Consider the following 461,373-nt stretch of genomic DNA (forward strand, 5'->3'; position numbering starts at 1 on the left):
GGGCTGCCCGTAGGTCGTTCGGGCCCCCCGCCACGGACGAGTCGTCCGCGTGCCGAACCGTCGTGCTCTGGTTGGGTCTCCGTGGACCGACGCCCGCACGGAGCCGCGGACGGCTGCGCGGAGGGCTCGCGGGATTGGGTTGTTTCTTGGCGCTCGCTTCGCGGCCTAACGGCCGGGCCGCGAGGGACCGCTCGCGTCCGATCAATGCGCAGCGGACGCGAGGAGGCGTTGCTTTGCTCCGCCCCCAGTGCCTAGTGCCCAATCCCCAGTGCCCACGCCGCCTCAGCCGCGAGAGAGGTTCTCCCGCTTCATCATCAGGCTCAGCGTCTGCGCGATCAGGTCTATGTCGCGGCTGGTGAGCTGGCTGTGGAAGGGCAGCGCGATCGTCCGGTCGGCCACCGACTCGGCGATCGGGAAGCTGCCCGCGTCGTAGCCGCAGCCGTCGGGGCCGCACCGCGCGTAGTGCGGCATCAGGTGGATGCACGGGAAGTAGGGGGCACACCCGATGTCGTGGTTCCGCAGCCCGCGGACGATGCGGTCGCGCTCCTCGGCGGTGTATCCTCGCTCGAGGCGGATGGTGAACACGAACCAGCTCATGCTGGTGCCGCTCTCGATGGTGGGCAGGATGATGCCCGGCACGTCCATGAGGCGGTCGAGGTACTCGGTGGCGACGAGTCGCCGGGCTTCGATCAACTCCTCGAGGCGGCCCATCTGGGCAACGCCCAGGGCGCAGCTGAGCTCGTCGAGACGGTAGTTGTACCCCAGCCGCTCGTGGCTCAGCCAGCTGCCGGTGGTCGCGTGCTCGTAGCCGGGCTCGTCGTCGAGGTCGAGGCCCTCGACGGGCCGGCCGTGGTTGCGCAGCGAGCGGCAGAGATCGGCGAGTTGGGCGTCGTCGGTCACGATCATGCCACCCTCGCCCGTGGTGATCTGCTTGTTGGGGTAGAAGCCGAAGACGCCCGCGCGGCCGAAGCTGCCGCACTTCGTCCTGCCGAGGCGCGTGCCGAGCGCCTCGCAGCAGTCCTCGATGAGCGGGATCTCGTGCTTGTTGGCGATGGCCACGTACCGGTCCATGTGCGCGGGGTTGCCGAAGGCCTCGACGGCGAGAATGGCGCGGGTGCGCTCGGTGACGGCAGCCTCGACCCTATCGGGGTCCATGTTGAGGCTGCGCGGGCAGATGTCCACGAAGACGGGCTTCGCACCGGCATAGAGGATCGAGTTGGCGCTCGCAACGAACGAGAACGGCGTGGTGATCACTTCGTCGCCCGGCCGGATGCCCAGCGCCAGCAGCGTCAGGTGCAGCCCGGCGGTGCCCGAGGACACCGCGACGCCGTGGGTGCAGCCGGCGGCCTCGGCCACGAGCGACTCGAAGGCCTCCTGCATCGGCCCGATGCTCAGCCGCCCGCTCCGCAGCGTGCGGACGACCGCGTCGACCTCGGCCTGCGTGATGTCGGGCCGGCTCAGCGGGATTTCGCTCGTCTGTCGTGGGTCCAAGGAGAGGCCGATCCCGCAAGAGTCTGCGTTGCGTGTGCCGATGGTCAGCCGGATCTCGACCGCAACGACCGGGCGATGCGGGCCGACAGCTCCTCGATCGGTTCACCGTCGAGGGGGCAGCCTACGCCGACGATCTCGCAGTCCTGGATCTGCTTCTCGATCCGCCGCACGGCCGTGATCACCGAGGAGTGGTTGGGCCGGCCCATCGCCGTAGCGATCTCGGGATAGCTCGAGGCCGTCAGTTCCCGGGAGAGCCGGGCGACGAGGGCCCGTGCGAGGACCACCCGGCGATGCCGTCCCCGGCCGGCGAACTCGGCCGATCCCACGCCGAGCACCTCGCAGACGCGGGTGATGACCTCCTCGACGCGGACCGGGGCATCGGCCACGATCGGGCGGCGGCGGCCCAGCGCCTGGGTGACCGTCGACATCGCAACGACTCCCGCGTCGGCCCGCCGGTCCGCGCGAGCGCCCGCGGCGCCGGCGTCCCGGGTGAGCAGATTGTGGAACGCCTCGACGCGGGCCAGGGCGCCCTCGAGGTCGCGGAACGAGCCGACTCGTGCGGCGTCGCCGTGCGAGACCGCGTGGGAGATCTGCTGGGCGACCTCGGCGGGCAGCGTCAGGCCGCGACGCCGCGCCAGGCGGTGGACCATTGCCAGCCGAAGCTCGTCGTCGGGCGGCGACAGCTCCACGATGAGCCCGCTCGAGAGCCGCGAGCACAGCTGCTTGCCGAGCCCGGTGACCTCTCGTGGGTGCTCATCGGAGGCCAGCACGAGCCGGGCGCCATCGTGGAGGATCTGGTCGAGCGTGTGCAGCAGTTCGGCCTTTGTCGCGTCCTTGGTGGCCAGGAAGTGGACGTCATCGAGGCACAGCAGCGACACGCCGCGGTATTGCTCTCGGAAGGCATCGGTGGCCTTGGTGCGCAGGGCCGCGAGGAAGCCGTTGGTGAACGACTCGGCGGTGACGTAGCGGGCGCGGCCGACGCCGCCGGCGTCTCCGAAGGCGCGGGCGATGCCCCGCAGCAGATGGGTCTTGCCCAGCCCGCACCCGCCGTGGAGCACCAGCAGGTTGCCGCCGGGAGGCTCGGCGGTCGGGTCACCCGCGGCGCACGCGGCGGCGTACGCCAAGCGGTTGCCCCCGCCGACGACGAAGTCCGCAAGCCGCGGAGCGCGATCGGCGGGCTTCGATGCCCGGCGGGACGGGGCTTCGGCCGGTGCCGGCGAACGCGGCGGCATCGCCTCGGCCGGCGGATCGGCTTCGGCCGGGAACGCCGATGCGTCCTCGGTGAATCGAACCGCCGCGCCGCCCGCCAGCTCTTCCAGCTGCGGACGGAAGCGTTGCTCGAAGATGTTGATCAGGAAGGCCGACACCACGCGGACGTGCAGCCCTCGCTCGTCGAGTTCGAGCCGTGCGCCGCGGGAGAAGTACCGCTCGTAGGCGGCGGGCCCGATGAGCCCGGCGAGCCGGGCGACTAGCTGGTCGCCATCCGATGCACTCGTTGCAACCGCGCTCGATCCGCCAGTGCTCGCCGGCGGCTGCCCGGCACGAGATGGGGCACCACCACCGAGGGGTCGCGCCGGACGCCCAGGGGCAACCCGCCGATGCCGCGCGGCGGTGCCAATCGCCTCGCGGCCCGGAATGCGGAGGCCGGCCGCAGCGGCGTCGCCCGTGAGCCCGTCGGCGGCATCACCGATCACCTCCCCCTGATCCGGCGTGGCGGGCCACGCGGCTTGCTCCAATTCCACACCGTCCGTGCGCATCGCTGCCAATTCCGGACCCGCTTTCTGGCCTGCATCGAGCCAAAGCAACAGCCCCCCGCGCTCGCCACGCGGCTGCGACAACATCCCCGAGTCCATTCATCCTGCGGCAGCGAGCGCACGGGCCTCGTGCGATCCTCGCATTCGGCTAGACCACCCCCACGAGCCGGCTCGCATGCCCCCAATGATCGGGGAGATGGGTGCGAGCCGCTCCGCGTCGTCCGCTGCCTGTCGCCGGTCCGTCGGCGTTGCCAGAATGTATCGAAGTCACCCCGGCAACGCTACCGGTAATCCGCATCTCCCACGCATCTCGAATCGGTTGCCCGTGCGTGCGCAGGCGTTTACGAAGACAAAGAAAACTTTAATCACAAATACACACACGCGCATGTGCGATTGGGGATAGATCGTGCACTGCGGCGCGAAACGACGCCCGGTATCGCCGCAATCAGCCGGTAGGCCCGCGTTGCATCAATCCGCACCGCGCGCCTCGAGCGGCATCACGCAGGCAACGCGGTAGTCGAAGGCGCGGAAGCCGAGCCGCTGGTACAGCCGCGTCGCCGGCAGATTCGCGACGTCCACCGCGCAGCGGAGCGACCACCGCCGGGCCGCCGCCGGGCCGAGCCTATTGGCCAGCGTGCCCAGCGCCCGCCGCAGCAGCGCCGACCCCAGGCCCCGCTGCCGCAGCGCGGGCGACACGCCCACGTACACGAGCTCGTAGCACCGCTGGTCGGCGAGGCCGGCGAGCAGCATCGCCCCCTCGGGCCGGCCCCCGGCGGCAACGACCCGCCAGATCGCCAGCGCCGGATCGCCGATCGCGGCGTGCGACGCCAGGATGTCGGCGGTGCTCCGCAGCCCGCACAGCCCCGGGCAGTCCATCGTGTCCTCGTAGCTGCGCTCCAGGCCCTCCAGGACCCGACGCAGCTCGTCGTCCGTGGCGTCGGTCGCGCGGACGGGCTCCAATTCGACGCCCCGGGGCAGCTCGGCACCCGCGGCGCCAGATTCCTCCAGGAAGTCGGGCAGCACGATGGGCCGGCGGAGGTAGGCAAGCTCGCCCACGACCTGCCAGCCGGCGGCTTCCAGGGACTGCACCGCCCAGATTTCCTCGGTCGCCGGGAGCGACTGCACGATGCCCACGGGCTGGCCCGGCAGCCCCGCCAGGTGCTCGCAGGTCGCCCGAATGCAGGCCGCACGCTCGTCGATCCGCTCGTCGTCCGCCGACACCGGGCGGCTGGCGACCAGCACGGCGCTGCGGCCGGGCGTCAGGAAGGCCACGGCGACCTCGCGGACGGTCCGGCCGGCGGGCCCCACGGTCGCCCAGGCGAGATCGGGTGCGGCCGCCGGTGCGGCCAGCGAGGCGGCGATCTGCCGCGCCTGGGATCGAGCCGACGGGCCCGAGTCCTCGACCAGCCGCTCGGCAGCGGAGAAGCGGAGAGCGGCCGGCAGCGGTCGTGGCGCGAAACCACCGGCGTCCGCGGGCGTATCCGTGGTGGTGCCGATGCGCGTGATGTCGATGCTTGCCACGGGACCCGCCCTCGCCGACGGCCCGGCGTGCGAACGGGCGGCATCGCGGCCCGCGGTGGCTCCACCGGTCGGTCGAATATAGTCTTGCGGCTCGGGACGCCCGCCGGCGTGCCCCAACCGGTTTCTGCGTCACCGCCGGGGACCCCTCTCCGGCCAGTCCCTCGGCACTCCCCGGGCACCCCCTGGGCACCCCTGGCACATGAGTCCTCGGAGATCGAGATGCCCCGCTTGACCGTTCCTGGACGTATTGCCTCCACGCTGGCCCTGGCGCTCGCGGTGGTGCTCGTGGCCGCCGCCCGCCCGCCGCAGCCCAGCCCCGTCCCGATCCGCTGGCAGCTCGACCTCGACGTGGGCCCGCTGCGGCTGGCCAGCGTCGACACGCCCGGACAGGGGCCGCAGCTGTACCTGTACATGACCTACCTGGTCACGAACAACACGGGCGAGCCCGTCCTGTTCGCGCCCAGCTTCGAGCTGAGCACGGACTCGGGACACACCGACGTCGCCGGCCAGGGCGTGCCCGCCGCGGTCACGCGGGAACTGCTCGAGCGGCTGAACAACCCGCTGCTCACCGACCAGGTCAACATGATCGGCCGGCTGCGGCGGGGCCCGGCGCAGGCCCGCGAGGGGCTGGTCGTCTGGCCCGTGCGGGACATCGACGCCGACGAGCTTCGGGTCTACATGGCCGGCTTCAGCGGCGAGACGGCCCGGATCAACCTGGTCGATCGGCACACCGGCACGCCGCGGGACGTCGTCCTCCGCAAGACGCTGATGGCCACCCACCGCCTGCCGGGCAACCTCGACGGCCGGGGCAGCGCCCCCATCGACCGCACCGAGACCCGCTGGATCATGCGGTAGGGCTCCGCTACCATCTCTGCCCGTTTGAAACGGTGTACGAATAGCCGCAGATCGACCGCCGGAGGGTTGCCGCGATGGCACACAAGAAGGGCCAGGGTTCGTCGAAGAACGGCCGCGACAGCAACCCGCAGTACCGTGGCGTGAAGCTCTACGGCGGCGAGGTCGCCCAGCCGGGCAACATCATCGTGCGGCAGTGCGGCACGAAGCACAAGCCGGGCTTCGGCGTCCGCCGGGGCAATGACGACACCCTCTTCGCCGTGCAGGCCGGCCGCGTGGTCTTCCAGGGCCGCCGGGTGCACGTCGACCCCTTCGACCACGACGCCCCGCGCCCCCGCTGGCTCGCGGCATACCACGCCGAGCACTACAAGAACAACTAGGGCGACCGGACGAAGTGGCGAAGCAAGTTCTTTCGGACAGCGCTGCCTAGCCCCAGCTCGTCAGCAACTCCCGCAATCGCGCAATCTCCCGCACCACCGCGACGGCGACGTCGAGAGGCAACTGCGTGGCCGCGTCGCTGGCGGCCTTGGCGGGGTTGGGGTGCGCCTCCAGGAACAGCGCGTGCACGCCGGCGGCGACCGCGGCCCTAGCCAGCATGGGCGCCCGCTCCGGGCGGCCGCCAGTCTGCTCGCCCGAGCCGGGCAGCTGGGTGCTGTGGGTGGCGTCGAAGCACACGGGCGGCGGACCGTCCTCGCTGAAGCCCGAGCAATCGAGCTCCATGAGGTCGCCCAATCCGATAAAGTCGGTCACCAGCCTGTGGTAGCCGAAGAAGGTGCCCCGCTCGGTGAGCATCGCGTTGCCGCAGCCGGCCTCGTGCAGCTTGCGGAGCGGGCCGAGCATCTCCCGCGGGCTGAGGAACTGGCCCTTCTTGACGTTGACGGCGCCGTCGCGTGCCGCCGCGGCCTCGCCCGCCGCGACGAGCAAATCGGTCTGGCGGCACAAGAACGCGGGGATCTGGATCAGGCCCGCGACTTCCGCCACGGGCGGGGCCTGGCCCGGCAGGTGGATGTCGGTGGTCACCGGGCAACGCAGGCCGTCGCGGATGCGGGCGAGCCACTCCAGCCCATCGCTCATGCCCGGGCCGCGCGACGAGGCGATGCTGCTGCGGTTGGCCTTGTCGAAGCTGGCCTTGAAGATGAACGGCAGGCCGCTCTCGGCGCAGGCCGCCGCCAGCGTCTGCCCCACCTCGAGACCCAGTGCGAGCGATTCGAGGGTGCAGGGGCCGCCGATGATGGCCAGCGGATGGCCCTGACCGATGCTGACTTCCCCCATGGGCCCGCCGACCGTGCACGTTCGTTGCCGCATACCCCATGATACTGGCGTGCATCCCGTACAGTCTCCCATGCTCCTGCTCGACGGTGTGCACAAGAGCTTCGGTCCGGCCCGGGCCCGCGTGGCGGCGCTCGATGGCCTGGATCTGCACGTGCGGCGGGGCGAGATTCTGGGCCTGCTGGGCCCAAATGGAGCCGGCAAGACCACGACCATCGGCATCGCCGTCGGCCTGCTGCACCCCGATCGCGGCCGCGTCACACTGGGCGAGGCGGGCACGCCGGCGGACGCGGCGATCCGCCGGACGGTCGGCATCGCTCCCCAGGAGATCGCCCTCTACGACGCGATGACCGCCCGCGAGAACCTGGAGTTCTTCGGCCGCCTGCACGGGCTGCGGCGCAGCGACGCACGGCACCGGGCCAACACGCTACTGGAGCGGGTCGGGCTCGACGGCCGCGCCGACACGGGCGTCGGCGGCTTTTCCGGCGGCATGAAGCGGCGGCTGAACCTCGCGGCCGCGCTCGTCGCGTCGCCGAAGCTGGTCCTGCTGGACGAACCCACCGCCGGCGTCGATCCGCAGTCCCGCAACGCCATCTTCGAGATCATCGCCGAGCTCCGCGACGAGGGCGTCACCGTGCTCTTCAGCACGCACTACATGGAAGAAGCCAGCCGGTTGTGCGATCGCGTGGCGATCATCGACAACGGCCGCATCCTCGCCCTCGGCACCGTCGACGAACTGGTAGCCGAGCACGGCGGACCGAGCGTGGTCGTCGTGCAGCACGCCGGCGAGGCCCGCGAGCGCCGCGTGGAGACCACGACCCCTCTGGACGAGGTCGCCCGCGTGCTCACCCTTCAGCCCGCCGGGGGCGAGGAACTGGGCGACCCATCGGCCGGCGCGACGCCGGGCCGCGTGGAGGCCCTCCGCATCGAGCCACCCGATCTCGAGTCGGTCTTCCTGGCCCTGACCGGGCGGGGGCACCGAGATTGAGCGACCGCACCCACGCAGGCCGCCTGGGCGTGCTCGCCGCGCTGGTCGCCAAGGACCTGCGGCTGCTGTCGCGCGACCGCATCGCACTGTTCTTCGCGCTCGTGTTCCCGCTGCTCTTCGGCGTGCTCTTCGGTGCGGTGTTTAGCGGCACCAGCGACGCCGAGGGTCCGCCACGCATCGCCGTCGTGCTGGTCGACCTGGACCAGACGGAGGACTCGGCGGCGCTGATCGGCCTTCTGCGGCAGCGCGAGCGGATCGAGTTCCACGACGCCGAGACGGCCGAGCACGCCCACGAACTCGTCAACGATGGCGCCGCCGACGCCTACGTGCTAATCGCGCCGGGCTTCGGCGAGCGGGCCCGGATGCCCTTCGCGGGCGAGCCCATGCGCGTCGAGGTCGGCTCGGGGCCGACCGGTCGACCGGCGCGGGGCATCCTGGGCGGCGTGGTGACCGAGGCCGCCTTCCGATTGCTCGGCGAGAACCTGGCCGACCCCGAGCGTGCGAGCGGCATGATCGAGTCGGGCCGTCGGCAGATCGAGGCGGCCGAGGGCATGGACGCGGGCCAGAAGCTGGCGTTCCGCGCGCTCATGAACGCGGCCGACGCGGCGGTGCGCTCGCAGGGCGGCGGCGAGACCGACGCGGACGGCGGCATCGCGTTCCAGCCGGTCGAGATCGCGCAGAACGAGATCATCGGGGGCAAGGGCGACGGCGAGATCAGCGCCTTCGCGATCAGCTTCCCGCAGGCCGTGCTCTGGGGCGTGATGGGCTGCACCGCGGGCTTCGGGCTGTCGCTCGTCAGCGAGCGGACGCGGGGCACGATGACCCGCCTCCGCGTCGCGCCCATCGGCCGGTGGCACATCGTGCTGGGCAAGGCGGTCGCGTGCCTGATGGCGACCATCGCCGTCAGCGTGGCGCTGCTCGTGGTAGCGGCGGTGGTCTTCGGCGTGCGGCCGCACGCGCCGGCGACGCTCGCCATCGCCGTGGTGTCGGTCGCACTGTGCTTCGTGGGCGTGATGATGCTCCTGGCGGCGCTGGGCACGAGCGAGGCCAGCGGCAGCGCGCTGAGCTGGGGCGTGCTGCTCACCATGGCCATGATCGGGGGCGGCGCCATCCCGTTGACCTTCATGCCCGGCTGGCTCCGCGAGATCGGCCACGTCAGCCCGGTGAAGTGGGGCATCCTGGCCATCGAGGGTGGCCTGTGGCGGGACTTCTCACCGGCCGCCATGGCCCTGCCGATAGGCATGCTGCTGGGCATCGGGGCGCTGTGCTTCGCCGCGGGCGCCGCGATCTTCGCCCGCCGCGAGGCCCACTAGCGCCGCTTCCTCGGCGGCCGCCGACCCGCCGGAGCCGCCGCCGCCCGGTTTTCCCGGTTGTGCGGGGCGACCCCCGCGCGGTACGCTGTGGACATGCCCACGGAGCCCGACGCCATGCCCCGACGCCTCCGCCGACTCCGCCGCCTGGTGATGATGTTCGCCTTCGCCACGATCGCGCTGGGCCAGCCCGCGGGCGACGAGGGCCTCGCGCTCGTCCGCCAGTCCGACCAGGCGTTGCGTGCGCTGCCCGCCATCGCCGCGACGATCGAACGCGAGGGCGTGGGCGCGCAGGCGACCCGCGAGCCGTTCGCGAGCGCCCGCGTCGTGCTCGCCCGACGGACCGACCTGCCGGCCGAGTACCAGCGGGCCGGGTTGCTCGGCGGCGACGGCGCGATGCAGTGGCGGGTGGCGGCGTTCGGCACGGCGGCCGTCGGCGGCAAGGGCCGCGGCATGCCCTTCGCCTACGTCAGCGACGGCGAGCTCGCCCGCGCGATGCACATGGAATCCGCGGACCTGGTCGAGGCGCCGGGCGAGTTCGCCCACGCACTCCTGCTCGACAGCGGCGTGCAGCTCGCACTCGAGTGGCTGATCCGCTGGGAGGAGCTCGTCGCCTCGCCCCTCGTCGACCGCGACCCCAGGATCCGCCCCACGCTCGACGGCGCCACCGTCATCAACGGCGAGGAGTGCGAGGCGATCTACGTCGATCTCGGCGATTTCGGGGGCATCGCCGAGTTCGGCGCATGGTGGTACATCAGCCTCGGCGATCGCCTACCCCGGCGGCTCGAGCTGGTCTACTACGACGTCCGCACCGCCGAGGGCACGTCGGTGGGCGACGGCATCACCCGCATCACGCTTCGGGACATCGAGATCCTGCGGAGCCCCGGCGACATCGCCCCCGCCGTGCGCAACGCGGCGGCCATCCTCGACGACTACCCGCTGAATCCCGATGCGACGCGCTACGTCATCACCGTGGCCGACGACAACCCGTTCCGGATGCTCGCGCCCGGCGGCATGGAGCTGCGGCAATTCGAGCCGCCCCAGGCCGAGCAGCGCCGCGCCATGGCGCGGCCCGAGCCGCCCTCCAACCTGCCCGCGCCCGAGTTCACGCTCGTCGACGCCGACGGCACCGAGCGCACGCTGTCGGACTACCGGGGCCAGGTCGTGGTGCTCGACTTCTGGGCGACCTGGTGCGGTCCGTGCCGCCAGATCATGCCCCAGCTGCAGGCCGTCCACGAGAAGTACGACGGCGAGGGTGCGGTCATCTTCGGCGTCAACGCCTTCGAGAACGGCGACCCCAAGGCCTTCGTCGAGGAGAACGGCTTTACATACCCCCAGCTGCTCGAGGGCGACCAGGTCGCGGCCGAGTACGGCGTGAGCGCCCTGCCCACGCTGTTCATCATCGGCCCGGACGGCAAGATCAAGCTGCGGAAGGTGGGCGCGTCGGGCGACCTCGAAGAGGTGCTGACCGAGGCGATCGAGGCGGCGCGGGGGGCGAACTAGCGGCAACCGGTCACCGTCCTATCCACCGTGACCAGCATCGCGTCTACGACGAACCTCACGCCCTGCTGGGGATGCGGCCACCCGGTGCCCCTGCAGGGCACGCCACGCTGCCCGGAGTGCGGCCGGGAGCACGACTCGCTGCCGTGCACGCGATGCAAATTCCCGGTACCGTTCGGTGAGAGACGCGTCTGCCCCGAGTGCGGCCAGCACCATCCGTGCAACACGCTGGCCCAAATACTTGCGGTTCGTCAGGCCGTCGTGGACGCCGCATCGTGGAACTCGGGACGCCACTGTGCGGGCTGGCTCGGCGTTCTGGCCGTCTACGCCCTGGGCGCCGTGGTGGTCACGCAGGATCCCGTCATGGGGCTCGTCGCGGGTGTCTGCACAGCGACGGCTCTCGGCGGCAGCATGCTGTTGATCGCGTTCGCGACCACGATCCACGCGGCCGAGAACCGCGCTGCCCGGGCCTTGTGGGTACGGCACTTCTGGCTGCTCCACACGCCGTGGCTGGTGGCGCCGATGATGGCGGCGGTCGCGATCGCCACAGCGGTCCTGTGGCCGGGCCCGAATGCGGCCAACTACGCGTTCGCCGCGCTTGCCGTGGGTGCATCGTTCTGGCTGATTGGCTGCGCGGTTGCGTTCGCGGCATGGCAGCGGAGGATGGCTGCCGACGCGGCACGGCTCCGCCTTGGCCGGGGCATCCGGCATCGGGTGTACGTCGCCGGAGCGGCCTGCATGCTCGGCGCGATGCTCCTGGGATTCCTGGCGGGTGGCGCGTCCGCCATCGGGGCCATCGTGTGGGCACCGGCGGACGAGGCCACCCGGGTCGCCACCTCCATCTGAGCAACCCCGCTACCCTTGGCCCCCTTCCGAGACGCCACCCAAGGAGCCCCGCCATGGAGACCACGCTGATCATCCTCAAGCCCGACGCCGTGCAGCGGGGGCTCGTCGGCCGAGTCATCGCACGCCTTGAGGACAAGGGCCTGCAGATCGTCGGCTGCAAGCTGATGCAGATCAGCCAGGAGCTGGCCGCCACCCACTACGGCGAGCACAAGGGCAAGCCGTTCTACGACGGCCTCGTCCGCTTCATGACCGGGGCGCCCGTGCTGGTTCTGGCCGTCCGTGGGCTGGGAGCCATCGCCATCTGCCGCAAGCTCATGGGCGCGACCTTCGGCAGCAAGGCCGAGCCCGGGACCATCCGCGGCGACTTCGGTGTCTCCAACAGCTTCAACCTGATCCACGGCTCGGACAGCCCCGAGGCCGCCGAGCGCGAACTCAAGCTGTTCTTCGGAGAGGGCGAGGTGCTCGACTACGAGCGGGCGATCAACCAGTGGGTGTACGACCTCTCCAGCGGCTCGCCGGAGTAGGCCGCGCAGCCCGCGGGCGGGGCGACGTTCGATGGTTCAGGCGGTCGAGGCGACGCGACGCGGTGTTTCCACCGCTCGGGTTTCGACCACGCGGGTCTCGACCACCGGCGCCTCGCCGGCGGATCGGCCGGGCGGAGCGTCCTCCTGCGCGATCTGGTCGGCCACCTCGCGGCGGTGGACGTCGATCGTCCGCGGGAAGTCGAACGCGAGACGGATGCGATCGCCCTTGATGGACGCGATCCGCACGACGCCGATCGGGTTGCGCGGGTCGCCCACCACGACCTCTTCGCCCTCTCTCCGTGTGATCACCAGCATGGCATGCCCCCGGGCGGCCCCACCATGGCCGCTCCACCTGGGCTGAGTGTAACCGACAGGCCCACCGAACGCGCGTCAAAAAACCCCGGCCCCTGGGGGGACGCCCCGATAACCCACAAATGGCGCACGATCCTGGGGTTATGCGATGATTCGAGGAGCGGGGCGAACACGTTATCCACAGGATGTGCAGGGTCAGTCGACACCTGTCGTGGGGTCGCGTGCGGCGCTTCCGAGGGCGGTGCGCCGACGGGTCCTCTCGCGCTAGTCCTCGTCCAGCGCTTCCACGGCGGTCACCTCGGGCACGTGCTGCTGGAGGTTCCGCTCGATGCCGCTCTGCAGGGTCAGGGTGCTGGACGGGCACCCGACGCAGGCCCCGTGCAGGCGGATGCGGACCAGGCCCTCGGCGGTGACCTCCACGAGCTCGACGTCGCCGCCGTCGGCCTGGATGGCCGGCCGGATCTGCTCGATCACCCGCTCGACGCGCTCGCGGACGGTCCCGGTGAGCCGCAGCGTGGGCGTCTCGACCGCGTTGGATTCGGCTTGTGGAAGGCTCTGGTTCTTGGCCACGGTGTGCGGTCCTCGGCGATGAACGCCAGCTTTCGCTCCGCTGATACTATGAACCCATGCTGCCATACGCACGGAATGCGGCGACGATACCCGCCCTGACCCTGGTTCTTGGCCTTTGCCTGGCACTCTGCGGGCTATCGGCCCTCGGCTGCGCATCGGCGGGGGAACGCCCGACCGGCGATGCGCTGACCGACCTGCAGAACCCGGAGTTGCGGGTGCCCCAGCGGATCGAGGCGATCGATCAAGCCTGGGAGGACCCGTCGATCTTCCGCGGCGACATCCGCGAGGCGCTGCGGGGGCTGGTCTGGGCCGAGCAGGCGCCCGCGGACCTGCGGCTCGCGGCGCTCGACAAGCTGATGGGCGACGCATCTCCCGAGGGGCTGGCCGAATCGCGGACCTTCATCCGCCTCCGCGTGCCCCGCGTGGGCAACTACGAGATGGTGCGGCGGATGGGCGTGCTGGCGGTGGCGCGGGGGTGGCGGGACCTGACGCCGGCCTTCGTCCGCAGCTACGCGCAGGTGGACGAGGTCATCCCCGACGAGGAGCGCATCGAGCGAGACATCTTGGAGGCGCTCAACCCCGAGGAGTCGCTCGAGCGGATCGTCATCCGCGTGTTCCTCGACCCCAACCAGCCGCCGATCGCCGGCGAGGACGTCAACGACCGCGTCCGGGCGGAGGCGTGGGATCTGCTTGCGCGGCTGGATCCCTCGGGCGACGCGCGGCGGGACATCCTCGCCGGCGAGCAGCTGCCCGCCGACGCCGAGGGCACCCGCGTGCTCGGGGCCATGCGCCGAGGCCTCACCGAGCTGCGGGTCGTGCCGCGAACGGGCGACGAGCTCCGCTGGTTGCTCTCGCTGGCCGATAGCGGCCGCTCCAGCAACGCCGCCTGGTGGAACGAGGTGGCGACCATCGTGCGGCGGCTGGATAGCGACCAGGCCGCGGGGCTGCGGCTGCGGCACCTCGAGGTGCTCCGCTGGGCGTCGGTCTACCGCGAGCCCTGGCTCAGGCAGAGCCGCCAGGAGATGCTCTCGCGATTGGCGCAGCGGCTGGCCGAGCGCGAGTTCACGCCGCGGCGTGCCGACGAGCGCGAGCTCCGCGACATCCCGCAGGAATTCGTCGACGCAAGGCCGGCCCTGAGCTGGGGCGACGCCGTCTCGCTGCTGGCCCTCGACGTAGCGCTGCACGACCCCGACGTGCTCGCGGACCTCTTCCGGCAGGTCGCCCTCGACCGAGACGATGAGACGACCGAGTACGGCGGGCTGGTCTTCGCCGGAGACGACGGCCGATTCCTGGTGCGGCTGTATCCGCCGCGGCCCCAGCATCGCCGGGGGGACGACATCTTCGTGGCGTCGTCCGACATGGTCGACCAGGGCGACCAGGCGATCGCGTGGTACCACTTCCATGCCACGCGGGAGCGCAACTCCCGCTTCGCCGGGCCGAGCCTCGAGGACTTCGAGCAGGCGCGATCCTCGGGCCGGCTGGCGCTCGTGCTGACCTCGGTGCGGGAGGGCGAGCTGAACGCCGACGCGTACGCCGGGGAGCCCTTCGCCGTCGACCTGGGTGAGGTCGTCGGCCCGCCCTCGAACTAGCCGGCGTGCCGAGCATCCACGTCCTGGTCGCGCTCGTCGCGCTGCTGCTCGGGCGCGAGATAGGCCTGCTTGCGCCGCTGCCGGTGTCGTGGGCGGTCATCGCGTCCCTGGCGGCGGCCGCGTTGCCGCTCGGCACGGCGCTGCTCGTCGCCGCCGCGATGCCCCTGTTCCGGCGGCAGGCCGATCGCGCAGGATCGGTCGGAGCCCTCCGCGAGGGCCTGCGCTTCGCGGCGCTGGCGCGGTGGCTGGTCGTGCTGCCCTACGCGATCTGGTCGATCGCGGGCGACGCGGCGGGCCAGGTCGCAGCGGCCATCGGCGACTTCGTGGGCCTCGACGAGGCGTTGGCCGCCGCCCCGCCCCTGGCCGCACTGCTCGTGGTGGCCTGGGCCGAGCATCCGCTGCACGCCCGCATCCGCGAGGCGATGCTCGTCCGCCAGCTCGACGAGGGCGGCCTTGACGATCGGCCGCCGACGCGGGCCGAGTGGACAGCGACGGCGCTGCGGTCGATGCTCGCGATGCCGCTGATGCCCGTGTTCCTGATCGTCTGCTGGCACGAGATCGTGGGCCGCCTGGCCGGCTGGCTTCCCGAATCGGCGCCCGAGTGGTCGCTGATCGCGGCGGACATCGCCGGCACGGTGGCCATCGTCGCGTGCGCGCCGGCGCTCATCGTCCGCGTGCTCGGCACGCGGCCGCTCGGGCCCGGTGAACTCAGGAGCCGCATCGATGCGCTGCAGCGACGGATGCACGCCCGGGTGCGGGCCGTGCGGATCTGGCGCACGCCCGCGACCAACGCCGCGGTGCTCGGCCTGCTGCCGGGCGTGCGGTACATGCTGCTGACCGACGCGCTGGTGCGGTCGATGCCCCGCGGCGAACTGGACGCGGTGATCGCCCACGAGCTGGCGCACGTGCGGCACCAGCACGTGCTCTGGATCGTGCTCTCCATCGCCGCCGCCGCGGTCGTGCTCGGCACGGCGGCCGGGCTGATCGCGCTCGGGCTGTCTCAGGCCGGCGTACCGCTGGGCCTGGCGGATGCGCTGCTCGGCATCGCGTCGATCGCCGGCACGATCCTCGTCTTTGGGTTCGTGAGCCGCCGCGTCGAGAGGCAGGCGGACGCGACGGCCGCCGTGGCGCTCGATCGGTTGCACGCCGAAGCCGACGAAGGTGTACCGGTCAATGCACAGGATCCCATCGTCGGGACCGGCCCGGCGCTGATGTCGGCGGCGCTGGGTCGGGTGTGCGCGCTCAGCGGCGTGCCGCCCGCCCGCTGGGGCTTCCGGCACGGATCCGTCCGGCAGCGGCAGCGGAACCTCGCCAGGCTCGTTGGAGCCCGGCCCGATCGGCTGCCGATCGATCGGACCATGCGATGGATCCGGGTCGCCACCCTTGTCGCAATCGGGCTCGGGGCCATCGGCGGCGCGCTGGGCGTCGTACACATCGCGTAGCGATCGGGGGCGCCGCATGCAATTCACCAAGATGCACGGCCTGGGCAACGACTACGTGATCGTGGATGCGTTGCCGCGGCCCGAACTGGAAGCCACCCGCGACTGGTCCGCGCTCGCCGGGGCGATCAGCGATCGGCACGAGGGCGTCGGCTCCGATGGGCTGATCCTCGTGTGTCCCCCCGCGGCCGGCGGGCACGCCCGGATGCGGATCTTCAACGCCGACGGCGGCGAGGCCGAGATGTGCGGCAACGGCATCCGCTGCGTGGCGGCCTTGCTGCGCGGCCGGCCGGAGTTCGGCAGCGAAGCCCTCGACATCGAGACCGCCGCCGGCGTCCGCCGCTGCCGGGTGGGGCAAGGCGGCGCGGTGCTCGTCGAGATGGGCGAGCCCCGAGTGGGCCCCGAGGTGTGCGGCGTGGTGGCGACGCACTTGGCCTGCGAGGATCCGTGCGTCGTTCGCAGCGGGGATCGCGACATTGCCTTCGAGCTGGTCTCAGTGGGCAACCCGCACGCGGTGGTGTTCGCGGATCGCCACGCATGGATAGGAGAGGATCTGAGCCGCGTCGTGCGGACGATCGGACCGCAGATGGAGACGCACGCTGCCTTCGCCGAGGGCGTGAACGTGCAGCTGCTGCGGATCGATCGTCGCGATCGCGCCACGCTGCACACCTGGGAACGGGGCAGCGGGGTAACCCGTGCCTGCGGCACCGGGGCGTGCGCGGCGATGGCTGCGGCCGTCCTCGCCGGCGCGCTGGATCGCGTGGCGACGATCACCCTTCCCGGCGGCGACCTGCGGCTCTCGTGGACGCCCATCGACGACGGCGGCGACGGCGTGGTGCGGATGGAGGGGCCCGCCGTCCGGAGCTTCACCGGCACGCTCGCGGAGGACCTCGCGGATCTGGAGGTTCGCGGGCGGGCGATGCGGACGGCGATGGTCCAATCCGCGGACCGCTATCCTGCATCGTGAGCCACGCAACGAGGCCCGAATCCGGATCGGCACCCGCGGTCGAGCTGAGCGACGCCGAGCGGCGGCTGTGCGGCATCATCGCGGGCAAGTCGGCCTTCCTGCTCGAGGACCTGCGGCGGCACATCGAGACGCCGACGGGCCCCGGCGGACTCGCGGGCATCGACGAGAGCCGGGGCGTCTTCGCCGAGCGGATGCACACGCTCGGCGCGAGCATCGATGTCGTGCCCGGGGAGCCACGGCCCGAGTGGCTGCCGGGGCCCGCGGGCGACGCGATCCCCCCCACCGCCGTCATGCGGCGCGAGAAGCCGGGGCTGAAGAACGTCCTCGTGGCCGGCCACCTCGACACCGTGCACCCCGCCGACGGGCCCTTCCAGCGGCTGGACGTGCGCGACGACGGCGGCACGGCCGTCGGGCCGGGCTGCGTGGACATGAAGGGCGGGCTGGTGATCGCGGCCTGCGCCCTTGAGTCGCTCGAGGAGGCCGGCCTTGGCGCGAGCTGGACCTTCACGCTCAACGCCGACGAGGAGACCGGCACCTACCACAGCGAGCGGGTGCTCCGCGACGAGGCCGCACGGCACGACTTCGGGCTGGCGCTCGAGCCCGCGCTGCCGGGCGGCGAGCTCGCCGTCGAGCGGATGGGCAGCGGGCAGTTCATGGTCGAGGCCTTCGGCCGCGCGGCCCACGTGGGCCGGGCGTTCCGCGACGGCGTCAGCGCGGTGACCGCGCTCGGGCACGCCATCGCGGCGATCGGCGACATGGTCGACCCCGCCGACCCGGACACCTGGATCATCAACGTCGGGCCGATCGAGGGCGGAGCGGCGACCAACGCGGTGCCCGACCACGCGGCGGCGTGGGGCAACGTCCGCTACCCGACGCCCGAAGTCGGTGGCACGATCGGCGCCGCCCTGGACGCGCTCGCGACGCCGCACGAGGCCTTCGATGGTGAACACGCCGCGGTCGTCGTGCGGCGGTCGTTCAACCGGCCCGCCAAGCCGCTGCTGCCGGAGACCGAATCGCTCGCGCTGCGCGCGCGGGCCGTGGCCGAGGCGCTCGGCCAGCGGCTGCCGTTCGCGAGCACGGGCGGCGTGTGCGACGGCAACATCCTGCAGGACGCCGGGCTGCCGACGATCGACACGCTGGGCGTGCGCGGCGGCGGACTGCACACGCCCGACGAGTGGATCGAGCTGGCCAGCCTCGTCGAGCGGTGCCAGCTGCTGGCGGTGCTCATCCACCGCCTGAGTGCATCGGGCTAATACGACGGCCCGGGTGCACCGGGTCGCACGAGTCGGACTGGCCCGGCAGGAGACGCCAATGCGCTTCCGCGTGCGGGGCATCGACATGGATAGCGGCGAGCCGATCGAACGGATCGTCGAGGCGCCGAGCAAGGCCGAAGCGCTCGGCGGCCTAGCCGAAGCGCGGATCGCCGTCGAGGATCTGCGGGAGGACGGACCACCGGCACCCCGTCCGGCCCAGCAGCATGCATCGGCCTTTCCGGCTCCGCCCGCGTCGCCGCCAGCCGCGCCCGCGGACGAGCGAATCCTCGTCCGCCTCGAATCGCTGGACCGGCAACTGGTCGACCTCGACCGGCGGCTCGAGTCCATCGAAGGATCCACCGCCGGCACGCACAAGCGGCTGGGGCTGTGGCGCTGGGTGTGGATCCTGACCCTGGGCATCGGACTGGGCATGTCGATCGCGATGGTCGTCGGGCTCATCGTCACGATCGCGACCATGGCGATCGCCGGCAGCTACCTGGGCGATCTGCTCGGCGGCGGGAGCGTCGGAGGCGGCGCCGGCCAGCCGTCCAGCTCGGACCTCGGCGTGCTCCTCCAGCAGATCGAGCAACTCCGCGGCGAGACCGAGCGGGCCATCAACGATCCGCTCGGCGGCGGGTAGTCGTCGCCCGCGGGCTACGGGCAGCCGGCGTCGAAGGCGGTCTGGAACGCCAGGAAGTCGAAGAGCGTCAGCTCGCCGTCCTCGTCGAAGTCGGCGCTGATCTCGCCGGCGTCGAATGCCGTCTGGAAGGCCAGGAAATCGAAGAGCGTCAGCTCGCCGTCGGCGTCGATGTCCGCCGGGCAACTGGGCCGGAAGAACGAGAGGCCGTTGGAGTGCTGTGCGCGGTCGAACAGACCATCGCCCGTGCTCACGTCGGTTTCGTACGAGCCAAAGGTCTCAAACGTGTAGCGGCCGGGCGCGAGCCGGATGATCCAGGTCCAGGAGCTCAGCCCCGGCTCGGGCGGCCCGCTCACGATCACGCCATCGGGTCCGGTAAGGAGCGCCGGCTCGAATCCGTCGAAACCGATGTCGTCGAAGGGCGATATGCGGGCGGAGAGATGGAGGTCGATGCGCCGGTCCACTTCGAACACCAGGTGCGTCGCCCAGGATCCGCTGGCGCTCCTCAGCGGCGGTGGTCCGAGGGATCCGGCGCCTTCGAGATCGATCAGCAGATCAACGTCGAACGAGAAGTTGTTGCTTGATACCAGCGTGCCGTCGTTGGTGGCGATGCTGATCGCACGGGGATCCTGCCCGTCCGGATGCACCTCCGCCTCCGCTTCCGCATCGGGGAACGGCAGGCTGGTGTCGAGATCCGAGTCGAAGTCCTCGAGCGGGCCCCTGATCAGGTCCACGCGGACGCCGGCCTCGGATTCCACGCGGACCTCGACGACGCGGGCGCTTTGCAGACCGAGGGCCGAGCACGCCAGCGAGAGCACGACGGCTGTGGCGAGTCCTGCTGCTAGCTTGTTCATTCCTGGGACTCCCCTTGTGGCATGATCGGAAGATTGCATACCCACGGGGAGCCCACGGGTTGCAGCGGGCTAGGGACAGCCGTCGGCGAAGGCGTTCTGGAACGCCAGGAAGTCGAAGATCGTCAGCTCGCCGTCGCCGTCGAAGTCCGCAGCGGGATCTCCGAGGTCGAAGGCGTTCTGGAACGCCAGGAAGTCGAAGATCGTCAGCTCGCCGTCGCCGTCGAAGTCCGCGGGGCAGCCGAGGGCGCCGCCCGCGGCGATCACGGCCTCGAGCGCGTCCACGCGGCCATACCCGTAGGTCTCGTCGAATCCCGCCGGGCCGAGATCGACGGCGGTGTCCCGCAAGATCGTGCGGACCTGGTCGCGGCTGAGATCGGGATTCACGCTCAGCATGAGGCCAACGACGCCCGCAACGTGCGGGCAGGCCATCGAGGTGCCGCTCTGGTAGGCGTACCCGTTCTCGGGGCCGAAGAGCGGAATGGGCGTATCCCACGTGGACCAGACGTCCTGGCCCGGTGCGACGACGTCCATCTCGGGACCGGTCGTCGTGAAGTCGGCGATGACATCTTGGTTGTTGGTCGCGCCCACGGCGATGACCGCGTCGTAGCGGGCCGGGGCGAAGATGTCGGCCCCGGGCGTGTTGCCCGTGGCGGCGAGGATGACCACGCCCTGGCTCGCGGCGTAGTCGACCGTGGCCTCGAGCACGCTGCCGAAGTCCGGCGAGCCCAGGCTCATGGAGATGACGTCGGCACCGTTGTCGGCCGCCCAGATAACGCCGGCGGCGATGTCGGCCTCGGTGCCCGTGCCCAGGAAGCCCAGCGTCTTGACGGGCAGGATGGAGCAGTTGTAGCCAACGCCCGCGATGCCGACGCCGTTGTTGGTGTCGGCGCTCGCGATGCCGGCGCAGTGCGTGCCGTGGCTGATGAACGTGTCGTCGTCCCACGTGCCGCCGACGGCGCTGTAGCCCGGCAGCACGTTGGCCTGCAGGTCCGGATGGCTCAGGCTGACGCCGGTATCGACGATGGCGATGACCGTATCGGAGCTGCCCGTGGTGAGCACCCAGGCCTCGGTCGCGTTCACGTCCGCGCCCGGAGTGCCGGGCACGCCCAGGACGGTCTGCCCGGTGTTCAGCAGGCCGTACTGCAGGCCGAAGTCGGTGTCGTCGGGGATCTCGGCGAGGATGCCGCCGATGCCGATGAGCTCGGCCGAGAGCACGCCGTCGACCGCCGCGAGGTCGCGCACCGCGAGGCGGGCATCGGCTACTTGGGCCGCGTAGAGCCGGGTCAGACCGAGCGTCTCGGCGAGCGCGGCGTCGGCGGGCTGGCTGGCGAAGGCCGGCGCTAGATCCGTGACGCCGGCGGCGGCCATGGCCGGGCCGACCTCGACGGGCGCGCCCGCGGCGAGGCGGATCAGCACGGCGTCGCCCCGATAGCCGCCGACGACGTCGGCGGCGTCGACCCGGCCGGTGAAGGGTGCGAAGGCACCGCCGAGGTCCTCCTGCGAGAACGCGGGGCTCGGGGCAGCGGCACAGATCGCGAGCACGGGGGCAGCGAGACGGATCGTCGGCGTGGGCATGGCGTCCTCCGGTTGGTCGCGGCGGCGTGCCGCGCTGGGTCTCCCACGGAGGATACGGGATGAGCCCAGCGGGCGTGACCGATCCGGGCGATGCCGACGGCGGCGGGGCTCGCCGCTGGCTGATCAAGAAACGCCGCGAGCAGACCCACCTCCCCAGACGGGTCTATCTCGCGGCGCTGTGCTTGCAGGCCGGGCGGATTATGGCGCGAGCACCCCGATCCGTTACGAACCTCCGCCTAGGGCTAACGATGCAGGCCCCGCCACTATTGCCTAGGGAGCTCCCGATGACGCACGCCGCCCGGACCGACGCCCAGATCAGCAGCCAGACGGGCACGCACGCCGACGCTCCGATCCGGGCCTTCATGCAGAGGCACTTCCGGCACTTCAACGCCCGGACCGTGGTGGAGGCCGCCGAGGCCTACGAGGCGTGCCTGGAGGCGGGCTCGCCGATGTTCCTGACGCTGGCGGGGGCGATGAGCACGGCCGAGCTGGGCCGATCGCTGGCGGAGATGATCCGGCGCGGCAAGGTGCACGCGATCAGCTGCACCGGAGCGAACCTCGAGGAGGACGTGTTCAACCTCGTCGCGCACGACCACTACCGCCGCATCGCCGATTGGCGGGCCCTCTCGGAGGCGGAGGAGGCGGCCCTGGACGAAGCGGGCATGCCCCGGGTGACCGACATCTGCATCCCCGAGGACGAGGCGATGCGGGTCATCGAGGGGCACGTCATCGAGCGGTGGAAGACGGCCGGCGCCGCGGGCGAACGGCGCCTGCCCCACCGCTACCTGTACGAGGTGCTCCGCTCGGGCGAGCTCGCGGACCGCTACCAGATCGATCCGGCGGATAGCTGGCTGCTGGCGGCGGCCGAAGCCAACCTGCCGCTGTTCGTACCCGGATGGGAGGACAGCACGCTGGGCAACATGTTCGTAGCGAGCGCCGCGCAGGAGGGCTTCTCGCTGGACGTCGTCCTGGGCGGACCGAGCTACATGCAGTCGCTGATCGAGTGGTACGCCGGCGCAACGCGTGGGCGGGATCGCGGGCCGGGCTTCTTCCAGATCGGCGGGGGCATCGCGGGCGACTTCCCGATCTGCGTAGTGCCGACGATCAACCTGGACCTGTACCGCGACGAGGCCCACGCCGACAAGCGGGTGCCCCGCTGGAGCTACTTCTGCCAGGTGAGCGATGCGACGACGAGCTACGGCGGCTACAGCGGCGCAGTGCCCAATGAGAAGATCACCTGGGGCAAGCTGGCGTCGGGCACGCCCAAGTTCATGATCGAGAGCGACGCGACCATCGTGGCGCCGCTGATCTTCGCGTGGGTGCTCGGCATGTAGCGTGCTCGCCGCGACGTCGCGGGGCCTTGGACGCCGCACGCGTGCCCGCTAGAGATCCGAGGCTTGCACCAGCTCGTCGAGCCGCGTGCGTACCGCGGCGGGCAGCCGCTCGTCGTGCCGGCGTTCCGTGGCGTTGAGGAATCGCAGCGCGTTGTTTAGGAAGAAGTTGCGGTAGTACGTGTTGCGGACGCGATCGTCGAGCAACGCCTCCTCGTAGGCGTCGAAGTAATTGACGAGCGTCAGGCCGGATGGCATGAACCAGTCGGTGCCGTACATGATCTTCGTATGGAAGGGAAACGGTCGCTTCTCGCCATCTGGCGAGGATCCCGGCCGCCCATGCGAGTCCTCGTACAGCTCGGCGAGCTTCTCGATGAAGTGCTCGCGGTCGTCCTCGTGCCCGATCTGGCCGTGCACGCCGATCTCGCAGTAGACGTTGGGGTAGGTGGTGCACAGCTCGTAGACGAGCCGGCCCCACCGCCGCTGCTCGGCGGCCTTGCCGTCGCTATCGCCGAACCAGAAGGATGATCCGCCGGCATGCCCGAGGCAGAGGCGCAGCTCGGACCTCCGCCCGAGCACCTTCGTGCGCTGCTCGAGATAGGCCTTCCAGAAATCCGGATCGGAGTGGTGGACGCCGTAGCCCTTGCGGGCCTCGAACTCGCCCGTGTTGCAGTGGGCGAATACCGGGATGTCGTTGTCCTCGCAGTACTCCAGCAATGCGGCGACCCGTGCGTCGAGTTGCTCGTTGGTCACCGGCTGGAGGATGGTGCCGCCATCGGCATCCGATGCCGGCTGCGTGTAGCGGGCGTCCCACTGTCGGCGGGGGAACGGCGTGAACAGGGCGATCGGCGGACTGGGCGCGTCGTTGCCGATGGGCCGGTATCCCGATGGCGGATAGAACTTCACGCCCATGGCGCCGTGGTCGGAGATTGCCTCGCGCACGATCTCCAGGGCGTCGCCCGGTTCTTCGTGCGGCCAGTGATCGCGGAACGGGTTGTAGCCCACGAAGTACACCATGGATCCACCCATCGCCTCCTGCTGGGCCCGGGCGACCTCGATCTGCTCGGTCGGGTAGTCCAGCAGCAGCCGGGACGGACGCTGGTTGTGGACGGGCGCCAGATCCCCGGTATGGCTCACCAGCAGGCCGAGGCGGTGCCGCTCGTGCAGCGTGGGGTGGCCGGCGAGCGCATCGAGATAGGCCTGCGGCACCGTCGAACGCGGCGTCAGCAGCACCTCGACGAATTCGGAGAAGCCGCGCTCGACCTCGATCGTCATCAGCGGCTGCAGGATGTCGCGCAGCGCGGCCGCCGCCTTCTCGTGCCGCTTGCAAAGCTCGGCCGAACTGCTCGGCGTACCGAACTTCTCGAGGAAGATGCACCGCACGGCCCGCAGCACCGGGTTCGCCTCGAGCGTCTGCACGCTCCAGCCTTCTTGCTCCGACGTCTGCGCCAGGGCCCACCTGTCCGCCCGCTCGGCGTCGCGGGTCTGCTCGAACCAATAGACGAGCGACGAGCAGTACGTCGCGAAGCATCGCGCGTTGCGATCGTCGACGAGCTGCAGGAACCAGAGCGCATCCCGCTTGCCCAGCGCGATGCCCATGAGCGGCACCATGCTCGCGTTGTAGGTGTGCGCGTGCACGTCGATCACGGGCGTGGAGCGCAGCTCCGCGTGCGCGTCCGGCGGCACCAGCAGCGGCGTCTCCCGCAGCCGGGCATCGCCTCCCGATGCGCAGCCCGGGAGCGCGAGCCCGGCGGCGAGTAGGGCGACGACCGGCAGCATGAGCTGGGCAGGCCGCAGGAACTCGATGTACCGTCGGGCTGCGAGGTGCGCCATGGCCTGGTCCTTTCTGTGGCTCGCCGGATCGTGCATCCCCTCTGGCAAGCGAGTCATAGCCGCGCCCGCCCCGCGGCGGCTCCCGCCGGGAGGGTTTCGTGCGCGCCGCGATGACGGCGGGCACGATCGGACTCGATGCGTGGGCGGCTCCGAGTGAACACCCCCGCCAAGAGGGGGGCCGGAACGCCGCTACCGCGCGATCTCGACGGCGCGGGTCTCGCGGAGCACCGTCACGCGGATCTCGCCGGGGAAGGTCATCTCCTCGCTCACCTTGCCGGCGATCTTGGTGGCGATGAAATGGGCCTCGTCGTCGCTGACGGTCTTGGCGTTGACCATGACGCGGACCTCGCGGCCGGCCTGCACCGCGAAGGCCTCCTCGACGCCCGTGTGGCTGAGCGCGATGTCCTGCAGATCGGTCAGCCGCTGGATGTAGCGCTCCATCGACTCGCGGCGGGCGCCGGGGCGGGCGCCGCTGAGGGCGTCGGCGGCCATCACGATGGGCGTGTAGAAGCTGGTCGCCGGGATGTCGCCGTGGTGCCCGCCGATGGCGTTGAGCACCGGCTCCTTCTCGCCGTAGCGCTTGGCGAAGTCCATGCCGATCTTGGGGTGGCCGCCCTCCATCTCGTGGTCCATGGCCTTGCCGATGTCGTGCAGGAAGCCGCAGCGGCGGGCGAGCTTGCCGTTGAGGCCGAGCTGTTCGGCGATGATCTTGGAGAACTGCGCGACCTCGATGGAGTGGCGGAGCACGTTCTGGCCGTAGCTGGTGCGGTAGTGCAGCTTGCCCATCGCCTCGAGCACCTTGGCGTGCACGTTGCCGATCTTGACCTCGAGCTGGGCGTCCTTGCCGTGCTTGCGGACCCGCTCGTCGAACTCGGCCTGCACCTTCTCGACGGTCTCCTCGATGCGGGTCGGGTGCATGCGGCCATCGGCGACCAACCGCTCGAGCGCCTCGACGGCGACCGCCTGGCGGACCTTGTCGAAGCACGAGACGGTGATCACACCCGGCGTGTCGTCCACGATGATGTCCACGCCGGTGACCTTCTCGATGGCCCGGATGTTGCGGCCTTCGCGGCCGATGATGCGGCCCTTCATCGCGTCGCTCGGTATGGCCACCGAGCGGACGAGGTGCTCGCCGGCGATGTCGCCCGCGTACCGCTGGGCGGCCTGCAGGATGATCTCGGTGGCCCGCTCGCGGGCCCCACTCTCGGCGTCGTCGGTGATCTTACGGGCCACGCGGGCGGCCTCGTCGCGGGTCGATTCGGCGACGCGCTCGATGAAGGCCTCGCGAGCCTGCTCGCGGGTCAGGCCCGCGGCCTCGCCCAGGGCCTTGGTCTGGGCCTGGATCAGCTTGGACAGCTCGGCGTCGCGCTCATCGAGCGCGGCGGCGCGGCGGTCGAGCCCCTTGGCGTGCTTGTCGGCCTGCTGCTCGCGATCGGCGAGCTTGGCCTCGGCCCGGTCGACCGCGGACTCGCGCTTGGAGAGGTCCTTGTCCTCCCGGCGCAGCTTCTTGCGTTCGGCCTCGAGTTCCTCGTCGGCGACCTGCCGCCGCTCGCGGGCGAGCTTCTCGGCGTCGGCCTCGCCGCGGCTGCGGATCGCGTCGGCCTCCGTCTGGGCCCGTTCGGCGATGGTGGCCGCCTCGGCCCGGGCCTGCGCCAGGGTCCGCGTCGACAGCAGGCGGTACCCGGCGATGCCCAGCAGCAGGCCCGCCGCAAGCCCTCCGGCCGCGAGCAGCACGTCGGCGATGGCGCCCTCGAACATCACTCGGCTCCGCGCCCCGATGCACGTCCAGCGCGCGGCGACGCGACCTCGTGATACCCCCCGGCGCGGACCGGACCAGCCGCCAAGCGGCCGATGTCTCGGCATGTTCCGTCGAATCCCGGCGGGCGGGCGACGATGGAAACGGATCCAGGGATCCGGGTAGCAGGCGGCATCGGGTCGGACGGGCCAACCGCGCGAACCATGGCCGAGGGGGACACCCCGGCCGGGCCACTATAACACGTTCCTTAGTCCGCGTCTCATATTCCGGCGGGGATTCGTCCGGGGGTGTCCATCGGGGGGACTTTGGCCCGAGGTCGGAGCGACTAGCCGGCCTTGCGACGCGAGCCCATGCCCGTGCTCGTGTTCACGTAGGCGGTGATCTGGCGGACGATGAAGTCGCGGTGCTCGGGATGGGCCGAGAAATCAAAGGCGAAGCCCAGATGCAGGTTCTGGGCGCTATCCAGGTGCTGGTGCACGCAGCGAGCGGTGACCGCGAGCGGGCCGGGGACCCGCTGGCCCAGGTCGACGCGGAGCCAGTAGCGTCCGCGCGAATCGAAGGAGTGCCGCTCGCCCGGGCCGACGAGCAGGCCGGCGCCGCCGCCGCCGATGTTCACCAGCTGGCCCCGGAAGGCGTTGCCGACCTCGGGCAGCAGGGTCATGGGCTCGCCGCTCGCGCTCGCGCCGCCGTCCTCGAATGGGATGCGGCTGGCGACCTCGGCGGCCACGGCCGACTGGGTGTCCAGGAGCGACCAGCCCTCGACCGGCGGCAGGTCGAAGCCCGCCGTCGATGCGCGATAGAAGTCCCGCCGGTGGCACCGCTCGACGGCCTCGGGCACCGACAGGTGCAGCCGCCCCTGCATCTCGCCGGGCGTGGGCTCCATGGAGCGGGTGCGGAACATCCAGCGGTTCTGGCCGATGGACATCGCCACGACGAGATCGACGCCGGGCGGGAGCCGCATGGTCTGGCCCAGCGCCATGGGCTGCTCGACGACGAGCCGCTCGTCGTCGAGCGCCAGGAGGTGGACCCGCCAGACGAGGTTGGTCAGCCCGCGCTGCTCCTCCGCGGAAGTGTCGACGCTGATCTCCAGCGTGCCGCGGCGTTCGCGGATCTGGTGCAGGCACTCGCGCCAGCGCTCGGTGCGTGAGCGATTCGGGTTCATGGCTCCCCCGCGTGCGGTAGGCCCTGCCGCCTCGGGAGTATCGAGCGAAACGGCCCGCGTCTTAAGAGCGAACGGGCTCGTCGGGCTCGGCCCGGGCCGCCTGCCGCAGCCGGCCGCCCGCCTCGGCGATGGACGTGCGCAGGTCGCGGGCCTCGTTCGCGTCGATCTGGCGGCCGCCGAAGTGGGCCTCGTACAGCCGCTCGACGATGCCCACGAGGCTCCGCGGGCCCGGGTAGTCGCCGTCGGCCGGGCTATCGGAGCCGCCGTCGATGCCGCGAGCATGGGCGAGCATGGGCGTCCAGGCGGGCTTGGGATGGCCCGCCCGCTCAAGGGCACGCAGCAGGTCGGCCGCGAGGGTGCCCGCGCCGCCCAGCGCCCGGACCCGGGGCCGGCGGGCGACGCCGACGCCCGTGCGCCGCAGGAAGGCCTGCGCGGCGATGGCCATCCCGATAACCCCGCAGAACGCGATGACGCCCGCGAGCGCCGCCTGCACCACGCCCACCCAGCCCGACCCCCGGACCCGCTGCAGGAAGTCCGAGATCGAGCGCAGCGGGGCAAGCTGCGGCTCCTCGTCGTTGCTCGCGCCCAGCACCCGACGCTGCGACCCACGATCGAAGGACACCACCGAGTCAACCCAGAAGAACTCGATGGCGTCGATCCAGCGGCGGACCATGCCGGCGAGGTCCAGATCGGGCTGGTGGATGCGCTCGAAGTCGTCGGGCGGCGTGGGGTCGTGCGTCCGCCACTGGTGCTGGGCGTGCTCGACCTCGACCCAAGCGTGCGCGTTGCTCTCGCGGACGGTGTACCAGCCCGAGCCCTGGCTGAACTCGACGGCGACGTATCCCGTGACGACGCGGGCGTTGATGCCCACGCTGCGGCACATGGCCGCCATGGCCGAGGCGAAGTACTCGCAATGGCCCTGCTGGCCCTCGAAGAGGAACCACTCGATCGGCTCGCCTTCGGCCCGCTGGATGTCCAGCGTGTAGCTGAAGCCCAGCAGGTGCTGGCGGATGGCGTTGGCCGCGGCGGTAACCTCCGGGATGGTGCGAGGCCGGCGCCCGGTGGGCAGCCCGTCGGCGGCGAGGATCTCGTTTGTCAGCGTCCGCACGCGCTCGGAGGGAAAGTCCACGCCCCGCCACCAGGCGCCGTCGGTCGCGATGCGGTCGGGCCGTCTCGAGCCGAGCAGTCCCGAATCCACGCGGTAGGTCAGCGTGTTGGCGTTCTCGTCGAAGCGCATCGTGTGCCGCGCATTATCCTGCTGCAGGTACAACCGCTCGGAGAATCGCCAGGAGATGGGCTCGAGGATGCTGTAGACCAGGTCGCTCTTGCGGGGCTCGGATCGCAGCTTATATTCCTGCACGACGAGCGCCGCCGGCATGTTCTGCGGCCAGCCCACCTGGTTGTCCGGGCCGGTGGTTTGGACGCGTTGGATCGAGCGCGTCCGCCCCTCGCCCCGGTCGTCGTCGCGGGTCCAGCGGCCGTCCTCATAGGCGTCGAGGACGGCGCCGCGGAGGTGGTACACGCGGTTGGGGCTGCCGAGGTTGCCCTCGCTGCCATCGGTGACCCGCAGGTCCAGCACGATCTCCTGGGATTCCGATATGAGGCCCGCACGGCCCAGCCGGACCTCCTCGGAGAAGCCCGTGCGCCGGCCGCCCGCATCGCCCGCAACATCGAGGAAGCCCGGAGCCAGCCCGCGGGGCACGAGCACGAAGACGGCCGCCGCCACGAGCGAGGCCGACACCGTGAGCCATCCGGTCATCCGCCGCAGGCCGCGAGAGATGCCCGCGCCGCCGCGATCGCGGCGGCGGCGTTCGGCCCCGAGACCGCGCTGGTAGCGCTCGGCGCGCTCCTCGGCGGCGACGACCTGCTGGAGCAGCGCCGTCCACACCAGCAGCGGGCAGAAGACCAGCAGCAGCAGGCCCACGAGCAGTTGGAGGCTGGTGAGGATCGCGCCAAAGGCGAGGAACACCGCCAGCGCGAGCACCTCGGCCGAGTCGCGGGACGAGCGGTTGTCGAACAGCTTGACGACCAGCAGGGCCGTGAGCATCTCGGCCACCCGCTCGACGTTGAACCCCCCGCCGAGGGTCGCGAGCCCAAGCCCCAGTCCCACCGCCAGCAGCAGCACGCCGTTGATGAACATGCGAGGCACCGTGGGCGCCCAGGGCTGGCCCGCGGCCCACCAGCAGCCGAAGGCGGCGGGCAGGGCGGCGATGGCAACCAGCGGCGCCTCGGCGGCCACCGCATAGGCGGCGATCGCGACGAGCGCCGTCCATAGCAGCGCGGTGCGCAGCGTGCGTTGCAGTGTCATGGCCGCTGGCCTGTTCGTGCCGCGGGGGCGGCGGGTTCGGGGGCGGGTTCGGCGGCGTTGTCACCGGGCTCGGGGAAGAGCAGCCTGAGGTGGTCCACGGCTCGGCTATCCGCGGCCAGCCGCAGCAGGTCGCCCGGCCCCAAATGCACCGCATGCTCGCCGCCGCCGGCACCAGACCCGGGGCCCAGCGCGAGCACCACGCTGCCCTGACCGCTGCGGAGGGGCCGGAGGGCGTCGCCCTCGCGATCGGCAAAGCCGTACGAGCCCAGCCGACGCAGCAGCCCGCGGCGGCCGGCGGCGGTCGTCACCGAGCCCGTGGCGATTCCCGCCGCGGGCACCACGAGCCCCACCGCGACCGCGCGGCGGCCAGCCTCGGCGATGATCGACGCCGCGAGGGCGAGCAGCCGCTCCGCGTCGTCCTCCCGGCGGGCCGCGAGTTCTTGAGGCAGATCGAGCTGGATGACCAGCCGTCGCGGCAGCCGCGCGCACCGCTGCTGCACGACCAGGGTGTCGGTCCGGGCCGACAATCGCCACGCGATGTCGCGGACGCGGTCTCCCGCGCGGTACTCGCGGACGCCGTAGAGATCCTCGCCCGCACCGGGCGCGGCGATGAGCTCGGTGCCGTCCTGCGTGGGCGCGATGGCGGCCTCGAGGAAGTCCTGGCGGAGCCGCGCCATCGCCGGCGACGCCAGGCTCGGCTGCGGCAGGTCGAACGTGACCGACTTGCGGGCCACGCCGAACGGAAAGGTCGTCGACACCCGCACGCGGGCCATCTCGAACGGGCCCCGCCGGTGCACGAGCGCCAGCGTCTCTGTCCGCGCCGTCCGCCGCGGCGGGATGCGGCTCAGGCTGGCGACCGGCGCCCCGGCCAGCGGCCAGGAATCGCCGCCGTTCTTCGGCGGCAACTCCTCGATGAGCAGCGCGTACGCGGGGACGAACCGGTTGTGGTTGTGGATGCGGTACCGCAACGCGAAGGGCTGGCCCGCAACGACCTCGCCGACGTCGTCGCGCTCGATGGTCACGCCCATCAGCGACGTGCCGCTGACAAAGCCCGAGGCCATGAGGCCGCCGATGCCCAGCCCCAGTGCCCAGAAGAGCAGGTTGTTCTGGCTGTTGATGGCGCCGACGGCGACGAAGGCGGTCACCAGCACGTAGGCCACGCCCGGCAGGTGGACGTGGTAGCGGCGTGTCGGTCGCGGCGTCAGCGCTCGCCCCCGCCATCCGCACCCCCGCCGCCCGCACCGTCATCGGCCGGATCGCCCTCGGGCGCATCCCCCGAGGCCGGGCCGGCACCGGGCAGCGGCGTCATCGAGATGAGCAGCATCTTCTCGAAGGTCTGCAGCGAGGTCGTCCGGCTGACGCGGGTATAGCCGTCCGCCGTCGCGACCACGCGGACGGCGCCGCGGGCCATCCGCTCGCCGGGCGTGTCGACCGAGAAGCGGCCGAACTCGTCGGTCTCGGTATCGGCGATGAGCTGCCCGCTGCTGGCGAGCGTGACGCGGACCTTGGCGCCGGGGATGCCCGACGTGTCGGTCTTGGGCTCGTCGCGGTTGAGGGCCGCGACGAAGGGCGTGGGTCCGGGGATCACGAGCCCATCGAGCTTCGGCGTGTTGCAGCCGGCCGCGAGCAGCGGCGCGGCGATGCAGACGAACAGCGCGGGCAGCGGGCGGAGCATCCGTGCGATCGGCGAACGAGGAGACGGCATCATGCGTCCTCCGGGGTGGCGTGGCTAGGCGAGAGGCCAGCCGACGGGCCGGCCGACCCGCCGGCCGACTTGGTGGGCAGTTCCTTCAGCGACGCCAGCCCGAACAGATCGAGGAACTGGCGGGTCGTGCCGTACAGCATCGGTCGGCCGAGCTCCTCGGCCCGTCCCTTGATGGCGATCAGCTTGCGATCGAGCAGCGAACGGAGCACCTCGCCGCAGGCCACGCCGCGGATGGCCTCGATCTGGGCCCTCGTGATGGGCTGGCGGTACGCGATGATCGACAGCGTCTCGATGGAGGGCCGGCTGAGCCGCTGGGGCTGGCGTGCACGATCGAAGGCCGCCACCACCCGGGCGTGCCCGGCGGCGACCATCAGCCGGTAGCCGCCGGCGAGCTTCTCGACGCGGGCCGCGCGGCCCTGGACGTCGAGCTCGGCGTTGAGCGCCGCGACCAATTCATCCAACGCCTCGGCGGGCGGGCGACCGGCGGCAAAGGCCTCGGCCCCCTCGTCGATGGAGAGCGCGTCCCAGGCATCCTGCGCGGTCACGGCGCGTCCCGCGGCGAGCAGCACGGCCTCGAGGTTCGCGGCGAGCGCCGACGCGGCGGGGGAAACCGCCGCGGCATTGGCGGCGTCGTGCTCGCTGGTGGCCGGCATCGCCGATGCTAGGCCCCGCCCCCGGGTACACCGCCCCGTCGGCCGCCGCCGCGAGCCGACCGGCTATCGTGGGCGATGGACGAGGGCGCCGCCACGCTCCCATCGCGGCAGCACGCGTACGACGGCCTGCCCGCGCTGGACGAGGCCACGCTGCACCGCCGCCGCGAGGGCGTGTTCCTGGTGCTCGCGGGGCTGTTCCTCGGCACGCTGGCCATGCTCAACATCCTGGGCATCACCCGCTTCATCGTGTTCGCGTCGTGGTCCGAGGGCTCGGGGCTGTCGTGGGGCCGGTGGGGCGAGATCAGCTTCGCCGTCGCCGTCGGCGTGCTGCCCTACCCCATCACGTTCCTGTGCACCGATTTCATCAGCGAGCTCTACGGCCGCCGCCGCGCCAACCTGGTCGTGTGGGTCGGATTGCTGCTGAACCTCTGGGTGCTGCTCGTGCTGTGGGTCGGCGGCGCGCTGCCGATGCAGCCCGACGTCGTGAGCTACGGCACCGACGCGCTCGGCCGCGAGGTGCTAGCGCCGCCGCTGCCCGAGCCGGTGTACGACGAGACCGGGGCCTTCGTCCGCTTCGACGAGGACTGGACGTTCTACCGCGTGCGGATGCTGACCTTCGGCGCGGTCGCCGCATCGATGATCGCCTACCTTGCGGCGCAGCTGGTGGACGTCCACGTCTTCCACTTCTGGAAGAAGCTCACCAATGGCCGGCACCTGTGGCTGCGGAACAACGGCAGCACGCTGGTCAGCCAGCTGGTGGACACGACGGCGGTCATCCTGATCACCCATTTCTACGCCAAGGCCCTGCCGGTGGACGCCGCGGCACCCATCGGCCGGCAGCTGCTGCTGTTCATCGCGACCGGCTACGTGTTCAAGCTGGCGATGGCGCTGCTCGACACGCTGCCCTTCTACGTGGGTTCCCGGATGCTGGCCCGATATCTCCGCCTGCCGCCGCCGCACGCCCTGGCGAGGCACTCACCCGCCGCGGCGGTCGAGGCCGGGGTCGGATGAGCCGATGCTCTCGATGGTCCTTATCGGAGGGTCTACGGTCCCCTCCGCAGGACCACGGAGGAGCCGGATCATGCCGAAGATGCGTTGGATCGTGCCGCTGCTCGTCGCCACCCTCGCGGTGCCCGTGCTGGCCCAGGATCGTGCGACCCAGGATCGGGCGGCTAGGAGCGGTCGGCTCGCCCCGCTGACCGCCGCGGACGTCTCGCACCTGCCCAGCGAGCCGTACGACTACTTCGGCGGCCTGCGCTTCGACCGCGGTGTGCCCACGCCCGAGAGCGTGATCGGCCATCGCATCGGCGAGCGCTTCACCCGGCACCACCAGCGGATCGACTACTGCCGGGCGCTGGCCGACGCCTCGCCCCGCGTGCGATTCCACCAGTACGGCGTGAGCCACCAGCGGCGGCCGCTGGTCTACCTGACGATCTCCAGCCCGGCCAACCTGGAGCGGCTGGACGACATCCTCGCCGCCAACCGCGAGTTGGCCGAGCCCGAGTTGCTGTCGCGCACACGGCGGGACGAGATCATCGCGAACAACCCGGCCATCGTCTGGTACAGCTTCGGCGTGCACGGCAACGAGGCGAGCTGCGGCGAGGCCTCGATCCAGTTCGCCTACACGCTAGCGGCGGCGACCAACCCCGAGATCGACGACATCCTCGACAAGACCATCATCGTCGTCGATCCGCAGCTCAACCCCGATGGCCAGATGCGGTACGCCAACTGGTACCAGAACGCCCGGGGCGTCGACCCCGATGCGACTCGCTTCGCCCACGAGCACAACGAGCCCTGGCCCGGCGGCCGCACCAACCACTACCTCTTCGACCTCAACCGCGACTGGGTCTGGGGCGTGCACCCCGAGAGCAGCTCCCGCGTGCGGGCCTACCGCGAGTACCTGCCGCACCTGCACCTGGACTACCACGAGCAGGGCTACACGAGCCCCTACTTCTTCGGCGAGGGCGACACCCCCTACAACCTCAACATCCCCCAGGACACCAAGGACTGGGTGGCGCTCTACGGCCGCGAGAACGCCCGGGCCTTCGACCGCGAGGGCCTGGTGTACGCGACGCGGGAGCGCTTCGATTACCTGTATACCGGCTACGGCAAGGTGCTGCCGGTGTACCACGGCGCGGTTGGGTTGCTGCTGGAGAAGGCCGGCCACGGCCGCGCGGGCCTCGCCATCGAGGTCAGCGATCAGTACACGCTCACGCTCAGCGAGCGGGTGCGGCACCACTTCATCACCGCGATGAACTACGCCGAGGTCACCGCGGCCAATCGCCAGGGCCAGCTCGAGCGCTTCGCAAAGTTCTGGCGGGACAGCGTCGACGCGGTGCGGCCCGGCCCGATGGCCTTCGTCATCTCGAACGCCAACGATCCCGCGCTGCTCGAGAAGGTCTGGGACTTCTGCGACCTGCACGGCATCCGGATCGATCGGCTTACCCAGACCGTCACCACGGACGCATTCGAGACCTACGACCGCGGCGAGACCGTCGACGACCTGACGCTGCCCGCCGGCTCCTGGGTGATCGACGCCCGCCAGCCCATGGGCAACCTCGTGCGCGCGATGTTCGAGCGCGAGACCGAGATCGAGGACCCCGATACCTACGACATCACCGCGTGGAGCCTGCCGATTAGCTTCGGCGTCGACGCCTGGCACAGCATGCGGGCCTTCGAGGGACCGACCGAGCGACTCGCCGACTGGTCGCCGCCGGAGGCCCGCATCACGGGCGAGGGCGGCGTCGCGCTGGTCATCGACGCCGGCCAGCACCACTTCCCAGCCGCCGTTGGCCGGGCCGTTGCGCACGAGCTGTTCTGCCGTGTGCTAGGCGATGCCGTCGAGGTCGACGGGAAGCGCTTCGCCGCCGGCAGCCTGCTCATCCACCTCATCCGCAATCCCGACCGCGACGTCGACGCCTTCATCGACGAGGTGCTCGCGCTCGGCGTCAACATCCACCGCGCCAGCGAGGGCTTCACCGCCGCCGGCCCGCACCTGGGCAACAACGCCAACCCCATCATGCGGTTGCCGAAGGTGCTGCTGGTGACGGGCGAGGGCACCAGCAGCAACAGCTTCGGCCAGCACTGGCATCTACTGGATATCGAGCAGCCCTTCCCGCACACGCGTGTGACGCGGAGCCAGCTGGCGTCCATCGACCTAGATGACTACACCGTGATCGTCATGCCCTCCATGAGCGCGCCGAGCGAGCGGGCGGCCGAGCGCATCGCCGCGTGGGTGCGCGGCGGCGGCGTGGTGGTCGCCAGCGACGGGGCGGCCCGCTGGGCGATCCAGAACCTCGCCAACGCCCAGAACGAGGACGACGAGGACGACGACGAGCCCGATCCCAACACGAAGACCTGGGCCGAGCGCGAGCAGGACTCGATCGACAATCGCGTCGCCGGCGCAATGGCGCTCACCACCGTGGACACCAGCCACCCGATGGCCGCCGGCGTGCGGCCCTGGATGGGCGTGCTCGTCCGCGGGCTGACCGAGCTTCCGATCCGCGAGACCGCCTATGTCGTCGCCCGCTACGACGACGCGCAGCCGATCATCTCGGGCCCGGTCAGCGAGGCCAACCAGGACCGCATGAAATCGCTGCCCTTCGTGGTGCACCACCGCGTGGGCGGCGGCGCGGTGATCTGCTTCGCCGAGGACGTCACCATCCGCGGCTTCCACCACGCCGGCATGCGTCTGCTGATGAACGCGATCGTGTACGGACCGACGCTAGGGCGGCTCTAGGACGCGGCGGCTACTCGTCGGGCGTCGCCGGCTTCATCGCGAAGACGCGGAAGTCCGTCGGCGACGTCGGCAGGGGCGACAGCAGCACGTAGGGCCGATCGACGCTTGCGGTCCGGCGGGGGATGTAGTCCTCGGCCAGCACCCGGCTCGCGCGGCCGGCGTTCTGGCCCGTGGGCGTCCACAGCACCAGGCCGTCGGGCGTGGCGCAGAGCGCACGACCGCCGCCCGCACCCACCGCCGCCACGCCGTTGGGCGCCAGCGACACCAACGTCCGCCGCGCCGCATTAACCGCAACAACGCGCTTCGTCGCGGGGTGAAAGACCATCGGACCGAGTGCCTCGCCCGCCGACGCGCCCGAGGCCGACGCGGCGACGATCTGCTCGGCGCCCGCGAGCGAGCCCCTGCCCGAGAGATCGAATCGCCGAACGATCCGCCCGAGCGAGCGGTCGCTGGACGCGGACAGGTCGATCAGCACGATCTGGATCGAGTCCGGCCGCACGGCGAGGCACGTCGCGTGCCGGCCGTCGGGCGCCATGAGCGGGTACACGAGATCGGCGCCGGGCAGCCGCAGGGCGCGCTTGGTGCCGTCGCGGTCGCGACGGACGAGCTCGAACCGGCCGTCGCCAACCGGACGCTCGCCGTAGAGCACCGAGCCGGCGGGGCCGAGCACGGCGTGCGCGTGGACGGCGGGTCCGCGCTCGATCCAGGTGATGCCGCCGCCGGTCCAGCTCGCCCGGCCGATCCAGCGGGAGCCGTCCGGCCGCGGCGATTCGACGAGGAAGCCCAGCGTGTCCGCATCGCGTCCCAGCAGGATGGGCGCGTTGGCGTCGAAGACCTCCTGCTGCACGCCGTCGGGGCCGAGCTCGATGATGGCGACCGAGGATGATGCGTCGCCATCGGCGCCGGGAGCCCCGATGCGGAGCGATCGCGGAGCCGCCGGCGGCAGCTGCGTGGCGGCAGAGCGTCCATCGGGCGAGATCAGCGGCAGCGTCACGCCGTCGTAGGGAATGGTGCCCAGGCCGCTGAGCGCCACGACGATCCGCGAGACGTCGGTGCCGCCCAGCACGGGCCGCGCAATGGGCCGATCAAAGATCGGATTGCGCGAGCCCCCCGGGGCGTCCGCCCGCTCGGTCACGCAGCCCGCCAGCGCCATCACCGCCGCAGCGCCGGCGAGCACCGCTGGTGCGCGCACGCTCACGGTTCCTGGCCGTCGTCGGCGGGCGGGCCGAAGCGCTCGGGCTCCTCGATGTCCACGACGCCGTCGAGGCCCAGCGTCTCGCTGAGGCTGTCGAGCCGATCGATGTAGGGCTCGTTGAGCAGCTCGGCCTCCTCGGCGTTCTCGACCACCAGCGGCGTGATGAACACGAGCTGCTCGGTGGTGTTGGTGACGGTCTCGCTCGAGCGGAAGAGCCAGCCCAGGAGCGGGATGTCGCCCAGCACCGGGATCTTGCGCCGCAGCACGCTGTCCTCGTTGCGGAGGATGCCCGAGATCACCAGCGTCTGTCCGCTCTGGATGATGAGCTGCGTCGTGGTCTCGCGGCGATCCACGACGACCTGGCCCGACGCGGCGTCCTGCCCGGGCGCGATCGTGCTCAGCTCGACGTTGACCAGCAGGTCCACGTCGCGGTTGGGCGTCAGCCGCGGCCGCACCCGCAGCTGGATGCCCACCGCGCGATACTCGAAGCCCTGCGTCAGCGAGCCGACGTCGGTGGTCTGCGCCTCGGTGATAAAGGGGATGTCCTGGCCGTCGAAGAACTCGGCCTCTTGATTGTCGCTCGTGAAGATCGTCGGGCGGCTGAGGATGTTGACGTCGGTCTTCTCGCCGAGCGCCTGGAGCACCGCATTGAGGTCCACGCCCACGTTGATCACCGACGTATCGAAGGCGGCGCCGAAGAGATCGCCCTCGCTGGCCTCGGTGGTCGAGGTGAAGGAGATGGCGTTGTCGATCCGGCTGAGCGGGATCGACTCGCTCGACCACCGCAGCCCCACGACCTCCGCATCGTCGCGGCTGACCTCGGCGATGACCGCCTGGATGAGCACCTGGCGGCCCGGACGATCGAGCTGCTCGATCATCTCGACCACGGCGTGGCGGTACTCGGGCGGCGAGAGGATCATCAGCGCGTTCTGCCGCCAGACCGGCACGATGCGGAGCCGTCCGATCAGGTTGGACGAGCCGGCGTTGTCGGTCTGCTCCTGGGAGGTCTGCCACCAGAACGTGATCTCGCCCGGATCTTCTTCCGGCACGTCGCCGTCCTCGTCGGCGTCGCCCGAGAATGGGCTGACGCCCACGCCGCCGGTGTCGGACAGCCCCGTCTCCGAGCGGGGGATGGACGCGAGCGTGCCGTCGAGGGCGAGCAGCGCGTTGAGCTGCTCGGCCAACTCCTCGGCCGACACGTGCTTGAGCGGCACGACGACGGGTAGGCCCACGGTCTTGGGGCGATCCAGCTCGCGGATGATGTCGTCGATGACGGCGAGGTTGTCGGGGCTCTTGGCGACGACGACGAGCTGGCCCGCCGACGGGATCGCCTCGAAGGCGAACTGCCCCGCCAGCCGACCAACGCCCTGCGATTCTCCGGTGCTGGCCCCCGCCTGGCCGCCCCGGCCGCCCTGGCCGCCGGTCGCCGGCGCCGCGGCGGCCTCGGCCTCGCCGAAGAGTCCCTCGAGCAGGTCGCGCACCGCGATGGGATCGCTGTTCTCGAGCGTGTAGATGCGGGGGACGACCGCCTCGTCGGGCAGGGGCAGGTCCCACTCCTGCTCGATCAGGCCGCGGATCTGGTCCAGCACGCCCTGCTCGGCGGCCACGGTCACCGCATTCTGCTGGGTGTTCGACGTCACGCGCAGGTCCGCCGTCGTGGAACCCGAGGAGCCCTCCTCGTCGCCGCCGCCGCGGCGGAAGCCGCCGAAGAAGCGGTTCTGCTGATTGTTCTGGTTGGTGGAGGTGCCGCCCTCCTCGCTGAACAGCTCGGTGATGTTGGCGGCGATCTGCTCGGCGTCGGCGTACCGCAGGCGGAACGTCTGGGTGACAAGCGCCCGCGAGCCCGGGCGGTCCATGCCGTCGATGAGCGCCTCGATGCGCCGGAGCAGCCCGATGTTTCCCAGCACCGCGATGTGGTTGGAGCTCTCATCGACGGTGATCTTGGCGTACTCGGGGAGCGTCTCGCCGATGGCCTCGCCTAGATCGACGGCGACCGAGTTCTCGATGCGGAAGACCTTCTCGGCCATGGCGCCCAGGTCCCGGCGGCCCTCGACCCGTTCGTCCGGGCCGATGACCGGCACGTCCTGGCGGACGACCTCGTTGATATCCCGCAGGATGATGATGTCATCGGTTTCGACAACGGCCACGCCGTCCTGCTGCAGCGCGAGGATGACCAGATCGAGCGCCTGCATCCGCGGGATCGGACGGTCGCTCATGACCGTCACGCGCGCCGGCAGCCGAGCCTCGGGCACGATCACGACCTTGCCGGTCGCCTCGACGATGAACGGAATCAGATCGTCGATCGATGCGTCCTGGAACGTCAGCGTCGCCGGCGGGCCCTCGAGCACGCGGCGGCCGTTGGCCTCGGGCTGCTGCGGGACAGCGGGCTGGGCCTCGTCCTGCGCGCGCACGAGCGACGCGGCGAGGCCCGCGTGCGCCACGAGGCTCGCGACCAGGACGGCCAGGGGCGTACGGGGCGTGATCCGGGATCGCGGCATGGGGCTTCCTTGGAACGTCTTCACGGCGAGCGGCCCTCGTCTGTTGGCAGCACCACCGCATCGCGGGAGAGCAGCGGGATGTCGAACTCCACGTCCTTCCACACGACCCGCAGCGACCATGGCGCGGCCGACGCGAGCACCCGCAGGTCTCCGTCTGCCTCGCCGCCGACGACCAACTGGCGGTCGTCGTCGAACCACACCGAGCCGTTCACCACCGCGACGACCTTGGGCCCGCCGTAGGCGCTCGGCGGCGGTGGAGGCGCCGGCGGGGCCGCCGGCGGAGGCGGCGGGGCGGGGGGCGCGGGCGGAGGCGCCGGCGGCGGTGGAGGCGGCGGGGCCGAGGGCACGAAGAAAGCCGACCGCCCGTCGAAGGCCGACCGATAGCCCGCGGTCACGTCGCCGCTCGCCATGCGGCCGGCGGCCGAAGCCCCATCTTCCGGCACGTCGACCAACACGGACCGGACGGCGGCGGCGGCGCTCCACGCGAGCGCCACGCCCGCGGCCGCGCCGCACAGGCCCACGAGCATCCACGTGCGCGGCGTCGCCCTCATGGCCGGCTCCGGCTGCGTGCGCCGCCGCGTTGCTCGCCCTCGGCGAGCGCCCAGGCGACGACCGTCATCGTCGCGTTCACCGAGCGAGTGCCATCGCCGGCGTTGCGGACCACCAGCCGAGTCAGCCCCGCGATGGCCGGATCGCCCTCGAGCGTGCCCACCGCGTGCGCCAGTTGCTCGGGCGAGGACACGAATTGCACCGTGCTCTCGAGCTGCACAAGCGATCCCCGGTCGCCGTAGGCCCGCGTCGCCGGCCCGTCGGGCAGGACCCGCGTCGAGGTGTCGGTGCGAGCGTCCCGCACGCCGGCGTCGCGCAACGCCGCATCGACCGCACGGTTGAGCGCGATGGCCCGTTCGCTCCGCGGCTCGGGCGCGTGGATCGGGCCGTGCAGCCGCGAACCGAACGCGATGGTGCGTGCATCGGCCTCGGCCCGCTCGCCCATCTCGGCGACGGCTCGGATCCTGGCCTCGGCCTGCTGGGCGTCTCGAGAAGCCCCTACGACCGCATCGACGATCGGTTCCGCGACGGCGAAGTAGGCCGCGAAGCCACCGACCGCCCACAGCGACCATCGCATCGCGCGGGGCAGCCGCCGGTAGGCCGCCACGAGCCCCCCCGCCGGTGCCGTCGATGGATCCGACACGCCGGTCATCCGCCGCTCCCCATCGATCGGAACCGCTCGCGGAGGGTGCTGGCCTCCTGAGCCAGCCGGGCGCGGGTCTCCTCGTCGTTGGATTCGTCGCGCGACGCCCGCAGCCGCTTCTGCCACTCCCGCATCAGCTCGCCGCGGTCCATCGAGTCCAGCTGGACGTCGGTCAGCGGCGTGGGCACGCCATCGACCGATGGCGGGCTCTCGCCCGACGGACGTCGATCGGTGTTCGCGGCGCGGGCGACCTCGGCCCCGCCGGCGCTATCAGCCGCGCGGTCCGCATCCGAGTCGCCCGCGGGCGGGCGGGCCGGCCGCCGGGTGGCGGCGGAGGACGAGGCGGTGCGACGCGGGCCGGCGTCGGCGTCGCGGGTGCGCAGCGGCGCAGTGTCGTTGCGTCCGCGCTCGCCGTAGAGCACGACGGCCAGCGGCGTGGCGGCATAGTCCGTCCCCAGCGTGGCCCGTGCCGATGCGTCGCGGATCGCGCAGCTCAGCTGGAAGGTCACGGTGCCGTCGGTGGTCTCCCGGCGATCGATGGTCACGCCCGAGAGCGTGCCGAGCGCGTTGAGTGCCGCCTCGTACTCGGTGACCAGCCCCTCGGGCGGACCATCGAGCGGCGGCGCATCGGGCGCCACGAACACGTAGCCCTCGATCTCGATGCCCGACCGCGCGTCCGCGCGGACGCTCTCGAGCACCACGTGCACCGGCGCCGCCGCGGTGACCTCGGCGAGCATCTTGGACATCGGCAGCACCGTCGCATCGAGCTGGCGGTAGAGCGCCGCCTGGCGGGCGGTCTCCTCGTGGGCCTCTCGCGCGGCCTCGGCGCGATCGAGCCGGGCCGACAGCACGCCCTGCCGCGCCATCGCGCCCATCAGCGGCGCGAGCAGCACGATCGCGATGCACGCGGCGCAGATGGCGGCCACCCGCCTGGGTGACGACAGCAGTTCGTCCGCACGCTCGGCCAGCGTCGGTCGGGCCTCGGGCGGCGAGCACCGCATGCCGACGAGTGCCCGCGTGTGCGGGTCCGCCTCCAGCGCCAGCAGGCCCGCAACCGCCGGCAGCAGCATGGCCGACCGGTGATCCGCGGAGGACCATCCCGCCAGGCGTACGCCGATGATCGCGTCGAGGTCGTCGCTGGCGGCGATCCTGCGATCGTCGCGCTGCGCGGCCAGCCGCTCGGCGACGGCGGACCCGGCCGAGGCGGGGATGCCCGCCGCCGCGCACGCCTCGTCCAGCCTTCGGGCCGCCGACGCGATGGGGTCGCCCGTCGCGGCGTCCTCGTGCAGCGTGCGGATGACCAGGCCCTCGGGCCCGCTGGCGGCGACGGCGAGCACGCCCGAGGCCGCGTCCTGCGCGGCCACGCATCCGCCGGCCAGCGTCGCGGCGTAGCCGAGCGCCGCGCCCGCCGAGACGAACCGGCATCCCGGATGCCGCGGGTCGTCGTCGTGGGGCATCCACGCGGTGAGCACGGCGGTGCGGCCCGACCCGCCCCCGGCGTCCGCCGGCAGCGCGCCGCAGGCCCGCCGCCACGCGGGCACCCGCTCGGGCAGCTCGCCCTCGGCGAGCACCGCGAGCGCCCCGCCCAGGGCATCGCTGGCCATGGGCTCGAGCGGCCGCGTCCGCACGAGCCCGCCGCTCCACGGCGCAACGGCGACGAGCCGGCCGCTCTCGATCTCCGCGGGCGGATCGTCGGCGAATTGCGACGACACCAGCCGCGGACGGCCGCCGCTCGCGTCGATCTCGACGATGGCATACCGATCGCCCACGCGGTCGAACGCCACGACCCGCTCGAGGGCACGCCCCTTCGCGGCGCGGCCCCGCCTGGGACCCGGGGCATCTGGTCTGGCGTTTCGTTCGGCCAACGCGGCTCCTTATCGAACGATCAGATCCTGGATCGTGACCGGCAGCCGCGAGCGATCCACCACGGCGATGACCTCGACCTCCACGCCCGAGGCCCGGTCCCGGCCCACGCTCCGCACCACGAAGGTCGAGCTGCGGAAGCAGAACTGGGACAGCAGCTGCTGCACCCGGCCCCGCGTGAGATCGGGGATCTCGAGCAGGTCGGCCGCCGTCCGGAATCCCAGCGGTCGCCCGTTGCGCTCGGCGATGAGCGCATCGGCGATCGAGGTCGTCACCCCCGGCGCATAGCCCAGCACGTCTTCGTGCACGGTGTTGATGTTGATCCGCCCCGGCAGCCTTGGGCCCGCGGCGTCGAGCCACTCGCCGTCGATGGCCGCCTCCTCGAGCAGCAGCCCGAGCTGCTCGTCGGTCAGGTCGGGCACGTCGGCGTTGATGATCTGGTTGCCGATGCCCCGCAGCGACGATAGATCGGTCGTGACAAGCGCCTCGAGCGAGGACGTCGGCAGGGCGGCATACTCGCCCAGCACCTCGGCCTGCTCGCCGGACATCCCCGTCCGCGCGACGAGGTCGCCCGTCCCCAGGCCCAGACCCAGGCGGACCTTGGGCTCGCCGCTCAGCCCGAGCGTGGTCTCGCTGGGCAGCACCGTGATGATGCCCGACCAGCCGGCGTCCAGCTCGCCGTCGGCGTCGTCGGGCGGCCAGGTGTCACCGCCGTCGTTCTCGTTGGGGTCGAGCACGCCGTTGAGGTTCCAGTCCTCCTCGCGCACGTCCGTGGGAAGGATGCCCGAGATCAGCTCCAGCTCCTCGATCGTCTGCGGCACGCCGTTGCGGGGCTCGTAGGGGTACGGCTGCGAGAGGTACACGCCCAGCTCGGCGCCCAGTGGCGAGGTGTCGTCGTCCTCGTCGGCCCAGTCGATGATCCGCGAGATCAGGTCCTCGGTCATCGATGGCAGCCAGAACAGGTCCTCGGCGGTCATGCGGGACACGTGGATGCGCCCGTGCGCGTCGGACGGGCCGGCGAGGCGATCCTCGCGGTCCCAGGTCTCGATGTCGAACGAGGCCCGGTCGCCAACGTCCATCGCGGCGTCCTGCGCGAGCCGCTCGTAGACGTGGAACGCATCCGAGGGGTGCGGATCGCGGGCGTCGTCGGCCAGGATCGCGATCGCCTGCTCGACGCCGGAGATCGCCGCCCAGCGGGCGTGCACCTCGGCCACGCTGTCGCGGGCGCCGAAGGCCTGCCCCAGCCCGGCGGACTGCACGCCCATGACGAGCACGGCCGCCAGGCCGATGACCCACAGCACCACGACCGTGGCGAAGGAGCGCCGCGTCTGGCCGCCGGCATTCACGGGGCACCCCCGCCGAGCGTCTCGGCCAGCGTCGCCTGCGCGTGCACCCGGGGCAGCGAGGCCACCCGCCGCGCCGTCGCGGTCGCCCGCCCGTCGGCCGACCGCGCGACCACCTCGATGACCACCATGTGGGGCAGGCCCAGCGCATCGGAGTCCCACTCGGCGTAGTAGCCCTCGGCGTCGGCGGCGAGGATGGACAGCGACGCGATGCCCGCCGCGACCTCGGTCGCCACGCCGCCGGCGTCCTGGAACTCGTCGAAGGCCATGTCCCGCCGCCGCCACAGCGCCGGGCCGTCGGCACCGTCGACCACTCGGTAGCCGATCTCGAACTCGCCGCCATCGCTTCGCAGCGACAGTTGATCGACCGGCCGCACGGGCTCGAGGCCGCGCGCGAGCACGGCGATGGAGTCCCGCGCGTCGCCGCGGCCGCCGTCGCGGATCAGCAGCCGCGTCTGCGCGAGATCGAATCGCCGCAGCGTCTGCAGCACGGACCGCTGGACCATCTGCGCGGCACGGTCGGCGTTGGTCCACGCGTCGGCGCGCGCACGCGATGCCGCACGGGAGCGGCCGAGCTGGTCCAGCGTCGACACGAGCAGCCCCGCGATGAGCGCAAGCACGGCCGCCGCGGCGAGCGTCTCGACCAGCGTGAACGCGGCACGGCGTGTGCGTCTGCGGGGCATCAGCGGTCGATGGGCTCCGGAGGCTGGCGGTTGGGGTCGGGATCGTCGCCCAGGCGAGGGGCGATCAGGGCCCGCAGCTCGAAAGAACGCGGCCGGCCACCGCTGGATTGCCACGAGACCCGCACCAGAACCTCGTCGGCGTCGCCGGCGCTGCCCTCGTCGACGTCCACGCGGTAGCCGTAGCGGGCGAAGGGCGGCGACGCCGTGCCGCGGGCGGCGATCACCGTCCGATAGTCCTCCGTGCCGTACGCGTGCACGATCGACATGATCTCGTCGGCGACCATGGCCGCCTGGCGGAGCTCGCCGGCCTGCCGCTGCACCGAGATGGCCCGCACCGACACCGACAGGATCGCCGCCAGCGTGATGCCGAGCAGCACCGTCCCGACGATGACGTCGACCAGCAGGAAGCCGCGCCCCGAGCGCCGGCGGGCTACCACGGCGCACTCTCCAGGCCCGAGGCGTCGAGATCGATGCGGCCGGGCGGCCGAAGGTCCCCACCCTCTGCGACGACGGCCCGCAGCGCGCCGGGGAATAGCGTCACGAAGACCTCGTCGCCGCCGCGGCTGAGGCCGAGATCGAGCCCCACGCCCCCGCCTACGGACGACAGCTCGACGACGTAGGGCTCGCCGCGCACGGCCACGCCGTTGGCGAACACCCGCGAGACCCGCCCGCCGTCGAGCGTCACCGGCGGCAGCAGCGGATCGCTCCGCCACGCCCACGCCTCCCGGCCCCGGCGGTCCCGCTCGAGCACCCGCCGCTCGACGCGGACCGCATTGGCGTCGGCCCGCACCCGCAGCGGCTGGGATGACACCGCCTGGCGGCCCGCGGCCCTCGACAGCAGGTCGGCCACGTCCGCCGCCTCGGCATGGAGCGTGCGACTTCCGAGGCTCAGGGTGCGCGGCACGGCGACGGCCATCACGATCCCCACGACCAGCAGCGTGATCAGCAGCTCGAACAGCGTGAAGGCGCGGTGCATCGGCGGTCCATCACGGCGCGGCGACGTCGGCGTCCTCGCCATCGCCGCCCGGTTCGCCGTCCTTGCCGTAGCTCACCACGTCGTAGTCGAAGTTCTTCTCGCCCGGCGCACGGAGGACGTACGGATTGCCCCACGGATCGATCAGGTCGTCGACGCTGTTGAGGTAGGGCCCCTGCCACTTGTCGGCGCCGGCCGAGGGCGGCTCGATCAGGAAGTCGAGCGAATCGCCATCAGGCAGGCCCTCCATGTCGATGCGGTAGAGCTCGACGGCCTGCGCGATGTTGTTGGCGCTCGACTTGGCCGCGCCCTGGCGGCCCTGCCCGATGCGGCCGAACAGCCGGGGCACCACCACCGCCGCGATGATGCCCAGGATCGTGATGATCACGATCACCTCGATGATGGTGAAGCCGCGGCGGCGGCGTCCGCTGCGTTGTGCGCGTATCGGCATGGCGGGCGTTCCTCGTGTCATCCCAGGGCGCTCCCGGCGGCGTCCTGGAGTTCGAGCATGGGCAACAGGATGGCCAGTACGATGAAGCCGACCACCGAGGCCATCGCGATCACCAGCACCGGGGGCAGCACCGTCGTCACCAGCTTGAGGGTGACCTCGGTGCGCTCCTCCATGGCGCGGGCGGCGTGGCCCAGCAATTCCTCGAGCCGGCCCGACCGCTCGCCCATCGCGACGATCTGGACCAGCATGGGCGGAAAGTACCCGCTCCGCTCCATCGGGGTTGCCAGCGTCTTGCCGTGCGTCACCTGGTCGATCACGTCGTCGATCACGCCCTCGAGCGCCCGGTTGCCCAGCGTGCCCTTGGTGATCTTCAGGGCCTGCAGCAGGTTGATGCCCGAGCCGGTCAGCGTGCCGAGCGTGCGGGTGAAGCGCGACACCGCGACGTCCCGCGCCAGCGTGCCGATGAGCGGCAGGGCCAGCAGCGCCCGGTCGGTCTGCAGCCGGCCCTCGGGCGAGCGGCGCACCAGCACGAAGCCCACCACGGCAACCGCCAGCAGCCCGAGCACGAGCCACCACCAGCCCAGGATCAGGTCCGCGAAGGCCTGCACGACCTGCGTGGGCCAGGGCAGCGTGTCGATGGCGCCCGCAGCCTCGGCCAGGATCTTGGGCGCAATCACGGTCGCCACCAGGATGATCGACGCAACGCACAGCACCACGAGCAGCGCCGGATAGATCGTCGCACCCATCACGGCGCGGCGCAGCCGCAGGTCGCGCTCCAGCAGGTCCGCCAAGTGCGTGAGCACCTCGCTCAGCCGGCCCGAGGCCTCGCCCGCGCGGACCATGCTGACCGCCAGATCACTCGCCACGCCGGGCTCGGTGGCCATGGCGTCGCCCAATCCGCGGCCGTGCTCGACCTGGTCGATGATGCGGTCCATCAGCGCCCGCTGGCCGCCCGAGCGCCGCTGCCGCGCGATCAGCCGCAGCGCCTGCACGAGCGGCAGGCCCGCATCGAGGCCGGTCGCCAGCTCGCGGACCATCGAGGCCCGCTGCGCACCGCTGAATCGGCCGCCGAGCGAGAAGCTCGCGGCCTGGCCCGGCGACGCCATCGCCTCGGCGCTCGAACCGGGCGCGCTCGTGCCTTCGAGCGACTCGACGGCCAGCGGCGTCAGGCCCCGGCGGCTGATCTCCCGGATCGCCGCCGCCCGCGAGGGCGCATCGACGACCGAGGCATCGCCCCCGCCGGCGGTCTGCACGCGGAAGCTGGGCATCAGCGGGCCCCATCCGCGGCCGGACCATCGCCGGCGGACTCCGAGACGGCGTCCTGCGTGGCGCGGAGCACCTCGCCGACGGTGGTCAGGCCCCGCGCCGCCTTGCGGAGGCCGTCCTGCCGCATCGTGATGTGGTCGGCCGATGCGGTCCGGAGCAACTGCTGGGCGTTCATCCGCTCGGTGATGGCCGCCCGCATCGCCCGCGTGACGGTGAGCACCTCGTAGAAGCCGATGCGGCCCTGGAACAGGTCGGGGCCGGCGTCGTGCGAATCGATCGGCTGGCCCGTTGCATCCGCGAAGAGCGCCCGCTCGTCGGGCGTCAGCCGCTGCCACTCGCTCTCGAGCGGCTCGTGGGGAAGCGCGTACTTGGGCGCCAGGCGCCGGCCGAGCCGCTGGGCGATCGCCGCCTCCAGCACGCTGGCGAGCAGGAAGGGCTCGATGCCCATGTCCAGCATCCGCCCCACCGCGCTCGCGGCATCGTTGGTGTGCAGCGTCGAGAGGATCAGGTGGCCGGTCATCGCCGCCCGCACCGAGATCTCGGCGGTCTCGCCGTCGCGGATCTCGCCGACCATGATCACGTCGGGGTCCTGCCGCAGGATCGACCGCAGTCCCGACGCGAAGCTCAGCCCACGCTTGGGATTCACCGGGATCTGGTTGACGCCCTCCAGCTCGTACTCGACGGGATCCTCGATCGTGATGATCTTCTTGCGGGGGTCGTACAGCTTGCTGAGCGCGGCATAGAGCGTCGTGGTCTTGCCCGAACCAGTCGGCCCGGTGACCAGCACCATGCCGTGCGGGATGGCGATCAGCCGATCGACCTCGCCGCGGTCCTCCTCGCGCATGCCGAGCGTCTCGAGGTCGAGACGCAGGCTCTGCTTGTCGAGCACGCGCATGACGATCGACTCGCCGTAGATCGTCGGCGCCGTCGACACGCGGATGTCGATCTTGCGGCCGTCGAACCGCAGCGTGATGTGGCCGTCCTGCGGCGCGTACCGCTCGGCGATGTTCATGCCGGCCATGATCTTCACGCGGCTCGTGATAGCCGGCTGCAAACGCTTGGGCGGCGAGTCCTGCTCGACGAGTACCCCGTCGATGCGGTACTTGACCTTGAGGTCCCGCTCGAAGGGCTCGACGTGCACGTCGCTGGCCCGCAGCCGGATGGCCTCGAGGATGACCAGATTGACCAGGTTGATCAGCGACGGCTGCTCGGCCATCCGGTGCAGGTCTTCGGCCTCGATGGACTCGAGGTTGGCCAGCATCTCGTCGTCGTCGCCCGCCTGCCCGAGGTTGGCCGCCATCGCGGCGGCGGTCGTGCCGTACTCCCGCTGCACGAGTGCGCGGAAGGCCGGCTCGGCGATCGCCACGGGCGCGACGGGCCTGCCGGCGAGCATCGAGGCCTCGTCGGCCGACGCCCAGTCGCTCGGGTCGAGCATTGCCAGCACGAGGCGGCCCTGCCGCTCGCCCACCGGTGCCGCGTGCAGCCGCGCGACGTCGTCGCCCGATAGCAACCGCGCAATCGACGGCTCGACCGATGGTGGCTCGGTGAGCATCGCGGGCGGATCCGGGGGCGCACCGGCCGCGCCGTTCGCGACGGGCGATCCACTCGCGCCCGACGCGGCGTCACCGCGCGCCGGCGGCTGGCCGTTGGCCGGCGCCGCGGCGCGCGTCTCCCCTGCCACCGCCGATGGCTCCAACTGGGTCAACCTCCCCCGCCGAACTGGCGGATCACCGCGTCGGCGTCGAAACCCGACGAGGCGGACTTGGGCAGCCGCTCGGCCTGCTCGGGCGTGAGCAGGTCGCGGAGTCGCTGCTCGAATCGCTCGTCGATGGACTTGCGGTCGGCCGCGGCCTCGGTCGTCTTCGTGTCGTCGCCGCCCCAGCCGAACCAGGTGTCCTCGCCGGACTGCTGCTCGTCGATGGCCTCGGACCACCGCTGGTTGACGGGCGCCGCCTCGCGGGCGTATGCCTGCCGCAGGGCCTCGAGGCCCTCCCGCTGGGCGGTGTCTAGGTCGTCGAACTTCCCCGCGGCGTCCATCAATCGCTCCGCGCTGCTCTCGCGGTAGACCTGCGGCCAGGTCCGCCGCTTGACCTCCAGGTCCCAGATCGGCTGCTGTTCGGGCGGCAGCGCCAGCTTGACCTGCCGGGCAAAACGCTCGTTGATGCCCTTGGCTTGCAGGCCAAGCTCCCGCATCGTGGCCATCTGCTCCTGCCAGGTCTCCATCATGGCCCCGCCCCACAGGTCCTCGTCGGGGTCGGCCATCTTCTCGAGTTGGGTGCGGCTGGTGCCGAGCATAAGGTCGATGAACCGCTTGTTGACGCCGTCGATCTCGGTCTCGTAGCTCTGCAGCGCCGCGGAAACGGCCTCGTTGTCATCGACCTCGGACTGCTTGCGGATCGCGTACAGGTCGATGCCCGCGCCGCTGATGGTGCCCATCTGGGAGGCCACCTCCCGCCGCCGCGCCCGCTCGACGCGGACGAATGCCTCTTCCTGCGCAGGCTCGAAGGCCAGCATCTTCAGGTCGGCCATGAAGTCGCTCTCGAGCGTGTCGGCCCGGTCCATGAACGCGAGCATGATCTTGCCGATCGCGGGCATGGACGCCTCCCAGTCCCGCGTTTCTTGCATCTCGTCCTGGATCTGCCGCATCGCCTCGCTGATGGTGTCGACCATCTGCTTGTACTCGTCGAGATAGCCCTCGTGGAGCATCATCATGGTGCTCCGCTGGTCGCCGTCGAAGCGCATCAACTCGCCGTAGCCGCTGGCGGCATCCCGCGAGATGGCGTAGTCCATGAACTCGCTGGCGTCGCCGCCCATGCCCATGCCGAACTGGGCTCGGGCCGGGCTCGCCGCGGCCAAGACCAGCCCGACCGCCAGGGCGGCCAGCCCCAGCATGAAACCACACGACGACCGCCGGCACGCGAGGCCACGATCGCGCCACGTCTTCTGCAATTGAATTCTCATATATCCCCCGATGCCGCGGCCGGCGAATGCTGGGCCGCACGGGTGCGTATTCCGCTCCGGCGGCATCCCGTTGCACGTCCGCGATCGGGCGTGCGTTCGGTAACCCGTCCCAGTCTAACAGCTTACCCGCCGATCCGGACGCCCCTCGACCCCGAAATCTGCGGCACGAATACCCCCGGAGCGGGCTCGTTGTCGGCAGCCGGCAGCCCCTCGAGCTGCGCGGCGGACAGGATCGCCGCGAGCCGATCCTCGATCCGCCGATCGAGGCCGGCCAGCGAATCCCCCGCGCGACTCCGGGCGGTCTCCTCCTCGCCTTCGCCCACGAAGTGGATCTGAACGCCGGGCGGCATGGTGCTCTCCGCCTCCTCCTCCCGCTCGCCGGCGACCCAGGTGGCCCGGATGGCGTCGGCCTCGTGCACGTGCCGATCGCGGAGCGCGACCAGGTCGGACCGCTGGGCGTCGTCGAGGTCCTCGATCGCCAGGGCGGCCTCCAGCCGGCGCTCCGCGGAGGTCGGCCGGTACACCCGCGGGAAGCCGCGCTCCAGCCAGGCGGTCCGCAGCGCGGCGGCGGGCTCGTCGCCCAGCACGCCCGCCAGGGCCCGCAGCGTGGACTCGCCCGACGCCTCGATGCGGGCATCGATCGCCCGGAGCTGCGCGAAGGGATCGTCGGCCCCGTCGTCGACGGCCAGCATGATCAGCATGTCGCCCTCGGGCTCCTCGATGGCCTCCGCGCGGCGGGCTCGCTCCTGCAAGGCGGCATCGACCCGCAACTCCCATTGGCGGAGGATCTCGGCCGCGTCGGAGTCGCCCGCAGCATCAGGGTGCACCTCGTGCAGCAGGTCCTCGATGTCCACGCGGGCGAGCGCACGCGACGCCTCGCCCAGCGACTTGTCCCGCCGGTAGCGGCGCTCGACGCGGGGCCAGCGTTCGTCCTGCTCGGGCGTGAGCATCGCCCGCAGATCGCCCAGGAGCATGGACTCGAGTTCGTTGATGGCGCTCGCCCGCGCGTCGCTCACCTCGGCCATGCGTCCCAGCAGGTGTTCGATCTGGCCCTCGTCCATGTCCTCGCGGACGCGCTCGATGGCCGCACGGAAGGCGTCGTCGGCCGCGACGCGGCCCGAGCGGAAATCCTCGAAGAGCGTGCGGGCGATGTCGCGCTGGGTCTCGTCCAGCTCGAGGTAGCCCGCGTATCGCTCGACGGACTCCAGCGAGAGCCGCGAGGGGCCCGCGCCCCCCATGCTTACGCCGCGGGTCATGACCACCGAGCGTTCCTGGGCCAAAGCCAGGGGTGGGAGCAGCGTGCAGGCGAGTGCGACGATGGCGGCGGCGCGCAGCATGGTCGGTCTCCGGGATGGCCGCCCGCGGATGGCGACAATCCCGAAGATGCGCCCGGTCCGAGCGGTCGTCCCGGCGGGCGCGAAAAACCCTCTTTGCTGCAAATCGGGCCTCAGAATCGCCTGCGGGCGTCGCCCCCGCGGCCCCGCCGTCCGCGATCGCCCCGGCCGCCGCGCTCCCGGGCCTCGGGCCCCGCGGCCTCCTCCACGGCGGCGATCTGGGTCTCGTCGAGGATGGAGCGGAGCTGCTCGATGGCCCGCTCGCCGATGTCGCGGCGCTCGACGAATAGCTCGCGAGTGGCGTCGTCCCCGCCGCGATCGCCGCCGCGGGCGCGGCCGATGAAATCGCGGAGGGTCATGCTCTCCTCGGCGGACTGGATGGCCCGGGCGAGCCGGCCGTTGACCTCCGACATACGCCGGGTGGTCACGTCGGCGACGGCCTGGACCTGCTCGCGCTGATCGGGCGTGAGCCCCTCGAGGGCTGCGGCCGCCTCGATTGCGCGGGACGCCCGCGTGGGGCGGTACACCGTCGGGAAGCTGGCGCGCTCCACGGCGGCGGTGAAGGCATCGGCCTGCTCGGGGGCCAGGAAGCCCTCGATCCGCCGGGCGAAGGACCGGTGCGTGTCGCGGACACGCTCGCTGTCGCCGCGGGCGTCCTCCACGAAGCTCTGCAGCTCGTCGAAGCGCCGCTCGCGGAACAGCTCGGCGCCCTGCTCGTAGGCCGCGTTGCGCTGCACGAGCGCGCGATCGAGGGCCAGCTCGTATTCGGCCAGCACCGCGTCGACGTCGCTCGCGGCCCCCTCGGACAGGTCCATATCGCGAACGATGGCGAACAGGTCCACCCGCTCGCCCGACATCAGCCCGCGGGGCAGCGTCGTCGCGCGGCGATGGGCCCGCTCGACGCGGGGCCAGGCGGCCTCCTGTTCGGGCGTGAGCACGGCCTGCATGTCGGCCATGAACTGCTCCTCTGAGACGCGGACGCGCTCGGTCGTCGACTCGCGGAGCTCGCGAACGCCCTCCCAGGCCGATCGGTCGCGGGTCTCCTCGAATTCGTCGCGGGCCCGCTGCATCGCCTCGCGCATGCCGTCGACGGCCGACTGCACGCCATCGATGTACTCCTCGTGGAGCACGCCCAGGATCTCGCGCTGGTCGGCGTCGAGTCCCAGCAGGTCGCCGTACTGGGCGAGCCGCTCGCGGGTAACCTGCGGGCCCTGGTCGCCGCCGCCGAAGAACTGGGCGTGAGCGGTCCCGGGCGCCAAGAGCAGCACGGCGATTGCGATGCCGGCCGGACCGATCAGGGTGCGAATCGCGGAGCGCCTCAGCATGGGTCAGTCCCCCTTGGGGTGTCGTGGCATGGACTCCACCCGCGGCCCCGGCCGCCGGTCGCCTGCAGCGGGTCAACGCTGGGCCCAGCACACTATTGCCGACCCAGGGCCGCGGCGTCACTACGCTTGCGGCTTCCCATGCTCCGCAAGGTCCTGCACAGCAAGATCCACCTGGCGACCGTGACAGCGGCGCGGCCGGACTACGTGGGCTCGCTGACCATCGATCGCCGGCTCTTGCGGGCCGTCGGGATGCGGGCCAGCGACGCCATCGAGGTGGCCAACACCGCCAACGGCGAGCGATTCGAGACCTACGTCTTCCTGGGCGGGCCCGGGCAGATCGAGGTCAACGGGGCGGCGGCGGCCCTGGTGACGCCCGGCGACCGCCTCATCATCATGCACTACGCGCTCATGGACGACGGCGAATACCGCCGGCACCGCCCGCGGGTGGCCGTCGCCGGCGAGGGCAACACCGTGGACCGCCTGCTCCGCTACGAGCCCGGGCCCTAGCCCGCCGCCGACGAGGCAGCACTGGCGACGGCGGGCCGCAGCAGCCCCTCGTGGCTGGCCCAGAAGCGATCGAAGCTGGCGGCGATCGAGAACTGCTGCGACCACGGCGTCGCAGCCGCACCCATCGCCCGTCGGCGGTCGTGGTCGATGCACAGCCGCGCGATCGCCTCGATCCAGGCCCCGGGATCGCCCGCGGGCAGCACCAGGCCCGTGCGGCCGTCGTCGACCACCTCCTTCGGACCGCCCTCATCCCCCACGACCACCGGGATGCCGGCGGACTGGCTCTCGAGCACGACCTGGCCCAGCGTGTCGGTGCGGGAGGGGAACACGAACAGGTCGGCCGACGCGTAGAGCGTCGCAAGCTCCCGGCCTCGCTTCTCGCCCAGGAACACCGCGCCGTGGGGCGCAAGCTCGTCCTCCATCTCGCCGGCGTACGGGCCGAGGCCCACGACCACGAGGCGGGCATCGACGCCGCCCCGCTCGGCGCGCTCCCGGATCGCGGGCCACGCATCGACGAGCATCGGCAGGTTCTTCTCCTTGCTGATGCGGCCGACGTAGAGCACGCGAACCGAGCCGGGCGGCAGGCCGTGCGCGTCCCAGGTGCTCGGGTCGCGGAGCGAGGCATCGAAGTCCTCCAGCGCAATGCCGGGCGCGAGCTTCTCCATGACGCGGCATTCGAGGCCCAGGGCCTCGAGCGAACGCATGTACTCCTCGCTCCGAGAGAGGATCAGCCCGAAGGGCCTGTAGAACCACGCCATGAACCGAGCCGCGAGCCCGCGAGCGGCGCGGCCGCCGGCGAGCGTCTCGACGTAGGCGGGAAAGTCGGTGTGGTAGACCCCCGCGAGCGGCAGCCCGCGCCGCAGCGCGTAGCGGCGGCCCAGCAGCCCGACGGGGCCGGGCGTCGAGACGTGGACCACGTCGGGGGCGAACTCGTCGGCCCGAGCCAGCATGGCCCGCTTCGGCGGGCGGACCAGGTCGAGCTGCGGGTAGCGGGGCATCCGCATGGCCCACGCCGGCGGCGGATTGAAGAAGCACGCCTCCGGCGGCACCTCGAAGCGCGTCGAGGTCGCAACGAGCATGTCGCGCCCGGAGCGGAGCGACTCGTGGCCGATGTTCTGGATGAAGCGGCTGACGCCGTTGGTATCGCCCAGCGTGTCGGTGAAGAGCATCAGACGCATCGGGACCTCCGGTGGGCGAGCGGTGGGCGGGGCAGCATCCTTTGCCTCCTCTCGTCGGCGGGCTATGACATTCCACCAGGACGCACCGCCGCGGAATGACTACGCCCGAGACCGGAGCCACCATGCCGACCATCGAATCCGACTCCCAGGCCCCGCCGCCCGTCGCCGACGACGCGGCCGCCCGGGCGCTCTCCGACGCGATCGACCGCGTCGATGTTGAGGCGATCCAGGAGGCCGTCGACAGGCTGCCGGCCGAGGATCGGCCCCGGATCCTGGATCAACTCGGCAAGGAGCGGCTCGATCGGCTCGTGACCTGCATCGAGCCGGGCGACGCGGCCCACCTGCTCGAGACGCTGCCCGACGCGGCCATCGCCGCCACGCTCGAGCGGATCGACCCGGGGGCCGCCGCCCAGTTGCTCGAGCGGCTGCCCAGCGCCGAGCGGGCCGACCTGGTCCAGGAACTCTCCGAGGACCAGGCCGAGAGCGTGCTGGACGCCCTGCCCGAGGCCATCGCCAACGAGGCTCGGGCGCTGTCGGGGTACGACCCCGAGACCGCCGGCGGCCTGCTGGTAACCGAGGTGCTGTCCTACGCCGACGACCGCAGCGTGGGCGATGTCGTCGAGGACATGCGGGCCAACGCCGAGCGGTACCGCGCGTACGACGTGCAGTACGCCTTCGTCACCGACGCGGCGGGCCGCCTCCGCGGCGTGCTGCGGCTCCGCGACCTGCTGCTCGCACCCTGGAGCCGCCGCATCGCCGAGATCATGATCCCCGACCCCATCCGCGTGTCGGTCGACGAGACGCTGGACGACCTGGAATCGCTCTTCGACGACCACGGCTTCTTCGGCGTGCCCGCCGTCGACACCGACGACCGGCTGGTGGGCGTGGTGCAGCGCAGCCGCGTCGAGGAGGCGCTGGCCGAGAGGAGCGAGAGCGACTACCGCAAGAGCCAGGGCATCATCGGCGGCGAGGAACTCCGCAGCATGCCGACGCTGCTGCGGGCCCGGCGTCGCTTTGCCTGGCTGAGCATCAATATCGTGCTCAACAGCTTCGCGGCGGCGGTGATCGCGCTCAACGAGGCCACCCTCGAGGCCGTCATCGCGCTGGCGGTCTTCATGCCCATCATCAGCGACATGAGCGGCTGCTCGGGCAACCAGGCCGTCGCGGTGAGCATGCGGGAGCTGACGCTGGGCCTCATCAAGCCCCGCGACGCCCTCCGCGTGTGGCGCAAGGAGCTCTCGGTCGGCGTCATCAACGGCCTGGGACTGGGGCTGCTGCTGATGATCGGCGGGAGCATCTACGCCGGCAACATCTGGTTCGGCGCGGTCGTGGGCTCGGCGTTGACGCTCAACACGCTCATCGCGCTGAGCGTCGGCGGGCTGGTGCCCATCCTGCTCAAGGCCATCAAGAAGGACCCCGCCCTGGCCTCGGGGCCCATCCTCACCACCGTGACCGACATGTGCGGCTTCCTGCTGGTGCTCACGCTGGCGAGCCTGATGATGGACAAGCTGCTCTAGCGGCCCACGCGCGGCGTGGTCACCCCGTCGACTGCATCGCCGCGGCGATGCCGTTGATCGCCGCCTGGAGCGGCCGGCGGAGCGCATCCTGCTGCCCGTTGCCGGCGCTCTTCCAGCGGCGGAGCAGCTCGATCTGGATGAGATTGAGCACGTCCGTCCACGGGTTGCGGTCGTCGATCGAGGCGCCGACCACGCGGGCGTGCGCCATGAGATCGTCGCGGCCCAGGAGGTCCAGCACCGCCCGCGTGCTGCGATCGTGCTCGGCCTGCACGCGCTCGAAAATGTCCTCCCCGCCCTCGGCCTGTTGGGCGTAGCGGTCGAAGATCGCCATGCGGGCGCGGGCGAGCTCCTGGGCGGCGTTCTCGAGCACCGTCGCGAGGAAGGGCCGCCGGCCGAGCAGATCGCGGATGCGGCCGCGCTCGTCCTGGCCCGCGGACTCGAAGGCGGCGCCCAGCCCGTACCACCCGGGCGCGAGCGCCCGCATCTGGATCCACGAGAAGCCCCACGGAATGGCGCGGATCCGCTGGAACGTGAGGGCCTTGCCGCTGGCCCGCGACACGGGCCTGGACGCGATGGGCAGGTCGCCGATGTGCTCGACCGGGCTCGCCGCCACGAACCACGGCCAGAACGCCTCGTCGTCGATGAGGCTCCGATAGGCCTCCCGTGATTGCATTGCGAGGCGGACGAGCAGCGCCTCGGTCTCGCGGGGCGCGTCTCCGCCGCTCGGCTGCGCCTCGTCGCTCGCCTCGGCCAGCAGGGCGGCGTGCACGATCTGCTCGAGGTGCCGCCGCGCCATGCCGGGCATCGTGTAGCGGAAGGTGATGACCTCGCCCTGCTCGGTAAATCGCAGCCGTCCGCTGCGGGCCGAGGGGGGCGCCGCGAGCATCGCGCGCCCGGCGCGTCCGCCGCCGCGGCCGATGGTGCCGCCCCGCCCGTGGAAGTACCGAAGCCCCACGCCGTGCTCCGCGAACACCTCGGCGATCTTGCGCTGCGCAACGTGCAACGCCACGTTGGCCATCAGGAAGCCGCCGTCCTTGTTGGAATCCGAGTAGCCCAGCATGACCTCCTGCTCGGGCGGGCCGCCCGCGGCGAGGGCGTCGAGATGCCGGCGGTACGCAGCGTTGCCGAGCAGCTCACCCATGAGCACCGGCGCGCGTTCGAGGTCGTCGACGGTCTCGAACAACGGCACGGGCTGGATCTCGGTCAGGCCCGCCTCTTTCATGAGCAGCAGCAGGCCCAGAACGTCGCTGACGCGGGAGGTCATCGAGATGATCCAGCAGCGCACGGCGTGGGGATCACGCTCGACCTCGTCCCGCACGACGGCCATGGTCGCCAGCAGCTCCCCGGACGCGTCCGACAGCGCGACGTCCCTGGGCAGCAGCGGACGAGCGGTGGACAGCTCCCGCTCGAGCAGCTCGAGACGAGCGGCCTCGTCGAGGCTCGCGTAGCCATCGGCGACTCCCGCGAGAGCCAGGATCTCGGCCAGCGCGGCCTCGTGCACGCCCGCGTGCTGGCGGACGTCGAGCGTGGCCAGGTGCAGGCCGAAGACGCGGGCCCGCACGATGGCATCGGCGAGCGGGCCCGCGTTGGCCGCATCGCCCAAGCCGGCATGCCGCATCGCGTCGCGGAGCCCCGAGAGGTCGGCGAGCAGGTCCTCGCCCCGGTAGCCGTCGTCGCGACGTACGCGCTCGCGGATCTGCAGCACCCGGCCCCGCAGCGGCTCGTGCGTCCGCTGCGCGGGGTCGTCGTCCGTGGGATTCCACCGTGCATCGGCCTCGAGCGCACGCCGCAGGTCATCGCCGAAATCCACGCGGCGGGACGAGGCCGACAGCGCGGAATGCAGGCCGTCCAGCTCGGCATCCCACCGCTCGCGCGCCGCGGCACGGAGCTGGGCGATCGCGTCCCGCGTAACCCCGGCCGTGACGCTCGGGTTGCCGTCGCGGTCCCCTCCGATCCACGTGCGGTAGCGGAGCATGGCGGGCAGCTCGGATGCAGCCGCGCCGCCGCCCAGCACGCGATCGGCCGACCACGATGCGTCGCGGAACAGCTCGGGCACGGTGCTCCAGATGGTGTGCGCCAGGAAGTAGATGCCGTTGCGGACCTCATCGGCTACACCGAGCCGCTGCGATCGCACGTTGTCGGTGACCAGCAGCGTGGCGATGGCGGCGTCGAGGGCGGCGCGGTCGCGATCCAGTTCCAGCGGCGAGGCGTCCGGGCGGTCCAGCTCGATGGTGAGGCGAGCGATCTCGGTCTGCGTATCCAGGATGGTCCGCCGCCGAGCCTCGGTCGGGTGCGCCGTCAGCGTGGGCTGGATGTCCAGCCGACCGAAGAGCCCCGCCACTCCCGTGGCGTCCAGCCCGCGATCGCGCAACGCCGCGATCGCGGACTCGATCGATTCGGGCCTGGGGCTCGCGGGGTTTGCTGCTCGGGCTCGCTCGCGGTTGACGCGGATGATGTTGAGCTGCTCGGCCTTATTGAGCAGGTGGAAGCGAGCCGTGACGACGCGGAGGATCGCGGCGAGCTCGTCCAGGGGCATGGACTCGATGGTGCGGGACACACCGTCCCACGCCGGATCGCCCACCCGGCCGCCGGCCTCGCGGCAGGCGTCGGCGAGCCCGCCGGCCCGCTCGAGCGCCGGGCCGAGCCCGGTGGCGTCGGCGGCGCGGCGGAGTGCGGCCTCGAGCGTCTCGCGGTCGGTCGTGGTCATGCGACATCGTTGACGCGCCGTCGGCGGGGCACGCCGCGGGCTGGATGGCCCGGTGGAACGCGCGACTCCTGCGACCCAAGAATGCACCGATCGCGAGGGCGATCAGCCGGAGGCCAACCCATGACGCGGATCGGGATGCTGTGCGTTGCGGCGTTCGCGGCGGCGACCGCGGCGCAGGATCGGCCCATCGACGTGCTCCGCGGGCCGGATGTCGACGCGCCGCCGACCATCGTGCAGCGGGGCATGGACGGCGGGCTCGAGCGCGTTGAGGGCCGCCCGGAGATCGCCGCGGCGCTGGCGCTGGACCTCGACGAGGCGAGCCGCGCCCGCGTACGCGAGGTCGTGGCCGAGCGGTCCGCGCGCATGGTCACGCTGCTCGTCGACGAGCTCGACGCGGTGCGGGCCATCACCGATCTGATCGCCGCCGGCGAGAGCGACGCCGCCCGGCTGGAGCTCGCGGCGATATGGGACCGCTTCGAGGCCGGTCGCCCGCATACGCCGCTGCTCGACGAGCTGCGGGCCGTCCTGCCCGGGAACCGCGGCGTACAGCTCGAGCGCGTCGTCAGCGAATACTGGCAGGTGCTCCTGGCCGAGCGGCTGGGGCCCGAGCGCGCCGGCGATGCCGAACTCCGCGAGCGCGTCCGCGGGCAGATGGCCTTCGAGCTCTTCCAGCGTGAGATACGCGAGGCCTACGACGCCTCGCTGCGCCGCTACCGCGAGCTGCTCGAGGGCATCTACGAGGCCGTCGAGCCGACCGCCGAGCAGCGGGCCGAGATCCGCGGCATCGTGCTGGACCACATCGAGCGTACGCGGCTGCGGGCCACGCCTGCCGAACGCCGCGGGACCATGCTCGAGATCTACCGCGCCCTCGACGGCGACCAGCGCGAGCGGCTCTACGGCATGCTGCTGCGGCAGATCGTGCCGGACTAGCCTCGGCGGCGCTGCCGCGCCGGAGGCCGCCCCGCACATGGACCACGCCATCCTCGATCGACCCGCCCTGGTGACCGGCGCGACGGGCTACGTCGCCGGCTGGATCGTGCGGCGCCTGCTCGAGCGCGGCGCGACCGTGCACGCCGCGGTCCGAGACCCCGCAAACGCGGACAAGCGGGCCCACCTGGACGCCATGGCACGCGAACTGCCCGGCTCCATCCGCTACTTCGCCGCCGACCTGCTCGAGCCGGGCAGCTACGCCGACGCGATGGCGGGCTGCGGCGTCGTGTTCCATGCCGCGTCGCCGTTCTTCCTGGGCGTCGACGATCCCAAGCGGGACCTCGTCGATCCCGCGGTCGAGGGCACCCGCAGCGTGCTCGCCCAGGCCGATGCCACGCCGACCGTCGATCGGATCGTGCTGACGAGCAGCTGCGCCGCGATCTACGGCGACAACATCGACCTGCGGGACGCCGCCGGCGGCGTGTTCACCGAGGACGACTGGAACACGACCTCGTCGCTCGACCACCAGCCGTACTCGTACTCCAAGACGCTGGCCGAGCGAGAGGCCTGGCGGATCGCCGGCGAGCAGGACCGCTGGCGGCTGGTCGCGATCAACCCGTCCTTCGTGCTCGGGCCGGCCACGAATCCGCACGCGGGAGCCGAGTCGATCGCCTTCCTGACGCACATGGGCGACGGCACGCTGCGGATCGGCGTGCCCGACATGGGCATGGGCGTAGTCGACGTGCGGGACGTGGCCGACGCGCACCTGGCCGCCGCGACGAGGCCCGATGCCCGCGGCCGGCACATCGTCAGCGGGCACGACTCGGGACTGCGGCAGATCGCCGACATCCTCCGCGCGCACTTCGGCAGCGACCATCCGATCCCATCGCGGTCGCTGCCGCGCTGGCTGGTGTGGCTCGTGGGCCCCGTAGCCGATGGACGCCTGACCCGCCGCGCGATCGCCCGGAACGTGGGCTACCCATGGCGGGGCGAAAACGCTAAGAGCCGGCGGGAACTAGGCATCGAGTATCGTCCGCTCGAGGACACGCTCACCGAGATGTTCGAGCAGCTCGTCGACGCGGGCGTGCTGTAACCAGCTTCAACTCTCGGACGATTCGCGGAGCCTCGCCAGCACGCCGTAGTCCTCGAGCGTCGAGGTGTCCTGGCTGATCTGCTCGACGCCGGCGGCGATGTCCCGCAGCAGCCGCCGCATGATCTTGCCGCTGCGGGTCTTGGGCAGCGCCTCGGCGAAGCGGATCTGGTCGGGCCTGGCGATCGGGCCGATGACCTCGGCCACGTGCGCGCGAAGGGCAGCCTGCAGCTCGTCGCCGGGCTTGCAGCCGCCGCCCAGCGTCACGAACGCGGCGATGCCGGTGCCCTTGATCTCGTGGGGTACGCCGACGACCGCCGCCTCGACGACCGCGTCGTGCGCCACCAGCGCGCTCTCGACCTCCATGGTGCCCAGGCGGTGCCCGCTCACGTTGATGACATCGTCGATGCGGCCCATGATCCAGAAGTAGCCGTCCTCGTCCCGCCGGGCGCCGTCGCCCGCGGTGTAGTAGGGCACGCCATCGCGAACGACCGTCGAGAAGTAGGTCTCAAGGAAACGGTCACGGTCGCCGAAGACGCCGCGGAGCATGCCGGGCCAGGGCCTGCGGATGACCATGAGCCCGCCGGCGTTCGCGCGGCACTCGCCGCCATCGGGCTGCACCACCGCCGCGTCGATGCCGAAGGCTGGCAGCGTGCACGAGCCGGGCTTGGTGGGCGTGACGCCGGGCAGCGGCGTGATCACGTGCCCGCCCGTCTCGGTCTGCCAGTACGTATCCACGATGACGCACTGCCCCCGGCCGATCCGCGTGTGGTACCACATCCACGCCTCGGGATTGATGGGCTCGCCCACGGTGCCGAGGATCTTGAGAGAGGACAGGTCGTGCTTCGCGGGGTGCTCGTCGCCCCACTTCATGAATGCGCGGATGGCCGTCGGCGCCGTGTAGAACTGCGTGACCTTGTGGCGATCGACCATCGCCCAGAAGCGATCCTCGGCCGGGTAGTTGGGCCCGCCCTCGTACATCAGCGTGGGCACGCGGTTGGGCAGGATGCCGTAGACGATGTAGCTGTGGCCCGTGATCCAGCCGCAGTCGGCGGTGCACCAGAACACCTGGCCGGCCCCGGGCACGAGGTTGAAGGTCAGCCTGGCGGTGTGCGCCGCGTAGAGCAGGTAGCCCGCGGTCGAATGCACGATGCCCTTGGGCTTGCCCGTCGAGCCGCTGGTGTACAGCAAGAACAGCATGTCCTCGGCGTCCATGGGCTCGCAGGGGCAGTCGTCGGAGGCCGCCGAGACCAGTTCCGCCCAGTCGTGGTCGCGGCCGTCCTGCATCGCTACGTCGTTGCCGCACCGGCGGAGCACGACGACCGAGCGGTCGGCCTCCGGCAGCATCGCCATCGCCTGGTCCACGTTGTCCTTGAGCGGCACCACGCTGCCCCGCCGCCAGGCGCCGTCGCAGGTGACGACGACCTTCGAATTCGCGTCGGCCACGCGATCCGCGATGGCCTGGCTGCTGAATCCGCCGAAGATCACCGAGTGCGGGCAGCCGATGCGGGCGCACGCGAGCATGGCGATCGCCAGCTCGGGCACCATGCCCATGTAGATCGTGACCACGTCACCCTTGGTCGCGCCCAGCTTCTTGAGCGCGTTTGCGAAGCGCGCGGTCTCGCGCTGCAGATCGCGATACGTCAGCCGGCGGACCTCGGGCCGGCCGTCGCCCGCAATCGGCTCACCCTCCCAGAGGATGGCCACCTCGTCGCCGTGGCCGTCGTCGACGAATCGATCCACGCAGTTGTCGCAGGCGTTCAGCCGGCCGCCGGCGAACCACGTCGGCTCGGGGAAATGCCCCTCGAGCACCGCCGGGAACGGCCGCATCCACCGCAGCCGCTCGGCCACGCCGCCCCAGTAGCCGTCCGGGTCGCGGATCGAGCGATCGTGCTCGGTGCGGTAGGCCTCGAGGCCCTCGACGTGCCAGTGCGGCATGCCGATCGCATCGGCCGCCGGCGGCTGGAACACCCGCGTCTCCTGAAGGGCGCTCTCGATGTCCTGGCTTGCGTCGGGCGTGCTGTCGCGTGTAGCCATGGGCCAGCATATGGCGTCGCGGAATGGCACGGAGACGCGGAGGTGCTGCTGGCACACGTCCGCCTCGTGCCCGAATCCACCAGTGCCTGCTCGCCCCCGCGTACACACGGGGCGGCGTCACTAGGAGTCGGCCCCCGGGAGAAGGTCCGGGTTACTCGCAAAGAGGATGCCGAAGACGATCAGCTGGGCGACGACGGAAGCCCAGTAGTTCAGCTTCCGAATCCCGCGGTGGCTTCCGATGGTGCAGTAGTACAACACGAACGCCAGCACGCAGAACTGTCCGGCGATCGGCACCCAGAACAGCACGCCGAGAATGCCCCAGAACCCGTCGCCGTCGCGGAACGCCGCCCCGACCATGTAGACATATGCAATGAGGCCCCAGAGGACGGTGATGAGGGCGGCGATTATCGCTCCCTCTCGCGATGTCAACGCCAACCCCGGGAGCAAGACGAGCATCCCCACGACGAACGCCACAAAGACCGTCCCGCTCGACATCCGGGGCGCGCTGCGCACCTTCTTCGCCTTCTCCTTGATCACCTTCGTGCTGATCGATCGGCCGGTGGCCGAATCGAACCCGCAGTGCATGCACACGACGGCGTTGGCCGCCCGCGACGTGCCGCACTTGGGGCAGGGATTCGGATCGGCGGGCGTGATGTCGCCGAGGAACTGGTCCATGCCCAAGCCGCCGTCATCACCGGCGGCCGGGGCGTCGTCCTGGGCGATTGCGATCTCGGCCGCAGGCGCCGCGGGCCTGGCCGCCTTCCGGGGGCGCTTCCGGGCCTGCACGCAGGCCTGGCACGCGTACTGGCCCTTGGAGTTCTTCATGCGCGGACGGCCGGCGCAGTCGGCCCCGCAGACGACGCAGATCTTCGCCTCTGTCACGACTCCGGCTCCCCCTGATTGCAGCGTGGGCATCCCGATGGGCGGCCTGACCATAGCGAACCGGGCCCGTCCGGCCTCCCATGGGCCCCACTGCGAACCCCCCACCTATCATGCCGCTCGTTGCTGATTCGCACCGGCCGCAGGCGGCACCGAGCCCCGGCGCCACCTTCTTTCGTGAGGGGTTCACGCTATGGCCATCCGCCTTGGCATCAATGGGTTTGGACGCATCGGGCGGCTGGTATACCGCATCGCCAGCGAGCACCCGGGCGTCACCGTCGCCGCCATCAACGACCTGGTGCCGCCGGAGAACCTGGCCTACCTGCTGCAGCACGACACCATGCACGGCCGCTTCCGCCACAAGGGCGAGCCCGTGGACGTGCGGCACGAGGGCACGACCATCACCGCCGCCGGCGCCGCGGGCACGACGACCACGCACGTCTTCGAGGAGCGCGACCCCGCGGCCATCCAGTGGGGCGACCACGGCGTGGACGTCGTCATCGAGTCCACGGGCCTATTCACCACGGGTGGGGACGCCGCCAAGCACCTGCGGGGCGGCGCCAAGCGGGTGCTCATCAGCGCGCCCACCAAGACGCCCGACGAGGTACCCACGCTCTGCTACAAGGTGAACCACGAGCGGTACGACCCGACGCAGCACACCGTCGTCAGCAACGCCAGCTGCACGACCAACTGCCTGGCGCCCATCGCCAAGGTCATCGACGATGCCTTCGGCCTCGAAGAAGGCCTGATGGCGACCATCCACGCCGTCACCGCCACCCAGCCCACGCAGGACGGCCCCTCCAAGAAGGACCTCCGCGGCGGCCGCAACGGCTACATGAACATCATCCCCGCGAGCACCGGCGCCGCCAAGGCCGTCGGCCTGTGCCTGCCGCAGCTCAAGGGCAAGCTCACGGGCCTGGCCTACCGGGTCCCCACCGCCGACGTGAGCTGCGTGGACCTGACCTTCCGCCCCGCCAAAGCCACGAGCCTCGCGGAGATCAACGCCGCCATGAAGGCCGCCGCCGAGGGCCCGATGGAAGGCGTGCTGGCCTACACCGAGGCCCCGGTCGTCTCGAGCGACTTCATCGGCGACCACCACAGCAGCATCTACGACGCCACGGCGGGCATCGAGCTGAGCGACCGCTTCTTCAAGGTGCTCAGCTGGTACGACAACGAGGCCGGCTACGCGGCACGCTGCGTGGACATGGTGGAGTTCATGGCGGGGTGAGGGCCGCTGAGCCCGTTGTGCGGCGGGCACTGTGTTGCAGCTCGCGTTGTGCGGCGGGCCGCCTCGGTAGACCGAGACGCTGGCGGATTTTGGGGGTTGTGCTTGTCGCCGCCGGGGGCGTCGAGGGCATCGACTCCAATGCGCGAGAGCTCCCCGAAGTATGTTGTCTTGTGGCGCTCGCTTGACGGGCTAACGCCCGGGACGCGAGTATCGCCGCGCCAACAAGGCGTGTCGATCTGCGGACAGATCGCCGCGGCTCGCTCTCGTTCGGCCAACCCGCTGCGATCGCTTGCGCATCAACGAGTCCGCAACGTCGCTCCCGCGTTGAATGCACGCGAGTGGATCCGCCGGGACGTCAATCTACAAAGCACGCGGGACGCACGAACCGCACCGCCCGTCCCGGAACGCACGCCGGCGGTCACAACAGGGTGATCGGATCTCATGTCCGGCCGGCCCCTCGGGGCGTCCGTTCACGCGGGCACGCCCGCCCATCCACATCGCGATTGCAGCGAAGGGCATGCTCTGTTATCCTGCTCGCGAGAGGAGTCGACAATGCCGAAGACTTGCCCCGCCGTGGCCGCGCTGGCCCTCACCCTGCCGCTCGCCGTACCCACCGGGGCCGCGCTGGCCCAGGACTGCGACCCCAGCGACATCTTCGCGCCACCAGTGTCCTACGACGCGGACAACGACCCCCGGAACATCGCGATCGGCGATCTGGACGGCGACGGTGTCAACGACGTGGTCGCGTCGAACCGGGCCAGCGACAACGTCAGCGTGCTGATCAACAACGGGGACGGCACCTTCGCGCCGCCGGTGTCCATTGGCGTGGGCGACGAGCCCATCGTCGTTGCGATCGGCGACCTGGACGGCGACGGTGCCAACGACGTGGTCACCGCGAATCGGACCAGCGAGAACCTCAGCGTGCTGCTCAACAACGGGGATGGCACGTTCGCGCCCGATGTGCTCTACGCCATGCCCGGCTCGACCGAAGCCGTGGCGATCGGCGACCTCGATGGCGATGGCGACAACGACCTGGCCGCGTCGAATGTCGTGCTGCTGAACAACGGCGACGGAACCTTCGCGCCCCCGGTGGTGTTCGGCACCGGCTTTGGTGTTGCGCGGATCGCGATCGGCGACCTGGACGGCGACGGCGACCTCGACCTGGCCGCGGTGAACAACGCCGTCACCGTCCTGCTCAACAACGGGGATGGCACGTTCGGACCCGATGTGAGCTACGCCGCGGGCTCCAATCCCGAATCCGTGGTCATCGGCGACCTGGACGGTGATGGCGACAACGACCTAGTCACGGGAAACCTGTTCAGCGGCGACGTGAGCGTGCTGCTGAACAACGGGGATGGCACCTTCGCGGCGCAAGTGCGATACGAAGTCGGCATTTTCCCCCGGGACGTGGCCATCGGCGACCTGGATAGCGACGGCGATATCGACCTCGCCGCGGCAAACTTCTCGGGGATGTCTGACCCCGAGGGCGACGGCATCAGCGTGCTGCTGAACAACGGCGATGGCACGTTTGGGAGCGAGGTGGTCTATCCCGCCGATCGCGACCCCGCGGCCGTGGTGATCGGCGACCTGGACGGCGACGGCGACAACGATCTGGTCGTCGGGAACAGCTTCAGCGATAACGTGAGCGTGCTGCTGGCCACGTGCTTCACGTCGCCCTCCTTCCCAACGCAGCCGACGCCCGTTGTGCTGCTGCCCGCCGGCGGGGGCGTGGCCGAGTTCAGCGTCGTCGCGAGCGGCACCCCGCCGCTCAGCTACCAGTGGCGGCGCGACGGCGTGGACCTCGTCGACGGCGGCGGCGTCTCGGGCGCAAACACGCCCACGCTCACCATCGACGCCACCGTCGAGGACGTCGCGAGCTACGACGTAGTCGTCACCAACCCCTTCCGCAGCGCCGCGAGCGAGGCGGCGGTGATCGCGGTGCGTGTGCCCTGCCAGGCCGACTTCGACGGCGATGGAAGCCTGACGCTGTTCGATTTCCTGGGGTTCAGCAACGCCTTCGACGCCGGCTGCCCGTAGCGCGCACCTACTCCGGCGACCGGTCCCGCAACACCAGCCTGACGTAGCTCAGCTGGAATCCCAGCCGCGCCGCGTTCCGCTCCGTCGGGATGCCCGGCTTGCTCTCGATGATCGCGACCTCGCAGCCCCGCTCGCGGCCGATCCGTAGCCGCTCGGCAATCAGAGCCTGCTGGACGCCCCGCCGCCGCGCGTCCTCGAGCACGGTCGTGCCCCAGAGCGCGACGACGCCCGCGGGCCGCTGGCCGGGGGTGGCTGCTGTTGAGGGATCGAGCGTCACCACCTCCATGCCCGACGCGCCGACGAGCCCGCCGTCCAGCGTGGCGGCGAGCGGCGTGGAACGCGGGTGCGTGAAGCTGTCGGTGGCGGACGTGATCATCGCCTCGGACGGCATCGCCCCGGGCTCGCTGCCGGGTGCCGGGAAGCCCGACAGCATCACGATTGCCAGCGCCCGCATCGCGGCGGCATCGGCCTTGTCGGCGATCTCGATCGAGATGCCTCCGAGACCGCTCGCCAGACGCCCGGGCGGCGACCAGTTCTCCAGCGGGCACGCCATCACGTGCTCGACCTCGGCGAGCACCAGCCCCGCCTCCGCGGCGCGGGCCAGCGTGTCCTCGTGGCTGTACGCCGTCAGCTCCAGGCACGGCGGCGTCCCGCGCTCCCGGTAGAACGCAACGATCTCCCGCAAGTCGTCCTTGGTGAGCGGCTCGTCCAGATCGCACGCCACCGCCTTGCACATCCAGGGCACGCCCCGCGTGTGCAGCAGCACGCCGGTCTTGAGCGGGCGGACCTCTTCGGCCATGTCGCCGATGGCCTTCGCCTGGCGGAGTTCGTCCAGCCGCATGCAGCGGACCGGGTCCACGGCGAACGGTGGCGCGTTGGCCCCCGCGGCATCGCTCGGGCTAGCCTGCGGCATGCCCCAGCATACGCCCGGCGAGATCCCGCACATGACCTACCGCTGCACGCTGCTGCGGGCCGGCCGGCTGCTGCTGGACGCCGGCGGCATGTTCGGCATCATCCCCCGGGTGCTGTGGGAGAAGAACGTGCCCGTCGACGATCGCCACCGCGTCGAGCTGCAGCACAACTGCCTCTGGCTGGTGGGCACCGCGGACGATCCTGCCCTGGGCCGCCCGAGGCAGATCGTCGTCGAGGCCGGCACGGGCGACAAGCTCGACCACAAGATGAGCGAGATCTTCGGGCTCGACGGCCGCACCGTGGAGACGGCGCTCACCGAGGCTGGTGGCGATCCCGACCAGATCGACGACGTCGTCGTCAGCCACCTGCACTTCGATCACGCCGGCGGCCTGACCCGCCGCGTCCGCCCGGGCGAGGAGCCCCACTGGTCCGCCGAGGACGGCCGGATCGTCTCGGGCGACGCCCTCCGCGTGCGGCGGACCTTCCCCAACGCCAAGATCCACGTGCAGGCCCGCGAGTGGCGGACGGCGATCGATAACGACGCCGTGATGACCCGCACCTACTACCGCGATCACCTGCTTCCCATCGAGGGCCAGGTCGTCCGCCACGACTCGCCGAGGCCATTCGAGCCGGGCCGCGTCCCCCACAAGGACGAGCGGCCCGCGCTGCCCTGGGAGCGTCGCACGACCCGGATCGCCCCCGGTCTGCGCGTCTTCCTGGTGCCCGGGCACACGTGGGGACAGCAGGCGGTCGCCTTCGAGGACGACGCCGGCCGCACCATCGTGTTCGCCAGCGACCTGGTGCCCACAGCCTGGCACGTCGGCAAGGCGTACAGCCTCGCCTACGACGTCGAGCCCTACACCAGCATGGTGACCAAGGGCTGGTTCCTCCGCGAGGCCGTCGAGCGCGGGTGGACGCTGCTGCTCGACCACGAGCCGGGCGACCCCTGGAAGACCGCCGCTGAGGATGGCAGGGGCTGGTTCCGCCTCGATCCGGCGGGCGGCTGACTTCCCGCCCCCGCTGCTACCATCGAACATGCCCCGCACGGCGGACAGCCCAGCAGTCGCGACGCAGGACGCGCCCCACGCGCCGGCGAGTCCTCCGCAGGCCCCCGATGCGCCGCCGAGGCCCGAGCCGTCCCGGACGCGTGAGGCCCGCGGCGGCCGCACCCGCAAGAAGAAGCGGTCGCTGTGGGTCCGCTTCGAGGCCTTCGTCAGCCGCCTGAGCGCCCGCAACAACTTCTGGCGGCGGGTGTGCTCGCTGATCTGGCTGCCCTACGCCTTCCACAGCGGCATCCGCATGAAGATGGTCGATTCGACGACCTTCCAGGCGGTGCTGCCCTTCCGCCGCTTCAACCGCAACTGGTACAACGCCATGGCCGGCGCCGCGCTGCTGGGCAACGCCGAGATCGCCGGCGGCTCGTACATCTTCGGCGTCTGCGGCGCCGACTACACCGTCGTCTGCAAGCACCTGGAGTACAAGTTCCTCCGCCCGTGCCTCGGGCCGGCGGTCTACCGCATCGAGCCCGAGGAGGACATCGAGGCCCTGGTCGCCGGCGGCAAGGAATTCAACATCACCATCAAGATGAACGTGGTGCAGCAGATCCGCCGCCCCACCGACAAGGAGAAGCGCGTCGGCGTCGCGTCGGCGACCTTCCACGTCACCCCCAAGGCCCACCAGCGCACCAAGGGACGCCTCAAGTAGCGAAGCCGCACGGATGCCCAACGCCACGCCGAACGCACGGACGCGATCGTCGCCGCTCGGCCGATGGATCGGCCCGCTCGGCTGGGGCTTCTATCTCGCCGTCTCGTGGACCTGGGTCATCGGCATGGTGCTGCCGGCCTTCATGCTGCTGGACTACGGCTGGTGGGCGCTGCTCGTCTTCTTCGTGCCCAACGCCGCCGGCGCAGCCGCCATGGGCTTCGTGCTGCGGGACACCCGCGCCGCCGATCGGCTCCGCGAGCGGCACTCGGCCATGGTCCGCGTGTTCTCGATCGTCACGATCGCCTTCCACCTCTTCGTGCTGCTCACCCTGCTGACGCCCCGGACCTCGCTCCAATGGTCGATCCTGGCGGCGGTGCCCCTGGGCACGGCAGCCTGCGTCATCGCACGAACGGGACGGGTCCTGACGACGCTCGCGGCGCTCGTCTGGCTCGCGAGCGTCGCGCTCCTGGCCGGCTTCGTGATCGAGGGCGGCGAGCCGTCCTGGAGCCAGCCGGCGTTCGACTTCTTCGGCGAGGACCTGCTCTTCGTCGCCCCGGCGTGCGCGCTGGGCTTCGCATGCTGCCCCTACCTCGACGCCACCTTCCTGCGCGCCCGCAGCGAGACAACCGTCGCAGGCGGCCGCGTCGCGTTCGCCTTCGGATTCTTCGGGCCGTTCGCGGCGATGATCGCCGGCACCGTGCTCTACGCGAGCGGGCTGGTGACCGGTGCGCTGGCCGCGGGCACCTACGTGCTTGCCCACCTCGCGGTGCAGTCGGCCTTTACGATGGGCGTGCACACCCGCGAGGCCGCGGTGCACGCCAGCGGGCTCATCGTCGCCATGCTGCTAGCCGGCGCCGCCTTCGTGGCGATGTCCCTGCTGCCCGAGTCGCCGACGTGGGCCGCCGGCATGTCGCCCGGGCGGATCCTCTACTACGTCTTCCTTTCGGCCTACGGGCTGCTATTCCCCGCCTATGTGCTGCTATCGATGCTGCCGACCGCGCTGCGGCTGCCCCCGCTGCCCGCGAAGGCCTGGCTCGTGATCGTCCCCGCGCTCGCGGGGGCGGCCGCCGCCTTCGCCGCGGGCTTCATCGCCAAGGAAGAGCAGTGGCTGCCGCTGGGCATCGGGGTGCTGCTGGCGGCCGCCTTCGCCACCTACGCCCTCCGCAGACGCGCTGGGGCAGCCCGTGGCTGAGGCGACGCTGCTGGCCGTCGGCGACCTGCACCTGGGCAAGCCCATCGCGAGCCTGCCCGAGGCCCTCCGAGATCGGTCCCGCCGGCTCGGGCCCTTCGGCGCGCTCGAGAGCATCGTCCGCCTCGCGAGAGAGGAGCGCGTCGACGCAGTGCTGCTCGCCGGCGACGTGGTCGACGACGACACCGCCTACTTCGAGGTGCTCGGGCCGCTGTCCGCCGCCGCGGACACGCTCGCGGGCATCCCCATGATTGCCGTCGCGGGCAACCACGACGCGCACGTGCTCCCCCGGCTCGCGGACGCCATCCCGGGATTGCACCTGCTCGGCCGCAACGGCGCGTGGGAGCGCCGGGAGGTCGGCCGGGGCGTCGAGATTCTCGGCTGGAGCTTTCCCGACACGCACGTCAATCACTCGCCGATGGCCGGCGTCCCACCCCGGGGCAACGTCCTGCGCATCGGCCTGCTGCACGCCGACGTTGGCGGCCACGCCAGCCGCTACGCGCCGGTGCCGCCGGCCGAGCTCGACGCCGCACCCGCCGACGCGTGGCTGCTGGGCCACATCCACCAGCCCGATCTCGACGGGCTCGCCCGCGCACGGCCCGTCGGCTACCTGGGCGGCGCCTGCGGCCTGGATCCCAGCGAACACGGCCCGCTCGGCGCGTGGACTCTCCGATGCGGCGCGCGCGTCGCCGCGGAGCACGCCCCCATCGCGCCGCTCGCGTGGTTGCACCGCTCGCTCGATTGCACCGAGCTCGACCCCGACGATCTGTCTCGTGCCATCCACCAGGACGCCGCCGACGCCGTCGCCGTGGTGCCGAACGCCGAAGCCGTCGGCCTGCGCATCACGCTCGTTGGACGCAGTGCCTGGTGGCGGGCGTTCGCGGACGCGGCGGGTGCGCAGTCCCTGGGCGAGCCCTGGCGCGCGGGCTCCGCGGAGGTGTTCCTCGATCGCGTCCGCTGCCGCGTGCGGCCCGCCGTCGACGTCGAGGCGCTCGCGGGCGAGCCGTCCGTGGCCGGCGGCCTCGCGTCGCTGCTCGGCGACATCCGGAGCGGCGCCGCAGCCGACCTCGAGCGGTCCGCCGCCGATGCGCTCGCGGCCCTCCACCAACGCATCGCCCCCGACGCGCCGAGGCCCGAAGCCCGCGCTGCGCTCGAGGCCGCCGCCGAGGATCTCCTCGCAGAACTCGTTGGCCAGCACGATGGACCTCACGGCCATGCGGATTGAGCGCGTCGACATCGACGCGAGCCCCGGCATCGATCGGCCGTTCTCCGTCGAGGGCCTCAGCCCCGCACTCACGGTCGTGCTGGGCCGCAACGGGGCGGGCAAGTCCACGCTCGCGCGCGCCATCCGGCTGCTGATGTGGCCCGAGCGGCACGCAGCCGTCGCGGCGCGTCTGGTGCTCGCGCAGGACGATACCACGTTCACCTCCTCGATCTCGCCCGTCGCCGCCGGCTGGCGGCCCGCCACCCCGCGGATGCCAAGGGCCAACGTCGGCCGCAGCATCGCCATCGGCATCGATGCGCTGTGGACCGACGGCGACACCGACGCCTCCATCCGCGCCGCGATGGCCCGCGAGCTGCGCGGCGGCTACGACCTCGCGCCGCTGCGAAACGCAGCGGCCGAGCGGCCGAAGATCGGCCGCGCCGAGATCGCCGGCCACCGGCGGGCCGCGCAGCACCTCCGCGATGCGCAGCGCGAGGCCCGCGAGCTGATGCACCAGCAGGACCAGCTTGCAACGCTCCGCCGCGATGCCAACGCCGCCCGCAGCAAGGCCGACCGCCGGTCGGCCATCGAGCAGGCGCAGCAGCGGCTCGGCCTGCAGCGACGCCTGGAGGCCGTCGAGGCGCAGCTCGCCGCACTGCCCGCGGGGGCCCTCCGCGTCCGCGGCGACGAGGTTCGCCGGCTCGACGAGCGACGCCAGCGGATCGACGCGAATCGCCGGGCCGCCGCGGACGCCGACGGGCGCGCCACGGCCGCTCGCGAGCGGCTCGAATCCCTCGGCGTGCCCGAGGGCGGCGTGCCGGACGGCCCCATCGCCCTGCTGGGGGAGCACCACAAGGACGCCGTCGCCCTCGAGCAGCAGATCGCCGAGACCCGCCGCCGCATCGCAGAGCGTGAGCCGAATGCAGCTGCGCATGCGTCACCGATGTCGAGCGAACGCCTCGACCAGATCGACGATGCGCTCGTGCGCGTCGACCATGCGCGCCACCGCGTCGCAGCGATCGCCGGGGCCGAATCGCCGCGCACGCAGCGGGTACGACCCGGCGCGTGGCCGGCCGCGAGCGCAGCGTGCCTCGCCCTCGCGACACTGCTCGTGCTCGCGGTGCTCGCAGGAAATGCGATCGCCATGGCCGCCGCCATAGCCGGCCTTGCCGCCATGGCCTGGCTAGCCGCGAACCTCCGCCCCCGCACGGAGCCCGAGACCGGTGCATCGCTCGAGCAGGCCCGCGGCGAACTTGCCGATGCAGAGGCGGAACTGCGGGGACTGGCCGGCGATGATCGCGAGCTTGCATCGACGCTCGCGCTCGTCGTGGCGGCACGCCGCGCGGCGGAGGCCGACCGGGCACACCAAGAACTACTCGCTGCTCGAGCCGCCGACGAGTACCAGTCTGAGCAACTCGGTGGCTTGCTCCAGCGGGCGACCGCAGCGCTCGCGAGCACGCTCGACGCTGCGCCGAACTCCGCCGCCGACATCGCCGCCTCTGTGGCGCAGCTACGGGAGCGGCAGCGCCGCTGGACACGCGAGACCGAGATAATCGCCGAGGCGGAGCATGCCGCCGAAGCCGCGCGCGACGCCGCCGCGCGCGACGAGGAGGCGCTCGCGGCCGAGCTCGACGAACTGGGCCTGACGCCCGACACCCTGCCGCAGCTGCACGAGTGGCTCCGCGAGCGCGATCGGGCCCGCACGCTCGACGGCGAGCGCACGGAACTGGCAACGCGGATCGACGCCGCCGATCGCGCCCTGCGTGAATACCCAGCGTTGCTCGAGGCCGACGACGCGGCGCTCGCCGCCGAGCTACGGGCCGCGGAGGGTGCCGCAGGCGAAGCCGACGAACTCCGGGGCCGCATCGGCGGCATCGAGGAGCGCATCCGCCTCGCGGGGTCGAGCGAGCGGCTCCGCGACGCGCACCTGGCCGTCGACCACGCCGACACCGCGCTCGAGCGGCTCCTGGAGGAAGAGTCCGGCCGCGCCGCGCGGAGGCTGCTGCTCGACGCCGCGCTCTCGGCGCTCGGCCGCGACGATCTGCCCCCCATCGTCGAGCACGCCGATGGACTGCTGCGCCGATGCACCCGCGGGGCGTACGGCCTGCGGGCCGGAGGCGACGGCGAGCCCGCGGTAGTCGACGTCCGCACCGGGCACGCCGTCGCGGACACCGCACTGTCCAGCGGCACGCGGGCGCAGGTGCTGCTCGCCCTCCGCGTCGCGCACGCCATCAACGCCGAGCGAGACGCCGGGTGCCGCCCGCTGCCCCTGGTGCTCGACGAGCCGCTCGCGACCACCGACGACGAGCGCTTCCACGCCGTCGCCGCGCTGCTGGCGGATCTCGCCGGCGCGGGCCGCCAGATCCTCTACCTGACCTGCGAGCCCGCCCACGCCCGGCGTCTGCTGGCCGTCGCCGCCGAGCGGGAACTCGACGCCGCGCAGCTCGACCTCGACGCGGTGCGCACGGACGAGGCCGCACGAGCGCTCCAGCCCGCGATGCTCGCCGAACCCAAGGCCGCCCCGTCGCCCGCGGACCTGCCGGCCGAGGAATACGCCCGGCTCGCCGGCGTCGCGCCGCTCGATCCCTGGGCGCCCGACGCCGCGATCGACCTCTTCTATGTGCTGCGCGACGACCTGCACGCCTACGCCGAACTCGCACGCCGCGGCATCCGCACGGCGGGGGCGCTCGCCGATGCGGCGGTCCGGGGCGAGGCGGGCGGGCACGCCGGCGCCGCGATCGCCGCACGAACGGCCCGGCGGGCCATGTGCGCCTGGCGCCGGGGTCGCGCCCGGCCGCTGACCGTGGCCGACATCGCCGCCGCCCCGGCGATCTCCGAGACGTACGCCCAGGACCTGGCCGACCTGGCCGCCGAACTCGGAGGCTCCGCGGACGCCCTGCTCACCGAGCTGCGGTCGAAGCGGGACGAACGCACCAAGGGCTTCCGCAAGGCCAAGATCGCCGACCTCGAGGCCTACTTCCGCGCCGAGGGCCTGCTGCCCCTCGGGGAACCACTCGATCGCGATGCCGTCCTCCGCGAGGCGCTGCCCCCCGAGCACGCCGATAACGCCCGCCTGGCGGCCAGGATCGGCCATCTCATCGATGTTCTGTTTTCATTCGGACACGCCAAGCCCGAAGCGCTCCGGCCGCAGCCGGCGTAAGCCCTTCGGTTGCCCGGCCCGCTGCTTCAGCTGGCAAACGATGCATCCGGTGGTATCTATGGCTCGGAAGGGGAAGCCTCGGGCCCGGAGCACGGTTGTGCATTCCGCAGAGATCCACCCGCTCCGCCCTGCGTCGGCCGGGCCGATGCGGACGAATACAAGACCTAAAGCCCGAAAACCTCGGGGAGATGCACGGAAATGAATAGGACCCACCACACGCCCCGCCGCATCGCCAGTGCCTGCGGCCTCGCGCTCGCCTGCGCTCCCGCGGCGCTCGCGGCGAGCGACGACCTCGTCGCCGTCCAGTCCCAGGACGCCATCTCGACCCTGACGCTTGATGGCGCCCCCTTCCGCAGCACGCCGGCCGACGTGGTCGATCTGCGCGCCGTAGCGGTGCCCGGGAGCGATGCCGTCCTCGTATCGTGGACCGAGCGGACCGCCTCGGGCACCGTCGGCTATTCGGCGGTTGCGCGCGACGGACGCAGCGTCGACCGCGTCTCGGTAGACGGCGACACCATCCGCCTGCGGTACGCCGAGTTCGACCCCGGTCGAGCGGTGCCCGCCGTGCCCGCGATGCTCGCAGCGGACGAGCAGCACGATGCATACATCGTGCAGTACATCGGCCAGCCCGTCGCCGCCGCGGATGCCGCGCTCGAAGATGCCGGCGCCATCGTCGTCCGCCACCTCGCCGACCACGCCCGCATCGTCCGCATGGACGACGCGGCGCGGGACCGGGTGGCCGACCTCGACATCGTCCGCTGGGTCGGCCCGTTCCACCCGGCGTACAAGCTCGATGAGCCCATCCTCCAGCAGTTCGTGCTGGGCGGCGGCGTCTCGAGCTTCGTTGATCCGCCCGTTCGCTATTCCATCGAGCTATTCGAGGACGGCCCCGAGGCCATGCTGGCTGCGACCCAGGCCGTCGCGCAGGCCGGCGGCGCGGTCGACCTGGAGGTGCCCGAGACCGGCCGCCTCGAGGCCTCGCTCACCCAGGACCAGCTGCTCTCGATCGTCCGCCTGGGCAACGTGCACTTCGTCGACCACTGGGCGGCGCCCGAGACGGACATGAACATCGCCCGCTCCATCGGCGGCGCGGCCTACCTCGATTCGGTCGCCGGCTACACGGGCGCGGGCGTCAGCGGCGAGGTGATGGACAGCGGCATCCTCCGCACCCACCAGGAATTCCAGGACCCGCCACCCGTGCTACACACCGGCACCGGCGTCGATAGCCACGGCACCGCCACCTACAGCATCGTGTTCGCCGATGGCGTGTCGCCCGCCGCCAAGGGCATGCTCCCCGATGGCCGCGGCATCTTCGCCAGCTACTTCGGCCTGGGCAACCGCTACGTGCACACGCGCGAGCTGGTCATCCCCACGGGCACGTTCCGCGCCGTCTTCCAGAGCAACAGCTGGGGCAGCGGCCTGACCACCTCCTACTCGACGACGACATCGGAGATGGACCGCATCATCTTCGACAACGACATCCTGATCACCCAATCGCAGTCCAACCAGGGCAGCCGCCAGTCGAGGCCCCAGGCCTGGGCCAAGAACATCGTGTCCGTCGGCGGCGTCGTCCACCGCAACACGCTGTCCAAGTCCGACGACTGCTGGTGCAGCGGCGCCAGCATCGGCCCTGCCTCCGACGGCCGCATCAAGCCCGACCTGACACATTTCTACGAGTTCACCCGCGCCGCCACGAGCGCGAGCACGGGGGCCTACACCGAGTTCGGCGGCACCAGCGGCGCCACGCCCATCGTCGCCGGCCACTTCGGCCTGTTCTTCCAGATGTGGGCCGATGGCATCTTCGGCAACCCCGTCTCGGGTGGCGACGTCTTCGACGAGCGGGCCCGATTCAGCACCGCCAAGGCGATGATGATCAACACCGCCGACCCCTACGCCTTCAGCAGCCCGAGCTCGGACAAGAGCCGCGTGAAGCAGGGCTGGGGCATGCCCGACCTCCGCGAGATGTACGACGGCCGCGAGTCCTTCTTCGTCGTCGACGAGACCGACATCCTCGAGGAACTCGACACGGCCACCTACCCGCTCGTCGTTCCCGCGGGCGAGGACCAGCTCCGCGTGACCCTGACCTGGTCGGACCCCAACGGCACGACCTCGTCGACCGTCCACCGCATCAACAACCTCGACCTGCGGGTCACCGCGCCCGACGGCAGCGTCTATTGGGGCAACGTCGGCCTCGATACCGGCATCTGGAGCGATCCGGGCGGCTCGGCCAACAACGTGGACACGGTCGAGAACGTCTTCGTGCAGTCGCCCGAGGCCGGCACCTGGACCGTCGAGGTCATCGCCGCCGAGATCAACCGCGACGGCCACCGCGAGACGCCCATTCGCGACGTCGACTTCGCGCTCGTCGCCCAGGGCGTCGACGGCCTCGCCGCCGCCTTCGAGCTGCCCTTCGAGGACCAGGTGCCCGACGCCGACGTCGATCGCGAGAAGTGGATCGAGCTGAGCGGCAGCATCATCGCCACTACCCTGGGCTTCAACCCGCCCAGCGAGCCCTACAGCATCCTGATCGCCAACGAGCCGCTGCTGGCCTCCAACCGCATCAACGTGCCGCTGGACCTCAGCCCCAACGTTGACGTGAGCTTCTGGAGCGAGCACCGCGGCGTCGAGGCCGGTGAGACCCTCGTCGCCGAGTACTTCAGCACCTTCTTCGACGAGTGGCGTGAGCTGACCACCGTCGTCTCCGACGGCAGCGACCAGACCGAGTTCGTGCAGCACACCATCGATCTGCCGCTGGACGGCTACGGCGAGACCTTCCGCCTGCGATTCCGCGCCCCGGGCAGCGACGCCACAGACCAGTGGTACATCGACGACGTATTCGTCGGCGAGCCCGACTCCACCGGCTGCCGAGCCGACTTCGACGGCGACGGCGCGCTGACCATCTTCGACTTCCTGGCCTTCCAGAACGCCTTCGACTCGGGCGATCTCGCCGCCGACTTCGACGGCGACGGCGCGCTGACCATCTTCGACTTCCTGGCCTTCCAGAACGAGTTCGACGCGGGCTGCCCGTAGAACACTCGCCAGCAGCAGCAACGCTAATGCGACACGCGGGGCGGCCCCAGGGGCCGCCCCGCTTTTTTGCAGGTGATCGGCGCTGCGATCAGGTCGGGGCTTCGACGGTCTGCAGCAGCTGCTCGAGGATGGCCTCGGCCTCGCCGCCGTCGGCCTGCTCCATCGCGCCCCGCACGATGATCCGGTGCGCGCACACGTACGGCACGTTCTCGAGCACATCCTCGGGGATCACGTAGTCCCGGCCGGCGATCATCGCAGTCGCCCGCGCCACCTGCGTCAGCGCCAGCGAGCCGCGCGGCGACAGCCCCAGCCGCAGATCCGGCGACGCGCGCGTCGCCCGCGCGATCGCGATGACGTACTCCAGGATCCGATCGTCCACCGTGACCGCGTCCACGCGGGACTGCAGCTCCGAGAGCGTGTCGAGGTCCATGACGGGCTCGAGCGTCGGCAGCGCGTTGCGCGCCGGCCGGCTCTGCAGCACCCGCAGCTCCGTCGCGGGCTCGGGGTAACCCAGCCGCGAGCGCATCAGGAAGCGATCGAGCTGGTTCTCGGGCAGCAGGTACGTGCCCTCGAACTCGTAGGGGTTCTGCGTCGCGATCACCATGAACGGCCGGGGCAGCGCGTAGGACACGCCGTCGACGCTCACGGTCGCCTCGCTCATCGCCTCGAGCAGCGCCGTCTGCGTCCGGGGCGTCGTCCGGTTGATCTCGTCGGCCAGCACGACATTGGCGAAGACCGGCCCCCGCTTGAACACGAACTCGCCCGTGTCCCGCTCGAAGATGCTCACGCCGATGATGTCGCTGGGCAGCAGGTCGGGGGTCATCTGCACGCGGGAGAACTCGCCCTGCACGCTGCGCGCGATGGCGCTGGCCAGCACCGTCTTGCCCACGCCCGGCACGTCCTCGATGAGCAGGTGACCCCGGGCCAGCATCGTGCGGATCACCCGATCCACCGCCGCCGGATTGCCCAGGAAGACCGAGGCGATGTTCTCGCGGAGGGCCGCGATCGGATCGGCCATGCATACCTCCTCGCCGGCGGTCCCCCAGGGCCCCGCAGAGGCGGAGCGTACGCGAGGAGAAGGCTCCGAGAGACTCGCCGCAGGGCACCATGCCCGCTACCCTTACGCCCCTCCGGCCGGCCGGTCGGGGGGAGGGCCCCGTTCGGGCGGAGGGACGCGTGCAGACGGCCGATTCCACCGAGTCCATCGCGCTCTACGGCGTCCGCGCGACGGCCGTGGGCGTCGCGATCTCGGTGGCCGCCGCGGCCGCAGCCGTGCTGATCTACGGATTGGCCAACGGGCTCACCGCGGACGCCAAGGCCCTGTACATGCCCCTGTCCGCGGCAAGCGTCCTCATGGCCCTCAGCTGGCTGTCCGCCGCGGGGGTCGCGGCCCTCACCGGTCCCTACCGACCCGCCCAGGCCGGCTTCTCGTGGCTCGTGCTCTCGGCCGCCCGCAACCTGCTGCTGCTCGTTGCGGCCGCCGCCGCCGCCCTGGCGATGCCGGACGCCGGCATGCCGCTGTGGATCGGCCTGGTCGCCGGCGGCGTCGCCGGCGTCGCGGCCGACTCCGTCCTGGCGGCCCGCGCGATCGCGACCCACCCGACACGCGCCACGAGCGCACTGCCCGGAGGACCGCGTTGATGCCCCTGAGCGCCGAGTTCCTCGCGCCGATGCTCGCCGCCGCCGAGGCCGGCGGCGTGCCGAGCCCCGTCGACCACATCGTGGTCCACCCGTTCCTCAACGTCGGCGGCTGGTGGATCTGGTCGTCGGCAACCGCCAACCTGCTCATCTCGGGCGTGCTCATGCTGCTGCTAGGCATGTTCGTGGCCAAGCGCATCCGCACCGGGCCGAGCACGCAGGGCGAGCAGGCCTACCTCACCAAGGGCAAGTTCGCCTCCATGGTCGAGGTGCTCATCGTCGCGCTGCGGGACCAGTTCATCCGCCCGGTGCTGGGCGAACGGGCCGACCGCTTCCTGCCCTTCCTGCTGTGCGTCTTCTTCTTCATCCTCATCAACAACCTGCTGGGCATGATCCCGCTGCTCGACATCAACATGCTCATCAACTTCTACGCGGTCGAGTCCGGCCTGGCCTCGGGACCGAAGTGGAAGGACCTGCACATCGCCCCCTTCGGCGGCACCGCGACGCAGAGCATCTGGGTCACCGGCGGGCTCGCCCTGGTCGCGGGCCTGGTCATCAACATCGCCGGCGTCATGCGGCTGGGCGTGGGCGAGTACGCCAAGCACCTCACCGCGGGCACCCCGGTCTACCTGTGGCCCATCATGGTTCCGGTCGAGATCATGGGCACGCTGATCAAGCCCATCGCGCTCGCCCTGCGTCTATTCGCGGTCATGACGGCGGGCCACATCCTCCTGGCGGTCATGTTCGTCTTCGTCGAGCTGATCGCCCGCGCCACCAGCCTCGGGATCATCGTGGCCATCCCGTTGTGGATCCCGGTGCTGTTCATGGCCGTCTTCATCTTCGTGCTGGAGGTCTTCGTCAGCTTCCTCCAGGCCCTCATCTTTATGTTCCTCACCGCGGTCTTCATTAGCCTGCTGGACCACCACGGCGACCACGCCCACGAGCACGACACCCACGTACCTTCCGCGGCGCAGCCCGCGTAAACCCCTGAGCACTTCCGGCGGGGCCGGATGAGGATTCGAGAAAGGACGACAGACCCATGACGTTGAAGAGCTTCGCCCTTGCCGTGATCGCGATGGCCCTGTTCCTGCCGGCGATGGCCCTCGCCCAGGAAGCGCCCCTCGAAGTCCAGGTCGCCGAGGCGGCCGCCGTGCCCACCCACTACGGCTTCGCGGCCATCGGTGCCGGCATCGCCCTCATCGGCGGCGGCATCGGACTGGGCCTGGTCGGCAAGGGCGCGGTCGAGTCCATCGCCCGCCAGCCCGAGGCCGGCGGCACCATCGGCCAGAACATGATCATCGTTGCCGGCCTGATCGAGGGTGCCACGCTCGTCGGCGCCCTGGTGGGCCTGCTGGTCGTGCTCATCCGCTAACAGCGTTACCGCCGCGCACGCCGCACTCGGGCGGCGTGCGCCCAGGAGGCCGCCATGCCCCGCCCAGGAACCATGTCGTTGGGAGCCATCCCGTGGGCGTCGGCCGCGGCCGTCGCCGTCCCCCTCGCGCTGCCGGCGATCGCGCTGGCGGCCGAGGACGGCGAGAAGGGCACCGTCATCCCCGGCATCAAGCAGGGCGTGCCGATGATGATCGCCGCCCTCCTAACCTTCGGCGTCGTCTTCTTCCTGCTCTCCAAGTACGCCTGGCCGGCGATTTCCAAGGGCCTCGAGGATCGCGACGCCAAGATCCTCGAGGGCCTGGAGGCCTCCAAGCGGGCCCTGGCCGAGGCCGAGGCCATGCGGGAGCGCTACGAGGGCCAGCTCTCCGAGGCCCGGGCCGAGGCCCAGCGCATCCTCGCCGAGACCAAGGCCCGCCAGCAGGAGTTCGCCGCCGACCTCAAGACCAAGGCCGACGCCGAGCTCAACAGGATGCGCGAGCGGGCCCAACGCGATATCGACGCCGCCCGCCGCGTCGCCGTCAACGAGCTCTACGCCGAGTTCGCCCGGCTGAGCACCATCATGGCCAGCCGCATCCTGGAGCGCGAGGTCAACGAGCAGGACCAGGCCCGCCTCGTCGAGCAGGTCCTCAGCGAGTTCGAGGCCGGTCGCCAGGCCGCCAACAACTAGCCGCGCTCGGCTGCCCCGGAGGCCCACGCATGCCCCTGCTCGAGACACCACCCGACGCGCTGGCCGAGACCTACGCCACCAGCCTCTTCGAATTCTGCAAGGACAAGGGCGGCATCGACGCCGTCGAGGAGACCCTCGACGAGCTGCTCGGCGTGCTCAACACCGCGCGCGACGACGCCCAGTTCAGCGAGTTCCTCGCATCCCGCGTGCTGGCGACTAGCGCCCGCAAGGCCTCGCTCTCGTCCATCCTCGCAGGCCGCATCTCCGAACGCACGCTCCACTTCCTGCTGCTGCTCAACGACAAGGAGCGGCTCTCGCACCTGCCGGCAATCGCCGCCTCCTTCCAGGCCATGGCCCAGCAGGCCCTCGGCCGCCTCGACGTCGACGTCCACACCGCCTCGCCCATCAGCGAGGCCGACCTCGACGCCATCCGCGAGCGGCTCGCCAGCGCCCTGGGCAAGGACGTCGTTGCCCACCACCGGGCCGACCCCGGCATGATCGGCGGGCTCAAGCTCCGCTTCGGCGACCAGCTCGTCGACGGCTCCATCGCCGGCCGCCTCCGCCGCCTCCGAGACCAGCTCGCCGCCGACGGCGCCACCCGCGTCCGCACCCGCGTGGCCGAGATCATCGACGCCGACACCTCCGCCCTCGACGACGCCGCCGGGGACTGACCCATGGCCACCAGCACGATCGCGAGCATTGATCCCGCCGGCATGCGGGCCCTCGTCCGCGTGGACTTCAACGTCCCCATCAAGGACGGCACGATCCGCGACGATCGCCGCATCCGCGCCGCCCTGCCCACCATCCAGAGCATCCTCGACCGCGGCGGGTCGGTCGTGCTCATGAGCCACCTGGGCCGCCCGAAGGGCGAGGGCCTCCAGCCCGATCTCTCCCTCGCCCCGGTCGCCGAGCGATTGGGAGAACTGCTAGACGCCCACGTCGAATTCCCGTCCGATGACTGCATCGACGACGAGGCCGCCGCCGCGGCGCAGACGCTCGAGCCCGGCGGCGTGCTGCTGCTCGAGAACCTCCGCTTCCACACCGCCGAGAAGACCGGCGACGCCGCCTTCGCCGCCACGCTCGCTGGCTACGGCGACTTCTACGTCAACGACGCCTTCGGCACCTGCCACCGCGCCGACGCGTCGATGGTGGCCGTCCCCCGCGCGATGGAGGGCAAGCCCCGCGTCGCGGGCCTCCTGGTCGAGAAGGAACTGCGGTTCCTGCGGGCCGCACTCGACGACCCACCCCGCGCCTTCATCGTCGTGCTCGGCGGCGCCAAGGTCTCCACCAAGATCGCCGCGATCGAGAACCTGCTGCCCAAGTGCGACGCGATGCTCATCGGCGGCGCGATGGCGTACACCTTCCTCCGAGCGCGCGGCGAGCCCGTAGGCAGCAGCCTCGTCGAGGACGAGCACGTCGAGACCGCCCGCCGCGCACTCCAGGCCGCCGAGGACCGGGGCGTGCCGCTCCAGCTGCCGTCGGACCACATCGTGTCGAAGGCCTTCGAGGCCGGGGCCGAGACCTGGACCACCAGCGAGATCCCCGATGGCGCGGTGGGGATCGATATCGGACCCCAGACCGCGGGCGCCTACGCCGCCGAGATCTCGACGGCCCGCACCGTGCTCTGGAACGGCCCGATGGGCGTCTTCGAGTGGCCCGGCGCCGACGGCGGCTCGCGGGCCGTCGCCGAGGCAATGGCATCGGCCACCAAGGCCGGCGCCACCACGATCGCCGGAGGCGGGGATTCGGCCGCCGCGCTCGATGCCTTCGGCCTGGTGACCGATATCACCCATGTGTCCACCGGCGGCGGAGCCTCGGTCGAGATGCTCGAGGGCAAGCGGTTCGAGGCCATCGAACTGCTCGACCAGGCGGGATAGCCCGTGCGGGCGATTCGTGCCCGCGCCGAAGTAGGAATGCGGGAGGCACGCCATGCCCAGCTACGACCTGTGCGTCATCGGGAGCGGACCGGCCGGCCAGCGTGCGGCGATCCAGGCCGCCAAGCTCGGCAAGCGGGTCTGCGTCGTCGAACGCCGCCAGGAGGTCGGCGGCGTCGCCGTCAACACCGGCACCATCCCCTCCAAGGCGCTCCGCGAGGCCATCCTCGGCATGGCCGGCACGCAGTCCGTCGTGCCCCGCGAGAGCGACTTCCTCGCCGCCCGCAGCAAGACGTTCTCCGCCTTGCTCGAGACCGCCAACGTCGTTGTCCGCCACGAGGTCAAGAAGGTCGCGGGCCACTTCGCCTCCAACGGCATCGATGCCATCTATGGCACGGGCCACTTCCAGGACGCCAACACGATCCGCATCGACGGCCACTCCAACATCTCGGAGATCACCGCCGACAACGTCCTCATCGCCGTCGGCGCCAGCCCGGCCCGGCCCGAGGGCATCCCGTTCGACGGCCAGAACGTCATCACCAGCGACCAGCTGCTCTGCCTGGACTACCTCCCCGCCACGATGATGGTCGTGGGCGGCGGCGTCATCGGCACCGAGTACGCCAGCATGCTCACCGCCCTGGGCGTCCGAGTCACGCTCATCGAAGGCCGCGGCGAGCTGCTCGGCTTCGTCGATCGCGAGATCACCGAGGCGCTGCAGTTCCACCTCCGCAAGCGGGGCATGACGCTGCGGCTCAACGAGAAGGCCGTCGGCATCGAGGTCATCGATCCGCCCGACCTCGCCCGCAGCGGCAACAAGAAGATGGCCCAGGTCCAGCTCGAGAGCGGCAAGAAGATCGTCGCCGACTGCCTGCTGTACTGCATCGGCCGCCAGGGCGCCACCGACGGCCTGGACCTCGCCAACGCTGGCCTCGAGGCCGACCACCGCGGACGCCTGGCCGTCAACGAGCACTATCAGACCAGCGTGCCGCACATCTACGCGGCGGGCGACGTCGTGGGCTTCCCGGCCCTGGCAAGCACGTCGATGGAGCAAGGCCGCCACGCCGCCTGCCACATGTTCGGCGCCCCGCTGCCCCAAGCAAGCCACACGCTGCCCTACGGCGTCTACGCCATCCCCGAGATCTCGATGGTCGGCAAGACCGAACAGCAGCTCACCGAGGAGGGCGTGCCCTTCGAGTCGGGCGTCGCCCAGTACGACGAGATCGCCCGCGGCCAGCTGCTCGGCGACGAGCTGGGCATGCTCAAGCTGCTCATCCACCAGGAGACCGAGGAGATCCTCGGCGTCCACGCCATCGGCGCCGGCGCCACCGAGATCATCCACATCGGCCAGGCCGTCATGGCCCTCGGCGGCACGCTGGACTACTTCATACACACCGTCTTCAACTACCCCACCCTCGCCGAGTGCTACAAGACCGCCGCCCTCAACGGCCGCAACCGCCTGCGGAGCACGTAGCGGAATCGGGCGGGCCTAGCCTGCCCGGTCGTGGCCAAGCGCACCCGAGCAACCCGTGCCCGCACCCCAGACCCGCTGCCCGAGAGCGGCGTCGCCGCGGGATCGCTCGATGACCTCATCGGCCAGGACGACGCCGTCGAACTCCTGCGGCGGATCCTGGACGCCGATCGCATCCCCCACGCCTGGCTCTTCGGCGGGCCCTCGGGCGTGGGCAAGCGAACGCTGGGGCTCGCCTTCGCCGCGGCGCTGCTCGAGCCCGAAGAGGTGGGCGAGGCAACCGAGGCGCGCGCGATGCTGGCGTCGGGCTCGCACCCCGACCTGACGCTGGTCACCAAGGAGCTGGCGGCCTTCAGCGAGGACGCCGACGTCCGCAAACGCAAGCAGCGAAACATCCCCATCGAGCTGCTGCGGGAGTTCTTCGATCCCGCCGTCGCCCGCACCGCCACGCTGCCGGGACGGCGGGCGGCCAAGGTCTGCATCATCGACCAGGCGCACCTGCTTGGACGCGACGGCCAGAACCACCTGCTCAAGACGCTCGAGGAGCCGCCGCCGCGGACGGTGCTCATCCTCGTGGCCGACCGGCCGCACGACCTGCTGCCGACCATTCATAGCCGCTGCCAGCGGCTGGACCTCCGCCCGCTGCCACCCGAGGCGATGGAGCGCTGGCTGGATGCGCGCGGCGTGGGCGATGATGTGGAGCGTGGAACGCTGCTCCGGCTAGCCGACGGCTCGCCGGGCGACGCCGAGCTGATGCGCACCACCGGGGTGGTCGGCTGGCCCGGCGAACTCGAGCCGCTGCTGTCGCGGGCGAGCAACGGCGACGACGACGGCGCGCTAGCCGACGCATGCGTGTTGCTGGCGTCGGCGTGGTCCGAGGCGTGGGTCAAGCAGCGGCCCGCGGCGAGCAAGGATGCCGCCAACCGCATCGCCTGGGGCCTCGTGCTCCGCGTCGCGGCCGAGTGGTGCCGCGCACGGCTCCGTGCGGGCGACGCGGACGCCGAATCGCTGGACGCCATCGCGGCCTGCGGCGGCTTGCTCGATCGAGACGTGCAGCCGAGATTCGCGTTCGAGGTGCTCGCCGAGCGGCTGGCCGTCGACGCCTTGGCTACGCCCGGACGCTGAGCGAGCCGTCGGCCTGGCCGGCCTCGACGGCCGCGGGCGCTGCGCTCGAGGCCTTCTGGCGGTCGCTGCGGATCTGCTCCATCGCCAGCGCCCAGGTCTCCCGCTCGTATTCGAGCAGCTCGATGACGCGGCCGACGCGGGCGGGCTCCTTGTTGAGGCTCGCCTCGGTCAACTCCTGAAAGAGGAACAGGAACACGCCCGTGGTGCGGTCGCACAGCTCGGGATCGGCGTTGCGATCGACGGCGGTCGCCAGCTCGGCGCAGATCGCCCGAGCCTGGGTGATGCCCTCGTAGCTCTTCTCGTAGTCCTTGGCGGCCAGGCCCTCGCGGGCCTGCGTGGCGAAGCGGATGGCTCCGTCCAGCAGCATCAGCCGGAGCTCCTCGGGCGAGGCGCTCATGACCCGGGTGCGGAGATAGCTCTGGGCGGTGTCGTGTGCCATCGGCCCTTCTATCGGTCCCTGTCCGGCCCTGGTCCAGCGGGCCGGCCTGGGAGAATCCCCGGGCCGGCGGCGGGCCGATTCTGCCGGCGATTACAAGACCAGCGACGACAGCGCAGCCTGCTGCGCCTGGAAGCCCGCGATGACGCTCTCGAGCGTGGCGAACTCCCGCTCGAGCCGCAGCTGCTTGTCGGCCAGCCGCAGGTCGAACTGCTCGATGCGATCCCGCTGCAGCTCGATCTGCCGGTCGAGGGCCTCGTTCCGGGTGGTGAGCACGCCGTCGACGCTGTCGACGTAGGTCCGCGCGAGCTCTTCGACCTGGGCCAGGATGCCCAGCGACGAGAAGGTCTCGCGGCCCGTGGGATCGGTGACGGTGATGCCCTCGCCGAATTCGATCTCGCGGCCCGTGGACTCGATCTCGCGGGCGATCAGCAGGTCCTCGACGGCGTCGGCATCCTGCTCGAGGGCGGCACGGAGCGCGTCCTTGTCGAGCTCCAGGCGGCCGCCGTCGCCGATGGTGATGCCCACGTCCGAAAGGTTGTCGAAGGGGCCCGAGACGTTGTCGGGGGCGCCGGTCACCGTCGCGATCATCGCGGCCTTGAGCCCCAGCAGCGTGCCGTCGCCCAGCAGCGGCCCGCGGACCTCGGTCTCGGGCTCGAATCGGCTCTGGAAGTCGATGCGATCGAGCGTCTCGTTGAAGGCCGAGACGAATTCGTCGATCCTGGTTTCCAGCTCGGTGCTGTCGTCCGAGACGTTGATCGTCACGGGCGAGTCGCTGGCGGCCTCGAGGTTGAGGGTGAGGCCCTCGATGACGTCTGTGACGGTGTTGGTCGAGCTGGTGATGAGCACGCCCTTGGCCGGGTCGGACGAGCCGAAGAACAGCTTGGCGTCCTCGCCGCGATCGAGCAGCTCGAGGCCCAGGTCGAAGCCGTTGGTATCGATGACCGTACGGCCGGCGGCGCCGCTCTCGCGGGCGGTGAGCGCTAGCCGGAACGGGTTGGCGCCGATGCCCTCGTTGACGATGGAAGCCGATACGCCGACACCGGCCTCGTTGATCTTGCGGGCAACGTCGCGGAGGTCGTCGTCGGGCTCGAACTCGACGGTGACCTCGAAGCTGCCGTCGATGAAGTTGTCGGCGTCGGTGCCCGAGGCCTCACCCGCGATGTTGAGGGCCGAGGCGACGCTGCCCGAGCGATCCTCGACCCGCAGGACGGTGCCGTCCGTGCCGTTGTCGATGAGCACGATGCCGTCGCCGTTGTCGTTGATGCGGACCTCGAGGTCGTCGCCCTCGACGGCGGCGTCGATCTCGCGGATGAGGTCGGCCACGGTCCGGGTGTCGGAGTCGATGGTGACCTCGGACACGGCCCCGCTGGAATCGATGATCCGGAAGCTGCCCGTGCCGATGCCCCTACCGCCGTTGAGATCGCTGACGAGGGTGTTGAGGCCGATGTATTGCCGCTGGAGCCGCTCACCCGACACGCTGTCGGCGGCGACGCCCGAGACGCCGGTGCTGATGCCCAGGGCGACGGCGGTGTCGGTGGCGCCGGTGGACCCGGTGACGACCAGGTTGCCCGTGCCGCCGGTCAGGTCGGTCACCGTGATGCCGGTGCCCATCTCGTCGAGGCCGATGGCGATCTTCGAGGTATCGACGTTGTCTCGGATCTGCTGGAGCAGGCCGTTGACGTCGGTATCGAAGTCGGTGATGGTCATGTTGAAGATCGTGCCGTCGCGGGCGCGGATCTGGAGCACGCCGTCGCCGAGGTCGGCGGCGCCGCCGGCGAGCGTTCGCGCGAGGGTCGAGTTCATGCCCGCGAGGACCTGTTCGCCCGAGACCGTGCCGGTGGTGGTGCCGGCGGCGAAGCCCAGGTCGGCCAGCGCGCTGCCGACGAGGCCCGTGCCCTCGGCCAGCTCTATGGAGCGTGTGCCGGTCGAATCGAACAGCTCCAGGCCATTGCCGTCGGCGTTGATCTGGGCGGTGACGCCCGACCCATCGAGGGCGTCGTTGATGCGATCGAGAGCGTCGCCCACGGTGACGGCACGGCCCTCGGTCAGCTCGAATTCGTCGTCGACCAGCTCGTAGAGATCACCGAGGCGGACCTGGTAGTCCACGCCATCGACGGAGATCGTGAAGTCCTCGGTGTCGCCGATGATCTCGTTGGCGAACACGCCGTTGCCGTCATTGAGCAGCGAGAGGGGCGTCGAGGTGCTCAGGCCGTAGACGTTCGAGCCGGTGGCTGTCGCGCCGCTGACCAAAAGCGTGCCGTCGAGGCCCAGGGACTCGACCACCTCGGCGGCGCCGACGTTCTCGATGGAGACGTCCGAGCCGTTGCCCGAGCCGGCGGTCAGCACGAAGGTGCCGCCCTGGACGCTGGCGGTGACGTCCACGTCGGTGGCGTTGATGGCGTCGAGGACCTCGCTGACGGTGGCGACGCGGGAGAGGTCGACCTCGGCCGTGGTGGTGCCGTCCGAGATCCGGATGATGCCGCGGGTGATGCCGTTGCCGCCGTTGAGGTCGGCCAGGGCGGTATCGCGGTCGAGCCGGGCCTCGGCGCCCTCGAAGGTAAAGGAGCCGGCGGAGATGGGCACGTCGTCCGCGGCCGAGAAGCCCCGGCTGAGCCGCTGCTCGGTGGAGACGAGGCGATCGACCAGGAAGGCGTAGGAGCCCGGGGCGGCGCCGGCCGACGCGGAGGCGGTCAGGATCGACTCGTCGGTGCTGCTGGCGCTCTTGGCGTCGAAGATGGGCTGGGTGCGCAGGCCCGACACGATGGAGCGCAGGCCCTGCAGCCTCGAGTTGATGTCGAGGAAGGCCGACTGCTGCACCTGGATCTGGGTCAGCCGCTGCTGCGCCAGGATCTTGGGCCGGGATTCCACGGCGAGCAGCTGCTGGATGATCGAGGCGGTATCCAGGCCGCTGGCCAGACCGATGCCCGAGGTAATTCCGCTCATCGCAGACCTCCATGCCCGCGTGGCGAAGAGCCACAACTAGACTCATCGCCTATCGGCCGCGGACCGGAGGCGAATCGAGCCGGATGCTCAATCGGCGGCGAACCCGGCCCAGCCGTGCGTCGTTCGTGCCGATAAGCCCATGATGCCTCGCAAGATGCAGACCAAGCTGCCGCCCGCCGCACGGTGGACCGCGCTGCTCGCCGGCGGTGGGCTGGCGATCGCGTCGCTCGTGGCGACCGCCATGGCCGTCGTGGGCGCGGGCCAATTGGTGTGGCCCATGCTGCTCTTCCAGCCGGTGGCGGCCGGTGCGGGCGTCGCCGCCGTGCTTGCGGCCCTCGGACCGCAGCGGAGCGCGCCCCCGCTGGCGTTGGCCGTCGCGGCGGGATCGGCGGCGATCGCGGCCTTCCTGGGCTACACCGGCGGACGCAACACCCTCGATCCGGGCACGCTGGGGATCCTGCTCGGGGTGCAGGGTGCGACTTCGGGCGTTATCGGACTATTAGCCGTCGCGCTCGTGCTCGGCCGCGACCGCCGCGCATGGCTCCGCGTGGGCCTCGGGCTTGCCCTGCTGGCGATCGGGGCCGCGTTTGCCGGCGTCGGCGTGCTGGAGCGGGCCAAGCCCGTCCGCGACGCCCTGGCCTCCACCGGGCCCATCCTGACCCCCGCGATCGGGCTGGTCGCGTTCGGGGTATTCATGGCGGTCGTCGCGGCGGGCGTGCACCTGGTTATCCGGCCCTTCGAGGCGCGCCTGGATGCCGCCCGCGACGCGGCGGACGCCGATTCGGCCTAGTTGGGCTCGCACGCGCCCCGAAACCCGGGCTCCCGAAGCCCGAAAGATGGAGCATGGGCATCCTCGAAACGCTGGGTCTGGTGGCGGCGACCTTCCTCGCCGGCGGTGCGCTCGCCATCGTCGTGACGCTGGTGCTGCAGCACAAGTCGCGGCGGTCGTCCAAGCAGGAGCCGCTGCCGCTCGACCAGACGATCGTGCTGGCCGAGCGGATCCGCTCGGTGGGGCGGCTGGTGGGGCTGGAGGTCATGGTCAAGGAGATCGCGACGGCCTCGCGGGGCTTCCAGTGGATGCCCCCGCTGCTGCTGAGCCAGGCCAAGGTCGCGATGATCTTCCACTTCGAGAAGCAGTACTCGATCGACCTGACGAAGATCGACGACGGCGACGTCGAGGAGGTCGGCCCGGGCCGCTACCGCGTGGCGCTGCCCGACGTCGAGGGCACGCTGCGGCTGTCGGACGTGACGCCCTACGACATCCAGCACGGGCGGGTGCTCGGGCTGTTCGACGTCATCCCGATGACGGCCGAGCGGCAGACCCACCTGATGACCGCCGCCCAGCGGGACGCCGCCCAGCTGTACGAGAACAAGGAGTCCCGCTACCTGGCCGAGGCCAAGCGGAGCATCGCGCAGCATCTGTCTTCGCTGCTCGAGCTCTTCGACGTCCGCGTCGAGGTGGTGTGGGCCAGCGAGGCGGGCGAGTCCGCGTCGATGATCGACGATCGTGACGAGGCCGCGGTCGCGGCTAGCTGAACGCGGCGAGATCTCCGAGCAGCGCATCGAGCAGGCTGGACGCGCCGATGCGGAAGCGTGCGGGGTTGGGCTGATCCCAGCCATCGATGCCTCGCATGGCCTCCAAGGCTTGCGACCAGTAGGCACGTGCATCGGCGGTCGTGCGGATGCCGCCGGCCGGCTTGATGCCGATGTCTGCGCCGCCGGCCTTGCGAGCCGTGCGCATCTGCTCGAGCATGATTGCTGACGCCTCAAAGGTCGCGGCGGGCTGGATCTTGCCGGTGCTGGTCTTGATGAAGTCGCCGTCGCGGAGCAGCGGCAGCACGGCGTCGCACGCGGCGCGGATGGCCGCCTCGGTGCGCAGCTCGCCGGTCTCGAGGATGACCTTGAGCCGCGCCGGGCCGATGGCGTCCCGGATGGCGGCGACCTCGGCCTCGACCGACTCGGGACGGCCGGCGAGCAGCTCGCCGCGGCTGATGACCATGTCGATCTCGTCGGCGCCGCGCTCGGCCGCCCAGGCCGCCTCCGCCACGCGGATGTGCAGCGGCGACTGGCCGCTCGGGAACGCCCCCGCCACCGCGGCGAGCTTCACGGGCGCATCGCCCAGGGCATCGCGGGCAACGGGCACGAAGTTCGGATAGACGCAGACGGCCGCCACGTGGATGCTCGGTTCGCGCTCGATCGGTCGCACGGCCCGGGCGCACAGGGCCTCGACACGCTCGGGCGTATCGGTGCCCTCAAGCGTCGTCAGATCGAGCACGCCCACCAGCGTGCGCAGGAGCTCGGGCGTCGGCGGGCTGGCGGAGGCCGGCGAGGGCGCGTTGGTACTCACGCTCCATGATCGCACTGCAGGCCGGCTCGGTCCACAGCGTGTTGTGCATGCCGCCCGCAATGGCCACGAAGCGTCCGTCCGGGGCCGCTTCGGCGATGGCCTGGCCGTCGTCGATGGGGCAGGTCTCGTCCTGGTCGCCGTGGAGCACGAGGAGCGGGCAGCGGAGCGTCGCGGCCAGCTCGGCGCGATCGAAGGGCTTGCCCCGCACGGGCGTGAGCCGCGGCCCGAGCCAGCGTCGAGATGCGAGCAGGCCGACGAGCGCAAGGGCGATCGGCAGGTTGGGCCACAGCGGCGCGCCCATCTGGCCCATGACGTTTCGTGCGGGCGTCGGCGGGATGCGGTAGGGCGATTCGGCGATCACCAGGGCGGCGTCGATCTCGGTGGCCGCCGCGATGCCGACGCCTCCGCCCATGGACGAGCCGGTGATCGCCAGGGGTCCGCCGGCGTCGACAGCGGAGACGAGATCGAGCAGCGCATCGACCTCGAGCACGCCCAGCGAGCACCAGCCCTCGCTCTCGCCGTGGCCGGGCAGGTCCCAGCACACGACACGGGCGGCGTGGGGCACGATGGCGTGCAGCCGGCGGAGCGTCGAGACGCGGCCGGTGCCCCACCCGTGCGTCACGATGGCGGTGGGCCCGCTCGGATCGCCACCCGGCAGATCCCAGGCCATGAGCGTGCGGCCGCGGCTGGTGAAGGACCACTCCTCGAACGCGAGCGGCTCGTCGAGCTCGGACGGATCGCCCGGCTTGCCGCGTGCCACGGCGGTGGCGTAGGTCATGCGGGGCGGCCTCGCGAGCGAACGGAGCGTGACGAGGGACAGCGCCGCGACGTAGAGCGCGCCGCCGGCGGCCAGGAGTATGAGCAGTCCGGCCACGGGCGCTACAGCCCCGTGAAGACGTTGCGTATGTCGTTGAAGGTCACGACGAGGAAGCCCATGCCGATGAGCACCAGGCCCGCGAGGGTCGCGGCGCTCTGGATGGCCTCGGGCACGGGCCGCCCTCGGATCCACTCGGCCACGATGAAGAGGAACTGGCCGCCGTCGACGATGGGCAGCGGCAGGAAGTTGACCACCGCGAGGTTGACGCTGATGAGCGCCATGAAGAACAGCAACCAGATCAGCCCGCGATCGGCCACGCGGGTGCCAAGGTGGGCGATGCCCACGGGCCCCTTGAGGTGCTCGACGCGGACGCTGCCCTGGAAGAGCCGCGCGAAGGTCACGTAGGTCATCAGCATGACCCGCTTGGTCTCGGCGAGCCCGACGACGACGGCGTCGACGGGGCCGTCGGCCTTGAGCGTGAACTCGGCGGGCTGGAAGATCGACAGCACGCCCGGCGGGGCGGACCAGCCCAGCTCGTGCAGCCGCCGCACGTCGCCGGCCGACAGCCGCAGCGTGCGGGTGTCCTGGATGCCCTGGCCGACGATGGGAACGCCAACCTCGAGCTCGACCGCGGCACCCTCCCCGGCGGCGAGCGCGTCCCGCGTGGCGGTGCGCAGGGCGGCGCGGATGCCGGCGAAGTCGTCGACGGGCACGCCCGCGATGCTCCGAACGCGGAGGCCCGGGCGATCGATGGCCGCGGCGGCGGGCGGCGCTCCGTACTCGGAGCCGGTCCGCTGCTCGCGGATGGCCGCGGGCGGCAGGGCCAGCAGGGGCTCGCCGAGCAGTTCGTTGGGCGCGAAGCCGATCAGGCCCTTGCGGTTGACGCGGGCGACGAGGGCAATCTCCTCGGACTGGCCGCCCTCGCCGGTGCGGACGACGGTGATCTGGATCTCGCGGCCGGCGTGAGCGCGGATCTCGGTGATGCCCTCGGCGATGCTGGGGTATTCGGCGGACCCGAGGCGGACGAACACATCACCCGGCCGCAGGCCCTGGTTCCAGGCCGCGCCGTTTTCTTCGGCGAAACCCACGGTCATGACGGGGGCGAGCCCGAGCACGTGGGTCTGCACCTGCTCGCCCTCGCCGCCGAGCCGCACGATCGACTCGTCGAGCACGACGCGGGGCTCCAAGTCGACAACGACCTCGGTATCTTCGCTCGCGAAGCCGATGGCGACGGGCCGGCCCTCGGAGTCGCGGAATGCGTCGGCGATGTCGGCGGCGTCCTCGGCGGACCTCTGCGGGCCGTCTCCGACGCGGATCCAGCCGGCCCGCATCTCGGGCTCGACGCCGGTGAGTCCGCGATCGTCCATGGACTCCCGGAAGCCGGCGTAGTCGCCGCCGTCACCGAAGACCGTCGTGGATTGTGCGGGCAGGATGCCCAGTTCGAGCAGGCCGGTGCGGGGCGATTTCTCGGGCAGGATCTGGAAGAGCAGCGGCTCGACCTGGCCGCGGCGCTCGACGAGCACGTCGACGGTATCGCCCGGGCTGGCCATGGCGGCGGCGAGCATCAGGTCGTTGAAGGTGCGGGCGGTGCGATCGTTGACGCGGAGCACCTCGTCGCCGGTGCGCAAGCCGGGGACGGCATCGGGCATGCCCACGGGGGTGGCCTGGCTAGCGGCGCTGCCGGGGATGACGTCGCCGACGCGGGGCGGCTCGGTCCGCAGGCCGACCATGAACACGAGCATGAACACGAGGGCGGCGAGCACGACGTTGGCGACCACGCCCGCCGAGATGACGACCAGCCGCTTGGCCGGGTGGCACCGCTGGTAGCTGTCGACCGCCGCGCTCGTGGCGCGGGGATTGAGGTCCTCCTGGCCCAGCATCTTGACGTAGCCGCCGAAGGGCAGCCAGTTGAGGCGGTACTCGGTGGGGCTGATGTCCGCGGGCGGCTCGTCGTGGACGGCGACGCCGTCGCGCTCCAGCAGCTGGCGGTAGGCCGGCTCGGTGCTCCCCCGGCGGAGGCCCATGCCGCGGCGGTAACTGAGCATCGCCGGCCCGAAGCCGATGGCGAAGGCCAGCACGCGGATGCCCGCCCAGCGGGCGGCCACGAAGTGCCCCGCCTCGTGGATGAACACGATGAAGCCGAAGCCCAGGATGACCAGCAGCAGGTCGCCGAACGTGCCGAACAGGGAGGAAAGTGCGCCCATGGCAGATGGTAGATCGGTCGTCGGCGGGGCCGGTTGCAGAAGACGCCGGCCGGACTCTCGCCCGGTCGGCGTCGGTTCGTGGCGTCGCGGGGACGCGGGGCCGGGTTAGCCGCCGTACTTGACGCTGCAGCCGTAGGCCTGGGTGCGGGCCGTCTCGATGGTCTCGCCGGCCATGTGGGCCTCGAGGGCGGCCTTGACGTAGTTGACGTCGCCGAGCTTGCGGACGCTGCGATCGTTGTCGATGGCGCCGTGGTAGACGATGGTGCCGTCCTTGGCAATGACGAACATCTCGGGGGTGCGCTTGGCGCCGTAGGCCTTGCCGACCTTGCCCGACATGTCCATCAGGACCGGGTAGTCCATCTTGTACTCGGAGACGGCCTTCTTGTTGCGCTCCAGGCCGGCACCCTGGAGGCCCTCGGCGCCCGAATTGATGGCGATCCAGACGACGCCCTTGTCGGCGAATTTGGCGGCGGTCTCCTTCATGGTCGTCGCGTTGGCATGATGCTTCTTGACGAACGGACAGTCCGGGTTGAACCACTCGAGCACGACGGCCTTGGTGTTGTTGCTGGCCAGCACCTTCTCGAGGCTGTGCTCCTTGCCGCTGGTGTCCTTGAGCGTGAAGGACGGCGCCTTGTCGCCGACGCTGACGCCCTGGGACTGCTGCTGGCCGTACTGCTGGGCGACGGCGACGGACACGGCGGTGGCGCCTGCCACGACGGCAACGGCGCTGAGCATCGAGAAGGCCTTGCGCTTCAGGTTGAACATGCTACCACTCCTCATTTGGTTGGCCGTCCTGGGACGGCGCATCTCTTCCTGCGTGCGATCCATGTCGACGCCCGACCATCGGGTGTCGCCTTCCGTGAACGCATGGGAATCCTATGAGCCGCGGGACGCTGCGGTTCGGTCCGGCGTGTGCAGCCGGGCGATGGCGTCGCGCAACTCCTTGGCGTTGGGCGGCTGGCGGTAGCCGTCCTCGCCGTGATCGACGAGATATCGCTCGGTGTTCGTCTGCCCGCCGACGCGCCGCTCGATCTCGACGACGCCGACCAGCCGCCGATCGCCCCTGCCGAGATCCTCGCCGGGCGGCAACAGGCGGAGCTGCAGCCAGTCGCGCTCGGCGCTTGCGTCGCCGATGGCGTTGAGCAGCGAGGTCGAATCCTCGAGCGGGTAGAAGGTGACCCGCGACGCGCCGTCGGCGCGGATGCTCGTCGCGTCTCGCTGATGGCGTATCGAGAGGCCCTCGACGCCCTGCGGTCCCACCGGCGTGGGTAAGCCCGCGAGTGCGCCGCCGATCGGCGTGGACGCGTCGATGGCGGTGCTCGGCGGCGCACTCTCGACGCGGAGGCTCAGGTCGATCTTCTGGTCGGCGGGCAGGCAGATCTGCTTGCAGACCAGCCAGTCGGCGTGGCCCCGGATTGTCAGGGTGTCGCCCGGCGAGGCGGCGCCCTCGGCGAGCGTGACGGGCATCAGGATCGTGGGCTCGCCCTCGTAGACGTGGTCCAGGATGGCCCCCGGGGAGATGTATCGCTCGGGCGCGGGCCACAGCATCGGGCCGATCGTCACGCCCTCGGGCAGCGTCCACTCGACGGTGGGCGCGAAGCCCGTGTCGTTGCGGCCGTGCCAGTAGATGTGCCACTTGTCGGCCAGTTCGAAACGGAGGCCGACGAGGATGGTCTGGCCCGGCGCGATCGCCGGCGACTCGGCCACGAGCGTCGCACGCGAGGGATTGTCGTCATCGACCGAAGCCTGCGCATGGACGAGCGATGCAGCGGCGGCTAGGCAGGCGGCAGCGATCCGGTGTGTGAGCGTTGTGCCGAGGATGGGAGCCTCCTTTGCGTGGGCGCGGACATCGCGCCGCGGAGAACGAGGCATAACGTCGGCTGAAACAATGCTATTCCGGCGTTCCCCAGAACGGGCAGATTGCCGGGTTGACCCGCGGGCCGCGAACACGACCCGCGGATACTCCTGACCGGGACCGAACATGACCGATCGAACGCACCGCACGATCTCGTGTTGCCTGCCCGCGGCGGCCGGCGTCGCCCTTGTGGCCTTGCTCGCGGGCTGCCAGAACGAGATCACCGACGCCGACATCCGCAACGTGACGCTGACCGAGGTGCGGCTGCAGTGGCTCGACCAGCGGGAGGACCCCACCGCCGCCGAGTTGCTGCTCATCGATCCGCGGGCGCGGGCGGATTACGAGGAAGCGCGCATCCCCGGCGCGGTGCACCTCACGCTGCCGCAGCTGGCCCGGGTGACCAACCGCGACGACCGCATCGACGCCTATCGGCGGATCGTGGTGTACGCCGAGGGACCGGGCGCGGTCGCGGGCCGCGCGATGACCAAGCGGCTGCTCGTGCTGGGCTACGGCCAGGCGCGGCACTTCGGCGGCGGGCTGCTCGAATGGTCCGACGCTGGCTTCCCGGTCGAGTCGGGCGTGCCCGAGGACGAGCGGTCGCGCGCGGTCGAGCGCGAACCGCGGCGGCCGGTGCCGTAGCAGCAAGACCGGCGGGCGATCCGCGGCGGTCCATCTTAGAAGGCCAACAGAAAACGCCCCCGGGCGGGGGGCGTGACTTGGTGTGGGTGTCGGGTGCTCGACGCCGTCGTACGTTAGCCGGTGGTGGCCGGGCCGGCGATGTCCTGCAGCGGGTTGAGCAGGCCGAGCGGTGCGCCGGCGTTGGTCCAGCCGCCGGTAAGGATGAGGTCGTAGTGGGTCAGCGAGGTGACGATGGGCACGCTCGCGGAGACCTGGATCGAGAAGAAGTTGAGCAGCTGGCGGCTCAGGATCGGCGAGAACGAGTCGAGCTGGAGGTTGCTGAAGCCCTCGCTGCCGACCGTGACGGTCGCGCCGCTGGTGGTGCCGTCGTTGAAGAACAGCCGCACGTCGACGTTGACCGACTCGGCGGTCGGGTTGAAGAAGCTGAGCGTCTCGAAGTAGGACAGGCCGGCGAGTTCGCTGTTGATGAAGGCATCGCCGAAGAACCACGTCCGGGCGGCCTGGTTCTGGATGGCGATGGCGTTGGCATCGCCGTTCTGGGTCTCGAGGGTCACGCCGCTAATGGGGAGCGACGAGGAGATCGAGAGGCCGGCGGCCAGGTCGGCCGACAGGCTGAGATCGCCCGCATCGAGCACGAGGGCGCCGCCCGGTGCGATGGTGTGGACCGTAGTGACGTCGGGCAGCGGCGCGGTGATGTAGTCGGCCACGATGGTGACGGCGGCGGCCGTCGACGCGGGGTTGTAGAGCACGAGCTCGCCCTGGACCTCGCTGCCCGAGGTGAAGGACGGCACGACGTTGAGCGTGGAGCCGCCCGTGGGGTCGCCCAGCACGCCGAAGGCCTCGCCGGTGGCCACGTTGTAGTGGCTCAGGGCGGCGACGATGTCGCTGCCCGGGGCGCCCGTGGCGTCGGCGGGCTCGCTCGTGATGGTGGCGCCGAAGACGCCGACCGGCAGCACGCCGAGCGAGGTGAGCTCCCAGCCGCCGCGGCGGTTGCCCTCAACGGTCTGCGAGATCTCGACGGTCTCGCCGCCGATGACGGTCGACAGCGTGACGATGACGGCATCGGGGTTGGGGTTGTAGAAGACCAGGAAGGACTCGACCTGGCCCGGGTTGCGCTCGAGGCGGCCGAAGGTCCACTCGTCGCTGGTGATCGGCGTGAAGGCTTCGCCGATGGCGCCGCCCAGGTCGTAGTGCGACAGCGTGGCGCCCAGCTGGCCGTCGGACTCGATGACGATCGAGAAGGGCTCGTCGGCGGCCACGCCCGGGGCGATGAAGCCGCGATCCGCGATGGTCACGCCGCCACGGCTGTTGGGCGCGAGCACCTCGTTGTCGATGAGCGTGACCGGGGCGAGGCTGGTGTTCTCGTAGAACAGCCGCACGCTGTAGGTGACCGACTGCGTGCCGCTGGGGTTGGCGATCGAGACGAACTCGCTGATGGTCTCGTTGGCGAAGCCCTCGGGGTAGAAGAGGAAGAAGGTCTCGGGCTCGGTATCGATCCGCAGCGAGTACTCGCCCGTGCCGTTGAGGCCCGTGACGAGGAAGAAGTACTCGACGCCCGCGCCGGTGATGTTGAACTCGGCCGCGGCGTTGACGCCCTGGAAGCCGGCGGTATCGCGGATGATCTCCACGGGCTCGCCGCCGCCGATGGGACGCTCGAACACCGTGATGTCGGCGTTGAGCTCGGTGCCGCTGGGCGTGACGACCTGCACGAATGCCTGGCCGGCCGAGAGTGAGGTAATCTGGAATAGGTCGCTGTCGGCGGGCGCCTCGATGCGGCCGACGCCCGAGGCGTCGCCCGTGCGGGCGTCCAGCGGCAGCACCGTGGCGATGCTGAACTGGCCGCGATCGGCGTGATCGTCATCGGGTGAGGGCACGATGTCGGGCAGCGGTCCCTCGACCGAGATGACGTAGTTGTCGGTGAGGAACATGCTGCCGGCGTCGATGCTGGCCAGCAGGAAGAAGCGCTCGCCCTCGGGTGCGGACACGTTGATGGTGGTCTGGACCACACCCGGCGTCGCGTCCTCGTCGCCCGGACCGTTGTCGACGATGGTGTCGACGAGCGACGTCGAGGCATCGAAGACCCGCAGGATGACGTCGGTCTCCGAGGAGCCCGCCGCGAGCCGGACGACGTGCGACGCGGTGGTCGTGCTGCCGTCGGCGATGGTGTCGAAGAAGAACAGGTCGGTGTCGCCGATGGTGGCGATGTTGCCCGTCTGGCTGCCGGCGCCGGTCTCGGTGGAGAGCACGATCTCGCTGGCAAGGCCGAACTCGCTCTCGTTGGCGTGGTCGTCGGCGGTGGGCGTGGTGGCCTCGAGCGTGTAGGCCCCCGTGTCGGTGGTCACCGAGCCGGTGCCGTCGCTGCCGACGAGCACGAAGTACTGCTCGCCGCGGACGACGTCGAATCGGAATGCCGGCGCCGAGAAGGCGGCGTCGGGGCCGAGAACCGTGTCGGTCGTGCCCGTAGTCAGGTTGATCACCGGGTTGAAGTCGGCGTCGAACACGCGGATGGTCGGCCGCAGCGTGCTGCTCTCGGCGCTGATGGCCGCGAGCACCGCCTGGCCGCCGGCCGGCGCGGTGAAGGTGAAGAGGTCGGTGTCGGTCGGGACCTCGATGGTGCCCGGGAGGCTGCCCTGCCCGGTGGCGGGCTGGACGAAGAGCTGCGACGCCACGTCGAACTCACCCTCGTCGGGGTGGTCGTCGGTGGGTGCCAGGTTGACGCGGACGGTGTACTGGCCGGCATCGCCCTGGCGATCGGAGCCCTCGACCACGATGAAGTAGTCGTTGTACGTCTCGCCGGTGAGCGTGGATGTGCGATCCGGGCCGGTCACGGGGAACTCGGCGAAGGCATCCAGCGTGCCGGCGTTGGCGTCGTCGTTGAAGCCGATCTGCAGCAGGATGGGATTGCCGTTGGGATCCTCGCTGACCTCGTAGATGCGAACGGCGGGGTTGAACCCGAAGTCGTTGGACTCGACCTCGACCGAGACGAGGTCGAAGTCGGGCGGGCTGAAGCGGAAGATGTCGGTATCGCCCGGCGCCTCGAGGCTGCCGCTGAACTCGGCGCTGCCCAGGAAGTCCTGGATGACCAGTTCCTGGGCGTCCATGCGCTGCTGGAAGTCGGCGACGTCGTCGACGAACGGGGCGCCCTGGACGTCGACGCTGTAGCCACCCTGCTGGCCGAGCTGCGCGTCGACGCGGATGATGAATCGCTCGCCCTGCTGCGCGAAGAAGGTCACCTCGGCGGGATCCGTCGTCGTGGCGCTGACGGGCGTGACGCGGGTCAGGCCGTTGTCATCGAAGATCGTGACGCGGGGCTGGAAGTCCGACGGGCTGTCGGCGGCCACGGTGACGGTGACGTTGCCCGTGCCGGTGGCGTAGACGACGAAGCCGTCGTTGTCCTCCGCGCCACCCAATCGGGTGCGGATCTCGCCGGTAATCGAGCCCTGGCCGGTGATGGCATCGAGGCCGATGACGGTGTCGTTGGCGAACAGATCGATGGTGCCGGGGAGTGCGATGGGCAGATCGGAATGGTCGTCGCCGATGGCCGAGAGGTTCGGCGTGGTGTTGATGAGCAGCTCGTACGAGCCGGTCGCGTGCGCCCAATCGACCATGGCCGGATCGGACTGGAAGGTATCGAACTGGCCGCTCTGGACGACGACGAAGTAGACCTCGCCCTGCTCGATCTGGGCGACGACGCGGGAATCCAGCTCGTTGAAGACCCGGCCGCGGATGTCGTCCTGCAGCCCGCCGTCGAGATCGAGCTGGCCGATGGGCGAGTCGTTGCGGACGCCGGCAAAAGCCGGGTTGTCGTTGTTGCTCGCCAGGATCTCCAGATCGTTGTTGAAGATGGTGACGAAGGTGTCCAGCGGGCTGTCGTATGTCTTGCCGTTGAAGACGTTGGCGTCGACGTCGCCCGTCCGCAGATCGGTCGTGAGCTCGACGTACTGGTCGAAGATCTGCTGCGTGGCGGTGCGGACCTCGACGGTGCCGTCGGACGACGCACGGAAGAAGTAGATATCGAAGTCGTCGATCTTGTGGATGACGCCCAGATCCTGGAACGACACGGTGCTGAAGCCGCTGGGGTAGACGTCCGAGCTGCGAACGTTGAAGGCCGAATCCAGCGGCGGCGCCGGGAAGTCGAGGAAGTTGTTGCCGTCGCCGAAGCCATCGAGGATGAGCTCGGGCGCCAGGTCGAACTGCTCGCGCTCCAGATCGCTGTTGCCGAGTGTCTCGGAGAAGATGCCGGTGACGCCGTCGCCGACGAAGTCGTCGTTGAAGTCCGGCGCGATCGTCTCGCTCGCGAGCGTGAACTGGTAGCGACCGGCGCTCCGGGGCGCGTCGGTCGCGGTGCCGGCGATCTCGAGGTAGTAGACCTCGCCCGCCCAGAACTGCGACTCCTGGCCCGAGCCGATGTCGATGACCAGCCCGTCGGGGTCGAGCTCGGGCGACGCGGCCGCGGGATCGACCGAGCCCGAGGGATCGGGGAACGGCGGCGCGATGGTGTCGTTGGTCCACACCACGCGGAACTGCGAGTCGTAGATGCGGACGTGGCTGTTGATGAAGGGCGCAAAGTCGCCGCTGACGACCAGCTGCAGGCGGGCCGCGGTGCGGTCGTCGCGGTCCCAGAACCCGGGCAGCTCGTCGTTGAAGTTCTGCAGCGCGAAGACGGTGTCGGTGGTGCCGGCGCCCTCCACGTAGCGGTCACGGCTGCCGAAGCGGGACTCGCCCAGCGGCAGCCACTGGAACGCGGGGCCGAGCGCCGAGTTGGTGAACTCGAAGCGGGCCATGCCGTTGGCGGCCACCGTGCCGTTGGCGAAGCTGAATTCGCCGCCGGCGTACAGGACCGGGACGGGCGCGTCCACGGCGGGGTTGGGCGACAGCGGTCCGTTGCCGAACGCCTGATCGAGGTAGAACTCCTCGTCGGCGTAGTTGATCAGCGTGTGCACGGGCGCATCGAAGCCGCTGCCGAGCACGCCCCAGACCCCGTTGATCGGGTCGAAGGTCCCGACGAAGCTGCCCGGGACGCCGCCGATGGTGGTGAAGTCGCCGCCGGCGACGACTTCGGGCGCGAAGAGGTCCCCGCCGGCGTCGCGGTCCCAGACCGTAAACGTCCGGACGCGGTCGTTCGCGCCGCCGATGTCGAACAGCAGGAAGTCGCCGGCCATCGAGCCCATCTCGGTGTCGGCCTGCACGAACGACACGTTGTCGACGGCGAGTCCGCCGAGGTCCGAGTACAGGCCGCCGACGAACAGGGCGGGATCGGTGCCGTCGGAGTCGGGGTCGAGGTCGGGCACCTCGGCGACGGTGAGGGCGTTGATCTCGCCGACCACGCCAAATGCGGTGCCGGCGATGGGCACGCCGTCCTCGTCGAAGGTCACGGATTGCAGCACGCCGCCGTCGCCGCCGAACCACAGGCTGTTGGGGTTCTCGCCGTCGTCGGCGTCCTCGGGGTCCCACTCGGCGATCGCGAATACGGCGCCCGGCGCGGCAACGGCCAGCGGCGCGAAGGCGCCCTGCGCCACCGCGGGAGTGAACGGATCGAGGATCGGCGGGATGACCGAGTACGAGGTGATGCCGCCGGCAAAGTCGCCGCCGATGATGAGGGCGGGCGGCAGATCGCCGTCCTCGCCGTCCACGTCGAAGACCGAGAGTGCATGCACCGTGCCCGCGACGCCCGCGCCCAGCGGGACGAGCACGTACTCGCCCGCGAGCGGATCGAAGGTGTAGGCCGCCAGGTTGTTGGCGGGCTGGAAGTCCACGAAGCTGAAGTCGCCGCCGATGATCAGCGACGGCGGCAGCTCGTCGTCGGGATCGTGATCCCACACCGTCATGGCACGGATCTCGCCATCCACGCCGGCCCGCACCGGGAAGTAGTCCTGCGCATCGAAGATGCCCAGGTGGCTCCGGGTGATGGGCATGCCGTTCTCGTCGAAGCCCTTGATGCGGTAGTCGCCCGCGGTGCCGAAGAAGAGCGCATCGCCCGCGTCGTCGTTGTCGCCCGGGTAGTTGCTCAGCAGGTCGGTCGGCAGCGTGAACTGGAACAGATCGGTATCGAACGCGTCCTGGATGCGGCCCTGGCCGCTGGCGAACGCCTGGTACTCGAGATCGCCGACCGGGTTGACCACCGGCGGGAAGAAGCCCAGCGGATCGAAGAACGTCCGCGTGGGGAGCACCGGGTCGCCGAAGATGAGCGGCGTGGCCTGCTCGAAGAGCGGCCGGATGATGCCGAAGTCCTCCGGATCGGTGAAGCCGCTGTCGAGCTCGAAGTCGATGTCCTCGCCCTCGGGTCGGTCGACGTGGTCGTCGATATCTTGGGGGGCGATGAGCGTGTGGTTGGATTCGACGTAGATGTTGAAGGGATGGAAGTCCGCCAGCGGGGGCGTGTCGTCGAAGGACTCGATGACGATGAAGTAGGTGGTGTTGGTCTCAAGTTGGATCTGCAGATTCGCCGCGCCGGCCAGATCGCTGAAGCCGATGAGATCGGCCTCGTTGGCGGCGGTTAGCTCGTACAGCCGCATCGCGGGCTCGGGCAGCGGGACGTCGGTCAGGAAGGGGTTGGGCAGCGGCAGTGCGTCGCCGACGCCGATGGACTCGAGGATCGTCAGGCCCTCGCCCAGCGTGGTGAACTGGAAGATGCGGGTATCGAACGCGCTCGCGATGCGCTGCTCGGCAACGCTGCGGCCGCCGTTGAAGATCGAATCCTGGAGCGTGCCCAGGCGGGTGACCGGGTCGAGGTCGATGGTGGCCGCCGCGGTCTCGGCGCGGAGCTGGTAGTCGCCCGTGGACTTGGCGCTGGTCGGGTCGAACTCATCGCTCCGCACGCGCACGTAGAACGTGGTGTCGGGCGCGGAGGGCACGATAGTGAACGCGGAGGTCAGGCGGCCCGTGTCGCTGTCCGAATCGATGAGGGCGCCCGTCGAGTCGTAGACCTCGATCTGGGTGTCCAGCGGGGAGAGTGGGTCGTCCTCGGGCAGCGCGGCGTAGAAGGTGGCCAGCGAATCGAATGCCGAGCTGCTGCCGGTCTGGATGGTGTAGATGACGTCGTCGCCCGCGAGGCTGAGGGTGTCGATGACGTTGCCCTCGCCGATGCGGAGGGGGAAGGGCGCCATCGGATCTGTCTCGATGGACAGGTCGGTGTTGCTCGTGGCATCGACACGGATGGTGTATCCGCCGGTGGTCAGCATGCCGGTGTTGCTGATGTCGCTGAGGACGCGGATGAAGTAGGTCTCGCCGGCCTCGCCCACGAAGCCGGTCCAGCCGTCGGAGAAGAAGCCCGACGACAGCTCGCCCTGGGACGAGCCCTCGGCGATGAGCGTGCCGCTGATGTCGTAGACCTCGACCCGCGAATCGAGGCTGGAGCCGCCCGCGACGTTGATGGTGTCGGCCCAGACGGTGACGAAGTCGTCGCCGGTGGCATCGAAGCGGAAGAGGTCATCGGCCAGCGAGGGGATGACGTCCTCGATCTCGCCGTCGACGCTGCCCTCGCCCGTCATGCCATCGAGCACGATCTCGGTGCCCGAGGTCGGGGTCAGCGGCAGGTCGAAGCTCGGGTGGTCGCCGCCGAGCAGGATGCGCTGCTCGAGGTGCTCGAGGCCGCCCCGTTCCGCCGGCGTGGCCGCGTCCTCGCTGCGCGCGGGGGCGAGCCCCGCGAGCCGTCGCAGGGCCCGCAGCCGCCCGAGCCCGAAGCTGGTCTTTGCGGTCGGGAACGACTCGGAACGATGGCCACTCATGCTCATACTCCAGGTCAGGGTCGATCTCGGGCCGGTGCCGTGCTGGGCGACTCAACGTGTGACCCGGCAAGGGTTGTCGGTGGTCGCGGGGCCTGCCGGCGGAGCACTCCGTCGGTTTCCACCATGCGTGCGGGGGATGCAGGGCCTCCGGTGGAGCCGCCCGTAGGTAGCTGCTCGGAGGGTACCGCCTGTCGGCGGCTCCCGCCCACGCATTGTCGCCTCCAAGCATACTGGACGCACGCGGTCCGAGTCCAGTGATTTCCCGGGGTCGGAGGCTATTGCCAGAGCTTTTTCGCGGCCGGCGCCCCGCGGGTTGCAGGGGCGCGGGTTTGTTGTCCCACGCGGTGCTCGGGCGGTGTGCTCAGGCGGCCACCTGGCCGGCGGCCATCCGCACGGCGGTCACCATCTGGATCTCGCCGGGGTCGTACACCGGCAGGGGGCAGCTCACCGGGGAGAGCAGCAGCGGCACCTCGCTGGAAGCCAGGACGATGGCCTCCGCCCCGCGATCGGCAAAGGACGCCATCACGTCCTCCAGCCGCCGGCGGGAGGCCTCGTTCATCACGCCCCGGACCAGCTCCTGGAAGATGATGGAGTCCACTACGTCGACGTCCTCGGCGCTGGGCTTCATCACCTTGACGCCCCGCAGCCCGAGATGGGTCTGATAGGCCGACCCATTGGTCACCAGCTTGGTGCCCAGGATGCCCACCGAGGTGCGGCCGTCGCCGTGGACCTCGTCGGCCAGCAGCTGGGCCATCGTCAGCCAGGGGATGGGGCTGCCCGATTCGGCTAGCTGGACGGCGTGCTGTACCAGGTGGTCCGGCGTGAGGCAGAAGCCCGCTCCGGCGGCGGCGAGCGCCTCGGCCGAGCGGCGGAGCAGCAGGCCGACGCCCTCCCAGTCGTGGGCGGCGATGCACTCGAGGTACGCGTCGAAGGGCTCGCCGTGCAGCGTGACCGTGGGCCTCGTCTGGGTTGCCGACAACCGGGATGCGTGGCGGTGGAACTGGCGGTAGGCCAGGGCGGCGCCCTCGGGGCTGACCGCAACGATGCCGACGTGGTGCGATGGCACGCGGATCCCTCCGTTCGTTCCATCCCTCGTGCCCGAGTCGTGTCTCTCGCGCCCGCCCACGCCATCCTCCCTGATTGCGGCCGCTCGGTCAACTCGATCGACCCCGACCATGTACCATTCTTGCATGACGGGCCCGGACGCCTTCGCCGTTCTCGGACTGCCTCGGCGGTTCGACATCGACCAATCAGACATCGAACAGGCCTACATGGCCCGGGTCGCGTCGGCCCATCCGGACGCCGGGGGCGGCGGCGATGGCCCAGGCCTCGAGGCGCTCAACGCGGCCCGGGAGCAGATCCTGGACGACGAGCGGCGGGCGCGGCTGCTGCTGGAACTGCTGGGCGGCTCGGCAGGGAACGCGACATTGCCGCCCGCCTTCCTGGCCGAGATCATGGAGGTCCGCGAGGACGCCGAGCGGGCCTACGAAGCGGGAGACCAGGCCGCGATCGATCGCTGGCTGGCGTGGGCACGGGACCGACGCTCGGCCCACCGCGAGGAGGTCGCCGTTCTCTTCGCAGAGGCCGACGAATCGCTGGACTCGGATCGGGCGGGGGCGATCGCCGATGTGCTCCATCGCTGGCGGTACGTCGAGCGGATGCTCGAGCAGGTCGGCCAGCCGGAGCACGCCCCCGATGCCTAGGCCGCCCCTCCGGTCGCCCCGGTGAACACGCCCCCCACCCCCACGCCGACCGCGGGTGATGCGCCCGGCGCGGACGCGCTGGCCGCCGACGCTGCGTCCGCCGGCGGGCTGGGCGTCGGCCTCGTGGTGCTGATGGCCGGCCTGCTGGTGCTCTCGGCGGCCGCCTCGGGCAGCGAGACGGCGCTGTTCGGCATGACGCACGCCGAGCGGTCCTCGCTGCGTCGGATGGGGCCCGCATCGGCCCGCACCATCGATCGCCTGCTGGGCCAGCCTCGGCGGCTGCTGATCGCGATCCTGCTGGTCAACATGCTGGCCAACGTGCTGTACTTCGCGGCCGCGGCGTTGCTGCTGCAACGGGCCCAGGGCGCCGTCGCCGCGACGCTGGCGGCGGTGGTGCCGTTGGTCATGATCGTGCTCTTCGGCGAGATCCTGGCCAAGCTGCTGGCCGACTCGCTGCGGCTGCGGTGGTCGCGGACGGTCGCCCCGGTGCTGCTGTGGTTCAGCGCGACGGTCGGCGGGCTGCTGCTGGCGCTCGACATGCTGCTGGTGGCGCCATTGGCACGGCTGCTGACGCCGGCGGAGGGCCGGCCCGGCGCCCCGCCCGGGCAGGTGCGGGACCTGCTTCGGAGCGGCTCGCAGCGGGGGGCGCTGGACGATCACGAGCTCGACCTGCTGGAGGCCATCGTCGAGCTGCCGACCATCCGCGCCCGCGAGGCGATGGCGCCCCGCATCGATCTGCCGGGCGTCGAGCCGGGGTGGTCCGCGGAGCGGCTGGCCGAAGCGGTGCGGGCGTGCGGGCGGCCGCGGCTGCCGGTGTTCGAGCGCGACCCGCACGTGGTCAGCGCGATCCTGGACGCCAAGCGGACCATCGCCTCGGGCCGGCCGGTCCTCGATGCCCCTCTGTACGTGCCCGAGAACTCGCGGCTCGACCGCGTGCTGGCGCGGATGGCCGAGCGGGACGTACGCACGGCGGTGTGCGTCGACGAGCACGGCGAGAGCACGGGGCTGCTGGAGGCCTCCGACGTGCTGCGGGCGCTGGTGCGGCTGTCGGCGCACGGCGAGGACGACATCGTGATGACCGGGCTGGGCCGCTGGAGCGTGCCGGCGCGGCTCAGCATCGCCTCGCTCGGCCGCTACTTCCCGCGGGAACTCCGCGGCGGGGTGACGCTGCCTCCCGAGTCGGCGACGGTGGCGGGCGCGGTGCTCGCCCAGCTCGGCCGCATGCCCGAGGCGGGCGACGCCGCGCGGCTCGGCGGGCTGACCCTCGAGGTCGAGTCGATGCGCGGCCGCGTGATCGATCGCGTGCTCGTCCGCCTCGATGGAAAGCTCGACGGAAAGAAGGTGCGGCCGTGAGCGGCGTGGAGATCGCCGCGTGGACGGCGCTCGCGCTCGCCGGGCTGGCGGGGTCGGCCATCGCCAGCGGGCTGGAGATGGGCGTCTATGCGCTGGGGCGGTACGGGCTGGAGACTCGGGCGCTACGGGGCGAACGCAGCGCCGTGCTGCTCCGCGGCGAACTGTCTCGCACCGATCGGCTGCTCGCCACGCTGCTGGTGCACAACAACCTCTGCAACTACCTCGGCGTGCTGGGCGTCTCTTCGCTGCTGACGGCCGGAGGCCTGGGTGCGGGCGCGGTGCTGCTCGCCCAGTCGGTCATCGTGGCGCCGGTGCTGCTGATCCTGGCCGAGTCGGTGCCCAAGGAGCTATTCCGCGTGGGCGCTGATTCGCTGACCTACCGCGCCGCTCCGTTGCTGCGTGCGCTGCGACTCTTCTACGTGTGGATCGGCGTCGTGCCGCTGGTCCGCATCGCCGGGCGGGCCATGGCGGCGATCATCGGCGGGGGTGGGCTCGGCGGCTCGGCCGACTCCCGGCAGCGGATGGCGGTGCTCCTCAAGGACGCCGGCAGCGCCGACCGCGTCGGCGACGAGCACGCCATGCTCATCGATCGCGCGCTCGCGATGGGACGCACCACGGTGGCCGACGAGATGTTGCCGTGGTCGGCCGCCCAGCACGTGCAGTTGGGCGCCTCGCCGCCGCACGTCCGCCGGGTGCTGGGGACCAACCCCGGCTCGACCGTGCCGATAACCGACGCCGCGGGCGCCGTGATCGGGCTCGCCGGCGCGGTGGACCTGCTGACGGGCGCGGTCGCGTCGCCCGAGAACCTCAAGCCGGTGCCCTTCGTGGAGCGGGACACCCCCGCCGTCGTCGCCATCCGCAAGATGCTCGCGGCGGGGGCCGATCTGGCGGTCGTGGGCGCTCCGCGGCGGCCCGTGGGCATCGTCACGCTGCGGCACCTGGCCGAGCCGCTGCTGGGCAGCGAAGCGGTCTAGCCGCGGCCGGGCGGGCCCGGCGTGCGTCTGCACTGCCCAAGATCGGCGTGTTCGGGAACAAATCGATCCGATGCGCCGTTCGCCCGGGCAACTCCGTTTCAGCATTCAGTCCAGCAACCAGCCAGCCGCCGAGGATCACCATGCACGACAGCACCAGCGAGCCCATCGAGTCCAACGCGACGCCGCCCCGCGGAAAGAGCCCGCTCGGGGTGGTCTTCGTCGTCGCCGCCATCGCCATCGGCGCGGCGATCCTCTTCCGCGGCTTCGGTGGCCAGGCCGCGCCGACGCCCGAGTACCTGCCGGTGACGACCGACCTCGCGTCGGTCGACCTGTCGGGCGACATGCCCGTGGTCGCGGTCGTCACGGCCGACTGGTGCGGGCCGTGCCAGAAGCTCAAGAAGGACAGCCTGGCCGACGAGGGCGTGCGGACCTACCTCGAGGGCAACGCCCGGACGGTGATGATCGACGGCACCGACACGAACGACCCCACCGTGCGGGCCTCGCTCGAGGCGTTGCAGGTGACGGCCTTTCCGTCGACCATCGTCCTCCGCGACGGCAAGCCCGCCGCGATGCTGCGGGGCTACGCCGGACCCGAGAAGTACCGCGGCTGGCTCGAGGCCAACCTGAACTAGACGGGAGGCTCGCCGGGCCGCGCAGCCGACGGCTGACTCTTCCAGCACTACGTGCTACTTCGGCGTGGTATGGCGAAACGCCACGGAGCCAGCGGCCGCGGGTGCTAGACGCTCGCGGCCGCGGCGACGTTGTCCGACAGCGGGTTGATGAACAGGCCCGTGGCGAGCTTGGGGTAGAAGAACGTCGACTTCTGGGGCATGAGCTCGTTGGCCGCGCCGATGTCGCGGACGGCATCGAGCGGCGTTGGCCGGACGATGACGGCGAACTGGGCGAATCCCGCGCCGCCGCCCGCGCCGGTCTCTTGGCCGCTGCCGATCTCCAGGACCTCGGGCACCGAGTGCGGGAAGGCCCACTTGACGGGCTCGCCGCCGTTGAACACCGGCTCGCAGACCCGCTCGACGATCAGGTGCTGCACGAGCGCGACGTCGAGCTTCCGCCAGGCAGCGGGCTTGTCGGCGAACTTGTCGGCCAGCGGGTCGCCATCCTTGAGCGTGGCCACGGCGCACTGGCCGCTGGCGAAGTCGACCAGCCCGAGCGTGTTGCGTCCCGAGCCGGCACGCGCGGCCATCTCGGCCTCGATGGCGTTGGCGTCGCCGCCAACGGCCTCGACGTCGAAGTGCTTGCCCAATTCGCCCTGCAGCTTCGACCAGTCGTAGTCCTTCATGCCGCCCAGCACGCGGTGGGTCGCGCCGATGGCCAGGCCCGGATCGCTCATGCCCACGAGCACGATCATGGTGCGGCGGGCAGGGTGGTCCTCGGGGACGTCGGCCCCGCCGTCGGTGAGCTTGCCGAGGTAGTTGATCGCCGTGGTGTAGCGATGGTGCCCGTCGGCGATGAAGACGTCCTCGCCCGCCAGTGCGCTCTGATACGCGGCGATGGTGTCGGCGTCGTCGATGGTCCAGACCTCGTGCGTGACGCCGTCGCCCATGTCGGCGGTCATGTCGGGGGCACGCTCGGCCATGACCCTCTGGAGCAGGGCCGTCGCGGCGCCGTTGGCATCGGCATGCAGCCCGAAGATCGGCGAGAACTGGGTGGCGCTGGCCTCCATGAGCGCGAAGCGGTCCTGCTTGGGGCCGCTGAAGGTCTGCTCGTGGGGCAGCACGCCGCCGCCCTCGCGGGGGCCGAAGGGGCGGGTCTCGACGGTGCAGGCCATGCCGCTGCGCTGGTAGTGGGCGCCCTCGAAGTCGAAGCTCTGGCGGTAGGCGAACATCGCCGGCGCATCGGTGGGCGTCAGCGTGCCATCGGCGAGCCACCTGGCGTACTGGCCGGCCGCGCCGCTGTAGGCCTCGGGCGGGCCCAGCTCCTTGGCGGGCGTGTGCGGGAGGTCGATCGCGACGACGTTGGCCGGCTCGCGGTCGAGCAGCTTCTGCTTGCCGCGGGCGTCGAGCACGTCGTACGGCGGGGCGACGTGGACGCTGACGTCGCCCTTGCCGGCGCGGAACTGCACGGCGCGGAACGGATGGACGGCGGGCATGGCGGAACCTCCTTCGATTGAAGCCGCCAAGGGTATGCGCAGGCTCGCCCGGCCGGCCCGTATCATGGGCCATGGTGCGAGCGGTGGTCATCCGGGCGGCGGGCATCAACTGCGAGGCCGAGATGGCCCGCGGCTTCGAGCTGGCCGGGGCCGCCGTCGACCTGGTGCACGTCCGGGCACTGGCGGCCGACCCGGACCGCCTGGACGACTACGCGCTGATCGGCTTCCCGGGCGGATTCAGCTACGGGGACGACGCCGGCTCGGGCCGGGTGCTCTCGCTTACCGTCCGCGAGCGGCTGTACCCGGCGCTGCGCCGGGCGGCCGGCCGCGGGGCGGCGATGCTGGGCATCTGCAACGGGTTCCAGGTGCTCACGCAGGCGGGGCTGCTGCCCGGGCCCCCCGAGACGAGCTGGCCCGCAGAGCCCACGCCGGCGACGCTGGCGCTGGCCGAGAACGCCCGCGGCCGCTACGCCGACCGGTGGGTCCGCATCGAGGTCGACGCGGCCTCGCCGTGCATCTGGACGCGGGACCTCGCCGACGATCCGTCGGGCGAGCCCATGCTGCCGGTAGGCCATGGCGAGGGGCGATTCGTGGCCGAGCAAGCCCTGGTCGACGACCTACTCCGCACGGGCCGTGCGCCGCTGCGCTACGCCGACAACTTCAACGGCTCGGCCGGCGGCATCGCGGGCGTGTGCGACGCCAGCGGCCGCATCTTCGGGCTGATGCCCCATCCCGACCGCTACCTCGACTGGAGCCGGCACCCGCACTGGACCCGGCTGGACCCGGGCGCGCTCGCCGACCATTCCACGCCTGGGCTCAAGCTGTTCCGCAACGCGGTCGAGGCCGCCCGCGGCGCCGCGCTGGTGGGCTGACCCGGTGGCGACGCCGCCGGCGCCCCAGACCGTCGAGTACCCGCTGGGGTGCGTGGGCTGTGGCTACGACCTGGATGGCCTCTCGACCGACGCGCCGTGCCCCGAGTGCGGCCTGCCGATCGGACGATCGGTGAGCGGGGATCACCTGTTCGCGTCCGAGCCCGCGCACATCCGGCGGCTGCATCGCGGCGCGCGGCACGCGATGCTCGGGGCCGTGGCTGGGTGGGTCAGCGTCGCGTGCATGTCCGGGTTGCTGCTGGTGCCCTACATCGGCGCGTGGCCGACGCTCGCGGCCTCGGTCGGCCTGGCGGCGACGGCGTTCCTCACGGGCATCGGCTGGCAGGCGCTGACGCGCGACGACCCCGAGGGCATCGGCTTGGACCGACGCGGCGTCGGCATCGCGCTGCTGCGATCGTGGGCGGTGGCATGCACCTTCGTCGCGGCGCCGAGCCTCGCGGCCGTCTCGCTCGCGACGCTGGCGGTGCTTGCGCCTTCGCCCGGCGGGCAGGCGTCCTCGCTGCCGTGGATCGTCGCGGCCTCGGGCCTGGGCATGGTGCTGCTGGCGATGTCGGTGCAGCGTCCGCTCTCGGCGCTCGCCGAGGGCCTTGCCAATCGGCTTCTCGAGGGCGAGCTCGCCGCCAGCGCTCGCGCACTCGATCCGGCGAGTTCGGTAGCGTTGGTCTTCATCCTCGTGGCCAGCGTCCTGGTCGTGCTCAACGCGCCGTGGTGGCTCCGGTATCCGGGGTTCGGCGCGGCCGCGCTCTCGGCCCTCGTCTGGGGCGTGCTGTACCACGCGGTGATCCGCGGGCTGCACCGGGCCTTGGGGCTCGAGGCTCAGCGGCTGCGTACGACATAAGTTCCGCATCTCCGCTCCCCGGCCGCCCGTAGCATGAACCATGAGCCCGATCGACCCGCGCGAGCTTGCCGACCGGCCGGCCCCCAGGCGGCAGTCGCGGTACTGCATCAAGTGCAACTACGACCTGGCCGGGCTGCCCGACACGACCAAGTGCCCCGAGTGCGGCACCAGCAACGCCTTCAGCCCGGGCGACACGCGGCGGGGCACCGGCATCTCGCGGGCGCCGGGCGCCTACGTCCGCCAGCTGGGGATGTCGCTGTGGCTGGCGGCCATCGCCATGCTGCTGCTGATGGGTACCGGCACCCTCGGCGTGCTGTTCCTGAACCCGGTGACGCTGGGCCTGCAGTTCCTCGCCGCGGCGTTCTGGCTCGTCGCGGTGTGGATGGCCACGCGGCCCAAGCCCGATCGATTCCAGCCCGGCCAGCGGGACGCCTTCGACGACGAGCGGATGCGATGGACCACGCTGGGCACGCAGGCGACCCGGCTGCTGGCCATCGGCGTCGCGGGCATCGGGCTCATCCCGGCGGTGCAGGGCGTCGCGGCCGTCGAGTGGATCGAGGGCCTGCTGTCGATGGTCGCGGCGCTGGGGTTCATCGCGCTGAGCTTCCAGCTGGCCGCGCTCGGCGACTGGATGGGCGACGACGACACCGGCCGACGATGCCGCAACGCGGCGTGGTGCATCGCGGTGGGCGGCGGCGGCATCGTGCTCACGCCGCTGATGGTGCTGGTGCTGCCCATCCTGGGCCTGCTGATCTTCGTGTTCTTCCTGCTGCAGATCATCGGCAACATCCTGCTGGCCATCAGCCTGGTGTCGCTGGCCCGGGGCGCCAACTGGGCGGTCGAGAACGCCAAGCAGCGTTCGGTCGTCGCCGGCCGCCGCGCCGCCCGCGATCGGCAGCTCGCCGACGAGGCCCAGCAGCGGCTCGACCGTTCGGTGCAGGCCATGAACGCCGCCGAGGGCCGGATGCATGCCGGGCGGCCACCCACGCTGCCCGAGGGCACGCCCGTGCCCCGCAGCCACGTCGTCGATCGGCCCGATGACGCACGGCCCTACGACGTCGCGGAAGATGCCGACGCGGCCGAGCAGCGCTGAGCACGACCCAATACCATTGCCTCGCATGACCGCGATCCCGCAGCACGTCCTGGATGCCATCCCGACCGCGCGGAGCCGCAAGGCCCTCGTCGCGATGTCCGGCGGCGTGGATTCCTCGGTCGCCGCCGCCGCGATGGTGCGGGCCGGGTGGGACGTCGTCGGCTGCTTCATGCGGCTGGGCACGCCGGGCGAATCGCTCGAGGAGGCCGAGACCCGCATCCACCACCGCGGCTGCTGCTCCATCGGCGACGCGGCCGACGCGCGGCTGGTCGCCGCCGAGCTCGGCATCCCGCTCTACGTGTGCAACTTCCGCGAGGACTTCGGCCGCATCATCGACTACTTCGTGGACGAGTACGCCCGCGGCCGCACGCCCAACCCGTGCGTGCGGTGCAACGACTGGCTGAAGTTCGGCAAGCTGCACGCGTACGCCCGGACGATCGGCGCGAGCGTGGTCGTCTCGGGCCACTACGCGCGCACGCAGCACCGCGATGGCCGATCGCGGCTGCTGCGCGGGCGCGATCGCGCCAAGGACCAGAGCTACGTGCTCTTCGGGGCCGACCCGGCGCGGCTGGGCGAGATGGTGCTGCCCGTCGGTGAGTTCGAGAGCAAGGCGGCCGTGCGGGACGCGGCGGCGGCGCTCGGCCTGCCCGTCGCCAGCAAGCCCGACAGCCAGGAGATCTGCTTCGTGCCCGACGACGACTACGCCGGCCTCGTCGAGCGGCGGCGGCCCGGGCTTGCGGTCGAGGGGCAGCTGCTGACGGTCGAGGGACGCCACGTCGGCACGCACGCCGGCCAGCACCGCTTCACGATCGGCCAGCGCCGCGGGCTCGGCGTCGCCATTGGCGAGCCGGCGTACGTCATCGATCGCGATGCGCGCACCAACACGGTGACCATCGGCCCGCGCGAGCGGCTCCGCGCTGCGTCCGCCACCGTCGGCGAGGCCAACTGGCTCGGCGGCCTGCCGCCCGAGGGGCCCGTCGTCGTGCGCTATCGCGCACACGGGCGGGACGTGCGCGCCCAGCTGCGGCACCTCGCCGATGCGGCCGAACCCGGACCCTCGGGCCGCGTCGGCCGCTTCGAGCTCACCTTCGACGAGCCGCAGTTGGCCATCGCGCCGGGGCAGGCCGCGGTGCTCTACGACGCGGATGATCCGGACCTCGTGCTGGGCGGCGGGTGGATCCAAGCGGACCGCAGGCACGACTACCGCGCGTAACGCATTTCTGCAATGCCGTATATCTACGGATGTTCGTGGGGTTCCTGGCGGCAGGTGCGCATGCGTGATGCCCACGCCCGGAAGCACGAGGGGGTTTTCGATGAACAAGCTCGCAATCACGTCCATGCTCGCCATGTCCGGTCTGGCCGCGGCACAGTCGCTCGAGCTGGAGTACACCGTCACCGACATCGGCGGCGGGCAGTTCGAGTACGAGTTCTTCTTGACACCCGATGACGGCTGGGCGGCCGGCATGGCCTGGCGTTGGTTCATCTTCGGCGACGAGCCCCGCGATGCCGCCGGCGAGCCCGGCGAGACCCCGCTGACCGACTTCGTCGGTGATCTGTCATCGCTGCCCATCGGCCCCTGGACGGGCTACGGGACGACGGGCGGGAGCCACAACGGTCCGAATCTCGCACCGGTGCTGGACTACTGGACCCCCGCATCCGCCGACGAGACGCTGACCTGGAAGGGCACGTCGACCGCCGACCTCGGGCAGGGCGAGATGTTGTTCAGCACGATCGCGGGCACGCTGGGCGGCGCGGTGGCGGCCGACTTCGCCGTGGCCACGCGGATCGAGGACGCCTGCCTGCCCGATGTGGACGGCGACGGCGAGCTGACCATCTTCGACTTCCTCGAGTTCCAGAACCTCTTCGATGCGGGCGATCTCGCCGCCGATTTCGACGGCGATGGCGAACTCACGATCTTCGACTTCCTGGAGTTCCAGAACCTGTTCGACGTCGGCTGCGGCTGATTCCTCGGCCTCAAGATCGGATTCGCAGACCCGCCCCCGCCGCGAGGCTTGCCCTCGCCGCGGGGGCTTCTTGCATGGCCGACGGCGCCGGCGGAGGGTCCGATCTCAAGATGCCGCCGCACCGAGCCGACATCCAGGGGATGCCCAGACTTCCCGAGATCTCGGCGGATCCCGAGCTGGTCCAGCCGTTCGTGTCCAGCGTGCAGCACGTGTTCGCGACGATGCTGCAGCTGCCCGTCGAGGTCGGCGAGCCGTCGATCAAGGGGGGGGACGCGGCCGAACACGGAGTGTCGGCGGTTATCGGGCTTCGCGGGGAGTGCGAGGGCTCGGTGTCCCTCGGATTCAGCGAGGAATCGGCCGTCCGCATCGTGTCGCTGTTCGTGGGTCGGGAGCCGGACTTTGGCTCGGCGGACTTCGTCGACGCCCTCGGCGAGCTGGCGAACATGGTCGTCGGGGGCGCCAAGTCCCGCATCGAGGGCCGAAGAACGACGATCACGCTGCCGCGGGTGGTGCTCGGGCCGACCCACGCGGCGTCGTCCCGCGAGGACACGCCGGCGATCGAACTGCCGTGCGGCAGTGATTGCGGCGGGTTTACCATCGAGATCGCGATCCGCGATCGGACCGCGGGGCAGCGCGAGGGCCAGACGGCGGCCGCCCCGGCGGCCCGCGCCTAGGCACGCGCATTCGCAGCCACGGAGCACCGGCATGAAGATCCTGTTGGTCGACGACTCGAAGACGATGCGGAACATCCAGAAGTCGGTGCTGACGCAGCTGGGCTACACCAGCATCGAGGAGGCCTGCGACGGCCAGGATGCGCTCAGCAAGGTCCGCGCCTTCGCGCCCGAGCTGCTGCTCGTGGACTGGAACATGCCCAACATGGACGGCCTGAGCTTCGTGAAGGCCTTCCGTGAGACCGACGCGACCACGCCCGTGATCATGGTGACCACCGAGGCCGAGAAGGCCCGCGTCATCGAGGCCATCAAGGCCGGCGTGAACAACTACGTGGTCAAGCCGTTCACGCCCGACCTGCTGGCGCAACGCATCCAGGAGACGCTGGAGAAGTGCTCCGTCGCCTAGCGACCGCAGCCGGGAGACGAGAGAGCCGTGTCCCTGGACGCCCTGGACACCAAGTCGAGCCTGACCATCAGCTCCGACGGGCTGCGGGCGACGCTGCGCGTCGAGCCCGGCGTCGACGCGGCGATCTGCACGCATGAGGCCGTTGCGGGCATCCTCCGGGCTCAGGAGGTGCGGCTCTCGGCAATCACCGAGCAGGCGGCCGAACGGCTGGCCGAGAAGCTGGCCGCCGGCACGACCGAGCCGGTCGAGGAGGTCGTGGCCGAGGGCACGCCGCCTCGGCACGGCGAAGATGGCCGATTCGAGCTGACCGTCGAGGTCGCCGAGGCCGAAGGCGACGAGTCGGAAGCGACGGCCGACGAGGACGCCGTCGACCACTACACCCGGTCGGCGTTCACGATCGTCCGCGCGGGCGAGCAGATCGGCATCCTGCATCCGCCGATCGAGGCCATCGACGGCGTGGACGTCCGGGGCGAGGTGCTGCCCGCCAGGCCCGGGCGGTCCTGCTCGATGAAGTTCGGCGATGGCGTCGAGGTCCGCGAGGACCACGCGGTGATCGCGACGCACGCGGGCCGCCTGAACGTGGTCGAGAACGGCGTCCGCGTGCAGCCCACGCTCGTGATCGAGGGCAGCGTCGACTTCTCGACGGGCAACATCGACTTCGAGGGCGAGGTGCTCGTCGAGGGCGGCGTGTGCGACCGCTTCGAGGTCGTCGCCGGCACGCAGCTGAGCGTGCAGCTGCTCGTCGAGGCGGCCAGCATCCGCTGCGGGGGCTCCATCCAGCTGGCGCGGGGCATGACCGGCCGCGGCAAGGGCACGCTGGCCTGCGGCGGCAGCGTGCGGGCGACGTACCTCGACGACGTGACCGCAACCATCGGCGCCGACCTGATCGTCGCCCGCGAGATCACCAACAGCCGCGTCCGCGTCGGCCGGCGGGTGCTGTCCCCCACCTGCACCGTGATCGGCGGCGAGCTGATCGCGCGATACGGCGGCGAGATTCGGACCCTGGGCGGCGAGGCCGGCGCCTCCGCGGTGCTCGGCATCGGCGAGGATCCCGACCTCGATGCGCTCGCGTCGCTGCTGCAGGACGCCGTGCCGAACACGATCAAGCAGCTGCGGAAGCTCCGTGAAGAGCTTACGACCATCTCCCCCACCTCGGGCAAACCGCTGCCGGCGCACGCCGAGCAGGCGGCCGACCTGCGACGCCGGATCTCGGAATGGGAGGCCAAGCTTCCGCGGCTGCTGGAGACGATCAACCGCGTGCTGGATTCCTACCACCTGCTGTCCAAGGCCAAGCTCGTCGTGCAGCGCTCTATCTGCGCGGGCGCGACGGTGCGGATCGGCGGGCTGACCGCAACGTTCTCGGACGAGGTGGGCGGGGCTCCCTCGATCGGCCTGGACGCGAGCAGGACGCCCGTGCTGCGATCGGCGACGCTAGACGGGCCGGTGCCCCTGGCGAACCACGCGAAGATCCAGCGGCGCGAGGGCGCGGTCGATCCGACCGATCTCGAGCGGCTCGCCGAGAAGATCCGCCGCGAGCGGCCGCAGGCGGCGGCGGCCTAGAGCATCCCATAACCGCGGAGCCTGGGTCGGCGTTGTGGCCGGTAGGGGAATGCCGCCGCGTGCAACTCGTGAAGCCGATCGCGGCAGTTGCCGATGCCCTTACACCGTGGTCTCTTGTTGGCAACAACAGGAGACACGACATGCTGAGGTGGCCGCACTTGTACCCCGAACCTCGCAAGCCCGATCCCGACCAGGCCCGCCGCTCGGGCCGGGTCTCGACCGACTGCATCCGCTGCGATCTCGGCAAGGTCGTGGACCTGTCGGCCGGCGGCCTCTGCCTCCAGGGCGGTGGACCGAAGCCCGGCAAGAAGGGCGAGAAGATCACCTTCCGCCTCGACGCGGGCGTCGGCATCGTGCAGTTCACCGGCGAGATTGTTCGTATCGGTCGCCGGGGGCTCTTCGGCTGGGAGGCCGGCCTCCGCTTCGTCGACCTCAACGCAACGCAGAAGAAGGCGCTCTCCCGCATGGCGATGTCCGCCGCCGCCGGCGAGATCACCGAGTGGCAGCGGGCGAGTTGACCATCGCCGCCATCACCGCCGACGCCGACGCACGCAGCCCCTCGATCGCCCGCTCGATGTCTGCCGTCGAGACGCCGAGGTGGCAGACCGCGCGGACGCGGCCGTCGCCCTCGGCCAGCACGCCCACGCCCCGGCCGGCGAGATCGGACGCTAGTGCGTCGGCGAGCCGCTGCTGCTCCTCAAGCGAGCGATCCGGCGCCACCCGCGCATAGACGATGTTGGTGTCGACCCGGTCCGGATCGAGTGCGAGCCCATCGCAGCCGCCGATCGCGTCGGCGAGCATCCGCGCATGGGCGTGGTCGTCGGCCAGCCGCTCGAGGTGGTGATCGAGGGCGTGCATCGCGGCGGCCGCGAGGACGCCCGACTGCCGCATTGCGCCGCCCAGCATCTTGCGGAATCGGCGTGCGGCCGCGATCGTCGCCGCGTCGGATGCCAGCGCCGAGCCCACCGGTGCGCCGAGCCCCTTCGAGAAGCAGACGCTCACCGAATCAACGGCCCGGGTGAGGCGTGCGAGCGGCTTGCCCTTCGCCACGCTCGCGTTCCAGAGACGTGCGCCGTCCATGTGCAGCCGCAGCCCGTGGGCCTTCGCGGCGTCGGCGATCGCATCGAGGTCATCGAGAGGCCAGGCGGCGCCGCCCGCCTTGTTGTGCGTGTTCTCGATGCACACGAGCCGCGACGGCGGGCAGTGCGCATCGTCGAAGCGGATGGCGCGGCGGAGCGTCTCGGGCGAGATGACGCCGCCCTCGCCCGGCACGAGGCGAATCGAGCAGCCGGCGACGGCCGCGTAGCCACCGGTCTCCCAGTGGTAGATGTGGGCGCCCTCGTGGGCGATGATCTCGTCGCCGGGCTGGGTGTGGCACCGGATGGCCAGCAGGTTGGCCATCGTGCCACTGGGCACGAAGAGTGTCGCCTCCGTGCCGAGCATCTCCGCGACCCGCGTCTCCAGGGCCCGCACCGTCGGGTCGCCCTCCTGCACGTCGTCGCCCACGGGCGCGTCGGCCATGGCCGCTCGCATCTCGGGCGTGGGCTTGGTGACCGTGTCGCTCCGGAGGTCGATGCCGGGTTCGTCGTGCGCGTGGCTCATGGCTGGCAGTCTACGGAACGGTGCGGCTGGGCGGCGCCGGCTCGATGGGCTCGGAGCGGATGCGATCCTGGATGGCCGGATCCCGCGCGAGCACGAAGAACGAGGCCGTGCCGGCGGCGGCGATGAGCAGGCACAGCCCGTAGGTCCACGCGCCGGCGCTGCCCGCAAAGCCCACGCCGCTGGCCATCGTGTAGATCGTGACGCCGATCATCGGCGCGAGCGCCCCGCGGACGCCGGTGAGGGTGACGTGGACGCCCATGTACTGGCTCTCGCGGCCCGCGGGCGCGAAGTCGAGGTGGCCCAGGTTCCAGGCGAGCACGCCGCCGCCGAAGGCCACGCCCTTCGCGATCGCCCCCAGGAACAGCAGCCACGGCGCATCGAGCAGGATGCCCACCAGGATCAGGCCCAGGCTTACCAGGAAGGCCCAGCTGTGGATCGTCCGAAAGCGGACGATGTGGGTGTGGTCGAGCAGTCTGGCCCAGAAGGGGATGGCCAGCGGCATGACCGCCATCGGGATGGATGCCGTGATCAGCAGGCTGCCGAGGTAGCCCAGCCCGAAGTCCTCGCGCAGGATGAGCACCAGCGGCGCCATCGACATCATGTTGCCCGTGCCCAGCAGGAACTGGGCGGCCATGAAGCGACCGAACGGCCGATCCTCCCGCAGCGTGCGAACGATCGACCACGGATTGAGAGACGCGGCGCGGGCGGCCTCCCCCGTGCGTTCGCCGCGGAGCAGCGTCGCCTCGCCCCGCATCCGCACGCGCGAGTACTGCCAGACGCCCACGCCCGCCAGCACAACCCCCACGGGCAGCAGCACGCGGAAGGCGATCTCGTTGGCGTCCATCGCCTGGCCCAGCCCGAGGCTGAGCAGCGCGATCATGAGCACCTGGATGGTCGCGAACTTGCCGGTGATCCGCGCCCGCAGGTCCCTGGGGTAGTTGTACCGCCACACCGTCGAGCGGATGGTGATCAGCCCAGACCAGCACATCCGGGCGGCCACGACCGCGAGCGTTGTGACGACCAGGCCGGGCCCGTTGGTCGGCGCCAGCGCAATCGCCAGCACCAGCGCGAGCACCCCGATCTGCAGCCCGTTGATGAACGGGATCTTGCGGACGCCGTGGCTGGCCCGCACCCAGGCGAAGCTGAAGATGTTGGCCATCGCGGGCGCCGCCGCCAGCACGCCCACCGCCAGGTTGAGCAGCAGCGGATTGACCCGCCCCTCGAAGGACAGGCGGACCAGCACGCTGACGATCGAGCCCTCGGTCGCGGCCAGCGCGAAGGGGATGAAGAACGCCGACGCGGCCTCCCGCCGGTAGTTCGCCCGGGCCATCAGCGGCAGCGACGACGGCAGGAAGCTCCGCCCCGCGCGGCGCACCATCGCCGGCAGGCCCGAGGCGGGCGTCGGTGGATCCAGGGTTGCGGCCGGGGGCGTCACGAGACATCATGGCGGGCTTGGGCCACGAGGCAAGGCTCCCGCAGGGTCGGCGGGGATCCCGCCTGCGGGCCATGGGCCGCAACGCTCGCCATCTATACTTAAGCGACGCACATCCGGCCTCTGGGCCGCTTGCGAGGGGGCCCCCGCCGAGCATGGACCGCCAGATCCGAAACTTCTCCATCATCGCCCACATCGACCACGGCAAGAGCACCCTGGCCGACCGGCTGCTGCAGGCCACCCGCGCGGTTAGCGACCGCGAGGCCAAGGCCCAGCAGCTCGACTCGATGGACCTCGAGCGCGAGCGGGGCATCACCATCAAGGCGTCGGCGGTCACCGTGCAGCACGACCGGGCCGGTACGCCCTTCATGCTCAACTTCATCGATACGCCGGGCCACGTCGACTTCGGCTACGAGGTCAGCCGCGCCCTCAAGGCCTGCGAGGGCGCCATCCTCGTCGTCGATGCGAGCCAGGGCGTCGAGGCCCAGACCATCGTCAACGCCTACCTCGCCGTCGCCCAGGACCTCGAGATCATCCCCGTCCTCAACAAGATCGACCTGCCCGGCGCACGGCCCGACGAGGTCGCCATGGAGGTCGAGCAGGCCCTGGGGCTGCCGGCCGAGGACTGCCTCCGCGTGAGCGCCAAGTCGGGCGTGGGCATCCCCGAGCTGCTCGATGCGATCTGCGAGCGGCTGCCCGCGCCGCGGGACCCGGTCGTCGAAGAGACGCGCGCCCTCATCTTCGATGCCGTCTACGACGACTACCGCGGCGTCATCGTCTACGTCCGCGTCTTCGACGGCACCCTCCGCGTCGGCGACAAGATCCGCATGATGGGCCTCGGCCGGACCTTCCAGGTCACCGAGCTCGGCAAGTACACCCCCAAGCCCACCAAGACCAAGGAGCTCGGCGCGGGCGAGACCGGCTACCTCATCGCCGCCATCAAGACCCTCGGCGACGTCCGCGTCGGCGACACCATCACCAGCGATCTGCACCCCGCCGCCGAAGCGCTCGAGGGCTACGAGCCGCCCCGCCAGATGGTCTTCTGCGACTTCTACCCCGCCACCAGCGAGAAGAAGGGCAACGACTTCGAGAACCTCCGCGATGCCGTCGAGCGGCTCAGCCTCAACGACGCCAGCTTCACCTTCCAGCCCGTGCACTCCGAGGCGCTGGGCTTCGGCTACCGCTGCGGCTTCCTGGGCCTGCTGCACATGGACATCATCCAGGAGCGGCTCGAGCGCGAGGGCGGCGTCGAGGTCGTCCAGACCGCGCCCACCGTGTCCTACCTCGTCGACATCCGCACGAAGGGCTCCGGCGAAGGAGGCGGGCGCGAGACCGTCGAGGTGCACAACCCCGCCGACCTGCCCGACCCCTCGATGATCCTCGACATCCGCGAGCCCATATGCAAGGTCGACATCATGACGCCGAAGGAGTACATCGGCGACATCATGACCCTGTGCCTGGGCCGCCGCGGCGTCTACAAGAACCAGCAGTTCATCAGCGACACCCGCGAGCTCTTGACCTTCGAGGTGCCCCTCGCCGAGATCATCTACGACTTCTACGACAAGCTCAAGAGCATGACCAGCGGCTACGCCACCATGGACTACGAGGTCCAGGAGTACCGCGCCGACAAGCTCGTCAAGGTCGACATCCTCATCAACGGCGAGCCCGTGCAGGCCCTCGCGCTCATCGCCCACAAGGAGCGGAGCGAGCAGCGTGGCCGCCAGCTGCTCCTCAAGCTCCGCAAGCAGATCCCCCGCCACCAGTTCGAGATCCCGCTGCAGGCCACCATCGGCGGCAAGATCATCGCCCGCGAGACCATCAAGGGCTTCCGCAAGGACGTCACCGCCAAGTGCTACGGCGGCGACGTCACCCGCAAGCGCAAGCTGCTCGAGGCCCAGAAGAAGGGCAAGGAACGCATGAAGAGCGTCGGCAGCGTCAGCATCCCCCAAGAGGCGTTCATGGCGGTGCTGGATACGGGGGAGGAGTAGCGAACACTTCTACTTGTCGCCATCTGTACAACTAAGGCTGTAGCGCGAAGAACCGCACCGATTGCTCCACCCCATTGATCTTCTGCCGCAATTCAAGCTGCCCAGTGTGGTGCAGGTACAGCGACGCAGTATTTCCATTTGGTCCGATCGCAGACAGTATTGCTACATCCTTACCCGCAAGATGCACTCCTCCACTGCCAGCATCCAGGTAGTTCTTTGCCGGGTTGGATGCATGTCGAATACGGCTCTGGAAGAACTGCCAATGCGACGATTCTGCATCCATTGGATAATAAGTCTTCGATACACCATCGTCCTCGATAACGACTGCACTCTGCGGGACGATATCTGGAAGGATGTCTACAGGATACTCCGCCAGCTCAGGAACAAAGTTCCTAATGCGCTCCACCATCGGATCCGCTTGTTCGATGCGAGCCAGTGTCTGATCCAGCTCCGCATATGATGCCAACAACGTCTCCATTTCTTCCAAGCTGGTTCTCAATTCTGCGGCCCGCTCTCCTAGCGCCTCATTATCTTTCTCTAAGACAATTATCTGCGCCTCAAGATCAACAACTTTCTGCATTGCCTTTGTAATTTGTGGCTGTAGCGTCGTATACGACACGAAGGCAAAGAAACCAGTCGCAGCCACACCCGCAAGAAACACAAGAATTGTCCATGTCACTTTTGGTTTCTTGTCATCATCTGCCATCTCAGGCTCCTTCATTGCCCGAGCACCACCTAATGTGCACGGACCAGTTGCCGCTGTTCTAACCTACGCCATCTAGCTTCATCGATCAATGCCCTACCTCCTCGAAACCACCCTCTACACCCCCAACCCCGCCACCTGCGCGCGGTGGTATGCCGATGTCGTCGGCCTGCGGATCCTCCGTGAGCCCGACGAGCGCTCGGCCGCCCTCCGCATTGGGGCCGACCCGCAGGGACTAGGACGAACCTCGGTGCTGCTGCTGTTCAATCCCGAGTGGTCGCGCCGCACCGGCCGCGGCGTGCCGGCGCACGGGGCAGCGGGCGCGGGCCACGTCGCGTTCCTGGTCGACGACCTCGACGCGTGGCCCGATCGGCTGCGAGCCGCCGGCGTCGAGATCGAGCAGGAGATTACCTGGAGTAAGGCCGACGGCTTCCGGCCGGGCCGATCGATCTACGTCCGCGATCCCGCGGGCAACTCGGTCGAGTTCATCGACGCCGACATCTGGCCCGCCTAGCGCAGTACCCTGTGGTGGCGCGAACGACGCCGTCGTTCGTTCCCCCGGAGCACCACCGTCCACGAAAACCAGATGGGAGACCCCGCCATGCCGAGCCAGCGCGTCCGCACGTCGAGCCTGATCCTGTGCGTCGCCGCCCTGGCGGCCGCGAGCGGCTGCCAGTCGGACGCCCAGACCGGGGCGCTGGTCGGCGCCGGCATCGGCGCGCTCGCCGGCCAGGCCATCGGCGGGGACACCGAGTCCACGCTCATCGGGACGGCCGTGGGCTCGGGCGTCGGCTACGTCATCGGCAACGAGCGCGACAAGGCCCGGGCCCGGTCGCTGAGCGACGCGCAGCCCGCCGCCGCCGCGCCGACGCACTCGGACGTCGGCCCGCTCGCGGGCACCCGCTGGGAACTGGTCAGCCTCAACCCCAGCGACATCGCCGGCGAGTTCACGTCGAAGATCGTCGAATTTCGCGGCACCGGCCGGGTGATCACGACGACGACCTGGCCCGATGGACGGGTCGAAGTCGCCGACGAGACCTACCGGGTCGTGGGCGACACGCTGATCGTGAACCAGCCCGGGTACATCATCAACGCCCGCTACGACGTCTCGGGGAGCGACCTCACGATAAGCGCGCAGGAATTCAGCGCCGTGCTTCGTCGCCTGTAGCGCCCGCCCGGTGCGCATGCCCCCGCCCGGCGATCCGTCGGTGTCGGCATCGGGCCCCGATGACAACGGGCCGCTCCCGCGGCCCGCGTCGTTGCACTGGCGTCGAGGAACCGTCGCCGATCAGGCGCCAGGCATCGCGTAGTAGTAGTTGCTCTCGACGATCTTGCCGTCCTGCACCTTGTACTTGGCCATCTCCTTCATGTCCATCCGCTGGCCGGCCATGGGTCCCTGGCTGAAGGTGCAGTCCATGGACATGTAGACGATGAACTCGTCGCCCAGCGGGTAGGGGTCGCTCATCTCGGCCCCGTGGACCTCTAGGCAGCTGAAGAATGCATCGCACCCGTTGAGGAGATCGGCCTTGCTCTGCGGGCCGTTGGGCCTGGCGTGCGGCGGCCGCATCTCCTCGGGCATCTGCATGGGGTCCATGGCCTCGTTGACGACGACGGTGTCGGCGTAGAGGTCCTCGATCGCCTGGCGGTGCTTGCCCTCCTTGCACAGCTCGACGAGCTTGCGACCAACTTCCATCGTGTTCATACTCTTTCTCCGTGTCGTGCGGGCACGACCGTTGGGCCGGCGTGCGGGGGCCGGCCGCTGGGGAGGCGGGGGCCGGCGACGATCGCGCGGCGACCCCATGTTAGCCATTCGTCCGGAACAGCGTCAACCCTAAGAACAGCAGGGCGAACCCGGTCCAGAACGCGATGCCCGCCCAGCTCCAGGCTCGCATCCCGCGGCCCGGGCGGTGCTCGGCGGCGACCTCCCGCGACACCATCGCCCGGTGGTTGAAGAACACCAGCAGCGGCGTGCCCAGGAAGCTGAGCGTCGTGGCGAGGTCCACCAGAGCGAGCAGGCTGGTCGGGAAGCGAGAGATGATCACCAGCGCCCCGGCGACGAGCACGCCGACGAAGGTCCAGTAGCCCACGCCCATCCCAGACTCGCGATCGCAATCACCGTCGCGTGCGACGCGGACGAAGGCCGCCATCGTCCGGGGGATGGCGTCGAGCACGGTGATCGTCGTGCTGTACATCACCGCGATCGCGCACGTCGCGACGAGCGGCTTGGCCCACGGCCCCAGCGTCTCGGCGTACATGCGGATGAGTTGGTTGGCGAAGCCGCCCGCGGTCTCCGCCGGCTGCTCGCCCGAGCCGTAGAACACCGACGCCCCGAGCACGACGAAGGCGATCGCCAGCACGATGCACAGGCCGTAGCCGACCAGGAAATCCAGCGAGCACTCGCGGCGGGTGGCGTCGTGGCCGGTCTGGCGCTTGCGCGCGAGCGTCCACAGGCTGTGCCACACGGTGATGTCCAGCGGCGCCGGCATCCAGCCGACCAGCCTGACGGCGAAGGCCAGCAGCGCCAGGTCGTAGGTCGTCGGCAGCAGCGGCGTTGCGCCCAGATCCAGCGAGGGCAGGGCGATGCCGGCCGCCACCACCGTGCCGATCGCCAGCACGAGCATCAGCGCCTTGACGACGCGATCGAGCCAGCGGAAGCCGCCCAGCGCGAGTACGCCCACGCAGGTGCCCAGAACCATCGCCGATACCCATGCCGCGTGCGCAGATTGCCCATCGTCGAGCACGCCGATCACCCGGCCGATGGGCGTGACCACCAGCGGGCCGACGAGGGCGGCGGTCACCAGCGTGATGGCCGCTTGGATGGTGAACATCGTGCCCACCTGCACCACGCCGAAGAGCCCGAGCGTCCATCGGCCCTGCCGGCGGTACGCGTGCAGCAGCGAGCGGCCGGTGGCGGCGGCGTACCGCGGGCCGAAGAGCATGGCGGGCAGCTTCATCGCGTGTGCGAGCACGACCAGCCCGACGAGCCCGAGCCCGTAGACCGCGCCAGCCCGGGTCGACTGCACGAGGTGGCTGACACCGATGGCGGCGCCCGCGAAGAGGATGCCGGGGCCAAGGGCGGCGAGGAACCGATTGCACGTGATGGGATGTGGGTTGGGCGTCGCCTGTGTCATCGCGGCTCCCGAGTCGGCGGGAGCGTAGGGGAGGGCAATGGGGAGTGGGCAATGGTCAATGGGGCGCACGGAATGGCCGTCTCGGGGAGAGTGCACGGTTCAATGCCATTGCCCAACGCCCATGCCCTATTGCCCCGCCCCACTACTGTTGCGCATGGCGAAGAAGGCGTCCACGAGCAGCCCCGCCCGTCCCAGGCTCCTCACCGGCGGCAACCCGCAGATCCCCAAGGGCGACGGCGAGGGGCCCGTGCGGGCCTACATCGACGCCATGCCGGGCTGGAAGTGTGATGTCGGGCGGCGGCTCGACACGCTCATCGTGGAGACGGTGCCGGCGGTCCGCCAGGCCGTGCGGTGGAACTCGCCGTTCTACGGCATCGAGGATCGCGGCTGGTTCGTGTCGTTCTACTGCTTCACGGAGTACGTCAAGCTGACGTTCCTCAACGGCGCGTCGCTGGATCCACCGCCGCCGATCGAGTCGAAGCACACCGACGTGCGGTACTCCAAGATCTTCGAGACTGATGAGATCGACGAGAAGCAGCTTGCGGCGTGGTTCAGGCAGGCAAGCGAACTACCCGGAGAGGCGTTGTTCTAGCAAAGAACTACACGACGAAGAAGCCGACCAGGAACACCAGGGCAATAACGACCACGATGATCACCAGCCGGGTCGAGAGCGACAATTCCAGCGGCTTGGGCTTCGAGAATTCCCACTCGCTCTTCCGCGCCATGCTCAATCCTCGGGCACGTCGCTGCTCGTCACGATTCCGCGGAACGCCATCCGCAGGCTGTTGGTGACCGGACCCTCGCCGTCGGAGATGGCGTGGCTCGCCGTCACGCCGCCGCTGCCGTCGTGCTCGAGCACCTCGCGGATGCCGATGATCTCGGCGGCCGACCCGGTCATGAACAGCTCATCGGCGGCGTAGATGTCGTCCATCGAGAGGTGCGCAATCTCTACCGACAGGCCGCACTGCGGCGCGAGGCGATCGATCACGAAGCGACGGGTGATGCCTTCGAGCAGGCCGTCCTCCACCGGTGGCGTGCGGATCGCGCCGTCCTTGACCACGAAGATGTTGTCGCCCGAGCCCTCGGCCACGTTGCCGTCGGTGTTGGTCATGATGACCTCGAGCAGCTTGTCCTCCTCGGCGGTGATGCCGAGGGACTGCGTGAGGTGGATGGCCTCGCACTTGGCCATGATGTTGTTGAGGTAGTTGAGGCTCTTGATCCTGGGATCGAGGCACTCCACGGGGATGCGGGGGCGGTGGGCCTTGACGACGCGCATGCCCGCCTCGTACATCGCCTCGGGGTAGAGGCGGATCTGGTCGGCGATGCAGATGATGCCGGCACGGGGGCAGTGGTACGGATTGAGCCCCAGCGTGCCCTCGCCCCGCGTGACGATGAGGCGGATGTAGCCGTTGGTGATGCCGTTGGCCTCGATGCAGCGGCGCTGCACGTCGATCATCTCGTCGCGGCTGATGGGGATGTCGAGGTAGAGCTTCTCGGCGCTGGCCCACAGGCGATCCATGTGCTGGCCCAGCATGAAGATCTTGCCGTTGTAGACGCGGATGCCCTCGAACACGCCGTCGCCGTAGAGCAGCCCGTGATCGAAGACGTTCACGCTGGCCTCGCTCTTGGGCACGATCTGGCCGTTAACGTAGACCATCGGGCCGTCGTCGCCGGCGGCACGGACCTGGGGGCTGGCGGCCTTGCTCGGTGTCGTGGCGTGGCTCATTGCTGCTCTCCGTGCCGTGCTCCGCCCGCGGGGGCGTTCGGTGGCCCACCGCTGCCGGTCCTCGTGGCGATGTGGCGGAACGCTGCGGCGCGGGCGTCGCGACCGGCGACGCCGCAAACCCCGCATCGGCGGCAGTCTAGCGGGAATGGACGCGGCGGGCGGCAGGACCGTGCAAAATGCGTACATGCCCCATTCAGCTGGACGCCGCAGAGTCCTCGACCATCCGTCGGACGCCGAGCTCCCAGCCCACGGCGCGCTCCACCGTCGGCCGCGACCACCGGAAGCCCGAGCGCTGCAGCACGCCGGGCTCGGCCCGGGTCGAGGCGAGCAGGGCCTCGTCGGCGAATTCGCGTCCCACCGCCACCCGCAGGGCGGCGGGGGGCACGCCGAGCACCGCGGGCCGGCGGAGCGCGCGGCCGACGGCCTGCGCGATGTCGTTGGCCGTCGCCGCGTGCGCCGCGCAGATGTTGACGGGCCCGTGCATGGAGTCGTCGGCCAGGCAGTGCAGCACGGCGGCGAGCGCATCGTCGAGGCCGATCCAGGGCCACCACTGCCGCCCGCCGCCGAGCGGCCCGCCGGCGAAGAGCCGCGTGGGCAGCAGCAGCTTCCGCAGCGCGCCGCCGCGGGCGGACAGCACCGCGCCAAAGCGCAGATGCACGACGCGCACGCCGGCGAGCTCGGCCGGCCTCGCGGCCCGCTCCCAGTCTCGGACGAGCGCCGCCAGGAATCCGTCGCCGGGCGGCGCGGCCTCGTCGAACGGCTCGTCGCCGCCCTCGCCGTACACGTGCGCACCCGAGGCGTTGAGCAGCACGGGCCTCGACGCGACGGGCAGCCCCGCGATCGTGCGCGCAAGGAGCCCGGTAGGCTTCAAGCGGCTCTCGGTGAGTTCGTTCTTGCGGGCGAGCGTCCAGCGGCCGTCGGCGATGCTCGCTCCGCACAGGTTGACCACCGCGTCGACGCCATCGAGCGCCGAGGCGGCCAGCGTCATCGCGGCCGGGTTCCAGTGGCGTTGCTCCAGGCCATCAATTGGCTCTCGCTCTGGCGGCCGGCGGACCAGGCGGATCACGCGGTGCCCGCCCGTCGACAGGAAGGCCGCCAGCGCGACGCCGATGTCGCCGCTGGACCCCGCGATTGCGACGGTCATCGGCGCGGGGCCCGCGGCGTGCCGCTCCAGATCCATCCGCGTGCGTTCGTGGCGGAACCAGAACATGCGGTCGAGCATGGCGCGGATGCTCCGCCCAGCAGCGAGCCCTCCCAGCGGACCGCCCCGCAGGTCGTAGTCGACCGAGTCCCGGAGCGTGGAACCACCATCGTCGGCGGGCAGGAACTCGTGGGTGTGCTCCCAGCATGCGAAGGGCCCGCGGAGCTGGCGATCGCAGAAACGGCGGCCCTCTTCGTGACCGAAGTGCTCGGCGATCCACGGCAGCGCGACCGGGCCGACGCGGGTCTCGAACTCGACGCGGGCACCGTTGCCGATGAACGGCGAATCCCGCCCCGGCGTGCGGCGGGCGACGCGGACGCTCTGCCAGGGCGGCACGAGCCGTTCGATGGCCCCGGGCCGCGCGTGCCAGTCGTAGAGCTCCCGCACGGAGCAGGGCATCGGGCTGGCCTTCCGTAGCGTGGGCATGCCGGCGGATGATCGCACGGCCGTGGCGCGGGGGCGAGCGCACGCTCGACATTTTTGTTGGCGGCGGCAGTAGAGTTGGGCATGCCGGACGACACGCCCATCGCGACGCGGACCATCGAGGGATTCCTGGGGTCGCTGGCGCACAGGTCCCCCGCGCCGGGTGGTGGCGCGACCGCCGCGGTCGCGGGCGCCCTCGCGGCGGCGCAGGCGTCGATGGTCGTCGCGTACTCGCGCGGCAAGAAGTCGCTCGCCGATCACGCCGCGGCGCACGCCGAGATCGAGGCGATCCTCGAACGCGCCCGCGCGGACCTGATGGACCTCGCCGACGCGGACGCCATCGCCTACGCCGAGATGAACCGACTCCAGCGGCTGCCCGACGGAGACCCCGAGCGCAACCGGCTGCCCGAGGCCGCCCGCGCGTGCGTGGACGTGCCGGTGCGAGTGCAGGAGGCGTGCGCCGCGATGCTGGACGCCGGCGGGCGGCTCGCCCCGATCGCGAACCGATGGTTGCTGAGCGATCTGGCCATCGCCGCGATGCTGGCCGAGGCGACCGTCCGCTGCTCGGACCGCAACATCCGCGTCAATGCGGGCGACCTGGGCGACGCGGGACCCGCGGCCGTCGATCAGAGCGGCCGCCGATGCGACGACGCCGCCCGCGCCATGCGGAGCATCCTGAGCGCCATCGACGAGGCCACCGGCTGACGGGGCCGCCCCATCAGCAAGAACCGAAACAGGGGATCCACCCTCCTCGTATCCACGGGTACCGCCGCCGCGAACCCGGCTTCGTCGGTTCGTAGGCAGACCTAGGGGAGGATTGCCGACATGCCGCCTTCGATTTCTCGGACCGCCCTCGCTGGCGGCTGCTTCTTTGCCGTTGCACCGATCGCGCTCGCACAGGCCCTCATGCACGAGCCGGGACCGCGGCCCGACGACGGCCCGATCACCTTCCAGGGCCAGACCTACGACTCGTGGGCCGAGGTCGCCTTCTCGGGCTATTTCAACCACGACCATACCCGCTGCGGCTTCGTGGACGAGCGCGACGAGCTCGGCATGGCCGGCGTGGGCGGCGGCTCCTTCGACAGCCGCAACGACTGCACGCTCTCCAGCACTACGCCGCGGCCGCGATACGAGCCATCCGAGGGCCTGTACCGCGTCCCCGTCGTGGTGCACATCATCCGCCGCAGCGATGGCCGTGGCGACATGTCCGATGCACGCGTGCGTTCGCAGATCGACATCCTCAACGAGGACTTCCGGGCGATCCCCGGATCGCTGGGGGGTGACGGCGCCGACGTGGGCATCGAGTTCTACCTCGCGACCGAGGACCCCGACGGCATGCCCACAACCGGCATCACCCGCACGACCAACAACACGTGGTTCCGCGACCAGGGCGACTACTGGACGCCCCTGCACTGGGACACCAACCGCTACCTCAACATCTACACCAACGAGGCCAGCGGCGCCCTCGGCTACGTGCCCGGGCTTCCACAGGGCGGCATCGTCGGCCGCACCAACGATCGCGTGGTCGTGCTCTACTCCAGCTTCGGCCGCGATGCCCCGCTCTTCCCATTCGACCAGGGCCGCACCGCGACGCACGAGGTTGGCCACTGGCTGGGCCTGTACCACACGTTTAGCGGCGGCTGCGGCTCGGCGACGTCCTGCAACACCACGGGCGATCTGATCTGCGATACCAACGGCCAGAACAGCCCGACCTTCGGCTGCCCGTCCGCGAGCTCGAGCTGCGGGCTGCCCGCGCCCTTTGACAACTACATGGACTACAGCGACGACCGCTGCATGGAGCGTTTCACGCCCGAACAGGCCAACCGCATGCGGTGCACGCTGGAGAACTGGCGGCCCGACGCGTACGCCCCGGCCAGCGCCGGATGCTCGCCCGCCGATCTCGCCGAACCCTTCGGCACCCTGGATTTCGTGGACTTCCTGGAGTTCCAGAATCTGTTCGCCGTGGGTGATCCCGCCGCCGACATCACCGGCGACGGCGTGCTGAACATCTTCGACTTCCTCGAGTTCCAGAACATCTTCACGGCCGGCTGCTAGAGCGGACGACCGCGACGGACACGAGGAAGGCCGCAGCACCCGAGCGGGCTATCCCCGACGGCCTAGGCACAAGCCACATCCCGGATGGCGCGTATACCCGCGTTGCGCGATCGGCGTGCAACGCGGGCTTCTGCTTCGTCGATAGCGTGAGCGCGGCCCGGAAGACCAAGCGTCCCGGGCAAACCGAAAGGAGGCCGACATGGCCACCCAGCAGACGCCCGACCAGCACACTACCACCTGGCCCGAGCTGGCCATCGGCCTGTACGACCGCCTGACGGGTCGCAACGCCGAGATCACCTACGAGTTCGACAACGCACGCATCCACGTGCCTAGCGGCACCGGCCCGCAGGCCCAGCACGCCGAATGGAAGGTCGACGGCACCATCCGCATCCGCACGCGGGACGCATCGAGTTCCGCCCCAAACTAATCGTGGCCGGCCGCCTCGAGGGCGCGGTGTCGTGGGCCGGTGAGAGGCCCATGCCCATGTCGATCGACGCGGACGGCCGGGGCCTGCTCGTTCGCTTCTCGTCCATCCTCGCGCCGGCCCGGATGCTCCTCCGCACGCGGTCGTCGCTCCGCGGAATCCGGGGGCTTCGGGTCGAGGCGCCTCCGATCCGCGTCAAGCTGGGGCCGCTGCCGGCGATCCGCATGGCGTAGGCCGACGCGGGATCCGGCCGATCATGGCACTAGACCGCCGGCACATCGCTAGAGCGGTCTCCGCACACGCATCATGATGCTCGATCCAGCACAACCGGACGCGGCGCGGAAGGGTGGTTCCAGGCCACTCCGCGTGTTCCTGACCGGCGCGACGGGGTACATCGGCGGCCGGCTCGCCCCCCGGCTGCTCGATGCTGGGCACTCGGTGCGGTGCCTCGTCCGCGAGCCGCGGAAGCTCGCGATGCGGCACTGGTTCGACCATCCGCGGGTCGAGATCGTGCAGGGCGACGTGCTCGACGCCGAGGCCCTGGCCGGGCGCATGGCTGGCTGCGACGTTGGCTACTACCTGATCCACTCGATGGAGGCCAGCGGCGGCGAGTTTGCCGATCGCGATCGCAGCCTCGCCAGCAGCTTCGCCGAGGCGGCGGCGCGGGCAGGGCTCTCGCGCGTCATCTACCTCGGCGGGCTGGGCGAGATGGGCCCGGACCTCAGCGAGCACCTCCGCTCCCGCCGCGAGGTCGAGCAGATCCTCGAGGCGGGAACCGTGCCCGTCACGGCCTTCCGGGCGGCCATGATCATGGGCTCGGGGTCGGCGTCCTTCGAAATACTGCGGTACCTGGTCGAGCGGCTGCCGGTGATGGTGACGCCCAAGTGGGTCGAGACCAAGAGCCAGCCGGTCGGTATCGCCGACATCCTGCACTGGATGGTGCGCTGCCTGCATGAGCCCGGCACCATCGGCCAGACCCTCGAGCTCGGCGGCGCCGACGTGCTGACCTATCGCCAGCTCATGCAAGAGATGGCCGACGCGCTGGGGCTCGGCCGGCGGATCATGCTCACCGTGCCCGTGCTAACACCGAAGCTCAGCTCGCTGTGGATCGGGCTGGTGACGCCGGTGAGCGATCGGATCGCCCGCCCGCTCGCCGAGGGTCTCAAGAACCCCGTCGTGGTGGGCGAGCACGACGTGCAACGCCTGATGCCGCACGAGCCGATGACCGCGCGGCAGGCCATCGATCGCGCGGTGGAGCGAACCACGAACGCAATCATCGAGACCCGCTGGTCGGCCGCCGGCGCGATCCCGGGCGACCCGGACTGGGCCGGCGGCCGCGTGTTCACGGATAGCCGCAACATCACGATCCGCGCGGAACCCGATGCCGTCTTCGCCGCCGTGTGCCGCGTGGGCGGCGGGCACGGCTGGTACGCCGCCGACATCCTGTGGCGGATCCGAGGCTGGATGGATCAGGCCATGGGCGGCCCGGGGCTGAGGCGGGGCCGCCGCCATCCCGACGAGGTGGAGTTCGGCGAGGCGCTCGACTTCTGGCGGGTCATCGGCATCAACCGGCCGACGCACCTGCACCTGCTCGCCGAGATGAAGCTGCCCGGGCAGGCCGCGCTGGAGTTCGACATCACGCCCGCCGAGGAGCCGGGCGTCTGCACGCTCGCCATGACCGCCCGATTTCGGCCAAAGGGCCTGCTTGGGCTGGCGTATTGGTACTCGGTGCTGCCGCTGCACAACATCGTCTTCAATGGCATGCTGCGCGGGATGCGGAGCGCCGCCGAATCGGACGCGCCCCCCGCCGCCGGGCAGCACGCCTAGGGCCGTCGCCCTGCTTCACGTGCCTAGACGTGCTGGTCGACGAGGATCGGGTTGCCGTCGGGATCCAGGAGCACGAAGCTGGCCGGGCCGGTGGTCGTTTCGTCTGCCTCCGAGTGGAACTCGAGGCCGCTGGCCCGCAGCCGCCGCTGGATCTCGCGAACGTCCGGGAATTCGCTCGGGTGCTCGCCCACGCCCGACCAGCCGGGGTTGAACGTCAGGATGTTCTGCTCGAACATGCCCTCGAAGAGCCCGATCGTCGCCTCGCCGTTGCGCAGGATGAGGTAGTTGCTCTCGACGGCCCCGCCGACGACGTCGAAGCCCAGGGCCTCGTAGAAGGCCCTCGAGGCCGACAGGTCCTTGACGGCCAGGCTGATCGAGAACGCGCCCAGGTTCATTTCGACCTCCGCCCGGCGTCCCGCCTCGCCATGAGGAGGCTATGCCGAATCGGGCGGGGGTTTCCGGCCGATCGCACGCACCCGGCCACCCGGCATCTCGTACACTTGTGTCATGCGGGGCGTCCTCACCGATCCCAAAGCCAGGCTTGCCGTCGTCCGCGAGATCCTCGAAGGGGTCAGCAAGGCCGAGAAGCCCAACGAGATCCAGTTCGCCTTCCGCAAGATGTGGAAGCTGCGACCGGTAGATCTGTACGTGTCGGCGTCGCAGCGGGGGCTGCGCACGGGCGAGTACAAGATCACCCGAAAGATCGTCGCCGACGAAGCCATCCGAGACGAGACCGTGTACGAGCGGCAAAACCCCTGGCGGGACTGGGACACGCTGCCCGTGCAAACCGAGGGGGTGCTCGCGCCGCTCATCGCCAGCGCCGAGCCCCAGATCGTCGATCTTTCGAACCAGGACCTGAGCAACGATCCGGCGCTGGGCGACCTCGCGTGCGGCATGCAGGCGGTGATGGCGACGCCGATCTTCGATCGGGGCCGGCCGCTCAACTGGGCCTTCCAGTTCAGCCGAGAGGCCGACCGCTTCGATGAGATGGCCCTCGAGCTGCACATGATGATCGCCAACCTCGCGGGCACCGCGACGCGGAACCTCGTGGCGGTGCATAAGGCCGAGGAGATGACCCGGCAGGTGCGGACGCAGTTCGAGGAGGTCGCCCGCGTGCAGCAGTCGCTGCTGCCCAAGAGGCTGCCACAGATCCCCGGGCTGTCGATCGCCACCAGCTACCTGACCAGCGACGCCGCGGGGGGCGACTACTACGACTTCTTTCCCTTCGAGGACGGCCGCTGGGGCATCCTGATTGCCGACGTCGCCGGGCACGGCGCCGCGGCCGCGACGGTCATGGCCATGCTGCACGCCATCCTGCACGCCTACGAGGGCAGCGGCATGCACCCCCACCTCGTGCTCGAACACGCCAACACGCGGCTCGTGGCGGCCGGGCTCGAGGGCGCCTTCACCACCGCCTTCCTGGCGATCTTCGATCCCGCGACGGGCGAGCTGCAATTCAGCCGCGCCGGGCACAACCCCCCGCGGTGGAAGCGGGGCGCGACGGGCGACGTCGAGCCCATCGACGAGGCCGCCACGCTGCCGCTGGGCGTCTTCGAGCCGCTGGGCGCCACCTCGGCGTCCATCCGCCTCGAGCCGGGCGACACCGTGGTGCTCTATACCGACGGCATCACCGAGGCCTTCGACGTCAGCCGCGAGATGTTCGGCGTCAAGCGGCTGGACACCGCGTTGACGGGGTGTTCGGGCCAGCCCGGCTGCGTCGTCGATTCGGTGCACGGCGCCCTCTTCGAGCACACCAAGCGGCGCACCCGCGACGACGACCAGACGCTGGTCGCCATCCACTTCACCGGCATAGAGAACCCGCGGATGCCCACGATCAACTCGGTCGCCGGCGTCCTGGCGTGAGCCGCCCGGGGCAAGACTGGTTCGACCGCGCGCCCTTCGGGCCCAGCGTGGAGGGCGGCCGCCGACGCACCGAGGCCGGCTTGCGATTCTCGTGCACCATGTGCGGCAACTGCTGCACGGGCGCGCCGGGCGTGGTCGATCTGGACGAGGACGAAGCCGACGCCCTGGCCGACCACCTGGGCATGGACCGCAGCCGCTTCGATGCCGGCTACACCAAATTTGTTGACGGCCGTCGCTCGCTCACCGAGCGACTCACCGCGTTCGGTTACGACTGCGTCTTCCTCGACCGCACGACGATCCCGGGCAGGGCGGTGTGCGGCGTGTACGACCACCGACCCAGCCAGTGCCGCACCTGGCCGTTCTGGAAGTCCAACCTCGCCAGTGAGCGGAGTTGGGCGACCGCCGCATCCGGCTGCCCGGGCATGAACCGCGGGACCTTCGTGCCCGCCGACCGCGTCCGCATCATCCGCGACTCGAGCCCCGCGTGACCCATGCGGAGCTGGCCGGGACCTGGCTCGAGGCGGCCGGCAGGCCGGCCATCGCCGACCGCCTGGAGGGCATCTACCGGCTCGTGGCCGACCAGATCGAGGCCCGCGGGCCGGCGTGCTGGGCGTCGGGGCGATGCTGCAACTTCGAGCAGGCCGGACACCGCCTGTACGTGACCGGCCTCGAGGCCGCCTACTGCCTCGCACGGCTCGACGGCGTGCCGCCGGACTCCCCTGCAATCGACCGGGCCCGGCTCGCGGGCGGCTGCCCGTTCCAGCGGTCCAACCTGTGCGGCGTGCACGCGATCAAGCCGCTCGGCTGCCGGACGTACTTCTGCGATCGATCGGCCCAGGACTGGCAGCACGACGTCACCGAGCGTGCCCACTCCCTCGTCGCCGGCGTCCACGAGGACTTTGGCGTCCCCTACCGGTACATGGAGTGGCGGGCGATGCTCGAGCTGTTCGCTACCGCGGATGCTCGATGACGAAGGTCACCGGGCCGTCGTTCACGAGTTCCACTCGTATCTCGGCGCCGAACACGCCGGTCTCGACGGCGATATCCTCGTCCCGCAGCGTCGCGACAAACCCCTCGAACAATCCTTCGGCGGCCTCGGGCGCCATCGCCGCGTCGAACGAGGGCCGCCGCCCGCGGCCGATGTCGCAGCCAACCGTGAAGTTGGGCACCGCCAGCACCCGCGCGCCGGCCACCTCGGCGATCGACAGGTTCATCTTGCCGCCCCCGTCTTCGAAGATCCGCAGGCCCGCCAGCTTGCGGGCGCACCACTCGGCCACGGCCGCATCGTCCCCGCGCTGCACGCCAACCAGCAGCACCAACCCCTGGCCGATCTCGCCCGCAGCGCGAGCCTCAACCGGCAACTCGACGCGGCCGTGCCGCACACGCTGAACCACGATCCGCATCGGCCGCACCTCCGGGCGTACGCTGCGTGGCCGGGGGCGGAACGCAAGCATGCACCACGAAGTCATCATTGTCGGCGGCGGTCTGGCCGGGCTCGCCTGCGCCCGCGAGCTGCACGAGGCGGGCCGTCCCTCGCTGGTGCTCGAGGCCGGCGATCGCGTCGGCGGCCGGGTGCAGACCGACGCCGTCGAGACCGCGGACGGCACCTACCTCGTCGATCGCGGCTTCCAGGTGCTGCTGACCGCCTACCCCGAGACCACCCGCGTGCTCGACTACGACGCGCTCGACCTGCGGGCCTTCTACCCCGGCGCCCTGGTGCAGCTCGAGGGCTCGCGCCACCTCGTGGCCGATCCGCGACGCAAGCCGCTCGACGCCACGCGGCTGTTCACCTCGCCCATCGCCACCACCGGCGACAAGCTGCGGCTGGCCGAGATGTCGCTGCGGGTCCTCTCGGGCTCGCTCGACGGCCTGTGGGAGAAGCCCGAGAAGCCGAGCATCGACGCCCTGCGAGACGCAGGCTTCGCCGAGAGCACCATCGATCGCTTCTTCCGCCCCTTCTTCGGCGGCGTGTTCTTCGATCGGGAATTGGCGACCTCCAGCCGCATGCTCGAGTTCTGCTTCCGCATGTTCGCCACCGGCAGGACCTGCGTGCCCTCCCGCGGCATGCGCGCGATCCCCGAGCAGCTCGCCGGCATGCTGCCCGCCTCGGCCGTGCAGACGTCGAATCCGGTGCGCAGCATGGAGCGCGACGGCGAGCGCTGGCGGGTGCGGCACGAAGGCGGCGAGAGCACCGCCGACGCGCTCGTCCTCGCAACCGACGGCGATGCGGCCCGTGGCCTCGTCCCGGACCTCGGCCTCGGGCCCACAGCCTGGCGGCGCACCGTCACGCTGGCGTTCGCGTGCGATGCCCCGCCGGTCGATCGGCCCATCCTTGTGCTCGACGGCGACGGCGAGGGACCCATCAACCACCTGGCCGTGATGACCAACGTCGCCGACACCTACGCTCCGACGGGCAAGCACCTGGTCTACGCCAACACCGCGGACGAGGCCTCGGCATCGCTCGACGGCGACACGCTCCACCGGCGTGCGATCGCGCAGCTCCGGAATTGGTTCGGCGAGGCCGTGGACGGCTGGACGCTGCTCCGCATCGCGCGAGTCGACCGTGCCCTGCCCGACCAGCGGCCGCCGTGGCTCGGGCAGCCCCGCCGCGAGATCGTGCGGCCCGACAAGCTCGCGGTCTGCGGAGACTGGCTGGCCAACGCATCCATCAACGGCGCGATGGAGAGCGGGGCTCGGGCCGCGCGGGCCGTCCTCGACGTGGGGTCCTAGCGGATCACCTACTGGCCCTGCGCGAGCGAGTACCCGGGCTTGCCGTCGTAGTGCTTGAGCGGCTGGAAGTCGGTGACGCCGAACTTCTCGGCGATCTTGTCCAGCAGGTGGATGATGGGCGCCTGGCCCAGGCTCGGGGCGGCGTGCATGTCCCGCAGCTCGAAGCGGACGCGGTAGTAGTCCACGATCTCTGTGAACACGCTGCCGCTGGGCCACACCTGCGTGCCGCGGTTGCTCATCATCGTCAGCTCGAAGGGCGACTTCGCGCAGATGTCCTTGAGCCGCTCGGCCAGTTCGGGCGGGCTCATGGTGGTATCGAGGTATATGTCGCAGCCCACGTACACGCTCTTGGGCGTCTCGAAGGTCCGCATCAGCGTGTTGTGCCGGGGCCGCTCGGGCCGCTCGTGGGTGATCTCGGCCGGCACGCCATCGGTCGGCAGCGCGTCCCGCTGGCTCGGGGCCTGCCCGAGGTTGTCGGCGATCGCCTTGCCGAACGCCGTCGTACCCACCGATCCCTCGCCACCGAAATCGCCGGTATGCACCCCGTCCTCGAGGGTCCGGATGAGCGCGTTCTCGATGGTGTTTGCGTGCTTCATGAGGCCGACGTGCCGCAGCATCATCAGGCCGCTGAGCAGCAGGCTGGTCGGGTTGGCCAGGTCCTTGCCGGCGATGTCGGGCGCGGTGCCGTGCACCGCCTCGAAGATGCTGACGTGGTGCCCGATGTTGGCGCTGGGCGCGAAGCCAAGCCCGCCGACGAGCCCGGCCGCCAGGTCGCTGACGATGTCGCCCTGGAGGTTGGGCAGCACCACCATGCGGAACTGGTGGGGCTTGAGCACCAGATTCATGCACAGCGCATCGATGATGACGTCGCCGGTCTCGATGTCGGGATAGTCCGCGCCCGTCTTGTAGAAGCGGTCCAGGAACAGGCCGTCGCTCATCTTCATGATGTTGGCCTTGTGCCCGCAGTGCACCATCTTGATGCCCAGCCGCTTGGCGGTCTCGAAGGCCTCGCGGTGCACCTGGTCGCATCCCGGCGCGCTAATCAATCGCTTGCACTCGATGACGTCGTTGGTCAGCCGGTGCTCGATGCCGCCGTAGGTGTCCTCGATGTTCTCGCGGACGACGTAGAAGTCGACGGGGATGTTGGCCTTGCTGTAGACCGTCTCGACGCCCGGCAGGCTCTGGAAGTGCCGCACGTTGGCGAAGGCGCCGTACATCTTGCGGAGCGAGACGTTGATCGACTTGCCGCCGCCGCCCACCGGCGTGCCCATCGGGCCCTTGTACACCAGCCCGGTGTCCTCGACGGTCTGGATCGCACCGTCGGTCATGCCCCGGCTGTCGCCCGCCTGGAAGACCCGCTCGCCCATCTCCACGGGCACGAAGTCGATGTGCTCCATCACGCCGGCCGCCCGGAAGATCGACTGGCAGGCCGCCATGATCTCCGGACCGATGCCGTCGCCCTCGGCCATTGCGATGCGAACCTTGCTGGGCATGCGTGCCTCCCCCGCGGTGGACCAAAAGAAGTCGGCAGGGTAGGACGCGCGGGCTAGCGAGTCCCCTCCGCCGCCCGCTCCAGGCGTTCCTCGATCGCCCGCCAGGTCGCGCTGTCGCCCCCCGGCCAGCAGGCCACGATGAGCGTCGGCGACATCGCGTCGGCCTCCCGCAGCGCGGCGTACAGCTCGCGGGCGTACGCCGCCGCGTCGCCGGGCATCGCGATGCTCGCGTGCGGCGGGTCCACCGCCAGCGACGCACCGGGCGGCGACAGCACCACCGCCGACGCCGCACCGCGAAGCCGCGCGTCGAGTTGCCCGAGCGTGCCCGCGAGCACCAGCGGCGTGCGCGGCCGGTAGTGCGGACCCACGAGGCCCGGACTCCCGACACCCGGCTCCCCTGCCGCGGCATGCGATTCGACGGGCGTGCCCAGCACCCGCGCAATTGCATCCGCCCCGAGCACACCCGGCCTCAGGATCCGCGGCGGCCCGCTGGCGAGATCGAGCACCGTCGACTCGATGCCCACGCGGCAGGGACCGCCGTCGACGACGGCCACCCTCTCGCCGAAGGCCTCCGCCACGTGCTCGGCCCGCGTCGGCGACAGCCGGCCCGATGGATTGGCGCTCGGCCCGACCAGCGGCAGTCCGACTCGTTCGATCAGGTCCAGTGCGACCGGCTGGTCGGGCACGCGGACGGCGACGGTCGCGCCGCCGGCGGTCACCGCATCGGACACCCATCCCGCTTTGGGCAGCACGAGCGTCAGCGGCCCGGGCCAGAACGCCCCGGCCAGCATCGATACGGCGGTCGGCCACGCGTCGCAGCACCCCCGGGCCATCGACTCGCCCGTCGCATGCACGATCAGCGGGTTGCTCGGCGGCCGGCCCTTGATCTCGAACACCCGGCGGACGGCCGGCTCGTCGCGCGCTACCGCGCCGAGGCCGTACACCGTCTCGGTCGGGAAGGCGACCACGCCCCCCGACCGCAGCAGCCCGGCGGCCTCATCGACGCCGACGACCAATCACCGCCGCTCGCGCAGGAGTTCGTCGCGGTCGGGCACGATGAAGCGGATGCCGTTGCGCTCCAGCGCCGTGCCCATCGCCGCGTGCAGTTCGGCGATGGAGGTCACGTAGTCGGCCAGCGCGGCGGCCTCGGACTGCTCGGCGGCCGCGAGGCGATCCTGGCGGTTGAACTCCAGGTTGAGCCGCTCGGGCGTGTTGATCTCGGTGGTTTCCTTCTGGGCGTTGAACACGCGGAGGTTCTCGGCCGCCGCCCGCCGCGTGGACGAGGCATCGCCGATGAGCGCGTAGTTCAGGTTGACCCGCCGCAGCGAGGAGTTGACCTGTGCGGTGATGTCCTGCACCGTGTTGCGGTAGGCGATGGCCGCCTGCCACTGCTGCAGCCGCCGCTCGTCCCGCAGCGCCTCGGCGTCGCGGTTGCCGATGGGAAGCTCGAAGTCCACGCCGAAGATGTAGCTCTGCCGGCTCTGCCGCCACGCCTCGACGAAGGCCGTGTTCAGGTCGTCCTCGAGCGCGAAGAACTCGATCTGGGCGTTGAGGTCCAGCCGGGGCAGCAAGCCGTTCTCGGCCGTCCGCAGGCGGATCGCCGTCGAATCCAGCGACAGCAGCGCCTGGGTCATCTCGGGCCGCCGCCGCAGCGCCGACTGGAGGGCGTCGAAGTAGCCGTACTCGATGGCCTGGTCTACGGGCGTATCCACCGGGGCGAGCAGCACCGTGCCGCCAACGGGGTACCTCGGGTCGCTCATCAGCACCTTGAGGTTGTCGCTCGCGTCGCGGACCGCCGTCTGCGCCTGCCGGAGCGTCTGCCGTCGATCGGCCACCGTGGCGTCGGCGTCGGCGACCTCGGCGGGGTCGGCGTCGAACCCCGCGCGGATCCGCACCTCGCGGCGGGTCTCCTCGCCCCGATCGACCAGCCGCTGCAGCACCCGCAGCGTGTGGTGCGCCTGCCAGAGGTCCCAGTAGGCCGTCTCGACTTGCGTCACAACGTTGATGGCCTCGGCCTTGACGTTGGCGACCTGCTCCCGCTCGTCGTTGCGGGCGATCAGCAGCGCCTCCTGTGCCACGTCGGTGCCGAAGCCCCGCAGCAGCGGCTGGGTGCCCTGGATGGTGAAGGTCGTCTCCCACGCCGGGTCCGGCGTGAACGTCAGCGCCGGCGAGTCGGGCGTCAGCACGTCGGTGTAGCGGAACTCCTGCTCCACCGCGAAGGTGCCGCCGATCCGCGTCTGCTTCCGCAGGCCCAGCGAGGTCTCGAAGATGTCCCGCGTATCGCGGGCGGCCTGGAAGGCGCTGCCGCTGATGACCTGCGTCTCCAGCGTGCTGAAGGTCGCGTCACCGAACAAGACCCAGTCGAAGACGGCCTCGGCCCGGACGACCGCCGCCTCGGCGACCGCGGGGTCGAGCCGCGTGAACTGCAGCGACAGGTTGTGCTCGGCGGCGGCCTTGATGGCCTGCTCCAGGTTGATGGTGGCGACCCGCTGCGGGCGGCCCAGCAGGTCCGCGCCGAAGTCGCCCGTGCCCTCCTCGTACGTGTCGATGCCGCCCAGCGCCTCGACCTCGTCGAGGAACCGCTCGTCGATCTGGACCTCGTCCTCGCCCCGCTCGACGGGCCGCGGACCGGCATCCTCCCGGGCGTCGCGCAGCTCGCTCAGCAGGCCCTCCACGAGCGACCGCTCGATGCGGTCGCTCCGCGGCCCCAGCGGCGGCGCGGCACAACCGCCAGCAAGCGCCAGCAAGACGACGGGAGCGGCGATCCGTTTCACCTTCGAACGCATGCGGCTGTCCCTTGGGAGGGGCGTGATCCCCGCACGCCCCACAGGGCGGGGATCGGCGGTGGGTCTCGGAGGGAAGGACGCCCGGGCGAGGCGGCCGGCCCGGGCGAGGCGTGGGGCAAGTCTAAGCACCCTTCTAACCGCGGGCCGCCGGCGATGCCGATGCTACCTGCGGACACCCGCTCCGGCCGACACCCATCGGACGCCACCGGGGCGTATGTTTGTCCCAAGCCGGCCGGAGGTGCCGCCCCCGGCGATCGTGCGGCCGAGACCCCAGGAGCCCGACCGGGCGCCGGGACCGAGGCCGCCGCAGATGCGATCGCCAGCAACTCGGACATGGAGGGTCCCATGCTCATCGCGATCCAATCCCGGACACTGGCAGTGATGCTCGCCCTGGCGTGCCTCGCGATGCTCGGCAACCCCGGCACCGCGCAGGCGCAGGTCCGCGACGTCGATCCGTACTACGTCACCGTCGCGGCCGACAACACGCCGCTCCGCTCGGGCGACCTGCGGAGCTACTACCCCGTCGCGACGCTCGCCCCGGGCGTCGTGCTCCGCGTCACCGGCGCCGGCGAGCGGTGGCTCCGCGTCGAGTACCCAGCCGGGCTGTCGGCCCTGGCCCGCGCGGACCGCGCCACGCTCGACGAGACCCGGCGCACCGTCACGCTCAGCGCCGACGGACGCCTCAAGGCGCTCAGCGACACCAAGTACGGCATCGACGGCTCCTTCCGCGATGTGCAGGGGCCCGTGCTGCCCGCCGGCACCACGCTCCAATACCTCCGCACCGAGACCAGCAGCCGTGGCACGGTGTTCTACGTCGTTCGCGCACCGCGGGCGTCGGCGGGCTTCCTCGAGCCCGGCCAGGTCCGCCGCGCCACCCAGGACGAGATCGAGCGGCACGAAGCAAGCCTGCCCCGCGACCAGCGCACCACGACTCTGCGCACGCCGTCGCCTACCGAACGGTCCACGCAGCCGCAAGCCACACCTCCACAAGCCACGCCACAAGACGCATCTCCGCAGGTCACGCCGGCACGCGAGACGTCGCAGCCCGCGCTCACCCGGCAACCGGAGTCCGATCCGGCCGGCGTCTCCCTCCTTGAGGACATGAACCCCGCGCCGGCGCAGTCCGATCCAGTCCAGGCGCAGGGCACGCCCGCGAGTCCGCCATCCACCGAGCCCGTGCAGCGCGCGGCGCGGCAGGCCCCACCGCAAGCCGGCAACGGCCGCGCGACCGCCCGACCCGGAGCTGCGCTCGATGACCTCGCCTCGATCGACGACCTCATGGTCGCCTTCGAGTCGGTCCGCCGCCAGGGCAACCGCGAGGCGGAGATCGAGGAACTCATCGCCCAGTTCGAGCGCACGCTCGCGTCGCTGTCCGACGACGCCGAGAACCAGGCCGTCCGCCGCTGGATCGAGCAGCGTGTCCAGCTCCTGGAGATTCGACGCAACGTGCAGCGCCGCCTCGGTAGCCTCGAGCGCGCCCAGGCAGCGCTCCAGGACGGCATCGGCGACCGCGAGCTGGCCGCCCAGCGGCTCCGCCAGCTGGCGATCTACGAGTACGTCGGCGTGCTGCAGCGCAGCGCCGTGTACGACGGCGACCGCCTCCCGCTCATGTACCGCCTCGTCACCGTCGGCGAGCCGCTGCCCCGCACCCTCGGCTATCTCGAGCCCAGCGACGAGTTCAACCTCGATCGCATGGTCGGGCAGGTCATCGGCGTGAACGGCCCGGCGCGGCAGGCCAGCGACCTGCAGCTCAACGCCATCCGCGCCACGCTCGTCGAATCGCTCGCCCCGGACGGCGAGACCACCGTGCGCTACGCCACCGAGAGCGACAATTAGCCCGGCAAGCCGGCCAAGCATCGGCATCCACGCATCCAGCCCGCGAGAAGTCTCGCCGCGCCGCGGGCCATACACTGCCGCGTGACCCCGGATGCGCGATCCACGACGCCGGCCACCGCCATGGGGGCCGGCCTGTCGCCGCTGGAAGACGCCGAGCACGCCGCCAACCAGGCCTGCACGCGCGCCGCCGAGCAACTCGGCGAACGCACCGCCGGCCTCGTGTTCGTCTTCTTCTCCGCCGCACACCGCGAGCGGGCGGGCCTCATCGCCAGCGCCAGCAGGCGCGTGTTCCCGGATGCCGCCATCGTGGGTTGCTCGGCCGAGTCCGTCCTGGCCGGCACGACGGAGCTCGAGCGGCGGCCCGGCATCTCGGTGCTCGCGTCGGCCCTGCCGGGCGTCGAGGCCCGCGTCTTCCCGCTCGAGCGGATCGCCGCCGTCGAGCCGCGCAACCCCAGCCGCACCGAGCGGCTCCGCGCCTCGCTGGGCATGACCCACGAGCACCGCGCGACCTTCGTGCTCGCCGATCCCTTCGGCACCCCGCTCGCCGGCGTGCTGGCGGGACTGGACGCGGCATCCTCGCTCGGGCTCGCGGACGAGGAGCCCCGGCCGCCGATCATGGGCGGCGTCGCCTCGGCCAACAACCGCGCGGGCGGCAACGCCTTCCTCATCGATGGCGCCGTCATCCGCGACGGGGGCGTCGGCGTATCCCTCAACGGACCCGTACGGGTCGATTGCGTGGTGAGCCAGGGGTGCCGCCCCATCGGCGAGAACCACGTCGTGACGCGTGCCCGGGGCAACGTCATCTACGAACTCGGCGGCCGCCGAGCCTTCGATATCGTCCGCGAGACCATCGCCGAGATGCCCGAGGAGGATCGCCAGTTGCTCGCCCGCGGCGTGTTTCTTGGCGTGGCCGTCGACGAGCACCGACCCCGCTTCGGCCGGGGCGACTTCGCCATCCGCGGCGTGGTGTCCGCCGATGAGGGCGACGGCTCCATCGCCATCAGCGAGAACATCCGCGTCGGCCAGACCGTCCGCATGCACGCCCGCGATGCCGAGACCGCCCACGAGGATCTCGAGCTGCTGCTCGATGCCCAGAAGCTCCACGACCATCCCGCGGGCTGCCTGCTGGTGACCTGCAACGGCCGGGGCACGCGGCTCTTCGACCAGCCCAACCACGACGCCAACGTCGTCCGCCGCGCCTTCGAGACCGTCCGCCGCGGATCGCCCGTGATCGGCCCGCCGCCGCAGGGCCCTGGCGCGCCCATGCCCATCGCGGGCTTCTTCGCCGCCGGCGAGATCGGGCCGATCCAGGGCCGGCCGCTGCTGCACGGCCACACCGCCTGCGCCGCTCTCTTCCGCGGCGTCGCACCCTAGCCGCCATGCACGCCAAGACGCTGCTGTGCGTGCCCATCCTCGTCGACACGCCCGAGCGCGCCCGCGAGGAGGCCGAGCACGCGCGGCTCGCCGGCGCCGAACTTGTCGAATACCGGCTCGACGCGTGCTACGGGGGCCGGCCCGAGGAGATCGAGGCGCTCCTGCGGCTCGTCGCCGGCTCGCCGCTGCCGTGCATCGCCACGTGTCGCCCGGTCTGGGAGGGCGGCGAGTACCGGGGGGACGAGGACGCGCGGCTCGAGCTGCTCCGTGCGCTCGCGCACGCCGATCGGCCGCCGAGGTACATCGATATCGAGCTCGCCGCGATCGAGAAGGCCGGGGCGCTCCCGCTTGAGCGCGGCAACGAGGACGCCGAGCCGCGTCTGGTGCTGAGCATCCACGACTTCGAGGGACGCCCGCCCGATCTCGCGCGACGCCTGCTGCGGCTGCACGAGCGGCCCGCCTCGGTGCACAAGATCGCCTTTCGCGCGCGCAGCGTCCGCGACAACCTGGAGCTGTTCGGCCTGCTCGCGCAGCGCAACCGCCCCACCATCGCCCTGGGCATGGGCCGCTTCGGCCTGGCATCCCGCGTGCTTGCGCCCAAGTTCGGCGGCTTCCTGACCTTCGCGCCGCTGCGCGCCGATGCCGCGACCGCGCCCGGCCAGGCGACGCTGGCCGAACTGCTGGAGACCTACCGCATCCGATCCGTGGGCCCCCGCACCCGCGTCTTCGGCGTCGTCGGCGACCCCGTCGAGCACTCGCTGTCGCCCGCCCTCCACAACGCCGGGTTCGACCGCGTGGGCTTCGACGGCGTCTACGTCCCGCTGCCGGTCGCCGAGGGATACGAGTCGCTCAAGGCCTCGCTCGGCGAGCTGCTCGACCACGAGGGTCTCGACCTCACGGGCGTCAGCGTCACCATGCCGCACAAGCGGACCCTCGTCCGGCTCGCCGCCGAGCGCGGCTGGCAGCTGGACGACTTCGCCGCGCTCTGCGGATCCGCCAATACGCTCGTGCGAAGCGAGCCGGGCGCAACGCCGCTGGTGACCAACACCGACGGCCCCGCGGTCGTGGAGTGCCTCGAGCGCGCGGGACTCGCGCTCGTCGGATCCCGCGTGCTCGTCGTCGGCGCGGGCGGCATGGCCCGCGCCGCGGCGCTCGCGCTCTCGCGGACGGGCGCGACCATAACGGTGCACAGCCGGACATCCGAGCGCGCCGCCGAGGTCGCCGAGATGGTCCGCGCTGCCGGCGGCGACGCCGCGACGCTCGATGAGATCACCGAGAACGAAGTCTCCGGCCTTGCGGCGATCGTGCACGCCACCCCGGTGGGCATGACGGACGGCCCCGCGGCCGGAGGCCTGGCCGTCCCGGTCGACGCCATCGACGCGCTGCCGCGGGAAGCTCTGGTCGTCGAGACGATCTACCACCCCGTCGACACGCCCCTGTTGCGCACCGTCCGGGAGCGCGGGCTCCGCGTCGTCGACGGGCTCGACGTATTCGCGGCCCAGGCGGCCGCCCAGTTCGAGCTCTTCACGAACGGCTCGGCGCCACGAGAAGTGTTCGACGCGATGCTCCGGGAACGGTCAGGGAGCCAGGGTCCCTAGGCCGTTGGCAGCACGGCCGAAACGCCGCCCCCGCCCGCCCGGGCGCTCGCGTCCACCAGCGTACGGAAGGCCTCGGACAGCAGGATCGAGCGATCCTCCGCGGGCACGTGGCCGAACATCAGGTCGATAGCGCCCATGCGCGTACGGTCGGCCGATCCCGGCTCGGTCGCCCAGACCACGCCATCCACGGACGCGCCGGCGTCGTCGATCGCCGCCAGCGTGGCCTCGAACAGCAGCACCGATCCGGGCAGCACGTCGAACGCCAGGTCGGCCCGCTTCACCTTCGCCAGCACGACGCTATCGCGGAAGCCGCGGGCCTCGCCCGCCAGCAGGCCGCCCGCCTGCGCCATGCCCTCCAGGATGAGCGGACCCGGCATGACCGGTAGCGCAGCGCCGGACTCCCCCGCCGCAAAATGGTCGTGCAGGTGCGGCTCGGAGAGGCTCACGGCCTTGGCCGCCACCAGCCGGCGGCCCGGCTCGAACTCCAGGATGCGGTCGATCCAGAGCCAGCGCACGGAAGGGACCTAGGCCGCCGCACCGAGCTTGTGGCTCACGAACGAGACCACCGCGTCGACCGTGAAGATCTCGGCCACCTTCGCCACGCTCGGATCCTGCTCGAGCTCCGAGAAGTCGGCGTGCGGCAGCCGCTCCTTGAGCGCGGCGATGCCCTTCGGCGTGACCTTGCCGTCCTGCACGAACTCGGGATCCTGCGTCACGTTGTCGGGGAACAGCTCGCCCTGCTCGATCTTGACGTCGAACTCCTGTTCGAGCCGGAACACGATGTCGAGGAAGTCGATCGACTCCGCCCCCAGGTCGGTCGTCAGCTTGGCCTCGGGGGTCACCTCGTCCTCGTCCACGCCCAGCACCTCGGCCAGCACGTCTTGCACCCTGCTCTGGATCTCGTCGCGCGTCATACCGCCTCCGTGGTGGCAACCGGCCCCCGCTCCGAAGTCATGTTAGCGTGCGATTCGGTGCGGAGCCTCGGCGGCCGCAGCGCCAGTCGCCCCCCCAGCACCGACGGCAGATCCCGCAGTGCGTCCGGATCCACCTCCGGAGCATCCGCCAGGAAGCCCGCCACGCGGACCTCCGCGCCGTCGGCGGCGATCGAGTGCACCACGACCTCGCTCACCAGCGTCTGCCCCGGGCCCACGAAGCGGCTGAACCGCAGCGCCCGCGCGGAGGCGAGCACCAACCGATCGGCCCGGTCGATCTGGCCTTCCAGCAGCAGCCGGGCCGCCTGCAGCATCGCCTCGGTGACCAGCACGCCGGGCAGGATCGGGTGGCCCGGGAAGTGGTCGCGGAAGAACGGCTCGTCGGCTCGCAGCGTCCGCGTGGCGACGATGCGGCTCTCGTCCCTCAGCACCACGCCATCGATGAAGCGGTACCACGACATCCGGCGATAGCGTAGAGTCGCTCGCCGGGCGTTTCCCCGCCCGTCCCCCCGCCGAACGCCGCACGCATGCCCCCCGCCACCGACCAGGCCATCTGTGTCAAGCACGCCGAGTGGTCCGAGACCAGCCAGCTGGTCACGCTGTTCTGCCGGGAGCACGGCCTCGTGCGCGGGCTGGCCAAGGGCTCCCGCCGCGAGCGATCGCCCTTCTCGGGCGGGTTCGAGCTGCTGGTGCTGGGCGAGGTCGTGCTATTCGAGAAGCAGGGCCGCGACCTGGCGACCCTGGCGGCGTGGGATCAGATCGATGGGCACGCGCCGCTCCGCAAGAACTTGCCCGCGCTGTGGCGGAGCCTCTACGCCGTCGACCTCGTGCAGCACGCCCTGCCGCTCCGCGATCCCCATCCGCGGAGCTTCGACCACCTCCGGGAGCTGCTGCGCGGCCCAGCCAGCCCAACGCAACACGACCCGGTCGGCCCCGACGCGGCCGCCCTCGCGGCCTTCCAGTGGTCGCTCCTGGACGAGACCGGCCAGCAGCCCGATCTGGGCCACGCGAGCGGGCACGGGGCGGTCGCCTACTTCCTGCCCGCCGACGGCCGGCTGGCGGCGTCGCCACCCGCGGACGCCGGCATCGCCGCCTGGCCGACCCGCGCCGAGACCCTCGCCGCCCTGCGTTCGATAACGCCCTCGGGCGCGACCGATAGCGCTGCCGATGCCCAAACCTGGGAGCGCGCCGCACGCCTACTGGCGACCTACTGGATGTGGCTGCTGGGAAGGCCGATACCTTCCGCACCGTCCGTGTTCGGGCCTCTTGCGGGTTGACCCTCGTCGCACGAGCGTCGCTCCGGAGCCGATTCGTTGGGAGCGCGGGCGGGCATCAAGGAACGACGCGAGGCAGTCCACCCGAGGCAGGCCCAGCATGGAACCCGGCGCCATCGACCAGATCCTCTCCTGCGAGACCCTCCCCTCGCTACCGGCGACCGCCATCCGGGTGCTCGAGATCTCCGCCGACCCAGAGTGCTCCGTCCGCGAGCTGGCCGAGACCATCCGCTTCGACCAGGGCCTCACCGCCAAGATCCTCAAGACGGTCAACTCGAGCTTCTTCGGCCTACGGACCAAGTGCGCCACGATCGACAAGGCGCTGGTTGTGCTGGGGCTCCGCGAGCTGCGCAACCTGGCGCTGGGCTTCTCGCTCGTGCCGGCGATGGAATCGGCCTACACGAGCGACTTCGACCCGGTGGACTACTGGCGGCGAGGCATCTACACCGCCGTCGCCGCCAAGATTATCGCGGGCAAGGTCGCCCCGCAGATCGCCGACGAGGCCTTCCTCGGGGGGCTGCTGCAGGACATCGGCGTGATGGCGATGCTGCAGGCGCTCGGGCCGTCCTACGCCCAGCTGCTTGCGACGACCGCCGACGACCACCGCAAGCTCGCCGCCGCCGAGCTGCGCGTCTTCGACATGCAGCATCCCGAGGTGGGCGCCCTACTCGCCCGCAAGTGGCAGCTGCCCGACGAGCTCAGCGTGCCGATCCGCTTCCACGAGCGGCCCACCGCGGCGCCGAACGAGGTCAAGGAGGTCGTCTGCTGCGTCGCGCTGGGCAACACCGTGCACCAGTGCCTGTCGTACGAGGACAAGGCCGACTGCCTGCGTCGCCTGTCCTCGCAGGCCAAGCGGCTGTTCAACCTCGACAGCGTGGACTGCGACGACATCGTGACGCAGACCGCCAAGGCCGCCAAGGAAGTGTCGCGGCTCTTCGAGGTCGAGACCGGCGAGACCGTCGACCCCGAGGCCCTGCTGAAGCGCGCCAAGGAGCTACAGGACGAGGCCGGCGACGAAGGCGACGAGAGCTACCTCGATCGCTCGTCGGCGGCCGCCATCGTGCAGGGCGGCGAGATGATCGATCCGATCTCGGGCGCGATGACACGGCTGGCATTCGAGGAACAACTCGAGAAGATCTTCGCGCACCACCGCGAGAAGCGGCAGCCCCTCAGCCTCGTGCTCATCCGCATCGCCGGCTTCGAGACGCTGGTCGAGGAGGAAGGCCTCGAGGCCGGCGACGTCGCGATCGTGGACGCCGCCGAGTCGCTGGACTCCGCGTGCGACGCGATGGCCGACGTGTGCGTCGGTCGCTTCGACGCGTCGACGCTCGCGGTGCTGGCGGGCGCGCCCCAGGCCGAGTTCGTGCCCGCCATCCAGGCCTGGCACGCCAAGGCGAGCAGCCAGCACGCCATGTCGGCGGGCATCTGCAGCTGCGAGGGCGATGGCTACGAGGTCTTCGCCAAGTCCAAGCAGGTCCTCGCCGTCGCCCACAAGGCGCTCACCGTCGCGGTTTCGTCCGGCGGCGGATCGATCCGCAGCGTCAAGCCGGGCAAGGACAAGAAGGCCGCCTGAGCAACCCCCGATCGAACCGACGCAGCTGTCCGCCTACGCCGCACCGCGACCAGGCCGAAGGACGCCGATCGTTGCCGGCGTCGGCGGATACGCCTCCGACAACGCACGCAGGTCCGCCAGCGACACCCCACGGACCCGCTCCAGCTCGTCCTGCAGCGTGCGGTACTCGCCCAGCACCGTCCAGCGCGCGCCGATCCGCTGCATCCGGTCGGCCGGACGCTCCCCGCCGATCGTGACGCCGGTGGCGGCCTTGGATCGCAGCCGCGCGAGGTCGTCCTCGGTCGCCTCCGCAGCAGCGCGAGCAAGCTCCGCCGTGACGACGCGCTCGATCTCCTCCAGCCGCTCTGGATCGCCGCTGGCATACGCCACCAGCAGGCCCTCGCCGTCCTGGCCGAAGTACGCCGCGGTCGCCTCGTCGGCGATGCCCGGCTCGACCAGCGTCCAGTGCAGCCGGCTGTTGCCCGGGGCTCCGAGCACCTGGCTCATCAGCCGCGCCGCGTACCGCCGCTCGTCGGCCAGCGACGGCGCGGGCATGACCGCGAGCAGGTAGCCCCGCGACACCGTGTCCCGCTCCATCTCGAAGCGACCCGCGCCCGACGCCGCCGCGGCCTCACGCGGCGGCGGTGCGCCCCGGGCCCAGGACGCCGTCGACGCCTCGATCCGTTGCACCATCGCCTCGAAGTCGACATCGCCCGCGAAGGCCACGGTGCTGGCCTCGGCCGTGTACCGCCGGCGGAAGTAGTCGCGCATCTGCGCCGGCGACATCGACCCGACCGTGTCCGTCGTGCCCAGCACGCGGTGCCCGAGCGGATGCCCTCGGTAGTGCCGCTCGGTGGCGGCCTCGAGCAGCACCCAGAACGGGTTGTCGTCGTACATCGCGATCTCTTCGAGGATCACGCCCCGCTCGGTCTCGAAGTCGTCTTCGCGCAGCGCCGGGCTCATCATCCGCACGATGAGGTCCGTCGCCGCCGGCAGCGCCTCGGGCAGCGTGTGCGCATAGAAGCTGGTCATCTCCGCGGTGGTGTACGCGTTGTTGCTTGCGCCCAGGTCGTCCATGGCGGCGTTGAGCGCCTCGGCCGCAAGGTCCTCGGGGCCCTTGAACATCATGTGCTCGAGGAAGTGGCTGACGCCCATGACCTCGGCCGGCTCGTCCCGCGCGCCCGTCCGCACGAAGACACCGACGGCCGAACTGGCCGCGTCGTGATCGATCTCCGCGATGACGTCGATGCCGCTGGCGAGCCGCTCGTGCTTGAACTCGATGCCCATGGCCGAGTCTAGCCGTCGGCGTCTCTCGCGCCATCGAACGCGGCGACCAGCTCCCGGGCGGCGCGGCACGGATCCTCCGCGCCGCACACCGCGGCGCACACCGCTACGCCCTTGCAGCCCACCGCCACGAGCTGAGCGATGTTCGATCCGTCGATGCCGCTGATCGCCAGGTGCGGCACCGCGCCCGCCCGCGGGTCGGCCAGGACATCGCGCACCAGCGACGGCCCGCTCAAGGTCGGCTTGGCCTTGGTGCCCGACGCGAACATCGGACCCAGGCCCAGGTAGTCCGCGCCGTCCAGCACCGCTCGCCTCGCGTGATCCAGCGTCGCACAGGACACGCCAACGAGCAGCCGATCGCCCCCCAGCCGCCGTACGTCCCGGGCCGGAGCGTCGCCCTGGCCGAGGTGAACCCCCCGCGCGCCCGCCAGCAGCGCCACGTCGGGTCGATCGTTGACGACGACGTCCACGCCGTACCGCGACGCCAGCGCGACGAGCGTGCGAGCCCGGCCGAGCAGTTCGCGGCCGTCCACGTGCTTCTCGCGGAGCTGCAGGCAGGTTGCGCCGCCCGCGCAGGCGGCCTCGGCGACCTCCGCCCAGGGCCGGCGGCACGCCTCCTCGGTCACCAGCACGCACAGCCGCCACCGCGGGCTCATGCCCCCGCCAACCGCGAGGGCCAGCTCGCGTTGCAACTCGTAGACCCCGTAGCGGGCCGACTCGAAGGGCGCGGACGCGATGCCGAGGCCCTTGGCCGCCTCCTCGCACACGCGGAGAGCCTCCGCCGCCCGATTGCCGGCCGCCAGCACAATGGACGCCAGTCCGGGCCGCTCCGACTCATCCGGGGCGGAGATCGTCGCCCCGACGTCGCGCGCCACATCCCGGGCGGCAAGCAGCCGGACCCCGCCGGCGGCGGCCGCCTGGCGGGCCTCGTGCCGCATCAGCTTGAGCTTCTCGGCCGCCTCCCCGTCATCGAGGCAGAAGCGGGCGACGTCCTCGAGGGTGCGTAGGCCCTCGCACGCGCGGTTCGCGTTGGCATCCAGCATGCGCGCAAGGCCCTGCACGCAAGATGGTAGTGAGACGGGCAGGCCAACCGGCGTTCGCAACCCCGGCGCGGCGCCGAGGGCGCAAAAAGAGAGCCCCGAGTGCGTTACCACTCGGGGCTCAAGCTCGGCGATGACCTACTTTCCCGCGAGGCAGTATCATCGGCGGCCTGGGCTTAACTGCTGTGTTCGGGATGGGAACAGGTGTCTCCCCAGACCTATGGTCGCCGAATGTCCCGCTGGGGCGTTTCCGCCGCATGGGACTACGTCATCTCCGGCTCTCTGGTCCGGTCGGGATCGAACGCGTGCGGCCGCCGTGCGTGTGCACGTCGGCCCGCACGAAGCGGGGCATGCGACGACGAACATGACCGTGATCAACATGACCGTGATCATGGTTCGCGATTTCTGGCGAGTCTCGCCGCGATGGTTCGCGGCGGCTGGTTGGTGCGATCAAGCTTTCGACCGTTAGTATCACTCGGCTGAGGGCATCTCGGCCCTTACACCTGTGACCTATCAACCTCGTCGTCTACGAGGGGTCTCACGCTAAAGCGACCAGGCCTCATCTCGAGGGGGGCTTCCCGCTTAGATGCTTTCAGCGGTTATCCCTGCCGCACGTAGCTACCCAGCGATGGGCCTAGCGGCCCAACTGGATCACCAGGGGTGCGTCCATCCTAATCCTCTCGTACTAAGGATGACTCCTCTCAAGCCTGGAACGCCCACGACAGATAGGGACCGACCTGGCTCACGCCGGTCTGAACCCAGCTCGCGTACCGCTTTAATGGGCGAACAGCCCAACCCTTGGGACCGCCTTCAGCCCCAGGATGCGATGAGCCGACATCGAGGTGCCAAACCGCTCCGCCGCTTTGGACGCTCGGGAGCGATCAGCCTGTTATCCCCGGGGTACCTTTTATCCGATGAGCTACGACCCTTCCACACGGGATCGCAGGATCACTAAGGCCCACTTTCGTGACTGCTCGGCCCGTCGGCCTCGCAGTAAAGCTGGCTTGTGCCTTTACACTCGGTGCGCGGTTTCCATCCGCGCTGAGCCAACCTTATGCGCTCCTCCGTTACTCTTTGGGAGGAGACCGCCCCAGTCAAACTGACCAGCACCCACTGTCCCCCGCCCAGGTTCATGGGAATCGGGGTTAGGCCACAAACAAACAAAGGGTGGTATTTCACCAATGGCTCCACCGGCGCCGAAACGCCGGCTTCAAAGCCTCCCACCTATCCTACGCAGTGATCGCTCGTGACCAATAGAAGCCTACAGTGAAGGTCCACGGGGTCTTTCCGTCTTGCCGCGGGTAGGCGGCATCTTCACCGCCACTACTATTTCACCGAGTCGGTTGTGGAGACAGTGCCCAAGTCGTTACACTATTCATGCGCGTCGGAACTTACCCGACAAGGAACTTCGCTACCTTAGGACCGTCATAGTTACGGCCGCCATTGACCGGTGCTTAGGTCACGAGCTTCGCCGAAGCTAACCCGCTTCCGTGACATTCCGGCATTGGGCAAGTGTCACTCTGTATACTTCCTCTTGCGAGTTCGCACAGAGCTGTGTTTTTGGTAAACAGTCGCCAGGGCCTTTTCTCTGCGCCCTCCCTTACGGGTAGGGCCCCCTTCTTGCGAACGTACGGGGTCATTTTGCCGAGTTCCTTCACAACCGTTCTCTCGAGCGCCTGAGGCTATTCGCCTCGCCCACCTGTGTCGGTTTTGGTACGGGCCCGTCAATGGCATGGCTTTTCTAGGGACCCCTTCCGCTCCCAACGGAGAACCTACCAATCTGGTAAGGCAGGGAACTTTCGGAATCCGCACCATGCCCGGGGTGCAGGAATATTAACCTGCTGTCCATCGACTACGCCTTTCGGCCTCGCCTTAGGTCCCGACTAACCCTGGGAGGATTTACCTTCCCCAGGAAACCTTGGGCTTGCGGCGAGCGGGATTCTCACCCGCTTTATCGTTACTCAAGCTCGGATATTCGCTTCCTGACGCTCCACCGGCCCTTCCGGGCAGGCTTCAACGCCGACAGGAACGCTCTCCTACCACGCTTACGCGTCCGCGGCTTCGGCTCTACGCTTATCCCCAATCATTCTCGGCGCCGGACTCCTCGACCAGTGAGCTATTACGCACTCTTTAAATGGTGGCTGCTTCTAAGCCAACATCCTGGCTGTCAGTGCAATCCGACTTCCTTCCTAACTGAGCGTAGATCTGGGACCTTAGCCGGCGATCTGGATTGTTTTCCTCTTGACGACGGATATTGTCACTCGCCGTCTATCTCCCAGGCCTTGGGCATTGGTATTCGGAGTTTGGTTGGGTGGGGTACCCGCGAGGGCCCGCCACCCATCCAGTAGCTCTACCCCCAATGCTTGCAACCTGAGGCTAACCCTAAAGTTATTTCGGAGAGAACGAGCTATTTCCCGGTTTGATTAGACTTTGACTCCTCCCCACAGCTCATCCCAATTCTTTTCAACGAATACGGGTTCGGTCCTCCAGAGGGTCTTACCCCTCCTTCAACCTGGCCATGGGTAGATCACACGGGTTTCGCGTCTAACCCCCGCGACTCAGCGCCCTATTCAGACTCGCTTTCGCTCCGCCTCCGGCCCGATAGGCCTTAGGCTCGCCACGAAGGTTAACTCCCGAGCTCATTATGCAAAAAGCACGCCGTCACCCCGAAGGGCTCCGACAGTTTGTAAGCGCACGGTTTCAGGTGCTATTTCACTCCCCTCATAGGGGTGCTTGTCATCATTCAGTCACCTTACTGATCCACTATCGGTCGTCGAGGAGTACTTAGCCTTGGAGGGTGGACCCCCCATGTTCACGCCGGGTTCCACGAGCCCGACGCTACTCTAGAGCTAAACGGCCTGCTACAGGGCTTTCACCTTCTTCGGCCGCGCTTTCCAACGCGTTCACGTAGCCTCATCCGCTTTCGCTCGCCGCTACTAACGGAGTATCTGTTGATATCCTTTCCTCCAGGTACTGAGATGTTTCAGTTCCCTGGGTTCGCTCCGCACGCCTATGCATTCAGCATGCGGTACTCTGTAAACAGAGTGGGTTTCCCCATTCGGAAATCCTGAGATCACAGCTCGGTTACCAGCTCCCTCAGGCTTATCGCAGGTTCCAACGTCCTTCATCGCCTCTCGACGCCAAGACATCCACCGTACGCCCTTAGTCGCTTGATCGCACCAACCCGACGCCGAGAACGACACCGCGTTGGCGAACCAAACGCACCTACACGCATCCGACCCCGAAGGGCCGAACACGCCCGGACCGCGCGACATTGCGTCGGGCGATCCGGTCTAGCGCTCGCTTGAAATCTTGTGTTGCTACCCGCTTGTTCTTCCATCCACGAGTGCGTCCGACCGGACCCGAGGGCCCCGTTGCACGCACGCACTTCCAGAAGAACAGCGTTCGATCCGAACCGGTTGTCAAAGAGCCGCGGGTCGGCAGCGAATCCTCGCGACCGTCCCAGTCGCCCCCAGGCCAAGCCTGTTTGCCCGAGTTGAAACCCGTGCGGAGCGAGGGGATGTTAGCCCGAACCCCGCCACCGTCAATCAAGCGGGGCGAATTCGACGCCAAATTTCGCGTCGCGCCGCGGCCTCTCGGGCCGGACGCGCAGGCCCTACGGGCTCAGCCGCCGCCGCCGCCACCGCCGCCCTTCGGATCGAAGCCACCCGGATCGCGATCCCGGTCGCGATCCCGTCCCCGATCGACCGGGTCTGGGGGGAGTTCGACCGCCAGCGGCTGGCCCTGCCGCGTGCCCTCTTCGGCCGACGACGTCAGCCGGGCGTACAGCCTGCCCTGGCGCTCCGAGCCCACCTGCCTGCGCACGATGGGCGGCCCGTCGAGGAACGAGAAGTACGCGATGGGCTGCGTCGTCCGCTCGACCAGGCCCTCGCCGCGGACAGCCTCGGTGGTGACGTCCACCAGCAGCACGTCGAGCTGGATGGGCACCTCGTCGGGCACGGGCTCGCCCTCTTCGCCGCCCTGCTGGCCGGGCAAGCCCGACGCGCCCACGCCCCTCGCGTCGAACTGGTCGTCGCCCTCCGCCGCGTCGGCGTCGACGAGCACGAAGGACAGGTCGTCGGGCATCCGCGCCCTTCCGGCCAGCAGCTCGCCGGGCCGCAGCGTCACCGTGCCCCGCCGGTAGTAGCCGTAATAAAAGACGAACGCCTCGAGCGTGGCCGACGGCTCGCTCGGGCCGAGGCCCACGGCATTGCCGTCGTTGGCGCTGACCACGAAGAAGGCCGTCTTCGGCGCCACCTGCACCGGGTCGCTCCAGGGCGAAGCCTCGCTCAGCAGGATCGGCGACTCGGCCATCGCCTTCTGCTCGTCGATCAGCACCGAATCGCGGCCGAAGGCGGGGTTGTTGATCGCCAGCCGCGTGCGATAGCGATAGGTCGCCCCCGCCCGCGCCGTGACGTCGTGGGCCCACATCCGGGCGGCCGTCTCGCGGAGCAGCCGCTCGTCGGGCTCCTCCTCGGCGATCCGCTCGATGGCCAAGCCCGTCTCGGGATCGAATCCCAGCCTGCGGATCTCCTCCTCGTTCTCGGCCAGCCGCGCCTCGAGCTGCTCCTTCTGCTCGACGAGCCGCCGCACGGCGGGATCATCCTCGTCGTCGGCGTCGCCGGGATCGCGCGGCGGCCGGCGGGTGCCGCGTCCGCGGGGTTCGGCTGCCTGGCGATCGCCGCCGCCCCGGGCGCTGGACGACTGCCGCTCCTCGGTGATCCGCTCGTCGAAGTTCTCGATCCGACGCTTGAGCGTGGCGTTCTCGCGCGACAACCGCTGCACCTCATCGGTCGCGCTCCGACGCTGCGCCATCCGCTCGCGGAGCTGCGTCGGCGCGACCCACGCCTCCCCGGCGATCATCCGGTAGGGCTGCGGGCGGCGATAGTCGGCCGCGAACTCGTACGCCCCGCGGGCGTCGGCCGCGAGCTGTTCGCGCGTCAGCGTGCCGTCGGCGACCTCGGCCCGCAGGTCGGCCATGAGGTTGGTGCCGCCGGGCATGCCCTCGATGACGACGATGTCGGACCACGAGCCGTCGGGCTGCAGTTCCTGGCGCTCCAGCTGCAGGCCGAACGCCTCGACGCTTGCCCACCAGTTGAGCGGCAGCGGACGCAGCTCGCCGCCCACGCCGTCTGGGTCGTCGCGGAAGGCGGCCTCGAGCGCCACGCCGTCGTAGGTCGCCTCCACGCTGACCATCGCAAGGTCGTACGGCTGCTCGTCGCCGACGAGCGCAGCCAGCTCCTCGCTCGCCAGCACGTCGTACGGGTCGAGCGTGCCCGCGTAGGTCTCGGCGATGGGCCGGCTGGGCGCGGGCGGCGTGACCTCCACGTAGCGGACGTCCTCGCCGGCGGCCTGCCCGCTGACCTCGATGGCGGTCACCTCGCCAAGCGCCGCGATCGTCGGCCGCACCGCCACGCCGCCGGTCACGCGGGCCTCGATGCCGTCGAGCACGTCCATGCGACCCTGCGCATCGGGCAGCTCCACGTCGGGCTGGGTCATCCGGCCCTCGCTGCGTTCGGCCAGCTCCTTGGCGGGCTCGAAGACCTCCTGCGGCCGATACTCACGGTTCTCGATCTGGACCGTGTTGGGCTCGATCACGAACTGCATCGCTACGACGCCCGCGGCGACGGCGACCATCGCGCCCAGCAGGATCTTCTCGACGTGCGCCTCGAAGAAATTCACACCCTTGAGCTTCATCGCATGCTCCTCGCGGCGATCATCGTGGGCCGTCCCCGTCGCCCGAATCCTCGGGCTCCTCCTCGGGGTGCGGTTCCATTCCAAGATTCGTGCGGATCACGTCGGGCATCAGCGGTGCCGTCCACGATCGCAGGTAGATGAACTCCAGCTGCAGATCGAGCTGCACCACGTGCGCCGGGCCGTAGAAGTAGCCCTGCTCCACGTGCTCCCACGCGTCCACCGGGCCGACGTCCAGGTCCGTGACGGTGATCAGATTCTGCTGCGCGGTCGCATCCAGGATCTCGGGGATCCGCCGCGAATCCACGACGAGCGACATCCGCACCGGCCGGATGTCGTAGAGCTGGTTCGACCAGCCGGGATCGCGCCCCGAGGGCGACACGACGTACCGCGGCTCGAAGACGCCGGTCCGCGGGCTTGGCCCGACGTCGCCGGCAACCTCGACGCCGTCCTGCATCGTCGTGCGCGTGACGTCGAACGGCGGGGCCGACAGCGACACCACCCGCTTGATGGGCGCCTCGACGATCGGCAGCAGCTCGCCATTGCGTGTATTCGCCAGACGCAGGAAGCCGACGACGTCCTCCGCCAGCCAGTAGTCGTACTGCCAGAACCACGTAGTGGCGTGCAGCGGCGGCCGCGCCAGCGCCTGCCGCGGGAAGGACAGGCCAGCCGACGTCGGCAGCTCGCCCGAGAACACGTCCAGCGACATGTAGATCGAGTGGTCCTGGGCGCGCCGTGCGTACAGGTTCAGCCGCTGCTCCTTGAGCTCGTCCTGGAGCGCGTCGGCTTCCTCGGCTGTCAGCTCGCTGCGGCCGCTCTTGGCCTGCTCACGCTCCAGCAGCCGCTGCTCCTCGTCGCGCAGCCGCTCGAGGACCATCTGCGGCTCGGGCGGCGTCGTCGCGTTCAGGCTCGCAACCAGCGCCTCGTACGCCGCTTGCGTGCCCGGATCGTCATCGGGCACCAGCAGCTTTTGCATCTGCAGCCGGAGCAGCTGGGCCTGGGTGCCGTCGGCCGGCTCCTTGGGGAAGAGCCCCTCCACCAGCGGACCTCGACCCTTCTGGTTGAAGTCCGCGATGGTGGCGACCGCCTCCTCGATGCGGGCGTCCTGCAGCTCGAGCTGCTCGCGGAAGAAGCTCGTCCGCTTCTCGTGCGGCAGCACGCCCGACTCGCGGATCTCCTCGAGCCCCTCGAAGGGCGCCGGGAGGCTGTAGCTCACGGTGAGGCCCTTGAGTTGCTGCAGCAGCCGCTCGCCCTCGCTCCGCTGGCTCTCGCGGATCTGCTGGTTCATGCCGCCGCTGACGAACCACGCCGCGGGCAGCACCACCAGGATGACCAGCACGCTGACGCCCAGCGGCCACCGCTTCTTGACCAGGGTCATCGCGTTGCTCACGAGCCACCCCCCCGCCGCTCGTCCTCGTCGAGCAGATGTAGCGTCCACGTCGCCTCGAAGTAGAGCCTCGTCGCGTCGTCGGGCAGCGTGGGCTCGGGCCTGGGGATCGGATAGCGGTTCGCCAGGTCGGTCGAACCCGGCGCCCCCAATCCCTGCCCCGGTCGGCCGGCACGTGGCCCGCCCGACCCGACCGTGCCGCCGGACCCGGTCACCTGCCTCGGCGGCGCCGCGCGCCCCGGACGGCCCGGCGTCTGCTGCGCCCGTCGGCCGGGAGGGCTCGCCTGACGCCCGCGCTCCCGCGACGGTGGCTCGATTTCGCTCCCGCCCGACGGGGGTTCAAGCTCACCGCCGCCCCCCGCGCCCCGCATCTGGGCGCCGGTGACCTGCCGGCGGGCGACCCACGTCGAGCCGTCCACCACGATCTTGTAGGGCACGCCCTCGCGGATGCCCTCGTTCTGCCGCAGCCAGCTGTCGATCGAGCTGACGATGAACGACTCGGCCGCGTCCGGGCGATCCGTAAATGCCCGCACCACCACGCGGATCTGCGGCACGCTCGGCCCCTGGGGCTCGTCGAATCGCGTCGGATCGGGCTGCGGCGGAGGCACGTACTCGGTCGCCACCGCCTCGATCTGGATCACCGGCGAGTCGACCTGGTTGGGGCCATCCTCGCGGTTGAGCTCCTCGGCGTACTCGAGCATCAGGCTGAGGTCGTCGACGAGGTGCGGGAAGATGTCCCGCCCCTCGGCCAGCGCAACGAGGTTCGACGCGGTGCGGTCGATCGCCTGCGAACCCGTCACGTCCGACGCCTCGCGCTTCAGCCCCTCGCCGATGTTGAGCACCTGCCGGATGATCGGCGGCTCGGGGTACGCATCTACCGCGGCGCGATCCAGGAACGGCCGGATGAACATCGCCCCGCCCGCGACCACCGCGATGCCCGCCGCCGCCGCGAACCATGGCGTCTTGCGGCGCCACACGGCCTCGCGCACGATGGCCGCGGGCATCAGGTTGGCCTCGAGGGTCGCGAAGTCCAGACCCTGGAGCGCAAGGCCGTACGCGGTCATCAGCTGGCTGGCCGACTCGCCGAGCGTCGCCGCCTGCGGCCCGTCGATCTTCGCCCGCTTGAATTCCTCGACCGGCAGCACGCTGAGCTGCAGCTGCTGCTGGAGCGACTTGCGGATGCCCGGCAGCTTGAACGTCGCGCCCACGCCCACGACGCGCTGCAGATCCGAATCGCTGTGCAGCGACTGGTAGTAGCCGATCGACCGCTGGATCTCCTGGCCCAGGTCGGCGAACACCGGACGCATCGCCTGCAGCACGTGCCGCGCGCTCTTGCTCTTCTGCACGTCCCGCTTGATGACCTCGGCCTTCGAGTAGCTGACCGAGAACTGGTCGACGATCGCCTGCGTGAAGTTGTGCCCGCCCAGCGGGAAGGTCCGCACCCAGACGCGGCCGGCCTCGGCGATGATGATGTCCGTCGAGGTCGTCCCGACATCCACGATCACCGTGCCCGCCGTCCGCTCGTCGAACACCCAGTCGTACGCCATCGCGTTGTACGCGGCGAGCGGACTGAGCGTCACGATGTCGGGCACCAGCCCGAAGTCGTCGTAGAGCTGCAGCTGGTCGCGGATGCGCTGCTTCGTCGCCGCGAAGATGCCCACCTCCACGTCGGGCGACTCCGGCGAGCGGAACGTCTGGAAGTCCCACTCGACCTCGTCCAGCGAGAAGGGGATCTGCTGCTCGGCCTCGAATTGCACGATCTTGGGAACCTGCTTGGGTTCCACCGGCGGCAGCTTGGCGAAGCGGGCGAACGCCGCGTGCCCGGGCACCGACACCGCCACCCGGGCCTTGCCCAGGTCGTACTGGTTCACGAACGCGCCCATCGCGATGCGGATCGCGTCGTCCGCGTTCAGTTCGGGCGTCGATAGCACCCGCTTGTGCGCCTGCACTGCGAAGTCGGCCACGCGGACGCCTTCGCCGTCCAGCACCAGCTTGACGGCCTTGATGCCGCCCGCGCCCACCTCGATGCCCCAGCACGCGTTCGAGTTCGCCATCGCGTCATTCCTTACTTGCGAGCCAGGCGGCTCGCCCTGTCTTCCTGCCCCGGCACCCACGCATCCTCGATCGCGTGATCCACCCGGCGCATCCGCCGCCGCGGTCCGCTTATATGACCCCATCCGAAGAGGTGCCGATCGTACACCGAGCACGGTCCGCGGCGTGGCACCGAGCGGTGCATCGCCGCCGCCGACCTCCATACGAGCCTGCAGGCGTGCAGTTTCGGGCGGCACCGCCGCGTTACAGCCCCGTGACCGAACCGCCCCGGGAGGGCCCTAGGCCGCCTCGCCCCGGATCGCCCCGGCCATCAGGCCCACCAGCATCTGGCCCTTGGGGTCGACCGCGCCCTGGTAGTGCAAGACGTCCAGGCCGCAGGGCGCGGCGATGCCCATCGCGGCGACCAATGGGCCCGTGGACGACCACCGGGTGGGGTTCTGCTGCCACGCCATGGCCGCCACCATCTCCTCGGGCTTGCCCTGCTCAAGGAGTTGCAGCATCTCCCGGTCGTGCTGCACGACCCGCTGGAGGAACTGCTGGCTCTCCTGGGATTGGTCCATCAGCTGGACCTGGTCGCCGAACATCTTCCCAACGTGGCTCAGATCGGACGACGCAACGACCAGCGTGCGGCCGCCAAGCTCGGCCAGCGCCGCCCGGACCGCCTCGACGAACGCCGGGATGCCCACGCCGTTGCCGTCGTAGCTCTCGCCGTTGTTAGCCGCGGCATCGTGCACCAGGGCCGCGAACACCCGCGGGTACGCCCCCTGCTCGTCGGGGCCGAAGACGTGCTGGATCCACGGGATCTGTAGCTCGATGGAGTGCTCCCGCTCGTGGTCGAAGCGGTGCTCGAAGAGCCCCTCGCCCAGGGACGCCCGCAGCCGATCGGCCAGCTCGCGGTCGGCCGGGCACTGGCCCAGCGGGCTCTGGTAGCCCTTGTCGCAGCCGCACACGCCCGACGAGCGCCCATAGTGGTTGGGCCCCAGGATCAGCACGCGATCCGGCCGGTCGACCACCCGCAGCCGCCCGTACGCCGCGGCGTAGACGTTGGCGCCGCGGGTGTAGTCGATCGCCGGCACCGCCAGCCCGGGCGGCAGGGCGTCCAGGCTCGGGTTTTCCGCATCCTTCAGGGCCGCGTCGATGACCTGGTCGAAGTGGGCCCGAAGGGCGTCGGCTGCCCCCTCGGCGATCTGCTCGTCGGTCGCATCCTCGCCGAGCGACTTTCGAGCGAGGGCCTCGGCGTAGTCGGCCGTGTTCGACGGCGGCAGCACCTCGCTGCTGTCGAAGGCCCGGGTGAAGTCCGTCCACACCGTGTCGAAGGTCGGACCGTGCAGCAGCGCCGCATTGTCCAGCTGGGCCACCAGCAGCTCGACCGATCGCCGCTCGAGCCCCTGGCCGACCTGGGCCACGATCTCGTCGATCGTCCGCGTGCCGTCCATCAGCGGCAGCACGTGCTGCGCCGCCGGCGACGTAAAGACGACCTTGCGGCTGATCTGCCGCGCGTCGGCCACGCCCAGGGCGGGCTGACCCTTGATCTCGGCTGGAAAACCCTTGATCTGCCTCAACTTAGGGTGCGTGTGATGCTCCGCGGCCGGATCGAACTCGGGCAGCGGCGGATTGGCTTCATCGCTCATGGTGGATCCTAAGCGCAGCCCGCGTCGCACGCCTCCCCGGGGCCCCTCTGGCATGGACATGCGCGGGCCCGACGCTACCATTGCCGCTCCGCTGCGAAACGCCCGCTCGGAACACCGCCGTCGGGGTGGCCCCGCCATCCAGATAGGGAGCGATGATCGATGCTCGACTCACTGGCCACCGGCACCCAGGTCACCTGCACGATCACCTCCGAGCCGCGTTCGGACGCGAAGGCCAAGACCATCAGCCGTCTGATGAAGCTCGATTCGAGCATCCAGCGGGGCCTCCGAAGGGCCCAGCGGCGTCGCCGCCAGAGTATGCGGGTCTACACCCGCGGCGGCCGCGACTGGTACGCCCGCGAAAAGGCCAGCAAGGGCGGCATCGTCCGCCAGGGCGAGACCTTCACGCTGACCTACGTGCCGCATCTCGCCCCCGACCTGCGCTCGGTCGAGCCCTATCTCTCCATCGAGTCCAAGGCCTGAGCATGCCCCGGCCACGATCCCTCAGCAGGGGCGTTTGCCTCGCGATGGCCGCGTGCGCCGCCATCCACGCGGGCTGCTCCGAGTCCGCCCCAGAGGCCCAGGCCTACGCCTACACGACCCAGGGCCGCGTGACGATGCTGCCCGGCGGCGGCCCCGCCAACACCCTTCGCATCTGGCACGAGGACATTCCGAGCTTTGTGGGCCAAGACGGGTCGGTCGTCGGCATGAACTCGCACGACATGGGCTTTCCGAGCGTCGACGAAGGCATCGATCTGTCGGCCATCGAGGTCGGCGACCCCGTGCGGTTCCGCTTCGAGGTCACGTGGGGGCCCTCGACGTCGCTCGAGGTCACCATGATCGAGGAACTGCCCGCGGACACCACGTTCGCCTTCGAGCAGCCGCCCGCCGAGACCGAATCGTCCGACGACCCGGGCTGACGCGCCGCTCCCCCAACCCGCAGGCGGCCCGCACCCACACCTGTATACAAGAGGCGACGAAAAAACCCGGTGCTCTGCTCGTCTGAGCGGAACACCGGGTCTCGTGGGGGTCTGTGTATCGAAGCGTCATCCGATTCGCAGCCACCCAAGGCCGGTTGCCGACCGCCGCAATTTTCTGGCTGCCGCGGCCGCTACCCGCGGCTGCTCGGGACGGGCAGATCCAGCCGCTCCAGCACGCACTTGAGGTCCTCCCAGACCTTCCTGCGGGTGTCCGGCGTGTAGTTCCGCAGCAGGTACGCCGGGTGGTAGGTGGGCAGGACGGCCGTCTCGGTGCCCCCGGGCGTGGTCATGGGCCACCACTGCCCCCGAAGGTCCCGCATCGCGGACTGCTGGCCCGTGAGCAGGCGGGCGCTGGGTAACCCCAATGCCACGATCGCCTCGGGCCGGATCGCGTCGATCTGGCGGTACAGGAACGGCGCACTCGCCTCGGCCTCCTCGAGCGTCGGCGTCGCGTTGTTGGGCGGGCGGACCTTCAGCACGTTGGCGATGTACACCGCCGGCCGCTCCAGCCCCATCGCCGAGATCATCTGGTCGAGCTTCTGCCCCGCCCGCCCGACGAAGGGCCGGCCCAGCCGATCCTCGTCCGCGCCCGGCGCCTCGCCCACGAACATGATCCTGGCGTCCGGATCGCCCTCGCCGAACACGATGGTCGAGTGCGGGGTGCCGAAACGCTCGTGGGGCTTCTGGGCCTCGTAGTCGGCGCGGATGGCCTCGAGAGCCCGGGCGCCCCGAGCGCCCTCGGTCCCCGCGGGAGGCTCGACCTCCACGACTCGTGCGGGGGGAGCGGTCGTCTCGGGAGCGCGACGCTGCGGCATGGCTGGAGCCTCCGGAGCGATCACCAACCACGGCACGCCAACGCCGCCCCATGCCCGCGCGTCCTGCGCGGCGAGCCGGCGGAGATCCCCGAGATCGCGTCCGTGCGCATCGCCCACGGTGGGTTGTAGGCGATCGAGCGCGCAAGCAGCCCGATGCGGCGACGCTACCGACCGCTGCGGATCCGCTGCGACCACGCCAGGTAGGCGATCATGCCCCGCAACATCTCGCGCTTGGACTCCGGCACGCCCCGGCCGAACGCCGTGTGCCAGCGCCACGCGTAGTAATCGCCCCGCAGCTTGGCGCCGGCACCGATCAGCAGCCGAAACGCCGCGAGGGCCGCCGGCGGCAGATCGCGGAGCACACCCACGCTAGCGGTCCGCGCCGCCGGGGTGCAGCCCCGAGCGATCGGCCCCGGCCTCGACGATGGCGCGATGCCAGCCGACGGTCTCGGCCAGCCCCGCGTCGAGGTCCACGAACGGCCGGTAGCCGAGCAGGTCCGCGGCGCGATCGATGCGAGCCAGGGAGTGCCGCACCTCGCCGTGCCGCGGATCGGCGTGCCGCGGGTGGGGAGCATCGCCGCCGACGAGGCCCTTCAGGACGCCGGCAAGCTCGTTGAGCGACGTAGCGGTGCCGGTGCCGATGTTCGCCAGCGCGCCCGCTGGTGGCCCAGACGCCGCACCGGCCAGCAGGTTTGCCGCCACGACGTTGGCCACGAAGGTGAAGTCGCGGGTCTGCTCGCCGTCGCCGAAGATGACCGGGGCCTCGCCCGCCAGCATCGTCCGCGCGAAGGCGGGGATGACCGCGGCGTAGGCCGAATCGGCCCGCTGCCGAGGCCCGAACACGTTGAAGTACCGAAGGGACACCCCGTCGATGCCATAGGTCCGCGACCAGGTCTCCACCAGGTGCTCGGCCGCCAGCTTGGAGGCGGCATAGGGCGAGAGCGGACGCGGCGGCTGGGATTCGTCGCAGGGCGAGCGATCGCCGCCGTTCGCCGGGTCGCCCTGCCCGTAGATCGAACTCGAGCTCGAGAACACGATCCGCCCGCCGCCGGCCGCCCGCAGCGCCTCGAGCACCCGCATCGTGCCCGTGGCGTTGACGTCCCACGCGCGGGCGGGCTGCTCGATCGACAGCGGCACCGATCCCACGGCCGCGAGATGGAAGACCAGCACGGGCCGGCTCGCGCCGTTGCCCGGGTCCGCCGGCTCGAAGGCGAAGGCGTCCGCGAGGGCATCGCGGTCCAGGATCGATCCGTGCACCACCGCGACACGCTCGGGCTCCAGGTCCGCCAGGTCGGCCAGGGCGGCGGCGGACGAATTCGAGAGGTCATCGATGACCCGCACCCGAGCGCCCAGCGACACCAGCGCATCGACCAGGTGGCCACCGATGAAACCCGCGCCGCCCGTGACCACCACGCGGCGACGCTCGAACGTCGCACGAACGCCCTCGATCATCTCGGCCGGGAAGCGGAGCACGGCGGGATGGTAGTCGCCGCCGGAGCGCACGCCCCGCGCCGTGGCTCCGCGCCGGATCGGCCACGCTCACGGTGGATCGCCGCGGCTACCGATACGCTACTCCGTGAGCCAGCCGCCCCCCGACCGCACCCCCGCCTCGCTGATCGGCCGCGCCTCGCGTGTCTTCCTCGTCGGCATCGGCGGTGCGGGCATGTCGGCCATCGCCCGCGTGCTGGCGGCCCGTGGCGCGGAGGTCCACGGCTGCGACGCCACCGCCACGCCCATCACCGACGCTCTGGCCGCGGACGGGCTACGGCTGGCCATCGGGGACGACGCGGCGCTCCCGGGCGGCACCGATCTGGTCATCGCCTCGGCCGCGATCCCGGCCGACCACCCCGTCCGCACCCGGGCCGACGCCTCGGGCGTGCCCGTGCTGGGCTACTCGGCCGCGCTCGGTGGACTGATGGACCGCCACACGGGGATCGCCATCGCCGGCACCCACGGCAAGAGCACCACCGCCGCCATGCTGGGCGCAGCCCTCGTCGACGCGGGCCTCGATCCCACCGCCATCGTCGGCGCCACCAGCCGGCAGCTCACCAGCGGCGCGCTCGCCGCGGACGAAGGTCCGGTCGGCTCCCGCCTCGGAGCGCCGGTGGTCCCCCGGGGCCCGCTCGCCGGCCGCCCGGGCCTGCTCGTCGCCGAGGCGTGCGAATTCAACCGCTCCTTCCTGGACCTGCGGCCGACGATCGGCTGCATCGGCGGCATAGAGGCCGACCACCTCGACCAGTACGGATCGCTCGGCGCGGTCGTCGACGCCTTTGCGCGCTTCGCGGCGTTGCTGCCGCCCGCCGCCGACGGCGGCGTGCTGCTCATGGGCCACAACGACCCCCACCGCTTGACGGTGTCTGCAGCAACCTCGGCCCGGGTCGAGACGGTCGGCTGCAACCCGCACGCCGACTGGACGGCGACCTACGACGAGCCATCGGGAGTCGTCTCTGTGCGGCACGGCGGGACCCAGGCCGCGTGGCGGCAGCGGATGCCCGGCCCACACAACGCCGAGAACGCCGCCATGGCCTTCGCGGCCGCCTGCACCGCGGGCGCGGACGCATCGGTTGTCGCCGAATCGCTCGGGGCCTTCCGAGGCGTCGACCGACGCTGCCAGTTGCTCGGCGAGCGCCCGGTCGCCGGCGGCGCGGTCCGCGTCTACGACGACTACGGCCATCACCCCACCGAGGTCGACGCCACGCTGCGGGCCATCCGCCGTGCCGAACGGCCCGAGGCCCGCGGCGGGCGGCTGATCGCGGTCTTCCAGCCCCACCAGCACACGCGGACGCGGTTCCTGCTCGACGGCTTTGCGGCCTCGTTCTCCGCCGCCGACCACGTCGTCGTGCCCGAGATCTACCGCGTTCGCGAGACCGAGGCCGACCGGCGCTCGGTCGGCGCCCAGGACTTGGTCAATCGTGTGCAGGCGCAGGGCGTGGACGCGGTGCACGTGCATCCGTTCGCGAACGTGGTCGCGCACCTGGACCGCGCATGCCGACCTGGCGACGTCGTCGTCGTCATGGGCGCCGGTCCGGTGTGGCAGGTCGCCCGCGACTTCATGGCCAACGGAGCGCCGCGGGACGCAACCCGGCCGGCGGTCGCCCATGCCTGACCTCGCCGGCGTCGCCATCGGGCCCATCGCCCGCATCCCCACGTGGTTCCGCATCGGCGGTGGTGCGGACCGCTACGCCGACGTGCATTCGGCCGCCGACCTGCGGGCCTGCCTGGAACTCGATGCCAACGCCCTGGTGCTGGGCCGCGGCGCCAACCTGCTGGTGCTCGACGGCGGCGTGCCGCAGCTGGTCCTGCGGCTGGCCGGGCCCGAGCTGGCCGGCATCGAGATCGATCGCGACGCCGGCGCTCTCCGAGTCGGCGCGGCCGCGGACCTCCAGCGGACCCAGATCGTGACGGCCCGCGCCGGCCTGCGCGGGCTCGAGACCCTCGCCGGCGTGCCCGCCAGCATCGGCGGCGCCATCGCCATGAACGCCGGCGGCGCGCACGGCAGCACGTTCGACCACCTCCGCCGCATCACCGCCATGCGGCGCGATGGGGCCGTCGTCGACCTCGATCCCGCGCAGCTCGGCGCCACCTACCGCGACGGCGGCCTGGGCGATGCCATCGTGCTCGCGGCCGAGTTCGCGCTCGAATCGGACGACCCGGCGGCCGTCCGCACCGACCTGAAGCGCGTCATGGAATCCAAGCGGACCAGCCAGCCGCTGGCCTCCCGCAGCGCGGGCTGCGTGTTCAAGAACCCGGTGGTCGACGGCGGCATCGACGGCGTGGCCTCGCCCGGGCAGCGCACGAGCGCGGGGCTGCTCATCGATCGCGCCGGATGCAAGGGCCTGCGCCGCGGCGGCGCGGCCGTGAGCGATCGGCACGCCAACTTCTTCGTCGTCGACGCTCGCTCGGCCCGGGCCGCCGACGTGCTCGAACTCATCCATGACGTGCAGCGGCGGGTCCACGAGTGCTTCGGCGTGCGGCTCGAGCCCGAGATCAAGATCTGGGGGACGCCGTGACGCCCGAACCGAGAACACGGGTGCTGGTGCTGGGCGGCGGGCCCGACGCCGAGCACGCCGTCAGCCTGGAGAGCAGCCGGGCCGTCGCCGACGCGCTCGCACAGCACGGCGGCTTCGAGGTACACCGAGAGGTCGTGGGTGCGCTCACGCAGGCGGATCTCGCCGCCCTCCCCGGCGAGGTGATCTTCCCGGTGCTGCACGGTCCATGGGGCGAGGGCGGGCGGCTGCAGCGGCTGCTCGAGGGTGACGGGCGGCCCTTCGTCGGCTGCGGCTCCCGCGCCGCGCGGGCCGCCATCGACAAGATGTTCGCCAAGCAGGTGGCCATCACCCTGGGCATCCCGACGCCGCCGGCAGCGGTGTTCCACCCCACCGACGACGCGCCGCCCCTCGATCCGCCGCTGGTGCTCAAGCCCGTGCACGAGGGCTCGAGCGTCGGGCTGCACATCTGCCGGTCCGCCGAAGACTGGCACGCCGCGCTGCCCGAGGCCCGCGCGTCCATCGCGCGGCGCGAGACCGCCTGCTTCATGGCCGAGCGGTTCACGCAGGGGCGCGAGCTGACGGTCGGCGTCCTGGCGGGCCGTGCGCTGCCTCTGATCGAGATCGCACCGAGCGCAGGGGTGTACGACTTCGCCGCCAAGTACGAGCGGGACGACACGACCTACGCCGTCGCACCGGGGCTGCCGCCGGGGGTGACCGAGACGCTGCAGCAGCAGAGCCTGGCGCTGGCGGACGCGCTGGGCTGCGGCGCGATCTGCCGCGTGGACTTCATCCTTGATGGCAACGGGCGGGGCCAATTCCTCGAAGCCAACACCATGCCGGGATTCACCGCCCACTCGCTGCTGCCCATGGCCGCCGCCCACGACGGGCTGGACATGCCCGCCATCTGCGGCCTGCTCGTGGAGCGGGCCCTCGCGCACACGCCCGACGCCGCGGGACGATCCGCGTAGGCTGGACGAGACATGGCACGATCGAGCACCAAACGCGGATCCAAGAAGGCCACCAAGAAACGCGGCTCGTCGCGGGCCGCCGAGACGCCGACGGCGTGGCCCGCCCGGCGCATCGCGGTGCTGGTGGCCAGCGTGCTCATCGCGACCGGCGTCGTGCTCGCGGGCGGCCTGGGCATGCCCGCGCTCCGCGACCACGCGGCGGGCATCCTGGGGACCCGCCAGCCCACCCTCGCGCTGCACCTCTACCCGCCACGCTGGATGCCGCGGGACGAGGCCGAGCGCATCCGCCGGCTGGCCAGCGACGCCTACGCCGAGACGGCCACGGATGCCGCCAGCCCGAGCCGCGAGGCGCTCAGCGCAGCGCCTCTCAAGGCGATCCACGACGTGCTGGTCGATACCGGCTGGGCCGCAACGCCGCCCCGCGTCCGCCGCGGGCGGCTGGAAGCCGCCGCCGACGCGGAAGCCCGCCCGCGCAGCGACGTCATCGTCGAAATGGCCTGGCGACGCCCCGCGGCCGTGGTCCGCTGGGTCCCCCGCACGCTCGACGGCACCCGCGGCGCGATCCGAGATACCGCCATCGACCGCGAGGCCCGGGTGCTGCCGCTGGCCGGCCCCCCCGAGTCTCTCGCGGGTTGGCCCGTGATCCTCGTGCCCCAGGATACGCCCACCGCCACCGGCGCCGCCGGCACCACATGGCCGGGCCGGGACGTCGCCGACGCCCTGGGCCTGCTCGAACTGCTGGCCGACGAGGAGTTCTTCGAGCAGGTCGCAGCCGTCGACCTGGCCGAGTACGCGCGCGGCCGCCGGATGCTGCTGGTGTCCAGGCGGGGTGGCCGCGTGGTCTGGGGTGCACCCGAGGAGGCGGGCGTCTTCCAGGGCGAGGTCGACGACGCCCGCAAGCTCGCCAATCTCCGAAGTCTGGTGCAGGCCACCGGCTACATCGACGGCGGCGAGGCCCGCACCGAGATCATGCTGTCGGGCCCGGTCGTGCTCGAGGGCGACCCCGGCGCGCCATGACCGCCACTGACGAGCAGGCCGTCCGCGGCTCGCCCGCGCACGACCGCTGGGCGCACCGCCGCGCCGAGCCCCGAATGTTCGCGTTCCTGTGGGCGGTCTACCTGCTCGCCGCGGGCCTCTCGACCCTGGGCGTGGCGCTCACCCGCGGGCCATGGACGCTGCTGGACAAGTCGGTCTACCAGCACGCGGCCCGCATCATGCTCGTCTGCGTGGCGCTGGGCGTGGCCGTGCTGTGGCCCATGGTCCGCCTGAGCCAGCAGGTGCCCGCGAGCGGCCGATCGTGGCGGGCCATCGCCAAGGACCTCGTCGTGCTCGTGCTGCCGGTGCAGGCGGTGCTCTGGGCGCAGGCCGCGGCGCGATCGGGCTGGGCACTCGACCTGATCGCCGCGATGTCCGCGGCGCTGCTCGCCTGGCCGCTGCTCCTCGGCGCGCTGCTGGCCGCCGTGCTGCGCGGACCCTCGCCCGCCCCCCGCGATGGCGCTCCGCGGAGCGTCTTCGCCGGCGTGGACGGGCCATCGGCGGCGACGCGCTCGCTCGCCATGGCCGCCGTCATCGCCCTGGCCCTGCTGCCGCTGCTCGCCCTGGCGACCGGGCCGGCCTGGGCGGCCATGCTCTCGCCGGTCTCCGCCGTCGTCGATCTCGCCCGCGAGCGCGACGTCGGCCCTGCTGCGTCGTCGGTGGTCGACGGCCGCTGGGCCGCCCTCGCCGCCCTGGGAGCCGCCGCGGTCGTGGCCTGGCTCGGCGTCTGCCTGCTGGAGATCGCCAGCCCTCCCGCTCGCGGTGAGGGCCCTGAGGGCGCACGCCCCGGGGGCGAGGGCCCAAGTGGTCGCTCACCGGCGGACCAACTAGCATCTCCTTCGGTCCCGGGCACGGACGACCACGCTCAGGCGGGCCCTCGCACGGAGGAGCACTCCCCCATGGACATCATCACGCCCGAAGAGAAGGCCAAGCTCCAGCAGCGGCTGGCCGACCTCATCGCGAACCGGCCCAAGATCTCCGCCCGCATCGCCGAGGCCCGCGCCCTCGGCGACCTCAAGGAGAACGCCGAGTACCACAGCACCCGGGAACTCCAGGGCCTCGAGGAGGCCGAGATCCGCCGCATCGAGGAGCGGCTCGGCACCGCCCAGGTGGTCGACGACGACCTCGCCAAGGACGCCCAGGTCGTGTTCCTGGGCTGCATGGTCAAGATCCGCGAGGTCGGCAACGACGTGGACGAGATGGTCAAGCTCGTCGGCGAGTTCTCGGACGATCCGCCCGACGACTACGACGAGGTCACCGTCGCCAGCCCCATGGGCAACGCCCTGATGAAGGCCCGCGTCGGCGAGACCGTCCGCGTTAACGCCCCCCGCGGCGTCAAGCGGTTCGAGGTCGTCGAGATTCTCTAGGCGCTCCGCAGCGGCCATCCGGCCGCACACCCGCTCTTGCGGCGGGGCCGGCATGCGTCCGGCAGGCCCTGAGCCGACCTACGCCACCCCGCGCGACGCGGGTGTGACCGGCTTAAGGCCCTCGACGACCAACCCGACGCCGAAATGCGGCCGCGACGGATCCCAAGCCTGCGGTACTCTTCGTGTATCGCAATGCCGACGCGGGCCCGCACGCGGACCGCGCCGGCGGAAGGAGGATCCCCATGGCGGCACCCGGCACACTGGCGGCGATCCGCAGGACCGCGGCGTGCGGCGCACTGGCCGGCGGCGTGGCCGCGGGCGGCGTCGCGGCCGGCCTCTCCAGCGGCTGCGCGTTCCACGGCTCGCACTGGGGCCACGCCTCGTACCACCAGGCCGACTACGAGCTCAGCATCTCGGCCGAGCACCCCGGCGAGCCGCCCGACCTGGTCAAGGTCGAGAACTCCAACGGCAGCGTCCGCGTGGTCGAACACGACGACGCGAGCACCATCGTCATCGACGCCACCGTCCGCCTCCGCACCGACGACCGCGCCGAGCGGTTCGACATACTCGCCTCGGTCGAGGCCGGCAACGTGCTCCGCGTTCGCCCGCTCTGGCCCGACGGCCGCAAGCTCGGCAACGAATCGTGCTCGTTCCGCATCGCCGCACCGCGAGAGACCGCGCTGGACGTCCGCACCAGCAACGGCAGCATCGTGGTCGAGGGCGGCGACGAGGGCGCCGTGCTGCGGAGCTCCAACGGGGCGATCACCGTCGTCGATCGCGCGGGCTCGCTCGTTGCCACCACCTCCAACGGCAAGATCACCGTCCTGCGCACCCGCGGCGAGCTCGACCTAGAGACCTCGAACGGCGGCATCCGCGTCGAGGACGCCCACCTCGGCGACGGCGCCCTGCGCGCGGTGACCAGCAACGGCAGCATCAACGCCGAGATCGGCGACGCCCTGCCGGGCCGCGTCTACGCCCGCACCACCAACGGCACCGCCCGCATCTACCAGCGGCCCGAGGGCGGCTCGACCAAGACCATCGCGCGAGGCCGTACGCTGGAGCTGGCCATCGGCGACGCCTCGGGCGAGGTCGACCTCCGCAGCTCCAACGGCTCGGTCACGCTGACCACCCGCTGACCACGGCCGCCTGCAATCCCAGAAGCTCCAAAAGAACGAAGCTCCAAAGAACAAGGCCCCGGACGCTTCCACCCGGGGCCTTCGTTGTGTCGTCGTGCTGAACCGTGCTTCGGCGTTGCTAGTCGCAGCCGCCATCGAAGGCGGTCTGGAACGCCAGGAAGTCGAAGATCGTGAAGCTGCCGTCGCCGTCGAAGTCGGCCCGCGGGTCGCTCGTGTCGAAGGCGGTCTGGAACGCCAGGAAGTCGAAGATGGTCAGGCTACCGTCACCGTCGAAGTCGGCCGGGCAACTCGAGCAATCGATGGTCAGGATCTCGAAGGCGTCGATGCCCGCCTCGGTCACCGAGTCGTTGGGGTTGTCGGCCACCGAGAAGCGGATGCGGAACGTCGTCGTTGCGGGCACGAAGTCGGCGATGCGGTAGGCGTGCAGCGCCCACTCGTTGGGACCGCCGCTGAACTCCTCGACCTCGGTCCAGGTCGAGCCGCCGTCGCCCGACACCTCCACGAGCAGCGAATCCTGATCGGCGTCATCGTTGGTGAACCACTTGGCGAAGCGGACGTAGGCCTCGTCGCCCAGATCCGACACGTCGTAGACGGGGCTGGTCAGGATCGTCGGCCCGCCGTCGACGTCGGTGTTGCCGCCATCGGGACCCGTGAGATAGGCACGGCCCGAGCCGTCGAAGTCGCTGACGGGATCGCCGCGATCGCCTGATCCGCCGGGCAGCCCGCGGGACCACGCGCCGTCGTCGAGGTCGACGTTCTGGACGCTCCAGCCTGTCGAGGTCTCGAAGTTGTCGGCAAAGATGACGTCGGTCTCGCCGACGACCTGCGCCTTGTAGGCGATGAACGGGGCCGACAGCGGAGCGCGGAATAGCCGCCCGTCGGTGGCCTCGGCCTCGAACCAGTAATCCACGTTCTCGAGGCAGGGCAGCCCGGGCAGGGTGGCCTCGAACTCGCCGCCGCCCTGGGCGAACATCGGCACGACCACCGGATCGGGCTCGCCCGGCACGCTCAGGTGCATCCGCACCCGGTCGTCATCGACCTGGCCGGCCAGCTCGTTGATGCTCACGCGGACGGTCTCGCCGAAGGGGGCGAGCGTTGTGGGCGCGCCGCCGATGGGCTCGATCTCCAGGCTCGCCGCGCCGTCGGTGCCAACGTCAAGGATGAACAGGCCGCGCTCGATGTCCGAGACGATCACCACGCCGCTATCGAAGAACGGGTAGGTGCTCCACGCGCCGTTGAAGGACGGCGAGTCGCTGCCCGGGAAGGTGTCGAAGTAGGCCACCTCGGTGGGGTTCAGCGGATCGCTGCCCACGTCGAAGACGCGCAGGCCGCTGCGGTAGTTGGCCTGGTACAGGTAGTCACCCGCGAGGTAGTTGTTGTGGTCGACCGCCCGCCGGCCGCTGGTGAAGGTGCTCACCAGGCGGGGATCGGTGATGTCCGACACGTCGAAGACGCGGGTGGTCGTCACGCTGACGGTGTCGCCCTCGTCCAGCTCGTCGTTGAGGTAGAGCAGCTGCTTGTCGTTGCTCAGCCAGGCTTGGTGGGTGTACCGCAGGTCGGCGTAGCTGGTGCGGCCGACGCGGAACATGTTGCCCTTGTCGGTGACGTCGATGATCTCCAAGCCATCGAAGCCGTTGGAGCAGAACGCGATCTCGCGGCCCGCGTACGGGCCATCGGTGTACGTCACGACCTGGGCGTCGTGCACGTAGTGGGTGCTCCACGAGCCGACGATGGTCGGATCCTCGGGATCGTCGAGGCTGACGGCGATCAGGCCGCCGTTGGCGACGTTGGCGCCCACGAGGTAGAGGTAGCCCGAATCCGGGTTGGCCACAATGTTGTGCGTCGTCTCGTGGCCGAGCTGGGTCTTGTTGCGGACGAGCGTGACCTCGCCGGCATCGATGTTGCGCAGGTCGATCACCTGGATGCCGGCGCCACCCTCGCTCACGCCGTAGGCGTACTCGCCCATCACCTTGATGTCGTGCCATTGGCTCGAGGGGCCCGCGATCGAGCCGACGATCTTCGGATTGGTCGGATCGGTGATCTCGACGAAGCCGAAGCCCCGCTGCAGGCCCATGATGGCGTACTCGCGGCCCGACGGCGAGGTGTATCCCCAGCAGTCGTTGCCCGCGCCGTGGCCGCCCGGGAAGGCGCTCAGCGGGATCCACGACAGCAGCGTGACGTTGCTGGCGCTAAAGCTATCGGTCGGATCGTCGGGGCCGCCCGGTCCGCCATCCTGCATGGACAGCGACCACATCGGCGCCTCCACGGCGGGCAGCGCGTCGACCAACTTTCGCCAGCTGTCGTGCGCATCGGCGCTGGTGGACAGCAGGCCCGCGGCGCCCACGAGCAGGAGCGGCGAGGTCCAGCGCAGCGTGCGCACGAACGACGAGTGCGTTATCTTCATGTACGTTACTCCCCAGGCACGGTACGCACCCTTACTACGCGCTCGTTTCCCAGAATCCGCGTTGCGGCATCAGTTCTTGGAACGCAAGGCCCGACACGAGCGTTAGGCCTCCGGGGCCCCAGAGCGGGCCCCGCACTCCCTTCGCGCACCAACCCCATGGAGTTCCACGTGCTTCCATCCATAAGCAGAACGGTCTGGGCCGCCCTGCTGCTCGCGGCCGCCCTCGGCCTGCCCGGCGGGTCGGCCGCCGCCCAGGAGGGCCAGCGGCCGCTGTTCATCGACGACGCCGAGAGTCCCACGCTCTCGCTCGTGTGGATCCAGAAGGACGGCGAGCGGATCGAGCTCACGCAGACCCAGCCCTGGGGCACCAAGACCGATCGGCAGTGGCTGGGGTACAACGTGGAGTCCTTCGTGGCCGTCGGCGGCACCCGCATCGACCTCCAACAGGGGCACCCGCTCGGATCGGTCGTCCGCGTCGGCTTCTATAAGACCGATAACAAGGAACCCTTCTTCGTCGACATCAAGCCAGGCTCGGTTGTTGAGATTCACCTCTCGGGAGTGCGATTCCTCGAGGACGCCGAGCCGACCGTCGCGACGGCGATGCAGCACCTCCAGTACACGCTGGCCGACGTGCAGAGCTGCGGCCTGGACCCCAGCGCCATCGACCAGTACAACACATCCAATCCCGAGGACACCCTGGGCGACCAGGTGACCGAGCGGAACGCCCGGCCCGGCGTCCTGCGGCTTGTGGCGGCCGGCGAGCCCACCGAGCGGCGGCGGACGCTCGAGCCCTACGAAGCCGGCCGCAGGGGCCGCGACGGCGAGCCCGCCGAGCGGCGGGGCACGATCGAATTCCGCCGCGACGCCGACACCGGCGCGATCGGCTTCGTGGCGCAGATTCCATACGAGCTCTTCCGCCACGTCCGCGATCCCTGGCACCGGGCGGACCCGGGCACCTTCTTCGAGCCCTACCACTTCCACATCGAGTTCGAGTCGCTGCCGACGCGCGCGCTGGCAACCCCGGACGGGGCAGCCGCGGATCGCTGATCCGATAGACTCGGCGGTGGTACACCGACCGATCTTTGACGGCCACCTCGATCTGGCGTACCTCGCCGAGGTCGGCCGCGACATGCACGCCGAGCCCGACGACTGCCGCGGCACGCTGCTGCCCGCCGCCGTTACGCTGCCATCGCTGAAGTCCGCGAACGTGCGCGGTTGCCTGGCGACGATCTATACCGCCCCCGAGGACACCAACGGCGATCCGGGCTCGCACCTCGGACCCTCGGGGCACGCCTACCCCGCCGGCGATGCCGATGCCGCCCACCGCTGCGGCCTGCGGCAGCTCAAGCTGTACGAGGCCTGGCGCGACGCGGGCGTGGTGTCGTTCCTGGATGATGATCGCGACGCCCCGCTCCGCATCGGCGTGCTGATGGAGGGGGCCGACCCGATCCGGACGCCCGATGAGGTCGCGTGGTGGGCCGAGCGGGGCGTCGTCGCCATCGGCATGACCTGGGCCCGAGGCACGCGGTACGCCGGCGGCAACGCGAGCGGCGGCGGGCTGACCGACGCGGGCCGCGACCTCGTGCGGGCCATCGACGAGGCCGGCCTGTGGCACGACGCCTCGCACCTCAGCAATGCGTCGCTGGATGAACTCCTCGAACGCTCGACGGGCAGGATCTTCGCGAGCCACAGCAACGCCCGCGCGCTGCTCGACGACAACGAGCGGCACCTCACCGACGACGCGATCCGCGCCATCGCCGGCCGGGGCGGCATCATCGGCGTCAACCTGTACGCGGGCTTCCTAGATCCTGCGTTCCGATCGGGTCACACGAGGCCGCCCCTGGCGAGGGCCGCCGACCACGCCGACCACCTCGCGTCGATCGCGGGCCGCGACAGGGTGGCGCTGGGCACGGACCTGGACGGCGGATTCGATGCCTCGTGCCTGCCCGAGGGGGTCGAGCATCCGTCCGATGTTCACACCCTCTTCGGGTTGCTGGCCGATCGCGGCTGGAGCGAGGCTCAGCTGGCCGGCTTCGCGGGAGGCAACTGGGCGGCGCTGCTGGGCGTCGCCTGGCCGCCGGCGTGACCGCCCGAGAGACGGGCGGACCAGCGGTCGGCGAGCGTGCGCGGCGGGTCGTCATCGACGCGGCACACGGCGCACCAGAGGACGGGCGGGCCGAGCGAGGCGCCCTCGCCCGACGGCGCGGCCGACGGCGGCGGCGCGGGAGGCAACGCCGCGAGCGGCCGGAGCATCCGCTCCTGGTAGCGGGCGGGGCGGCGGTAGGTCGCCTCGGAGGCCTGCGCCTCGGCAAAGTCGGTCTGCAGCAGCTGCTCGATGCGGGCGATGCGGGCCTCGGGATAGGGGTGCGTCGAGAGGAACTCGGGCGGCCGCGCCGCGCCGGCGCTCATCGAGCCGAGCACCTTCATGACCTCCAGCTGGCCGCTGGGCTTGTAGCCGGCGCGGGCCATGTACCGCATGCCGAGCATGTCGGCGGTGAGCTCGTCCTCGCGGCCGTACTGCAGCAGCACGAGCTGGCCGCCGACCTGCAACGCTGGCACGCCGAGCTGGCCGTAGCGGCTGAAGGCGCTGTCCTCATCGGACACGCCGACCGCGATGGCCGCACCGGCGATGGCGATCTGGAGGAGTTGGGCGTTCGCAAGCCGCTCGTTGCCGTGGCGATCGGTGACGTGGCCGATCTCGTGGCCCAGCACGCCGGCGAGCTGCGCCTCGCTCGTGAGGCGAGACGCCAGCCCACGCGTTATGAAGACCTGGCCGCCCGGCAGCGCGAAGGCGTTCAGCACGTCGGAGTTGAGGATCTGGAACTCCCAGGGCAGATCGTCCGGCACGCCCTCCTCGACGTGGGGCACCATCGAGAAGCCGACCTCGGAGACGTACCGCCGGATGTTCTCGTCGGGGATGGGGCCGCCGAATTGCTCGGTGAAGCCGGGCGCGGCCTGGAGACCGAGGGCCGCCTCCTGCTGCCAGCTGATGGGGCTAAAGAAGCGATCACCCGTGGCCGGGCTCGTCTGGCAGCCCATGAGCGGGACGATCGCGATCAGCAATAGCAGCACGCGGCGAATCGGGGACATTCCACGGACCTCCATGGACGGGCGTCGGGCGGCGATATCGTGGAGGGTATGGAGCAGGGGCCGCCGAGTACGTCCGAAAACCAAGACCGCCCCGGCGCTCCGCCGCAGCCCGCCTGGACCGACGAGCGGCTCGCCGAGGACCCCCACCGCGATGCCGAGAAGGCCGACCGCGTGCAGCGGATGTTCACGGCGATCGCCGGCAGCTACGACCTCAACAACCGCGTGCACTCGCTGCTGCTGGACCAGCGGTGGCGGCGGCACGCCGTCAAGACCGCCGCCGTGCGCACGGGCGACGTCGTCGTCGATGTCGCCTGCGGCACGGGCGACCTCACCGAGGCCTTCGCCGCCACGCCCGCGGCGCGGGTCATCGGCGTGGACTTCACCTTCGCGATGCTCGAGCGGGCGCGGCGCCGCCAGCGATCGCTCGCGGGTGCGATGTCGGGCAAGATCGCCTACGTCGAGGGTGACGCCATGCGGCTGCCCCTCGCTGACGCGTGCTGCGACGTGGTGTCGATCGCCTTCGGCCTGCGGAACGTGCAGGAGCCGGCGCGGGCGCTCGCCGAATTCCGCCGCGTGCTGCGGCCCGGCGGGCGGCTGGTGATCCTGGAGTTCGGTCGGCCGCGGTTCCCGCCGGTGCGGTGGGCCAACGACCTGTACACGAAGGTCATCATGCCGCGGACGGCGACGTGGATCAGCCGCGATCGATCCGGTGCGTACAAATACCTACCGCGTTCGATCGAGACCTTCCTGGACCGGCCGACGATCCTGGCGATGCTGGGCGAGGCCGGCTTTGCAGAAACCGGCGCTCGGTCGCTCTCGGGCGGCATCTGCGCCTGCTATAGGGCGATCGCTAACGGGGAGTAGCCGCGATTTATCGGACAGCGCACGCGTTGCGGGCGATTGCTGCCGGCCCCCGAGATTGACGATCGATCCTCACCGATGCGAGCCCGTTGCGGCGATAGACCCCCGCCCGGGTCGGGCGACGCCGCCCGCCGGACACGCACCCGTATGGCCCCGATGCGCTGGGGCGGTGGAGGCTCAACCATGTGCACGGACGCGCTGCGGCAGCGGTTCTTCGACGTCCTGGTGACCGGCGATCGCGCCGGCGCCCGGGCGGTGGTCGACAAGGCGATGGAGACCGGCGAGTCCGCCGCCGACCTCATCACCGAGCTGTACTGGCCGACGTACGAGCGGATCGAGAAGCTCTTCCGCGGCGACCAGCTCAGCAAGCTGTGCCACCACTACGCCACGCGGCTGCTCCGCGTGCTGGCCGACCAGACGGCGGGCCTGATCATCCCGCAGGCCTCCAACGGCCGCTCGGTGCTGGTGTTCTGCGGACCGCGGGACTCGGACGACCTGGCGGGGCAGCTGGCGGTGGATTTGCTTATCGGACGCGGTTTCGAGGTCCGCTACGGCGGCGGCGGCGTTCCCAACGACGAGGTCATCGCCGAGGTCAAGGAGACCCAGCCCTCGATCCTGCTGATGTTCGCCAGCGGCTCCAACGACCTGCCGCACATCCGCCAGCTCATCGACACGCTGCACGAGATGGGGGCCTGCCCCGACCTGCAGATCGCGGTTGGCGGGGGCGTCTTCAACCGGGCGGCGGGCCTGGCGGACGAGATCGGGGCCGACATCAGCGGCGTGGATCCGCTGGACGTGGTCGAGCTGCTGATCGAGGAGCCCACACGCCGCAGCGGCAAGGAGCGGAAGGCCCGGGGCCCTCGGTCCGGCCAGGCCGTGCGGGCCGCCTGAGGCCACGGAATCGGAAGTTGGCGCGGGCGGACGGGGTGGTGGCCCCGCCTGAACGTCCAAGAACGACGCCGATGGTGGCGGACGGTCCCCGGCGGGGGTGCAACTCCGCGGGGACCTTGCTGTATAGTCTCGGTATCGCGGAGACCCACTCCCCATGGATCGCCTGAGCGAGCGAGAACTGATCGGCCGCGTGCTGGGTGGCGAGCGCGAGGCGGCGGCCACGCTGATCCGGGCCCACCAGGCCTCGCTCTATGCGTACATGCTTCGGATGTGCGGCAAGCCCGAGGTGGCCGAGGACGTGGTCCAGGAAGCCTTTGTCCGGGCGCTGACCAACCTGCACCGATTCGATCCGCGGTTCCGGTTCTCGACGTGGCTGTTCACGATCGCCAAGCGGCTGTACCTGAACGCGGCGCAGAAGTCGTCGCCGGCCTTCGACACCGACCGGGTGGGCATCGCCGCGGGAACGGGCGAGACGCCGCACGCCGCCGCCGCGGAGGCCGAGGCGCATGCGGTCGCGCGCAGCGAGCTGGGCGAGGCGCTCGCGATGCTGCCGGAGGTCCAAAGAGAGGTGCTGGTGCTCTTCCACCAGTGCGATTGGCCCATCGCCCGCATCGCCGAGCACCTGCTCATCCCCGAGGGCACGATCAAGAGCCACCTGCACCGCGGACGGCGGAAGCTGCGGGCGGCGCTGACGCGGGTACGCCTGCACGCGATGTCTCCCGTGCGGGAGGCGCAGCCATGAGCGAACGCATCCCGGAGCGGCAACCCAACGCCGACGCCATGCCCAACGCCCGGGATCTGGTCGATGCGTTCTTCGATGGCGAACTGGCCGCCGACGAGCGGGGCCCGCTGCAGAGTGCGCTGGCCGACGACCCGGAGCTGGCACTCGAGTTCTCACGGACCAGCGAGGCCGTCGCGCTGCTGCGGGCCGAGGGCGCCCGCGAGGCGCTCGACGTCGATCTCTCCGAGCGGGTGCTGCTGGCCTGCGAGCCCGGGCAGGGCTTCCTGAGCGGGCGGCAGCGGCGGTTCGTGCGGGCGGGCCGCGTGGCGGTGGCGCTCGCGGCGGTTGTGCTGGCGGCGGGCGTCGTCGTGTGGTACCGCGTGACGCCGGCGGAGCTGAGGCTGACGCCGAGCGAGCGGCCGCTGTCGGGCCTGGTGCCGCAGCTGCAGGACGACGCGGGCCAGGTGGGCCGGGCGTCGCCGGTGCTGGCCGAGGGCCTGCGCGAGGCCATCGACGGGGGCGAGCGGGACGCGGTGATGCTGGCGTGGAACCTGGACTCGGACCCCGTGGCGGCCTTCCCGCTGGCCCGCCGCGACCAGCGTGCGCCCCACGCCGAGGACCCGTTCCTGGCACGGCGCGACCTGGTTGCGGGCGACGGCCTGCTGCCCTCGACGGCGGGCACCGCGCTCGGCATGCGGTACGCCGATGAGTCCGATCGTCGCCGGCCTCCCTCGCTGGCATCGTCCGTCGACGCACCGCCGATGATCGAGCCGCTGCGGATGCGGCCGCGGATGGCGGCGCGGGTGACGCGGTCGTTCGATGCGGGGTCGGACCTGGGCTGGCCCCGGGGCGGCGCGGCCGACGGCGTGTGGCGGCGGACCTTCGCGGCCCCGCCCAGCGTGCCCTCGGGCGACGCGTTCCGCGCGACGCTGCGGATGTGGGTCGGGGTGCCGCTCGAGCACCTCCCCGAGTGAACACCATGCGATACGCCGGCTCGCTGGCCCTCGCGTTGATGCTCGCCCTGGCGGCGCCGGTGCTGGGATCCTCGCCCGAGTTGCTCTCACGGTTGCCCCGCGAGACCTCGATCGCGATCGCCGTGCGAGATGGCGCGGGCCTGCGTGGGGGCGCGATCGGGCACGCGGTGCAGCGATGGATGCACGAGCAGGGCGCCCTGGAGTCCTCGCGTCGAGCGTGGGGCGTGCTGGCGCGGCGGCTGGGCGTGGAGGAGGACGTCGCGTTCGACGGCCTGCTCGGGCGGAGCGCGGCGATCGCATTCGCGAGACGGACGCCGGGGGATGAGCCCGCGTGGCTAGTCGTGGCGGCGGTCGATAGCGCCCTGGATGCGCGGCTGGCGCGGCGCACCCGGGCGGTGCCGCGGCGGCTGGTGCACGGCCGGGCGGTGCTGGGCCTCGAGGAAGAAGCGTTCCTGCTGGCGACGCTGCCGTCCATGCCCGACGGGCGGCGGGTGCTGGCGTTCGCACCCGCGGAGTCCGGGTGGCTGCTGTCCCGCACGCTGGCGGTAGCGTCGGGCACGGCCCCGTCGTTGCCGGCCGAGCAGATCGCCGAGGTCCCCGAGGGCTCGCGGATCAGCGCCTTCGTGCGGGACGAGCCGATGCCCAGCCTGCTGGGGCCGTGGGTGCGCAACCGGCTGCCGCTGGTGGTGTCGGCGTCGACGCGGGACGCCCACGTCGACGTCCGGTTCCGCACGGCCCGCGGTGCACTGGATAGCGCGCCGCAGCGACCGGCGAGCCCGCTGCAGCCGGTCGACGAAGCGTTGATGGTCGTCCGCGGGCCGACGGACCTGGCCGTCCGCGGCGTGCTGGACCACGCGGGGCTGGGCGGGGTGCTTCCCAGCGGCGTGGCGCTCGCCGAGGGCGTCAGCGAGATCCGCGTCGTGCGTGAGGGCGGCGGCACGCTGGAGCTGACCGCCCGGGTGGCCGTCGAGGGCGGCGCGCCGCGCCGGTTTGCGCGCTTCGAGGCCTTCGCGGGCGAGCTGGTCGAGTTCGACGTCGAGCCCGTGCGGCTGGTGCGGATCCGGGGGCTGAAGGACACGCCGGCGTCGCGGGCGCTCTTCGGGCCCGAGTCGTCGCTGGCGTGGACCACCATCGACCACCGCGACGCGACGCGGGACCTGGTGCTGGCGGTCACGCCGGGGCGGGCCGACGGCCGGCAGACGCCCGCGGTGGCGGCGGTGCTGGGCGTCGCCAGCGGCGGCCCGCTCGACCCCGACGGCTTCAGCGGCCTAGTGCGGCCCTACGACCTGTGGGCCCGGGTGGCCCACCTGGGCGACGAGGGCGGGCTGCCCGCGCTGGCGGCCCTCTTCGAGAGCGTGGAATGGTCGGCCCACGCCGAGGGCGATCACCTCGGCGGCTCGGTCGTGCTGCGGCTGCGGTAGCCGGCCCCGGAGCAGCGCTGGGCCCCACCACTGGCGTACTACCCTGTGCTCCGATCCGGCGCGTGCCGGCGGTCACGCACGCCCCGAGATCCAGAGCACCTATGGCCGACCACGGCATCCGCAACGTGGCGATCATCGCCCACGTCGATCATGGCAAGACCTCGCTGGTGGACCAGCTGCTCCGCCAGAGCGGCAACTTCCGCAGCGGGGAGCTCGAGAAGCTGGCCGGCGGCCGCGGCGAGCTGATCATGGACTCCAACCCGCTCGAGCGCGAGCGGGGCATCACGATCCTCTCCAAGCAGTGCGCGGTGACCTACCAGCGGCCGGGCGGCGGGGCGTACGCGATCAACATTGTGGATACGCCGGGCCACGCCGACTTCGGCGGCGAGGTCGAGCGCGTGCTCCGCATGGCCGACGGAGCGCTGCTCTTGGTCGATGCCTTCGAGGGTCCGATGCCGCAGACACGCTTCGTGCTGGGCAAGGCCCTCGAGGCCGGTTTGCAGCCGATGGTGGTCATCAACAAGTGCGACCGTCCCGACGCGCGGCCCAAGGAGGTGATCAACGAGGTCTTCGATCTGCTCGTCGAGCTGGGCGCCGACGAGCTGGCGATGGACTTCCCGGTGGTGTATTCGTCGGCCCGCGACGGCTGGGCGGCCGCCGAGATGGACGACGCCCGCGAGGACATGCGGCCGCTGTTCGAGGCGATCATCGAGCACGTGCCGGTGCCCGACGACGATCCGGCGGCGCCGCTTCAGGCGCTCATCACCACGCTGGCGTACAGCGAGTACGTCGGCCGCATCGGCATCGGGCGGGTCTTCGCCGGCGAGCTGAAGCAGGGCCAGCAGGTCGCGATGGTGAAGCGCGACGGTGGCCAGAAGCTCGTGAAGATCGGCGGGCTGCAGCGCTTCCAGGGACTGGGCCGCATCGACGCCGACGCGATCGGCGCGGGCGATCTGTTCGCCGCCATCGGCGTCGAGGGCGTGGATATCGGCGATACGCTGGCCGACGCGGACAAGCCCGTTGCGCTGCCGCCGGTCGCCATCGACGAGCCCACGGTGTCGATCGTGATGCGGATCAACGACTCGCCCTTCGGCGGCCAGGACGGCAAGTACGTCACGAGCCGGCAGATCCGCGATCGGCTGGACAAGGAGCTGCAGAGCAACGTCGCGCTGCGGGTCGAGCCGGGCGAGAGCGGCGACGAGTTCGTGGTCGCGGGTCGGGGGCTGCTGCACCTGGGCATCCTCTTCGAGACGATGCGCCGCGAGCAGTACGAGATGAGCATCGGCCGGCCCCGCGTGATCATCAAGGACATCGACGGCGAGCCGCACGAGCCGCTGGAGCAGCTCGTCGTGGACTGCCCGGCCGCGAACGTCGGCAAGGTGATGGAGCTGGTGGGCGCCCGCAAGGGCGAGCTCAAGAAGATGGAGGACCGCGGCGCGGCGAGCCATCTGGCGTTCGAGATCACCAGCCGGTCGCTCATCGGGCTGCGCAGCCGGCTGCTAACGGCGACGCAGGGCGAGGCGATCATGAGCCACCGCTTCGACCGCTACGTGCCCATGAGCAGCGAGCGACCCGAGCGGCCCGCGGGCGTGATGATCGCCACCGAGGCGGGCCAGGTCACCGCGTACGCCGTCGAGCAGCTGCACGACCGCGGCGTGCTGTTCGTCAAGCCGGGCGAAAAGGTCTACGGCGGGCAGATCGTGGGCGAGCACAACCGCGACAACGACATCCCCGTCAACATCGTGCGGCTCAAGGCGCTGACCAACATCCGCAGCGCCAACAAGGAGGCGACCGTCACGCTCAAGGCCCCCAAGACCCTGAGCCTGGAGGATGCGCTGGAGTACATCGAGGACGACGAGCTGGTCGAGCTGACCCCCGCCAGCGTGCGGCTGCGGAAGCGAATCCTCGACGAGGGCCAGCGCAAGCGGGCGGAGCGGCAGGCGAAGGACAGGGTGAAGGCGGGGGCGGCGATCTGAACTTCGGTCGCCACCACCGAGAATCCAAGCTATCATCTCGGCTCCGCCGCGGGACGGGCTTCAAGCCGGGGGCTGCCGCCCCTGCCCCGGGTCTCGTGCGGAAGATGGTTGGGCCCCTCGATCGGGCCGGGTGAGCGGATGTACGCGATCATCGAGGAATCGGGCGGCCAGCGGAAGGTGGCCGAGGGCGAGGAGATCCTGATCGACCTCGTCGAGGGCGGCGAGATCGAGAAGGGCAAGGCCATCACCTTCGACAAGGTCCTGGTCATCGGCGAGGCCGGCGGCGGGGCCAAGGTGGGCACGCCCTTCGTCGACGGCGCGAGCGTGGCGGCCGAGGTCGTCGAGCCCGTGTCCAAGGGCGAGAAGATCTTCATCTACAAGTACAAGCCCAAGAAGTTCTACCGCCGCAAGACGGGCCACCGCCAGCGCTACACGAAGGTGAAGATCACGGGCCTGAAGGGCTAGGTCATTTTCGATCGCTCCGTAGCGGCCGTCCGGCCGCGACGCTCGCTTTCGAACGGCCTCGCCGGAGTGAATCCGGCGGGCCTGAGCGGACGCACGCGCTACATCTGGATCGAATCTGCTCTAGCGATCGCCCTGCAGCGCGCGACCGAACGAAAGCGCCCGCCGATCGGCGGGTGTTCTGCGTTGGTGGGTCCGTGCCTGCGCGGATCTACGGGCAGCCGTTCTCGATCAGTTGGATGGCGGTCATCACGTCCATGAAGTCGAGGGTGCCGACGGGGGCGGCCAGGTCAGCGGTCATGTCGCCGGCGTTGTAGAGGTTGATGTAGGCCAGCAGGTCGAAGATGTTGAGGCTGCCGTAGCGATCGTCGAGGTCGACCACCGAGCACGGGCCGACGTGGACGACGCGATCGGCGAAGTCGCCCACGGTGCCCGCCAGGACGGTCGGCGTCCCGCCGCCGGGCCACTCGATGGTGATGGTCACCGCGTCGGCCTCGTCCACGCTCGAGCCCAGGCCGAAGAAGGCCTCGGCGGGCTCCTGGCCGGCCATGCTGGTGCCGGCGGTCAGGATGCGGGACATGAACAGCGACTCGGCGGCGCCATCGACCTGGACGCGGACGACGGTGCCGATGGCGTGGAAGTTGGCGCCGAGCTGCCGCGGGCGGATAGTGAGCCAGCGTGCGTCGGCGGCGTCGAGCGGCTCGTTGCGGAGAATCTGGAGCTTGGAATCGTCGCAGCCGGTGGCACCGGTGAGCATCAGCGTATGGATGACGTCGAGGTCGCCGTCTCGCTCCAGGTCGGCGGCGACGATGCACGAGCCACGGTTCTCAGCGTTCAGGTCGGGCGCGGGCATGTCCCAGAAGGCGGGCTGCACGCCCGGATCGGCGGCGTTGATCATCATGCGGGCCAGATCGAGGCAGTTGTTGAAGCCGTTGGTCATGGCCAGGTCGGTCCAGCCGTCGCGATTGAAGTCCTGGAAGGTGGCGCCCCAGCCCACGCCGAAGTCGCCCGACACGCCGGCCTCGCGGGCCCGCTCGACGAACTGCACGGGGTCTGCCGAGCGGGCGACGTAGAAGTCGTTGGTGATGGCGCTGTCATCGCTCTTGGCAACGAAGACATCGAAGAGGCCGTCGTTGTCGCAGTCGCCCAGCGTGGCGCCCATGTCGTTCTCGGGGATGGGGCTGGTGGCGCCGGCGGCGAAGGTCACGTCGTCGAAGGGGTTGAGCAGCCGGACGCCGGGGCGGGCGGGGTCCTCGTACGTGCCGGTGTTGAGCCAGAGATGGTTGTGGTCGAAGTCGATGGCGGCGTAGACGTCGAGCAGGCCGTCCTCGTTGAAGTCGTGCATCAGAATCTGCCAGAAGCTGCCGAAGTGGTCGGTGCCGGGCTCGGGCACGCCGGGCGCCATGGTGGCGATGGTGACGTCCTCGAAGCGGCGGCCGCCGGTGGCGTCGCCGGGCACGTTGAGCAGCAGCCGGGCGCCGATCTCGTAGGGCTGGTTCTCGCCGGCCTCCTGCCAGAGCCCGATCATGACGTCCATGAAGCCGTCGTTGTTGAGGTCGCCCGCGGCGATGCTGCCGGCGTGGCGGCGGAAGATGGGGATCATCGCACCGGGCTGGAAGGCGGCGTGGTCGCCGAGCATGTCGATGGCGTCGATGCCGGTCTCGGTGCTCACGTCGGCGAACGTGCCGTCGGGCAGCTGGCGATACAGCCTGGGCTGCGTCCACGCCTCGTCGATCTCGGCGGTGCGCTCGGCGAAGGCGTCGCCGCAGACGATGAGGTCCAGGCGGCGGTCGCCGTCGTAATCGAACCACAGGGCGGCCCGGTTGCGGGGCTTGGCGGGCAGATCGCATCCCGAAACGCCCACGGCCTGTGCGATCTCGTCGAAGGTGCCGTCGCCGCGGTTGGCGAACAGCAGATCGCAGTTGCCCTCGCTGTTGGGCACGAACAGGTCGACGTCGCCGTCGTTGTCGAAATCGGCGGCGGCGACGCCCATGGTGTAGCCGTTGGCGGCGGCGTACGGGTGGGCGGTCACGCCGGCGGCGTCGCTGGCATCGATGAGTTCGAATGGCGTCTGGGCCGTGGCGCTCGCAGCGGCGAGCCCCGTGAGTGCAAGTGCTGTTGTACCAATAGATAGCGTGTGCTGGGCGAGCATGCCGAATCCCCCACGGCGCTCCGCAGCGGTGCTGCGGGAGCGCAGGCTCTCCACGAAGTCGGCATTCCTCGCGGCGCGATTGTCGCGGAATGCGAACTGCGTGTCAAGACGAACTAGGGCGAGGGGGATGGCGGCGGATCGCCCGTCGGCACGAAGGTGCCCCGCGTGCGGTCCTTGGCGACGCCCGGGAAGCGCAGGGCCTGGCCGTGGAAGACGCACCAGACGCCGGGCTCGAGCACGGCGGCCGCGAAGAGGGCCTCGGTGAGGTTCTGCAGGCCGTCGCTCCGCTGCATCGCGAAGGGCCGCATCGCGCCCGTGAGCACGATGGGGGCGGCGGGCCGCGGGAGCTCGTCGTGCAGCCGACGGCCCGTGTCGGCCAGGGTGTCGGTGCCGTGCAGGATGACCACGCCCGTGGGCCGGTTGGCGAGGGCCTCCCCGGTGGCTTGCACGATGGAGTCGCGGTCGGCCTCGGTCAGATCGAGGCTGTCCTTGCTCATCAATTCGCGGACCTGGACCTCGGCGTCGGCCAGACGCAGGCGGCGGAGCATCCGCCGGACGATGGAGCGGTGGTTGGCCAGCTCGCCGGTGAACTCGTCGTAGGTCTTCTCGATCGTGCCGCCGGTGGTGAGGACGGCGATCCGGCGGGCGTGGTCGGCTTGGTTCGCGGACGCTGGCATGGGCGGATTATCCGCGGTCGATTCCTAGGATTCCGCCAACGGAGCCAGCAGCTCATCATCCGAGCCCCCGCACCATGAGGGATCACGCCGTGCCGACATCCACCGCCGCCGACGCCCTGACGCAGTACCAGTGGGAGCCGCAGCCCGAGGCGCAGGCCCTGGTCAATCGCCTGCTCGCTCGGGCGAGGGCCGCGTGCCCGCAGATCGAGAATCTAGCGGGCCGGATGCTCGACGAGACCGCCACCCGCTTCCAGGACTGGGTGGACTTCATCGAGGTCGAGGACGATGCGGGCATCCGCGATGACCTCGACCGCGTGGGCTTCGAGGCGGCCGAGCGGCCGGGAGCCGAGCAGGCGTTCCACCACCCGGGCGGCATCTTCCCGATGATGCTGCTGCGGCGTGGCGGCGGCGCGGATCGCGTGGGCCTCAAGGTCGATAGCGTGGCCGACTTCCTGCACGCGTGGCCCGTGATGCTCGATCCGGCCGCGACGGGGCGGTCGGCCGAGGTGGACGCGACCATCGAGGGCGGCCCGGGCACAACGCTGCGGATGGCTCGGGCGTTCGCCGGCGGCGGCTGGGAGCTGTGGGCGGTGGAGCGGCACGGCGACCGCGGCTTCGAGACCCGCGCAACGCAGCCCGCGTTCGCGGCTGCCTGGTTGCGGCACGCCGAGGCCATCTACAACCGCCGCCGGGACTTCGAAGACGCCGCCGACGGCTTTGCGCACGCGATGGACCTGGTCGACGCGGCCATCGGCGATCTCGGCCGCGACGCGGCGTGCGACCTCTTTTTCGAGGGCGAGCGGCGGTACTGGATGCGGCGCAACACGGCCGCCCGTGTGCAGTACGCGCGGCAGTGCCGGCTCGGACTGGGCTGGGCCAACCACGACCACCACACCTACCGGTCGTCCCGCGAGCAATTCCCGCGGCTGGTCGCGCTGCTCGAGAAGCTGGGCTTCTACTGCCGCGAGCGGTTCTACGCGGGCGCGGAGGCGGGCTGGGGCGCACAGGTGCTCGAGCAGGACGAGACGGGCATCGTGATCTTCGCCGACGTGGACATGAGCCCCGAGGAGGTCACGGGCGACTTTGCGCACGCCGGTTTTGCCCCGCGGGAGGGCGACGAGCTGGGCACGGTCGGCCTGTGGGTGGCGCTGCACGGCGAGGCGGCGATGCAGGCGGGTATGCACCACCTCGAGTGCATGTTCGACCACCACGCCCTCGTCGAGCAACTCCAGGGCGAGAGCGGCATCGCGACGATGGACCCCTTCACTACCTTCCCCTACCTGCGGCAGGCCTTCACCGAGGGCGAGCGGTGGATCGTGCCGTCGCACCGGCTGAAGCCGCTGCTGGATCGCGGCACGATCTCACGGGAGCAGGCCGAGCTGTTCGCGACCAAGGGCGCCGTGGGCAGCCACCTGGAGAACCTGGAGCGCAACGACGGGTACAAGGGCTTCAACCAGACCGGCGTGAGCGACATCATCGCCCGCACGGACGCCCGGAAGCTGGCGGCGACGAGCTAGGGAGACGACGGCCGGCGCAACGTGTTCCGCCGCGTGGCCGCTATGTTGGAATGATGGGCCGCTCCCGATCGGAAGGCTGCGTAGGGGTGCTGGACGTTCTTGCGCTCGCGACGCTCCCGGTTGCCGGCGGCGGCGGCCCGATCACGCTCCTCAGGCTGGCTGCATCCCCGGCTATGCAGCGGCCACGATGACGCTCTCGTGGATCTACCGGCCATCGTGCATCGACGACTTCGACGCCGATGGTGAGCTGACGCTGTTCGATTTTCTGGCGTTCCAGAACGTGTTCGGGCTGGGTTGCCCCTGAGCGTTCGGAACACGTCCAAGATAATCAGGATCCATCTCGGATCGTGCGTGATCGCGACATCGTCCGCCGTGTCAGACGACTAAATTCTGCCACGAAGAGCTGCCAGATTCGCCTGTACGTCCGACCTGTCATGGAAGAATGTCATAAGATCGTCGATCGCCGCGAGGATCTCGTCCCGCTGCCGACCACTTCTGATCTGGTTGATGAGCTCGGCAACCAACAGGTCACCGATGAGCCCCGGGCGCACGGCATCGGCGATCGCGTAGAGCTCGGTGCGGTAGGCATCGATGGCCTCGCGGCCGGTCTGCATCTGCCGCAGGGGCGACCTGGCCTCCCGACGCGAGAGAAACACCCAGTGCGTCGAGTTGAGGAGGATGTCGAGGAATACCTCGCGTCCGTCGGGGCCGTCGGCGCCGATGGGTCGGAGCAGCGATGCGCTGTCGAGCACCTCCGCGCACCGGTCCGAGGGCGCCCCGTCGGACCGCGTCGCGACGAGCAACTGGAAGGCGAGCTTTGCGCCGGCGAACTGCTCGGAAACGGCCGCCGTCGCCTGCTCGAAGAGAACGGTGAGTTCCTCCGGCCAGTCCGTCGTCGATGAACCAGCGAGCCGCTCGCCGTAGTGCTCCAGCAGCGTCGCGGAGATCTCCGCGTCACCCCAGCACGTTTCGGGGAACAAGCCGACGACCTTGTCCGTGTGACTGTGGTTGCTCGCAGCAACGTACGCATCGATCACGTTCCGCAGGATCGTGATGAAGCTCGGTCGTTCCAGTATGGCCGGCTCGCGCTGGAACGCCTCGAGGATGGCGATCATCCGATCGCGGTCCGAGTTGGAGTAGCTCTCGCCCAGATCGAATCGAGTACTCAGGATCATCGCTTCCAGGAAGAGCTGGTCGATTTCTAGCTGCTTCTCCACCGCGGCCGGCACGGCGTTTCCGGCGATATCGGCCGAGATGGCCTTGCGCTGTGCATCAAATCGCTCATCCAAGGTCGTATCGAGCGATGACTCGATGGCAACCATGCGGCCCTCGATGTCGGCTTCGACCTTCCGGTCGAATGCCTGCTGGAAGACGTAGCCGATGATCGCAAAGACGCCGACGATCGCCACGGTCGTGAAGCTGGCGATCGTGCCCACGATGAGGCCCACGCGGCGGAAGCGATGATCTTCACGCTCCGTCGCAAGCCTGTTGACGCGCTGGGCGACCAGCGAGACGACGGCCTCGGTGCGCTCCTCGGCGCTGAGCACCTCGCCCGCCCACGCCCCGCGCACCCTGGCATCTTCCGCGTCGCGCTCGATGGCGTTGCGCCACGCGCCGAGATGGCCCGGCGTGATGGACACCTTGAGTTCTACCTGCTCGGCGTGCTGCCCCCCCTGTTCGAGGGAGTCGAACTCGGCCTGGGCACGCAAGATGGCACCGAGCATGGCCTCGCGGTAGTTAGATTCGGTGTTATTCGGAGCAATCGGCATGTGACCGTCCCCTATTTGCGGGTGAAGGGACCCTGCGGACTGCAAGGCGCAGCGGCACGAAACGCCTATCTGCTGTTCTAATGCGGCGTTACTAACGAGCGGCGGCTGTCGAGCAACGCCAGCCGGAGCGATCATCTAGATGTCGGAAGACCCAACGTTAGAGAGCCATCGCCACCGCGACGCCGATCCAGAGGAAGGCCGCCGCCTGCACGCCGGCGACGAGGTCGTCCAGCAGGATGCCCCAGCCGCCGGGCGTCCTCTGGACGATGTTGGCGGGCCACGGCTTGAGGATGTCGAAGCCGCGGAACATCAGGAAGGCCAGCAGGGCCGAGCCGAGGGCGCCCGCGCCGCCGCCCAGCGGCGGCATGAGGGCGATGGTCAGGGCCATGCCCGCGGTCTCGTCGGCGACGACCTGGCCGGGGTCCTTCTTGCCGAAGCGGGCCTCGGCCCGATCGCCCAGCACGACGCAGGCCAGCGAGAAGACGATGGCGCACGCGAGCATGGCGACGCGGATGGCCCCGTCGCTGCCGAGTCCGAGCGCAAGCCCGAGGACGCCGGCCAGCGCGGCGGGCGGCAGCGAGCCCCAGGTGCCCGGCGCCGGGCGGAGGTGTCCCAGGCCCCCCACCGTCAGCCACGCGAGCCGAGCGTCCTTCTTGAGCTTGGCGGATCCGATCATCCTGGGGCCTCCGCATCGACATCGCCCGCCCCGGCTTCCGACGAGGCCCGGACCGCACGCATGAGATAGGGCACCGCCGACCAGGCGGTCACGAGCGTGGTGGCCCAGGCAGCGGCGGCGATGGCCCAGGCAATGCCGCGGGGCTGCTCAATGGGCCAAATGGCCACGGCGAGCAGGCAGGCGGGGATTACTAGCGATTGCATGATCATTTTCAATTTGCCGCTCAGGCTCGCCGAGAAATCCACGCCCCGGGCCTCGAAGGCCCCGCGGATCGAGGTCACCAGCAGCTCGCGGCCCAGGATGACCACGACCATCCAGCCCGTGAAGCCTGCGGCGGGCGCTCCGGCGGGCCCGGCGGCGAAGGCCGGCCCGGCGAGCATCACCAGGGTGCCAAGCACCAGCAGCTTGTCGGCAAGGGGGTCCATGACGCGGCCGAGGATGGTCACGGCGTTCCACCGGCGGGCAAGAAAGCCGTCGAGGGCGTCGGTGGCCGCCGCAATGGCGAAGAGCGTCGCCGCGGTGAGCAGATCGGTGCGCGGGCCCACGGCGACGCCCACCGGGTCGGCGTCGGCCAGGAGCGCGACGACGGTGGCCGCCAGCGCCAGCCGCAGGATGGTCAGGGCATTGGGGATGTTCTGGCGTGGCCCCGTGGCCGCGGGCTGCTGCACGCCGCAGCGTAGCCGCGGCGCGGGGCGACCCGGACCGCCGCCGGAGCGTGTGCGCCACCACGCTGGACGCTGTTGGACGCTGGCTCTATCGTCAGCCCTTATTCGCGGATCGGAGGCTCCCGACTGCGGGCGTGACGCGCTCGCCCGATGGTCGGCACTCGGCCCGCGCTGTCCGAGGCGGTGTCGAACGTGATCAGCCCCGTGTTGCTCTACCTCGCACTAGCGATCGGCGGCGTGGGCGTTGCCATCTCCATCCCGAGGAAGCGATACCAGGCCCAGCTGATCGGCGGCATCGTGGCGGCCACGGGCGTCGGCCTGCTGATCCTGCCGCTGGGCTTCACGAGCCTGGCGCGCGAGGACGGCCTGCCCAACCCCTTCTTCCACGTGTTCGCGATCATCGCGCTGGGCTCGTGCCTGCAGGTCATCACCCACCGCCGCCCGGTGTACGCGGTGCTCTACTTCGTGCTGAGCATCCTGGCGAGCGCGGGGCTCTACGTGCTGCTGGCGGCGGAGTTCATGGCGCTGGCGCTCGTGGCGATCTACGCGGGGGCCATCCTGATCACCTACGTCTTCGTGATCATGCTGGCCACCCAGCAGCCCACCGAGGACGACCTCGACGCCCTGGCGGAGTACGACGCGGTGGGCCGCGGCCCGCTGACGGCGACCATCGCGAGCTTCGCGCTGCTGGCGGCCTTGACCACCATGCTCTTCCGCGGCATCGATGAGCTCCCCGAGCCCTCGGCGGTCGACCAGATCGCCGTGCTGGACCGCATCCCGGGCCGCGTGGAGCGGGTGCTGGAACGCGAGGAGCTGATCCAGTCGGGCGACCGCGTGCTGAGCGTGGCGGCCGTCGCGGGCGAGCCACGGGCGATCGTGGAGACCAGCGGCGGGGGCACACGCCAGGTCGCCCTGCCGGCCGACCTGGCGCCGTACAACAGCGAGGCGCTGGGCTTCAACCTGCTGGCGGACTATCCAGGCACGATCGAGATCGCGGGCGTGCTGCTGCTGATGGCGATGGTGGGTGCCGTGGTACTGGCCCGCAAGTTCGCGCAGATCGACGAGGAGGAGAAGGCGGCGGCGGCGATGGCGGCGAGCGATCGCCTCGGTGGCGCGGGGGGCGGCAACGATGCCTGACGCACTCCTGCACGCCTCGACGCTGCTGGGCCAGGCGGCCTTCCCCGAGCCCATGGCGGCCTCGCACCTGGCCCACTACCTGGTGGTCTCGGCGGCGATGTTCGCGCTGGGCGTCGTCGGCTTCCTGACGCGCCGCAACCTGATCATCATGTTCCTGTGCACGGAGATGATGTTCCAGGCCGCTGGCATCGCGCTGATCGCCTTTAGCCGCTACCACCTCAACCACGACGGCCAGACGTTCGTGATCTTCGTGCTCACGGTGGCGGCGGCCGAGGCGGCCCTGGCGCTCGCGCTGGTCGTATTCCTGTTCCGCAAGCGGGACTCGCTGAGCGCCGAGGCGTGGTCGGAGCTGAAGGGATGAGCATGGACCTGCTCTCGGGCATCGGCACCGGCCTGCTGGCCGCCGCGGACGGGCCGTTCATCCCCGGCGGGTCGGCGCCGGCGTTCGTCGGGCTCATGCCGCTGCTGCCGCTCGTTGGCGCGGCGCTGTGCGTGCTGCTTGCGTGCCTGGGCGTCAAGAGCAAGCTGCCGGGCTACGCCACGGTGGGCCTGCTGGCCGGTTCGTTCGTGGTCGCGGTGCTGGCGTATCTCGGCGGCAACGACGGCGACAGCTACGGCGTGGCGACGATGTTCCGCTGGATCCACGCCTCCGCGGGCGATGCCACGCTCGTCGCGAACTTCGCGTACTACATGGACGGCCTGTCCATGCTGTGGATGCTGTTCGTGACCGGGCTGGCGACGGTCATTGCGCTGTACTCGACGGAGTACATGAGCCACGATCAGGGACTCGGATACTGCCGCTTCTTCTTCGCATTCAACGTCTTCGTCTTCAGCATGTCGAGCCTGGTGATGGCCGACAACTTGCTGCTGCTCTTCCTGGGCTGGGAGGGCGTGGGCCTGTGCAGCTACCTGCTGATCGGCTATTTCTACAAGAAGCCCGAGGCCATCGCGGCGGCGAAGAAGGCCTTCATCATCAACCGCATCGGCGACCTCGGCCTGCTGATGGCCATCGGCGCGATCTACGTCGTGTTCGGCACCATCGAACTGCGGCCGCTGTTCGAGATGATCACCCAGGGCGTCGACGGCAACGGCGGCGCGATCGACGGCACGTGGGTCGTTGTGGTCATCCCGCTGCTGCTGACGGCGGGCGCCTTCGGCAAGAGCGCCCAGCTCTTCTTCTATGTCTGGCTCCCGGACGCGATGGAGGGCCCGACGCCGGTGTCGGCCCTGATCCACGCGGCGACCATGGTCACCGCGGGCGTGTACCTGATCGCGCGGATGTTCCCGCTCTACGCCGCCGACGACGCGATGATCGCGCTCACGGTGGTCGCGTGGTCCGGGGCGATCACGGCGTTCTGGGCGGCGACGATCGAGTTCGCCCAGTACGACATCAAGCGGATCATGGGCTACAGCACCATCAGCCAGCTCGGCTACATGTTCGCGGGGCTCGGGCTGCTGGGCACGACGGGCGCGGTGTTCCACGTGTTCACACACGCGTTCTTCAAGGCCACGCTGTTCCTGTGCTGCGGGGCGGTCATGCACGGCTTCGGCGGGCAGCTCAGCCTCCGCCGGCTCTCGGGCGTCATGAAGATGCCCGGCTTCCAGATCACGGGCATCTGCATGTTCATCGGCTGCCTGAGCCTGAGCGGCGTCCCGTTCACCGCGGGCTACTTCTCGAAGGACATGATCCTGGCGCAGGCCTTCGCCACGCCGCAGGAGATGATCGGTGGCTCGTTCCTGATCGGCCTGCTGCTGCTGCTGACGGCGGCGATGACGGCGTACTACACCTTCCGGGTGTTCTTCCGGGTCTTCGTCGGCCCCAGGCACTTCGAGCCGGGCGACGACGACCACGGCGATGATCATGACAACGGTCATGGCCACGACGGGGACCATGACCCCGCGGACGAGGACGAAGGCGACGTGCTGCACACCGGCTTCCACCCGCACGCGCCGGGTTGGGCCATGAACACCGCCATGGTGCTGCTGGCGGTGGGCACGATTGCGGCGGCCGGTCTCTACTTCGTGAACAAGAAGGACCACGGCTGGGCGGGATCGATGGTCGGGCAGTCGAGCGCGGCGTTCGCGTCGCCCGGCCTCAGCCACGGCTCCACCGGGGGCGAGGGTCACACGTTGCGGCCGGAGCGTTCGGACGGCATCCTGCCCGTCGCCCTCGGCGACGCGGACGGCGCCGCGTCCGAGGCCGCGGCGGCGAGTGCGGCCGACGACGCGGTCGAGGCCGGCACGCTGCTCGGCCAGGATCCCTTCAAGATCATGTACTACGTGTCGGCGGTGCTCGGGCTGATCGGCATCGCGACCGCCGCCTGGTTCCACGGGCCGCGGGGCGTGTGGGGCCTGGGCTTGGGCAACCGCCGGACGCCCAGCGCCGTGCGCATGGACGCCGTCGCGGCCCGCTTCGGCCCGATCCCGCGGTGGGCGGAGCACAAGTGGTACGTCGATGAGTTCTACCACGCGCTCATCGTCCGCCCGCTGCGGGTGGCCTCGGAGTTGTTCTTCATCGTCGATCGGCTGCTGGTCGACGGACTCGTGGACCTGTTCGGCGCGGCGCCCCGCTGGATCGGGCACGCGCTCCGGCCCGCGCAGAACGGCGTGTTGCACGCCTACGCGTCGGGCATGGTGGCGGGCACGGCCGTGCTCATCCTGGTGATCGTCGTGGTGACGCTGCTCTAGACGGGGGACCCCCTTCGCGATGGACTCGGCGATGCTCTTCCTGCTGATCCTGCTGCCGCTGGTGTTCGCGGTGGGCATCGGCGTATCGCCGCGGCAGCACGCCCGCGGCATCGCGACCATCGGCACGCTTCTGCCGATCATCCCGATGGTGATCGCGCTCGTGCGGTTCGATTTCGCCAGCCCCGGCCTGCAGTTCGTCGGCTCGGTGCCCTGGGTGCCGCAGCTCGGCCTGGAGTTCGGCGTGGGCGTCGACGGCGTGGCGCTGCTGCTGATCGCGCTCACCGTGCTGCTGGGACCGATCTGCGTCATCGGCAGCTACAGCGCGATCCAGGAGAACCAGAAGACCTTCTACGGCTGGCTCGTGGGCCTGCAGGCGGCGATGACCGGCGTCTTCGCGGCGACCGACCTCGTCTTCTTCTACGTGTGCTTCGAGTTCACGCTGCTGCCCATGTACGTGTTGATCAACCTGTTCGGCTCGGCGAACCGGCGGCGTGCGGCGACCAAGTTCTTCCTGTACACCTTTACGGGCTCGATCGTCGCGCTCGCGGGCCTGGTGTATGTCGTCTTCCACCACCGCAGCCTGACGGGCCAGTGGACGATGGAGATCGCCGAGCTGGCGGCGACGGCATCGACGATGCCGCTGGACGTGCAGGCGCTGGTGATGGTCGCGCTGCTGCTGGGCTTCGCCGTCAAGGTGCCGCTATTCCCGTTCCACACGTGGCTACCGCTGGCGCACACGGAGGCCCCCACCGCCGGCTCGGTCATCCTGGCGGGCGTGCTGCTGAAGCTGGGCACCTACGGCATCTTCCGCTTCGTGCTGGGATTCGTGCCCGACGCCGTCATCGAGTACGCGGCCATCATCGCGGCGCTGAGCATCATCGGCATCGTGTACGCCGGCCTGATCTGCTGGCTCCAGAAGGACGTGAAGAAGCTGGTAGCCTATTCGTCGGTGAGCCACCTGGGCTTCTGCGTGCTCGGGCTGGTGGCGCTCAACAACGTCGGGCTCACCGGCTCGGTGCTGTACATGATCAACCACGGGCTGTCGACCGGCGCCCTGTTCCTGTGCATCGGCATGATCTACGAACGCTACCACACCCGCTCGATGGACGAGCTGGGTGGTCTGGCGGGCAAGATGCCCATCTGGTCGTCCTTCATGGTGTTCTTCGTGATGGCCTCGGTGGGCCTGCCGGGCCTCAACGGCTTCGTCAGCGAGTTCATGTGCATCATCGGCACGTTCCAGAGCAATGCGGCCTGGACGAGCGAGGGCCGCATCGGCGCCGAGGGCGGCACGCTCGGCCCCTGGTTCGCGCTCGCCGCCGGCACGGGCGTCATCGTGGCGGCGATCTACCTGCTGTACATGACCGGCCGCGTGGTCTTCGGCACCCTCCGCGAGCCGAAGGGCCACGATGGCCACGGGCACGATCACGGCGCACTGCCGACCGACCTGAACGCCCGCGAGATCGGGCTGCTGAGCGTGCTGGGCGTCGGCTGCCTGGTGCTGGGCGTGTACCCCACGCCGCTGATCGAGGCCATCGAACCCTCCGTGGGCCAGACGCTAGCGCAGTACGAGGATCGCCTGGAGGCGCACGCCGAGGCCCTCGCCGAGGCGCCCGCAACGCTCGCCGAGCCGGACGGGGAGGGCTGAGCGGCATGGCCGACAAGATTGCGCTGATCTGGCCCGAGATCGTCCTGTTCGCGACGACGTGCATTGTGCTGGTGCTCGGGCTCTCGCCGAACAAGAAGTCGAGGATCCTGTGCCTGCCGGCATCGATGATCGGCATGGGCGTGGCGGGCGCGCTGGCGCTGGCGCTGGGCGGCGGGCCGGATGCCGCGCAGGCAACCGACTCGGTGCTGCCGATGCTGCCGAGCTTCGCGAAGGTCGCCATCGCGGCCGTGGGCCTGCTGCTGCTGCTGCTGCAGGCGGGGCTGATCGATCGCCGCGAGGAGGCCTTGGTCGCCGCCGGCGGCCCCTACCGCCCGCTGCGGATGAACCGGGCGGAGTACTACGCCCTGACGCTGTTCTCCCTGACGGGCCTGATGCTGTGCGCATCGGCCGACGACCTGATCTGGCTGTTCCTGGCGCTCGAGCTCACCAGCCTGCCGACCTACGTGATGGTCGCGATGTCGTCCTCGCGAGACCGTGCGCAAGAGGCGGCGGTCAAGTACTTCTTTCTGGGGGCGCTGGGGGCGGCCACGTTCCTGATGGGCTTCGTGCTGCTCTACGGCGGCACGGGCACGGCCCACCTGCCCGAGATGGCGGCCTTCTTCGCGGCCAACGGCATCAACTCCGTCGCGATGGCGGGCATCCTGATCTCGATCGCGGGGCTGGGCTTCAAGATCGCGGCCGTGCCCATGCACTTCTACACGGCGGACGTCTACCAGGGCGCGGCGTCGCCGGTGACGGCCTTCCTCGCGTTCGTGCCCAAGACCGCGGGCTTCCTGGCGCTGCTGCTGGTGTGCGCAACGGTGGGCTGGAACCAGGGCGGCGAGGCGGGCGGGCTGCCCGAGGCCGTCCGCATCCTGCTGTGGGTGATGGCGGCCGTCACGATGACCGTCGGCAACGTGCTTGCGATCGTGCAGCACTCGATCAAGCGGATGCTGGCCTACTCGTCGATCGCCCACTCGGGCTACATGCTCGTCGGGCTGCTCGCGGGCCCGGGCGACGGCACCTTCGCTACGAGCGGCGTGTCGGCGGTGGTCTTCTACCTGGCGGCCTACGGCGTGATGAACACCGGCGCCTTCGCGGTGCTGGCCTGCCTGGAGCGGCGGGCGGCCGACCGTGGCGAGCCCCGCGAGATCGAGAGCTTCGAGGAGCTCCGCGGCCTGTGGAAGCGCGAGCCGCTGCTCGGCGTGCTGCTGGGGATCGTGGCGCTCAGCCTGCTGGGCTTTCCGCCGCTGCTGGGCTTCCTGGCGAAGCTGCCGCTGTTCACCTCGGGCATCGCGGCGGGCGAGATCACGCTGGTCGTGATCCTGGGCGTCAATTCGGCGATCGCCGCGTTCTACTACCTCCGCATCGTCAAGGCCGCCATCATCGATGCCCCCGAGGGCGGGGACGACGGAATCTCGTGGCACCCGCAGCGGGCCCAGCGTCTGGCGGTCGCGGCCGCGTCGGCGTTCGGTGTGATCGCGCTGGCGCTGTCGGCGAGGCTGATGGCGAGCGCCGCCGAGGCGTCGGCCGCCTACGTCCCGCCCGTGCAGCAGGCCGACGGAAGCGAGCCCGGCGATGCCCGCGTCGCGGCGGTCGACGAGCGCGGCCGCTAGCTGTCGTCGAGCCGGCGGAGCACGAAGCGCTGGATGGCGACGCCCGCGACGCCCAGCACGAGCCAGCCGGCCGCCAGCACCTCGGGCCGCACGGCGTCAAGATCCATCGATTCGCCGCGAGCCGAGAGCAGCAGTCCTGTGCCCAGCGGCCAGAGAGCAGCGCCGAAGAAGGCCGTCGCGGCGGCGTTGATCCGGCCGGGCGACGACGCCCCCACGACCGCGCCTCCGATGCCGGCCGCGACGATCGCGAGCAGCGCATAGCCGCGGATGTCCTCGGGGATCTGGCCCCACAGGTCGCGCAGGCCCTCCTCGGCCGCGGCCGAAGCGTCCAGAGTCATGGCGGCGGCGGGATCGAGGTCCACGAGCGGCGAGGCGGCCTGGATGGCATCGGCGGCGGTGGCCTGGATGGGCGTGCCGTCGGCAGGCTGATGAGCCACCAGGGGCTCGAACCCAAGCCCCAGCGCCACGAGGATGCCGGCGGCGACCAGCGCGGACGCGACGCTGCCTGCCACGAGGCACACGATGGCCCGCATCGCCGCCAGGGCCGCGATCACGCCGATGGCGGCCCCGACCGAGGCGGCGAGCAACGCCGAGGGCACGCCGGCGACGTCCTCGATGGGCAGGTGCCGGGAGGCCCACAGCCCGCCGGCGAGGCCCAGCGAACCGCCGACGGCGGCGAGGGCGATGCTCACGGCACGCGCGCCGGCGGCCCACAGCATCAGCCCGACAACCACCAGCACGCCGGCGGCCTCCGGCGAGCGTGCGGCCGCGAGGGCCTGCATCAGGATGTCCGTCGAGCCCATCTGGCCGTCCACGGCTTGCATCCCCCGACGCCGATAAGGTACCTCCCGGCGTCCGCTGCGACCACGAACCGTCCCGGTATCCCGGGCTGGTTCGCGGGCTTGATCGACCCGCAGCAGGCCGGCATCGGAGAAAGCAAGCGACGGCGGCCCGCGGCCGCGTCGGATTGGCCGGGCTCCACCGGTTGGATCCCCTGTGCCGCCGCCTATCGGCCGCGTTGGCTGCAACCCGCCGCGCACCGGCCGCGTACGGTCTGCCCGGAGCGTCGTCCGGCTGGATCCGGGCGGCACCCCACAGAGCCGGCCCCCGCATGCCGGCCTGAGAAGCAGGCCGCAATAAGCCGGCAGCACGCCGATGTCCGGCTCGCGAGCCGCGCGAGAGCACCCGGACACACAGATGCCCGAGGCAGCCCCGCGGTGCGGCCGACGCCGGCCGGCATTGCGTAGGCGCCCGCGGACTGGGAGCAATCGATGACGCAGCTACCGAGCAGCAGGATTTGTCTAGCCTGTGGCGGACCTTCCTGATATGCTTGCGGACGCTGGAGGCGGCGGGGTGCGGCCCCACCAGCGCGAGGACGTGAGACCTGCTTCGTACCCACCCGGCGGCCCCTGGCACGGTGCCCGGTCCGCCACCCACGCTCGCCCGAGCGTGTGACGCGCTCGCCCGCAGCCCGCGGGCGGCGACGGGTCGATCCGCCCGCCGGAGCGACCAACCATGCCGGCCCCGGCCCACCCCGGCCGGCATCGATGCCCCGAAGATGCACCGTGCAGCACGGTGTCGCATAGAGCCAGCGAGGAGCGGTCATGAAGCCCAACCGCCGTTCGACGACCCGCCCGTACGTTCGCCAACGCTCCGGCCTCAAGAAGCAGGACGCGCACGGCGCGGCCTCCCGCTTGGCCGATCTCGCCGGACGGGCCCAGCGGCCCGACGTCGAGCCGCTCGAGCCGCGGCAGCTGCTCTTCGCCCTGACCGTCGACCCGTCGTCGGTGGACCCCACCACGGGCGTGGGCATCGCGACGGCCTACTTCGGCTACACGATTCCCTACCTGCAGTTCCCCGATGACATCGGCGACGACGACGACGAGCTCGTCGACGAGGACTTCGACGAGGAGGGCGGCAACGGCACGCCCGTGATCTCGCAGACCGTCTTCGACGGCTCGAACCTGTTCATCCAGCACAACATCACGCCGTCGGCCGACATCCAGCTCGTGTCGCCGCCGGGCGTGGACCCGAGCCAGAGCGACGAGGCCCGCGTGCAGGTGCTGCTCCAGGAGGGCGAGCAGTTCACGCTCTCGCTGGTAGCCTCGGAGGACCGCACCGACCTGATCCGCGCCGTCCGCAGCGTGCAGCTCGACTTCTTCGCCGCGCCGGGCTCGACGCAGGGGCTCGACCTGCAGAACACCCGGGTCAACCTGTTGTTCCAGGGCCAGGTCGTCGAGTCCTTCGAGGGCGTCGCCGAGCTCGAGGCCTTCCGCCAGGGCGGCGTGTCGGGCTCGGGCGTGGGCACCTTCCTGTTCGCCGCGTCGCCGATCCTGTCGGGCGAGGCCTCGCCGGCGTTCGACTCGATCCAGTTCGTGTCGATCGGCGGCCCGAGCGCCGCCTTCCAGTTCGACAATTACGCCGCAAACGTCCCGCCGGGCAACTTTGCCGACCTGATCGAGGGACGCATCTTCGGCGTCGAGGTCACCCTGGCCGGCTTGCCGGGCACCACCGCCGAGTTCTTCGACCTCTACGGTCGACCGATCATCCAGACCATCGCCGTCGGCATCCCGGATGCCGACCTGGAGCTCCCGATCGTCGATCGAGACGATAACGGCGTGCCGGACTTCAACGATGGCATCGGCCGCATCATCCTGAGCAACTACGACGCCGCGACGACGCTGACCATCTTCGGCGGCACGATCGAGGCCGGCGACCCGGACCCCGACGCCGACTTCTCGCAGGGCGGCTTCAACTTCGTCGGCGTCCAGGACCTGCTGGGCTTCGGTGATCAGTTCGAAGAGGCCGGCTTCGGCTTCCGGCTCGTGCCCGATGGCGACGGCGAGGTCGACGGCCTCCCGCCGGCCGCGGGCTCGGTCGCGCTCGGCTCCCCGTACTTCCGCGACAACACCTCGCAGGCGTCATACAACCCGGCGGGCCTGCCCGCGACGCGGAACTTCGTGGACCCCGATCAGGGCATCTTCGCGCTGGGCACCCAGCCGCTCGGCAGCGTGATGCTGCACGGCATGCTGTTCGGCAACTCGGTATTCAACGGCCCGGTCGACCGCCTGGCGTTCATGCCGGTGTACGGCTCGGTCACGGTCAAGGGCGACCTGGGGACCTTCGTCGCCGGATCCGAGGCGGGCCACTGGGTGCCCGACGACACCAACGACATCACCAAGACCGGCGGCCAGCTCATCGTCGAGCGCACGCTGGGCCAGGTCCACATCGCCGGCCGCTCGCTGCTGGACACCACCGTGGTCGGCGACCTGAGCTCGCCCGCCACCCGCCCCGCGGGCGACATCATCACCTACTTCGAGCTCGAGTTCCCGCTGGGCATCGATACCGATGGCGACGTCGACACCCGCACGACCATCGAGGCGCTGCTCTTCGGCGGCGCGATCGGCCGGGCCGAGGCGGCGATCTCCAACACCATCAGCCCCGTCGCACGGTTCGACCAGGCGCCCATTACCGGCGGGAGCTACTTCCGCAACGATTCGATCGGCAGCGCCGAGTTCATCGGCAACGCCGGCAGCCAGGTCCAGGTCATCGGCGACATCGGCTACGGCGACCCGGTCAACACCGCCGAGGACGCGGTGGACGTCTACGCGATCGCGCTGGACGGCACCCGGCCGGTCATCATCGAGGCCAGCACCACCTCGCCGGCATGGGAGATCCGGATCGTCGATGCGCGGGGCCGGCAGGTCGCCGCCGTGGCGAACGACGAGACGCTGATCAACACCGGCCGCTACTTCCTCGAATACACCCCCGAGTACGCGGGCGTGTACTACATCGTCATCTCCGATGCGCCCGAGGGCGATCTCGCGGGCGGCTTCTTCTACGCGCTCAACATCAGCGGCCTGGCGCCCGTCACGCTGGGCACCTACCGCACCGGCTCGGGCCTCGGCACCCCGGCGGTCGCCTTCGAGCCCGGCGTCTCGACCACGAGCGGCTCGATGTCGCTCAACGTGCTCTCGGGCGCGATGGGCTCCATCCGCGCGGGCACGGGCTATTCCTCCAGCGGTGGCGGCCAGGTGAGCGCCGACGAGGCGATCAACTTCACCGACGAGGGCACCGCAACGGGCGATGCGCCCGACGAGCGGGCCAACCTGGCCGCGGGCAGCTACACCATCACCGGCGGCGACCTGTTCGAGATCTATGCCGGCTCGGACATCGAGACCACCGCCGAGCCGCTGACCTTCCAGATCGGCGGCAACCTGGGCTACCTCATCACGGGCCAGTCGCCGATCATCGGCGTCAACCCCAACGAGGGCGACGTGCTCGCCGGCCCCGCCCTGACCTTCAACGTCTCGGGCAGCATCGGCTTCCTCGACATCGCCGGCGGCCTGGGCATCGACCAGGACGTCGATACCCTGCCGATCCCCGGCGTGGGCGCACCCAGCTCGATCTCGTTCCGCACGGGCCTCGGCGGCGGCGCGGGCGACATCGGCTTCATCCGCGTCGGATCGCACGTGGGCGCCGACACGGTCAACATCGTCACGTCGCCGGGCTCGACGATCGGCGGCTTCGTCATCGTGCAGGACGTGGCCTTCGATCCCGAGCAGATCTTCCTGGGCATCGACGGCGGCACCTTCGGCAACGCCGTCAACCTTGATCTGGGAGCGGGCAGCGACCTGCGCTTCTTCGACACGCCCCGCATCGTGTCGCAGGCCTCGGCCCGCGCGGGCCTCGACCTGCTGATCGGCGAGACCATCGAACTCGTCGACGACGCCGGCGGCACGTTCACGATTACCGTGAGTGGCGGCGGCGCACCGGGCACGAACGTCGGATTCATCCGCTTCATCGCCATCGATGGCTCGGACGGCGTGGCCCTGGGCACCATCGAGGTCGACCTCTCGGGCGGCCGCACGCTGACCATCAACGGCGTGGACGGCACCGCCGACGACGTCATCAGCATCGGCCGCATTGACGTGCAGAACGCCGACGGCCAGTCGGACATCAACATCACCGGCGACGTGCAGATCGACGTCTGGCAGATCGTCCAGACCGGCGGCGGCGCGTTCGACTCGATCACCAACCAGACGCCCGGCGGTGACATCGTCGCCATCGACGTGGCGGGCATCAACACCGTCGACATCGAGGGCGATCTGGGCCGCACCCAGGTGTCGGCCTTCGGCCCGACCCGCATCTCGCCGTTCTACGGCATCAATGGCAGCGGCATCCAGGGCATCCTGGGCCCCGAGACCTTCCAGATCATCGCGGCGACGATCGAGCCGGACTGGAACGGCCAGCTCTACCGCCCCATCGGCGATACCAACTACGACGCCGGCAACGGCTACCTGAGCGATCTCGGCTCGCCGCTGGACCCGTACCTCGACGGCCTGTTCGTCCGCGGCGGCAACGTCGCCCTGGTCTCGGTCGAGGGCTCGGTGGGCGACATCATCCTCGCGCCGACCGCGACGCTGACGCAACTCAACGTGGATGACGACGACATCACCTCGGCGAGTGGCTTCGACGGCATCTTCGGCACGATCTACGCCGGCGACATCAACTCCATCGACGTGGGCGACGGCGTCGTGGCCCCCACCCAGAACTCGCTGTCGACGTCGGGCATCTTCGCCGCCGACGACATCATCCAGCTGATCGCCGAGGACGCGGTGATCGCCGCGAACATCATCGCCGGCAACGCGGTCGCCGAGGGCGGCTTCGGCGGCGACAACGGCATCATCGATCTCGACCTGAGCAACACGCTCATCACCGATGCGTTCATCGGCGCCAACAACCTCGACGTCTTCTGGCTCTCGATCAACTACGGCGACGACTTCCTCCGCACGGGCGAGGTCCAGAACATCATCGGCACCGACGGTACGCGGATCTTCCGCACGCAGATCTCCGCGGGGTCCTACGACGAGATCAACATCGATGGGGATCTCGATGCCGTCCAGCTCGACTCGGCCGGCGATCTCCGCCTGATCCAGGCCGCCAACATCATCAACAGCACCGCCGGCGGCACCGCCCGCGAGCTGTTCCGCTCGCTCTTCTTGATCGACGGCGACGTGGATGACATCATCCTCGGCGACGGCAGTTCGGCGGGTCCGTTCGCGGGCGTCCTCTCGGACACCACGTTCAACATCTCCGGCGAGATCGAGAACGGCATCGACGCGCGGCTCGTGCAGCGTTCCGACATCGGCGTCGCGGGCACCATCAACAACTTCGACGCCGAAGAAATCCGCTCCACGCAGATCAGCACGGGCCAGATCGTGGACTTCGAGGTCGTCGGAGCCATCCGCGCCTCGGAGATCAGCGTCTCGGGTCCGCTGGCCAGCCTGGTCGCCGACGAGATCACGGGCACGGCCATCAGCATTACGGGTCCGGACGGCCGCCTCGACCTGCTCCAGGTCCGCACGCTGTTCGACGGCGCCATCCTGGCCACCGGCCCCATCGCGCTCGTCGAGGCGACCGAGGGCGACCTCAAGGGCAGCCTGATCACGCGGACCGCCCGCGGCAACGTCGACGCCCTGGTCGCCTCCCGCGACATCCTCCTCGAGACCGACATCAGCGGCACGCTGACGAGCCTCGATGTCGGCCGCAACCTCGGCGCCATCGACAACCCGACGGTCTTCCTCGTCCGCGGCGACCTCGCGGGCGCCGACATCTCGGGCGGCGGCCTGTATTCCGACCTGCGGGTGGGTGACAACGTCACCGGCCCCATCGTCATCGGCGGCCTGCCGGGCCTGCCGGGCAACAACCAGATCCCCACTGGCACCATCGAGGCCTTCGGCAACATCGGCCTAGTCACCATCAACGGCGACTTCGGCGGCAGCATCATCAGCCACTCGGGCGGCATCGGCGATGTCATCATCAACAACGGCTCGCTGCTGCCGCAGGCCAGCGTGTCGGCCTTCAACTCCAGCATCAACAATCTGGTCATCAACAGCGGTCATCTGCTGGGCGACGTCCACGCCGACCGCGTCATCTTCAACATCACCCTCAACGGCTCCGAGGATGGCGTCTTCGGCGACATCGGCGTCAACCCCGAGCTGTCGAGCTTCGCGGCGGCGACCAGCCTCCGCAACCAGCTGCCCCCGGGCGTGGGCGTCAGCATCGCCTTCGACGGCCCGCGGATCACCGCCGGCGAGGACGTGGGCAACATCCTGCTGACCAACGGCTCGATCTTCGAGACGCTGATCTTCGCCAACGACGCCATCGGCGGCATCCGCGTCACGGGCAACATCCAGAACGACGGCTCGACCTCGGGCTTCGGCACGCAGATCGTCGCCGGCAACTCGATCTTCCTGGTCGAGGCCACCGGCAGCATCAGCAACGCCTTCATCGGCGCGGGCATCTTCGACCTGGGCGCCGACGGCCGCGCGGGCGGCACGGGCGACAACGCCGACGCCGTCAAGTCGGGTCGCGTGCGGACCGTCTCGGCAGGCGGTGACGCGACCAACGTCGCCATCGCTTCGGGCATCGTGGCGGGCGCCGACGGCATCTACAACACCGCCGACGACCTCCACGCGATGGGCATCTCGATCATCCAGACCGTCACCGTGGGCGGCGCCGTCACCAACGTCAGCGCCCACACCGACACGGGCCTGCCCAACGCCACCGCCGGCATCACCACGGGCGGCCAGGCGACCCCGGTCGCGGGCGGCGCGCTCGCGACGATCGGCTTCGTCGCCGACCAGTCCACCTTCGACTTCGCCTCGCTGGGCACCGTGCTCACCGCGGGCGAGGCCTTCGAGTTTACCCGCGGCGTCGCCACGGGCACCATCACCTTCTCGGGTCCCGGCACCGCCATCTGGGATGCCGCCCAGGGCCGCCTGCTGCTGGTGAGCACCAGCATCGCCTCGACGGTGCAGATCTCCAACGTCAGCACCGGCGCGCTCGAGGACTTCGACATCATCACCAACGACGACGCCTCGATCGGCCGCATCGACGTCGACGCCGTGCTGTTCGGCGACTCGGACATCATCATCGACGGCTTCGCCAACGAGATCGTCGTCGACGGCTTCTTCGGCACCGGCGACATCTTCGTCGGCAACGACATCCAGCTGCTGCAGACCGGCACCGCCGAGAACCCCGGCTCGCTGCTCACCGAGGGCGAGATCCGGGCCGTCTTCCTCCGCAACCTCGTCGTCACGGGCGATCTGGGCGGCGAGACGCCGCAGCGGCCGGGCGAGTTCACGACCCCGACCATCACCATCTTCGGCACCGCCGGCATCGAGGTCGGCGGCGGCATGCGGGCGGTCATCAGCGCCGACAACGGCATCCAGGGTGCGCTCTCGGTCGCCGGCGGCATCTCCGATAGCCGCATCCGCTCGGGCGACGGCATCGGCCAGGTGAACTCGTCGAACATCATGCGGTCGCGGATCTCGGCGGCCAACGGCATCGCCGGCGTCACCGTGCCCGGCTCGGTGTTCGATACCTCGATCATCGCCGGCGCCGACCTGGGCCGCGACGGCTCCTTCGGCGGCACCGGCCTCGACGCCGACAGCACCAACGGCGGCAACATCGGCGCCGTGACCGTGGGCGGCAACTTCCGCGAGAGCGACGTCGTCGCCGGCCTGCTGCGGGGCCCCGATGGGTTCTTCGGCACCAGCGACGACCTGGTCTCGGGAGGCCGCTCGAATACTGGTCCGGTCAGCATCGCCGGCAGCGACGTCGGTTCGAACCGCGGCTCGGAGTCCTACGGCGTGTTCGCGACCGGCGAGGTTGGCCTGGTCACCGTGGGCGGCCTCGAGGTCGACGAGTTGCTCAACTTCTCGGTCGACCTGCAGGACACCCTGCCGGGCGTCTTCACGGTCGAGGACATCAGCGTCGCGTTCGACGGCGGCGTCTACATCGCGTCGATCACCTTCAACCAGGCCATGGACGCCGCCTCGGTCCGCGAGGGCCTGCTGATCAGCGAGGTCCGCGACGGCGGCGTGGTCACCATCCGCCTCAACGAGGGCGTGGACTACCTCTTCGATTTCGACGACGACTCCAACACCGCGCTGGTCACCTTCCTGACGACCGTTACCGAGCGGGACCTGCCGCTGCTGCCGGGCCTGCCGGCCCCGGGCCTGTACCGCTTCGAGCTCGACCCCGGCATCGTGCAGGCCCAGAACGTGGCCGCCCGCCTCGATGCCGACGGCGACGGCTTCGCCGACGAGGACACCTTCTTCTCGGCCGACGCCTTCGTGGGCGACGTGGGCGACAAGATCAACCCGGGCGTGGTCACCGTCGATCGCGGCCTGCTCGGCCCCGGCCGGGTGGACTTCTACGGCCCGGGCAGCCTGGACGTCGCGCTGGACGACAACCTGCAGCCCGACGCGCTGCCCGACATCAACACGACCTTCACCCTCCAGGGCTTCCTCGGCGACCACCCCGACAGCGACGCTCAGGCCTTCGCGCTCGCCAGCGACGTGGACGTGTACACGATCACGCTGCAGGCCGGCCAGATCCTCCGCCTGGGCGCCAACACGGGCTCGGCCTTCAACGCCGGGATCCTGCTGCTCGACGAGGACGGCTTCGGCCAGCTCGGCTTCAACACCGCCAGCATCACCCTGCCGGCCGACACCAGCCAGCTGCTCGAGGGCGTCACGACCTTCGGCAACGACTTCCTCATCACCGAGACGGGCACCTTCTTCCTGGTGGTCACCAATGGCACCATCCAGAACATCTTCGACGACGACGGCGTGGAGAACATCCTGCCGGCGGCGGGCCTCGTGGGCAGCTACGAGTTCACGCTGCAGGTCTTCGACGACGGCGACTCGGGCTTCACCGCCTCGACCAACTCGGGCGACGGCCGCCGCCTGATCGAGGCGCCGAGCGCCAGCGCCTTCGCCGGCGCCGATGGCACGCTGGGGACCACCGATGATCGCGCCTCCATCACCGTGGGCGCCTTCACCTTCACCGTCGACGCCGCCACGGGCGAGGTCACCGGCACCGACAGCAACGGCGTGACCTCCTCGCGGGACGCCAGCGGCACGAGCACCGTGCTCATCGAGTCGGCCATCGGCAACCCGGGCGCCCGCGGCCTGCCGGGCGACATCACCGCCGACGTCGACGTCTACCACCTCAACAACCGCCAGAACCTCCAGGCCGGCGACCTGCTGGAGATCACCGTCAAGCTGTCCGAGACGGGCGCCGATCTCGGCGGCCGCCGCTTCACGGGCACGCTGGAGACCATCACGCAGGACTTCGCCGGTTCGGTGCAGCTCGCACTGTTCAACACCACCAACTCCACCGGTGTCGCCGACGGCGAGCTGGTCTTCTCGCCCACCGAGTTCCTGCCCAGCGCCGCCGAGGGACCGGCCGTCTTCGCCGAGGACGACATCCTCAGCTACGGCACCGACGAGAACGGCGACTTCTTCATCGTCACGCAGGTGCCCGAGACCGGCACCTACGCGGTCTACCTCCAGGGCGTGTTCAACGCCGACTACCAGATCGAGGTCCAGCGCAGCGTCGTCGCGCCGGGCGTCGAGGCCTTCGCCGGACCCGATGGCACCTTCGGCACCTTCGACGACATCGAGCGCCTGCTGCAGGGCCGCTTCCGCTACACCTTCAACGCCGGACCCGATGGCACGCCGGGCACGGCCGACGATTCGGTCGACGGCGCGCTCATCCCCGTCTCGCAGAACGTGCTCATCGAGTTCGATGGCGGCGAGATCGATTGGCTCGAGGTCGGCGGCCAGATCACCGAGCTGCTGCCCTACAGCAGCTCCGCCCTGGGCTTCACGGGCACCATCGACGACATCCCCGTCGATCGCTTCGTCCGCGATCAGGTCGTCGACAACCTCAATTCCATCTTCCAGTCCGCGGGCTTCGACGTCACCTTCTCGGAAAACGCCGGCGACTTCGAGTTCCAGGACTTCTCGACCGTCTTCGTCACCGATACCGCCGACCCGGTCAACTTCACCTTCTCGGCCGACCCGCTGGGCTTCTTCTTCAACCCCTTCGCCTTCGAGATCGGCGGCTTCAATTTGGGCTTCGAGGAGATCTTCGGCTACTCCGAGCGGTCCGACGCCTTCAACATCGACGGCTCGGACGAGGCTGCCGTCTTCGTGCCCCAGCTCATCGCGCTGGGCTTCAACCCCAGCGAGTCCGACGTCACCGAGCTCACCGAGTCGCTCAGCGCCGCCATCGGCCGCCGCGTGGGCGAGCTGCTCGGCCTGCGGACGACCACCGGGGTCTTCCCCTCGCCCGCCGTCGACGTGCTGGCCTCCAACTCGCCGGGCACCACGCCCACGGGTGGCGGCTCCTACGTCATCCCCGACGCGCTGCGTCGCCTCTCGACCGACTTCGACGCGCTGTCGGACACCGACTTCTTCCTGGGCGCGCAGAACTCCGCCTCGCTGCTCGACCTCATCCTGGCCGACCGCTAGGCGAACGCCACCCGACCGGGCGACGCGAGAAGCCCGGCGGCATCACCCAGCCCCATCCCGCCCCGCCGAGTGCAGCCCTCCGGGCCACTCGGCGGTTTTACTTCTGGGGCCGCCGACCTCGATCGATCGTCAGCGACTGGCGTCGGCCGCCCGGACGACGTGCGTGCCGGCGGGCACGTTCGTCAGCGTGGTCCGCAGGCCGTCCGCGCCGGGCCAGAGGATCTCCACACGCTCGGCCGGCGCACCGCCGAGAGCCGCGTGCACGACGAACGCGTGCTGCTTGCCCTGGTGCCCGCCGATGCCGACGAGCTGCCTCGATTGCGTGATGCGTTCGCCGCCGACGACCGCCGTCACCCGCACGATGGCGCCCAGCGGGTCGCGGGCGACGCCGCGCTCTGGGGCGCCCACCAGCCGCAGCACCAGGCCACGCCGCGCGTCGCCGTCGGCGGCCCGGTTCTCGAAGATCCGCAGCCGGGGCGTCCGGCCCGCCCGCTGGCTCGCCGGCAGGCGGTTGAAGCTCTGGCCCACGACAATATCGAGATCGCCGTCGCCGTCGAAGTCGGCCAGCGAAGGCTGGCCCGCGCCGATGTGGTCGATGCCCGACCAGCTCGTCACGTCTACGAGGCCGCCGTTCCGCTGCGCAAAGATCCGCAGCCGCTGGTTGTCCGGGTAGTCGCTCGAGCACAGCAGCACATCGAGGCGACCGTCCAGGTCGAAGTCGGCCAGCGCGCCGTAGATGTCGCCCTGGTTCCAGCTGCGGACGGCCGGGTCGGCGGGCACGCGATCGAGCGAGAGGCCTTCGCGGGCAACGAACAGCGGACCCGCGAAGCCGTCCTCCCGCAGCAGCACCCGCGAGCGGTCGGAACTTTCGCCCGCCCAGCCGTGGGTGATCTCGGTGAGCAGCACGTCGAAGTCGCCGTCGTTGTCCACGTCGCCGACGGCCGCGTCGAAGGTGTTGCCGTTGGCGCGGAAGGGCCGCTCGTCGTCGCGCTCGAACCTGGGATCCGTGCGTGCGCGCTCCTTCAGCCATTCCGGATAGCGGCCGTGGCGGATCGCGTCGCCGTCGAGCTTGACCGACGCCGCGACGTCCACCGCACCGCCCTCGGTCGGCCGCCACAGCCGGTTCCACCGACGCCCGTAGTTCAGCTCGAGGATCTCGGGGACGACGCCGCTCCGCGAGTCCTCTAGCAGGTCGGCGACCAGCACGCCGTAGGTCGGCCGCCCGCCCGCGTCGGCCTCGCCATCGAACGCGACGCCGTCGGTCGGCCACGGCAGTCGCTCGAAGCCACCGTCTTCGCGCTGGCGGAGCACGTCGCTGGCGAAGCCCGCGAGGCCCCCGCCATAGCGCTCGTACCAATGACCGACGACGAGATCCAGCCGGCCGTCGGCGGGCGGCAGGTCGGCCACCGCGATGGCGCACGCGGTCGCCCTCGTCGCCGCGTCTATGGGCGTGAACGCGCCCACCGGATCGCCGAAGGTGCCGTCGCCGTTGCCCCGCAGCCACGCCAGCCCCCGCGGCGTGCCCGCGGGCGGCGGCTCGAAGTCGGGGTTGTTCACGTCGAGATAGCGGGACACGATCGCGTCGGCCATGCCGTCGTTGTCCACGTCGGCGAACACCGTGATGTCGCCCCGCCGCCGCTCGGGCAGCCCGCTCCGCTCCACCTCGACGAATCGCCGCGCCCCGCCGCCGGCCGGCCGGTTGAGGAACACGCGGGTCCGCTGCACGATCAGGTCGTCGAAGCCGTCGGCGTCGAGATCCGCGAAGGCGGCGTGCTGGGCCTCGATGCCGTCCAGCCCGAGCCGCGCGGTCGCGTCGGCGAAGCGCACCTGCGCGGCCGCGCCGCTCGCCGCCACGACGCCGGCGAGACCCGCCGCGATCCGCGTCCGCCGCACGACCATCTCCCGCCTAGGCCCGCGCCGCCTTGCGACGGCCGCCGGCCTTCTTCTTCGCCGCCTTGGTGCGCGACGACGCCGGCTTGGCCTCGACCTGCGCCGACGAGGCGCGCGCCGCCTTCTTCGTGGTCTTCTTGGCCGCACGCTTCGGGGCCGACTTGCTCGCGACGGCCCTGGGCGTCGGCTGGGCGCGGCGCGAGCGGGTTGCCGTGGCCGACTTTGCGGCCACCTTCTTGCTGGCCGCCTTCTTTGCTGCGGCCTTCTTTGCTGCGGGCTTGGTGCCGGCGGCCGACGCCCGCGCGGTCTTGGCGGCGGCCTTCTTGGCGGGCGTCTTGCTCGCCGCCGACTTTGCCGCCGCCGGCTTGCGGGCCGCCCGTGACTTGGGCGCCGCGGGCACGCCGCCCTCGGCCAGCTCCTCCACCACGCTGGCGAGCTGGCTGAGCTTCTCGACCGCCGCCGGCGAATTGCCGGTCTCGGCCTGCAGCTCGCTCGCCGCCGCGTGCGCCGCGAGCACCGCCTCGTGCAGCGCCGCCCGCGAGGCCTCCGCCCGCTCGGCCGCCCCGGTGAGGGCGTCCATCTGGGCCTTCACGTCGCCCTCGGACTCGGCGATCGCGTTGGACACCTCGACCTGGCGATCCAGGACCGCATCGATGGCGCCGCGGCCGGCGTCGGCGATCGCGTCGATGGCCGACTCCAGTTCCGCCTGCGCGCCTTGGGTGCCCTCGATGGCACGCTGCCGGAGCGCGTCGGCCTCCTGCGTGGCCTTCGCGAGCGCCTTGGTGTGCTTCTCCAGCTCGCCCTTGGCGGCCTGGACCGCGTCGCTCCGCACCGCGTCGACGTCCTTGGTCAGGTCCTCGACGAGCGAACGCAGCCCCTCCGCGTGCCGGCGGACCTCCTCCTCGGGCACCCGCATCGATTCCTCGATCTCCTTGCGGCGCTCGACCATCGCGGCCTCGGCCGCCTCGGCGAGCTTGGTGGCCCGGGAGATCGATTGCTGCAGCGCGTCCCGCTGCTCGATGACGCGGTCCATCCACTGCGCGATCGAGTCGATCGACTCCGACAGCGCCCGCCGCGCCTCGTCGGCCTGTCGCCGGCAGCGATCACCCGCCTCGGCCGTCTCGTCCATACGCTGGGCGGCGTCGGCGGCGCGATCCGCGATCGCCGCCAGCGTCCGCGGCGAGGGATCGGGCACACCAGCGCCTGCGGTCTCGAAGATGTGCTCGGCCCGGGCGCACAGCCGGCGAACGCCGTCGAGATCGTGCTCGAACACCGCCCGCGCCGCCGCCCGAGCCTCGCCCGCCGTCTCGAGCGCCGCCCGCGCCTCGTGGCGGACCTTCTCGACCATGGGCTCGACGCGCTGCTCGACGTACTTCGTCGCGTCGGCGCCGATGCTCTTGGCCTTGGCCTCGTGCGCCGTCAGCGTGTCGGCAAGCCGCGCCTCGGCCTGCGAGACCGTGTCCCGCGCCGCCACGTCGGCGGCCTCGACCAGCTCGTCGATGCGGCCCGTCAGCCCCGACACCCGCTCGCCCAGATCGCCGTGCGCCGTGTCGCGGAGCTCCTGCAGCTCGGACGTCGCCTGCGTGCGCGCCCCGGCGATCTCGGTCCGGGCGGCGCTGGCGGTCTCGCGGACCGCCTCCAGCGACTCGTCGCACGCGGCGTGCGTCTTGGTCTGCACCTCGTCGGCGAACTGCAGCAGGTCGCTGCGGACCGCTTCGGCCCGCTCCTCGGCGGTCCGCACGGCCTCATCGCGGTGGCGGGCCATCGACTCGATTGCGTCGCGGGCCGCCTGGGACACCTCCGATGCCGCGGTCTGGCTGGTCTCCTCGACCGCGGCGTTCGCGTCGTTGCGCAGCCTCGAGATGGTGGCGACGCCGTCGTCCCGCAGCTCGGACAGCGCGGCGGTGCCCTCCTCCACCAGCGTACCGACCTGCGCGACGTGCTGCTCCAGCTCGCTCGCGCGGCTCTGGCCGATCTCCTCGATGCGGAGCACCGCCTCCTGGGCCGCGGCCGCACCCGCCTCGAACACGCGGTGCTGGGCGCCCTCGAGCATCTGCTGCATCCGCTGCTCGGCCGTAGCCGCCCGCTCGGCGCTGGCCTCGGCCCGCGCCGTCGACGCCTCGATCGTTTCGAGCTTGGCGTCCATCTGGCGGATCAGCTCGCTCGCGCGGCTGAGCTTCTGGTCGACCGATGGCAGCAGGTCGCCGATGGCCCGCAGCGACTTGTTCGCCTCGGTCGCCGTCCGCCGGAGGTTGTCGCCCTCGCTGGCGGTGGTCGCCAGCAGCGTGCGGAGCATCTGGGCGTACTCGTCGAAGGCCACGCGATCGACCACGCGGGGCGACACGAACGCATCGCCCGCCTTGGCCTCCATCGTGCCCGCGCCCTTCTCCCGCGGCCGCCGCGGCGCAGCCTCCGGCGGGGGCTCCTCGGCGGTCGAGCCCTTGCGGCGATCGCGTCCGGGTGCGTAGATCGGTGTGGCGGCCATGCATCACCTCCGCTGCGCGCAGCACGTTGGGGCATCGGCATCGTGCCGCGCGCCCCTGCAGTCATCCAGCGAGCATACTACGAGCCGGCGGCGGCACCAACACGCCTCGCGACCATCCCAAAACCGGTCCGGGGCCAGCCTCGCGTACGATCCGCCAGATGACAGCAACCGACAACACGCTCCGCGATGGCTCCCGAGGCGAGCGGCTGCAGCGCGTGCTCGCCGACGCCGGCGTCGCCTCCCGCCGCGCGTGCGAGGAGATCATCCGGTCCGGCCGCGTCGAGGTGAACGGCCTGATCGTCACCGACCTGCCCGCCTGGGCCGATCCTGCGCTCGACGACATCCGCGTGGACGGCCGCCGCGTCCGCGTGCCCGACCAGACCACGACCGTCATCTTCAACAAACCGCCGCGGACGCTCACGACGGCGGCCGATGAACCGGGCATGGACCGCCGCACGGTCATGGACCTCGTCGAGCACCCCGAAGCCGACCGGCTTTTCCCGGTCGGCCGGCTGGATTACGACACTACGGGCCTGCTGATCCTCACCAACGACGGCGAGCTGGCCAACCGCCTGGCCCACCCCCGCTACCAGATCCCCAAGACCTACCGCGTGCTCGTCAGCGGCGTGCTCGACGACGACCGCCTCAAGGCGCTCAAGCGGGGCGTCGTGCTGGCCCACCGGACACAGGGCCGCACCGAGGGCGCCCAGCGGACCGAGGCCATCGGCGTGCGGGTGCTCAGGCAGGACCGCGACCGCACCCGCCTGGAGATGACGCTGCACGAGGGCCGCAACCGCGAGGTCCGCCGCGTGCTCGCCCGGGTGGGCTGCCCGGTGCGGAAGCTCGAACGGATCGCCATCGGCCCCGTCAAGCTGGGCCGTCTGCCCCGCGCCCACTGGCGGGACATCCGCCCGAGCGAGCTGCGGAACCTGCGGGAGGCCGTCGGACTCATCCAGCCGCGGCGCCGCAAGCCTGGCAATCGCGGGCGGAGGGCGGCCCATGGGTGAGCGCTGGTCCTGGTTGCAGCAGCCCAGCCGCGAGGAGATCTCGCGGGCCGTGTACGTCAGCCGACTGGCGCTCCGGGGTCTGCTCCGCTCGCGGCTGCCGCAGATGGCCGCCGCCCTGAGCTACCGCACGCTGTTCAGCCTGCTGCCGGTGAGCATCGTGGCGCTGGTGCTCGTGCGGTCGTTCGTCTCGGATGCGGAGCTGGCAGCACTCGTGAAGCAGGCCATCGAGTACAGCGGCATCGCGGAGGTAATCCGCACCGACGTCGCCGAAGAGCGCTCGGCCTGGGGCGATTCGGGCGGGCTGCCTCTGGTCGGACCGTTCGAGACGCCGTTCACGGGCCCGCTGGCGGGTCCGCCCGCGTCCACGCCCGAGAGCCCCGACAGCCAGGCCGCGCTGGGAAATGGGGCTGACGCGCCCGAGGAGTCCCGGGCAACCGACGCCCCGAGCACGCCCAACCTCGACGCGAAGATCGAGGAGAGCATCGGCAAGCTCGGCCAGGTGCGCTTCGCGGCCATCGGCGTCATCGGCGGCATCGTGCTGATCTACGCCGCACTCTCGATGCTCGTCGAGATCGAGCGGGCCTTCAACCAGATCTGCCGCGCCGAGACCGGCCGCAGCTGGGTCCGCCGCATCACCCAGTACTGGACGCTGCTGACGCTGGGCAGCATCTTCCTGGCGGGCACCTTCCTGCTGACCATCCAGGTCCGGGGTTGGGTGGACTCCTTGGCCGATGGCGGCGACGCCTGGGGCCGACTGCTCGTGGGCGTGGCGGCCTTCGGCGTCACCACCGCCATCAGCACGCTCCTGCTGCTGCTGGCCTACTCCATCCTGCCCAACCGCAGGCTGCGGCTGCGGCCGACCGCGGCAGGAGCGCTCGTCGCCGCGGTGTGCTGGGAGGCCGGCAAGTGGGGCTTCACGCAGTACCTCGAGTTCGCCTCGACCGGCGCCTATGCGACGCTCTACGGCTCGCTGGCGCTCGCGCCGCTCTTCATGCTCTGGATCTACGTCACCTGGCTCATCGTGCTGTTCGGCCTGCAGGTGGCCTACGGCGTGCAGATGCTCGAGGACGGCGTGGACGAGGCCGCCGAAACCGACACGCCCCAGCTCGTGCTCGGCGGGCCGGGCGTGCTGATCGACGCCGCCGCGGTGGTCGCCCGCCGATTCCAAGACGGCAAGGCCGCCAGCACCGCGGAGGTCGCCGGTGAGCTGGGCATCCGGGCGCGGCAGGCAGATCGGTTATTGGACGTGCTCGCCAAGGCGGGCTTCGTCCGCGAGGTCGACGAGGACATCCAGGGCGTCACCCTCGCCAGGCCGGCCGACCGCATCCAGCTCAAGGACCTGCTGGACCTCGCCCGCACGCTGGCGAGGATCGGCGAGCGGCAGGATTCGGCATCGGGTGAGATCCTGACGGCGGCCGAGCAGGCGCTGGGCGGCGCTACGCTTGCAGAACGGATCTCGGGCCCGGATTCGGCCGAATCGGCAAAGGACGAGGCATGCCCCACCGACGACCCACACGCACGGCTCCGCATCGAACCCGATCCATCCGGGTCGGCCGATGGTGCGCGGGGATCTCCCTAGCAGCCGGGCTGCTCGCCCAGGCCGGCTGCTACGAGCGGGTGGTGCAGTCCCGCGGGCTGGGCTCGAGCAGCTCAAAGCTCCGCAGCGAGCACGAGTCTCGGCCGTTCAGCGGGCTCACCGTGGAGCAATCCAAGAAGCGCAAGGGCGACGGCTACAAGTCGGATTACAAGCGATAGCACGAGGACGGCCGGACGCGGCCGCAAACCATCGCAGCGAGGCACCCATGGGCATCGAAGCCGCACTCCCAACCGACGCGATCCTGACCACGCAGCTCCAGCGGGTCATCAACTGGGCCCGCCGCAGCAGCATCTGGCCGATCCCATTCGCGACGGCGTGCTGCGGCATCGAGCTGATGGCGACGGCGTGCAGCCGCTACGACCTCGCCCGCTTCGGCATGGAGCGGATGAGCTTCAGCCCCCGCCAGAGCGACCTGGTGATCGTCGCGGGCCGCATCGGCATCAAGATGATGCCGGTGCTGCAGCGGATCTACCAGCAGGTCAGCGAGCCCAAGTGGGTCATCTCGATGGGCGCGTGCGCCTCGACGGGCGGCGTCTTCGACACCTACGCCACGGTGCAGGGCATCGACCAATTCGTGCCGGTGGACGTATACATCCCCGGCTGTCCGCCCCGGCCCGAGATGCTGCTGGAGGGCATCATGGCCATCCAGCGGATCATCGACAACGATGGCATCCCGCCCAAGGGGCCCGACGGCAAGCGCATCCCCCTGGGCGTCACCGTGCAGCCCACGCACGCACCCTCGCCGCAGCCCGTGGGCGTCCGCGTGGGCGTCTAAGCGCTCGAACGCGGCCAACACTGCACCCATGAAGCACGCACGCTCGAACGTCGGCGGCCTCCTCGCGGCCGTGCTCGTCCTGCTGGGCCTCGCCATCCCGGCCACCGCCCAGCAGCCGGCCCCCGGCGGAGACGCGGCGTCGCTCGTCGCCGCGGCCCTCGAGGACGCCATGGCGCAGCTCGAAGCCGACGTGGACGCCGCGGTGGCGGGCGCCGAGCGGGCTCGCACCATCGCCATCGCGTACGCGCCACCAGAGGGCTACGCCCTCATCGTCGAGGCCATCGAGGCCGAGGCCTTCGCGCAGCTCGCGGCCCGCAGCCCCGAGGCACTCCGCGGCACACTGCAGTCCATATGGAACGATCGGCCCGCGCTCGCGCGGGCCCTGGCCCGGGTCGCCGAGCCCACGGACGACGCCACCCGCACGGTGCTGCTGGCCGGCGAGATCGCAAAGAAGGACGCCGAACTGGTCGACCAATATGCCGAGCTGGCGGCCGCGATCTGCGTGGTGCACGACATGCCCCGCGTCTACCCCGGCGTCGGCCCCGTGCGGCCCGATCCCATCGGCATCTTCGATGCCTTCGTGTTCGCCGATCGGGAGCGGCGGGTGACCGACCTGCCCCTGGACGCGACGCCGGCCGAGATGCTCGTGCACGTCGTCGACACCAGCCTGACGCCCGAGATGCTCCGCGAGTTGGTGCTCGACCGCCGCGGCGGCGACGTGGCCGAGTTGTACGCCGACGTGCCCTACGTCCAGCCCGAGTTGCTCGGCGGCGAGGCCGCCCTGCCGCCCGAGCAGTACGCCCTCAACGCCATCCGTGATCGCGGCGGCGACGGCGCTATCCGCAGCTTCTACGCCGAACAGATCGGCCAGGCCTTCGGCGTCGCCGCCACGATCGCCACCGGCTACGGCGGCGATGAGCGCTTCCAGGCCCCCGCCTACATCACCGTGAACCGCGGGACCGCACGCTGGAGCTTCGACCTGCTGCCGGGCAACGCGGGCCAGCCCGTTGGTGCGTACGTCCACCCGTCGTCGGCGATCACCGTGCCACTGTCCGATCTCGAGGTCACCGCGAGCCTGGCGACCGCCGGCACGGCCGCCGCCGACCGGGCGTGGGCCCTGCTGCGGGCGGCCGAGCACCTGGCCTCGGGCACGACCGGGCCGCCGGCGGACGCGCGGGCGGTGATCGGCGCCGATCCGCTCCGCGAGGTCGGCACCCCCGCGGCCCTCGAGATGCTCCGGGCGAGCATCGCGGCCTGCGACGGGCTGCCCGGGGCCCACCGGCTGTTCCTGCGTCTGAGCCTGGAGCAGGCGGGTGGCGACGCACCGGGCTTCCGCCGCGTGGCCGGCGAGTTCCTCGATGCCGCCGAGCGCGGCGGCTATCTCTTCTTCGCCGTGGGCGAGGTGCTGGCAACCCTGGAGCGGGCCCCCGCGGCCATCAACCCCGCCGAGACCACCGAGTGGATCACCCAGCGAGTCCGCCGCAGCGAGACGCTTACGGCCCTGCTGCAGGTCCGCCTAGGTGACGGGGCGCTGGCCGCCGGGGAGGCCGAGCGGGCCGCCGAGATCTGGAACGCCACGCTGACACGGTACGTTGACGACACGCCGCTGGCCCTCGAGGCCTTCGACCGCCTGGATCGCTACTACGCCGACCGGGGCGAGGACGAGCAGCGGATGCAACTCTTCGCCCGCAGCCACCGCCGCATGCGGGCGCCGCGGACGGGCGACGAGGCCGCCGTGCGGGCGAGCGCGTTCTACCGCGTCGGGGAGCGCTACGAGGCGCTGCTCACGGAAGCCGGCCGCGATCGCGAGGCGGAACGGCTGCGCAGGAGCCTGGATCAGGCCATCCGATAATCGTGCGGGCTGGGGATCGCCCCGTGCGGCGCTCTCCAGAGGAACGTGGAGGCGCCCGGAGGGTGGCTATTTGCCCAGGCGGAGCGTGCGGCCCATGCGGCGACGCCGGTTGATCATCTTGCGGCCGCCCCGAGTCCGCATGCGGGCCCGGAAGCCGATCTTGCGGGCCCGGGAGATCTTGCTGAGGCGTCGTGGGTAGTGCATCGTTGTTCCCCGCAGGCCGCCCGATCGACGGAACGGCTGAAACCACCTGAACGAAGAGTGTAGGGCGGGTGAGATCGGGGGACGAGCGGGCTGTCGCCACAAGGCGTAACCCCTGACTAGAAATCGCTTTGATATCCGCCGATGTTCGAGTAGACTCCGCCTGATCGGTTCCCGCATCCCGCTGTCGTCGGGGGTCGGCCGCCGGATACCGGAACCTCGCGGTGCGTATAGGGTGCTCGCCACCAGGGTGGACGAGCCAGCCTGAGGTATTCATGCGCGATTCCGGCGAACTCTGCATCGAGCAATCCGAGCGTGCCATCGGCTATCGCTTCCGCGACACCAGCCTGCTCGTGCGGGCCCTGAGGCACGCCTCGGCCACCGACTCCCGGCTCGATTCCAACGAGCGGATGGAGTTCCTGGGCGACGCCGTGCTGGGGCTGATCGCCTCCGATCGCATCTTCACGCTCTTCCCGGACCTGCTGGAAGGCGAGATGACCAAGATCAAGTCCACCGCGGTCTCGCGGCGGACCTGCGCGGACATCGCCGACGAGATCGGCCTGATCGATCTGGTGTGCCTGGGCAAGGGCATGCGCAACGGCAGTCCGCTGCCGCGCTCACTGTCGGCGGCCGCCCTCGAGGCGATCATCGCCGCGGTCTACCTCGACGGTGGCCTCGACGCGGCGCGCAGCTTCTTGGTGCCGCTGCTCGATGAGCGAATCCGCCGCGCCGCGCGGCTCGGCCACCAGGAGAACTTCAAGTCGGTCCTGCAGCAGCACGTGCAGCAGCACATGGGCGCCACGCCGTGCTACCGCGTGCTCGAGGAACAAGGCCCCGACCACGCGAAGAACTTCAAGATCTGCGTCGAGATCGAGGGCCGGCGCTTCCTGGCCCAGTGGGGCCAATCCAAGAAGCGGGCCGAGCAGCTCGCGGCCCTCGAGGCGCTCCGCGAGATCGGCCTGATCGAGCGAACCGCCGACGGTGAGGTCCGCGTCGTCGAGCCCGACGCCGCCGAGGCCTAGCTCGCCCGAACCCGAGTCACCGCGCCGGCACGATGTCCAGCACGAGCGGCATGTGGTCGCTGGCGCGCGAATCGTCCGCATCGACGCCCAGCCGCGCCAGCGCCGCCTCGCCCAGCAGCGTGGTATCCAGCACGAAGGCGTTGGCCGCGCGCGCGGTGCTGTCGCTGTAGAGCATGAAGTCCAGCCGTCCGGGCGTGAAGGCGTTGCCCGCGTCGTACCAGGTGTGCATCGCCGCATCCCCCAGCACCATCGCGTCGGCGACGGCGAGGGCGCTGCCGTCGCCATCAAGGCCCACGGAGATGGCGTCGAGCGGCGGCCTGGAGCCCACCAGATTCAGGTCGCCGCCGAGCACCGTGGCCCACACCCCCGACGCCGGCTCGGCGCCCAGCGCCTCGTCCATCATGCGGGCGATGAGCTCGGCCTCGGCCATCCGCTGGCGATCCTCCGAGCTGTCCTTGGAGCCGCAGCACTTCAGGTGGGTGCTGCCCAGGGCAACGGGGCCGTTGGGCGTCTCGACGACGGCCCCCAGGAAGCGGAGCGCGCGGTCGGGCCGCATCGGGTTGGGTGTCGTGGGGTCGGTGATGGGCGTGAGCGGATGGGGCGCCGCGATCGCTACGCCCCAGGCCGGCCCCTTTATCACGTCCCAGGCGACTTCGTCGGACACGTGGGCGGTGAGCCACGCCTTGATGTCATTGGCGTCGCCCTCGGTCCACTCCTGGAGCAGGATGGCGTCGGGCCGCAGCACCGCCAGCAGCCGCGCGAAGGGCTCGGGGTTCTTTGCCGGCGAGGTGTGCTCGACGTTCCAGCTCAGCACGCGGACGCCGCTGGCCGGCCGCTCGGGCACGCGGACATCGACACCTGCTCGGGGCTGGGCGGACGGCGCATCGACCTCGAAGGGATCGGCCCAGGCCGCTACCTCCCCCGCCCGATCGAGCATCGCGACGACGCCCGCGACCCGGCCCCGGCTCGCGAGCCCCGGCGCGGCGAGGCCTAGCTCCTCGGCGGCGTGCCGCGCGATGCGGCCCTCGTACCACTCGGCGGCGTGCGACGGCGTGAATGAGAAGCCGAGCGCGTCGTGCGGCACCACGCGGGATTGGCCGTCCGGCCCGTGCACGCGGAACATGAGGCCCTGGCCCGTCCGCGGGGCGTCGGGGTCCCGCGGCGAGAAGACGATCTCGATGTCGGCTCCCAGCCCACCCTCGACGCGGGGTTTCTCGATCGCCCGTCCGGTCGACGGATCGCCGTCGGCGTCGATCCACATGGCCACCGGCGTCTCCATCGATTGGAGCGTGCGGGTGTCGCCCTCGAGCTTCATGCGGAAGTAGAGCCAGTGCTCATCGGCCACCACCGCAACGTCGTCCGGCCACTCGCCGATGTCGCCGTCCAGCGTGATCGACTGCGAGCCCGACCACTGCCGCAGGCCTACGACCTCCAGCGCTTCCGCGGCTGGAGCGGCTTCGGCGGCGGTGGACGCGGGCGTGGCGCTCGTGCCGCCGGACTCCGAGCAGCCCGCGGCGAGCGCGCACGAGAGGAGGAGGGCGGCGGCAACGGTCATCGGGTGGGGTGCGCGTGGCATCGCCAACGGTACCCCGCCCGAGTGCGGCGGCCAGCGCCGGCCCGCTGTGGTATCAGCTCGCGACGATCGCGATCGCGGCCACGAGCGTGCCGGCCATGCCCAGGCTCATCACGATGGTCAGGGCCATGAGCCAACGCTGGGCCCCCAGCAGCGCGCGGCCGAGCCGGGCGTCGCGATCGGCCTCGTGCCGCCGCATGGTCTCGATGGCCTGCGCGAGGCGGTCGTTGGTGCCCGAGACGGCCTTGATGGTCTGGCCGATGTCGAGCATGCTCTGGGCGAGCCGCTCCTCCCGCTCCGACGCGCGGTGGATGGCCTCCGAGATCGCATCGAGCCGCGCGCCGTGGTCGGCCAGGGCCCGCTCCATGCGGGCCTGGCCCGCACCCACGCTGTCCCGCAACTCGTCCATCGACGCGAGCACGCCGTCGACCCGCTGCTTGATCTCCGGCAGGGCGGCGGCCGACCCGCGGATGTTGTCGAGCACCGACATCGCCTTCTCGAAGCGGCTGTTCTGGGCGTCGACGTGGTTGCGGAGCTTGTGGATCAGGTCCACGACCTCGCCGATCTGCGGGCCGCTGGGCTCGAGGGCCGGCTTGGGGGCGACCGCGGGCGCCCCCTTGGTCGGCGTCGGCCGCCGGCTGGGCGACATGACCTCCACCGGGCGCTCGGGCGCGGTCGGCATCGCCGACGACGGCTTGCTCGGCGCCACCGCCACCGATCCGCTGGACGACACGGCACGGCGGGCGCTGGGCGACGGCTCGGCGCTGCCATTGCGGGCAACCCGCATGCCCGGCGTCGCCGTGGCGGCCGCGGGCTGCGCGGGCGTGAAGATTCGCATCAGCTTGCTAATCAGGCTCATCTGGACATCCCTCGGGTGCGCTCCCCGACGCGGCGAGCCGCGCTCCACGCGGTCGGCTCCTCGTGCGAGATCGCTAGCGTCGCAACTCTGGGTATCGGCGGGCCCGCGCGCGCATCACCACGTTTCCGCGGCGGCGCCCAACACGAACGTGCGCCCGCTACCGGGGCGCCACGGTCGTGTTCACGGTCGAGAACGCGATCCGCGGCTCTCCCTCGAAGGTGACCTGCACACGGCCCGCGAATGCGCCGGGCGTGAGCGCCCGCAGATCGAAGCGGATGGGCGTGGTCTGGCCCGCCGGCACGGGCGTGTCCATGCGGTAGACGCGGTACTGCAGCACCTGCTCGCTCGATTCCGGCGGGGGCTCGATTGAATCGGCGGAGAAGCCCTCGAGGTAGTCCGTCTCGATCTCGATGGTCTCGAGCACGCGGGTGGCCGGCCCGTCGTTGCGGATGCGGATCGTCAGCTCGAGCGGATCCCCCACCGCCGCGGCGGAGGGTGCTTCGGCGGCGACCTGGACGCCCTCGGGAGCCCACAGGATGCGGGGCCCCAGGAACCACACCGCCGCACCCCACGCCGCCAGCGACAGCACGGCGAGCGCCGCCGCGAGGACGAGGATGACCTGGATCGCTCGCTTCACGCAGCCTCAGGCGATGGTGATCGCGTCGTCGAGGTAGACGTCCTGGATGGCGTGCAGCAGCTCGACCCCGTCCTTCATGGGCCGCTGGAAGGCCTTGCGACCCGAGATCAGCCCCATGCCGCCCGCCCGCTTGTTGATGACCGCGGTGCGGACGGCGTCCTTCAGGTCGCTCTCGCCGCCGCTCGCACCGCCCGAGTTGATCAGCGGCACGCGGCCCATGTAGCAGTTGGCGACCTGGTAGCGCACGAGGTCGATCGGGTGGCCTCCGCGGCCCTGCTCGTCGCCGCCGGCGAGCTTGGTGTAGATCTCGTTCTTGAACTTGCCGTAGCTGCTGTCGCCGGTGTTGAGCGCAACGTAGCCACCGTTCTTGGTGGCCATCTTCTGCTTGACGATGTCGGCCTGGATCGTCGCGCCCAGGTGGTTGGCCTGGCCCGTCAGGTCGGCGCTGTCGTGGTAGTCCACCGTCTTGCCGTCGGGCCCCGTCGCCTTGAAGGCGTTGTTGCGGGTGTAGCACCACAGCACGGTGACCATGCCCAGCGCGTGCGCGTGGGCGAACATCTCGCTGACGTAGCCGATCTGCTCGCGGCTCTCCTCGCTGCCGAAGTAGATGGTCGCGCCCACCGCGATGGCGCCCATCTCGAAGCACTGCTGCACCGTGCCGTACAACGTCTGGTTGTGGATATTGGGGTAGGTCATCAGCTCGTTGTGGTTGAACTTGACCAGGAAGGGCACCTTGTGGGCGTATTGCCGTGCGACCGAGCCGAGCACGCCAAAGGTGCTGGCGACGGCGTTGCAGCCGCCGTCGAGCGCGAGCTGGCAGATGTTGGCCGGATCGAAGTACTCGGGGTTGGGCGCAAACGAGGCGCCCGCCGAGTGCTCCACGCCCTGGTCCACCGGCAGGATGCTCACGTAGCCCGTGCCGCCCAGCCGTCCGCTGTTGATCAGCGTCTGCATGTTGCGGACCACCGGCAGCGAGCGATCACTGGCGGCGAACACGCGATCCACGAAGTCCGGCCCGGGCAGCTGCATCGCGCTCGCCGGGAAGCCCGTGGCCGAGAAGCCCAGCAGGTCGTCGGCCTCCGATCCGAGGATGGACGCGATGTCGCGATCGGGTTCGGTTTGGGCAGCGGCGGCGGTCATCGTCGTCATGGGCGGGCTCCGGTCATCGTGGCGCGTGCGGCATTCTACGAGGCTCCCCGCGCACGGCCCCTCGCGCCCCGGCGAGGCAATCCGTCGCTCGGTGGACTCGCCGGCGGGGGCGTGGCATCAAATCTTGCAATATACTCAAATTGACTTGACTTTCTCTTAGATATACTCAATATTCTGCATCGTCAATTCAACTATGTCCAATTCGGCTGCCCCGGCGGATGCCGGAAGCCTCGCGGAACTGCCGCTGGGGCAGCTCTCGGCCGACGATCTGGCGCTCGTCACCGAGTTCGTGCTCTGCTCGGGCTCGCTCAAGGACCTGGCCAAGCGGTACGGCGTCAGCTATCCGACCATCCGCTCGCGGCTCGATGGCGTCATCGAGCGGCTGGGGCGGGCGGTCGAGGGGCGGCCCCGCGACCCGCTGGCCGAGACCCTGGCCGAGCTGGTGCAGCGGGGCGAGCTGTCGGCGACAGGCGCCCGGCGGGTGCTCGAGGCCGCCCGGGAGCGGGCCTCGATCAACGAAAACGCGAACGGACGGCCAAGCGGACAACCCAACAGACAACCACGACGGGAGGTGTGAGCATGTGGTTCGACGAGCAGACGGCGGGCATCGTGGGGGCGATCATCGGCGTGGTCCTCGGGGCCGGCTTCGGCGGGCTGGGCGGCGGCATCGGCGGGCCGCTGGCGGCCGCCGGCCGGGCCCGGACGCTCGTGCTGGGCGTCTTCGCGGCGGGCATCCTGATGGGGCTCGGGCTGGCGGCGACCGGACTGCTGGCGCTCGTGCTGGAGCAGCCCTGGCACGTGTGGTTCGTGTTCCTGATGCCCGGCATCACCTCGACGCTGATCTTCGGCATCCTGCTGCCCGTGATCCGCAAGCGGTACGACGAGGCCGACCAGCGACGGGTGGACGCGCAGGCGATCCGGACGGCGTAGCTATCGTCCCTTGATGGCAGACACCAACCCCGCCCACGCGAGCCCCAACGACACCTACACCAGCCCGCTCGCGTCCCGCAACGCGAGCCCCGAGATGCTGCGGATCTGGAGCCCCCGCCACAAGTTCGACACCTGGCGGCGGATCTGGCTCGCGGTGGCCGAAGCGCAGCGGGAGGTCACCAAGGACTGGGACGCGCCGCTGGTGTCCGAGGCGCAGGTCGAGGAGCTGCGCACCGTCGTCGAGCGGGGCATCACCGACGAGGAGATCGCCCGCGCCAGCGCCATCGAGCGCGACCTGCGGCACGACGTGATGGCGCACGTCCACTGCCTGGGCGAGCAGTGCCCGACCGCGAAGCCGATCATCCACCTGGGGTGTACGAGCCAGGATGTGGTGTGCAATGCGGACCTTGTGTGCATCATTCGGTCGCTTCGCCTGACCAGCCGGAAGATCCATGCCGTGCAAGTTGCCTTGGGCAGGCGTGCGGGCGAGACCAAGCACGTCGCAACGCTTGGCTTTACGCACTACCAGACGGCTCAGCCTGTCACGGTCGGGCGACGGCTTGCGCAGTATGCCTACGAGCTCGAGCTTGCCGATGAGCAGATCCGACGCTTCCGAGATGTGCAGACAGATCTTTCGCTGGATGCACGAGGCTTGCGGGGCGCGACAGGAACGGAGGCCTCGTTTCTGGCGCTCTTCGATGGAGATCACGAGAAGGTCGGCCTGCTCAACGCACTCTTTGTCGGATCGTTCAACACGTGGTTGGACGACGAGGTGGAGGCCATACCCGCCGGTGTTGCTGCGCAGCACCTTGAACTTGTTCAACGCAACATGAAGGAGTATCCCGGGGCGGCCGAGGACTTCCTGTTGATCGGAAGGCTGCGGATCACGGGACAGACCTACCCGCGCATCATCGATGCGCAGATCATTGCATCGCTTGCCTCCACCGCCGCCGTCCTCCACAAGATCGCTACCGACATCCGCCTGCTCAGCAACCGCAAGGAGATCGACGAGCCCTTCGGCGACAAGCAGATCGGCTCGTCGGCCATGCCCTACAAGCGCAACCCCATGAAGTGCGAGCGGATCTGCGGGCTGACGCGCTTCGTGATGAACCTGGTGGGCAACGCCTACGACACCGCCGCCACGCAGTGGCTGGAGCGGACGCTCGATGATTCGAGCAATCGCCGGTTGTCGCTGCCCGAGGCGTTTCTCGCTTTAGATGGCGCACTCGACCTCATGCACCAAGTCGCGTCGGGTCTGATCGTGCACGAGGCGATGGTCCGCAAGAACCTGATGGCCGAGCTGCCGTTCCTGGCCACCGAGAACATCCTGATGGAGGCCGTCAAGGCCGGCGGCGACCGCCAGGAGCTGCACGAGAGGATCCGCGTGCACGCGCAGGACGCCGGCATGCGGGTGAAGCAGGAGGGCCTGGACAACGACCTCATCGAGCGGCTCCGCGGCGACCCGGCCTTCGAAGCCGTGCACCACCTGCTGACCGAAGACGAACTCCTGGACCCGATGAAGTACGTCGGCCGCAGCGTGGAGCAGACCGAGCGGTTCCTCAGGGACGTGATCGAGCCGCTGCGAGAGCGGTACGGGGATGGGCTTGCGTCGCTCGGAGGGAGCGATCGGGGGGTGTAGCGTCGCTGGTCCGCGGCGCCGCGAAGGCCTGCCGGTCGGCCTGGATGAAGGGCACGCCGGGGATGTTGGGCCGGCAGCCGGTAAGGGCGGCGAGGGCCGCCACCATCGCGGCCGCGCCCGTGCGACGCAGGGCCTTCTTATTGAGCTCCATGCCACCTCCCCGAGAGCCCGCACCGCGATGCGGCTGTCGCTCTGCGGGACATCGGTCCGACGATCGCCGAAAGCTGAGCGATTGCTCCAACGGCCACTAGCGACCCAACGGGTTTTCCCGAAGTCTTGTGAAACGGGGTGGGCAGGGGGAACACCGTCGTCGCTTTGGAGGGTTGGCGTATCGTCTGAATCACACCTGGCCGCGGCGTCGCCGAGAAGCGCTGCCGGCGTCCGAGGCCGTCCGAGATCGATGGAAGGAGCTCCCCGATGACCAGCCGCACCCTCAAAGTTGCGCTCGCCTGCGCCGCGTTCGCCGTCGCCGGCACCGCCGCCCCCGCCGCCGCCCAGAACCAGCCCTCCCAGCCGGCGGCCCAGGCCGAGAAGAAGGAGCCCGTCCGGACCATCAGCGAATGGGATCTGCCCAAGCGGGGCGAGAAGCTCGCCATCGGCGGCTATGACCCGGTGGCCTACTTCCCCGAGGGCGGCGGCAAGGCCAAGAAGGGCAAGAAGAACTTCTCGCACACCTACAAGGGCGTGACCTACCGCTTCTCGAGCCAGAAGCACATGGACATGTTCAAGAAGGCCCCCGCACGCTACGAGCCCGCCCACGGCACGTGGTGCAGCTGGGCGATGGCCCACGGCGACAAGACCGAGAGCAACCCCAAGAGCTTCATCGTCAAGGACGACCGGCTGTTCCTCTTCTACGACGGATTCTGGGGCAACACCCGCAAGGACTGGCTCAAGGGCGACCACAAGAGCCTCGAGGCCCGGGCCGACCGCGAGTGGAAGTCCAAGAGCAAGGAAGACAAGCGGCAGATGAAGGTGCCGGCCTAGGGCCGCCCGCCCGCTAGAGCGAGGCCAGCGCCATCCATCCGAGCGCGACCACGATCGCGAAGATCACCAAGAACCCCGCAACCACTTTCCACCCCGGCACACGCCGGGGTGGCGTCGTTTGGGCCACCACCGCCCGGGCCGGCAGCGCATCGGGGAAGTCGTAGCGGGTGCCGCAACCCCCGCAGGCGCCGGCCCGCATCTCGGCCAGCGGCGTCTGGCAGTGCCGGCACCACAAGCCGCGTGCGGCCGCGAAGATCCGCAGCTGCTCGGCCCGGACCACGGGATCCGGCGACGACGGATACTCGGGGGCCAGCCCGCACTCGGGGCAGGTGGGCGCGGGCCCCGGCAGCCCGGCGAACGAGTACGCGCAGCGGGGGCATGCCGCGGGTGGCATGGTCGACTATACCGCCGGTGCGGGCGGCAGCCATGCGTCTGGGCGGCCGGCGGGCGCACCTCTAGAATGCCCGTCTGGCAGACGCACACCCCGCGACACGCCGGCGCACCCGCCCGCGTGCCCATTGAAAGGATCCGTCCCATGGCCACCCCCGTGATCGTCTCGGCCAAGCGCACGCCCATCGGCAAGTTCTTCGGCAGCCTCGCCGGCACGCCCGCCCCGATGCTGGGCAGCTACGCCATCAGGGCGGCCATGGACGCGGCGCCCGGACTGTCTGCCGACCAGGTCGACGAGTGCGTGATGGGCTGCGTGCTGCAGGCCGGCCTGGGCCAGAATCCCGCCCGCCAGGCGGGCCTCAAGGCCGGGCTACCCGACACGCTGAGCGCCAAGACGATCAACAAGGTCTGCGGCTCGGGCCTGGAGGCCGTCATGATGGCCGCCCAGTCGATCAAGGCCGGCGACAACCACGTCGTCGTCGCCGGCGGCATGGAGAACATGACCGCCGCCCCCCACTTCGCCGCCGTCCGCACGGGCATCAAGTACGGCTCGGGCGAGCTGACCGACGTGATGCAGCACGATGGCCTGCGGTGCGCCTTCGAGTGCTGGATGATGGGCGACGCGGCCGACCACATCGCCCGAAAGTACGGCATCAGCCGCGAGGAGCAGGACCGCTTCGCCGCCCAGAGCCACAACCGGGCCGAGAAGGCCACCAACGATGGTCTCTTCAACGATGAGATGGTCGCCCTTACCGGCGAGCAACTCGGCAACAGGAAGGTCCCCGGCCCCGAGGGCGGCTGCAGCGCCGACGAGGGCATCCGCCCGGGCTCGAGCGCCGAGACGCTCGCCAAGCTGCGTCCTGCCTTCGACCGCGAGAATGGCACCGTCACCGCGGGCAACGCCAGCCAGATCAACGACGGCGCGGCGGCGGCCATCGTGATGAGCGAAGAGAAGGCCAGCTCGCTCGGCGTCCAGCCGATGGCGAAGATCATCGCCTACGCCACCAGCGGCGTGGCGCCCAAGGACATCTTCGCAGCCCCCATCACCGGCATCAAGGGCGCGCTCGACAAGGCCGGCCTGGGCATCGGCGATATCGACCTGTACGAGATCAACGAGGCGTTCGCCGCCCAGCTGCTGTGCAACATCAAGGAGCTGGGCATCCCGGAGGACAAGGTCAACATCGCCGGCGGCGGCATCGCGCTGGGGCACCCCATCGGCGCCAGCGGCACCCGCGTGCTGACCACCCTGCTGCACCAGATGAAGCGCGTCGGCGCCAAGCGCGGCCTGGCCGGCCTGTGCCTGGGCGGGGGGAACAGCGTGGCGATGGTGGTCGAAGCGGCTTAGCACATGCGAGAAATCTGGCGAGCGGCTGTCGTTCTGGTTTGCCTTCTCGGGCTTGCGGGCTGTGACTCTTTCGTCAAGCCCTACGACGTGCGTCTGGCCGGATACCTCCGGGGCCTGAACGACGGCTGGTTTGTACTGCGGGACGAGTGGAAGCAGCCACACCAGCTCCGCGACTTCACCCATGGCGAGATTCCTGCGACCAGCATGTCCGAGTACGCGTTGGCAGACTACCGCGTATATGTGCGGAAAGAAGCTGCCGATGATGCTCCCGAAGACACGGTGACGGTGGTAGCGCAGCCACTCGTAGAAGGCCGCGAGCTGCACACCTGCGTCCTCGGTGGGTGGGTCTATTACGGTGATAGAGCGAGAGACGTGCTCCCCTCCGACTTTCCAGCCGCGTTTTGCCTAGTTGGCCCATAAGCAGCCCGATCGCCAGCAAAGCCATGCCCACCGGCGACCCCCGCACACTCTCCGTCCTCATGCCCGTGCACAACGAGGCGCGGACGCTGCGGACCATCGTGCGTCGGGTGCTGTGCTCGCCGGTCGATGAGCTTGGACTCGAAATCCAGCTCCTCGCCGTCGATGACGGCAGCACGGACAACTCGCTGGCGATTCTGCGGGAGCTGGCCGAGGCCGACGAGCGGATCACCGTGCTCGGCCAGCCGCGGAACATGGGCAAGGGGACGGCCGTCCGTGCGGCGATCGCGGAGGCCTCGGGCGACATCGCCATCATCCAGGACAGCGATCTGGAGTACGACCCGGCGGAGTACCCCCGCGTGCTGGCGCCGATCCTGGAGGGCCGCGCCGACGCGGTGTTCGGCTCGCGGTTCGCTGCTTCGGGCCAGAGGAGGGTGCTGCACTACTGGCACAGCCAGGCCAACCGCTGGCTCACGCGGATCTGCAACGCGCTCAACGACATCGACCTGACCGACATGGAGACCTGCTACAAGGCCGTGCGGATGGATGTGCTCAAGCAACTGCCACTCAAGTCCACCCGCTTCGGCATCGAGCCGGAGATCACTACGCGGCTGGCCCAGTGGAACGCGCGCATCTACGAGGTGCCCATCAGCTACCACGCGCGCAGCTACGCCGAGGGCAAGTCGATCGGCTGGTGGGACGCGGTCAAGGCGCTCGCGCTGCTGGTGCGGTTCCGCTTCCTGGATACACGCTTCAGCACGCACGAGGGCTACTACCTGCTCGAGGGCGTCCGCCGCGCGCGCAAGTACAACCGATGGACGCTGGACCAGATCGAGCCGTTCATCGGCCAACGCGTGCTGGAGGCGGGCTGCGGCATCGGCAACTTCACCGAACAACTGCTGACGCGCGAACGGCTGGTCTGCGCCGACGACGACGCGCTCTTCGCCGACGTCACGAGGCGCCGCTTCGAGCACCTCGACAGCGTGCGGGTCGAGAGGCTCGATCTGGGCACGCCGTCCTCGTACGCGATCCTCGGCGGCGAGAGCCTCGACACCATCATCGCGATGAATGTGCTCGAGCACGCCCAGGACGACGCCGCCATCGTGCGCGCCTTCCACGACCTGCTGCCGCCGGGCGGGCGGCTGATCGTGCTCGCGCCCGCGCACCCCTCGTTGGCATCGAAGATGGACGACGCGCTGGGTCACGTCCGCCGCTACCCGCCCGACGACCTGCGCGACCTGCTGGCGCGCGGGGGATTCGAGGTCGAGTCCGCGCGGCGGTTCAACAAGCTGGGCGGACTGGGCTGGTGGGTGTGGGGCCGCCTCGGCCGCTCGCGCCTCTCGCCCAAGTCGGTCCGGCTGTTCGATCACCTGATCACCATTGCGAAGCTGGTGGAGCGCGTGCCCGGGCTGCCGAGCCTGAGCGTCATCGCCATCGGCCGCAAGCCTGTGTCCGCCGCCGAAGCACGACCCGGGCCCGGCGCAACCGTCGGGGCGTAGCCCGCGGGCGTGCCGCCGTCCCCCCGTTGCGCTAGCGCCGGAACGCGGACGCCGGCACGGGGGTGGATGCCTCGCCGCCTGGCGACCGCCAGCGCAGGTCGAGCGACGGCTCGCTGCCCGCCGACACGAAGTCGAGCCGAATCCGATGGCGGCCCGCCCGCAGCGGCATCATGCCCGATCGTGGCCCGGCACGCAGATCGACATCCTCGAGGAGGGGGCGGGCCGCGATGCTCAGCGATGCGCGCCCGCGGCCGGCGATCTCGAAGACCCACACGCCGGGCTCGGCCACCTCGATGAAGCCGTGGAAGACCACGCCCCAGCCCGTGTCCTGTGCGCCGGCCGACGCGAGGTCGATGCGATCGACGAATCCGCGCCCGGCCCGGGCGTCGGCGGCTAGATCGCCGACGCGATCGAAGGCGCCCTCGAAGGTGGTGTAGCGCAGGCCCGGCTCGACGCGGAGCGCCCGGCCCGTGGGCGGCACCGGGGTCGCATCGCGATACCGCGCCTCCGCGAGGTCGCCCGGCGGATTGCCATCCACGAACACGCGGGCCCGGACCGTGACGCCGGCATCGACGCGGACGGGACCTGCGTAGATCGTCGAAGATTCGTCGGGCTCGGAGCCATCGAGCGTGTAGCGGATGGCACCACCCTCGACGCGGCTCCGCAGCGTCACCTCTACCGAACCCAGCACGGTTGCCGGGTCCGGTTCGATCACCGGCGGGGGCGGAGGCACGGCCGCCGCGAATCGCTCGGCGTTCGAGGGTCCGGCCGGCTTCTCGATCGTGTGCATGTCGAGCAGCCGGCCACCACCGTCGAGCAGATCAAGCCGGAGCGTGCGTTCCGCCGCGTGCAGCATCGCGAAGTGCGGCCTGGTCCGCACGGCCGCGGCGTGCGCGCCCTGCGGGCCATCGCCATCCTCGCATCCGTCGCCCAAACGCACGTAGACCGTGCCGCGTTCGGCGGCCGATCCCTCTCGGACGGGCTTCGAACGCTCGTAGGAGCTTCCATCGCCCGAGACCACGAGGTCGACGCCGTAGCGGTCGCACAGCCCGAGGAGGCGATCGTCGTCTCTCGTCCTGACGCCACCGACCAGCGGCGAGCGGTGCCGGACGACGATGTTCCAGACCGCTGGCGAGCCCGCGAGTTGATACTCGAATCGCCTTCGCTGCGCGTCGCCGGCAAGTCCGTGGGCGTCGATCACGAAGATTCGTGCGTTGCCCAGGTCGACGGTCGCCAGCCGATCGCTGGCGGTGCGGAGCATCGATCGGTGTGCGGAGTCGCCCTCGGCGAGCGCCGCCACGATCGGCACCCGCGCCAGGAACGCACGCGCGGGATCGAAGAATCCTCGCCGAAGTCCAGCGGCATCCGCGCCGTAGCTCGTCAACCCTCCGGCGTGGACCGCGAGGTCGGGCCGCTGCTCGAGTGCCGCGGCCGCGTGCCCCTCCCAGGCGTCCGCACGCCCGCCGAAGACGGCCACGGCGGTCGGTGAGCCGGGCGGCGGCATGGTGCGGAGCGTCTGCGGTTCACCCTCGAAGGTCTCGCCATCGGCGGCTGCGCCCGAGACTCGATACCGGTACGTTGCCCCCGGCCGCAGCCCCCGCAGCCGCACGCGATGGAGGGTCCGGAGGCCCTCCTCCTCTTCACGCAGATCGACGTCGGCGTTCGAGCCGTCCGACGGCGCGATCCCAAACTCGACGACGGATGTCGCGGGCCGGGCCGTCTCCCACGCGATCGTGATTGCGTCGCCATCCCCATCGAGCAGGTACGGATGCACCACGAGCGGATCGGGGTGCTGCGGCGACGCCTCCTGGATTGACCACGAAGCTCGCGCGTGGACTCCCGCACCGGCCTGGGGAACGACCCAGCACGCCGCGATCGCAAGGCCGACCGCCGCCCGCATCGCCCGCCTGCCCCACGCTCCGTTCGCCCTCTCGTCCATCGTCCGAAAAGCTAGCCGCCGCGCACGGGGCGAGCGACCCCGATCCCCGCGGGCCACGTACGATTGGCCGATGCAGCCGAGACGCCCTACCCGCCCGATCTACGTTGGCAACGAGAGGACCGGCATCGTCCAGGTGGGCGGCGGGCTTCCGGATTCGGCCGGCCGGGCGACGTCGGCCGCGCCCGTCAGCGTCCAGACGATGACCTCGGGCTACACGCACGACATCGATGGATGCGTGGCGGAGATCCACAAGCTGCACGCGGCCGGGGCGGACGTGGTCCGTGTGGCCGTGCCCGAGAAGAAGGACACGATCGTCCTGCCCGAGATCCTGGCGCAGACGAGCGTGCCGATCGTCGCCGACGTGCACTTCCACTTCAAGCGTGCGCTCGAGGCCGTCGAGGCCGGCGTCCACAAGATCCGGCTGAACCCCGGCAACATCAGCGACCGCGCGCAGGTCATCGAGGTCATCCAGGCGTGCAAGCAGGCCGGCCTGCCCATCCGCGTGGGCGTCAATGAGGGCTCGATCATCGAGCGGAAGGACAAGCAGAAGCGGGCCAAGGAGCTGGGCGCCTTCTTCAGCGACCACAAGCACGGCTACATGCTCGCGATCATGATCGCCAAGCTCGAGGAATACCTCGATATCTTCTACGAGCAGGACTTCTACGACATCGCCATCAGCGCCAAGTCGATGGACGCCACCATGGTGATCGACGCGTACACCGAGATCGCTCACCGCTTCGACCATCCGCTGCATCTGGGCGTCACCCACGCCGGCCCGAAGGAGACCGGGTGCATCCGCTCGGTCGTCGCGTTGGGCAGCCTGCTGGCCCACGGCGTCGGCGACACCATCCGCATCAGCTACGCTAACGATCCGATCTACGAGGTCGAGGACGGCCTGGAGCTGCTGTACTCGCTCGGCCTCCGCGAGCGGAAGGGCGCCGAGCTCATCGCCTGCCCCACCTGCGGCCGCATCCAGGTCGACCTGTTCACGCTGGTGCAGGACGTGCGGGCCAAGCTCGCCAGTGAGATCGATGTGCCCATGAAGGTTGCGGTGATGGGCTGCGTGGTGAACGGGCCGGGCGAGGCCGAGGGCGCCGACGTCGCCGTGTTCGCCGGCAACAAGCGGGGCATCATCTACGTGCAGGGCGAGAAGGTCGCCAACGTGCCCGAGGACGACATCCTCGACCGCCTGCTGGCCGAATGCCTCGACTTCCAGGCCCGCGTGCGGGCCGGCGTGGCGACGCTGGGCGAGAAGAAGGTCGACATCGTCCCGCCGGATCCGCTCGGCGAGCTGGGCAGCGGCTGGGAGAAGATGGCGGCCGAGCGGATCCAGTCGTCCGCCCGCGGGGCATCGCTCACGATCGGGGAGTCCTAGCGGCATGGCCATCGCCAGCGGCAACACCCCCGCCACCATGCCGGCGATCGAGACGCGGCCGGTGCTCGAGTACCTTCGCACGCGACGGTCGCCGAAGCTGAAGCTATTGGCCGGCCCGGCGCCTAACGACGACCGGCTCGCGCAGATGCTGGAGATCGCGTCCCGAGTGCCCGATCACGGCCGGCTTGTGCCGTGGCGGTTCGTCATCATCCGCGGGCAGCGCCGCGACGACCTCAACCGCGTCATCGGCGACTGCTTCGAGGCCGATCACCCCGATGCGCCCGAGGAGCAGCGGAGCGAGGCCAGGCGGCGGATGTCGTACGCCCCGCTCGTCGTTGCGGTTGTCTACAGCCCCGCGGAGCACCCCAAGATCCCCGCGTGGGAGCAGATGCTCGCCACCGGTGCGGTCTGCATGAACCTGCTGCACGCCGCGCGGGCCCTCGGATTCGCGGGCCTCTGGCTCACCGAGTGGTACGCCTTCGACCGCCGCGTGCTCGCCGAGCTGAGCGTGGCCGAGCACGAGCAGCTCGCCGGCTTCATCCACATTGGGCGGAATGACGAGCCGCGGGAAGACCGTGCTCGGCCCGACGTAGCGGCGATTACGACCGACTACTAGAACGAACCCACGTCCCGACGGCCTGCATCGTTCGGGTCACTTCTGCGGCTGCGCCGTGGTCCCCGCGGTCAAGCCACCGTCGATCGCGAAGGCCGCCCCGGTGGCATAGCTCGACTCATCTCTTAGCAGGTAGACGACCATCGCGGCCACGTCGGCCGGCGCGCCCATCCGCTTGAGTGGCACCTCGGCGGCAATGTCGGCGATGGCGGCATCCCTGTCGGCGACGCCCGCGAGCAAGGCATCCCATATCGGAGTCAGGATCGCGCCGGGCAGCACCGCGTTGCAGCGGATTGGCAGGCCCCGCTCGGCGCAGTAGAGCGCAACCGAGCGAGTGTGGTTGAGCACGGCCGCCTTGCTCGAGGCGTAGGGCGCCGCGCCGCCGACACCGACCGTCGCGTTCCGCGAGGCGATATTGACGATCGAGCCGCCGGCCGCCCGCATCGCGCCGATGGCGTGCCGGCAGCCCAGGAACACGCCGTCGAGGTTGGTCGCATGCACGGCCCGCCAGTCGGCCAGCGCGCAGTGCTCGGGGTCCTGCGGGCCCAGCCCCTCGTTGAAGCCGCTGACGCCGGCGTTGTTGACCAGGCCGGTGACGGCGATGCCGCGGGCGGCAGCGTCCGCGAACGCATCCCGCCAGTCGTCCTCCGACCGGACGTCGAGCCGGCAGTAGGCCGCGCCCATCTCGGCAGCGGCGGCCTCGCCCTCGTCGTCGCGGATGTCGGTGAGCAGCACGCGGCCGCCCTCCCGCGCGCACGCCGCCGCGATGGCCCGGCCGATGCCCCGGGCGGCTCCGGTGACCACGATCCCGTGTCCTGCGAGTCTGTCGCCCATAATCCATCCGATATCGGCCCGAAGGGCCCGTGATTGCCCCCGGGACCGACGGCTTGTTGGAAGCCGACGCGCCACAAACCAATAAGTATGTTAATGAAGACTAACACCCAGGCTGGACCAGCCGACGTCGAGCAGGCCGACGCCCGCCACACCGACGCCAAGACCACCGACGCCGGCGACGCGCCGTCGACGACGACGCGCTCCCGCGGCAGGCGGTGGTGGCGGCGGATCCGCAACGCGGCGGTCGTGATCGCGGGCGCGTCCATGCTCGTGCTCGTGGCGTCGTGCATCCACATCGACCACCACAACCCGGACTATCCGGCCACCAACGCCGAGGTCCGCGAGGCACTCCGCGAGATGAAGGCCGACCCGATCGGCCACGAGCGCCCCATCGTGGTGCTCAGTGGCTATCGCTCGCCGGGCGCCGCCGGCTCGATGCTGGCCGATCGCATCCGCGAGCTGACCGGGGCCGACAAGGACCAACTGCTGGCCATCAGCTTCCCGATGGCCGACGACATCCCGCCGATCGCCGACGACGTCGCGAGCCAGGTGGCCGAGCGGTTCGGATCGGACGTCGACCCCGAGACGGGCCGAGCGCGGACCACGGAGGTCGACGTCATCGCGATCTCGATGGGTGGGCTGGTGGCGCGGACGGCCGCCGCCGACGCCAGCGCCGTGGGCCGCGCCAACGACATGGAGCTTCGGATCGGCACGCTGTACACGTTCGGCACGCCGCACCGCGGTGCGACGCTCGCCAAGAGGATCCACCTCGATGCGGCCGCGAAGCAGATGATCCCGGGCTCGGAGTTCATCCAGACGCTCAACGCCCAGCCCCGGGGCTACGAGATCGTGCCCTACGCCGTCCTCCGCGATGCCTGGGTGGGCGCAACCAACTCGGCCCCGCCCGACCAGGAGCCCATCTGGGTGCCGGGGCGGCTGCTGCTGAGCCACCACCTGATCACGCTGGAGGACCGCATCGTCGCGGATCTCGCGAGACGGATGCGGGGCGAGCCGCCGCTGGGCCGGCCCTCCAAGCCGCCCCGCAATTGATGCGGCCGCCCGGCACCGCCGCCCACCCCGGGATCCGCCGGCCGTCAACCCCGTACGATGCTGCGTGCTAGAGGATCATGACGCAAGCACGTCGCTCACGGCCGCGCGGCCGTATGCCGCGCCCTCCGAGGCACCGGGTCGCCCGCGGCTTGCCGGGGCGGCCGTCGCGCTGCCCAGTGGCGGTCTGCTGGCCGTGGGCGCGGCGCTGACGCCCTCGGAGGCCGGCCACGGCACGCACACCCAGATGGGCCTCCCGCCCTGCCAGTGGGTCACGGCCTTCAACAAGCCGTGCCCGACCTGTGGCATGACGACGGCCGTCACGCGGGCGGCCAACGGCGACCTCGGCGGGTCCTTCCTGGCCCAACCCGCGGGCATGGGCCTCGCGCTGGTTGCGGCCGTCGTGTTCTGGTGCGGCCTCCACGGGATGGCCACGGGCGCCGCCACGGTGTCGGTGGCGGCGAAGGCCTGGAGCCCCAGGCTGCTGTGGGTCGCCGGCGCAGTGCTGCTGGCCGCGTGGCTCTTCAAGCTGGCCACCTTCGATGGGTCGGGCCTGGGGGGGGGTGGATCGTGAGCCGAAACGCGTGCGCGTGCCGCTTCGTGCTGCTTGTGCTGCTGCTCGCCCAAGCGGGATCCCTGGCGGGGTGCAACATCTTCGGCTTCTTCGGCGTGCTCGAGCAGGAACGCCGCCGCCAGAGCACACGCAAGGTCGAGGCCGAGTACCGGGGGCTGGAGGGCCAGAAGGTCGCGGTTATCGTCGATGCCGACCGCGAGCTGGCGATGACCTACCCAAGCATCGACGAGGTGGTGCACGCCAACATCACCGAGCGGCTGCGAGCCAACGTCCCGGGCATCGAGATCATGTCGACCAACGAGATCGAGCGGATCATGTTCAACGAGCCGGCGCTGCTGGGCCGCACGTATGACGAGATCGCCGAGCGGCTCGAGGTCGACCGGCTCGTGGTCATCCAGCTCGAGGAGTTCCAGCTCTTCGAGCCCGGCAACGAGTACGTGTGGGACGGCCGCGTGTCGGGCGTCGTGCTCGTAATCGAAGCCGACTCGTTCATCGAGGAGGACGTCCGCCTCGAGGAGTTCGTCACGGTGGGCTTCCCGGACCTGCCCAACGTCACGCGGGACGAGCTGCCCGGCTCCACGATGGCCGATCAGCTCGTCCGGCGATTCTCGAACCGCTCGGCATGGTTCTTCTACGACCATCGCGAGCGGTACGAGGAGTTCCAGGAGTACTAGCGTGCGCATGGTGGCAAGCTTGGCGTTGGTGATCGCGGCCGGCGTGCTAGCCGGCTGCAACATCGTGGCCCCCGCGGTGCTGCTCGTGCAGGGGCCGCCCAAGGTGCCCCGCGAGTTCACGCTCGATCGCGGCCGCGTGACGGCCATCATGCTGGACGATCCCGACAGCATCGTGCCCTCGATGGCCTACCGCCGCGAGCTGCTCGCCACCGCACAGCGGCAGCTGGCTTCGCGGGCCAAGGTCAAGGACGTCGTCGACTCCCGCGAGGTCATGGCCACCCTGCAGCGGGACAGCGCCGAGCAGTCGATGTCCATCGTCGGCATCGGCCGGGCGATCGGCGCCGAGCAGATCATCTGGGTCCGCGTCGAGCGCTTCCGCCTGGCGGCCGACACCGGCGAGTTGCGGCCCAACTCCCGGCTCCGCGTCAAGGTCATCGACGTGGCCAACAACGAGCGGCTGTGGCCCGAGCCGGATTCCTCCGGCCACGTCCTCGACGTCACCATGCCGGTCCGCCCGGACTTCGTGCCCAGCAGCGGCCACGAGCAGCGACAGGCGCTCGACGATCTCGCGGCCTACTCGGGCCGCGCCGTCAGCGAGCTGTTCTACAACGAAGAGCGGGTCCTCAGCGCCCGCGCGGGCAACTGAGCCCCGGGGCGTCGCCGTGGCCTTGCTGCACCTCTTCGAGGTCGACGGACCCTCCGACGCGGCCTCCGAGTCGACGCCGCCCGATCGCGTGCTCCGACGCGGCGGGGACCTCTCGGCCCTCGCCCTCGCGGCCTTCCTGCGCACTGCCGCGCCGGTGCCGCACGTCCGCGTCGTCCTGGGCCATGCCGGCGCCGACGCCCGGGCCGAACGGCTCGACGTCCGGCCCGATGCCCGCGTGCCCACACCGGCGGGAGGCAGCGTCCGCCTCGCGGCCCGCGGGCTGCAACGCGTGCTCCGCGACATCGAGCCAGCCGGCTGCGTGGCCTGGAGCGGGTTCGCCGCAGCTGTCGCGCGTCGCGCGGGCGTCGGCGGATCTCTCGGCGCAGTCGCCGCGATCGATCCCCACGGTCGATCTCCGGCGGATACCGCCGAGGCGATCAAGATCGCGCAGTGCACGTCCGTCCCCGACCGCGGCGACCATGGCGAGCGTCCGCGCGTGCTCCTGCTGGCCGACCCGGGCACACAGGGGCGGACGCTGCTGCCCTGGCGTGGCGTGAGCCTGGCCAGCGCCGGGCACGCGGGCATCGACTTCGCCGTGCCGCCGGCGTGCTCCGGGCTCCGGCGGCTGCTGCGGATGCCCACCGAGGGGCTCGACCTCGTGCGGATCGACGTTGATGGCCGGCCGCTGCACGAGCGGCTCGCGGCGGCGACGGTCGCCCTCGCCGTGCACGGGCCGGACGCCGACGCCCACGCGAGCCCGGGCCTCGTCGCCGCGGCGCTCTCCGCGGGCCTGCACGTCGTGGCCGATCCCCGGCATGCGCCCGTGTCACTGCACGACAACCCGGGGCTGGTGCCGTGCCATCGCGCCGCGACCGCCGAGGTCGCCCGCGCGCTGCTCGACGCGATGGCCAAGCGTCCGCGCAGGCGCACAACCGGAGCGCTCGCCGCCGGATTCGTCGATAGGGTCTACGCCGCCGCCGGCGTGACGCCCCAGCCCGCCTAGAGCTGGTCTCGGATGTCGGTGACGTGGACGTCGCGGACCGACGGCGCGAAGTTGCCCCACGATCGGCGGATGTAGGTCAGGATCGCCGCGATCTCGTCGTCGCGGAGGTGCGCGTAGCTCTGCATCGGCAGCGAATACTCGCCCGAGGCGCGGAGCGCCCCGGGCGCATCGCCGCCGATGCCCAGCAGCATCATTTCGGTCAGGTAATCGGGATCGCCCAGGACGGCGGCCGAGCCCACGAGCGCCGGGCCCATGCCGAACACGCCCTCACCCTGGGCCGCGTGGCACTGCTGGCAGTGCAGGATGTAGAGCTGGCGGCCCTCGACAGTGGAGACGACGGCCTCCGCCGACCGCATCGTGGCGGCGGGCGTCGAGTTCTCGCTGCACGCCGGCAGGACGGACACCGCGGCCAGGACCATCAGGCCGCCGCACGCCAGTGCCACGCCCCCGGGGCGTACGGGGATCGGCTGCTGCGTCATCGAGCACCTCCGTCCCGCGATGGTAGCGGATTACGACCCACGCGCGAAGCCGATATGTTCGGGTGTGCCCGCGGCCCGCCCCAACCTGCACCGGCCCGACGATCGGTTCGTGCCCGTACGCCTCGACGCGCTGGTCGACGCCATCGACGGCGACCCCGGCCGCTTCGGGCCCGTCGCTGGCTGGGCCCAGAAGCTCGCCCGCAGCCTGGAGCGGGTGATCGGGCTGGAGGCCAACGAGCTGCACCGCCACCTCGACCGGCTATACGCCGCGATGAACCCCGACCTCGACACGCTGCCGGGCCATGCCGCGCCCGACGGCACGCTGCACGACGCTCTCTGCTACCTGCTGGGCAAGGCCAACTTCACCGAGATGGACGACGTGGGCATCAAGGCCGCCCTCGCCGCCGGCAGCGTGTACGGCCTGCGGGTCAAGCTCGATCCCGAGATGATCGAGCGCCTGTCGCTGCACGTCCGCGGACGCGGCTTCGAGACCCACCACCGCCGCCATCGCGTGCGGCCCTGGCGGACCAGTCCCTTCGACGTCGAGGTGTTCCCGAGGCTCGTTGTCGTCGCGCAGATCAAGGGCGAGGACCACCTGCGGCTCAAGCTCTTCCGCGATATCCCGATGGCCGACGTCGAGGCGCTGCTGCCCCACGCCCGCGTGCAGATGTCGGTGACCGACCGCCTGCAGATCATCGGCGGCGGCGCGGGCTCGCTGGGCGGCGTCGCCAAGGTGGCCGCCGGGGGCGCGGTCTCGACGACGGCCCTGGCCGTGCCCGTCGCCATCGGGCTGGGCGGCCTGGCGATCAAGAGCTTCCTGGGCTACCGCCGCAAGAAGCACCAGCGGACGAGCCACCGCACGCAGCACCTCTACGACAAGAACATCGCCAACAACGCCGCCGTCTTGCACACGCTGTGCCGCATGATCGCCCAGGAGGAGTGCAAGGAGGCGCTGCTCGCCTACGCGGTGCTCGCCAGCGGCACGACGAACGCCTCCTGCGCCGGCACGCTGGACAAGGCCGTCGAGCGGTTCCTCCGCGATCGGTTCGCCCTCACGCTGGACTTCGACGGTCCCGATGCCTGCGGCACGCTCCGGCGGCTGGGCCTCGCGGCCGCCGACCCGCTCGCCGCGATCCGACCCGAGGCCGCGCTAGCCGCGCTCGACGAGTTATGGCGGGATCGCCGCACGGCGCGGCACCATGTCAACAGCGTGGCAAACAACTTCGCGGACGGCGTGGGCGTACGCTCGGCCGATGCCCGAACCGCCGACCAATAGCGTCCTCTTCGTCTGCCTCGGCAACATCTGCCGCAGCCCGCTGGCCGAGGGCATCTTCCTGCATCTCGCCCGCGAGCGTGCGATCGACGTCGTCGCGGACTCGGCCGGCACGGGCCACTGGCACGTCGGCGACCGCCCCGACCGCCGCGCCCTCGCGACGGCCGACCGCCACGGCGTCGAGCTGCCCGGCATCGGCCGCCAGATCGACCCATCGAGCGACTTCGGCCGCTTCGCGTGGATCGTGCCGATGGACGCCAGCAATCACCGCGATCTGCTGCGGCTGGGCTCGCCCCCCGAACGCACCCGCCGGATGCGGGCATTCGATCCGGAGCACGCGGGCGAGGTCGACCGCGCCCCCGACGTGCCCGACCCCTACTACGGCGAGGACGACGGCTTCGAGCGGGTGTACGAGATGCTCACCGCGGCGTGCAACGGCCTGCTCGACCAGCTGGTCGACCAGCGGCACGCGACGGCGAATCGCTAGGAACGCCTCGAACTAGAGATCGATCAGGATCCGCTCGGGGTTCTCGATGCAGTTCTTGATAGTGACCAGGAACTGCACGGCCTCGGCGCCGTCGATGATGCGGTGGTCGTAGCTGACCGCCAGGTACATCATCGGGCGGAGGGCCAGCTGGCCCGGGTTGGCCGGATCCTCGACGGCGCGCTTCTTGATGGTGTGCATGCCCAGGATGGCCGACTGCGGCGGGTTGAGGATCGGCGTGCTCATCAGGCTGCCGAACACGCCGCCGTTGGTGATCGTGAACGTGCCGCCGGTCATCTCGTCGAGCGTCAGCTTGCCGTCGCGGGCCTTCGTTGCCAGGTCCTTGATGGTGCTCTCGATCTCGGCGAAGCTCAGCGTCTCGGCGTTGCGCACGACGGGCACGACGAGGCCCTTGGGGCTGGCGACCGCGATGGCGACGTCGCAGTAGTCGTGCGTCTGGATGACCGGCTTGCCGCCCTCGTCCTCGGCGATGTAGCCGTTGACGAGCGGGAAGGCCTTGAGCCCCTGCACGACGGCCTTGACGAAGAAGGACATGAAGCCCAGCCCGATGCCGTGCTTCTTCTCGAAGTCCTCCTTGTACTGCTTGCGGAGGGCCATGACGGCGGTCATGTCGCACTCGTTGAAGGTCGTCAGCATCGCCGCGGTCTGCTGCGCCTCGACGAGGCGGTTGGCGACGCGCTGCCGCAGCGGGGTCATCTTCTCGCGATGGATGTCGCGGCTGCCGGACGGGGCGCCGTCCCCGCCGTTCCGCGTGGCGCCGTTGTCGCCCCCGGGCCGCCCGCCGGACTGGAGGAAGGCCAGCACGTCCTGCTCGCGGATGCGGCCGCTCGCGCCCGTGCCCACTACGGAGGACAGATCCACGCCGTGCTCGCTGGCGACCTTCTCGGCCACCGGCGTCGCGTGCACGTCGGCGCCGTTGTCGGGCCTCGCCTTCGGCACGCGATCCGTCTTGGCAACCTTCTCGGCGATGGCCGTTCCGCCCCCGCCGGCTTCCGACGCCCGCTTCTCGCCCTGGCCGCCGCCGGCCGCGGTCTCGGCGGCCTTGCCGGCGTCCTTGGACCCGGACTTCGCCGGCTCGGCGTCCTCGGCCGATTCGCCCTGGGAGGACTCGCCCCCGCCGGGCTTCTCGGCCGATTCGTCGATGGAGCCCACGGTCGCGCCGACCTCGACCTCGTCGCCCTCCGAGGCACCGTGCTTGACGACGCCCGCCGCGGGCGCGGGCACCTCCATGGTGATCTTGTCGGTCTCGAGCTCGAGCACCGTCTCGTCCCGCTCCACGTAGTCGCCGTCGGCCACGGTCCACGCGGCGATGACGCCGCTGGTGATCGACTCGCCGACCTCTGGGATCACGATGTTGGTGGCCATGCGTGGCTCCTGCCGTCCGTGCAGCGTCGTGTGAATGCCGAATCGTCCTAGGCCGAGGCCCGGACCAGCTTGGGCTTGTGCTCGCCCTGGGCGTCTTCCTCCGCGGGAGCCGGGCCGACCGCTTCGGCCACGATCGACTCTTGCTCATCCTTGTGCCGCCGCTTGGAGCCCGTCGCGGGCGACGCGCTCGGCAGCCGGCCGATGTAGCCCAACTCGCCGTTGGGCAGCACCCCGCCGATCCGCGTGCGGATCGCGTCGGACACGTGCAGGTGGGCGCCCATGTTGCGGGGCTCCTCCTGGACCCAGATCACCCGCTCGCGGTTGGCGTAGCGCTCGATGAGCTGCTCGAGCAGCTCGGTGTGCAGCGGATAGAGCTGCTCGATGCGGACGATCGCCACGTCCTTGCGGTCCAGTTCATCGCGGCGGGCCTGCAGCTCCCAGTAGAGCTTGCCGGTGCACAGCAGGACGTCGCGCACGCCGCTCGGATCGCCGCCGTCCACGAAGGCCGGGTCGTCGATGATCTCCTGGAAACGGCCGGTCACCAGCTCGTCGATGGTGCTGGTCGGCGTGCGGATCAGGCTCTTGGGCGTCATGACGACCAGCGGCTTGCGGAACGGCCGTCGGACCTGCCGCCGCAGCATGTGGAAGGTCTGGGCGGCCGTCGAGGGGTAGACCACCTCGACGTTGTCGTCGGCGCAGGCCTCGAGGAATCGCTCGAGCCGCGCCGAGCTGTGCTCGGGACCCTGGCCCTCGTAGCCGTGCGGCAGGAACAGCGTCAGCCCGCACCAGCGGTCCCACTTGACCTCCGCGCTGGTCAGGAATTGATCGATGATGACCTGGGCGCCGTTGACGAAGTCGCCGAACTGCGCCTCCCAGATCACCAGCATGTTCGGGTCCGAGAGCGCGTAGCCGTACTCGAAGCCCATCACGCTGAACTCGCTCAGCGGGCTGTCGTACACGCAGAACTTGGCCTGGGCGATGCGGCCCTTGTCGTCGGTCTCGCCGGGCTCCAGATCCGTGCCCGGCTCGCCCAGCGGGCGGATCGAATTGAGCGGCGTAAAGGTCTCGGCGGTCTCGGCGTCGACCAGCACCGCGTGCCGATGGCTGAAGGTGCCCCGACGCGAGTCCTGCCCGCTCAGCCGCACCGGGATGCCCTCGAGCAGCAGCGTGCCGTAGGCCAGAGTCTCGGCGTCGGCGTAGCTGATGTCGCCGGTCTCGGGCAGCGTGCGGCGGGACTCGAGCAGGTTCTGGAGCTTGCGGTGCGGCGTGAATCCCTCGGGCACCGTGCCGATCGCCTCGCAAACCTCCTGGAGCACGTCCCGCGACACCGCCGTCTGGATGGGATCGAAGTCGTACTTGTGGGTCATGCCGACCCAGCGGTCGCTGCCCGGGTCGATCGTGGGGTCGTACGGGGACTGCTTGGCGGCGTCCTGGGCCTGATCGAGCGCGTTGTCGAGCTGGCCGCGGATCTCCTTCATGTCGTCGTCGGAGATCACCCCCTCGTCGCGGAGCCGCGCGGCGTAGGTCGACAGCACGCTCTTCTTGCCCTTGATGAGCTTGTAGAGCACCGGCTGGGTGAAGCTGGCCTCGTCCTGCTCGTTGTGACCGAAGCGGCGGTAGCAGTGCATGTCGAGCAGCACATCCTTGCGGAACGTCTGGCGATACTCGGCCGCGATCATGGCGGCCATCACGCACGCCTCGGGGTCCTCGCCGTTCACGTGCAGCACGGGCGCACCGACCATCTTGCCGACGTCGGTGCAGTAGAGGCTCGACCGGCCGTCGCGGGGCGACGTCGTGAAGCCAATCAGGTTGTTCACGACAACGTGGATCGTGCCGCCCGTCGCGTAGCCGTCGAGCTGCGAGAAGTTGAGGGTCTCGGCCACGACGCCCTGGCCGCTGATGGCGGCGTCGCCGTGGATGACCATCGGCACGACGCGGATGCGCTGCTTGTCGCCGCGGTGCCGCTGCTTGGCCCGGGTGCGGCCCTGCACCACGGGCGCGACGGCCTCGAGGTGGCTGGGGTTGCTGGACAGCGCCACGTGCAGCGAGCGGCCATTTGGGTAGCTCAGCTGGCCCGAGTAGCCGCGGTGGTACTTCACGTCGCCCCCGCCCTGGGTGTAGTCCTCGGCCCAGGTATCCTCGAACTCGGTGAAGATCTGCTCGTAGGTCTTGCCCAGCACGTTGTTGAGCACGTTGAGCCGGCCGCGGTGGGCCATGCCGATGACCGCTTCCTCTACGCCGTGCTCGGAGAGGTGCTCCAGCACGCCGTTGACCAGCGGAATCAGCGTCTCGCTGCCCTCGAGGCTGAAGCGCTTGTCGCCCGGGTAGCGGCGGCCCAGGAACTTCTCGAACATCTCGGACTGCAGCACCTGCCGCAGGATGTGCACCCGGCGGCCGCGATCGAAGTTGATGGCGCCGGCGTCCCGCTCGCAGCGCTCGATCAGCCAGCTCCGCTCCTCGCGGCTGGGCACGTGCATGATCTCGGCGCCGATGGAGCCGCAGTAGGTCCGCCGCAGCCTGTCGATGGCCTGCCGCAGCGTGAGCGGCTCCTCGACGTCCAGCCGCGCCGGATTGATCGCCCGGTCGAGATCCTCCTCGGTCAGCCCGTGATGCTCGGGCCGCAGGCAGTCCACCGGGTCGGGTTCGCGATCGAAGGGATCGAGCCGGGCCTCGAGGTGGCCCATGTCCCGGAAGGCGAAGATCAGCTCGTCGACCTTGTGGTGGAAGTCCGCGTCGCCGCCGCCCGCTTCGGCCCCCGAGGAACCGGCCCCCGACGAACCAGCACCCGAGTCGCCCAACTCGAAGCCCTGCAGGAAGGCCCGGACGTCCGCCGGCACAGATTCGGGGTCTTGCCGGTAGGACCGGTAGGCCTCATCCAGGAACTGGGCGTTCCAGCCGTTGACGGACGGGGGCACGGCGCGAGGACCGGAAGCCATCGGATTCCCCTCTGCAATCGGCCGATCCCGCGCCGGCGAGCCTCGTGCGGGCGGGCGGCCTCGAAGCGTTGCGAACTCTATTCAATCGGCGCTTGGCCGGGCCGGATTCGGTCTTCCGGCCGCTCGTCCTCCATCGGCCCGCGTGCTCCCGGCTGAGGGGCGATCAGCCGAAGCGGCCCGTGACGTACTCCTCGGTCTCGCGGAGCTTGGGCCGCTGGAAGATGTCCGCGGTCGGGCCGTACTCGACCAGCCGTCCGAGGTACATGAACGCCGTGAAATCGCTCACCCGGGTGGCCTGCTGCATGTTGTGCGTGACGATGAGGACCGTGTACCGCGTGGCGATCTCGTGGATCAACTCCTCGATCCGCAGCGTCGCGATTGGGTCCAGCGCCGAGCACGGCTCATCGAGCAGCAGCACCTCGGGATCGGCCACGATGGCCCGGGCGATGCACAGCCGCTGCTGCTGCCCGCCGCTGAGCCCCAGAGCCGAGTCCTTCAGCCGGTCCTTGGCCTCGTCCCACAGCGCGGCGGCCCGCAGCGCCCGCTCGCAGGCCTCGGCCAGCACACCGCGGCGGTTCTCGCCGTCGATCCGCAGCGGGTAGACCACGTTCTCGAAGATCGACATCGGGAATGGGTTGGGCTTCTGGAACACCATCCCGATCCGCTTGCGCAGCTCGATCACGTCGACGTCGTGCGCATAGATCGGCTGGCCGTTGAGCGTCATGCCGCCCTCGACCCGGACGCCGTCGATCAGGTCGTTCAGCCGGTTGACGCTCCGCAGCAGCGTGGACTTGCCGCAGCCCGACGGCCCGATGAGCGCCGTGACCCGGCCCCGGGGCACCATCATCGACACGTCGTGGAGCGCCTGCTGGTCGTAGTTGTAGAACAGCCGGAACCGCTCGACGTCCAGCACCGTGTCCTCGGCGGCGAGCGCGTCGTGCACCACCGAGCCGGCGGTCTCGCCGCGGCGGATGGCGTCGATGACCGGGTAATCCCGGGCCTGCGTAGCCGTGGCGCGCGTGTCGATCGCCTGGGTCATGGGTGCGTGCGACTCCCCTAGAAGTGGCCGGACGATAGCCGCGCGCGCAGCCGTGCACGGATGGTGATCGCCGCCAGGTTCATGATGACCACGATCAGGATCAGCAGCAAGGCCGTGGCCCACACCAGCGGCTTGGCGGTCTCGGGGTCGGGGCTCTGGAAGCCCAGATCGTAGATGTGGAAGCCCAGGTGCATGAAGCTCCGCTCGGGGTGCAGGAAGGGCGCATGCCGGCTGAAGGGAAGCGCGTCGGCCTGCTTGACCGCGCCCACGAGCATGAGCGGCGCAACCTCGCCCGCGCCGCGGGCCATCGCCAGGATGGCGCCGGTCATGATGCCCGGCATCGAGCCCGGCAGCACGATGCGTCGGACCGTCTGCCACTTGCTCGCCCCGCAGCCGTAGCTGCCCTCGCGGGCCGAGTTGGGCACCGCGGCGATGGCCTCCTCGGTCGCGACGATCACCACCGGCAGCGTGAGCAATGCGAGCGTCAGCGACGCCCACAGCAGCCCGGGCGTGCCGAACACCGGCGTATTGTCGGCCACCTGCACGCGGAAGAAGCCCTGGAAATAGGGCGTCGTGGCGAACAGCAGCAGCACGATGCCCGAAGCGGCGAGCCACGCCGCCGACGCCGCCACCCGGAACACGCGGTTGCCGGCCGTCGACGGCGTGCCAGGCCGGGCGCGGCCCAGCACGCCCATCGCCAGCGCCGACATCACCACCAGCATCCCGATGACCATCCAGGGCCACCACCCCGGATCGGACCACGAGCCGATCCGCGGCGCTGGATCCTCCGCCCCGCCGTCGATGAAGCCGCCCACGGCGTAGCAGAAGAAGCCCAGGCCGAACACGCCGTACACGATGCTGGGCACGCCCGCCAGGTTGTTCACCGCGATCCGCACCACGCTCGTGACGAATCCCTGCTTCGCGTACTCCCGCAGGTAGAGCGCCGCGATGACCCCCAGCGGCACCACGACCACGCTGAGCAGCATGGTCATCAGCACCGTGCCGAAGATCACCGGCCACACGCCGCCCTCTGTGTTGGCCTCCCGCGGATCCTCGCTCACGTAGGCCCACCACCGCTCGGTGTACGCGGCGGCCCGCTCGGCCAAGGACATGTCGTTGGGCCGGAAGACCCGCACGACCTGGCTCACCCGCATCGGCTCGCCCCGCTGCGTGTCGCTGATCGGCGCGAAGACGCCGGCGTCGGCGCCATCGGAGAACACGACCCGGTGCCGATCGTCCTCGGCGTCCAGCGTGCGGATCCGGGCGACCACCTCGTCGGCCTGCCGCTGCAGTTCCGTCTCGCGCTGCTCGACCTCGGCGGCAACCTCCGCGAGCCGCTCGGCGGCGCGATCGGGATCGCCGCCGCCCGCCCACGGGTGCTCCAGCACGACCGCGAGCGACAGCACCAGCACCAGCACGGCCAGCGAACCGACGGCCAGCCGTGCCGTGCCGCGGCGTTGCGGATCGAGCCGTGGCGTCCACCGCCGCGCCGTCGCGAGTCCGGCCACGCCGCCCGCCGCCGCGACCAGCACCGGCAGCCACGCCAGCACCGGAAGGCCGCCGGACCGCTCCTCGGCGGCGTCGCGCACCGCGATCTCGGCCAGTCGCAGCCGCGTCCGCTGCTCGTCGATCGCGACGTTGATGTCGTCCAGCTCGATGGCGTTCAGCCGCCGACGCTCGGCCCGGCGCTCGCGGGCCGCATCGATGGCGTCCGGCAGCGCCGCCCAGGTCTCCTCGGGCCCCTCCGCGAGCACGCGGGCCACGCGGACGCGGGTCGAGCCGTCGGCGAGCGTCTCGGCATCGCGGGCATCCGCCGGCGGCGCCTCGCCCAGAGGCAGCACGCGATCCTCCAGCAGCCAGAGCGCCCGCGGCTCGCCGAGCCAGGCGCCCCAGGACTCCCGCTCCACGAAGGCCAGCGTGCCGGGCGTCGCGCGGCTGGCGATCTCGTACGCCGGCACCCAGCGGAAGGTCCGCCCGTTGTACTCCCGGTTGGCGACGCGGAAGAGCAGCCGCACGGCGCGGCCATCGCCCGCCTCGGCGTCCTCGGGCAGCTCACCGGCGTCGCGGAGCGCCTCGATCTCGGCCCGCATCGCGGGATCGGCGTCGAAGCGCTCCCGCTGCTTGTAGATGCCGAGGAAGCTCGAGCCGTCCCGCAGCGTCACCCGCTCGATGGGCTCGACGACGAAGGCCGACAGCCCGCTGTAGGCGATCAGCCCCAGCAGGCCGACCAGGAGCGCCACCGCCAGCACCAGGGCCGACCCCATGACCCACACCGCCGGCTCGCCGCGCGCCGAGAGCGTGGTGCGCCGGGTGGTCCGGCGTGCGACGTGCTGCTCCGCCGCCTGGCTCATAGCGCCGCGTTCCGCTTGCGGTAGTACTGGCGGACCACCTCGGCGGACGTGTTGATCACGAAGGTCATCACGAACAGTACCAGCCCGCACAGGAACAGCACGCGGTAGTGCGTCCCGCCGCGGGCGGCCTCGGGCAGCTCGACGGCGATGTTGGCCGACAGTGTCCGCATGCCCTCGAAGATGTTCCAGTTCATCGTCGCCGTGTTGCCCGTAGCCATCAGCACGATCATGGTCTCGCCGACGGCTCGGCCCAGCCCGATCATGCAGGCCGAGAAGATGCCCGACGCCGCGACCGGCAGCACCACACGGATGACCGTCTGCCATCGGGTGGCGCCCGCGCCCAGCGAGGCCGACCGCAGGCCGTTGGGCACGCTGGAGAGCGCATCCTCGCTGATGGTGTAGATGATCGGGATGACCGCGAGCCCCATGATGATGCCCACGACCAGCGTGTTGCGCTGCTGGAAGGGCCCGAAGATCGACGTCCGCGGATCCTGCCCGAAGGCCGCCAGCAGCCACGCGGCGGCCGCCGCAACCACGAGCACGGCCGCCGTCGTCACGACGAACCGGACGAGTTCGAGCAACGCGGCCCGCGAGCGGGGCTGCACGGCGACGTAGTCGTTGAAGCCGCGCCCAAGCAGCCGGCGGCTCATTCCGGCCACGAGCACGATCGCGAACGGAACGCACACCAGGAACCACCCGGGCCCCGCGCCGCCAAACTCGCCATCCAGCCAGCGACGGATGCTCGGATCGGCGATGCCCGCCTCGGCGATCGTGGCTTCCACGGCCGCGAGCGACTCCGCATCCTCGGGCTCGACGGGCCGGACGACGACGCCGCGATCGAATCCCAGCCCGCTGCGCCGAAGCCGCAGCTGCTCCTCGGCGTCCAGCACGTCGCGGGACCCCACCCAGCCCGGGCGTTCGCCCTCGGCGACGGGCTCGGCCGAGCCGGCGAGCAGCAGCACGTCGCCGCGCGAGGGCGCGAACAGCGTGCGCTCCACGATGGGTCCGACGGCGGCGCTCAGCAGCACGCCCAGCGCGATGGCCGCCACCAGCAGTGCCAGCGTCCGCCCGCTCGTCGTCCGCAGCGCAACACGCTGGGGCACGAGCTGCCAGGCGTGGGCCGCCAGCATCACCACGAAGGGCACGATCGCCAGCCCCACCAGCACCGAGGGCAGCCAGTCGCGGGCGTAGGGCGCGAGCACGATCGCGGCTACGAAGCCAAGCACCACCGAGGGCAGCGAGGCCATCACCTCGACCGCGGGCTTGACCACCCGGCGGATGCGGCGGTCCAGGAACTCGCTCGTGTAGATCGCCGCCCCCACGGCCACGGGCACCGCGAACAGCATCGCGAACACCGTCGCCTTCAGCGTGCCGAAGATCATCGGCATCAGGCTCAGCTTGGGCTCGGACTGGTCGGTCGCCGCCGAACTCTGCCACGAATACCCCGCCTCGAGTTCGCCCTCGAAGTGCGTCCGGCCGAACATCGAACCGAAGGTGACCTTGGGGTGCCCGGGCGTGAGCGTCCACAGGGCGCCCCAGTCCTCGTCGGCATCGCCCACGGACGCGCCCACCGCGATCACCGCCTCGCCGCGCGGCGACAGCGCGACGGCGTCGGCCGAACTCTGGCCCAGCTCGACCGACGCGACAACCTGCCCGCTGGTCAGGTGCCGTACGCGGATGGTGCGACCCGCGGCGAACACCGCCGAGCGATCCCGCCGGCTGATGCCAATCGCCTCCACGGGCGCATCGCCGATGCGGAGCCTCGACCCCCGCACGAGCCGCCGGCCGTCGGCGTGCGGCGCGTCGGGGTCGGGCGCGGCGAACCACTGCTCGGCGTAGCCGTCGGCGCCGCCCACGAGCACGGAGCGATCGCCCAGCAGCACCTCGGCGCTGGTGATCTCGGCGCCGAGCTGCAGATCGTCGGCCAGCTCGAAGCCGGCGTCCCCCCGTGCATGCCTGCGCATTCGCCCGTCGCGCCACAGCACGACCACCGAGTCGCCGGCATCGAGCACGAACACCCAGTCCGGAATCGCCTCGCCCGCCGTGAGCTGGAGATCCAGCGGCGACGCCTGCAGCCGAACGCGGGGCGGCCCGCCGCCCAGCGGAACGATCTTGCGCACGCCGCTGACCGCCGCCGAGCCGTCGCCCGCAATGGCGGCCACGAATTCGCGGCGGTTGAACAGCAGGTGATCGATCCGGGCGATCGCCGCCGAACCCTCCAGCGGCCGCGTCGCCTCCTCGAGGTCGACCACGGGGTGCACGAAGCGCAGGTCGCCCTGCTCGTTCTGCTGCACGAGCCCGCGCGCGCCGCCGATCTCCGCCGGCATCACGCCGCCGGCATCGAGCGCGGCCGCGCCATCGGGTGCATCGCCGGCGTCCAGCCGCCGGGCATCGAACCCGATACGCCCCAGCCGCACAGAGCCGTCGTCGTAGCCGATCGCGACCCGCTCGCTGTACGGCGAGCGGCTCCACGCCGTGGGCCGCGGGCCGTCCGCGCCACCGTCGCCCGCTAGGTCGAGCTCGTCGACCAGCGCCCCGTCGGCGATGGTCCGCACAGCGATGCGTCCTCGCTCATCCACGGCCATCGCCATGGTCAGGTACTCGTCGGTGAGCAGCAGCGTCGCGCCACCGCCACGCACGCCGCCCACACCGTCGGAAGCCGCCTCCAGCGATCCCGAGCGGAACAGCGGCACGGCGACCGCCGCCAAGAACACGCAGATGCCCAGCACCGCCGCGAGCACGCTGAAGCCGCCGAGGGTGATGACCGTCTCGGCGACGCGATCGATGGTGTGCACCCTGCGGCGGGTCGATCTCGGCATGGAGGGCTCGCGTCACGCCACCGGCGCGGCTCCGGACCGCGGCGGGCCTTGGCTCACTCGATCTCGATGCCCACCGAGGCCGCATCCTGCCGGCCCACGATCGGCGGGACGGCAAAGTAGCCGTTCTTGGTGACGCGTTCCTGGCCCTCTCGCGAGTAGATCACGCGGACGAATTCCCGCCGCAGCGGATCGAGCGAGGAGTTGCGATCGTGGTTGAGGTACACGTACAGGAAGCGGGCGAGCGGATACAGCCCCGCGAGGGCGTTCTCCTCGGTGGGCTCGTAGGCCTCGTCGCCGGTCTCGAGCGCGATATCGAGCTTCTTGACGTCCGCCGTCGCGATGCCGACGCCCGAGTAGCCCATGCCGTACGGATCGTTGCCGATCGCCTGCACCACGCCCGAGGTGCCGCCCTGCTCCTTGACCGTGGGCTTGAAGTCCAGGTCGCCCAGGGCCGCCTTCTTGAAGTAGCCGTAGGTGCCCGACGCCGAGTTGCGGCCGTACAGGCTGACGTAGCGGTTGCGGTAGGTGGGCGCCGACACGCCCAGGTCGCCCCAGGTCATGTTCGGGCCGGCGGTCGACCATGCCCGCTGGAGCTGCTCGAGGCTGATGGACTCCATCGGGTTGTCCTTGTGGACGAACACCGCCAACGCATCGATGGCCACGCGGAGCTTCGTGGGCTTGAAGCCGTGCCGCTTCTCGAAGGCGTCGATCTCCGAGGCCTTCATCGCCCGGCTCATGTGCCCGAACTGGGTGGTGCCCTCGATCAGCGCGGGCGGAGCCGTCCCCGAGCCCTTGCCCTCCACCTCGGTCGTGACGCCCGGGTAGTAGCCCTTGAAGAGCTGGAACCACTCGGCCACCACGTTGTTCATGGTGTCCGAGCCGACGCTCTTGAGCTTGCCGGTGACGCCCTGGACCTTCGTGTAGGACGGCAGCGGCGCCGCGGGCTGCGGTGCCACCGCCGCCGACGCCGCCAGGGCCACCAGCATCGCCACACCACCCGCAATCCAACCGCGCATGCGCACCTCCGTTACTTCAAGATAGGGCATCGTTCGCGGTGGGCCGCGTGTTGTCTCATCGAGCGATGAGAGGCGGTGGACAATTGGGCGGACCACCCATTAAGATTGCGCGAAGACGGCCGCGGAGCCGGGCAACGGGCGGGATTACTCGTACCACGGCCCCAGACGGATCGGCGTTGCGCCCCGGGCGAGCTGCTCGGCGTCGCCCTGCGGCTCGAACTCCATGTAGAGCCTCGCGTCGGTCCTGGGACGGACGTCGTCCAGCCCGCGGGCCGCGAAATTGATCGCCAGGAAGTAAGCGGGCCCGAGGGCGCCCTTGCGCTCCGCCCGGCGGAGTTCGTCGGGCCCGAACGCGCCCTCGCTCAGCGTCTGGCCGTCCTCGCCGAACAGCGTGAAGCGGAGCGTGCCCGCACGATGGAACGGCTGGCCCGAGCTCTCGCCCCGCTGCTCCAAGCTGAAGAGATAGACCTCCAGCAGCACGCCATCGATGTAGTCGTTGGCGTTGTTGTCGCCCTGCGACCGCTTGACGAGCACGACGCGATCGGGCATGACATCCGACGGCGGCGCGGCGAAGTCGCGTATGCCATCGCCCGACGCGCACCCGGGTGCGCACGCGAGGCACGCCGCGCCAATCAAGAGCACCACCGACGTCCTGCCGACCCGTGCGATCACCGATCCTTCTCCTCGCCCGCGGCCGGGTCGTCGTCCGGTGCGTCGCCCCGCAGCGCCTCCTCGCCCGGCGGATGCTCGCCCTCGAACGACTCGGGCGCCAGGCCCGTCACGTCCTGCCGCTCGAAGATCTTGCTCGACGCGGCCCCGTGGCGGAAGAGCTGCTCGCCCGTCACGCGGCGGGACTCGACGACGCCCTCGCGCCCGCCCGGGATGATCCGCGGCGTGAGCACCACCAGCAGCTCGGTGCGGACGTCCCGCCGCTCGTTGGTGCGGAAGATCCACCCCAGCACCGGGATCTGGCCGACCAGCGGCACGCGGGTGGCGCGGTCGTCGTTGAGCGCCTGGATGAGCCCGCCGATGACGATGGTCTCGCCGTTGCGCACCGTCACCGTCGTGATCACCTCGCGCTTGTTGATGATCGGCGCGGCGAAGTCCTCGCTGATCTGCGTCACCGCCGAGGACAGCGACGAGATCTCGGGCTCGATGACCAGGCGGACGAAGCCGTCGGAGCTGATCGATGGGCGGACCTCCATCTGGATGCCCACGTCCCGCCGGACCACGTTGGCCCGGGTCTGCCCGCTTTCGAACGTATCGACGCTCTCGATGATCGCGATGTCCTCGCCCACCAGCAGGTTGCCCACCTCGTTGTTGTTGATCTGGATCATCGGCCGGCTGAGCACCTCCAGGCGGCCCTGGCCCTCCAGCGCACGGACGGCGAGCCCGAAGTCCTGGGACGTCAGCGAGAGGTTGGGCAGCCCGACCGCGGTCGCCACGCCCGCGCCCGTCGCGTCCATCGCGAACTCGTACATGTCGCCGCCGAAGTCGAAGAGGTCGAAGTCCAGGCCCCAGGTCGCATCCTCGTCGAGGGTGACCTCGGCGATGAGCGCCTGCACGAGCACCTGCGGCGGAGCAGCATCGAGCTCGTCGATGATGTCGGTAATGGTCCGAATGTACCGGGGCGAGGCCGAAACCAGCACCTTGTTGCTCGTCGGGTCGCCCACGACGATGACCTCGCGATCGAGGATGCGGCTGAGCGACTCGCCGCTCTCGCCGGTCAGCAGCCCACGGAACGTGTCGGCCTGCTCGCGGACGTAGCCACCCAGCACCCGCTCGACCTCGTCGGCCTGCGCGTTCTGCAGAGCGTACACAACCTCCTCGCGCTCGGTCGCCTCGATCGAATCTAGCCGACCCACGACGTCGCGGACCAGATCGAGGTACTCCTGCGTAGCCGACACGATGAGCGTATTGGTGCGGTAGTCGATCGTGATCGCCAGCCGCTCCCGCTCGGTCGAGACCGGCGTGACCTGCTGCGAGGGCGGCGCCAGCGGATCGTCGTCGGCCAGCTCGCGCCGCGACGGGACGAGGATGAACTCGTCGCCCTGCCGCTCGAGGCTGAACAGCTCCTGCAGCACGATGGCCATCTGCTCGGCGTCGGCGTTCTCGAGCGCGAAGTACTCGAGGATGCGGTCGTCGACCTCGCTGCGATCGATCTCGTCGATGAAGGCCAGCGCCAGCTCCATGATCTCGGGCGGGCTCATGATCGTCACCGAGTTGGTCCGCTCATCGGCCTCGATCGACGTCCGCTCGCGGACGGCGTCGTCGATGGCCGCCCGCACGACCCGCTCCTCGGGCTCGGCCTCGGGCGGGGCGCCCTCGGGCTGCGCGATGGTCTGGCGGAACTCGATCACCGTGGCCGACGTGCCCGCGCCGCCCGCGACCGAGCGGCCCGACAGCAGGTTGTCCAGCAGCCGCACGACCTCGCGGGCATCGGCCGACTTGAGCTCGACCCGGCGGAGCTGCTGGGTCTGGGGCACCTCGGCCACGTCGAGCTGGTTGGCGTAGGCCCGGATGCGCTCGACGTCGGCCTCCGTGCCGCTGACCAGCAGCGCGTTGTTGCGGATCACCGGGATGACGCTCACGGCGCGGTCACCCCGCTTCTCGTTCTCGGGCTCGACGTAGAGCGAGATGATCGCCTCGGCGACCTGCTCGACGCTTCCGCGCTCCAGCGTGATCAGCTCGACGTCGGTGGCCTCGCTCAGCCGCCGCTCGTCGGCCGACAGAGACTCGACGAGCCCCCGCACGACCTCGAAGTTGGCCTTGCTGCACACCACCATCAGCTGGTTGGTCGCGGGGATGGCCTCGATCGAGAAGGCATCCTCGGCGGTCTCGGCCTCGCCTCCCCGCGTCGCGGCGTCGATGCGGTCCCGCATCAGCCGCTCGATGCTCGACGCGAGCCGCTCGACGTCCGCCCCACGGACGTCGAGGGTGTGCAGCCCGACGGTTTCGGCGCTCTCCTGGCGGTCGAGCCGCTGGACGAGGTCATCCAGCACCGCGAAGCTCCGAGGGCTCGTGGAGACCACCAGCGTGTTGGTCCGCAGGTCGGCCTGGACGATGACCTCGTCCTCCTCGCGGTCGATGCCCGCGTCCCGGCGGTCGTCGAAGATGTCGTCGACGATGTCGGCCACGCGGTCGGCCGACGCGCGGCTGAGCGTATAGAACCGGATCTGGTTGCTGGCGGCGGCGGCCTCGACGTCGAGCGTCCGCACGAGTTCCTCGACCAGCCGCAGGTTCGCGGGGCTGGCGACGACCAGCAGGCTGTTGGTGTTGGCCTCGGGCAGGATGGTCACGCCGCTCAGCGCGGCGAACAGGTCGCTGTCGAACATCGCGCCGGCGTCCATCGGGTCTCGGCCGGCCTGGACCATCCGCAGCCGCCCGACCTGCTCGCGCAGGCCCGACGACACCGGGCTCTCGTCGAGCCCGTCGATCAGCGTATCCCGGAGGAGTTCGGCCAGATCGGTCGCGTCGGCGTGCTCGAGTGCGATGATGCGGGGCTCGATCCAGCCGACCGCCTCCTCACTATCGAGGTCGGCCAGCAGCACCTCGACGAGCGCGACCGCCTCCTCGCGGCCAGCAACGATGAGCGAGTTGGTGCGCGCATCGACCGCGATCGCCAGCTCGCCGGCGAGCGCCTGGCCCGTCGCGGTGGTCGGCCCACCCTGCCGCTGCGTGCCGGGCAGCCGCCGGATGGCCTCGCCCCGCTGGAATAGGCCCTCCACGATGTCCTGGATGCGGCCCGCGTCGGCGTTGTCCAGCGGGAAGATGCGGGCGATCACCGCGTCGCCCACGGGCAGCGTGTCGAGCGTCTCGACCAACGCGAGCACCGCGTCGACGTTGGCCTCGCTCGAGGCGACGAGCAGGGCGTTGGCGTTGCGGTCGGCGATGACCTGCACCGGCACGTCGAGGTCGAACTCGTGCGGCGTCGCGTCGCCCGGCAGGTTCATGCTCCGGCGGCGGACCTGCTCGGCCAGCGCCCGGGCCGCGGGCGGCTGGCCCTGCTGCGCCGTCGCGGTGAGCATCTCTCGGATGACCGACGCGATCTGGTCGGCCGCCGCGAACTTGAGCTGCACCAGTCGCACGGCCTGGGCCTGCTCGACGGCGCCGGTGTCGATCGAGCGGACGAGCGCCTCGACGCGGTCGGCCTCGCCCGGTAGCACCAGCAGCGCCACGGCGTTCCGCGAGGGCAGCGGCACCACGGTGATCGGGTCGGCGACCACGCCCGGGCGATCGGGGCTCTGCTGCCTCGTCAGGCCGAGCTGGTTGATGGTTTGCACCATCTGCTGGGGCGAGAGCGACTGCAGATCGACGATCCGCAGCGACTGGCCCAGTCCCGCGGGATCGTCGAGGGTGCCCTGATCCAGCTCGCCGAGGCCGGCCTGCAATTCGGTGACGACCGCCTGCATCTCCTGGAAGAGCCGCTCGCTCGAGGCGATGACCAGCGCGTTGGTGTCGCGGTCGACCTCGACGCCCACGCCCTCGCCCAGCTGCTGGGCGCGGACGCGGAAGCTGTTGAGCAGCGTGGTGCGAAGGCGGCTGGCGGGCACGCCACGGACCGCGAGCGTGCGGACGCGGACGTCGGCCTGCGAACCCTGGGCCTCCAGCGTCGCCACGAGCGCGCTCACGCGGGCGAAGTCGGCATCCGACCCGCGGTACACGATGATGTTGCTGGCGTCGTCGCCGTACACCACGGGCGAGCGCGGCCCCTGGCGGCTCACGGGATCAATGAAGATCCGCTGCACGGCCTGGGCGATCCGCGTGGCGCGGCCCGACGAGAGCGCGATGACGCGGGCGTCGGGCAACCGAGCGCCGTCGTCGGCGTCCAGCGTCTTGGCGATGGCCTGGATGCGGGCGAGGTCCCGCGGGTTGGCGAACACGATGAGCGCATTGGTCTCGACCTCGGCCGACACCACGGGCGTCTCCTCGGCCTCGATGAGCACGGGCGGGGGGGCGAAGCTCGGGCCGTCGCCGCGATCCCGCCGCGCACCCTCCTGCCGCGCCCGCTCGCGTTCGAGCTGCTGCTCGAGGGGCGCCCGGAAGCTCTCGTTGAGGGCGCGCGCCACGTTGCGGGCGTCGGCGTTGCGCAGCGGGATGACGCTGAGCGTGCGGTCGATGGAGTACGCCTCGGTATCGAACTGCGCGAGCAGCGCCTCGATGCCCTCCCACTGCTCCTCGGAGGCCGCGATGATGAGCGTGTTGGTCACCGGGTCGGGCAGGATGGTCACCTCGCGGGCGGCCTGGTCGCGGGCCTCGGCGGCGAAGCGGCCATAAAAGAGGCCGAGCGCGCGGGAGACCAGGTCGGCTTCGGCGAATTCGAGCTTGACGAATTGGGTCGTCCGCTGGCCGCCGGTCTGCACGTCCAGCTCGTTGACGATCTGCACCAGCTGGGCCATCTCGTCGGGCGTGGCGGTGATGAGCACGGTATTGTCGCGGGTGTTGTAGTCGAGCCCGGGGCGGGGTGCGCCCGGCTCGCGCCGTTGCGCGCCCGCGGTCTCGCGCAGGGCGATCCACACGTCGGTGGCGTCGGCGTGCGCCAGCTGGATGCGGCGGAACTCGGTAGCCGGCGGCGCGGCGGCGATGTCGAGCTGGGCGATCTGGTCGCGGACCCACTCCACCGACTGTTCGTTGCCCCCCGACACGATGATCGTGTTTGTGCGGTCGACCGCGGTGATCTCGACGTTGAAGCCGTCGGGCAGGGCGCTGCGGAGATCGCTCGCGACCTGCGTCGCCCGCGCCTCGGTGAGCTGCACCGACACGAAGGGGGTGACGGATTCGGCGTCGAGTTTCTCGAGCAGCGCCTCGATGAGCGGGAACTGCTCGTCTTGGGCCGACACGATGATCGCGTTGCGGCTCGGCTGGGGCGTGACGCGGATGGCCTCGTCGCGGCCCCGCGAGGGGATCATGCTGCGGATGGCCTCGCCCGCCTCGGTCGGGTTGACGGTGCGGAGCGCGAAGACCTCGATGCGGCGGCCCTCGGGCAGGTCGGGCTGGTCGATCTGCGCGACCATGTCCCGCAGCAGCGCCATGTCCTCCTCGCCCGCCGACACGATGAGCGCGTTGCCGTCGGCCGACCCGATGACCGTCACCGCGTCCTGCGGTCGGCCCTCGCCGCGGGCGCGGCTGCGGAAGAACTGCTGGAGCGTCCGCTCGGCCCGCTCGGCACTGGCGTGCCGCAGCGAGACGATCTCGATCGCGCGATCCTCCAGGCCCGGCGTGGCCGCGAGGGTCTCGGCGTACTCGACCGCCCGCTCGACCTTGGCCTGCTCGCCCACCAGGATCAGCAGCCGCCGACGCTGGTCCACCGCGACGGTCACGTCCGACTGGCCGAAGCTGATCCACCAGCGGCCGCGATCGACCTCCTCGAAGGCGTCGCGGATGATGCGCGCGATGGCATTGAGATCGACCGAGCCATCGGACACCGCGACGGTCCGCACGACCTTCTTGGTGACCTCACTCTGCTCGCTATCCAGGTCGCGGATGAGCTGGAGCATGAGGTCCATGGTCTCGCCCTGGCCGACCACCACAATGCTGTTGCTGGCCTCGTGCGTGGAGGTGTACAGCCGATCCTCGGGCGGCGCATCGGGACCGCGGCTCCAGCTGCGGCTGCCCCACACGTTCTCGTCGAAGAAGCGATCGGCGATCTCGTTGATGGTGTCGTCGAGGTCGCTAGCGTCGCCGTTCCTGATCTGCACGATCTCGACCCGGAGCGCCCCCTTGGCGACCGGCATGTCGAGGGCGGATGCCAGCTCGGCGACCTGCTCGAAGTCCTCGTCCGACGCCGCGACGATCAGCGTCCCGCTGCGGCGCTCGCCGACGATGCTCACTCGAGTCTGGCCGCGGCGGCCCCGGCCGGCGGCCTGCGCGCGGTTCGCGAAGAAGTCCTGCACCGCCCGCGCCACCGTCGGCGCGTCCGCGGTCTCGAGCTGGATGGTGCGGATGGGGGCGCCCTCGACGCTCGATTCGTCCATCCTCGATGCCAGCTCGCGGGCCTGCTTGAGCAACTCGGGCTCGGCCCGGACGACCAGGAGCCCCGCGTCGTCGTCGGCCGACACGCTGAGCTGGTCGCGCTTGCCGGGGTCGCGGCCGATGAGCACCTCGCGGAGCACTCCCGCCACGCCCCGGGGCTGCGCGTTCTGCAGCGGCAGGATGGCGACCTCCATGCCGTCGTCGCGGGCCTCGGCATCGGCGTCGGCCAGCAGCCGCTCGATCTCGGCGTGCTGCTCGTCCGACGCGGTTACGAGCAGCGCGTTGGTGCGCTCGTCGGCGACGAAGCTGGGCTCGGGCAGCGAGCGGCCGCCGGGCCCCCGCCGCTGCGCCCGGAACAGGTCCTGGAAGGCCCGCGAGAGCTGCTGCGCCTCGGCGTTGGTGAGCGGGTAGCGGCGGATGTCCAGCCGATCGGCCAGCGGGCTCTGGTCGACGAGCGAGACGAAGGCGTCGATCAGCGGCAGGACGTCCGAGGGCGCCGAGACGACCAGCCGCGTGCCGCTCGGGTCGGCCAGCACACGGACGCTGTCGGGATCGACCTCGGCCCGGATCTCTCGCCCCTGCGCATCGAGCAGCGTCAGATCACTGGCCCGCGACGGTCCGCGGCCGCCGCGGAACCACCGCGCCTGGCGGCCGGTGGGCTGCGCACTGACGAGGTCGTTGACGGACTGCGCCGCGGCCCGCGCCTCGATGTTCACGAGCGGGTACACGCGGACCGAGACCGCCTGGCTCGACTCCAGCCGCGCGACCGAGGCGATCAACTCGCCCAGCACCGCAAAGTCGGTGTCGTTGGCCCAGATGATGAGCGAGCCGCCCGCGGGATCGGGCACGACATCGGCGCGGCCCGTGAACCCGCCGGGGTTCTGGACACTGGCGCGGCCGACCCGCTGGATCGTCTGCCGCGCGAGCTGCGCGATGGCATTGGCGTCCGCGGAAGGCGGCAGCTGGACGACCCGCACGCGCGTGGCCTCTTGTGGGATCTGGTCCTGGATCTGCGACGCAAGCTCCGCCAGGCGGTCGGTCAGCCTGGGCGAGCCGACGACCACCAGCGTGTTGGTCGCCGGATCGACGGCAATCGTGATCGCCGGCTGCGCGGACTCATGGGCCGGATCCGACTGATCGACCTCGGCGACCTGCGCGAACACGGCACCGGCGATGAGATCGCCCAGCGGATCGACCGAATCCGGCAGCGCGCTGCCCGGCGCGATCGGCTCGGCCTCCGCATCCGGCGACTTCTCGAGCAACTCGTCGAGGCTGATGACCTCAACGGTCGCGCCGCCCTGCTGCTGCAGCAGCTGCCGCAGCGTCTGCGCGACCACCGCCGCGTCGGCCTTCGACCGGTCGACGGGGATGAGCTGCATCTGCCGGCTGCCTGATAGCGTGGCGGCGTCGAGCTGGCCCGCGAGGGATTCGATCTCGGCCATCTGCACGCCGGTCGCCCGCACGATCAGCGCATTGCTGCCGCGATCGACGCGGACCGTCGGCGGCTCGATGCCGCCCTCGGCGCCGGCGAATACGTCGGCGAGGTTCTGCGCGACCTCTGTCGCATCGGCGTTCTGCAGCGCGATCAGCCGGACCGATCGGAGGGTCTTTGCGTCGCGGGCCTGAGGCCGATCCAGCTCGGCGAGCACCTGCTCGGCCAGCTCGAGCATCGGTTTGGGTGCGGCGATGACCAGCGTGTTGCTCGACGGCTCGGCCAGCACCCGCACGGTGGGACCGACGGCCTGGTCGGGGAACTGGGCCGCGAAGTTGCCGACCGCCCACCAGGGCAGCAGATCCACCACCGACTCCTCCTGGAGCATGGCCTCGATGATCGGCGCAACGGTCTCGGCCCGCGTGTGCACGAGCCGCAGCGTGCGGACCGCGACGGCCTCGGGCTCGACCTGCACGTCCATCTCGGCGATGAGGCGATCGGCCTCCTCGAGCTGCGACGTGCTGCCGGTCACGATCACGCTGTTGCTCGTGGCCTCGGCGCGGGCCGACGGCTCGGGCTGGCCCGGTCGAGCGCCGGCGCGGAGGGCGTCCTGCACGGCGTCGGCCACCGAAGCCGCATCGCCGGAGGTCAGCCGCACGAGGCGGACGCCCGTCGCGCCATCACCGTCGGGCGGGGCATCGACCGCCTCGATCAGCCGACTGGCGGTGGCCATCAGCGCACTCGGCACGCCGACGATGACGCGATTGGCGGCGGCGTCGGCGCGGACCGTCGGCGTCGGTACATCGAGCCCGGCACGCTCGGCGCGGACGAGTTCGGCCGGCCAGCGGCCGCGATCGGACAGCAGCGGCTCGACCGTCTGCGCGACGACCTCGGCCGACACGTGCTGCAGGTTCACGACCGCCACGTCGGCAGCCGGCGCCGCGGGCGTCTGGTCGTCGAAGCGCTGCAGCAGCGCAACGGCATCGGCCGCCGCGGCCTCGCCACCCACAACGAGCACCGTGCCCGATGCCGGCTCGGCGGTGATCTCCAGGCCCAGCCGGCCGCCTTCGATGGTCGAGCCGGCGAGCCTGGACGCGATCGCCGCCAGCGCGGACGGATCGGCCCGCACCGGCGCGTAGGTCAGCACCGTCCGCGGACCGTCCTCCGACGGTCGATCGAGCCGGCCGATGAGCTGCTCGGCCAGCTTGACCATCTCGGACGAACCGGAGACGAGTAGCGTGTTGGTCGCGTCGTCCGCCTCGACGCGGACGGGCGTCACGAGGGCCGACGTCGGGTCACGACGGAGCAGCTCCCGCAGCACGAACGGATTGGTCTGCTGTCGCTGCTCGAGCAGCCGTTCGACCACCGGACCCACCCGCGACGCGTCCGCGTGCCGCAGCTCGAAGGTCTGCACGCCCACGGCGTCGGGATCGAACGGGCGCGCATCGAGCTCGTCGATGAGCCCAGAGACCAGCGCGATGTCGGCCTCGACACCGGTGACGACCAGCGCGTTGGCGCCGCCCACGGCGCCGACGCGGACCGGCCCGCCCGCGGGCAGCGTCAGGCCGTCGATGGCCCGCTGGATCTGCGGCGCGATCTGGTCGGCGCGGCCGTAGCTCAGCGGCACGACGCGGATGACCGGTCCGCCCGCGCCCGCCTCGTCGGTGTCGAGGGCCTCGACCAGGTTCGCCGCCAGCTCCTGCGCAACGGGCGGCGCGGAGATGATCAGCGTGTTGGTCGCCGGCTCGGCCGACACCGTGAGCAGCGAGGCGACGTCCGCGACGCCCAGGCCGCCCTCGACCGCCTGCTGCTCGCGCAGCCGCGTGGTCAGCAAATCGCGGAGCAGCGGCTCGAGGCGATCCGCCCGGGCATGCCGCAGGCGGTAGAGCTGCACCGTCGAGGCGGCCCGCGCCGGCGCACCGTCGAGGTCGGCCAGCACCGATTCGACCTGCGCGAACGCCTCGGCCGGACCGCTGACGATGAGCGCCCGCGTCGCGGGCTCGATCGACACGCTCACGGGCGTGCGCGGGCTGCCCCCGAGCGCCCCGGCGGCGGCCAGCTCGCGAATCGACGACGCGACCGCCTCCGGATCGGCGCGCACCGGCCGGTAGGTCCGCACGGTGACCTCGCCCGCAAGCTCGGGGCGATCCAGCGACTCGACGATCTGCTCGAAGCCCGAGAGCCGCCGCGAGGGTGCGTCGACGATGAGCGAGTTGGTGGCGCGGTTGCCGCGGACGACGACCTCGCGGGGCTGGCGGAGATCGGGCCGCGGCCGCCCCCGGCTATCGAAGACCATCGGCGGCTCGGGGTACATCTGCTCGATGGTCTGGGCCAGCTCCTCGGCCCGGGCGTGCGTGAGCGGGAAGATGCGGATCTCGCGGTCCTCGTCGCCGATGGCGCGGGACTCGTTGAGCTGGCGGATGATCGTCTCGATCTCGGGCAGCACGTCGGGATGGGCCGACACCAGCAGCGTGTTGGTGGCCGCGTCGGCGCGGATGTCCACCGGCTTGCGGCTGCGCTCCTCGGGCGTCCGCCGCTGGTAGCTGTCCTGCAGCACGCGGGCGATGTTGCCCGCCTCGGTGGTGCGCAGCCGCAGGATCCGGAGCGGCTGGCGCTCGGCGGTCTGCTGGCGATCGAGATCCCGCACGAGCTGCTCGATGATCGTGAACTGCGCCGGTATCGCCGCGATCAGGATGGAGTTGGTGCTCTCGATGGCCTCGAACACCGGGTCCGGGCCGCCCTGCTGCCGCAGCGTGGAACTCGACTCGAGCAGGTCGTCCAGGAAGGCGATGACCTCGCCGGCGTCGGCCTGCTGCAGCTGCACGAGCCTTGCTTCGCGCGGCGGGCCGACCTGGTCCTGCAGCAGGTCCAGGATGCCCAGGAACCGCTCGAGCGCTTCGCCATCCGCGACGATCTGCAGCGCGTTGGTCTCGCCATCGATCGATAGCTCGACCGCGCCCGCCCCGGGGACGCCGGCGACCTGGGCGTTGTAGATCGACAACGCCTGGTCGCCCACCTGCTGCGCGTCGGCATTCGCGATGGGCACGATCGCCAGCTCGCGTTCGACCGGGACGGCCGCCAGGTCCTCGAGGACCGTGTCGACGCGCTCGAACGTGGTCGCGTCGCCCGCGACGATCAGCGTGCCGCTGAGCGGCTCGGCCTCGATGGTCACCCGGACCGCCTGCCGACCCGGCTGCGGCGGCGCCGACAGGTTGCCCTGCCGTTGCATGCCGTCGAGCACGCGCTTGATGGTCATGACGTCGGCATCGACCACCCGGTAGGTGCGCAGCTCGGCGGTCGGCGGCACCTCCACCTGGTCGAGCTGCTGCGCCAGCTCGCGGAGCGATTCATGCATCTCCACGGGCGCATCGATGATCAGCGAGTTGCTGCCCTCGTCGGCCGACACCGTCACCTGCCGCGGCTCCTGCAGCCAGGGCATCGGGTTGCCGCGGCGATCGCGCGGGATGGGCGGCTGCGGATACAGCCGGTTCATCGCCTCGGCAACATCCACGGCCTTGGCGACCGTCAGGCGGAACAGCAACGGCGCACGCTCGGGGCCCACCTCGCTCTCGCGGTTGAGCTCCTCGACGAAAGAGGTGATGTCGGGCAGCAGATCCTCGTGGGCCGATACGATCAGCGTGTTCGTCGCGTCGTCGGACCGGACGTCCACCGGCTTGGCGATGCGGTCGGCCTGCGGCCGCTGGCGGTACTGATCGCTGAGCATCCGCGCAATGTTCCCCGCGTTGGCGGCGCGGAGCTGCAAGAGCTTCAGCGGCGGCAGCGCACGGGGCTCGAGCGCGTCCAGCCGCGACACCAGCTGCCGGACGATGTCCTGCTGCGCGGGTTCGGCGGTCACCATGAGGGTGTTCGTCCGCTCGATGACGCTCAGCTCGGGGGGCGGCATCCGGCGGCTGGGATCCACCGGCTGGCGGTTCTCGATCAGCGATTGCAGCTGCGGCACGATGTCGCCGGCCTGCACGAACTGCAGCTCGATGAGCTGCGTCGTCCGCGCGGGCGGGACCAGCTGCTGCACCTGCTGCAGCACGCCCTGGAAGAGCTCCGTCGCCGCCACCGACCCGCGGACGACGAGCGTGCCCGAGGCGTCGTCGGGAGTGATCGAGAGATCGGTCAGCGACGGATCCTGGCGGCGGGCCGCCTCCTGGTTGTAGACCGGCCGCGCCCGCTCGAGCAGCGCCGTCGGCGTGGTGTTCCGCACCGGGAAGACCGCGAAGCGCGACGTGCCCGCGGGCGTATCGAGCTGCTGCACCAGCCCCTCGATCGCGGCCATCTGGCCCTCGCCCGCACGCACGACGAGCTGGCCCAGGTCGTCCAGCGGCTCGAACTCCGGCGGCTCGAACGGCGAGCCGTCCTGCGGTCGCAGCAGCGATTGCGCCACCCGCGACAACCGCGGCGCCAGCTCGCTCGGACGAGCACTCTCGAGCTCGAAGATCCGCATCGAACGCTCGACGAGCACGGCCGACTCGCTCTGCCGCATGAAGTCGAGGAAGCGATTGAGGCCCGCCCGCGAGCCGACGACCGTGACCTCGGAGCGATCAGGATCGACGTCGATCGCGACCGGATCGTCCTCAGCCGCGCCGCTGAGCGTGTACAGGTCCTGCGCCCTCGTGACCACCTGATTGACGTCGCCACGCTCCACGCGGAGCGTGCGCACGTCGCGGGTAACGCGCTGCTCGCGGTCGAAGGTCTCGACGAGCCGCTCGAAGGCGTCGACGTCCCGCGTCGGGCCGGTGACGATGAGGGCCCGCCCGCCCTGCATCGACGCATACTTGAGCACCCGCTGCTGGCGGGGAGACAGCAGCCGCCGCACGGTCTGCTCGATGGCCTCGGCGCTGGCCTTCTCGAGCGTGATGACGCGGGAGGCCATCGTGGTTTCGCCGCCCTGTGCTAGCCCCGGATCCAGCTCGCCGAGCAGAGCTTCGGCCTGGAGCACGAGCGCCTCGCGGCCGACGATCGTGATCTTCCCGAGCGATTCGTTGGGGATGATCGTGGGCCGGCGGTCCTCGGGCAGCGAGCCGTAGAGCCGCCCGAGCTGCTGCGAGGCCTCGCCGGGCGTCATCGTCTGTAGCTCGAAGCTGGCCATCGTGGGCGCACCGTCACCGGCGGCGTCGCCCTCGTCGAGCATCCGGATGAGCTCCTCGGCCTGGACCAATCGCCGCGTCGGGCCGATGGCGATGATCGAGTTGGAGCGGACGTTGGCCTCGAAGCGGACCGGCGGCTGGTTGACGTCGTCGATGATGTCGCGGCGGTTGCCCTGCTGGACGATGGTCTTCTCGTACTCGGGCACCAGCTTGCGGAGCGGGACGAGCACCTCCTCCACGCTGGCCGACCGCAGCCCGAAGATGCGGTAGTCCGACGTGCTGGGCGGCTGCGAGTCCACCAGGCGGAGCACCTCGCGGATGCGGCGGAGCTGCTCCCCGGTCTCGGTGATGATCAGCAGGTTCTGCCCCGGCACGGGCACCACCGAGCCGTAGCCGGCAACCAGGCTCTTGATCTGCTCGGCGATGGCGGTCGCATCCACGTTGGTCAGCGGGACCGCCAGCGTCACGATGTCACCCTGGCGGACGGCATCGGGCAGGTCGCCCTGGAAGATCTCCGCGGGCATGCGCGCCGCGTCGGTGATCGAGCGCAGGTACAAGTAGTTGTCCTCGGGCGTCAGCCGCACACCGTGGGGCAGCAGGAAGCGATTGAGGATGTCGAGCGCCTCGTCGAAGGAGTACGACACGCCGCTGATGAAGGTCATGCCCGCCTCCGGCACCGCCGCCTGCTCGATGATCGGCACGCCCGACTCGCGGGAGAAGAACTCGACCACCGTGCGGTAGGGCGCGTTGTCGAAGTTGAAGCTGATCGGCGGCTCGGCCGGCTCGCGCGGGTCTTCATCGGGAGCGGCGACATCTAGTGCGTCGAGGTCGGGCGCCGTGACGCCCGGCGCTTCGGCGATGGCGAGTTCCTCCTGCATCGCCAGCGCACTCGAGCTGACCGCCAGCCCGCACGCGAGGCTGAGCACCAGCGCCCAGCGCGGCGGGCGGCAGGGGCGATCGGCGGACGGACGCCGCATCGCGCCCGAACGAATACTGGTCGTCGTCGTCATCGCCGCTCCCGCGATGCTGTGTGCGCCAGCGACTGGCCGTTGCGCACGGTGTATCTCTCGTTCGTATCCCCGATGCGCACCTCGAAGGTGCCCACTTCGCCCGAGCCGCCGCGGTAGACGACCTCGTCCACCGCGTCGCCGGGGCGGAGCATCCGCTGCCGCCCGTCGGCGTGCACGACGATCGCGTACTCGCCGCTGGACCCGCGTATGACCCCCGTCAGCGTCCATCCCGCGCCCGGCACGGCCGGCGGAGGAGGGGGCGGCGGGGACGGCCGCTCGGCGACCACCGGCGGGGGTGGTGGTGGCGGAGGCGGTGGCGCCGCCGCCCGGAAGGGGTCCATGCCCACCAGCCGCTGCACCCGCTCGGCGTCCGCAGCGGACACGCCCGCGAGCGCAATCTCGCCCGACGGCGCCGCCGCCTCGTCGAGCACCAGCACATTCGCCGACAGCGACACGGTGAATAGCCCGCTGCCGTCGGCCGCCGTTTCGCCGCGGATCGGCCGGATGCTCCAGGCCTCCGGGCCCAGCAGCCAGGGCTGGGCCTGCGCGAGGGCGATCGCGTCGAGGGCCTGCCGCCAGGTGCCGCGGCCCTCGAGGTCGGCGCGGATGGTCGTGGCGTCGACCTGCTCGCCCAGCAGCTTGCGGAAGCCCGATTCGGCGAGCCGGGCGCGGCCCGCCGGGTTGATCCGCCGCTCGGGCGCGCGGGAGTTGACCTCCACGTCCGCAAGGCCGGCCGCATCGCCGATCGCCTGGAAGGCCGTTCGGATGCGGTGCTCGAGGGTTGCGGGATCGCCGCCGACGGCGTTCTGTGCGATGCCGCGGACGCCCGCCTCGACCCCCGGGCCGTCCATGAGGGCGTCCTCGAAGGCGCGGACGCTGCGTTCCAGGGCGTCGATGTCGTCCCGCAGCGCCGCCGCGGGCCCCGCGTAGTAGCGGCCGTACGCGAGATACCCCGCCGCCGCCACACCGGCGACGGCCCCGGCGGCCACGAGCAGACGCACCGGGCGGCTCACGGCCCACCCCCGTCCGCCTCGGAATCGGTCGCGGGCTGCGTTTCGTCTGCCGGCTGGGCCTCGGGCGGCGTGCGCCGGCCCGTCGCGAGGCTGAGGCCGAAGCTGGTGCCCGCGTCGGGCCCCTGGGTCTCGACCTCGTACGTGCCGTCTTCGACGATGCGGCCGCGCGCGAGCGTGGCGGTCGCGCGGCTGGCGGCTTCGCCCTGCACGGTGATCACGCCGCGGACGCGGGGGCGGTACTCGCCGTCGTTGAAGGAGAAGCGGCGGGCCCCGCCGCGCGGATTGCCGAACCACGCCTCGCCGCGGGAGACGCCGCCCAGGTCGTCGACGCGGATGCCGCCATCGAGCACCAGCCCGCCCAGGTGGTCGAGGTGGGCGAGCCACTCCGGATCACTCAGCCGCAGCGCTTCGAGGTGCCGCAGCTGCGCGCGGCGGACGGCGAGTTGATCAAAGTCGGCCTGCAGCGAGCGGGCTCGGGCTTGCAGCGCGGCCTTCTCGTCGGCCAGGTCCGCCAGGGACAGGTAGCCGAAGACGCCGGCCGTCCCGAAGACCGCGGCCGCCGCGAGCACGCCGAGCAGCGCCCGCTCGCGGATCTTGGAGGAGGTGTCGGGCCCCTTGCGGGGGCTGGCCAGGTCGATCGCCGCGGAGCCGTCCCCGGCCGCCACGCCCAGGAGCGGCACCCAGCGGGACGGGTCGCCCCCGCCGCCGGGCAGGCCCTCGGGGCAGACCACACGGGCGTCGGCCTCGATCTGCTCGCCCACGGCGTCGGCGATGGCCTCGCACACCGGGCCCGCACCGAGAACGACGGCCGAGCCGACCGCACGCGAGGCCGCGCCGGCGCGGTAGCCCATCCACGCACGCTTGACGTCGACGGCGATGCGGTGGGCGAAGGCGGTGGCGTCGCCGGCGGGCCAGGTCGCATCGACGCCGCGAGAGGCGACCACGCCGCCGCCCTCGACGACGACGACCTCGATCGCCGCCGCTCCGGGGGCCACGACGATGCAGGCGCTCCCGTCGGTCGCGCTGGCATCGACGCCCGCGAGTGCCGCCGCCGCTTGCGCCCGCAGCCGCACCCCGCCGAGCTTGAGCCCCGCGGCCGCCAGCATCTCCCGCGTCCACGCCAGCCGATCGGCGGGCATCGCGGCGCCCAGCAGCACCAGATCGGCGTCGCGCTCCTCGAGGGGGGCGTAGTCGACGGCGGCATCGGTGCCCTGCACGGGCATCGCGCGGGCCATCTGCAGCCGGACCATCGACGGCAGCTGCGCCTCGCTGGGCGGGCGGGGCAGCGTCAGCCGCTTGAGCAGCACCTCGCCCCGGCCGGCGAGCCAGGTGACGCGACCGCCGCGGAGGCCGGCATCGCGGAGCACGCCGGCGGCCCACTCGCCCACGGCCCGGGCGTCCTGCTGCGGCACGCCGTCGCGGACCCTCTCGCAGGCCACGCCGTGGACCACCGGGCCGCCGCGGCCGCCGGAGACGGCCGCCGCCGTCAGCCAGCCGTTGTGCCACTCCATGACCAGCGTGCGGCTCATGGCCCCTCGCTCCCGGATTCGTCTCCGTCCATCGCCTCGCCCGGTGCCGGGGTCTCGCCCCGCGTCGGCGACGCGGGGTCCTCCGCGGGTGCATCCGTGTCGTCTGGCTCGTCCGGCTCCTTGGAGTCGGCAGGGTCTTGCTCCGGAGCCGTCCCAAGCAGCCGGCCGAGCTGCGCCACCTCGTCGGCGATGGTGACGTCGCCCAGCGGCACCACGACCGGCGTGGGGCCCGAGAAGTCCACCAGCAGGTCCATCGCGACGCGATCGCGGAGGCGGCCGGCGTCCTCGCGATCGCCCGCCCGGGCCCGCCGCGCATCGGCCAGCGAGTCGATGCCCACGCCGCGATCGTCGTCGAGCAGCGTGCCGGCCTCCAGGCGCAGCACCCACCGCACGCTCCGCGTCGTGAAGCGATCGATCGACCCGATCATCGCCTCCTCATCGACCAGCCCTTCCTTGTAAGGCCACAGCGGATCGGCGAGGTCGGCCGCTGCCAGCCCGCCCCGGGCGTCGACGATCGCCGCGGCCCGCTCTTCGCCGACTCCCGGCAGCGCCGCGAGCACCTCGAAGGATGCGCGGTTGATGTCGACCCGGCCGGCCCCGGGCGTCGCAGAAAAGCAGGCGCCGTCCATCCAGGCGCCCCCGTCTCGCAGGTCCATGCCGGTTTGGTTGAGGACCCCAAGGAATTCGGATCGGGAGTTGCGCGTCCCGGGGAGCTGCCTGAGCATGGCGATCACGAACTCGGCCACCTCGTCGCTGTAGAGCTCCGCGATCTTCTCCCGCATCTGCTCGTCGGGCTCGAGATCCAGCCGGATCCGCTCGGTCGCGGTGTCGATGTCGCCCACGCCGATGGCCAGATGGGGATCGACCGAGCCGACGGTGAGCAGCGCGGCCAGCGGCACGTCGGGCATCGCCTCGGTCGGATCGTCGCTCTCCGAGCCATAGAGCAGCGTCGGCGTCACGCCCTCGGCCGCGAGCAGCCCGGCCAGCGACTCCACGGGCAGCACGCCGGCGATCTCCGCGGCCAGGGCCGCGTCGATGCCGGGCAGCAGGGCGAGCATCTCGGGCGTCGCGGTATTCACGTCCAGCCTCGCGTCGAGCGGCGTAAGTCCGCCACCGGCAACGCGGAAGACGCCCGCTACGTTGCCCTCGCGGAAGAGCTCGGCGGGCGGATCGAAGGCGAAGTCGCCCCCCGCGAGGACGGATTCACGCTGGAGTGCCGCCTCCGCGGCCACCGCGAGCACCCCCGATCGGAGCGTGAGGCGAGACTGCGTGCGGAGGGCGGTGGCCTCGGCCGAGTCGGCCGCCACCCGGGCCGACAGCAGCGCGATGGTGCCCGCCAGCGCGCCCGCCGCCAGCACCACCAGCACCGCCAGCACGGCCGTCCCCCGGCGGTTCATGGCCGGCCTCCGTCTTCGCCCGGACGCGAGTCGCGGCGCGGGAACGCCGGTGCATCCTCGTCCTCGTTCGCCGGATCGGTCGGTTCCAATGCGGGCGCGTCGCGGCGGGGCGGGGCGGGCAGCGGCAGCACCGCCCGGACGATGTCGGGCGGCCGCGCGGGCAGTTCGTCCTCGTCGTCGAGCCCGTCGAACGGCGCGAGCGGGAGGTCGTCCTCCGGCGGCCCGCCGAGCGGATCCTCGTCTGTCGACAGCGTGACGCCGTCGTCGACCTCGATGGCCGCCAGCCAGATGCACACCCGCGCGGGCAGCCGGGCCCCGCGGGGCGCATCGAGGTCTTCGAAGCCATCGAGGAGCACGTGCTCGATGCCACCCGCGGCCAGTTCCATCGTGCCGCCCGCGGCCGACTCCCGCCAGCGCAGCTCGCCCGCCTCGGCGTCGTATCGGAGTTCGGCCGAGATGTCCGCCGGCGCGACGGGCAGCCCCCGCGCCGGCGCCACGGGCCAGACGGCACGACCCGAAAGGGCCAGCGTGTCGCCCCGCGGCGTGGCGGAACTCGTGGCCGATCCAGCGACCATCTCCACGCGATCGAGGATGCGATCGATGGCGGCGAGCCGGGCGCCCTCGATCGCTAGCCGCTCGCGACGCTGGCCGAGCCCGTAGCTGAACGCCAGGATGCTGCCCGACAGCAGCGCAAGCAGCCCGATCGCGACGATGACCTCGAGCAGGGTCAGGCCCCGCCCGGACCGCCGCCGCGTCGCGCACGCCCCGCTCACGGGGCACCCCCGCCGAATCCGCCCGGCTCGTCGGCGTCGAGCGGGCTGGGATCGATCAGCTGGCGGAGCGTGGCGAGCGGGGCGACCTCGGCATCGGAGCCGATCGGCACGCGGAACACTCGGACGGTCGCCAGCGAGAGGTCGCGCCAGCGGGAGGCCTCGAGATCGACCTCGCACTCCCACCGCCAGCCGGTCGGCTCGCCCTGCGCGTCGAGCACGTCCAGCGGCAGCAGCCACTCGTCGACCGGGCCGCTCAGGCTCCGCTCCGTCGCCGCGCCACCCTCGAGCAAGGCGAGCGCGGATCGCGCGATGCCCTCGGCGGCGGCGCGGCGCTCGGACTCGATGACCAGCCGCGTGCCGAAGCCGACCTGCGTGAGGATCGCCAGCCCGCCGAGCACGAAGATGCTCAGGGCGACCATCAGGTCGAGCAATGCGAAGCACCGCCGGCGTGGGGGTCGACCGTCCGTAGTCGTCCGGATGCCGCGGCTCCGCCGCTGCTGGGCGATCATGGTGCCCCCCTGGGACGATTCAGCCGGGCTCGTCGCCCCCGGCCGATGCGGCGGCCGTCGGCGCCGGCGCTGTGCCGGCCTTGGTCTCGTCCGCTGCGTCGGGCTCGATCGGGTCCGCCAGCGCGAGCGACAGCCCGACCTCGCCCGAGAGCGCCCGCACCGTGAGCCGCACGCGGCGGGCGTCGGGCAGCTCGATCGCGGCCGTCGTGACCGGCACGGCGGTCCCGTCGCTCAGGAACCATGCAACCAGCACGGGCCCCGTGGGCACGCCGCGTTCGTCGACCGGGCTGGCGACCCGCGGGACGGACTCCTGCTCGGGCTTGGGCGCCGTCACCAGCTCACGGCGCTCCACGAGGTCAACCTCGCCCACGAAGTCGAACAGCTCGGACGGATCCACGAGGCTGGTGCCCTCGGGCAGCACGCGATCCTCGGCCACGCGGGGCCAGGTCGCGGGAAGGTTGGAATCCGCCTCGGGGTCCTCTTCGGAATCGGGCATGCGGACCGCGGCGAGTTCGAGCCGCTCGTCCTCCGCCGGGATCAGCACGATGGCCACCGGGCCGCCCAGCCGCTGCGCCTCTCGGCGGGCGATGGACGGAAAAAGCTCCAGCTCTCGTTCGGCCGCCGACGTCCGGGCCTGCTCGGACCGCGCCAGCGTCGCGGGCACCACAAGCGAACCCAGCAGCACGACGAGCGCGAGCGTCACCAACGTCTCGATAAGCGTGAACCCCGCGCGAACGTGCATCGTGCAGCAACCCCCAGCCAAGCGGCTCGGCAAACGAACCGGTGCGGCGAAGCACGCCGCGTTGTCCTCGCACCGCGACCGCCACCCGCGGCCGCCCTCATTAGATCACCCATGCCGAGCGGCCGGGTGCATTGCGCTCGTCAACCGTCTTCAGGCGACGACCTCAGCCGCCCGACGGTGGCGGGGCCAGGCCGCCTCCGCTACCAAGGCCCCCCTCGTCCTCTTCCCAGGCGTAGATATCGTCGTCGGTATCCGGCTCGCCATCCGGCCCGTTGCTCGAAAGGTCGTAGTAACCCTCGCGGCGCTCGCCCTCCTCGGCGTACTCCCACGGGTTGCCCCAGGGGTCATTGGGCATCGCCTGGCCGAGCGATTCGGACCATGCGTCCTCCTGCTCGGGGTCGACGGTCTCGCTGCTCCACAGCACGGCGAGGCCCTCGTCGTCGGTGGGCCAGCGCTGGTAGCGGCGGTTGAAGTCCAGCAGCGCGTCCTTGAGCGTGTTGACGTCGATCTGGGCCTTCTTGAGGTTGGCCTCGTCGCGGCGGCTGAGCACCGCGAAGCCGACCAAGCCGCTGAGCAGCACGATGATCGCCAGCACGATCATGATCTCGACCAGCGAGAAGGCGTGCCGCTTCCACGCGCGGCGACGCGCTCCCGTGCTCCGCCCTCCGTTGCGCAGCGTCGTGTGCATCGTGTCGTTGCCCCCATCCAGGGCCGCCACCCGCGGCCCCGCGCTCCTGCCCCGCCCCGGCGGCCGAGCGGCCCCGGTCGCGGGGAAGACTTAGTCTACGCTAGCATGGCTCCCGGCGTAACGGCCGGATCGCCCGCTTTGCGAGCGTCCGCCGCCCACGCAACTCACGCCACCCCGCTGAGTTGCAGCATCGGCAGGATGAGCCCCACGGCCACAAAGGCGACCACCAGGGCCAGCACGATCAGCATGGCCGGCCCCACCAGCGAGACGGCGGCCGTCAGCAGCCGATCGACCCGCTGCTCGATGGTGTCGGCGACGGTCTCCAGCACCGTCGGCAGGTTGTTGGCGCTCTCACCCACCGCGATCATCTCCACGACCTCCGGGTCGAACAGCCCGCTGCTGGCCAGCGGCTCGGCCAGGGGCTCGCCCGCCCGGACCGCTTCGGCCGCCCGGGCCACCGCCTCGGCCAGCAGCACGTTGCCGGCCGCGTCCTCCGCGATGCGCATCGCGGCCAGCACCGGCACGCCGTTGGCCAGCATCGTGCCAAAAGTCCGGCAGAACCGCGCGACCGCGATCGAGCGGACCAGCGGGCCCACCACCGGGGCCCGCGTGCGGGCGACGGCGACGGAGCGGGACACGTCGGGCCGCTTCGACACCCGCCAGCCCGCGACCACCAGCACCGCGAGCACCAACGCGGTGATCGGCCCCCGGGCTGTCACGGCGTCGCTGATGGCAAAGAGGATCACCGTCGGCTTGGGCAGCGGGTCGACCTCGGCCAGCACGCCCTCGAACATGGGCAGGAACACGCCGAAGATCAGGCTCAGCACCGAGAGCCCGACGAGCACCAGGATGGCCGGGTAGGCCAGCGCGCCGATGAGCTTGGCCCGCAGCTCGGCCTGCGCCTTGACCATCGCCGCCAGCCGGACCAGCACCGGCTCGAGGCTGCCGCCCTTCTCTCCCGCGCGGACCATTGCGACGTGGACGTCCGGAAACACGCCGTCGGCGGCCGCCATGGCGTCGCCCAGCTCCTCGCCGCGCGAGACCGCCTCGGCCAGACCCCGGAAGATCTCGGCCTTTCGCGGCTTGGACTTGCTGCGGCCCAGCAGGCTCAGGGCCCGCAACAGCGGCACGCCCGCGCGGAGCAGGTCGGCGATCTGCTGGTACGCGGTCGCCATCTGCCGCTGCGAGAGACCCCGCCGCCGGAGCAGCGCCCGGCCTCGCTCCTCGGCGACCTCGACGGGCACGAGCGATCGCTCGGCCAGCTCGCCCAGGATGGCGGCCTCGCTCGCCCCCGCCAGGCGGCCGGCGACCGCCTGGCCATTCGCGTCGACTGCCTGGTAGCGGAAGGTCGGCACGGCAGGAGGATATTCGCCGGCCGACCCGACGCCGATCGATCTATGCCGACCGACGCCACCCCGACCGAGGCAACCCCAATCAGCCGCCCGCGAGCAGGCGATCGATCTCGAAGGTCACCACGTCGGATGTCGGCTCGACGGCGCTATCGAAGCGGGCGACGACCCGGCCCTCCTGGTCGATCAGGTACTTGGTGAAGTTCCAGCGGGGCTCGCCCTCGGCCTCGGCCAGCCTGGCGAACAGCGGGTGGGCCGCTTCCCCCACGACGTCGGACTTGGCCGCCACGACGTAGGTCGCGCCCATCTCTTCGCAGAAGTCGGCCGCCCCGGCGCTATCCAGCGGCTCCTGGTTGAAGCTCGCCGACGGCACGGCGAGCACGACGAGCCCCCGGTCGCGGTACTCGGCGTGCAGGGCCTCCATCTCCCGTAGCTGGGGCGTGTAGCCGCATCGGCTGGCGGTGTTGACCACCAGCACGGGGCGTCCGGCGTAGTCGTCCATCGACGCCGGCGTGCCGTCGGCCAGCGTGATGGCGATGCCGCGGACCGTCGCGTCGCCGGCGTCGGCCGGCGCAGCGGCCGCGGTCTCGGCGCCGTCGGTCGCGTCGGAGTCATCGCTCGAGCAGGCGGCCAGCAGCAGGGCGGCGGGCAGCACGAGCAGCACGAGGAGCACGGCGGGTTGTACGGTGGTCTGCATCGGTTTCCTCCAATGGGCGGCACGGGGCGGACGGACGTCGCGGGGGCATCGTATAAGCTTAATCATGCCTGCTAGTGGCACCATCAGACTCACGCGGACCACGCGGTTCTGCATCAACGACCCGGCCTTCGGGGATGCGGCCGACCAGCTCCGGAGCGACCCCAACGGCTTCGCCGCCAAGCCCAGCATGCGGGGCCTGGGCCGCTATTACAGCGTCGATGTCACCGCCGAGGGCGCGCCCGACCCGCAGACGGGCTACCTGATCGACATCAAGGGCATCGATAACGCCGTCCGCCGCGCTGTCGTGCCGCTGCTGGAGGACGCCTGCCGGCAACGACCCGCCGACGAGCCGGCCACGCTGATGCCCGGGCTCGTCGACGCCCTCGCGGCTGCCCTGCCCGTCGGCCTGCACGAACTGCGATTCAACCCCACGCCGTACTACTCGATCGCCATGACCACCACCCAGCCCGCCGTCGTCACCCTCCGCCAGCGCTTCGACTTCGCCGCCGCCCACCGGCTGCACGTCGACGGCCTCAGCGACGCCGAGAACGAACAGATGTTCGGCAAGTGCAACAACCCCAGCGGCCACGGGCACAACTACCAGGTTGAGCCCGCCGTCGAGGTGCCCGTGCCGTCGGGTGGCGCGATGGCCCTCACGCTGGCCGACCTGGAGCGGGTGACCCAGTCGGTCGTGGTCGATCGCTTCGACCACACCAACCTCAACATCGATCCGCCCGACTTCGGGCCCGCGGGCGTCAACCCCACCGTCGAGCACATCGCCCGCGTGTGCTACGAGCTGCTCGACGCCGCCCTCCGCGAGCGGCACCCCGAAGCGCGCCTCGCGAGCGTGACGGTGTGGGAGACGGATCGGACCAGCTGCACCTACCCGGCCGGCGGCTAGTCATCACGTGTGCCGCCGGCGCCCGGCCGCGAACAGGCCGGCCAGCACGAACAGACAGACCGGCGCCGGAACGACGCGGATGACCGCCGCGCCCTCCTCGAAATCGCCGAGGCGGGACTCGCCAACGAGCGACAAGAAGATGGGATACGCGTCGAATCGCGAGGTATCGGTGCGCAGCGCGACGTCGATGGGTACCGGCACATCGATTGAGGCCGTGTATGTCGCCCGCCAGAATGCGATGGGATTCGCCGGATCGGCGTAGATCTCACCGAGGCCATTGATCTGGAATGCGACGATGCCCTCAATACCCACATCCGTAGCACGCCGGGCGTCGACGGCCGCAGCACGAACGGCGGCAGCAGCATCGGCTGGCCCAGTCCATTGGCACCCTCCGACGACAGCAGGGAGGTCTCGACTGCAGCCAGCGCCCAGTCGTCCGCCGGGAAGTAGCCCTGCAGCGTGACGGTCGTCGACTCGCCCGGCTGCAGCACTGGGTCGTCGACGGCGATCGTGATGCCCGACGGCACGGGTTGCGCGTGCGCCGGGGCGCACGCAATGGCGGCGCAGCAACATCCGGCCCGGACAACGCGGGCGAGCGCAACATCGATCTGGGACACGGGCTTCCTCCGGGATGCGGAACGCAATCGGTCGCACGGGGGACGTGGAGGAAGCTTCGACGTGAAGCACGTGCGCTTGGACCTTATCGTGGCACGCCGCCGATCGTAAAAAAAACGGGGGCTAGATCACAAAGCCGCGTGGCGTCGTACCAGTGATTCGGGTACAACATCGGCTCCAACGGGAGGAGCAGCACATGCAACGCGCGTCAACAGCAACAGCAATAGTCGCGGCCGTAGGCCTCGCCAGCGCCGTGTCGGCCCAGGAGCTCATCTTCGATCTCAGCGACATACCCGCCGGCGGGCTGCTGTTCGGCGACACCGCCACCATCCGACTGTCGGCCGGGTTCGACCCGTCGGACTATGCCGTGGCGGGCGTCCGGACCGACTTCATCAGCAGCGTGGGCAGCGAGGGCTTCAGCAACCCCAGGCTGGTCGCGCCGATGGACGGCCCGGGCACGAGCGCCGGGGTGCTCAGCGCCACGGGCGTGGACACGATCATCTCTGGTCAGCTCAACTTTCCCACGGCCGGCATCTACGCCGATCCAACCAACCCCATCGCGTTCTGGGAGATCGACTACACGGTCGACACGTTCGACGTGTTCGAGGTAGACCTGCGGACCGCCACCTCGCGGTTCGACGTCTACTTCGCCAGGGATTCGGCGATAAGCGAGCCCCAAGTGGCCGACCTCACCGAGGCCTCCGGCTCGTTCCTGGTGAACGTGCCCGCGCCCGGCACGCTGGGCCTGCTGGCGCTGGGCGGCCTCGCACTGCGGAGGCGGCGATGATCCGGGCCGCGATTGCGGTCGCGCTCGCGTGCGCCCACAGCACGAGTGGGCAGGCGATCGTCTTCGACCTGAGCGACGTGCCCGCAGGCGGGCTGCTCTTCGGCGAGACCGCGACCATTCGCGCCTACGCCAGCTTCCCGCCCGACCTCTATGCCGTCGCGGGCATCGAGACCGCGCTGCTGACCTCCGAGGGCAGCGAGGGGCTCGGCGGCTTCTCGATCCTGCCGCCCTTCGACGCCGGCCCGGCCCCGATCGTGACCGACGACGGGATCGAGGGCATCCTGGCGGGCCAGATCAACTTCCCTGCCGCGGGCATCTTCGCCGACCCGACCAACCCCGTCGCCGTCTTCGAGTTCGGCTACTCCGTCACCCGGACCGACGAGTTCGACCTCGAGCTCTTCACGCGAACGGATCGCTTCGACGCCTATGTCGACCGCGGCAGCACCGACACGATCGACCTGCTCGGCAATCTGACCGAGGCATCAGCAATCATCCCGATCAACGTGCCCGCGCCGGGCGTGCTCGCGGTGCTGGGCTTGCTTTCACTAGGTAGGAGACACCGATGATCCGCATGACAACGACGATGACCGCAACCGCGCTGCTCGCGCTCGCCGGCACGGCGAGCGCCCAGGAGCTCATCTTCGATCTCAGCGACATACCCGCCGGCGGCCTGCTGTTCGGCGAGACCGCGACGATCCGGCTGCTGGCGGGGTTCGAGCCCACGGACTTTGCATTCGCGGGCGTGAGGACGGACTTCGTGACGAGCGTTGGAAGCGAAGGCTTCGGCGACCCCAGGCTCATCGCACCGCTGGATGGCCCGGGCACGGAGGAAGGCGTCCTATCCGCCACCGGCGTCGATGACATCGTGGCCGGGCAGATCAGCGGTCTTGGCGGAATCTACGCCGATACCTCCAACCCCATCGCGTTCTGGGAGGTGGACTACACGGTCGACACGTTCGATGTCTTCGAGGTGCAGCTGAGCACCGATACGTCGCGATTCGACGTGTACATCGACATGTCGTCCGCGGCGAGCGAGTCCCGCCTGGCCGATCTCACCGAGGCCTCCGGCTCGTTCCTGGTGAACGTGCCCGCACCGGGCACCCTGGCGATGCTCGGGCTCGGCGCCGTTGTGATGCGACGGCGACGCTAAGCCGCGACCTCCACCGGCATCGTCTGCACGATGTTCTCGACGATGGCGTCGGGCTCCAGCCCCTCCGCCTCGGCCTCGAAGTTGGGCACGATGCGGTGCCGCAGCGCGGGCAGCGCGATCCGCTGGAGGTCCTCGATCGACACCGAGGGGCGACCGTCGATGAGCGCGCGGCACTTGCCGCCCAGGATCAACGCCTGGGCCGCCCGCGGGCTGGCGCCGACGCGGACGTACTGGTTGACCATCGGCGTCGCGAATTCGCCCCGGGCATACTGGCCCCTGGCGTGCGTCGCGAGCACCAGCCGGATGGCGTAGTCCCGCACGCGCTCGGCGACGGCGACGCGGCGAACGAGTTGTTGGTGCCGCAGTATGGTGCCGGCATCGAGCACCGGCTCGATCTCGGGGGCGGCGGCGCCGGTCGTCCGGGCCACGATCTCGGCCATCTCGCTTCGATTGGCATAGCCAACCTTCAGCTTGAAGAAGAAGCGGTCGAGCTGGGCCTCGGGCAGCGGATAGGTGCCCTCCTGCTCGATGGGGTTCTGCGTCGCCATCACGAAGAACGGCTCGGGCAGGTCGTAGGTCGTGCCCGCGACGGTCACGCTCCGCTCCTGCATCGCCTCGAGCAGCGCACTCTGCGTCTTGGGCGTGGCCCGGTTGATCTCGTCGGCCAGGACCATCTGCGCGAAGATCGGCCCTCGCTGGAAGGCGAACTGACGCTTGACCTGGCCGCCCTCGGTCTCGACCTCGTCGATGACCGTCGTGCCGGTGATGTCCGCGGGCATCAGGTCGGGCGTGAACTGCACGCGGCCGAAGTCCAGCCGCAGCGCCTGCGACAGGCTGCGGACCATAAGCGTCTTGCCGATGCCCGGCACCCCCTCGAGCAGCGCGTGCCCGCCGGTGAACAGGCACGTCAGCAGCCCGTCGACGATCTCGCCCTGGCCGACGACGGCGCGGGCGATCTGCTCGCGGACGGCCGCGTAATCGCGGCGGAAGCCCTCGGCGGCGGCGGCGGTGGCGTCCGGTGACGTGTCGGCTCTCGGATCGGTTTCGGCCATGCGGGGCGATGGTACCCGTGCCGTCAGGGCGTGCCGGCCGGCTGCGTCGCGTCGGCGGGGGTGGCCCGCATGTCGGCCCAGGTCATCGGCCGCGTCTTTGCGAGGCCGCGCGTGGCGTTGAGCACCGGGTCGACCAGGCCGGCGGGCAGCCCCCGCACGATGGCGACGCGGTCGTCCTTGCGGGAGATCGTGGTCGTGTCGCCCTCGCCGCCCATCTGCGCCGTGGCCCAGCCCGCGGCATCCTCGAGCGCCCGGGGCCGCCGCTCGTCGGCCTCGAACCGCCGGCCGTCGGCGTAGCGGTACTCGTCGGCGAACTGCTGTGCGTCCTCGTTGCTGTCCCAGACCGTCAGCCACGCCAGCGCAAGGCGACCGTCCTGGTGCTCGAAGACCGCGAAGCGGTCGCCGTCCCAGCCCTCGGCCGCCCGGATCGCGTCGGGCGAGCCGCCTAGCAGCACGCGGATCTGGAACTCGCCGAGCGTGTTGGTGCCCAGGTTGATCCAGCCGAACTCGCCCAGGCCGAAATCGGGCAGCTCGATGGCCGTGGGCACATCGCGTTGCTCACCCAGGTACTTCTCGATGTGCATCACCTGCTCGGTGGACAGCGGCGGATCGGCGAAGGCCGCGTCGACCGCCTCCATGCCGCCCCGCTGCGCCATGGTCGCGATCAGGCGATAGCCGTTCGAGTACGGGAAGATGAGCGACTCCCGGAGGATCGGCGGCATGGCCGCGGCCTCGGGGCCGACCATGCCGGTGGCGCCCATCAACGCCGCCATCGCGGCGGGATCCTGCTCGAGCACCGCCTCCAGGTCGCCGGTCATGGCGGCGGTGCCGATGAGCGTGGCGTCGCCCTCGATGAGCGCCGCCAGCGCCAGCCGCAGATCGTCGTTGTCCATGCTGGTGCCCAGCAGCTCGTCGAGGCCGTGGGTCTGGTCCTGGAGCGCGTGCGTGAACTCGTGCGTCAGGATGTTGGCCATCATGGGCTCCATGATGCCCGCGACGCCGTCCGCGCCGCCCATCATGCCGCCGAGCATGTCCCCCAGGAACTGCTCGAGGTCATCTGGAATCACGATCCGCTGGCCGTGCGGGTCGTAGAAGCCACCCGCCTGCGAGACGACCAGTTCGAGCATGTCGCCCAGCACGTCCGAATCCCGCGGCACGAGGTCGAAGGCCTTGTACGAGCGATCGATGCGGATCCGCCACGCCTCGGGATACTGGCGGTCGACCATCTCGAGCAGCTCGGCCCCGATGCTCTCGCGGCTGATGAACTCCACCGGCACGTCGCGCGTGAAACCGAGGCCGCGCATCTGCGGCGCCCGATCGCGGGCCTCTTCGGTCCACCGCTGCAGGTCGTCCTGCGCGGCCGCGGGCATAGCCGCGCAACCGATCGGGATCGCGGCAAGAGCAAGCATCGTGCGCATGATGGCGGTCCTTTCTCAGGCCCCGGTATACAGCTCGCGCAGCACCGAGATGCCGCGATCGATCGTGGATTCGCTGGCCGCGAAGCTCAGCCGGAAGTGCGTGTCGCGGTCCGAGAAGAAATCGCCGGGGATCACCAGCAGGCTCCGCTCGATCGCTCGCTCGACGAAGGCGGTCCCGGTCATGCCCTCGGGCACCCTCGGGAACAGGTAGAACGCGCCGCCCGGGGAGCGGACCTCGGTCCACCGGCTGATTTCGTCGACCAGCCGATCCCGCCGCTGGCGGTATTGCTCGACGATCGGCGCCATGTCGACGCCCATGGCCGCGATGCAGCCGTGCTGCGCGATCGACGGCGCGCACACGTAGGTGTACTGCTGGAACTTGGCGATCTGCTGGACGATCTCGGCCGGGCCCGCGGCGTAGCCCATCCGCCAGCCCGTGACGCCATAGGTCTTTCCAAACCCGCGGATGATGAGCACGTCGTTCTCGGCATCCTCGAACCGCGCGGGGGAGGCGCACCGACCGCGATGCCGTCCATCCGCGTCGGGGCGGACCGTCCGGTCGGCCTGCGCGTCCGCGAACGTGAACTCGTCGTAGATCTCGTCGCTGATCAGCAGCACGTTCCGCCGCCGGCAGAGGTCGAGCAGCTCGCGGCACTCGTCCTTGCTGCCCACCACGCCGCACGGATTCGACGGCGCGTTGTAGAGCACCAGCTTGGTCCGCTCGGTGATCAGCGGCTCGACGCGCTCGGCCGTCATGCGGAAGTCGGGGTAGGTGTCGCAGCGGACGGCCCTGCCGCCGCACATCGTCGCGGCGTGGGGGTACATCACGAAGTAGGGATCGGGGATGATGGCCTCGTCGCCCGGCCCGAGCAGCGCCAGGAAGGCCAGGAAGAGTGCGCCGGACGTCCCGCTGGTAATCAGCAGTTCGGCGTCGCCCGCGAAGGACCAGCCCAGGTCCACCGCGAGCCACTCGAGGATGGCCTCGCGCAGCTCGGGTACGCCCGTCGTCGGGGTATATCCGTTCTGGTCGTGCTCGATGGCCTCGATCGCGGCCCGCTTGATGGGCTCGGGCACCGGGAAGTCGGGCTGGCCGATCGAGAGGTTGATCGGATCGTCGAGCTGCGCCCCGAGCTGGAAGATGCGACGGATGCCCGAGGCATCGACGCTGCGGGCGCGGTCCGAGATCAGCCGGGCGACATCCATGCCCGATCCTTAGCGCTCTCGCAGGGTCGATCGCGGCCGAAGAGGGGGATCAGGTGCGGACCTTGGGCAGCCCGAGGGCGTGCTTGTCGTCCTTGGTCATCTTCTTCTGGGCCAGCAGCCTGGCCACCCGCTCGGCCCGGGTCAGCACGGACCGCTTCTGGACCAGGGCGCCGCCGGTGCGGAGGGAACTGTGGAGGCTCATGGGCTCGCTCCTGCTCGAAAAGCCGCGCTGCGGCAAGGGCCGTGATGGTAGCATGGATGCCGCCTGGGGGCCAGAACGCGGGCGTCTGCCGGGCCCTTCTGGGGGTCCGCAGCACACGGCCGCTAGGGGCGGTACCGGGCCCAGAACGGGTCGCGGAGGTCGTAGGAGCCGCCCGCTTCATCGGGGGCGGCCGCCAGCAGCCGCCGGACCCGCTGCTCGTGCTCGTTGCGTTCTTGGAGCGTCGAGCGGAAGCGCTCGCCCGGGACCCCAAGCGAGCTGTACAGCCCGAAGCGGCCCCGGCCCTCGTCGATCGCCATCGCGGGCACGCCGCTGCGGGCCAGGTGCTCGGCCAGCCCCACCGCCCGCTCGCGGGCCATGCCCGAGGCGAGCTTCAGGTAGTTGTGGTCCGGCTTGCGGACGTCGACCAGCACCGAGGGCGCCGACGCCCGCGAACCGTCCGCCGGGTCCGATCCGGCGGCCGGGGGCTCGATCCGGGTGCGCTCCGCGGCCCGCGGGGGCTCCGCGGACCGGGTTGGATCCACGGGTATCGCACCGCCGCGGGTCGGATCGGCGATGGTCCCGCTCGCGGACTCGGGTGTTCGTTCGGCCCCCGGAGCCCCTTCGTCGACCTGGAGCGGATCGAGCAGCGGCTGCGGCGTGGCGCCGGCGGTGTCCAGGCGGGCGAATCTCTGCTCGGCGTGGTCCTTGCCGAGTTGGTAGGCCAGCGTCCACACCCCGATGACCAGGATGGCCAGCACCGTGACGCCGACGTAGACGCTCACCAGCGGGATCTGCACGGCCCGCTTGGGATGCAGCGAGGACCAGTCGGCCTGCTCGCCGGCCGTCGCGCTCGTGTTGGTGCGGTCTCGCGGCCGGGGGGCCGCCGGCTTGCGCCTGGGCGCCGCGCGCTTGGGCCTGGGCCTGGTGGGCGGGGCCGCCTTGCTCGCGGCGGCGTCGCCCGCTCCGGACGCCTCTCCCCGACCGCTCGACGGCGGTCCGCCGGGCGTCGGCGTCGAGCGGCCCGGGCCCGAGGCCGGCGGCCCGGATGCGGGCGATCCGGATGCGGGCGATCCGGATGCCGGCTCGCGGCCGTGATCGGAGGCCTGGAGCAATTCGAAGAGGGGTGGGCGGCGGCTCGCCATGGCTACCAGTCTATCTCGGCTTTTCGGGGCATCGGCCATTCGGTACGGGCCGTCGGGGCCCCCGGTGGCATGCCGACCTCCCCTTCGGCCGGCGGACCTCCCAGCGGAATGTGGCCCCCACGGTGGGCTCAATCGGCCTTCCCGCTATCATCGGACCCAAATGGCCATCCGCGACGAGGACATCATCCGGCTCTCGCCGCCGCCCGTCTCCGACGCGGAGCGGCTGTACCTCCGCGAGGTGGTCACGGGCTTCGGCACGACGGTGCGGCACCTGATCACCAGCTTCGGCCAGGGCAAGGTCTTCCCCGGCAAGAACACCAGCCGGGCCATGCAGTACCCCGAGGAGCGGCGGGAGCACCTGCCCGTGGAGGAGGGCGGCCAGAACGCCAGCAACTTCCGCGGCGTGCACCGCCTGAATCGCGACGAGGAAGGCCGCGTCAAGTGCGTGGCCTGCATGATGTGCCCAACGATCTGCCCGGCCAACTGCATCCACATCGTGGCCGAAGAGAGCCCGTGGGACGACCGCGAGAAGTACCCCAAGAAGTTCGAGATCGACGAACTGAGGTGCATCTTCTGCGGAATGTGCGAGGAGGCCTGCCCGGTGGACGCCATCGAGCTGACCACCGAGTACGACATCGTCGGCGAGAGCCGCCAGCAGATGATCTTCGACAAGGAGCGGCTGCTGCACGTCTACGACGTGACGATCGGCAAGAAGCCGATGTGATCCGGCCCTCCGGAGCGCAAGATGCTGCCAGCGCAGGCCTTGCGCGTCTTGATTGAGAATCAAATATCACAATATGTCAATCTGGGTTGATTTCGGCCCATTTCATGCAGGCCGAGGCGAGCCCGGCGTACAGAATTTCTCGTCCAGACTGCCAAAAAGCGCTGGATTTCCTCGCCAAGATCCCGCTATGCTTCACACTGAGGAGACGGCGGATTCGCTCCACTCGTGTGGCGATGCGCCAAGAGATGTAGACACGAGCGAGGAGATGAGGAGATGACTCGCTTTTTGGTTCCTGCCATGGCCCTGGCGGCATCAGCTGGCGCCGCACAGGCCCAGGTCATCCTGACCTTCGGTTTCACCGACGTGAACGGCTCGTTCTCGACCGCGGACATGACGTTCAGCGGCGATTCGGTTGGCCTCACGTCCGGCGACGTCACGCGTGTTGCCGCTCCGGCCGCGACGGCTCTGTACGAGCCGGGATTCGTGGGTGGCACCGCCGACTTCAGCCTGGATATCGACGTCATGCTGAGTTCGGCCACCACGGCCGACGGCAACGGCTCGTTCACCATCACGGATGCCGACGGCGACACGATCACCGGCGACATCGATGGCGAGTTCACCACGCCCGGCTTCGGCGTCGTGTTCTTCAACGGCCTGCTCTCGAACGTGTCGGTGAATGACCTCGGCGCGGTCGACGGCCAGTTCGACGGCCCCTCGGGCGGCGCGTTCGCCTCGGACCTGCCCGGCGAGGCGCCCTACGACGGCGCCCTAGTGCAGTTGTTCATCGGCGACACCCCCGGCTTCTTCGACACCGACTTCACGGGCATCTCGACGCAGGTCGACGGCATCATCGTGCCGGCGCCGGCCTCGGTCGCCCTGATCGGCCTCGGTGCCGCCGGCCTGCTCGGCCGCCGTCGCCGCTAGATCTCCTCGGGCACAGACGCCCGGTCCGCCGAATCCTCAGCACCCCCGCTCCAGGGGGTGTTTTGCTGCGCGCACGCGGCGCGACGTCTCGAGCCTCCGCGCTAGGTGGAGTTCGAGGCTCGCGCGCTGATCGCGGCGGCGAGCGATTCGTTCATCCCGGCCGCCGCCCGCGCGACCGCGTCCGTCCACGCCTCGCCGGGAGCGGTGTCTGGATAGATGATCGATCGGCTCGCCGTTGGCAGCAGCCTCGGGTCGGGTCCGGGCGCCGCAAATCGGAGCGCGTCGGCGATCGACCCGCCCTGCGCACCGACGCCCGGCAGCAGGAAGATCTGCTCGGGCATTCGGCCGCGGAGGGTCTCGGCTTCCTGTGCCTGCGTCGCCCCCACCACCGCGTGGACGCCGCCGCGGGTGTGGCCAAGCTCCGCAACGAGTTCGGCGACGTGACCGGCCACGGTCCCACCGTCCCGCAGCGGGGCGGCCTGGATCGCCGCCGAATCGGGGTTGCTCGTCCGCACGAGCACGAACACCGAGAGCCCCGCGTCGAGGTAGGGCACGATGGCCGCCATGCCCAGGTAGGGCTGCACGGTGATGGCGTGCGCCCCAAGGCTCGAGGCGGCCTCGGCGTAGTGGCGAGCCGACACGTCGATGTCGCCCCGCTTGGCGTCGAGCAGGACGGCCAGCCCGGCGTCGTGGGCGTGAGCGACGCATCGCTCGAGGACGGCCACGCCCCGCGAGCCGAACCGCTCGAAGCAGGCCGACTGCGGCTTGATGGCGGCGGCGTGCGGAGCCACGGCCTCGACCACGCCGCGGCAGAAGGCCTCGATGGCCTCGGTCCCGGATGTGTCGGCGACCGCTGCCGGCAGCCGATCGGGCACGGGATCCAGCCCGACGCACAGGGGCGCTCCGCACCGCCGTACCGCGGCGTGCAGGACGGCTTCGAATCCACCGGCGGCGCTATCGTCTTCGTGCATCCAGCTGCGACGATAGCGCGCACGGCCGAGCGGATGCACCGCCAAAGACGCATGCCTAGTTCCCCCGACAGCGAGCCCCACCCCCGCGCGCTCGATCTCGATCGCCGCCGCGGGCTGAGCGTGACGTGGGCGGACGGCGGGACCGCGTTCTTCCCCATCGCCTACCTGCGGCGGATGTCGCCGTCGGCCGACATGAAGCAGCTCCGCGAGGACATGCGGACCAACCCCCTCACGGTGCTGCCGGCCGAGCGGGGCAGCGCGGACGGCTCGGGCGATCTCACCGCGACGGAGGCATCCCTCGTGGGCAACTACGCGCTGCGGATCACATTCTCGGACGGGCACCGCACGGGCATCTACAGCTGGGACTACCTCCGCTCGATCGAGCCCGACGCCGATCGGGACGCCACGTGACGCAGGCCTCCCGAGAGGCCGGCGCCGCGGGAGACGCCGCCGAGATCGGTCTGGCGTCGCCGCTAGTGGCGATTCCCCGCGTGGGACCGCGACGGGCGCAGCAACTGGCCGCGCTCGGGCTGACCAACGTGGGCAAGCTCGTGGCCCACCTGCCCAGCCGGCACGAGTGGCGGGAGGCCGAGGCGCCCATCACCGAGATCCAGCCCGGCGGCATCGCGTCGGCCGTGGGCGAGGTGACGGCAACGCGGATCGCCGGGCGGTACCCGCGGCAGCGGCTCGAGGCCAAGCTCACCGACGGCACCGGCGCGATCGCCCTCGTGTGGTTCAACGGAGCCTACCTCAAGCGGACCATCCAGCCGGGCGTGAGGCTCCGCGTGCAGGGCCGGGTGGCGGAGTTCGATCATCGTCCGCAGATGGCCAATCCGGCCTTCACCGTCCTTCCGGAGGCCGAGGAGGCCGACGCGCCGGCGCCAACGCCCGGGGAGCGCCGGCTCTGGCCGGTGTATCCGGCGGGCGAGGGGCTGAAGCCCGACGCGATCGCCGAGATCATCGCCGCGGCGCTGCCGCACGCGCTGCCGCTGATCGACGACCACCTGCCCGAGGCGTTCCGAAAGGACCGCGGCCTGCCGACGCTCGCCGACGCCTACCGCATGCAGCACGCACCGGCGGACGAAGACGAGGTCGCGGCGTCTCGCCGGCGGCTGGCGTACGACGACCTGCTGCTGCTGCAGCTGGGCGTGCAGCTGCGCCGCGGGCAGCTCCGGCGGTCGGGGCGGGCCCCGGCATTGCGGGCCGACGACGAGGTGCGGCGGCGGATCCTGCAGCGGCTGCCCCACGAGCTGACGGCCGGCCAGCGCCACGCCGCGGGAGAGATCGCCGACGATCTGTCGCAGAGCACGCCGTGCAACCGGCTCGTGCAGGGCGACGTCGGCTCGGGCAAGACGCTGGTGGCGGCCTACGCGATGCTGCTTGCGGTCGCCTCGGGGCACCAGGCCGCGCTCATGGCGCCCACGGAAGTGCTGGCCGAGCAGCACGCCCAGTCGCTGCGTGCGATGCTGCAGAGGGCCGACGTCCGCCTGGCGCTGCTTACCGGCACGGTGCCCGAGCCCGAGCGGGCCTCGATGCTCGCGGCGCTGGAGGCCGGCGAGATCGATCTGGTGGTCGGCACGCACGCGCTGCTCACCGACCGTGTCCGATTCCGAAGCCTCGCGGTGGCGATCATCGACGAGCAGCACCGCTTCGGCGTCGAGCAGCGTGCGGCGCTGCGGGCCAAGGCGGGCGACGAGTCCGCGCCGCACACGCTGGTCATGACGGCCACGCCCATCCCGCGCACGGTCGCGGTCACGCTGCTGGGCGACCTGGACGTGTCGACCATCGACGACCTGCCCGCGGGCCGCAAGCCGGTGCGCACCGAGCACGTGCCCTACGCGGCGCGCAGCTCGGCCTACGCGCGCGTGCGGGCGTGCGTCGACCGGGGCGAGCGGGCGTTCGTGGTCGCGCCGGCCATCGGCGGCGAGGACGCGCAGCTCGCGCTCGTGCCCGCCGGCGCCGACGATGGTGCAAACCGCGGCGGGCTCGTCGGCGTTGCCGACCTGGCCGAAGAGCTCGGAAGCGGTCCCCTGAACGGGGTACGGCTGGGCGTGCTGCACGGGAAGATCCCGACGCGCGCCCGCGACGCGATCATGGAGCGCTTTCGTATCGGCGAGATCCAGGTGCTGGTCGCGACGACCATCATCGAGGTGGGCGTCGACGTGCCCGAGGCCTCGTGCATCGTGATCGAGCAAGCCGATCGCTTCGGCCTCGCGCAGCTGCACCAGCTGCGGGGCCGCGTGGGCCGGGGCGGCCAGGACGCCGAGTGCATGCTGCTGGCCGACCCCGCGACCGAGGACGGCACGGGCCGGATTTCGGCCATGTGCCGCACGAACAGCGGCTTCGAGCTGGCCGACGCCGACTTTGCGCTCCGCGGTCCGGGCGAGCTCTTCGGCTCCCGGCAGTCGGGCGCACTGCCGTTCAAGGTGGCCGACCTGGTGCGGGACGCCGACCTGCTGGAGCTTGCCCGCCGCGACGCCGTGGCGTGGATCGAGCGCTCGCCCACCCTTTCGAGGGGTGAGGACGCGGTGCTCAGGCGGCGGGTGATGCGGACCGTCGGCGACTGGCTCGGGCTTGCCGACGTTGGCTGACAACTCCATAATCCCGGCGTGGAGCGAGAGAGCCTCCGAGATCGGCTCGAGGTCGCGATCGGCGAACGCACGAATCGCCGCATCGCCGACCTGACCAACACCAGTCCGGAGACGGTCCGCCGGTACCTGGCCGGGCATGCGCCAAGCGTGGACTTCATTGCGCGGCTGTGCGGCGTGCTCGGGCTCAACGTGGATTGGCTTCTGACGGGCCGCGGGCCGATGCGGGTTGCCGAGATGGGTCCCGACGCCCTCCGCCGCGCGAATCCCACCGATCTATTGACGCGGGTGGCATCGGCCATCGAGCAGCTCGACGATCGCGTAGATCGGCTGGAACGCTACGCCCAGGGCCTCGAGGTCATGCTGCGCACCGGCCCGAAGCAGCCGCGGCGCGCCGAGACGGCTGCGGCGGCGACCGCGACGAGCGTGGAGGCCAAGCCGATCAGCGATGCGGCCGTGAAGGGCCAGAGCGGAGCGCAGGACCATGGGCAGCAAGCCGTTGGCGGAGCACGAGCGCGAGCCGAGTGGATCGCCGATGCTCTCCCCCAACGACCACGTCCGGATGCTGGTTGAGCTGCTGAGGCCGGCGGGCTCCGAGCTCGCGCGGCGTTGGCTCGCGTGCCTGCTCATCGCGCCCGAGCGGGAGCGGGCCGGCATCGTCGAGGCCATCGAGCAGCGCATGGCCGCCACCTACGGCGCCGCCGCCGAACCGGGCGCTCCAGAGGACGCCGCCGGTGACGAGGCACGCGAGATGCACGTCGCCCATCCGCCCCAGCAGAAGGACGGCTACGTCGAGCAGGTCATCACGACGTATACCGTGGAACCCAAGGACGAGGACGATTCGCAGAAGCCGCAGGCGGACGGCGAAGACCAACGTCCCGCGACCGACGCCGGCTAGCCGCCCGAGCTGCGCGCGGGCTCGCGGACCATCGCGAGCACGCGGTCGACCATCCTATCGATGCCCTCGAAGACGTCAGGCACGCTCGCGTCGTACATGTACGCGGGCGTGGAGACGATCGAGTTGGCCTCATCGACGACGATGTCCCGCACGTCGCAGTCCCGGTGCGTGGCGCCCATGCCCTCGAGACCCTTCGCGGTGCCGGCGTCGTCGCCGATGGTCAGCGTGGGGTGCAGCGACTGGCCGAACACCCGCGCCGCCAGGGCGGGCGAGATGCACGCGAAGCCCAGCGGGCGGCCGGCGTCCTGGGCCTCGGTGAGCACCCGGGCGGTCTCGGGATCGGCCTGGCAGGTGGCGCCGTTGACGGCGAAGTCGCAGAGGTTCTTGGCGGCGCCGAAGCCCCCGGGCAGCACGATGGCGTCGAAGTCGCCGCCCTTCACTTCGTTGAGCGGCGTGATCCTGCCCCGCGCGATGCGGGCGGCCTCTCGCAAGACGCGGCGGGTCTGCCCGGTCTCCTCGCCCGTCAGGTGGTCGATCTCGTCGAGTTCGATGTCCGGGGCGAGGCAGGCGACCTCGGCTCCGCGCTTCTCGAGGGCGTGCAGCACCGCGACCGACTCGTGGATCTCCGCGCCGTCGTAGACGCCGCAGCCGCTCAGGATGACGCCGACCTTGGGCATTTCGTGCCTCCTCCGGTGTGCACCGATCGGCGCTACGTGGTGATGACGTCCGGCAGCTTCTCGAGGTCCGCGGTGAGCACCCGTGGCCCCTCCTCGGTGATGAGCACGTCGTGCTCGTGGTGCACGCTCTGCGAGCCGTCGGCGACCATCAGCGGCCAGCCGTTGCCCCGCTGGACGATCCTCGAGGAACCCACCGCGATCATGGGCTCGACCGCCAGCAGCATGCCGGGCTCGAGCTTTGCGTAGGCGTCGGGCCATTCGATCCTGGGCACCGCCGGCACGCAATTCGAGACGAAGGGCGGCGCGTGCAGCGATCGGCCGTAGCCGTGCCCGCCCAGCCCGCGGATCATGTGGAAGCCGCACTCCTGCTCGGCGTAGCCCTGCACCGCGCGGGCCCAGTCGATCAGCGGCGCACCGGGCTGGAGCGCCGCCACGCCCCTCTTGAGGCACTCGATCGAGCAATCCATGAGGCGGCGGGTGGTCTCGTCGGGCTCGCCGAAGGAATAGGTCCACGCGGCATCGCCGATCCAGCCGGCCTTGGTCACGCCGATGTCGACCTTGAGCACGTCGCCGGGCTGCATCGGCTCCTGGTGGGCGCCGGGGTGGCCGTGGACGACGTTGTCGTTGACGCTGAGGCACGCATGGGCCGGGAACGGCGGGTGGCGGCCCGCGCGGTAGTGCAGGAAGCAGCTCTTGCAGCCCAGCTTCGCCAGCGTGTCGGCGACGAAGCGGTCGATCTCGGCCAGCGTCTGGCCCTCGCGCAGGAAGCCCGCGACCGCCTCGTGCGTGCGGACGACGCAGCGTGCCGCCTCGGCCGCGTGCTCGATGTCCCGCTCGGAAGGGCGGGCCTTGCCGCCCCGGCGGCGTGCCGTGGATCGCATATGCTGCCTCTCGGGCGGGGCGTGCGGCCCGCGGAGCAGTGTAGCGAGACCCACCGGGAGTCGGCCGATGGCGCGGCGGATCCGCATCGACAACGCGATGTGCGTGCTGCCCGAGGGAGTCCGGCGGGCGTCGGTGCTCGTTGAGGGCGAACGGATCGCGGACATCGATCCCGCGGCCTCGGCCGCGGCCGACGAGGTGATCGACGCCTCGGGCCTGCACCTGCTGCCGGGCGTCATCGACGACCAGGTGCACTTCCGCGAGCCGGGGCTGACCCACAAGGAGGACCTGCACTCGGCGAGCCTGGCCTGCGCCAAGGGCGGCATCACGACCTTCCTGGAGATGCCCAACACCGTGCCGCACGCGATCGACCAGGCCGGCATCGATCGCAAGCTCGAACTCGCGGCGGCCAGGAGCGTGGTGGACTACGGGTTCTACATCGGAGCAACGCCAGACAACGTGGAGGCGTTGCGCGCCGCCGAGCGGGTGCCGGGCATCAAGATCTTCATCGGCAGCAGCACGGGCGACCTGCTGGTGGACGAGCAGGACGCGCTCGAGCGGATCTTCGCCGAGACGACGCTGCCCATCTGCGCGCACTGCGAGAACGAGGCGACCGTGCGGGCCAACGCAGAGCGCCTGGGCGGCGGGTCGAGCGTGCACGACCACTCGCGAATCCGCGACCACGCCGCGGCGTTGATCGCTACGAAGCGGGCGACCGACCTGGCCATCCGCCACAAGCACCGCTTCCACGTGCTGCACGTGACGACGGCGGCCGAGCTGCCGATCATCGCCGACCACCACGGCCTGATTACGGGCGAGGCGTGCGTGCACCACCTGTGGTTCAGCGTGGACGACTACGACCGGCTGGGCACGCGGATCCAGATGAACCCGTCGATCAAGACCCGCGAGGACGTCGAGGGTCTCTGGCAGGGGCTACGCGATGGGGCGCTGCGGGTCGTCGCGACCGACCACGCGCCGCACACGCTCGACGAGAAGGCGCAGCCGTACCCCAAGAGCCCGAGCGGACTTCCCGCGGTCGAGAACAGCCTGGCGTTGATGCTCACCGCGATGCATGCGGGGCGGTGCACGCTCGAGCAAGTCGTGCACTGGATGTGCGAGGCGCCGGCCCTGGTCTGGGACATCGTCGACAAGGGACGCATCCGGCCGGGGTGCCTGGCCGACCTCATCCTCGTGGACCTAGACGAGCGGCACGTGGTGCGGGACGCCGAGCAGATCGCCAAGTGCCGCTGGAGCCCGTGGGACGGCGAGGAGTTAAGGGGGCGGGTCGTCCGGACGATGGTGCGGGGGTCGACGGTGTTCGAGTGCGGGCGGTTCGACGCCGAACACCGGGGCCGCCCCGCGGAGTACGACCACGACCGGGGCGGGTACTGGGCGCAGTCCGATATCGGCTGAGCCCCGGGAGGAGGCGTTCGTTGGGCCACACACTCGTCCTCATCCGCCACGGGCAGAGCACCTGGAACGCCGAGAACCGCTTCACCGGCTGGAAGGACGTCGACCTGAGCGAGCGGGGCGCGGCCGAGGCCGCCCGCGCCGCCGGGTTGCTGCGGGCCGAGGGCCTGGACTTCGACATCGCCTTCACGAGCCTGCTTAGGCGTGCCATCCGCACGCTGTGGATCGTGCTGGACGAGATGGATCGCATGTGGCTGCCCGTCGAGCGGAGCTGGCGGCTCAACGAGCGGCACTACGGCGCGCTCCAGGGCCTCAATAAGGCCGAGACCGCCGAGAAGCACGGCGAGGACCAGGTCCACGTCTGGCGGCGGAGCTACGACACCAGGCCGCCCGCCCTGGAACCCAGCGACGACCGCTGGCCCGGCCATGACCGCCGGTACGCCGACCTCGAGCCCGCGCAGATCCCGCTGGCCGAGTGCCTCAAGGACACCGTCGAGCGGGTGGTGCCCTACTGGGAGCAATTCGTCGCGCCGCGGATCCTGGCGGGGCAGCGGGTGCTGATTTCGGCCCATGGCAACAGCCTGCGGGCGCTCGTGAAGCACCTCGACGGCGTCTCGGACGACGAGATCGTCGGCATGAACATCCCCACGGGCGTGCCGCTGGTGTACGAACTGGGCGACGACCTGACGCCTCGATCGAGCCGCTACCTGGGCGACGCGGACGCCGTGGCCGCCGCGCAGGCGGAGGTGGCGGCCCAGGGTGTCGCGCGGAGCGGGGCGGGCCGCTAGGCGTTATGGGGCGTCGCCCGCGTTGCGCACGCGGCGCAGACCCTCGCCTGCTCGCGCCGACGTCCCTCCGCGGTGGCTCGGCGAGGTGCGGCAAACGGATGCTCATGGATGGTGCTGGCCCCCGGTTGGGGCGGAGGATGTCCGATGCTCGCAGGCAAGGTCCGTCGCGCGTTCACCCTCGTGGAGATCCTGATCGTGGTGGTGATCCTCGGGGTGCTGGCCGCCATCGTTGCGCCGCAGGCCGCCAACGCCATGGACGACGTCAAGCAGACCGCCTTCGTGGGCGAGATGCGGACGCTCGTGGACGCCGCCTCCGTCTTCCGGGCCCGCGAGGGCTACTGGATCGGCGACGGGGGTTCGGGCCAGATCCCCGCGGGATTCGAGGACTACGTCGACGAGGCCGACTTCGAGGCCGGCACGCCCATCGGCGGCGTCTGGGACACCGAAGCGAGGCCCGACTACGACGTGACCCTCGCCATCGGCGTGCACTTCATTGGGGGGGACGCCCCGACCGTGGAGTACATGGAGCAGGTCGACGCGATCGCCGACGACGGCGACCTCGCCACGGGCGCGTTCCAGGAGTTCTCGTCCGACCGGTTCTACTTCATCGTCGAGTTCTAGCCGGCCCCAGCCGGCCGATCAGCCGCCACCACCCGAGCCACCCGGACTCGGCGCGGCGCCGGGATCCTCCGCGGGCGGAGGCGTCGCCGATGCGGGATCGGTGGGTGCGGGCTCAGCGATTGCAGGATCGGCCGGCGGGGGCTGCGTGCCGGCCTCGGCGGCGGCCTTCTCCTCGGCCGTCATGATCTCCTCGTCCGAGTCATCGCCCGAGACCTTGAGGAAGGGGATCGTGCTATCGATGTTCTTGAGCGTCTTGCGGAGCGAGGCGAGGTGCGTGTCGATGCTCGCCAGAGAGGCGTTGGTCGTCTTGAGGGTCTCGAGCTTGGTGTCGAGCTCGGCCAGCGTCGAGTTGGTCCGCTCCAGGGCCGACAAGCCCTGGTTGGCGGTGTCGAGCTGGGCCTTGATGTCGTCCATCGACGCGTTGATCCGCGTCAGTTCGTCGCGGATCTCCCACGCAATGCACCCCGAGCCGGGCAGCATCACCCCCGCCAGCAGCATCGCGGCCATCGCTCGGCCCGACCTCGTTGCGATCATCCTTCGTCTCCCTCGTCTGCGCTGCCCGCGTCGTCGCCGACCATGTCCGCGATGAGCAGCCGGGCGCGCTCGGCGTCCGCCGCCGCCACCAGCAGGCGGACATACCCGGGCGACTCCGCCCGAAATCCCGCGCTCGCGCCGCCGACCATCTCGCAGCGGATGCCCGCCTCGCGGAGCGTGTTTACGGCGAAGCTAGCCTGGATCTCGGTGCGAAAGTCGGCTAATGCGACCGGCTCGGGGTGTTCCGGATCGGATTGATCGGTGCTCATGAGTGCTACGGGCCTCTCTCGCGGCGTGTCTCGCGGCGTGATCCAGCTGGCGGCCTCCATCGAGGCGCCGTCGCGGGGCGGACGGTAGCTCGTGGGGCGTCGGCGGGAACAATCGGCCGGGGTGCGGACATCTCCTGTCATCCGGGATCGCGTGCGGCCGCGATGGGCCCTCGGGGCGGAGGCGACACTGGTCATGTGGCGATGGCTTCGGAATCCGTTCGGCAGGCGGCCCACCCGGCGGACGCTGCTGATTTCCGCGCTCATCGTGCAGGCCGTCGTGCTCGCCGTGGGCTGGTTCGGGACCTTCCGCATCGTGCAGCGGTCCTTCGCGGGCGTGATCAAGCAGACGATCCTGGACCAGAATCGCGACTTCGCGACGCGGATTGCCTCTTTGCTGCCCGAGACGATGGGCCACATCGAGTACGGCGGCGAGGACTGGGAGAAGCTCCAGCGGGTCATCGAGGACGGCACGCTCGCCAACCTCCCCGAGGGCGGCTTTGCCTGCCTCATCGAGCCGAACGGCCAGCTCCTGTGCCACCCGGAGATCCGCGAGAACCCCGGCCTACGCAACTTCAGCTTCGAGCGCAAGCGGCTCATTGCAGGCCTCGATCACGGAGCGCAGAGCCAGGCGATCACCGCTGCGGGCGATATGGACGAGCCGGCGGCGGGCATCGTCGAGTTCCTGGCCGGCGACTTCCACTACGTCGCGACCCAGCCGATCAACGAGACCGGGCTGCGGCTGCTGGTGCACCAGCCGGTGGACGAGGTCGTGCGCACCAGCCGCGAGGCGACCCGCTGGATCTGGCTGATCGCCGCCCCCGCCGCCGTCGGCGTGCTGTCGATCACGGGGCTTGGGCTGGTCTCGCTGCTCCGCCGCTACGAGGGCACGCAGGAGCGGCTCAATCGGCAGCTGCACGACAATCTGCTCGTCGCCCGGCGGATCCAGGAGGCCACGCTGCCGGCGACGCTGCCGAAGATCGACGGCTTCGACTTCGCCGGCCGGAGCACTCCCGCGGAGGAGACCGGCGGCGACACCTTCGACGTGTTTGCACTGCCGGACCGGGACGGCTCGCCGCGCGTCGCGATGCTGCTGGCCGACGCGACGGGGCACGGCATCGGGCCGGCGCTGGCCGTTACGCAGCTGCAGGCGATGTGCCGCGTGGCCTGGCCGCACGAGGGCGGCCCGCTGGCGATCGCCGGCATCCTGCACGAGAACCTGCGGGACCGGCTGCCCGACGGGCGATTCGTCACCGGCTGGTTCGGCGAGCTCGATGCCCAGCGGGGCTCGATCACGATGGTGAGCGCCGCGCAGGATCCCCAGCTGGTCTACCGCCGCGCGACGGGCGCCATCGAGCGGCTGCCGACCGACACCTTCCCGCTCGGTCTGGTCGATGCGCTAGACGCCGACGGGGAGCGGTGCGTGGCGCTCGAGCCCGGCGACGTGCTGCTGCTGGTGTCCGATGGCATCTCCGAGGCGGCCAACGAGCGCGGCGAGATGTTCGGCATCGAGCGGTTGTCGCAGGTGCTGGCCGATACCAGCGAGCGCGATGCGGCCGCGATCGTCGACGCCGTCGACGCCGCGGTCCGCCGCTTCACGAATGATGCCCCGGCCGACGACGACCGGACGATCCTGGTCATCCGCCGGTCCCGCTGAGGACGCCGGCGACCACGAGGCAGCCGCCGATCCACGCCGCCGCCGCAAGCATCACCAGCGCGGTATAGCCCACCACGTCGCGGGCCGACGCGCCGGTGATCGTCAGCAGCGGCAGCGCCCAGAAGGGCTGGAGCATGTTGGTGAGCTGGTCGCCGTAGGCCACCGCGAGCACGAGCAGCGCGGGGTCGGCGTCGGCCGCCGCCCCGGCCTCGAGCACGATGGGCCCCTGGATGGCCCACTGGCCGCCGCCCGAGGGCACGAAGAGGTTGAGCACCGCCGCCGACGCGAACGTGAACAGCGGCATGGTCTGCGGCGTGGACAGGCCGGCGAGCCCGCCCGCGATGCCCGCGGCCAGGCCGCTCGCGGCCATCATGCCCATGATGCCGCCGTAGAGCGGGAACTGCAGGATGATGCCCACGCACGCCGCGGCCCCGCGTTCGGCGGCGGCGACGTAGGACCGCAGCGAGCCGTGCGCCACCAGCCCGATGGCGAGCATGGCGGCGTTGACCTCGTTGAGCCCGGGCCGCAGCCAGCCGCGGCTGCCGCCGTACCGCACCAGCACGACGACCAGCAGCGCCGCGAGGATGCACGGCACGATGGGCGAACGCTCGACGAATCCGACGAAGCCCGTGGCGGCTGGCGCCGCGGACTGCGGCGCCGCAACGGGCGGGGCCGCCGGCGTGACGCGCGCGGTCGCGGGCGTGAGCGCCGCGAGCACCAGCGGCGCGAGCAACACCACGCCCCCGCTGGCGACGAGATTGATCGGCGAGAGCACCGTGCGGGTCAGCGCCAGGCCCCCACCGGCGAGCCGCTCGAACTCGGCCGCCGGCATGATCGACGAGGCCGCCTGGGCCGTGGTCATCGAGAAGGGCGCCGTGCCCGACAGCCCGCCGTGCCAGGTGAGCAGGCCCAGGTAGCCCGCCGCGGCGAGCAGCGGCAGGGGCACGCCGACGCCCCGTTCGCGCATGGCCGCGTGCATGCGGGAGGCGAGGATCGCGCCGGCCATCAGCGACAGCCCCCAGTTCACCAGCCCGAGCGTGGCGGCCGTCGTCGCGACCAGCCAGACCGCCCGCCGAGGCGTCGCGGGCCACCGCGTGATGGCGTCGAGCCCGCGGGATACCGGGCCGCTGGCGGCGAGCGCGTAGCCCGTCACCAGGATGAGGCACATCTGCATGCCGAACTTCAGGAACCGCCAGAGCCCGGTGCTCTCGTCCGACCAGGCGTCCACCAGGGCCGCCGCCCGCGCGCCGAGGCCGTGGTCCGCCGGCAGGCCCGCGAAGCTGCCGAAGGCCAGCGCGATGCCGCCGGTCAGGACCGTCAGCCCGATCGCGATGGCAAACGGATCGGGCACGATCGCCTGGAAGACCCGCGAGACGCGCTGGCCGAGCGCCGCGATCACCTAGAGCCTCCCGAGCCGCTCGGCACCGGCTTCGATGGTCGCCCGCGTCTTGCAGAACGCGAAGCGGGCGAATGGGCGGCCCAACCTGCGATCGACGTAGAACGAACTCGGCGGGATGGCCGCGACGCCGATCTCTTCCACGAGGTAGCGGCAGAACTCGACGTCGCCGTCCACACCGAGCCGCTCGGAGACAGCCGTGTGGTCGACCATCACAAAGTAGCCCGAAGGCGCCCCGAATACGCGCAGCCCCGCGTCCAGGAGCGCCTCGGACAGCAGGTCCCGCATCGCGCGGAAGTGCGTCCGCAGCTCGGCCGTGAAGCCCAGGTGCTCGCGGAGCGCCAGCGCCGACGCGACCTGCGCGGGCGTGTTGGCGGCGTAGCTGAGGAACTGGTGGCCCGCCCGCACCGCCCGGGTCAGCTCGGGCGGCGCCACGGCCCAGCCCACCTTCCAGCCCGTGACGTTGAACAGCTTGCCGATGCTGCCGAACGTGATCGTCCGCTCGGCCATGCCGGGCAGGCCCGCGAGCCGCACGTGCTCGTCGGGTCCATCGAGCACGAGGTGGTCGTAGACCTCGTCGGTGATGGCGACGACGTCGTGCTCCATGCAGAGATCGGCGATGAGCGCGAGCTCGGTCCGTGTGAACACCTTGCCGGTCGGGTTGTGCGGCGTGTTGAGCAGGATGGCCCGGGGCCCGGTCGCGAAGGCCTCGCGGAGCCGGCCCTCGTCGAACACGAAGACGCCCTCGTCGTCGGGCGCGAGCGGCACGGGCATGACCTTCGCGCCCGCCATGTGCAGCGTGGCCAGGTAGCTGTCGTAGAACGGCTCGAAGAGCACGACGCCGTCGCCGGGGTCGATCATCCCGAGCACCGTGGCGGCGATGGCCTCGGTGCAGCCGCAGGTCACCGTGACGCCGGCATCTGGGTCGATCGCCGGGCCCCCGAAGAGCGCCGCCCAGTCCGCGATCGCGCGGCGGAGCTCCGGCACGCCATGCGTCGGCGCGTACTGGTTGCGGTTGCCGGCGGCGGCGCGGCCCATGGCCTCGAGCACCGGTGCTGGACCGTCGAAATCCGGGAAGCCCTGCGAGAGATTGACGGCATCGTGCCGGGCGGCGAGCGCAGCCATATCAGCGAAGACGGTGGAGCCGAAGGGCCTCAGGCGTTCCGCGACGGGCATAGCGCACAGCGTACCGCGCTAGAGTCGCCCGTGCTGAAGGCCGGCGATGCGATCCCCGATGTCGAGATTCCGGCGACGCCCGGGCTGTGCGACGACGCCACGCCGCTGGCCGTGCTCGCGAGCCGCGCCCCGCTGCTGCTGTACAGCTATCCCGCCGATGGCACGCCCATGTGCACCCGGCAGGCCTGCATGATGCGCGACGGGGTCGCGGAGCACGCCGAGGCGCTGGCGTCGACGGGCCTCCGCGTCGCCGGCATCAGCCCCCAGGGCCGCGCCAGCCACGATCGCTTCGCCGGCCGGCACGATCTGGGCTTCCCGATCATCGCCGACGAGGACAAGTCCATCCTCCGCGCCCTGGGGATGCTCGGGCCGCTCGGCATCCCCCGGCGGGTGACCTACTTGCTGGGAACGAGCGGCACCATCGTCGATGCCACGCGGGCCGACCTGCTGCTGGGCCGCCACAAGGCGTTCCTGTCGCGGGCGCTCGCACGGCTCGAGGGGCGTGGCGAACCGGCGGCCGGGCGATGAGATTCCTCGACGCCGTGCTGCTTCTGCTCGGCGTGTCCTCTCCGGAGCATGTCCGCCGCCGATTCAAGAAGAACGGCCGGGAGCGCGAGACGGTGGTCGTGTCGCTCGACGATGCCCCATCGAACTCGGGCGACACGCCGGCGCATGAGTCTCGCGCAACGCCGGCCAATGACGACGGACGACCCGCGACGCCCTCCTAGGCTGCATCCATGCGAGTGCTGCTGACCAACGACGACGGCGTCCGGGCCCCGGGCATCGTCGCCCTCTACGACGCCCTCATGGACACCATCCCGGGGTTCGAGGGCGCCCTCGGCGGTCCGCTCAGGATTGCCGGCACGCCCATCGACGAGGCCTACGCCGTTGCGCCCGCCACGGTGCAGAGCGCCACGAGCCACGGCGTGACCTTCCACGAGCCGCTCATGGTCGAACCCGCCCGCGTCCGCGAGCGGATGGTCGGCACCGCCATCGACGGCCGCCCCGCGGACTGCGTCAAGCTGGCCCTCAGCGAGATCTGGCCGCGCCGCTTCGGCGCCGGCGAGCGCCCCGACCTGGTCATCTCGGGCATGAATGCCGGCGCCAACGCGGGCATCAACGTCATCTACAGCGGCACGGTGGCGGCCGCCATCGAGGGCGCATTCCTGGGCATCCCCTCCATCGCCGTCAGCCTGCACCTGGGCCGGGGCTCGACGCGCTTCGACATCGGCGCGATCCACGCGCGCCGGGCGATCGAGACGCTGCTCGCCGGCGGCCTGCCCGATCCGCACACCGTGCTCAATGTCAACGTGCCCCGCTGCGAGGAGCCCGTCGAGGACACGCCCGAGGCTCGCGCCGCGGCCGAGCAGCAGCGAACCAGCGCGGGACTGCCGACCAACTTCGACCAGTCCGACACCCGCGTGACGACCGCGCCGCCGCCCCCGCCGCCCGCCAGCGCGGACGAGGCGATGCCGATCGTGGTCTGCCCCATGAACACGCACGGCCACGTCGACCGCTTCGAGGGCCGCGTCAGCCCGGGAGGCCGCGCCTACTTCTGGGCCGCCGCCGGCGGCATGGACTTCCAGGCCACCGAGCAGGGCACCGACGTGGACTGGCTCTTCAAGCGCGCGGTGACGGTGACGCCGCTGCGGTACGACCTGACGGATCGCGCAGCGATGGAGGGGTGGAAGCAACGGACACAAGTCCAGTAGGCACGCGGCCTCTCCACGAGTAGGCTCGCCCCATGGACACCCGATACCTCGGCCTCGCGCTGGCGCTCGGCTCCGGCTTTGGCCTAATGCTGGGCTCGGTCCTCGGCGTGCTCATCGGCGACGTCGGCTTCTGGATTGCCATGGGCATCTCGATGGGGGCCGGCATCGGCCTGGCCATCGGGGCCGGACTCGCCGCCCAGGGTCCATCCCGTGCGACGGATTCCTGCCCCCGCTGCGGCTACTCGCTGCAGGGGCTACAGGAACCGACCTGTCCCGAGTGTGGCACGGCGTGCCCCGACGCCGGTTCGAGCAACTCGTAAGGGGGCTGCGCCGTACGAAGATCGCACGGGACATCAGCCGCCAAGCAACCTTGTCAGTGTTGCCGCGTCCTCGTCGCTCAGCCGCAGCAGCACGGGCCAGAAGCCGCGGGCCGGATCGTCGACGATCAGCGTCGGGCCCGGCTGGCGGTTGTAGTCGGGCTGCACGCGGAGCTCGAGCCAGTCGTCGTCGATCACCAGGCGATCGCCCGAGGCTTCGTACGGCCGGGTGCCCAGGCCCAGGCTCGTCGCGTTGACGGCGTTGTCGAGGTCCATCTCCGCGATGCTCACCAGCGACGCCGCGGCCCGCCTCGCCGTGACCTCGCTCATGCGGAGCACCAGCGCGACGCCCCGATCGCCCTCGGCGGTCAGCACGATCTCGTCATCGGCTCGCTTGATGTCGAACGACGGCTCGGACACCGTGCCGTGGTCGTGCCGATTGAAGGCCACGCCCTCCCTATGGATCTCGACGTCCACGCGGGACGGCGCGATGCCCAGCAGCTCGGCCTCGAGCGCGTCGGCCAGGCCCCGCGGATCGCCGTCGGTGTTGGTGAGCACCGCGATGGTGGCGCCGCGATCCGGATAGCGCCGCCACTCGGCCAGGAACCCCCGCGTCGAGCCGCCGTGCGATCGTTTCGGCGTGCCGTCGGGCGCATCGAGGCCGATCCAGCCCAGCGCCATGGGCACGGGCCCCTCGATGGCGACCAGGTCCATCCGCTCGATGGACTCGGGTCGCAGCAGCGCCCCTTCCCGGCCGTCACGCGACGCGAGCAGTGCCGTGTGCAGCCGGGCGAGGTCGCCCGCGGAGGTCAGCACGCCGCCGGCTCCGCGGAGGCCCCAGCCCCAGCCGTCGTCGAGCAGGCCCCGCCGGATGCGCCGTCCCTGGGGCATCACTTGTCGCACCGAGAAGCGATCGCCGTCCAGTGGGCCGTCCACGCCGCGCCCATCAAGGAAGCCGCTGGCGGTCATCCCGGCGGGCTCGAACACGCCCTCGCGGACGACGGCCTCGAAGCCCTGGCCCGTTGCGACCTCGATGGCCGCGGCCAGCAGCACGTAGCCCGCGTTGCTGTACGCCCAGCGTTCGCCCGGCGGGGACTGCCGCGGAGCCGCGAGCGCGAGGCGGACGGCCTCGTCGCGATCGTCGAGGTCGAGCCGCTGCAGCGCCCGGCGATCGTCGAGTCCGGCCGTGTGCGTCAGCAGATGGCGGATCGTGATCGCATCGCCGTCCTCGCCCGCGAGATCTCCGAAGAGGTCCCGCATCGTCGTCTCGAGCGTCAGCTGGCCGCGCTCGACGAGTTGCAGGACGGCGATCGCGGTGATCGGCTTGCTGACCGAGCCGATGTCGAACAGCGTGTCCGCGTCGATGGGGTCGAGGCTCTCGGGGTCCTGCAGGCCGAAGCCCTCGGCCAGCACGACCTCACCGCGATCGACCACCAGCACCGCGCCCCAGAAGGAGCCCAGCCGCTCGCGTTCAACGACGACGCGGTAGTCGGCGCTCGGCTGAGCAGCAACGGCGGTGGACGCGATTAGCACGATGAGCATGCGGAGCATGCGATCCTCCCGTGTCTAGTCCCGGTGCGCTCTGTGGCACTCGATGCAGGACTGCGCAACCCGCTCGAGCTGTGCCGCAAGCCGCGCAGGCGTCGCGCGATCGAGCAGCATCTGCTCGAGGACCGAGGCGGCCTCGGCGCTCTCGACCATCATCGTCGCGAACGTGGCGCCGCGTGAATCGTCGTCCTCCGCGGAGACCCGCAGCGCATCCGCCAGGCGGCCGGCATCGGCTGCGGGCACGAGGTCCGGATGCTCGGGCGGTGTCCGCCAGCCGGCCGCCTCGATCGTCCTCAGGTGCGCCAGGGCGTGATCGGCCTCGACCATGGCCGCCACGAGGCCCTCCGGCCGGAGGACCGAGGGGAACTCGCCATCGATCGCATCCAGGGCGGCGGGCGGGATCATGCTCGCGTCGGCCGCGCATGCGTAGAGCCCGGCGTAGTGCTCACTCGTGCCGCTCACCCGCATGCGGGCGAGCATGGCGTCGGCGTCGTCCATCCCGAGCGCGACCGCGATGACCGCCGCCGCCGCCGCGCTGCGGTGCTTGCCGTGGTGGCAATGGACGTACACCGGGCCGGCCCGCAGCGCGTCCCGGGCCGCCCGGGCCAGCTCGACGCAACGCTCCGGCGGGATGCCGTCGTAGCCGATGGGCAGGTGCACGTACCGCAGGCCGCGTGCCGCGGCGGCGTCGGCCTCGGGCGGCGCGGCGTCGACGCTGATGACCGTCCGCACGCCGAGGCTCCGCAGCGTGTCCAGGCCAGCGGGACGTCCGCCCTCGCGGTGCGGGGCCGACCCCGAGAGCAGGCCCGCGGCGAAGGCCACCACGTTGTCCAGGCCGGGCATCGCGACCGGGATGGCGTGCGTCGGCTGAGGTAGTTGGGGGCCGGCGACCGCACCGCTCGCGGATGGCGATCGCCACGCCGACCAGCCGCAGGCCGACGCGAGCACGAAGCCACACAAGATCATCGCCATCGCGCACCGCACGCCGGCATCCAACCGGCGAGGGCGGCGCGGGTTGCTACTTGGTGGCCGCGGCGGCGGCATTGTCGCTGCGATCGTTCGTGGCATTGCCTGTGACCACGACCTCCAGCGGACCGGGCAGATGCAGATCCCGCTGCGGGAAGGGGATGCTGACGCCCTCCTTGTCGAAGGCCTGCTTCACGGACTGCATCAGGTCCCAGTATACGTCCCAGTAGTCGCTGGTTCGGCACCACGGACGGCAGACGATGTTGACCGAGTTGTCGCCGAGGGAATTCACCCGGATCGTCGGGGCGGGGTCGTCGAGCACCTTGGGGTGGGCCTCGACCTCGCGGGACAGGATGTCGCGGGCCTTGTCGATGTCGTTGGTGTAGGCGATGCCGAAGGTGAGGTCGACGCGGCGGGTGGGCAGCCCCGTGACGTTCGTGATGACGTTGCCCCAGACCTGGTTGTTGGGCACGTAGTTGATCTGGTTGTCGAAGGTCAGGATGGTGGTGGTGAACAGCGTGACCCGCTGCACCTTGCCCGTCACGCCGCCGGCATCCACGACGTCGCCGACGTCGAACGGCCGGAGGAAGAGGATCAGGATGCCGCTGGCGAAGTTGCTCAGCGTGCCCTGGAGCGCCAGGCCGATGACCAGGCCGGCGGCGCCGATGGCGGCGATGAGCGGCCCGATGTCGACGCCCGCGTTGTCCAGCGCCACCACGAGCCCGACCAGCAGAATCAACCGCCGCGTGCCCGCGACCAGGAACTGCCGCAGCAGCTGGCTGCTCCGCTTGGAGCGGACGAGCGCGGCGCTGATGGCCTTGGCCGCGAGCCGGGCGACGACCCAGAAGATGCCGAGCGTGAAGATGAAGCCGAGCACGCTCAGGCCGAAGGCGATGCCGCCCGTCTCGCTGGTCAGCCAGTTGGAGAACATGGTGCGGACCTGCTGGACCAGCACTACCGGATCCCAGATGTTGAGCCGCTGGCCCGTCGCGTTGGCGATGTACTTCTTGGCCGCCGACGCGTCGCCGCCGCGCTGCTCGAAGGTCTTGACCACCACGCGGATGCGATCGACGATCGCGTCGATGACCGCCTGCTGCTCGCCGCTCCGCTCGGCCAGCGCCGCCCGCACCTCGGCGCTCTGGGCGCGGCTGCTGGCGGCTATGTCCAGGCGGATCCGAACGCGGACCTGCTGCTGCAGCAGGCCGAGCCACGCCTCGATCCGCTCCTCGATCTGCGTCGCCCGCAGCGGCTGCAGTTCGAGTTGCAGTTCCGAGATCGATACCGTCCAGGGCTCGGCACGCTGGTGCACCGGCGGGTCGGCCTGCACCGCGCTCACCAGCGCGTCGACGCGGTCCGACAGCGCCTCCTCCTCGGGCTTGGCCTCGGGCTCTTCGGCCCGGGCGGGCGGCTTGCCGGCGACCTCGATCGCCGCCACGCCGCCGACGTACGCCAGGTCCTGGGCGACATCGATGCCGCGATCCCGCAGGGCCTCGAGCGTCAGCCGCGCCCGCACCGCCACCTCGTTGCGGAGCCGCTCGAGGGTGGCCAGCAACTCCCGCGTGGCGTCGTCGATGGGCGTGCCCGCGGCCTCGCCCCGCCGCGCCTGGACGTTGGCCTCCACCAGCGACTCGCCGATGACGCGGAGCATCTCCACGCTCCGCTCGCCGTGGGCCTGCAACTCGTCGAGCGGCAGCACGACCAGCCGCTGGCGGTACTCGCTAACCGGCGTGCGGATGAACGCGGCCGCGTCCCCGCCCGTCGGATCGAAGCGCTGGATGGCATCCTCGGGCGATGGCGCGTCCGCCTGTGGCGACGCTCCGGCTTGCTCGGCTGCATCGCCGCCGTTCTGGGACATGGCGAGCGTCGACGGCGACGCCGCCAGCAGCGCCACTACGACCAACCCCACGACGCAAGCCAGCTCGCGCATCCGCACCCTCCCTTGCCCCGCCGTGCCCGCGGACGCTCCCCGCCGCCAGCGGCAGGCAGCCTAGGGCGAACGCGGGCCCGATCCCGTGCCGCCCGGACCACCTCGCGGCTCTACCATCCCGACCAGGCCCGCCGCGTCACGCCGTCGTGCGGAACTCTCAGGAAGGACGTGCCGATGAAAGCCCTCGCTGCCGCGTTTTCGGTGTCGCTCTCGCTCGCGCTGCTGGCCGGATGCACCCGATCGTCGCCCGACCGCGCGTCTCATCAGGGCCCGCTCGAAGCCGCCGCCATGGGCGGCCGCGCCCTGGAACGCTGGGAGGCGGGCTACCGCGTCCAGCTCCAACCCTGGCACGTGCTGGCCTACCCCGACGCCGAGCGCACCGACGTCGTCAACACGCTCCACGGCGTCGAGGTTGCCGACCCCTACCGCTGGATGGAGGACCCCGACGACCCCCGGCTGGGCGCGTGGATCACCGAACAGAACGAGCTGTTCGAGGACGTGATGCGGCACGCCGACCAGCGTGACGATTACAAGGCGCGGCTCACGGAGATCTGGGACTATCCCCGCACCGGCACGCCGCTAGAGCGCGGCGGCACCTACTTCTTCAGCTACAACAACGGCCTGCAGAACCAGAGCGAACTCCGCGTCGCGAGCACGCCCAAGGGCGAGGGCCGCGTGCTGCTCGACCCCAACACCTGGAGCGACGAGGGCACCATTAGCCTCGCCGGGTGGTCGCCCAGCGAGGACGGCACGATGCTGGCCTACCTCCAGAGCGAGGGCGGCAGCGACTGGCGGACCATCAAGGTCCTCGACGTCGAGACGGACGAGGACCAGGGCGTCTTCATCGATAGTGCCAAGTTCACCGGCATCAGCTGGGCCAAGGACGGCAGCGGCTTCTACTACAGCCGCTACCCCGAGCGCCCCACCGGCAGCGCCGAGCTGACCAGCCTCAACGAGAACCAGAAGGTCTACTTCCACCGCCGCGTGATCGATGAGGACGGCTCCTCCACCTGGACCGACGAGCTGGTCTACGAGGATCCGGCCAACCCCAACCGCGGCTGGGGCGTCTCGGTCAGCGACGACGGTACCTTCCTGTTCATGACAGCGAGCGAGACCACCGCGCCCCAGAACTTGCTGTACGTGGACGATCTCCGCGACGATGCCGGCTTCGTGCCCATCGTCACCGAGTTCCAGGCCCGCTACAGCGTGCTGGGCAACGTCGAGGGTGACATCCAGCCCGTCACGAGCGACGACGCCGTCGGCATCGATCCCGTGATGGTGATCGAACAGCGGCTGCTCGTCTACACGACCGACGACGCGCCACTGGGCCGTGTCATCGCGATCGACCCGGCCAACCCGGCCCGCGAGAACTGGGTCGAGGTCATCCCCGAGGGCGACGTGGCGCTCTCGGGCGCCAGCCTCGTCGGCGGGCACGTCATCACCCAGGCTCTCCGCGACGTGCTGCCCGAGATCAACGTGTACACGCCCGAGGGCGAGTTCGTCCGCACCGTCGAGCTGCCGGGCATCGGGTCGGCGGGCGGCTTCGGCGGCCGCATCCAGGACGAGACCACCTACTACACCTTCTCGAGCTACAACCGTCCGCCCACCCAATACGTCTACCACGTCGCGTCCGGCGAGTCCGAAGTGTTCCGCGAGAGCGAGATCGAGTTCGACGCCGACCCCTACGTGACCACCCAGGTCTTCTACGAGAGTAAGGACGGCACACGGGTGCCGATGTTCATCACCCACCGCGAGGACATCGAACTCGACGGCAGCCACAAGCTGCTGCTCTACGGCTACGGCGGCTTCGGCATCTCGCTGCGGCCCGGCTTCAGCATCACCCGCGCCGCGTGGCTCGAGAGCGGCGGCATCTACGCCGTACCCAACCTCCGCGGCGGCGGCGAGTACGGCCTGCCCTGGCGCGAGGCCGGCAGCAGGCTCGCCAAGCAGAACACCTTCGACGACTTCATCGCCGCGGCCGAGTACCTGCACGAGCAGGGCTACACCAGCCCCGAGCGGACGGCCATCATGGGCGGCAGCAACGGCGGGCTGCTCGTGGGCGCCTGCATGACCCAGCGGCCCGACCTCTTCGGGGCCTGCATCCCCGAGGTGGGCGTGATGGACATGCTCCGCTTCCAGCTCTTCAGCGCGGGCCGCTTCTGGGTGGCCGACTACGGATCCGCCGACGACGCCGATCAGTTCCCGGTGCTGCTGGGCTACAGCCCCTACCACAACATCCAATACAACGAGCACTACCCGCCCACGCTCATCACCACCGCCGACCGCGACGACCGCGTGGTGCCCATGCACAGCTTCAAGTTCGCGGCGGCCCTGCAGCACGCCCAGGGCGGCGCCGATCCGACGCTCATCCGCATCGAGGTCGACGCCGGCCACGGTGCGGGCACGTCCACCGAGAAGTCGATCAACAAGTTCGCCGACCTGTGGTCGTTCCTGGACATGGTGCTGCTGGCCGAGAACGACGCGAGCGACGGCCCGAGCCTGCTCGATCGGATGCTGCGGTAGATCCCGCGGGAACGGAATTCGCCCGGGACGCTACTGCACCAACCCCTTGGTCAGCCGCATGAATGCCGTCTCGAGGTTCACCGCTTCCTCGGTGAACTTCTTGAGGCGGAAGCCGTTGTTGACGAGGATGTTGGGCACGTCGGCGATGGCGACGGCGCCCTCCTGGTCCAGCGTGAGGTGGATCTCCACGCCGTCGTCGGCGTCGACGAGCTGGACCTTCTTGGCGCCGGGCAGCTTGGCGAGCACCTCGCCGGCATCGGGCGAGCGTTCGACCACCTGGATGTGCAGGATCTGGCCCACGCGGGCGCGGCTGAGCGCCTCGCGGACGGTGCCGGTGAACAGCAGCTTGCCCCGCTCGATGATGCCCACGACGTTGCACAGCTCGGCCAGCTCGTGCAGGATGTGGCTCGAGATCAGGATGGTCTTGCCCATCCGCTTGAGCTCCTTGAGCAGCTCGCGGATCTCGATGCGGGCGCGGGGATCCAGGCCCGACGCGGGCTCGTCCATCAGCAGCACCTTGGGGTCGTGCAGCAGCACGCGGGCGACGCTCAGCCGCTGCTGCATGCCCCGGCTGAGCCCGCTGACCTCGGCATTGGCCTTGTAGGTCAGGTCGGTCAGCTCGAGCACGTCGCTAACGACCGTCCGCCGCTGCTTGCCGTGGATGTCGTAGGCCGCCGCGAAGAACTCCAGGTACTCGGTGACGACCATGTCCTGGTAGGCGCCCATGAAATCGGGCACGTAGCCGATGAGCGGGCGGATGAGCCGATTCTGGTAGCCGATGGTGTGGCCGCAGACCTGCGCCTGCCCGCTGGAGGGCTTGAGCAGCGTCGCGAGGATCTTGATGGTCGTGGTCTTGCCCGCGCCGTTGGGGCCGATGAAGCCGTAGCAGTCGCCCTCGTCGATGGTGAGGTTGAGGTTGTCGAGCGCAACCAGCTCGCCGTACCGCTTCGTGAGGTTGATCGTCTCGATGATCGGCATGCGGCTCCCTCGCTCAGCCCCCGGGCCGGGGCGCGGGCGGCGCCGCCGGCGGGGTCTCGGCTTCGATCGCCGGCGGCCCGGGGGGCAGAGGATACACCCACCGGACGAAGGTGCGGCCCGACAGGTTCGCCTCCCGCCCGTCGACCTCGATGGGCGTCGGCGTCGGCGCGTCGCCCGACCTCGCGCCGACGTGCCCCAGCACGATGATGCACGGCTGGGTCATCCAGCGGCCCAGATCGAAGCCGTGCATCGCCCGCACGGTGGACGCCGTCAGCGAGGATGCGGTCACGCCGCCGCCCGTGCCGCTGGGCGGGCCCGCCTGGCTGAGGAGCGAGGCGATCGCCAGCTGCTTGCTGATCTCTCCGGCGCTCGTGTTCAGCCCGCCGCCCGACCCGAAGCGCACCGAGCGGTTGGCCTGATCGTCCACGTATCTCGACAGCGTGGCCCGGGCCCGATCGCGGCCCGTCAGCAGGGTCTCGGCCGAGAGATCCAGCCGCTCGCCCGCGGGCCACGGATCGGGCCGCGAGAACGCCGTCGCGTTGCGGCTGATGGGCACATTCGCGCTCACGCCGGGCCGCACGGGCAGCATGCCGGGATTCACGATGATCACGACGTCCTCGAGATCGCCCGGCAGGTCGTGCTCCAGGAAGCCGACCGCCTCGGACGCCGCCTGTTCCAGGGGCAGTCCATCGGGCCGGGGCGTGGCCCGCAGTTCGCCCGGACCGCCGTCGATCGCCACGGGCGTCGGCATCGCCCACGCGATGCCACCCGCCCAGTCGACCTGCACCTCCTTCATCGTCGAGCGCACGGGGAAGCGCATCGAGATGGGCTCGTCCAGGCGTGCGATCGGCCGCACCGGGTAGCCGCGGTTGTCCGGAAAGCTGCCGCCCGTGGTGCTGGGCGTGGGGCTCATCCACGGCGAGACCGAGGCCGCCACCGGCTCGCTCGCCGACCCGCGGGGCCCGCCGACGCTCACCGTCGCCTCGCCGTACCGCGGGATGATCATGCCCGCCCAGGTCCGCGAGCGCTGCACGGGCTGGCCGTACACGTGGTCGAGGATGGTCAGGTGGCTGCCGCGGATCGTCGCCGGGCTCAGCAGGACGGCCCCGCCCCAGGCGATGCCGGTGAACACCGCCGTCGTCGCCACGAAGCCGACCCAGGCAAGCCGCGAGCGCTTCACCTGCTTGAGCAGCGCGAAGCCGATGGGGCCCGCGACGAACCAGTACACGATGAACACCACGAAGCCCAGCAGCACGCCCGACGCTGGGCTGCCCGTCTGGGCGATCGAGAAGTCGATCGACTCGTCATAGTGGACCACCACCCGGGGTGGCTGCACCGTGCCGCGGGGCCGCGACGCCCAGGGCGTCAGGTCGCCCCGCCGTCCGAGCACGCGGTGCCAGAAGGTCTGCGCCGAGGGCGCGCCCACGCGGGCCAGCGCCTCGCTCGCCACATCGAGGCCCACCAGCGTCACCGCGCCGATGCCCACCGCGCGACGTACGACGAGGGGCGCTCCGCCGGCGCCGGCCAGCACCGTCGACGCCCGCGCCGCGTCCTCGACGTCGAACACGTGCGCCGCCATCGTCCGCGGCAGCGCGATCCCCTCTCGGTGGGTGAGCAGCGGCCGCAGCGGCGCCGTGGGATAGTCGGCGATTCTCTCGGCCGTCACCGCTGGCATCACGTCGGCCAGGGGGTTGTTCAGCTCGCCCGTCAGCCACGTGCCGCCGACCGCGGGCAGCACGACCACGAGGTGCCCGCCTCGCTGCACCCACCGCCGCAGCGCGTCGGTCCGCTCGGCCCCGAGCGCGATCGGCTCGCCCTGCGTCCAGACGATCGTGCCGAACTGCTCGAGACCCAACCACTCGTCGGGCATGGCCGCCGGGTCGAGGCGGCTGACCAGCGCGGTCCGCTGGTGCAGCCGCGTGTCGTAGACCTCCTGCGACTGCTCGGTGTACGCCCCGAGCCCCGCGACCCGCGGGCCGACCACGCCGATCAGCCCGCTCTCGGCCGGCACGACGTTCACCGGCTGGAGCAGCACCTCGCCGACGACCCGGCCCGCCCGTGGCCGCTCGGTGTCGGCGTCGATCGCCTCGAACACGCGCACCTGTAGGTCGCCGGACTTGCGGAAGTCGAACGGCAGCCGCACGTAGGTCCACAGCTCCTGCCGCTGCCCGGGGTTCGATGCCAGTCCCCGCTCGTAGAGCGCGGTGTCGCCGTCGGGATCCCGGACGGCCACCCGCACGAGCAGTTCCCGCTGCCGCACGCCCTGGTCCAGCACCCGCAGCCGCAGCCCCATCCACGAGCCCGGTCGCACGAAGTTGCCGGTACCGAACTCGATGGCCGACACCGCCACCTCGCCCTGCGAGACCCCGGCCACGACCGCGGGTTCGCCGCCGTCGGGCGGCGCGTCGTCCTGGGCGAGCGCCGCGGACGCGACGCCCAGCAGTGCGAGCATCAGCGCCGCGAAGACGCCGCGGCTCAACTCGGCGCGCCGCCTCGCCGATGCACACGGCATGCAGCATGCGTCCATCGAGGCCTCGCTGGTGCTTCTCGTGCTCGCCGCTGCCGGCGTCCTGGCGATCCTGCTCGTCCTGTCGGCGGCCATCCGCGACGGCCGGGACATCATCGCGCTGCACGCCCGGGCCAAGCAGATCCTCGACCAGCAGCGGAAGCTCATGATCGCCCGCGGCCTCATCGCCGATCCCGACGAGGAGCCCATCGACGTGGACCCCGTCGACGAGGACGCGACCGGCGACGCCGCAGCGACCGCCGACGAGTCCGCCGGGGCCATCCCCGAGGCCGGCGAGGACGTACGGCGGCGGGCGGCCTGATCCGCCATCCTCACGGCCGGCCACCCCGCAGCAGGTCGATCAGCACCGCGTGGGCCCGCACGCCGAGGCGGTAGCACGGCACCTCGAACTTCTCGTTGGGCGAGTGCACGCGATCGTCTTCCAGGCCGAAGCCCATGAACACGGTGTCCAGCCCCAGGTGCTCCTTGAGCAGGCCGGCGACCGGGATCGAGCCACCCGTCTTGATCAACGCCGCGTCCGAGCCCGAGGCGATCTTCAGCGCTTCGGCCGCCCGCCCAAGCCAGGGCGACTCGGGGTCGAGGCTCGCGGGCGGGCCGCCGGCCATCTCGGTCAGCTCCCACCGGCAGCCCGGCGGCGTGCGCTCCTCCAGCCACGCGAAGAACTTCGTCGCGATGTCGTGGGGTTCCTGGTCGGCCACCAGCCGGAAGCTGATCTTGGCGCTCGCGTGCGCCGGGATCACCGTCTTCGCGCCGGCGCCGGTGTAGCCGCCCCACATGCCGTTGATCTCGGCCGTTGGCCGCGCCCACTCTCGCTCCAGGGCGCTCCAGCCGGCCTCGCCGATGTCGGCAGCCGACTCGAGCCCCACCGAGCGCAGCGCCGCGGCGGCATCGGTGCCGAGCGCTCTCCACCGCGATCGCTCGTCCTCGGTCGGTTCGATCACGCCGTCGTAGAAGCCCGGGATCGCCACGCGGCGGTCGGCGTCCCACAGCTGCGCCAGCACCTTGGGCAGCTCGTTGAGCGGGTTGGGCACCCGGCCTCCCCACTGGCCCGAGTGCAGATCCTTGTCCGGCCCGTGCAGCGTGACCTGCGTGTACGCCAGCCCGCGCACGCCGTAGGTGATCGCCGGCTTGCCGCGGCCCAGCATTCCCGTGTCGCTGATGAGGCAGAAGTCGCAGCCGCCCAGCTCGGCCTTGTGCTGCTGCAGGAACCGCTCGAGGTTCTCCGAGCCCGATTCCTCCTCGCCCTCGATCAGCACGGTGTACCGCACGCCGCCCGCGGGCTCACCGCTCAGCTCCTTCCACGCCCGCAGCGCCTCGAGGAACGTCGCGACCTGGCCCTTGTCGTCCACCGCGCCGCGGGCCACGACGTGCTCGGCCGGCACCTCGTCGGTCGCGGGCTGGATGACCGGATCGAACGGGCCGGTGTGCCACAGCTCCAGCGGATCGGGCGGCTGCACGTCGTAGTGCCCGTAGAACAGCACGTGCGGGCCGGCCTCGCCCGCGCCCGCGGGCGTGCGGCCCAGCACGATCGGGTGGCCGCTGCCCGGCGGATCGCCCGTGGGCACCAGGTCGGCCTCCAGCCCGGCCTCGCGGAGTTGCTCGGCCGCCCACTCCGCCGCCCGGGCGCATTGCTGCTTGAAGTCCGGATCGGCGCTGATGCTGGGGATCCGCAGCCAATCGCACAGCCGGCGCAGGCCGTGCTGCTCGTCGGACGACAGCCGTTCGAGGACCCGCTCGATCATGCACCCCTCCGCACGGACGATGGCGCGAGGTGGAGCGCCCTAGCCCCGCTCCCGGTCGGCCGCCTCGAGCATCAACTCGAGCGGCGGCTGCGGGTTGCGGCCCCGGACGGGCCGGCCGCAGTCCGGGCATTCCACCGACGCCGTGCCGAAGGGAACGTAGACCCAGGTGGGATCGAGCGTCGCCCCGCCCTCGGGGGTCCAGTAGCAGGGCTCGGCGGGCACCAGGGTGTCCCGGCCCGTCTCGGGGTTCCGCATGGGGAAGGTGGCGCCATCGGGGATCCGGAAGTCCACGAACACCGCCCCGGTGTCGCGATCGATGAGCGTCCGCTGGCGGCTCCAGGACTCCAGGGACGCCTGCTCGCCGCGGAAGGACCGCGCCGCGATGACGGCCGCCGCGATCAGCAAGCCCAGCACCAGCGGCGCCAGCACGATGTTCTTGTTGAATCCGCCGCCGGACCCGCCCTGCGGCGGCGACTGCTCCGACCGCTGGCGGTCGAAGTCCTCCACGATGCTGCCGAGGCTGTCCTGCTGGCTCTGGGTGTGGGTCTGGGTCATGGCGATCGAGGCTATCCGTCCCGTGGCGCCGGCAACTGCGGTGTGCGGCCCTAGGGCACGATATACGGATCCGACTCGGACAGGTCGCCCACCTTCTCCGGCCAGGTCTGCAGCGTGTAGTTCCAGAACGAGCCGGACGACGTGAGCTTGGTGCCCGTCGGGAACCAGTAGTCGGGATTCGTGGCGTCGCCATCGGTCATGAGTTCGACGTGACCGTCGAAGAAGCCGATGTGGCCCAGCACCTGGGTGGCCGCAATCTTGTTGGGGTCGGTCCGCGTGCCGTGCCGGAAGGCGAAGCGCCGCATGTCCGGGAACTCGCCGGGACTCAACGCGTGCAGCCGGCGGCCGGGCTCGCCCGGCGCCACCGTGCGATCGAGTTCTTTGCTCTCCCGCCACCAGGCTCCGACCCCGCCGAACGCGCCGCCGAACCATCCACCGCCGCCCGAACGCAGCCCCATGTCGTGGTCGAAGTCGGGCCGCGTCCCGCGACTGGCGTACCGATGGCCCTCGAAGACCGCCGCCTTCTGGAACAAGCTCCCGACGTTGTAGATGTACGGCCTGTAGTTGCCGCGGTCCTGCGCCGTGAACACCCCCGTGCCGCCGTCCGCGCGGCTGCGTGTCGACGTCGTGAACTGCGTGCTCATGTTGTACGAGATCATGCGGCCCGTGGAGAAGTAGCGATCATCCGGATTGGGCCAGGGGAGGGCCTGGAAGTCGTTGGCCGGGCAGATGAACTCCTCGAGCTGCTCGCGATACCAATTGAAGCGGGCCGCCCGCAGCGGCTCGCCCTCGCGGCTGCGTCCCTCGGAGAAGAAGCCGTCGCCCGGACCGCTCTTGCCGTTCTGGTAGGCCAGCGGGCCCATCCAGTCCCAGGTCTGCATCGCGATGCCGTTGAAGCGGCCAAAGGACGCGTCGAAGCCGCTGCTATCGGGGCTGCCGACGATCAGGTCCTTGTTGCCGTTGGCGTAGAGCGCGATGCCCTGCGCGATGCCGCGGAGGTTGCTCGACCCCTTGAGCGTGCGGGCCGCGTTGCGGGCGTCGCCCAGCGCAGGGATCAGGATGCTGATCAGCAGCGCGATGACGGCGATGACGACCAGCAGCTCGATCAGCGTAAAACCAATCCTGCAACGCCGACGCGGAACGCCGTTGGACATGTCGAAACTCCCCTTGGCCGAATGACCGCCCCTGGTCCGCCAAAGGCAAGGCTAGCAGCAGCGCACCCCCGCCACCACGCCGTGTTGGCTATCCCGGGCACCGTCTGGGGCCGTCCCGACGCCGGCGGACCGGACTTTGCGCAGTCTTCACACAATCGCGTCCCGCCGCCCGCCAAACGACAGCAGCACCGTTGCGGCGGCGGCCTCCCCGCTGCGGACGGCGCTCTCCATCGTCGCGGGCCAGCCGGTGGCCGTGGCGTCGCCCGCGAGGTAGGCACCGTTGTCGGTTCGGCTGCCGGGCACGGGCCGGGCGGGCTGGAATTCGGGCGTCGCCGCGAACGTCGCCCGCCGCTCGAGCACGGCGCGCGCCCACTCGAGCCGCGCGCCCTTCGCCGCCGGCAGCCGCGCAACGTCCGCGAGCACGCGCTCGACGATGGCGTCCTCGCCCAGGCCCACCCAATCGTCGGCCGCGCTCGCCACGGCGTGCACCAGGCGCGGGTCGCGGTGCTTGCGGAACAACCAGTGCGTCGCCGCGTCGACCAGCACCGCGTGCGGCACGTCGAGCACCGGGCGATCGAACCGCAGATGCACGCCCAGGATCGGGCTGAAGGACACGCCCGCGTACGGCTCGCGGCCGCCGATGGTCACGAGGCGATTGGCCGCCACCGCGTCGAGTGCGCAGACCACCGCGTCGGCAGCCAGCGAGTCGCCGCCGACCAGCCGCACGCCGCCCGGCTCGATGCCCGCGACCCTGGCGCCCAGCCGCACGCCGCCTCCCGCGGCCTCGAGCAAGCGGTGCAGCGGGGCGTACAGGTCAACGAGCGGGCCGGCGGGCACGCCGATGGACGACGCCCGCGCACCAGCGAGCAGCGTGCCCTGCACCACGTGCAGGGCGCACTCGGTGCTCACGCGGTGCGGCTCGAGGTTGCAGGCGCTGACGATCAGCGGGGTCCAGAACCGCGCAATCGACCGGGGCGTTTGCCGCTGCTCCGCGAGCCACGCGCCGAAGGGGAGCGTCGCGAGCGACGCCCGATCGACCCGCCGCGCCGCGAGCACCGCCCGCGCGATGCACCGCTTGTCGGCTCGCGACAGGAAGCGGGCCCGCAGGAACGACCACGCGAACTCGCCAGGCGTCGGCAGCGGCAGGGGACGCAGCACCGACCGCCGCCCGCTCGGCTCGATCCACGTCTGCCGCGGCGTCCACTCGAGCTGGTCGGCCGTGCCCAGCCGCCGCAGGAAGGCGACGTACCGCACGCAGGCGCCCATGGCCACGTGCTGGCAGTTGTCCAGGACCTCGCCGCTGCGCTGGTCCTCGAACGAGCCCGCACGGCCGCCGAGCACGCGGCGGGCCTCGAGCAGCGTGACCCGCACGCCGGCGTCGGCGAGCATCATCGCCGCCGCCATGCCCGCGATGCCACCGCCGGCAACGATGGCCGTCGGCGAGGCCGCCTCGCTCACGCGTGGGCGCCGGCCGGCAGCACCCGCCGCGCCAGCGCACCGATCGCCACGCGGAGCTTCGAGGCCGCCGTCAGCCGCGGCGGACGCTGCCGCCGCAGCCGACCCAGGATCGCGCCGTACGCGCTGGTCATCGCCCAGGTCGCGGCACGCGCGTCCCGGCGGATCAGCCCGTCCAGCGGCGCGGACTCGGCCAGCATCGCCTCCGCCGCGGCCGCGAGATCCGCCCGCGCCGCCCGCACGCCGTCGGCGGAGGTCGGGTCGATCCCCAGCCGCGCGAGCCGCTCGCGGGGCAGGTAGCGGCGGCCTGCCGCGAGATCCGATTCCAGGTCGCGGGCGATGTTGATCAGCTGGAACCCCCGGCCGCGGAGCGCCGCCAGTTCGAGCGCCGCATCCCGCGAAACGCCGGGCCGGAGCCCCCAGATGGCGGTGCAGCACCGGCCAACGTTGCCCGCGACGCGATCGCAGTAGGCCATCAGCTGCCCGTCGGTATCCAGGTCGACGAGGCCGACATCCTGGCGGACGCCAGCGATCAGCCCCAGCAGCCACGCCGGCTCGATCTGGTGTTCGCGCACCGCCTCGGCGACGGCGGGCCAGAGCGAGCGATCGGGCGGCGTGCCCGCGAGCGTGCCGCGGGTATCGAACTCGAAGGCATCGAGCACCGCGCGGCGATCGTCGGCCGGGGCGTCCGCGTCCGCGGCGTCGTCCGCCAGCCGCATCCACGCGTAGATCGCCGTCATGGCCGGCCGGCACCGCGCAGGCGTCAGCCGTATGCCGATGGCGAAGCTCGTGCCCGATCCGGCCGTCACGCGGCGGCAGACCGCGTAAGACTCGGCCAGCGAGGGGCTGGGCTCGGACCGCATCGTCGCCTCGATGCCGCTCAGCTCGGTCGCCGGTACCGCCACGGAAGGCAATATAGGGATGCGATCGGACCCGCCACGAGTAGCAGCTTCCGCCATGCGGGAAGAACGGGCCGCTGCCACAGCGTCGCGCAGCCCCGCCGCTCGACCTCCCGCAGCGTCTCGCGGCCACCCTGCGCCATCGCGCCGATCAGCAGCCCGAGCCGGCCGCCTACCCGCGACGGCAGCCCCTCGCCGGCGTCGTACAACTCGTGCGTCCGCGTGACCAGCGGCCGCACCGCCCGGATGTACCGCACCCGCAGATCGTGATCGTTCTGTCGCTCGATGCCGGCGTGCAGGTCGGCCTCGGCCAGCCCGATGTCCTCCAGCGGCAGATACACGCGATCGCGCTCCAGCAGATCCCGCCGGACGTCCTGGATGTGGTTCGTGATCTGCAGGGCCGTGCAGATCGCGTCGCTCTGCCGCCAGGCGTCCTTGCTCGCGGCGTCCTCCTCGGGCGACCGCAGGCCCGCGAGCATGAGCACCAGCCGCCCCACCGGGTTGGCGCTCTTGGTGCAGTAGCCCAGCAGCTGGTTCCACGTCCGGTAGCGTGCGACCCGCTGGTCCATCTCGAAGGCCTCGATCAGGTCCTCGAAGGGCTCCAGCGGCAGACGGTGCCGCTCGATCGTCGGGGCCAGGGCGGCCAGCACGGGGTGCCGCTGCTCATCGCCGGCCGTGGCCCGGAGTTCCTCTCGGAACCACCCAAGCAGGGCCGCCGCCCTCGACCGCACGTCGGCGGCCGTGGCGTCGGCGGGCAGCGACGGATCCCGCTCGTCCCCGAGGTCGTCGGCCCAGCGACAGAAGGCGTACACGGCCGCGAAGTCCTCGACCAGGTCTTCCGGCAGCAGCCGGCTGAGCACCACGAAGTTCTCGGTGCTCGCCCGGGCGAAGCCGACCGCGTACGACCGCGCCTCGCCCTGGGACACCACCCCACAACGCTCCGGGCCGAAGTCGGCCAGCAGGCGGATCGGCGGCACGTCTGGGGAAAGGATGGCCATCGATGCTGGTGAACGAGCTTGCGGCGGCGGCACATCGGACGGGCCTACCGCCCAATAGCGCGAACCCGGATGCCACCCCGCCCACTACAATAAGCGGAGCCGGAGACGCCGCGTGAAGATCGTGCTTCCAAATCCCAGGGGCTTCTGCGCGGGCGTCCGCATGGCCATCGATGTCGTCGACCAGGTGCTCGACCTCTGCCCCGACGAGCCCGTCTACGTCTACCACGACATCGTCCACAACAAGCACGTCGTCGGCCGCTTCCGCGAGCGGGGCGTGGTCTTCGTCGAGGAGGTCGACCTCGTGCCCGCGGGCGCCATCGTGGTCTTCAGCGCCCACGGCGTGAGCCCGCTGGTGCGGCAGCGAGCCGAGGCCCGCGGCCTGCGGGTCATCGACGCTACCTGCCCGCTGGTCACCAAGGTGCACAACGAGGCCATCCGCTACGCCAGGCTCGGCTTCCAGATCCTCCTCGTCGGCCACGCCGACCACCAGGAGGTCATCGGCACGCGGGGCGAGGCCCCCGACGCGACGCAGGTCGTCGAGTCGCCCGCGGACATCCCGGGCCTCACGATCCGCGACCCCGAGAAGCTCGTGTACCTGACCCAGACCACGCTGAGCACCGATGACGCCGGCGTGATCATCGAGGCGCTCAAGGAGGCGTTCCCGGGCATCAAGGCGCCCCCGAGCGAGGACATCTGCTACGCCACCACCAACCGCCAGCACGCGGTACGGCAGCTCGCGCCGCGATGCGACCTCACCCTCGTCGTCGGCTCGCGGAACAGCTCCAACAGCAAGAGGCTGACCGAGATCAGCGGCAACGCCGGCACGCCGGGCCACCTCATCGACGACGCCGGCGAGATCGACTGGGACTGGTTCCCCTCGCCCGGCTGCACCGTGCTGCTCAGCGCCGGCGCCAGCGCTCCGGAGGACCTCGTCGCCGGCGTCTGCCGCGCCCTGCTCGACCGCTTCGGCGGCACCATCGAGCAATGGGACGTCTCGGATGAGGACGTCTATTTCGCCCAGCCCCTGGGACTCAAGCGGATGATGCGGGACCATGGCATCGATCCCAAGAGCCGCACCCTCCGCGTGACGGCGCCCACGATCACCGAGGACGCCTACGGCGCGGTCGCGCTCACCATCAGCGCCGGCTCGGGCCGCACGGCCGAATCCGCCTAGCGGCGTTCCCGCCGCTAGCAGCCCGCGTCGAACGCGTTCTGGAAGGCGAGGAAGTCGAACAGCGTCAGCGAACCGTCGCCATCGAAGTCGGCCGCGGGATCGCCGGCGTCGAAGAGGTTCTGGAACATCAGGAAGTCGAAGAGCGTCAGCTCGCCGTCACCGTCGAGATCGGGCAGGCAGCCGCCGGCGGCCGACCGGAACGCCCGGACGTCCGTGCCCACCCCGGCGATCACCAGCGTGCCATCGGGGCCGATCGCCGGCCCGCCGATGTTGACGTTCGTCACCGGCACGCTCCACAGCTCGGCCAGTTCGGCATCGAACGCGAACGCCCGGCCGGTCGCGAACTCGCCATTGACGGCGAACACCCGCCCGTCGCGGTCGGCCGCCATCCGCACGCCCGTGCCCCCGCCGGCCAGCGGCACCGATGTGTCCAGCACGCTGCCGTCTCCGGGGTCGAGCCGCACGATCGCGTAGTCGCGGTCGACGGCGTACACGCTGCCATCGGGTCCAACGGTGAACTCGCTGCTCGTGGTCCAGCCGGCCTCGATGGACCACTCGACGGAGATGTCCGGCCCGTTGTCCGAGAGCGCGTAGAAGAAGTCGACCGCCGGGTTGTTCTGCACCCGCTGCACGTAGATCGTGCCATCCGGGCCGATCATGGGCGTGGTCTGGATGGTGAAACCGGGCATGAGCTCGCTGGCCAGCTCGAAGGCGCCCGACGCCAGGTCGAAGCGCTTCACAACGTGGCCACCCGGCGCCGCATCGATCACGTAGGCCTTGCCGCCAAAGAGCGCCGCGCCGCACGTGCCGCTGACCGAGCAGGATCGATCCGCCGACCACACGAGGTCGCCGGTCTCGGCATCGAATCGCTTGATGGTTCGGAAGTCGGCGGCGATCAGGTCGCCATCATCGGCGAAGACCGCGCCGTCGTAGAAGCCGATGGCCGTCTCTTCTGTCGACATCCAGAGCGTGTCGCCCGTCTCGGCGTCCAGGCACCAGACGATCGCCGACACGCTCGAGCCGTTGCCCGCCCGCGTCGCGAAGACGCGGCCGTCCCGCACGCCGAGCAGCGCCGTCGTCCAGTCGCCGGGCTCGGCGGGGATCTCGCGGAACCACAGCTCGTCGCCGGTGTCCAGGTCCATCGCGACCACGGGCGATTCATCGCTCGCCGGCTCGGGCGGGAAGCCCGTCTGGCGGACCAGGAACACCCGCCGCCCCTCGATCACCGGCTGCCACGAGATGATCGAGCGACGTCCGCCGTCCCACAGCACGTCGGGGGACGCCGGCCCCGCCTCGGTCGTCTGGCCGTTTCGCTGGGCGTTGCCCCCCGAGTTCGACCACTGGCCCAGACACGGGCCGCACGCGGCGGCGAGCACGCCCGCGGCGAGGGTGATCGACCGAGCACAACGGCGACGAACGAGCCCATCGACGGATCCGGCCGGCATCATCTTCTCCTCCTCGCATCCTGGCCCCGGCCCGTTGCCACCGGCGGCGGCGTGGGCCCGCCTTGGGTACGCCCGTGCAGGTGTGGCGTTGCCTTCGGGGCGATCTGTGATCTTTTTATCCTATCATCCGGATGAATGGATAGAATGCAACCGCTCGGACGATGGAGAACCCATGACCAATGGTGACCTGCACGGCGGCCGACTCGCGCAAGCCCTTGCCTCAAGAGTGCTTGTGCTGGATGGAGCCATGGGCACGAGCCTCTACAGCCGCGATCTGACCGTCGAGGGCGACTACTGCGGCTGCGAGAACTGCACCGACATCCTGGTCGACACCAGGCCCGATATCGTGGAGGAGATCCACCGCGAGTTCCTCGAGGCCGGCGCCGACTGCATCGAGACCAACAGCTTCGGCGCCAACACGCTGGTGCTCGGCGAGTTCGACCGCGGCGAGCACGCCCGCACCTACTCCCGAAGGGCCGCCGAGATCGCCCGCGCCGCCGCCGACCAGTTCTCGACGGGCGACAAGCCCCGCTTCGTGCTGGGCTCGATGGGCCCGGGCACCAAGCTCATCACGCTGGGCAACACCGACTGGCCCACGATGCTCGCCAGCTACCGCGAGCAGGCGCTCGGCCTGATCGAGGGCGGCGCGGACGCCTTCCTCATCGAGACCTGCCAGGACATCCTCCAGGTCAAGTGCGCCATCAACGCCTGCCTGAGCGCACTGCACGAGCACGGCAAGACCGTCGCCGACGTGCCCATCATGGTCTCGGTCACCATCGAGCAGACCGGCACGATGCTCATGGGCACGAGCATCGAGGCGGCCGCCCACGCGCTCCGGCGGTACCCCATCCTGAGCCTGGGACTCAACTGCGCCACGGGCCCCACCGAGATGGCCGAGTACGTGCACTGGCTGGGCGACCACTGGGATCGGCACGTGTCCGTGGTGCCCAACGCCGGGCTGCCGGTGCTCGTCGAGGGCCGCACCGAGTACCCGCTGCAGCCCGGGCCGTTCACCGACGCGCTCATGCGCTTCGTCGAGCAGGGCGGCGTGGGACTCATCGGCGGCTGCTGCGGCACGACACCCCAGCACATCCGCGAACTCGCGCAGGCGGTGGGCGATCGCGCCCCCGGCGAACGCGAACGCAAGCCCATGCCCGCGAGTTGCACCAGCCTCTACGCCCCCACCGAGTACCGACAGGACAACTCCTTCCTCATCGTCGGCGAGCGGTGCAACGCCTCGGGCAGCCGCAAGTTCAAGCGGCTGCTGGAAGCCGAGGACTGGGACGGCGTCGTCGCGATGGCCAAGCAGCAGGTCCGCGAGGGCAGCCACGTCCTGGACCTCAACGTCGACTACGCCGGCCGCGACAACGCGGGCGACATGCGGCAGATCGTGCAGCGGCTCGTCCGCCAGCTCGACGTGCCGCTGATGATCGACAGCACGCAGATCGCCACCATCGAGGCCGGCCTGCAATGCGCGGGCGGCGCCTGCATCATCAACAGCGCCAACTTCGAGGACGGCGAGGACAAGTTCGACGCGATCTGCGGCCTCGCCAGGACCTACGGCGCGGGCCTGGTCATCGGCACCATCGACGAGGATCCCGAGGCCGCCATGGCCCGCACCGCCGACCGCAAGCTCGCGATCGCGACCCGCGCCATCGAGCGCGCGACGCAAGTGCATGGCCTCGACCAGTCGGACCTGTTCATCGATCCGCTGGTGCTGCCGATCTCGACCGGCATGGACGATGACCGCCGCAGCGCGCTCGCGCTGGTCGAGGGCGTCACGCGGATCGCCGAGGCCTTCCCCGACGTGCAGATCACCTGCGGCCTCTCGAACGCCAGCTTCGGCCTCAAGCCCGCCGCCCGGCAGGTGCTCAACAGCGTGCTGCTGGACGAGCTGGTGCGTGCCGGCCTGACGAGCGCCATCGTGCACGCCAGCAAGATCCTGCCGCTGGCCAAGATCGAGGACGGCCACAAGCGCGTGGCGCTGCACCTGATCTACGATCGGCGCGATGCGAGCGCCGGCGGCACCGGCCTGCCCGACCCCGAGGATGCGGCCGTTGCCTGAAGATCCGGATTCCACAAGCCACGACTCGGGCCACCGCCCGAGCTACGACGCGGGCTACGACCCGCTCCAGGCCTTCATCGATCTGTTCCAGGACGTCGACGCCGTCGGAGAGTCGGCCGAGACCAAAAAAGACCTCACGCTCGAGGAACGGCTCCGCGCCCACATCATCGACGGCGAGAAGCAGGACCTGACGGCCTGCCTCGACGAGGCGATGCAGCATTACCCGCCGCTGGCAATCATCAACGACCACCTGCTCGACGGCATGAAGACCGTCGGCGAGCTCTTCGGCAGCGGGCAGATGCAGCTGCCCTTCGTGCTGCAGTCCGCGGAGGTCATGAAGATGGCCGTCGCCCACCTCGAGCCCCACATGGAGCGCAGCGACGGCGACACCAAGGGCTCCATCGTGCTCGCCACCGTCAAGGGCGACGTGCACGACATCGGCAAGAACCTCGTCGACATCATCCTCAGCAACAACGGCTACACCGTCCACAACATCGGCATCAAGCAGACGCTCACGCAGATCCTCGACGCCTGGAAGGAGACCAAGGCCGACGCCATCGGCCTCAGCGGCTTGCTGGTCAAATCCGTCACGGTCATGGAGGAGAACCTCAGGGAGCTCAACGAGCAGGCCATCGACGTGCCGGTGATCCTGGGCGGCGCCGCCCTCACCCGGCACTACTGCGAGGGCCACCTCCGCGGCGTCTACAACGGCAGCGTGTACTACGGCAAGGACGCCTTCGAGGGCCTCCGCACGATGGACTTCCTCAAGGACGGTCGAGCCGAACAGCTCGATCGGGAGATCCAGGAACGGCTGGGCAAGCGGACCGAGGCCGAGCGGGTCGTCGCCGAGGCCCGCGCCAAGCAGGCCGACCAGCAGGACGCCTTTGCCGAGAGCAAGCACTCACAAGCCGCCACCACCGAACGCGTCCGCAGCGGCGTCTCCGCCGACGTCGAGGTTCCGGTCGCACCGTTCTACGGCTCGCGGGTCATCACGGACGTCCCCCTCGACGACATTTATCCCTATATCAACCCCGTCGCGCTCTTCCGCGGCCAGTGGCAGTTCAAGAAGGGCGGCCGCAGCAACGACGACTTCGAGGCCTACCTCGACGACGAGGTCCGACCCATCTTCGATCGCCTCAAGGCCCGCCTCCGCGATGATCGCGTGCTCCGGCCGAAGCTGGTCTACGGCTACTGGCCCGCGCAGAGCGACGGCGACGACCTGATCGTCTTCGATCCCAACGACCACGACCGCGAGATCGAACGCTTCCGCTTCCCGAGGCAGGACGGCAAGAAGCGCTTGTGCATCGCCGACTTCTTCCGGGCGACCGACACCGGCGAGAAGGACGTGCTCGGGCTCAGCTGCGTGACGATGGGCGAGGACGTCAGCCGCCTCGCCAAGAGCCTGTTCGACGCCAACAACTTCAGCGAGTACCTCTACGTGCACGGCATGGGTGTCGAGACCGCCGAGGCACTCGCCGAGCTGTGGCACAAGCGGATGCGAGCGGAGCTGGGCATCGGCGGCGACGACTCGCCCCGCATCCCCGAGCTCTTCCGCCAGAAGTACCGCGGCAGCCGCTACAGCCCGGGCTACCCCGCCTGCCCCGACATGAGCGACCAGGAGATCCTCTGGCGCTTGCTCGAGCCGGAACGCATCGGCTGCGTGCTCACCGAGAACTGGCAGATCGACCCCGAGCAGAGCACCAGCGCCTTCGTGGTGCATCACCCCGAGGCCAAGTACTTCAACATCTGAACGCGACGCGTACCCCTACCACGCCGACCCGAACTCGGGTGCATCCGCGTCGTCCAGATCGACGCCCTCGTGCACCTCGACGGGCACGCCCTCCGGCACCGCCGCCAGGAACGCGCGGCCGTACCCGCTGCGGACGATCCTCGGATCGAGCACCACGACGCGGCCCGTGTCGCTCGCGCTGCGGACCAGCCGGCCGAAGCCCTGCTTGAAGCGGATCACCGCCCGCGGCAGCGCATCGACGCGGAAGGGGTCCTCGCCCCGCTCGCGGAGCCGCTCGGCCCGGGCCTCGGCCACCGGGCGATCGGGCGGATCGAAGGGCAGCCGGGTGATGAGGACGTTCCGCAGCCCCGCGCCCGGCACGTCGACGCCCTGCCAGAAGCTCGCCGCCCCGAAGAGCGCCGAGGAGGGATCCTCGCGGAAGCGGGCGAGCAGCTCGCCCCGTGGCCCGTCGATCTCCTGGGCGTGCACCGCGATGCCCTGCCGTCCGAGCGCATCCCGTGTCGCCCGGGCCATCGCCCGCAGCAGCCGGAGGCTCGTGAAGAGCACGAACGCGCCGCCGTGCGTGCCGCCAACGTGCTCGACGATCGCCGCCGACAGCCGGGACTCGTAGCCGCGATCGGCCCCGCGGCCGGGCGAGCCCACCCGCGGATCGACGACGAGCCGCACCTGCGATGCGTAATCGAACGGCGAGCCGAGTGCCAGCGTCTCGGCCTCCCCGGCGCCGAGCCTGTCCCGTGCGTGCGCGAAGCCGCCGTCCTCGCGCGCCGACGTGGCGATCGTGGCGCTGGTCAGCACCACCGAGTGCTCCCGCCCGAACAGCTCGCGCTCCAGGATCGGCCCGACCTCGATGGGCGCCGCCGCGAGCGCCACGCGGGGCCGCCCGCCGCCGGATTGGCCGTGCTCGATCCAGTAGACGCAGCCCGGCACGGATTGGGCGAGCAGCTCCTCGCTCGTCCGCGCGATCTCGTCGGCCCGCAGCACGTAGCTGTTCAGCTCGTAGCGATCGGCGTCGTAGCGCGCGTCCTCGGACAGCTCGTCCCGCAACAAGCGGAGCCGCTGGGCGAGGTCGGCGAAGGCCGGCGACACGGGATTGGCAATCACGTCCGGCTCGCGGACCCGCGTCGTTGCCGCCGCTCCCCAGCCCGATGCCGGCGTACCAGCCAGCGCCGCGAGCGAGCCGAACAGCTCGCGGGCCGCCGCCTCGGCTTCCTCGACCGCCTCGATCGCGCGATGCACCGCCCGGTCGTCGGGCAGCTCGAGCCGGGCGAGATAGCCCTTCCGCGTCCGCGCGTGCAGCAGGATGCCCAGCAGGTGCATCGCCCGCCCCTCGGTCAGCGAGAGGCCGAAGTGGTCGCCCGCGACATCCTCGACGGTGTGGGCCTCGTCGAGCACGACGTGGTCGACCACGGGCAGGAAGCCCGCGCCCCGCATCCGCAGCGCGCGATCGCTGAAGAACAGCGCGTGGTTGGTCACCAGCAGGTTGGCGCCCTCCATTGCGCGGCGGGCGTTCTGGTAGAAGCACTGCGCGTTCCGCGGGCACTTGCGGCCCATGCAGTTGCCGCTGTCGCTCTGCACGCGGTCCCACACGGCCGGCCGGTCCAGCGCGGGCAGCGTGCTGAGCGTGCCATCCCGGGTCTGGTATGCCCAGTCCTCGATGACGTGCAGCGAACGCCGGCTGGCGGCGTCGGGCAGCAGGGAGTGCTGCCGCGCGCTGGCCAGCTCCAGACGCCGCACGCTGACGTAGTTGCCCCGGCCCTTGACAAGGCAGGGCCTCAGCGCCGCGGGGTGCTCGACGCTCCCGGCGAGTTCTTCCTCTAGCGTGCGCTGCAGGAATGGGATGTCGCGTTCGATGAGCTGCTCCTGCAGCGCGATGGTGTGCGTCGAAACGAGCACCCGCTCGCCCCGGCAGACGGCCCGCACGATCGCCGGCACGAGGTAGGCGAAGCTCTTGCCCACGCCCGTGCCCGCCTCGACCAGCAGGCCGGCCCGCTCGTCCATCGCGTGCTCGACGGCGGAGGCCATGCCCAGCTGCGGCTCGCGGGGCTCGTAGCCGTCGCCGAGGGCGCGAGCGATCGGGCCGTCGCGGCCCAGCAATGCCCGCGTGTCAGGCACCGGAGCGACCAGGTTCGGATCCCAGCGGCCTGCGCTTCGGCTCGCCGTTGGCCCGCGGGTACGCCCCGGGCGTCGCCCGCAGCTTCTCGAGGACCACGAGCCGGCCCGTCGGCGTGTCGATGGTCCCGGCATGGGCGGCGTGCAGTGCGTGCAGCGCGTGCTTCGCCTGCGCAAGCTCCTCGTCGGCCCTCTGCCCCTTGATGAACACCGCCAGGCCGCCGGGCTGGACGAAGGGCAGCACCAACTCGGCGGCGGTCGGTAGCGGGCCGAGGGCCCGGGCGACGGCGGCGGCGTAGGCGTCGCGGTGGGCCGCATCGCGGGCGAGCGCCTCGCAGCGGCCCGCGAGCACCGCGGCACGTTCCACGCCCAACACATCCGCTGCGGCGCGCGCAAACGCGGCCTTCTTGGCCGTGGCGTCGAGCAGGGTTACCGCGAGGTCGGGCCGCGCGATAGCCAGGGGGATCCCCGGCACCCCACCGCCCGTGCCCACGTCGATCACCCGCGCACCCGCGGGCAGGTCGGCGAGGGGCGCGAGCAGCGTGAGCGCATCGAGCACGTGCTTGTGCCAGGCCTCGCCCGCGTCGCGGATCGCCGTCAGGTTCATCGCCGTGTTGGCGTGCAGCAGCAGGGCGAGGAATCGGCCCAGGCGTTCGAGGTCATCCACCTCGAAGGCGATGCCGAGCTCAGCGGCGGCCTCAAGGAAGGCGGGCGGCGGCGCGAGCGGTTCGGCCGGCGCGGCGGCCAGGACCTCGGCGACGAAGGCCTCGGGCGTTTGCTCGCGGCCGGGCGCGGCGTCGCTAGGGGCTCGGTCGCGTGCGGACGTGGTCGAGGACGGGCGGGGCATCTCGATCAGCGTATTCGAAGGACGGGCGGTAGGGCTGCTGGCTTCGGCGAAGCCCGACGCTGAGCACCAGGCCCGTCATCAGCCAGACCGTCGCCATGCTGCTGCCGCCGTAGCTGAGGAAGGGCAGCGTGATGCCGATGATCGGCACCAGCCCGATGTTCATGCCCACGTTGATGACCAGCTGCGCGGCGATGAAGGCGGCCAGCCCCACCACCATCAGCCGGCCGAACGGCTCCGAGCACGTCGCCGCCACGCCCAGGGCGCCCAGCAGCCAGGCGAGGTAGAGCCCCAGGACGCCCACGGCCCCCCACATGCCGAAGCGGGTGGCCAGCACGCTGAAGACCATGTCGTTGTGGGCCTCGGGCAGGCGGTTGTAGCGGACGAGCGCTCGGGCGTGGGCATCGGCGTTGCCTCCGAGGCGTCCGGCGCCGACGAGCTTCTGGGCGGTGAAGCTCTGGTAGTTGATGTCGTCGGCGCCCTCCTTGCTGTCCTGGATCTGGCGGATCAGGCCGACGACGCGTTCCTTCTGGTGGGGCTTGAGGATGGGATAGCTCGCCGGCGCCGCCAGCAGCGCCACGACGACGATCACCAGCAGGTGCCGCAGCTTGGCGCCCGCGGCGAGCACGATGGCGAAGAGCGCCGGCACGAAGAGCGACGCGGTGCCCAGGTCGGGCTGCACCGTGATGAGCGCGATGGGCACGAAGGCCATCAGCCCCGGCACCACCAGTCCCAGGAATCGGCGGTGGCTCGTGCGGTACCGCAGGTACCAGGCCAGCACGAGCACGAAGGCGATCTTGGTGACCTCCGAGGGCTGGAAGTCCATCGGGCCCAGGTCGATCCAGCCCCGCGTCCCGTTGCGAGGCGTGACCAGCCACGCCGGCACCGCGGGGATCAGCAGGAACACCAGCAACCCCAGCATGAGCACCGCCAGCGGCCAGCGGAGAGCGCCGATCCAGCGGTAGTGCGGCACGCAGACGGCGGCGGCGGCGACGAGGCCCACGCCGAAGAAGATAGCCTGGCGGACCGCTTCGGTCGCGAGGCCGGGCTCGCCGGCGTCCCGCTGCGAGAGGTCGATCGCGTAGATCCCCAGCAGCGAGAGCGCCAGCCCCGCGGCGACCGAGAGCCAGGCAAAGTTGGCGATGGCCCAGCGCGCCTTCGCGCCGCCGCCCTCGGCCAGCATCAGGCCCTCGAGGCCGCTGCGGATCATCCGTCCCGGCCCAGCTGCGCGGTGCGGGTGGCGCCGCCGAGGTATCCCTCGGCCTGGAGCGCATGGATGATCTGGTTGGCGACGGGCGCGCTCACCCGGCCGCCGCTGCCGGCGAACTCCATGAGCACGGCGATGGCGTAGCGGGGCTCGGCGGCCTCGGGGTCCTCGCCCTCGCCGACGAGCCCGACGAACCACGCGTGGGTGTACTTCTCGGTGACGGGCTGGGGGTCCTCTTGGCCCGGGACGCTCTTGAGCAGCGTGGCGGGGGCCTGGGCGGTGCCGGTCTTGCCCCAGATCGTGACGCCCGGGGCGTTGAAGTAGCGGTTGTAGATGCCGTCGATCGAGACGTGGTAGCCCGTGCCGCGGTAGTCGTTGGTCGAGAGCCACAGGCCGCGTAGCGCCTGGCGGACGACCTCGGGCTCGAGGCCGATGTCATCGCGACGCCCGTCTGCGCCGCGGACGATCGTGGGCTCGATGCGGACGCCCCCGCGGGCGAGCGTGGCGTAGGCGTTGGCCGCGTGCATCGGCGACCAGACGACGGGCCCCTGGCCGATGCCCATGAGCGCCGCGTCGACGTTGGTCAGGGGCGTGCCGGCCAGCGGACCGACGAGGCCCAGGTTGCCGGGCACCGCGTCGGGGAGTTGGATGGGCCGGCGTCCGACGCCGAAGGCCCGGTAGCACTCGAAGACGCGATCGACGCCGAGCCGCGCACCGAGCGTGTTGAAGTAGATGTTGCACGAGACCATGAGCGCCTGGGCCTCGTCGGGGTCCTCGCCCAGGACGCCGGTGTGCGTTTGGAAGGCGTCGGGCCGGTAGATCCAGCAGCGGAGGATGTCCTGGCGGTTCTCGAGGAAGTGGCCGGTGCAGGGGATGCGCTCGTGCAGCGCGTGCTCGCCGCGGGAGCCCGCCCAGGCGAGGACCATGGCCTTGGCGATGGACCCGGGTGGGTAGATGGCCGACACGGCGCGGTTGATGCGGGGGTCGCTGACGCCGATGGCGTCGTCGTCGATCTGGATGCCGCCCCGGGCGTCGGCGATGGGCATGGTGGGCGTCGAGACCATCGCCAGCACCTCGCCGGTGCGGACATCGAGCACGACGGCGGCGCCGCTGAGCGGCTCGCCGGTGTCGCGGCGGAACTTCGAGTCGGCGTGCCAGGGCTGGGCGACGGCCAGGCCGACCTCGGGCGACATGGCCGCCGCGATGCGGGCCTGGAGCACCGCATCGATGGTGAGCGTCGCGTCGCGGCCGGGCTCGCGCGGGATGAGTCGCTCGTCGCCGGTATCGAGCTGGCGGACGCGGAGGCCGCGGAGGCCGCGGAGCCGGTGCTCCATGGCCGCCTCGATGCCGGTGTGGCCGACGCGATCGCCCTCCATGTACTGGCCGCGATCGGTGCCCCGGTCGGTCTCGGCCCGGGCGCGCTCCGCGGGGTTGGCTCCGAGCCAGGCTCTGCGGACGGCGGGGTCTTCCTGGTACACGCCCTCGCGGACCCAGCCCACGAGGTGGCTGGTGACGCCGTCGACGGTGACGCTCATGGCGCTTTCGTCGTGCAGCGGACCGGGCAGCGTCGACCGGTCGAGATCGACGGTGACGCGATCGAAGGGGTACTCGCGGGCGCGGCTGTTGCCGACGACGAGCCCGGGCACCGCGGGCACCTCGACGCGGGCGAAGCCGGCGGTGGGCTCGCCGAAGTCGGCGGGGGCATCGCTCACCAGCGGCACCTCGAGCACGGCTGTTCGCTCGGCCAGGTCCAGCACGTCGAAGCCCGCATCGTCGCCCACGGCGGGGATGACCGTGTGCGGCCTTCGCTCCTCGCGGACCGGGCGGTCGGCCTGGCGTTCGAGCCGCCGCTCGTGCTCCTGGCTGAGCTCGCGGCCGCGGGCGGTTGCGGCGCGGCGGAGCTCCCTGAGCCGGTTGCTCACAAAGTTTCGCCTGATGACACCGACGCGATCCAGCGCCTCCTTCCGCCGCTCGTAGATCTCCTCGAGCGGCACGCCCGCGTGGTCGGCGAGGACGGCCAGGCCCCGCTCGGCGTGATCGGCGAAGAAGGGCTCGTAGGCCTCGGCCAGCTCGCTCCGCTGGGTGCGGCCCAGCTCGGGCCAGGCCTCCGCGTGGGCGCGGCGGGCGAAGAAGGCCGACCACACGCCCGCCCATTCGCCGCTGAGCACGTCGTAGTCGACGCGGACATCGAAGGCCGGCCGATCCTGTGCGAGCACCCGCCCCGTGCGATCGAGGATGCGGCCGCGGGTCGTGGGCTCCCACGACAGGCGCACGAGCCGCCGCTCGGCCTCGGCCCGCAGCTGGGCGCCCTCGACCGCCGTCAGCCGCACGAGCTGGGCGCCGAGCACGGCCGTGCCCAGCAGCATCAGCCCGGCCAGCAGCAGCAGCCGGCCGTGGAACATGCCCAGGCCATCTTTGTCGTACATGCCCATGGACTGAGTTGTATCGGCTTGGGCCCGCAGAAAACGCAAGGGCGACCGGGACCCGAACGATGCACGGCGCGTATCGTCCGGCGGTTGTGGACGCTGCCGTCCGGGCGCGAGAACGGCCGCGACGACGAGTTCGACGAGCCGGCTTGGATATGGGTGAGGATCCGGGGGTGCGAGCGCTCTTCCTCGCCTCGAGGCTGCTCGAGGAGCGGTCGGGCTGGCTGCGCGAGCCGCTGCAACGCGAGCGAGCGGGCGCGCAACGCCGGCATGGTCACCATCAGCCTGGTGGTCATGCACGACAACTAAGAACGCATTGACAGGAGGCGCGGCCGTCATTATATTGAGGATGCACCACAGAAGTGAAGTACGGTCGGCGAAAGGGGCGCACCATGCATCGCAGTGCCAAACACGTTCCTATCGCGGCGGCCGTGCTGCTCGTGGCGGGACTTGCTCGTCCCGTTTCGGCCCAGGGTCCGCTGGAGCAGCCGTTCCCGCCCGTGTCCAGCGTCGCGGGAGACGGCATAACCGGGTTCCGGGTCAACCTCCTTCGTGATTCGACGAGCGCCGTGGCGAGGGCGGGCGACCTCAACAACGACGGCATCGACGATTTCATCATCGGAGCGGCATGGCCGGACAGCAGCTCGCGCTACACCGGAGCGGCCTACGTCGTGTTCGGACGCGCCGACGGGTTCCCGGGCTTCATAGACCTCATCTACCTCGATGGCACCACGGGCTTCCGACTCGAGCGCGACCCAATGGGTGATCGCGTGGGCAGTTCGGTGGCCCCCGCGGGCGACGTCAACGGCGATGGCATCGACGATGTCGTCATCGGTGCATCGAAGCTCGCCAGCCGGTCCCAGGATAGCGGTGCGTACGTCGTGTTTGGCCGCAACGGCGGCTTCCCGGCGGTCGTCGATCTCGGCGACCTCGGCGGAACGGCCGGCTTCCGCCTCGAGGACATCCCGAGCTCGAGCCGCCAGAGCAACGAGGCCGGCAGGTCGGTGGCGTCGGCCGACGTCAACGGAGACGGCCTCAACGACATCATCGTTGGGGCTCCCAAGGCCAGCATCGGCACCCGGCTCGAGGCCGGCATCACCTACGTGGTGTTCGGCCGCAACGGTGGCTTCCCGGCGGTGCTCAACGCCGGCGACCTCGATGGCGCCTTCGGATATCGAATCAACGGCGTCGCGAGCGACGACCTCAGCGGCACGAGCATCGCCGGCGCGGACGACGTCAACGGCGACGGCATCGACGACATCATCATCGGTGCGAAGGACGCGCGCGCGGGCCGCGGCGAGGCGTACGTCGTGTTCGGTCGCCGTGGCACGCACCCGGCGGAGGTCGAGCTGTCGGATCTCGATGGCACCGACGGGTTCCGCCTCACGACCGGATCCCACTCGGTCGCCCTGACCGAGGTCGGTGTCGCGGTGGCATCCACCGACGTCAACGGCGACGGCCTGGACGACGTCGTCGTCGGTGCCCCGGGTGCGGGACCCATCGGCAGCTACTACGGCCAATACAACGCGGGCCAGACCTTCGTGGTGTTCGGTCGCGACTATGGCTTCCCGGCGACGGTCACGCTGAACGAACTCCATGGTTCCACGGGATTCCGGATCGATGGCGACCAGCCGATTGATGACTCGGGGCGTTCGGTGGGCCCGGCGGGCGACATCAACGGCGACGGCCTCGATGACCTGATCATCGGAGCGGAGCACCGAGGATCGGTGCACATCGGGTATGGCTACTACGATCGCGGCGAAGGAGCGGCGTACGTCGTATTCGGCCGCAAGGGTGGCTTCCCGGCGGTCGTGGAACTCAGCCAGGTGGACGGCGAGAGCTCCATTCGAATCGACGGCACCGGCTGCTGTCTTGCTCGCTCGGTGTCGGGCGCGGGCGACGTGAACGCCGACGGCTCGGACGACGTCGTGATCAGCAACTACGGGCGCAGCTTCGTCGTCTATGGCCGGCTGGCCGCGTGTCGCGCCGACCTGGACGGGGACGGCGAGCTGACCCTGTTCGACTTCCTCGTCTTCCAGAACCTGTTCGACGCCGGCGATCCGCTCGCGGACTTCGACGACGACGGCGAGCTGACGATTTTCGACTTCTTGGCCTTCCAGAATGCGTTCGCCGCGGGCTGTTCGTAGGACTGACGGCGATCTTCCTCGGCGCTCGATGCCCCCGGTCGCGGGCGGCTCACCGCTAGCATGATGCCATCAACGGTTCAAGGGCGATCAGGCCGCGAACCGACCGAGGTGGCATGGCACGCATCTCCGCATCGATAGCGCACGCGGTTGGCCGGGCGTCGCCGGGCGATCGCGGGGCACGCACCGACGCGAGCGGCGATCGCATCCAGGGCCTCGCTCCGATCGGGGTCGTGTGGCCGCCGCTGGCCGCGCTGGCGGCGTTGCTCGGTGTCGTGCTGGGACTGGCGATCGCGGGCTGGCCCGCGCACTGGAGCGGGGGCATCGCCGTCGAGGGCGGTCCCATCGAGGGCGCGCAGCTGTGGGTGTGGATGCTGGCGTTGCTGCTGCTCACCCGGGGCATGGCGCGGGGGCTGCGTGGCGAGGTTGCGGGCTGGACGGGCCGCGACGCCTGGCACCTCGGCTGGCTGATGGTGCTCAGCGGGCTGGCGGTGCTCCGCGAGTTCGACGCCCACGTCGTGCTCAACCCCGAGGTGCTGGGCGATTGGGGCGTGCGGTACCGCCTCGACTGGTGGCTGGCGGCGGACAGCCCGGTGCTGCCGCGGATCGCCTGGGCCATCGCCGGCGCGCTCGGCGTGGCGGCCGTCGTGGTGCCGCCCGTGGTCTTCCGGGCGCGCGTGTTCGCGCTGCTGCGTCGGCTGGACCTCGCGTCGATCCTGATGGCGGCCGGCGTGGCGCTCGTCGTGGCGGGCTACCTGTCCGACGACGTGCTGGGCCGCGACCAGTTCGTGCCCACGGCCTACATGCAGATGATCGAGGAGGGGGCCGAGCTCGTCGGCGTCGCCTTCGTGCTCTGCGCCATGCGGGTGGTCGCGGCGCGGCCGCTGGCGGTGCGGGAGGGTCGAGCGGCGGCGTAAGGCCGGCGACCGCGATCTCGCCGTCCCGCTCTATGCGGCCGCGGCTACTTCTGCCGCTCGAGCTCGGCGTAGGCGTTGTGGCTGTGGATGCTCTCGTAGTTCTCGCTGGAGATCGCGAACCAGGTCACGCGGTCCTCGTCGTTGAGCGCGATGGCGAGATCGCGGACGATGTCCTCGACGAACTTGGGGTTGTCGTAGGCCTTCTCGGTGACGTACTTCTCGTCGGGCCGCTTGAGCAGCGCGAACACCTCGAGCGAGCTGGCGCTCTCGCAGATCTCCACGAGGTCCTCGATCCACATGGCGCCATCGAAGCGCACGCTCGCGGTGATGGTGCACCGCTGGTTGTGGGCGCCGTACTCGCTGATCTCCTTGCTGCAGGGGCACAGGCTCGTCGCGGGGGCGGCCACGGTCATGATGAAGTCGTCGTCGCCGTTGCTCGTGCAGGCGAAGGTGACGTCGTAGTCCATCAGGCTCTCGATGCCGGTGACGGGGGCCTTCTTCTTGACGAAGTAGGTGAAGCCGGCCTCGATGTGGGCCTCCTGGGCGTTCAGCCGCTCGCGGATGGCCCGGGCGACCTCGGGGAAGCGCTCGGGCGTGAGCGGCTCGCACGCGTGGGCCTCGAGCACCTCGATGAAGCGGCTCATGTGCGTGCCCTTCTGGGTGTGGGGCAGCGCGACGGACATGCTGAGCGTGGCCACCGACGCCTGCTCGCCGCCATCGCGGGTCGCAAGGCGGATGGGATAGCGGACCGAGCGCACGCCGACGCGATCGATGGCAATCTCGCGGCGGTCGGCCGTCGACTGCATGTCGGGCATGGCCGTCGTGGCGCCGTTGCCGGACGCGGGCCGCTCGTTGTCGGATTCGTTGGGCACGAGACCTCCGTTCGCGGACATGGATCTGCGGCCGTGCATGGTGCAGCGTGCGCGTCCTGCCACGCGAGAATTCCTACGCGTCGGCGCGTTTGAGGATCGAAGCGGCCCAGGCCAATCCGATGGGAATCCCCAAGAGGGCGCCGGCAGACCAGTCCAGGGGCGTCGGCCGGCTGACGGCGGGCAGTTGCTGGGCATAGCTGGCGGCGAGCGCATCGCCCGGGGGCACGGTCGCGAGCGCGAAGGCCGGCCCGGCAACGGCGAGCACCGCGCAGGCGAGCACCGCGCCCAGGGCCGGCGTCGCGCGATCGATGACCCGGACCACGAGCGTCAGGCCGACGGCCGCCAGCCCCGCCGCCGCGATGGCCTGGCCCTTGAGCGGGGTGACGGCGAACACCCAGACCAGCGCGCCGCCGGCGACGACGGCGGCGGCGATCGCCAGGGCCGACCGGCCCGACAGCGCGACGCCGCGCTCGGCCTCGACGCCGTGCTGGGCCTCGACGGGCTTGGCCAGCACGCCGATGGCCGCTCCGACGCCGGCGAGCATGACGGCGACGAGCACGCCCTCGATCACGAGCGAGGTCCACGGGCCGGTGCCCTGGGCGCGGATGATCTCGGCGGTGCTGGCGGTGCGGCCGGCCATCCAGGCCAGCACGATGCCCGCGGTCGTCAGCCCCGCCCGGGCGCCGCAGAAGCGGGCGGATACGGCCCCCAGGATCGCCGCCAGCGTACCGCCGCCCGCGAGGCCGACGACGCCCAGCACCGGGGCGCGGGACAACAGGATGGTGCCCTCCGAGCCGTCGGCGGCCTGGTTCATCGCCGCCAGCCCACCCGCGATGGGGCCTACGACGACCAGGGCGGCGATGTACAGCGTCCAGCGGATGACGGCTTCGGCCAAGGGCGACTCCCCGGGCGGATGGACCGCCCGCAAGGAGCATTGTTGGCCCCGCACGAGTGGCGTGCCCGCGGCGGCCGCGCTGCCGCGCGGAGTGGCAGCCGACGCTGCGGGGCGATGGCGGGGGTAGTCTGTCTCATGACCGATCGACCGCTGCTCGAGCCGTCGGGGCCCCACCACCGGATGAAGGTGCCGGGCTCGTGGGCGGAGATGGCCGAGTCGCTGGCGTTCGTGCTGCGGGCGCCGTCGCTCGCGCTGCACCCGGTGGTGCTCGGCGTCGCGGGTGCCGGGGCCCTCGCGATGGCCTGGGCGGCACCTGCCGACGTGCGGGATGCGCTGCCGTGGTCCGCCGACGCCACGTTCGGCGGCGTGCTCCGGTCCTGGGTGCGGCTCCTGTGGTGCGGCGTGGCGATCGCGGCAGCGGGCGGTGTGGTCGCTCGGTGGGTCGCCGCCCGGCCGACGCGGGCCGCGGTTCGCACGCCCCTGCCGCGGATCGTCTCGGCGGCCGCGGGCGGCGTGGTGGGCCTCGCGGTCGTGCTGGTGCTCGTCGTCCTGCTGGCCTGGGTGGGGGTCGCGATCGGGCGGGCGATCGGCGGCGGCACGGGAGCGGCGCTCTCGGCGCTGTCGGCGGCGGCGGTGGTCGTCGTGGCGCTCGTCGGCGTCGCGATGGCGCTGCTCGGCGTGCCGTCGATCGCCGCGAGCGACGTCGACGCGCCCGACGGGGCGCATCGGGCGGCGGCCTACCTGATGGCCCGACCGGGACTGTCGGCGGCGCTGCTCGCGGCGTCCCTCGGCCTGGCGTGGGTGGGCGGAACGGCCGCGGAGGAGCTCGTTCGCGTCGGGCACGCCCTCGCGACCGACGCGGCCTCGTCGGCGGCGGATGTCCCGTGGCTGGCGACGACCGTGTTCTGGATCGGCGTCCTGGCGGTGGGCCTGCCGGCCTGCACGCTGGCGATGCTGTCGCTCCGCGAGGCCGTCGACCGCGAGGACCGGACCGCCTGCTGGGACGCGTCCGCCCATGCGCGTGCGGTCCGCGAGGCGGCCGAAGCTCGGGCGATGCAGGTCGATCCGGCCGGGCGGTCGGCCGAATCGGGCGTTCGCCTGCAGATGAAGCCCGAGGTGGCCGGCGCGACGGACGACGCGTGAAGGCGACGCAGGCGGCCGGCGTGCTGGCCGAGGCCGGCGTGGCCCGGCTGTGGCTGCACGCCCCCGGCCGCCCGCCGCGGGCGATGGACGCCCGCTCGACCGATCTGCCGGCCGTGCTCAACGAGATGCCGGCGGACGCGACGGTGCGGGACGACGCGGGCATCGTGGTGGTTCGTGTGGCGAACGATCCGGCTCATCCAGGCAGCACCGCTCGCACAACCGATCGGCAGTTCTCGATTGAACGCCCCGGCGGCGGCGAGCCACTCGCGTAGTGCCGCCGCGTCGGCAGACCGGTGGCGTATCCTGCGATGATGGCGTGGCTTGCGTGCATCCCGGTGCTCGTCGTCGCGGCCGGTACGCCGCAGGACGCCGGCGCGACGCCCCTGCCGGCGGAGGCGATCGCCGGCCCGAGCGCCGCGGCCAACCCGGCCGTCGCGCTGAGCGACGCCGCCACTCCCGAAGAGGGCCTCGCGGCGGCCCGGGCGGTGCTGCAGCGGCTCGACGATCCGGCCGTCGCGGCCTTCGTGCCCCGATGGCTCGCGGAGGATCCCGCGGCGGCGATGGGCTACCTGGCCGCCGCGGCGAGCGATCGGCGTGAGGTCGACCGCCTGGGTTCGGCGATCATCGGGGCGCTCCGCATCGACGCCGAGCGAGCCAACCCAGACGATGGCGACGACGCCGGGGCCGGCGCGGCGTGGGTGTTCGATCGCGCGACGGCCGCGGCGGCGCGCGAGGCGCGGCGTGTGCTCGCGCGATCGGGCGGCGTGGCGGCCGCCGAGGCGCTGGTCGCCTGGCTCGAGGCCTCGGACCCCGCCGACCGCCGGCAGGTCGCCGCCTCCCTGGTCGCGCTCTCGGGCCGCGAGGACGTGCCGCCCGAGCCGGGTGCCTGGCGGAGTTGGTTCGAGCGGCACCGCTACCTGCCACCGGGCGAGTGGGCGTCGATGCTGGCCGCGGACACGCGGGCGCGTGCCATCCGCCTGGCCGACCGCGAGCGGGCGCTGGGCGGCCGGCTGGGCGAGACCCACCGGCGGCTGCACGCCGCGCTGCCCGCCGACGCGCGGCCCGGGCACATCGGCCAGCTGCTCGCCGACGACATCGCCGCCCTCCGCCGGCTCGGGCTCGAGCTGGTCTCGCGGGGCCTGGAACGGGGCGCGATGCCGGGCGAGGACATCCGCGGCGGCATCGTGGCGCTGCTCGGCGATGCCGACGCGGACATCCGCATCTCGGCGGCGCTGCTGGTGGATCGGATCGCGCCGGCCGGCGCGGGCGAGCGCGTCGTCGAGGCGCTGCGTAGCGAGACCTCGCCCCGCGCCGCCGCCGCGTTGCTGCGCGCCTTCGGGCGGGCGCCCAACCCGGCGGCCGCCGACGCGGTGCTGCACTGGCTCGAGCGGGACGCGCCCACGCGCGCTGCCGCGGCCGACGCGCTCTTGTCGCTCGCGGAATCGGGCCACGAGATCGATGCCCGTGCGATCGAACGGCTGCGGGCGGTCTACGCCGGCGTCGATCCGGCCGCATGGACGCCCGCGGAGATGCGGCTGCTCGCGCGATCGGGCGGAACGGAGGCGGAGGAGGCCCTGCACGGGCTCGTCGAGAACGGCTCGGCCGAGCGGCGGCGGGCCGCGGCCGCGGCGCTCGCGCCGAAGGCCGCGAGCGCCGGGCGGCTGCTGTCGGCCGCCGAGCGGTACGACGACCTGCTGCCCATCGCGGCCGACGCGCTCGCACGACACGGGACCGATCTCGGGACGCTCGTTCGCCTCGCGCGGGCCGAGGCGCTCGTGCCCGATTCGGATCGGTCGGCGGCGAGGCCTGGCACACGGCTCGTGGCGCTGGCGTCGGCGGATGTGCGTCGGCTGGCGGCGGCTCGGCTGCTCGCGGACGATCCGCTCGCCGTGGTCGCGCTGCTCGGACCCGTTGGCGAGGCGCCGCTGCCCGTTGGCCATCGCGCGCCGCTGGCCCGTGCGTTCGATCGGCTGCAAGATGCCGCCGGCGTGCTCCGCGCAACCACCGACGCGACGGACGACGATCTGGTGCTGCTTCGCATCCGGGCGCTCTGCATGCTGGGCCGCCTGGAAGAGGCGGCGACGCTGGACGTGACCGAAGGCGGCGATGCGGGCCGCGTCGCGGCGGCCTGGCTGGCGGCGCTCCGTCGATCGATGGACGAGCCCTTCGCCGGCGAGATCGCCGCCGCACTCGAGGCGCGCTTTGGCGCGGCGCTCACCGCCTGGCAGCGAAGCGAGTTCGATGCCCTCCGCGCGGCGCTCGCGCCCGACCCGCCTCCGCCCGCCGAGGGCGACGGCGGAGGTGGCTAGCCCCGGGGCGTGAGATCGCCCGCCGGCTGCGCGAAGTACATGGTGATGAGCGCGTAGGAGCGGGATCCGAAGCGGTGCACGCTGCCGCTGACCTCGAAGGCCGTCTGGCCGCCGAAGCGGCCGACGATGTCCTCCATCGCCTGCATCGCGCTGCCGGGCAGCAGCACCAGCGGGGGCTCGGCGGCGTCCACGTTGGCGGGCTGGTCGAAGCGGAGCGTCCACAGCCCTCGATCGCGGACCATCCGCGCGCGGCGGCGGACGAGACGCTGGCCCTCACGCAGGACATCGCTCGTCGCCGACGGCTGCCCCACGCTGCGCTCGCGCTGCGCGGCGACCGGCGGCGCGGCCAGCGCACGCGCCTCCCGCCGGCCGGCCTCGAGTTCGTCGGCCATCCGCTGCAGCTCCGGCGTGATCTCGGGCGTCGCCGATGAATCGGCCGGCCCCGGCTCCGTTGGTGACTGGTCGGCCGGCTGGTCACCTTGTGCGGGCTCCACCGGCGCGAGCAGGCCGAAGGCGGTGGGCAGCAGGTAGTTGGCCCGCCGGTAGACGGTGAATCGGCCCGTGAGCCGCACGCCCAGTTCGGTGCGATCGTCGTCGATGGCGTCGATGATCCGCTCGAGCAGGCGGCAGGGCAGCAGCACGCTTGCGCGGACCTCGCCGCGTTCGTCCAGGTAGACGAAGACCCACTCGCCGAAGGGCGTCTGGCGGACTAGGCCGGGCCGCTCGGGCAGCGTGGATCCCTCGACCTCCAGGGGCTCCTGCACGCGGGCGTCGCCCAGCCCACCGAGCAGCAGCGAGCGGATGGACTCGGGGATCGCGCCATCGCGAGCACCCGCACCGGGGTCGGCTTCCTGGGCCGAATCCTGCGCTTCGGGCGGGTTGGCTTGCTCGACCGAATCTTGGGTGGATGGGCCAGCGGGCAGCGCGAGAGCGACTGTCCCCAGCATCCAGCAGCAGAATGGGCAGCACGAGACCAACCAGGTGCGTCGGCGGGGGTCCATGTGGGAGGGTATCGGATGGGGCCGGCCGCCGGCATTCTCGAAGTCCGCGGAATAGTCGGCGGCCCGCCGGGGTTTGCCCGGCCTCGCCGCGGTCGTCGGTGCGCGCCGCGGATGCTCACGATGTGCCGATTCCACGAGGAGATCCCGATCATGAACACCCGACGCCTGTTCGCCACGGTGGCCGCCACCGCCTCGCTCGCCACGCTCGCCGCCTGCTCGAGCGGACCCGCCACGGTGCTGACCGACACGGACCAGTCCCGCCTGACGGCCTACGCCGGCGAGGCCGAGGTCGTCGCCGTCGCGATGCACGCCGACTGGTGCGGGGCGTGCCAGCAGCTCGGTCCCAAGATGCAGCAGGCCGCCACCGACCTGGACGATCCGCGGCTCACGCTGGTCAAGGCCGACCTGACCGACCGTGATTCGCCGACGGGCGAGCGGACGCTGGACGAGATCGGGCTGTCGAGCCTCTTCGAGAGCAACGGCGGCGCGACGGGCGTGGTCTACCTGATCGACGCCGAGACGGGTGCGATGCTCGGCGAGATCACCAACGGCAACTCGGCGGCGAGCATCCGCGAGAAGCTGAGCGACGCGATCGCCACTGCGAGTTGATCGCCATCACGAGCCGATTCTGGCTCGCAGGCGTGGCGACGGGGACGGACCGCCTGTCGCCGCTCCATCGTGATTGCGCATGCAGATGCCCATGCCTGGCGGCGACCGCTCTGCGTCGTCGCTTTTTTTTGGGCGCGCGATGCGGTCGTGGTAGCGCCCACGACGCTCTTGCCTTATGCAATATTGGAATGTCCTTATATTTGTCAGCGGGAGGGATTGCGTGATGCGAGATCGATGCGGCCGATTGTTCGGATCTCGTTCGTGGCTGGTTGGAATCGTGGCGGCCTGCGCGTCCGCTGCCTCTGGACAGGTAGTGGTCAACGTGCCGCCGGATCCGGTGCCCGATGCGGCGTTCTTCGCGGCCAACCCGGGCGCGATCGTCAACGTCCACTCCGGCTTCGCCAGGTTCGCGAACTGCGCCATCGGCGTGTGCGATTCGTTCGACTTCAACGGCGCGACAATCAACGTGTTCGAGGATGCGATCGTCAGCATTCGGGTGGGCGTCTACGGCAACATAAACGTCTTCGGCGGGACGCTCTCGAGCGTATCGCTGGTGGGCTGCAACCTGCTCTCCGTCGACGGCGCGATCCTCGGCGGTTTCGGGATGTCCGACGACCCGCAGGATCCCCTGGGCGTCGAGGCGAGGCTGGTGCGCACGACCGGCCAGCTCGTGACGTTCGGCAACATGGGCTCGGTCTCCATCTTTGGCGGCGACTACGACATATTGGTCCTCGACGCCACCGTCGGCACAGACGAGCGGTCTCCGGCCCGCATCGAGGGGGCCAGCATCGACTCGTTCCGCGCGATCGAGTACGAGGTGGACATCGACGATGCAACGCTGGGCGCGTACGCCCAGATGGACACCAACACGCACGCCACGATCGCCACCAGCGACTTCGACGTGCCGCTGATCGTCGATTGCGGCCGCAGTCCGGGGACCACCGAGCTCACCTTCGAGGTCGTCCGGGCCCAGCACCAAACACTCGAGGATCTCATCCTGGGCCGGGAGGGCACCGTCTACGAGGGGTCGGTCGGGGAGGTCTTCGAGGTGCCGCAGCGAGAGGGCTTCCTCACCATCGAGTTCGCCAACGGCGACGAACGCATGCTGGAAGTCGGCACGAGCATCTTCTCCGCCGACGTGTCGGTGTGCGGCACCGCTGCCTTCTTGTTCGTCGAGATCGTCGAGCCACGGCCGGCCAACCGGTTCTCGAGGCGGGCGCCCTAGGCCCCGGCTCTACCGCATCCGCCGAGCCAGCACGCCGAGCGTCCCCGCCAGTCCGGCACGAGCGACCTCGAACGCCGCCTGCGGATCGGTGCCGCGGCGGAACTCGACCGTCAGCGTCGCGATGCCTCGATCGAGGCCGGCGTAGCTGCCCAGCGAACCCGGCGGGTTCGTGAAGTCGGCCTGCACCCGCCAGCGTGGATCGACGGTGCGGGCCGCGGCGACGAAGGCGTGCGCAAGATCGTCCGCGGGGCCGTCGGGATCGACCAGCGGCCCGCCCCGCATCGAGTGCAGCACGATGATCGCGTCGGGGTCAAACGCGAGCAAGTGCTCGTGCACGGCGGCGGTCTCGGGCTCGCTCAGGGGTGCGGGGCCGCGGGTGCGGCCGGGCCGGAAGTTGCCGGCGGGCCAGTTGCGGTTGAGGTCCACGCCCCGCGCGTTCGAGCGGCGGCGCTGCTCGTAGCCGTCGGGGTTCATGCTCGGGATGGCGTGCAGCGTGATCACGTGGTCCATGCCGGCGGCGACGAGGGCGGCCCACAGGTCGTCAAAGCGATCGAACGCCTCGGCCTCGTCACCGTGGATGAGGCCGATGAGCAGCACGCGGATCGGGCCGCGGCCGTGGGTGCGCAGCTCGAGGGGCCGTCCGAGCGCCGATCGTCCCAGCAGCAACAATCCAGCGATCTCTGGAGCCGCTCCGCCCTCGCTGGCAAAGATCGGCGTGCGAGGAGGAGGGGGGGCGTCCATCCCCGGCGCACGACCATCGATCTTTTCCGCGGCACAGCCCGCGAGCCACACGGTGCAACACGCGGCGAGCGGTGCCAGCAGCCGCCGCTTCATGGACCCACCCGGTTGTAGATCGCATCCGCGAAGCGATCGGCGGCCTCGGGGTGCATGTCCAGGAACAGCTCGGGCTCGATAAGCTCGAGCTCGCCGAGCAGCGGATCGCCATCGTCGCCGGGCACGAGATCGACGCGGGCGTACAGCGGCATCTCGCCGTGGATCGCCCGCCAGGCGTCGAGCGAGCGTTCGGCCACGTCTCGCTGGGCGTCGGTCGCCTCGACGAGCTCGTACCGGCCGCCGAAGTCGCTCTGGCTGCGGAAGTCGCCGGCCTTGGGAATCTTGCGGACGGCGTGGGACAACTCGCCGTCGAAGTAGACGAGGGAGGTCTCGCCGTCGGTGGTCACGCGATGGAGGAAGGGCTGCAGCAGCACGCCCCGCGGGGTCATGATGCGCTGGACGTGCTCGCGCAGGCGGGACGCGTCGCGGGCGTCGAACCTGGCCAAGCCCGCGGCGGCGGCCCCCACCACGGGCTTGGCGATGACCGCATCCCATTCATTGCCGGTCGCGTGCTCGATCTGCGCGTCCCAGTCCGCGTGCGTCGCCAGCAGCGTGGGCACGATCGGAACGCCTCGATCCGCCAACTGGTGCATGTAGGTCTTCGCGAGGTTCGCCAGGATCGCCTGGCCACCATTCGCGAGGCGATCCGAGCGACCCAGCTCGCGGACCCAGGCCTCGAACTCGTCGGCGCGGTCCCAGTAATCCCACGGCGTCCGCAGCACCACGAAGTCGAGCACCTGCACGACGTCGCGGAGCCCGTCGACGTCCTTCGCTTCGCCCAGCAGGCCCGCGAGGTCGTCCCAGGCCACGAGCGTGACGGCGGCCCCGTATCGCACGAGGGCCTGCGCCAGCTTGCCCTCCGAGGCGTGATCGATGTGGTCGTGGTGGCGGCACGTGACCAGGCCGATCCGCGGCGTCGTGTCGTGCGCAGCGGGTCGCTCGCTCACGTCTGGAGCACCCCGGTCTTGAATTCGCGGCTGTAGTCCCAGCCCTGGTTGGCGGCCGCAAGTGCGTCGACCAGTTCCTCGCGGGTGCGGTGCGGCTCGATGATGCGGTCCACCCAGCCCCGAGCGGCGCCGTAGCGGATGTCCTGCTGCTCGCTGTAGCTGGCGCGGACGGCGGCGAGGATCTGCTGGTGGGTCTCCTCGTCGATCTCCTCGCCCTTGCGCTGGCGGCTGCGCTCCTCGATCATGGCGAGGGTGCCGCTGGCCTGGGCGGCGCCCATCACGGCACACTTGCTGCCGGGCCAGGCGAGGCTCAGGAACGGCTCGAAGGCCCGCCCGCACATGGCGTAGTTGCCCGCGCCGTAGCTGCTGCCGGTGATCACGACGATCTTGGGCACCACGCAGTTGCTCATGGCGTTGACCATCTTGGCGCCGGCGCGGATGATGCCGCCCTGCTCGCTATCGCGGCCGACCATGAAGCCCGTCGTGTCGTGCAGGAAGACGATGGGCACCTTTCGCTGGTTGCAGTCCATGATGAAGCGGGCGGCCTTGTCGGCGCTGTCGTCGTAGATCACCCGCGGCATATTGGCGGCGGTGCTCGGGCCGGCCTTGCCGCCGGGCTGCGTCCGCTCGGTCAGGGCGCCTTGGTTGGCGACGATGCCGCACGCGTGCCCGCCGAGGCGGGCGTAGCCGCAGACGACCGACTGGCCGTACTCGGCCTTGTACTCGTCGAAATCGGGCTCGAGGCTCTCGTGGCCCTCGGCGTTGGGCAGCGCCCGGGCATCGACGATGCAGGCCAGGATCTCCTTGGCGTCGTACTGCTGGCCGGCCTTGTCGGTGAAGATCTCGTAGACGTCCTCGGCGGTGCGCAGCGGCGGGATGGCCTCCGCGGGTGCGTTCTCCGGGGCTTCGACGGCCTGCTTGCCCACGACTTCCCGCACCCGCACGAGGCAGGCCTCGTCATCGGGCTCCTTGAAGTCGATGGTGCCGCTGATCGCCGCGTGCATGTCGGCGCCGCCGAGTTCCTCGTCGCTGACGTCCTGGCCGATGGCGGCCTTGACCAGCGCCGGGCCCGCGAGGTAGAGGCCGCTGCCCTCGGTCATGAGCAGCGTGTCGCAGAGCACCGGCAGGTAGCCCCCACCGGCGACGCAGTAGCCCATGATGGCCGCCGTCTGGCGGATGCCCTCGGCGCTCAGCACGCTGTTGAGGTAGAAGATGCGGCCGAAGTCATCGGTGTCGGGGAACACGTCCTCCTGTAGCGGCAGGTAGACGCCCGCGCTATCGACGAGGTAGATCAGCGGCAGCCGGGCCATCCGGGCGACGTGCTGGGCGCGGATGATCTTCTTGCAGGTCATCGGGAAGAACGCGCCGGCCTTGACCGTGGCGTCGTTGGCGATGATGACGTGCCGGCGGCCCTGCACGACGCCGATGCCGGTGACCACGCCCGCCGCCGGCGCCCCGCCGTGCTCGGCGTACATGCCATTGGCGGTCCACAGCCCGAGTTCCTGGAAGCCGGGGATCTCGTCGGCGTGCGGGTCGACGGAGCGTGGGTCGATCGCGCCGCCGCCCACCGGATCGACCAGGCGAGCGACCCGCTCGCGGGCCGTCAGGCGGCCCTTGGCGTGCTGGCGATCGATGGCCTTCGCGCCGCCGCCGGCGCGGATCGAGGCGGCTTGCTCGGCGAACTCACCGGCGCGTCCGCGGAGCGTGGCGTTCGGGTCTTGTTGCGTCTTTTTCTCGGCAACCTGCTCGCTCACCCGCATTCTCCCTTCGTCGCGAGCGGCACCTTCCGGTAGGCTCTGCGGTGGGCAGCGTAGCGAGGCTGCCCGGCCACAGCCCGAGCATCACACCGGGAGCCAGCCCCATGCGGATGACCATGAGCACGCACATCGACGCCGACCCGGACACGGTCTTCGAGGCCACCACTCGGTTTGCGACCGCGGCGGACTTCATCGGCGGCATCGACAAGGTCGAGATGCTCACCGATGGGCCCGTGGGCGTGGGCACCCGCTTCCGCGAGACCCGGACGTTCTTCGGCAAGACCGCCACCGAGGTGATGGAGGTCACCGACTTCCGGCCCGGCGAGAGCTACACGCTCGGAGCGGCGTCCAACGGGTGCATCTACCAGACGATCGTCCGCTGCGTGCCCGAGGACGGCGGCACCCGCCTGGAGTACGACTTCTCGGGCGAGCCGCAGGGCCTGATTGGCAAGCTGACGGCCCCGCTGATGGCGCTCGCCCTGGGCGGCACCATGCGCAAGTGCCTGGCAAAGGACCTCGAGGACATCAAGGCCAGCGTCGAATCGGGCGGCGACGCCCCCGAGAGCGCCGCGCTGGCCTAGACGGCACCGCCGAACCGCCGCATCCGTGCATGACGATGCACCACCGCAGGCCCATGCAACGCGGAATCGATCCGCCCGGAGAGATCTCATGACACGCCCGCTCGACAGACTGCGCTCCGCGGCGATCGCCCTGGTGGTCGGCGCCGGCACGGTCGCGCTCGCCCAGGTCCAGGCTCACGTCCAGGACGAGCACCTCGACGCCGTCCTCGGCGAGCTGGCGGCCGACCGTGCGGCGTTCGCCGCGTCCGGCGGCGGCACCTACGACCAGTGGATCGCCATGCAGCGAGACGCGCTCGCCAAGATCGACTTCGGCGGGCTCTCCATGCACCAGCTCGCCCGGCTCTACGGCGAGGCGCTTCTGGACCGGCCCGACGGACGGAGACCGGCCCTCGATCGGCTCGACGCCCTGCGACCGATGGTGCGGGAGCACTCCGCCGAGGGCGCTGCGCTGGCGGCGCTGGAGTACGGGCTTCGCGGCGCGCCCTCGCCGGAGCACCACCCGGACACCGAGCTGCAATCGAAGCTGCTGGGCCGTGCCGTCCGCCACGCCCACCTCCACGAAGCGATGGCCCGCGGCCTGACCCCGGGCTTCGTGAACGCGATCGAGCAGGCACGCGACCCGGAGGTTCTGCGTGCGCACCGCGACGCGATCGCGGACCTGCCGCGCATGGTGGTCGCCTCCCCGCCCCGGATGGCGGTCGAGGTGCGATCGCTGTGGAGCCTGCTGGGGCGGCTCGACCTCGACGCCGAGCAGCGAGAGGCCCACCGCGTGATGCTCGTCGACTACCTGCGCCGCAGCGCCGAGGCCGCTGGGCCGGATGGCGGCGACGCGATCGCCGACGACGGCGAGCGTGCGTTCGTGCGGGACACGCTGGCGGTGCTGGACGGAGCATCGGCTCGCGGCACGCTCATCGGCCACGAGGCGCCGGAGATGACCATCGAGTGGTCGAGCGATGACTCCATCGCGTCTCTGGCGGATCTCCGAGGCAGCGTGGTGGTCCTCGACTTCTGGACGACGTGGTGCGGGCCGTGCCTCTCGAGCTTCCCCGATGTACAGGCCCTCATCGATCACTACGAGGGCCTGCCGGTGCGGGTCATGGGCGTGACCAGCCTCCAGGGCAGGGTGTACAACCTGCGGAGCGACGGGCCGATCGACTGCGAGGACGACCCGGCCGCGGAGCACGACCTCATGCCCGAGTTCATGGCGGAACGCAACATGACGTGGCCGGTCGTGTTCACGCGGCAGGACGTATTCAACCCGGACTTCGGCGTGCGCGGCATTCCGCACGTCGCGATCATCGATGGCCGGGGGATCGTCCGGTACAACGGCCTGCACCCCGCGGCCCCGATGGCGGCCAAGACCGAGAAGATCGACGGCCTGCTCCGCGAGATGGGCGTCGAGCCGCCGGCCGGCGACGATCCCGACGGCTGATCAGCCGCTTGGCCGCGACTCCTCGGGCCACGCACCGGTCACCCCTTCGCCGGTGCCCAGCTCGGCCCCGAGCCCCAGCACGATGCGATTGGCGTAGGCGAAGTACGCCGCCGCCTGCGCGACGTCCACGATCTCTCGGTCCGTGAGGCCTGCCGACCGCAGCGCCTCGACGTCGCGTTGCGCCACGCCCGCGGGGTCGCGTGTGAGCTTCTCGGCGTACTCGACCATCGCGCGCTCGCGTTCGGTCAGCCCGGACGCATCGCCGTCCTTCAGGGTGGCTGCGAGGGACTTGCGTTCCCCGGGCAGCAGGCGTGCCAGACCGGCGGCGTGGTGCTCCAGGCAGTACGTGCAGCCATTGAGCCGGCTGACGGCGACGCCCACGATCTCTCGCTCGGCCCGCGACACCGGACCGGGCCGGTGCATCGACTGGACGTACAACGCGCAGTGGGCCGCGAGCGACTCGGGGTTGGCGCTGTGGACCTTCAGGACGTTGTCCACGGTGCCGTCTGGGTTGCCGAAGCGGCGGTAGAGCCCGGCCAGCTCGCCGGAGGCCTGCGACTCGGGCACGATCCGGACGTACGCCATGGGGACACCGTAGCGCCGCCCCTACACTCCGCCCCGTGGCGAGCCCTCCCACCGCTGCCGCGGCCGGAGGGCGATTGCCATGCTGAAGCGCACGACCGCGTGCGGCGAGCTCCGCGAGGCCAACGTCGGCGAGACCGTCAGCCTCGCGGGCTGGGTCAACAACTACCGCGACCACGGCTCGGGGCTGGTGTTCATCGACGTCCGCGACCACACGGGACTGACGCAGTTGGTCTTCGACAAGGAAGATGCGCCGCACGAGGTGGTGGACGCGGCCGACAAGCTGCGCAACGAGGACGTGATCGCGGCCCGGGGACGGGTCCGCCTGCGAGACGGCGGCCCCAACCCGAAGCTGGCGACGGGCACCATCGAGGTGGTGGTCGAGGAGCTGCACACGCTGGCGAAGGCCGACACGCCGCCCTTCCAGCCCGGCGACGAGCAGAACCTGCCCGGGGAGGAGCTGCGCCTGAAGTACCGCTACCTCGACCTCCGCCGGCCCGCGATGCAGCGAACGCTCCGGACGCGGCACCGGGTGACCAAGATCGCGCGGGACTTCTTCGATGCGCTGGGGTTCATCGAGGTCGAGACGCCGAGCCTGTGCCGGTCGACGCCCGAGGGCGCGCGGGACTACCTCGTACCCAGCCGGCTGCAGCCCGGCGAGTTCTACGCGCTACCGCAGAGCCCGCAGCTGTTCAAGCAGATCCTGATGGTGGCCGGCGCCGACCGCTACATGCAGGTCTGCCGCTGCTTCCGCGATGAGGACCCCAGGGCCGACCGCCAGGCCGAGTTCAGCCAGATCGACCTCGAGCTGTCCTTCGTGGAGCGCGAGGACGTGCTGGAGATGATGGAGGCCTTCGCCCGCACGCTCTGGAAGGAGGTGCTGGGCGTCGAGGTCCCCGCCTTCCAGCGGATGACCTACCGCGAGGCGATGGACCGCTTCGGCATCGACCGGCCCGACCTGCGCTTCGGGCTCGAACTGGTGGACATCTCCGACCTGGCCGCGAAGACCGACTTCCGCGTCTTCGGCGATGCGCTCGCGAAGAACCCGGGCGAGGCGCCCGCCTTCCTGCGCAACGGCGGCGTGGTCAAGGCCATCCGCGTGCCGGGCGGGGCCGCCACGCTGACCCGCAAGCTGACCGACGGCTACACCGAGTTCGTCAAGCAGTTCGGCGCGGGCGGCGTGCCCGTCGCCAAGGTGGCCGAGAGCGGGTTCGAGACCGGCATCGCGCGGTTCGTCGAGCCGATCTTCGCGGACCTCAAGGAACGCATGGGGCTGGAAGCCGGCGACACCGTGCTCTTCGGCGCCGACGCGTACGACACCTGCACCAGGGCGCTGGGCGAGCTGCGGATCAAGGTCGCCCGCGACCTGGGCCTCATCGACGAAAACCAATGGGCGTTCCTGTGGGTCGTCGACTTCCCGATGTTCGAGTTTGACGAGGGAGGCGGCCGCTACCACGCGCTGCACCATCCCTTCACGGCGCCGCGGTCCGACCAGATCGAGGACTTCCTGGCGGTGGACCCGGCCAACCGCGAGGCGGTCAAGGCCATCCTGAGCGACGGCTACGACATGGTGTGCAACGGCAGCGAGATCGGCGGCGGCTCGATCCGCATCCACCGCCGCGACGTGCAGCAGAAGGTCTTCGGGCTGCTCGGTCTGTCCGAGGAGGAGGCCCGGGAGAAGTTCAGCTTCCTGCTCGAGGCGCTGCGCTTCGGCGCGCCGCCGCACGGCGGCATCGCCTTCGGCCTGGATCGGCTGGTGATGCACCTGGCGGGCACGGACAACATCCGTGACGTGATGGCGTTCCCCAAGACGCAGACCGGGGCGGACCTGATGACCGAGGCCCCGGCCGCCGTGGACGAGGCCCAGCTGCGAGACCTGCACATCCGCCTGGCGGACGAGGCCTCGCCGGCGGACTCCCGGGCGGGCCAACCGCTGAGCGTCGAAGCGACGTAGGTGCGCGCTTCCCGCATCGCTGTTGGACTTCGACTCGAATGGACGCATCGGAGGAGGTTCCGCCATGACGCCACGACGACTCTCGCTGCCCGCACTGGCCGTGCTCTTCGTTGGCGCGTGCATGACGCTCGGCCACGACTTCTGGCTCGAGCCGTCGTCGCACCGCGTTGCCCCCGGAGACCGGGTCGACGTCGCGATCATGATCGGCCACCACGACGATCTGGATTCGTTTCCGCGTCGGCCCGGGCACGCCAAGTCGTTCCGATTGGTTGGTCCGAGCGGGCACCACGAGATCGCCGGCGAGGATGGCGATGACCCGGCGGGCTCCCTGACGGCGCCCGAGGATGGCGCGTACTGGATCGTCTACCACGGCAATCCCAGCTTCATCGAGCTCGACGCCAAGAAGTTCGAGGAGTATCTCAAGCACGAGGGGCTCGGACACATCATCGAGGAGCGCGCCCGACTGGGCGAGTCGGACGAGCCGGGCCTCGAGGCATATTCACGCTGCGCCAAGGCGGCCATCCGCGTCGGAGCCAGCTCGACGCCCGCGCACGCCGAGTTCCTGCGCACGCCGGTCGGCCTCCCGCTGGAATTGATCCCGCTCGACGATCCGTTTACGCTGCGCGCGGGCGACGACCTGGCGGTGAGGCTGCTGCACCGGGGCGAGCCGCTGGCGGACGCGATGATCGAGGCCATGCACCGCCGGGACGACCAGCAGACCCCCCGGACGGCCTGGGTGCTCACCAACGAGCGCGGCGAGGCGATGATTCGCTTCGATCATCCCGGACGCTGGGTGCTCGCGAATACGCACATGGTCCGCAAGACGGTGTCATCCGCGACCGACGCCGAGTCCGCTGGCGGATCCGCGGCCGAACCGACCAGCGAGGCCGACCGGGCCGACTGGGAGAGCCACTGGGCGACGCTGGCGATCGAGATCGCGCCGCGTTAGCGAACGATGGGGCGACGGCATAGGGTCGGCCGGAGGTGCCCGCCCATGAAGCTGTACCACGTCGATGCGTTCACCAGCCGCGTGTTCGGGGGCAACCCCGCCGCCGTCATCCCCGTGGGCGAGTGGCCCGACGACGACGCGATGCAGGCCATCGCCGCCGAGAACAACCTGAGCGAGACCGCCTTCATCGGCCCGGACGCCGACGGGGACGATCGCCGCATCCGCTGGTTCACGCCCGAGCGGGAGGTCGACCTGTGCGGCCACGCCACGCTCGCCAGCGCACACGTGCTGTGGAACCACGAGGGTGAGGTCGTCGAGCAGCTCACGTTCGCCTCGAGGAGTGGGCCGCTGTCGGTCTCCCGCGAGATGCAGCAGGGCGAGCACGCCATGGACCTCATCGTGCTCGATTTCCCCGCCTTCGGCACCGAACCCGTCGAGATCACCGCGGCCTTGGTCGAGGCGCTCGGTGCCCGCCCGAGCGAGCTGCACCGCAGCACCGGCGCCAAGCGCAATCTCATGGCGGTCTTCGAGAGCAAGAAGGACGTGCATGACCTGCGGCCCGACTTCGAGACGCTGGCCGACCGGGCGCTGGTCGGCGACAGCCTGGGGCTCATCGCGACGGCCCCGGGCGCGAGCCACGACTTCGTGTCCCGCTACTTCGCGCCCGCCGCGGGCGTGCCGGAGGATCCCGTCACGGGGTCGGCCCACTGCGTGCTCGCGCCCTACTGGGGCGCGCGGCTCGGCAAGTCACGGCTGTCGGCGCGGCAGGTCTCGAAGCGCGGCGGCGAGCTGCGGTGCGACCTCGCGTCGAGCGAGCACGGCGACCGCGTGCTCATCGCGGGGCACGCGGTGACGTACATGGTGGGCGAGATCGGCGTCGCGACGCCCGTGACCGCGTAGCCGCGGGTTTTCGATTTCTTGGACAGGAACTGCCATCCGCATGGCCGGGCGACACGCCGGCACGCAGCCAGACGGAATGCGCATGGCTCGGATTACTCGCCACGATGGCAAGAACAACGGACCACCGGTATCGGTCGTGCGTCGCAGCCTGGCTGCCGACGTGGCTCGATCGCCCAAGGCCACCGCCGCGAACATCGCGGTACCGAGCATTGGCCCGGACGCCCGTCGCATATGCGGGCGCAGGTCCATCCAGACGCACAGAGGAGAAAGACGCATGCAGCCGAAGACCATCGCGACCCTGCTGGCCGCCGGCACCGCCTCGTCGGCGCTCGGCCAGATCGAGCCCATCCTGTACTCCGACGACCCCATCCCGGGCGTGACGACCACGGGCGGCGACCAGGCCACCGTCTGGCAGACCGGCCCGTAGCGCGTCCGCAACAGCCTCGACCGCTCCCGCTGGGCCATCCGCGTCAACCAGACCAGCGCCAGCGACAACGAGTACATCGTGTCGGGCCAGGGCCTCACCGGCTCGGTCGTGGTGAACACCAGCGGTGAGGCCAACGCCCAGCGCGGCTCGGTCTTCTTCTTCGAGACCGCCGGCGACCCACCCGTGGTCGGCTTCGGTGGCGATCTCGACGGCACCTCCACCGACGACAACTTCTTCGCCATCCGCGACGAGTCGACCGGGCTGTTCAACTCGGTCTGCCGCGAGCTGGACACCATCGACGGCCAGACCATCGTCTCCCCGATCGTCCCCGTCGACTGGGTGGACGCCCAGGGCAACACCTACGCCGCGCCGGCGGGCGCCTTCTCGGCGCTGCCCGAGATCTTCGCGGGCACCATCCCGGACGATCTCTTCGCCCGCATCGCGCTGCCGGGCCCCGTCTGCCGCGTCGACCTCGATGGCGACGGCGAGCCGACCATCTTCGACTTCCTCGAGTTCCAGAACGAGTTCGACGCCGGCTGCGCGTAAGGGAGCCCGAGCGGCGCTTAGAACTTCACGCGACCCGCTGCCCCGGCAGCAGCGGCGGCATCGGCACTCCAAGCACGGCGGCGAGCGCCCGGAAGAGCTCGGCCTCTCCGGGCGCGATGTCGCCGTCTGCACCGACGACGGCCGCGCAGGCCTCGATCAGCCGCCGCTTCTGCTGGGGCACCAGTCCCCGCAGCTCGCCGAGCGCCGCGTCGAGCGCGCGGTGGTCGAACGCGGTCTCGCGGAACTGGGTGGGCACCTGCGCGATCGCGCGGGCGCCCGCCTCGAAGGCCCGCCACGCGGACTCGTCGTCCTCGGCCCCCGCCCGGGCGAGCACGGACAGCACGACGGCCGCCTCTTTGCCGAGCCGGTTGAGCGACGAGCGGGTGATGGCGTCCTTCGAGCGACCCAGCTGCGCCTCGACGTGCGACTCGAGGACGCGGAGCAGTGCCCACTCGAAGGGCTCGATGCGGCCGTCGGCCTCGGCGAGCGCACGCGTGTTGCGCGCGAAGGACTGGAGCTGTCCCCGCGACAGTCTCTGGAGTGGAGCGAGGCATAGCTCGAGCAGGGGCAGCCGCAGATCGCGGTCGAGGCTCGCGGCCTCGGTCTCCAGCGCACGCACGACGCGCAGCACGCCAAAATCTGCCCGTCGCTGGAGGACATCGAGCTGCGCGCGGAGCGACGCATCGTCGCTCGACCAGTGCATGAGCAACGCATAGACCACCGCGCGGCAGCCGTAGGGATCGTGCGCGGCCTCTCGGAGGGCGGCGGGCAGGCGATCGAGCATGCCCCTGGCGTGGGCCACGTGCTGCGGCGTCGCGGTCCCGATCAGCGCGAGCAGCGGGATCGCGGCGTGCCCGGCGAGCTGCTCGGCCGCCTGCTCGCGGCCCATGCGGCGGTCCCGCAGCCGCTCGAGCTGCTCGCGGGGCGAGAGCGGCCCGCCGCTCGATTCGGCGGCCGGCCGCCGCGCGGTGGATGGCGCCGGGCTGCGCTCCAGCGGGTCCAGCATGCTGCCGTCCCAATTCGGATCCACGCGGCGGATGCGGTCGGGCAGCGGCGGGTGGCTCGCCAGGGCCGAGCCGAGGAAGGACGACGCCACCGCGTTGCCGAAGAACATGTGGCTCATCTCGCGGGCGTGGGCGTTCTCGATGTTTGCTCGCTGCGCACCGCCGCCGATGCGCCGCAGCGCACCGGCGATGCCGCCGGGGTTGCGGGTAAACTGCACGGCGCTGGCGTCGGCGAGGAACTCCCGCTGCCGGCTGACGGCGGCCTGGATGAGCCGCGCGCACACGGAACCGATGCCGCCGATGGCGACCAGCGCGATGGCGAGCACCATCATGCCGGCCACGCCCCGGCCGTCGCGCCGCCCGCGGCCGCCGCCGCTGTACGCCGTGGCGCGCAGCAGCGTGTAGCCCGCGAGGCTGAGCAGGACGATGCCGCCGAGCACGCCGACGAGGCGGATGTTGGTCCGCATGTCGCCGTTGAGGATGTGGCTGAACTCGTGGGCCATGACGCCCTGCAGTTCGTCGCGGGTGAGGCCGTCCACGCAGCCCCGGGTCACGCCGATGACCGCGTCGCTGGGTTCGTAGCCCGCGGCGAAGGCGTTGATGCCCCGTTCCTCGCCCATCATGTAGACCGGGGGCACGGGCACGCCGCTGGCGATGGCCATCTCCTCGACGACGTTGAGCACGCGACGCTCGGACGGATCGCTCGTGGATTCGTCGATGGGCCGCCCGCCGAGCTGGAGCGCCACGACGCTGCCGCCGCCGCGGAGCTCGCTGATGCGGTAGGCCGTGCCGCCCGCGATGAGCAGCGCCGCGCCCGCCGCACCGGCGGCCGCAAAGCCGGCGAGCGGCGCGGCGTCGACGTCGCCCTTGGACGCCACGAGCGCCGCGATCACCACCGCCGCCGCGACCGCGACGCAGGTAACCAGCACGGATACGACGTAGAGCGCAACCAGCAGCTTCGTGCGGCCGCGCGCACGGTCCTGGTGGGCGAAGAAGTCCATCGTGGCGCGGCCGTCGGCCATGGGGTTGTCGTTCACCTAGCTCGATGCCGCGATCAGGAGAAGGAGACCTTGGGCGCTTCCTTGATCTCGGCGGCGTCCTCGAACTCGAGAAGCCCGGCATCCTGGCCGTGGCCGAACAGGCCCGCGAGAACCACGGGCGGGAAGCTCTTGCGGTAGGTGTTGTACTCGGTCACCTGGTCGTTGAAGGCCTGGCGCGCGAAGGCGACCTTGTTCTCCGTCGAGGTCAGCTCCTCCTGCAGGCTCATCATGTTGGTGTTGGCCTTGAGGTCGGGGTAGGCCTCCATGACCGCGAACAGCCGGCCCATGGCGCCCGTGAGCGCGCCCTCGGCGCTGGCGAGGCCCTGCATCGCGCCGGCGTCGCCCGGGTTGCCCGAGGCGGCATCTAGGCCGCTGACGGCCTGGTTGCGGGCGGCGATGACGGCCTCGAGCGTCTCTCGTTCGTGGGCCATGTAGCCCTTGGCGGTCTCGACCAGGTTGGGGATCAGGTCGTGCCGCCGCTTGAGCTGCACGTCGATCTGGGCGAAGGCGTTCTTGAAGCGCTCCCGCAGGCGGTTGAGCGCGTTGTAGATCGACACGCCCCACCCGATGACGCCCAGGCCGCCGAGCGTGATGAACAGCCCCACCGCCAGCAGCACCCAGACGACCATGCCTCCCCCTTTCGCGGTGCCGGCAGCACACCGGCGACTCGCGAGTGTATTAGGGAAACACCGCCCGAGTATTCAGAATCGGCCGCGCATGCCGGCTAGGGGCAGCCGGCGGCGAAGGCGTTCTGGAAGGCCAGGAAATCGAAGAGGGTCAGCTCGCCGTCGCCATCGAAATCTGCCGACGCCTCGCCCAGATCGAAGGCGTTCTGGAAGGCCAGGAAATCGAAGAGGGTCAGCTCGCCGTCGCCGTCGAAGTCCGCCGGGCAGGCATCGCCGAGCAGACCGGGCACGTAGCCCGCACCGCCCGTCGGATTGGGCGCTATCGGGCTGCCGGCCGGCGCCGGGTAGGGCGAGGGCTGCGTCGAGAACGCGCCCGTCGCGAGGTCGTAGAGGTAGTGCTCGCCGCCGTTGGCGTCGGCGTTGTCGGTCAGCAGGAGCACGACGCCGCCACCGACGGCGAGGCCGTCCACGTCGGTCACCGCCGGCGGCAGGGCCGCAACCTCGACCAGGCCCGAGCCGGGATCGCCCGGATCGAAGGCATACAGGAAACGCCCGCCGGTCGCGTCGTCGTCGGCCAGATAGATCAGCCCGTCGTCGGGATTGAAGTCGATGCCACCGATGGTCAGCAGGCTGCCGCCGTCGGCGTAGTCCAGCACGAGCGACACGACGCCCGTATCCAGATCGATCGTGAAGAGGCCCTCGGCTTCGCCCGCGGAGGCCAGCGTCCGCGTGCCGTACAGCACGTCGGCGGCTGGGTCATACGCGAGGCCGTCGATGGACACGTCCGTGCCGCCGGCGCTCTGCGTCTCGACGAGCTTGATGGGGTTGAGCAGGTCGTCGTAGGACACGACGTAGATGTCGTCGTTGGGCCCGTTGCGGACCGACGCGAAGAAGCGGCGGTTGGCGTCGTCGCCCGCCAGCCCGCCGAAGCCCGGAGCGGTGGCGGGGATGCCCAGGTCGGCCTCGATGTCGAACAGGAGTGTGTTGACGCCATCCTCGAGGAAGAAGGCCTCGGGCTGGTTCTCGCCGAACACCGGCTTGGTGATGCCGGTGATGAACTGCGCGTGGACCGACGCCGAGCAAATAGCGACGGCCGCAATGGAGCTGGTGATGATGCGTGTACCCATGCTCGTTCCTCCCCACGGATGCTAGATGGCGTGCCGTGAAGTGTTCGCGTCTTCTCGGACGCGCGGCGCACCTCTAGGAAGCCTACGGGGTGACCTCGATCGACGTGCCGTTGTCGCCGTCTCGCTCCCCGCACGCGCAGGCCACGATGACCTCGGCGACGACCCCGGGATCGAGGGCGGCCGAGGGCGGGACGGCCTTCTCGTCGAAGTTCGCCCGCAGCATGCCGGTCTCGACGGCGCCGGGCGCAACGGCGAATGCCCGGACCTTCTGCCGCTTGCCCTCCTTGGCGATGCTCTTGGTCAGCACGTCGATGGCGCCCTTGGCCGCGCCGTAGGCGTAGAAGCCCGCGAACGGATCCCGCGTGGCCATGGTCGACACGCTCACGACGCGGCCACCGCCGTCCTGGGCGCTCTCGGTCAGCAGCGGCCAGGCCTCGAGCACCAGCTTGGCCGGCCCCACGGCGTTGACGGCGAAGGACTCGTCGATCTCCTGCATGGTGGTGTCGGCCAGGGGCGTCAGCGGCGCGTAGCCGGCGTTGTTGATCAGCGCATCGAGCCGGCCGAACTCGCCCAGCACGCATTGCATGATCTCGCGGGGCGCATCGGGCGAACCGACGTCGGCCTGGCACGCGCGGGCGTCCTCGCCCAGCTCGTCCATCGCGGCATCGAGCTTCGAGCGGGTGCGCCCGACGATCAGCACCCGCCAGCCCTTGGCCACCAGCATGCGGGCCGTTTCGAGGCCGATGCCCTCCGAGCCTCCGGTGATGACCGCCGCCCTCGCATCGCTGCTCTCGCTCATGAGGCAGCGTAGACTCGGTCGATGCGATGGAAGGCCGCCGTGCTGCTCGCGGGCATGCTCGCCCTGCTGGCCCTGCCGCTTGCCCTAAGGCGTGGTGATGCGACCCCGCAGCGCGACGGCCCGACGCTGGTCGTCATCACGCCGCACACGCAGCAGATCCGCGACGAGTTCGCAATCGCCTTCGCCCGCTGGCACGAGCAGAACTTCGGCGAGCCCGCGAACGTCGATTGGCGGACGCCCGGCGGCACGAGCGAGATCCGACGGCTGCTGCAGGACCAGTACCGCGCCGCGCTCAACGCCGGCGAATTCGGCATCGTGCCCGGTGCGCTCGGCGAGCCCTTCGTGGAGATCGACGCCGGCCGCATGGGCTACGACATCCTGTTCGGCGGGGGCAGCTACGAGCACGGCCAGATTGCGCGGGGCGTGAGGATTGCGGTGCCGGAGGGCGTCCCGGGGGCCGAACTCGCCGGCGGCGCGGGGGCGGAGCTGGCCGTGCCCATCAGCGTTCCGGCCGGATTCACGCCGCAGCAACTCGATGGGTGGTACGGCGAGAATGCCATCGGCTCCGAGCGGCTGTACCACCCCAAGCAATACTGGCTCGGCACCGCGCTCTCGAGCTTCGGCATCCTCTATAACAAGGACCTGTACCGCGAGCGGGGACTCGAGCCGCCCCGGGCCTTCGAAGACCTGACCGATCCCCAGCTCGCCGGCATGGTCGCGCTAGCCGACCCCAGGCAGAGCGGCTCGATCACCACCACCTTCGAGTCGATCCTCAACGCCTATGACTGGGACGAGGGCTGGCGGATCCTGCGCGAGATGGCCGCCAACACGCGCTACTTCACCAACGCGGCGACCAAGCCCCCGCTCGACGTCGCCGCGGGCGAGGCGATGGCCGGCCTGGCGATCGACTTCTACGGCCGCACCCAGAGCCAGTCCGTCGTGCCCCCCGGTGCGCCCGCGAGCGCGAGCCGCGTGGGTTATGTTGATCCGGTGGGCGCAGTCTACATCGATGCCGACCCGATCTCGATACTCCGCGGTGCGCCGCACCCTGAGCTGGCACGCCGCTTCGTCGAGTTCACGCTCACCGAGCAGGCCCAGAGCCTGTGGCAGTTCCCAGCCAATCCCGACCAGACCGGTCCGCCGCCGACCGGGCCGGTGCAGTACGAGCTTCGGCGGGCCCCGGTCCGCCGGGTGATGTACGAGCGGCACGCCGACCGCTTCATCGACGAGCTCGATCCGTTCAACGCCGCCGCCGACGTCGAGAACCGCGGCTGGCGCTCGTCGATCTCGATCATGATGGGCGCCTTCGGCGTGGACAGCGACGAGGAACTGCAGCGGGCGTGGGCAGCACTCAATGAGCTGCGGGCGATGGCCGCCACCGACCCGGCGTTCGAGTCAACGCTCCGCGAGGCCGAGGCCGCCTTCTACGCCTTCCCCAGCGAGCCCGTGACCGGCGAGGATGGTGCCGTCCGCGAGCTGGTCTTCAGCGCGGAGAACTACCGGCCGGTCCGCAACGCCTGGAGGGATCCCGAGCGGGCGGTCGAGGCGCAGATCGAGTACACCCGGTTCTTCCGCGACCGATATAGGGAAGTGGTCAAGCTCGCCCGCGACGCCGCCCGGCGACGCGACCCCTAGCCCCGCGGAGGTTCGCGTGCCCACAAGCCCCACCGTCCCCGAGCACGCCGCCGGCGAGGCCGACCGCGCACCCGGACCCCACCACGCCCCGGCCCGCCGGGGCGAGCGGCCGCCGCTGACCAAGATCGTCGCGACCATCGGCCCCGCGTCCGACGACGCCGCCATGCTCGCCCGGCTGATCGACGCCGGCGCCAACGTCTTCCGGCTCAACTTCTCGCACGGCACCCTGGAGGAGCACGGCCGGCGGCTGCGCACCATCCGCGAGGTGGCCGACGACATGCACGCCCGTGTCGGCGTGCTGGGCGACCTGCCGGGCCCCAAGATCCGCGTCGGGGCGGTGCCCGACCTGGCCCGCGGCGGCGGCATCGACCTGGAGACCGGCCAGGAGGTGCTCCTCGACCGCACGCTCAGCGAGGCGATCATCCGCAGCGAGAACGGCCAGCCGCTGCCCGCGCTGCCGCTGACCTACGGCGGGCTGGTCGACGAGGTCGAGCCGGGCCAGCGGGTGCTCATCAACGACGGTGCGGTCCGCATGCTGGCGGTCGCCACCGAGCCGGGCGGGCAGGCCATCCGCTGCCTGGTGACCGTCGGCGGCAAGGTGACGTCCCGCAAGGGCATCAACCTGCCCGAGACCGACGTCCGCGCACCCGCGCTGACCGAGCGGGACATCGAGCTTGCGCAATGGGCCGCCGAGCACGAGCTGGACTACCTGGCGCTGTCCTTCGTCCGCAGCGCCAAGGAGATCCGCGAGCTGCGGGCGCTCGTCGAGCAATACTCGGGCGATCGCGGGACGATCCCGATCATCGCGAAGATCGAGAAGCCCCAGGCGATCCGCTGCATCGACGAGATCGCCGAGGCGACCGACGGCATCATGGTGGCGCGAGGCGACCTGGGCGTGGAGATGGACATCCCCGAGGTGCCGCCCGCGCAGAAGCGGATCATCAAGGCCGCCCGGGACTGGGGCAAGCCGTGCATCGTGGCGACGCAGATGCTCGAGACGATGATCGAGAACGCCACGCCGACGCGGGCCGAGGCCAGCGACGTGGCCAACGCCATCTTCGATCGCGCCGGCGCGGTCATGCTGTCGGGCGAGACCGCCGTCGGCCGGCACCCGGCGCTCGTCGTCGAGACCATGGCCCGCATCGCCCGCAGCGCCGAGCGGGCCCTGGCCGACCGCGATGATGAAGCCACGCCGCCCGCCCAGCTCCGCCAGACGCGCTACCGCACCGCCGCCCTGGCCCACGGTGCGTGGCACCTGGCGCGGGACCTGGACGCGAAGGCCATCGCCTGCTGGTCGCAGCTGGGCGGCACCGCCCGCTACCTCAGCCAGAACACCTTCGACATCCCCATCGTCGCGTGGTCGTCCGACCCCGCGGCATCGCGGCGGATGGCGCTGCTCCGCGGCGTGTATCCGCTGCTGGCCGAACCGCCCGAGTCCGGCCGCCTCGCCGAGTGGACCGACGAGGTCGAGGCCTACCTGCTCGATCATGGGTGGGCATCCCGGGGCGACCAGGTGCTGCTCATCGCCGGCCGGCCGCTGGGCGTCGCCCGCGTAGTCAACTCGATCTCGGTGCTGAAGCTGGGCGATCCCGACGGCGGCTACCGGCTGCACGCCTAGCGACACCCGCGGCCGTCGCGCCGCGCGAGCATCGCGGGTACACTCGTTCGTGCCCCGACCGCCCACGCCGCTGCGACCGAAACGCGCCACCACCGACAGCGACTGCCGGGTGTACGTGGGCGACTGCCGCGAGGTGCTGCCGGTGATCCCCGAGGCGGCGCAGGGTCGGGTCGATCTCGTCTTCGCCGATCCGCCGTTCAACTGGGATCGCGGCTACGACGAGTGGGACGATGCCCTGCCCGACGAGCAGTACTGCCGCGTCGCCGACAGCTTCCGGGAGCCCTCGGACGAACTGGCCTTCACCCAGCGCTGGATCGACCTGTGCATCGCGGCGCTGACGCCGACGGGCTCGATCTGGATCAACATCCCCGACGACTGGGCCGCCGAGATCGTCGTGCACCTCAAGCAGCGCGGCCTCACCATGGTCAACTGGTGCGTGTGGCACTACCGCTTTGGCCAGAACACCACGGGCCGCTTCATCAGCAGCAAGGTGCACGTGCTGTACTTCTGCAGGGATCCGAAGCGGCGGACGTGGCGGCCCGAGACCATCCTCGAGCCCTCTGATCGCGCGAGCACCTACTTCGACCCCCGGACCAACGACAAACGCGACGGCATGCCCGCGGGCCGGCGGGTGCCCACCGACGTGTGGTACGGCAAGCACCTGGGCCGCATCCAGGGCAACAACAAGGAACGCCGCGGCAAGCACGACAACCAGCTGCCCGAGCGCTACCTCGCCCGCGTGATCCGCTGCTCGTCCCACCCGGGCGACCTGGTGCTCGATCCGTTTACGGGCAGCGGCACGACCGCCGTCGTCGCGAATGCCCTGGGGCGGCGATTCATCGGCTGCGAGTACTCGAGCGCGATGGCCGCCAGCGCCATCGAGCGGGTCGAGGCCGGCCCCGTCCGCGACCTGCGGGCGCCGGCCGAGAGCACCGCCATCTTCCCCGCGCGACGCCGGGCCGCAGCCGCGCCGTCCTGAAGCGCGAGACGGCCCGCGTGCCAACGACAACGGCGGGCGATGCCTCCCCGCACCGCCCGCCGAGCGGGAACAACGAAGCCTCCCTGTCGGCCTAGCAGCCCGCGTCGAACGCGTTCTGGAAGGCCAGGAAGTCGAAGATCGACAGCGACCCGTCGCCGTCGAAGTCCGCGGACGGATCGCCCGCATCGAAGGCGTTCTGGAAGGCCAGGAAGTCGAAGATGCTCAGCTCACCGTCGCCGTCGAAGTCGGCCGGACAGGCGAGGTCCCGCGAGAGATCACCGGCCGACACGACCTGCTTGACGCCGTCGGTATCCCGCAGGCTGAAGATGACGCCCGCGCCGCCGCCGGCCTCGAAGAACTCGACGCGAAGGGCGTGCTTGCCGGCCAGCAGCGCGACCTCGGTGCCGATCTCGACCATGCCGTGCAGGCCGTCGTTGTCGACCACGAGGTCATCGCCCAGGTAGAGCTTCGATCCATCGTCGGAGTTGGTGAACAGCGTGTACACGCCGGTCTCGGCGACCTCGACGTAGCCGCGGAACACGGCGCCGACGTTGTCCGACCGCCCGCTGTTCATGAACTCGCCGCTGGTCGACGGGAAGTTGATCTGGTCGGCGACGTCGGTCGCGTAGGGCAGCAGGGTATCGAAGTCCGGCAGCACGCTGGCGCCGATGACCTCGTAGTAGGCCACGTCCACGCCCGGCTGCGTGAGCGACGGGTTCTCCGGCGTGCGGAAGGTCGACGGATCGAGCACGTCCACGGTGACCGTGCCCTCGGCGGTGAAGCCACCATCGGTGATGGTGTAGGTGAACTCGTCGAGGCCGAACGTCCCCGCCGGGCCGCTGTAGACCAGCTCGTCGCGGCCGTCGGGCCCGGTGCCGACGCTGCGCTCGATGGTGCCGCCAAGCGAACCAGTCGCGTCGAAGCCGTCGATGGTGATTGGATCGCCGTTGATGTCGAAGTCGTTGGACAGCACGTCGATGGCGACCTCACCGCCGGCGATGACCGACGACTCGTCGTCCACCGCGACGGGCGCCGCGGGCTCGCCCGAGCCGGCCGCCGCCGCGACGGCCTGGAAGAGGTTGACCCGGCCGTTGCCGTAGATCGATGACGGGCCGATGTCGTCGCAGGTGTCGTAGAGCATGGCCTGGATGATGTCGGGCGTCAGGTCGGGAGCGGCCGACCACATCGTGCCGATCACGCCGTTGGTCACCGGAGTCGCCATGCTGGTGCCGCTAGCGCGGCCGTAGCCGCCGTCCCGGGTCGAGCTGAGGATGTCCACGCCCGGCGCGAAGACGTCGACGGCGCGGCCGAAGCTCGAGAAGCCCGCCCGCACGTCGCTCGGGTTGCTGGCACCGACGACGATGGTGTCGGGCCACTCGAAGCCGCTGTGGTCCTGGCCGAAGTTGTTGGCCGCGTACAGCAGCAGGCCGCCCTGGCTCTTGATGTAGGTACCCGAATCGCCCACCGCAGGCGCCTCGACGCCCGTCCAGGAGCAGCTCGCGGTGCGGGCGCCGTTCTCGACGGCCCACTCGGCGCCGTGCAGGATGGCCGTGAGCGAGGTGCCACCCCCGCCACCCGCCGACGCGGCCGTCGCGCGGACGGGGCGGATCCCCAGGTTCCAGCCCACGCCGGCGACGCCCACGCCGTTGTCGCCGATGGCCGCACCGCAGCCGGCGACGTGCGTGCCGTGGCCGTTCTGATCGTTGACGACGCCGCCCGCGGACTCGAGCAACCGGTCCGCCGAGTTGTACCCCTCCAGCAGCGACGCGGACAGATCCTCGTGGCTCGTGAGCACGCCGGTGTCCACATAGGCCGTCACGATCGACGAACTGCCCGTGGTAATCTCCCAGGCCATCTCCGACTGCATGATCGGATGGTGCCACTGCTCGTCGTACCGCGGATCATCGGGCTCGAGCGTCGGGAACACGATCCAGTCGGGGTGCGCGAAGCGGTAGTCGTCCGTGTTGCCAAGCAACGCGCCGTACTGCGTCTCGTCCATGCCGTCGGGCAGCCGGACCGTGAAGCGATCCGGACCACGATCGTGATGCACCACGACATCGGCGAGGCGGGCGATGGCCGTCGCCCGGCGATCCGCGGCGGCCTCGAAGGTCATGCCCTCGCGCTGGAAGTCGAGCACCGTCCGCGGCGCCACGAGCATCCGGCCGCTGAACTCCAGGGCGCCCGCACGCTCCTCGAAGGGCCCGAAGTAGGCCTCGCCCAGCGTCGCGGAGCGATCGCCGGCGAGGGCGGAGGCGGCGGTGCCGGCAACGGCAACGAAGGCGCACAGCCTCGTGCGCGAGAGCGAATTTCGCATCGTGTACTCCCCATAGATCCTTGGAAACGCGGCAGACGCGGCGGGCGGACCCGGGCATGGTGACCGATGCCCCGGCTCCCTCCAACCCAAATAGCGGAATTCGGCGGCCGGCGTTAGCGGCAACGCCCGATAGCTCCGCACACGCCCGGGCAAACCCGACCGCCGCGGGCCACTAGGGGCCCCGGGCCGGGGCCGGGGCCGGGGGCTGCGGCTGGGTTGCGGGCGGCGGGCCGCCCGCCTGGGCCTCCGACGCGGGTTGCGGAGCCGGCTCCGGCGAGATCACCCACAGCGTCAGCGCGATCTGGAGCGCGTTGAAGGCCGCGTGCATCGTGATGGGCACCCCGACGCCCTTAAACCGCTCGTAGGCGATGCCGATCGCCAGCCCGAGCACCATCAGCGTGGGGATCTGGTGCCACGGCACCGTGTCGCCGATGCGATGCACCAGCCCGAAGATCACCGCCGTCAGGATGATGGCCGTCCACGCCGACCCGAACAGCCGGAGCAGCCCGGTCTGGATGAACGCGCGGTAGATCAGCTCCTCGATGATCGCCACGCCGATCACCGCGCAGCCGATGAGCACCCAGGCCCACGGATCGCCCGCGTGGTCCTGGATGAGCCGCAGCGTCGGATGGGCCACCTGCTCGACGACCTCGCCCGACGACGACTCGTACACCTGTACCGACAGCTCGGCCGCCGCGCTCACCAGCGGGAACGCGAGCAGGAACGCGACGATGCCGATCGGGATGTCCTGGGGCCCGAAACGCATGCCCTCGTCGTGCTCGCGGCGATTGAGCAGGAAGACCATCACGCCGCCGGCGAACACGCCGAACAGCACCGCGCCCAGCTGCGTCAGCGCCTCCTCACGGATCTCGCTCCGCGGCAGCGATTGCACGGGCACCTGGTTGCTCGCGGCCTTCTCCCAGAGGTCCGGAATCTGCGCGAACACCTGGGCACCGAAGATCTGCGCCGAGATCACCACGAAGGCGCCGAAGAGCCACACGGGCCACGCGTACGCCTTGACGTCCCGCAGCCCCTTGCGCTGGAACGAGCCCGGCCGCACGATGTCGGCCAGCAGCAGGATGACCACGACGAGCGGCGCCGCCACGCGGATGCTGATCGCCAGCCAGTCCGAGAGCGTGAGCGCCTCGACGCCACGGCCCGGGGGCGGAGGCGTCTGGACCTGCGCGAGCGTTGCCGGCGGTGCCCCCGTGGCCGACTGCGCCATCGCGACCGCCTGGGCGGCGGCCTCCGACGCCATCCCTAGCCCGCCAACAATCGCGGCGATGCCAAGCACCCTCAGCGACATCGTCGAGCACAAGCACCGAGAGATCGACGCGCTGCTGCGGATGCACCCGCCCGGCGAGCTCGAGCACGCCGCGAGGGCCGCGCCCCCGGCCCGGCCGCTGCCCGAGTTCCCCACCGACGATCCGCTGGCCATCATCGCCGAAATCAAACGCATGAGCCCCTCCGCCGGCCCGATCCGCCCCGAGGGCTTCGACCCCCAGGACCTGGCGGTTCGCTACGCGCAGCACGGCGCATCGGCGATCTCCTGCCTAACCGACGAAAAGTTCTTCGGCGGCTCGCTGGCCGATCTCACCGCCGCTCGGTCGGCCTGCGGGGTCCCCCTGCTCCGCAAGGACTTCGTGCTCCACCCCGCCCAGATCGCCCAGGCCCGGGCCGCCCACGCCGACGCGGTGCTGCTGATCGCCGAGTGCCTGCCGGACGACGGCCTGCTGGCCGACCTCCGTCGCGCCGCGGCCGACCTGGGCATGTCCGTGCTGCTGGAGTGCCACGACACCGCCCAGGCCCGGCGGCTCGCCGGCCTGCTCGACTCGGGCGCGATCTCGGCCGACGGGCTGCTGCTGGGGATCAACAACCGCAACCTTTCCACGATGACCACCGATCTGCGGCACGGCATCGCGATGGCGCCGATCCTGGCGGGCCGGGCACCGCTGGTGGCCGAGTCCGGCATCCGAACGCACGCCGATCTGGTCCGGCTCGGCGAGGCGGGGTTCGCCTGGGCGCTGGTCGGCGAGCACCTGATGCGGCAGCCCGATCCGGGCCTCGCACTGGCCGGCATGCTGCGGCCCGGGGGCGGCTGAGCGTCCTATAACCATTGGACTGTCGCGGCTCTCCGGCCGGAAGACGCCGGCGCCCAAAGCTACCATGGTGGCTCGCCGACGGGAACGCAGGCCGGTGCGCATCGCGGGGAGTCGGTGCGGCGGCCCGCGGCCGGCGGCCCCTCGTGGGACGATCCGCGGAACACCACAGAGAGAGTGACCCCAAGGAGGCTTCCATGCTCGCCCGTGATACCCGACCCGTCCGCCGGCCGACCGGCTGGCTCGCCGCCATCGCGGCCATCGCGCTGCTCGCGATGCCCGCCGTCGCCCAGGAGGACGCCGGCGGCGAGGCCGATCGCCCCCGCTCGGAGGCCGAGCTGAGGCTGCTCGAAGCCCGCGAGGCCATCCAGAAGCTCGAGAGCCTGAACTACAAGGCCAACATCTCGAGCGAGGGCGCCCTGCTCGGCGCCATCGAGCAGGTCGACATCGAGGTCTGGCTCCGCCGGCAGGGCGAACCGCCCGCCGCCCAGTGGGACCACCGCCGCCAGGGCGACGCCCGGCTGCTGGGCATCGGCGATGTCCGCTTCGACATCGGCCGGCTCGGCACCGTGACGTCCTACATCGACCACGAGCGGCGGATCAAGAACATCCGCTTCCATCGCGCCGCAAGGCACAAGACCATCACCGTCGCCGACTCCGCCTGGATCACCGAGCTGATCGTCGACCAGCCCTTCGCCCGCGAGCTGGACGGCCCCGATTCGCAGCACGAACTCATCATCGGCGGCGACACCGTGGGCGAGGTCGTGTGCGACGTCGTCGTCGTGGACATGGGCGAGCAGCGGCCCACCATCCGCTGGTCCATCGCCCAGAGCGACGACTTGCCCCGCCGCATGGACATGCGGCTCAACGAGAGCAACCGCAAGGTCCTTACCGTCACCAGCCTGACCAAGAACCCCGAGCTGCCCGACTCGTTCTTCGAGCCCGAGCGGCCCGCAGGATACGCCCAAAACGACCAGAGCGCCCGGGCTCGGCAGGCCCGCGGCGCCCAGCAGCAGCGGCAGGCGCCGACCTACCCCGAGGCCCAGTCCTTCGACGTCGAGATCGTCGCCGGACCGCGCGAGGGCCAGAACGTCACCCTGGGTGACCTGGCCGAACGCGTCGTCGTCCTGGACTTCTGGGCCAGCTGGTCGGGCGCGTCGAAGCAGTCGCGCGGCGACATCCAGAAGGTGCACGAGGCCTTCGAGGACCAGCCCGTCACCGTCCTGAGCCTGCCGTGGCGCGAGCGGCGGCCCGATGCCGCCCGCAAGGCCCGCGACGCGGCCGGCGGCACCTACGACATGGCCGCCAGTGCCGATGAGGTCGCGATGGCCTACGGCATCGAGGCCTTCCCCACGGTCATCATCGTCGACCAGCAGCAGCGGGTTGTCGACGGCATCGCCGAGTACAACCCCGACACCTTCCTCGAGACGCTGACCGCGGCCATCCAGAAGGCGCTGGACGGCGGCTACGACGTCATCGAGGAGGCGGGCCAGGCGGCCAGTGGCCAGCTGGGCGGCGGAAACACGGGTGGTGGAAATAGCGGTGGTGGAAACACCGGCGGCGGAAACTCGGGCGGCGGAAACTCGGGCGGCGGAAACTAGCCACGCTCGACTCCCCATCGAGCACTCCGAGAATACAGCAGAACAAAGAAGAGCCCGCGGCAAACGCCGCGGGCTCTTTCCTTCCCTCGTTCTTGGCTTGGATCAGCCGCCGTGCATCAGCGCCGCCTGCGCCGCGGCGAGCCGGGCGATGGGCACGCGGAAGGGCGAGCAGCTGACGTAGTCCAGGCCGATCTTATGGCAGAAGTGCACGCTGCTAGGGTCGCCGCCGTGCTCGCCGCACACGCCGATCTTGATCTGGTCGTTCTCGGCGCGGCCCTTCTCGATGGCCATCTCCAGCAACATGCCCACGCCGTCGGCGTCGAGCTGCTGGAAGGGATCGGCCGGCAGCAGCTCCTTGGCCACGTACTCGGGCAGGAAGGAGGCCGAGTCGTCGCGGCTGTAGCCGAAGGTCATCTGCGTCAGGTCGTTGGTGCCGAAGCTGAAGAAGTCGGCCTGCTCGGCGATCTCGTCGGCGGTGAGCGCGGCGCGGGGCACCTCGATCATCGTGCCGATCTTGATGTTGAGCGCGCTCTTGATGTCGTTCTCGGCCCGCACGTCGTGGATGGTCTGCTCGACCAGGCTTCGGAGGTGCGACAGCTCCTTGGCCGTGCCGACCAGCGGGATCATGATCTCGGGCATCGCCTTGATCTTGTTGTGCTGGCAGTTGATCATCGCCTCGACGATTGCCCGCACCTGCATCGTGAGGATCTCGGGGTAGGTCACCGCCAGGCGGCAGCCGCGATGGCCCAGCATCGGGTTCATCTCGTGCAGCTGCGAGACACGCTGCTGGATCTTCTTGGCCGGCACGCCCAGACCCTTGGCGACCTCCTTGATCGTCTCGGCGTCGTGCGGCAGGAACTCGTGCAGCGGCGGGTCCAGCAACCGGATGGTCACCGGCAGGCCCTTCATGGCCGTGAAGATGCCGATGAAGTCATCCCGCTGGAAGGGCAGCAGCGTGTCGAGCGCCTCCTCGCGGGCCTCCTGGGTCTCGGCCAGGATCATCTCTCGCATCGCGCTGATCCGCTCGCCCTCGAAGAACATGTGCTCGGTGCGGCACAGCCCGATGCCCTGGGCGCCGAAATCCCGCGCGCGGCGAGCGTCCTCGGGCGTGTCGGCGTTGGTGCGGACCAGCAGCGTGCGGTGCTTGTCGGCCCAGCGCATGATCTTGGCGAAGTCGCCGCTGAGCTTGGGCTCGGTCGTTGGGATCGCGCCGGCCATGACCTCGCCGGTCGAGCCGTCGATCGAGATGACGTCCTTGCGGGTGAAGGTCTTGCCGTTCACCGTGAAGCTGCCCTTCTTGGGATCGATGAGCACATCGCTGGCGCCGGCGACGCAGCACTTGCCCCAGCCGCGGGCGACCACGGCCGCGTGGCTGGTCATGCCGCCCGTGCTGGTCAGGATGCCCACGGCCGAGTGCATGCCGTCGACGTCCTCGGGGCTGGTCTCCTTGCGGACGAGGATGACGTCCTCGCCCTCATGGGCCCGCTCGACGGCCTCGTCGGCGGTGAACGCGGGCTTGCCCACCGAGGCGCCGGGCGACGCCGGCAGGCCGCGGGTCAGCACCGCGTTCTTGGGCTTGGCCCCTGGATCAAAACTCGGTAGCAGGAGCTGGATGAGGTCGGCCGCGGGGATTCGCAGCAGCGCCTCCTCCTCGGAGATCAGCCGCTCCTTGACCATGTCGCAGGCAATCCGCACCGCCGCCATGCCCGTCCGCTTGCCGCCGCGGGTCTGGAGCATGAACAGGGTGCCGTTCTCGATGGTGAACTCGATGTCCTGCATGTCCTTGTAGTGCTTCTCGAGCGTGCCCTTGATGCCCAGCAGCTGCTGGAACACCTTGTTGTTCCACTTGGGCATCTCCTCGACGGGCTGGGGCGTGCGGATGCCGGCCACCACGTCCTCGCCCTGGGCGTTCACCAGGAACTCGCCGTAGAACTTGTTCTCGCCCGTGCTCGGGTTGCGCGTGAAGGCGACGCCCGTGCCCGAGTCCTCGCCCATGTTGCCGTAGACCATCGCCTGGATGTTGACGGCCGTCCCGTGGAGCCCGCTGATGCCGCTCAGCCGGCGGTAGCTGATGGCGCGATCGGCCTTCCAGCTCTTGAAGACCGCCTCGATCGCCAGCTCGAGCTGCTTGCTGGGGTTCTGGGGGAACTCGTCCCCCACGCTCTTGCGGTAGACCTTCTTGTAGCTCTCGGCCAGCTCGACGATGCCCTGCTCAGGCACGTCGTTGTCGGTCTTGGCGTTGTACTTGAGCTTGATCTTGTCGAAGGCCCGCTCGAAGACCTCGTGGCCCACGCCCATCACCACGTCGCCGAACATGTTGATCAGCCGGCGGTAGGCGTCGTAGGCGAAGCGGCGGTTGCCCGTCACGCGGGCCAGGCCCTCGACGGCCTCGTCGGTCAGTCCCAGGTTCAGGATGGTGTCCATCATGCCGGGCATCGAGACCGCGGCGCCCGAGCGCACCGAGACGAGCAGCGGGTTGTCGGGGTTGCCGAACTCCCGCTTCATCTCCTTGGCCACCAGCGACATGTTCTGGTGCACCTCGTTCATGAGGCCGTGCGGCAGCCGCTTGCCGCTCTCGTAGTACTTCGCGCAGGTGTCGGTGGTGATGGTGAAGCCCGGCGGCACGGGCAGGCCGATGGAGGTCATCTCGGCGAGGTTGGCCCCCTTGCCGCCGACGAGGTCCCGCAGCGTGCCGTTGGCCTCGGTCTTGGACTTGCCGAAGTAGTAGACCATCTTGGCGTCGCGGGGCCGGCCGCCGACGTTGGGCCTGGCCTTCTTGACGACCGGCGACTTCTTGGTGGTCTTGGCGGCGTGGCGCTTCGAGGTCTTGGTGGGTGGGGCCATCGGCGCGTCCTATGGTCGGGCGTTATTCGGTACCACAACTCCGGCCGGTCGCGCGACCGGGCCGTGCCTAGCGTCGAGGTTTGCTGCTCAGCGGGGCTGCCGCCGGCCGATTCGCCGCTGGGAGCCAATCCTAGAAGACCATGGCCGGGATGGCGAGCGTCCCACGGCGGCGAAAGCCCCCGCACGCTACGACTGCCGCAAGGAAACACGCCCACGTGCCAGCCCCCGCCGCCCGGCCCATCCCAAGCCCGCCGCCCTCGCCGAGGTCCGATCCAAGGTCCGCTGCGCCCGTCGCCGCGCTGTGGCGAGATGGCGCCCTCCGCGGCGGCCCCATCGAGGCGTGGTCGCCCGTGCACCCCGATCGGCTCCTCCCGCCGGCCGGCCGCCGCTGGATCGGGGCCATCTGCTACGAGATCGGCCACGCCCTCGAGCCCACGAGCACCGCCCACCGGCCCGGCAGCCCGCCCGCCGGTCCCCGCATCGATCCGATCTGGGGCTACGGGGGCTGGTGCGGCCTCACCCCTAGCTCTGGAAGCGAGGCCATTCCCGCCGCCGGCGTGCCGGAATCGCCCGGTGGCTACGCCCTCGGCCCGCTCCGCAGCCGCACCGGCCGCTCGCGATACACGGCGGCGGCGGCCGAGGCCATCCGGCTCGTGCACGCCGGCGACGCCTACCAGGTCAACCTCGCCCACCCGCTCGTCGGCCGCTTCGAGGGCTGCCCGCGGGCGCTCTTCGCCGACCTTGCCGCCGCGGCCGATCCCGCCTTTGGCTGCTACGCCGAATTGCCTCCGCTGCCCGACGGACGGCGACGCTGCATCCTGGGCCTCAGCCCCGAATTGCTGCTCCGCTACGACGCCGCCACCCGTCGGCTGACGACCGAGCCGATGAAGGGCACCCGCCCGCAGTCCCGCCACGCCCGCCGCGACCTCGAGCACGCCGCCAAGGACCGGGCCGAGCTGGCGATGATCGTCGACCTGATGCGCAACGACCTGGGCCGCGTGGCGGAGGTCGGCAGCGTCCGCGTCGACCAGCCCCGCCGCGTCGATCGCCACGGCCGCGATGCCGCGGGCGTGTGGCAGGCGAGCGCCCGCGTGTCGGCCACGCTGCGGCGCAAGCTCTCGCTGCACGACGCACTGCGTGCAGTGCTGCCCGCCGGCTCGATCACGGGCGCGCCAAAGGTGCGCGCGATGCAGGCCATCCACGCTCTCGAGAACGAACCCCGGGGCGCCTACTGCGGCGCCATCGGCTCCATCGACGAACGTGGCAACGCCGAGCTGGCCGTGGGCATCCGCACCGCCACGATCGCCGGCGATCGGTTCCGCTACTGGGTCGGCGCGGGCATCGTGGCCGACTCGGATCCCCACGCGGAGTGGTCCGAGACGCTCGCGAAGGCGGCACCGCTGCGGGCCATCGGCGTCGAGATCGAGGACGACGCCGGCGGCGACGCACCATGATCCCCAAGGTGCGGACCGACATCATCGACGCCTACGTCTTCCGCCGAACGGGCGGGTCCGCCGAGTTCCTGCAGCTGCGTCGCGTCGGCGAGCCCCTGGCGCGGACGTGGCAGCCGGTCATGGGCCACGTCGAGGCCGGCGAAACCGCTGCCAGCTGCGCCCGCCGAGAGCTGCTCGAGGAGGTCGGCCTGCGACCCGACGACCCGCGGTGGCTCGGCTTCTGGCAGCTCGAGCAGGTGCACCCCTACTTCGTGGCCGCGCTCGACGCCGTGGTGCTGTCGCCGCGGTTCGCCGCGGAGGTCTCCCCGGTGTGGGCGCCGGATCTTCTGGGCGATCCGCAGCACAACGGCAGCCGATGGGTGCCCCACCGCGACGTGTCCGCGCGATTCATGTGGCCCGGCCAGGTCGCCGCCTGCGACGAGATCGTGCAGGGCATCCTGCCTCCCGATTCGCTGTGCGAGCCGCACCTCAGGCTGCCCAAGTACTCGGGCTAGGCCGAGATCGTCACGCGAGCGATGGCGCCCGCTGGCGTGAGGCCGCGTACCGCTGCGCGAACGTCCACGGCGCGAGCACCCGATCGTCGTCGCTGCGCAGGAAGGTGTCGACCGCGTCGAGCATCGGCCCGGGCGACATCGTTGCGATCGCCAATCGGTCCGCGCGATCGGCGTCGCCGACGATCTCGACGCCCGCGTCGCGCAGCGCGCGCTCGACCGCCCACGCGTGCTTGCCGGCCTCCACGAGGGCGGCCGTCGCGAACGGCCGCTCTTGGAGCGCCGCGGCGATCGCCTCTCGGGCGTGGTGCAGGCCCGTGAACCGCTCGAAGTGCGCACGGCTCAGCGGCTCTCGGACCAGCGACCTCCGCGCCGAGCGCAGTTCGGCGAGGCCCTGCGCGAAGCCGTCGACCGCGTCCTCCTTGCGCGCGATCCACGCGCAGCGACGGATGTGGTCGCGTCGGAGCGATCGTCGCTCGGCGTCGGGCGTCGTTCGCTCGATGAGCACCCCCGCGTTGCGGGTCAGCAGCCGCAGCATGCGATCCAGGTCGCGGTTGGTGGGCGTCTTGTGGTGCAGCACGCGGAATACGGTGGAGGCCTCCAGCCGCCAGCCCGCCGCGATGAGCCGCGCGCACAGGTCGGGCTCCTCGGCCGCGAAGAAGATCGCCGGGTCGTAGCCGCCCACGCCCAGGTACGCCTCGCGGCGGACGGCCGCCCCGCACCCCACGAGCACCTCGGGCAGCCCGCCCCGCTCCCGCGAGCCGTCGGGCAGCGTGACGTCGGCGAGCACGGCGGCGACGCCATCGTCCACGCGATCCAGCACGTCCAGGAAGCCGAGATCGAGCGGCGCGCTGTCGTCGTCGAGCATCACGAGCCACGCGCTGCGGGCCCGCTCGGCGGCCGCGTTGCGCGCGGCGGCGGCGATGTTCTCCGGCAGCGTCACGACCTCGACGTGCAGCTCCGTTTGCGGCAGCCACTCGTGGATCGGCGGATCGGACGCGTTGTCGGCCAGCACGACCTCGGCGACGCTCGGATCGTCGCGGTGCAGCTCGTCGAGCGTGCGCAGCGTCCGGGTCAGCTCGTCGCGACGGTTGCGGGTGCAGGTGACGTAGCTGACGCGGGTGGCGAGACGGGTCACGAAGCGGCTCGCGCCGCGGCGGCATCGGGCGCGGTATGCACCAGCGGCGAGGGCTCGTGGTAGACCAGGTGCGCATCGTGCAGCCGGACGACCGACTCGCGGAGGTCGACGGCCGACACCGCCGCGTAGCCGGGCCGCTGGAGCGCCGCGGCCTCGGCCATGGCGCCGAAGACGGCCGCGGTGATGGGCTCCAGGGCGCGGTCATCGCCACGAGCGCGTCCGCCGACGACGGCGAGCATGGCGGCGGCGAGGATGGCCGCGTCGGCGCCCGTGGCATCCAGGGGCATCGGCGCGAGCGAGGGCACGGGCTGGGCCTGCACCCGGGTCGGCCAGCCGTCGCCGGTGGAGTGCGGCTCGGGCAGGCGATCGAAGGCCAGCAACCCCTCGGCTCCGAGGCCGACGACCGCGGCGTGCGCCCGCGCCGATTCCATGGCCGTCCACGCCGCCGCCGTCAGGCTGCCCGCCGGGTTGCCCACCGCACGGCGGAGTTCGGCCTCGGACGCGCACAGCAGATCCGCGCCCCGCACGCCCAGCAGCGATGCCGCAACGCCCGGCGCGGCGGCGGCCAGGGCGCACCGCCGCTCGTGCAGGGCCGCGCTCAGCCGGTGCATGACCGGGGCGGGCAGCATGCCGAGCCCAAAGTCGGCGATCACGACCGCGGCCCGATCGGCGGCCAGCGCCTGCACGCGGTCGACGAGCGCATCCCGCAGCGACGCATCGAGCGCCATGGGCCGGCAGTGGTCGATGGTGGTGAGCTTCTGCGTGCCGGCGAGGTAGTGCTCGACCACCAGCGGCGGGCCGCCGTCGGCGAGGGCCTCGACCTCGACGCCCGCGGCGGCCAGCCGCTCGCGAAGCTGAACGCCGGGCTCGCCCGCGGGCGGACAGGTCAGCAGCGTGACGCCGAGCCCCATCGCCGCCAGGTGCCTCGCGACGCCCGCGGAACCGCCGTCGAAGCGCCGCTCCTCGGCCGGCCGCAGCGTCATGACGGGCTCGCGCGAGCCCACGCGGGGCGCCTCGCACAGCCGGTAGACTTCGCTCAATGCTTCGCCGACAACCAGCACGCGAGCGCCCTGCGCGGCATCGATCACGCCCGACAGCCGGCCCGCGGGCAGCGCCGGATGCCGCACCAGTGCGCCGAGCGCGCGAGATGCGGCGTCGAGCCCCGTGTTCAGTTCCGACCCCAGAGCCGCGATCAGCGCCGAGGAGCTGAACACCACGTCGCCCGAGGAGAACACGACCCGACCGCCCGAGGCCTCGACGGCGGCCCGCTCGGCCGCGAACCGCGGGTCGTTGTTGGTCTCGTACTCGCGGCCCTTGACGTAGACGTCGGGCTGCACCGCCTCGAGGATGGCCTGGGCGGTCGGCTCCCGCACGATGTGCACAGCGTCGACCATGTCCAGGGCCGCGAGGTTCTCGGCCCGCAGGTGCTCGGGGATGAGCGGCCGGCCCACGCCCTTGGCGACGTCGCGGTCGCCGGTGAGCGTGACCAGCAGCGCGTCGCCCTGCTCGCGGGCCCACCGCAGGTGGCGGACGTGGCCCGGATGCACGATGTCGAAGCAGCCGTGGCACTGCACCAACCGGCGGCCCGCGGAGCGCATGCCCCGCCGCCACGCGAGAATGGACTCTCTCGAGAGGATGCCCCCCGGCGTCGATCTGCCCTGCGGCTCGGCCACGACCGAGCTTATCGGCAGCCTCGGGCCACGCGGCCCACTCCGCGTTCGGGGGACGGTCAAGCCCGCGACACAGATGGACGACACGTAGGTCGCGATAAGCCGGAGGCGGGTCGCGAGAAGCCGGAGGTGCCGCCCATGACGCCCATTTCGGACGCCCTCGTGGTGATCCTGGACGAACGCTCGACGCTCGCCGGCCTGGAGCGGGCGAAGCGGCTTCGGATGGTCTGGACGCTCTGGGAGACCCTGGCAGAGGGCCACGGCCGGCTGCTGGTCGTCACGCACGGCGGGGCCGAGGACGCCCGTCTCGCCCAGGAGCGGGGCGTGACCTGCGTGTGCAACATCCATGGGCTGCTGGCCTACGAGCATCTGGAGCACGCCGCGATGGGCGTCGCCACCGAGCTGCGGGGCTGCGCGACGGCCGTCGTGCAGACCACCGATTTCACCTGCGGGCCGCTGGGTTCGGCCGTCTGCGCCGCCCTGGACCACGCGGGCGTGCGGGTAGGACACGTGGCGGTCGGCAGCGACCTCTCGTCGCGGCAGCAGCTCTACGAATTCGGGCCGACGTCCCGAGCCGCCCGGGAGGCGGCCTTCCGCGAGCACGCCGCCTGCCGCAACGCCCACGTCGTGGTCGCGGGCTGCGACCCCGTGGCCAACGACCTCATCTGGCGCTTCAACCTGCCCGAGGAGCGGGTCCGCATCATCCCCAGCTGCGTGGTGGCCGAGCGGATTCCCGTCGCCACCGAGAGCCGCCCGGGCAATACGTTCGTGGCGTTCGGGCCCGCGACGAAGCGGAGCCGCCTGGACGTCGCCATCGAGTCGGTGGCACTCATGCGGCAGACCGACCTGCCCGACGCCGAGTTGACGATCCTGGGCGAGGGGCCCGAGACGCCCCGGCTCCGCGCGCTGGCCGAGGAGCGAAGCGTGCCGACGCGCTTCGAGAAGCACTTCCGCGGCGAGGAGATCGTCGAGGCCATCGCCAACGCCACCGTGGGGCTCTACACCGGCGCCAACGAGACGCACCCAAGGCCGGTCTTCGAGGCCATGGCGCTGGCAACGCCCATCGTGCTCGCCGCCGATCCGATGTGCGCCCTGGAGATCACGCACGGCGTCACCGGCATTCGGATGACGTGCGAGCCCGAGGCCATCGCGCGGGCGCTCTCGGGCCTGGCGATGGACGCCCCGTGGCGGGACACGCTGGGCCGCACCGGCCGCGAACGGATCCTCCGCGAGCACGGGCTCAAGGGCGTGAGCGACGGGATGCACGAGGCGCACCGGGCCGCCCTGGACGCGGCCGGCCAGGACACCGCGATCACGCTCTCGGGGCTGATCCTGGCCTCCGAGGCCGTGGGCGAACTGCCCGCGGCCCAGGCGGCCCAGGCCTGGGCGGGCGCGATCCGCGATCACGTGGAGCGGCTCGGCCCCTGGGGTACGGGCCATCTGGAGGCCATCCGCGACGCCGTCGAGCGGCTGTGCGCGGAGTCTGCCGACCTGGATCGCCGGTCGGAGCGGCCGGCAGCGTAGTTATCGGGCTTCGCCAATCACCGGCTGCGTCGCGGAAGGCCGGCGGGCCGAGAGACCGATATCCCAAGACGGGACGAATCCCACGAGGACGACATGAGCCACGACACCGAGACCGATCGCCGCCGCCACCGCCGCACGCAGGTGGACCGCCCCGGCAAGGCCTTCCTGCGGCATGCGCTGCGGTACCTGCCGGTGCGGGCGCTGGACGTCTCCGTCGGCGGCATGCTGCTGGAGATCCGCAGCGAGCGGACGCTGAGCCCCGGCGAGAGGCTGGACGTCGTCGTGAGCGACGGCCACGCCGGCCTGGTGGAGTCCTCGGAGGTCGTGCCCGCCACGATCGCCCACGTGCGCAGGACGGCGGGCGGCACGCAGCACGTTGGCTTGGAGTTCCTCGTCGGCGAGCCGGCCGACGCGGCGACGACCGCCGCGGCCGCCTGAGCCCTCCACGCAGCTCCCCCGCAACCCGCGGGACTCTTGATGCACGAACTGATGGGGTGGGCACGCCCTAGGCGTGGCCGGCTGCGACGGGCTGCGGCCGCGGCTCGACGTGGACATGCGGCATCGCATCGTCGGCACGGGCGTGGCCATTGCTATGCACGCCGTCGTGCCGCTCGGCGGCCGGGCAGGCGTCCGCCTCGAGGGCCTCGCGCATCAACCGGCCGACCTTGAAGCGGACGGCCCGCTTTGGCGGGACGGGCACGCGCTCGAGGGTCTTGGGGTTCTGGGCGGTCCGCGCGGCCCGCTGCTTTACCTCGAACACGCCGAAGTCGCGGAGCTCGATGCGGCGACCAAGGCGGACCTCTTCGACGATCTGGTCGAGCACGCCCTGCACGACCGCCTGGACATCGCTGCGCCGCAGCCCGGTGCGGGCCGCGACGCCATCGATGATGTGCTTCTTCGTCACGTTCGGCGCGGTGGCTGGCATGACGACTCCTGTCTCATGGATGGATCGCGGCGACATAACCCACCCGCGGGGCGGGCCTTGCGTGCGTCGGGGGCCGATGGGGATGGGCCCTGCACTCCTCCGCAGGGCAGTATCTCGCTTTTTGCTCCCAGAATCAAATGAGAGTGCATCCGGTTGCCCAGCTTCACCAGGGGATCGTCGGTCCCGGGGCGGCAGCCCCGCCCTGGTGGGGCATTACCCCACGCCGGGTGCCCTCGCCGGTCGCCCGGGCCGCCTGGCCGATGACCCCTGGCAACGCGGTCTGGTAGGTGCCCGCAAGGGCCCGGCGGACGAGCTCCATCGCGTCCTCCGCGTCGTCGACGAGGTGAAAGAGCGTGAGGTCCTCTGGAGAGATGGTCGCGAACTTGTCGCACATGACTTCCCGAATCCAACGAATGGGCTCCCGCCAGAATTCCGAGCCGTAGAGCACGAGCGGGAAGGGCTCGATCTTGAGGGTCTGCATGAGCGTCATGGCCTCGAAGAACTCGTCCATGGTCCCGAAGCCGCCGGGGAAGATCACGAAGGCCCGGGCGTACTTGACGAGCATGACCTTCCGCACGAAGAAGTACTCGAAGGTCAGCTGGTCGGTCTGGTAGGGGTTGGGCGCCTGCTCGCGGGGCAGGGCGATGTTGAGCCCGACGCTGCGGCCGCCGGCCTCCAGCGCGCCGCGATTGGCGGCCTCCATGATGCCCGGGCCACCGCCGGTGATGACCGCCAGGCCCTCGTGTGCAGCGATCGCCGCGAAGCGGCGCGCTGCGGCGTACATCGGGTCGTCCTCGGGCGTGCGGGCCGACCCGAAGACCGTGACCGCGGGCGGCAGCGTCTCGAGGGCCTCGAAGCCCTCGACGAATTCGGCCATGATCTTGAAGACTCGCCAGGAGTCCTCGCCGCGCTGGGGCGCACCGGCGGTCGGACGGGTGTTGGAACTACGCTCGGGGGGGACGGGCGGCATGCGGGGATCGTCGGCGCCCGGGAGCGGAATGCAAGCACCAGCGACCGATTCGTCCTGGACCTTCGACGACGCCGAGGCGTGGCTGGACGCCCGCGTGGACTTCGAGCGGCGGCCCGCGACAACCCCCGACGCCCTGAAGCTCGACCGCATGCGGGCGCTGGCGGCGGCGCTCGGCGACCCGCAGGACCGCGTGCCGGCGATCCACGTGGCGGGCAGCAAGGGCAAGGGCTCGATTACGCGGATGGCGGCGTCGATCCTGTCGGCGGCCGGCCTGAAGACCGGCGCCTTTACCAGCCCCCACCTGGTCTCGGTGCGCGAGCGGATCGCGATCGGCGGCGAGCCCATTGATCCGGGCGGCTTCGCCCGCGCGGCGCGCGGGGTCGCGGCGGTCGAGGATCGCGTGGCCGCATCGCACGGCACGCCGACCTACTTCGAGTGCGTGACGGCCATGGCGATGCGGCACTTCGCCGAGTCGGATTGCGACGCAGCGGTGCTCGAGGTTGGCCTGGGCGGGCGGCTGGATTGCACCAACATCGTCACGCCGCGGGCGTGCGTGCTGGGCGCCATCGAGTTGGAGCACACGCGGATCCTGGGCGACACGCTCGAGGCCGTCGCGGGCGAGAAGGCGGGCATCCTCAAGCCCGGCGTGCCGGCGGTGTGCGTGCCCCAGAGTGATGCGGTGCTCGGCGTATTTCGTGGCGTGGCCGGCCGCGTCGGTGCACGGCTCCTCGTGATTGGCGAGGACATCGAGGTGGCGTCGCGGATGGATGGTGGGCACGCGGCGATCGATCTTGCGATCCACGGGCGTGCGCTGCGCGATCTGCGTGCACCGCTGCCCGGTGCACACCAGGCGTCGAACGCGGCGGCCGCGGTGGCGGCGTGCCTGCTATTCGAGCCCGGGCTCACCGAGACGCAGATCCGGGCCGGGCTCGAGCGCACGCCGCGGGACGGCCGGATGGAGGTGGTCTCGAGGGACCCGATCGTGGTCGTTGATGGTGCGCACACGCCGCTGTCGGTGCGCGCATTGATGGCAACGCTGCGGACCGAGTTTGGCGGCGGACGGACCGTCGTCGTCTTCGGGTGCGCCGCCGACAAGGACATCGACGGCATGCTGCGCGAGTTCGCGGACGCCGGCGTCTCGCTCGTGCTAACGCGGGCGGCGGGCGGCCCGCGGGCCATGCCGGTCGAAGGCCTCGCCGATCGATGCCGGCACACCGGTACCGACTTCGAGGCGGCGGAGCCCGTAGCGGCGGCGATCGAGAGGGCCCGAAAGATGGCGGGCGCACGGGGACTGGTGTGCGCTTGCGGCTCCTACATGGTGGCCGGGGCGGCCAAGATGGCAGCCCGAGCCAGCCGCTAGGGACGGGCGCTACGGACAGCCGAGCGCGAAGGCGTTCTGGAATTCCAGGAAATCGAAGATCGTGAGCACGCCGTCACCGTCGAAGTCGGCGGCGAGGTCGCCCGCATCGAACAGGTTCTGGAACTCCAAGAAGTCGAAGACGGTCAGTTCGCCGTCGCCATCGACGTCGGCGGGGCACGACGAAAGGTCTCGGCCGAAGAGCACGTAGGCCTCGCCGTTGCGGCCTGCGCCGCGGGCGCCGAAGATCACATCGGGCGCACCATCGGCGTTGATGTCGCCGGCGTGGGCCACCGACGCGGCGGCACGCTCGTCCTGCAGGCCGCCGGGCAGCAGGATGCCCTCGCCTTCATCGAAGAAGCGGGCATCGACCTCGGCGGGGAAGCCGGCGGCCCGGCCGAACAGGACGTAGCCCGCGCCGATGTCGCCGTAGCTGTAGTAGGAGTACGGTGGCGTCGCCTCGTAGTAGCCGTAGCCCGGCGCACCCGCGACGAGATCGTCGATGCCGTCGCCGTTGATGTCACCGGCGGAGGCCACGGACCTGCCGAACTCGGCGTTCTTCTCGCCGGTGTTGATGCGGAAGCCGTTGGTGCCGTCGAGCGTCGCGAGCGGGAGCAGGGCCGGGAACCCGCCGCCGTCGCGGCCGAAGACCACGTAGGCCTCGCCGGCGTTGCTCGCGCCCCTATTCGCGCGGGGCGCGCCGATGATGGCGTCGTCGACGCCGTCGCCGTTGACGTCGCCCGCCGCCGCGACCGAGTAGCCGCAGTCGTCGAACCCCGAGATCGGACCGATGCCGAAGCCATCGGTCCCGTCCAGGTCGTCGATGTCGATCCTGGCCGGGAACGCGGGGCCGCCGGTCGCATCGCGGCCGAAGACGACGGCTGCGCCGCGGATGTCGTCGCCTGGTGCGCCGACGATGACGTCGTCGATGCCGTCTCCGTTGGCGTCGAATCCGCCGCCAACGGATTCGCCGGCGCGGCCGAACGACGCGGAACCGTCGATGCGGAAGCCGTTGCCGCCGTCGAGCGTTGCGACGCCGAGTATGCCCGGGAACGTCTCGCCCGCGGTCGAATCGCGGCCGAAGACGACGAAGGCGGCCCCGATTGTCGTCCGCGGCGCACCGACGATGAGGTCGTCGATGCCATCGGCGTTGACGTCGCCCGCGGCCGCTGCGGACGCGCCGAGCTCGAAGACGGCGGTCGTGGCGTCGATGCGGAAACCGCCGCCGCCGAGCGACGCGCCGAGGTCGATCTGGGCCGGGAACGACTCGCCGGCGGTGGAGTCGCGGCCGAAGACGACGTAGGCCGTGCCGAGGCCGACTCCCGGCGCTCCGATCACGATGTCGTCGATGCCGTCGGCGTTGATGTCGCCGGCCGCGGCGACGGCCGTGCCCGCGGCGGCGCGCTCCGAGCCGCCGATCAGCCGGAAGCCGTTGGTGCCGTCGAGGTCGGCGAGATCGATAACCGCCAGGAGGCCGCTACCCGCCGCGGGATCTTGTCCGAACACGACGAAGGCCTCGCCGGCGTCGCGGCGGCCCAGCGGATCGGCGAAGCGGTGTCCGACGAGCACGTCGTCGACGCCGTCGCCGTTGACGTCGCCCGCCGACGACACGGCGTTGCCGATGAAGGCGGGCTCGCTCGTGACGATCGTGACGCCGGTCCCGCCACGACCGACGTCATCAAACGGCAGCACCTGCGGGAAGGGCTGCTCGAGGGGCCCCTGCGCCAATATCGGCGCGGCGAGGCCCACGACCACGACCAGCGCGGTGATCCGCGCCCTCGAATTCCCGCAGGGGGATCCGATCAGGTTCATAATACTCCTCCTTTGCTGTGGTTTATGAGTAGATATCACCTTCACGATATCGGTTTGCGACCGCGAATCCAAGCCTTTTCTGGCTCCGTGCGCAGCTCGTACATCCGGCGCACGGTGGGCGTGCGTGCGGCAGGAGTGCACTTCGTGCGTGCGCGCCGGCGCGGAGTGGATCACGCGGTTGTGGACAGCGTTGCGTGGTGCGCCCGGTGGCTCCTCCACCACAGGAACACTTCCGCGGCGACGAGGTTGGGCAGCCAACTGGTCCACGCCAGCCACGGGTAGTAGACCTCGAAGGGGATGCCGGAGGCGGCGCCCAGTCCGAGTTGGATGCGGAGGGTGACCGCGGCGAGTGCGAGCGCGAAGTTGCGGACCATCCAGCGGCGGTGCGCGACGGCGTCGCGATCGAGGATCGCGCTGAGGGCGGCCGCGCCCGTCAGCAGGAAGGCAACGGCGAGCGTCGCGAAGCCGATCCGGCTCGGCAATCCGCCGAAGGCGCTAAAGGAGAGGATCAGGCCGGCGCCGCCGCCGACGAGCACGCCCAAGCCGAGGTAGGCCCGGCCCATCCATCGGTGCGCGGCGCGCCAGCGGCGGCGGATGGCGGGCAGGAACTGCCAGGGGCCGAGCAGCAGCGTGACCATCGCGCCGAAGATGTGCGCGTAGACGGCGAGGCGGTTGGCCTCGAACGCGGCCCGCATGTCGGGGTGTACGAGCGAGCCGAGCGGACGGAAGCCGTAGGCGTAGATGGCGTAGCCCGCGACGCCGACCGAGCCGGCGGCCATGATGGCGAACGAAAACCTACGGGCCGCCGCACGCCCGCGCGCCGGGACCCGCACGATGGGAGCCATGGGAGAATTATAGTGGCGGATCGCAAGAAACCCCCGGGATTTGCATCGCGGGGTGATGAGCGATTGGAGTGAGGACTCATAACTCATTCGCCGGCGGGCTGGCGAGCAGAGCGTGCGTCGCGCTTGGATGGCAATTGGGGACGGCTGGGCGCTTGGCCTAGTGGTTGCGGCCGCACTCGGGACACGTGACCGTCTGGCGCGGGTAGCTACACCCCGGACACGCTTGTCGCGCGGCGCGGACGAGCGCGATCTGGCTGCGGACGAGGCCGATCGCGAGCATGGCCGGTACGAAGAAGATCGCGATGTTCGCCAGAAGCGGGAGCACGCGAGGGCGGTATGTGACGTGGCCGACTGATTCTCCGTCGAGCGTGAGCGTCCCGCCGGTCCAAGCCAGATCGATGTCCCAGAACGGTTCTGTTCGATGGCCCTCCAGGACGGTGACGGACAGTGGCCAGCCGGCGCGGACGCGGTAGGAATACGCGTCATCGGGAAGGTCTCGTTGTCGCACCACTTCATGCTTGGCGATCGCCGGGAGTTCTTCAAACGAGGCAATGTCGTCCGTGAGGTAGTTAACGAGCATGCGTACCTTGGACAGGATGACGAGATCACCTCCCTCGCGCGACACAACCTTGCCAGTCAGCTCTCGCCAGCGTACTTGTGGCTGCTCTACATCGTCGAATATGACGTACGACACGCGGCCAGCCTGGCGCAGCTGGAATAGGCCGAAGCCCATGACACCTATGGCCGCCGCGATCGCAAGCATGAGCGCGAGCGCCGCGTCGCGTGAAATTCCGCCACCAGGGCATGGGTAGCTCCGGGAGCAACCTCGCTCGTGGGATTCGACGCCTAGGCGAGCGCATGTTCCAACCGGGCGTGATGTGCTGCGTCGCCGCCGCGGCTCAGTGGTGCGCCGCCGCCCCCACCGTCATCTTGACCGCGACGTGGCTGGGGCGGACGCGGGCCTCGAACTCGTCCCTGAACTTGTTCATGATGGTCCGCAGGGCCCAGTTGTTGCCGTCCGCGAGTCCACAGATGGTCGTGCCGGGCATGGAGCCCATGGACGTGGCGATCTCGAGGGCCATGTCGAGGTCCTTGGTCTTGGCGTGGCCGTCCTCGATGCGGCACATGAGCTGGTAGAGCCAGCCGCTGCCCTCGCGGCAGGGGGTGCACTGGCCGCAGCTCTCGTGCTTGTAGAAGCGGGCGATGTTGCGGGAGACGGCGACCATGTCGGTGTCCTCGTCGAACACCGTGGGGCCGGCGGTGCCCAGCCCCAGCACGTTGTGCTTGCGGCCGATGTCGAAGTCGAGCTCGGCCTCGTACTGGTCGGTGCCCAGGATGCCCATGGACACGCCGCCGGGGATGGCGGCCTTGTATCTCTTGCCGTTGCGCATGCCGCCGCAGTAGTCCTCGACGAGGGTCTTGAGGGGGATGCCCAGCTCGAACTCGTAGCAGCCCGGGCGGTTGACGTGGCCGCTGACGCCCATGAGCTTTGTGCCGTAGCTGGGTGGCCCGCCGACGGTGCTCTCGACGCCCTGGTCCATGAACCACTGCGAGCCGTGCTCGACGATGCTGGGCACGTGCGCGAGCGTCTCGACGTTGTTGATGATGGTGGGCCGGCCGAAGAGGCCCTCGACGGCGGGGAAGGGTGGCTTGATGCGGGGCCAGCCCCGCTTGCCCTCGAGGCCCTCGAGAAGGGCGGTCTCCTCGCCGCAGATGTAGGCGCCGGCGCCGCGGTGGACGTAGCAGTCGACGCGGAAACGCGCGCCGCCGGTGTTGGCGTCGGTGTTGGTCAGGCCCTTCTCGCCGAAGATGCCGTTGGCGTAGGCCTCCTCGAGGGCCTTCTCGAGGACCTTGGCCTGGTGGTGGTACTCGCCGCGGATGAAGATGTACGCCTTGTCCAGCCGGCAGGCGTAGCAGGTGATGGCGATGCCCTCGAGGACGAGGTGCGGATCGAAGTCCATCAGCAGCCGGTCCTTGAAGGTGCCCGGCTCGGATTCGTCGGCGTTGATGGCGAGGTAGCGGGGGCCGCGGGCGTCGACGTCGTCCTCGGTTTCGAGGGCATCGTCGAGCTTGGGCAGGAAGGTCCACTTGAGGCCCGTGGGGAAGCCCGCGCCGCCGCGGCCGCGGAGCATGCTGGTCTTGACTTCGGCGACGACGTCGGCGGGCTTCATGGTGAGGGCCTTGCGGAGGCCCTCGTAGCCGCCGGTCTTCACGTACTCGTCGTACGAGACGATGTGGCGGTCCTTGGGATCGCCGTAGGGCCACGTGGGGATGCGCTTGCAGAGGACGTGGCCTTCGAATTTGGGCTGCCAGGTGGGCATGGAGGTTGGGCTCCCTTTCCCAGGTCTGTGACGAGGTAGCCATTCTAGCGGGCGGGCTGCTCGGCCCCGGCCGTCGACCCCGAGGCCGGGGCATCCCGCCCGAAGATGAGCATGTGGCCATCGGGATCGACGACCTCGAACTCCTCCATCCCGTAGGAGCGAGTCGTGATCTCGCCGGGCGCGTGCCCCGCCCCGAGCAATCGCCGGCGGATGGCTTCGAGATCGTCGGCGAAGAAGTAGTACAGGCTCTGCGGATAGCGACCTTCCATCGTCGGCGCCTCGGGCAGGTAGGTCGGGCTGGCAAGCATGAGATGCGCCTGGCCGAGGCGGAGGCTGGCCCAGCCGGTGCGGCCGATGGCATCGTCGCGGTCGGCGATGGCCATGCCGAGCAGGTCGCGGTAGAACGGTATGGACGCCTGGACATCCCCGCAGACGAGGATCGGGGCGAGAGCGCGTATGGACATGCCGGAGTCTTCGGCGGTCGGACCGGGGTATCGTGATCGATGGACGTCCTCGTGCTCGGCGGCACGCAATTCAGCGGAAGAGCGTTCTCCGAACAAGCCGTGCGGGCTGGCCATCGGGTAACGCTGCTGCACCGATCTGCGAACGACCCTGGCATCCCCGGGATCGCGCAGCGGCTCGTCGGCGACCGCGACGCGATCGAGGGCGACGGCCTGGCTCAGCTGGACGAGCTCCTAGCGGCCGGGCGGACGTTCGACGCGGTAGTCGACATGTGCGGGTACGTGCCGCGCGTCGTCCGGGCGAGCTGCGAGTTGCTCGCACGCGCCGCCGGGCGATACCTGTTCGTGTCCAGCGTGTCGGTCTATCCGATGACCGCCGGTGGATCGCCGGACGAAGATTCGCCGGTCATCGAACTGGATGATCCCGCGACGGAAGCGGTCACCGGCGACACCTACGGCGGGCTGAAGGCGCTGTGCGAGCGCGAGGTTCTGCGGGCGTTCGGCAACCGCACGTGCATCGTGCGGCCGGGCCTCATCGTCGGCCCGAACGATCCCACCGATCGATTCACGTGGTGGACCCGCGTGCTGGCCACGGAGCCAACGGTGCTCTTGCCCGATCCGGGTGGCCTGGCTTCGTTCATCGATGCGCGCGACCTTGCGACGTTCTACCTGCGCTGCATCGAGCAGGGGCACGCAAGCACGTTCAACGCTGCCGGCCCGGCCGAGCGGATGGGCCTGCCCGAGTTCGTCCGGGAGCTCCACGGCGCGGTGGATAGCCGTACGGCACTGATCGCCACCCGGGAGCGGTGGCTGCTGGACCAGGGGGTTGAGCCCTGGCGAGACGTCCCGGTATGGCTGCCGAGCGATACCCAATCGCTGCATCGCGCCAGCGCGGCGCGGGCCCGCGACCACGGCTTGCAACTACGACCACTCACGGAAACCGCACGCGATACCGCAGCGTGGGACGCACGCCGCGGTTCCCCGGAGTTGAAATCCGGCTTAACGCCGGCGGCGCTTCGGGCGCACGTGGCCGCACTGCAAGGCTGATGACCAACAACATCGAGGAGGACTAGATGCCCGTCGACATCATCGATTACCGAATCATCGGCGACGACATGCAGGCCGTCATCGTCACGCTCGACCCCGACGAGGCCATGGTGGCCGAGGCTGGGGCGATGATGTATCTCGAGCCCGACATCGAGATGGCGACCTCGCTCTCGATGAAGGAGGGCGGCGGGCTGCTGGGCAAGCTCTTCGAGGCCGGCAAGCGGGCCGTCACCGGCGAGAGCTTCTTCATCACCTTCTTCCACAACCACGGGAGCGTGCGGCGCGACTGCGCGTTCGCGGCGCCGTACCCGGGGCACGTCGTGCCCATCGAACTAGGCGAGCACGGCGGCACGATCGTCTGCCAGAAGGACGCCTTCCTGTGCGCCGCTCGCGGCGTGAACGTGGACATCGCCTTCCAGAAGCGGCTGGGCGTGGGCTTCTTCGGCGGCGAGGGCTTCATCCTCCAGAAGCTCAGCAGCGACACCGGCCAGGGCCAGGCCTTCCTGCACGCGGGCGGGACGACGCTGCTCAAGGAGCTGGCGCCCGGCGAGAAGCTGCGGGTGGACACGGGCTGCCTGGTCGCGATGGACCAATCGGTCGACTACGCCATCGAGTTCGTCAAGGGCATCAAGAACAAGATCTTCGGCGGCGAGGGCCTGTTCTACGCGGCGCTGACCGGGCCCGGCACGGTCTGGCTGCAGACGCTGCCCTTCAGCCGGCTGGCGGATCGCATCATCGCCAACGCCCCGAGCCAGGGCGGCAAGCGGCAGGGCGAGGGCGGCGTGCTCGGCGGGCTGGGGGAGATGATCGGGGGGCGCTAACGGAGATCGCCCGAGCACCGTTGTGTGGCACGTCCGGGCGTGTAACACCAGATGCTCAGATGGACGTGCGTGCGTCCGCGACCCCGCGTCGCAGGCGATCGATATTACGGACAGCCGGCGTCGAATGCGGTCTGGAAAGCCGTGAAATCGAAGAAGTTGATCACGCCGTTGCAATCGAAGTCAGCGGCGAGCTCCCCGGCATCAAAGGCATTCTGGAACGCAAGAAAATCGAAAGTCGTCAGGCTGCCATCACCATCAATATCGGCGGGGCAGTCGCGCTCTTCCTTGAGACAACGCTCGAATACAACCACGGCCGACAACACCCCGGAACCCAGTTCGAATACCTGGAGCACGGCCGTGATGCTGCCATCGTCGTTGATGCCATTGCTCAGGCCAGACGATTGGCCCTGTTCGTTGTTCAACCGAATCAGATCGACGGTCGCGTTTCGCGTTGACGTCGGATCGGGATCGAGATCGATCGTATCCTGATCCCGAAGCAGTACGTCCAATTGGCTGATTGCATCCGTGGCGAAGAGCCCTAAGCGTGCGGCGCTCAATTCGGCAATAAACGCCACGCGGGTATCGTCAAGGCCAGTGCCGCCAATGATCGGCAATCGCATGGAACTAAAGACCTCGCCGGCGAAGCCCGGGGCGGGATCGCCCTCGACCGCCAGCGCCTGAGGGCCAATCGCGAAGACTCGCCACGCTACATCTCCATCGCTGGTGTCGGTAATGACGGCAAGCTCATCAGCCTCGTTCATCCGCAGAGCGGGGCCTGTTGGCGGATTCGGCAAGTCCACGATGCGCCCATCCACCGGCACACCGTCGGCAAACACTGGGAGAGCATCGCGGAAGATGGCGCCTTCGAACGCAACGGGTTCCAGTTCATCATCAGTAATGCCCGCCTGGAAGGACAGCAGGCTGCCGCCAATGACGAAGTTCTCAGCATCGATCGGGGAATAGAAATCTCCTGGATCCCCTGTGATCGCCGGGTCGTTATCGCACACGACCAGCGAATCCCCAAGATAAATGCACGGAGTCAGGGTACCAGCGCTATTCGTAAAAAACACGACTCCGCCGACATCACCGGCGCTCCCGATGATGGTGTGCACGGTGCCTATGGCATCGATCTGCTGTCCGGTCACGAGATCGCCACGCTCCACTTCGATTCGCAGGTTTCCGGGAAAGCCCGCGACCAATCCGATGGGCTCGTCCGGCGCTACCGGGCAGGATGGACAAGACCATTCCATTCGGAACGCGGCTTCGCCGCGATCGTTCATGGCGAACTCACCTTGGGACAAATCTTCAACGATCGCATTTGCCGGACTGCTGAAGCCCGCAGGCTCGCCCTCGATCGCGTACGCCGAAAGCCCAGACGCTGGCGTCCATAGCCAGTAGCTCTCAACACTGCCAATGCCGGATGCCGCATCTATGGATGAACGAAACCCAACGCGACCATCGCGACCAACTCGGAGACTCCCGAAGCTGTTGAATTCTCGGGTCCCGAGCCCGGGCACGAAATCACCCTCGCGGACAACCTCGTGAAGAACGCCATCGATCTCAACCCATATTCCGTCTGTACCCGATCCGGTGCCTGCTTCCCCGAGGAACGCAATGTCACCGGTATTGCCAATCACGGGCTCATCGCCGGTCCCGACGGCCAGGTCCCCGAAGACGTCACCGTTGGGCGAGATGTCTCCCTCGACCGCAACCGCCCGCGCCTGGCCGTGTGCCGTCGTCCCGCTGGCCGCCACTATGGCCAGCACACCCGCCAATACTCGATTCTGCATACCCGAACCTCCTTGAGTTTTATTCGGTAATTGTACGTATTCTGACCGGTGGCATCAAGTGAAATACCAAACGAAAACCTATAAAAATGCCTGGATACCTGCTGGCTGTATCGATAATGACATCGCACGGTTGATTGTTCCGGTGAGATACCGGCTGCGAATCTGCGGGTTCGTTGTGGCCCTTCTTTCGCCGCTGGGATGCCACGCAGCGTGGGGCCAGCCGTACGCCGACGACTCGGTGTCCGTTGGCGCCCACGAACCCCTCCCCGAGTCGTTCTTCTACTACCGCCTCGGCGCGGGCGTCCTGGACTGGGGGGATGCCCAGTTCGACGGGCTGCCGGGGAGCGTCGAGACCGACGCCGAGTTCGAGGGCGTGGGCCTGTTCTCGACGTTCGTGATCGGCCAGCGGTGGGCGAGCTGGGCCACCGAGGGGCCGGCATCGCGGCTGGGCATCCGCTGGGAGGTCGAGGGCGTGTTCGCCTTCCAGGACTACGAGCGATTCTCGACGACCAGCGGCGGCTCGGTGGGCGATGGCGAGCTGTTCGAGTACGGCGTGGCGTACAACATCATGCCCGACGTGAAGCTGGGCCCCGTGAGCGTGTTCGCGGGCGGAGGCATCGGGGCATCGATCTTCACGTTCAGCGACAGCACGAGCAACCCCTTCGACGAGAGCCGCGGCGCGTTGATGCTGCAGGTGCTCGGCGGCGTGAGCGTGGACGTGACCCCGCTGACGTCGATCTACGGCACCGTCCGCTATCGCACGTACAGCGACGTCATCTTTCGCGACGAAGGCAGCCGGCTGGAGATCGAGGACCTCGACGGCGTGGCGTTCGAGGCGGGGCTGCTGTTTCGATTCTGACCGGAGCGCCGGCTAGCGGCGGCGGAGCAGCTCGCGCTGCACCTGGAGGTTGATGTCCTCCAGGCTGCGACGGGCGTCGGCACGGAGGTCCTTCGGACCGGGATGCAGCAGGACGAGGCCGACGCGGCAGCGCTGGTGGGTCAGGTCCTCGCACCGGCGGACCGCGCCGACGACGCGGATCTCGTGCTCGCCGATGCTCGTGGAGAGCGCGACCCGCTCGAAGCGGTGCAACTGCATGGCGGCCACGCCGTACATCGTGACGCCCACGCCGTTGGGCGAGACGTCGGCGATCCGCACGCGGGCGTGGGGTGCCCGGCGGCGGACCTGCAGGAGCACGGACGACCAGTCGATGGCGTCGGTGGGCGCCAGCGTCCGCCAGCGGAGCGTGACGTCGGCCTGGGTCTCGGATTCGGCGGCCGCCGGCAGCGTGGTGGGTGGCTCCTCGATGTCGCCCTGCGTTGCGGGCAGCGGCGTGCCGTAGTAGGCGGCGAGTTGGTCGGCCGAGGGCAGCGGATAGAGCGAGGGCATCTCGGCGGCGGCGCGGAGCGATGTGGAGAAGGTGGTGTCGCTGGAGGCGGCGTGCGCGGGCTCGTCGGCATCGCGGTTCGAGCGATCGAGGAACCACAGGTCGCCGGCGAATTCGTTGCCGAGCACGCCGATGCTGGCGCGGTAGGCCCCGCGGCGGTTGCCGAAGGCGACGCCGGTGGGCGGATCGAGCACCATGCTGGCGACCACGGTGGAATCGTTGAGCCGCTGGGGTGTGGCCATCGTGCGGACGGTGGAGCCGAAGGCGAGGATCTTGTCGTTGAGGGTGGCGTAGCACTCGAGCCGATCGCCAACGCCGAAGCGGATCTCGCCGCCGATAACCTGGAGTTCCTCGACGAAGAGCCGCTCGCCCTCCCACCGGAGGAGCCGACCGCTGGCCAGCGGATCCTGGCCGACGAAGCCGAGCCGGGCGAAACCCGCCGGGCAGTTCCGCTCGCACGCCTCGTGCAGGGCCTCGAGCGCGTCGGCGTCCCGGTCCTCGGCGGGCGCGGGCTTCTCGGACTTCTTCTTGCCGAAGAGCGTGCCCATCGACGCTCTCTTCGGCCCGCAAGCGAGGCGGCTTGGGCGGAAACACGCCTAGGTATGCCGAGCAACGGAGCCGCGATGGCGGGCGCTAGCAGCCCGCAGATAGGGCGTTCTGGAACGCCAGGAAGTCGAAGATCGTGAGCGTGCCGCTGCCGTCGACGTCGGCCGCCGCGTCGCCGGCGGCGAAGGCGTTCTGGAACGCCAGGAAGTCGAAGATCGTCGCCCGGCCGTCGCCGTCGAAGTCGGCCGCGCACTCGACGGCGAGCAGCTCGAAGGTGAAGGTGCCCATGGCGGGCCCGCCGGCGAAGGGCAGCTGTCCGCGGATGTCGGCGATGGGCATCGGCGGCTGCGTGTCTTGATTGGGCGAGATGTACGCAACGCCGCTATCGGTGCCGGCGTCCATGGGCCACAGCTCGACCACGACGCGATCGAGCCAGCCGGCGCCGTCGCGGAGCGGCACGCCCTGGCTGCCCACGAACCAGTCGGGGCTGGGCGAGATCATCGCGACGAGCGTGGCCAGCGGGAAGGCCGCGCTGGTCTCGAACTCGTGCGTGGACGCCTCGCCGCTGAGCGTCCCGATGCCCGACACCAGCGTGCCGGCTCGGCCGTCGTCGATGGCGATGCGGACCTCGCTCTCCAGGCTGGACTTCGACCCCGACTCGGCCATCGCCTCGATGCCCGGGGACGCCAGCCCGCCGACCCGCCAGAAGGCGATCGAGTCGTCGTGCGTGGCGCCGACGAGCCCCGAGAGGTGGGCGATGCGGGGGAAGTCGTACGGGTGGGTGTCGGCGGACCAGTCGGCCTGGAAGGTCACGCGGTAGGTAGCGCGGCTGTCGGGAGCCTGCGCGAGGGCCGGCGCACCGGCGACGAGGAGCAGCATGAGGGCGCGTGCGTGCATGGGGATTCTCCGGGCGACGCCGAGAATCGGCGCCACCGGACCAACTCCGGCGACCCGCGGCGTGTTTCGCGACGCCGGGAAACCCGCGCACGGGGGTTCTACAACACGCCGCCGGCGGCGTGCCGGCGGACGGGGGCGTGCATGCGGGTCGATCACGTGGGCTTGGTGGTGGCGAACGTGCAGGCCGGCCGGCGGCACCTGGAGACGTTCTATCATGCCACGCCGCGGGGCGAGCCCATCGACGATCCGCTGCAGCAGGCCACGGTGTGGTTCTTCGATGCGCACGGCGTGACCATCGAGCTGATCGCGCCGCTGGGCGCCGATTCGCACCTGCACAACGTGCTGGAGCGCAGCGGCGAGCACCTGGCGCACCTGTGCTACGAAGTGGATGATCTCGACGCCGCGCTGGCCGAGATGCGGGGCAACAAGGCGATGACGATCTCCCGCAAGCCGGCGGTCGCCTTCGGCGGGCGGGACGTCGCCTTCGTGCTGCTTCCCAACAAGACCATCGTGGAGCTGCTGGCCGCTAGCCGTCGCGACGGAGACTGATCCAGACGTCGTCGAGCAGGCCCGACCGCACGACCGCGCCGGCCGACGGGTCGCGGACCGCCTCGGCGATCTCGGCGAGCAGCAGGGCGAGTTGGTCGGGCGGCAGCCCCTCGCCCTCGAACAAGCCCGGCACCTCTGGGATGGGGCTCAGCCCGTGCGCCTCGAGCGTGGCGGCGGGCACGAACGGCTCGGCCGCGGGCGTGGCGTTGAGGCGGATGGCGATGGCGAAGGTGGGCATGGAAGGTCTCCATTTTCTGCGACCAATGTTGGCCAAGCAGCCAAACAAGCCCATGCTCACGGAACATCGCGGACTACTTCAGCGACTCGACAATACGACCATCTATGCTCTTGATCAGTTCGATAGCGACCTTCTGAAGGGCCTCGCATGCCAGAATTATATCTCGCCACCTTCGCGACGTGCGGTTGCGATTAGGCGATTCGAAATCCATGTCAAGTTCATGTATAATTTTATTGCGAATCTCAAGTGCCTTCTTGATCTCTGCTTCATGTGATTTCGACAGCTTATTACAACCAAAGACCTCGAATATCTTCTGTATCTCACCCAACGACTGCAAGCTCGAGCCCGTCAAACTGCGCTGATACTTCTTCAGTAGATGCTCGCGCGGACGCAGACTAACGAGCGTCTCGGAAAGCTCTCTAGCAATCGCGATTTGAGATTCACCCTTGAGCCGACGCTCAACAAACTTGCAAAAACCATCTTGCGCTTCAGGAAAAGCAGCGATGGCATCTTCGAGCGCATCTTTGATACTCTGCTTCAGACACGCATCCACCCCGGCGCCAACAAAAACGATCGCAGCGCGAAGAAGATCCTGATCTTCATGGGTTGGAGCGCCAGGACCGCGAGCTGACGTAGCTTCAAAATAGATGTCCAGGAAGCTAGACGCGGACTCATGCGAATACTGCAGCGTCTTGTACGCCGACTGCAGTGCTGAGGAGCGAGGAGGACTAGGCAAATCGCTCAGCCGCTGCTCAGGCTTTCTTTGATCGCCAGCCAGTCTAGAGCCCTCCTTTGATCACGTGCTTTCGCATCTAGTGCGGAGTCAATGTACTAATTTACAGATTCCCCCGCCGCTCCTGCTCCAGCTCCAGCGCTTCGAAGAGCGCCTTGAAGTTGCCCTTGCCGAAGCTCTGGCTGCCGCGGCGGGCGATGATCTCGAAGAAGAGCGTCGGGCGGTCCTGGAGGGGCTTGGTGAACAGCTGGAGCAGGTAGCCCTCGTCGTCGGCGTCGACGAGGATGCCCAGGTCCTTCACCCGCTCGTGGTCCTCCTTGACGAGTTCGTGGCCGTGCTCCTTCAGCGTGCCGTTGACGCGATCCCACACCGCCTCGTAATAGGCATCAGGCAGGGTGAGGAAGTCCACGCCGCGGCGGCGGAGTTCGGCGACGGAGTGCAGCTCGTCATCGGTGCGGAGGGCCAGGTGCTGCACGCCGGGGGTCATGCTGTGCCACTCCAGGTATTCCTGGATCTGGCTCTTCTTCTTGCCCTCGGCGGGCTCGTTGATCGGCATCTTGATGAGGTTGTTGCCGCTGGCCATGACCTTGGACATGAGGGCCGAGTACTCGGTGGAGATGTCCTTGTCATCGAAGTGCTTGAACATGCTGAAGCCCAGCACCTCCTCGTACCAGCCGACCCAGTGGTTCATCTTGCCCTCTTCGACGTTGCCCACGCAGTGGTCGACGAAGCGCAGGCCGCAGGGATTGGCCTTGTTGTACTCGTTGAGGGCGAAGGCCCCGAAGGGCTTGAAGCCCGGGGCGAACGTGCCGCCGTTCTTGATCTCGTCGAGGGCGTACCTGCCGCTGCGGCTGACGAAGCTGTGGCGGGCACGGCCGTAGGTCTTGATGCCGGCGGTGGTGATGCTGCCGTGCTCGTCGTTGCGGGTGACGGGCTCGTAGGCGCTCTCGCCGCCGTTCTTGATGGCCTGCTCGTAGGCGGCCTCGGCGTCGTCGACGGTGAGGGCGACGTCCTTGACGCCGTCGCCGTAGGCGCGCAGCTCGTCCTGGATGGGATGGTCGGCCGTCAGCGGGGTGGTCAGCAGGAAGCGGATGTTGCCCTGGCTCAGCAGGTACTCGGCGGTGTCGCGGTTGCCGGTGGTCAGGTCGTTGACCTGCTGGACCTGGAAGCCGAAGAGCTGGGCGTAGAAGACGGCGGCCTGCTTGGCGTTGCCGACGTAGAAGCGGACGTGGTCGATGTCGATCAGGCTCAACGGATCGGTGGCGGTGGCGGCCGAGGTGGTGGCGGCGGTGGTCATGGGCGCATCTCCGGGATCCGGACGCCCGCGGAGTGTGGGCGGCCCCCGCTCGCCGGATCGATTGCCCGGGTCCACGCGTCGGGCCGCCATCGCGGACGCCCGCCGGCCTAGTTTAGCGGTGCCGGAGCGGGTCCTGTTTGCCGGCATCATCCGGCCACCCACCACCATTCGATCGACCACCGCTCCTGGGAGGCCCATTGCTCTACGCCCCCGGACCAGCCGAAGCCCCCGCCAGCCTCGAAGAGGCCCTGGGCCCGTCGCTGCTGGAGGTGCTAGGCCGCATGCGGTTGCGGTCGCGGCGGGTGTTCGCGGGCAAGCTGCCGGGCGAGCGGCGGAGCAAGCGGCGGGGCCAGAGCGTCGAGTTCGACGACTTCCGCGAGTACGTCCGCGGCGACGACCTCCGGCACATCGACTGGAACGTGTACGCGCGGCTGGAGCGGCTCTTCCTGAAGCTGTTCCTGGAAGAAGAGGACCTGGCGCTGCACGTTGCCATCGACTGCTCGCGATCGATGGAGGCCGGCCGGCCCTCCAAGCTGCGGCTCGCCAAGCGGCTGGCCGTGGCGCTGTGCTACGTCGGGCTGAGCAACCAGGATCGCGTGAGCTGCTGGGCGCTGGGCGTGCCGGGGCGTCAACCGGTGCTCCGCATGCCGCCGGCCCGGGGTCGGGGGTCGGCCCGGCGGCTGGTCGACTTCGTGTACAAGGACGCGGTGCCCCAGGCCGGCACGCAGCTCGGCGAATCGGCCGACCGCCCGCTGCTGGTGCCCGCGTTGCTGAGGCTGGCTCGGGGACGGGTCGGCAAGGGCGTGATGGTCGTGCTGAGCGATTTCCTGACCGACGAGGACCTGACGCCCGCGCTCAACGGGCTGGCCTTTGGCCGCGGCGGCGGCTTCGATACGACGCTGGTGCAGGTGCTCTCGCCCGGCGAGCTCGATCCCGCGGCCGAATCGGGAGAGGGACTGCTGGGCGACGTGCTGCTCAGCGACGTGGAGACCGGCCGCACCGCGGAGGTCACCATCACCCCCACGCTCATCAAGCGGTACCGGGCCAAGCTCGACGCCCACAACGAGCGGCTGGCGCGGATGGCCAGCGCCCGCGGCATCGGCGTGATGCAGCTGGCCAGCGATGCCGACCCCGCGGACGTGCTGACCCGCACGCTGCGGAGCCGCGGCGTCGTCGGCTGAGGGGTTTTTCTTGGATTTCGTGGATTCTCCGTGACGCGGCCGGGGGGCCGACGCTGTGGCCCTGTCGGCGGGCCGCATCGTCTGGCGGGCCGCCCGGAGGAAGCTACGAGACTTGGGAGAACCCATCGTGATGCAGATGACTCGCACCATTGCCATGTCCGCCGCCGCCGTCGCCATCGTTGCCGGCGCCGCGCAGGCCCAGATCACCAGCACGTCCATGGGCACCGATGCCCCGCCGTCGTCGATCTTCGACTACGACCTGTCGACCGCGTTCGAGTTCCGCGCCTCGGGCACCGAGGTGACGTCGGCCAACGTCGGCGGCTTTCGCAGCGTCGACTTCTCGCGGCCCATGACGCTGCACCGCATCGGCGACGGCTGGGCGACCTGGAGCCACGGCTACACCGGCCCGGTGTATTCCAGCCAGGGCGCCAACTCGGTCCGCCTGTCGTTCGACAGCCGCGAGGTCGGCGCCTTCATCCTGTACGTCGAGCCCAACTCGTTCGGCACGTTCGCCTTCGAGATCGAGGGCGTGGACGCCGCGGGCCATTCGATCACCTACAACCGCCAGATCGAGGGCTTCGAGGGCGCCCAGGGCTTCGGCTTCGCGGTGCCCCCCGGCCAGTTCATCCGCTCGGTGCGGGTGGTCAACAGCGACGGCAACGCCGGCGGCTTCGCGGTGGGCGAGTTCTCGTCGGCCGCCGACGCGACGAGCTGCCTGCCCTGGCGGGGCTTCGGCTTCGGCGGCGTGGGCGACACCATCAGCGAGCGAATCGTCGTGGGCACGCAGTGCGGCCTGCTGAAGGTGACCGATGCCTTCCTGTCGGGCGACCGCTTCCGCGTCCGCGTCCGCCGCGGCTTCGCCACGGTCGCGACCTTCGACACGAGCGTGCCCACGGAGGGTGACTCGATCGGCGACGACTACGACGGCGCGTACGCCAGCCGCCGCTTCTCGAGCGGCAGCGTCGAGCTGGACCCCGGCGCGTACACCGTGCAGATCACCGTGCTCGACTCGCCCTTCGGCGCGGGCGGCGCGGCGCTCAAGCTCGATCCGCGGCCGTGCCCCTACGGCGCATGCCGGGCCGACTTCGACGGCGATGGCGCCCTGACCATCTTCGACTTCCTGGCCTTCCAGAACGCCTTCGACTCCGGCGACTACTGCGCTGACTTCGACCGCGACACCGAGTTCACGCTCTTCGACTTCCTGGCGTTCCAGAACGAGTTCACGGTGGGCTGCCCGTAGGAGGGGCGGCCGCCGGGAATCGCGACTCGGCTCCCGGGACCCGGGATGCCGGCGTAGACAACCGGGCTCGTTGGGTTGCACCCGGGCGGGATCACCGATCCGCCCGGGTGCTCTGCTGCGCCCGCGGGCCCGGGCATTGCGGGGGTGGCGAATCCCGAGCTGTCGATGCCGGATCTCGCGTGCCGGCCGTACCCTGCTGCATGGACCTAGACACCCGGATCGCCCAGTTCGAGAACATGTGCCGGGAGGACCCGGACAACGACATGGCCCACTTCTCGCTGGGCAACGCCTACGCCCAGGCGGGCCGCCACGCCGACGCCGCCGCCAGCTACATGCGGTGCATCGAGGTCAACCCGGCGATGAGCAAGGCCTACCAGCTCGCCGGCGAGCAGCTTGTCGAGGCGGGCAAGACCGACCCCGCCAGGACCGAGGAAGCCGCCGAACTGCTGGCCACGGGCTACACGAGCGCCGCGTCGCGGGGCGACCGCATGCCGATGCTCGCGATGGGCAAGCTGCTCGAGCAGATCGGCAGGCCGGTGCCCGAGGTCGAGGTCGAGGACGCCGGCGGCGACAACGGCAACGGCGACTTCGTCTGCCAGCGGACAGGTCGCAACGGCCACCAGCTGCCCCGCCCGCCCTTCAAGGGGCCCGTCGGCCAGTGGATCTACGAGAACATCAGCAAGGAGACCTGGGACGCCTGGATCGGCCAGGGCACCAAGGTCATCAACGAGCTGCGGCTGGACCTCAGCCAGGACAAGGACGCCGAGGCCTACGACCAGCACATGTACGAGTTCCTGGGGCTGGATGAGGGGACGCTGGCGGAGCTGCGGGGTGCGAAGGCCTGATTGGGCACTAGACAATGAGAAATGGGCAATGGCAAGAGTCGGGCAGCCGGGGCTCGGCATTCGATAGAAAGAGCCGGCGTGTCTTGAACGACCGCGAATGAGCCGCGTCGAGCTGGCCGCAGGTCGATGCACTCCGTTTGCGCGAGCCCGTCCGGGCTCCGGCGGCCCCGCCGCCGCGAAGCGGGCAACGCGAGCGCCACACTCAGGTCGCGGGCATCAGCGGCCACCTAGCCAGCTCGTCTACCACGCGCGAGAGCAGCCCGCGGGTGTCCCCGATGGACGCATTCCGCGGCTCGCTCGGCTTCGCACGGGACTCGACGAGTTCGGCCACCGACGCGGGCCGGGCGGTGTGCAGCATCCGCATGCTGAAGCGGGCGAAGTGCCGCCGGCGGACGGCGTGCTCGGACACCACGTCGACCTCGAGGTGGCGGTCGTCGGTGAGGATCCGGTCCATCATCGAGCTGGTCTCGACGGCCGGCCCCTCCAGCACCTGCAGGAAGTGGTCCTCGTCGAACCACAGGCAGCCGGTGATGTCCTGCCAGCGGTTGCGGAGCATGGCGGGCAGCACGATGTGGGTGACCACGTCGTCGTCGCTCACGCCGTCGGCGCGGCGGCTGATGTAGCAGACCTGGAGGAGAGTGTCGTCCATCGGTTTCCGTCGCTGTTGCTGGCCCTGCACGAAGACGCGGGACACGGCCGGCAGCGGCAGTATGACGGACCGAATTCGGGAAATCAAGGCCGGAAATCGGGGTCTGCCCGTATGTACTTACGCAGTATCCCCATCGCTTGAGAATCGCATGTGCCCCTCAGTCCGACGGCGGCCGGGAGGCCTCGGACGGATCGTGCGCGGCCGGCCGTGCCTGCCCGCCGAGATGGGCCAGTTCCTGGGCGAGCGCGTAGCCCGTGAGGATCCGCAGCAGCGAGACGCCGCCGAGAATCGCCAGCTGGCTGAGTTCGGGCCGGATCATCGTCTCGATGATGTCGGCGGCGATGAGCAGCTCGAGGGCGAACAGCAGGTACTGGCCGACGCAGTGCCGCAGGTCGGGCCACCGAGGGGCGGCCCTACGGCCGGCGACCTCCTGGCGGAGGAACATGCCCAGGCCCACGAGCACGGCCCACACGAGCACTCCGGCGCACGCCACGTTGATGAACAGGACGGCCCACTCCAGCACGTGCATCACGGCGTCGTGCAGCGAGAACGCGGCGGCGGCATGCTCGATCGGCTGCGTCATAATCCCATCCCCTCCCCCATGCCGGGCAACGGATGCACCGGGCCGGGGTCGTCCGGCGGCGGGGTGCCGCAGAGCGACTCGACCCGATCGTGCTCGTAGTGGACGGTCTCGAGGATGCGGGCGACCTCGAGCACGCTGGTGGCCATCGCGCCGAGCATGGCGGCGATGCCCAGCAGGAAGACGATGACCGAGGCGTACAGCAGCACCGCCGACTCGCCGACGACATAGGGTGCCGCGAGGCCGAAAACGCTCAGCAGGTTGCAGATGATGGCGGCGAAGAGCTGGATCATGGTCGCGCGGAGCAGCGCGGCGCGGGCGATGAGCCGGGTGGTCTGCCGTTCGAGGCCCTCGAGCCGGAGGTTCCGCACGCCCTCGTCCCTGGAGCCGGGCGCGGGATCGTCGCGCCAGACGTCGAGCCGCTCGCGGTGGAAGGCGCGGATGCGGGCGAGCACCGTGTTCATCCGGGCGGTAGAGGACAGCAGCAGCAGCCCGCAGGCCGGGATGAGGATGGCCGGCGCGACCAGGTCCTGGATGATGCCGGTGGCGTCGGTCATGGCAGCACCGCACGAGCCGGACCTCCGGAGGGTCGCCGGGCTCGTGCGGTGCATCATTGCCCGCCGCCGGCGGCGGCGCACAAGGACGATCTAGAGCAAGCCGAGTGAATTCGCAGCACCTCAGGGCGCATTCGAACAGGCCGAAGCCCGCAGGATTCACTCCTGCGCGGCTTTGGCAAGCGAGTGTGCGGCCGGAGGCCGCTACGGAGCGATCAGGATTGCTCTAGGCGTTGACGCCGCCGTCGATGGTGAGCGTCTGCCCGGTGACGTACTGGCTCTCCGGGCCGGCGAGGAAGGACACGAGGCTGGCAACCTCGTCGGCGGTGCCGTACCGCTTGAGCGCGGTGATGTCCTTCATCATGCCCGACGCGGGATTCTCGTCCGAATCGGGGTTCATCTCGGTATCGATGGGCCCGGGCTGCACGCAGTTCACGGTGATGCCGCGGCCGGCGAGATCGTGGGCCCAGCCGCGGGTCAGGCCGGCGACGGCGGCCTTGCTCATCGAGTAGATGGCCGCCCCGGGGAGCATGGCGCGATCGCCCATGCAGCTGCCCGTGGTGATGATGCGGCCGCCGTCGCGGAGCTTGGCGGCGGCATGGCGGGTGACGTCGAACACGCCGCGGACGTTGACGCCCACGGTCTTGTCGAAGTCGGCCAGCGTGGCCTCGTGCAGGCCCTGCAGCTCGAACACGCCCGCGTTGTTGACCAGGATGTCGAGGTCGGGCCCGAAGGCCTGCTCGACGGCCCTGAACATCGACTCGACCGAGGCGGGGTCCGAGACGTCGCCCTGGACGGCGACGGCCCGGCCGCCGGCGTCGTTGATGTCGGCCGCGACCGATTCGGCCCGGTCCTTGCTGCCCGAGTAGTTGACGGCCACGGCGGCGCCCCGCTCGGCCAGCCGCTTCGAGATCGCCGCCCCGATGCCCCGCGAGCCCCCGGTGACCAGCGCGACCTTGCCCTCCAGATCCTTCATGGCTGCCTCCAATCGTGGTCTTCGCGGCCGCCGGCCGGCCCCAGCCGGGCGACGCCACGGGGTATTTATAGAATGTTCATTCCAAATAACAAGTTTGCCGCGGCTAAATTTGAACATTTGCTCCAGAATTTCGTATACTGGCCCCATGGGACGTGGCCGCCCCCGCAGCTTCGACGAGGATCAGGTGCTCGATGCCGCCCTGGAGATGTTCGTGGCCAACGGCTACGACGGCGTCTGCGTGGCGGCCATCTGCGACCGCACGGGCGTCGCGCCGCAGAGCCTGTACAACGCCTTCGGCGACAAGGCCGCCCTCTACCAGCGGGTGCTCGAGCGGTACGGCGGGCTGACGCACGCCCCGGCCGTCGAGGCGCTGCTGGCCGAGCCCGACCCGCTTGTGGCGCTGCGGCGCTTCGCCTCGGGCTTCGCGAGGCACGCGAGCACCTGCGACGGCTGCCTGTTCGCCCGCGTGATGGCCGAGGCCGAGCCCGACCGCGAGGACGCCAAGCTGGCGCAGGCGTCGACGGCGCGCCTCCGCAAGGCCTTGCGCGCGCGGGCCCGGGAGGCCGCCGACGCCGGGCGATTGCCCGATGGTGCCGACCCGGGCGCCGTGGCCGACACGCTGCTCGCCCTGGCGGTCGGGGTGGCGGTGGTCTCTCGGGGCGGCATGCCGGCCGCGGTCGTCAAGGGCTGCGTTCGCGAGGGGCTCCGGCTGCTCGGTGATCTCGGTGGATCGGGCTAGGCGCAGCCCGCGTCGAAGGCATTCTGGAACGCGAGGAAATCGAAGAGGGTGAGGCTGCCGTCGCCGTCGAAGTCGGCGGCCGGATCGCCGGCGTCGAAGAGGTTCTGGAACGCCAAGAAGTCGAACAGCGTCAGCTCGCCGTCACCGTCGATGTCCGCCGGGCAGGCGAAATCGTCGAACATCGCGACGTTATCGAACACCGCGAGGATGCCGTCGAGCTCGCCGGCAACGGTGCCGCCACGGCAGATGAAGCGCATCTCCGTGAAGGTGCGGCCGGCGATCTCGAGGCGCGCGTGCGCGAAGGGCGCCCCCGAGCCGGGATGGATGAACGTGTCGCTCACGACGACCTCGCCATCCAGGATGCCCTCGAGCGAGACCTCGGTGCCCGCCCAGCTCGTGCCGGCGTTGTACCACACGTCGACGCGGGCGGCATTCACGGGCTCGCCGGTGGTCGCGATCCACTGATGGGTGCGCGTGAAGCCCAGCACGCTGCCGGTCGACCAGCCGCCCGTCGTCATGACGTTGGGGGCCGAGAAGAACGGATCGCCGCCGAGCGTGCCGCCGCCGGCCGTCGCGGCGAACCGCACCATGCCGCCGCCGGGGAACCAGAGGTTCTCCGAGAAGGTGATGCCGCCATCGGTAAACTCACGTCCGAGAAAGCCGGCGTCGAAGCCATCGAACGTGGCTTCCTGGGCGACGACGGCGGGCGCGAATGCCAGGACCACCGGCAGCAAGAAGAGGCACTTGGACGACATGGGGACCCTCCAACAGGCGATGCTCACCGAGGATTCGCCGGCCGACGATCGGGCGTTACGAGATTCCCCTCGCCACCACGGGATTCTGGGTGTGCCCGCGCAGGCAACCACGAACGGCGCCCCGGCGTGCGCGCGTCGATGCAGGCCTCGGTCTAGGAATTGCCATGTCCAGACACAGGGGCCAATCGGGGCGGTGGGCACGCCGCTGGCTGATCGCCGCGGGCGTCTACAACCTCGCATGGGGCGCGATCGTCATCGCGCTGCCCAACCTCATCTTCGACGTCGTGGGGATGGAGCCCCCCCGCTACCCGCAGATCTGGCAGTGCGTGGGCATGATCGTCGGCGTGTACGGCATCGGCTACCTGGCCGCCTCGACCGACTATCGCAGGCACTGGCCCATCGTGCTCGTGGGCTTCCTCGGCAAGATCTTCGGCCCCATCGGCTTCGCGGCAGCGGTCGCGAAGGGCGAGCTGCCGCCGGCCTTCGGCGCGACGATCCTGACCAACGACCTCATCTGGTGGGTGCCCTTCGGCATGATGCTGTGGGACGCCGCCAAGGCCCGGCACGAGCCGGCCGGCGATGCGCCGTCGCTCGACGATGCCCTCGCCGCGGCTACCGACCAGCACGGCCGCTCGCTGGCGGACATCACCGAGGAGCGGCCGACGCTGGCGCTGCTCATCCGCCACTCGGGCTGCACGTTCTGCAAGGAAGGGCTTTCGGACCTCGCGCGGCAGCGGAGCACGATCGAGTCGGCCGGCGTTGGCATCGCGATCGTGGGCATGAGTGCGCCCGAAACGCTGGCCGAGGTGAGCGGTCGCTACGGCCTGGCCGACGCGCACCTCATCAGCGATCCGGATCGCGACGTCTACCGGGCCCTTGACCTCGGCCGCGGTTCGTTGGTTCAGCTCTTCGGGCCGCTGGTGTGGTGGCGTGGGCTGCTCGCCACGCTGCGGGGGCACGGAGTGGGCGCCCTCGATGGCGACGGCTTCCAGATGCCCGGCGCCTTCGTGCTGCACCGGCGGCGCGTGATCCGGGCCTTCCGTCATCGGACGGCGGCGGATCGGCCCGACCTCGCGGCCCTGGCCTGCCAAGCGCCGGCGGCCACGGCGTGAGCGATTTGCTCCTGCTGGTCCACGCGGCCGCCACGTGGTTCATGGTCGGCCTGATCTGGTTCGTGCAGGTCGTGCACTACCCGCTGTTCGCGGACGTGGGCGTGGCCGGATGGACCGCCTACGCGGATCGACATCGCAGCCGCACGACACTGGTGGTCGGGCCCGTGATGCTCGTCGAGCTGGCGACGGCGGCGGCGATTGCGCTGGATCCGCCCGAGGGCGGCCGCGTGCTCGCGTGGGCCGGGCTCGCGCTCGTCGGGGTCGTCTGGCTCTCGACGGGGCTGGTGCAGGTGCCGCTGCACGGGCGCGTCGCCGGGGAGCCGGAGCCTCGGCTGATCCGGGCGCTCGTGCTCACGAACTGGCTGCGAACGGCGGCGTGGACGGCCCGGGGCGTGCTCGCGCTGCTGCTGATTGGTTAGCGGTGTTCCGGTTGGTTACGCCGTCGAGATCGTGCCCTCGACCGGGCGGTCCTCCAGGGCGAGGGCGTCGCGGGGACCGGTGACGACCCGCTCGCCGGGCAGCGGGCTGAACCGCGAGCCGGCCAGCTGGATCTTGTGGTTGCCCCGGGGCTTGGGCAGCCTGGTCATGACCGCGTAGATGCCCGCCGCCAGCACGAGGTTCACGCCGAGCATGAGGGCGACGTGGGCGATGCCCGTGGGCACGCCGAAGTAGACGGCAATCGCGGTCGCCACGAGCACGACCAGCGAGATCGGGATCAGGCCCTGCCACGCGGTGCTCATGACCTGGTCGTACCGCATGCGGGGCAGCGTCCAGCGGACGAGCATCATGAACAGCACGATGGCCACGACCTTGCCCATGAAGACGCCGATCTTGGCTAGCACCGCCAGCACGCCAGTTGCTTCGGGGCTCGTGAACGGGTCGGCCACGCCCGGGATCGCCTGGAAGCCGCCCAGGAACAGCAGGGCGAAGAACGCCGCGCTCGTTGCGAGGTGGGCGTACTCGGCCAGGAAGAACAGCGCGAAGCGCATCGAGCAGTACTCGGTGTGGAAGCCGCCGACGAGTTCCTGCTCGGCCTCGGCGTTGTCGAAGGGGGCGCGGTTGGCCTCGGCCAGCGCGGCGATGAAGAAGATGACCGCCGCGATCGGCTGGCTGAGGATGAGCCAGCCGTTCTCCATCTGGTAGCGGATGATGTCCAGCGGCAGCAGGCTGCCCACCAGGACGACGACGCACAGCAGGCTGATGCCCAGCGGCAGCTCGTAGGCGATCATCTGGGCCGTCGCCCGCAGCCCGCCCAGGAACGAGTACTTGTTGTTGCTCGCCCAGCCGCCCAGCGTGACGCCGTAGACGCCCAGCGAGCCGATCGCGACCAGGTAGATCACGCCGACGTTCACCGGCAGGGCGGCGACCTCGACGATGCCGCCCTGGACCGTGTGGTTGATGATCGGGATGGTGAAGGTCGGCAGCTCCAGCAGCCCGCCCCAGGGGATGACCGCGAAGCCGATGAGGGCCGGGATGACCACGATGGCCGGCGCCAGCGTGAACAGCACCTTGTCGACGTTGTGGGGCGTGTAGTCCTCCTTGACGAGGAACTTGAGCCCGTCGGCCAGGGGCTGGCCCAGGCCCAGCAGCCGCGGCCCCTTGAGGAACTTCAGGAAGGGCAGGCCCAGGTCGAAGCCGGTGCGGTTGGGGCCGATGCGGTCCTGGATGTAGGCGCTGATCTTCCGCTCGGCGTAGGTGAAGTAGCCGGCGGCCCCGAGGATGACGTGCACCATCACGGCGAAGAGCGTGACGCTGACGAGGAGCTGGGCGGTGAGGAAGTCGAGCATGGGGGGCGAGTATATGGCGGCACCGCCGAGGGACCCGACTCGGCCGCGAATCAGGCCGCGTCAGCGAGCCCCAGCTGGACCTGACCAGCCTCGCCCTGGATACCTAGTGGCAGGATCGCAGCGGTGCTGTAGGGGCTGACACCGCCAACGCGTTCAGCACGGACGCGGTAGGCCACGCTCGCCACGCCGCTGGGTGTCTGGGCATCTACGAACGACCGCTCGAAGACCGTGCCAAGGTCGACCCAATCCGTCGTTGAGCCGTCGGCCCCGGTTGTGCGACGCTGGATAGCAAAGGCCGTGCCGCCCTCGCGGCTGCCCGCGAATCGCAGGTTGGCGCGGCCCTCGCTATCCAGGGTGAGAGCCAGGTCCGTCGGTGCGTCCGGAGGGCCGAGCGGCGTGGGCTCCTTGGGCGGGGGGATCTCGCCAGCGGCGTAGATCGCGCTGGGCTCCTCGGAGGCCTTCGCGGTGGTCTGGATCTGGCGAACTAGTTCTCGAGCCAGCGCGACCGCGTCATCGACGCCAGCGTGCCAGGTCACCGTCGCGGCCTTGCTCGCGTTGCGGGCGGCGATAGCTGCGTCATAGGACGTTCGCGCGGCGGAGACCTTCGTTGCAAACTCAGTAACCTGCTCTACCGTGAGACCGAGTTCGGTCGCGGCCGTCGCCCACGGCACGGCGTGAGCCTCCATGAAGGCGAGGGCATCGGTGCGATTGCTGGGCACGACGGGCATTTCGCGTCTCCGGTCCGTGGATGAGATTGGAGCGCAGGCGACGTCCATGCCGCCGGCGTCATCGCCCGCATCGTCCACTCAGCAAGCCCACTCCAAGGAATCTCGGCTTGCCGAGCCCCACGCGAGGCATCCTCATTGACGCAATAGAGCGCCCCGGGGACAAGCCCGCTACGGCGCCGGCGGGGTGCGGTTGGTTGCCGGTGGGTTGGTCGGGTGGATCAGCGACTCGAAGTCGGTGTAGAGGAACGCGTGGTGGGTCGATCTCGGACCTGCGTCGTCGACCAAGTCCTGAGCGACTAGGCCTCGGTGGCCCGAGCCGGTGCCCGGCACCGCCAGGTGCTGGTTGTAGATGTAGCGCGTCGGCATCGCGAACTCATCGAACTTGAGATGAGGCCAGTCCGGCCGGAGGAAGCCGTTGCCGCAGTCGCTATCCCTGCAGAACTGGATCTCGTGGGCCGCACAGGGGCTGCCATCTTCTCCATCATTCGAGCACTCTGGCTGCGACGCTTCACTGAAGTCGCACTTCCTGCACTTGATTCCGGGCGTCACCTGCTCCGTGTAGTTGCCGTCCCAGTCGTTGAACTCCGGACAGGTGTACGAGGTGTTCATGGCGAACGGCGTGTGGTATCCCCACAGGAGATTGTCTGCGATCTGCCAACCCGTGAACGTTGGTATGTAGGTCTGGTCTGCAAACTGCGACTTGCCGTCCGTGTAGATGCCTCGCTTCCCGTCGACGGACACTGCCGGATCCTGGAAGACGACGTTCGCCCCAACTCGCGATAGATCGCCATCCCGCATGAGCACGATCCCGGCCATATCGTCCAGTAAGAGCGTGGCGTTCCGCACGATGTTGTGATTGATGCGGATGCCGCGAGATTGCGGGCGGTTCAGTGCCGGGTTGTCACCGGGCGTGAAACCGGAGCTGATCGCCTCCGCGGGCGTCTCGTTGAAGTAGTTGTAGTGGATGTACGAGCAGTCGTCCGGGCACGCGAACGTGGGCGGGTCGGTCTCGGCCGCCGTCCATCCGCTGAACACCGCCGGACTCGACAGGAAGGTCTGCCCGACGTGGTAGACGAAGTTGTCCGCGATGTCGAACCTCCTGGGCACCTCGGCGAGCGACTGTGACACAAGATGGCAGTTGTTCGATTGAAGATTGAGGCGGCACGCCACGATTGCGCTGGCACCCACGTCGAACATCTCGTTCTGCCGCACCTGGTGATCCGCGCCGTTCTCCATCACGACGGCGCTCCCCCCGGTGTGCGCGACGCGGCAGCGCCGGATCTCGATGTTGCTGCCATTAACGATCCGGATGGCGCCGTCGAGTCGGTATCGCAGGTCCGGGTCGGCGAGGGTCTGGTCCGCGCACGCCGCGGCGGGGGGTTTCGTTCGATAGAACTCGAAGCTCCGCATGCGCTCGAACCAGCCCAGGAGCGGGTAGTCGACCTTTGCCAGATCGACCTGGCTGCGATTGACCAGAGAGAAGTCGCAGCCGCTCATGCCGCCGCAGTCTACCTCCACTACCTTCTGGCCGCCGAGCAAATCGCTGAACGGCTGTGGCCTCGGCAACTCCTGGTGGGTATGAGCGAAATTGAGCTGGACAAACTGCACGTGGGATGCGCCGTCTAGCACGAACAACTGCGGAGCATACGGGATGACGATCGTCGTGTTGGCGACTTCCGAGTGCGGGCCGGGCGGTACCTGGGCACCGGGGAGAATCACCCAGAGTCGATCGTCGGGGTATCCGGGAGCCGCGGGGTCACCGCTCTGCTGCGGGTTGAACCACCATTCGTAGGGCTCGTCCATGAACTCCTTGGCATTCTCAAGGTAGATCTCGGTCGCGTACCGGCACACGCTGGTGTCGTCCTCGTACACGAATACGCCAATCTGCTCGGGCACGCCGAGCATGTCATGCAAGCGGATGTAGGTCGTCCCGGATGCCGGGTCCGGGTCAATCTCGCGGACGTACTGACGGTGCGATATCCACGACCCTGCGTTGCGCATAACGCATTCGGTGCCTCGGTATGGCGTGTATGCCCGTGGGCCGGAGTCTGGCTCGGGGAACAGGTGCGCCGCCGAAAGGGCATATTCGTTCATGGCCTTGTCGGCCTCGGTCACGGTGTCGCCCAGCTCGGGTAGATCGTAGATGGGACCATCGATGCGCGCGAAGCCGGACGTGAGCGGAAGGTCGCCCTCGTCCGGTTCGCGCGCACGGGTCGCGCGTGCATTGTCGATGTACAGGTCGCGCGGCATGAGCGGGTCCTTGAAGTCCGTCGTCGCCCATCCGGACGGCAGCGTCTGGGTCCACCACCGGTCACCGCCGGCGGGGGACTGCGTCGTCCAGTCCGTGAGTTCGATGCCGCCCGAGATCAACACACTCTCGTAGTTGCCCGCACTCGGGCTGTACGCCCGGTAGATCACCGGATAGTCCTCGGCCCCCGAGTCCATTGCCGTAAATTCGAGTGGTTCCGGCAGCGGATTGGTGGAGTTTGTCGTGGCCGGCGGGTATGTGCCTGCTCGGATGTCGACGCGGATGTGGTACTCCAGCGGGGAGCACGTGGCCTTTATGTTGCGGACGAGATTCCGGGCGTCTGCGATCGTCTCCACCGGACGATCAATGCGATTCATGTGGTACATCCAGGGCACGGGAATGGAGCCCTGGGCCGGCTGCGCTGCGGCATCGACATAGAAAACGACGGTATCGTCCTTTGCCGGACACTGGAGGCACTCCGACTCGGTTGCCAGCGTGTTCCCGGCAGCAATGCACATCGTGCACCATGCGAACGCACACTTGTTTCGTCTCGACGGTTTTCTACGCATCATGTTGCTCTCCTATTGACCAGAGTCGATGCGAACTGATTTAAACAAACCGTGCTACGCATTCCCTCTAAAATACCTAGACTGCCGGCAAGATGCAAGACGAAATGCACCAGTTCAAGTCCGCCGATCGCACCCCGCCCGGCCGTCGCTCGTAACTCCGCAATCTCCAAACATGCTGGTCTGGCGACCGGCGCATTCGGCAAACAGTTCTGATACGCCGGCGGCAGTAGGATGAAGCGATCAGGGATGGGCTTGGATCGTCAGCCGAGTCCAAGCGGCCGCCAGCAAGGGACTTGCAGCTGCCAGACAGGCAGTATTGGCCAACAGCCGACGCCTAGCGGCCGCAACAACAGTGCCCGCGGCCCGTCGCTCGGCAGCAACACCAGACCGGGCTTCGAATCGGCGTGTATGCCGAGCAGCACCAGCGGCTCTGGCCAGGGCGCCGAGCCGCAATGCAATCCACCTCCGGCGTTCAGCTAGGCGTGAACAGACCCGGAGGCAGCATTTGTTGCGCGTGGTCCGAGAATGCGATGAACGAGGATACCACCACACTCCCGTTGACCTGCACAGACATCTGAACCCTAACAAACAACTCGCAGCAGTGTTCCGAAGGAACCTGGCATGCAGCTTCACAGCGATCACGTCCGCCGATGATGGCTGGGCGGCTAGCGATACAGGACGAGGACTGCAACTGGGTCAAGGGGGTAAGCGGCGTGGTCGCCGAGCTGTACCACTACACCGACAAGGTGAAATCGGGAGAACTGACCGACGCCGAGGCACTCGCGTTGCTGCGTAGCCGGCGGGCGAGCAGGGAGGCCGCGGACCGGCCCAGCCCGCCGCTGGTCGTCAAGACGCACGAGCCGTGGAGCGTCGGGCACCCGTTCGCCGGCGAATCGTCGAACGCGGTGCTGCTCGTGCGCAATCCTCGCGACATGCTCATCAGCGCCATCAACTACCGGCGGTTGCAGGGCGATGCCGAGCTCGACGCCGAGGCGTTCGCCCGCGAGTTCATCGAGCACGGCACGTCCAAGAAGTGGATCCGACGGGGCTACGGCCCCTGGTTCGAGCACTACCGCTCGTGGACCGAGCAGCGGGACGTTCCCGTCCACGTCGTCCGCTACGAGACGCTGAAGACCGAGCCGGTCGAGGCGCTGATGGAGCTGGGCGGCTTCCTCGGGCTTGCCATAGGCGAAGAGGCGGCGGCGCGGGCCGTAGAACGCAGTTCGATGGAGAACCTCCGCAAGCGAGAGGTCGAGGCCCGGGGCCAGGGCGAGCTGAGCCAATACAAGGAAGGCTACTTCTTCATCAACCAGGGGCGATCCGCGCAATCGCTCGATGACATCGCCCCCGGACTGGATGCGGCCTTCGACGCCCGGTACGAGCGCGAACTCGCCGAGATGGGCTACGGCCGCCAGCCCGCCCGCAGCTAGCTAGACGGCCGCCGGCTGCATCCCCTCGGCGACGAGGTCGGCGGCCAGGCGGGCCCGCGCCGCCTCCCACAGAGCGAGATCGTGCTGATTGTGCCGCAGGATGAGGTCGATCGTCTCGGCATCTTGGTCGTCCGCCCGTGGCCGCTCGGGTGTCCGGTTTTTCTCGGGAATAGCCGACAGCGACCAGCCCTCGGCCTCCCGAAGCAGCCGCTCGAAATCGGCCATCTGCTCGACGATGCCCACGCGGTCGACCCTGGCAAGGTTCGCGAGCGCTGCACGCCCCATGGCATCGTCGATCCCGCCGAACGGCGGGTGGTGCTCCCGTGGCTGTTCGTTGAACAGCCGCGTCTGCATGTTGTCGAGCTCGATGTTGCGGCCCTGGCGGATGAAGTCGGCCAGCGACATGTCCGCGTGGAAGCCCGTGCGGTGGACGTAGTGCTCCGGCTTGCGAAGCACGTAATAGAAAAAAGAGAGCACCCTATCGACCGGATGCCGCAGCACGGACATGTACGTCGCGGGGGTCGATAGATAGGCGTGGTTGCCGAAGAACTGGTGGCCCAGCAGCACGTCGGCTTGATCTCGCTCGTCCTGCGGCAGCGCCTGCCACGCGCGCAGCTCGTCGAGCCCGCCCTCGAACCGCTGGATGGTGGCGCCGGCGTACTGATCGCGCACCACGGCCCGGATCGACGTGCCGCCGGCCTTGAAGACGTGCAGGAAGATGAGCGGCTTCTTGAGGCGAGCTGGCATCTGTGCTCCTAGCGATTGGCCGTTGCAAAGATCCGGGGTCCCAGCGGATTCTCGAGCCGCTGCTCGAACAGGCGGATCGCATCCCCATACAACGCGAGATCCAGCTCGTTCTGGCGTTCGATGGCCCGCCGCGTCTCGCCGTCGAGGTCGTCCGCGGCCGGGCGACCGGGCGCCACCCGCGCCGAGGTGTAGGAGCCCACCCACCACCCGTACCGCCGCTCGACGAGGCCGGCGAACTCGTCGAACCGCTCGGTCAGCCCGACGGCATCGAACTGGTCCAGGTTGGCCCGAGCGCTGGCGAGCATCGCCTCGTCGACCTCGCCAAACCGCGGCCGGGCATCCGCATCGCGGTTGAGCGCCCGGACCTGGAAATTGTCGAGCTCGATGCACCCCCGTTGCTCCAGCAGCTCGCGGAGCGATACGTCGGCCGTGAACCCCGTCCGGTACAGATAGTGGTCCGGGGTGCGGAGCACGTGGTGGTAGAAGGACAGCACCCGATCGACGGGGTGCCGCAGCAGGGTCACGTAGGTCGCGGGCCGCGACAGCAGGTCGTGCAGACCGAAATTGATGTGGCCGCGCAGGTAGTCGTATGAGTCTCGCTCCGCCTGCGGCCGCTCGGCGAACTCCGCGACATCCTTCAAGCCTCGCTTGAATCCGTGCGTCACTTCGAGCGTGTAGTTCTTGTTGAGGATCCGCCCAAGAGTGGTTCCGGCCGTCTTCTGGATGTGGTGGAGGATCACCGGGCGAGGCCAGCGGGACGGATCCGCCGTGATATGCCGGACGTGGGTGCCCTGTCGCATGGATCCGGTGGTGCTCACGCGGCGCTCCGATTGCTATATTGACCGGTGCTCCTGATCTCCCGCGAGTACCCCCCCTTCGTCGGCGGGGGCATCGGCACCTACACCGTCCGCATGGCGCGGACGCTCGCGGCCGCCGGGCGTGCCGCGACCGTGGTCACGGTAGGCCACGATGCCGAGCCGACCCGCGAGCACGCCGGCGGCATCGCCGTGGTGCGGCTGCCGTTCATCGCCCTGGGTAACGCCGGCGGCGGGTCCAAGCTGGAGGGGTCCGAACTGGAGGGGGCCGAGCCGGACTGGTCCGCGCCGCATCCGGCCATCCGGACGCCGGCCACCCTGGCGGCCTTCTGGGCCTTCCACCGCGAGAGCGTGTTCGCCATGCAGATCCGCGAGCACCTGCCCGCGCTGCTGGACGAGTTCGAGCCGGAGGCCATCGAGGCCCCCGACACCGGGGCGGCGCTGTGGTTCATCCTCAACGACCGGCGGCTGGGCCGCGGGCCGCTGGCCGAGCGTGGCGTCGACGGCCCGCCGGTGATCGTCCACCTGCACAGCCCGACGGCGTGGATCGAGGAACTCCAGGGTGGCCCGCAGCCGGGGCGGGCCGCGGCCGAATTGCGATCGATGGAGCGGGACGTGCTCCGCTGGGCCGACGGCGTCGCGAGCCCGTCGCGGATGCTCGCCGAATGGACGGCCGCGTGGGAGCCGGCGGTCGAAGGCCGGGTGTGCGTGACGCCGTACCCGCTCGGGCGGCCCGTCGACGCCGAAGCACCGCGGGCCAGCGGCGACGCGGCGTTGTTCGTGGGCCGGATGGAGCGGCGCAAGGGCTTCGGCACGCTCACCGAGGCGATCGCGATGCTCCGATCCGCCGACCGCTCGTGCCCGGTCGTCCGCGTCGCCGGCCGGGATACCGAGGACTGGGTCACCGGCGGCCCATTCGGCAACAAGGTGCTTGCGCGGCTTGGGCTCGGGGGCGACGCGATCGAGTTGCTGGGAGAGCTTGAGTCTGCTGCGCTGGCTGCCGAGAGGACTCGGTGCCCGATCGCGCTGGTACCCAGCCCGAACGACAACTTCCCCAACACCTGCATGGAAGCCATGGCGGCGGGCCAGATCGTCGTTGCGGCCAATGCGGGCGGCATGGCCGAGATGATCGAGGACGGCACCAGCGGCGTGCTGTTCGCACCGGGCGATGCCGCGAGCCTGGCCGACGCGATCGAGCGTGCGGCCACCATGGCCGCGGGGCAGCGCGACGCGATGGCCGCCGCCGCCCGTCATCGCATCGCGACGCTGTGCGAGGACGCCCGCGTGCTCGCCCGCCGCACCGAGCACGCCGCCGGGTGCCGGCCGCGCTTGCCGACGCCCGCCCCGGACCGCAACGTAGCGATCATCAACGCCAGCAGGGCGAGCGAGCCGCAGCACGAGCAACTGCGGGCGGCCCTCCGAGCGAACGCCGGCGTCGACGCCGTCATCCCTTGGACCTCGAGGACCAACGCGGACGGCGAGGCCGTGGAGGCCTGCTCGACGCCCGCCGCCGACCGCGCCGAGCTGCTCCCCGCCCACGCGGGCCCCATCGCCACGACGCTCGCCCTCGCCGAGCGGCTGCCCGGGGCGGCACGAGTCGACGCGGGCTGGATCGCCGCCGACTCGACCGCCGCGCTGCGGTGGCTGCTCGATCAGGGTGCGCGGGTCGCGGTGCTGCCCGAGGTTGTCGTCGGTTCGGCGGGCGATGCGGACGACCGGCCGGGCGTACCCGTCGTGCAGCGGCTGGGCGAGCTGGAGGGCCTGGCCAACGCCCGCTGGCACGAGATCGACGCGGTGCGCCGCCGGGCCGACGCGCTGGCCGCCGACCTCGAGCGCACGCGGCGCGAGCTGGCCGAGATCCGGTCGAGCCGGGCGTACGGCCTCGCGCGGCGGCTGAGCGCGCTCCGCCGCCGGCTGCTGGGCGGCTAGGCCCCCGCGGGTGCTCGCTCTACGATCGGCCGTGGATGCCGCACACAACGAGCACACGACCGACGCAATGCCCGAGCAGTTCGACGCGGGCGGCTGCATCGTCGAGTGCCGGGGCATCAGCAAGCGGTTCAAGATGTACCGCAACCCGTGGCACCGCGCGGCCGAGTGGGCCACCTTGAATCGAGCGAGCCTGCATCGCGACTTCTGGGCCGTGCGGGACGTGTCCTTCGAGCTGCAGCGCGGCGAGTGCCTGGGCATCGTCGGCCGCAACGGCTCGGGCAAGAGCACGCTGCTCAAGCTGGTCACCGGCGTCAGCGTGGCGACCGAGGGCCACGCCGAGATCCACGGCCGGGTGCTGAGCCTCATCGAGCTGGGCGCGGGCCTCAACAAGGAGCTCACGGGCCGGCAGAACGTGTTCAACATGGCCCGGCTGCTGAACTTCCCGCCAGGATTCGCAAAGGATCGCATCGACGCCATCGAGGCCTTCGCCGAGATCGGCGACTTCTTCGATCGGCCGACCAAGACCTACAGCTCGGGCATGACGGTGCGGCTGACCTTCAGCATCTTCCAGTCCTTCGAGCCCGAGGTGCTCGTGGTCGACGAGGCCCTCAGCGTGGGCGACGTGTTCTTCGTGCAGAAGTGCAGCCGTCGGATCCAGGAGATGCTCGACGCCGGCACGACGATGCTCTTCGTCAGCCACAGCCCGGGCGCGGTGACCAACCTGTGCAGCCGGGCCATCCTGCTCGAGCGGGGCCGCGTGACCTTCGACGGCGAGCCCGAGGACACCATCGCCCGCTATCACGACAGCCTGCGGCGGGGCGACCAGCCGGCCAAGCCAGCCGCGCCGACCCGAGCCGCCGCAGCTCGACAGGACGCGTCGAATCCGCCGGCCGAGACCGACCACGCCGCCGCGACGCGCGAACACTCGGTGCTCCACGGCACGCAGCACCGGCGGCACGGCGAGGGCGGCATCCGCATCGAGGCCTGCCGCCTGACCAACGCCGACGACCAGGACCGTACCGTCTTTGGCGTGGGCGACACGCTCCGGCTGCGGATGCTGCTGCGAGCGGATCGCGCCGTCCCCGCCCCGCGGGCCGGCCTGCGCATCTTCGATCGCTACGGCGTGCAGGTCTTCGGGCAGGGCACCATGCAGCAAGGCACCGACGTGCCACCCCTGGAGGCCGGCGACGAGCTGCTGCTGACCTTCGACCTCACGCTCGACGTCTCGCCGGGCGACTACACGCTGGGCGTATCCACCAGCGAGCCCAGCGGCGACGGCGATCCGCAGGGCGCGATCTTCCACGACCACATCAACGGGCTGGGGCCGATCCGCGTCAAGCACCCGCCGATGACGCCGTTGCCCTTCCTCGGGCTCGCGCGGCTGCCGATGTCGGTCTCGTGCGAACGCCTGCACGCAAACCCGGGCGTCGCCTCGCACGCCGGGGCGTCCGCGTGAGCCAGCCCGGCGAACCCGGCCGCATCGCCTTCCTCACCGGCTGCGGTCGCTCGGGCACGACCATCCTCGGCCGGCTGATCAACGCGGCGCCGAGCGTGCGGTACCTCAACGATCAATTCGACCTGTGGATCGGCCCCTTCCCGCGATGCGATGCGTGGGGCCTGCATCCCGATGCAAGAGAGTCCGGCCCGATCGAGCTCACCGAAGCCGACGCCGATCCGGCGGGCATCGACGCATTCTGGCGGGGCATCGAGGCCGAGCGGGGCAATGCACCCCTCGTCCTCGAGAAGGTTGCGCTCAACAACTTCCGGCTGCGCTTCCTGCGGGCGATAGCGCCCGACGCCCGCATCGTCAGCATCGTGCGGCACGGCGTGGAGGTGGCACGCTCCATCGGCCGCCGCATCGAATGCGGGCAGTGGTACGGCGACGGCGACCGCAAGTGGCACGCGCTGCAGGACCTCGCGAGGGCGCGCGGGCTCGGCGACCTGCTGCCGCACTGCGCAACGCCGACGGAGCGGGGCCTGCTCGAGTGGCGGCTGAGCGTGGAGGTCGCGGCCGAGCACCTCGCCGCGATTGGCAATGATCGCGTGCTGCGGGTGCACTACGAGGACCTGCTCGCCGACCCGGACGCAACAATGGCGGCCATCGCCGGCCACCTGGGCATCCCGTCCGACGCGGAGCACATGCAGCGGAAGGCCCGCGAACTGCTGGGTCGGCAGAATCCGTCGCACGCCGAGCTGCATCCGCCCCGCGAGGCCGAACGCATCGCGGGTGGGGCGCTGCGCGCCCTCGGCTACGAGCTGGAGGCGCCCGATTGCGGGGCTATGCTCGCCCCGTGAGCGACCGGCCGATCCTGATCCTCGGCGTGCCCCGCTCGGGCACCACGCTGCTGCGGACGCTGCTCGACGCGCACCCGCGGATCGCCTGCGGCCCCGAGACGCCGTGGCTCGCCGAGCACCAGAGGGCGAGCGTGCTCGGGCTCGTGCGCTTCATGCGGGACGACGAGACGGGCTACTGCCGCTCCTACGGGCAGGATCCGTCCGTGGTGCTCGCCGCGGCGCGCGGCTTCGTGCACGAAGTGATGGCGGCCTACGCGAAGTCGCGCGGCAAGCGGCGCTGGGCCGAGAAGACCCCCAACAACCTGCTGCACCTCGACGAATTGGCCGGCCTGCTGCCCGAGGCGCAGTACGTGTGGATCACGCGCGCGCCGCTGGACGTGGCACACTCGACGACGAGCGTCCCCGAGCATCGCAAGCGGGTCGGCTCGATCTACAACGAGAAGCTCCGGCTGGACCGGCGTGTCGTCACGACGTCGACCCCGCTGGCGGCGATGCTGCGGTGGGCGAGCTGGAACCGCCGCATCGAGCGCTTCCTGGAAGGCCGCGAGCACCACACGATGACCTACGAGCGTCTGGTGCAGGACCCCGCCGGCGAGCTGCGCCGCCTGTGCGCGCACCTGGGCGAGGACTTCGACGACGCCACGCTCCGCTACGAGCCGGGCCGCCACGACCTGCCAAGCTGGGAATGGGGCAGCGCCGACGTGGCCGAGCACGCCTCGATCAGCACCAGCCGCATCGGCGTGGGCTGGCGGGAGCTCTCATCCGAGCTGCGGAGCGGGCTCGCGCCCATCGCCGCGTTGTGGTCGCCCGATGACGTGCCCGCGCCCGCCGAGGTTGCGCCGCACGAGCCGACCTGTCCACGAACCGCTCGGTCCATCGGCACCCAGCTGCGCACGCTCGCGAACGGCCTCGGCATGGATGCGCTCGATGACGACGACGAGGCCCTAGGCATGCAGCTCCTCGACGCGGCTCGACGGCGAGGCGGTAACGCTCCGGCCGCCGCAGCACTCGCACTCCGCTATGCGGGCGTGCCCGTCCGGTGCGACGGTCCCTGCTTGGGCCCCGCGCTCGAGAGGCTCGATCTCATCGAGCCCGACAACGACCGCGTGGCGGCGCACGCGAGCGCCGCCCCACCGGCTGCGCACGCCCGTCTTGCATCGCTCGACGAGTTGCGGTCGGAGCCATTCGCGGGCTTCATGGCGGTGCTCAACGCCTTCGCCGCCGAGCACGGCCTCCGCGAATTCACGACGTGGTCGAAGATCTGGGAGTACCCATGGTTGTGGTGGAACGCCGTTCGGCCGCTGCCGCTCGCGGGGCTCCGCGTCGTCGACCTGGGCAGCGAACTGAGCCCCATGCCCTGGTGGCTGGCATGCCGGGGCGCTCGGGTCACGATGATCGAGACCACTCGCGGCATCGAGCCCAGGTGGACCAAGCTCCGGGACGCGCTGCGGGTGCCCATCGACTGGCACTTCACCGACGACGAGCGCATCCCGATCGGTGACGGCGAGGCCGACCTCGTCACGAGCCTGAGCGTCATCGAGCACCAGCCCGACAAGAAGGCGGCGCTCGACGAGGCGGCCCGCGTGCTACGCCCCGGCGGCGTGCTCGCGCTGTCCTTCGACATCTGCGAGCCCGACATGGACATGGCCTTCCCCGAGTGGAACGGCCGTGCGCTCACGATGGCCCAGTTCGAGCGGGACATCTGGCGGCACCCGGCGTTCTCGCCCGGCTGCGACATCGCCTGGAATACCGGCGACATCCCGGCCTACTTCGAGTGGCACAAGACCACCGCCGAGCACCACACGTACGTCACGGGCGCAGCGGTCCTGCGGCGATGCGAACATCCGACCGGCTAGTGAGGCTTGTGCCACAGGCCGCAGCACCAGCAGTGCTCGTCGGCCGCGGGCTGGACGCTCTCGACGGCCTCGAACGGCACCAGCGGGTGCCACGAGACGCCGCCGTAGCGGATGAACGCCAGCGGCTCGACGGGCAGCAGCCCCCGCACGTCGTTCCCCAAGAGTCCCGGGATCGCACCGAGCAGGGCCGCATCGTCGGCGTCGGTCGATCCCTCGAGCGATCGCACCCAGTCCATCGCGTCGGCATCGACGATCCAGTCGTGGTCCTGGCTGAGCTGCTGGTCGATGAGCGACGCAAGCCTGCCGCAGTAGCCCCGCAGCGTCGCACCGCACGGCGCAATCTCCGCCGACACGACCAGCACCCCGCCGGCACGCAGCGACGCCCAGGCCGCCGACGCGACGCCGGCGGGATCGTCGGAGCGATGCAGCGCGGCCCTCAGATGGATCAGGTCGTGCGGCCCGTCCCGGGACTCGGTGGTGCGCACGCCCGGCAGGACGGTCCCGGGAGGCACGCGCCAGCGGCGGCGAATCAGCCGGGGTGGCGACGGCAGCGATTGCAGCGCCGCACGGAGCGGCGCGTTGTGGAAGCCCGCGGACGCTTCGAGAGGGCGAGGCTCGGCGGCCGATGCCGGCTCGGTATCCGCCCAGAGCGATCGCAGCCGGCGGAGCACGGGCCCGCTGAGCGCGAGCTTGCGGCGCATGCCCTCGATCTCGCGCGCGGCTCGATCGCGCTCGGAGGCGCCCGTGATGTCATCCAGGAACGGCTCGCCGAACTCGATGAGCGACGCCACGATGCATCGGTTGTCGGCCGTCTTCTGCTCGTCGTGCGCGCGCATGCACGCCACGCGGTGCTCGATGGACTCGAACCGCGCGCCGGCGCGGAGCAGCGTCAACCACAGCTCGTGGTCCATCGTGAAATGGTTGGCGTCATTCAGCCCTCCCACCGCCCGGAAGCACGCGAGCCGGAAGAACGCCTCGGGCTGGACGATCAGCCGACCGTTGAACCAGCCGCTGCGCAGCCTCAGCAGGCCGGCGGCGTCGATCGGCTCGGGCGGCCTCGGTTCGAAGATCGTCTCGCCATCCCGAACGAATCGGCAGCGGCCCACGAGCACGTCGGGCGCGTCGGCGTCGCGGAGCCGGCCGAGCATGGGCGCGAGGGCGCCCTCCTCCAGCCAATCGTCGGCGTTGAGCCAGGTCGCGAACTCGCCGCGGGCGTGGTGCAGCAGGCCCGCGTTGATCGCCGCGCTCTGGCCGCCATCGGGCTCGCTCTGCCAATGCGCCAGGTGAGCCGCACGCTCGAGCAGGCCGACGGTGGCGTCCGTGCTGCCGCCATCCATGACGATGTGCTCGACCGAGCCGGGCTCGCCGAACTCGGCATCGACCCGGGCGATCTCCCGGCGGACCGAGTCGAGGCACTCGCCGAGGTAGCGACCCTGGTTGAGCGACGGCGTCACGATGGACAGGAGCGGCGTTGCGGCGGGCACGCCCGACGGTAGGTGCGGAATCGCCCTGCCCCGACGCCCCGCCGGGTTCCGGACCCACCGCTCCCGCTACGCTGCGCCATGGAGAGCACCCGACCGAGCACCCTGGCCGACCTCCGAAACGCCGGCTGGTGCTCCAAGAGCGTGAAGGACGAGATCCGCGGCAACATGCTGGCGGCCCTGGAGCGAGGCGACGATCTCTTCCCGGGGATTGTGGGCTACGACGACACGGTGGTCCCCGAGATCGTCAACGCCGTGCTCGCGGGCCACGACGTGCTGTTCCTGGGCGAGAAGGGCCAGGCCAAGAGCCGGCTGATGCGGATGCTCGCCCGCTTCCTGGACGACGCGGTGCCCTACCTCGACATCCCGGGCTGCCCGGTGCACGAGGATCCGTGCGCCCCGATCACCGCCCGGGGCAGAGCGGTGCTCGCCGAGCAGGACGCCGCCGGCGTGCCCATCGCATGGTGGCCTAGGGAGGAGCGCTACGCCGAGCGGCTGGCGCCCGGCACGAAGTTCGCCGACGTCATCGGCGAGATCGATCCCGCCAAGCTCGTCGCCGGCGCCTCGCTCGATACCGAGGACGCGCTCAGCTTCGGGCTCATCCCCCGCATGCACCGCGGCATCTTCGCGATGAACGAGCTGCCCGACCTCGACGACCTCGTGCAGGTCGGGCTGTTCAACATCCTCGAGGAGCGGGACGTGCAGATCCGCGGCGTGCCGATCTCCTTCGAGGTCGACGTATTCATCCTCTTCAGCGCCAATCCCAGCACCTACAACCGCTCGGGCAAGGTCATCCCGCAGCTCAAGGACCGCATCGGCAGCACGATTCGTACGCACTATCCCCGGGAGCGGGACCTGGGCATCGACATCATGGAGCAGGAGGCCGCCGCCGACCTCGCCAAGCTCGACGACGCCGTCCCCCTGGTGGTCCCCCGCTTCATGAAGGAGATCGTCGAGCAGGTGTCGATCGCGGCCCGCGGCAGCAACTACGTGGACCACGAATCGGGCGTCAGCGCCCGCTTCAGCGTGGCGAACTACCGCACGATGGTCGCCAGCGCCCGCCAGCGGGCGCTGCGGCTCGGCGAAGACAAGGCCGTCCCCCGCATCAGCGATCTCGCGCACATCCGCGCCAGCGCGACGGGCAAGCTCGAGCTGGACATGATGGGCGCCCACCAGATGAACGAGCAGCAGGCCCTCGACGCGATCGTGGCCGAGGCCATCCAGACCGTCTTCGCCGAGTACGTCACCGAGCACGGCCTGGCGGAGATCGGCGAGATCTTCGCCAAGGGCGTCCGCATCGAGGTGGGCGACATGCTGCCCAGCGAGCACTACGCCTCGCTGCTGGAGCGCGTGCCGCCGGTGTGGGACAAGGCCTTCGAGGTCAACGCCAGCGAGAACCCCGCCGTCCGCGCAAGCTGCGTGGAGTTCGTGCTCGCGGGGCTGTACGCCACCGATGTCATCAGCCGCAGCGAGCGGCACGGGCGGCTGGAGTACGAGTTCTAGGGCGATCCGGGCTCAGCCCTCGAACCGCACGCCCTGCCGCGTGCGGTCCACGCTGAGTGACAGCACGTCGGGCCGCGCATAGTGGCCGCTGGCGTCGAAGTTCTGTCGCTCGCGGCGGACCATCGCGGGGTCGAGGTCGGCGTACACGATCTCCTCGCGGCCGACGACGGGCTCGACGACCCACGTCCCGTCGGGGGCGGCGACGCATGAGCCCCCGTTGCAGTAGAGGCCGCCCGGCGCGTCCTTGTCGGCCCACTGCTCGCGGTGCGGCACGCCGGGGGGCACGTCCTTGGGCCCGATGATCGCGCCGGCCGACACGACGTAGCTGCGGCCCTCGCGGGCGACGAAGCGGGTGATGTCCCGGGTCAGGCCGTCCGAGCCGGGCCAGATGGCGACCCGGAGCGTCTCGCCCTGGGCGTAGAGCGACGCCCGCGCCAGCGGCATCCAGTTCTCCCAGCAGTTGAGCGCCCCCATGGTGAAGGGCCCGACCTCGTGCACGCGGAGGCCGTGGCCGTCGCCTGCGCCCCAGGCGAGCCGTTCCTCGTAGGTCGGCACCAGCTTGCGGTGCACCGAGGCGACGCCCCCGCGATCATCGATCACCACGGCGCTGCAGTAGATCGTCTGGCCGCCCCGCGACCGCGGCCGCTCGGCCAGGCCCATGACGACATGCGTGCCCGCCCGCCGCGCGGCGTCGCGCACGGGGTCGAGCTGGCCGTCCTCGATGCACACCGCCTGGTCGAGGTACGCCGCGTGCAGGTCCTTGACGTCGCCGGCATCGAAGCGGGCGCCGTCCATCCGGCTGAGCCACAGGGGGTAGGCCGGCAGGAAGGTCTCGCCGAAGGCAACGAGCGCCGCGCCGCCGCGGCCGGCTTCGACGATGGCGTCGGCGGCCCTGCGGGTCGTGGCGTCGCGATCGAGCACGACCGGGGCAATCTGGGCGATGGCGATCTTCATGGGCAACTCATAGTCCGCCGCTACCCCGCCGTCGCGGGAGACGCACGCCACGCCGCCAGCCCGCTCAAGGCCGCCTCCGCAGGATCCACCAGCATCCGCGTATCGAGCACCAGGGGAGCATCCGGAGCCGACACCGCCAGCGCGGCGGCGTACGCGTCGACGTCGAGCCGCCCGCCCGCGGACCCCAGCGGCGCCCGGCCCAGCGTGCCCGCGTCGCTCAGCCGGGCGTGCGCGAGCCTGGGTCCCAGCGACGCCACCACGGCAACGGGGTCGGCCCCCGCGAGGATCGCCATCGCCGGGTCGAGGCCGACATCGCCAGCTTCGGGCGCGGGCCAGGCGTGATCGGCGACGCGGACGTCGTGCCGCTCGGCCGCCGCCCGGATCGCCGCCATCGCGTCGGCGTCGGGCTCGGTGGGGAGCGCGACGCACGCCGCCGGCGTGGCCCGCACGAGGCCCGCCAGCTCGCGCGCGAACGAGATGGCATCGATCACCGCGGCCGTCGCGCGGTCGATGTGCTCGCGGGTGGCGAAGTGCTCGGGCGGGATCCATAGGTCGACGCCGCTGCACGCGACCTCGTGCCGGCGGAGCAACGCCGCGACGTCCCGCCGCGCGGACCGATCCAGATCCCGCGGCCGGGTCTGGGGGTGCGTCGCGTCGAGCTGGACGGCGCGGAAGCCCGCGGCGGAGGCCCAGGCCACGCGATCGCGGGCGTCGGCGTCGCGGAAGGCGCACAGGGCCAGGCTCGGCGGCTGGGCGTTCACCCGATGTTCTAGGCTCCGCGACGTGCCCGGCGACTAGCGTGTGGCATGTCGTCCAGCAGGCAGCCCGTCCGCCTCGAGGCCATCCAGGTCGCCGCCTGGGCGGCGTGGTCGGGCGCGCTGCTCGTCACGGGGGCAACGGCCTACTTCGTCTTCACGCTGCTCAAGCAGCTCGACCCGCAGCTGCCCGCGTACGCCGCCTACGAGGGCGAGCACTGGAAGCTGCTGGGCGGCTTCGTGGCCGAGCGGCTATTCGTTGGGGCCGACGTCGTGGGCTTCCTGGCGATCGTGGTCGGCGGGCTCGCGTTCGCGGTCGCGTGCTGGCGGGGCAACCCCCCCGCGCGGAGCTGGGTGGCGGCGCTGCGGGCGCTGGCCATCCTCGCGATGGTCGGCCTCATGACCTTCCGCTTCGCCTACCTCGATCCCGCGATGCAGGCCGACCTCGACGCGTACCGCGCCGCCGCCGCGGCGGGCGAGACCGAGGCCGCGCTGCAGATCCAGGCCCGCTACGACGGCCGGCACTCGACCGCGAGCACCGTGATGGTGGCCTCGCTCGTTACGGCGATCGCGGCGTTCGGCTTCACGCTCGCCACCAGCCGCCGGGTGCTCTCCGGCGAGGTGCGGGAGCGTGAGGCCGCCCCGGCGGCGAGTCCCTCGGGCCTCCAGGAGCCCGCGCTGCTCAAGGGCCGGCGGCCGTGAGCGCGACGGCCGCGGTCCGCACGCCGGCGAATCCGAGGCGGCTGCGTGATCTGCCCTTCGAGGTGCCGAGCGTGACGCGGGCGCAGAAGGATCGTGCCCGCCGGATCGCCGCCGCCCTCGCCGAGCGATACCCCGACGCCGTCTGCGCCCTGGACTTCTCGGCCCCCCACGAATTGGTCGTGGCGACCATCCTGTCGGCCCAGGCCACCGACGTGGGCGTCAACAAGGCCACGCCCGAGCTGTTCCGGGCCTTCCCCACGCCCGCCGACTACGCAGACGCCACACCCAAGCAGATCGAGGGCTACGTCCGCTCGATCGGGCTGTACCGCAACAAGGCGAAGGCCATCCACGCGGCGATGGCGTCGGTGGTCGAGGACTTCGGCGGCGAGGTGCCCCGCACCATGGACGAGCTGCTCACGCTGCGGGGCGTCGCGCGCAAGACCGCCAACGTGGTGCTCGGCAACGCCTTCGGCATCAACGTCGGCTTCGTGGTCGACACCCACATCGAGCGGCTCAGCAAGCGGCTGGGCCTCGCGCCCCAGGACGCAACCGTGACCATGGTCGAGCGCTATCTGATCGCCCACTTCCCGCGGGACCAGTGGGCCGACCTGAGCCACCGCATCATCTACCACGGGCGACAGGCGTGCAAGGCGCGGGGCTGGCTGTGCGAGCACGACGCCATCTGCCGGGCGTACTGCGTCAACGGCCGGGCCAATCGGCGGCATGGCTATTGGGACGAGTAGGCTGCTGATTGGAGGGGTCGCCCCGCTCCGGGGCGACGCCGGGTGGCCAGGAAGAAGCGAGCCCGCCGCGATTCGAACGCGGAACCTCTGGCTTCGGAGGCCAGCGCTCTATCCAATTGAGCTACGGGCTCGACGGGAGCATCACACTCCTTCGAGCGGCGGCAGGACCGAGAACCGAGCCCGGCCGCCGGGGGCATGGTAACGTCAGGGCTCGTGCCAAGCAAACCCGACAGCCCGGCTCCGGCCGCCGGCGGCGTGCGGCCCGCGCCGTTGTGGGCCGTGCTCGCCTTCACCTTCCTCGCGAGCGCCGGCACGGGGGTGGCCACCACGGGCGTGCCCTTCCTGGCCGAGAGCGCCTACGGCTTCGGCGAGATCCCCATCTTCGTGCTCGCCGCGCTCTACGGCGCGGTGTACGTGCCCGGTGCGTTGCTCGTCGGGCCCGCGCTGCGGCGGGCGGCACGCCGGCACGCATGGCTGACGACCCGCCGCCTGCTGGCGGCGCTGACCCTCGCCCTGGGCCTGTTTGCGGCGCTGCCGCTGCTGACGAGGCCGGCCGAGGGCGAGGCCGGCACGCTGGCGGGCACCTGGGCCATCTGGCTGCTGGCGATCGCCAACGGGCTGCTCAGCGGCGCGAGCTGGCCGATCGTCGAGAGCTACCTCAGCGGCGGACGTCGGGGCGAGCGGCTCAGGCACGCGACGGGCCTGTTCAACATCACCTGGAGCTCGAGCCTCGTCGCCACACTCATCGCGCTGGGGCCCTTCGTGCATGGCCGCCCGCTCGAGGCCCTCGCCGCGATGCTGCCGGTCTACGCCGCCTGCGCGATCCTGACGCTCTGGATGGGCCGCGAGCCGGCGCGCAGCCTGCCCGACGAGCACCCCACGCGGCCGGCTGCCTATCGCAGGCTGCTGGCGGTCTTCCGCGTGCAGCTGCCCGCGAGCTTCCTGCTGCTGGCGGTGCTCGAGCCGGTGGCGCCCTTCCTGATGGCCCGCGTAGGCATCGAAGATCCGTGGGCGGCCCCGGCGGCGGCGATCTGGCTGGCGACCCGGCTGGCGACCTTCGTCGTCTTCGCCCGCTGGGGGGGCTGGCACGGCCGCTGGCGGACGCCCATCCTCGCCGCGGCGCTCATGCTGCTGGGCTTCGCGGGCGTCACCATCGGCCCGACGCTGGACGCCGCCGCCGGCCGCACGCTGCTGCTGGGCGGGCTGGCGGTGCTGGGCTGCGGCGTGGGCATGGTCTACGCGGCGGCGCTCTACTACGCAATGGAGGTCGGCGACGCCGAGATCGACGCCGGCGGCCGGCACGAGGCCTTCATCGGGTTGGGCTACACCGCCGGGCCGGTGCTGGGCGTGCTGGCCTACGTCGTGGCCGCGCCACGGGGGCCGCTGGCGGCGAGCCCGACGCTGCTGCTCCTGGGCCTGGTGGGGTCCATCATGATCGTGCTGTGTTTGGGGTCCGTCGCGTGGGCCTGCCGATCGTCCCGCGGGCCCGAATAGCCGGCGACCTGGGGCCATCCACCTTGGTCACTAGGAGACATCCGAGAACGAATGGGGTGTCTTTTTCGAATACCGAAGCGGCGATGACGGTATAACCATCCCCGGCAGTCCTTGTTTTGCGGGATCCGGAGCGCTCCGCATCGCCGAGCGGCCGATCCCCGAACGATCGGCGGATGCAGCCGCCGGGATATCCGGGCGGCCGAGACAACAGGAGGCAGCATGCCAAGGCACCGAGCCAGGACCACCGCGACGATCGTGGCCGCAGTTGGACTCTTCGCGTCCGCGACGCTCGGGACGGCCCTGCTGCCGGCGGCCTCCACGAGTTCGATCGACCACATCTCGACCGAACGCGCGTCGCTCGAATCCGAGTGGTCCCAGGACCTCTGGGATGCGGCCTCCGCGGGCGACGCCCGGGCCTTCCGCACGCTACTCGACGCCGCCGCCGAGGCCTTCGACGATCCGACGCTCGCGCTCTCCGCCGAGGCGCTCTCGCAGCGCTTCCTGGAGCGGGACGACGCCCGCGCCGTGCTCATCGCCGAGCAGCGGCAGGAGCTGGCGGAGCACTGGGGGGCCTTCCAGGAGGCCGACCAAACCGAGGACCGCGAGTTGGCGCTGCTCGATGGCCTTGGCGCTGCGATCACGCTGCACATGCTGACCGGCAACGACGCGTCGGTGCTCGGAGAGGCCACCGTGCGGGACCTGGTGGCCGCGGCCGAAGCATCGGCCGCGCTCGCCGAGGGCGAGCGGCGGTGGTTCCAGGCCGCCGAGCTGTACGACCGGCTGCACGGGCTCTACGAGTTCGACGCCCGCTACCTGGACGACCGCACGCGGGCGATCAAGCGTCTGGCCCTCGTCGCGATCTACGCGCCCAAGCGCAACCACGAGCTGCGCAGCGAGCGGCTCGTCGCCGCGGGTGAGGATCCGCTGCCGCCGTTCAACCCGTCGGGCGTCTCGGTGGACGAGCGGCTAGACGGCATCAAGTCGCGGATGGTCGAGTACGCGCTCGCGCTCTCGGATGCGCGGCACGTCGAGGGCACGCCCTACCGCGACCTGATGATCTCGGGCATCCGGGCCCTGCAGCTGCTCGTGGACACGAGCGACCTGTACGAGAGCTTCCCGCAGCTGCAGGATGCCGAGAACCGCGCGACGTACCGCGGCGTGCTCGAGCGGCAGCTGGTCGAACTCCGCGACGCGCCGGCCATCGGCCCCCGCAGCGTCCGCACCCTCATCGACCGCGTGCAGGAGTGGAACCGCCAGACCATCGCCTTGCCCGACGAGTTGATCCTCCGCGTGTTCGGCGATGGCGCGATGGCGGCCCTGGACGAGTACTCCGAGATCATCTGGCCCGACGACGTCACGCAGTTCGAGCGGAGCACGCGAGGCAACTTCAGCGGCATCGGCGTCTCGATCCACATGAACGAGCGCCGCGAGATCGAGGTCGTGACGCCGCTGGACGGCACGCCCGCGCAGCGGGCCGGCGTCCGCGCCGAGGACGTCGTCGTCGGCGTCAACGGCGAGCGGACCTACGGCTTCACGCTCAACCAGGCGGTCGAGAAGATCACCGGCCCGAAGAGCACGCCCGTGGACATCACGGTGCGGCGGGGCGAGGGCGACGACGCCGAGGAGATCACCTACACGATCGTCCGCGACACCGTCGAGCTCAAGACCGTCAAGGGCTGGGAGCGGATTGACGCCACCGACGACAACTGGAACTGGATGATCGACGCCCAGCGGGGCATCGGCTACGTCCGGCTCACGGGCTTCACCGAGAACACCACCGCCGACTTTGGCCGCGCCATCACCGAGATGCAGCGGGCCGGGCTGCAGGGCCTGATCCTCGACCTGCGGTTCAACCGCGGCGGGCTGCTCGACCAGGCGGTCGAGATCACCAGCCGCTTCGTGGATTACGCCGACGGCCGCAACGCCTACGGCCGCGTCGTGGTGTCCACCCGCAACAACAACGGCGACCGCCAGACGCAGAGTCCGCCCGAGCGGCTGATCAACCGCCCCAGCCCGCTGCCCAAGCTGCCCGTGGTGGTGCTCATCAACGAGGGATCGGCCTCGGCCAGCGAGATCGTGGCGGGCGCGATCCAGGACTACACCGAGGCGTCGGCGGCGCGGGCCATCATCCTGGGCCAGACGACCTACGGCAAGGGCAGCGTGCAGAACGTGCTGGCGATCGACACCGGGCCATCGCCGCGGGCCCTCATGAAGCTCACGACGCAGTACTACGTGCTGCCCGGCGGGCGGATGATCCACCGCCGACCCGGCCGCGAGGAGCACGGCGTGACGCCCGATCTGGCCGTCCAGATGCTGCCCGAGAGGGTGGCCGAGAGCCTGCGGCTCCGCCAGGAGGCCGACGTGCTGGTGCTCGACGAGAACGGCGACATCCCCGCGCCGGAGGACCGGGCCGACCCGGATGCGCTGATCAGCGAGGGGCTGGACCTGCAGCTCCACGCCGCCCTGGTGCTTCTGCAGAGCCAGACCAAGCCGACGACGGCTGCGGCCATGCTCGACCAGCCCGAGGATCGGCGGACGCCCTGACCGCGGACGACCTGACCGCGGACCGCACCATCGGCGACGGCTCGAAACAACCGCCGGCCACGGGCGAATGGGCCCGGGGCCGGCGTTACACTTGGAGCCGCGGCGTCGCAACGGCGCGGATCGAGCCCGCCCAGCCCGCACCCGGCGAACGCGCGCCGCGTGCGACCCGTGCACGAGAGGAATCGGCCCCATGGCGCAAGCAGCTACGACCGCCCCGCCCGCCGGCAGCAAGCGAGCCGTCGATGCCCTGCCCGACGAGACGCTGCTGGGCTGGCTCCGCAGCATGCAGCTGATCCGCGAGTTCGAGACGCGGACCCAGCAGGCGTACCAGGCCGCCAAGATCGGTGGCTTCTGCCACATCTACTCGGGCCAGGAGGCCTGCGCCGTCGGCACCATCGGCTGCACCAACCCCGATGATCCGGTCATCACCGCCTACCGCGACCACGGGCACGCGCTCGCCCGGGGGATGACCGCCCGGGCGTGCATGGCCGAGATGTTCGGCAAGATCGACGGCTGCGCGAAGGGCAAGGGCGGCTCGATGCACATGTTCGATAGGCCCAACCACCTGTACGGCGGGCACGGCATCGTCGGCGCGCAGACGCCGCTGGGCGCGGGCCTGGCCTTCGCCGCGAAGTACGAGTGGGAGGTGCTCGGCACGGGATCCAAGAAGGTCTGCCTGTGCTACCTGGGCGACGGCGCCGTCGACCAGGGCGCCTTTCACGAGGCCCTCAATCTCTCGGCGCTCTACGGCCTGCCGGTGATCTACATCATCGAGAACAACGGCTACTCGATGGGTACGGCCATCGGACGGCACACCGCCAACCACGAGAACCTCATCGAGCGGGGCAAGAGCTACGGCATCCACTCGGTGAAGATCGACGGGCTGGATATCCGCGACGTGTACGACGAGTTCAAGCCCGTCGTCGATGCCTGCCGCGAGGAGCAGAAGCCCGCCTTCGTCGACCTGCACACCTACCGGTACCAGGGCCACTCGATGAGCGACCCGCAGAAGTACCGGACCAAGGACGAGGTCGAGGAGTTCAAGAACAAGGACTCCATCGCCGCCCTGCTCGACCACCTGATGAACGACCGCGACGCCATCGACGAGGACGCCTGGAAGGCGATGCGGACCGAGATCCGCGACGAGGTGAAGGACGCCATCGACTTCGCCGAGCAGGCCGAGGCACCGGGCGTCGAGGCGGAGCTGTATTCGGACGTGTTCGTGTACCCTCAGCCCCAACTCAGCCCGAACAGGGAATATACCAGGGGCGCCCCCAACCCGCTGCTCTAACCCTCTGCGATCCGCGGGTCTAGCGCGGATCCAACGGGCCCGCCGGCCAATCCAACCACAGCCGCCGTCGCATCGACGGTCGTGATCCGCTGGACACGACCGGTACGCTTGGGCCTTGCTGGGGATGGACCGGCACGCGCGTGCCGGCGACCGCACACGCACCCCGGCGGGCGCGCACGAGGCGACGCCCGCAGACACCACTCGATTACGGGACCACATCGGATGCGGCGTCGGATGTCCGGCTTAGCGCAGATGGTGCGCCTGGGCGACAACGGATTCTGGGGGGGCGAGCTTGGTTTTTTGCCCACTCCAGGCCCAAAACCGATGATCGAGTGTCGTTCTGGGGATGCTGGAGGAACCTGATGCTCGACCGACGACGGAACACGAAGCGGACGCTTGTGCTGGCGTCCATGGCCGCCATGACGCCCATGCTGCTGGCGGACCAGGACAACCGCGCACAGGACCGCGAACGGGCCGCCGAGAGGCCGAATGCCGCGCCGCTCTACAGCGGCGCCAGAACGAACGCCCAATTCCGGGCCGCCCTGCGAGAAGCGGCCCTGCAGAACCGCGAGGCCCGGATCTGGCAGTTGGCCGGGCCGAGCCGCATCGCCGTGGGCCCGGGCCGATCGATCCCCGCGGCTCCGCTCTCGAGCGTGCGGCGGCAGTACACCGACCGGGAACTCCGCGAGCTCATCGCCGCCCACATGAAGGGTGGCGGCCGCGGCGGACCGCAGACCCCCGGCGGGTCCACTGGTGGTCCGGGTAGCGGCCCAAGTGGCGGAACCGGTGGCGAACCGGGCGGGGGCTCGACCATCTCGCACCCCTCGCTAGGCAAGTTCCAGCTCATCGCCAGTCCCGGCGGGCCGTCCGTGACGCTGACGCCCATCGGCCCGGGCGTGACGCCGACGACGGTCAGCGTGCCGCCGCTGGATCCCACGGTGCCGATCGATCCCACCGATCCGCCGCCGAGCTCGCCCAAGAGCGGCGGGCCGGTTGCGCCCCCGGTGGACCCTGGCGGCAGCCCGGGCGGCGGCGACCCCGGCGGCGGCCCGCCGCCGCCACCGCCGGACCCGGGCACGGTCCCGGTGCTCACGCCGGGCGGGGGCTTCTCGGGCCCGACGGCGACACCGGGGCCCGTGGGTTCACCCGGCGATGCCGGATACGACGCCCGTGCCATCGCACGCTGGGACGTCGTTCCGTTCCAGAAGTTCGATGGGGTCTTCTACGTCGGCGTGGTCGCGTTCCACATCAACGGCATCGATCGCGTGGAGTTCAGCGCCGATGGAGGCCCCTGGACGCCCTCCACCAGCATGACGCTCAACCCGCGGACGGGCGTGTGGGAGTACATGGCCGCGCTGGACGCATCGCTCTTCGATGATGGGCCCGTAGAGGTGCGGGCGAGGGTCATCCCGCGGGACGCGGGGCAGGCGCGGGTTCTCGCCGGAAACAACCTGCAGGTGACCCACGGCGGCCACTCGCTCTTCCTGCATGCGGACGCTTCGGGCGTGATGCGGGATCGAGTCAGCTGGGTCGATCCGACGAGTGGCAGCGACGCCAACGACGGGCTCACGGAGGCGACCGCCAAGAAGACGATCGACGGCGGCCTGCGCGCGCTGGACTCTGCATTTGGTGCCATCGACGGCGGAACGGTCTACCTCCTTGAAGGAACGCACGACTGGTACTCGCGCAACGGCACCCTCCCGGACCCGGAGACCGCGATGGTCACCATCGCCGCGGCCCCCGGTCTCGATCCGAGCCAGGTCATCCTGGGCGACGTTGCGAGCGTGAGCGGGCGCGAACTCCGCGTCGACAAGGTGCACCTCAGCGGCCTGACCATCCAGCAGGTGCCCGGCGACACGTCATCGGCGTCGCATCCGACGCAGCTCTGGGTTGAAGACTGCGTTGCCGAAGGCGGCGGCCTGACGTCCTTGCACAACATTCCGAGCGCCGCGGAGTGGCAACTGGGTCTCTACATCACCGATACGCAGATCCGCAACGCACGCGTGGGCGTCAAGACCAACGCTCGCTTCATCCGAAACGTGAGCGCCTCGCGGCTTGGAGAGGACGCGTTTACGAACGTGCTGATGATCCTGAACTCGACCGCCAGCGAGCTCGTGAAGGGCGCTGCGAGCTACCACGCCGACGTCGTTCAGTACACGGAGTCCCAGGAAAACACGATCGTGTATGGCCTGGAAGCGGTGGATCAGCAAGCGCAGACGATCTTCTCCCGCGGCGACGAGAGCCACGACAACGCGGCCTTCGTGAACGTGCTCATCGAGGGTGGGCATGCCGGAACCGGCCTCCTGGGCCAATGGATCCGAAACTCGAACCACGTGCTCTTCTGGAACACGACGCTGGTCGGTACGCCGTTCTGGTTCCGTTCCGGCGATCCGTCGGGTGGCAGCCGGCCCGTCACCAATCTGAGCATTCGCAATTCGGTCTTCGAAGAGGTGTCCTATCCTGGTTCCGGCTATCCCGAGGGCAGCGTGGCATTCCAGAACAGCCACTTCCTCAACAGCGGGCCGCTCGGATCTGGGGCAACGAGTGGAGGCTCGTATGAGACGCTCTTCCTGAATCCGTCGGGCAACGACTTCTCGCCGCGATCGGGGGGCGTGCTCGACGCGCGAATCGTCCAGCCGCTCACTCCGGCAGATGCCCGGAATCAGCCGATACCGGTTGGTGGCTCGATCGGATCGCTCCAGCCGAGCTCCGATCCACCGGGCGGCGATTGAGGCTCTAGGGGAGCGCAGCGTGCATATCGGCGTCTTTGGTGCCGCTCCCGACACCAGCAACCATGGAGTCACGGCACTCGGTCGCTCGAGTGCCGTTTCTCTGCGCTCCCGATTGCCCGACCTGCCCGTCGTCCTCTTTGACAACTCCAGCACGAGCGCAGCGCCCGACCACGATGGAATCGGCCGCTGCGGGGCCCGCACGAGCCGTCGCGTGTGGGATGCCCACACCTGGGCCCGCATACGCCTGGCGATGCGTGTGCCATTCCCGCCCAATCCTGCCGCCTCGCTGCTGAAGCGGGCCATCGCCTTCTGCGACATCTCGGGCGGGGACAGCTTCACCGACCTCTATGGCCCCTGGCGCTATCTGTCGATCAACCAGCCCAAGAACTTCGCGCTGAAGCACCGCATACCCCTGATTCTGTTGCCGCAGACGTACGGTCCATTCCAGGACTCCGCGTTGCGCGACGACGCAAGCCGGCTCTGCCGAGGCGCCGCCCGGGCCTGGGCCCGCGACGCGCGATCGTTCGAAATCCTGAAGGACCTGCTGGGCGACGCCTTCGACCCCGAAAAGCACAAGCTGGGCGTAGACGTCGCCTTCCTGCTGCCCAAGGCGGAACCACCCGAAGAGGCTCTTCCCGACGCGCTCCTCGCCGCCGTGACCAATGGCCTGCCCCTGATCGGCGTCAACATCAGCGGGTTGATCTACAACGACCCCGCCGCCGCTCGGGACCGCTACGGCTTCAAGGCCGACTATCGCGAGCTGGCCGTGGCCCTCGTGCGATGGCTTCTTGAGCAGGACGACGGCGACGTGGTGCTGGTCCCCCACGTCCTGGCCCCGCGGGGACTGGCCGAGAGCGACCCGGCGGCCAACGACGCCGTCGTCCGGGAACTGGCCGCAATGGCCGGGGGCCGGCTGCACGTGCTGCCCCCGACGCTGGACGCCAGCCAGACCAAGTGGGTGATATCCCGATGCTCATGGTTCTGTGGCACCCGAATGCACGCCACCATCGCGGCGCTCTCAAGCGGCGTCTCCACCGCGACGACAAGCTATAGCGATAAGGCCCGGGGCGTGTTCGAGGGGTGTGGCATGGGCGAGGCGGTGATCGACCCGCGACGACTGGACACCCATGCCTCGCTCGAAGCGATCCAGTCGGTGTATCTGCGCCGCCAGGAGCTGGGGCAAGAGCTGGCCCGGGGCCTCCCCCCCGTGCTGCGCACGGCCGAGTGGCAGATGGACGAGATCGCCGAGTGCATCCGTGGGCTGGCCGCCGCGTGCGAGGCATCGAGCGCGGCGGGCCGCGGCTGACCGATGGCCGGGGCCGCACCAGCCCGACCGGAGCCACGCCGAAACAGGCCATGGATGGGCCGCCTCCATGGCGCCCCCGGCTTGCAGCACCAAGGCCGCTTCGGCTCCCCGCCACGTTATCGGCAGCAACGGGGACCGCTCGGCCTGCCGCGGAGTGATCCAGGTAGTCGAGTCGGATCCGGGCAACACGTTCCTCAGGCGCTATCGGCTGTTCCCGCAGCTCCATGCGGACCGCGGCGGCGTCGTACGCTCGGGGCATCACACCAAGATACCAGCGGATTGCCCGATGCGATTGTCCAGCCCGAACCGGTCGCGCCACGCTCTCTTCAACACGACGGCAACGTCCGCTGGGCGATTCCATGTGCATCCCCTTGGACAAGACGCTATTTGAGCGAAAGAGGCCGATGACGTGCCGAACCTAGTACGGGAGTCTGGCAGTAGCCCAGGGCACCGCAGCCTCTGCGTGGTCGCTCCCAGGCTCGGCGAACGCTCCCAGGTCTGGATCGACCGGCAGATTCGAGGCTTTGAGGCATTCCGCCCGGCCATCCTGACCTGGCCGACCCCCAATTCAGACGCTCCGCAAGAGCATCCCGTGCCGATTGAATGCCTCCCGTTTCCGAAGGAACCGAACGACGGCCGGGGTCGGTGGCTGTGGCGAACCCGAAACGCCGGCTCGGGCAACTTCTTCGGTACGAGGGGCGGGGAACGACGCCAGATCTGCAGGTTCTTGAGGAACCACGACGTCGAGGTCATGCTGGCACACTTCGGCCATATTGCGTTGCGGGTCCTGCCTGCCGCACGCGACCTTGGCATTCCCGTCGTAGCCCACTTTCACGGATTGGACATCACCTCGAGTCTCAACAACCGTTGGTACAGGTGGAGCCTGAAGAACAAGATCTGCGATTTCGCCGAGGTCGTCTGCGTCGGTTCTCACCAGCGGGATCGACTGATCCGAATGGGTGCTCCTGAAGACAGGATTCACCTGATTCCCTGCGGCGTACCGGTGGCGGACTTTCCCTTTGTCGATCGCGTTGCCCGGGGCGACTGCGTCACGCTTCTATTTGTCGGGCGCCTCGTGCCGTGGAAGGGCGTGCAGGTCGTGCTCCGTGCGCTCTCTGCACTCGATGACGACCTGCCGGCCTGGGAGTTCCGGATCGTCGGCACTGGACCCCAGCAAGGCGAACTCCAAGAACTCGCCGGGGCGTTGGGTCTCTCGGATCGAGTACGCTTCCTCGGCTCTCTCGATTCGAGCGAAGTCAATCGACAGATGGCCGGCACGGACATCTTCGTGCATCATTCGTTGACATCTCCGGACGGGTGGGTTGAGGGCTTCGGCGTGTCGGTTGCAGAAGCCGCCTCGACGGGCCTTCCCGTTGTCGCGTCCCGGAGCGGCGGCATATGCGACCAAGTTCGCGAGGGCGAGACGGGCATCCTGACCGAGGAGAACGACGTGCAGGCCACGGCGAGGGCGATCTCGACGCTGATGAGGGATGGGGACCTGCGGCTGCGCATGGGCGCGGCTGGGGCGACGCGAATGCGGGACGTGTTCGATACGCAGGGCCAAGTCCGGAAGCTGGAGTCGGTCCTTCTTCGCGCAGCCTCAAGCAACTCCGATACAGGGCACCGGTGATAGCGTGGGGTCAGCCATGATCGACATCCTGATGATCACCTACAACCGAGCCCCGTACACGCGGCTGTCGCTCTCGCGTCTCCTCGAGACCTGCGATGAGTCGGTCCGCGTCTGGATCTGGCAGAACGGCAGCGATCCCGAGACGCTCGAGGTTGTCTCGGGGTTCCGCGACCACCCGCGTGTCTTTCGCTTCCGCCATAGCGAGGAGAACCGCAAGCTTCGTGACCCCACCAACTGGCTCCTCTCGGAATCGGACGGCGAGTTCGTGTCCAAGGTGGACGACGATTGCCTGGTTCCCGTGAACTGGCTCGAGGTGCTCCGCAAGGCCCACGAAGACGAGCCAAGACTCGGAGCGATCGGTTGCTGGAGGTTCATGCCGGAGGACTTCCGCCCCGAGCTTGCCCAGAAGAAGATCAGGGAGTTTCGCGGCACGCACAAGATCCTGGTGCACCCATGGGTGGAGGGAAGCGGTTTTCTGCTGAAGCGTGATTGCGTGCGAAGGATCGGTCTTCTACGCGAGAAGGAATCGGGGATCACCGGCTACCTCACGCGCGTCGCCCTCGCGGGCTGGACGAACGGGTGGTACTACCCATTCCTCTGGCAGGAACACATGGACGACCCGCGGGCACCGCACACCCTCATCCGGACCGATGACGACCTGCAGAAGTTCCTGCCCCTGTCTGCCCGGAACTTTGGTGCAACCACGGTGCAGGCCTGGGATGCCCGGTTGCGCCGGTCGGCCGAAGAGCTTCAGAGGCTGCCATCAAGTCCCCGATACTACGCCCCGTGGCGGGCAGCTCTGCGACGTCGCGTGCGACGCGTCCTCCCTTCATCCAACAGGACGAAATAGCGACACGATGAAGCTTCCCGTGCTCACAATTGACCAAGTGTGCTCCATGCAGCTCTGCACGGGATGCGGAGCGTGCGCGGCGGTGGAGCCCGAGCGTTTCCGCATGGGCGACGCGGTCGAGTTCGGGCGCAGGCCCTTCCTGGTCGAGGGAGCGGCCGAGGAAACCGGCGACGCGCTGCGCGTGTGCCCGGGGGCCAGCCTGCAACACTCGTTCGGCGCGGGCGACGCCGAGCTCGTCCACGAGCTGACCGACGCGTGGGGCCCGGTGTACGAGGTGTGGGAGGGCTTCGCCAGTGATGCCGAGATCCGACACGCGGGCTCCAGCGGCGGCGCGGCCACGGCCCTGGCGCTCTACGCGATCGAGCGGGGGGGAATGGGCGGCGTGCTGCACACCGCGACACGCAGGGACAAGGCTTATCTGAACGAGACGGTGTACAGCACGGAAAGAACTTCGCTCCTGGAACACACCGGTTCGCGGTACGCGCCGGCCAGCCCGTGCGACTCGCTGCACCGCATCGAGGATGCCGAGAAGCCAAGCGTCTTCATAGGCAAGCCGTGCGACGCCGCGGCGGTCCAGCGCGCACGCAGCCTCCGTCCGATGCTCGATCAGAATCTGGGCCTGGTCATAGCCTTCTTCTGCGCCGGAGCGCCCTCCACGAGGGGCACGCTCGAACTGCTCAAGAACGTAGGCGTGGACGATCCCGAGACGGTCACGTCTCTACGGTATAGGGGCAAGGGCTGGCCGGGAATGTGGACCGTGACGTGGACCGACAGCGAGGGCAGGGAGTGCACCGAGCAGCGGACCTACGCCGAGAGCTGGGACTTCCTGCAGCGATACCGGCAATGGCGCTGCTACATCTGCCCCGACCACACGGGCGAGTTTGCCGACGTGGCCGTAGGCGACCCCTGGTACCGCCCGGTGCAGCCCGGCGAACCGGGCAAGTCTCTCATCATTGCCAGGACCAGCCGCGGCCGCGACATCGTGCACGCGGCTGCCGCGGCCGGCTACATCACGCTGGAGACCAACGATCCGACGCTGCTGCCCCGATCGCAGCCCAACCTTCTGAAGACGCGAGGCGGCCTGTGGGCGCGGCTGCTGGTGCTGCGAGCCATGGGGGCGGCCGTGCCCCGCTACCGCGGCTTCGAGTTGTTTCGATATTGGTGGAGCGAGTTGAGCGGCCTCTCGAAGTTGAGATCCTTCACCGGCACCGCGAAGCGCGTGATTCGCAAGCACCTACGGCATCCTATTGAGATCACCGAGGATCGCGACTCCGGAACACCATGACCAGTATGTTGGCCAGCATCGCGTCCGACCCGACAACACCGCAACGCGCGTGGCAGGATACCACGTTCGTCCATCCGATGGCCCTGGTCGTGCTGGGCATTCTCTCGCTGTGGATGTTTCTAGCCCCGCGCCGCACGGCAATCGTGCCATTCATTATCCTCATCTGCTTCATACCGTCCGCGCAACGCATCGCCGTGCTTGGCGCCGACTTTACCCTGCTTCGTCTCATGGCGCTCGTCGGCTTGGCACGCGTCTTGTGCCGCAGCGAATTGCTCGCGATGCGTTTCAATCGCATCGATGGCGTGTACGCCACGTGGGTCGTTGCCGCGTCCGTCGTGTACGTGCTCCAGCAGGCCCAAGCGAGCGCCGTGGTCTACGTGCTCGGCCAATCGGTGGACACGCTGGGCGCCTACTTCGTCGCCCGTGTCATGATCCAGAACATGGACGATTTCCGGGCGTTCGCCAGGGGCGTCGCGCTCATCGCCATTCCCGTTTGTGTGCTCTTCGCGTTCGAGCTCTCGACGCAGCGCAACCTCTTTGCCTATTTCGGTGGCGTCCGGGAGATCACGTGGATCCGCGACGGCAGGCTCCGATGCCAGGGTGCATTCTCCCATCCCATCCTGGCGGGGGTCTTCTGGGCGGCCATCGGCGCGCTCACGCTGGGTGGTGCGTTGGCGCGGCAGGCCAAGCCGATGGATCGCTGGATCTTCGCCGCGGGCACCTTGTCGGCGGTCTTCATCATCGTGGCTTCGGCCTCCAGCACGCCCGTGCTCGGATTTGCCGCGGGCGTGTTCTTCTGGCTCTGGTGGCCCGCTCGCGGGCTGATGCGGTACGCCTTCATCGCAACGCCGTTCGTGCTTGCCGGGCTGCACATGGTCATGCAGGCCCCGGTGTGGCATCTCATCAGCCGCGTCTCGGCAGTCGGCGGATCAACCGGCTGGCATCGCTACCACCTGATCGACAGAGCAATCCACCGCTTCCCCGAGTGGATGCTGCTCGGCACTCCTTCCACGGGGCATTGGGGATGGGGCCTGTTTGACGTCACGAATCAGTACATACTCGAGGGCGTGCGCGGCGGCATGTGGCGGCTCGGGCTCTTCATCGCGCTGATCTACCTGGTCGGACGCTCCATCGCCAATGCTCAGGCCAGGGCGCGCAACAAGGCGGATCGGATGCTCCTGTGGGGCATTGGCGCCTCCGTTTTCGTGCACTGCGTTTGCTTCATCGGCGTCAGCTACTTCGGCCAGATCCAATATCTCTGGTACATAACGCTGGCCATTGGAGCCAGCATGGCCGATCCGGCATTCTTTGGCAAGCCCAAGAACCCACCGGTTCGCTCGCCACGGCCTGCACCAAGAGCTCCGCAACCCGATGTCGCGCCATGAATCCACTGTGCTCCATCCTTATCATCAGCTACAACACCCGCGAGATGACGCTTGCGTGCGTGCGATCGGTGTTCGAGCAGGCGGAGACCGACGCATTCGAGGTGATCGTGCTCGACAACGCGTCGAATGACGGCTCGGACGAGGCGCTCGCCGACGAGTTCGGTGATCGCATCCGGCTGATCGAGTCGAGCGAGAATGTCGGATTTGCTGGTGGGAATAACGAGGCGGCCAGGCACGCCCGCGGCGAATACCTGCTCCTGCTCAACCCCGACACGGTGGTGCTCGACCACGCCATCGATCGGCTCCTCGACTTCGCCAACGCGCATCCGGACGCACGCATCTGGGGTTGCCGCACGGTGTATGCGGATGGTTCGCTGAATCCGGGATCGTGCTGGGGCCGGCAGACTCTGTGGAGCTTGCTGTCCCGCGTCGTCGGGCTCACCACATTGTTCCCGCGATCACGGGTGCTCAACCCCGAAGCCATCGGCGGGTGGGACCGGCGAGATACGCGTAGCGTCGATATCGTCACCGGGTGCTGCTTGCTCATCAAGGCGGAGTTCTGGAATGCGCTCGGCGGCTTCAATCTGGACTACTTCATGTACGGCGAGGAGGCCGACCTGTGCTATCGGGCGCGCAGGCTCGGGGCCAATCCCATGATCACGCCCACTGCCCAGATCGTGCACCACGGAGGCGCATCCGAAACCGTGCGGGCGGACAAGCTCAAGCGACTGCTCGCCGCAAAGGCCCTGCTGATCCGCCACCACTTTCGCCCCGCGCACCGATCCCTGGGACTCGTGCTGCTCGCCTGCTGGCCGCTATCACGCTGGCTTGCCCACCGCGTGGCCGCGTTCGCGCGGCCGTCATCGAAGCTCTCCGCACAGGTGTGGCGCACCGTCTGGGTTTCGCGAAGAACATGGATACGGGGCGCGTTCGAGCGTGCCTAGCGCGAGCCGAGTACACGAGCCATGGCGCTGATCCCACGGATTGTCCTCTACCACGACGTCTGCTCGGACCCCGGTGATGCGGTCCGGGGCCTCGGCGTCAGCACGCCCGTGGAGCTGTTCCGGGAACACATCGAGTGGTTCTGCGAGCACTACACGCCTATTTCGCTTGCCCAGCTCCGCTCCGGCGAACTCGATCTCATTGCAACCAGGAAACGCCCACCGCTCCTGATTACCTTCGATGACTGCTATCGGAGCGTCCCGCGTGTTGCCGGGCCGATCCTGAAGAAGCTCGGAGTTCCGGCATTGTTCTTCGTGAATAGCGCCCCAATCGTAGATCGGCGTCCGCTGCTCGATAACTTGCTGTGCTTGATCGCGGCATGCCGAGGCCTGCGGACGGCGTCATCGTTCGTGGCGCCGGATTCCGCGCCCGCCGAGACCATCGGCGAATTAGTCGGGGCAAGGGTGTCGGGCCTCTCCTACGGATCTCGGCAGTCGCTGATCGATCGATTGGTGGGTGCCGCCGCGATCGCCGAAGCACGGGCCATCATGGACTCGGACGTCTATTGCGACCTCCAAGACCTCGCCGCGTGCAAGGATTACGGGATCGATCTTGGCAACCACACGCACAGCCACCCCCACATGCGATGTCTCGATGCCGCGGACTTCGACCTCGAAATAGGGACGCCGGGAAAACTGGTGCATACGGAGCTATCGGGATACGCCGACGCGTTCAGCGTCCCGTATGGCTCCCGCGAGGACGCCACGCCCGCCATCCTTGATTCCCTGGATAGGCAGGGCGTACGCGATGTCTTCCTCGTGCATTCGGTGCGCAATCGCGCCGCGCCCACGGCGGGTGCGTGGTACCGCACGAGCCTGGTCCGTGATCCCGTCTCAAGCCTGAGGAAGCGGATCGAGTGGCTTCCCAGGATTCGGCAGTGCCGCGATGCCATCCGAAAGGGCGCGCACCGATGACGACCCAACCGGTCCAGACGGTGGTGCTGCTCACGCGCGATGGTCTCGAGCACCGTTACGTGGCCGCGAAGCTGCGTGAGGTGTGCCCGGAGCTGGTCATCATCCTCGAGTCCGGCGGGCCGTCTCGGCGCTGGCATCGATTCGCCAAGCTGCCCCTTCGTGTCCAGGTGTCTCGGCTATGCCGCAAGTGCCTGCTGAAGCTTCTTCGGGATGCTCCGCGGCGAGAGGCCGTCCTGCGGTCCCGGCTGGGTTCCGATTGCTCGGACAGCCTTGCGGATGTCGCGGCCTCGTCCGTCCAGTCGTGGCGGGGGCAGCCCGCGACTACCGCGGTCCAGCGGCTCGGCCCCGACCTGCTCCTGGTGTACGGAACCTCGATCGTCCCCGATGTTGTCCTGGGGCACGCCCGGGTGATTGCACTGAACATGCACACCGGCGTGTCGCCTCGGTACCGGGGTGCGGATTGTGCATTCTGGCCCCTGGCGAACAGGGAGCCCCAGTGGCTCGGCGCGAGCGTTCACCAGTGCACCTCGAGGCTCGATGGCGGCCGCTTATTCGAGACCTCTCGCGCCAATCTGGAGCGGGTCTCGTGCGTCCACTCGGCCTTTGCCGAGTGCGTGATAGCCGGATCGCAGATCTACGCGCAGGTCGTCGGGCAACTCGTGGCTGGAGAGCAGGTGTCCTCGATCGAGCAGGATCTCGCAACCGGCAGGGAGTACAGATCCTTCATGCGGGGCCTGAGTGCCGAAGTCAGAGCGCGGATCTTTGTTCGGTCGCTGCGCACCGGGCGGCGTGCAGCGAGATGAAGGCGTCCGAGCAGTGCAGGTACGGGCAGCGTGGTGCCCGTGGCCTCCGAGAATATCCCTGAGCGCCCGCGCGCCCGGAGCACACCACTCCGGATAGAGAACCATGGCGTCGACCGAATTCGCGTGCGTCGCGGTCCGACCGATCTCAACTCCTGGTTTGTGCCGACCAATTCCGAACGTCGGTGCGGCTGGTCCGACCTCGTGGCTCGGGAGCTTTCGTGGCTGGTCCCGGCCACTTCACGCATCCTCATCTGCAAAGAACGCTTCAAGCCTGGAGCCACATGTTTGGTATCTGTCCTCGGTCTAGTCGCCCCGGAGCGGGATCGATGATCGTCCGGTCCGATGATCCTGCGAACCGCGGCGGCGACCGATAGAAGCTCAGCGGACGCCCGGGGCTCTCGGTCTATGCTCCGGCGGGGCGGAGCGGGAGAGTTTTGGGAGACTCGGGGCGCGACCGCGGCTGCAGAGAGCGACTCCGTGACCGGCGATGCCTCCCCCCAAGCCATGCCTCCCGCTCCCGTCGCGCCGGCGGCCGTTGATCGCTTCGGCCCGTCGCTGTCCGCCACCGATCGCAAGGCCGATCTGAATCGCCGTGCCGCCCGAGGCGGCGTGGTCACGCTCTCGGGCCAGGCGCTGCGGCTGATCGTCCAGATCGGTTCGACGATGGTGCTCGCGCGGCTGCTCACCCCGGGCGACTTCGGCTTGGTCGCGATGGGGCTGACGGCCACGAGCTTCGCGATGGTCTTCAAGGACGCAGGCCTGAGCATCGCGACCATCCAGCGGGCCGAGGTCTCCCACGAACAGATCTCGAACCTCTTCTGGGCCAACGTGGTGATCTCGGCGGCGCTTATGCTGGTGGTGGCGGCGCTCTCGCCGCTCGTGGCGATGTTCTACCAGCAACCCGCCCTCATCGGCGTGACCACCGGGCTGTCCCTCGTGTTCGTGTTCGGCGGTCTGGCCGTGCAGCACAAGGCCATATTGACCCGGCAGATGCGCTTCGGTGCGCTCACGGGCGTGGTGATCGGCTCGCAGGCGGGCGGGGTTGCCGTCGCGATCGCCATGGCGATCGCCGGCTTTGGCTACTGGTCGCTGGTCGGCCTGGCGGTGGGACAGGCCGCCGTCGAGTGCGTGCTGGTCTGGCTGCTGTGCGATTGGAAGCCCGGCCGCCCGCAGCGGGGCGTGGGCACCAAGTCGATGATCCACTTCGGTAGCTTCCTGACGGCCTTCAACGTGCTGAATTATGCAACTCGGAACGCCGACAACGTGATGCTGGGCGCCATCTGGGGCGCCTCGCAGTTGGGGATCTACAGCAAGGCCTACGCGCTGCTGCTGCTGCCGCTGCGGCAGATCAACGCGCCGATCGCGTCGGTTTCCGTACCGGCGCTCAGCCGGCTGCAGGACGAGCCCGAGGCGTTCCGGCAGTTCTACCAGCGTATGGTCCGGCTCATCTCGTACGCCACGATGCCGCTCGTCGTCGTGCTCGCGGTGCTGGCCGAGGAGATCACCGGCGTCGTGCTCGGGCCGGGCTGGGAGGAGAGCGCGGTGGTGTTCCGCGTGCTGGCGTTCTTCGGCGTGGTGCAGTCCGTGTCGGTCACGACGGGCTGGGTGCTTACGTCCCTGGGCAATTCTCGCCGCATGTTCGAGTGGAACGTCATTGGCACGCCGACGATCGTCATCGCGTTCGCGCTCGGCCTGCCGTACGGGGCGTACGGCGTGGCGCTGGCCGCCACGATCGCCGCGCTGGTGCTGTCGGTGCCGCAGATCTTCTACGCGTTCCGGGGCACGCCGGCGTCGATGGCCGATATCGTGCGGGCCTCGGGCCCGCCGCTGATCCTGGCGATGGCGATCTTCGGCACCGGCGAGACGGCCCGGCGGCTGGCGGCGCCGCACGTCGCGGAGATTGCCGCGTCGATCGCCTCTTCGACGCAGGCCATCACCTTGCCCGTCGGGATCCTCCGCCACGGACTCTCCTCGATCATCGTCGGCGTGGTGGCGGCGGGCCTCATGGGCCTGTGGTTCGCGCTGCTGCCCTCGGCGCGGGAGGAGGTCGGCATGGCCGTCCGCATGCTCCGCAAGCGAAAGAGCCCCGCCGGAGGAGATGTCCCGTGATCGCCGCCGCCCTGCGCTCGGCCCGCCGGATGCTGCTGCCCTCGGAGCTGCGGCGGCAGATGGCCATCCGCCGCATGCGGCGGGAGCACGGCGTGCACTTCTCGGGCGTCGACGGTCCAGTCGTGATCCGCCGCACGACGTTCGCCCGGCATTGCCGCTTGGCGACGCCGGTGCACCTGCAGGGGTGCACGCTGGGCCAGTACTCGTATGTCGAGCCGTACTGCCGGATCACCGACACCGACATCGGCGCCTTCGTCTCGATCGCGCCGTTCGGCATCATCGGCCCGCCGTCGCACCCCATCGATCGTGTTTCGACGCACCCGGCGTTCTACCTCGCCAACGATCGACTGGCGTACGACTTCGTCGAAACGCCCAGCGACCCGTCGGCCGGCGAGCGCACGCGGATCGGCAGCGACGTGTGGATCGGCGCCCACGTGGTCGCCCGCCGCGGCGTCACCATCGGCCACGGCGCCATCATCGGGGCGGGGGCGGTCGTCGTCCGCGACGTACCGCCGTACGCCATCGCGGGCGGGGTGCCGGCACGGGTCATCCGACTGCGGTTCGACGAGCGGACGATCGAGCGGCTGCTGGAACTGGAATGGTGGAACAAGGAGCCGGCGTGGCTGCGGGAGCACGCGTCGGAGTTCGTGCGCGGACCATCGGCGTTGTTCGACGCCCTCGGAGCCGGCACGGGGGACTAGCGCACCGTGGTGCAGGGGGACGAACCTTGGGCCAGATGTACTACCGAAGCGTCGCCGACATGAACGAGGTCATCCTCCGCGGGCTGCCGCGCATACCCCAGGAGATCGACCTCGTCGTCGGCATCCCGCGGAGCGGCCTGCTGGCGGCCAACATGGTGTCGCTCTACATGAATCGCCCGCTGACCGACCTCAAGGGGCTGGAGGAGGGCCGGTTGCTCGGCAAGGGCAAGCGCCGCATCCCGGGCTACGACGACATCGCCATCGAGAACGCCAAGCGCATCTTGGTCGTGGACGACTGCGTCAGCCAGGGCACCGAGATGAACCGGGCCCGCGAGTACATCCGCGGGCTGGGCCTGGCCGACAAGGCGATCTTCCTGACGGTGTTCAGCTTCCCCGAGCACCCCGAGGCCGCCGACATCGTGCTGCAGGAGATCCCAAGGCCCATGTGCTTCCAGTGGTCCTTCCTGCACACGCGCGAGCTGGCGGCGTTCGCGTTGGATATCGACGGGCTCATCTGCCGGGACGCGACAAAGGAAGAGGACGACGACGGCGAGCGATACCTGCGATTCCTCGAGCACGCCGACCCTCTGCTGCTGCCCACCATGCCCGTCGGCTGGCTGGTAACCAGCCGGCTGGAAAAGTACCGCCCCCAGACCGAGGCGTGGATGCGGCGGCACAACGTCGAGTACGACAAGCTCATCATGCTCGACGTGCCCACCAAGGCCGATCGCGAGCGGCCCGGATTCCACGCGCAGTACAAGGCCGACGCCTACAAGGCCATCGACGCCAAGCTGTTCGTCGAGAGCTCGGCGGGCCTCGCCGACGAGATCGCCCGCCTATCGGGCAAGCCGGCGATGTGCCTGACGAGCAATCGCGTCATTGGCTCGCCCGAGATGGAGAGACGCGAGGCGGCAATGCTCCGCCGGCGACACCTGATCCGGCGGATGAGATCGCGAATCAAGCGGACCGTGCTCGGCCGCGGACGGCGCTAGGCCGGCTACCCCCAACCGGATGCACGCAGGCAGTATGGACGCCAGGATCGAGCAATATTCGGCGTTGGCACACGCGTTCGTCGCGTCGCACCAGGCCGGTCCCGGCTGGGCCCGGCGGGCGCGGCGGGCGCGGCGGGCGCGGCGGGCGTGGATCGAACGCGTGAGCAATGATCCGAGGCCGGCATGCGATCGGACTGGCCGGTGACCTCCATCCGGCCGATGCCCAGCCAGCCCCCCATGATCTCCATCATGATCGCCAGCTCCAGCTCGAAGAAGATGGCGACCGCGTGCCTGCGGTCGACCTTCGAGCAAACCGCGTTGACGCCGCCCGACTCCATCGTCCTCGCCAGCCCGTTGTGCCGGCGGCGGGTGTCGCCGTGGGCCTTGGCCTCCATCGCCGCGTGGCCCCTGTCGAGGCTGATCGCGATCACGCTCACGAGGCCGCTCGGCCGCGGCGGTGAGGCGCCGCCCGTGTGGCGAGAGGTCTGGGCGGTGCGGCGAGACTGGCTCCGCGGATACGCCGCGGCGGCGCCGAGCACCGGAGCACCATCGTGAGCGGCCCTCCCACGCCGGCAGGGCCACGCGTGCTCGCGATCGCCTCGGGCGGCGGGCACTGGGTGCAGCTGCTGCGGCTGCGGCCGGCGTGGGAGGGCTGCCGCGTGACGTACGTGAGCGTCCGCCCGGGCTACGCCGACGACGTGCCGGGTGAGCGATTCAGGACCATCAACGACGCCACGCGGTGGGACAAGCTGGGCCTGGTGCAGATGGCCATCCGCCTCGCCTGGATCATGCTGCGCGTGCGGCCGCACGCCGTGGTCTCGACCGGCGCGGCTCCGGGCTATTTCGCCATCCGCCTGGGCAGGCTGCTCGGCGCCCGCACGATCTGGATCGACAGCATCGCCAACGTCGAGGAGATGTCGATGACCGGGCAGCTCGTCCGCCGGCACGCAACGCTCTGGCTGACGCAGTGGCCGCACCTGGCGAGCGCGGACGGCCCGGCGCACGAGGGATCGGTGCTGTGATCTTCGTGACGGTGGGCGCACAGATGGCCTTCGACCGCCTGGTGGAGGCCGTCGATGAGTGGGCGGGCGCGACCGGCCGCGGGGACGTCTTCGCCCAGATCGGCCCGACCGACCTGGAGCCCCGGCACGTGCCCTTCGAGCGTTTCCTCGAGCCGCCGGCGTTCCGGGCCAAGGCCGAGGCCGCCACGGTGATCGTCGCCCACGCGGGCATGGGCTCGATCCTGACGGCGCTGACCATGGGCACGCCGATCCTGGTCATGCCGAGGCGGGGCGATCTCCGCGAGACCCGCAACGACCACCAGGTCGCGACCGCGAGGCGGCTGGGCGAGATGGGCCGCGTCGCCGTCGCGATGGACGAGGCCGAGCTCCGCCGGCGGCTGGACGCCATCGACGAGCTGGCCGACGGCGGCCGCATCGGAGCCCACGCCGAGGACGCGCTGCTCCGGGCCATCCGAGCCGAGATTCTCGGGCGAACCTGAGCCCCCCGGCGATCGTCTGACGCGGGCGTTCCATACCGTTTCAAGACGGGTCGCGGAGGGGCCGACCGGGGTGTTGGGCTCGCCCCGTGGGCCGACGCTCGGGGCACGCCAACGGGAGAAAAGCCGAACATGGGCAGCAGCACACTTTCGGAATCGGCGGCCGGCGAGCTGCACGAGCGGATCCGCAGCAACGCGGCGCTGGTGGGCGTTATCGGCCTGGGCTACGTCGGACTGCCGCTGGCGTCAAGCTTGCACCAGGGCGGCCTGCCCGTGCTGGGCTTCGATGTCGATCCCGAGAAGATCGACGCGCTCGGCCGCGGCGAGAACTACCTCCGCCACCTCGGCGACCAGATGACCGCCGACCTCGCCGCCAGCGAGCGGTTCGCGGCCACCGCCGACTTCGCCCGGCTCGGCGAGGCCGACGCCGTCATCGTGTGCCTCCCCACGCCGCTGGGCCAGCACCACGAGCCCGACCTCAGCTACGTCGTGCAGGCGGGCGAGCAGATCGGCCGCACGCTGCGGGCGGGGCAGCTCATCCTGCTCGAGTCCACGACCTATCCCGGCACCACGCGGGGCGAGTTCCTCGAGGCGATCCAGAAGACCGCCGCCGATCGCGGCGTCGATCTCGTGTGCGGGCGGGACTACTTCGTGGCCTACTCCCCCGAGCGGGAGGACCCGGGCCGCACCAGCCACACGACGAGCACCATCCCCAAGCTGGTCGGCGGGCTGGACGAGGGCTCGACCGACCTGGCGATGGCGCTGTACGCCAAGGGCATCGAGAACCTGCACCGGGTCGACAGCGCCGAGATCGCCGAGGCCGCCAAGCTGCTCGAGAACATCTTCCGGGCGGTCAACATCGCGATGGTCAACGAGATGAAGCTCATCCTCACCAAGATGGGCATCGACGTGTGGAAGGTCATCGAGGCGGCCAGCACCAAGCCCTTCGGGTTCATGCCCTTCTTCCCCGGCCCGGGGCTGGGCGGCCACTGCATCCCGATCGATCCGTTCTACCTGACGTGGAAGGCCCGCGAGTTCGGCCACGTCACGCGGTTCATCGAGCTGGCGGGCGAGATCAACCACGCCATGCCGGCCTACGTCGTCGATCGCACCGCCACCGCCCTCAACCAGAAGGGCAAGCCGCTGCACGGCTCCAAGGTGCTGGTGCTGGGGCTGAGCTACAAGCCCGACGTCGACGACACACGTGAGAGCCCGTCCTTCGAGGTCATCGAGCTGCTCCGCGAGCGGGGCGCCACGGTCGACTACAGCGATCCGCACGTGCCGAGGACCGTGCCCGTCCGCAAGCACGACCTGCAGATGGAGTCGGTCGAGCTGACGCCGGGCGCGATCGCCTCGTACGATGCGGTGCTCGTCGTCACGAACCACGCCGCCTTCAACTATGCCGCCATCGCCGAGCACGCCGCACTCGTGGTCGATTCCCGCAACGCGATGGCCGACCACGAGGCCGCCCTGGGCGACCGGCTGGTGAAGGCCTAGCCCCGCACGCATGGACCGGTCGGCACCCGACCGCAGCAGCCCCATGAGCCAGACGGCCCCGGCACGCACGCTCGATGCAGCCCCCGCGGTCGATCGCGGCGACACCTCGCCCGCGGTCCGCACCTTCGACGGCGTTCTCTGCTTCGGCGGCGTCGACTGGTGGTACCACAACCGGGGCCACTACGACCTGCAGATGATGCGGGAGCTGAGCGCCTCGATGCCCGTGGTGTACGTCAACTCCATCGGCATGCGGGTGCCCAGGCCGGGCAAGGGCGGCATGTTCGCCAGGCGGGTGGCCCGCAAGCTGAAGAGCTTCAGCCGCGGGCTGGTCCGCGTCCGCGAGCGGTTCTGGGTGCTCAGCCCGGTGGTCGCGCCCGCGGGCCTCGGGGCGGGAGCGAACGCCGCCGCGCTGACGCTGCAGGTCCGCCGCGCCGCCCGCCGTGCGGGCATCGAGCGGCCGCTGGTCTGGGTCGCCTGCCCGCCCGCGGAGCCCGTGGTCGATCGGCTCGAGCCCGCCGGCGTGGTCTACCAGCGGACCGATCGCTTCGAGGAGTTCCGCGGCGTCGACCGGGCCCGCATCGCGGCGTTCGACGTGGCCCTCAAGGACCGCGCGGACGCCACGCTGTTCTGCTCGTCGTGGCTGATGGAACAGGAACGCGACCAGCCGCGGGCCGCCGTGTTCGTCGATCACGGCGTGGACGCCGATCGCTTCGAGGACGCCGGCAGCAGCGGCGACGGCCCCGCCGACACCGCCGCGCTGCCCCGGCCGCTGGTGGGCTTCGTGGGCGGCATCGACGCCCACACCTTCGATCCCGAGCTGTTCGTCGAAACGGCCCGTGCGCTGCCCGACGCGACGTTCATGCTGGTCGGCGCATGCTCGCTGCCCGAGGGCTGGTGCCCGCTGGACAACGTCCACCTGCTGGGCCAGCGGCCCTACGACGAGGTCGCCGGCTACATGGCGGCGGCCGACGCGCTCATCATGCCCTGGAACCAGAGCGAGTGGATCCGGGCGTGCAATCCGGTGAAGCTCAAGGAATACCTCGCCGTCGGCCGCCCGATCGTGAGCACGCCCTTCCCCGAGCTGGCCCGCTACGGGGAGCTGGTCCGGGTGGCGTCGACGCCCACCGAGTTCGCCGCGCAGATCCGGCGGGCGCTCGACGAGCCGCACGACGCGGCGCCGGGCCGCGACCTGGTGCGGGAACAGACGTGGACCGCCAAGGCCGACGCGGTGCTCGACGCCCTGGAGCTCCGCGGCCTGCAGCCGGAGGCGGCGCGATGACCGCCATCGGCACGGCACCCGCCGAGCACGATCGTCCAGCGGAACCGCGTCGCGGCCGCACCGTGGCGTGGCTGGCCGCGTTGCTGCCGCTGGCGGTGCTGGCGGCGCTGCCGGCGTGGCACAACATCGCGGGCCTGGCGACGCGGAGCGCCGAGTACTCGCACATGCTGCTGGTCCCGCCGCTGGCGGTCTTTCTGCTGTGGCAGCGTCGCAGCCGGCTGGCGGCCGCACCAGTTCGTGCGTCGATGCTCGGCGTCGCGATGGCGGCGCTGGGCGTGGCGATGGACTTCGCGGGCTTCGCGTCGCAGATCGATCTGCTCAGCCACCTGGGCATGGTGATGCTGCTGGTGGCCCCCGTGGTCGCGGTGCTGGGCTGGCGATGGCCCCTGGCGGCGCTGCCGGCCTTTGGCGTGCTGCTCTTCCTGATCCCCGTGCCCGGGCGGCTCCGCCAGCAGATCGCCCTGCCGCTGCAGGACGCCTCGGCCGGCATCACCCGCGTGCTGCTGGACATCTTCGGCGTGCCCGTGACGCAGGCGGGCAACGTGCTCCAGATCAACGGCGTGGACGTCGCCGTCGCCGAGGCGTGCAACGGCATGCGGATGGTGCTGGCGCTGGCGCTGGTGGCCTACGCCTTCGTCTTCACCGTCAACCTCAGGCCCTGGGCCAAGATCGCCGTGCTGGCCGCCAGCCCGCTCATCGCGGTGGTCGTCAACGTCGTCCGCCTCGTGCCCACGACGCTGTTCTACGGCTATGCGGACCGCGACGTCGCCGACGCCGCCCACGACATCAGCGGCTGGCTGGTGCTGGGCGTGGCGCTGGGCATCCTGTGGACGCTGCTCGCGTTGGCCCGGTGGCTCGAGCTGCCCATCGAGAATCGCGCATCGCATTCCACCGAACCTCGGAGCCCCGCCACGCGATAGGCACAGCACCATGCCGCGATCCGCCGCCCTCCATCTCGCCCCGCTGCTCACCGCCCTCGTGCTGGCGGGGATGGCCGCGTATTCGCTGGCGTCGATCGATGCGGGCGGCAGCTCGGAGGCCTACTTCGCCCGCGTGCGGACCGCCATCGACGATCTGCCGACCCGCATCGGGGGGTACATCGGCGAGGATCGACCCGCGCTGCCGGCGGCCGTCGAGATGCTCCGCCCCAACCGGCTGCTGCAGCGCGAGTACGTCGACCCGCTCTCGGGGCGGTCCTTCTCCGTGCTGATCGTCCACTGCGGCGACGTCCGCGACATGATGGGCCACTACCCCCCCATCTGCTACCCCAGCAACGGCTGGTCGGTGGACGAGGCGGAGGTCGGGGGCATCGCCCGCCCGGGCAACGCGGGTCCGATACCGGTGACCACCTACCGCGTCAGCCGGGATGCCGGCCGCGGCGGCACCCGGGCGGCGAAGACGGTCACCAACACCTTCGTGGTGCCCCGCCGCGACGATCCGCTGGGCCCCGACGACGCCACGCTCGATCGCGTCACGCGGACGCGGTGGAGTTCGGGGCTCGGGGCGGCCCAGATCCAGGTGATCACCGATGCAACGATGACCGAGGAAGAACGCGGGGAGATCGAGCGGCTGGTCGCCGCCGAGCTTGGTGGGGTGATCGCGGCGATCGCCTCGGTGGATCGCTCCGCGGGAGGGCGAGATCGGTGAGCCGGGATCGCGCCAGCCTGGACGTGTGGGACGACGACGACGCGTCGCCGGGTGGCTCGCATGCGCCCAACCCGCTGCTGCTGGTGCACCGGGCGCTCCGGGGCCGCTACGTGCTCGCGGGCGTCATCGGGCTGTGCCTGGCGGTCCCGGGCGCGCTCGCCGGGTACCGGGCGAAGGCGCCGGTCTACACGAGCACCGGGGTGGTTACCATCGACCCCAACCAGCCGGTGATCGTCAGCGCCAGCGAGGAGAACTCGACGATCCCCGCGTTCGACTCCTTCCTGAACTCGCAGTCCCGCATCATCCAGAGCCCGCGGATCCTGCAGAACGCCGCCGACGAGCTGGCCACGCAGGGCAAGTGGCCCGCGGGGCTGGAGGGCCGCGGCGCGCTGCAGTCGGCTCTGCAGGTGTCGGTGCCCCGCGGCAGCCGCGACATCGTGGTCAGCATCACCGACACGAATCCCACGCGGGCCCGCAACGCCGCCCAGGCGGTGCTGGCGACCTACATGGACATCGTGGTCAGCCAGCTGAACTCCGAAACCGAGCGGACCAACGCCTTCCGCGAGGAGCTGATGGCCGGCTACGAGGCCCAGCGCAACCGGCTGCTCGGCGAGGCGCAGCAGGCGATCGCCGAACGGGGCATCGCGGATCTCGACCAGCGGCGACGCTTCGTCCAGGAGCAGATCGAGAATCTCGACCGCGAGATCCAGGCGTTGCAGACCCAGCTTCCGCCCGAGGCCGCCGAGGGCGACGCCGCGGTGGACGACGGCCAGATCGATGATCCATCGGAGGACGTCGAGGCCGGCTCCGGGGTCACACCCGGCGACCAGCCGGTCGATTCGTCAATCCCGCAGCTCACCGTCGAGGACTACGCCCGCATCGACTCCCAACTCGCCGAATTGCTCGCCGAGCGGCGCAGCTCCGAGCGGCAGATCGAGCTGCTCTCCTCCCGCGTGGGGCCTTCGCACCGCGACCTGCTGATGGCCCGCGACGAATTCGATGCCGTCCAGGACCGCATCGACGCCCGCATCGAGATGCTGGGCGAGATCGGAATCGATCTGGCGACGGGCGTCGCGGGCGGTGGTGCGACGCTCGATCCCACCGAGCGACTCGCCGCCCTGCAGCAACAGCGCAACGCGCAGAGGGAGTCGGCCCGCGATCTCGGAACGCTCGCAATCAACGTCGAGAAGCTCCGCCAGCAGGCCGCCTTCGCCGACCAGCAGTACAACTCCGCCAAGGCGCTCGCCGAGACGGCCCGCATCCGGCAGGATGCCCGCATCCCGGGCCGCATCTTCATTTCGCAAGACGCCGCCCAGCCGCTGGGGCCCTCGAGGGACCGCCGCAAGCCGCTGGCGGCCCTGGGCGCCGCCGGCGGCATAGGGCTCTCGTTTGCGGCCTTCGCGGGCCTGGGCTTCCTGCGCCCCCGCTACCGCTATGTGGCCGACCTCGAGGACGAATCCCGCGCGCCGCCCGTGCTGGGCCTGGTGCCCATGGTCGAGGACGGCCGCATCGACCACGACGAGGCCGCACAGGCCGGCGTGCACCAGATCCGCAGCCTGCTGGAGTCCGACGACGCCGGGCCCCGCGGCCGGGTGGTGGTCATCACCAGCGCCACGGCCGCGGAGGGCAAGAGCACCCTGGCGGCCGCGATCGCGTCGTCGATGTCCCGCGCCGGCCGCCGGACGCTGCTGCTCGACGCCGACCTCGTGGGCCGAGGGCTCACGTCCAGGCTCGATGCCTCGGGCCTCGCGGGCCTGAGCGATCGGGTTTCCAACCCGAACGCCAATGGCGAGGTGCACGAGGTGCAGGGCCGCGAGAACCTCTTCCTCATGCCCGCGGGCTGCGTCGACGGATTCTGCGCCGAGCGGCTGTCGGGCAAGATCATGCAGGGCATCATCGAATCGCTCCGCGGACAATTCGAGACCATCGTGGTGGATACCGGGCCGATACTCGGCAGCCTCGAGGCCAACGCCGTGGTGCCCACGTGCGACCAGGTGGTGCTCGTGATCAGCCGGGGCCAGGACATCCGCCTGGTCAAGGCGGCGATCGATCGGCTCCGCCGCTTCGGCGCGAAGCACGTCGGCCTGGTATTCAATCGCGCGGCCCGGGTAGACATCGAGCGCAGCACGAGCGTCGCCTCGCTCAGCATCCGCTCGCGGATGGCGTCGCGGCAGGCGCAGGCGCCCTCG

381 protein-coding genes, 1 tRNA gene and 2 rRNA genes (2 of these 384 running past the window's edge) are annotated in these 461,373 nt (G+C 70.6%); 202 read left to right on the forward strand and 182 right to left on the reverse strand.

Going from position 1 to position 461,373, the window contains the following annotated elements:
* Window positions 1–13: the final stretch of a VCBS repeat-containing protein gene (locus AAFX79_05305; protein MEO1007960.1), read on the forward strand. Its footprint begins 1,556 nt before the window's first position; the window shows 13 of its 1,569 coding nt (coding positions 1,557–1,569); the start codon falls outside the window, past its left edge; the stop codon is at window positions 11–13.
* Between the two features lie 269 nt (window positions 14–282).
* Here AAFX79_05305 and AAFX79_05310 read toward each other — a convergent pair whose 3' ends face one another.
* The 3 genes from AAFX79_05310 to AAFX79_05320 form a co-directional block, all read right to left on the reverse strand.
* Window positions 283–1,491 carry a DegT/DnrJ/EryC1/StrS family aminotransferase gene (locus AAFX79_05310; protein MEO1007961.1) on the reverse strand — a complete coding sequence of 403 codons (1,209 nt, stop codon included), beginning with the start codon at window positions 1,489–1,491 and terminating at the stop codon, window positions 283–285.
* Window positions 1,492–1,535: 44 nt separating this feature from the next.
* Complete coding sequence (locus tag AAFX79_05315; GenBank protein MEO1007962.1) at window positions 1,536–3,248, reverse strand: DnaA/Hda family protein; 1,713 nt, start codon at window positions 3,246–3,248, stop codon at window positions 1,536–1,538.
* Window positions 3,249–3,713: 465 nt separating this feature from the next.
* Entirely contained in the window at window positions 3,714–4,766 is a 1,053-nt protein-coding gene (locus AAFX79_05320; protein MEO1007963.1) for a GNAT family N-acetyltransferase, read from the reverse strand.
* A gap of 219 nt (window positions 4,767–4,985) precedes the next feature.
* On the opposite strand from AAFX79_05320, the gene AAFX79_05325 reads away from it, so the two are divergent.
* Window positions 4,986–5,621, forward strand: a complete 636-nt coding sequence (locus tag AAFX79_05325; GenBank protein MEO1007964.1) for a hypothetical protein — start codon at window positions 4,986–4,988, stop codon at window positions 5,619–5,621.
* A 74-nt stretch (window positions 5,622–5,695) separates the two neighbouring features.
* On the forward strand, window positions 5,696–5,998 hold the full coding sequence (locus tag AAFX79_05330; protein ID MEO1007965.1) for a bL27 family ribosomal protein: 303 nt from the start codon (window positions 5,696–5,698) through the stop codon (window positions 5,996–5,998).
* Window positions 5,999–6,044: 46 nt separating this feature from the next.
* Here the strand turns inward: AAFX79_05330 and kdsA are convergent, their stop codons facing one another.
* Window positions 6,045–6,923, reverse strand: coding sequence for a 3-deoxy-8-phosphooctulonate synthase (gene kdsA / locus AAFX79_05335; protein MEO1007966.1), 879 nt, complete (start codon window positions 6,921–6,923; stop codon window positions 6,045–6,047).
* Window positions 6,924–6,960: 37 nt separating this feature from the next.
* On the opposite strand from kdsA, the gene AAFX79_05340 reads away from it, so the two are divergent.
* The 5 genes from AAFX79_05340 (at window position 6,961) to ndk (ending at window position 12,055) form a co-directional block, all read left to right on the forward strand.
* Entirely contained in the window at window positions 6,961–7,875 is a 915-nt protein-coding gene (locus AAFX79_05340; protein MEO1007967.1) for an ABC transporter ATP-binding protein, read from the forward strand.
* Entirely contained in the window at window positions 7,872–9,188 is a 1,317-nt protein-coding gene (locus tag AAFX79_05345; GenBank protein ID MEO1007968.1) for an ABC transporter permease, read from the forward strand. The genes AAFX79_05340 and AAFX79_05345 overlap by 4 nt, the downstream gene beginning before the upstream one ends.
* Before the next feature lie 93 nt (window positions 9,189–9,281).
* Window positions 9,282–10,688, forward strand: a complete 1,407-nt coding sequence (locus AAFX79_05350; GenBank protein MEO1007969.1) for a TlpA disulfide reductase family protein — start codon at window positions 9,282–9,284, stop codon at window positions 10,686–10,688.
* A gap of 27 nt (window positions 10,689–10,715) precedes the next feature.
* Entirely contained in the window at window positions 10,716–11,531 is an 816-nt protein-coding gene (locus AAFX79_05355; GenBank protein ID MEO1007970.1) for a zinc ribbon domain-containing protein, read from the forward strand.
* A gap of 53 nt (window positions 11,532–11,584) precedes the next feature.
* Window positions 11,585–12,055: a nucleoside-diphosphate kinase gene (gene ndk, locus AAFX79_05360; protein MEO1007971.1), complete on the forward strand. Its 471-nt coding sequence runs from the start codon at window positions 11,585–11,587 to the stop codon at window positions 12,053–12,055.
* Window positions 12,056–12,091: 36 nt separating this feature from the next.
* Here the strand turns inward: ndk and AAFX79_05365 are convergent, their stop codons facing one another.
* Window positions 12,092–12,364, reverse strand: a complete 273-nt coding sequence (locus AAFX79_05365) for a carbon storage regulator (GenBank protein MEO1007972.1) — start codon at window positions 12,362–12,364, stop codon at window positions 12,092–12,094.
* 267 nt (window positions 12,365–12,631) lie between these two features.
* Complete coding sequence (locus AAFX79_05370; GenBank protein MEO1007973.1) at window positions 12,632–12,880, reverse strand: NifU family protein; 249 nt, start codon at window positions 12,878–12,880, stop codon at window positions 12,632–12,634.
* 113 nt (window positions 12,881–12,993) lie between these two features.
* Here AAFX79_05370 and AAFX79_05375 point away from each other — a divergent pair, with 113 nt between their 5' ends.
* From AAFX79_05375 to AAFX79_05395, 5 genes are read left to right on the forward strand one after another with little or no spacing between them, the layout of a single operon-like run.
* The gene (locus AAFX79_05375) at window positions 12,994–14,526 is read left to right on the forward strand and encodes a hypothetical protein (GenBank protein ID MEO1007974.1); all 1,533 of its coding nucleotides are present in this window, start codon (window positions 12,994–12,996) and stop codon (window positions 14,524–14,526) included.
* Window positions 14,527–14,531: 5 nt separating this feature from the next.
* A complete protein-coding gene (locus AAFX79_05380) occupies window positions 14,532–15,968 on the forward strand; it encodes a M48 family metalloprotease (protein ID MEO1007975.1) in 1,437 nt (478 codons plus the stop codon).
* Between the two features lie 16 nt (window positions 15,969–15,984).
* The gene (gene dapF / locus AAFX79_05385) at window positions 15,985–16,932 is read left to right on the forward strand and encodes a diaminopimelate epimerase (protein MEO1007976.1); all 948 of its coding nucleotides are present in this window, start codon (window positions 15,985–15,987) and stop codon (window positions 16,930–16,932) included.
* Window positions 16,929–18,185, forward strand: coding sequence for a M20/M25/M40 family metallo-hydrolase (locus AAFX79_05390; protein MEO1007977.1), 1,257 nt, complete (start codon window positions 16,929–16,931; stop codon window positions 18,183–18,185). Before dapF ends, AAFX79_05390 begins: the two co-directional genes overlap by 4 nt.
* A gap of 58 nt (window positions 18,186–18,243) precedes the next feature.
* Entirely contained in the window at window positions 18,244–18,825 is a 582-nt protein-coding gene (locus tag AAFX79_05395) for a hypothetical protein (protein ID MEO1007978.1), read from the forward strand.
* A 14-nt stretch (window positions 18,826–18,839) separates the two neighbouring features.
* Here the strand turns inward: AAFX79_05395 and AAFX79_05400 are convergent, their stop codons facing one another.
* Both AAFX79_05400 and AAFX79_05405 read right to left on the reverse strand, forming a co-directional pair.
* Entirely contained in the window at window positions 18,840–19,676 is an 837-nt protein-coding gene (locus tag AAFX79_05400; GenBank protein ID MEO1007979.1) for a GC-type dockerin domain-anchored protein, read from the reverse strand.
* 69 nt (window positions 19,677–19,745) lie between these two features.
* On the reverse strand, window positions 19,746–21,251 hold the full coding sequence (locus tag AAFX79_05405) for a S8 family serine peptidase (GenBank protein ID MEO1007980.1): 1,506 nt from the start codon (window positions 21,249–21,251) through the stop codon (window positions 19,746–19,748).
* A gap of 362 nt (window positions 21,252–21,613) precedes the next feature.
* On the opposite strand from AAFX79_05405, the gene AAFX79_05410 reads away from it, so the two are divergent.
* The gene (locus AAFX79_05410) at window positions 21,614–22,585 is read left to right on the forward strand and encodes a deoxyhypusine synthase family protein (GenBank protein ID MEO1007981.1); all 972 of its coding nucleotides are present in this window, start codon (window positions 21,614–21,616) and stop codon (window positions 22,583–22,585) included.
* 48 nt (window positions 22,586–22,633) lie between these two features.
* Here AAFX79_05410 and AAFX79_05415 read toward each other — a convergent pair whose 3' ends face one another.
* The 7 genes from AAFX79_05415 to scpB all read right to left on the reverse strand — a co-directional run bounded on the left by AAFX79_05415 (window position 22,634) and on the right by scpB (window position 31,999).
* Entirely contained in the window at window positions 22,634–24,415 is a 1,782-nt protein-coding gene (locus AAFX79_05415) for an amidohydrolase family protein (protein MEO1007982.1), read from the reverse strand.
* Between the two features lie 189 nt (window positions 24,416–24,604).
* The gene (gene rny / locus AAFX79_05420) at window positions 24,605–26,173 is read right to left on the reverse strand and encodes a ribonuclease Y (protein ID MEO1007983.1); all 1,569 of its coding nucleotides are present in this window, start codon (window positions 26,171–26,173) and stop codon (window positions 24,605–24,607) included.
* A 323-nt stretch (window positions 26,174–26,496) separates the two neighbouring features.
* A complete protein-coding gene (locus AAFX79_05425; protein ID MEO1007984.1) occupies window positions 26,497–27,333 on the reverse strand; it encodes a hypothetical protein in 837 nt (278 codons plus the stop codon).
* A 61-nt stretch (window positions 27,334–27,394) separates the two neighbouring features.
* Window positions 27,395–29,641 carry a DUF3488 and transglutaminase-like domain-containing protein gene (locus AAFX79_05430; protein ID MEO1007985.1) on the reverse strand — a complete coding sequence of 749 codons (2,247 nt, stop codon included), beginning with the start codon at window positions 29,639–29,641 and terminating at the stop codon, window positions 27,395–27,397.
* Complete coding sequence (locus AAFX79_05435) at window positions 29,638–30,801, reverse strand: DUF58 domain-containing protein (protein MEO1007986.1); 1,164 nt, start codon at window positions 30,799–30,801, stop codon at window positions 29,638–29,640. The genes AAFX79_05430 and AAFX79_05435 overlap by 4 nt, the downstream gene beginning before the upstream one ends.
* A gap of 41 nt (window positions 30,802–30,842) precedes the next feature.
* Window positions 30,843–31,349, reverse strand: coding sequence for a carboxypeptidase-like regulatory domain-containing protein (locus AAFX79_05440; protein MEO1007987.1), 507 nt, complete (start codon window positions 31,347–31,349; stop codon window positions 30,843–30,845).
* A complete protein-coding gene (gene scpB / locus AAFX79_05445) occupies window positions 31,346–31,999 on the reverse strand; it encodes an SMC-Scp complex subunit ScpB (protein ID MEO1007988.1) in 654 nt (217 codons plus the stop codon). The genes AAFX79_05440 and scpB overlap by 4 nt, the downstream gene beginning before the upstream one ends.
* A 75-nt stretch (window positions 32,000–32,074) precedes the next feature.
* Between scpB and AAFX79_05450 the strand changes: the two genes are divergently transcribed.
* Window positions 32,075–33,010, forward strand: coding sequence for a queuosine precursor transporter (locus AAFX79_05450; GenBank protein MEO1007989.1), 936 nt, complete (start codon window positions 32,075–32,077; stop codon window positions 33,008–33,010).
* Window positions 33,011–33,080: 70 nt separating this feature from the next.
* Complete coding sequence (locus tag AAFX79_05455; GenBank protein ID MEO1007990.1) at window positions 33,081–35,738, forward strand: M14 family metallopeptidase; 2,658 nt, start codon at window positions 33,081–33,083, stop codon at window positions 35,736–35,738.
* A 10-nt stretch (window positions 35,739–35,748) separates the two neighbouring features.
* Here the strand turns inward: AAFX79_05455 and AAFX79_05460 are convergent, their stop codons facing one another.
* From AAFX79_05460 to AAFX79_05530, 15 genes are all read right to left on the reverse strand, one after another.
* Window positions 35,749–36,930, reverse strand: coding sequence for a hypothetical protein (locus tag AAFX79_05460; protein ID MEO1007991.1), 1,182 nt, complete (start codon window positions 36,928–36,930; stop codon window positions 35,749–35,751).
* 2 nt (window positions 36,931–36,932) lie between these two features.
* The gene (locus AAFX79_05465; protein MEO1007992.1) at window positions 36,933–39,431 is read right to left on the reverse strand and encodes a secretin N-terminal domain-containing protein; all 2,499 of its coding nucleotides are present in this window, start codon (window positions 39,429–39,431) and stop codon (window positions 36,933–36,935) included.
* A 20-nt stretch (window positions 39,432–39,451) separates the two neighbouring features.
* The gene (locus tag AAFX79_05470; GenBank protein MEO1007993.1) at window positions 39,452–39,982 is read right to left on the reverse strand and encodes a hypothetical protein; all 531 of its coding nucleotides are present in this window, start codon (window positions 39,980–39,982) and stop codon (window positions 39,452–39,454) included.
* Window positions 39,979–40,632, reverse strand: a complete 654-nt coding sequence (locus AAFX79_05475) for a hypothetical protein (GenBank protein MEO1007994.1) — start codon at window positions 40,630–40,632, stop codon at window positions 39,979–39,981. The genes AAFX79_05470 and AAFX79_05475 overlap by 4 nt, the downstream gene beginning before the upstream one ends.
* Window positions 40,629–42,407 (reverse strand): hypothetical protein, encoded by a 1,779-nt coding sequence (locus AAFX79_05480; protein ID MEO1007995.1) that lies wholly within the window; start codon window positions 42,405–42,407, stop codon window positions 40,629–40,631. The genes AAFX79_05475 and AAFX79_05480 overlap by 4 nt, the downstream gene beginning before the upstream one ends.
* A gap of 90 nt (window positions 42,408–42,497) precedes the next feature.
* Window positions 42,498–43,832, reverse strand: coding sequence for a helix-hairpin-helix domain-containing protein (locus tag AAFX79_05485; protein MEO1007996.1), 1,335 nt, complete (start codon window positions 43,830–43,832; stop codon window positions 42,498–42,500).
* Window positions 43,829–44,512 (reverse strand): hypothetical protein, encoded by a 684-nt coding sequence (locus AAFX79_05490; GenBank protein MEO1007997.1) that lies wholly within the window; start codon window positions 44,510–44,512, stop codon window positions 43,829–43,831. The genes AAFX79_05485 and AAFX79_05490 overlap by 4 nt, the downstream gene beginning before the upstream one ends.
* Complete coding sequence (locus tag AAFX79_05495) at window positions 44,512–44,949, reverse strand: type II secretion system protein (GenBank protein ID MEO1007998.1); 438 nt, start codon at window positions 44,947–44,949, stop codon at window positions 44,512–44,514. Before AAFX79_05495 ends, AAFX79_05490 begins: the two co-directional genes overlap by 1 nt.
* On the reverse strand, window positions 44,943–45,488 hold the full coding sequence (locus AAFX79_05500) for a type II secretion system protein (protein ID MEO1007999.1): 546 nt from the start codon (window positions 45,486–45,488) through the stop codon (window positions 44,943–44,945). The genes AAFX79_05495 and AAFX79_05500 overlap by 7 nt, the downstream gene beginning before the upstream one ends.
* A gap of 10 nt (window positions 45,489–45,498) precedes the next feature.
* A complete protein-coding gene (gene gspG, locus AAFX79_05505; GenBank protein ID MEO1008000.1) occupies window positions 45,499–45,936 on the reverse strand; it encodes a type II secretion system major pseudopilin GspG in 438 nt (145 codons plus the stop codon).
* Window positions 45,937–45,953: 17 nt separating this feature from the next.
* Window positions 45,954–47,204, reverse strand: a complete 1,251-nt coding sequence (locus AAFX79_05510; protein MEO1008001.1) for a type II secretion system F family protein — start codon at window positions 47,202–47,204, stop codon at window positions 45,954–45,956.
* Window positions 47,204–48,883: a GspE/PulE family protein gene (locus tag AAFX79_05515; GenBank protein ID MEO1008002.1), complete on the reverse strand. Its 1,680-nt coding sequence runs from the start codon at window positions 48,881–48,883 to the stop codon at window positions 47,204–47,206. Before AAFX79_05515 ends, AAFX79_05510 begins: the two co-directional genes overlap by 1 nt.
* A 20-nt stretch (window positions 48,884–48,903) precedes the next feature.
* Window positions 48,904–50,094, reverse strand: coding sequence for a hypothetical protein (locus AAFX79_05520; protein MEO1008003.1), 1,191 nt, complete (start codon window positions 50,092–50,094; stop codon window positions 48,904–48,906).
* A gap of 191 nt (window positions 50,095–50,285) precedes the next feature.
* Window positions 50,286–51,500 (reverse strand): hypothetical protein, encoded by a 1,215-nt coding sequence (locus tag AAFX79_05525; protein MEO1008004.1) that lies wholly within the window; start codon window positions 51,498–51,500, stop codon window positions 50,286–50,288.
* A 110-nt stretch (window positions 51,501–51,610) separates the two neighbouring features.
* Window positions 51,611–52,822, reverse strand: coding sequence for a hypothetical protein (locus AAFX79_05530; GenBank protein MEO1008005.1), 1,212 nt, complete (start codon window positions 52,820–52,822; stop codon window positions 51,611–51,613).
* A gap of 138 nt (window positions 52,823–52,960) precedes the next feature.
* Here AAFX79_05530 and panD point away from each other — a divergent pair, with 138 nt between their 5' ends.
* Complete coding sequence (gene panD, locus AAFX79_05535; protein MEO1008006.1) at window positions 52,961–53,329, forward strand: aspartate 1-decarboxylase; 369 nt, start codon at window positions 52,961–52,963, stop codon at window positions 53,327–53,329.
* Here panD and AAFX79_05540 read toward each other — a convergent pair.
* Entirely contained in the window at window positions 53,326–54,507 is a 1,182-nt protein-coding gene (locus AAFX79_05540) for a glycosyltransferase family 1 protein (GenBank protein MEO1008007.1), read from the reverse strand. The genes panD and AAFX79_05540 overlap by 4 nt on opposite strands.
* Before the next feature lie 122 nt (window positions 54,508–54,629).
* Here AAFX79_05540 and mgtE point away from each other — a divergent pair, with 122 nt between their 5' ends.
* Window positions 54,630–56,024: a magnesium transporter gene (gene mgtE, locus AAFX79_05545; GenBank protein MEO1008008.1), complete on the forward strand. Its 1,395-nt coding sequence runs from the start codon at window positions 54,630–54,632 to the stop codon at window positions 56,022–56,024.
* Window positions 56,025–56,043: 19 nt separating this feature from the next.
* Here the strand turns inward: mgtE and AAFX79_05550 are convergent, their stop codons facing one another.
* A complete protein-coding gene (locus AAFX79_05550; GenBank protein MEO1008009.1) occupies window positions 56,044–58,731 on the reverse strand; it encodes a phosphoenolpyruvate carboxylase in 2,688 nt (895 codons plus the stop codon).
* Window positions 58,732–58,851: 120 nt separating this feature from the next.
* Between AAFX79_05550 and AAFX79_05555 the strand changes: the two genes are divergently transcribed.
* On the forward strand, window positions 58,852–59,661 hold the full coding sequence (locus AAFX79_05555) for a hypothetical protein (GenBank protein MEO1008010.1): 810 nt from the start codon (window positions 58,852–58,854) through the stop codon (window positions 59,659–59,661).
* 37 nt (window positions 59,662–59,698) lie between these two features.
* On the forward strand, window positions 59,699–60,754 hold the full coding sequence (locus AAFX79_05560) for an NAD-dependent epimerase/dehydratase family protein (protein ID MEO1008011.1): 1,056 nt from the start codon (window positions 59,699–59,701) through the stop codon (window positions 60,752–60,754).
* A 6-nt stretch (window positions 60,755–60,760) separates the two neighbouring features.
* Here AAFX79_05560 and acs read toward each other — a convergent pair whose 3' ends face one another.
* Window positions 60,761–62,788, reverse strand: a complete 2,028-nt coding sequence (acs, locus tag AAFX79_05565) for an acetate--CoA ligase (GenBank protein ID MEO1008012.1) — start codon at window positions 62,786–62,788, stop codon at window positions 60,761–60,763.
* Window positions 62,789–62,908: 120 nt separating this feature from the next.
* Window positions 62,909–63,703, reverse strand: coding sequence for a hypothetical protein (locus tag AAFX79_05570; GenBank protein ID MEO1008013.1), 795 nt, complete (start codon window positions 63,701–63,703; stop codon window positions 62,909–62,911).
* 157 nt (window positions 63,704–63,860) lie between these two features.
* On the opposite strand from AAFX79_05570, the gene gap reads away from it, so the two are divergent.
* Both gap and AAFX79_05580 read left to right on the forward strand, forming a co-directional pair.
* Window positions 63,861–64,895 carry a type I glyceraldehyde-3-phosphate dehydrogenase gene (gene gap, locus AAFX79_05575; protein MEO1008014.1) on the forward strand — a complete coding sequence of 345 codons (1,035 nt, stop codon included), beginning with the start codon at window positions 63,861–63,863 and terminating at the stop codon, window positions 64,893–64,895.
* 552 nt (window positions 64,896–65,447) lie between these two features.
* Entirely contained in the window at window positions 65,448–66,932 is a 1,485-nt protein-coding gene (locus AAFX79_05580; protein MEO1008015.1) for an FG-GAP-like repeat-containing protein, read from the forward strand.
* A 7-nt stretch (window positions 66,933–66,939) separates the two neighbouring features.
* On the opposite strand, the gene AAFX79_05585 is transcribed toward AAFX79_05580, so the two are convergent.
* Window positions 66,940–67,845, reverse strand: a complete 906-nt coding sequence (locus AAFX79_05585) for a GNAT family N-acetyltransferase (GenBank protein MEO1008016.1) — start codon at window positions 67,843–67,845, stop codon at window positions 66,940–66,942.
* On the opposite strand from AAFX79_05585, the gene AAFX79_05590 reads away from it, so the two are divergent.
* The 6 genes from AAFX79_05590 to AAFX79_05615 all read left to right on the forward strand — a co-directional run bounded on the left by AAFX79_05590 (window position 67,844) and on the right by AAFX79_05615 (window position 78,131).
* The gene (locus AAFX79_05590) at window positions 67,844–68,851 is read left to right on the forward strand and encodes an MBL fold metallo-hydrolase (GenBank protein ID MEO1008017.1); all 1,008 of its coding nucleotides are present in this window, start codon (window positions 67,844–67,846) and stop codon (window positions 68,849–68,851) included. The two genes, AAFX79_05585 and AAFX79_05590, sit on opposite strands and share 2 nt — an antisense overlap.
* 28 nt (window positions 68,852–68,879) lie before the next feature.
* Window positions 68,880–69,548: a hypothetical protein gene (locus AAFX79_05595; protein ID MEO1008018.1), complete on the forward strand. Its 669-nt coding sequence runs from the start codon at window positions 68,880–68,882 to the stop codon at window positions 69,546–69,548.
* 13 nt (window positions 69,549–69,561) lie between these two features.
* A complete protein-coding gene (locus tag AAFX79_05600; protein ID MEO1008019.1) occupies window positions 69,562–70,740 on the forward strand; it encodes a hypothetical protein in 1,179 nt (392 codons plus the stop codon).
* The gene (locus AAFX79_05605) at window positions 70,733–71,962 is read left to right on the forward strand and encodes a DNA repair exonuclease (protein ID MEO1008020.1); all 1,230 of its coding nucleotides are present in this window, start codon (window positions 70,733–70,735) and stop codon (window positions 71,960–71,962) included. Before AAFX79_05600 ends, AAFX79_05605 begins: the two co-directional genes overlap by 8 nt.
* Window positions 71,952–75,101 (forward strand): hypothetical protein, encoded by a 3,150-nt coding sequence (locus tag AAFX79_05610; protein MEO1008021.1) that lies wholly within the window; start codon window positions 71,952–71,954, stop codon window positions 75,099–75,101. The genes AAFX79_05605 and AAFX79_05610 overlap by 11 nt, the downstream gene beginning before the upstream one ends.
* 198 nt (window positions 75,102–75,299) lie before the next feature.
* Window positions 75,300–78,131, forward strand: a complete 2,832-nt coding sequence (locus AAFX79_05615) for a GC-type dockerin domain-anchored protein (protein ID MEO1008022.1) — start codon at window positions 75,300–75,302, stop codon at window positions 78,129–78,131.
* 88 nt (window positions 78,132–78,219) lie between these two features.
* Here the strand turns inward: AAFX79_05615 and AAFX79_05620 are convergent, their stop codons facing one another.
* Entirely contained in the window at window positions 78,220–79,149 is a 930-nt protein-coding gene (locus AAFX79_05620) for a MoxR family ATPase (protein MEO1008023.1), read from the reverse strand.
* A 158-nt stretch (window positions 79,150–79,307) separates the two neighbouring features.
* Between AAFX79_05620 and AAFX79_05625 the strand changes: the two genes are divergently transcribed.
* From AAFX79_05625 to AAFX79_05660, 8 genes are all read left to right on the forward strand, one after another.
* Window positions 79,308–79,772, forward strand: coding sequence for a hypothetical protein (locus AAFX79_05625; protein ID MEO1008024.1), 465 nt, complete (start codon window positions 79,308–79,310; stop codon window positions 79,770–79,772).
* Window positions 79,772–80,752, forward strand: a complete 981-nt coding sequence (atpB, locus tag AAFX79_05630; protein ID MEO1008025.1) for a F0F1 ATP synthase subunit A — start codon at window positions 79,772–79,774, stop codon at window positions 80,750–80,752. The genes AAFX79_05625 and atpB overlap by 1 nt, the downstream gene beginning before the upstream one ends.
* 113 nt (window positions 80,753–80,865) lie before the next feature.
* Entirely contained in the window at window positions 80,866–81,141 is a 276-nt protein-coding gene (locus AAFX79_05635) for an ATP synthase F0 subunit C (protein MEO1008026.1), read from the forward strand.
* 54 nt (window positions 81,142–81,195) lie between these two features.
* Window positions 81,196–81,828: a F0F1 ATP synthase subunit B gene (gene atpF, locus AAFX79_05640; GenBank protein MEO1008027.1), complete on the forward strand. Its 633-nt coding sequence runs from the start codon at window positions 81,196–81,198 to the stop codon at window positions 81,826–81,828.
* Window positions 81,829–81,857: 29 nt separating this feature from the next.
* Window positions 81,858–82,499 carry an ATP synthase F1 subunit delta gene (gene atpH / locus AAFX79_05645; protein MEO1008028.1) on the forward strand — a complete coding sequence of 214 codons (642 nt, stop codon included), beginning with the start codon at window positions 81,858–81,860 and terminating at the stop codon, window positions 82,497–82,499.
* Between the two features lie 3 nt (window positions 82,500–82,502).
* On the forward strand, window positions 82,503–83,705 hold the full coding sequence (locus AAFX79_05650; protein ID MEO1008029.1) for a phosphoglycerate kinase: 1,203 nt from the start codon (window positions 82,503–82,505) through the stop codon (window positions 83,703–83,705).
* Window positions 83,706–83,757: 52 nt separating this feature from the next.
* Window positions 83,758–85,173, forward strand: coding sequence for a Si-specific NAD(P)(+) transhydrogenase (gene sthA / locus AAFX79_05655; protein MEO1008030.1), 1,416 nt, complete (start codon window positions 83,758–83,760; stop codon window positions 85,171–85,173).
* Between the two features lie 30 nt (window positions 85,174–85,203).
* Window positions 85,204–86,295 carry a hypothetical protein gene (locus AAFX79_05660; protein MEO1008031.1) on the forward strand — a complete coding sequence of 364 codons (1,092 nt, stop codon included), beginning with the start codon at window positions 85,204–85,206 and terminating at the stop codon, window positions 86,293–86,295.
* On the opposite strand, the gene fliS is transcribed toward AAFX79_05660, so the two are convergent.
* Both fliS and fliD read right to left on the reverse strand, forming a co-directional pair.
* Window positions 86,279–86,734: a flagellar export chaperone FliS gene (fliS, locus tag AAFX79_05665; protein ID MEO1008032.1), complete on the reverse strand. Its 456-nt coding sequence runs from the start codon at window positions 86,732–86,734 to the stop codon at window positions 86,279–86,281. The two genes, AAFX79_05660 and fliS, sit on opposite strands and share 17 nt — an antisense overlap.
* 90 nt (window positions 86,735–86,824) lie before the next feature.
* Complete coding sequence (gene fliD, locus AAFX79_05670; GenBank protein ID MEO1008033.1) at window positions 86,825–89,677, reverse strand: flagellar filament capping protein FliD; 2,853 nt, start codon at window positions 89,675–89,677, stop codon at window positions 86,825–86,827.
* 139 nt (window positions 89,678–89,816) lie between these two features.
* On the opposite strand from fliD, the gene AAFX79_05675 reads away from it, so the two are divergent.
* Together AAFX79_05675 and AAFX79_05680 are read left to right on the forward strand one after the other, a co-directional pair.
* The gene (locus tag AAFX79_05675; protein MEO1008034.1) at window positions 89,817–90,467 is read left to right on the forward strand and encodes a hypothetical protein; all 651 of its coding nucleotides are present in this window, start codon (window positions 89,817–89,819) and stop codon (window positions 90,465–90,467) included.
* A gap of 53 nt (window positions 90,468–90,520) precedes the next feature.
* A complete protein-coding gene (locus tag AAFX79_05680) occupies window positions 90,521–91,213 on the forward strand; it encodes a DUF4230 domain-containing protein (GenBank protein ID MEO1008035.1) in 693 nt (230 codons plus the stop codon).
* Here the strand turns inward: AAFX79_05680 and deoC are convergent.
* The 5 genes from deoC to AAFX79_05705 all read right to left on the reverse strand — a co-directional run bounded on the left by deoC (window position 91,206) and on the right by AAFX79_05705 (window position 96,752).
* Window positions 91,206–92,024 carry a deoxyribose-phosphate aldolase gene (gene deoC, locus AAFX79_05685; protein ID MEO1008036.1) on the reverse strand — a complete coding sequence of 273 codons (819 nt, stop codon included), beginning with the start codon at window positions 92,022–92,024 and terminating at the stop codon, window positions 91,206–91,208. The genes AAFX79_05680 and deoC overlap by 8 nt on opposite strands.
* A complete protein-coding gene (locus AAFX79_05690) occupies window positions 91,930–92,898 on the reverse strand; it encodes an alpha/beta fold hydrolase (protein MEO1008037.1) in 969 nt (322 codons plus the stop codon). Before AAFX79_05690 ends, deoC begins: the two co-directional genes overlap by 95 nt.
* A gap of 5 nt (window positions 92,899–92,903) precedes the next feature.
* Window positions 92,904–95,045, reverse strand: a complete 2,142-nt coding sequence (locus tag AAFX79_05695) for a site-2 protease family protein (GenBank protein ID MEO1008038.1) — start codon at window positions 95,043–95,045, stop codon at window positions 92,904–92,906.
* Window positions 95,046–95,150: 105 nt separating this feature from the next.
* The gene (locus tag AAFX79_05700; protein ID MEO1008039.1) at window positions 95,151–95,810 is read right to left on the reverse strand and encodes a thioredoxin family protein; all 660 of its coding nucleotides are present in this window, start codon (window positions 95,808–95,810) and stop codon (window positions 95,151–95,153) included.
* A gap of 111 nt (window positions 95,811–95,921) precedes the next feature.
* On the reverse strand, window positions 95,922–96,752 hold the full coding sequence (locus tag AAFX79_05705) for a protein-disulfide reductase DsbD domain-containing protein (protein ID MEO1008040.1): 831 nt from the start codon (window positions 96,750–96,752) through the stop codon (window positions 95,922–95,924).
* A 274-nt stretch (window positions 96,753–97,026) separates the two neighbouring features.
* Here AAFX79_05705 and AAFX79_05710 point away from each other — a divergent pair, with 274 nt between their 5' ends.
* Complete coding sequence (locus AAFX79_05710) at window positions 97,027–97,539, forward strand: rhodanese-like domain-containing protein (protein ID MEO1008041.1); 513 nt, start codon at window positions 97,027–97,029, stop codon at window positions 97,537–97,539.
* A gap of 113 nt (window positions 97,540–97,652) precedes the next feature.
* On the opposite strand, the gene AAFX79_05715 is transcribed toward AAFX79_05710, so the two are convergent.
* On the reverse strand, window positions 97,653–105,266 hold the full coding sequence (locus AAFX79_05715) for a hypothetical protein (GenBank protein MEO1008042.1): 7,614 nt from the start codon (window positions 105,264–105,266) through the stop codon (window positions 97,653–97,655).
* A 361-nt stretch (window positions 105,267–105,627) separates the two neighbouring features.
* Window positions 105,628–106,332, reverse strand: a complete 705-nt coding sequence (locus AAFX79_05720) for an aspartate/glutamate racemase family protein (protein MEO1008043.1) — start codon at window positions 106,330–106,332, stop codon at window positions 105,628–105,630.
* Window positions 106,333–106,456: 124 nt separating this feature from the next.
* On the opposite strand from AAFX79_05720, the gene AAFX79_05725 reads away from it, so the two are divergent.
* The 4 genes from AAFX79_05725 to AAFX79_05740 all read left to right on the forward strand — a co-directional run bounded on the left by AAFX79_05725 (window position 106,457) and on the right by AAFX79_05740 (window position 109,928).
* Window positions 106,457–106,969, forward strand: coding sequence for an iron-sulfur cluster co-chaperone HscB C-terminal domain-containing protein (locus AAFX79_05725; GenBank protein MEO1008044.1), 513 nt, complete (start codon window positions 106,457–106,459; stop codon window positions 106,967–106,969).
* A gap of 21 nt (window positions 106,970–106,990) precedes the next feature.
* Window positions 106,991–108,322: a CNNM domain-containing protein gene (locus tag AAFX79_05730; protein MEO1008045.1), complete on the forward strand. Its 1,332-nt coding sequence runs from the start codon at window positions 106,991–106,993 to the stop codon at window positions 108,320–108,322.
* Window positions 108,319–109,296: a CNNM domain-containing protein gene (locus AAFX79_05735; GenBank protein ID MEO1008046.1), complete on the forward strand. Its 978-nt coding sequence runs from the start codon at window positions 108,319–108,321 to the stop codon at window positions 109,294–109,296. Before AAFX79_05730 ends, AAFX79_05735 begins: the two co-directional genes overlap by 4 nt.
* 140 nt (window positions 109,297–109,436) lie before the next feature.
* On the forward strand, window positions 109,437–109,928 hold the full coding sequence (locus AAFX79_05740) for a thioredoxin family protein (protein ID MEO1008047.1): 492 nt from the start codon (window positions 109,437–109,439) through the stop codon (window positions 109,926–109,928).
* Between the two features lie 104 nt (window positions 109,929–110,032).
* On the opposite strand, the gene AAFX79_05745 is transcribed toward AAFX79_05740, so the two are convergent.
* Window positions 110,033–111,403, reverse strand: a complete 1,371-nt coding sequence (locus AAFX79_05745; GenBank protein MEO1008048.1) for a DUF1015 domain-containing protein — start codon at window positions 111,401–111,403, stop codon at window positions 110,033–110,035.
* Window positions 111,404–111,474: 71 nt separating this feature from the next.
* Here AAFX79_05745 and AAFX79_05750 point away from each other — a divergent pair, with 71 nt between their 5' ends.
* The 9 genes from AAFX79_05750 to AAFX79_05790 all read left to right on the forward strand — a co-directional run bounded on the left by AAFX79_05750 (window position 111,475) and on the right by AAFX79_05790 (window position 119,343).
* Window positions 111,475–112,275, forward strand: a complete 801-nt coding sequence (locus AAFX79_05750; protein ID MEO1008049.1) for a phosphoribosylformylglycinamidine synthase subunit PurQ — start codon at window positions 111,475–111,477, stop codon at window positions 112,273–112,275.
* Between the two features lie 4 nt (window positions 112,276–112,279).
* Window positions 112,280–113,131: a hypothetical protein gene (locus AAFX79_05755; GenBank protein MEO1008050.1), complete on the forward strand. Its 852-nt coding sequence runs from the start codon at window positions 112,280–112,282 to the stop codon at window positions 113,129–113,131.
* Window positions 113,132–113,171: 40 nt separating this feature from the next.
* Window positions 113,172–114,224, forward strand: coding sequence for a hypothetical protein (locus AAFX79_05760; GenBank protein ID MEO1008051.1), 1,053 nt, complete (start codon window positions 113,172–113,174; stop codon window positions 114,222–114,224).
* 25 nt (window positions 114,225–114,249) lie between these two features.
* Window positions 114,250–115,437, forward strand: coding sequence for a tRNA 2-thiouridine(34) synthase MnmA (gene mnmA / locus AAFX79_05765; protein MEO1008052.1), 1,188 nt, complete (start codon window positions 114,250–114,252; stop codon window positions 115,435–115,437).
* A 100-nt stretch (window positions 115,438–115,537) separates the two neighbouring features.
* Window positions 115,538–116,188, forward strand: a complete 651-nt coding sequence (locus tag AAFX79_05770) for a GC-type dockerin domain-anchored protein (GenBank protein ID MEO1008053.1) — start codon at window positions 115,538–115,540, stop codon at window positions 116,186–116,188.
* Between the two features lie 110 nt (window positions 116,189–116,298).
* Complete coding sequence (locus AAFX79_05775; protein MEO1008054.1) at window positions 116,299–116,862, forward strand: chemotaxis protein CheX; 564 nt, start codon at window positions 116,299–116,301, stop codon at window positions 116,860–116,862.
* Window positions 116,863–116,893: 31 nt separating this feature from the next.
* Window positions 116,894–117,265 carry a response regulator gene (locus tag AAFX79_05780; protein ID MEO1008055.1) on the forward strand — a complete coding sequence of 124 codons (372 nt, stop codon included), beginning with the start codon at window positions 116,894–116,896 and terminating at the stop codon, window positions 117,263–117,265.
* 27 nt (window positions 117,266–117,292) lie between these two features.
* On the forward strand, window positions 117,293–118,825 hold the full coding sequence (locus tag AAFX79_05785) for a FapA family protein (GenBank protein MEO1008056.1): 1,533 nt from the start codon (window positions 117,293–117,295) through the stop codon (window positions 118,823–118,825).
* A 140-nt stretch (window positions 118,826–118,965) separates the two neighbouring features.
* On the forward strand, window positions 118,966–119,343 hold the full coding sequence (locus tag AAFX79_05790; protein ID MEO1008057.1) for a PilZ domain-containing protein: 378 nt from the start codon (window positions 118,966–118,968) through the stop codon (window positions 119,341–119,343).
* On the opposite strand, the gene AAFX79_05795 is transcribed toward AAFX79_05790, so the two are convergent.
* Window positions 119,318–120,427 (reverse strand): GntG family PLP-dependent aldolase, encoded by a 1,110-nt coding sequence (locus AAFX79_05795; protein MEO1008058.1) that lies wholly within the window; start codon window positions 120,425–120,427, stop codon window positions 119,318–119,320. The two genes, AAFX79_05790 and AAFX79_05795, sit on opposite strands and share 26 nt — an antisense overlap.
* Window positions 120,428–120,437: 10 nt before the next feature.
* Window positions 120,438–121,862, reverse strand: coding sequence for an MFS transporter (locus AAFX79_05800; protein MEO1008059.1), 1,425 nt, complete (start codon window positions 121,860–121,862; stop codon window positions 120,438–120,440).
* Between the two features lie 152 nt (window positions 121,863–122,014).
* On the opposite strand from AAFX79_05800, the gene lepA reads away from it, so the two are divergent.
* Entirely contained in the window at window positions 122,015–123,847 is a 1,833-nt protein-coding gene (gene lepA, locus AAFX79_05805; protein MEO1008060.1) for a translation elongation factor 4, read from the forward strand.
* A 31-nt stretch (window positions 123,848–123,878) separates the two neighbouring features.
* Here lepA and AAFX79_05810 read toward each other — a convergent pair whose 3' ends face one another.
* On the reverse strand, window positions 123,879–124,553 hold the full coding sequence (locus AAFX79_05810) for a hypothetical protein (protein ID MEO1008061.1): 675 nt from the start codon (window positions 124,551–124,553) through the stop codon (window positions 123,879–123,881).
* Between the two features lie 88 nt (window positions 124,554–124,641).
* Here AAFX79_05810 and AAFX79_05815 point away from each other — a divergent pair, with 88 nt between their 5' ends.
* Together AAFX79_05815 and AAFX79_05820 are read left to right on the forward strand one after the other, a co-directional pair.
* A complete protein-coding gene (locus AAFX79_05815; protein ID MEO1008062.1) occupies window positions 124,642–125,064 on the forward strand; it encodes a VOC family protein in 423 nt (140 codons plus the stop codon).
* Between the two features lie 87 nt (window positions 125,065–125,151).
* Complete coding sequence (locus tag AAFX79_05820) at window positions 125,152–125,718, forward strand: YMGG-like glycine zipper-containing protein (GenBank protein MEO1008063.1); 567 nt, start codon at window positions 125,152–125,154, stop codon at window positions 125,716–125,718.
* Between the two features lie 120 nt (window positions 125,719–125,838).
* Here AAFX79_05820 and AAFX79_05825 read toward each other — a convergent pair whose 3' ends face one another.
* Both AAFX79_05825 and AAFX79_05830 read right to left on the reverse strand, forming a co-directional pair.
* The gene (locus AAFX79_05825; GenBank protein MEO1008064.1) at window positions 125,839–126,252 is read right to left on the reverse strand and encodes a SnoaL-like domain-containing protein; all 414 of its coding nucleotides are present in this window, start codon (window positions 126,250–126,252) and stop codon (window positions 125,839–125,841) included.
* A gap of 100 nt (window positions 126,253–126,352) precedes the next feature.
* Window positions 126,353–127,681, reverse strand: a complete 1,329-nt coding sequence (locus AAFX79_05830) for a divalent metal cation transporter (GenBank protein MEO1008065.1) — start codon at window positions 127,679–127,681, stop codon at window positions 126,353–126,355.
* 154 nt (window positions 127,682–127,835) lie between these two features.
* Between AAFX79_05830 and AAFX79_05835 the strand changes: the two genes are divergently transcribed.
* Window positions 127,836–128,273 (forward strand): DUF1801 domain-containing protein, encoded by a 438-nt coding sequence (locus AAFX79_05835; GenBank protein ID MEO1008066.1) that lies wholly within the window; start codon window positions 127,836–127,838, stop codon window positions 128,271–128,273.
* 7 nt (window positions 128,274–128,280) lie between these two features.
* Here AAFX79_05835 and AAFX79_05840 read toward each other — a convergent pair whose 3' ends face one another.
* The 3 genes from AAFX79_05840 to AAFX79_05850 all read right to left on the reverse strand — a co-directional run bounded on the left by AAFX79_05840 (window position 128,281) and on the right by AAFX79_05850 (window position 131,034).
* Complete coding sequence (locus AAFX79_05840; GenBank protein ID MEO1008067.1) at window positions 128,281–128,406, reverse strand: hypothetical protein; 126 nt, start codon at window positions 128,404–128,406, stop codon at window positions 128,281–128,283.
* A gap of 2 nt (window positions 128,407–128,408) precedes the next feature.
* Window positions 128,409–129,407, reverse strand: a complete 999-nt coding sequence (gene ilvE, locus AAFX79_05845; GenBank protein MEO1008068.1) for a branched-chain-amino-acid transaminase — start codon at window positions 129,405–129,407, stop codon at window positions 128,409–128,411.
* Window positions 129,408–129,600: 193 nt separating this feature from the next.
* The gene (locus tag AAFX79_05850; GenBank protein ID MEO1008069.1) at window positions 129,601–131,034 is read right to left on the reverse strand and encodes a TIGR01777 family oxidoreductase; all 1,434 of its coding nucleotides are present in this window, start codon (window positions 131,032–131,034) and stop codon (window positions 129,601–129,603) included.
* An 81-nt stretch (window positions 131,035–131,115) separates the two neighbouring features.
* Here AAFX79_05850 and AAFX79_05855 point away from each other — a divergent pair, with 81 nt between their 5' ends.
* The 5 genes from AAFX79_05855 (at window position 131,116) to AAFX79_05875 (ending at window position 135,337) form a co-directional block, all read left to right on the forward strand.
* On the forward strand, window positions 131,116–131,736 hold the full coding sequence (locus AAFX79_05855) for a cyclodeaminase/cyclohydrolase family protein (GenBank protein ID MEO1008070.1): 621 nt from the start codon (window positions 131,116–131,118) through the stop codon (window positions 131,734–131,736).
* A gap of 120 nt (window positions 131,737–131,856) precedes the next feature.
* Complete coding sequence (locus tag AAFX79_05860; protein MEO1008071.1) at window positions 131,857–133,086, forward strand: zinc metalloprotease; 1,230 nt, start codon at window positions 131,857–131,859, stop codon at window positions 133,084–133,086.
* Window positions 133,087–133,285: 199 nt separating this feature from the next.
* Window positions 133,286–133,513, forward strand: coding sequence for a hypothetical protein (locus AAFX79_05865; protein ID MEO1008072.1), 228 nt, complete (start codon window positions 133,286–133,288; stop codon window positions 133,511–133,513).
* A gap of 50 nt (window positions 133,514–133,563) precedes the next feature.
* Window positions 133,564–133,743, forward strand: a complete 180-nt coding sequence (locus AAFX79_05870; GenBank protein ID MEO1008073.1) for a hypothetical protein — start codon at window positions 133,564–133,566, stop codon at window positions 133,741–133,743.
* A gap of 76 nt (window positions 133,744–133,819) precedes the next feature.
* A complete protein-coding gene (locus AAFX79_05875) occupies window positions 133,820–135,337 on the forward strand; it encodes an SDR family oxidoreductase (GenBank protein ID MEO1008074.1) in 1,518 nt (505 codons plus the stop codon).
* Between the two features lie 23 nt (window positions 135,338–135,360).
* Here the strand turns inward: AAFX79_05875 and AAFX79_05880 are convergent, their stop codons facing one another.
* Window positions 135,361–135,732 carry a VOC family protein gene (locus AAFX79_05880; GenBank protein ID MEO1008075.1) on the reverse strand — a complete coding sequence of 124 codons (372 nt, stop codon included), beginning with the start codon at window positions 135,730–135,732 and terminating at the stop codon, window positions 135,361–135,363.
* 112 nt (window positions 135,733–135,844) lie between these two features.
* Between AAFX79_05880 and AAFX79_05885 the strand changes: the two genes are divergently transcribed.
* Genes AAFX79_05885 through AAFX79_05895 form a run of 3 tightly spaced genes read left to right on the forward strand, consistent with a single transcriptional unit; the run spans window position 135,845 to window position 138,170 of the window.
* Complete coding sequence (locus AAFX79_05885) at window positions 135,845–137,200, forward strand: SpoIIE family protein phosphatase (protein ID MEO1008076.1); 1,356 nt, start codon at window positions 135,845–135,847, stop codon at window positions 137,198–137,200.
* A complete protein-coding gene (locus tag AAFX79_05890) occupies window positions 137,197–137,688 on the forward strand; it encodes a YkgJ family cysteine cluster protein (GenBank protein ID MEO1008077.1) in 492 nt (163 codons plus the stop codon). The genes AAFX79_05885 and AAFX79_05890 overlap by 4 nt, the downstream gene beginning before the upstream one ends.
* Window positions 137,685–138,170, forward strand: coding sequence for a hypothetical protein (locus tag AAFX79_05895; protein ID MEO1008078.1), 486 nt, complete (start codon window positions 137,685–137,687; stop codon window positions 138,168–138,170). Before AAFX79_05890 ends, AAFX79_05895 begins: the two co-directional genes overlap by 4 nt.
* Here the strand turns inward: AAFX79_05895 and dtd are convergent.
* Entirely contained in the window at window positions 138,151–138,603 is a 453-nt protein-coding gene (dtd, locus tag AAFX79_05900; protein MEO1008079.1) for a D-aminoacyl-tRNA deacylase, read from the reverse strand. The two genes, AAFX79_05895 and dtd, sit on opposite strands and share 20 nt — an antisense overlap.
* A gap of 49 nt (window positions 138,604–138,652) precedes the next feature.
* On the opposite strand from dtd, the gene AAFX79_05905 reads away from it, so the two are divergent.
* Window positions 138,653–139,930, forward strand: coding sequence for an NAD(P)/FAD-dependent oxidoreductase (locus AAFX79_05905; protein ID MEO1008080.1), 1,278 nt, complete (start codon window positions 138,653–138,655; stop codon window positions 139,928–139,930).
* A gap of 8 nt (window positions 139,931–139,938) precedes the next feature.
* Here AAFX79_05905 and AAFX79_05910 read toward each other — a convergent pair whose 3' ends face one another.
* From AAFX79_05910 to AAFX79_05920, 3 genes are read right to left on the reverse strand one after another with little or no spacing between them, the layout of a single operon-like run.
* Window positions 139,939–141,423 carry an isocitrate/isopropylmalate family dehydrogenase gene (locus AAFX79_05910; GenBank protein MEO1008081.1) on the reverse strand — a complete coding sequence of 495 codons (1,485 nt, stop codon included), beginning with the start codon at window positions 141,421–141,423 and terminating at the stop codon, window positions 139,939–139,941.
* 53 nt (window positions 141,424–141,476) lie between these two features.
* Complete coding sequence (locus AAFX79_05915; GenBank protein MEO1008082.1) at window positions 141,477–142,439, reverse strand: L-threonylcarbamoyladenylate synthase; 963 nt, start codon at window positions 142,437–142,439, stop codon at window positions 141,477–141,479.
* Window positions 142,440–144,209 (reverse strand): TolC family protein, encoded by a 1,770-nt coding sequence (locus AAFX79_05920; GenBank protein ID MEO1008083.1) that lies wholly within the window; start codon window positions 144,207–144,209, stop codon window positions 142,440–142,442.
* A 345-nt stretch (window positions 144,210–144,554) separates the two neighbouring features.
* On the opposite strand from AAFX79_05920, the gene AAFX79_05925 reads away from it, so the two are divergent.
* The 3 genes from AAFX79_05925 to AAFX79_05935 all read left to right on the forward strand — a co-directional run bounded on the left by AAFX79_05925 (window position 144,555) and on the right by AAFX79_05935 (window position 149,017).
* Window positions 144,555–146,045 carry a hypothetical protein gene (locus tag AAFX79_05925; GenBank protein ID MEO1008084.1) on the forward strand — a complete coding sequence of 497 codons (1,491 nt, stop codon included), beginning with the start codon at window positions 144,555–144,557 and terminating at the stop codon, window positions 146,043–146,045.
* 81 nt (window positions 146,046–146,126) lie between these two features.
* Complete coding sequence (locus AAFX79_05930; GenBank protein ID MEO1008085.1) at window positions 146,127–147,419, forward strand: FIST N-terminal domain-containing protein; 1,293 nt, start codon at window positions 146,127–146,129, stop codon at window positions 147,417–147,419.
* Between the two features lie 5 nt (window positions 147,420–147,424).
* Window positions 147,425–149,017 (forward strand): type I 3-dehydroquinate dehydratase, encoded by a 1,593-nt coding sequence (locus AAFX79_05935; protein MEO1008086.1) that lies wholly within the window; start codon window positions 147,425–147,427, stop codon window positions 149,015–149,017.
* On the opposite strand, the gene AAFX79_05940 is transcribed toward AAFX79_05935, so the two are convergent.
* The 3 genes from AAFX79_05940 to AAFX79_05950 are packed head-to-tail and all read right to left on the reverse strand — an operon-like array spanning window position 149,014 to window position 150,410.
* A complete protein-coding gene (locus AAFX79_05940; protein ID MEO1008087.1) occupies window positions 149,014–149,532 on the reverse strand; it encodes a beta-hydroxyacyl-ACP dehydratase in 519 nt (172 codons plus the stop codon). The genes AAFX79_05935 and AAFX79_05940 overlap by 4 nt on opposite strands.
* Window positions 149,533–149,541: 9 nt before the next feature.
* Window positions 149,542–149,931, reverse strand: a complete 390-nt coding sequence (locus tag AAFX79_05945) for an acyl carrier protein (GenBank protein MEO1008088.1) — start codon at window positions 149,929–149,931, stop codon at window positions 149,542–149,544.
* On the reverse strand, window positions 149,928–150,410 hold the full coding sequence (locus AAFX79_05950) for a hypothetical protein (protein ID MEO1008089.1): 483 nt from the start codon (window positions 150,408–150,410) through the stop codon (window positions 149,928–149,930). Before AAFX79_05950 ends, AAFX79_05945 begins: the two co-directional genes overlap by 4 nt.
* A gap of 66 nt (window positions 150,411–150,476) precedes the next feature.
* Between AAFX79_05950 and recO the strand changes: the two genes are divergently transcribed.
* Both recO and AAFX79_05960 read left to right on the forward strand, forming a co-directional pair.
* Complete coding sequence (recO, locus tag AAFX79_05955) at window positions 150,477–151,226, forward strand: DNA repair protein RecO (GenBank protein ID MEO1008090.1); 750 nt, start codon at window positions 150,477–150,479, stop codon at window positions 151,224–151,226.
* Window positions 151,227–151,323: 97 nt separating this feature from the next.
* A complete protein-coding gene (locus AAFX79_05960) occupies window positions 151,324–152,796 on the forward strand; it encodes an HDOD domain-containing protein (protein ID MEO1008091.1) in 1,473 nt (490 codons plus the stop codon).
* 33 nt (window positions 152,797–152,829) lie between these two features.
* On the opposite strand, the gene AAFX79_05965 is transcribed toward AAFX79_05960, so the two are convergent.
* The 8 genes from AAFX79_05965 to amrB all read right to left on the reverse strand — a co-directional run bounded on the left by AAFX79_05965 (window position 152,830) and on the right by amrB (window position 165,863).
* Window positions 152,830–154,062, reverse strand: a complete 1,233-nt coding sequence (locus tag AAFX79_05965; GenBank protein ID MEO1008092.1) for a pitrilysin family protein — start codon at window positions 154,060–154,062, stop codon at window positions 152,830–152,832.
* An 8-nt stretch (window positions 154,063–154,070) separates the two neighbouring features.
* Window positions 154,071–155,120: a thiamine phosphate synthase gene (gene thiE / locus AAFX79_05970; GenBank protein ID MEO1008093.1), complete on the reverse strand. Its 1,050-nt coding sequence runs from the start codon at window positions 155,118–155,120 to the stop codon at window positions 154,071–154,073.
* Between the two features lie 104 nt (window positions 155,121–155,224).
* Window positions 155,225–155,331: ribosomal RNA gene (gene rrf / locus AAFX79_05975) — 5S ribosomal RNA — on the reverse strand.
* A 214-nt stretch (window positions 155,332–155,545) separates the two neighbouring features.
* A 23S ribosomal RNA gene (locus tag AAFX79_05980) occupies window positions 155,546–158,275 on the reverse strand.
* A gap of 448 nt (window positions 158,276–158,723) precedes the next feature.
* Complete coding sequence (locus AAFX79_05985; protein ID MEO1008094.1) at window positions 158,724–160,796, reverse strand: hypothetical protein; 2,073 nt, start codon at window positions 160,794–160,796, stop codon at window positions 158,724–158,726.
* Window positions 160,797–160,815: 19 nt separating this feature from the next.
* A complete protein-coding gene (locus AAFX79_05990; GenBank protein MEO1008095.1) occupies window positions 160,816–162,183 on the reverse strand; it encodes a hypothetical protein in 1,368 nt (455 codons plus the stop codon).
* Window positions 162,180–164,234 carry a type IV pilus assembly protein PilM gene (gene pilM, locus AAFX79_05995; protein MEO1008096.1) on the reverse strand — a complete coding sequence of 685 codons (2,055 nt, stop codon included), beginning with the start codon at window positions 164,232–164,234 and terminating at the stop codon, window positions 162,180–162,182. The genes AAFX79_05990 and pilM overlap by 4 nt, the downstream gene beginning before the upstream one ends.
* A 276-nt stretch (window positions 164,235–164,510) precedes the next feature.
* Window positions 164,511–165,863 (reverse strand): AmmeMemoRadiSam system protein B, encoded by a 1,353-nt coding sequence (gene amrB / locus AAFX79_06000; protein MEO1008097.1) that lies wholly within the window; start codon window positions 165,861–165,863, stop codon window positions 164,511–164,513.
* Between the two features lie 159 nt (window positions 165,864–166,022).
* Here amrB and AAFX79_06005 point away from each other — a divergent pair, with 159 nt between their 5' ends.
* Together AAFX79_06005 and AAFX79_06010 are read left to right on the forward strand one after the other, a co-directional pair.
* A complete protein-coding gene (locus AAFX79_06005) occupies window positions 166,023–166,343 on the forward strand; it encodes a hypothetical protein (GenBank protein ID MEO1008098.1) in 321 nt (106 codons plus the stop codon).
* A gap of 44 nt (window positions 166,344–166,387) precedes the next feature.
* A complete protein-coding gene (locus AAFX79_06010) occupies window positions 166,388–166,780 on the forward strand; it encodes a hypothetical protein (protein ID MEO1008099.1) in 393 nt (130 codons plus the stop codon).
* A gap of 191 nt (window positions 166,781–166,971) precedes the next feature.
* Here the strand turns inward: AAFX79_06010 and AAFX79_06015 are convergent, their stop codons facing one another.
* The 3 genes from AAFX79_06015 to AAFX79_06025 form a co-directional block, all read right to left on the reverse strand.
* Window positions 166,972–167,655, reverse strand: a complete 684-nt coding sequence (locus AAFX79_06015; GenBank protein ID MEO1008100.1) for a uracil-DNA glycosylase — start codon at window positions 167,653–167,655, stop codon at window positions 166,972–166,974.
* A 164-nt stretch (window positions 167,656–167,819) separates the two neighbouring features.
* On the reverse strand, window positions 167,820–168,023 hold the full coding sequence (locus AAFX79_06020; GenBank protein MEO1008101.1) for a hypothetical protein: 204 nt from the start codon (window positions 168,021–168,023) through the stop codon (window positions 167,820–167,822).
* A 1-nt stretch (window position 168,024) separates the two neighbouring features.
* Window positions 168,025–169,128 carry an SDR family NAD(P)-dependent oxidoreductase gene (locus AAFX79_06025; GenBank protein ID MEO1008102.1) on the reverse strand — a complete coding sequence of 368 codons (1,104 nt, stop codon included), beginning with the start codon at window positions 169,126–169,128 and terminating at the stop codon, window positions 168,025–168,027.
* 103 nt (window positions 169,129–169,231) lie between these two features.
* Between AAFX79_06025 and AAFX79_06030 the strand changes: the two genes are divergently transcribed.
* The 6 genes from AAFX79_06030 (at window position 169,232) to AAFX79_06055 (ending at window position 176,150) form a co-directional block, all read left to right on the forward strand.
* A complete protein-coding gene (locus AAFX79_06030; protein ID MEO1008103.1) occupies window positions 169,232–170,761 on the forward strand; it encodes a Mur ligase domain-containing protein in 1,530 nt (509 codons plus the stop codon).
* The gene (murB, locus tag AAFX79_06035; protein MEO1008104.1) at window positions 170,754–171,665 is read left to right on the forward strand and encodes a UDP-N-acetylmuramate dehydrogenase; all 912 of its coding nucleotides are present in this window, start codon (window positions 170,754–170,756) and stop codon (window positions 171,663–171,665) included. The genes AAFX79_06030 and murB overlap by 8 nt, the downstream gene beginning before the upstream one ends.
* Window positions 171,662–172,612: a D-alanine--D-alanine ligase gene (locus AAFX79_06040; GenBank protein ID MEO1008105.1), complete on the forward strand. Its 951-nt coding sequence runs from the start codon at window positions 171,662–171,664 to the stop codon at window positions 172,610–172,612. The genes murB and AAFX79_06040 overlap by 4 nt, the downstream gene beginning before the upstream one ends.
* A gap of 12 nt (window positions 172,613–172,624) precedes the next feature.
* Window positions 172,625–173,629 (forward strand): hypothetical protein, encoded by a 1,005-nt coding sequence (locus tag AAFX79_06045; GenBank protein MEO1008106.1) that lies wholly within the window; start codon window positions 172,625–172,627, stop codon window positions 173,627–173,629.
* Window positions 173,626–175,014, forward strand: coding sequence for a transcription elongation factor GreA (greA, locus tag AAFX79_06050; protein MEO1008107.1), 1,389 nt, complete (start codon window positions 173,626–173,628; stop codon window positions 175,012–175,014). The genes AAFX79_06045 and greA overlap by 4 nt, the downstream gene beginning before the upstream one ends.
* A gap of 242 nt (window positions 175,015–175,256) precedes the next feature.
* Window positions 175,257–176,150 carry a hypothetical protein gene (locus AAFX79_06055; protein ID MEO1008108.1) on the forward strand — a complete coding sequence of 298 codons (894 nt, stop codon included), beginning with the start codon at window positions 175,257–175,259 and terminating at the stop codon, window positions 176,148–176,150.
* A 118-nt stretch (window positions 176,151–176,268) separates the two neighbouring features.
* Here the strand turns inward: AAFX79_06055 and AAFX79_06060 are convergent, their stop codons facing one another.
* On the reverse strand, window positions 176,269–178,554 hold the full coding sequence (locus AAFX79_06060; protein ID MEO1008109.1) for a choice-of-anchor B family protein: 2,286 nt from the start codon (window positions 178,552–178,554) through the stop codon (window positions 176,269–176,271).
* Window positions 178,555–178,722: 168 nt separating this feature from the next.
* Between AAFX79_06060 and AAFX79_06065 the strand changes: the two genes are divergently transcribed.
* Window positions 178,723–179,601: a hypothetical protein gene (locus AAFX79_06065; protein ID MEO1008110.1), complete on the forward strand. Its 879-nt coding sequence runs from the start codon at window positions 178,723–178,725 to the stop codon at window positions 179,599–179,601.
* 16 nt (window positions 179,602–179,617) lie between these two features.
* Window positions 179,618–180,640 carry a membrane dipeptidase gene (locus AAFX79_06070; protein ID MEO1008111.1) on the forward strand — a complete coding sequence of 341 codons (1,023 nt, stop codon included), beginning with the start codon at window positions 179,618–179,620 and terminating at the stop codon, window positions 180,638–180,640.
* Here the strand turns inward: AAFX79_06070 and AAFX79_06075 are convergent.
* Window positions 180,574–181,644 carry a M48 family metalloprotease gene (locus tag AAFX79_06075; GenBank protein ID MEO1008112.1) on the reverse strand — a complete coding sequence of 357 codons (1,071 nt, stop codon included), beginning with the start codon at window positions 181,642–181,644 and terminating at the stop codon, window positions 180,574–180,576. The two genes, AAFX79_06070 and AAFX79_06075, sit on opposite strands and share 67 nt — an antisense overlap.
* Window positions 181,645–181,692: 48 nt before the next feature.
* Here AAFX79_06075 and ubiE point away from each other — a divergent pair, with 48 nt between their 5' ends.
* The 7 genes from ubiE (at window position 181,693) to rplU (ending at window position 188,953) form a co-directional block, all read left to right on the forward strand.
* A complete protein-coding gene (gene ubiE, locus AAFX79_06080) occupies window positions 181,693–182,508 on the forward strand; it encodes a bifunctional demethylmenaquinone methyltransferase/2-methoxy-6-polyprenyl-1,4-benzoquinol methylase UbiE (GenBank protein ID MEO1008113.1) in 816 nt (271 codons plus the stop codon).
* Window positions 182,509–182,688: 180 nt separating this feature from the next.
* Entirely contained in the window at window positions 182,689–183,396 is a 708-nt protein-coding gene (locus AAFX79_06085; GenBank protein ID MEO1008114.1) for a B12-binding domain-containing protein, read from the forward strand.
* A 154-nt stretch (window positions 183,397–183,550) separates the two neighbouring features.
* Entirely contained in the window at window positions 183,551–184,138 is a 588-nt protein-coding gene (locus AAFX79_06090; protein ID MEO1008115.1) for a sigma-70 family RNA polymerase sigma factor, read from the forward strand.
* Window positions 184,135–185,091 (forward strand): hypothetical protein, encoded by a 957-nt coding sequence (locus AAFX79_06095; protein ID MEO1008116.1) that lies wholly within the window; start codon window positions 184,135–184,137, stop codon window positions 185,089–185,091. Before AAFX79_06090 ends, AAFX79_06095 begins: the two co-directional genes overlap by 4 nt.
* A 5-nt stretch (window positions 185,092–185,096) precedes the next feature.
* Window positions 185,097–186,512 carry a hypothetical protein gene (locus AAFX79_06100; GenBank protein ID MEO1008117.1) on the forward strand — a complete coding sequence of 472 codons (1,416 nt, stop codon included), beginning with the start codon at window positions 185,097–185,099 and terminating at the stop codon, window positions 186,510–186,512.
* Window positions 186,513–186,613: 101 nt separating this feature from the next.
* Window positions 186,614–188,488, forward strand: a complete 1,875-nt coding sequence (gene typA / locus AAFX79_06105; protein MEO1008118.1) for a translational GTPase TypA — start codon at window positions 186,614–186,616, stop codon at window positions 188,486–188,488.
* 138 nt (window positions 188,489–188,626) lie between these two features.
* Entirely contained in the window at window positions 188,627–188,953 is a 327-nt protein-coding gene (rplU, locus tag AAFX79_06110; GenBank protein ID MEO1008119.1) for a 50S ribosomal protein L21, read from the forward strand.
* 208 nt (window positions 188,954–189,161) lie between these two features.
* On the opposite strand, the gene AAFX79_06115 is transcribed toward rplU, so the two are convergent.
* Together AAFX79_06115 and AAFX79_06120 are read right to left on the reverse strand one after the other, a co-directional pair.
* On the reverse strand, window positions 189,162–191,102 hold the full coding sequence (locus tag AAFX79_06115; protein ID MEO1008120.1) for a VCBS repeat-containing protein: 1,941 nt from the start codon (window positions 191,100–191,102) through the stop codon (window positions 189,162–189,164).
* 113 nt (window positions 191,103–191,215) lie between these two features.
* Window positions 191,216–191,779: an asparaginase domain-containing protein gene (locus tag AAFX79_06120; GenBank protein ID MEO1008121.1), complete on the reverse strand. Its 564-nt coding sequence runs from the start codon at window positions 191,777–191,779 to the stop codon at window positions 191,216–191,218.
* Window positions 191,780–191,868: 89 nt separating this feature from the next.
* Between AAFX79_06120 and AAFX79_06125 the strand changes: the two genes are divergently transcribed.
* Window positions 191,869–193,296 carry a hypothetical protein gene (locus AAFX79_06125; GenBank protein MEO1008122.1) on the forward strand — a complete coding sequence of 476 codons (1,428 nt, stop codon included), beginning with the start codon at window positions 191,869–191,871 and terminating at the stop codon, window positions 193,294–193,296.
* A 383-nt stretch (window positions 193,297–193,679) separates the two neighbouring features.
* Here the strand turns inward: AAFX79_06125 and AAFX79_06130 are convergent, their stop codons facing one another.
* Genes AAFX79_06130 through AAFX79_06140 form a run of 3 tightly spaced genes read right to left on the reverse strand, consistent with a single transcriptional unit; the run spans window position 193,680 to window position 196,409 of the window.
* Window positions 193,680–195,200, reverse strand: coding sequence for a hypothetical protein (locus AAFX79_06130; GenBank protein MEO1008123.1), 1,521 nt, complete (start codon window positions 195,198–195,200; stop codon window positions 193,680–193,682).
* A gap of 22 nt (window positions 195,201–195,222) precedes the next feature.
* A complete protein-coding gene (locus AAFX79_06135) occupies window positions 195,223–195,741 on the reverse strand; it encodes a phosphatidylglycerophosphatase A (protein MEO1008124.1) in 519 nt (172 codons plus the stop codon).
* Complete coding sequence (locus AAFX79_06140) at window positions 195,738–196,409, reverse strand: CDP-alcohol phosphatidyltransferase family protein (GenBank protein ID MEO1008125.1); 672 nt, start codon at window positions 196,407–196,409, stop codon at window positions 195,738–195,740. The genes AAFX79_06135 and AAFX79_06140 overlap by 4 nt, the downstream gene beginning before the upstream one ends.
* Window positions 196,410–196,598: 189 nt before the next feature.
* Here AAFX79_06140 and AAFX79_06145 point away from each other — a divergent pair, with 189 nt between their 5' ends.
* The 5 genes from AAFX79_06145 to AAFX79_06165 are packed head-to-tail and all read left to right on the forward strand — an operon-like array spanning window position 196,599 to window position 203,492.
* Window positions 196,599–197,543 carry an NADH-quinone oxidoreductase subunit J gene (locus AAFX79_06145; GenBank protein ID MEO1008126.1) on the forward strand — a complete coding sequence of 315 codons (945 nt, stop codon included), beginning with the start codon at window positions 196,599–196,601 and terminating at the stop codon, window positions 197,541–197,543.
* The gene (gene nuoK / locus AAFX79_06150; GenBank protein MEO1008127.1) at window positions 197,536–197,904 is read left to right on the forward strand and encodes an NADH-quinone oxidoreductase subunit NuoK; all 369 of its coding nucleotides are present in this window, start codon (window positions 197,536–197,538) and stop codon (window positions 197,902–197,904) included. The genes AAFX79_06145 and nuoK overlap by 8 nt, the downstream gene beginning before the upstream one ends.
* Entirely contained in the window at window positions 197,901–200,231 is a 2,331-nt protein-coding gene (gene nuoL / locus AAFX79_06155) for an NADH-quinone oxidoreductase subunit L (GenBank protein MEO1008128.1), read from the forward strand. The genes nuoK and nuoL overlap by 4 nt, the downstream gene beginning before the upstream one ends.
* A gap of 19 nt (window positions 200,232–200,250) precedes the next feature.
* A complete protein-coding gene (locus AAFX79_06160) occupies window positions 200,251–201,876 on the forward strand; it encodes an NADH-quinone oxidoreductase subunit M (protein MEO1008129.1) in 1,626 nt (541 codons plus the stop codon).
* A gap of 5 nt (window positions 201,877–201,881) precedes the next feature.
* A complete protein-coding gene (locus tag AAFX79_06165; protein ID MEO1008130.1) occupies window positions 201,882–203,492 on the forward strand; it encodes an NADH-quinone oxidoreductase subunit N in 1,611 nt (536 codons plus the stop codon).
* Here AAFX79_06165 and AAFX79_06170 read toward each other — a convergent pair.
* Complete coding sequence (locus AAFX79_06170) at window positions 203,489–204,307, reverse strand: hypothetical protein (protein ID MEO1008131.1); 819 nt, start codon at window positions 204,305–204,307, stop codon at window positions 203,489–203,491. The genes AAFX79_06165 and AAFX79_06170 overlap by 4 nt on opposite strands.
* Before the next feature lie 789 nt (window positions 204,308–205,096).
* On the opposite strand from AAFX79_06170, the gene AAFX79_06175 reads away from it, so the two are divergent.
* On the forward strand, window positions 205,097–214,822 hold the full coding sequence (locus AAFX79_06175; GenBank protein MEO1008132.1) for a hypothetical protein: 9,726 nt from the start codon (window positions 205,097–205,099) through the stop codon (window positions 214,820–214,822).
* A 129-nt stretch (window positions 214,823–214,951) separates the two neighbouring features.
* Here the strand turns inward: AAFX79_06175 and AAFX79_06180 are convergent, their stop codons facing one another.
* Both AAFX79_06180 and AAFX79_06185 read right to left on the reverse strand, forming a co-directional pair.
* Window positions 214,952–216,715, reverse strand: a complete 1,764-nt coding sequence (locus AAFX79_06180) for a VCBS repeat-containing protein (GenBank protein MEO1008133.1) — start codon at window positions 216,713–216,715, stop codon at window positions 214,952–214,954.
* A gap of 13 nt (window positions 216,716–216,728) precedes the next feature.
* Window positions 216,729–219,197 carry a hypothetical protein gene (locus AAFX79_06185; protein MEO1008134.1) on the reverse strand — a complete coding sequence of 823 codons (2,469 nt, stop codon included), beginning with the start codon at window positions 219,195–219,197 and terminating at the stop codon, window positions 216,729–216,731.
* A gap of 158 nt (window positions 219,198–219,355) precedes the next feature.
* On the opposite strand from AAFX79_06185, the gene AAFX79_06190 reads away from it, so the two are divergent.
* From AAFX79_06190 to AAFX79_06210, 5 genes are read left to right on the forward strand one after another with little or no spacing between them, the layout of a single operon-like run.
* Complete coding sequence (locus AAFX79_06190) at window positions 219,356–220,204, forward strand: pseudouridine synthase (GenBank protein ID MEO1008135.1); 849 nt, start codon at window positions 219,356–219,358, stop codon at window positions 220,202–220,204.
* Window positions 220,197–221,783, forward strand: a complete 1,587-nt coding sequence (locus AAFX79_06195) for a YhjD/YihY/BrkB family envelope integrity protein (protein MEO1008136.1) — start codon at window positions 220,197–220,199, stop codon at window positions 221,781–221,783. Before AAFX79_06190 ends, AAFX79_06195 begins: the two co-directional genes overlap by 8 nt.
* A gap of 41 nt (window positions 221,784–221,824) precedes the next feature.
* Window positions 221,825–221,959 (forward strand): hypothetical protein, encoded by a 135-nt coding sequence (locus tag AAFX79_06200; protein MEO1008137.1) that lies wholly within the window; start codon window positions 221,825–221,827, stop codon window positions 221,957–221,959.
* 47 nt (window positions 221,960–222,006) lie between these two features.
* The gene (gene nuoB / locus AAFX79_06205) at window positions 222,007–222,576 is read left to right on the forward strand and encodes an NADH-quinone oxidoreductase subunit NuoB (GenBank protein ID MEO1008138.1); all 570 of its coding nucleotides are present in this window, start codon (window positions 222,007–222,009) and stop codon (window positions 222,574–222,576) included.
* A 28-nt stretch (window positions 222,577–222,604) separates the two neighbouring features.
* Window positions 222,605–224,428, forward strand: coding sequence for a hypothetical protein (locus tag AAFX79_06210; protein ID MEO1008139.1), 1,824 nt, complete (start codon window positions 222,605–222,607; stop codon window positions 224,426–224,428).
* A gap of 66 nt (window positions 224,429–224,494) precedes the next feature.
* Here the strand turns inward: AAFX79_06210 and AAFX79_06215 are convergent, their stop codons facing one another.
* Complete coding sequence (locus AAFX79_06215; GenBank protein MEO1008140.1) at window positions 224,495–224,632, reverse strand: 50S ribosomal protein L34; 138 nt, start codon at window positions 224,630–224,632, stop codon at window positions 224,495–224,497.
* A gap of 272 nt (window positions 224,633–224,904) precedes the next feature.
* Between AAFX79_06215 and rnc the strand changes: the two genes are divergently transcribed.
* On the forward strand, window positions 224,905–225,651 hold the full coding sequence (rnc, locus tag AAFX79_06220) for a ribonuclease III (protein ID MEO1008141.1): 747 nt from the start codon (window positions 224,905–224,907) through the stop codon (window positions 225,649–225,651).
* A 16-nt stretch (window positions 225,652–225,667) separates the two neighbouring features.
* Here the strand turns inward: rnc and AAFX79_06225 are convergent, their stop codons facing one another.
* From AAFX79_06225 to AAFX79_06240, 4 genes are all read right to left on the reverse strand, one after another.
* Window positions 225,668–227,227: an endonuclease/exonuclease/phosphatase family protein gene (locus AAFX79_06225; protein MEO1008142.1), complete on the reverse strand. Its 1,560-nt coding sequence runs from the start codon at window positions 227,225–227,227 to the stop codon at window positions 225,668–225,670.
* Window positions 227,228–227,279: 52 nt separating this feature from the next.
* On the reverse strand, window positions 227,280–228,083 hold the full coding sequence (locus tag AAFX79_06230) for a hypothetical protein (protein ID MEO1008143.1): 804 nt from the start codon (window positions 228,081–228,083) through the stop codon (window positions 227,280–227,282).
* A gap of 157 nt (window positions 228,084–228,240) precedes the next feature.
* Entirely contained in the window at window positions 228,241–228,720 is a 480-nt protein-coding gene (locus tag AAFX79_06235) for a hypothetical protein (protein MEO1008144.1), read from the reverse strand.
* 6 nt (window positions 228,721–228,726) lie between these two features.
* Window positions 228,727–229,869 carry a class I fructose-bisphosphate aldolase gene (locus tag AAFX79_06240; GenBank protein MEO1008145.1) on the reverse strand — a complete coding sequence of 381 codons (1,143 nt, stop codon included), beginning with the start codon at window positions 229,867–229,869 and terminating at the stop codon, window positions 228,727–228,729.
* 193 nt (window positions 229,870–230,062) lie between these two features.
* On the opposite strand from AAFX79_06240, the gene AAFX79_06245 reads away from it, so the two are divergent.
* From AAFX79_06245 to AAFX79_06260, 4 genes are all read left to right on the forward strand, one after another.
* Window positions 230,063–230,446, forward strand: a complete 384-nt coding sequence (locus AAFX79_06245; GenBank protein ID MEO1008146.1) for a DUF2089 family protein — start codon at window positions 230,063–230,065, stop codon at window positions 230,444–230,446.
* Window positions 230,447–230,448: 2 nt separating this feature from the next.
* Window positions 230,449–230,799: a hypothetical protein gene (locus AAFX79_06250; protein MEO1008147.1), complete on the forward strand. Its 351-nt coding sequence runs from the start codon at window positions 230,449–230,451 to the stop codon at window positions 230,797–230,799.
* 13 nt (window positions 230,800–230,812) lie between these two features.
* Window positions 230,813–232,438: a lyase family protein gene (locus tag AAFX79_06255; protein ID MEO1008148.1), complete on the forward strand. Its 1,626-nt coding sequence runs from the start codon at window positions 230,813–230,815 to the stop codon at window positions 232,436–232,438.
* 417 nt (window positions 232,439–232,855) lie between these two features.
* Window positions 232,856–233,422 (forward strand): YHS domain-containing (seleno)protein, encoded by a 567-nt coding sequence (locus AAFX79_06260; GenBank protein ID MEO1008149.1) that lies wholly within the window; start codon window positions 232,856–232,858, stop codon window positions 233,420–233,422.
* 13 nt (window positions 233,423–233,435) lie between these two features.
* On the opposite strand, the gene AAFX79_06265 is transcribed toward AAFX79_06260, so the two are convergent.
* The gene (locus tag AAFX79_06265; GenBank protein MEO1008150.1) at window positions 233,436–233,816 is read right to left on the reverse strand and encodes a hypothetical protein; all 381 of its coding nucleotides are present in this window, start codon (window positions 233,814–233,816) and stop codon (window positions 233,436–233,438) included.
* A gap of 141 nt (window positions 233,817–233,957) precedes the next feature.
* Here AAFX79_06265 and AAFX79_06270 point away from each other — a divergent pair, with 141 nt between their 5' ends.
* A complete protein-coding gene (locus AAFX79_06270) occupies window positions 233,958–235,157 on the forward strand; it encodes an acetyl-CoA C-acyltransferase (GenBank protein ID MEO1008151.1) in 1,200 nt (399 codons plus the stop codon).
* 443 nt (window positions 235,158–235,600) lie between these two features.
* A complete protein-coding gene (locus tag AAFX79_06275; GenBank protein ID MEO1008152.1) occupies window positions 235,601–237,073 on the forward strand; it encodes a glycosyltransferase in 1,473 nt (490 codons plus the stop codon).
* Window positions 237,074–237,104: 31 nt separating this feature from the next.
* Here the strand turns inward: AAFX79_06275 and AAFX79_06280 are convergent, their stop codons facing one another.
* Window positions 237,105–239,012: a chitobiase/beta-hexosaminidase C-terminal domain-containing protein gene (locus tag AAFX79_06280; protein MEO1008153.1), complete on the reverse strand. Its 1,908-nt coding sequence runs from the start codon at window positions 239,010–239,012 to the stop codon at window positions 237,105–237,107.
* A 70-nt stretch (window positions 239,013–239,082) separates the two neighbouring features.
* Here AAFX79_06280 and ispG point away from each other — a divergent pair, with 70 nt between their 5' ends.
* A complete protein-coding gene (gene ispG / locus AAFX79_06285) occupies window positions 239,083–240,387 on the forward strand; it encodes a flavodoxin-dependent (E)-4-hydroxy-3-methylbut-2-enyl-diphosphate synthase (protein ID MEO1008154.1) in 1,305 nt (434 codons plus the stop codon).
* A gap of 4 nt (window positions 240,388–240,391) precedes the next feature.
* The gene (locus AAFX79_06290) at window positions 240,392–241,003 is read left to right on the forward strand and encodes a nitroreductase (GenBank protein MEO1008155.1); all 612 of its coding nucleotides are present in this window, start codon (window positions 240,392–240,394) and stop codon (window positions 241,001–241,003) included.
* Between the two features lie 36 nt (window positions 241,004–241,039).
* Here AAFX79_06290 and AAFX79_06295 read toward each other — a convergent pair whose 3' ends face one another.
* A complete protein-coding gene (locus tag AAFX79_06295; protein ID MEO1008156.1) occupies window positions 241,040–241,834 on the reverse strand; it encodes an SDR family oxidoreductase in 795 nt (264 codons plus the stop codon).
* A 93-nt stretch (window positions 241,835–241,927) separates the two neighbouring features.
* Between AAFX79_06295 and AAFX79_06300 the strand changes: the two genes are divergently transcribed.
* The 5 genes from AAFX79_06300 (at window position 241,928) to AAFX79_06320 (ending at window position 245,778) form a co-directional block, all read left to right on the forward strand.
* Window positions 241,928–242,884 (forward strand): hypothetical protein, encoded by a 957-nt coding sequence (locus AAFX79_06300; GenBank protein MEO1008157.1) that lies wholly within the window; start codon window positions 241,928–241,930, stop codon window positions 242,882–242,884.
* 64 nt (window positions 242,885–242,948) lie between these two features.
* Window positions 242,949–243,455 carry a DUF2752 domain-containing protein gene (locus tag AAFX79_06305; protein ID MEO1008158.1) on the forward strand — a complete coding sequence of 169 codons (507 nt, stop codon included), beginning with the start codon at window positions 242,949–242,951 and terminating at the stop codon, window positions 243,453–243,455.
* Entirely contained in the window at window positions 243,452–244,129 is a 678-nt protein-coding gene (locus AAFX79_06310) for a hypothetical protein (GenBank protein MEO1008159.1), read from the forward strand. Before AAFX79_06305 ends, AAFX79_06310 begins: the two co-directional genes overlap by 4 nt.
* 7 nt (window positions 244,130–244,136) lie before the next feature.
* Window positions 244,137–244,775 (forward strand): hypothetical protein, encoded by a 639-nt coding sequence (locus AAFX79_06315; protein ID MEO1008160.1) that lies wholly within the window; start codon window positions 244,137–244,139, stop codon window positions 244,773–244,775.
* 16 nt (window positions 244,776–244,791) lie between these two features.
* Window positions 244,792–245,778, forward strand: coding sequence for a hypothetical protein (locus tag AAFX79_06320; protein ID MEO1008161.1), 987 nt, complete (start codon window positions 244,792–244,794; stop codon window positions 245,776–245,778).
* On the opposite strand, the gene AAFX79_06325 is transcribed toward AAFX79_06320, so the two are convergent.
* Window positions 245,775–246,257, reverse strand: coding sequence for a cytochrome c (locus AAFX79_06325; protein MEO1008162.1), 483 nt, complete (start codon window positions 246,255–246,257; stop codon window positions 245,775–245,777). The two genes, AAFX79_06320 and AAFX79_06325, sit on opposite strands and share 4 nt — an antisense overlap.
* Window positions 246,258–246,321: 64 nt before the next feature.
* On the opposite strand from AAFX79_06325, the gene AAFX79_06330 reads away from it, so the two are divergent.
* On the forward strand, window positions 246,322–247,533 hold the full coding sequence (locus AAFX79_06330; GenBank protein MEO1008163.1) for a DUF3754 domain-containing protein: 1,212 nt from the start codon (window positions 246,322–246,324) through the stop codon (window positions 247,531–247,533).
* On the forward strand, window positions 247,511–248,017 hold the full coding sequence (locus AAFX79_06335; GenBank protein MEO1008164.1) for a low molecular weight protein-tyrosine-phosphatase: 507 nt from the start codon (window positions 247,511–247,513) through the stop codon (window positions 248,015–248,017). The genes AAFX79_06330 and AAFX79_06335 overlap by 23 nt, the downstream gene beginning before the upstream one ends.
* A gap of 12 nt (window positions 248,018–248,029) precedes the next feature.
* Here AAFX79_06335 and odhB read toward each other — a convergent pair whose 3' ends face one another.
* From odhB to AAFX79_06420, 17 genes are all read right to left on the reverse strand, one after another.
* Window positions 248,030–249,400 (reverse strand): 2-oxoglutarate dehydrogenase complex dihydrolipoyllysine-residue succinyltransferase, encoded by a 1,371-nt coding sequence (odhB, locus tag AAFX79_06340; protein ID MEO1008165.1) that lies wholly within the window; start codon window positions 249,398–249,400, stop codon window positions 248,030–248,032.
* A gap of 47 nt (window positions 249,401–249,447) precedes the next feature.
* Complete coding sequence (locus AAFX79_06345) at window positions 249,448–252,315, reverse strand: 2-oxoglutarate dehydrogenase E1 component (protein ID MEO1008166.1); 2,868 nt, start codon at window positions 252,313–252,315, stop codon at window positions 249,448–249,450.
* 184 nt (window positions 252,316–252,499) lie between these two features.
* Window positions 252,500–253,375 carry a phosphate ABC transporter ATP-binding protein PstB gene (pstB, locus tag AAFX79_06350; protein MEO1008167.1) on the reverse strand — a complete coding sequence of 292 codons (876 nt, stop codon included), beginning with the start codon at window positions 253,373–253,375 and terminating at the stop codon, window positions 252,500–252,502.
* A gap of 17 nt (window positions 253,376–253,392) precedes the next feature.
* Window positions 253,393–255,726 carry an ABC transporter permease subunit gene (locus AAFX79_06355; protein MEO1008168.1) on the reverse strand — a complete coding sequence of 778 codons (2,334 nt, stop codon included), beginning with the start codon at window positions 255,724–255,726 and terminating at the stop codon, window positions 253,393–253,395.
* On the reverse strand, window positions 255,723–258,545 hold the full coding sequence (locus tag AAFX79_06360; protein MEO1008169.1) for an ABC transporter permease subunit: 2,823 nt from the start codon (window positions 258,543–258,545) through the stop codon (window positions 255,723–255,725). The genes AAFX79_06355 and AAFX79_06360 overlap by 4 nt, the downstream gene beginning before the upstream one ends.
* A 53-nt stretch (window positions 258,546–258,598) precedes the next feature.
* Complete coding sequence (locus tag AAFX79_06365) at window positions 258,599–259,561, reverse strand: phosphate ABC transporter substrate-binding protein (GenBank protein ID MEO1008170.1); 963 nt, start codon at window positions 259,559–259,561, stop codon at window positions 258,599–258,601.
* Between the two features lie 144 nt (window positions 259,562–259,705).
* Window positions 259,706–260,233: a hypothetical protein gene (locus tag AAFX79_06370; protein MEO1008171.1), complete on the reverse strand. Its 528-nt coding sequence runs from the start codon at window positions 260,231–260,233 to the stop codon at window positions 259,706–259,708.
* Window positions 260,230–274,074 carry a secretin N-terminal domain-containing protein gene (locus tag AAFX79_06375; GenBank protein ID MEO1008172.1) on the reverse strand — a complete coding sequence of 4,615 codons (13,845 nt, stop codon included), beginning with the start codon at window positions 274,072–274,074 and terminating at the stop codon, window positions 260,230–260,232. The genes AAFX79_06370 and AAFX79_06375 overlap by 4 nt, the downstream gene beginning before the upstream one ends.
* Window positions 274,071–275,087, reverse strand: a complete 1,017-nt coding sequence (locus AAFX79_06380) for a hypothetical protein (GenBank protein ID MEO1008173.1) — start codon at window positions 275,085–275,087, stop codon at window positions 274,071–274,073. Before AAFX79_06380 ends, AAFX79_06375 begins: the two co-directional genes overlap by 4 nt.
* Window positions 275,084–276,616, reverse strand: coding sequence for a hypothetical protein (locus tag AAFX79_06385; protein ID MEO1008174.1), 1,533 nt, complete (start codon window positions 276,614–276,616; stop codon window positions 275,084–275,086). Before AAFX79_06385 ends, AAFX79_06380 begins: the two co-directional genes overlap by 4 nt.
* Window positions 276,613–278,013, reverse strand: a complete 1,401-nt coding sequence (locus AAFX79_06390) for a hypothetical protein (GenBank protein MEO1008175.1) — start codon at window positions 278,011–278,013, stop codon at window positions 276,613–276,615. Before AAFX79_06390 ends, AAFX79_06385 begins: the two co-directional genes overlap by 4 nt.
* Window positions 278,010–278,786: a type II secretion system protein gene (locus tag AAFX79_06395; protein MEO1008176.1), complete on the reverse strand. Its 777-nt coding sequence runs from the start codon at window positions 278,784–278,786 to the stop codon at window positions 278,010–278,012. The genes AAFX79_06390 and AAFX79_06395 overlap by 4 nt, the downstream gene beginning before the upstream one ends.
* A complete protein-coding gene (locus AAFX79_06400) occupies window positions 278,783–279,295 on the reverse strand; it encodes a hypothetical protein (protein ID MEO1008177.1) in 513 nt (170 codons plus the stop codon). The genes AAFX79_06395 and AAFX79_06400 overlap by 4 nt, the downstream gene beginning before the upstream one ends.
* 19 nt (window positions 279,296–279,314) lie before the next feature.
* Window positions 279,315–280,037, reverse strand: a complete 723-nt coding sequence (locus AAFX79_06405) for a prepilin-type N-terminal cleavage/methylation domain-containing protein (protein ID MEO1008178.1) — start codon at window positions 280,035–280,037, stop codon at window positions 279,315–279,317.
* Between the two features lie 163 nt (window positions 280,038–280,200).
* Complete coding sequence (gene gspG, locus AAFX79_06410) at window positions 280,201–280,755, reverse strand: type II secretion system major pseudopilin GspG (protein MEO1008179.1); 555 nt, start codon at window positions 280,753–280,755, stop codon at window positions 280,201–280,203.
* Between the two features lie 134 nt (window positions 280,756–280,889).
* Complete coding sequence (locus AAFX79_06415; protein ID MEO1008180.1) at window positions 280,890–282,080, reverse strand: type II secretion system F family protein; 1,191 nt, start codon at window positions 282,078–282,080, stop codon at window positions 280,890–280,892.
* Between the two features lie 79 nt (window positions 282,081–282,159).
* The gene (locus tag AAFX79_06420; protein MEO1008181.1) at window positions 282,160–282,771 is read right to left on the reverse strand and encodes a glutathione peroxidase; all 612 of its coding nucleotides are present in this window, start codon (window positions 282,769–282,771) and stop codon (window positions 282,160–282,162) included.
* A 64-nt stretch (window positions 282,772–282,835) separates the two neighbouring features.
* Between AAFX79_06420 and AAFX79_06425 the strand changes: the two genes are divergently transcribed.
* Complete coding sequence (locus tag AAFX79_06425; protein ID MEO1008182.1) at window positions 282,836–283,672, forward strand: 6-carboxytetrahydropterin synthase; 837 nt, start codon at window positions 282,836–282,838, stop codon at window positions 283,670–283,672.
* A 3-nt stretch (window positions 283,673–283,675) separates the two neighbouring features.
* Here the strand turns inward: AAFX79_06425 and AAFX79_06430 are convergent, their stop codons facing one another.
* Complete coding sequence (locus tag AAFX79_06430) at window positions 283,676–284,245, reverse strand: hypothetical protein (protein ID MEO1008183.1); 570 nt, start codon at window positions 284,243–284,245, stop codon at window positions 283,676–283,678.
* Between the two features lie 238 nt (window positions 284,246–284,483).
* Between AAFX79_06430 and AAFX79_06435 the strand changes: the two genes are divergently transcribed.
* From AAFX79_06435 to AAFX79_06445, 3 genes are read left to right on the forward strand one after another with little or no spacing between them, the layout of a single operon-like run.
* Window positions 284,484–285,074, forward strand: a complete 591-nt coding sequence (locus AAFX79_06435) for a PEP-CTERM sorting domain-containing protein (GenBank protein MEO1008184.1) — start codon at window positions 284,484–284,486, stop codon at window positions 285,072–285,074.
* Window positions 285,071–285,640 carry a hypothetical protein gene (locus AAFX79_06440; GenBank protein ID MEO1008185.1) on the forward strand — a complete coding sequence of 190 codons (570 nt, stop codon included), beginning with the start codon at window positions 285,071–285,073 and terminating at the stop codon, window positions 285,638–285,640. Before AAFX79_06435 ends, AAFX79_06440 begins: the two co-directional genes overlap by 4 nt.
* Window positions 285,637–286,224, forward strand: a complete 588-nt coding sequence (locus tag AAFX79_06445; GenBank protein ID MEO1008186.1) for a PEP-CTERM sorting domain-containing protein — start codon at window positions 285,637–285,639, stop codon at window positions 286,222–286,224. The genes AAFX79_06440 and AAFX79_06445 overlap by 4 nt, the downstream gene beginning before the upstream one ends.
* Here AAFX79_06445 and AAFX79_06450 read toward each other — a convergent pair.
* The 5 genes from AAFX79_06450 to AAFX79_06470 form a co-directional block, all read right to left on the reverse strand.
* On the reverse strand, window positions 286,221–287,276 hold the full coding sequence (locus AAFX79_06450) for an AAA family ATPase (protein MEO1008187.1): 1,056 nt from the start codon (window positions 287,274–287,276) through the stop codon (window positions 286,221–286,223). The two genes, AAFX79_06445 and AAFX79_06450, sit on opposite strands and share 4 nt — an antisense overlap.
* 23 nt (window positions 287,277–287,299) lie before the next feature.
* The gene (locus tag AAFX79_06455; GenBank protein MEO1008188.1) at window positions 287,300–288,646 is read right to left on the reverse strand and encodes a hypothetical protein; all 1,347 of its coding nucleotides are present in this window, start codon (window positions 288,644–288,646) and stop codon (window positions 287,300–287,302) included.
* Between the two features lie 63 nt (window positions 288,647–288,709).
* A complete protein-coding gene (locus AAFX79_06460) occupies window positions 288,710–289,897 on the reverse strand; it encodes a pyridoxal phosphate-dependent aminotransferase (GenBank protein ID MEO1008189.1) in 1,188 nt (395 codons plus the stop codon).
* 49 nt (window positions 289,898–289,946) lie between these two features.
* Complete coding sequence (locus tag AAFX79_06465) at window positions 289,947–290,099, reverse strand: small basic protein (protein ID MEO1008190.1); 153 nt, start codon at window positions 290,097–290,099, stop codon at window positions 289,947–289,949.
* A 122-nt stretch (window positions 290,100–290,221) separates the two neighbouring features.
* Complete coding sequence (locus AAFX79_06470; protein MEO1008191.1) at window positions 290,222–291,241, reverse strand: hypothetical protein; 1,020 nt, start codon at window positions 291,239–291,241, stop codon at window positions 290,222–290,224.
* A 160-nt stretch (window positions 291,242–291,401) separates the two neighbouring features.
* On the opposite strand from AAFX79_06470, the gene AAFX79_06475 reads away from it, so the two are divergent.
* Together AAFX79_06475 and AAFX79_06480 are read left to right on the forward strand one after the other, a co-directional pair.
* Window positions 291,402–291,965 carry an NADH-quinone oxidoreductase subunit I gene (locus AAFX79_06475; GenBank protein ID MEO1008192.1) on the forward strand — a complete coding sequence of 188 codons (564 nt, stop codon included), beginning with the start codon at window positions 291,402–291,404 and terminating at the stop codon, window positions 291,963–291,965.
* Window positions 291,966–292,238: 273 nt separating this feature from the next.
* Complete coding sequence (locus tag AAFX79_06480; protein ID MEO1008193.1) at window positions 292,239–292,889, forward strand: PEP-CTERM sorting domain-containing protein; 651 nt, start codon at window positions 292,239–292,241, stop codon at window positions 292,887–292,889.
* Between the two features lie 101 nt (window positions 292,890–292,990).
* Here AAFX79_06480 and pyrF read toward each other — a convergent pair whose 3' ends face one another.
* Window positions 292,991–293,860, reverse strand: coding sequence for an orotidine-5'-phosphate decarboxylase (pyrF, locus tag AAFX79_06485; GenBank protein MEO1008194.1), 870 nt, complete (start codon window positions 293,858–293,860; stop codon window positions 292,991–292,993).
* Between the two features lie 51 nt (window positions 293,861–293,911).
* On the opposite strand from pyrF, the gene AAFX79_06490 reads away from it, so the two are divergent.
* The 4 genes from AAFX79_06490 to AAFX79_06505 are packed head-to-tail and all read left to right on the forward strand — an operon-like array spanning window position 293,912 to window position 297,346.
* Window positions 293,912–294,271 carry a DUF971 domain-containing protein gene (locus AAFX79_06490; protein MEO1008195.1) on the forward strand — a complete coding sequence of 120 codons (360 nt, stop codon included), beginning with the start codon at window positions 293,912–293,914 and terminating at the stop codon, window positions 294,269–294,271.
* Window positions 294,268–296,451, forward strand: coding sequence for an ATP-dependent DNA helicase RecG (gene recG, locus AAFX79_06495; protein MEO1008196.1), 2,184 nt, complete (start codon window positions 294,268–294,270; stop codon window positions 296,449–296,451). The genes AAFX79_06490 and recG overlap by 4 nt, the downstream gene beginning before the upstream one ends.
* 18 nt (window positions 296,452–296,469) lie before the next feature.
* Window positions 296,470–297,021 (forward strand): helix-turn-helix domain-containing protein, encoded by a 552-nt coding sequence (locus tag AAFX79_06500; protein ID MEO1008197.1) that lies wholly within the window; start codon window positions 296,470–296,472, stop codon window positions 297,019–297,021.
* Window positions 297,011–297,346, forward strand: a complete 336-nt coding sequence (locus AAFX79_06505; protein MEO1008198.1) for a hypothetical protein — start codon at window positions 297,011–297,013, stop codon at window positions 297,344–297,346. The genes AAFX79_06500 and AAFX79_06505 overlap by 11 nt, the downstream gene beginning before the upstream one ends.
* Here the strand turns inward: AAFX79_06505 and elbB are convergent.
* Window positions 297,343–298,023 (reverse strand): isoprenoid biosynthesis glyoxalase ElbB, encoded by a 681-nt coding sequence (gene elbB / locus AAFX79_06510; GenBank protein MEO1008199.1) that lies wholly within the window; start codon window positions 298,021–298,023, stop codon window positions 297,343–297,345. The genes AAFX79_06505 and elbB overlap by 4 nt on opposite strands.
* Window positions 298,024–298,055: 32 nt before the next feature.
* Window positions 298,056–298,904, reverse strand: coding sequence for a type I methionyl aminopeptidase (gene map, locus AAFX79_06515; GenBank protein ID MEO1008200.1), 849 nt, complete (start codon window positions 298,902–298,904; stop codon window positions 298,056–298,058).
* Between the two features lie 67 nt (window positions 298,905–298,971).
* Here map and AAFX79_06520 point away from each other — a divergent pair, with 67 nt between their 5' ends.
* From AAFX79_06520 to AAFX79_06530, 3 genes are all read left to right on the forward strand, one after another.
* Window positions 298,972–300,315 (forward strand): dihydroorotase, encoded by a 1,344-nt coding sequence (locus tag AAFX79_06520; GenBank protein ID MEO1008201.1) that lies wholly within the window; start codon window positions 298,972–298,974, stop codon window positions 300,313–300,315.
* Window positions 300,316–300,335: 20 nt separating this feature from the next.
* Entirely contained in the window at window positions 300,336–301,100 is a 765-nt protein-coding gene (gene gpmA / locus AAFX79_06525) for a 2,3-diphosphoglycerate-dependent phosphoglycerate mutase (GenBank protein MEO1008202.1), read from the forward strand.
* Between the two features lie 144 nt (window positions 301,101–301,244).
* Window positions 301,245–301,721, forward strand: a complete 477-nt coding sequence (locus tag AAFX79_06530; protein MEO1008203.1) for a prepilin-type N-terminal cleavage/methylation domain-containing protein — start codon at window positions 301,245–301,247, stop codon at window positions 301,719–301,721.
* A gap of 18 nt (window positions 301,722–301,739) precedes the next feature.
* Here the strand turns inward: AAFX79_06530 and AAFX79_06535 are convergent, their stop codons facing one another.
* Window positions 301,740–302,255 carry a hypothetical protein gene (locus AAFX79_06535; GenBank protein MEO1008204.1) on the reverse strand — a complete coding sequence of 172 codons (516 nt, stop codon included), beginning with the start codon at window positions 302,253–302,255 and terminating at the stop codon, window positions 301,740–301,742.
* Complete coding sequence (locus tag AAFX79_06540; GenBank protein MEO1008205.1) at window positions 302,252–302,524, reverse strand: DUF2007 domain-containing protein; 273 nt, start codon at window positions 302,522–302,524, stop codon at window positions 302,252–302,254. The genes AAFX79_06535 and AAFX79_06540 overlap by 4 nt, the downstream gene beginning before the upstream one ends.
* A gap of 193 nt (window positions 302,525–302,717) precedes the next feature.
* On the opposite strand from AAFX79_06540, the gene AAFX79_06545 reads away from it, so the two are divergent.
* Window positions 302,718–304,178 carry a PP2C family protein-serine/threonine phosphatase gene (locus AAFX79_06545; protein MEO1008206.1) on the forward strand — a complete coding sequence of 487 codons (1,461 nt, stop codon included), beginning with the start codon at window positions 302,718–302,720 and terminating at the stop codon, window positions 304,176–304,178.
* Here the strand turns inward: AAFX79_06545 and AAFX79_06550 are convergent.
* Window positions 304,159–305,577, reverse strand: a complete 1,419-nt coding sequence (locus AAFX79_06550; GenBank protein MEO1008207.1) for a TIGR00366 family protein — start codon at window positions 305,575–305,577, stop codon at window positions 304,159–304,161. The two genes, AAFX79_06545 and AAFX79_06550, sit on opposite strands and share 20 nt — an antisense overlap.
* A complete protein-coding gene (locus AAFX79_06555; GenBank protein ID MEO1008208.1) occupies window positions 305,578–306,750 on the reverse strand; it encodes an aminotransferase class I/II-fold pyridoxal phosphate-dependent enzyme in 1,173 nt (390 codons plus the stop codon). It lies immediately after the preceding gene.
* 30 nt (window positions 306,751–306,780) lie between these two features.
* Here AAFX79_06555 and AAFX79_06560 point away from each other — a divergent pair, with 30 nt between their 5' ends.
* From AAFX79_06560 to AAFX79_06575, 4 genes are read left to right on the forward strand one after another with little or no spacing between them, the layout of a single operon-like run.
* The gene (locus AAFX79_06560) at window positions 306,781–307,278 is read left to right on the forward strand and encodes a peroxiredoxin (protein ID MEO1008209.1); all 498 of its coding nucleotides are present in this window, start codon (window positions 306,781–306,783) and stop codon (window positions 307,276–307,278) included.
* Complete coding sequence (locus AAFX79_06565) at window positions 307,275–307,478, forward strand: hypothetical protein (protein ID MEO1008210.1); 204 nt, start codon at window positions 307,275–307,277, stop codon at window positions 307,476–307,478. Before AAFX79_06560 ends, AAFX79_06565 begins: the two co-directional genes overlap by 4 nt.
* Window positions 307,479–307,487: 9 nt before the next feature.
* The gene (gene surE / locus AAFX79_06570) at window positions 307,488–308,462 is read left to right on the forward strand and encodes a 5'/3'-nucleotidase SurE (GenBank protein MEO1008211.1); all 975 of its coding nucleotides are present in this window, start codon (window positions 307,488–307,490) and stop codon (window positions 308,460–308,462) included.
* 32 nt (window positions 308,463–308,494) lie between these two features.
* Window positions 308,495–308,782, forward strand: coding sequence for a hypothetical protein (locus AAFX79_06575; protein MEO1008212.1), 288 nt, complete (start codon window positions 308,495–308,497; stop codon window positions 308,780–308,782).
* 33 nt (window positions 308,783–308,815) lie between these two features.
* Here AAFX79_06575 and AAFX79_06580 read toward each other — a convergent pair whose 3' ends face one another.
* From AAFX79_06580 to AAFX79_06590, 3 genes are read right to left on the reverse strand one after another with little or no spacing between them, the layout of a single operon-like run.
* Window positions 308,816–310,330, reverse strand: a complete 1,515-nt coding sequence (locus tag AAFX79_06580; GenBank protein ID MEO1008213.1) for a serine hydrolase domain-containing protein — start codon at window positions 310,328–310,330, stop codon at window positions 308,816–308,818.
* Window positions 310,331–310,345: 15 nt separating this feature from the next.
* Complete coding sequence (locus AAFX79_06585; protein ID MEO1008214.1) at window positions 310,346–311,299, reverse strand: tyrosine-protein phosphatase; 954 nt, start codon at window positions 311,297–311,299, stop codon at window positions 310,346–310,348.
* Between the two features lie 46 nt (window positions 311,300–311,345).
* Window positions 311,346–313,220: a mechanosensitive ion channel family protein gene (locus tag AAFX79_06590; protein ID MEO1008215.1), complete on the reverse strand. Its 1,875-nt coding sequence runs from the start codon at window positions 313,218–313,220 to the stop codon at window positions 311,346–311,348.
* Between the two features lie 174 nt (window positions 313,221–313,394).
* Between AAFX79_06590 and AAFX79_06595 the strand changes: the two genes are divergently transcribed.
* Window positions 313,395–315,743, forward strand: coding sequence for a prolyl oligopeptidase family serine peptidase (locus AAFX79_06595; protein ID MEO1008216.1), 2,349 nt, complete (start codon window positions 313,395–313,397; stop codon window positions 315,741–315,743).
* Window positions 315,744–315,773: 30 nt separating this feature from the next.
* On the opposite strand, the gene AAFX79_06600 is transcribed toward AAFX79_06595, so the two are convergent.
* A complete protein-coding gene (locus AAFX79_06600) occupies window positions 315,774–316,721 on the reverse strand; it encodes an ABC transporter ATP-binding protein (GenBank protein MEO1008217.1) in 948 nt (315 codons plus the stop codon).
* Window positions 316,722–316,734: 13 nt separating this feature from the next.
* Complete coding sequence (locus tag AAFX79_06605) at window positions 316,735–319,200, reverse strand: hypothetical protein (GenBank protein ID MEO1008218.1); 2,466 nt, start codon at window positions 319,198–319,200, stop codon at window positions 316,735–316,737.
* A gap of 31 nt (window positions 319,201–319,231) precedes the next feature.
* Here AAFX79_06605 and AAFX79_06610 point away from each other — a divergent pair, with 31 nt between their 5' ends.
* A complete protein-coding gene (locus AAFX79_06610) occupies window positions 319,232–319,549 on the forward strand; it encodes a hypothetical protein (protein ID MEO1008219.1) in 318 nt (105 codons plus the stop codon).
* 10 nt (window positions 319,550–319,559) lie between these two features.
* Here AAFX79_06610 and AAFX79_06615 read toward each other — a convergent pair whose 3' ends face one another.
* The 6 genes from AAFX79_06615 to hpnC all read right to left on the reverse strand — a co-directional run bounded on the left by AAFX79_06615 (window position 319,560) and on the right by hpnC (window position 326,051).
* Entirely contained in the window at window positions 319,560–320,990 is a 1,431-nt protein-coding gene (locus AAFX79_06615; GenBank protein MEO1008220.1) for a M20/M25/M40 family metallo-hydrolase, read from the reverse strand.
* A gap of 39 nt (window positions 320,991–321,029) precedes the next feature.
* Complete coding sequence (locus tag AAFX79_06620; GenBank protein ID MEO1008221.1) at window positions 321,030–321,545, reverse strand: hypothetical protein; 516 nt, start codon at window positions 321,543–321,545, stop codon at window positions 321,030–321,032.
* 50 nt (window positions 321,546–321,595) lie between these two features.
* Window positions 321,596–322,699: a type II secretion system protein gene (locus AAFX79_06625; GenBank protein MEO1008222.1), complete on the reverse strand. Its 1,104-nt coding sequence runs from the start codon at window positions 322,697–322,699 to the stop codon at window positions 321,596–321,598.
* A gap of 147 nt (window positions 322,700–322,846) precedes the next feature.
* Entirely contained in the window at window positions 322,847–324,157 is a 1,311-nt protein-coding gene (gene hpnE, locus AAFX79_06630; GenBank protein ID MEO1008223.1) for a hydroxysqualene dehydroxylase HpnE, read from the reverse strand.
* Complete coding sequence (locus AAFX79_06635) at window positions 324,154–325,059, reverse strand: squalene/phytoene synthase family protein (GenBank protein MEO1008224.1); 906 nt, start codon at window positions 325,057–325,059, stop codon at window positions 324,154–324,156. Before AAFX79_06635 ends, hpnE begins: the two co-directional genes overlap by 4 nt.
* Entirely contained in the window at window positions 325,035–326,051 is a 1,017-nt protein-coding gene (hpnC, locus tag AAFX79_06640) for a squalene synthase HpnC (GenBank protein MEO1008225.1), read from the reverse strand. Before hpnC ends, AAFX79_06635 begins: the two co-directional genes overlap by 25 nt.
* A 112-nt stretch (window positions 326,052–326,163) precedes the next feature.
* Between hpnC and ispH the strand changes: the two genes are divergently transcribed.
* Entirely contained in the window at window positions 326,164–327,225 is a 1,062-nt protein-coding gene (gene ispH / locus AAFX79_06645; GenBank protein ID MEO1008226.1) for a 4-hydroxy-3-methylbut-2-enyl diphosphate reductase, read from the forward strand.
* Between the two features lie 14 nt (window positions 327,226–327,239).
* Here ispH and AAFX79_06650 read toward each other — a convergent pair whose 3' ends face one another.
* Window positions 327,240–328,673 carry a PQQ-binding-like beta-propeller repeat protein gene (locus AAFX79_06650; protein MEO1008227.1) on the reverse strand — a complete coding sequence of 478 codons (1,434 nt, stop codon included), beginning with the start codon at window positions 328,671–328,673 and terminating at the stop codon, window positions 327,240–327,242.
* Window positions 328,674–328,842: 169 nt separating this feature from the next.
* On the opposite strand from AAFX79_06650, the gene AAFX79_06655 reads away from it, so the two are divergent.
* Window positions 328,843–330,735 carry a homocysteine S-methyltransferase family protein gene (locus AAFX79_06655; GenBank protein MEO1008228.1) on the forward strand — a complete coding sequence of 631 codons (1,893 nt, stop codon included), beginning with the start codon at window positions 328,843–328,845 and terminating at the stop codon, window positions 330,733–330,735.
* Window positions 330,728–332,485 (forward strand): vitamin B12 dependent-methionine synthase activation domain-containing protein, encoded by a 1,758-nt coding sequence (locus AAFX79_06660; GenBank protein MEO1008229.1) that lies wholly within the window; start codon window positions 330,728–330,730, stop codon window positions 332,483–332,485. Before AAFX79_06655 ends, AAFX79_06660 begins: the two co-directional genes overlap by 8 nt.
* A 15-nt stretch (window positions 332,486–332,500) precedes the next feature.
* Here the strand turns inward: AAFX79_06660 and AAFX79_06665 are convergent, their stop codons facing one another.
* From AAFX79_06665 to AAFX79_06680, 4 genes are read right to left on the reverse strand one after another with little or no spacing between them, the layout of a single operon-like run.
* Entirely contained in the window at window positions 332,501–334,597 is a 2,097-nt protein-coding gene (locus AAFX79_06665) for a helicase C-terminal domain-containing protein (protein MEO1008230.1), read from the reverse strand.
* Complete coding sequence (rsmG, locus tag AAFX79_06670; protein MEO1008231.1) at window positions 334,590–335,441, reverse strand: 16S rRNA (guanine(527)-N(7))-methyltransferase RsmG; 852 nt, start codon at window positions 335,439–335,441, stop codon at window positions 334,590–334,592. The genes AAFX79_06665 and rsmG overlap by 8 nt, the downstream gene beginning before the upstream one ends.
* A complete protein-coding gene (locus tag AAFX79_06675) occupies window positions 335,395–336,648 on the reverse strand; it encodes an FtsW/RodA/SpoVE family cell cycle protein (protein ID MEO1008232.1) in 1,254 nt (417 codons plus the stop codon). Before AAFX79_06675 ends, rsmG begins: the two co-directional genes overlap by 47 nt.
* Window positions 336,645–339,077: a penicillin-binding transpeptidase domain-containing protein gene (locus AAFX79_06680; GenBank protein ID MEO1008233.1), complete on the reverse strand. Its 2,433-nt coding sequence runs from the start codon at window positions 339,075–339,077 to the stop codon at window positions 336,645–336,647. Before AAFX79_06680 ends, AAFX79_06675 begins: the two co-directional genes overlap by 4 nt.
* A gap of 386 nt (window positions 339,078–339,463) precedes the next feature.
* Here AAFX79_06680 and AAFX79_06685 point away from each other — a divergent pair, with 386 nt between their 5' ends.
* Together AAFX79_06685 and AAFX79_06690 are read left to right on the forward strand one after the other, a co-directional pair.
* Window positions 339,464–341,218, forward strand: a complete 1,755-nt coding sequence (locus AAFX79_06685) for a GC-type dockerin domain-anchored protein (GenBank protein ID MEO1008234.1) — start codon at window positions 339,464–339,466, stop codon at window positions 341,216–341,218.
* Window positions 341,219–341,331: 113 nt separating this feature from the next.
* Window positions 341,332–342,132: a hypothetical protein gene (locus tag AAFX79_06690; GenBank protein MEO1008235.1), complete on the forward strand. Its 801-nt coding sequence runs from the start codon at window positions 341,332–341,334 to the stop codon at window positions 342,130–342,132.
* A 44-nt stretch (window positions 342,133–342,176) separates the two neighbouring features.
* Here AAFX79_06690 and folE2 read toward each other — a convergent pair whose 3' ends face one another.
* Entirely contained in the window at window positions 342,177–342,947 is a 771-nt protein-coding gene (folE2, locus tag AAFX79_06695; GenBank protein MEO1008236.1) for a GTP cyclohydrolase FolE2, read from the reverse strand.
* 130 nt (window positions 342,948–343,077) lie between these two features.
* Window positions 343,078–343,899 carry a hypothetical protein gene (locus AAFX79_06700; GenBank protein MEO1008237.1) on the reverse strand — a complete coding sequence of 274 codons (822 nt, stop codon included), beginning with the start codon at window positions 343,897–343,899 and terminating at the stop codon, window positions 343,078–343,080.
* Window positions 343,900–344,034: 135 nt separating this feature from the next.
* Here AAFX79_06700 and AAFX79_06705 point away from each other — a divergent pair, with 135 nt between their 5' ends.
* Genes AAFX79_06705 through AAFX79_06715 form a run of 3 tightly spaced genes read left to right on the forward strand, consistent with a single transcriptional unit; the run spans window position 344,035 to window position 347,351 of the window.
* A complete protein-coding gene (locus tag AAFX79_06705; protein MEO1008238.1) occupies window positions 344,035–345,042 on the forward strand; it encodes a hypothetical protein in 1,008 nt (335 codons plus the stop codon).
* On the forward strand, window positions 345,039–345,314 hold the full coding sequence (locus AAFX79_06710; GenBank protein ID MEO1008239.1) for a hypothetical protein: 276 nt from the start codon (window positions 345,039–345,041) through the stop codon (window positions 345,312–345,314). The genes AAFX79_06705 and AAFX79_06710 overlap by 4 nt, the downstream gene beginning before the upstream one ends.
* Window positions 345,315–345,353: 39 nt before the next feature.
* Window positions 345,354–347,351: a hypothetical protein gene (locus AAFX79_06715; protein MEO1008240.1), complete on the forward strand. Its 1,998-nt coding sequence runs from the start codon at window positions 345,354–345,356 to the stop codon at window positions 347,349–347,351.
* Here AAFX79_06715 and AAFX79_06720 read toward each other — a convergent pair.
* A complete protein-coding gene (locus AAFX79_06720) occupies window positions 347,348–348,352 on the reverse strand; it encodes a hypothetical protein (GenBank protein ID MEO1008241.1) in 1,005 nt (334 codons plus the stop codon). The genes AAFX79_06715 and AAFX79_06720 overlap by 4 nt on opposite strands.
* Before the next feature lie 150 nt (window positions 348,353–348,502).
* Here AAFX79_06720 and AAFX79_06725 point away from each other — a divergent pair, with 150 nt between their 5' ends.
* Window positions 348,503–348,961, forward strand: a complete 459-nt coding sequence (locus tag AAFX79_06725; protein MEO1008242.1) for a thioredoxin domain-containing protein — start codon at window positions 348,503–348,505, stop codon at window positions 348,959–348,961.
* A gap of 322 nt (window positions 348,962–349,283) precedes the next feature.
* The gene (locus AAFX79_06730; protein MEO1008243.1) at window positions 349,284–350,186 is read left to right on the forward strand and encodes a hypothetical protein; all 903 of its coding nucleotides are present in this window, start codon (window positions 349,284–349,286) and stop codon (window positions 350,184–350,186) included.
* A 9-nt stretch (window positions 350,187–350,195) separates the two neighbouring features.
* Here the strand turns inward: AAFX79_06730 and AAFX79_06735 are convergent, their stop codons facing one another.
* From AAFX79_06735 to AAFX79_06745, 3 genes are read right to left on the reverse strand one after another with little or no spacing between them, the layout of a single operon-like run.
* Window positions 350,196–351,020, reverse strand: a complete 825-nt coding sequence (locus AAFX79_06735; protein ID MEO1008244.1) for a M14 family zinc carboxypeptidase — start codon at window positions 351,018–351,020, stop codon at window positions 350,196–350,198.
* The gene (locus AAFX79_06740) at window positions 351,017–351,967 is read right to left on the reverse strand and encodes a hypothetical protein (GenBank protein MEO1008245.1); all 951 of its coding nucleotides are present in this window, start codon (window positions 351,965–351,967) and stop codon (window positions 351,017–351,019) included. Before AAFX79_06740 ends, AAFX79_06735 begins: the two co-directional genes overlap by 4 nt.
* Window positions 351,964–353,721 (reverse strand): carboxyl transferase domain-containing protein, encoded by a 1,758-nt coding sequence (locus AAFX79_06745; protein MEO1008246.1) that lies wholly within the window; start codon window positions 353,719–353,721, stop codon window positions 351,964–351,966. Before AAFX79_06745 ends, AAFX79_06740 begins: the two co-directional genes overlap by 4 nt.
* 107 nt (window positions 353,722–353,828) lie before the next feature.
* Here AAFX79_06745 and AAFX79_06750 point away from each other — a divergent pair, with 107 nt between their 5' ends.
* A complete protein-coding gene (locus tag AAFX79_06750; protein MEO1008247.1) occupies window positions 353,829–354,305 on the forward strand; it encodes an SRPBCC family protein in 477 nt (158 codons plus the stop codon).
* 88 nt (window positions 354,306–354,393) lie between these two features.
* Entirely contained in the window at window positions 354,394–355,737 is a 1,344-nt protein-coding gene (locus AAFX79_06755; GenBank protein MEO1008248.1) for a TlpA disulfide reductase family protein, read from the forward strand.
* Here the strand turns inward: AAFX79_06755 and AAFX79_06760 are convergent, their stop codons facing one another.
* Window positions 355,738–356,322, reverse strand: coding sequence for a peroxidase-related enzyme (locus AAFX79_06760; GenBank protein ID MEO1008249.1), 585 nt, complete (start codon window positions 356,320–356,322; stop codon window positions 355,738–355,740). It lies immediately after the preceding gene.
* A 79-nt stretch (window positions 356,323–356,401) separates the two neighbouring features.
* Between AAFX79_06760 and aspS the strand changes: the two genes are divergently transcribed.
* From aspS to AAFX79_06785, 5 genes are all read left to right on the forward strand, one after another.
* Window positions 356,402–358,273 (forward strand): aspartate--tRNA ligase, encoded by a 1,872-nt coding sequence (gene aspS, locus AAFX79_06765; protein ID MEO1008250.1) that lies wholly within the window; start codon window positions 356,402–356,404, stop codon window positions 358,271–358,273.
* A gap of 64 nt (window positions 358,274–358,337) precedes the next feature.
* Window positions 358,338–359,222: a DUF4198 domain-containing protein gene (locus tag AAFX79_06770; GenBank protein MEO1008251.1), complete on the forward strand. Its 885-nt coding sequence runs from the start codon at window positions 358,338–358,340 to the stop codon at window positions 359,220–359,222.
* A 45-nt stretch (window positions 359,223–359,267) separates the two neighbouring features.
* A complete protein-coding gene (locus AAFX79_06775) occupies window positions 359,268–360,122 on the forward strand; it encodes a PhzF family phenazine biosynthesis protein (GenBank protein MEO1008252.1) in 855 nt (284 codons plus the stop codon).
* A gap of 274 nt (window positions 360,123–360,396) precedes the next feature.
* Complete coding sequence (locus AAFX79_06780; protein MEO1008253.1) at window positions 360,397–360,549, forward strand: hypothetical protein; 153 nt, start codon at window positions 360,397–360,399, stop codon at window positions 360,547–360,549.
* A 78-nt stretch (window positions 360,550–360,627) separates the two neighbouring features.
* On the forward strand, window positions 360,628–361,095 hold the full coding sequence (locus AAFX79_06785; GenBank protein MEO1008254.1) for a hypothetical protein: 468 nt from the start codon (window positions 360,628–360,630) through the stop codon (window positions 361,093–361,095).
* A gap of 25 nt (window positions 361,096–361,120) precedes the next feature.
* Here AAFX79_06785 and AAFX79_06790 read toward each other — a convergent pair whose 3' ends face one another.
* The 4 genes from AAFX79_06790 to AAFX79_06805 form a co-directional block, all read right to left on the reverse strand.
* Window positions 361,121–363,136, reverse strand: a complete 2,016-nt coding sequence (locus tag AAFX79_06790) for a M48 family metallopeptidase (GenBank protein ID MEO1008255.1) — start codon at window positions 363,134–363,136, stop codon at window positions 361,121–361,123.
* A 17-nt stretch (window positions 363,137–363,153) separates the two neighbouring features.
* Window positions 363,154–363,768 carry a LemA family protein gene (locus AAFX79_06795; protein ID MEO1008256.1) on the reverse strand — a complete coding sequence of 205 codons (615 nt, stop codon included), beginning with the start codon at window positions 363,766–363,768 and terminating at the stop codon, window positions 363,154–363,156.
* A gap of 95 nt (window positions 363,769–363,863) precedes the next feature.
* Window positions 363,864–364,892: a GC-type dockerin domain-anchored protein gene (locus AAFX79_06800; GenBank protein MEO1008257.1), complete on the reverse strand. Its 1,029-nt coding sequence runs from the start codon at window positions 364,890–364,892 to the stop codon at window positions 363,864–363,866.
* Window positions 364,893–364,974: 82 nt separating this feature from the next.
* Entirely contained in the window at window positions 364,975–365,691 is a 717-nt protein-coding gene (locus tag AAFX79_06805) for an SDR family oxidoreductase (protein ID MEO1008258.1), read from the reverse strand.
* Between the two features lie 21 nt (window positions 365,692–365,712).
* Between AAFX79_06805 and AAFX79_06810 the strand changes: the two genes are divergently transcribed.
* Genes AAFX79_06810 through AAFX79_06820 form a run of 3 tightly spaced genes read left to right on the forward strand, consistent with a single transcriptional unit; the run spans window position 365,713 to window position 369,923 of the window.
* Entirely contained in the window at window positions 365,713–367,326 is a 1,614-nt protein-coding gene (locus tag AAFX79_06810; GenBank protein ID MEO1008259.1) for an extracellular solute-binding protein, read from the forward strand.
* Between the two features lie 16 nt (window positions 367,327–367,342).
* The gene (gene pyk / locus AAFX79_06815; protein MEO1008260.1) at window positions 367,343–368,944 is read left to right on the forward strand and encodes a pyruvate kinase; all 1,602 of its coding nucleotides are present in this window, start codon (window positions 367,343–367,345) and stop codon (window positions 368,942–368,944) included.
* 49 nt (window positions 368,945–368,993) lie between these two features.
* A complete protein-coding gene (locus AAFX79_06820; protein ID MEO1008261.1) occupies window positions 368,994–369,923 on the forward strand; it encodes a site-specific DNA-methyltransferase in 930 nt (309 codons plus the stop codon).
* A 91-nt stretch (window positions 369,924–370,014) separates the two neighbouring features.
* Here AAFX79_06820 and AAFX79_06825 read toward each other — a convergent pair whose 3' ends face one another.
* The gene (locus tag AAFX79_06825) at window positions 370,015–372,237 is read right to left on the reverse strand and encodes a S8 family serine peptidase (protein ID MEO1008262.1); all 2,223 of its coding nucleotides are present in this window, start codon (window positions 372,235–372,237) and stop codon (window positions 370,015–370,017) included.
* 172 nt (window positions 372,238–372,409) lie between these two features.
* The gene (locus tag AAFX79_06830) at window positions 372,410–373,543 is read right to left on the reverse strand and encodes a CPBP family intramembrane glutamic endopeptidase (GenBank protein ID MEO1008263.1); all 1,134 of its coding nucleotides are present in this window, start codon (window positions 373,541–373,543) and stop codon (window positions 372,410–372,412) included.
* Here AAFX79_06830 and AAFX79_06835 point away from each other — a divergent pair.
* A complete protein-coding gene (locus tag AAFX79_06835) occupies window positions 373,521–374,339 on the forward strand; it encodes an indole-3-glycerol phosphate synthase TrpC (GenBank protein MEO1008264.1) in 819 nt (272 codons plus the stop codon). The genes AAFX79_06830 and AAFX79_06835 overlap by 23 nt on opposite strands.
* Window positions 374,340–374,533: 194 nt before the next feature.
* Window positions 374,534–375,937 carry a TlpA disulfide reductase family protein gene (locus AAFX79_06840; GenBank protein MEO1008265.1) on the forward strand — a complete coding sequence of 468 codons (1,404 nt, stop codon included), beginning with the start codon at window positions 374,534–374,536 and terminating at the stop codon, window positions 375,935–375,937.
* A 102-nt stretch (window positions 375,938–376,039) separates the two neighbouring features.
* On the opposite strand, the gene ppdK is transcribed toward AAFX79_06840, so the two are convergent.
* The gene (ppdK, locus tag AAFX79_06845) at window positions 376,040–378,670 is read right to left on the reverse strand and encodes a pyruvate, phosphate dikinase (GenBank protein MEO1008266.1); all 2,631 of its coding nucleotides are present in this window, start codon (window positions 378,668–378,670) and stop codon (window positions 376,040–376,042) included.
* A gap of 326 nt (window positions 378,671–378,996) precedes the next feature.
* Between ppdK and AAFX79_06850 the strand changes: the two genes are divergently transcribed.
* Window positions 378,997–380,235, forward strand: a complete 1,239-nt coding sequence (locus tag AAFX79_06850; protein ID MEO1008267.1) for a chorismate-binding protein — start codon at window positions 378,997–378,999, stop codon at window positions 380,233–380,235.
* A complete protein-coding gene (locus AAFX79_06855; protein MEO1008268.1) occupies window positions 380,232–380,729 on the forward strand; it encodes an NUDIX hydrolase in 498 nt (165 codons plus the stop codon). The genes AAFX79_06850 and AAFX79_06855 overlap by 4 nt, the downstream gene beginning before the upstream one ends.
* Before the next feature lie 10 nt (window positions 380,730–380,739).
* On the opposite strand, the gene AAFX79_06860 is transcribed toward AAFX79_06855, so the two are convergent.
* Together AAFX79_06860 and AAFX79_06865 are read right to left on the reverse strand one after the other, a co-directional pair.
* Entirely contained in the window at window positions 380,740–381,864 is a 1,125-nt protein-coding gene (locus AAFX79_06860; GenBank protein MEO1008269.1) for a glycosyltransferase, read from the reverse strand.
* A complete protein-coding gene (locus tag AAFX79_06865) occupies window positions 381,861–383,537 on the reverse strand; it encodes a PfkB family carbohydrate kinase (GenBank protein MEO1008270.1) in 1,677 nt (558 codons plus the stop codon). Before AAFX79_06865 ends, AAFX79_06860 begins: the two co-directional genes overlap by 4 nt.
* Before the next feature lie 135 nt (window positions 383,538–383,672).
* On the opposite strand from AAFX79_06865, the gene AAFX79_06870 reads away from it, so the two are divergent.
* Window positions 383,673–385,058 carry a glycosyltransferase family 4 protein gene (locus AAFX79_06870; GenBank protein ID MEO1008271.1) on the forward strand — a complete coding sequence of 462 codons (1,386 nt, stop codon included), beginning with the start codon at window positions 383,673–383,675 and terminating at the stop codon, window positions 385,056–385,058.
* Between the two features lie 93 nt (window positions 385,059–385,151).
* A complete protein-coding gene (locus AAFX79_06875; protein ID MEO1008272.1) occupies window positions 385,152–385,496 on the forward strand; it encodes a PilZ domain-containing protein in 345 nt (114 codons plus the stop codon).
* Window positions 385,497–385,563: 67 nt separating this feature from the next.
* Here AAFX79_06875 and AAFX79_06880 read toward each other — a convergent pair whose 3' ends face one another.
* Window positions 385,564–385,983 (reverse strand): HU family DNA-binding protein, encoded by a 420-nt coding sequence (locus tag AAFX79_06880; protein ID MEO1008273.1) that lies wholly within the window; start codon window positions 385,981–385,983, stop codon window positions 385,564–385,566.
* Between the two features lie 163 nt (window positions 385,984–386,146).
* Window positions 386,147–386,953, reverse strand: a complete 807-nt coding sequence (locus AAFX79_06885; protein MEO1008274.1) for a TIGR00730 family Rossman fold protein — start codon at window positions 386,951–386,953, stop codon at window positions 386,147–386,149.
* 28 nt (window positions 386,954–386,981) lie between these two features.
* Here AAFX79_06885 and AAFX79_06890 point away from each other — a divergent pair, with 28 nt between their 5' ends.
* Window positions 386,982–388,313 carry a folylpolyglutamate synthase/dihydrofolate synthase family protein gene (locus AAFX79_06890; protein ID MEO1008275.1) on the forward strand — a complete coding sequence of 444 codons (1,332 nt, stop codon included), beginning with the start codon at window positions 386,982–386,984 and terminating at the stop codon, window positions 388,311–388,313.
* Between the two features lie 9 nt (window positions 388,314–388,322).
* Here the strand turns inward: AAFX79_06890 and AAFX79_06895 are convergent, their stop codons facing one another.
* From AAFX79_06895 to AAFX79_06915, 5 genes are all read right to left on the reverse strand, one after another.
* Complete coding sequence (locus AAFX79_06895; GenBank protein ID MEO1008276.1) at window positions 388,323–390,122, reverse strand: GC-type dockerin domain-anchored protein; 1,800 nt, start codon at window positions 390,120–390,122, stop codon at window positions 388,323–388,325.
* A gap of 170 nt (window positions 390,123–390,292) precedes the next feature.
* Complete coding sequence (locus tag AAFX79_06900) at window positions 390,293–390,967, reverse strand: DUF2306 domain-containing protein (protein MEO1008277.1); 675 nt, start codon at window positions 390,965–390,967, stop codon at window positions 390,293–390,295.
* A 157-nt stretch (window positions 390,968–391,124) separates the two neighbouring features.
* A complete protein-coding gene (locus tag AAFX79_06905) occupies window positions 391,125–391,730 on the reverse strand; it encodes a hypothetical protein (GenBank protein ID MEO1008278.1) in 606 nt (201 codons plus the stop codon).
* 136 nt (window positions 391,731–391,866) lie between these two features.
* Window positions 391,867–393,288: an NADH-quinone oxidoreductase subunit NuoF gene (gene nuoF / locus AAFX79_06910; GenBank protein MEO1008279.1), complete on the reverse strand. Its 1,422-nt coding sequence runs from the start codon at window positions 393,286–393,288 to the stop codon at window positions 391,867–391,869.
* A gap of 44 nt (window positions 393,289–393,332) precedes the next feature.
* Window positions 393,333–393,752, reverse strand: a complete 420-nt coding sequence (locus AAFX79_06915; protein MEO1008280.1) for a VOC family protein — start codon at window positions 393,750–393,752, stop codon at window positions 393,333–393,335.
* 39 nt (window positions 393,753–393,791) lie between these two features.
* On the opposite strand from AAFX79_06915, the gene AAFX79_06920 reads away from it, so the two are divergent.
* Both AAFX79_06920 and AAFX79_06925 read left to right on the forward strand, forming a co-directional pair.
* Window positions 393,792–394,796, forward strand: a complete 1,005-nt coding sequence (locus AAFX79_06920; protein ID MEO1008281.1) for an NAD-dependent epimerase/dehydratase family protein — start codon at window positions 393,792–393,794, stop codon at window positions 394,794–394,796.
* A gap of 26 nt (window positions 394,797–394,822) precedes the next feature.
* The gene (locus tag AAFX79_06925; GenBank protein ID MEO1008282.1) at window positions 394,823–395,617 is read left to right on the forward strand and encodes a TIGR00266 family protein; all 795 of its coding nucleotides are present in this window, start codon (window positions 394,823–394,825) and stop codon (window positions 395,615–395,617) included.
* Window positions 395,618–395,721: 104 nt separating this feature from the next.
* Here AAFX79_06925 and AAFX79_06930 read toward each other — a convergent pair whose 3' ends face one another.
* A complete protein-coding gene (locus AAFX79_06930) occupies window positions 395,722–397,407 on the reverse strand; it encodes a GC-type dockerin domain-anchored protein (protein MEO1008283.1) in 1,686 nt (561 codons plus the stop codon).
* Between the two features lie 238 nt (window positions 397,408–397,645).
* On the opposite strand from AAFX79_06930, the gene AAFX79_06935 reads away from it, so the two are divergent.
* Window positions 397,646–398,266, forward strand: coding sequence for a hypothetical protein (locus AAFX79_06935; GenBank protein ID MEO1008284.1), 621 nt, complete (start codon window positions 397,646–397,648; stop codon window positions 398,264–398,266).
* A gap of 12 nt (window positions 398,267–398,278) precedes the next feature.
* On the opposite strand, the gene AAFX79_06940 is transcribed toward AAFX79_06935, so the two are convergent.
* Together AAFX79_06940 and AAFX79_06945 are read right to left on the reverse strand one after the other, a co-directional pair.
* Window positions 398,279–399,340 (reverse strand): hypothetical protein, encoded by a 1,062-nt coding sequence (locus AAFX79_06940; GenBank protein MEO1008285.1) that lies wholly within the window; start codon window positions 399,338–399,340, stop codon window positions 398,279–398,281.
* An 85-nt stretch (window positions 399,341–399,425) separates the two neighbouring features.
* Window positions 399,426–400,235, reverse strand: a complete 810-nt coding sequence (locus AAFX79_06945) for a spondin domain-containing protein (GenBank protein ID MEO1008286.1) — start codon at window positions 400,233–400,235, stop codon at window positions 399,426–399,428.
* 141 nt (window positions 400,236–400,376) lie between these two features.
* Here AAFX79_06945 and AAFX79_06950 point away from each other — a divergent pair, with 141 nt between their 5' ends.
* Entirely contained in the window at window positions 400,377–400,784 is a 408-nt protein-coding gene (locus AAFX79_06950; protein ID MEO1008287.1) for a VOC family protein, read from the forward strand.
* Here AAFX79_06950 and AAFX79_06955 read toward each other — a convergent pair.
* The 3 genes from AAFX79_06955 to hppD form a co-directional block, all read right to left on the reverse strand.
* Window positions 400,762–401,022: a hypothetical protein gene (locus AAFX79_06955; GenBank protein ID MEO1008288.1), complete on the reverse strand. Its 261-nt coding sequence runs from the start codon at window positions 401,020–401,022 to the stop codon at window positions 400,762–400,764. The two genes, AAFX79_06950 and AAFX79_06955, sit on opposite strands and share 23 nt — an antisense overlap.
* A 73-nt stretch (window positions 401,023–401,095) precedes the next feature.
* The gene (locus AAFX79_06960) at window positions 401,096–401,758 is read right to left on the reverse strand and encodes a hypothetical protein (protein ID MEO1008289.1); all 663 of its coding nucleotides are present in this window, start codon (window positions 401,756–401,758) and stop codon (window positions 401,096–401,098) included.
* Between the two features lie 100 nt (window positions 401,759–401,858).
* A complete protein-coding gene (gene hppD / locus AAFX79_06965) occupies window positions 401,859–403,052 on the reverse strand; it encodes a 4-hydroxyphenylpyruvate dioxygenase (GenBank protein ID MEO1008290.1) in 1,194 nt (397 codons plus the stop codon).
* A gap of 197 nt (window positions 403,053–403,249) precedes the next feature.
* On the opposite strand from hppD, the gene AAFX79_06970 reads away from it, so the two are divergent.
* The 3 genes from AAFX79_06970 (at window position 403,250) to AAFX79_06980 (ending at window position 406,318) form a co-directional block, all read left to right on the forward strand.
* Complete coding sequence (locus tag AAFX79_06970) at window positions 403,250–404,233, forward strand: DUF58 domain-containing protein (protein ID MEO1008291.1); 984 nt, start codon at window positions 403,250–403,252, stop codon at window positions 404,231–404,233.
* A gap of 130 nt (window positions 404,234–404,363) precedes the next feature.
* The gene (locus AAFX79_06975; protein MEO1008292.1) at window positions 404,364–405,473 is read left to right on the forward strand and encodes a GC-type dockerin domain-anchored protein; all 1,110 of its coding nucleotides are present in this window, start codon (window positions 404,364–404,366) and stop codon (window positions 405,471–405,473) included.
* A gap of 200 nt (window positions 405,474–405,673) precedes the next feature.
* A complete protein-coding gene (locus tag AAFX79_06980; GenBank protein MEO1008293.1) occupies window positions 405,674–406,318 on the forward strand; it encodes a Fe(2+)-trafficking protein in 645 nt (214 codons plus the stop codon).
* A gap of 202 nt (window positions 406,319–406,520) precedes the next feature.
* Here AAFX79_06980 and AAFX79_06985 read toward each other — a convergent pair whose 3' ends face one another.
* The 4 genes from AAFX79_06985 to AAFX79_07000 all read right to left on the reverse strand — a co-directional run bounded on the left by AAFX79_06985 (window position 406,521) and on the right by AAFX79_07000 (window position 409,077).
* On the reverse strand, window positions 406,521–406,967 hold the full coding sequence (locus tag AAFX79_06985; protein MEO1008294.1) for a BLUF domain-containing protein: 447 nt from the start codon (window positions 406,965–406,967) through the stop codon (window positions 406,521–406,523).
* 157 nt (window positions 406,968–407,124) lie between these two features.
* Complete coding sequence (locus tag AAFX79_06990; GenBank protein ID MEO1008295.1) at window positions 407,125–407,550, reverse strand: DUF1622 domain-containing protein; 426 nt, start codon at window positions 407,548–407,550, stop codon at window positions 407,125–407,127.
* Window positions 407,547–408,104 carry a DUF2721 domain-containing protein gene (locus AAFX79_06995; GenBank protein MEO1008296.1) on the reverse strand — a complete coding sequence of 186 codons (558 nt, stop codon included), beginning with the start codon at window positions 408,102–408,104 and terminating at the stop codon, window positions 407,547–407,549. Before AAFX79_06995 ends, AAFX79_06990 begins: the two co-directional genes overlap by 4 nt.
* A gap of 223 nt (window positions 408,105–408,327) precedes the next feature.
* Window positions 408,328–409,077 (reverse strand): 3-oxoacyl-ACP reductase family protein, encoded by a 750-nt coding sequence (locus AAFX79_07000; GenBank protein MEO1008297.1) that lies wholly within the window; start codon window positions 409,075–409,077, stop codon window positions 408,328–408,330.
* A 145-nt stretch (window positions 409,078–409,222) separates the two neighbouring features.
* On the opposite strand from AAFX79_07000, the gene AAFX79_07005 reads away from it, so the two are divergent.
* The gene (locus AAFX79_07005; GenBank protein MEO1008298.1) at window positions 409,223–409,816 is read left to right on the forward strand and encodes a TetR/AcrR family transcriptional regulator; all 594 of its coding nucleotides are present in this window, start codon (window positions 409,223–409,225) and stop codon (window positions 409,814–409,816) included.
* Here AAFX79_07005 and AAFX79_07010 read toward each other — a convergent pair.
* A complete protein-coding gene (locus AAFX79_07010) occupies window positions 409,813–410,571 on the reverse strand; it encodes a GC-type dockerin domain-anchored protein (protein ID MEO1008299.1) in 759 nt (252 codons plus the stop codon). The genes AAFX79_07005 and AAFX79_07010 overlap by 4 nt on opposite strands.
* 164 nt (window positions 410,572–410,735) lie before the next feature.
* Here AAFX79_07010 and AAFX79_07015 point away from each other — a divergent pair, with 164 nt between their 5' ends.
* Window positions 410,736–411,683, forward strand: a complete 948-nt coding sequence (locus AAFX79_07015) for a SelL-related redox protein (protein ID MEO1008300.1) — start codon at window positions 410,736–410,738, stop codon at window positions 411,681–411,683.
* Window positions 411,680–412,102, forward strand: coding sequence for a hypothetical protein (locus AAFX79_07020; protein ID MEO1008301.1), 423 nt, complete (start codon window positions 411,680–411,682; stop codon window positions 412,100–412,102). Before AAFX79_07015 ends, AAFX79_07020 begins: the two co-directional genes overlap by 4 nt.
* Window positions 412,103–412,117: 15 nt before the next feature.
* Here AAFX79_07020 and AAFX79_07025 read toward each other — a convergent pair whose 3' ends face one another.
* From AAFX79_07025 to AAFX79_07035, 3 genes are all read right to left on the reverse strand, one after another.
* Window positions 412,118–413,470, reverse strand: coding sequence for a complex I subunit 1 family protein (locus AAFX79_07025; protein MEO1008302.1), 1,353 nt, complete (start codon window positions 413,468–413,470; stop codon window positions 412,118–412,120).
* A gap of 50 nt (window positions 413,471–413,520) precedes the next feature.
* The gene (locus AAFX79_07030; GenBank protein MEO1008303.1) at window positions 413,521–414,198 is read right to left on the reverse strand and encodes a hypothetical protein; all 678 of its coding nucleotides are present in this window, start codon (window positions 414,196–414,198) and stop codon (window positions 413,521–413,523) included.
* Window positions 414,199–414,366: 168 nt separating this feature from the next.
* On the reverse strand, window positions 414,367–416,964 hold the full coding sequence (locus tag AAFX79_07035) for a right-handed parallel beta-helix repeat-containing protein (GenBank protein ID MEO1008304.1): 2,598 nt from the start codon (window positions 416,962–416,964) through the stop codon (window positions 414,367–414,369).
* Window positions 416,965–417,665: 701 nt separating this feature from the next.
* On the opposite strand from AAFX79_07035, the gene AAFX79_07040 reads away from it, so the two are divergent.
* Window positions 417,666–418,445: a sulfotransferase domain-containing protein gene (locus AAFX79_07040; protein ID MEO1008305.1), complete on the forward strand. Its 780-nt coding sequence runs from the start codon at window positions 417,666–417,668 to the stop codon at window positions 418,443–418,445.
* Here AAFX79_07040 and AAFX79_07045 read toward each other — a convergent pair whose 3' ends face one another.
* Window positions 418,446–419,192 carry a sulfotransferase family 2 domain-containing protein gene (locus AAFX79_07045; protein MEO1008306.1) on the reverse strand — a complete coding sequence of 249 codons (747 nt, stop codon included), beginning with the start codon at window positions 419,190–419,192 and terminating at the stop codon, window positions 418,446–418,448.
* Window positions 419,193–419,200: 8 nt separating this feature from the next.
* The gene (locus AAFX79_07050) at window positions 419,201–420,010 is read right to left on the reverse strand and encodes a sulfotransferase family 2 domain-containing protein (GenBank protein ID MEO1008307.1); all 810 of its coding nucleotides are present in this window, start codon (window positions 420,008–420,010) and stop codon (window positions 419,201–419,203) included.
* A gap of 27 nt (window positions 420,011–420,037) precedes the next feature.
* Between AAFX79_07050 and AAFX79_07055 the strand changes: the two genes are divergently transcribed.
* The 4 genes from AAFX79_07055 to AAFX79_07070 are packed head-to-tail and all read left to right on the forward strand — an operon-like array spanning window position 420,038 to window position 426,087.
* Window positions 420,038–421,936, forward strand: a complete 1,899-nt coding sequence (locus tag AAFX79_07055; GenBank protein ID MEO1008308.1) for a glycosyltransferase family 4 protein — start codon at window positions 420,038–420,040, stop codon at window positions 421,934–421,936.
* Between the two features lie 31 nt (window positions 421,937–421,967).
* Window positions 421,968–423,392 (forward strand): ABC transporter ATP-binding protein, encoded by a 1,425-nt coding sequence (locus AAFX79_07060; GenBank protein ID MEO1008309.1) that lies wholly within the window; start codon window positions 421,968–421,970, stop codon window positions 423,390–423,392.
* Window positions 423,389–424,231, forward strand: coding sequence for a sulfotransferase (locus tag AAFX79_07065; protein MEO1008310.1), 843 nt, complete (start codon window positions 423,389–423,391; stop codon window positions 424,229–424,231). The genes AAFX79_07060 and AAFX79_07065 overlap by 4 nt, the downstream gene beginning before the upstream one ends.
* Complete coding sequence (locus tag AAFX79_07070; GenBank protein MEO1008311.1) at window positions 424,228–426,087, forward strand: sulfotransferase; 1,860 nt, start codon at window positions 424,228–424,230, stop codon at window positions 426,085–426,087. Before AAFX79_07065 ends, AAFX79_07070 begins: the two co-directional genes overlap by 4 nt.
* On the opposite strand, the gene AAFX79_07075 is transcribed toward AAFX79_07070, so the two are convergent.
* A complete protein-coding gene (locus tag AAFX79_07075; protein ID MEO1008312.1) occupies window positions 426,084–427,571 on the reverse strand; it encodes a glycosyltransferase family 2 protein in 1,488 nt (495 codons plus the stop codon). The genes AAFX79_07070 and AAFX79_07075 overlap by 4 nt on opposite strands.
* 78 nt (window positions 427,572–427,649) lie before the next feature.
* Here AAFX79_07075 and AAFX79_07080 point away from each other — a divergent pair, with 78 nt between their 5' ends.
* Window positions 427,650–429,071 (forward strand): magnesium chelatase, encoded by a 1,422-nt coding sequence (locus AAFX79_07080; protein ID MEO1008313.1) that lies wholly within the window; start codon window positions 427,650–427,652, stop codon window positions 429,069–429,071.
* 12 nt (window positions 429,072–429,083) lie between these two features.
* Here AAFX79_07080 and AAFX79_07085 read toward each other — a convergent pair whose 3' ends face one another.
* Both AAFX79_07085 and AAFX79_07090 read right to left on the reverse strand, forming a co-directional pair.
* Window positions 429,084–430,025 carry a carbon-nitrogen hydrolase family protein gene (locus tag AAFX79_07085; GenBank protein ID MEO1008314.1) on the reverse strand — a complete coding sequence of 314 codons (942 nt, stop codon included), beginning with the start codon at window positions 430,023–430,025 and terminating at the stop codon, window positions 429,084–429,086.
* A 20-nt stretch (window positions 430,026–430,045) separates the two neighbouring features.
* Window positions 430,046–430,786: a hypothetical protein gene (locus AAFX79_07090; protein ID MEO1008315.1), complete on the reverse strand. Its 741-nt coding sequence runs from the start codon at window positions 430,784–430,786 to the stop codon at window positions 430,046–430,048.
* Between the two features lie 45 nt (window positions 430,787–430,831).
* Between AAFX79_07090 and AAFX79_07095 the strand changes: the two genes are divergently transcribed.
* Both AAFX79_07095 and nth read left to right on the forward strand, forming a co-directional pair.
* Window positions 430,832–431,482 (forward strand): hypothetical protein, encoded by a 651-nt coding sequence (locus tag AAFX79_07095; GenBank protein ID MEO1008316.1) that lies wholly within the window; start codon window positions 430,832–430,834, stop codon window positions 431,480–431,482.
* Window positions 431,479–432,225 carry an endonuclease III gene (gene nth / locus AAFX79_07100; protein MEO1008317.1) on the forward strand — a complete coding sequence of 249 codons (747 nt, stop codon included), beginning with the start codon at window positions 431,479–431,481 and terminating at the stop codon, window positions 432,223–432,225. The genes AAFX79_07095 and nth overlap by 4 nt, the downstream gene beginning before the upstream one ends.
* 57 nt (window positions 432,226–432,282) lie before the next feature.
* On the opposite strand, the gene AAFX79_07105 is transcribed toward nth, so the two are convergent.
* Window positions 432,283–432,356, reverse strand: a tRNA-Arg gene (locus AAFX79_07105).
* An 82-nt stretch (window positions 432,357–432,438) separates the two neighbouring features.
* On the opposite strand from AAFX79_07105, the gene AAFX79_07110 reads away from it, so the two are divergent.
* The 15 genes from AAFX79_07110 to AAFX79_07180 all read left to right on the forward strand — a co-directional run bounded on the left by AAFX79_07110 (window position 432,439) and on the right by AAFX79_07180 (window position 453,263).
* Window positions 432,439–433,719, forward strand: coding sequence for an MFS transporter (locus tag AAFX79_07110; protein MEO1008318.1), 1,281 nt, complete (start codon window positions 432,439–432,441; stop codon window positions 433,717–433,719).
* Window positions 433,720–433,938: 219 nt separating this feature from the next.
* The gene (locus AAFX79_07115) at window positions 433,939–436,263 is read left to right on the forward strand and encodes a S41 family peptidase (GenBank protein MEO1008319.1); all 2,325 of its coding nucleotides are present in this window, start codon (window positions 433,939–433,941) and stop codon (window positions 436,261–436,263) included.
* Between the two features lie 190 nt (window positions 436,264–436,453).
* Window positions 436,454–437,554 (forward strand): pyruvate dehydrogenase (acetyl-transferring) E1 component subunit alpha, encoded by a 1,101-nt coding sequence (gene pdhA / locus AAFX79_07120; GenBank protein MEO1008320.1) that lies wholly within the window; start codon window positions 436,454–436,456, stop codon window positions 437,552–437,554.
* Between the two features lie 362 nt (window positions 437,555–437,916).
* Window positions 437,917–440,286 carry a hypothetical protein gene (locus AAFX79_07125; GenBank protein ID MEO1008321.1) on the forward strand — a complete coding sequence of 790 codons (2,370 nt, stop codon included), beginning with the start codon at window positions 437,917–437,919 and terminating at the stop codon, window positions 440,284–440,286.
* 250 nt (window positions 440,287–440,536) lie between these two features.
* A complete protein-coding gene (locus AAFX79_07130) occupies window positions 440,537–441,592 on the forward strand; it encodes a polysaccharide pyruvyl transferase family protein (GenBank protein ID MEO1008322.1) in 1,056 nt (351 codons plus the stop codon).
* A gap of 463 nt (window positions 441,593–442,055) precedes the next feature.
* Window positions 442,056–443,222 carry a glycosyltransferase gene (locus AAFX79_07135; protein ID MEO1008323.1) on the forward strand — a complete coding sequence of 389 codons (1,167 nt, stop codon included), beginning with the start codon at window positions 442,056–442,058 and terminating at the stop codon, window positions 443,220–443,222.
* Window positions 443,223–443,238: 16 nt separating this feature from the next.
* Window positions 443,239–444,072: a glycosyltransferase family A protein gene (locus AAFX79_07140; protein MEO1008324.1), complete on the forward strand. Its 834-nt coding sequence runs from the start codon at window positions 443,239–443,241 to the stop codon at window positions 444,070–444,072.
* A gap of 103 nt (window positions 444,073–444,175) precedes the next feature.
* Window positions 444,176–445,357, forward strand: a complete 1,182-nt coding sequence (locus AAFX79_07145; protein ID MEO1008325.1) for a Coenzyme F420 hydrogenase/dehydrogenase, beta subunit C-terminal domain — start codon at window positions 444,176–444,178, stop codon at window positions 445,355–445,357.
* Window positions 445,358–445,362: 5 nt separating this feature from the next.
* Window positions 445,363–446,742: a hypothetical protein gene (locus AAFX79_07150; protein ID MEO1008326.1), complete on the forward strand. Its 1,380-nt coding sequence runs from the start codon at window positions 445,363–445,365 to the stop codon at window positions 446,740–446,742.
* Window positions 446,739–447,686, forward strand: a complete 948-nt coding sequence (locus tag AAFX79_07155) for a glycosyltransferase family 2 protein (GenBank protein ID MEO1008327.1) — start codon at window positions 446,739–446,741, stop codon at window positions 447,684–447,686. The genes AAFX79_07150 and AAFX79_07155 overlap by 4 nt, the downstream gene beginning before the upstream one ends.
* A gap of 21 nt (window positions 447,687–447,707) precedes the next feature.
* On the forward strand, window positions 447,708–448,658 hold the full coding sequence (locus tag AAFX79_07160) for a polysaccharide deacetylase family protein (protein ID MEO1008328.1): 951 nt from the start codon (window positions 447,708–447,710) through the stop codon (window positions 448,656–448,658).
* Complete coding sequence (locus AAFX79_07165) at window positions 448,655–449,461, forward strand: formyltransferase family protein (GenBank protein ID MEO1008329.1); 807 nt, start codon at window positions 448,655–448,657, stop codon at window positions 449,459–449,461. Before AAFX79_07160 ends, AAFX79_07165 begins: the two co-directional genes overlap by 4 nt.
* 504 nt (window positions 449,462–449,965) lie before the next feature.
* Window positions 449,966–451,570 carry a lipopolysaccharide biosynthesis protein gene (locus tag AAFX79_07170; protein MEO1008330.1) on the forward strand — a complete coding sequence of 535 codons (1,605 nt, stop codon included), beginning with the start codon at window positions 449,966–449,968 and terminating at the stop codon, window positions 451,568–451,570.
* Window positions 451,567–452,271, forward strand: a complete 705-nt coding sequence (locus AAFX79_07175; GenBank protein MEO1008331.1) for a CatB-related O-acetyltransferase — start codon at window positions 451,567–451,569, stop codon at window positions 452,269–452,271. Before AAFX79_07170 ends, AAFX79_07175 begins: the two co-directional genes overlap by 4 nt.
* 35 nt (window positions 452,272–452,306) lie before the next feature.
* Window positions 452,307–453,263 carry a phosphoribosyltransferase family protein gene (locus tag AAFX79_07180; protein ID MEO1008332.1) on the forward strand — a complete coding sequence of 319 codons (957 nt, stop codon included), beginning with the start codon at window positions 452,307–452,309 and terminating at the stop codon, window positions 453,261–453,263.
* A 5-nt stretch (window positions 453,264–453,268) separates the two neighbouring features.
* Here the strand turns inward: AAFX79_07180 and AAFX79_07185 are convergent, their stop codons facing one another.
* Window positions 453,269–453,700 carry a hypothetical protein gene (locus AAFX79_07185; protein MEO1008333.1) on the reverse strand — a complete coding sequence of 144 codons (432 nt, stop codon included), beginning with the start codon at window positions 453,698–453,700 and terminating at the stop codon, window positions 453,269–453,271.
* Window positions 453,701–453,814: 114 nt separating this feature from the next.
* On the opposite strand from AAFX79_07185, the gene AAFX79_07190 reads away from it, so the two are divergent.
* The 7 genes from AAFX79_07190 to AAFX79_07220 all read left to right on the forward strand — a co-directional run.
* A complete protein-coding gene (locus AAFX79_07190) occupies window positions 453,815–454,285 on the forward strand; it encodes a UDP-N-acetylglucosamine--LPS N-acetylglucosamine transferase (protein ID MEO1008334.1) in 471 nt (156 codons plus the stop codon).
* Window positions 454,282–454,764 (forward strand): glycosyltransferase, encoded by a 483-nt coding sequence (locus tag AAFX79_07195; protein MEO1008335.1) that lies wholly within the window; start codon window positions 454,282–454,284, stop codon window positions 454,762–454,764. Before AAFX79_07190 ends, AAFX79_07195 begins: the two co-directional genes overlap by 4 nt.
* Before the next feature lie 129 nt (window positions 454,765–454,893).
* On the forward strand, window positions 454,894–456,258 hold the full coding sequence (locus AAFX79_07200; GenBank protein ID MEO1008336.1) for a nucleotide sugar dehydrogenase: 1,365 nt from the start codon (window positions 454,894–454,896) through the stop codon (window positions 456,256–456,258).
* A 10-nt stretch (window positions 456,259–456,268) separates the two neighbouring features.
* Complete coding sequence (locus tag AAFX79_07205) at window positions 456,269–457,537, forward strand: glycosyltransferase (GenBank protein MEO1008337.1); 1,269 nt, start codon at window positions 456,269–456,271, stop codon at window positions 457,535–457,537.
* Window positions 457,534–458,457, forward strand: a complete 924-nt coding sequence (locus AAFX79_07210; GenBank protein MEO1008338.1) for an exosortase/archaeosortase family protein — start codon at window positions 457,534–457,536, stop codon at window positions 458,455–458,457. Before AAFX79_07205 ends, AAFX79_07210 begins: the two co-directional genes overlap by 4 nt.
* Before the next feature lie 10 nt (window positions 458,458–458,467).
* On the forward strand, window positions 458,468–459,184 hold the full coding sequence (locus AAFX79_07215) for an exosortase-associated EpsI family protein (protein ID MEO1008339.1): 717 nt from the start codon (window positions 458,468–458,470) through the stop codon (window positions 459,182–459,184).
* Window positions 459,181–461,373, forward strand: the 5' portion of a protein-coding gene (locus tag AAFX79_07220; protein MEO1008340.1) for a hypothetical protein. Its footprint extends 18 nt past the window's final position; only the first 2,193 of its 2,211 coding nucleotides appear in the window; the start codon lies at window positions 459,181–459,183; the stop codon falls past the right edge of the window. Before AAFX79_07215 ends, AAFX79_07220 begins: the two co-directional genes overlap by 4 nt.

This window comes from Planctomycetota bacterium, from assembly GCA_039819165.1.
In the GTDB taxonomy this organism is placed as follows: domain Bacteria; phylum Planctomycetota; class Phycisphaerae; order Phycisphaerales; family UBA1924; genus JAHCJI01.

What these genes read in the sequence shown, in the direction of transcription:
- AAFX79_05315 (MEO1007962.1), bottom strand. Translation starts at nt 3,248, where the DNA reads ATGCGCACGGACGGTGTGGAATTGGAGCAAGCCGCGTGGCCCGCCACG.
- AAFX79_05325 (MEO1007964.1), top strand. Translation starts at nt 4,986, where the DNA reads ATGCCCCGCTTGACCGTTCCTGGACGTATTGCCTCCACGCTGGCCCTG.
- AAFX79_05330 (MEO1007965.1), top strand. Translation starts at nt 5,696, where the DNA reads ATGGCACACAAGAAGGGCCAGGGTTCGTCGAAGAACGGCCGCGACAGC.
- kdsA (MEO1007966.1), bottom strand. Translation starts at nt 6,923, where the DNA reads ATGCGGCAACGAACGTGCACGGTCGGCGGGCCCATGGGGGAAGTCAGC.
- AAFX79_05340 (MEO1007967.1), top strand. Translation starts at nt 6,961, where the DNA reads ATGCTCCTGCTCGACGGTGTGCACAAGAGCTTCGGTCCGGCCCGGGCC.
- AAFX79_05350 (MEO1007969.1), top strand. Translation starts at nt 9,282, where the DNA reads ATGCCCACGGAGCCCGACGCCATGCCCCGACGCCTCCGCCGACTCCGC.
- ndk (MEO1007971.1), top strand. Translation starts at nt 11,585, where the DNA reads ATGGAGACCACGCTGATCATCCTCAAGCCCGACGCCGTGCAGCGGGGG.
- AAFX79_05375 (MEO1007974.1), top strand. Translation starts at nt 12,994, where the DNA reads ATGCTGCCATACGCACGGAATGCGGCGACGATACCCGCCCTGACCCTG.
- dapF (MEO1007976.1), top strand. Translation starts at nt 15,985, where the DNA reads ATGCAATTCACCAAGATGCACGGCCTGGGCAACGACTACGTGATCGTG.
- AAFX79_05395 (MEO1007978.1), top strand. Translation starts at nt 18,244, where the DNA reads ATGCGCTTCCGCGTGCGGGGCATCGACATGGATAGCGGCGAGCCGATC.
- AAFX79_05400 (MEO1007979.1), bottom strand. Translation starts at nt 19,676, where the DNA reads ATGAACAAGCTAGCAGCAGGACTCGCCACAGCCGTCGTGCTCTCGCTG.
- AAFX79_05405 (MEO1007980.1), bottom strand. Translation starts at nt 21,251, where the DNA reads ATGCCCACGCCGACGATCCGTCTCGCTGCCCCCGTGCTCGCGATCTGT.
- AAFX79_05410 (MEO1007981.1), top strand. Translation starts at nt 21,614, where the DNA reads ATGCAGAGGCACTTCCGGCACTTCAACGCCCGGACCGTGGTGGAGGCC.
- AAFX79_05415 (MEO1007982.1), bottom strand. Translation starts at nt 24,415, where the DNA reads ATGGCGCACCTCGCAGCCCGACGGTACATCGAGTTCCTGCGGCCTGCC.
- rny (MEO1007983.1), bottom strand. Translation starts at nt 26,173, where the DNA reads ATGTTCGAGGGCGCCATCGCCGACGTGCTGCTCGCGGCCGGAGGGCTT.
- AAFX79_05425 (MEO1007984.1), bottom strand. Translation starts at nt 27,333, where the DNA reads ATGAACCCGAATCGCTCACGCACCGAGCGCTGGCGCGAGTGCCTGCAC.
- AAFX79_05430 (MEO1007985.1), bottom strand. Translation starts at nt 29,641, where the DNA reads ATGACACTGCAACGCACGCTGCGCACCGCGCTGCTATGGACGGCGCTC.
- AAFX79_05440 (MEO1007987.1), bottom strand. Translation starts at nt 31,349, where the DNA reads ATGATGCCGTCTCCTCGTTCGCCGATCGCACGGATGCTCCGCCCGCTG.
- scpB (MEO1007988.1), bottom strand. Translation starts at nt 31,999, where the DNA reads ATGCCGGCCACCAGCGAGCACGACGCCGCCAATGCCGCGGCGGTTTCC.
- AAFX79_05450 (MEO1007989.1), top strand. Translation starts at nt 32,075, where the DNA reads ATGGACGAGGGCGCCGCCACGCTCCCATCGCGGCAGCACGCGTACGAC.
- AAFX79_05455 (MEO1007990.1), top strand. Translation starts at nt 33,081, where the DNA reads ATGCCGAAGATGCGTTGGATCGTGCCGCTGCTCGTCGCCACCCTCGCG.
- AAFX79_05465 (MEO1007992.1), bottom strand. Translation starts at nt 39,431, where the DNA reads ATGCCGCGATCCCGGATCACGCCCCGTACGCCCCTGGCCGTCCTGGTC.
- AAFX79_05470 (MEO1007993.1), bottom strand. Translation starts at nt 39,982, where the DNA reads ATGAGGGCGACGCCGCGCACGTGGATGCTCGTGGGCCTGTGCGGCGCG.
- AAFX79_05475 (MEO1007994.1), bottom strand. Translation starts at nt 40,632, where the DNA reads ATGACCGGCGTGTCGGATCCATCGACGGCACCGGCGGGGGGGCTCGTG.
- AAFX79_05490 (MEO1007997.1), bottom strand. Translation starts at nt 44,512, where the DNA reads ATGCCCCGCAGACGCACACGCCGTGCCGCGTTCACGCTGGTCGAGACG.
- AAFX79_05500 (MEO1007999.1), bottom strand. Translation starts at nt 45,488, where the DNA reads ATGCACCGCGCCTTCACGCTGTTCGAGCTGCTGATCACGCTGCTGGTC.
- gspG (MEO1008000.1), bottom strand. Translation starts at nt 45,936, where the DNA reads ATGCCGATACGCGCACAACGCAGCGGACGCCGCCGCCGCGGCTTCACC.
- AAFX79_05510 (MEO1008001.1), bottom strand. Translation starts at nt 47,204, where the DNA reads ATGCCCAGCTTCCGCGTGCAGACCGCCGGCGGGGGCGATGCCTCGGTC.
- AAFX79_05520 (MEO1008003.1), bottom strand. Translation starts at nt 50,094, where the DNA reads ATGCTGGGGCTGGCCGCCCTGGCGGTCGGGCTGGTCTTGGCCGCGGCG.
- AAFX79_05525 (MEO1008004.1), bottom strand. Translation starts at nt 51,500, where the DNA reads ATGCTGCGCGCCGCCGCCATCGTCGCACTCGCCTGCACGCTGCTCCCA.
- AAFX79_05530 (MEO1008005.1), bottom strand. Translation starts at nt 52,822, where the DNA reads ATGCTGAGGCGCTCCGCGATTCGCACCCTGATCGGTCCGGCCGGCATC.
- panD (MEO1008006.1), top strand. Translation starts at nt 52,961, where the DNA reads ATGCTCCGCAAGGTCCTGCACAGCAAGATCCACCTGGCGACCGTGACA.
- AAFX79_05540 (MEO1008007.1), bottom strand. Translation starts at nt 54,507, where the DNA reads ATGCGTCTGATGCTCTTCACCGACACGCTGGGCGATACCAACGGCGTC.
- mgtE (MEO1008008.1), top strand. Translation starts at nt 54,630, where the DNA reads ATGCCGACCATCGAATCCGACTCCCAGGCCCCGCCGCCCGTCGCCGAC.
- AAFX79_05550 (MEO1008009.1), bottom strand. Translation starts at nt 58,731, where the DNA reads ATGACCACGACCGACCGCGAGACGCTCGAGGCCGCACTCCGCCGCGCC.
- AAFX79_05555 (MEO1008010.1), top strand. Translation starts at nt 58,852, where the DNA reads ATGACGCGGATCGGGATGCTGTGCGTTGCGGCGTTCGCGGCGGCGACC.
- AAFX79_05560 (MEO1008011.1), top strand. Translation starts at nt 59,699, where the DNA reads ATGGACCACGCCATCCTCGATCGACCCGCCCTGGTGACCGGCGCGACG.
- acs (MEO1008012.1), bottom strand. Translation starts at nt 62,788, where the DNA reads ATGGCTACACGCGACAGCACGCCCGACGCAAGCCAGGACATCGAGAGC.
- AAFX79_05570 (MEO1008013.1), bottom strand. Translation starts at nt 63,703, where the DNA reads ATGCCCACGCTGCAATCAGGGGGAGCCGGAGTCGTGACAGAGGCGAAG.
- gap (MEO1008014.1), top strand. Translation starts at nt 63,861, where the DNA reads ATGGCCATCCGCCTTGGCATCAATGGGTTTGGACGCATCGGGCGGCTG.
- AAFX79_05580 (MEO1008015.1), top strand. Translation starts at nt 65,448, where the DNA reads ATGCCGAAGACTTGCCCCGCCGTGGCCGCGCTGGCCCTCACCCTGCCG.
- AAFX79_05590 (MEO1008017.1), top strand. Translation starts at nt 67,844, where the DNA reads ATGCCCCAGCATACGCCCGGCGAGATCCCGCACATGACCTACCGCTGC.
- AAFX79_05585 (MEO1008016.1), bottom strand. Translation starts at nt 67,845, where the DNA reads ATGCCGCAGGCTAGCCCGAGCGATGCCGCGGGGGCCAACGCGCCACCG.
- AAFX79_05595 (MEO1008018.1), top strand. Translation starts at nt 68,880, where the DNA reads ATGCCCCGCACGGCGGACAGCCCAGCAGTCGCGACGCAGGACGCGCCC.
- AAFX79_05600 (MEO1008019.1), top strand. Translation starts at nt 69,562, where the DNA reads ATGCCCAACGCCACGCCGAACGCACGGACGCGATCGTCGCCGCTCGGC.
- AAFX79_05610 (MEO1008021.1), top strand. Translation starts at nt 71,952, where the DNA reads ATGCGGATTGAGCGCGTCGACATCGACGCGAGCCCCGGCATCGATCGG.
- AAFX79_05615 (MEO1008022.1), top strand. Translation starts at nt 75,300, where the DNA reads ATGAATAGGACCCACCACACGCCCCGCCGCATCGCCAGTGCCTGCGGC.
- AAFX79_05620 (MEO1008023.1), bottom strand. Translation starts at nt 79,149, where the DNA reads ATGGCCGATCCGATCGCGGCCCTCCGCGAGAACATCGCCTCGGTCTTC.
- atpB (MEO1008025.1), top strand. Translation starts at nt 79,772, where the DNA reads ATGCCCCTGAGCGCCGAGTTCCTCGCGCCGATGCTCGCCGCCGCCGAG.
- AAFX79_05635 (MEO1008026.1), top strand. Translation starts at nt 80,866, where the DNA reads ATGGCCCTCGCCCAGGAAGCGCCCCTCGAAGTCCAGGTCGCCGAGGCG.
- atpF (MEO1008027.1), top strand. Translation starts at nt 81,196, where the DNA reads ATGCCCCGCCCAGGAACCATGTCGTTGGGAGCCATCCCGTGGGCGTCG.
- atpH (MEO1008028.1), top strand. Translation starts at nt 81,858, where the DNA reads ATGCCCCTGCTCGAGACACCACCCGACGCGCTGGCCGAGACCTACGCC.
- AAFX79_05650 (MEO1008029.1), top strand. Translation starts at nt 82,503, where the DNA reads ATGGCCACCAGCACGATCGCGAGCATTGATCCCGCCGGCATGCGGGCC.
- sthA (MEO1008030.1), top strand. Translation starts at nt 83,758, where the DNA reads ATGCCCAGCTACGACCTGTGCGTCATCGGGAGCGGACCGGCCGGCCAG.
- fliS (MEO1008032.1), bottom strand. Translation starts at nt 86,734, where the DNA reads ATGGCACACGACACCGCCCAGAGCTATCTCCGCACCCGGGTCATGAGC.
- fliD (MEO1008033.1), bottom strand. Translation starts at nt 89,677, where the DNA reads ATGAGCGGAATTACCTCGGGCATCGGTCTGGCCAGCGGCCTGGATACC.
- AAFX79_05675 (MEO1008034.1), top strand. Translation starts at nt 89,817, where the DNA reads ATGATGCCTCGCAAGATGCAGACCAAGCTGCCGCCCGCCGCACGGTGG.
- AAFX79_05680 (MEO1008035.1), top strand. Translation starts at nt 90,521, where the DNA reads ATGGGCATCCTCGAAACGCTGGGTCTGGTGGCGGCGACCTTCCTCGCC.
- AAFX79_05695 (MEO1008038.1), bottom strand. Translation starts at nt 95,045, where the DNA reads ATGGGCGCACTTTCCTCCCTGTTCGGCACGTTCGGCGACCTGCTGCTG.
- AAFX79_05700 (MEO1008039.1), bottom strand. Translation starts at nt 95,810, where the DNA reads ATGTTCAACCTGAAGCGCAAGGCCTTCTCGATGCTCAGCGCCGTTGCC.
- AAFX79_05710 (MEO1008041.1), top strand. Translation starts at nt 97,027, where the DNA reads ATGACCGATCGAACGCACCGCACGATCTCGTGTTGCCTGCCCGCGGCG.
- AAFX79_05715 (MEO1008042.1), bottom strand. Translation starts at nt 105,266, where the DNA reads ATGAGTGGCCATCGTTCCGAGTCGTTCCCGACCGCAAAGACCAGCTTC.
- AAFX79_05725 (MEO1008044.1), top strand. Translation starts at nt 106,457, where the DNA reads ATGACGGGCCCGGACGCCTTCGCCGTTCTCGGACTGCCTCGGCGGTTC.
- AAFX79_05740 (MEO1008047.1), top strand. Translation starts at nt 109,437, where the DNA reads ATGCACGACAGCACCAGCGAGCCCATCGAGTCCAACGCGACGCCGCCC.
- AAFX79_05745 (MEO1008048.1), bottom strand. Translation starts at nt 111,403, where the DNA reads ATGCCCGCCGTCCATCCGTTCCGCGCCGTGCAGTTCCGCGCCGGCAAG.
- AAFX79_05750 (MEO1008049.1), top strand. Translation starts at nt 111,475, where the DNA reads ATGGTGCGAGCGGTGGTCATCCGGGCGGCGGGCATCAACTGCGAGGCC.
- AAFX79_05760 (MEO1008051.1), top strand. Translation starts at nt 113,172, where the DNA reads ATGAGCCCGATCGACCCGCGCGAGCTTGCCGACCGGCCGGCCCCCAGG.
- mnmA (MEO1008052.1), top strand. Translation starts at nt 114,250, where the DNA reads ATGACCGCGATCCCGCAGCACGTCCTGGATGCCATCCCGACCGCGCGG.
- AAFX79_05770 (MEO1008053.1), top strand. Translation starts at nt 115,538, where the DNA reads ATGAACAAGCTCGCAATCACGTCCATGCTCGCCATGTCCGGTCTGGCC.
- AAFX79_05775 (MEO1008054.1), top strand. Translation starts at nt 116,299, where the DNA reads ATGCCGCCGCACCGAGCCGACATCCAGGGGATGCCCAGACTTCCCGAG.
- AAFX79_05780 (MEO1008055.1), top strand. Translation starts at nt 116,894, where the DNA reads ATGAAGATCCTGTTGGTCGACGACTCGAAGACGATGCGGAACATCCAG.
- AAFX79_05790 (MEO1008057.1), top strand. Translation starts at nt 118,966, where the DNA reads ATGCTGAGGTGGCCGCACTTGTACCCCGAACCTCGCAAGCCCGATCCC.
- AAFX79_05795 (MEO1008058.1), bottom strand. Translation starts at nt 120,427, where the DNA reads ATGAGCCACGCGCACGACGAACCCGGCATCGACCTCCGGAGCGACACG.
- lepA (MEO1008060.1), top strand. Translation starts at nt 122,015, where the DNA reads ATGGACCGCCAGATCCGAAACTTCTCCATCATCGCCCACATCGACCAC.
- AAFX79_05810 (MEO1008061.1), bottom strand. Translation starts at nt 124,553, where the DNA reads ATGGCAGATGATGACAAGAAACCAAAAGTGACATGGACAATTCTTGTG.
- AAFX79_05815 (MEO1008062.1), top strand. Translation starts at nt 124,642, where the DNA reads ATGCCCTACCTCCTCGAAACCACCCTCTACACCCCCAACCCCGCCACC.
- AAFX79_05820 (MEO1008063.1), top strand. Translation starts at nt 125,152, where the DNA reads ATGCCGAGCCAGCGCGTCCGCACGTCGAGCCTGATCCTGTGCGTCGCC.
- AAFX79_05825 (MEO1008064.1), bottom strand. Translation starts at nt 126,252, where the DNA reads ATGAACACGATGGAAGTTGGTCGCAAGCTCGTCGAGCTGTGCAAGGAG.
- AAFX79_05830 (MEO1008065.1), bottom strand. Translation starts at nt 127,681, where the DNA reads ATGACACAGGCGACGCCCAACCCACATCCCATCACGTGCAATCGGTTC.
- AAFX79_05835 (MEO1008066.1), top strand. Translation starts at nt 127,836, where the DNA reads ATGGCGAAGAAGGCGTCCACGAGCAGCCCCGCCCGTCCCAGGCTCCTC.
- AAFX79_05840 (MEO1008067.1), bottom strand. Translation starts at nt 128,406, where the DNA reads ATGGCGCGGAAGAGCGAGTGGGAATTCTCGAAGCCCAAGCCGCTGGAA.
- ilvE (MEO1008068.1), bottom strand. Translation starts at nt 129,407, where the DNA reads ATGAGCCACGCCACGACACCGAGCAAGGCCGCCAGCCCCCAGGTCCGT.
- AAFX79_05850 (MEO1008069.1), bottom strand. Translation starts at nt 131,034, where the DNA reads ATGCCCACGCTACGGAAGGCCAGCCCGATGCCCTGCTCCGTGCGGGAG.
- AAFX79_05855 (MEO1008070.1), top strand. Translation starts at nt 131,116, where the DNA reads ATGCCGGACGACACGCCCATCGCGACGCGGACCATCGAGGGATTCCTG.
- AAFX79_05860 (MEO1008071.1), top strand. Translation starts at nt 131,857, where the DNA reads ATGCCGCCTTCGATTTCTCGGACCGCCCTCGCTGGCGGCTGCTTCTTT.
- AAFX79_05865 (MEO1008072.1), top strand. Translation starts at nt 133,286, where the DNA reads ATGGCCACCCAGCAGACGCCCGACCAGCACACTACCACCTGGCCCGAG.
- AAFX79_05870 (MEO1008073.1), top strand. Translation starts at nt 133,564, where the DNA reads ATGCCCATGTCGATCGACGCGGACGGCCGGGGCCTGCTCGTTCGCTTC.
- AAFX79_05875 (MEO1008074.1), top strand. Translation starts at nt 133,820, where the DNA reads ATGCTCGATCCAGCACAACCGGACGCGGCGCGGAAGGGTGGTTCCAGG.
- AAFX79_05880 (MEO1008075.1), bottom strand. Translation starts at nt 135,732, where the DNA reads ATGAACCTGGGCGCGTTCTCGATCAGCCTGGCCGTCAAGGACCTGTCG.
- AAFX79_05885 (MEO1008076.1), top strand. Translation starts at nt 135,845, where the DNA reads ATGCGGGGCGTCCTCACCGATCCCAAAGCCAGGCTTGCCGTCGTCCGC.
- dtd (MEO1008079.1), bottom strand. Translation starts at nt 138,603, where the DNA reads ATGCGGATCGTGGTTCAGCGTGTGCGGCACGGCCGCGTCGAGTTGCCG.
- AAFX79_05905 (MEO1008080.1), top strand. Translation starts at nt 138,653, where the DNA reads ATGCACCACGAAGTCATCATTGTCGGCGGCGGTCTGGCCGGGCTCGCC.
- AAFX79_05910 (MEO1008081.1), bottom strand. Translation starts at nt 141,423, where the DNA reads ATGCCCAGCAAGGTTCGCATCGCAATGGCCGAGGGCGACGGCATCGGT.
- AAFX79_05920 (MEO1008083.1), bottom strand. Translation starts at nt 144,209, where the DNA reads ATGCGTTCGAAGGTGAAACGGATCGCCGCTCCCGTCGTCTTGCTGGCG.
- AAFX79_05925 (MEO1008084.1), top strand. Translation starts at nt 144,555, where the DNA reads ATGCTCATCGCGATCCAATCCCGGACACTGGCAGTGATGCTCGCCCTG.
- AAFX79_05935 (MEO1008086.1), top strand. Translation starts at nt 147,425, where the DNA reads ATGCACGCCAAGACGCTGCTGTGCGTGCCCATCCTCGTCGACACGCCC.
- AAFX79_05945 (MEO1008088.1), bottom strand. Translation starts at nt 149,931, where the DNA reads ATGACGCGCGACGAGATCCAGAGCAGGGTGCAAGACGTGCTGGCCGAG.
- AAFX79_05950 (MEO1008089.1), bottom strand. Translation starts at nt 150,410, where the DNA reads ATGTCGTGGTACCGCTTCATCGATGGCGTGGTGCTGAGGGACGAGAGC.
- recO (MEO1008090.1), top strand. Translation starts at nt 150,477, where the DNA reads ATGCCCCCCGCCACCGACCAGGCCATCTGTGTCAAGCACGCCGAGTGG.
- AAFX79_05960 (MEO1008091.1), top strand. Translation starts at nt 151,324, where the DNA reads ATGGAACCCGGCGCCATCGACCAGATCCTCTCCTGCGAGACCCTCCCC.
- AAFX79_05965 (MEO1008092.1), bottom strand. Translation starts at nt 154,062, where the DNA reads ATGGGCATCGAGTTCAAGCACGAGCGGCTCGCCAGCGGCATCGACGTC.
- AAFX79_05985 (MEO1008094.1), bottom strand. Translation starts at nt 160,796, where the DNA reads ATGAAGCTCAAGGGTGTGAATTTCTTCGAGGCGCACGTCGAGAAGATC.
- pilM (MEO1008096.1), bottom strand. Translation starts at nt 164,234, where the DNA reads ATGGCGAACTCGAACGCGTGCTGGGGCATCGAGGTGGGCGCGGGCGGC.
- amrB (MEO1008097.1), bottom strand. Translation starts at nt 165,863, where the DNA reads ATGAGCGATGAAGCCAATCCGCCGCTGCCCGAGTTCGATCCGGCCGCG.
- AAFX79_06005 (MEO1008098.1), top strand. Translation starts at nt 166,023, where the DNA reads ATGCTCGACTCACTGGCCACCGGCACCCAGGTCACCTGCACGATCACC.
- AAFX79_06010 (MEO1008099.1), top strand. Translation starts at nt 166,388, where the DNA reads ATGGCCGCGTGCGCCGCCATCCACGCGGGCTGCTCCGAGTCCGCCCCA.
- AAFX79_06015 (MEO1008100.1), bottom strand. Translation starts at nt 167,655, where the DNA reads ATGCCGCAGCGTCGCGCTCCCGAGACGACCGCTCCCCCCGCACGAGTC.
- murB (MEO1008104.1), top strand. Translation starts at nt 170,754, where the DNA reads ATGCCTGACCTCGCCGGCGTCGCCATCGGGCCCATCGCCCGCATCCCC.
- AAFX79_06045 (MEO1008106.1), top strand. Translation starts at nt 172,625, where the DNA reads ATGGCACGATCGAGCACCAAACGCGGATCCAAGAAGGCCACCAAGAAA.
- greA (MEO1008107.1), top strand. Translation starts at nt 173,626, where the DNA reads ATGACCGCCACTGACGAGCAGGCCGTCCGCGGCTCGCCCGCGCACGAC.
- AAFX79_06055 (MEO1008108.1), top strand. Translation starts at nt 175,257, where the DNA reads ATGGCGGCACCCGGCACACTGGCGGCGATCCGCAGGACCGCGGCGTGC.
- AAFX79_06060 (MEO1008109.1), bottom strand. Translation starts at nt 178,554, where the DNA reads ATGAAGATAACGCACTCGTCGTTCGTGCGCACGCTGCGCTGGACCTCG.
- AAFX79_06075 (MEO1008112.1), bottom strand. Translation starts at nt 181,644, where the DNA reads ATGTCCCCGATTCGCCGCGTGCTGCTATTGCTGATCGCGATCGTCCCG.
- ubiE (MEO1008113.1), top strand. Translation starts at nt 181,693, where the DNA reads ATGGAGCAGGGGCCGCCGAGTACGTCCGAAAACCAAGACCGCCCCGGC.
- AAFX79_06085 (MEO1008114.1), top strand. Translation starts at nt 182,689, where the DNA reads ATGTGCACGGACGCGCTGCGGCAGCGGTTCTTCGACGTCCTGGTGACC.
- AAFX79_06090 (MEO1008115.1), top strand. Translation starts at nt 183,551, where the DNA reads ATGGATCGCCTGAGCGAGCGAGAACTGATCGGCCGCGTGCTGGGTGGC.
- AAFX79_06095 (MEO1008116.1), top strand. Translation starts at nt 184,135, where the DNA reads ATGAGCGAACGCATCCCGGAGCGGCAACCCAACGCCGACGCCATGCCC.
- AAFX79_06100 (MEO1008117.1), top strand. Translation starts at nt 185,097, where the DNA reads ATGCGATACGCCGGCTCGCTGGCCCTCGCGTTGATGCTCGCCCTGGCG.
- typA (MEO1008118.1), top strand. Translation starts at nt 186,614, where the DNA reads ATGGCCGACCACGGCATCCGCAACGTGGCGATCATCGCCCACGTCGAT.
- rplU (MEO1008119.1), top strand. Translation starts at nt 188,627, where the DNA reads ATGTACGCGATCATCGAGGAATCGGGCGGCCAGCGGAAGGTGGCCGAG.
- AAFX79_06115 (MEO1008120.1), bottom strand. Translation starts at nt 191,102, where the DNA reads ATGCTCGCCCAGCACACGCTATCTATTGGTACAACAGCACTTGCACTC.
- AAFX79_06120 (MEO1008121.1), bottom strand. Translation starts at nt 191,779, where the DNA reads ATGCCAGCGTCCGCGAACCAAGCCGACCACGCCCGCCGGATCGCCGTC.
- AAFX79_06130 (MEO1008123.1), bottom strand. Translation starts at nt 195,200, where the DNA reads ATGATCGCTCCGGCTGGCGTTGCTCGACAGCCGCCGCTCGTTAGTAAC.
- AAFX79_06135 (MEO1008124.1), bottom strand. Translation starts at nt 195,741, where the DNA reads ATGATCGGATCCGCCAAGCTCAAGAAGGACGCTCGGCTCGCGTGGCTG.
- nuoK (MEO1008127.1), top strand. Translation starts at nt 197,536, where the DNA reads ATGCCTGACGCACTCCTGCACGCCTCGACGCTGCTGGGCCAGGCGGCC.
- nuoL (MEO1008128.1), top strand. Translation starts at nt 197,901, where the DNA reads ATGAGCATGGACCTGCTCTCGGGCATCGGCACCGGCCTGCTGGCCGCC.
- AAFX79_06160 (MEO1008129.1), top strand. Translation starts at nt 200,251, where the DNA reads ATGGACTCGGCGATGCTCTTCCTGCTGATCCTGCTGCCGCTGGTGTTC.
- AAFX79_06165 (MEO1008130.1), top strand. Translation starts at nt 201,882, where the DNA reads ATGGCCGACAAGATTGCGCTGATCTGGCCCGAGATCGTCCTGTTCGCG.
- AAFX79_06175 (MEO1008132.1), top strand. Translation starts at nt 205,097, where the DNA reads ATGAAGCCCAACCGCCGTTCGACGACCCGCCCGTACGTTCGCCAACGC.
- AAFX79_06185 (MEO1008134.1), bottom strand. Translation starts at nt 219,197, where the DNA reads ATGGCCGCCACACCGATCTACGCACCCGGACGCGATCGCCGCAAGGGC.
- AAFX79_06190 (MEO1008135.1), top strand. Translation starts at nt 219,356, where the DNA reads ATGACAGCAACCGACAACACGCTCCGCGATGGCTCCCGAGGCGAGCGG.
- AAFX79_06195 (MEO1008136.1), top strand. Translation starts at nt 220,197, where the DNA reads ATGGGTGAGCGCTGGTCCTGGTTGCAGCAGCCCAGCCGCGAGGAGATC.
- nuoB (MEO1008138.1), top strand. Translation starts at nt 222,007, where the DNA reads ATGGGCATCGAAGCCGCACTCCCAACCGACGCGATCCTGACCACGCAG.
- AAFX79_06210 (MEO1008139.1), top strand. Translation starts at nt 222,605, where the DNA reads ATGAAGCACGCACGCTCGAACGTCGGCGGCCTCCTCGCGGCCGTGCTC.
- AAFX79_06215 (MEO1008140.1), bottom strand. Translation starts at nt 224,632, where the DNA reads ATGCACTACCCACGACGCCTCAGCAAGATCTCCCGGGCCCGCAAGATC.
- rnc (MEO1008141.1), top strand. Translation starts at nt 224,905, where the DNA reads ATGCGCGATTCCGGCGAACTCTGCATCGAGCAATCCGAGCGTGCCATC.
- AAFX79_06225 (MEO1008142.1), bottom strand. Translation starts at nt 227,227, where the DNA reads ATGCCACGCGCACCCCACCCGATGACCGTTGCCGCCGCCCTCCTCCTC.
- AAFX79_06230 (MEO1008143.1), bottom strand. Translation starts at nt 228,083, where the DNA reads ATGAGCCTGATTAGCAAGCTGATGCGAATCTTCACGCCCGCGCAGCCC.
- AAFX79_06240 (MEO1008145.1), bottom strand. Translation starts at nt 229,869, where the DNA reads ATGACGACGATGACCGCCGCCGCTGCCCAAACCGAACCCGATCGCGAC.
- AAFX79_06245 (MEO1008146.1), top strand. Translation starts at nt 230,063, where the DNA reads ATGTCCAATTCGGCTGCCCCGGCGGATGCCGGAAGCCTCGCGGAACTG.
- AAFX79_06250 (MEO1008147.1), top strand. Translation starts at nt 230,449, where the DNA reads ATGTGGTTCGACGAGCAGACGGCGGGCATCGTGGGGGCGATCATCGGC.
- AAFX79_06255 (MEO1008148.1), top strand. Translation starts at nt 230,813, where the DNA reads ATGGCAGACACCAACCCCGCCCACGCGAGCCCCAACGACACCTACACC.
- AAFX79_06260 (MEO1008149.1), top strand. Translation starts at nt 232,856, where the DNA reads ATGACCAGCCGCACCCTCAAAGTTGCGCTCGCCTGCGCCGCGTTCGCC.
- AAFX79_06265 (MEO1008150.1), bottom strand. Translation starts at nt 233,816, where the DNA reads ATGCCACCCGCGGCATGCCCCCGCTGCGCGTACTCGTTCGCCGGGCTG.
- AAFX79_06270 (MEO1008151.1), top strand. Translation starts at nt 233,958, where the DNA reads ATGGCCACCCCCGTGATCGTCTCGGCCAAGCGCACGCCCATCGGCAAG.
- AAFX79_06275 (MEO1008152.1), top strand. Translation starts at nt 235,601, where the DNA reads ATGCCCACCGGCGACCCCCGCACACTCTCCGTCCTCATGCCCGTGCAC.
- AAFX79_06280 (MEO1008153.1), bottom strand. Translation starts at nt 239,012, where the DNA reads ATGGACGAGAGGGCGAACGGAGCGTGGGGCAGGCGGGCGATGCGGGCG.
- ispG (MEO1008154.1), top strand. Translation starts at nt 239,083, where the DNA reads ATGCAGCCGAGACGCCCTACCCGCCCGATCTACGTTGGCAACGAGAGG.
- AAFX79_06290 (MEO1008155.1), top strand. Translation starts at nt 240,392, where the DNA reads ATGGCCATCGCCAGCGGCAACACCCCCGCCACCATGCCGGCGATCGAG.
- AAFX79_06295 (MEO1008156.1), bottom strand. Translation starts at nt 241,834, where the DNA reads ATGGGCGACAGACTCGCAGGACACGGGATCGTGGTCACCGGAGCCGCC.
- AAFX79_06300 (MEO1008157.1), top strand. Translation starts at nt 241,928, where the DNA reads ATGAAGACTAACACCCAGGCTGGACCAGCCGACGTCGAGCAGGCCGAC.
- AAFX79_06315 (MEO1008160.1), top strand. Translation starts at nt 244,137, where the DNA reads ATGGTGGCAAGCTTGGCGTTGGTGATCGCGGCCGGCGTGCTAGCCGGC.
- AAFX79_06325 (MEO1008162.1), bottom strand. Translation starts at nt 246,257, where the DNA reads ATGACGCAGCAGCCGATCCCCGTACGCCCCGGGGGCGTGGCACTGGCG.
- AAFX79_06335 (MEO1008164.1), top strand. Translation starts at nt 247,511, where the DNA reads ATGCCCGAACCGCCGACCAATAGCGTCCTCTTCGTCTGCCTCGGCAAC.
- odhB (MEO1008165.1), bottom strand. Translation starts at nt 249,400, where the DNA reads ATGGCCACCAACATCGTGATCCCAGAGGTCGGCGAGTCGATCACCAGC.
- pstB (MEO1008167.1), bottom strand. Translation starts at nt 253,375, where the DNA reads ATGACCCAGGCGATCGACACGCGCGCCACGGCTACGCAGGCCCGGGAT.
- AAFX79_06355 (MEO1008168.1), bottom strand. Translation starts at nt 255,726, where the DNA reads ATGAGCCAGGCGGCGGAGCAGCACGTCGCACGCCGGACCACCCGGCGC.
- AAFX79_06360 (MEO1008169.1), bottom strand. Translation starts at nt 258,545, where the DNA reads ATGCCGAGATCGACCCGCCGCAGGGTGCACACCATCGATCGCGTCGCC.
- AAFX79_06365 (MEO1008170.1), bottom strand. Translation starts at nt 259,561, where the DNA reads ATGCGCGGTTGGATTGCGGGTGGTGTGGCGATGCTGGTGGCCCTGGCG.
- AAFX79_06375 (MEO1008172.1), bottom strand. Translation starts at nt 274,074, where the DNA reads ATGACGACGACGACCAGTATTCGTTCGGGCGCGATGCGGCGTCCGTCC.
- AAFX79_06385 (MEO1008174.1), bottom strand. Translation starts at nt 276,616, where the DNA reads ATGAGCCGCACGCTGGTCATGGAGTGGCACAACGGCTGGCTGACGGCG.
- AAFX79_06390 (MEO1008175.1), bottom strand. Translation starts at nt 278,013, where the DNA reads ATGAACCGCCGGGGGACGGCCGTGCTGGCGGTGCTGGTGGTGCTGGCG.
- AAFX79_06400 (MEO1008177.1), bottom strand. Translation starts at nt 279,295, where the DNA reads ATGATCGCCCAGCAGCGGCGGAGCCGCGGCATCCGGACGACTACGGAC.
- AAFX79_06405 (MEO1008178.1), bottom strand. Translation starts at nt 280,037, where the DNA reads ATGCACGTTCGCGCGGGGTTCACGCTTATCGAGACGTTGGTGACGCTC.
- AAFX79_06420 (MEO1008181.1), bottom strand. Translation starts at nt 282,771, where the DNA reads ATGCAGACCACCGTACAACCCGCCGTGCTCCTCGTGCTGCTCGTGCTG.
- AAFX79_06425 (MEO1008182.1), top strand. Translation starts at nt 282,836, where the DNA reads ATGCCTGCTAGTGGCACCATCAGACTCACGCGGACCACGCGGTTCTGC.
- AAFX79_06430 (MEO1008183.1), bottom strand. Translation starts at nt 284,245, where the DNA reads ATGTTGCTGCGCCGCCATTGCGTGCGCCCCGGCGCACGCGCAACCCGT.
- AAFX79_06435 (MEO1008184.1), top strand. Translation starts at nt 284,484, where the DNA reads ATGCAACGCGCGTCAACAGCAACAGCAATAGTCGCGGCCGTAGGCCTC.
- AAFX79_06440 (MEO1008185.1), top strand. Translation starts at nt 285,071, where the DNA reads ATGATCCGGGCCGCGATTGCGGTCGCGCTCGCGTGCGCCCACAGCACG.
- AAFX79_06445 (MEO1008186.1), top strand. Translation starts at nt 285,637, where the DNA reads ATGATCCGCATGACAACGACGATGACCGCAACCGCGCTGCTCGCGCTC.
- AAFX79_06450 (MEO1008187.1), bottom strand. Translation starts at nt 287,276, where the DNA reads ATGGCCGAAACCGATCCGAGAGCCGACACGTCACCGGACGCCACCGCC.
- AAFX79_06455 (MEO1008188.1), bottom strand. Translation starts at nt 288,646, where the DNA reads ATGCCCGCGGCCGCGCAGGACGACCTGCAGCGGTGGACCGAAGAGGCC.
- AAFX79_06460 (MEO1008189.1), bottom strand. Translation starts at nt 289,897, where the DNA reads ATGGATGTCGCCCGGCTGATCTCGGACCGCGCCCGCAGCGTCGATGCC.
- AAFX79_06465 (MEO1008190.1), bottom strand. Translation starts at nt 290,099, where the DNA reads ATGAGCCTCCACAGTTCCCTCCGCACCGGCGGCGCCCTGGTCCAGAAG.
- AAFX79_06470 (MEO1008191.1), bottom strand. Translation starts at nt 291,241, where the DNA reads ATGGCGAGCCGCCGCCCACCCCTCTTCGAATTGCTCCAGGCCTCCGAT.
- AAFX79_06475 (MEO1008192.1), top strand. Translation starts at nt 291,402, where the DNA reads ATGGCCATCCGCGACGAGGACATCATCCGGCTCTCGCCGCCGCCCGTC.
- AAFX79_06480 (MEO1008193.1), top strand. Translation starts at nt 292,239, where the DNA reads ATGACTCGCTTTTTGGTTCCTGCCATGGCCCTGGCGGCATCAGCTGGC.
- pyrF (MEO1008194.1), bottom strand. Translation starts at nt 293,860, where the DNA reads ATGCACGAAGACGATAGCGCCGCCGGTGGATTCGAAGCCGTCCTGCAC.
- AAFX79_06490 (MEO1008195.1), top strand. Translation starts at nt 293,912, where the DNA reads ATGCCTAGTTCCCCCGACAGCGAGCCCCACCCCCGCGCGCTCGATCTC.
- AAFX79_06505 (MEO1008198.1), top strand. Translation starts at nt 297,011, where the DNA reads ATGCTGGTTGAGCTGCTGAGGCCGGCGGGCTCCGAGCTCGCGCGGCGT.
- elbB (MEO1008199.1), bottom strand. Translation starts at nt 298,023, where the DNA reads ATGCCCAAGGTCGGCGTCATCCTGAGCGGCTGCGGCGTCTACGACGGC.
- map (MEO1008200.1), bottom strand. Translation starts at nt 298,904, where the DNA reads ATGCGATCCACGGCACGCCGCCGGGGCGGCAAGGCCCGCCCTTCCGAG.
- AAFX79_06520 (MEO1008201.1), top strand. Translation starts at nt 298,972, where the DNA reads ATGGCGCGGCGGATCCGCATCGACAACGCGATGTGCGTGCTGCCCGAG.
- AAFX79_06530 (MEO1008203.1), top strand. Translation starts at nt 301,245, where the DNA reads ATGCTCGCAGGCAAGGTCCGTCGCGCGTTCACCCTCGTGGAGATCCTG.
- AAFX79_06535 (MEO1008204.1), bottom strand. Translation starts at nt 302,255, where the DNA reads ATGATCGCAACGAGGTCGGGCCGAGCGATGGCCGCGATGCTGCTGGCG.
- AAFX79_06540 (MEO1008205.1), bottom strand. Translation starts at nt 302,524, where the DNA reads ATGAGCACCGATCAATCCGATCCGGAACACCCCGAGCCGGTCGCATTA.
- AAFX79_06545 (MEO1008206.1), top strand. Translation starts at nt 302,718, where the DNA reads ATGTGGCGATGGCTTCGGAATCCGTTCGGCAGGCGGCCCACCCGGCGG.
- AAFX79_06555 (MEO1008208.1), bottom strand. Translation starts at nt 306,750, where the DNA reads ATGCCCGTCGCGGAACGCCTGAGGCCCTTCGGCTCCACCGTCTTCGCT.
- AAFX79_06565 (MEO1008210.1), top strand. Translation starts at nt 307,275, where the DNA reads ATGAGATTCCTCGACGCCGTGCTGCTTCTGCTCGGCGTGTCCTCTCCG.
- surE (MEO1008211.1), top strand. Translation starts at nt 307,488, where the DNA reads ATGCGAGTGCTGCTGACCAACGACGACGGCGTCCGGGCCCCGGGCATC.
- AAFX79_06575 (MEO1008212.1), top strand. Translation starts at nt 308,495, where the DNA reads ATGGACACCCGATACCTCGGCCTCGCGCTGGCGCTCGGCTCCGGCTTT.
- AAFX79_06580 (MEO1008213.1), bottom strand. Translation starts at nt 310,330, where the DNA reads ATGCTCCGCATGCTCATCGTGCTAATCGCGTCCACCGCCGTTGCTGCT.
- AAFX79_06585 (MEO1008214.1), bottom strand. Translation starts at nt 311,299, where the DNA reads ATGGCGATGATCTTGTGTGGCTTCGTGCTCGCGTCGGCCTGCGGCTGG.
- AAFX79_06590 (MEO1008215.1), bottom strand. Translation starts at nt 313,220, where the DNA reads ATGCGCGAGCTGGCTTGCGTCGTGGGGTTGGTCGTAGTGGCGCTGCTG.
- AAFX79_06595 (MEO1008216.1), top strand. Translation starts at nt 313,395, where the DNA reads ATGAAAGCCCTCGCTGCCGCGTTTTCGGTGTCGCTCTCGCTCGCGCTG.
- AAFX79_06600 (MEO1008217.1), bottom strand. Translation starts at nt 316,721, where the DNA reads ATGCCGATCATCGAGACGATCAACCTCACGAAGCGGTACGGCGAGCTG.
- AAFX79_06610 (MEO1008219.1), top strand. Translation starts at nt 319,232, where the DNA reads ATGCAGCATGCGTCCATCGAGGCCTCGCTGGTGCTTCTCGTGCTCGCC.
- AAFX79_06615 (MEO1008220.1), bottom strand. Translation starts at nt 320,990, where the DNA reads ATGATCGAGCGGGTCCTCGAACGGCTGTCGTCCGACGAGCAGCACGGC.
- AAFX79_06620 (MEO1008221.1), bottom strand. Translation starts at nt 321,545, where the DNA reads ATGACCCAGACCCACACCCAGAGCCAGCAGGACAGCCTCGGCAGCATC.
- AAFX79_06625 (MEO1008222.1), bottom strand. Translation starts at nt 322,699, where the DNA reads ATGTCCAACGGCGTTCCGCGTCGGCGTTGCAGGATTGGTTTTACGCTG.
- hpnC (MEO1008225.1), bottom strand. Translation starts at nt 326,051, where the DNA reads ATGGCCATCCTTTCCCCAGACGTGCCGCCGATCCGCCTGCTGGCCGAC.
- AAFX79_06650 (MEO1008227.1), bottom strand. Translation starts at nt 328,673, where the DNA reads ATGATGCCGGCCGGATCCGTCGATGGGCTCGTTCGTCGCCGTTGTGCT.
- AAFX79_06655 (MEO1008228.1), top strand. Translation starts at nt 328,843, where the DNA reads ATGACCAATGGTGACCTGCACGGCGGCCGACTCGCGCAAGCCCTTGCC.
- rsmG (MEO1008231.1), bottom strand. Translation starts at nt 335,441, where the DNA reads ATGCCCCGCCCGTCCTCGACCACGTCCGCACGCGACCGAGCCCCTAGC.
- AAFX79_06675 (MEO1008232.1), bottom strand. Translation starts at nt 336,648, where the DNA reads ATGATCCGCAGCGGCCTCGAGGGCCTGATGCTGGCCGAGGGCGGCGGC.
- AAFX79_06680 (MEO1008233.1), bottom strand. Translation starts at nt 339,077, where the DNA reads ATGGGCATGTACGACAAAGATGGCCTGGGCATGTTCCACGGCCGGCTG.
- AAFX79_06685 (MEO1008234.1), top strand. Translation starts at nt 339,464, where the DNA reads ATGCATCGCAGTGCCAAACACGTTCCTATCGCGGCGGCCGTGCTGCTC.
- AAFX79_06690 (MEO1008235.1), top strand. Translation starts at nt 341,332, where the DNA reads ATGGCACGCATCTCCGCATCGATAGCGCACGCGGTTGGCCGGGCGTCG.
- folE2 (MEO1008236.1), bottom strand. Translation starts at nt 342,947, where the DNA reads ATGCCCGACATGCAGTCGACGGCCGACCGCCGCGAGATTGCCATCGAT.
- AAFX79_06705 (MEO1008238.1), top strand. Translation starts at nt 344,035, where the DNA reads ATGACCGATCGACCGCTGCTCGAGCCGTCGGGGCCCCACCACCGGATG.
- AAFX79_06715 (MEO1008240.1), top strand. Translation starts at nt 345,354, where the DNA reads ATGGCGTGGCTTGCGTGCATCCCGGTGCTCGTCGTCGCGGCCGGTACG.
- AAFX79_06720 (MEO1008241.1), bottom strand. Translation starts at nt 348,352, where the DNA reads ATGGACCCCCGCCGACGCACCTGGTTGGTCTCGTGCTGCCCATTCTGC.
- AAFX79_06725 (MEO1008242.1), top strand. Translation starts at nt 348,503, where the DNA reads ATGAACACCCGACGCCTGTTCGCCACGGTGGCCGCCACCGCCTCGCTC.
- AAFX79_06735 (MEO1008244.1), bottom strand. Translation starts at nt 351,020, where the DNA reads ATGAAGCGGCGGCTGCTGGCACCGCTCGCCGCGTGTTGCACCGTGTGG.
- AAFX79_06750 (MEO1008247.1), top strand. Translation starts at nt 353,829, where the DNA reads ATGCGGATGACCATGAGCACGCACATCGACGCCGACCCGGACACGGTC.
- AAFX79_06755 (MEO1008248.1), top strand. Translation starts at nt 354,394, where the DNA reads ATGACACGCCCGCTCGACAGACTGCGCTCCGCGGCGATCGCCCTGGTG.
- AAFX79_06760 (MEO1008249.1), bottom strand. Translation starts at nt 356,322, where the DNA reads ATGGCGTACGTCCGGATCGTGCCCGAGTCGCAGGCCTCCGGCGAGCTG.
- aspS (MEO1008250.1), top strand. Translation starts at nt 356,402, where the DNA reads ATGCTGAAGCGCACGACCGCGTGCGGCGAGCTCCGCGAGGCCAACGTC.
- AAFX79_06770 (MEO1008251.1), top strand. Translation starts at nt 358,338, where the DNA reads ATGACGCCACGACGACTCTCGCTGCCCGCACTGGCCGTGCTCTTCGTT.
- AAFX79_06775 (MEO1008252.1), top strand. Translation starts at nt 359,268, where the DNA reads ATGAAGCTGTACCACGTCGATGCGTTCACCAGCCGCGTGTTCGGGGGC.
- AAFX79_06780 (MEO1008253.1), top strand. Translation starts at nt 360,397, where the DNA reads ATGCAGCCGAAGACCATCGCGACCCTGCTGGCCGCCGGCACCGCCTCG.
- AAFX79_06795 (MEO1008256.1), bottom strand. Translation starts at nt 363,768, where the DNA reads ATGGTCGTCTGGGTGCTGCTGGCGGTGGGGCTGTTCATCACGCTCGGC.
- AAFX79_06800 (MEO1008257.1), bottom strand. Translation starts at nt 364,892, where the DNA reads ATGGGTACACGCATCATCACCAGCTCCATTGCGGCCGTCGCTATTTGC.
- AAFX79_06805 (MEO1008258.1), bottom strand. Translation starts at nt 365,691, where the DNA reads ATGAGCGAGAGCAGCGATGCGAGGGCGGCGGTCATCACCGGAGGCTCG.
- AAFX79_06810 (MEO1008259.1), top strand. Translation starts at nt 365,713, where the DNA reads ATGCGATGGAAGGCCGCCGTGCTGCTCGCGGGCATGCTCGCCCTGCTG.
- AAFX79_06825 (MEO1008262.1), bottom strand. Translation starts at nt 372,237, where the DNA reads ATGCGAAATTCGCTCTCGCGCACGAGGCTGTGCGCCTTCGTTGCCGTT.
- AAFX79_06835 (MEO1008264.1), top strand. Translation starts at nt 373,521, where the DNA reads ATGCCAAGCACCCTCAGCGACATCGTCGAGCACAAGCACCGAGAGATC.
- AAFX79_06830 (MEO1008263.1), bottom strand. Translation starts at nt 373,543, where the DNA reads ATGTCGCTGAGGGTGCTTGGCATCGCCGCGATTGTTGGCGGGCTAGGG.
- AAFX79_06840 (MEO1008265.1), top strand. Translation starts at nt 374,534, where the DNA reads ATGCTCGCCCGTGATACCCGACCCGTCCGCCGGCCGACCGGCTGGCTC.
- ppdK (MEO1008266.1), bottom strand. Translation starts at nt 378,670, where the DNA reads ATGGTCTACTACTTCGGCAAGTCCAAGACCGAGGCCAACGGCACGCTG.
- AAFX79_06855 (MEO1008268.1), top strand. Translation starts at nt 380,232, where the DNA reads ATGATCCCCAAGGTGCGGACCGACATCATCGACGCCTACGTCTTCCGC.
- AAFX79_06870 (MEO1008271.1), top strand. Translation starts at nt 383,673, where the DNA reads ATGACGCCCATTTCGGACGCCCTCGTGGTGATCCTGGACGAACGCTCG.
- AAFX79_06875 (MEO1008272.1), top strand. Translation starts at nt 385,152, where the DNA reads ATGAGCCACGACACCGAGACCGATCGCCGCCGCCACCGCCGCACGCAG.
- AAFX79_06880 (MEO1008273.1), bottom strand. Translation starts at nt 385,983, where the DNA reads ATGCCAGCCACCGCGCCGAACGTGACGAAGAAGCACATCATCGATGGC.
- AAFX79_06885 (MEO1008274.1), bottom strand. Translation starts at nt 386,953, where the DNA reads ATGCCGCCCGTCCCCCCCGAGCGTAGTTCCAACACCCGTCCGACCGCC.
- AAFX79_06890 (MEO1008275.1), top strand. Translation starts at nt 386,982, where the DNA reads ATGCAAGCACCAGCGACCGATTCGTCCTGGACCTTCGACGACGCCGAG.
- AAFX79_06895 (MEO1008276.1), bottom strand. Translation starts at nt 390,122, where the DNA reads ATGAACCTGATCGGATCCCCCTGCGGGAATTCGAGGGCGCGGATCACC.
- AAFX79_06900 (MEO1008277.1), bottom strand. Translation starts at nt 390,967, where the DNA reads ATGGCTCCCATCGTGCGGGTCCCGGCGCGCGGGCGTGCGGCGGCCCGT.
- AAFX79_06905 (MEO1008278.1), bottom strand. Translation starts at nt 391,730, where the DNA reads ATGCTTGCGATCGCGGCGGCCATAGGTGTCATGGGCTTCGGCCTATTC.
- nuoF (MEO1008279.1), bottom strand. Translation starts at nt 393,288, where the DNA reads ATGCCCACCTGGCAGCCCAAATTCGAAGGCCACGTCCTCTGCAAGCGC.
- AAFX79_06915 (MEO1008280.1), bottom strand. Translation starts at nt 393,752, where the DNA reads ATGTCCATACGCGCTCTCGCCCCGATCCTCGTCTGCGGGGATGTCCAG.
- AAFX79_06920 (MEO1008281.1), top strand. Translation starts at nt 393,792, where the DNA reads ATGGACGTCCTCGTGCTCGGCGGCACGCAATTCAGCGGAAGAGCGTTC.
- AAFX79_06925 (MEO1008282.1), top strand. Translation starts at nt 394,823, where the DNA reads ATGCCCGTCGACATCATCGATTACCGAATCATCGGCGACGACATGCAG.
- AAFX79_06930 (MEO1008283.1), bottom strand. Translation starts at nt 397,407, where the DNA reads ATGCAGAATCGAGTATTGGCGGGTGTGCTGGCCATAGTGGCGGCCAGC.
- AAFX79_06940 (MEO1008285.1), bottom strand. Translation starts at nt 399,340, where the DNA reads ATGGGCACGCTCTTCGGCAAGAAGAAGTCCGAGAAGCCCGCGCCCGCC.
- AAFX79_06945 (MEO1008286.1), bottom strand. Translation starts at nt 400,235, where the DNA reads ATGCACGCACGCGCCCTCATGCTGCTCCTCGTCGCCGGTGCGCCGGCC.
- AAFX79_06950 (MEO1008287.1), top strand. Translation starts at nt 400,377, where the DNA reads ATGCGGGTCGATCACGTGGGCTTGGTGGTGGCGAACGTGCAGGCCGGC.
- AAFX79_06955 (MEO1008288.1), bottom strand. Translation starts at nt 401,022, where the DNA reads ATGCCCACCTTCGCCATCGCCATCCGCCTCAACGCCACGCCCGCGGCC.
- hppD (MEO1008290.1), bottom strand. Translation starts at nt 403,052, where the DNA reads ATGACCACCGCCGCCACCACCTCGGCCGCCACCGCCACCGATCCGTTG.
- AAFX79_06975 (MEO1008292.1), top strand. Translation starts at nt 404,364, where the DNA reads ATGCAGATGACTCGCACCATTGCCATGTCCGCCGCCGCCGTCGCCATC.
- AAFX79_06980 (MEO1008293.1), top strand. Translation starts at nt 405,674, where the DNA reads ATGGACCTAGACACCCGGATCGCCCAGTTCGAGAACATGTGCCGGGAG.
- AAFX79_06985 (MEO1008294.1), bottom strand. Translation starts at nt 406,967, where the DNA reads ATGGACGACACTCTCCTCCAGGTCTGCTACATCAGCCGCCGCGCCGAC.
- AAFX79_06990 (MEO1008295.1), bottom strand. Translation starts at nt 407,550, where the DNA reads ATGACGCAGCCGATCGAGCATGCCGCCGCCGCGTTCTCGCTGCACGAC.
- AAFX79_06995 (MEO1008296.1), bottom strand. Translation starts at nt 408,104, where the DNA reads ATGACCGACGCCACCGGCATCATCCAGGACCTGGTCGCGCCGGCCATC.
- AAFX79_07000 (MEO1008297.1), bottom strand. Translation starts at nt 409,077, where the DNA reads ATGAAGGATCTGGAGGGCAAGGTCGCGCTGGTCACCGGGGGCTCGCGG.
- AAFX79_07005 (MEO1008298.1), top strand. Translation starts at nt 409,223, where the DNA reads ATGGGACGTGGCCGCCCCCGCAGCTTCGACGAGGATCAGGTGCTCGAT.
- AAFX79_07010 (MEO1008299.1), bottom strand. Translation starts at nt 410,571, where the DNA reads ATGTCGTCCAAGTGCCTCTTCTTGCTGCCGGTGGTCCTGGCATTCGCG.
- AAFX79_07015 (MEO1008300.1), top strand. Translation starts at nt 410,736, where the DNA reads ATGTCCAGACACAGGGGCCAATCGGGGCGGTGGGCACGCCGCTGGCTG.
- AAFX79_07025 (MEO1008302.1), bottom strand. Translation starts at nt 413,470, where the DNA reads ATGCTCGACTTCCTCACCGCCCAGCTCCTCGTCAGCGTCACGCTCTTC.
- AAFX79_07030 (MEO1008303.1), bottom strand. Translation starts at nt 414,198, where the DNA reads ATGCCCGTCGTGCCCAGCAATCGCACCGATGCCCTCGCCTTCATGGAG.
- AAFX79_07035 (MEO1008304.1), bottom strand. Translation starts at nt 416,964, where the DNA reads ATGTGCATTGCTGCCGGGAACACGCTGGCAACCGAGTCGGAGTGCCTC.
- AAFX79_07040 (MEO1008305.1), top strand. Translation starts at nt 417,666, where the DNA reads ATGATGGCTGGGCGGCTAGCGATACAGGACGAGGACTGCAACTGGGTC.
- AAFX79_07045 (MEO1008306.1), bottom strand. Translation starts at nt 419,192, where the DNA reads ATGCCAGCTCGCCTCAAGAAGCCGCTCATCTTCCTGCACGTCTTCAAG.
- AAFX79_07080 (MEO1008313.1), top strand. Translation starts at nt 427,650, where the DNA reads ATGGAGAGCACCCGACCGAGCACCCTGGCCGACCTCCGAAACGCCGGC.
- AAFX79_07085 (MEO1008314.1), bottom strand. Translation starts at nt 430,025, where the DNA reads ATGAAGATCGCCATCGCCCAGATTGCCCCGGTCGTGCTCGATCGCGAC.
- AAFX79_07095 (MEO1008316.1), top strand. Translation starts at nt 430,832, where the DNA reads ATGTCGTCCAGCAGGCAGCCCGTCCGCCTCGAGGCCATCCAGGTCGCC.
- AAFX79_07115 (MEO1008319.1), top strand. Translation starts at nt 433,939, where the DNA reads ATGCCAAGGCACCGAGCCAGGACCACCGCGACGATCGTGGCCGCAGTT.
- pdhA (MEO1008320.1), top strand. Translation starts at nt 436,454, where the DNA reads ATGGCGCAAGCAGCTACGACCGCCCCGCCCGCCGGCAGCAAGCGAGCC.
- AAFX79_07125 (MEO1008321.1), top strand. Translation starts at nt 437,917, where the DNA reads ATGCTCGACCGACGACGGAACACGAAGCGGACGCTTGTGCTGGCGTCC.
- AAFX79_07130 (MEO1008322.1), top strand. Translation starts at nt 440,537, where the DNA reads ATGCGTGTGCCATTCCCGCCCAATCCTGCCGCCTCGCTGCTGAAGCGG.
- AAFX79_07140 (MEO1008324.1), top strand. Translation starts at nt 443,239, where the DNA reads ATGATCGACATCCTGATGATCACCTACAACCGAGCCCCGTACACGCGG.
- AAFX79_07145 (MEO1008325.1), top strand. Translation starts at nt 444,176, where the DNA reads ATGGGCGACGCGGTCGAGTTCGGGCGCAGGCCCTTCCTGGTCGAGGGA.
- AAFX79_07150 (MEO1008326.1), top strand. Translation starts at nt 445,363, where the DNA reads ATGTTGGCCAGCATCGCGTCCGACCCGACAACACCGCAACGCGCGTGG.
- AAFX79_07155 (MEO1008327.1), top strand. Translation starts at nt 446,739, where the DNA reads ATGAATCCACTGTGCTCCATCCTTATCATCAGCTACAACACCCGCGAG.
- AAFX79_07160 (MEO1008328.1), top strand. Translation starts at nt 447,708, where the DNA reads ATGGCGCTGATCCCACGGATTGTCCTCTACCACGACGTCTGCTCGGAC.
- AAFX79_07165 (MEO1008329.1), top strand. Translation starts at nt 448,655, where the DNA reads ATGACGACCCAACCGGTCCAGACGGTGGTGCTGCTCACGCGCGATGGT.
- AAFX79_07170 (MEO1008330.1), top strand. Translation starts at nt 449,966, where the DNA reads ATGCCTCCCGCTCCCGTCGCGCCGGCGGCCGTTGATCGCTTCGGCCCG.
- AAFX79_07180 (MEO1008332.1), top strand. Translation starts at nt 452,307, where the DNA reads ATGTACTACCGAAGCGTCGCCGACATGAACGAGGTCATCCTCCGCGGG.
- AAFX79_07200 (MEO1008336.1), top strand. Translation starts at nt 454,894, where the DNA reads ATGGGCAGCAGCACACTTTCGGAATCGGCGGCCGGCGAGCTGCACGAG.
- AAFX79_07205 (MEO1008337.1), top strand. Translation starts at nt 456,269, where the DNA reads ATGGACCGGTCGGCACCCGACCGCAGCAGCCCCATGAGCCAGACGGCC.
- AAFX79_07210 (MEO1008338.1), top strand. Translation starts at nt 457,534, where the DNA reads ATGACCGCCATCGGCACGGCACCCGCCGAGCACGATCGTCCAGCGGAA.
- AAFX79_07215 (MEO1008339.1), top strand. Translation starts at nt 458,468, where the DNA reads ATGCCGCGATCCGCCGCCCTCCATCTCGCCCCGCTGCTCACCGCCCTC.